Here is a 450876-nt window from a genome sequence, read left to right on the forward strand (position 1 = left end):
CGCCGACGTCGAGCAGCACCGGCTCGGCCGTCGTCAGCACCGGGGACCGCCACGAGACGGACTCCCACGACGGCACGGCGGCCGGCTCGGCAGCCGGGACGAGCGAGTAGTCGGCGTCGTAGCCGAGGTCGGACAACGTCCGACCGATCAAGGGGTTGACGGCTCCCCCCGTCGCCTCGTGCAGCTCGGCGTAGAAGCCGAGCAGCTCGGTCGCCTCGTCCGGCAGCTCCCAGGCGCCGGGCTCACGAGCCATGGCGGCGACGATCGAGTCGTCGCGGAAGCGTGACCACACGCGGTCGAACTGCTCGATGCGATCCAGCACCGCCGCCGTCTCGCCCGCGGCGAGCGGCTCCCGCGTGTCGATCTGCCACGCGGTGCCGATCGCCTCGAGCTGCCAGGCGTGCACGTCAGGCCTGGGCTTCGGCCTTGATCGCGTCGATGGCCTGGTTGAAGCCGCCGCTGGTCAGCGACGACCCGGCGACCTTCGAGACCTCGATCTCGTCGAGTCCCTTGCCGACGACCTGGTCGGCGATGCCGCCGGCGAACTGCTCCTGGTACTGCTTCGACGTGCCGTTCGTGGCCTCGGGCGTGACGGTGACGTCAGAGACCTTGCCGTCGGCGAGCGTGAGGTCGACCTTGACCGTCGACTCTCCGCCGGGGTTGCTGTAGCTGCCCTCGCCGGAGTAGTCGCCGTCAGCGAAGTCACCGGAGGCGCTGTCGTCGGTGCTGTCGGTCGCGGCGTCGTCGCTGGGCGCCGCGGAGGTGGCGGTGTCGGTCGTCGAGGCACCGTCGGACTCGCTGCTTCCGCAGGCCGCCGTGATGAGCAGGACGGACGCGGCTGCAGCAGCCGAGAGCATCTTCTTGTGGGCGGGGAGTTTCATCGGATCGGGCTCCTGGGCTCGAGGGAAAAGGATGAAGGTTCAATCGGTAGAACGAGGTCAGGTCCGCCTAAGTTTCGCTCGCGGTCTACTGGTGCGAACTGACAGGTTCGTCACAGGATGCGCCCCTTGGTCCTCCTGCCCGGACTTCGGTCTACAGCTCGGCCAAGGCCGCGGTCGCGGCGTTGAAGCCACCCATGCCGTGCACGCCGCCGCCGGGAGGCGTCGAGGCCGAGCAGATGAACAGCCCCTTGACGCCGAGCGAGTACGGGTTGGGCGACATGCGCGGGCGCATGACCAGCTGCCACGGATCGTTCGCGCCGCCGCCGATGTCACCACCGATGTAGTTGGCGTTGTGGGCCTCGAGCTGCGCGGGCCCGCTCGTCGTCTGCGCGACGATGCGGTCGCGGAAGCCGGGGGCGAAGCGCTCGACCTGCCGGATGATCGCCTCGGTCGCGTCGCCGGTGTAGCCGGTCGGCACGTGCGCGTACGTCCACACCGGGTGGACGTCTCCGACAGACCGTCCCGGGTCGGCGAGGTACTGCTGGCACAGCAGGACGAACGGACGCTCGGGCATACGACCAGCGTGCACCTCACGCTCGGCGGCGTTGAGCTGCTCGAACGTGCCGCCGAGGTGGACGGTGCCGGCCCGGGCCGCCCACTCGTTGGCCCACGGGATGCCACCCTCGACCGCGAAGTCGACCTTGAAGACGCCGGGCCCGGTGCGCCACCGCGACAGCGGCCGACGCACCCGACCGGGCAGCCGGTGGCCCGCGACCTGCAGCACCGTGGCCGGGGCGGTGTCGAACATGACGATGTCGGCCTCCGGCAGCTCGGTGACCCGGTGGCCGGTCTCGATGCGTCCGCCGTGCTCGAGCAGGTCGGCCGCCAGCGCGTCGGCGATCGCGATCGATCCACCCTTGGCCACCGGCCAGCCGTACGAGTGGCTCGTCATGCCGAACATCAGGCCGAGGCCGCCGGTGGTCGGACGGTGCAGCGGGTGGATCGCGTGGGCAGCCAGCCCGGCGAACAGGCCGCGCGCCTCCTCGGTCTTCCAGCGGCGGGCGATCCACGAGGCCGGTTGCAGGGCGCGCAGGCCGAAGCCGGCCAGCAGGATCGGGTGCTTCGGGACGTGCAGGAGGGGTCCGAAGATCTCACTGATCAGCTCGTCGGCGTGGGCCGCCAGCGGCGCGTAGAGCGAGCGCCAGGCCTCGCCGTCCTCGCCGAGACCCTCGACGGTGCGGTCGAGGTCGCGGAACATGACGCCGGCGCGACCGCCGTCGATCGGGTGGGCGGCGTCGACCTCGGGCCAGAGCCACTCGAGCCCGTGACGGCCGAGGTCGAGGCTCTGGAAGAACGGCGACGCGACACCGGTCGGGTGCGTCGCCGAGCAGATGTCGTGCAGCACGCCGGGAACGTTGAGCTCGGCCGATCGGGTGCCGCCGCCGATCTCGTCCTCGGCCTCGAGCACCGTCACGTCGACGCCGGCGCGAGCGAGGACGACGGCTGCCGAGAGTCCATTGGGCCCGGAGCCCACCACCACGGCTGACGTCATGCGTTCAACCTAGTGCGGATCGCGCGAGGGCGCTTCTGCCCGCGACGTCACCCGGAAGGGCAGGCTGCCGTCCCACGGCTGCCGGCTGATCATCTCGGCGACGTCGACCTCACCGGTCTCGATGACGCCGTCGGCGGCGTCGATGATGCGGTAGCGCTGGATCGGGTTCCAGAACGGCTGCGACTCCATCGCGATGACGCGCAGCTGGCCCGGCGCGAAGTGGCACCGCTCCTGCACCGCCGCGAGCAACGCCTCCTGGTGCAGGTGACCGTCGCCGAAGTTCCAGCCGATCGCCGAGCCGCACACCATCTCGCCGTCCATGATGAAGCGCGACTCGTGGTCGTCGGCGGCGTGCGGGTAGAGGCCGACCATCGCCCGGCCGTGCGTGTGGAGCCCGCGCCAGGCCTGGAGCTTGCCGATCATCAGGTCGACGGTCTCGGGCGGGTAGAGCTTCTCGAGCTGACGGTGCGGCAGCTGGGCGGCCTTGGTGACCCGCTCGCTGTAGGTCTGCTCGGCACCCTCGCCGAACAGCCAGACCGACGTCGACCAGGTGCCGGCGTAGTAGCGCATCGACGGCAGGAACGACCAGAGGTCAGGACGCCGGTTGCCCCACGCCACCGAGATCACGACAAGTGCCAGGAGCCCGTAGACGAGCACCGGCTGCGAGGCGTCGGTGAGCCCGACCGCGGAGTAGTGGCCGAACAGGACGAGCGCACCAAAGCCCATCAGCACGTTCCACTCCAGCGGCACCCCCATCGGGATCGAGGCCAGGATGTTGAGGTGGAACAGCAGCATCACCACGAGGGCGATCGTCGTGACAGTGCCGCCGCGGGAGAACAGCAGCACGAGCGGCACGCCGAACTCCACGACCGTGCCTCCGTGCGCGAGCGCGCCGGACAGGCGCGAGGGCCGCACGTCGGTCTCGACGTCGCGCCACAGCCGGCGCTTGACGGCCTTGGGCAGCAGCGGGGCGTTGCTCATCATGGTCGAGACGACGTAGGGGAAGTGCTGGTTGAGCTTGGAGGTCGCAGCGCCCCACCAGATCGCGACCATGAGCAACTTGGCGGCGAGGATCATGTCGACGAACGGGAAGAGGAACGCGATCGTCGTGACCCAGTAGTGCTCGGAACGCGCCGCCAGGAAGATCGTCTTGTCGCGCAGCCCGAGCACCGGCAGCAGCACCAGCAGCGGCACGAACCGCTCCGGCTCGATGAGGTCCTGCCCGCGGTCAGCGGGCGAGACCAGGACGTAGACGGCCGCCGCGATCACCGCGAGATAGAGCGCCACGTCGAGCAGCGTGCGGTGGGAGCCCTTGGTGCCGGGGACCTTGTCGGGCCACGGCGGGAGCCGGATCGTGCCGGGCCGCAGCCAGTAGAGGAAGGTCCCGATCGGCGGCAGGAAGCGCATCGTCAGCGGCCCGAAGCCACAGCCGAAGCCGAGCACCTCGAACAGCAGGGTCCAGATGATGATCTTCTGGAAGACGACGGGCTCGAACCACCAGTCGCCGACGTCGCCGAGCGAGCCGATGCCGGGCGTCGCCGCGGCGAACGCCAGGCCGCCCAGGACGTAGAGCGCAATCTTGAGGACGTACAGGCCGTAGACGCCCGTCGGCGTGCCGAAGCCGTAGACGGCCCAGTGCTGCTGGAGCGCGCGGGTGCGTTCGGCGCGTGGCAGCGCCCGCCACTCATCGACGTCGAGGTCAGGCAAGGTCGGCGCGATCAGGCCCACTAGAGCTCCTTAGATGTCCCCTCCGACCTGAACCCTAAGGCCTCGGCGTGACCCACGCCACACGATTCATGTTCGTATCGCAAGACGGACTTCGCCCTGTTGGACAGGCCTTTTAGGCTTGCCTAAGAGTGTGGTCTTCCCTCCCCCCAGGAGCAGTGCATGAGCAGGCAGTTGCGAGTCGCCGTCATCGGCGCCGGCCCGGCAGGCATCTATGCCGCCGACATCCTCACGAAGTCGGAGCTCTCCGGCGACGTCAGCGGTGTGACGATCGACATCCTCGATCGTGACCCCACGCCGTTCGGCCTGATCCGCTACGGCGTCGCGCCCGACCACCCGCGCATCAAGGAGATCGTCAAGGCCCTCAAGCGGGTCCTGTCGAACCCGGACATCCGCTTCTTCGGCAACGTCAACTACGGCGCCGACCTCAAGCTCGACCACCTCCAGCAGTTCTACGACGCGGTGATCTTCGCGACCGGCGCCCGCGCCGACCGCGACCTCGACATCCCCGGCATCGACCTCAAGGGCTCGTTCGGCGCGGCCGACTTCGTCTACTGGTACGACGGCCACCCCGACGCGCCGCGCGAGTGGGACTTCCAGCCCCACGCCGAGTCGGTCGCCGTCCTCGGTGTGGGCAACGTCGGTCTCGACGTCGCCCGGATGCTCGCCAAGACCGCTGACGAGCAGCTCGTCACCGAGATCCCGCAGAACGTCTACGACGGCCTCAAGGCGAACGTCGCCAAGGACGTCCACGTCTTCGCGCGGCGCGGACCGGCCCAGGTCAAGTTCACCCCGATGGAGCTGCGCGAGCTCAGCCACTCGCCCAACGTCGACGTCATCGTCCACCCCGAGGGCTTCGAGCTCGACGAGGGCTCGATGGACTCGATCCGCGCGTCCAAGAGCGTCAAGCTCGTCGTCGACGTGCTGCAGAACTATCTCGCCAAGGAGCCCTCGGGCGCCGACCACCGCATCCACATCCACTTCTGCCACAACCCCGTCGAGATCCTCGGCGAGGACGGCCAGGTCGTGGGTCTGCGCACCGAGATCACCGAGCTCGACGGCACCGGCAACGTCCGCGGCACCGGCGAGTTCACCGACTGGCCCGTCCAGGCCGTCTACCGCGCGGTCGGCTACCGCTCCGACAACCTCGCCGGCATCCCGTTCGACAACAACTCGGCGACGGTCCCCAACGACGGCGGCCGCGTCATCGACATCGACGGCCAGCCGCTGCCCGGCGCGTACGTCACGGGCTGGATCAAGCGCGGACCCGTCGGCCTCATCGGCCACACGAAGTCGGACGCCGCCGAGACGATCCGCCTGCTCCTCGAGGACGTCGACCAGCTGCGGACGCCGGCCAACCCCGGGCGCGAGGACGTCGACGCCTACCTCGCCGGTCGTGGCATCGAGTTCACGACGTGGGAGGGCTGGGAGAAGCTCGACGAGCACGAGATCGCCCTCGGCGAGGCCGTCGGTCGCGCCCGCATCAAGGTCGTCCCCCGCGACGAGATGGTGCGGATCAGCCAGGCGTAGCCGTCACGGCCGCGTGCCGTGCAGGTTGCACATCATGGCGTGCATCGACTCGTCGGCCGGAGCGATCAGGGGCAGCGGCCCCTGGTCGGGGCGCGCCCGCAGGCCGTCGAGGAACAGCGCGAGATAGCGCCGCCACAGCTCGGGCTGCTGCGGTGTGGTGATCGAGCTCATCAGCATCAGGCTGACGCCGAGATCGGTCGCCTCGACGTCGGACCGCAGCGTGCCGTCGGCCTGCGCACGCACGACCATCGCCTCGATGAGCGGACCCAGCTGCTCGCGCCCGATCGTCATGTGGGCGTCCTGGTCGACGGTGCGGACCATCGCCTCCTTCAGACCCCGGTCGGCGACCTGCCGCTCGAGTGCCCGCTCGAGGAACCACACGAGCCCGTCCCAGGGATCGGGGCGGGTCGTCGCCTCCTCGGCGATCGTCACGATCTCGCGGATGCGTGACTCGAACAGCGCCTGCACGAGCTCGTCGCGCTCGGGGAACCGGCGATAGACCGTGCCCACGCCGATGCCGGCGCGCCGGGCGATCTCGTCGTACCCGGCGTCGAGCCCGTGCTCGGCGAAGACCTCTGCCGCGGTGTCGAGGATCAGCTGACGGTTGCGCGCAGCGTCGGCGCGCAGCGGTCGGTCCGCCTCGTCGCCCTCGGGGATCTGCGTGGTCATGAGGCCGATGGTACCGGAGCGGAGGAAGTTTTCCGTTTAGTGCGAGACATCACACGTTCAAGTGGAGACAGGTTTCCGGTTATGTCCTAGAGTGAAACGGAAGAGACTTTCCGCTTTCGCACGGAGCACCGACCCAAGACCTGGAGATCCCATGGCAACCACCCTCACCGACGACCGGTCACCCGACCGGGTCGTCGACCCCGCAGACAATCCCCACCACGCGACGCGCTGGCTGATCCTGGCCGTCATCGCGCTGGCCCAGCTCATCGTCGTGCTCGACGCGACCATCGTGAACATCGCGCTGCCGTCGGCCCAGGAGGCGCTCGCGTTCTCCAACGACAACCGTCAGTGGATCGTGACCGGCTACGCGCTCGCATTCGGCTCGCTGCTGCTGCTCGGTGGCCGGCTGAGCGACCTGATCGGCCGCCGCCCGATGTTCATCGCCGGCCTGATCGGCTTCGCCGCGGCCTCCGCCGTCGGTGGCGCCGCGCAGAACTTCGAGGTGCTCGTCGGCGCCCGCGTCGCCCAGGGCGTCTTCGGTGCCCTGCTGGCCCCCGCGGCCCTCTCGCTGCTGACCGTGACGTTCACCGATGCCAAGGAGCGCGCCCGTGCGTTCGCGATCTTCGGTGCGATCTCCGGCGCCGGCGGCGCGATCGGCCTCATCCTCGGCGGAGCCCTCACCGAGTACCTCTCATGGCGCTGGTGCCTCTACGTCAACGTCCCGCTCGCGGCCATCGCCGTCGTCGGAGCGATCGTGATGCTCAAGAAGCAGCCGAAGGCGGAGGACGCCAAGGGCATCGACGTCCCCGGCACGGTCATCGTCGTCGCAGGTCTCGTGTCGTTCGTCTACGGCCTCGCGAGCGCCGAGTCCGACGGCTGGGGCAGCGCCACCACGCTGATCTGCGTCATCGCGGGCCTCGCCCTCCTCGCCCTGTTCGCCGTCGTCGAGAGCCGGGTCAAGGACCCGCTGCTCCCGCTGCACATCGTCTGGGACCGCACCCGCGGCGCCTCGTTCCTCGTCGTGGCCTTCGTCGGCATCGGCCTGTTCGCGGTGTTCCTCTTCCTCACCTACTACGTGTCGCTGACGCTCGGCTACTCGCCGCTCAAGACCGGCTTCTCGTTCGTCCCGATGATCCTCGGCATCATGGCCACGGCCACCGGCTCCGCCGGCCTGGTCGCCAAGATCGGCCCGAAGATCCCCGTGTTCGTCGGCATGCTGCTCGCCGCGGTCGGCATGGTCCTGTTCGCCCAGCTCGAGGTCGACAGCTCGTACGCCGCGCACATCCTGCCCGGGCTGATCATCACGGGTCTCGGCATCGGACTGTCGATGGCGCCGGCGTTCAGCGCAGCCACCTCGGGTGTCGACGCCGAGCATGCTGGTGTCGCATCGGCGTCGGTCAACACGTTCCAGCAGATCGGTGGCTCCATCGGCACCGCGGTGCTGAGCGCGTTCGCCGCGACCGCCACGACGGACTACCTGGCCGGCAGGTCGGCCTCGGAGCTCAACCAGCAGCTCGCCGCGGTCCACGGCTACACCACCGTGTTCTGGTGGGCGGCCGGCATCTTCCTGGTCGGCGCGATCCTCTGCGGCGCACTGTTCCGCAGCGGCCCCGTCGAGGTCGATCCGGACGCTGCTCCTGTCCTCGCTCACTGAGAGCCAGGACCACCTCGTGTCCAGCCTGACCGGACACCGGCACAGCCCGGCCCGCGCGACCACTCCCTCGTCGCGCGGGTCGGGCCTGCTCGCGCTCGCAGGCCTCCGTGAGGTCGCCCTGCTCACGGCGCTGTGGTTCACCTACGCGTTCAGCCGGGTCGCGGCGAGCGACGACCTCGCGTCCGCGCGCGACCGGGCGGCCGACGTGCTCCACCTCGAGCAGATCCTCCACCTCGACGTGGAGTCGTGGCTCAACCACACCCTCACGCCCCTGTCGCAGATCGCCGTCCCGATGTCGTTCTGGTACGCGTCGCTGCACTACCTCGCCACGCCGGCCGTGCTGGTCTTCCTGTTCGTCCGCCATCGTGCCGAGTACCCGCGGGCGCGCAACGCGATCGTGATCGGCTCGGCGATCGGGCTGGCCGGCTACGTGCTGCTCCCGACCGCCCCGCCACGCCTGATGCCGGGCGGCGCCTACCTCGACACCCTCGTCAGCACGGCCGACGTCGGCTGGTGGAGCGGGCAGACCTCGCTGCCGGGCGGCCTCGGGCAGATGGCCAACGAGCTGGCCGCGATGCCGTCGCTTCACGTCGGCTGGACGATCTGGGTCGCCTGGGCCGTGTGGCGTCACACGAACGGGGTCGGCCGAGCGATCGCCGTCCTGTACGCCGCGGGAACGACGCTCGTCGTCGTGGCGACGGGGAATCACTGGGTCCTCGACGCTGTTGCAGGAGCCGTGGTCGTCGCAGTGGGCATCGTCGTGTCGGGCCGGATCGATCAGCGTCACCGGCCGGTCACATGACCAGCGCCCTGCTGGGCTTCGCCTTCGCCTTCGCCGAGTCGGGCCTCGGGCTCGGCGCGATCATCCCCGGCGAGGTGGCGATCTCGAGCCTCGCGGCCAGCCTGCAGGGTCCGGTCACGATCATCGCGCTCGGCCTGGCTGTCGCGATCGGCGCGACCACCGCGGACCACCTGGGCCTGTTCATCGGGCGCGCGGGCGGCACGCGGCTGCGGGAGTCGCGGCTCATCGCCCGGGTCGGCGTCGACCGCTGGGACCGCGCCGGCGAGCTCGTCCAGCGTCACGGATTCTGGGCCGTGCTCGCCAGTCGCCTGCTGCCGCTGGTCCGCACGGTCATGCCGGTGGTCGCCGGCGCCGCCGGCCTGCGCTACCGCTGGTTCCTGCTCGCATCCGTGATCGGCGCCCTCGCGTGGTCGTCACTGTGGGTCGGCGCAGGCGCCGGCATCGCCGCGACCGGGGTGCTCGACGATCCGTGGCTGATCGGCGGGATCGTCGCGGCCGCGGTGGTCGCGATCGCCGTCCGCAGCCTCGTCCGGCGGCGTCGCGCCAGCCGATCAGCTGGACAGCCGGCCGGCGAGACGGTCGCGGAACGCGGTGCTCCGGTCGTCGAGACCGGTGACGACGACCTCGGCGCCGCGAGCCTCGTACCGTGCCTGGATGGCCTCGATCACCGCGACCGATGACACGTCCCACACCTGACCCTCGCTGAGGTCGATCACGACCGTCGACGGGTCGTCAGGGTGGCCGAAGTGCTCCGGCAGGTCGTGGCTGCTACCGAAGAACAGCGGGCCGACCACCCGGTAGTGCACAGCCGCTCCGTCGTCGGTCACCGAGCGGTGGACGCGAAGGACGCCGGAGACCCGGCGCGCGAACAGCACGAGCGCCAGCAGGACGCCCACGGCCACACCGGCCGCCAGGTTCTCGGTCAGCACGACCGTGGCGATCGTGACGACGAGCACCGCGGTCTCCGACAACGGCATGTGTCGCAGCGTGGCAGGCCGGACGCTGTGCCAGTCGACCGTGTTGATCGCCACGATCATCATCACGGCTGCCAGGGCGACCATCGGGATGTGGGCGACCAGCCCGCTGAGCACCGTGATGAACAGCAGCAGCGCCAGACCCGCGACCACCGTCGAGAGCCGCGTGCGGGCGCGGCCGATCTTCACGTTGACGATGCTCTGACCGATCATGGCGCAGCCCGCGATGCCGCCGTAGAACCCGGCGAGGACGTTGGCGACGCCGAGCGCCCACGACTCGCGGGTCTTGTTCGACCGGGTGTCGGTCAGGTCGTCGACGACCTTCGCCGTCAGCAACGACTCGAGCAGCCCGACGAACGCGACGCTCAGGGCCGTCGGCCAGATGATCCGCAACGTCTCGAGGTCCAGCGGCACGTCGAGGGGCGTCCAGCCCGGCAGACCGCCACCGATGGCACCCTCGTCGCCGACGTCGGGGACGTGGGTCGTCATGACCCAGGCGATGGCGGTCACCACCACGATCGCCACCAGCGGCGCGGGCACCGCCTTCGTGAGGCGCGGCAGACCGAGCACGATCGCGACCGTGAGGGCGAACAGCACGTAGGCGACGACAGGGACGTCGACGAGGTGGCGCACCTGGGCGGCGAAGATCAGCACCCCGAGCGCGTTGACGAAGCCGAGCATCACCGAGCGCGGGACGAACTTCATCAGCCGGGCCAGCCCCGTCACGCCGAAGGCGATCTGGACCGCTCCGGCCAGCACGACCGCCGGGAGCAGGTACTCGACCCCGTGGTCCTTGACCAGCGGCGCCACGACCAGGGCGACGGAGCCGGCTGCCGCCGTGACCATCGCCGACCGCCCGCCGAGGAAGGACATCGAGATCGCCAGGACGACCGAGGCGACGAGGCTGACCTGCGGGTCGACGCCGGCGACGACGGAGAAGGAGACCACCTCGGGCACCAGGGCGAGCGTCGTCAGGATGCCCGCCAGGACCTCGGCGGAGACGACGCGCGGATCGCGGAGGGCACGCCGCAGCGTCCTGGCTTGCTCCATGGTCCTGGCTCCTGCGCTCGAGGTGTGGCTTCCCCTCGCGAAAGCGTCTCCGCCCAGTCTAGATCGAGGTGACCAACGGCACGACCGACGAGTTGGGAGTCGTTGATCGGGCGAGATAGTATGACGTCCTAGGGATTTACTAGGACGTCCTAGTGACTGATCCCAGCGAGTGAGGGAGCAGCATGAGCGGTATCGAGAAGGTCGGAGTCATCGGCGGAGGGCTGATGGGATCCGGCATTACCGAGGTCGCCGCTCGCGCGGGCCTCGACGTCGTGGTCATCGAGATCAGCGCCGACGCCGCCAAGGCCGCGGCCGAGCGAGTCGAGGGGTCGCTGCGCAAGGCAGAGTCCCGCGGCAAGATCGAGCCCGCCGAGGTCACCGCCGTCCTCGACCGCATCCGCTTCGAGACCGATCTGGAGACCCTGGCCGACCGCGACCTCGTCGTGGAGGCCGCGTCCGAGGACGAGAAGGTCAAGCTCGAGCTCTTCCGCACCCTCGGCCAGGTGCTCACCCAGGACGATGCGATCCTGGCGTCCAACACGTCCTCGATCCCGATCGTCAAGCTCGGTGCCGTGTCCGGGCGCGCCAACCACGTCATGGGCGTCCACTTCTTCAACCCCGCCCCGGTCATGCAGCTCGTCGAGCTCATCCCCTCGCTGACGACGTCCCCCGACACCCTCGACCGCATGCGCTCGTGGGTCACCGAGACCCTGGGCAAGAAGCCGATCGACGCGACCGACCGCGCCGGCTTCGTCGTCAACTCCCTGCTCGTGCCCTACCTGCTGTCGGCGATCCGCATGTACGAGGCGGGCTACGCCTCGGCCGCCGACATCGACCGCGGCATGGTGCTCGGCTGCGGCCACCCCATGGGCCCGCTCGCGCTCTCGGACCTCATCGGCCTCGACACCGTCAAGGCGATCGGCCAGTCGATGTACGACGAGTTCAAGGAGCCCCTCTACTCCCCGCCCCCGTTGCTCGACCGCATGGTCGACGCCGGCCTGCTCGGCAAGAAGAGCGGCCAGGGCTTCTACGGCTACGAAGGCTGACCCCATGAAGAACGGAACCACCATGACCGATGCACCCGACATGTTCGTGCTCTCCGAGGAGCACCAGGCGATCCGCGAGGCCGTCCGGGCCGTCGCCGAGAACAAGATCGCGCCCTACGCGGCCGACGTCGACGCCAACGCCCGCTTCCCGCAGGAGGCTGCTGACGCCCTGCTGGCGTCCGACTTCCACGCCCCCCACGTGCCGGAGGAGTACGGCGGAGCCGGGGCCGACGCCCTCGCGACCGTGCTCGTGATCGAGGAGGTCGCCCGCGTCTGCGTGTCGTCCTCGCTGATCCCCGCCGTCAACAAGCTCGGCTCGCTGCCCGTCATGATCGGTGGCGGTGAGGAGATCAAGGCCAAGTACCTCTCCAAGCTCGCCTCCGGCGAGGGTGCGTTCTCCTACTGCCTGTCCGAGCCCATGGCCGGCTCGGACGCCGCCAACCAGCAGACCAAGGCCGTCCGCGACGGTGACGACTGGGTGCTCAACGGCGTCAAGCGCTGGATCAGCAACGCCGGCTGGTCCGACTACTACACGGTGCTGGCACAGACCGACCCGTCCAAGCGCACCAAGGGCATCACGGCGTTCGTCGTCGAGAAGTCCGACGAGGGCGTCTCGTTCGGCGCCCCCGAGAAGAAGCTCGGCATCAAGGGCTCACCGACGCGGGAGGTCTACCTCGACAACGTCCGCATCCCCGGCGACCGCATCATCGGCGAGGTCGGCGAGGGCTTCTCGATCGCGATGAAGACCCTCGACCACACCCGCGTCACGATCGCCGCCCAGGCGGTCGGCGTCGCGCAGGGTGCGCTCGACTTCGCGCTCGGCTACATCCAGGAGCGCGAGCAGTTCGGTCACCCGATCAGCGACTTCCAGGGCATCCAGTTCATGGTCGCCGACATGGGCATGAAGATCGAGGCCGCGCGTCAGCTGACGTACGCCGCTGCTGGGCGGTCCGAGCGCGGCGACAAGGACCTCACGTTCTTCGGCGCAGCGGCCAAGGCGTTCGCGTCCGACACCGCCATGCAGGTCACGACCGACGCCGTGCAGCTGCTCGGCGGCTACGGCTTCACGGCCGACTACCCGCTCGAGCGGATGATGCGTGACGCCAAGATCACCCAGATCTACGAGGGCACCAACCAGGTGCAGCGCGTCGTCATGGCCCGCCAGCTGCTGGCTGGGGTGCAGTCGACGCTCTAGGTCCGGCCCGGTCAGAATGGTCGGGTGACCTCGCCCCTCGATGCCGCCCGTTGGCCGCAGCACACCGAGCGACTCGTGCTGCGGCGGACGATCGAGGGCGACGCGGCGAAGATCTTCGCCTACCGCTCACGGCGCGACGTCAGCGAGTGGATCGGCGGCTGGGCGACGGACCTGGCCGACTTCGAGGAGCGTCTCGGCGACGGCTCGACGACTGTCGTGGTCGAGCACGACGGCCGGGTGGTCGGCGACCTCATGGTGCAGGTCAGTGATGCCTGGTCCCAGCGCGAGGTCAACGACGACGCGAAGGGCACGCAGGCCGAGTTGGGCTGGACGTTCGACCCGGAGCACCACGGTCTGGGGCTGGCCACCGAGGCGGTGCGCGAGCTGATCCGCCTGTGCCTCGACGACCTCGGGCTTCGCCGGGTCACGGCTGTCTGCTTCACCGACAACGAGCCGTCGTGGCGCCTGATGGAGCGCCTGGGCATGCGTCGCGAGGCCCATCACGTGCGGGGCTCGCTGCACCGCGATCACGGCTGGCTCGACGAGTACGTCTATGCGTTGCTCGCCGACGAGCCGCGGGGCTGACCGCCCTACTTCGTCGCCAGCACCTGCACGTGGCAGGTGCCGCCCGCCTCGGGCGCGGGCACCTTGTTGATCGCGAACCCGACCGAGCCGCCGGCGCCGACGTTGGGCACCTGCTTGGTCTTGGCAGGCTGCTCGCCACCCGTCGCCTCGCCGATGAAGACCGTGACCTGGAACGTGACCGCGGCCTTGCCACCGTTGACCAGGAAGCCGGACGCCTTCCACGTGCCCTTGCTGTACTTGTCGCACCGGAACCGCATGAGGGCCTCGGGTGCGGGAGTGCCCTTCGGGCTGACCGTCGTCGGCTTCGTGGTCGCCGCGGTCGTGGGAGCGGTGGTCGCGGTGGGCTTGGCGGCCGGCTCGTCCGACCCGCCGCCGCAGGCTGCGAGCACGAGGAGGAGAGCCACCGCTGCCACACGCATGAAGCCATCCCACCACGACCGGGCGCCGCGGCGGCGGAGGCTCGCTCCCGCCCTGTAGCGTCTCCGCATGAAGTCGAAGCGCGTCGTGCGCCGTCTGGTCATCGAGATCGCCGGCTGGACGCTCGTCCTCGCCGGCATCGCAGCCCTGGTCCTGCCGGGACCCGGTCTCCTCGGGCTGTTCGCGGGCCTCGCGATCCTGTCCCAGCAGTACGAGTGGGCTGAGCGCCGTGTCCGTCCCGTCGAGATCATGGCCTACCGGTCGGCGGCCCAGAGCGTGCAGACCTGGCCCCGGATCATCGGCAGCACCCTCGGTGCCCTGTCGATCGGCGCCGTCGGCATCGTGTGGGGCATCGGTCTCGACGTCCCCGAGTGGTGGCCGCTGGACGACAAGTGGTGGCTGCCGGGCGGCTGGGCCACCGGCGCGACGCTCATCGCGTCATCGCTGATGGCGCTGGCCCTGATCGTCTACAGCTTCCGCCGGTTCCGCGGCGTCGAGGATCCCGTGGGCGAGGCCGAGCGCGCGGCACAGCCGCACGACGACGAGGACTAGACGCTGTCGTCGACCGAGAACCAGGTCAGCACCGGAGCGGCGGCCAGCAGCGGGCCGAGATCGGTGATCTGCCCCGGTCCGGCGCGGAACTCGCGATAGACGGCGTCGTGCGCGAGCGACTCCCACGTCTCGTACGCGATCCAGTGCGCCGGGTCGGCGTGGTCGACGAGGACGTCGACGCCGAGGTTGCCGTCGAACGCCCGCGTCTCGGCGAGCACCCGGCTCAGGACGGTGCGCGCCTCGTCGAGGGTGTCGGGGTTGAGGCGCAGCTCGAGTGTTGCGGTGATCGCCATGTCGTTCCTTCGCTCGGGGTTCGGCCACCAGCCTAGGCACCAGCCGCCAGTCGTTCGATCCGCCGCAGCGCCACGGCGCACACCGCGAGATATCCCGGCGCCCACCACGGGACGCCGAACGTCACGACGCAGCCACCTGCCGTCGGCCTCACACGATGGTCGGTGGCAGGCACGCCGGCGACCGACCACGCCCACCTGCGCCCCTCCTCGAAGTGGGTCACCTCGAACGGGAGCGACACCCCGACCGCCGTCCGCACCGTCCCGCGCGCGCCTGCTCGGACGACGCCGCCGGGCACCGTCGCACCCGCGACGCTCGGCCCCCACTCCGGCCACGCGGCCACGTGGGTCAGCAGGTCCCAGACCACGGTCGGCGGGCTGGCGATCTCGCGTGACACCGAAGGTCCCATCTGTCGATCGTAGGCAGCCTCGAGGTGCAACGCTCGCGCAGCGATCGGCAGGGTAGACAATGAGGTGACCCGCGCCACACTCCGGAGGTTCCCGTGCTCTTCCCCCTGACCGTCCGCGACTTCCTCGACCGAGCCGTCACGGTCTATCCCGATCGCATCGCCGTCGTTGACGAGCCCGACCAGCCGGCCGAGTCGTGGGGCGAGATCACGTACGCCGAGATGGGTCGGCGCGCCAAGGCCCAGGCCGCGGCCCTCGACGTGATGGGCGTGCCGGTCGGCGGCCGGGTGGCGATCGTGTCGCAGAACTCCGCCCGCATGCTGACGTCGTTCTTCGGCGTCTCGGGCTGGGGACGCGTCCTCGTGCCGGTCAACTTCCGGCTCGCGGTGGCCGAGATCCGCTACATCATCGAGCACTCCGGCGCCGAGGTCATGATGGTCGACCCCGACCTGCGCCACCTCGTCGACGAGGTCGAGTGCAAGCGCACGTTCGTCCTCGGCGAGGACGACAACACGATCTGGGGTGGGACGGGCGAGCCGCAGCCGTGGGAGGGCGACGAGAACGCCACCGCGACCATCAACTACACCTCCGGCACGACCGCCCGACCCAAGGGCGTGCAGCTGACCCACCGCAACAACTGGCTCAACGCGACGGTCTTCGGGTGGCAGGCCTCGGTCTCGGACCGCGACGTCTATCTCCACACGCTGCCGATGTTCCACGCCAACGGCTGGGGCCACCCGTTCGCCGCGACGGGCATGGGCGCGACCCACGTCGTGATCCGCCAGATCGACGGTGGCGAGATCCTGCGCCGGGTCGAGAAGCACGGGGTCACCTACATGTGCGCAGCACCCGCGGTCGTCGCCGCGGCTCTCGACGCCGCGAAGACCTGGGACGGCGAGATCCCCGGACGCGACCGCGTCCGCATCATCGTCGCCGGCGCCCCGCCCCCGACCCGCACGATCGAGCGGGTCCGGGACGAGCTCGGCTGGGAGTTCATCCAGATCTACGGCCTCACCGAGACCTCACCCCTGCTGACGATGAGCCGCATGCGCGCGGAGTGGGACGACCTCGACCCGCACCAGCAGGCCGTCAACCTCGGGCGTGCAGGTGCGCCCGCGATCGGCGTGCGGATGATGATCGACGACATGGGCGAGGTGCTCGCGCAGTCCAACCACAACCTCGCGTCGTACTGGGACAACCCCGAGGCGACCGCCGAGGCGCAGGCCGGCAACTGGTTCCACACCGGCGACGGCGGCACGTTCGAGGACGGCTACATCACGATCGCCGACCGCAAGAAGGACGTCATCATCACCGGCGGCGAGAACGTCTCGTCGATCGAGGTCGAGGACGCGCTGATGTCGCACCCGTCGGTCAAGGAGGTCGCGGTGATCGGCATCCCCGACGAGAAGTGGGGCGAGCTCATCACGGCACTCGTGGTCCTCGACACCGACGAGGACCCCGTCGACCAGGCCGGGCTCATCGCCCACTGCCGCGAGCACCTGGCCGGCTACAAGTGCCCCAAGCGCATTGAGTTCCGCGAAGAGCTCGCGCGTACGGCGACCGGCAAGCTGCAGAAGTTCAAGCTGCGCGAGGAGTTCTGGAAGGGTCACGACCGCCAGGTCAACTGACCAGCCGTTCATGCAGCCGGCGTTGCCGGCTGGGGTCTGGTGGTCCAGTGCAGGAGGCCGTGGCCCTTGTAGCCGTGATGTCGCCTGCAGAACGGTCCGAGGTTGTCACCCCGGGTGGGGCCCTCGGGGAATGGTTGTCGGTGATCGATGTCGCATCGTTCGGCCGGGACCATGCAGCCGGGCCCCTGACACGTCCCGTGCAGGAACCTCAACGCGATGGCCAGGATGTCAGGGGCGAACCGGCCCAAGTATTCATGGGCCAGGACATCGTCGGTGACGGGGTCGGTGATGATCCGGTGCCAGAACGTGCTCCCGGTGGCGGCGACCTCCGCGATCCACCGCGCCGGAACAGCCCACTGACCGTCAGTCGACTCGGCGAACCCCGGCACGGCGCCGGCCAGGACGTCCGCACCGATGCTGACGGCAATGTTCGCGTCGACCGCCGAGGTCGCAGCCACTTCCCCGTCCCTTGAGCTGGTCGAAAGGCACCAGGCGACCAGCAGATCAGCCTCCCGCTCCGCGACCGTCCGGCCGTCGTCGGGATCGGTGCCGCGGCGGGCCTGGTCGCGGAGGCGGGCCTCGATCGCCGCGAGCTCGTGCGACGGCAGATAGGCGTTCAACCACCCCATGCAGTCATCACCATGGGAGACCGACACATGCCGCCGGGCTCGTTCGTCATCGGCACGCCCGACAGCCAGGTCGGCCTCGACCCGCCGCACGAACGACCGCAACCACGCCCGCAGCTCACCCACCGTGTGGGACTCCGCATAACCAACCACCCGCTGATCGAGGCGGTGCACCGAGTCAGCCCGCTTCAACCGGCCGATCGTGTGCCCGATCTCGCGGACCCGGGCCAGATCGATCCGGCCCTCACCGAACGCCAACCACGTCAACGGCGACTGGTCCCGCACCATGTCAGCCACCGACAACCGGTGCTGGACCTGTCCCTCGCTGAACCCCATCGCCTCACCGATCGCCAACGCGACCGCACCACGCTCCACCAGCCGCCGCATCGGCGACTCGACCAACGCGATCCGCTCCAGCTCCCGGTCACGGAAGTCCAGCATCGCCAGCACCTCACGCGCCTCAGCCCGCGCCCGCTCACGAACAACGTCAGTCAAGACGTCAGTCGAAGCAAGCATCAAGGTGGCCATACATCCAACCTAGACGCCACCACCGACACCCCTCTTCCCCGCGATCACAGCCTGTGGACAACACACGAAGACTGTCGAGACTTGCTCCGAACAGCCGCTACATTTCCCTCCACACGAGCACACGCGGTGAACTGACGCTGATCGGGAGCGAGTCGGCGAAGCCGCGCCAGGCGGTTCGAGCCGCAATCACCTCGTCGCCCTCCGGGTCCGACACGATCGGCTCTTGCCCATCCCTCGACGTACCGGTTGATAACGATAGATTATTAACGATATTCAACGGAAAGAGTCAACACATGAATGCATGGGTCGTTCGAGCTCTACGGGCAGTCATAGCCGCCGCGATGGCAGGATCGGTCGTTGTCCAGGTCGCGATGGTCTCATTGTTGTGGCTGGACACCGATGAGGCACCCACCACCTTTCCGGTCCTGCTGGTGATCATCGGCGTGCTGGGAGTGGCGACATTGCAGGTCGTTGCAATCTGCATCTGGCGGCTGGTGACGATGGTGAGCCGCGGGACGGTCTTCTCCCATGGTGCCTTCCGATACGTCGACCTCGTGATCGGCGCGCTCAGTACGGCCGCGGCGCTGGTGCTCGCCGTTGCAGTCGTGGCGAGGTTCGCCAATCACGCCACGCCCGGTGATGAAGTCGCTCCTGGCCTGGTCGGTCTCGTCACCGGGCTCGCCATAGTCGTGGCAGGTGTGGCGCTGGTCGTATACGTCATGAGAGCCCTCTTGGCGCAGGCGGTGGAACTCGACTCCACAGCCAGCCACCTTCAGTCTGAGCTCGACGAGGTGATCTGAGTGCCGATCGTGGTCGACATCGATGTGATGCTCGCACGCCGCAAGCTGGCCGTCGGCACCCTCGCGGACCTTGTCGGGATCAGCCCGGCCAACATCGCCGTTCTCAAGAACGGGCGGGCCAAAGCCGTACGTTTCACCACGCTGGCCGCGCTGTGCAAAGCGCTCGAATGCCAGCCCGGAGACCTGCTGCGCTGGGAGCCTGACGCGGTCGATGACGGTTCCGAGCCGGTCAAGCACCCCGTCCAGGCCTGATAAGGGTCCAGAGGATGGCTCAGCGCTACGAAACCACTCTCGGTGGCCTGACATCCGACGTCGGGCCCCGGCACGGCGACCGATTTCTTGAGGCCGTCGTCATAGGAGGACGAAGGTTCCTGTCTGACTGCGCGCCCGCTCATCCGAGGCCAGCGAGCTGACGCATCAGCAACGGACCGTCGAGCAGGCCCACGCAGGCCTCGGCCTCGGACCCGGTCGCTCGTGCCGGCTCGCCTCGCGACTGATCCGAAGGTCAGCCGGCGAGCCTGTGGTGGATGATCGGACAGGTCCGCGACCGGGTGCCCGGCGCGTGGACCGCGACCGCGACGTCCATCGTCGGCTGGTTCGTCCTCGACTCGACCACCTCTGTAGCCCGGGGCTACCCCGGCAACGCGTTGCTCAATGCGTCCATGATGATCGTGCTCGGCGCCGGGCTCTGGCTGTCCCGCCCCGTCCGCGGGTCGAGGACTATCGCTCGGAGCCCCGACACGGGATACTGACAGTATGACTGTCACGAACCTGACCGACCCGCTGACGCTCCCCTGCGGCCAGGTGCTGCCCAACCGGCTCATGAAGTCGGCCCTCAGCGAGGTGCTCGCCGACCGCGCCAGCGCACCGGACCACCGCCTCGAGCGGCTCTACGGCACGTGGGCCGCAGGCGGCTACGGGCTGCTCGTGACGGGCAACGTGATGGTCGACGGCCGGCAGATGGGCGAGCCGGGCAACGTCGTGGTCGAGGACGAGCGCCACCTCGACCGGTTGACCCGTTGGGCCAAGACCACGCAGGACCACGGCGTGCCGCTCTGGATGCAGATCAACCATCCGGGACGCCAGGCCAACCCGCTCAAGCTGCGTCACCAGCCCGTCGCGCCCAGCCCGATCGCCGTGAAGGTCGTCGGCGCCAGCACACCCCGTGCGCTGACGGGCGAGGAGATCGAGGACATCATCGACCGGTTCGCGACGACCGCTGCCGTCGCCGAGACCGCCGGCTTCGACGGGGTGCAGGTGCACGCCGCCCACGGCTACCTCGTCGCGCAGTTCCTGTCGCCGCTGTCCAACCAGCGCGACGACGAGTGGGGCGGCGACCCCGAGCGCCGGATGCGATTCGCCCTCGAGATCGTCCGGCGCGTGCGGGCGCGCGTCTCACCCGGATTCGCCGTCGGCATCAAGCTCAACTCCGCCGACTTCCAGCGCGGCGGCTTCACCGAGGAGGAGTCGCGCGACGTCGTCGCAGCGCTCGCGACCGAGGGCCTTGACCTGATCGAGGTCAGCGGCGGCAGCTACGAGTCGCCGGCCATGATGGGCTCCGCCGCCGCGAGCACGGTCGCGCGCGAGGCGTACTTCCTGGAGTACGCCCGTGCCGTCCGCGACGTCGCCGGCGGCGTGCCGCTGGCCGTGACCGGAGGATTCAGGACGCGCACCGCGATGGAGTCGGCGCTCGCGTCCGGCGACTGCGACCTCATCGGCCTCGGCCGACCGACCTGCACGACGCCCGACGCGGCCAACGTGATCCTCGGCTCGCCCACCGCGCGGGTCGATTCGCACCAGGTCGGCTACAGCAAGACCGGGCTGCTGAGCCGGGTCACCGACATCAAGGCGTTCAACAGCCTGGTCGACCTCGGCTGGCACGAGGACCAGCTGCACCGCATCGGCGCGGGCAAGCAGCCCGACACCGGGCGGTCCAAGCTGGCGACGACGGTGTCGCTCGTGCGTCGCAACGGTCGCGAGGCGTTCACCCGCCGCCGCTCCTGACCGCACCGCTAGGCTGACGCACCACGTCGAGCAGACGTTCGGGGGGACGGATGAGTGAGGTCGTGGTCAATGCCGCAACGCGGGCCGAGCTGCTCGCGCAGGCCACGGCCGACGCGGCCGAGGCCGAGCGGAGGCTCTTCTCCCTGCGACGCGCGCTCCCCCTCGCGGCCTGGTCGCTCGGCCTGATCATCGCCGTGATGACCGACGCCGATCCCCTGGCCGTCGACCTGCTCTTCTTCGTCGCGCTCGCGGGGCTGTGGTGGCTGGTGAGTGCACTCGTCCGAGGGCCGTCCTTCGCGGGGCACCTGGTCGCTCTGGTCGCCGTGGTCGTCGCCGGCGCCGCGCTGAACCCGGTCGTCGAGGAGCACAACGGGCGGCCGTCCGACCCTGCCTACCTGATCCTCTGCGCCATCGCGTTCGCCGGCACCGCATGGACCGCCGCCACGTACGTCGGCGGTTCGCGGCACCTCGCCCGAGCGGCCCGAGCCGCGCACGGCCGCAGACGAGATCCGCGCTACCGCGCTCTCCCGGCCGGCGAGATCGACCTCGCGGAGGCCACGATCTTCGACCTGCGGGACCGGGCAGATTTCGACGACGCCAGCTTGACGGTGGTGGCGCTCGCGACCGCCCGGCTCTACAGCGTGCGCGCCGCCGGTCCGTCGATGCTGCTGACGCTGAGCCTGATCTTCGGCATCGTCGCGGCGGTGCAGCCGTGGCTCTCGGACGTCCGCTGGCCGGCAGTCAGCCTGCTGTGCGCGGTCCTGCTCCTCGGCACCTGGTGCTGGACGTTCTTCGTCGACATGCTCCGCACCCAGTGGCGACGCCAGGGCGAGCAGGGCCGGGACTCCGCCGAGAGACAGCTCTACGGCCTGCGGCGACACCTCCTCGCCGGGGAGTCTGCCGACCTCGAGCCGACACCCAGCTGGTCGCTGCTGGCAGGCTCCGGCGGTCTCGCGTTCGCGGCCCTGTCCGCCTCGATCCTGGTGGTGCGCATCCGCAGTGCCAGCGCCCTCGTCCTGGTCGTCACCGGGTTCATCGTCGTCGTGACGACGACTGTCGTCGTGGCAGTCGTCCTGTGGCACCGCTCCCGCACCCGCGTCTATGCCCTCGACGGCATCGGCGACTCGGTGCTGCAGCTGCCGTCGCGGCCCGTGACGCTCTCGACCACCGGCGAGGGCCTGCTGATCAGCGACCCCTCGGGCCGGTCGACCGACCACCTCGTGCCGAGCCGGGACGTGCTCGCCGTCGTCCCCCTGCGCGTGGCCGGTCTGGTCGGCCCCTCGAGCGTTGGCATCATCACGACCGGCACCCCGATCGTCCTCACCGGACGCGGCATCACCACCCACCCCGCCCTCGCTGACGAGACCTTTAGCGCCCTTCGCCCGACTTGATCGAGTGCCTCGACTCCGCCGAGGCCGCGCGGCTCGGCTGATCAGCTGACGACGAACCAGACAGCGCGCACGAGCTCGCCGGTGGTGTTGCGCAAGCGGTGCGGGACATCGCCGCTCAGATGAATCGCCTCGCCGGCGCTCAGCTCGCGCTGCTTGCCATCAATTTCGACAGTCAGCGTGCCCTCAAGAACGTAGCCGTAGTCGTCGCCCGGGTGACGCTGCGGCGAGTCTCCCGGCGCCGAGTCGGACCCGGGGTCGTACTCAGTCAGAAGGAACTGGACGTGGTGATCGGCTGGCATGTCGGCGAGGCGCTTCCACCTGACACCGTTCTGCAGCGTGAGGTACTCCGCGAACTCCGCAACGCCCTCCTTGTCGGTCAGCGTGCGCTGACGCGTCACGGGTGCAGGTGAGCCGTCGCGTGTCGTGTCGACACTGCTGCCAAGCAGCTCGTCGAGCGAGAGGTTGAGCTCTGACGCGATCGCGAACAGCGTGTTGACCGCGGCCTTGCTCTGGCCCAGCTCGAACTGGGACAGGAACGACGCGGAGACCCCGAGCTTGCGCGCCAGGGCACGCACGGAGATGCCTTGACGCTCACGCTCTGCACGAACGTTCTGCCCGACCGTCGCGCCGAGCTCGCCGTTGCGCCGCGGCGCGGCCCCCCCGTTGGTTGTCATGCGCGCGACTCCAGTTCGGTAGGCGACGCCACCAAGCCTAGACCGTCGCGGAGCCTGAACTTCTGAATCTTGCCGCTGGCGGTGCGGGGCAGCTGCATGACGATCTCCAAGCGCTCGGGACTCTTCTGGACGGCAAAGCCTGCCGCAAGCAGATGGGCTCGCAAATCGGCAAGGTCGGGCGGGCCCATCTCGGTCGGCACCACAAAGGCACAGGCGCGCTCACCCAGGCTCTCATCGGGATAGCCGACGATCGCAACCTCGGCGACCGCGGGGTGCGCCAGCAGCGCCCACTCAACCTCGCCAGCACTGTACTTCTCTCCGCCCCGGTTGATGATGTCCTTGATCCGCCCGGAGATCCGCAGCAGTCCGTCGTCGTCGATCGTCGCGGTGTCGCCGGTGCGGAACCAGCCATCCTCCGTAAAGCTCGCCTCGTTGAGCGAGGCGTCGACGTAGCCGAGAAACAGCTCCGGGCCCCGGGCGAGCAGCTCGCTGACACCCTCCTCGACGGCCCGCACCGTCATCTCGTTGCCACCGATCACGCCACCCTCGCAGTCGGCCGCGGCGTCAAGATCTCCGAACGGGTCGGCCATCGCCAGTGTCGGCAGCTCGGTCGAGCCGTACGTCCGGATGACCGCGGCGCTCATGACCGCGTGGGCGCGGCGGACGAGGTCGGGCGGGATGTCGGCGCCGCCACAGATGAACGTACGCAAAGACGATCGGGGCGCGGTCGACGCGGCGTACGTCTCGGTGAGCCCCCGCAGAAAGGGCGTTGCGCTGACCGTGAAGGTGCAGCGCTCCTCCTCGATCAGGCCCATCGCGATCTCCGGCTCCCAGCGATCCAGGAGCACTGCGGCGGCACCGATGTCGGCCGGCAGCACGATGGCATACGACAGCCCGGTGATGTGACTGAGCGGCGACGGCATGAAGATCCGATCGATCCCGGTTAGCCGGCACGCGTCACGGATACTGGCGCTCTCGGCAAGCAGCGTCCGATGGCTGTGCAGCGCCCCCTTCGGCGCCGAGGTCGTGCCTGACGTGTAGAGGACGAGGGCGATGTCGTCGGGCTCAACGGTGACCTCAGGCGAGGGCCCGGACGACTGCATCGTCTCGAACGGTCGGATCCCCGGGAGATCGCTGCCCATCCGCACACCCACGACGAGCAGTTCGGGCGCGAGCTCACGCAGCTCGGAGGCGTGGTGGTGGCCGCGGTAGGTCTCCGGCGCGACGAGGACCGCGGGATCGGCCTCGGCGATGATGAACGCCAGCTCGTGGCCGCGATAGATCGGCACTACCGGCAGGACGACTCCACCGGCGAGCCAGGTCCCCCACACCGCAACGACCGTCTCCCACCAGTTGGGCAGCTGGATGAGCACGACGTCGCCCGTCGCCAGGCCACCCTCGCGCAGGGCCGCTGCGAACGACTCGGAGCGGGACAGCAGCTCGGCGTAGGTCAGCCGCGTCGTGCCCTCGATCAGCGCCTCGTCACCGGGGTGTTCCGCAGCGACACCCCGCAGACGACCGGGCAGCGTCGCGGCAGGCAGCGACGCCGCGAGGTCGTGCGGGCGGGTGGCGATCAGCACGCCATCACCTCCCGCACCGCGGCGACGATCTCCTCCGGGCCGGCCTCCCACTCACGCTCGAGCACCGGAGCATAGGGCGCCGGCGAATAGCTCGCGCCCACCCGGACGACGGGCGCGTCGAGCGACCAGAACCCGGGGCCCACGGCCATCGCAGCAATCTCGGCGCCGACACCGAAGTCGGTCACCGCCTCTTGCGCGATGACCATCCGGTTGGTCCTGGCGAACGAGTCGAGGATGGTCTCGCGGTCCAGCGGGACGATCGTGCGCAGGTCGATGACCTCGACGTCGACACCCTCGGACCGCAGAGTCTCGGCCGCGGCGAGCGCATGGGTCACCATGCGCGACCACGCGACGAGCGTGACATCCGTGCCCGAACGGACGATGTGGGCCTTGCCGATCGGGAGCCGGTACGACTTGTCGGGCACCGGCGACTTCTTCTCGTACAGCAGGCGGTGCTCGATGAACACGACGGGGTTGTCGTCCTCGATCGCGCTCCGCAGCAAACCGTACGCATCGGCACCCGAGCTCGGCATCACGACGGTGAGTCCTGGGATGTGCGCGAGGATCGCCTCGAGGCTCTGTGAGTGCTGGCTGCCGGACGACCGGCCGGAGCCGAACTGCGTACGGACGACCATCGGCACGGTCACCGCACCGCCGGTCATGAGGCGCAGCTTGGCCGCTTGGTTCATCAGCTGGTCGAGGCACACACCGAGGAAGTCGAGATACATCAGCTCGACCACCGGCCTCAGCCCGGCCATCGCCGAGCCGACGCCCAGCCCCATGATCGCGGTCTCTGAGATCGGGGTGTCAAGCACACGACCCGGGTAGGACTCGGCCAGCCCGCGCGTCAGGCCGAACACATTGCCGCCGGCCACGTCGATACCTGCAAGGAAGACCGCGGGATCGGCTTCAAGCGCATCACCCAGCGCCTGGCGAATGATCTTGGACTGCGACGCGACCGGGCGGTCGACGCCGGGCCGGGGCGGCTCCGGCACATCGCGGCGCGGGGCGTAGACGAAGTCGAGCGCGGACTCGACCGGTGGTGCGGCCGAGGCGCGGGCGAACTCCTCAGCATCGTCGACCGTGGCGACCGACTGCTGCTCGATCGTCACGAGCTTGTCCTCCGAGACGCCGCGATCGAGCAGCCGCGATCGAGTGACGGTCAGCGGATCGGCAGCGGCGATCTCGGCAGCCATCGTCACAGGATCGCGGTAGCGCTGCTGATCGCCCTCGTAGTGACCGTGCACCCGTACCGTCGATGCCTCGACGAGAACCGGGCCGACACCGAGCCGGACGTGGTCGAGCACGCCGCGCATACCGTCGGAGACCGCCTCGACATCATTGCCGTCAAGCGTGACAGTCGGCATCCCGTACGCCAAGGCGCGCTGCGCGATGGGTACGGGATGCTGGTCCTCAGCGCGGGAGAACTCCGAGAAGCCATTGTTCTCGCAGAAGAACACCACCGGAAGCCGCCAGAGAGCGGCGAGGTTGAGCGCCTCGTGGAAGGCCCCGGTCGCCACCGCGCCGTCACCGAAGAAGCAGACCACCACGTCGCCGGCGCCCTTGGCGCGCTGCGCATGTGCCGCACCGACCGCGATCGGCAGCCCAGCACCGACGATGCCATTGGCGCCGAAGATGCCAAGGCTCGGATCGGCGACATGCATCGAGCCACCCCGACCGCGACAGGCTCCGGCCTCCTTGCCCATCAGCTCGGCAAGCACCCGGCGGGGCTCGAGGCCCTTGGCCAGGACATGCCCGTGACCACGATGCGTCGACGTGATGACGTCGTCGATGCGGGCATGCAGCAACGCACCGACAGCGCAGGCCTCTTGGCCGATCGAGGTGTGGACGAAGCCCGGGATCGCGTCCTTCGCATACAGCGCGGCGATGCGTTCTTCCATGTGTCGGATGACCAGCATCCGGCCGTATGCGTGCAGCAACTCGTCGCTGTCCATGCCTAACCCTCCTCGGTCCGGTATCCGGACAGTAGCCCCGCGATCCACGCATGTCCAGTGACACTTGACAGACTTTTCTGTCCAGTAGGGCTTGACACCGATCGGAATCTGTTGTCCAGTATCACTTGACAACACCTGTGACGCACGTCACCAATAGCACAAGGAGGCGCAGATGCGCCGAGAAGAAGTCGAGTTCCTGAGCGAGGGGACCACCGTTCGCGGCTGGCTGTACCGGCCCGAAGGCTCCACCGAAGACGTGCCGGCGGTCGTCCTGGCTGGCGGCTGGTGCTACGTGCGTGAGCTGGTCATGCCGTACTACGCCGAAGCCTTCGCCGAGGCCGGCATCGCCGCCCTCGTGTTCGACTATCGCAACCTCGGCGTCTCCGATGGTGAGCCGCGCCAGCATCTCGACCCGACGGCACAGATCCGCGACTACCAGAACGCCGTGAGCTTCCTCGAGCGGACGGAGGGAATCGACGCAGACCGCCTCGGCGCGTGGGGCATCTCGTACTCCGGCGGACACGTCCTGGTCCTCGCCGCCACTGATCCTCGCGTCAAGGCCATCGTCAGCCAGATCCCGGTCGTCGACGGATACCGCAACATGCGCCGCATCCACGGCACGATGGGCTGGCGCCGGCTGTGGAGCTCGATCCTCGAGGACCGTCAGCTCAGGTATGACGATCCGTCCAAGCGGCTCTATCTTCCGCACGCGTCGGAGGATCCCGAGAACGAGCTGTCGGCATGGCCGTTTCCCGAGACCAAGACGACGTTCGCCCAGCTGCAGGCGACCGAGGCCCCGCTCTACCAGAACCTCAGCACGATGGAGTCCGTCGACCTGCTGCTCGACTACGACGTCAACTACTTCGTCGACCGCATCTACGACACGCCGTCACTGATGATCGTCGCCGAGGGCGACGACCTCACGCTGTGGGACCTCGAGATCGAGAGCTTCAACTCGATCCCGACCCACAAGAAGGAGCTCGTGGTCCTTCCGCACACGTCTCACATGACGCTCTACAGCGATCGGGACAAGCTCGCGGCGGCCGCCGCGCACGCCACCACGTGGTTCGTCCGGCATCTGGTGCCGGAGAAGGCCACCGACTGAAAGCCGCCCCACCACGGTCGACGCGCACGCGAAGATCCCCCACCCGGCCCCCGGCCACCTGCACAAAGGACCCACATCATGGCTTCAACCGAATCGAAGATCGTCGACTATGCAAAGAACGGGCCGTTCGCCAGCCCGGTCTCTCGACGCTCGTTCCTCGCCGTCGCGGGCGCTGCCGGCATCACGCTCGGCGTGGCCGCCTGCGGTGGCAGCACGAGCGAGAGCGGCGCTGCCGGGGGCGGCGCTGCTGCCGGCAAGGTCAAGGAGAAGGCCTGGATCCAGGTCACCACGCTGTCCAATGACTTCTTCGTCGCCTTCAACGACGGTGGCAAGCAGGCCATGAAGGCGCTCGGGGTCGAGGTGGCATCGCTCGAGGACCAGGGCAACGTCAACACGGCCTTGGGTCAGGTCGGCAACGTCAAAGCTGCAGGCGGCAAGTCGATCTTCGGCACCCCAGCAACCGAGGCGCAGGCCGCGGCCGTCACGAAGGCGGCCCAAGCAGCCGGGATCCTGTACGCCAGCTCCTACACAGCGCCGGCTTGGTACACCCCGGCTGACGCCGACAAGTGGGTCCGATTCATCACCCCGATGTCGACCAAGATCGCTGCAGCCACGGCAAAGGCGCTGTTCGACGAGGTCGGCGGCAAGGGCACCATCATCCACGTCCCCGGACAGAAGGGCTCGTCGGCAGACGACCAGCGAACGGCTGGCCTCAACCAGACGCTCAAGGACTACCCGGACATCGAGATCGTCACGGCCTCGCCGGGGAACTGGACCTCGGAGGATGCCCGCAAGTCGTTCACCAACATCCTGCCCAAGGTCAAGGACTTCGTCGGGGTCTTCGCCCAGAACGACAGCGAGGCGGCGGGTGTCATCGCCGCCCTCGAGGCGCAGGGGATCAAGGACAAGGTCGTCACCGGCTTCGACGGGAACCAGCAGAACGTCGAGTACATCCGGGACGGCAAGCAGTTCCTGACCAGCGCCACGATCGGCGGCCTGACGGCCGGCCTGCTCGGCGTCACGACGTTCGACGCACTCAACGGCGTGAAGTTCTCCCTGCCCGAGACCTTCCTCGCCCAGGGTGCCCTGCTGGTCAAGCCCGACTCGGCAGCCAAGGTGTTGGACTCGATCTATCAGAAGCAGCTGCCATTCGATTGGGCGAAGATGAGCAAGGCGCTCAACCCGGACTCATGGGATCCGCAGACCGTGCTGAACCCGATCGACCCCAAGGAGTACTACGCCGGCGTCAAGCAGGACCAGTACAAGCTCAACTCGGCCTGGGACGACGCGGACATCGAGGGTGTGCGCAAGACCTACGACGCGGCATTCAAGACCGGGCCGCTGTTCGAGTTCAAGAGCGATCTCGTCGCCTGATCCATGTCATCCACGTCGACGATCGAGCTCACCGGAGTCTCCAAGGCCTATGGCCCCGTCCATGCCCTGCGCGATGTCTCGCTCGAGGTGCGGCCCGGGGAGGTTCTCGGACTCATCGGTGAGAACGGCGCAGGCAAGTCGACACTGATCGGAGTGCTCAGCGGTACCGTTCGGCCCGACGCGGGGACCATGCGCGTCCACGGGCAGGCGGCGCCGCTGGGCGACCCCCGGGCACTGAACGCGCTTGGCATCTCGGTCGTCGTGCAGGAGCAGGCACTCGTCGACTCGCTCCGCGTCTACGAGAACATCTACCTCGGTCGCGAGGGTGCAGTCGGTGGACGCGGCCCGGGCCGCAGGGGTCGGCTTCGCGCCATGGCACGGCAGCTGCTGGAGGATCTCCACATCACCGACATCGACATCAACTCCGTCGTCGTCGACCTGTCCTACCCCCAGCGCCAGCTGGTCGAGATCGCCAAGGCGTTCTCCCGTACGCGTACAGGCGCAAAGGCGCCGGTGATCCTGTTGGACGAGCCGACGAGCGCCCTGAGCGAGACCGAGGTGGAGATCCTGTTCGACCTGGTCGAACGCTGGAAGGACAGCGTCTCCTTCATCTTCGTCTCTCACATCCTGCAGGACGTCCTCAAGATCAGCACCCGCCTCCTCGTGCTGCGTGACGGCCGCGCGATCCAGACCTTGCCGAACGTCGGGGTCTCCGCCGAGCACCTGCACGAGCTGATGGTTGGCACCGAGCGCAGCGCCGACTACTACCGCGAGGACGAGCAGGGCGGTGCCAGTTCCGAGGCGCCCGTCATAGAGCTGCACGGCGCCGGCATCCTCGGCGAGTTCAGAGACGTCGATCTGGCGATCCGCCCCGGCGAGATCGTCGGCGTCGCAGGCGTCATCGGCTCCGGCAAGTCCAGCTTGGCGGCCGCCGTCGCCGGCGCCGAGAGGTTGCACACCGGCACGCTCCTGCTTGACGGCAAGCCGTGTATGCGCTGGAACGTCGCCAAGGCCGTGCCCGAGGGCGTCCTGTACGTCCCTCCCGAGCGAGCCCACGACTCGCTGTTCACGACCACGTCGATCCGGGCGAACATCTCGATCGGCTTCCTCGACCTGTTGCGCTCGCCGTGGACCCGATTGATCCACCTGGGCGAGGAGCGCAAGCGGGCGGCCGAGCTCGCCCAGCGCCTGCAGATCAAGACAGCTTCCCTGAGCACTCCGATCGGTGAGCTCAGCGGGGGCAACCAGCAAAAGGCCGTGTTCGCCAGGTGGCAGGGCCGCCCGTGCCGCGTGCTCGTCCTGAACGATCCGACGCGCGGGATCGACGTCGGAACCCGCGAGGAGATCTACGGCCTGATCCGCCACATGGCTGCCAGCGGGATCGGCGTGCTGTTGTGCGCGGAGTCGCTCGAGGAAGTCATCGGCATGTCCGACCGGATCATCGTCATGAAAGACGGAGTCGTCAGCGCCGAGCTGTCGTCGTCCACCGCCGCCAAGCCGACCGAGGTCGACGTCATCAAGCACATGATGTGAGGAACACAGTGACCCAGACAATGACCCCCCCGAAGTCCCCAACGCCGCCACCGCCGCCGGGCGGCGGACCACGTGCGACCCTGGCGCGCCTCGACCAGTACCGCAACGTGCTCGTGCCGACCGTCGCCGTGATCGCCCTGGTGATCTACTTCCAGTCGCAGACCTCGTCGTTCGTCTCGGCCGACTCGGCGCAGAACATCCAGCGCCAGATGGCATTCCTGACCGTCGTTGCCCTGGCCGGCACGTTCGTGATCCTGATCGGCGGCATCGACCTCTCGGTCGCTGCCAACGCGACGCTCGCCGGGATCCTGATCGCGACGTGGATCGATGACTTCGGCGGACCGCTCGCCATAGCGATGGTCATCGCCGTCGGGGCGCTCGTCGGCCTGGTCAACGGCATCATCACCACGTGGCTCAAGGTGCCATCGTTCCTCGTGACGCTCGGCATGATGTCGATCCTCAACGGCATCTCCAACTCGATCTCCGACGGCGGCCCGGTGTCCTACCAGTCCACTCTGTTGCAGAAGCTCATCAACGACTCGACGATTCCCAACGTCCCGAATGGCGCGCTGATCGCGGTCGTGCTGACGGCCATCGCCACGGTCGTGGCGTTCGCCACCCCGTTCGGCCGTCACTTGTATGCCGTCGGTGGCAATGAGCGCGCCGCCGGGCTGAGCGGCGTGCGTGTTCGAGCGGTCAAGCTCGCGGTGTTCGCCCTGGCGGGTGCGGTCGCGGCGATCGCCGGCATCATCTTCACCGGCCAGGCCAGCACAGGTGTCCCGATGGGTGCCGATGCGAGCCTGCTCAACTCGATCGCTGCAATCGTCGTCGGTGGCACCGCGCTTTCCGGTGGGGTCGGCGGTCCGCACCGCACGCTCTTGGGTGCTCTCGTGATCGTGCTGCTGAGCTCGGGAATGGACATCACCTCGGTCGATCCCTACACACAGCTCATCGTGAAGGGCGCGGTCGTCATCGCGGCAGTCGCGCTCACGATTGACCGGCGCCGATACGGAATGATCAAATGACCGGCCGCATGCAGGGAAAAGTCGTCTTCGTCACTGGCGCCGCACGTGGACAGGGTCGCAGCCACGCGGTCCGCCTCGCGGAGGAGGGCGCCGACATCATCGCGATCGATCTCTGCGAGGACACCCCTGACGTCCCCTATCCGCTGGCGACCAAGGCGGACCTCGACGAGACGGTTGACCAGGTCGAGGCGCTCGGTCGCCGCATTGTCGCAAGGGTCGCGGACGTGCGTGACTTCGATGCGATCGCCTCAGCGCTCAAGGACGGCGTCGACGAGCTCGACCGACTCGACGCCGTGGTCGCCAACGTCGGCATCAACAGTCCGGCCCCGGCCCACGAGATCACCGAGGAGCAATGGCACACCGTGATCGACATCGATCTCGGCGGCACATGGCGCACTGCAAAGGCGGCCATCCCCTATCTCATCGACCAGGGGACAGGCGGCTCGATCGTGCTGACCAGCTCGGCGGCCGGCCTCAAGGGCTACGCCAACATCGCGCACTACACCGCTGCCAAGCACGCGATCAACGGCCTGATGAAGACCATGGCACAGGAGCTCGCCGAGCACCACGTACGCGTCAACACCGTCAACCCGACCCAGGTCGACACCCCGATGATCATGAACGATCCGATGTACGCACTGTTCTGCCCGGAAGCCGAGCATCCGACCCGCGAGGATTTTGCTCCGGTCTCGCTGGCCATGAACGCTCTTCCCATACCGTGGGTCGAGTCTCGGGACGTCAGCAACTCCGTGCTGTTCCTGCTCTCTGATGAGTCCAGGTACATCACCGGTGTCGCGCTGCCGGTGGATGCCGGCGTGCTCATCAAGTAGAACGACGCGGCCACACCTGTGGCCGTCCCATCCTGAGGAGGACGAACATGACAGGTCGAGTAGCAGGCAAGGTCGCATTCATCACGGGCGCCGCACGTGGACAGGGCCGCAGCCACGCGGTCCGGCTGGCCGAGGAGGGCGCCGACATCATCGCGGTCGATGCCCTCAAGGACATCGACACCGTGACGTACCCGATGGCCAGCGACGAAGACATGGCCGAGACGATCCGTCTGGTCGAGGCGACTGGGCGGCGCATCCACTCATCCCACGCTGACGTACGCGACTTCGAGTCGTTGCGGATCGCGCTCGACGCAGGTGTCGAGCAGCTCGGTCACGTCGACATCGTGTCGGCCAACGCCGGCATCTTGTCGTTCGGCTCGGCCGAGGAACTCTCGGAGGAGACCTGGGCGCAGATGATCGACATCAACCTGAGCGGCGTCTGGCGCACTGCGAAGGCGGCAATCCCTCACCTGATCCGTCAGGGCACCGGCGGGTCGATCATCCTGACAGCGTCTGTGGCCGGCCTTCGCTCGTATGCCGGGGTTGGTCACTATGTCGCCGCCAAGCACGGCGTCGTGGGGCTGATGAAGACGCTGGCGCAGGAGCTCGCCGAGCACCATGTCCGCGTGAACACCGTCAACCCGACCCAGGTCGATACCCCGATGGTGCAGCACGACGACATGTACAAGCTGTTCAGCCCGGACGTGGAGAACCCCACCAAGGACGACTTTGCTCGGGCGTCCGGTGAGACGATCCTCTACCCGGTCCCGTGGGTCGAGTCGATCGACGTCAGCAACGCCGTGCTGTTCCTCGCTTCGGAGGAGTCGCGCTACATCACCGGAGTCGCGCTGCCGATCGACGGCGGCGCCTTGATCAAGTAGCGACCCATCCTCCGACAGCCCACGCCAAGCAGACTCACCAGACCGCTTCATGCTCGGCGTGGGCTGCCGCCGTCTCTGCGCATCATGGGCTGATCCCCAGCCTGATCGGGGAGGCCCTGTTCGTAGATGAAGCACTCGTTCGCGGCGCAGCGAGCCCACCGCGAACGTCTAGGCTGCGGGCGCTCTCAGCTGGGCGGCGAGGGGGCAGTCGAAGGGATCGCGGGCGCGAAGGCCGACGTTGTTGAGGTAGTCGACGACGATCGCATAGGAGTGGAAGAGCCCGACCTCCATGTAGTCGATGCCCTCCGCCTCGCAGTGCGCCTTGACCAGCGGCTGGGCCCTGCGCAAGTTGCACCGAGGCATGTTGGGAAAGAGGTGGTGCTCGATCTGGTAGTTGAGCCCACCCATCGCCCAGTCGACGAGCGGGTTGCCCTTGACGTTGCGCGACACCATGACCTGGCGGCGCAGAAAGTCGAGCTTCATCTCCGGCGGGATGATCGGCATGCCCTTGTGCGCCGGCGCGAACGAGGCACCGAGGCAGAACCCGAACACCGCCATCTGCACGGCGAAGAAGGCCGCAGCCTTGCCGAGCGGCAGGAACGTCAGGAGGATCGCGACGTAGGCGGTCAGCCGCGTGACGACGAGAAACAGCTCGACCCGGCGCCACGGCTGGTTGGACGTCTTGTCGCGCGCGGCCCGGATGCTCTCGGCGTGCAGGTTGAGGCCCTCGAGCGTCAGCAGCGGGAAGAACAGCCAGCCCTGGCGCTTGACGAACCAGCCGGCGAAGCCGGTCGTGCGCTGGGCGACGATGCCCGGCGTGAACGCGATGGCACCAGGGCCGATGTCGGGGTCGTAGCCCTCGAGGTTGGGACCCTTGTGGTGCATGTTGTGCTTGGCCCGCCACCAGGCGAAGCTCAGCCCGGCGAACGCCCCGGCGAGGATGCGGGCGGTCCAGGAGTTCCACTTGGCCGACGTGAACATCTGGCGGTGGGCCGCGTCGTGGCCGAGGAAGCCGAACTGCGTCACGATGACGCCCAGCGCGGCAGCGAGGATCAGCTGGAACCACGAGTTGCCCAGCAGGAAGAAGCCGACCCAGATCGCGAAGAACGCCGTGACGTGGACGCCGATCTGCAGCCAGTAGTAGACGTGCTTGCGCTCGAGGAGACCCTCGTCGCGCACGGCCTTCATGAGGTCGGAGTAGCGGCTCACGTAACGCTCGTTCGGAGCCTGATCGAGCCGAAGTTCCTGGGTCATGTGCGGCCCCTTCCGGGCTGCTCGATCACGTGCCGCCCACGGCTGGCCGCCGCTGACTGGCTACGTCTCACCATCGTGGCACGACTTTGTGTCATGCACAGGTCGGGGACCTGTGAACTTGGCGAGAACAGCCGCAGGCGTCAGCCGAGCACGAGCAGCAGGTCGCCGCCCTCGGCCTGGCGGGTGCTGCCGATGACCAGACGCGCCACGGTCCCGGCGTTCGCGGTCGTGATCGCGGCCTCCATCTTCATGGCCTCGATCGTCGCGACGGTCTGGCCGGCCTCGACGCGGTCGCCCTCGGCGACGAGGGCGTGCACGACGCCCGCGAACGGGACGGCGACGTGCTGAGGGTTGCCGCCGTCGGCCTTCTCAGCGCTGGTCGCCGTGGAGCTGACCGACCGGTCACGCACCTCGGTCGGGCGGAGCTGGCCGTTGATGGTGCCGAGCACGTTGCGGATGCCGCGCTCGTCGGCGTCACCGATCGCCTCCACGCCGAACAGCAGCAGGTTGCCCTCGGACACCTCGACCTCGGTCTCGGTGCCAGCCTGCAGGCCGTAGAGGAATGCCTCGGTCGGCACCGTCGACAGGTCGCCGAACTCGGCACGGGCGGCGTCGAAGTCGCCCGTCGGTCCGGGGAACAGCAGGCGGTTCAGGGTGTGGCGGCGGACGGTGCCGGGTGTGGCGAGACCAGCACGGTCGGCGTCGGTGAGGTCGGTGACGCGCGGCTTGGTGTCGCGGCCCTGCAGCGCCTTGGTGCGGAACGGCTCGGGCCAGCCGCCCGGCGGGTCGCCCAGCTCGCCGGACAGGAACCCGATGACGGACTCGGGGATGTCGAACGAGGCCGGGTCGTCGGCGAACGCCTCGGGGTCGGCTCCGACCGCGACGAGGTGCAGCGCGAGGTCGCCCACGACCTTGGACGACGGCGTCACCTTCACGACGTTGCCGAGGATGTCGTTGGCCGCGGCGTACATGTCCTCGATCTGCTCGAACTTCTCGCCCAGGCCCAGCGCGATCGCCTGCTGGCGCAGGTTGGACAGCTGACCGCCGGGGATCTCGTGCCGGTAGACCCGGCCCGTCGGCGCGGGCAGCCCCGACTCGAACGGGGCATACAGCCGCCTCGTGGCCTCCCAGTACGGCTCGAGCGCGTTGACCGCGTCGATGTCCAGACCCGTGGTCCGCTCGGAGTGGTTGGTCGCGGCGACCAGCGCCGACATCGGCGGCTGTGAGGTCGTGCCGGCCAGGGCAGCCGACGCGGCGTCGACCGCGTCGACCCCGGCGTCGATCGCGGCGATGAGCGTCGCGAGCTGGCCGCCGGGGGTGTCGTGGGTGTGCAGGTGGACCGGCAGGTCGAACCGTTCACGCAGCGCACGCACGAGCGTCCGGGCTGCGGGCGCGCGCAGCAGGCCGGCCATGTCCTTGATCGCGAGCACGTGCGCGCCGGCGTCGACGATCCGGTCGGCGAGCCGAAGGTAGTAGTCGAGCGTGTAGAGCGTCTCGTCCGGGTCGTGCAGGTCGCCGGTGTAGCAGAGCGCGACCTCCGCAACGGCCGTGCCAGTCGCCCGGACGGCCTCGATCGCCGGCCGCATCTGGTCGACGTCGTTGAGGGCGTCGAAGACCCGGAAGATGTCGATGCCCGTCGCGGCGGCCTCGGCGACGAACGCGTCGGTCACCTCGGTCGGGTAGGGCGTGTAGCCGACGGTGTTGCGTCCGCGCAGCAGCATCTGCAGGCAGACGTTGGGAGCCGCCTCGCGCATCGCGGCGAGCCGCTCCCACGGGTCCTCCTTCAGGAACCGCAGCGCCACGTCGTACGTCGCACCACCCCACGCCTCGATGCTCAGCAGCTGCGGAGTCATCCGCGCGACGTAGGGAGCAACCTGCACCAGGTCACGGGTCCGGACCCGCGTCGCGAGCAGCGACTGGTGCGCGTCACGGAACGTCGTGTCCGTGACGCCGACGGTGTCGCGCTGGCGCAGGGCAGCGGCGAAGCCCTCCGGACCGAGCTCGGCGAGCAGCTGGCGCGAGCCGTCCGGCGGGGCCACCGAGAGGTCGAGCCGAGGCAGCTTCGCGGCCGGGTCGACGCTGGTCGGCGACGTCCCATGCGGCTTGTTGACCGTGACGTCGGCCAGCCACGACAAGATCTTGCCGGCCGGGTCGGAGGCTCCGTGCGCGTCCAGCAGGCCGGGGTGCTCCTCGATGAACGACGTCGTGACCCGGCCGGCCCGGAAGTCGGGGTCGGCCAGGAGCCCCTTGAGGAACCCGATGTTGGTCGAGACGCCGCCGATGTGGAACTCGTCGAGCGCCCGCTGCGCGCGGGTCACGGCGGCCTCGAAGTCACGCCCGCGACAGGTCAGCTTGGAGAGCATCGAGTCGAAGTGGGGGCTGACGACCGCGCCCGTGAACGCCGTGCCTCCGTCGAGCCGCACGCCCGGACCGCCCGGCGACCGGTAGGACGTGATGGTGCCGGTGTCGGGCCGGAAGCCGTTGGCGGGGTCCTCGGTCGTGATGCGGCACTGCAGCGCGAAGCCGCGCGCCTTGATCGCCTGCTGGTCGGCGAGGTCGAGGTCGGCCAGCGTCTCGCCCGCGGCGATGCGCATCTGCGCCTGCACGAGGTCGACGTTGGTGACCTCCTCGGTCACGGTGTGCTCGACCTGGATGCGGGGGTTCATCTCGATGAAGACGTAGCGACCGTCCGCACCGAGCAGGAACTCGACCGTGCCGGCACACGAGTAGCCGATCGCCTCGGCGAACCTGACGGCGTCGGCGCACATCGCCTTGCGGGTGTCACGGTCGAGGTGGGGCGCCGGCGCGATCTCGACGACCTTCTGGTGGCGCCGCTGCACCGAGCAGTCGCGCTCCCGCAGGTGCACGACGTTGCCCTGCTGGTCGGCCAGGATCTGCACCTCGATGTGCCGGGCGTCGACCACGGCCTCCTCGATGAAGCACGTCGGGTCGCCGAACGCGCCGTCGGCCTCGCGCATCGCGGCCTCGATCGACTCGCGCAGCCGAGCGGGGTCGTCGACCTTGCGCATGCCCCGACCGCCGCCGCCCGCGACGGCCTTGACGAACAACGGATAGGTCAGCACGTCCGCGTTCGCCATGAGCTCGTCGACATCGGTCGAGGGCTCCACCGACTTCAGCGTCGGGACACCCGCGGCCTTGGCGGCCGCGATGGCGGTGGCCTTGTTGCCCGTCAGCTCGAGGACGTCCTTGGGCGGGCCGATGAACGTGATGCCGGCCCGCTCGCACGCCTCGGCAAGATCGGGGTTCTCCGACAGGAAGCCATATCCGGGATAGACCGCGTCAGCCCCGGCCGCGACGGCAGCACCGACGACCGCCTCGGGGTCGAGGTAGGCCCGCACCGGGTGGCCCCGCTCGCCGATCTCGTACGCCTCGTCGGCCCGCACCCGGTGCTCGGAGCCACGGTCCTCGTAGGGGAACACCGCGACCGTCGAGATCCCCAGCTCATGGGCGGCGCGAATGGCGCGGATCGCGATCTCTCCGCGGTTGGCGACCAGAATCTTCTGGAACAACGGGACCGTCCTTCGGGAAGGGTCTTGCTCAGAGGGCTCGAGCCCTCAACCTATCCACCCCCGGTCGCACCGCGATTGCGAGGGGACCCTCATGTTCTCGGGTCGTCCCGCGGCGGCTCGGCGCCGGGCTCAGCGGACGAGCCGGAGGCGCTGCGCTGCGCGCCGGACCGTGAGGCGCTGCCCGAAAGACAATGACAACGCGTCGGCCTCGATGCCGTCCCCGAAGCACACGAGCAGGTCCGACTCCACCGTCACGACCAAGGCCTGCCCGTCGGCGATCAGGCCCTCGGTGCAGGTGGTGCCGGTCGCCGGCGACGGCCATGCCTCGCGGACGAACCAGCACAGCTCGGCGCTGGTCGGTCCCGGCAGCTCCAGCACGCTGCGCCGCTCCTGCCAGCTCGACCGGAGCCAGCCGGTCGCCCCGGTCCCGGTGCCCGCGAGGATGCCGGACGACGAGTGCCGCTCCACCCGCTGCCCTGCCTGGACGACATAGCGGGCGGACTGGTGGCTCGGATGACCGATGAAGACCTCGTTGAGCGCCCGCAGGACCTGGCCGTCGTCCGTCACCGCCTCCACCATCGTGCGTTCCTCGAGCGGTGCCGACCCGCGGGCGTACGCGTCGAGCACCGGCGCCACCGCGTCCGGCGGGTGCGTGACCAGGATGCCGGGGTTCCAGGCCGGCTCGGGGTTGACGCCAACGACCGGCTGGGCGGAGAGATACTTGGCGACGTTCGCCACGAGCCCGTCCTGCCCCACGGCGATGACGAGGTCCTCGGGGCCGAACACGAACCGGTCGAGCTCGGACCGCTCCACCTCGGTGCGTCGCCAGTCGACGGGGATCGCGGCCGACGTGGCCGATCGCGCCGCCTCCAGCGCAGCGTGACGCTGCTCGACGTCGGCGATGTCACGGCCCCGCGACGCCAGCACGAACTCGGCCTGGCGGTGGGTGCCGTGGCGGGCGACCAGGTCGTCGTACTCCGATCGTCGGTGGACGACGACGGCTCGGGGCCGCAGGCTCACTCCGCCACCGGTGCTGCGCTCTCCTGTTCCTCGCCCAGACGCGAGAGCAGGGGCGCCAGGAGCTCGGGCGTGATGCTGAGGTGCGTGATCGGCGGCAGGTTGGCGGCGAGCTCGCGCAGCGCGAGGGCGAGCAGCTTCTCCTGGTCGACGTCGCCGTACGCCGCGAACTTCGCCGTCTCGGCCGTCGCGTCGGCCTCACCGATGAGGCGGGTCCGCGCCGCGTCCGCGTCGGCGATGAGTCCCTGCTGCTCGGCCCGGGCGACCGTGGCGATCTTCTCGGCCTCGGCGCGCTCGCTCGCCCGCTTGCGCTCGTTCTGCCCCTGCTGCGAGACCAGCTCCTCCTCGCGGCGGGCCAGCTCGATCTGGTTGGTGAGCTCGTTCTCGGCGATCGCCCGCTCGTTCTCCACCGCGACGGCACGTCGCTCGAACGTCGCGCGATCAGCCTCCTGCTGCACGGCCTCACGGGTCGGCGTCTGGAGCGCACGCTCGAGCTCGGCCTCGGCCCGGATCGCGACGACCCGCACGTCCGTGACCGAAAGACCGCGCTCGATGAGCCGCTGGTCGTTCGCGAGCTGGTCGGCGACCTGCTGACGGACCGGGCCGATGCCGTGCGCGAGGGCCTCGGCCATCGTGATGCCGGCGAGGTACTCCAGCGCCGGCTGCTGCGCGAGCTCGGTCAGCAGCCCACCGAGCCGCTCGAGCGGCCGGGCGTTCCACTCACCGGTGCGCGGGTTGATGCCGAAGTCGATGCGGGTCGCCGCCACGGCCGGGTCCGACACGCGGTACGTCACGGTGGCCTGCACCGAGACGACCTGGAAGTCCGACGTGCGCGCCTGAAACATCAGCGCCTGCTCGCGGTCGTCCATCGGCACCTCGGCGAGGGCCGCGGTACTGGGGCGGAACCAGAAGGAGACGCCTGCACCCGACCGCTTGACGGTGCCACCGCGGAGCTGGAGCACGAACGACGTCGGGTCCGAGCGGAGGTGGTTGACGAACGGACGCTTCGAGATGTCTGCCATGGGGTCCCCTGAGAGTTCGGTGGGCCCAGTCTGCCGGAGGGTGGCGCGCACGCCGACAGGTGGGCGACACTCGATCCATGACCCTGGTCATCGGCATCCTCATCGGCATCGTGCTCGTCGTGGTCCTGCGGATCGCGTTCACCCGAGCGTTGCTGGTCAAGCTGCGACGCGACGTCGCGGCGCTCAGCCGCGGCGACTACGGACCCCTGCTCAGCGGCTTCGCCGACGACGCCGTGCTCGACTTCCACGAGGGCGAGCACCGATGGTCCGGCTCGTACGTCGGCAAGGCCCGCATCGAGGAGTTCCTGCAGTCGTTCGTCGGCGCGGGCCTGCACGGCGACATCCGCCAGATCTTCATGGGCGGATGGTCGTGGAGCATGACGATCCTCACCCGCTTCGACGACGCCGCCGATCTCGACGGCGAGCACCTCTACGACAACCAGACGGTCCTCGTCTGCCGCACCCGCTGGGGCAAGATCGTCCACCAGGCCGACTACTACGTCGACACTGCTCGCATCCTCGACCTCGACCAGAAGCTCACCGCTCGAGGCCTGTGAGACCACGCTCTCATGCTCGGCTGGACGTGATCTCGATACACCGCCTCGTTCCTCGGCGGCACTCGATCACCGAGCCGTTCGCTGGTCGAGTGCCTCGCGAGGAACGAGCGAGGTGTATCGAGACCCCTGTGGACACCTCGAGGCGCCACCGCACGACATCCGCCACCCTCGTCCCCATGGGTTTCATGTACATCCTTCGATGCTCCGACGGCAGCTACTACGTGGGCAGCACCCGCGACATCGACGCCCGCCTGCGACAGCACCAGTGCGGCGAGGGCGCCCAGTACACGAAGCGCCGCCGTCCGGTGGAGCTCGTCTACTGCCTGCCGTGTGAGTCGGTGGTCCAGGCCTTCTGGTGGGAGAAGAAGGTGCAGAAGTGGGGTCGGGCGAAGCGCGAGGCCCTCATCCGCGGTGAGCTCGAGCTGTTGCCGGAGCTGTCGAAGAAGACGTTCGACCGGGAGTGATCTCGATACACCGCCTCGTTCCTCGGCGGCACTCGATCACCGAGGAACCCCCGCACTCGAACACCGAGCCGTTCGCCGGTCCAGGTGTATCGAGACCACCGAGGAACCCCCGCACTCGAACACCGAGCCGTTCGCCGGTCGAGTGCCTCGCGAGGAACGAGCGAGGTGTATCGAGACCACCGAGGAACCCCCGCACTCGAACACCGAGCCGTTCGCCGGTCGAGTGCCTCGCGAGGAACGAGCGAGGTGTATCGAGACCCCCGAGGAACCCCCGCACTCGATCACCGGGCGGCTAGAGGGGCTTGAGCTGGGTGATCTTCCAGACCCCGCCGACCTTCTTCGCCGTGACGGCGAGCTGTGCTGCCGAGACACTGGACTCGTCGTCCTTGGCCCGCCGGCTCGACTGATCGAGGAACACCAGCAGCCGGGCGGTCGATCCGTGCAGCTCCTTGACCCCGATCGCCTGCACCTGAGCGGACAGCATGAGCTTCTGGCCCGGAGCACGCTCCTGCAGCGAGGCGAACAGCGTGTCGTACTCCGTCCGCGCAGCGCCGGCGAGCAGCTCGTCGGCGGCAGCCTCGGTCGATGCCGGGTCCTGGTAGTCGTAGGTCAGCACGCGACCCAGCGCCTGCGAGACGCTCGCCTGCACCTGGGCCGTGGTCTTGCTGTCCACGACGGCCCCGTTGTCGGCGGCCTCGCTGCGCTGCAGGTCGATGCTCATGTACCAGCCGAGCAGGCCCACGACGAGCAGCACGGCAGCGAGGGCAACGGGCCAGCCGCGGCGCACGATCCTCATGAGAGGCTCACCGCCACCTGCTGGAGAGTCTCGATCCGCCACCGGCCACCGACCTTGACGATGTCGGCGCTGAACCGGTTGCGCTTGACCGTCGGCTCGCTGTCGGGCTTGGCGGCGTCCTGCACCGTCACCTCGACCGCGGCGATGACCGTGGCCGAGGAGGCGTCGAGATCGACCACCGAGGCGTCGACGACGCGACCCGTGGAGATCTTCTTCTGCTCGGCGAGCAGCTGCCGGTCCTCCTTGCTGACCTGCGTGAGCTGGTCGCGCAGCGTCCCCGTCGTCACGGCGCCCCAGGCCTTCACGCCGGCGTCGACCTTGCGGTAGTCCAGCGTGTTCATGGTGGCGATGTCCTGGCGTGCCTGCAGCAGCACCGCGTCGCGCGTCTCAGCGGTCTTGCGGTCCTCGTCGCCACTGGTCTGCCACCAGGCGAAGGAGCCCGAGGCAGCCACGAGCAGCGCGACGCCGAGCAGCACGAAGCGCCACCCACCCCCGGACCGCTGGCGTGGCTCCGGGTCCTTGCGGCGGGACGCGGGTCGCTGCTGCGACTCGTCGTCGTCGGTCACCTTCTCGACCTCGTCGGTCATCATGACGTTCCTCCCATGAGATCGGCCAGCGAGTCCACGACCGACACCTTCGGCACCGATCCTGCCGTGGACGCGGCGTTCGACGCGACCCCGGCGGTGGCACCCGGACGCTTGGGTGCCGCCTTCGGTCCGCGGACGTTGGTGCCGGTGGACGGCGACGCCGTGCATCCGGCCTGGGTGTTGAACGGCTTGCCGCGGCCGGTGTCGAGCCCCTGGCGGACCGTGGTCCCCCCGTAGCCGCTGGTGCACGGCACCGGGTCGAAGTACGACTGGGCGAGGCCGAGGTTGAGACCATTCGAGCCGTTGATAGCCCAGCCGATGCTGAAGGCCGTGGGGACGTTGACGAGCGCGTCCTCGACGCCGTCGGCGTTGGTGCCGAAGACCTGGGCGGTCGACACCAGGTTGCCCAGCAGCACACCGAGCGGGCTGCCGACCTGCTTGAACAGCTTGTCGATCGAGCGCGCGGCTGCCGGTGAGCTCTCGATCAGCGCTCGCAGGTCGCCGTCGGACGCCTTCAGGGTCGTGGCGAGCGTACGCAGGTCACCGCTGAAGCCGCGGATGCTGGCCGCCGACTCCTCCTGCGTCGACAGGACCGTGCTCGAGCTGTCGATCAGCTGCGACGTCACGAGGAAGTTGGTGTCGGCGGCTTCGACGAGGTCGCGCGAGGTGTCGAGCAGGCGGGCCAGGCTCTCGCCGGCGCCGCGCGACGCCTCGTAGCCCTCGTCGATGACGGTGGTCAGTGACTCCGGGTCGACCGAGCCGACGAAGTCGCGGCCGCTGCGCAGCACCTCGTCGATCGCCGGCGGAGCGGAGTCGCCGGCCGCCGAGAGGCGGTCGCCGTCCTGCAGCGTCGGCCCGGAGCCCGACGTGCTGCGCAGGTCGATGTACTGCTCGCCGATCGCGGAGCGGTTGGCGACCCGCACCTGCACGTCGGCGGGGATCTCGGGCGCCCCGCCCTCGATGCGCAGCGTCGCCTCGGCCCCCTCGGCCGTCGCGCTGAGCGCAGAGATGCGGCCGACGGGCACGCCGCGGTAGGTCACCTCACCGTTCTCGAAGGCACCGGCCGCGTCCGGCAGGACCGCTGTCACGGTGTAGCCGGACCGGGTGAGGTCGATGCCCACGTAGCGGGCGCCGAGGTAGGCGGTCGCGAGCAGGCCGACGACCACGAACGCGACGAGCTTGATCCTGATCCCGGACGTCAGCATCAGTCCTCACCGTCCTTGGGGGTCACGCCCGGCGTGGGTGTCGGGCTCGTCTCGGTGGGCTGCGGATCCGTCGGCTCCGGAGTGGGCTCGCCCGTCGGGTCGGGCGTCGGAGTCGCGGTGGGATCGTCGGACGGGGTGGGCGTCGGGCTCAGCACCGGCACGGTCGGTGACGGGACCCCGGGGATGGCCGAGTCGGTCGGCGGCAGCAGGGCCGGCGACGGGATCGTGATCTTCTTGCCCTTGCGCAGCCCGTTGGCCGGGTAGTTCGGGTCCTCGACCTGCGGCCAGGAGCACCCGATCGCCTCGCACCCGTTGGGCAGGGTGCGAAAGTTCGTCTCGACGAACACGTTGAGGTAGTCGCCCTTGATCGCGCCGAGCACCGAGTCGGGGAACGGGTAGGTGAGCAGGATCTGCAACGAGTCGGGCAGGTCCTGACCCGACTTCGCCAGCTGGGTGAGGATGGGCTCGAGCGCCTGCAGGTCCTTCACGATGTCGTCCTGGGCGGCGTCGAGAGTCTCGACGGTCACGTCCGAGAGCCGGTCGAGCGACCTCAGCATCGAGACGAGCTGCTCGCGCTGGTCGACCACGACCTGCATGCCCGGGCTGAGCCCGTCGAGCGCCGACGCGATCTTGGCCTTGTCGGCGTCGAGCGTCGTGCCGAGCGTGGCCAGCCCGTCGAGGGCGGACGTGATCGACTCCTTGCGCTCGTCGAGGCCTGACACGAACGTCTCCATCTGGCGCAGCGCCTTCTTGACCTCCCCGGGGCGTCCGGTCGAGACCTTCTGCAGCTCACGGGAGATCTCCTGGAACTGCCCGATCCCTCCGCCGTTGAGCACCAGCGACAGGGCGCCGAGCACCTGCTCGACCTGGGCGGCCTGCGACGTGTCGGCCAGGCCGAGCCGATCGCCGCTCGCGATCGCGGGACCGGCGACGGGCTGCTCCGGTCGCACGAGCCCGACGTACTTCTCACCGAGCAGGGACGTCTGCTGCAGGCGTGCCGTCGTGCCCGCGGGGAGGGAGACCGACCGGTTGACGACGAGCTCGACCTGCGCGCTGCGGCCATCGTCGTTGAGCGTGATCCTCGAGACGCGGCCGACCGCGACGTTGTCGACCTTCACGCTCGACTGGGGCACGAGGTCGAGGACGTCGTCGAAGTCCGCGGTGATCGTCACGGGGTTCGACCCGACGTCGGCGCCGCCCGGCAGCGGGGTGTCGTAGACGCCGCCCGAGAGCACGCCACACCCCCCGAGGGTGAGGCCCGCGACCAGCCCGGCCGCCACCCGGCCCAGGCGCCTCACCGGCCCTCACCCACTCCGGGCAGGAGCACCGGCGGCGCGTCGACCGACGACTTCGCGCTGAGCCCGTCGTCGGCCCAGATCGACACCTCGTTGAGGTTGCCGCGCCCGTCGATGGTGTTGCGCTCCGGGTCGTAGGCGCGGATGAAGTTCTGCAGGGCCACCGGGATCAGGCGCACCGACTCCTCGAGGGAGTCCTTCTGCTTGACCAGCACCTGCGTCGGCCCGAGCAGGTTGTCGACGCTGGTCTTGATGTTGTCGCGGTTGTCGTCGATGAAGTCGTCGACGATCACCAGCGCGTCGCCCAGGTTGGTGATCGCGTCCGCGAGGTCGTCGCTGTCGTCGGCGAGGTAGTCGGTGGCCTCCGCGAACTGGCGGTTGACGTTGGCGACGCCCCGGTCGTTGGCGACGAGCATGTCGTTGAACTCCTTGAAGTTCGCGATCGTGGCGAACAGGTCGTCGCTGGAGTCGGCGAGGGTCCCGGTCGACTTGCCGAGCTCGTCGATGGTGCGGTTGATGCCGGCACCGTTGCCGGCCAGGTTGCTGGCGGCGACGTCGAGCAGGTCGGACAACGCCCCCTTCGAGTTGGCGCCGTCGGGGCCGAGCTTCGTGGCGACGTCGGTGATGCTCGTGTAGAGCTCGTCGATCTCGACGGGCACCGCGGTGCGCTCACGGGGGATCTGCGCACCGTCCTCGAGCCGCGGCCCGCCGGTGTCGGGCTTGGTCAGCTGCACGTAGCGATCACTGACCAGCGTCGGCGCCACGATGACGGCCGCCGTGTCGGCCTCGACGTGCTGGCCGGCCTCGAGCGTCATCGACACCCGTACGCCGTCACGCCTCGGCTCGACGGCGGTGACCTTGCCGACCTCGACGCCGAGCACCTGCACCTCGGAGCCGGGGTAGAGACCCACCGTCGACTCGAACACCGCGTCGACGCGCGTCCCGCGGTCGCCCAGGGAGCGCCACGCGAGGAAGCCCGCCACCACGAGGGCAAGGACGGCGACGGTCCCGATGGTCCTGCGCGAGATGCTCATTTCCCGCCTCCCTTGCTCGGCGTGCAGTTGCGTTCGACGTCGTTCTCCAGCTGAGGACGCGTCTCGTCGGTGAACAGGCCACAGATGTAGGAGTCGACCCATCGCCCGTTGCCGAGCGCCGAGGTCACGACCCGGTAGTAGGGGCCGAGCTTCTTCAGCGCGGAGTCGAGGTTGTCCTGGTTCTCCTGCAGGATGCGGGCGACGTCGTCGAGCTTCTCCAGCGCCGGGCGCAGCTGCTTCTCGTTGTCCTTGACCAGGCCCTGCAGCTGCGTCCCGAGCCGCGCGGTGCCGTCGAGCATCGCCGCGACCGTCTCGCGTCGCTGGCCGAGCTCGTCGAGCAGCGAGCTGCCGTCGGTGATGATCTTGGCGAACTCGGCGTTGCGGTCCTTGAGCGTCCCCGAGACGGACTTGGTCGCCTCGAACAGCTTCGCCAGCTCCTCGTCGCGGCTGGAGATGGTGCGGGACAGGTCGGTCAGCCCGCTCACCATCGTGCGCACCGACTCAGGCGTGTCGCGGAACGCGTCGCTCAGCGCGTCGAAGCTCGCCTCGAGCTGGGTCGTGTCGATCTCGCCCACCGTGTCGGAGAGGTCGGAGAACGCCTCGTTGACGTCGTACGGGGTGGTCGTGCGGTCGACCGGGATGGCGTCGGCGAGCTCGGCGCGGCCGGCCGGCACGAGCGCGAGGAACTTCTGCCCCAGCATCGTCTTGACCTTCACCGAGGCGGACGTCTGGTCGCCGAGCCGTGCGCCCTTGGCCCGGAACTTCACCTCCACCGTCGCACCGTCGAGGGAGATGTCGGTGACCTTGCCGACCTTGACGCCGGCGACGCGCACCTCGTTGCCCTCCTTGAGGCCACCGGCCTCGGCGAACTTCGCGGTGTAGACGTGCCCGCCACCGATGATCGGCAGGGACGCGGCGTTGAACGTCAGCGCGAAGATGACGACCATCGAGACGATGCCGACGACCGCGATCACGATCTTGTTGCGCTCGGCGAACGCCGTGGGGTACTTCGTCATCATCGGCACCTCTCGGCGATGGGCTTGACGCCGAGGTCACCGAAGTAGCCCTCGGGCTTGGGGATCTTGCCCTCGATCGAGCAGGCGTAGAAGTTGAACCACGATCCGTAGGAGCCGGTCCGCCCGATGCGGTCGAGCTTGACCGGCAGCTTCTCGAAGAACGAGTCGAGCTGCGGCTCGGCCTTCGACAGGTTGGCCGACAAGTCCTCGAGCGCCGTGATGGAGCCCCGGAGCGGCTCACGGCCGTCGTCGAGCAGGTCGGCGACGCTCGACGTCAGGTCACCGAGGCCGTCGAGGGTGCTGCCGATCGTCTTGCGGTCCTGGGCCAGCCCGCTGACCAGCTGCTGCAGCGTGACGATCGTGGTGTCGAGCTGGTCCGACCTGTCGTTGACGGTGTCGAGCACCGAGCTGAGGCTGGTGATGAGCTGCCCGATGACCTCGTCCTTCGTCGCCAGCGTCGAGGTCAGGCTCGCGGTGCTCGACAGCAGGCCGTCGACGGTTGCGTCCTCGCCCTGGAAGACCGCGACGATCTGGGCGCTCAGGTTGTTGACGTCGTCGGGCGACAGCAGCCGCAGCAGCGGCTGGAACCCGTTGAACAGCATCGTCAGGTCGAGGGCCGGCTTGGTGTGGTCGAGGTCGAACGTGTGACCGGGCGCGAGCTCCGGGCCGGGCGAGGCCGGCGGCTCCAGCGCGATGTAGCGCTGGCCGATCAGGTTGCGGAACCGCAGCTCGGCGACGGTCCCCTGGGTCAGGGGTGCCGAGCGCGCAGCGGTGAAGGTGACGCGAGCCCGACTCTCGTCGGACACCTCGATGTCGCTGACGGTGCCGACCTTGACGCCGGCCATCCGGACGTCGTCGCCCTTGTTGAGGCTGGTGGCATCGGTGAACATCGCGTGGTACTCGCGGGTCGACCCCCCGCTGTCGTTGCGGATCGTGGCCGCGAGCGCGACGGTCGAGAGCACCGTCACCAGGACGAACGTGATGCTCTTGATCAGGAGCTTGGTCACTTCAGCACCACCTTCGTGCCGCGAAGGGTCGGTCCGAGCAGGAGGCTGCTCCACCGCGGGTAGTCGTCGGGCGCGATGCCCTGGGTGGGCGCGACGATCTCGGCGACGAGCTGGTTCTCGGCCGGCGAGTTGGCCTGCCCGAGCCCGGCGCCCGCCGACGCGATGGCCTGCGGAGCCGTCGACCGCGGCGGGGCGATGGTCTCCGGCTCGGCCGCGCTGCCGGACGATGCCGGCTTGGTCCCGACCTGTCCGGTCACGTAGGGGCACCGCGGCGAGCGGCCGGATGCGTACTTCACGGTGTCCTTGCCGGCGAGATACTTGCCACGACTCTCGACGACGTCGAGGCGCACGTGCAGTCCCGGCTCGTCGGTGCCCTTGCCGAGCGCCTTGTCCATCGCGGGGATGTACGAGCGGGCCGACCGGAACAGGCAGGGGAACTGCTTGGCGTACGGGCGCGCGGCCTCGAGCGCCGCGCGGCTCTCGTCGGCGAGCACCTCGATCGTCTCCTGGTTGTCGCCGACGAAGCCGCGGGTCGTGTCGGCCGACGAGATGACCGACGCGTAGACCTCGGTGAGCGCGTTGCGCTGGTCGACCAGGGTGCGGGACGTCGTGGTGAGCGAGTCGAGCGCGTCGAGCAGGTCGGGCGCCGCGTCGGTGTAGACGTCGGCGACGCGGCCGAGCCGGGCGAGGTCGTCGGTCAGCTGCGGCACCTGCGGGTTGAGCTTCTGCAGGTAGTCGCCGAGCTCGGTGAGGGTGTCGCCGATCTCCTCGCCCCGCCCCCGCAGGGTCGTCGACAGCTCGCCGAGCGTCGCCGACAGCTTCTCGGGCTGGATCGACTGCAGCAGCGGGAGCAGCTCGTCGAAGACCTGCTCGAGCTCGACCGACTCGTCCGAGACGTCCTGGCCGATCGTGTCGCCCGAGGAGAGCCCCTCTCCCGCGGGCTCGGCCGGCCGGACCAGCGAGACGTAGCGCTCGCCGAAGAGCGTCTTGGGCAGGAGCCGCGCGGTGGTGCTGCGCGGCAGCTCCTTGGAGGTGTCTGGGTCGAGCGCCAGTGTGACGACGGCACCCTTGCCGTCGGCGGAGACCTTGGACACCCGGCCGACCGGGACGCCGTTGAGCTTGACGTCCGACCCCTTCTGCAGGGCGTTGCCGACCGGACCGGTGGTCAGGTCGACGTCGACGCTCGAGACGAACGCGCGGTTGTAGGTCAGCACCGCGACCGCGACCAGCACCGCAGCCAGCAGCAGGTAGCCGAGCCCGAGGCCGGCGTCCAGGAGGCGTCCCCTCATCCGGCGATCCTCACGGTCGTGGTGGTGCCCCACAGAGCCATCGAGAGCAGCAGGTCGAGCACGGCGACCGTCACGATGCTGCGTCGGACGGCCGTGCCGACCGCGATGCCCACGCCCGCCGGCCCGCCGGCGGCCTTGAAGCCCAGGCGGCAGTGGATGAGGATGATCAGCACCGAGAAGACCAGCACCTTCGCGAACGACAGCAGGATGTCGATCGGCGGCAGGAACAGGTTGAAGTAGTGGTCGTACGTGCCCGCCGACTGGCCGTAGAGGTAGATCGTCACGAACCTCGCGCCGGCGTACGACGTCAGCAGGCCGATGACGTAGAGCGGGATGATCGCGATGAATCCGGCGATGACGCGGGTCGTCACGAGGTAGGGGACGCTCGGGACCGCCATGACGGTGAGGGCGTCGACCTCCTCGTTGATGCGCATCGCACCGAGCTGAGCCGTGAAGCCCGAGCCGACCGTCGCCGACAGGGCGAGGGCCGCGACCAGCGGAGCAATCTCGCGGGTGTTGAAGTAGGCCGAGATGAAGCCGTTGAGCGTCGAGGTGCCGATCTGGTCGAGCGCGGCATAGCCCTGCATGCCGACGACGCTGCCGACGAACAGCGTCATGCCGAGCATCACGCCGATCGTTCCGCCGATGACGGCCAGCGCGCCGGAGCCGAAGCTGACCTCCGAGAGCAGTCGCATGACGTCGCGCGGGTAGCGCTTGAGCGTCGCCGGGATCCAGAGCATGACCCGGCCGTGGAACCGGATGTCCTGACCCATCGCGGCCAGGCCGTCGATCGGGCGGTCCCACCAGCGGGGGTCGCGGGGTGCGTGTGCGGTCATGTCAGGCTCCCTTGCCCGGCACCAGCTGGAGATACAGCGTGGTGATGACGAAGTTGACGAAGAACAGCATCAGGAAGGTCACGACGACCGACTGGTTGACCGAGTCGCCGACGCCCTTGGGCCCGGGCGCCGTGTTGAGCCCGCGGTGGCAGGCGATGACGCCGGCGATGAACCCGAAGATGACGGCCTTCATCTCGCCGACCCAGAGGTCCTGGATCTGGGCCAGCGCCGTGAAGCTCGCGAGGTAGGCACCAGGGGTACCACCCTGCACGATCACGTTGAAGAAGTAGCCGCCGAGCACGCCGACGACCGACACCAGCCCGTTGAGCAGCACGGCCGCCCCGATGCAGGCCAGCACCCGGGGGACGACGAGCCGCTGCACCGGCGAGACGCCCATGACCCGCATCGCATCGATCTCGTCGCGGATGCGGCGGGCTCCGAGGTCGGCGCAGATCGCGGCACCGCCGGCGCCGGCGACGACCAGGGTCGTGACGATCGGCGCCGCCTGCTGGATGACGGCGAGGACGCTGGCCGCCCCCGTGAAGGACTGGGCGCCGACCTGCACGGTCAGCGTGCCGAGCTGCAGGGCGATGACCGCCCCGAACGGGATCGCGACGAGGATCGCCGGGATCCACGAGACGCTGACGACGAACCAGAACTGCTCGAGTGCCTCGCGGGCGGCGAACGGACGCCGGAAAGTCGCGCGGGCCGTGTCGAGGCCGAGGGCGAAGACGTCGCCCACCACGGTCAGCGCGCGGGAGACCGCACCCAGCAGCGGCACGCCGGCGACTCGGTCGCGTTCGTCGTCGTCGGCGACGTAGAGCCGCGCACCTCCGGCGGCGACGCGCTCGCGGTGCCGACGCTGGGCCGGACGCACCTCGCCCGACCGCGGCTCGAGCTGGCGCGGCAGCACCTCGATCGCTCGGGCGCCGGCGTGCCGGGACATCAGGGCGGTGCCGCTGGGGCCCGAGTAGTCGACCGGCTCGTCGAACAGGTCGCTGCTGCGGTGGTCGGTCTCCTCGCTCATGCCGATCGGTCCGTCGGGATCGCCGCTCATGAACTGCGAGACGACCGGGTGGTCGGTGAGCAGGAACTCCTCGCGCGGCCCGAACATCACGAGCTCACGGCGATAGAGCATGCCCAGGTTGTCGGGCATCGTGCGGGCGAGCTCGATGTTGTGGGTGACGACGAGCATCGTGGCGTCGGTCGCGGTGTTGACGTCGACCAGCAGCTGCGCGAGGTTCGACGTGCGCACCGGGTCGAGGCCCGAGTCGGGCTCGTCGATCAGGATGATGTCGGGGTCGGTCACGAGCGACCGGGCCAGGCCGGCGCGCTTTTTCATGCCGCCGGAGATCTCGCCGGGCACCTTGTGCTCCTGGCCGACCAGGCCCACCATCTCGAGCTTCTCCATCACGATCGAGCGCACCTGCGACTCGCTCTTGCGGGTGTGCTCGCGCAGCGGGAAGGCGACGTTGTCGTAGACGTTCATCGAGCCGAACAGTGCGCCGTCCTGGAAGAGCACGCCGAACTTCTTGCGCATCTGCAGGCGCTGTGACTCCTTGGCGCTCACCATGTCCTCGCCGTCGACCAGGATCGAGCCTGCCTCGGGCTCCACGATGCCCATGATCGACTTGAGGAACACCGACTTGCCAGTGCCGGACGGGCCGAGCAGCGCCGTGATCTCGCCCGGCGGGAACGCCAGCGTGACGTCGCGCCAGATGTTCTGGCGCCCGTACGACTTGGTCAGTCCGCTGACCTCGACACTGCCGCCCATGCGGGCCCCCTGACGTCTTGGTGATGGATCTTGGCGGCACCGCTCCCCCGGGACGGGCGGTGCCTCCCGAGACCGTAGGGGTGCTGCGCGTCACAGTTCCAGCCCCGTCCGGGCAAACGTCGTCATTCGACGGCTGGATTGTCATGCGCGTGACAACTATTCACAGATCCGCGTCGGCGGACGATCTTGTCACCCTCGTCACAACTTTCAGGACAGTCCGTCGCGAAACCGGTTCCGGGTCTGGACGTGTCCTCACCCCGCCCCTTCACTGGCACCATGCGCGTCGACCGTCACGACGCGAGGCACCACGGGGAGGGATCGCATGACCGTTCTGATCACGGAGGCCGGCTCGCTCGACCACCTGCTCGACCTGCCGGCACTCGACCCCGCCGTCGTCGTGGTCTGCCGCGAGCGGGCGGGTGACCTGAGCGGGCGGATCACCCGGCGCATCCGGGCCGAGGTCGCGGCGTTCGCGACCACCACCGACCCGCGCATCGAGGCGGCCGTCACCGAGGCGATCACGTGCGCCGTCGACGCGTTCATGGACGCCCTGGCGCGCCGCCGCACCAGCATCCGGACGGTCTTCGCGTTCTACCGACGTCTCGGCGAGCTGCAGGGCCGAGGCGGGCACGACCTCGACGCGATGCAGGCCGCGCACCAGATCGCGACCCAGGAGTCGTGGGACGAGCTGCGCGAGATGACGCTCGCCCTCGGCCTGCCGGCCGAGGTCGTGGCCCGCGTGGGACACGCCGTCATGACGTACCAGCGCCTGCTGCTCGACCAGGCTGTCGCCGGCTACACCAGCGCGCGCGGTGACAACCGATCGGCGCGCCACCAGGCCCGCACCCAGCTGCTCGTCGAGCTGCTCAGCAACGGACGCGCCGACCGCATCGCCGAGCTGGCCGACGAGAGTGAGTGGCCGGTCCCGCAGCAGATTGCCGTCGCGGTCGTCGCCTCGCACTGCAGCGCCACCACGAGCAGGGTGCTCGCCGAGCATCCGCACGTGCTGGCAGGCGTGCGACGTGGACGCCTCGCGATCGTGGCCGACGCCGACGAGGTCGTCGACGTCGCCCGACGCGTCGTCGACGAGATCGGCGGACCGGTCGCCATCAGCTGGGGCGTCGCGTCGACCGACGTCCGTCACGCGGCCCGTTGGTCGTTCCGCGCGCTCGAGCTCGCCGACACCGGCATCATCACGGCTCCTGACGACAAGATCGTGTGGTGCCGCGACCACCAGGCGCACCTGTGCCTGCACGCCGACCCGATGCTGCGCCGTCACGCCGACGCAGACCTGCTCGCCCCGCTGCTGGCCGAGAGGCCCAAGCGCCGGGCCGCCCTCGCCGAGACCATGCTGCTGTGGCTGCAGACCCGGCACAGCGCACCGGTGCTGGCCGAGCAGCTGGGCGTCCACGAGCAGACCGTGAGGCACCGCCTCCGGCACCTCAAGGCGATGTTCGCCGACGAGCTGGCCGACCCGACCCGCACCGTCGACCTGTTGACGGCCCTCGAGTCGACGACACCGGGCTGGCGCCGAGACGCCGCCTGACAGCGCTTGCCCCACCCTGGAGGCAAGGGAACGCGGACCCGGGAGTCAGATCAGATCCAACGCAATCGGAGAGATGTGGCCCCGGGTCCGCGCCCCTCCAGCCTAACGAGGATGCCCCGTTCGGCGCCTCGGCTTCCACAGGCAGCGGCCCGGCCGACCCGTGATGACCCACGAGCCGGCCGGACCGGTCCAACGGCAGTGACTACTCGACGACCACGCCGTTGCTGGCCTGGATGTCGACGGTGTTGCCGCCACCGGGCACCAGCGCGTTGATCAAGGCCGTGTTGAGGCCGCAGTTCTCGAAGCTGCCGATCGAGTAGGTGCCGGTCAGGTTGCCGCCCGCGATGATGTCGAAGCCCTCGTCGGCAGGCGTTGCGACGGGGATGCTGACGGGCACCTTGGTCTGGCACTTGCTGCCCGCGAACGTCGGGAAGCCGACGATCTTGATGTTCGAGAGCTTGACGTAGTACGTGGCCGTGGCGTTGACCTTGGCCTGGGTCTGCGTCAGGTCGATGCGGCCGGTGACCGAGCCGACGGGGATGAAGTCGACGTTGGCCTTGACCGGGAGGAAGCCGGCCGCCTTGAACTCGGTCGACGTGCCGGGCAGCGGCAGCGATCCCGTGAAGTCGCCCGTGTCGATGTCGAGGTCGGTCGTCAGCGTCGTGGGCTTCAGCTCGATGGTCGACTTGGTCTTGGCGATGTAGCTCGTGCCGACGGCGTCGTGCTTGAGCGTCACGATGGTCGCGGCGTGCGCGGCCATCGGGATGAGGCCGAGCGCGGCGCCGGCGGTGACGACGCCGACGCGGCGACGCCAGGTGGTGGACAGGGTCATGGTGGTGCTCCTTCGTGCGGGTGATGGGAGTGGCGACGTGCAGGGATGGTCCGGTCGGGGACGGGAGGAGGCCCGTCCCCGACCGAGCAGGTGGGCGTCAGCTCGCGTTGATCGCGCCGTCGGCCGACGCGACCGTGAAGACGCCACTGAAGTTGGCGTTCTGGCCCGTCGTGACCTGGCCGAGGCAGCCACTGGCGGACGTGACCTTGAGGTTGCCGGTGAAGCCCGTCTCGCTGACGGTCAGCTTCTGGGTGGCCTCGTTGAACGTGCCGTTGGCCGAGCCGGTCACGGTGAACCGGCAGACCGCGTTGCTGACGTTGGCGGTGATGTTCTCGACGTGCCCGCTGATGACGTCAGTGGCGCCGGCGGTTGCCGCACTGGTGCCGTGCAGCTTCCACGAGCCGACGGTGGTGACGGTCAGGGCACCGCCGGGACCGGTGCAGCCCACGAAGTTGATCTTGTTGATCGCGGCGATGTCGGTGATGCCCGCGCCACTGGCGACGGTGGAGGCCGGGGAGGCCGGGACGTTCGCGCTGGAGCATCCCATCGTGAGGGTCGGGACGGCGAACGACAACGCTCCGGCCGTGGCGGTGATGTTGTGCGTGCCGGCAGCCGAGCTGCCTCCGACCGCGACGGTGTAGGTGCTGCCGGTGGCCAGGGCCGGGCCGGCGGCGCCGACGGCCGCCAGCGCGATCGCTGCGGTTCCGATGGCTGCGTGCTTGAGCTTCATGGGTCTCTCCACTTCTCTCAGTGCGTTGGATCTGGTCATTCGTGACGGGTGTCACGTCGCCATTCAGCGCACGTCGGCCGAGCAGCAGGCAATGGCCGAGGTCGGAAAAAATCAAAACGGCGGAGAGATTGTCATGCGTCTGACAATCTGCGCCGGTCCACCGTCGTCGAGGCGAGTTGTCACCCACGTGACAATTAGTCGCGCTTCGACCACCGTCTCGATGCGAAGTCGTTGACCCGCTCCGGACACGGCTGCGAGCGTGCCTGCATGACACGCCGTGCCCGCCCGCTGCGCCTTGCGGCGATCGCCTGCCTGGCTGCGCTGGGCCTCACCACTCTTCCGTCCTCGTCCGTCGCGGACGAGCAGCGAGAGGGACGCAATCCGGGCCTGCCCTACCCGGACTGTGTCGAGATGGACAGCCAGCCCTGTGAAAGCTTCCCGCCTGACTTCGTCGACCAGACGAGCTGGCTCAACTTCCCGCAGGTCGGGCTGGCCGGATCGATCCCGGCCCGGCAGTGGACGCGGGTGCCGTTGACGATGGTGGCTGCATCCATCCAGTTCGGCTACGCCTACCCCGGCGAGCAGGCGAACGACTTCACCTACTACATCCGGGCCTTCTTCACCTCGCCGAGCGGCTCGAAGCATCCCTACGGCGACTCCGCACTGATCCCGATCCGCACCGTCGTGTTCGGGTCGATTCCCGTGACGGCGACCCTGCAGGTGAGCCAGCGCCGCGACGGCAACGGGCTTCCCTACCCGCTGATCTTCCAGCCTCACGACCATCAGGAGTATCAGCCGCGCGCGGGCATCGAGTTCATCAAGACCATCGAGTCGGCGACGCTGGAGGACCGCGTGGACGTCCGGGTCCGGGACGTGACCGTGGACGGTGTCGACCTTCGGCTGGGCTCCTCGTGCGGCACCGGACCGACGGCCCAGCTCTCGGTGTCGAACCGCAAGCTCGTCGTGGAGACACCGTACGGCTACGAGTCGACCACGGGCTTCGGCAAGCTCGAGGACGAGTTCGACCCGAAGATCGACCAGTTCGGCATCCAGGGCGGAGCGCTGCAGGGGACCCTCGACATTCCCGCCTTCACCGGCTGCGCGACCGCGTCGGGAGACGACATCTCCCCCATCCTGACCGCAGCCGTCTCCGGACCCGACAACCCGCTGATGATCAGGGTGGGGGCGACGAACTGCACGAACTACGGCACCGACGAGGACGGCGCCTTCATCTCCATCCCCAACCAGCCGGGCGTCGAGAGCCCCGACGATCCTCGCTCGGGATGCTCCCCCTCGCCGCACCCGAATCCCCGGATCGTCACGGTTCCCGACCAGTTCGAGATCCCCGACTACGCGCCCGGCGAGGAGCCGAACGACTGATCCCCCAGCCCGCTGGCGGGCGGCGTCCCCTCCCTCCGACCCCGCCTGCCAGCGCCCCATCCGCCGTTCCTGACCCCTGCCCCCTGACCGAGAGGATCGGTACGATGCGCTCACACGTCATCGCCATCGTGGGGGGAACATGGGTGATCGGGGGCCGTGGCACGGGGCAGAAGTCCGTGCCGTGACGGAGCCGCAGTCCGTCGAGCAGCACGCACGGGCGCTGCGCGAGCTCGTGCCGGCCGTGGCCGCCGAGGTCGCCGAGCGCATCCAGGCCGAGGTGCCCGCCTACGCGGGGCGACCGGACGGGCGCCGCCGCGACGTCATCGCCCACGCGGTGGAGCAGGCCACGCACCGCTTCCTCGACGGGCTCGACGGGCTGCCGCACCGCGACCGGGGGGTCGACGAGATGTTCCAGGCGATGGCCCGCGCCGAGGCCACCGGCACCGGCGACCTCGCCGCGATGCACGCTGCCCTGCGGCTCGCCGCGACGGTGACGTGGGACCACCTGCGCAGGGCCCAGGTCGACCACCCCGTGCCGGAGCAGGCCAGGGGACGGCTCGCCGACGCACTGTTCTCCTACATCGACGAGCTCGTCGCGCAGGCCGAGCTGGGCTTCGCTGCCGGTCGCCGAGCCATCCGGGGCGACCGGCGACTTGCCCGTGCGAGGCTCGCCGAGCAGCTGCTGTCAGGGCGACGGCAGACCCCGATCGCTGACGTCGACCCCAGCGTCTGGCACGTGCCCGAGTCCGTCGTGGTGACGGTCTCCGACCCCGACGCAGAGCAGCGCATCGATGTCGGTGCCCTCGCACTCACGCACCTCGTCGTGCGCCACGAGCAGCGCGTGATCGTGATCGCCGACGCCGCGAACGCCGACGACCTCACGGCCGCCCTGGCGGCGTACGGCACGCGGGTGGCGATCAGCTGGCCGGTCGACCCGACGTCCGTCCCCGCCGGCTACCGCTGGGCGCGCCGGGCCCTCGACCTCGTCCGCCGCGGGGTCATCCCCGAGCAGCCCGTGGTCGACTGCCGCGCGCACCGCACCCAGATCTGGCTGCACGCCGAGCCTGCCCTGCGCCAGCGGATGTGCCAGGACCTGCTCAAGCCGCTGCTGGCCGAGACGCCCAACTCCCGCGAGATCCTCTCCCAGACCCTGCTCGTCTGGCTCGAGACCCGCGACAGCGCGCCGGCCATCGCGGCCCAGCTCGGCGTCCACGCGCAGACGGTCCGCTATCGCTGGAAGCGCATCAACGAGCTGTTCGGCGACGACCTGCACGACCCGGAGTTCATGGTGCAGATCACGATGCTGCTCAAGGCCAGCGTGCCCCTGTGGCAGGCCGGCGACCAGAGCGACTTCGAGCGGTTCCGCGCCGAGGAGGGCGCAGAGCCGTGACCGGGACCCGAGACCTCGTGCTCGTCGCGGTCACCGTCGTCGCCGCGGCGACGTGGGCCGTCGCGGCGGTGGTGGACGGCAGCTCGCCGACGCAGGCGCTGCCCGCCGCCACGACCGTCGTGCTCGCCGTCGGCGCCGTGATCGTGCGCTCGCGCAGCGGACTCCCCGCGGGCGCGACGACCACGCCGCGGTGGTTCGTCCCGGCGGTGCTGCTGGTGGCCTCCGCCGGCGCCATCGCCTGGGGACTTCGCGACGACCCGGCCGCCGGCGCCCGTGTGGGCGTCGCGGCACTCGTCATGGCGAGCCCTGCCGCGACGATCCTCGGAGCCCCGCTCGCGTTCTCCGTCGGCGCCTCGCGAGCCCGGGCCCACGGGGTCCAGCTGCGTGACCTCGACACCGTCCGCGCGACGTCCCGGCTCGACACCCTGGTGCTCGAGAAGGACGGCACGGTCACCACCGGAGACCTCACCGTGGTGTCGGTCGAGCCGGTCGAGCCCGATCACGACCGCAACCTGCGCTGGTTCGCCGGAGCACTCGAGAAGGCGTCCGACCACCGCGTCGGTCGGGCCGTCGCGACGCTGTCGGCGCGCGGGCAGCTCAGCGACGTCGAGGTCGTCGACGGCCTCGGCATCCGCGGCTCGGTCGACCGGCATCCGGTGCGGGTCGGCTCCCCCGACTGGATCGGCATCGACATCCGCCCGACGATCTGGACCACGGTCGGCGTCGAGGTCGACGGGCGGGCGCTCGGCAGCATCACGGTGGCCGACGACGTCCGCCCCGACCTCACGCGCGACGTCGCGCGGCTCACCGCACTCGGTCTCGACCTCGTGCTGGTCTCGGGCGACGGCGACGAGCGCACCCGCCACGTGGCCGGCCTCGCCGGCATCAGCCAGTTCCACTCCGCGTGCGACGCGGCCCGGACCGGTGAGGTCGTCAGGTCGCTCGTCGCCGACGGCCTCGTCGTGGCGACTGTCGGGACGACGGCCTCGGACGGTGCCACGTTGGCGTTCACGACGCCCGACGAACCTGTCGCCGGCAGGCCTGTCATCGTCGTCGACGACCTCGCTCCCGCCCGGATCGCCGACGCCGTCGAGGCGGCCCGGGCGACAGGATGGCGGGTGCGTCGGAGCGGCCGTGTCGCCGTCCTGCTGGGCGCTCTCGGCGTCGCTGCCGCCCTGACAGGGGTTGCGGGCGCGGTCGTCATGGCCGCCACGGCCGCGGGCATCGCCGCCGTGACCGCCGCGGTGGCGACGTCCGGCTGAACCGCGTCGGCGGTCAGTTCGTCAGAACTTGACGACCCGCGTGCCGAGGGTCATGTCGGCGAACGTCCGCTTCTCGCGGTCCCAGATCGGCCACAGCCAGCCGAGCAGGCACGGCAGGCTGTCGAGGATGTGCACGAACTGGCGGGCGAGCACCAGACCGGCGCCGAGCGGGCGGCGTGTCTCGGCCGAGACCAGCGAGATGCCAAGGGCCTTCTTGCCGACCGTCTGGCCCGTTCCGCCCTCGAGGTGCAGCCAGTTGTAGCCGAACCAGCCGAGGGTGATGACGAGGTAGACCGCAGCCGGGACGCCGTCGAGGTTGATCGACAGCGAGAAACCGTCGTCAGTGCTCGACCGGATGCCGTCGGACATCGCAGCCATCACGATGAACAGCGCGATGAGGGGGATGACGTCGATCAGGTGGGCCACGACCCGCGCGAACCAGCCGGCGTAGACGGGGGGTGCGGGGGTGCCCGCCGTGTACGGATCTGCCATGACCACTCCTCGTCGACGTCGGACCGAAACCGTAGCGCCTTCGCGGTTCCGTGCGTCGGTTCCCCTTATCGTGAGGCTGACATGACGTCCTCCGCATCGACCACCGCTCTCTGGCGGGTTCGCGCTCTCGACCCGACGGGGGCGATCTCGTGGACGGCGCTGGTCCGTTCAGACCTGCACCCCGACGGTGCTGACGTCGAGCTGGCGGAGGCGGACGCCCTCGACGAGATCGCGAACGACGCCGTCGGCTTCGCGCGGCTCGCCCCTGACGGCTCGGTGGCACGGGTGGAGCTGACGTCGCGGGCTGTTCCTCTACTTCCCCCGCTCTGGTTCGTCGAGGTCCCCGAGCCCGATGCATCGCCCCCTGCCACCAGCCTCGTCGCCTTCACCGGCCACGGCATCGAGAGCGGGAGCCTCCTCGATCCCGACGCGGCTCGTGCCGCTCCGGTCCGCAACGCCGACCAGCTGGCCGCACTCCGGTGGTATCCCGCGACCGGAGAGGTGGACCAGGTCTACGTGCATCCCGGGCAACGACGCCACGGCATCGGGACCGCGATCGTGCTGGCCGCCGCGATCGTCACGTTTCCCCGGGGATGGGCCCGGCTGTGGGGCGACGGCCAGCGCACGAGCGACGGCGAGGCCATGAGGTCGACGAGCATCTGGAGCCACCGGGCCGCGCCCCTCACCCACCTCGCCCCGCCGATGACCCCTCCAGCGCCCTCGCCCCCGCAGGATCAGGAGAAGATGTGACGTTCTGTCCCCAACGACGCCGTTCGTGATGCATGCTCAGGGGGGCCTCGAGCAGCTGGGCCACTTCGCCACGACCCGTTCGGGGATCATCTTGTCCACACACTCCCACTCGTTCCTGCGTGTCTCGATCAGCAGGTTCGCCATCACCGGTGCCGCAACTCTCGCCTCGGTCATGAGCTTCGCCCCCGCCGCCGTCGCGGCCGACGAGCCGACCTCGGCCGAGCCGTCGCAGTCCGCCAGCCCGGCGGAGGAGCCGACTCCCCCGCCAGCTGCCGAGCCCGCACCGGCGCCGGAGCCCGAGCCCGAGCCCGAACCCGAGCCGGAGGCTCCGCCCGCCGCGACGCCCGCGGAGCCCGAGTCGGAGCCGGAGAGCCCCCCGGCCGAAGCCCCGGCACCCGTCGAGGACACACCGGACGAGACGTCCCCCGCCGTGCCGGTCACCGAGGGTCGAGCCGCTCCGACCGCACCCGACGCCTCCACCGAGGAGAGCGCAGTCGCTGAGGCCATCGCCCCCGACTTCGGGTTCCAGAAGTTCCGCGTAGGGATCAAGATCGCCGACGGCTCGTACGTCGCCGACGGCACCTCGCCGGCCGGTGCCACGTTCCAGATCGCCTCGACGGACGCCGAGGGCGCCACAACCTACGACACGTGCACGGCCACCGTCGTCGAGGGCGACACCGCCTACTGCCCCGCTCCGACGACGGGTGTCCTGGAGCGCGCCGCGGCAACGCCCGACGTGACCGTCACCCCGGGCAACCCGTTCGGCCCCAACTTCACGGCCGCCCCCGGAGCGACCGTCACGATCGAGCAGACGTCGGCCCCCGAGGGACTCTCGCGTTCCACGCTCGTCGCCGCCCTCGAGCCGTGCGAGAACACCGACCCGCTGCCGTGCGACACGAACGACGTCGTGTTCGAGAACACGGGCCTGGCACCGGTGGCGACCTTCGACGACGTCGACACCGAGGCCAACACCCCCGTCCTCATCGACGTGCTGGCCAACGACGAGAGCGACGACCCGGCGACGACGATCGACGTCCAGCAGGCCCCCGCGAACGGCACGGCCGAGGTGGTCACGCGCGACGGACGCCAGCAGATCCTCTACACCCCGAACACCGACTTCAACGGCCGCGAGACGTTCTCGTACAACCTCACCAACTCCAACGGCACCAGCCAGGCGAGCATCCGGGTCGACGTGGGTGACGTCGCTCCGGTGTACGGATCGCAGAAGTATCGGGTCGGCGTGCAGGTCGCCGACGGCTCCTACGTGCCGGAGGGCACCACGACGAGCGGCAGTGAGTTCACCGTCACCACGACCAACCAGGACGGGACGTCGTCGTCGTTCACCTGCACGACGGGCCCGGCCGGTGGACCGCCCGCCAGTGCGTCCGGTTGCCCCGGGTCAGGATTCCTCGGCTCCTACACCGCTCCTGCCGGATCGACCGTCACGGTCGTGCAGGCCACGGCAGCACCCGGGCTCGTCGCCTCGACGCAGCAGCAGACGCTCGAGCCGTGCAACGTCCTCGAAGATTCCTGCGGATTCACCAGCGTCTTCTCCTTCGACTTCAGCAACACCGGGCTCCTGCCGGTGGTCGTCGACGACGAGGCCACCACCGACGAGGGTGAGGCCGTCCGCATCGACGTGCTGGCCAACGACGAGAGTGACGACCCGGCCACGACGCTCGACCTCGAGACCGATCCGAGCCACGGAACGGCCACCGTCGTGGGGCAGTCCGCCGGCGCCAGGGTCAGCGCGGTGCCCAGCGCCGGAACGCTCGCGATCGAGTACACGCCGGCTGACGGATTCAGCGGGGAGGACACCTTCGAGTACGCGGTGACCAACTCCAACGGCACCTCCACCGGCACCGTGACGGTCGAGGTCGTCCCCGACGACGAGGACGGCACCGACCCGGGCGACGGCGCCGACCCGGGCGACGACAACGACGACACGGGCGTGTCCGACAACGGGGCCTCCCCCAGCGACGGGACCACGTCCGACGCCGCCCTGCCGGACACCGGCGGCGCGGACTGGCGCCTGCTCGGCCTGGCCGGACTGCTGCTCGGGACCGGCAGCGTCGCCACCGCCGCGGAACGTCGCAGGCGCGCCGGTGTCCACCGAGCCTGACCGAGGGACCCCACCGGGCTTCTGGGCGTGCCGCGGCCTCGCGGACGACGGCAGCCCGGTGTGGGTCGCGGGCGCCGGCTCCGACCGGCACGCCGACGGCGAGCTCGTGGAGCTGCCCGCGACCGACGCGATCGCCTACCTCGCGGGTGCCACGCTCGCCGTCGCCCACCTCGGACCCGAGCAGGACGTGGTGGCACTCGTGGTGACACCGCTCGGGGCGCCCAAGGCGCCCCCGCTGTGGTTCGCCGAGCTGCCCGAGCCCGACGCCGCCCCACCGGCCCTCAACCTCGTGGCGTTCACGGGGCACGACGTCCAGCCCGGCCGCCTGCTCGATCGAGGGGCGCTGCGGGCCACCTCGGCCCGGACTCGTGACCAGCTCGGCGCTGTCCGCCTCTACCCCGCGACCGGCGAGGTCGACCAGCTGTACGTGTCACCGCAGTGGCGTCGACAGAGCATCGGCACCGCCCTGACCCTGGCTGCCGGCATCCTCGCGTTCGCCCGGGGTTCTTCGTTGCCGTGGGGCGACGGCCAGCGGACGTCAGACGGCGACCGGATGACGCAGGCGAGCGTCTGGCGCCACCGAGCGGCGCCGCTGACTCACCTCATGCCACCCATGACGCCGATGGACGAACGTCTCGACTAGCGACGCATCTTGCGCCAGATCACGACCTGGCTGTCGGCGATCAGTGCCGGGAGGTTCTGCACCTCGTGCGACTTGACCAGCTCGGCCTGCAGCTCGGCGACCTTGGCCTGCAGCGCGAGCACCTGGTTCTCCAGCTCGATGACGCGCTTGACGCCCTCGAGACCAAGGCCCTCGGCCGTCAGGCGGGCGACCGTGCGGAGCAACTCGATGTCGCGCAACGAGTAGCGCCGCCCGCCGCCACCGGTGCGGCCGGGCGCGACCAGCCCGAGCCGGTCGTAGGTGCGCAGCGTCTGCGGGTGAAGCCCGGAGAGCTCGGCCGCGACGCTGATCACGAAGACCTTGGCCTCGGGACCCGGCGGCTGGAACGCGGCCGGATCGTGCCGGCTGGGACCGCTGGACATCACGTCACCGCCTCGAACAGTCCGTCACGCGGCGAGCCCGCGCCGCGTGCCTCGCGCAGCGCCTCGATCGCGGCGCGCTCCTCGTCGGAGAGCTCGGCCGGCACCTGCACCTCGACCGTGACGAGCAGGTCTCCGCGGCCGCCGGCCTTGGTGACCGCACCCTTCCCACTGGCGCGGAAGGTCCGCCCGGTGGGCGTGCCCGCTGGGATCTTGATGCGGACGGGCGGCCCGTCGAGCGTCGGCACCTGGATCTGCGCGCCCAGTGCAGCCTCGTCGAACGTCACGGGGACCGTGATGGTCAGGTGGTCGCCCTTGCGGCCGAACAGCCGGTGCGGCTCGACGTGCACGACGAGGAAGAGGTCACCGTTGGGACCTGCGTTGTCGCCCTTGCCGCCCTTGCCCTTGAGCCGGATGCGCTGGCCGTCCTTGACGCCCGCCGGCACCTTGACGTTGAGCGTGCGGCTCGACGGCGCACGGCCAGATCCCCAGCAGATGTCGCAGGGGTGCTCGACGATGAGCCCGCGCCCGCGACACTCGTCGCACGGCTCGGTCATCGCGAACAGGCCACCGGCAGCGCCCGTCTGGCTGCCACTGCCCTGACACTTCGGGCACACCTGGGGGGTGGTGCCCGGCTTGGCGCCGGTGCCGTGACAGTTGGTGCACGCCTCGTCGCTGGTCATGCGCAGCGGCAGGGTGGCCCCATCGACGGCCTGCTCGAAGGTGATCGTCGCCTCGGTCTCGAGGTCGTCGCCCTTGCGGGGCTGCGGACGCCGCGAGCGTCCGCGTCCGCCACCACCGAACAGCCCGCCGAACAGGTCGCTGACGTCGAAGTCCTGCGGGGCCCCACGGCCACCGAAGCCCGTGGGACCTCCGCCGCCGCGGAACTGCCCGAACATGCTGCGCTGCTCGTCGTACTCCTTGCGCTTGTCGGCCGACGACAGCACAGCGTAGGCCTCGGAGACGCCCTTGAAGCGCTCCTCGGCGGCCTTGTTGCCGGGATTGGAGTCGGGGTGGTTGTCGCGGGCGAGCTTGCGGTACGCCTTCTTGATCTCGTCCTGCGTCGCGTCCTTCTTGACCCCGAGAACCTTGTAGAAGTCCTTGGTCGCCCAGTCACTCGCTGCCATGTCGCACCCCTCCTCTCATCTATTCGTCGTCGCTGGTGACGGTCGACTCGTCCGGGATCTCGTCCGGTGCGACCGCCGCGGCCGGGTCGACCACGCCGACCGTCGCCGGCCGGAGCACCCGGTCGCCGTGACGGTAGCCCGTCCGCATGACCGTGTCGACCGCCGTGACCTCGACCTCGGCCGACTCGCCGGCGTGGAACACCGCCTCGTGCACCGCCGGGTCGAACGGCTCGCCCTTGGCGCCGAACGACTCGAGCCTGTGCTTCGCGACCGCCTGGTGCAGCGCGTCCGCGACGGCCTTGAAGCCGCCCTCGAGCTCGCCGTGCTCGGCGGCCCGCGCGATGTCGTCGAGCACCGTCAGGAGCGACTGCAGGACAGCGGCCTCTCCCTGGGCGCGGACGAGCTCACGGTCACGATCGACCCGGCGCTTGTAGTTGACGTACTCCGCCTGCAGACGCTGCAGGTCGAGCGTGCGCTCGGCGAGCTGCTGCTCGACGGTCAGCTCGGCCGGGGCCGCGGCCGGCTCGGCCGGCGTCTCGCCGGTCGAGCCTTCCGCGGACTCCTGCTCCGGGACCGAGCCGTCAGGCTCGGTCACTTCTTGTCCTCGTCCTCGTCGTCGACAATCTCGGCGTCGACGACATCGTCGTCGTCATCGGCCGCGTCGGCGGTCGGAGCGTCGGTGCCGGCGGCCTGCGCCTCGGCTGCTGCCGCGGCATACATCGCCTCGCCCATCTTGGAGCTGGACTCGCCGAGCTTGGTCACGGCAGCCTGGATGGCGTCCGCGTCCTCGCCCTTGAGCGACTCGTTGAGCGCATCGAGGTCGGTCTGCACCTCGGCCTTGACCTCGTCGCCGACCTTGTCGCCGTTCTCGGCGAGGAACTTCTCGGTCGTGTGCGCGAGGGACTCGGCCTGGTTGCGGGTCTCGACCTGCTCGCGGCGCTTCTTGTCATCCTCCGCGTACTGCTCCGCGTCCTTGACCATCTTGTCGATGTCGTCCTTGGACAGCGCCGAGCCGCCGGTGATCGTCATCGACTGCTCCTTGCCGGTGCCACGGTCCTTCGCCGACACGTTGACGATGCCGTTGGCATCGATGTCGAAGGTGACCTCGATCTGCGGCACGCCGCGCGGGGCCGGCGGGAGGCCGGTCAGCTCGAACGTGGCCAGCAGCTGGTTGCCGGACGCCATCTCGCGCTCGCCCTGGTAGACCTGGATCGCGACGGACGGCTGGTTGTCGTCAGCCGTCGTGAAGACCTCGGACCGCTTGGTCGGGATCGTCGTGTTGCGCTCAATGAGCTTGGTCATGACGCCGCCCTTGGTCTCGATGCCGAGGCTCAGGGGGGTGACGTCGAGGAGCAGGACGTCCTTGACCTCGCCCTTGAGGACGCCGGCCTGCAGGCTGGCGCCGAGCGCGACGACCTCGTCGGGGTTGACGCCCTTGTTGGGCTCCTTGCCGCCGGTGAGGGTCTTGACGACCTCGGTGACGGCCGGCATGCGGGTCGAGCCACCGACGAGGACCACGTGGTCGATGTCGGCGAGCTTGATGCCCGCGTCCTTGATGACGTTGTTGAACGGCGCCTTGGTGCGCTCGAGCAGCGGCGACGTGATCTTCTCGAACTCGGCGCGGGTCAGCGTCTCGTCGAGGAAGACGGGGTTGCCGTCCTGGACCGTGATGTAGGGCAGGTTGATCGCGGTGCTCGACGAGCTCGAGAGCTCGATCTTGGCGCGCTCGGCGGCCTCGCGGATGCGGGGCATGGCCATCTTGTCCTTGGTCAGGTCGACACCCGTGCTGCTCTTGAAGCGGTTGACGAGCCACTCGACGATCGCCTGGTCCCAGTCGTCTCCACCGAGGTGGTTGTCGCCGCTGGTGGCCTTGACCTCGATGACGCCGTCACCGATCTCGAGCAGCGACACGTCGAACGTGCCTCCACCGAGGTCGAAGACGAGGATCGTCTGGTCGTCGGCCTTGTCGAGGCCGTAGGCCAGCGCGGCCGCGGTGGGCTCGTTGATGATGCGGCTGACGTTGAGGCCTGCGATCTCGCCGGCCTCCTTGGTCGCCTGGCGCTGGTGGTCGTTGAAGTAGGCCGGCACGGTGATGACCGCGTCGGTGACAGCCTCGCCCAGGTATGCCTCGGCGTCGCGCTTGAGCTTGGCCAGGATGAAGGCCGAGATCTGCTGCGGATTGAACGTCTTGCCGTCGATGTCGTCGGTCTTCCAGTCCGTGCCGACGTGGCGCTTGACCGAACGGATCGTGCGATCGACGTTGGTCACGCCCTGGCGCTTGGCGACCTCGCCGGCGAGGACCTCGCCGTCCTTGGCGAACGCGACGACGGACGGGGTCGTGCGGGCGCCCTCGGCGTTGGCGATGACGGTGGGCTCGCCACCTTCCAGCACGGCGACGACCGAGTTGGTCGTGCCCAGGTCAATTCCGACCGCTCTTGCCATGGTGTTTCCTCCTGCTTGGGGGTGATCTGTGGTGACGTCAAGAATGTGTGTCAAGTGACTTGAGTCTGATGTTATCAACCTTGCAGGAAGCTCCCAAATTCCTCCCTCAGCAACTTTTCAGGATAGTTTCGACGTCATGCGTACCCTTTCCCGCCGCGCGGCCGCCCTGACCATCCTCGTCACCCTGACCCTCAGCGGTTGCGGGGGCAGCGACAGCGGCGGGAGCTCGGACGGCGGCAGCGACGACGCCACCAGCTCGGCCCCGCAGAGCGACGTCGACCCGGCCACCGGCGACGAGATCAGCGGCGACGGCTACGCCTTCAACGCGCCCGACGGCTGGGAGAAGCCGTCCAAGACCATCCCCGGCACCGAGCAGTCCGACGTCTTCGTCGCCAACCTGTCAGACTCCGACGGCTTCGCCGACAACGTCAACGTCGTGCGCCTCGACCCCGCCCCGCTCGAGGACCTCGACCCGCTCGAGACGGCGCTCGTCAAGGAGCTCGAGGGCGTCGGAGCCGAGGACGTCACGATCCGCGACCGCAGCGAGATCGACGGCGACGAGGCCGTCCACATCGCGTCGTCGCTCACCCAGCAGGGCGCGAGCTACCTGACCGAGCAGTACAACGCGATCCACGACGGCGTCTCGTACGTCGTCACGTTCTCCTACAGCCCCGACGTCTCCGAGGCCGACCGCGACGAGACCGCCGCGTCGGTCCTGGCCACCTGGAAGTGGGCCTCCTGACCCGTGCCTGACCCGGTCGCCTGAGTCGCGCGCGACTCAGGCGACCGGCGGTATGACCGCGTCGATGGCTCCGGTGAGCATCAGCACGAGCCCGTCGACCAGCTGCGCACGCGAGGTCGTGCCCGGCCGGACCAGCCAGCGCGAGACCGAGGCGTCGACCATGCCGATCAGCCCCACCGCGAACACGGTGTCGAGCGGCACCGGCGCCGTCAGGCCACGCTGGTCGAGCAGCTCCTCGGCCATCGCGATCGCGACCTGGGCGAGGCGGTCCTTGACCTGGTCGACGGCCTGCGACTCCGCGCGCTCCGACTCGTGGGACCGGGTGAACCAGTAGAGCGAGCGGTGCTCGTCGATGAAGTCGAGGTAGCCGTCGAGCACCCGCCGCAGCACCGCGACGATGTCGTCGTCACCGTCGAGATCAGTCATGACCCGTTCGTAGACGAGCGTCGCGGCGTGCTCGACGACCGCCTCGTCGAGGTCTCCACGCCCGTCGAACTGGCGATAGAGCACCTGCCGCGTGACGCCGGCCGCGGCCGCGATCTGCTCGACCGACGCACCCGGACCCACCTCGTCGATGACGGCGACGGCCGCCTCGACGAACGCCGCTCGCCGACGATCGCGATGCCCGGCCCAGCGTGCCGTGCGGCCGTCGGTCTCGGCGGAGGCGCGGGAGGTCATCCCCGCACCCTAGTCGTCGATTAGATGTAACGCTACGTAACGTATACATTGGGTCACACATACTTCGAGATCAGGAGACCCCGATGACGACCTCCACCGCCCTGCCCGCGTGGGTCCCGCGGCTCATCGCCGTCCTGCTCGTCGCCGTCCTCGGCCTCATGCTGGTCGCCCTCGCGATCGTGATGCCCGCGCTGCCTCGTCTGGCCGACGCGAGCGACTCGATCCCCACCGCCACCTCGGTGGTCGACGGCGCCCCCGCCACCCTCGAGCAGGTCGAGCGGATCGACGCGAACGTCGCCGACGTCACGCCGCCGGCGCTCAAGGCCCTCAAGCAGATCCCCGAGCTGACGCCGCAGCTCGACAAGCTGCTCGCCCAGGCCGACCGCCTGCACACCGACGTCGAGGGTCTGCAGAAGAGCGTCGCGCCCCTCAACCGCAATGCCGCTGAGCTCGCCGGCGTCGCCGCCCAGGTGGATGACCTGAGGTCGACCCTGCAGGGCCTGCAGGCGCTCGGCGACCCGCTGGAGCAGCTCGCGACGTCCGCCGAGCCCCTCCCCGACGAGCTGCGCCGGCTCAACGAGTCGGCCGCGACCCTGGCGTCCCTGGTCGACCTCGTGCAGCCCCTGCTCGACAGCATCCAGCGCATGGAGAAGTCCGTCGCGAACCTCGACCAGAAGACCGGGCCGGTGCTGCTTCCCCCGTTCGGCCAGTAGGCCCGCACCGACGGGGCCTAGTGTGGGGCCATGAGCGACCCCACGACCGACGACCTCGCACGCTCGATCCTCGCCCTGCTCTGGGAGACGACCGACCACCAGATCAGCCGCGAGATCGCCCACCTGGCCGACATCGTCGCCGACACGGACGACGACGGGTCGCACGTCGCGCCCGAGGGGATGGTCATGCCCGCGTCGGGCTGCGTCACCGTCAGCGTCGTCGCCACCGCGCGTGACCACCAGGGTGTCAGCGAGCAGATGCGGGTCGCGGTGTGGCCCGTCGCCGGCGGTGGGACGGACCCCGCGTTCGTCGTCACGCGCTCGGACTCCGACCGCCAGCTGCCCGTCGCGCTGTCCGACGTGCAGCCGGAGGTGACGGCGCACCTGCGCGGTCAGGTCAACGACTTCATCGCAGCGATCATCGCGCACATGGTCGCCGAGCTGGACGTCAAGATGCAGCGCACCTACATCCGTGAGTCACAGGGCGATCTCGCCGAGTACACCGAGGACTGACCCGCCCGGGGCACGGATCCTGAGACATCCGGCCGCCCCAGCAACTCCGATGTCTCACCGTTCACCACGAAGGGGACGGACCCTGAGACATTCGGCCACTCCGGCGACACCTATGTCTCAAGATCCGTCCCCCGTCGGGTGACGTCAGGCGACCGGCACCGGCTCCTTCTGCTCCTGCGCCCGGTCGTGGGCGGCGAGCGACTCACCCTCGATGTCGAGGTTGGGCAGCGCCTTGTCGAGCCAGCGCGGCAGCCACCACATCTTGTCACCGAGCAGGGCCATGAAGGCCGGGACCAGCGTCATGCGGACCAGGAACGCGTCGGCCAGGATGCCGACCGCGAGGCCGAAGCCGATCGACTTGATCGTGACCTCGTCGCCGAGCGCGAAGCTCGCGAAGACACCGATCATGATGACGGCAGCAGCTGTGACGACACGCGCGCCGTACTGGAAGCCGTTGACGACCGCCTCGCCCGCCGGGGTGCCGTGGACGAACTCCTCGCGCATGCGGGAGACGAGGAACACCTCGTAGTCCATCGCCAGGCCGAACAGGATGCCCGTCAGCAGCAGCGGCAGCATGAACAGCACGGGCCCCGACTTGTCGATGCCGATCAGCTCGGCCAGCCAGCCCCACTGGAAGACCGCGACCGTCGCGCCGAGCGAGACGCCGACCGAGAGCAGGAAGCCCAGCACGGCCTTGAGCGGCACCAGGATCGAGCGGAAGACGACCGTCAGCAGGATGAACGCGAAGCCGACCACGACGAGCAGGTACTTGGGGAACGCCGTCGCGAGGCTCTCAGAGATGTCGACGCCCAGCGCGGTCTGACCCGTCACCAGCACGTCGGCCTCTCCACCGGCGACGGCCTGACGGATGTCGTCGACGAGCGCCTGGGTGTCCGCGTCGGACGGACCGCTGCGGGGAGTGACGTTGATCGTCGCGATGTCGGTCTGCGCGAGCTGCTTCTCGAAGTCGGCGAGCTGCGCCGCGTCGGTGGGCACCGGCGAGGCAACAGCGGCCACGTCCTTCTTGACCGACTCGACCTTGTCGACCGCGGCGTTGACCGCGGCGACCTTAACCTCCGTGCCGTCCACGCCCTGGGTGTCGACGACGACGAGGAGGGGGCCGTTGGCACCCGCGCCGAAGCCCTCGGCGATCAGGTCGTAGGCGACGCGCGGGCCGGTGCCGTCGGGCGCCGTGCCGTCGTCGGGCAGCGCCAGCTGCATCGACGCGACGGGGATCGCGATGACGCCGGCCACCACGAGACCGCTCACGAACGTCACGACCTTGTTCTTGGTCACGAAGTCGGCCCAGCGGCGTCCCAGCGTGCGCTTGCCGTCACGCGCCTCGGGGTCGCGCGCCTTGAGGAACGGCAGCTTGCCGGAGGTGACGCGGCGGCCGGCGAAGCCGAACAGCGCGGGGAGCATCGTCAGCGCGATGAGCACGGCCACCGCGACGGTGCCGGCCGCGGCCAGACCCATCTCGGTCAGGAACGAGATGTTGACGACCGAGAGACCGGCCAGCGCGATGATGACCGTGAGTCCGGCGAAGATGACGGCAGAGCCTGCCGTGCCGACGGCCCGACCGGCAGCCTCCTCGTACGACTTGCCGGTCTGCACCTCGTGCCGGTAGCGCGACACGATGAACAGCGCGTAGTCGATGCCGACCGCCAGGCCGAGCATCGTGGCCAGGATCGGCGTGGTCGAGCCGAGGTCGACGAAGCCGGTGAGCGTCGTGATCGACGTGACGCCGATGCCGACACCGATCAGCGCCGTCAGCAGCGGCATGCCGGCCACCAGCAGGGAGCCGAACGTGATGATCAGGACGATGATCGCGACGGCGATGCCGAGCAGCTCGGTCGTGCCGGTCTCGGGGATCTCCTGCAGGGCGTCGCCACCGATGGCGACCGTGAGGCCGGCCTTCTCGGCGTCCGCCGCAGCATCCTCGAGGGCGGTCCGGTCGGCGTCGGTCAGCTCGACGGACGTCTTGCTGTACTGGATCGCGGCGTAGCCGATCGTGCCGTCCTCCGACGTCTGCGCCAGCACGCGCTGGGCGGCCGGTGTCTGGACGTTCGCCGAGTCGACCTCGGCCAGGGCGGTGTCGATCGCCTTCTGGTTCGTGGGGTCGCTGAGCTTCGTGCCGTCGGGCGCCTGGAAGACGAGGCGGGCCGTGGCGCCGTCGGCGGCGGTGTCGGTGCGCTCCTGGATCAGGTCGAACGCCTTGGTCGACTCGATGCCCGGCAGGCTGAACTGGTCGGACGTCTTGCCCGACAGCGTCGCCGATCCGACGCCCATGAGGATCAGCAGGGCGATCCAGAACGAGACGACGATCCGGCGGTGGCGAAAGGACCACCGTCCGAGTCGATAGAGGTGCCAAGCCATGTGTTTTCTCCCTCGAGAAGTGTCAGTTGGGGCGGTGGTGCGGTCTGGTGGTGGGCCAGGTGGTGCGGGTCGGTGATGCAGGTCAGTGGATGCCGAGGGCGGGCAGGAGCGCGCCGTCGAAGTAGCGGCGGAGGAAGTCCGCAGACGGCTCCTCCCCCTCGAGCAGGTGATGCAGCACGACCGGCGCGATGAAGACGTAATCGACGAACGGCAGGGCCGGGCAGTCCGCGGCGACCTCGCCCCGGTCGACCGCACGCGCGATGACCGACCGGATGCGCTCACGCCCCGGCTCGAGGATCTGGTCGCGCACGGCCGCCGCGAGCTCGTCATCCTGACGGATCGCGTGCATGATCGCGGCGATCAGGTCCGCGTCCTTGTCGTGCTCCTCGGAGCGGTCGATGATCGCCATCAGGTCGCCGCGCAGGGTCCCGGTGTCGGGCGGTTCCTGCTCGTGGTCGCCGACACACTTCATCGCCTCGACCACGAGGGCGGACTTGCTGCCCCACTGGCGGTAGAGGGTCGCCTTGCTCGACCGGGTCGCCTCGGCGACCTGGTCCATCGTGACGTTGTCGTAGCCACGCTCGGCCACGAGCCGGAGCGTGCCGAGATAGAACTCCTGCAGCCTCTCGGCGGACATCCTGCTCACGGGCTCTCCTAGCGTACGAAACTGTTTCGTTTCGATATTAGCCCGCTGTTCCGCCCGTCCGCAATCGTCCCCGAGTGACGTCCGTCACCGCGCGTGTCTGTCGATGTCAGCACCCGCCGCTAGCCTCACGGCATGCGCCACCTCGACGACGACGAACGGCGGCGCCGGCTCGGCACCCGCCACCGCCTCGCCCCCGGCACCCGTGACGGCGACGTCGTGGCCGCCGCGGCATCGGTGGTGGGCCTGCACGGCACCGACCCGGCATCGACCTTCCTCGCCGCGTGGGCGCGCACCGAGGGCGTCCACGTCGCCGAGGTCGAGCGGGCGCTCTACGACGACCGCAGCATCGTGCGGGTGCTGGCGATGCGGCGCACCGTGTTCGCCGTCCCGGCCGTCAACGTGCCGGTGGTCCTGGCCGGTGCCGCCGACGACGTGGCTCGCGAGGAGCGCCGCAAGCTGCACCTGCAGCTCGCAGCCAGCGGGATCGACGACCCGGCGACCTGGCTCGAGGCCGTCGCTCGGGTCGCGGTCGACCACGTACGGTCGGAGGGCGAGGTCACGTCGACCGAGCTCGCAGCAGCCGACGAGCGCCTCGCCACGCCCCTGGTGCTGGCGGCCGGCACCCGCAACGAGACGACGCAGAAGGTCGCCAGCCGGCTGCTCACGATGCTGTCGGCCGAGGGGCGCGTCGTGCGCACCCGTCCGCGCGGATCGTGGACGTCGAGCCAGTTCCGCTGGTCGACGCTCGACCTGTGGTCACCCGGCGCGTCAGCGACGGTCGACCCGCTCGAGGCCGAGGCGGCGCTCGCACGGCTGTGGCTCGCCCGGTTCGGTCCGGCACTCCCCGACGACCTCACCTGGTGGACGCGCTGGACCAAGACCCGCACCCGTCGGGCTCTCGCGGCATCGGGCGCCGTCGAGGTCCCGCTCGACGGCGGCACCGGCGTCGTCCTGCCCGACGACCTCGAGCCGACACCGCCCGTCGAGCCGTGGGCCGCGCTGCTGCCCGCGCTCGACCCGACGACGATGGGCTGGAAGCAGCGCGACTGGTATCTCGGCGACCACGGCACGGCGCTGTTCGACGTCAACGGCAATGCCAGCCCCACGGCGTGGTGGGACGGCCGCATCGTCGGTGGCTGGGCGCACCAGCCGAGCGGCGAGATCAGCATCAGGCTGCTCGACGACGTCGGCGCCGAGGCCGCGACGGCCTTCGATGCCTGTGCCGAGCGCCTCGTCGGGCAGCTCGGCGACGTCCGCCTCACCGCCCGGGCCCGGGGCTACTCACCCCTGGAGAAGGAGCTGCTGGGCCGCACGACCGGCCGACAGTGAACGACCCGCTGCGGCCACGATCGGCGGCGCCGGTCAGGGTCGCCAGGCAGGGTCGCGGCCGATGAAGCCGAGCAGACGGTCCTGCACCGGCGCCCCGTCGGGCACCGCAACGGCGGGGCCGTACTGGCCGGAGCCCCGCAGCAGCTCCTCGATCGGCGTCATCCCCGACAGCAGGGCCTCGCAGAAGCCGGCGTCGAGCGTGTCGTCCTGGCCGGTCGCCCGCGCCAGGTCCCACGTGTGCATGAAGACGTCGGCGACGTAGAAGCTGTCGACCGCCTGGCCGAGCACCTGCGTGCCAGCGTGCGGATGGGTGAACTCCTCGGACGCGCGGGGCGACTCGAGCAGCGCCTGGACCGCGTCGGCATGGTGGTGCCACGCGGCCACCGGGTCGTCGGCGACGACAGGCCCCGGGGGCAGGGCGACTCCACCACCGGCGAGGAACCCCGGCAGCCAGGTCACCAGGTGGTCCACGACGTCGCGCGCCGTCCAGCCGTCGACGGGGGCGGGCGCGTCCCAGTCGGCGGTGCCTGCGACCCGGTCGGTGAAGTTCGCTGCGACGACACGGTGGTGATCGGCCGGTGAGGTCATGGGCGGGGTCCTTCATTGTCGAGGTCGGCGGCGCGGCCCAGCAGGAACGTCCGCTCCTGCTGGTTGTCGGTCATCGTCGCAGCACGCGCGAGCTCGCCGCGAGCCTCGTCGACGCGTCCGAGCTGAGCGAGGAGATCTCCTCGGACGCTCGGGAGCAGGTGATAGCCCGAGAGCTCCGGCAGGTCGATGAGCTGATCGACCAGTGCCAGGCCGGCGGCCGGGCCTGCAGCCTTCGACACCGCGACGGCCCGGTTGAGCTCGACGACCGCCGATCCGGTGAGCACGGCGAGGGACTCGTAGAGCGTCGCGACACGGGCCCAGTCGGTCGCCTCCGCGACACGCGCCCGGGAGTGACAGGCGGCGATCTCGGCCTGCAGGACGTACGGCCCGGGCGACCCCGGCACGGCGCTCGCCCTGTCGAGGGCTGCGAGGCCACGGCGGACCAGCAGCCCGTCCCAGCGCGTGCGGTCCTGGTCGGGCAGCAGCACCGGCGCACCTTCAGCATCGGTGCGGGCCGCGGCCCGGGAGTGCTGCAGATCCATCAGCGCCACCAGCCCGAGCACCTCCGGGTCACCCGGCACCAGAGCGGCGAGGACCCGACCCAGACGGATCGCCTCGTCGCACAGGCCCGGCCGCAGCAGGTCGTCCCCGGCCGTTGCCGAGTAGCCCTCGTTGAACAGCAGGTAGACGACCCGGAGGACGCCGGTGAGCCGCTCGGCGCGCTCGTCGGGCGACGGCTCCTCCATCGGCGCCTCGACCCGGGCGAGCGTCTTCTTGGCGCGGGTGATGCGCGCGGCGACGGTCGACTCAGAGGTCAGGAACGATCGCGCGATCTCGCGAGCCGTCAGGCCAGCCAGGAGCCGCAGCGTCAACGAGACCTGCGCGTCGGAGCCGAGCGACGGGTGACAGCAGATGAACATCAGGCGCAGGACGTCGTCGTCGACGTGGTCGATCGCTGACTCGATGCCGTCCACGACGTCCGCCCCTCTCCGCTCGGCGACCTCGGCATAGGCCCGGTCCTGACGCTCGCGGCGGCGGAACCCGTCGATCGCCCGCCGCTTCGCCACAGCCATCAGCCACGCGGCGGGGTTGGCCGGGATGCCGTCGCGCGCCCACTGAGACAGCGCCGCCTCGAGCGCGTCCTGGGCCAGGTCCTCGGCCAGGGCGACGTCGCGGGTGATCCGCACGAGCGCCGCGACGAGGCGGGTCGACTCGATGCGCCACACCGCCTCGATCGAGCGGTGGAGGTCGGCCTCGGACATGAGTCCGATCCAACCACCACCACCCGACGGACGTCACCCGTTGGGACCCTCGGCGATCTGACGCACCTCGGCGGTGAAGGCCAGCCCGGACCAGTGGACGGCGTGCATCTCGACGAACGCACGGGTCCACCGTGCCATGGCCTCGGGCGACGGGGACTCGACGATGAAGAAGCCGCCGATGACCTCCTTCGCCTCCGCGAACGGCCCGTCGAGCACCGACACCCGTCCGCCCTCGGTGCGGACGAGCGCGCCCGGCTCGCGCGGCAGCAGACCGCCGTCGCCGACGATCTCACCGTCGGTCGTGTCGGCGCGGAGCTCGGTCATCGCCGCGAACAGCGACTCGGGCGGTCCTCCGGCGTCGCCCTCGCCCGGATCGTGCACCAGCAGCAGGAATCGCATCTCAGGCCTCGAAGTCGTCGGGGCCGAAGACCTGGCGGACGACGCTGGTGCCCTCGAAGCCCGGCCACGTGTCGAGGTGGATCTGCATGAAGCGTCGGGAGTGCTCGACAGCCTCCTCGACCGAGCGGCACTCGTACATCCCGTAGCCGCCGATGACCTCCTTGGCCTCCGCGAACGGTCCGTCGGTGATGGTCAGCCGTCCGCCGGACACGCGGACGTGGGGGCTGTGCTCGATCGGGGCGAGTCCGCCCTGGTCGACGACGACGCCGAGGCGCGCCATCTCCTCGCCGAAGGCGCCGATGGCCTCGAACAGCGCAGGCGGGGGCGGACCCCACGGCTGGGCGGGGTCTGACTCGATGTAGCTGAGGAATCGCATGATCTCTCCTGGGTCGGTGGCGGGCCGCTCCGGCCAGCCTTCACCCCCACGTCGATCCGCAGCAACCGTTCTCGACACACGACCCGAGAAAATCTCAAGAACCTCTCGCTGCACCCATTCTTGAACATGTTCAATTATTGCGCTACGGTCGAACCAGGAGTTGAACACGTTCAAGAAGGAGCACCTCATGACCTGGACCGTGGGCGCCTACATCGCCTATCTGCTGATCGCCGTCCCCATCACCATCTGGGTGGCCACGACCCTCTCCCGCAACGGAAGGGTCTTCCTCGCCGACGTCTTCCGGGGCGAGGACGGGCTCGCCGAGGCCGTCAACACCCTGCTCGTCGTCGGCTTCTACCTGCTCAACCTCGGCTTCGTGATGCTCTACCTGCGCAGCGGCGGCGAGGTGGCAGACCTCACCGGCCTCTTCGAGCAGCTCAGCATCAAGATCGGCACCGTGATGCTCGTGCTCGGCGCCATCCACTTCGTCAACGTCATGGTGTTCACGTCGATGCGCCGCAAGGGCCGCCTCGAGGCCCACCGCGCCCAGGGACCCGCCCCCTACCCCTACGGCCAGTACCCGGCCCAGCCGCAGCGCTGAGTCGGGGACGGAGGCTAGATTGAGCACCGTGCCCGACACCCCGCCTCGCTCGCCCAAGGCCGAGCAGACCCGGCAGTCGATCATCGACGCGGCGATGCGGCTCTTTCGGACCAACGGCTACGAGAAGGCCACGATGCGGGCCATCGCCGACGAGGCCGGCGTCTCGATCGGCAACGCCTACTACTACTTCTCGTCCAAGGAACACCTGATCCAGGCCTACTACGACCGGATCAACGCCGAGCACGCCGAGGCTGCCGCCGCCGCCCTTGCCGGCACGACGACGTTCTCCGAGCGGCTCGGGGCCGTGCTCCTGGCGTGGGTCGACGTCGCCGAGCCCTATCACGAGTTCGCCGGCAAGTTCTTCAAGACGGCCGCCGAGCCGACCAGCCCGCTGTCGCCTTTCAGCAGCGAGTCCGAGGCCACCCGGCTCGCCGCGATCGACCTGCACCGCGAGGTCATCGACGGCTCCGACCTCAAGCTCGCGAAAGCGCTGAGGGCAGAGCTGCCCGAGCTGCTGTGGCTCGCCCAGATGGGGGTCGTCCTGTTCTGGGTGCACGACACCAGCGACGGCCAGCAGCGCACCCGCCTGCTCGTGCGTCAGGCCGTGCCGCTGATCGACCGGGCGCTGCGGCTGACCCGCCTGCCCGGTGTGCGTGGACTCGTCGACGACGTCGTGGGTCTGGTGCGGACCATCAAGCCGAAGCCGTAGCGTCCGGCGGCGGACCTAGCGCAGGGCCACGATCACGACGCCGACCGCGAACGCCGCGATGAGCAGGCCGAGGATGCCCGCGAGCATCGCCGGCCCCGCGAACCCCGGAAGCGGGCGGCCCGTGCGGATCGCCAGCTCGACCCGGTGCCACCGACTCCACGCCTGACCGATCGTCAGGGCGGCGGCGCCCAGCAGCACCAGCGACGACACCAGCTTGACCCACTCGTCGAGATCGACCGCCGAGGCGTGCACCGCGACCGCACCTGCCAGCAGGGCGAGCGAGGTGCGCACCCAGGCAAGGAACGTGCGCTCGTTGGCCAGGGTGAACCGGACATCGGGCTCCCCGCCCTCTCCGAAGACCCGGCGCGGGAACCGTGAGTCAGTCACACCGCCACCGCGTGACGGTCACACATCGGGTCGCGGTCGAGGCAGCCGCCGCAGCGCACCATCTGGCGAACGCAGGCCACGTCGCCGCAGTCGGCCACGCGGTTGGTGCCGGCGCCGCACGCGTCGCACGCGCCGACCAGCGCCGTGTGGTCGGAGAAGTCCATCGTGATGCGGTCGTCGAAGACGTAGAGCGATCCCTGCCACAGGCCGTCGTCGCCGAAGGCCTCGCCGTACGTCGCGATGCCGCCGTCGAGCTGGTAGACCTCCTGGAACCCACGCTTCTTCATGAGCGGGGTCAGCACCTCGCAACGGATGCCGCCGGTGCAGTAGGTCACGACCGGCTGGTCCTTGAGATGGTCGTAGGCGCCGCTGTCGAGCGCGGCGATGAACTCGCGGGTCGTCTCGACGGGCGGGCGCACGGCGCCGGCGAAGTGCCCGATGTCGGACTCGATCTGGTTGCGTCCGTCGAAGAACACGACGTCCTTCTGCGCGACCAGGTCGTGCAGCTGCTGCGGCGAGAGGTGGGTGCCGCCGTCGACGACGGTGCCGTCGTCGGCGATCTCGAGCTCGTCGGGCGCCCCGAAGGTGACGAGCTCGTCGCGCACCCGGACGCTCAGCCGCGGAAAGTCGGCGGTGGTGCCGTCGTCGCGGGCGCGCCCCTCGCTCCACTTGAAGTCGATGTCCTTGAACGGCGCATAGGCGCGGGTGCCCTTGACGTACTTCTTCAGCTGGACGACGTCGCCGCCCAGCGTCGCGTTGATGCCGGTCGTCGAGACGATGATGCGTCCACGGATGTCGAGCGACTCGCACAGGGCCCGCTGCCACAGCCGGATCGCATCGGGGTCCGCCAACGGCGCGAAGCCGTAGAAGAGGAGGACCTTGGGGGTTGCCACACCCTGATTCTAGGGCGTCGCGACGACGTCCCAGGTCACACGGGCGTCGCTGCCTGCACCGTGCGTCTATCGTCGTGCGCATGAGCGAGCTGCACGAGCTGGACGCCACCGACCAGGCCGCCGCGCTGCGGGCGCGGGAGGTCTCCTCCGTCGAGCTGGTCCGCCACCACCTCGAGCGGATCGACCGTCACTCGGCGGCCCTCGGGGCGTTCATCACCGTCACCGCCGACCGGGCCCTCGACGCCGCAGCCGAGGCGGACACGGCGATCGCCGCCGGTGGAGCACCCCCGTTCACCGGCGTCCCGACCGCGTTCAAGGACCTGACCCTCACGGCGGGCGTGCCGACGTCGATGGGGTCGGTGGCGATGCAGGGTGTCGTCCCGACGGTCAACGCCTACCTCGTCGACCTCGTGCAGCGCGCGGGGTTCATCAGCCTCGGCAAGACCAACACCCCCGAGTTCGGGCTCTCGTCCTACACCGACAACGACGTCATCGGCCCGGCACGGACGCCGTGGGACACCTCCCGGAACGCGGGCGGATCGAGCGGAGGAGCGGCCGCCGCCGTGGCCGCCGGGCTCGTGCCGCTCGCCCAGGGCAGCGACGGCGGCGGGTCGATCCGCATCCCGGCCAGCTCGTGCGGGATCTTCGGGTTCAAGCCGAGCCGCGGTCGGGTCAGCGTGGGACCCACGGGGTCGGACTGGAGCGGTCTCGCCGTCGACGGGCCGCTGAGTCGTACGGTCCGGGACGCCGCCGCGCTCCTCGACGTCATCGCCCACCCGATGCCCGGCGACATGCGCCCGCTGCCCGACCCGGACATCCCGTTCGTCAAGCGGGTCGCGCGCGAACCTCGCCGCCTCCGGATCGCGAGGTGGTCGGGCACCCACCTCCACGGCATCGAGCCGGGTCCCGACGCCGTGGCCGCCTGGGAACGCGCGAGCGCGCTGCTGGAGTCGCTGGGGCATGATGTCGTCGACGTCGCCAACCCGTTTCCCCAGGAGCTCGAGCCCCAGTTCAACATCATCTGGTCGAGCGGCATGGCCGGCGCTCCGATCCCGCCCGAGGCCGATCCGGTCCTGCGCGCCAACACCCGCTACTGGCGCGAACGCGGCGGCCGCCAGTCGGCCGTCGACCTGGCCCGCGCCATGCAGTTCGTCGAGGCCACGACCCGCGACGCGATCACGGGCCTGCAGGCGTACGACGCGTTCCTCACCCCGACGCTCGCCCTGCCCCCGCAACCGGTCGCGTGGTTCAACGAGTCGGGCGACCCGGCTGAGGACCACCACCGCGAGCTGCTCTACACGCCCTACACGGCGCTCTACAACATGAGCGGGCAGCCGGCAGCCTCGCTGCCGCTGCACTGGACCGACGCCGGGCTGCCCGTCGGCGTCATGCTGGCGACGCACCCCGGCGACGACGGCCTGCTGTTCAGCCTCTGCGCGCAGGTCGAGGCCGCTGCACCGTGGGCGGATCGCCGCCCTCCGGGCTTCGACTGACGTCAGACGTCCTCGCGCGATCGCCGGGCGATCAGGAGCCGGCGCTCACCTCGGACGTGGATGTCGTCGCGGCGCCGGACGTCGGTCGGACCTCCGTCGACGAGGGCGCCGAGAGCCGCGCGATCATCGGCTCCCAGGCGGTCACCCATCGCATCGCGCAGGCGGGTCAACGACGCCGCGGCGTAGCGGCCGATCACCGGCGACACCGACGCAGCCGGCTCGAGCACGATGGCGCGGTCCTCCTCGACCGACCACCCGGTCCGGGTCAGGCGCCGCGCCCAGTCGCTGCCCATCGTCGGCAGATCGATCGCGCGGGCAGCCGCCATCAGCTCGTGGACCCTGGCCTCCGCTGCGCCACCCGGGGCCTCGTCGGGAACGAAGCGCGGGAAGGCGCTCATCTCGAGCACGGCCAGGAGACCACCCGGCCGGACCCTCGTGGCTAGCTGGGCCAACGTGGCATCGGGATCGGCGAGGTGGTGCAGCGACGCCGAGGCCCACGCGAGATCGACCGCATCGACGGACGGCACCGCCTGGTCGAGGTCGGCCTGCTCCGTCGTGATGCGCCCCGAGAGGCCGAGGTGACCGGCGCGGCCGAGGAGGTGCTCCAGCATGTCGGCAGAGGCATCGACGGCCACCGCCCGAGCGTCAGGGAAGTGCTGGAGCAGCCCGAACGTACCGACGCCGGTGCCGGCTCCCAGGTCGAGGATCGTGCGGACCGGCGCGTCGGCGAGCCGCTCGATGTCGCGGTGCACGGCAGCGGTCTGCTCGGTGAAGACCTCGGCATCGAGGTCGAGCAGGTCGGCGAGGCCCGGGCTGTGCTGGTGGTCGTGCTGGTCGTCGTGCTGGTGGTCGTGCTGGTCGTCGTGCGTGTGGTCATCACGGTGTTGGTCCATGATCCGAGACTAGGCAGGTCGTGCGTCGAGAGCATAGGGTCTTGCGCATGACGCAAGACAGCGACATCGACCAGCTGGTCCGCCAGCGCATCCGAGCGCTGCGTGTCACGCGTGGATGGTCACTCGACGAGATGGCGGAGCGCTGCTTCTTCAGCGCATCGACGCTCAGCCGGATGGAGACGGGCCATCGACGGATCGGGCTCGACCAGCTCGCCACGATCGCCCGCGTGCTCGGCACGTCGATCGACCACCTCGTCGAGCCGGAGGACGACCGTGACGTCGTGATCCGCCCCCATCGTGACGAGGCCCGCGGCATGACCACGTGGCAGCTGACCCGCGACCAGTCGCCGAGCGGGCTCAAGGTGTCGCGGATCCTGCTCACCCAGCCGCCTCGTCGCGGCAAGGACGGCACCCTTCCGGTGCACCCGGGGCACGACTGGTTCACCGTGGTGTCGGGCACCGTGATCCTGCTGCTCGGCGAGCGTGCCATCCGGGTGGAGGCCGGTCAGGCAGCCGAGTTCTCGACCATGGTGCCGCACGCGTTCGGCGCCGACGGGGGTCCCGCGGAGATCATCGCCATCCTCGACCCCGACGGAGAGCGGAGTCACCTGCACCCATGACACACAGGCGCGAGTGCGCGTGCCGGTGGGCCGCCGGACCAGGGGAACGGGTGGCTGGTCAGGCGGCTCGGCGGTAGCCGGTTCGTCGTCGACGCCGTAGGCGTCTGCCGTCGCGGGTCGTGAACACGAACCCGGCGACGGCGTCCCCACTGATCCGCAGAAGGTTGCGGTGCACCAAGTGGTGGCAGCGGGTGCAGAGACCGACGAGCAGGTCGATGTCGGTCGGGCCACCCATGGACCACCACACGGAGTGGTGAATCTCCAGATGGGTCTGCTTGCACCCGGGCGCAGCGCACTCGCCCCTCTGGCGGGCGATCACGCCCTTGCGCTGCCGCAGGTTGGGCGAGTACATGGCCGTGCCGACGTTGAGGATCTGTGACTGGACGGCTTGGCCGTCCTTCATCACGATCGGCGTCACGGCGGCCATGCAGGTCAGCATCATCAACAGCTGTGGGCCGATCGCACCGTGGCCGGCCAGCACAGCGGGCTCGGTCGCCGGCATGACCGGCGGATTCAGATAGGGCTTCTTGGTCGTCTGCTCCACGTGCTCGGCCGCGGCAGCGAGCGTTTCAGCGTCGACGAAGACCGACATGTGGGGCTTGACGCCCTTGTCGGCCGGTAGTCCCGAACCGAGGAACGCAGAGGCAAGGTCATCGACCGCCTGGACCCGCCGCTCGGCACCCGTGCGCTTGTCGTCAGCGTCCTTCGGAGCCGACAACGCGTCGATGGCCTTCTTCAGCTTCGACCCGGTGACGGTGTTCAAGAAACCGGTCACATGGAAACCGTCCGGCAGGGCATCGATGGAGAAGTCCTCCTTCTCCATACCAGCGAGGTACTTCTCGTCCAGGTCCTCTGGATGCAGGACGTCCTGCAGATGCTTGACCGCCTCGAACAAGTCCCCCGGCGCACGCGCCAACGCGACCTCGACGAACTCGGCCTCGAACTCGCGCATCGACTCCAACCCGATGTGCCGCAAACCGTAGGCGAACACCGCCACATGAGCCGCGGACATCTTGCCCGCCAGAGCAGCCTCAGCCACCAACGACAAGTCACCCAACACCTGAACGTTCCTGACCAAGATGCTGGCCTGGCCGGGCTTCAACCGCAGCTGGTTACGGACCCACGCATTCAGGGTCGACGCACCATCGAGCTCGAACTCCTTCGACGCCTGCAGCTCGGCCAGCAACATCGACTTCGCCGCATCAACAGCGTCCTGGACCTCTTGAAGGGCGTGAAGCTTCTCCCGCACGTCACCGGACGACAGGACCCGCGCAGCAGTGCGCATCGCCTCGATCGTCGGCTGCGGATTCATGACTCCACACTACTCGAACAGGTGTTCGAGTACAAGATCCTTTGCCCACAAAAACCCTGCAATCATGATGCATTTCGACCATCGGACCTCCGCGCAAGACGGGGACGACGACCTCTCCTGAGAGACCGGGCAGCCGGTCCCAGCCGGCTACCTCGCGACCCTGGACGTCCGCGCAGAGGTGCGTGACGCCGTCGAGTAGCCGGTCTTCCTGCCGGTGACCTTCACCGTGATCCGCTTGCCCCGTTGCTTCGTCGTGAGCTTGAACGTCCTGCCCGTCGCGCCCGAGATCCGTGCTCCGTCGGCGTACCACCGCTGGGTCAGGGAGGGGGTCGGCGTCCAGGTGCCGCGGGTGACCGTCAGGGTCCTGCCGACCTTGACCGTCCCGCTGATCCGCGGCTTCACGGTGGTCAACGTGCCGCGGGCGACGACGACACCCGCAGACGTCCGCGTGACTGAGCTGAAGCCCGGAGCCGACCCGGTGACGGCGACGGTCAGCTGCCGGCCGGCGGCCGAGGCGGGCACGGTCAGGGTCTTGCTCGTCCCGCCGGACCCCGCCGCGATCGGGACGCCGCCGGCCTTCCAGGCATAGGCGAAGGTCGAGCCGGACGTCCACGTGCCGGGCACCGCGGTGACGGTCCTGCCCACCGTTGCCGACCCGGAGATGGTCGGCACGGACGAGGCCACCGCGGGCGGGGCGGGCTCCGCCCCCACCGTCACCGTGACCGACGCTGTCGCTCCGGTCGACCCCACGGCGATGCTGAGGTCGGCGCTCGGCGAGAAGGTGCTCCCTGCCGCGAACGCCCCGGTCTGACGACCTGCCACCGTGCGCGTGATCAGGTGGGTCTCGCCTCCACCGTCATGCCGCTCGATGACGACGCCCGTGGGATAGGCCGGATAGGCGCCACCGAAGTCGTATCCGTTGGTGTTGCCGTAGAAGGTGCCGGCGTCGCGGGCGGTGCGTGACCGGTAGTCGACCGAGTAGGTCGTGCCCGTTGCCGGGTCCGTCACCAGCAGGCTCCGCGTGCCCGAGGAAGAGCCGCGCGGCGCCAGAGCGTACGTCTGCTCGACCCGGGCCCCGCCCGCACCGACGGTGGTGACCTCCGCCGACGACGTGAGCCCGAGCTGGCTGCGGAAGAGCGTCCCGAGCGCCGGCGGCGTCCAGGTCGCTCCGCCGATCGCCAGCCCCATCGGGCTGTAGAGGTCCCAGTACTCGCAGATGTCGACGGACGGGCAGTCGTGGAGGTTGGCATGACCCAGACCGAAGTTGTGCCCGAGCTCGTGGGCGCCCGTCGACGCGAAGGTCTCCGGGTCGTACGTGAGCGTGCTCGGCCCACCGTCCGCGATCGATTCGCCGACCCGCGCGACGCCCGCCGGGCCGCTGTTGCCGCACTCATCGCCCACCAGCACGATCAGGTGGTTGCCGGGATCGCTGAAGCTGACCCCGGGGAAGAGCCCGGCGGCATCGCTCCACATCGTGCTCGGCGTCTTCATGCCGCACCCGTTGGAGGTCGGGACGTTGGCGGCCGAGTCGTAGTCGAGGATCGCGCCCTGCCGCGTGAACGACGTGATCGCGCCGCCGGACTCGGTCGTCCAGTAGGCCAGCATGGCGTCGACCCGGGCGCCGATGTCGGCGTTGGTGCCGTCGACCGAGCCCTGGTCCGTCATCTTCGCGACGTACGCCCGGTGCGCGGCGGGCGCCGGGACGGTCGCGCTCGTCACGGGCGCGACGGTCACGTCGGCGACGGTCAGCGGCGCCTCCTGGTCGGCCGCGGCTGCGACCGCGACCCGTCCGGCGCGCGTGTCCTCGGCGATCGTGGTGCCGGTGCGCGGCAGCAGGTCCGCGGCGTCCAGGGCCGAGGCGACGTCGCCCGCGACCACCAGCTCGCCGCTGAACCGGCTGTTCGCGGCGACGTCACCGTCCAGGTCGATCGGGATCGTCGCGCCGTCGTCCGTGACCAGCGTGTAGAGGTGGTCCGCGCGGGGTCGGTCGCCGAACGAGTCGATCGCGATGACCTGGAGCGTCCCGTCGACGGCGACCGTGGTCGGCTGCGTCACCGCGCGGGCCGGATCGGTCATCGCGACGGCGACGACCATCGTCGCCGCGGCCAAGGTCGCGGCAGCACGGAACAGGCTCATGGCGATGTCTCCCTCATCCACCCGGCGCGCTCGTCTCCCTCGCGCGCGCCGTCGCCCCAGCCTAGATCCCCCCTCGGTCGGCTGGGGCGGAAATCGCCGATTCGCCGGCTGTCAGCCGCGCGCGGTCATGACGATCGGGTCACCGTCGGTGATCGCGATCGTGTGCTCGACGTGCGCGCCGCGCGAGCCGTCGGCGCTGCGGATCGTCCAGCCGTCCTCGTCCATGCGGATCTCGTCGGTCGTGTGCAGGAACCACGGCTCGATCGCGATGACGAGTCCCGGCTTGAGCGGGAGGCCGCGGCCGGCCTTGCCGTCGTTGGGGACGTGCGGGTCGCCGTGCATCGTGCGCCCGACGCCGTGGCCGCCGAACTGCGTGTTGATCTTGAGCCCGTGCGAGCGACCGACCGCACCGATCGCGGCGGAGATGTCGCCGATGCGGTTGCCGGGGCGCGCCACGGCGATCGCGGCGTCGAGCGCCTCCTGGGCGTGGTCGATCAGGCGGAGGTCCTCCTCGCGCGGCGTGCCGACCACGACGCTCACGGCCGAGTCGCAGACCCAGCCGTCGACCGACACCGCGAAGTCGAAGCTCGCCAGGTCACCGTCGCGCAGCTTGTAGCGGTGCGGCAGGCCGTGCAGCACCGCGTCGTTGACCGACGTGCACAGCACCTTGCCGAAGGGCATCGCACCGAACGAGGGGTGGTAGTCGATGTAGCAGGACTCGGCACCCTCCGCGCGGATCATGTCGTGGGCGAGGGCGTCGAGGTCGAGCAGGTCGACGCCGACGTCGGCCGCCTCTGCGAGGGCAGTCAGCACCGAGGCGACGAACCGGCCGGCGGGCCGCATCTCGTCGAGCTGGGTGGGCGTGAGCAGCTCGATCATCGGACATCCTCCTGGGGACGGGTGGCAGCGATCTGACCGACGACGACCGCGAGCATCACGGCCACGGTGCCGACCAGCGCCATCGCGCCACTGCCGTAGACCTCGTCGCCCTTCGCTGTGCTCACCGCGGAGACCAGCGACGCGCCGCCGAGCAGGCCGAGCAGCATCGCGCAGATCGTGTGGACCGAGCTGCGCTGCGACCACGCGTGATAGGCGACGACCGCGACGACCGCCGCGGCGACGACCAGCACGATGCGCAGGATCGTGGCGATCGAGCCGAGGTCGAGGTCGGCGAACCGGTCGAGCACGTAGATCGCGACGACCACCCCCTCGGCGACACCTGTCACCACGAATGTCCGTGCGTTCTTCACGTCGTCATCTCCTCCGAAGTCACCCGTCAGCCTACGCGGGACGTGGAAGATCCTGATTCACTGGATGTGTGACCGGAACGAGCTTCGACTACTCCAACCTCAGTGGTCGCCCCACGGGTCCGGTGATCGGGCTCGCGGCGCGCGTCCTGCGCGGCGTCCGCGAGGTGCAGACCCACGTCGTCCCCTACGCCGAGGCGTGGCAGCGCCACAACCGCGACGCCGCCGCGGCGTCCGGGCCGCTGTGGGTCGCGATGGGCGACTCGATGGCGCAGGGCATCGGCGCGAGCGCGTACGACCGCGGCTGGGTGGGCCAGCTCGCCGAGTCGCTGCCGGAGCACCGGCTGGTCAACCTGTCGGTCAACGGTGGACGGGTCACCGACCTGCTCGAGCGCCAGGTCCCGGCGATGGAGTCGTTGGGGGCCGAGCCCGATCTCGTGACGGTCATCATCGGCAGCAACGACCTCATCTCGCGCCGGCTGCGCCCCGACCTGCCCCGCCACCTCGCCGAGCTGCTGCGACGGCTGCCCCGCGGCACCGTGATCGGCACCCAGCCGGGCGCGCGCGCCGGATCGGTCGAGTTCAACCGCCAGCTCGAGGAGGCCGCCGCGGACGGACGCATCCGCCTCGCGGAGTTCCGCGACCCGCGGATGGGGTCGTGGCGGGGCAAGCTGTCGCCCGACCACTTCCACCCCAACGACGCCGGATATGCCGGCATGGCGGCGATCATGCGTGAGGCGGTCGGCGCGTGAGCGATCGGCACGTCCGGCTCGTCTACCCCCACCAGCTGTTCGTCGAGCACCTCGACGCGCCTGCGGGGACGGTCTTCGTGATGGTCGAGGACGACCTGTTCTTCCGGCAGTACCGCTTCCACACCCAGAAGCTCGTCCTGCACCGCGCCTCGATGCGGCGCTTCGCGACCCGGCTGCGGGACGCGTCGTACGACGTCGAGGTCGTCGAGACGAGCGCCGACGCCTCGACGCTCGGCCGGCTGACGTCCCTGCTCGAGCGGCTGCGCCCGACTCGTGTCTCGGTGTTCGACGTCGTCGACGACTGGCTGGCGCGGGACGCCCGCCGCGCCCTCGCCGGAGCCGGTCTGGACCCCGCTGACACCGAGGTCATCGACTCCCCCAACTTCCTCACGACCCGCGACGAGCTGACCACATGGTTCGGTGACCACCCGGCCCGCATGCAGCACTTCTACGCCTGGCAGCGCCGGCGGCTCGACGTCCTCGTCGACAACGGCCAGCCGGTCGGGGGGCAGTGGTCGTACGACACCGAGAACCGCAAGAAGCTGCCTCGAGGCCACCCCGTTCCCGACGTCTCGTGGCCCGAGCGCCACCGCGACGTCGAGGAGGCGATCGCCTGGGTCGGCAAGGAGTTCCCCGACAACCCCGGCTCGGCGGCGTCGTTCCGCTGGCCGACCTCGCACGACGAGGCCGAGACGGCCTTCGAGGAGTTCCTCACGGACCGGTTCGCCCAGTTCGGCCCCTACGAGGACGCGATCAGCGCTCAGCACCCGTTCCTGTTCCACTCCGTCATCACGCCGGGCCTCAACATCGGGCTGCTGTCACCCGCCGACGTCGTCGCCCGAGCGCTCGAGGCGTCCGACGACGTCGACCTGCCGTCGCTGGAGGGGTTCGTGCGCCAGGTCATCGGCTGGCGGGAGTACATGCGCGCGACGTACGTGCTCTGGGGCCGCCGCATGCGGACCAGCAACCACCTGCACCACACCCGTCCGCTGGACGACGGCTGGTGGACCGCCTCGACCGGACTGCCGCCCGTCGACCTCGTCATCGAGCGCGTGCTCGAGCACGGCTACAGCCACCACATCGAGCGGCTCATGGTCGCCGGCAACGCGATGTGCCTGCTGCGCACCGAGCCCGGTGCGGTCCACGAGTGGTTCATGGAGATGTACGTCGACGCCTACGACTGGGTCATGGTGCCGAACGTCTACGCCATGAGCCAGTTCGCCGCCGGCGACGCCATCACGACCAAGCCGTACGTCTCGGGCAGCAACTACCTGCGCAAGATGTCGGACCTGCCGAAGGGCGACTGGACCGACGACTGGGACGGCCTCTACTGGACGTTCGTGCGCGACCACCGCGACGTGTTCGCGGGCAACCACCGCGGCGCGATGATGCCGCGGATGTACGACGCCCTGGCGCCGGAGAAGAAGGCGGCGCACACCCGCGCCGCCTCCCGCTGGCTCGGCTGAGCCGTCACTCCAGGCTGGTGCGGAACCGCTGCATGCCGGTGATCCAGTGATCGGTGTCGGCCGCCTTGCGGGCATACATCATGCCGACCTCGGGGTGCGGCAGGGCGAAGAAGCGACCCGCCTCGACGGCGTCGAGCACCGTGTCGGCGACCGCCAGGGGGGTGAGCGGCTCGCCCGCCGTGACCACCGACTTCATGCCGAGGGTCGCGTCGGCGTCGTCGCTCGAGGTGCCGGCAGCCAGCATGTCGGTCTGCACGCCCATGGGGCACGCGCAGACGACCTGCAGGCCGCGGTCGCCGTACGTCGCGGCCAGCCACTCCGCGAAGCCGACCGCCGCGTGCTTGGTCGTGGAGTACGTCGGAGATCCCAGCTGCGTGAGCAGGCCGGCGGCCGAGGCGGTGCTGACGAAGCAGCCCTCGCCGCGCTCCAGCCAGCCGGGCACGAGGGCGCGGGCCGCCAGCACGTGCGACCGCACGTTGACGTCCCACGACAGTGCCCACTCGGCGTCGGTCGCGTCGAGGCCGAAGCCCTTGAACACGCCGGCGTTGGCGAAGAACACGTCGACCTCGCCGGCGGCGGCGACGAGCGCAGCCACGTGGTCGGGATCGGCCGCGTCGCCGGCCACGTGCGACACCCGCCCGGGGTGGTCGATGTCGAGCCGCGCTGCGGCCGTCTCGAGGCGGGCGGCGTCGAGGTCGCCGATGACGACCGACGCCCCCTTCTCGAGCAGGCGCTGGGCGAGTGCCTCACCGATGCCGCTCGCAGCACCGGTGACGACCGCGGACGCCGATGACAGGTCGACCATCAGGTCAGGCCCACTTCTTGATCTCGGCCTTGGCGAGGGCGTTCTTGTGCACCTCGTCCGGCCCGTCGGCGAAGCGCAGCGTGCGCATGCCGGCGAACCACTCGGCGAGCGGGAAGTCCTGCGACAGGCCGCCGGCGCCGTGCACCTGGATGGCCTTGTCGAGGATCCACTCGACGGTCGCGGGGGTGGCGATCTTGATGGCCTGGATCTCCGAGTGGGCGCCGCGGTTGCCGACGGTGTCCATGAGCCACGCGGTCTTGAGGACCAGCAGGCGCAGCTGCTCGACCCGGACGCGCGACTCGGCGATCCAGTCACGCACGACGCCCTGCTCGGCGATCGGCTTGCCGAACGCGATGCGCTCGGAGGCACGCTTGCTCATCATCTCGATCGCGCGCTCGGCGATGCCGAGGGAGCGCATGCAGTGGTGGATGCGGCCCGGCCCGAGGCGCGCCTGGGCGATCGCGAACCCCTCGCCCTCCCCGCCGATGATGTTGCTCGCCGGCACACGGACGTCGGTGAACCGCATCTCGGCGTGGCCGCCGTGGTCGCGGTCGTGGTAGCCGAAGACGTGCATGCCGCGGACGATCTCGAGTCCGGGGGTGTCCCGCTCGACGAGGATCTGGCTCTGCTGGCGGTGGCGTGCGGCGGTCGGGTCGGTCTTGCCCATGACGATGAAGATCTTGCAGTCGGGGTTCATCGCGCCCGTGATCCACCACTTGCGACCGTTGATGACGTAGTCGTCGCCGTCGCGGACGATGCTGAGCTCGACGTTGGTGGCGTCCGACGACGCGACCTGCGGCTCGGTCATCGCGAAGGCGGAGCGGATGTCACCGGCGAGCAGCGGCTCGAGCCACTTCTTCTTCTGCTCGTCGGTGCCGAACATGCCGAGCACCTCCATGTTGCCGGTGTCGGGCGCCGCACAGTTGAAGGCCGCCGGCGCCATCTGGATGCTGCGGCCGGTGAGCTCGGCGATCGGCGCGTACTGCAGGTTGGTCAGACCTGCACCGTGCTCGCTCGGGTCGAAGAAGTTCCACAGTCCCTGGGCCTTGGCCTTGGCCCGGATCTCCTGGACGATCGGCGGGAACGACCAGCGGTCGAGCGCGACGCTCTCCTCGACCTGCTGCCGCAGGATCGGCTCGGCCGGATAGATCTCGGCGTCCATGAACGCGGTGATCGTGGCGAGGAGGTCCTTGGTCTTGTCGTCGAAGTCGAAGTGCATCTCAGGCACCGGCCATGACGTAGACGACCTCGGCGATGCAGACCGGCTTGTCGGCACCTTCGCGCTCGATGACGAAGCTGACGATGCCCTGCGTGCCGATCGCGATGTCCTTGGTCTCGACCAGGGTGGCCGTGGCGCGCAGGCGCGAGTCGACCGGGACGGGGCTCGGGAAGCGCACCTTGTTGGCGCCGTAGTTCATGCCGAAGGCAAGCCCCTGGATGTCGTAGATCTGGCTGGCGAAGGCCGGCAGCAGCGACAGCGTCAGGTAGCCGTGGGCGATCGTCCCGCCGAAGGGTCCGGTCGCGGCGCGCTCGGGATCGACGTGGATCCACTGGTGGTCGCCGGTCGCGTCGGCGAACGTGTTGATCTGCTCCTGGGTGATGGTCACCCACTCGCTGGTGCCGAGCTGCTCGCCGGCGGCGGCCTTGAACGCTTCGAGACTCTCGAACACACGGGGCATGAAGGGACCTCACTGGGATGACGACGGTGGGACTAAGCGCTTGCTTAGTTCGCACCCTACGCCGTCCCGGACCCGTCTGACCAGACCGCGCGCGCCTCGTCCCCTGTGCGGCACGCGGTCAGGTCAGGAGCCGGGCGACGACCGGGACGGCGCCGAGGGCCACCGAGACAGCCAGCCCGACGACATCCAGCCGGCTCCACGGAGCAGGCTCGGCCCACGTGCGGCGCTGGGCCGTCGCGAAGCCGCGCGCGTCCATCGCGATCGACATGCGGCTCGCCCCGCGCAGGGACGAGGCGAGCATCGCGAACGTCATGCTGCCGGCGTGCCCGACGACGGCGACCGGGTTGCGACCGGGGCCGAGACCGCGGGCCCGGCGGGTCCGGTCGACCTGCTGCCAGGTCGTCGTCATCGACGTGACCCGCTGCAGCACCGCCACGAAGGATGCGACGAACCGCGCCGGGACCCGCAGTCCCTGCGCGACGTAGTCACCGAGGCGGGACGGGTCGACGAACCCCACCGCCACCGCACCCGGCCACGCGAGCACCAGGATCCGCATCGCCGCGACGGGGGCGTGGTCGGAGTTGCCCAGACGCCATGCCGAGTAGGCCACGAGCCCCGCCGAGACGCCGCAGAGTGCGAGGCAGGCCAACGGATAGCGCCACGACGGCAGGAAGATCACCGCCGCGACGGCATAGGCGACGACCCCGGCGACCGCTGACGGCAGATCACGGATCGCGAACGACCCGAGCAGCGAGGCGAAGCCGAACGACACCAGCACCAACGGGTTGAGCCGGACGACGAGCTGCCTCATCGGCGCACCCCCGCCTCGAGCGCGACGACCTCGTCGGCCAGGGCCACGAGGTCACGGTCGTGGGTCGAGGTCGCCACGACGGCGCCGGCCGAGGCTGCCGCGGTGGCGAGGCCCGCGACAGCAGCCCACGTTCGCCGGTCCTGACCGACCGTCGGCTCGTCGAGGAGCAGAAGACCGGGCCGATGGGCGACGGCCGTGAGCAGCGAGAGTCGGCGCTGCTCGCCACCGGAGAGCCTGTACGGGTGCGCGCCGGCCAGCGCGTCCAGGCCGAGGTGCGCCAGCAGGGCGTCGACGTCGACCTCGCGCCCGATGCGCCCCGCCGTCACGGCGACCTCCTCGCGCACCGTGCCGGCGACGAATCCGTGCTCGGGGACCTGCGGCACCCAGCCGACGTCGGCCGCGAGCGCCGCGGAGCGTCGACGGCGCAACGGCGGCTCGACGCCCTCGATGCGGCCGGTCGTCGGGCCGAGCAGCCCTCCGAACGCCGCGAGCAGGGTCGACTTGCCGGCACCGCTCGGCCCGGTGAGCGCCGTGACCTGACCGGGCCGGATGCGCGCGTCGACGCCGTGAAGCGCCCTGGTCTCGATCGTGCCCCGCAGCGAGCGTGCCCGCAGGACGACGTCGAGGTCGACCGCCGAGAGCTCCGGCAGCACTCGCTCGGGTCGGACGAGCTCAGGGTCCATCGCCAGTGGCTGTGGCGCCGGAAGGCCCGGCATCCAGACACCGAGGTCACCGAGGGGGGTGGTGTGGTCGCGTGCGAACGTGACGGGGTCGACGTCGGCCACGACCTGTCCGTCGGCGTCCAGCACGACGACCCGGTCGACCAGGTCGAGCCACGGACCGAGGTGGTGCTCGACGACGACGAGCGTCGCGCCGCTGTCGGCGACGTTGCGGGCGACGGCCTCGCGCACCGATGCGGCATGGTCCTCGTCGAGCATCGAGGTCGGCTCGTCGAGCAGCACGACGTCGGGCTCGAGCGCGAGGACCCCCGCGAGGGACAGCCGTTGCAGCTCGCCACCCGACAGCGCTGCCGTCGGGTGGTCCCGTCCTTGGCGGAGCCCGACCGCCTCGAGCGAGCGGTCGACGCGTCGCCAGATCTCGTCGCGATCGAGGCCCACGTTCTCGGGGCCGAACGCGACGTCGCGGCCGATGCGCTCGGCGACGACGGAGTCGCCCGGCTGCTGCGGCACCAGCCCGACCCTGCCTCCGACGACGACCTCGCCACTCAGCTCGCCCGACAGGGTCGTGCCGAGGGCGCCCACGAGGGCGTGCAGCACCGTCGACTTGCCGGCACCGCTCGGTCCGGCCAGCAGCACCCGCTCTCCGGGCCCGATCGTGAGATCGAGCCCGGAGACGACGGGCAGCCGGCGGCCGAGCGGACGCCACGTGAAGCCGCGAAGGCGGACCTCACCGGCTGACGTCACCTAGACCTCGGCGGCCTGCTCGCGTCCGACCGGGAACGCGTCGAGCACCCCGGCACGGGCCAGCGCCTGCACGAGCGCCCACCCGCCGAGGCCCGCGACGATGCCGCCGGAGAGGGCGAAGAAGCCGAGGTGGGCGAGCTTGTCGCCGGTGGAGAAGACGCCTTGGTAGTAGGCACCCCACTCGTAGACCGACTCGACCGCGCCGGCCACGGCACCGGCAGCGACGGCCACCGGCAGCGTGAACCGGCGGTAGAGCAGCACCGCGACGACGAGCTCGGCGCCGAGACCCTGCCAGAAGCCGGAGGTGATGACGCTCATCCCCCACTCGGTGCCACCGGGCACGAGGCCCGAGACGGCCGCAGCGGCGATCTCGGTGACCAGCGCAGCACCGGGCTTGCGGATGATCAGGCCGCCGATGACTCCGGCGAGCAGCCAGGGCCCGCCGAGCAGGCCCGCACTGGGCGGATAGCTGAACACCGCGAGGCCGCTCAGCCCCGCATAGGCCTTGCCCCATGCCCAGAACGTGACACCGAGGGTGACCGCCAGGGTGGAGATGGTGACCAGGTCGATCGTGCGATATCGCACGTCGAACCCGGGCTTGGACGTGGTTGCAGAACTCATCGTGACTCCCTTCGCCGGTACTAACCGGTGCAGGTTCAAGGGTCTGCGGCTGATCCGCACTCTCAGCGCCCTCTGCTCAGGCGCTCCCCTGTCGTGTGCGTCGAGACTACTCCTCCCCGGCGGACAGGAGAATCTGGGTTTGTCCGCCCCGGCGCGGATCAACCAAGATTCCTCGGACGTCCGTCAGCGTCCGGTGAGACGGTCGCCGATGCGCGCGAGTCGGCTCGGCCGGTCGAGCCCCTTGTCCTCGCGCCGGTCGGCCTCGCGGTAGAGCCCGTACATCGCGCGGACCCCGAGCCACCGCAGCGGCTCTGGCTCCCACCGACGCACGTCACGGTTGACCCACGGCAGTGCGGTGAGGTCCGTGTCGCGGCCGAGCACGAGGTCGGCCAGGGTGCGGCCGGCGAGGTGCGTCGTCGTCAGGCCGCTGCCGACGTAGCCGCCGGCCCAGCCGAGCCCGGAGGACGGGTCGTACGACACGCTGGCGCACCAGTCGCGCGGCACCCCGAGCACGCCGCACCAGGCGTGGGCGACCGCTGCCTGCCGGGTCGCGGGGAACAGGTCGTGGAGGATGCCGGTGAGTGACTCGACCGTCCACTCCTGGGTCTGGCCCTCGACGTCGGTCCGTGACCCGAAGCGATAGGGAATGCCCCGGCCGCCGAGGGCGATCCGGCCGTCGGCGGTGCGCTGGGCGTAGCAGTAGGCGTTGGCGTTGTCGCCGAGCAGCTCGGCGCCCGACCAGCCGATCTCGCTCCAGACGGAGTCCGGCAGCGGCTCGGTGACGATCATCGCCGAGTTCATCGGCAGCCAGGTGCGGCGCTGGCCGCGGAGGCCGGCGGTGTAGCCCTCGAGGCAGCGCAGGATGCTCGGCGCCCGCACCCTGCCGCGGTCCGTCGTCACGACCCCGGCGTCGATCCGGGTCGCGCGCGTCCGCTCGAGGATGCGCACGCCCCGGCGCTCGGCCGCCGCCGCGATGCCCGCGACCAGCCTGGCCGGGTGCACCCGGGCGCAGTGGGGGCTGAACGTCGCCCCGACCGCGTGGTCGACGTGCAGGCGCTCGGCCAGCTCCGCAGTGCCCAGCTCGACCTGATGCTCCTCGCCGATGCCCCAGTGCGCGTCCGACGCGAGGCCCTCGCGCAGCCGCACGAGCTGCGCCGGCGACCGGGCGACGTAGAGAACACCGTTCTTGACGATGTCGGCGTCGATGCCCTCGTCGCGGCACACGTCGATGACGTCGTCGACGGCCTGCTCCATCGCCCGCACGAGCGCGAGGACGCCGTCGCGGCCGTGGGTCGCGCCGTACCTCTCCTTGCTGCCCGACAGCTCGGCCGAGAGCCAGCCGCCGTTGCGCCCGGAAGCACCGAAGCCGGCGAACTGTGCCTCGAGCACGACGATGTCGAGACCCGGGTCGAGGGCTGCCAGCGTGTACGCCGTCCAGAGCCCCGTGAGCCCGCCGCCGACGATGCAGACGTCGCAGTCGAGGTCACCGTCGAGGCCCGGGCGCGGCACCGGCACGCCGACCTGGTCCCACCAGAACGAGACGCCACCGTTGATCACGTGCCCATGCTCGCACCTGGTCGGGGATGAATTCTTCGGCCACGTGCCGGCGGGTCTGTCTGCGGGCCCCGATGCGCTGCTAGCGTTCCGGCGAAATATCCATCTCTCGCCTATCGGGGGCACCATGAAGATCCGCAGGACGACCACACCCATCCTCTCCGCGGCAGCGCTGGTCGCGCTCGCCGCACTGGCGGCCATGCCGACCGCGACGGCCAGCAGCGCCAGCCCCGCACCGACGCCCGTGACCGGCTCGCCGGCACCGGTGCCGACCAACCCGCAGCCGGACGACGGGACCGAGGACTCCTCGATCCCCGAGGGCGTCGACAACGAGTCGCTTCCCGGCGGCATCACGCCGCGTGCGGGCGCCGGACAGCACCGGGTGACGGTCCGGGTGGCAGCCGACGAGGAGTGGCGCAACCAGCTCGGCACGAAGTGGAAGAGCGTCGCCAACACCATCCTGGAGAAGGCTGACGACCGCATGCAGGCCGAGTTCGGCATCAACGTGGTCGTGAAGGAGTACGTCGGCTACACCAGCAACGACTCGCTCGGCGACGACGAGTGCGCCCTGCTCGGCGACATGACCGGCAAGGTCGGCAACAACAGCAAGGACATCGTCGTCGGCTTCCTCGGCCAGGGATCGTTCGGTGGCTGCGCCTACCTCGACGGCGACCACACCGTCATCCTGCGCACCAACCAGGTCAAGGAGTGGCAGATCGCTCGCCACGAGATCTCCCACCTGTTCGCGGCCAAGGATCGCTACATCAACGTCGCCGGCGACAACCCCAACCACGTCGACGACGTGATGGAGGATCCGTACGACAACCCGAACCGCTGGGTGTCGCCCGACCACGGCATCATCGACAACCACGCCGGCAAGTTCGACTGAGTCACCTGCTCGCCTGAGCCACGAGGGGTGCTGACCGGTCGCCGGGCAGCACCCCTCACCTCGGCTCGAGGAACTCCAGCCGGTTGCCGTTCGGGTCGGCGCTGTAGAAGCGGCGCATCCCCGGGAAGTCGTCGTCGGGCTCGACCCGATGACCGGCGGCGCGCAGGCGATCGGCCCAGGCGTCGAGGTCGTGCACCAGGAAGCCCGGATGGGCCTTGAGCGCCGGGCTGAAATCGGCCTCGACACCCACGTGGATCTCGATGTCGTGGCCGCGGAACCAGCACCCTCCGCGGGCGGCGAGCACGGGCGGCTTGGCGATCTCCTCGAAGCCGAGAACTCCGACGAAGAACGCGCGCAGATCATCCTCGGTGCCGGCAGGACATGCCAGCTGGACGTGATGAATCATGTGACCCCCTGTCGGGTCGAGCGTAGGGCGTGGGCCCGTAGGACAGAATGTGGCCATGTCCGTGCGCACTCCTGACCCCAATCCCGGCTGGCTCCCCGACTTCGCCCTCGACGAGACGCGGGCCCGGGTGCCGATCCTGTACGTCGAGGCCGTGCCCGTGCGGATCGACCCGCTCGGCCACGTCGAGTCGATCGGCGTGCTGCTGCGGGGCTCGTCCACGACCGGCGTCATGACCCGGACCCTCGTCTCCGGACGGGTGCTGCACGGCGAGTCGGTGCGCGAGGCGCTCCTGCGCAACCTCGAGAAGGACCTCGGCCCGACCGCGTTCCCGCAGCTTCCGGCGACGACGGTGCCGTTCTCGGTGGCCGAGTACTTCCCGCTGCCCGGTGTCAGCCCGCTGTACGACCCGCGCCAGCACGCGGTCGCGCTGGCGTACATCGTGCCCGTGACCGGCGACTGCAACCCGCGCCAGGACGCCCTCGAGCTCACCTGGCTCACGCCGGCCGAGGCCGCAAGCCCCGACCTGCTCGCCGACATGGAGGGCGGTCGCGGATCGCTGCTCAAGGAGGCCCTCGCCCACATGGGCGCGCTGCCGCAGTGACCGGGCTCGCCATCAGGCAGGCCACGGCCGACGACCTCGAGGCGATCCTCGGGCTGACGGCTGAGGACTCGATGCACTACTTCGACGAGCCCGCCGGGGTGACCGACCGACAACGGGCCGCGATCGCCGAGATCGTCGCCGATGCGCACCAGGACCTGCTCGTGGGCGAGCTCGACGGTCGCGTGGTGTGCACGGCGCAGGTCACCTGGATGCGGATGCTCTCGGCCGACGGCGGGCTCTACTGCCAGGTCGAGGCCGTGCGCACCGCCGCCGACCTGCGGGGCCTCGGCATCGGCGCCGAGCTGATGGCCCACGTCGAGGCCGATGCCCGCCATCGCGGCGCGGCCCGCATGCAGCTGACCAGCAACGCGTCCCGCACCCGGGCCCACGCCTTCTACGAGCGGCTCGGCTTCACCGCGAGCCACGTCGGGATGAAGAAGTACCTCTGACCCCCGGAACGGACGGGACACAGCGGGAGTATCCTGACATCTGAGACGATTCGTATCAGGATGTGGACACTATGACCGACGCCGTGACAGCAACCCCCAACCGCTGGGTCATGCTCGTGGTCTCGATGCTCGGCCAGGTGGCCGGCACGGTCTTCGTCAACGGCGCACCGTTCCTGATCCCCTACCTGCACCTCGAGCGCGGCCTGAGCCTGCCGGAGGCCGGGGTGATCGCGGCGGCACCGTTCGTGGGCGTCATGGCGACGCTCGTGCTCTGGGGCCTGGTCGTCGACCGCATCGGGGAGCGCGCCACGATGGCCGCCGGCCTGGCGATCGTGACGGTCGGCGCGACCGGCGCCGCGTTCAGCTCCTCGCTCGTCGCCCTGGGCGTCTGGTTCGTCGTCGGCGGCATCGGCGCAGGATCCGCCAACTCCGCCAGCGGACGGGTCGTGGTCGGCTGGTTCCCCGTCCACCGGCGCGGCACCGCGATGGGGATCCGCCAGACTGCGCTGCCGCTCGGCGTCGGCATCGCCGCCCTGCTCGTGCCCAACCTGGTGCGCGCCGACGGCCTGCGCACCACGCTGCTGGTGACGGCCGCGATCTGCGCCGCGGCCACCGTCCTCTCCGCCTGGCTCATCGTCGACCCGCCACGGCCGACCCGCGCCGAGGCGGCCGATCGCGGCCAGCTCGCCAACCCCTACCGCCGTGACCACCGGCTGACCCGCATCCACCTGGCGTCCGCGCTGCTCGTGGTGCCGCAGTTCACGGTCTGGACCTACATGCTGGTGTGGCTCATCGACGACAAGGGCTGGTCGACGTTCAGCGCGAGCGTCCTCGTCGCGGTCACCCAGGTGCTCGGCGCCAGCGGCCGCATCGGCGCAGGGTGGTGGTCCGACCGGGTCGGCAGCCGCCTCGGCCCGATGCGCATCGTGGCGATCGCCGCAGCCGCCACGATGCTGGCCCTCGGCCTGCTGTCCGGAACGCCCCTGGGCATCGCGCTCATCATCATCGCCACGGCGGTGACCGTCGCCGACAACGGACTGGCGTTCACGTCGGTCGCCGAGATCGGCGGTCCCTACTGGTCCGGGCGGGCCATGGGGCTGCAGAACACGGGCCAGTACATCGTGTCGGCCGCGGTGCCGCCGGTCATCGGCGCGATCATCTCCGGGCACAGCTATGGCGTCGCGTTCGCGGCCGTCGCGCTCTGCCCGCTCCTCGCGATCCCGCTGGTCCCGGTGCGCGGCGAACGGGGTTCGCACACCGTGTGACCTGCGGCGCACCACCCGGGCTTTGGCAAGCCTTACTCTGCGTCGAGGTTACTGACGGGTTAATGTCAGCGATGATGTCACGGTCTTCCCAGCCGAAGGGGCCCCCATGCAGATCGTCGCGATAGTCGTCTCCCTCGCCCTCACCGCAGTGGCCATCCCGCTCACCGTGCAGGCCGTGTCGAAGATGCTGAAGGTGATCCGGTCCGGGCGACCCGTCATCGGCCGCACCGACCGCCCGGTGCAGCGCACGGTCAACATGCTGGTCGAGACCTTCGGTCACACCCGTATGTTCCAGCGCCGCTGGGTCGGCATCATGCACTGGTTCGTCTACGCCGCGTTCATCCTGCTCAGCACGGCTGTCCTGCAGGCGTACTTCCAGCTGTTCGACCCCGAGTTCGCGTGGCCCCTGATCGGTCACTTCTTCCTCTACGAGTGGGCTGCCGAGGGTCTCGGCCTGCTCAGCACGATCGGCATCATCTATCTCATCGCGGTCCGTCAGTGGAACCACCCGCGTCGCCTGGGCAAGAAGAGCCGCTTCTTCGGCTCGACGTTCTGGCAGGCCTACTTCGTCGAGGCCATGGCGATGCTCGAGGGTGCGGCGATCCTGTTCGTCCGCGGCGCCGAGTACAAGCTCATCGAGCTGCACCACGGTGGCGAGAACGGTGGACGCTTCCACTTCCCGCTCAGCTCCTACGTCGGTGACGCGCTCTACCCCGACGGCGAGCAGTCGCTGAAGAACATCATCTTCTTCGTCGCGATGTTCAAGATCGCCCTCGCGATGGTCTGGCTGGCGGTCATCGCCCGCAACCTGACGATGGGCATCGCCTGGCACCGCTTCATCGCCTGGCCCAACATCTGGTTCAAGCGCAACAGCGACGGCAGCACGGCCCTCGGCGGCCTGCAGCCCATCTACGTCAAGGGCAAGCCGCTCGACCTGGAGGCCATGGAGGACCTCGAGGAGGAGGACTTCGAGAAGCTCGGCGTCGGCAAGGTCGAGGACTTCACCTGGAAGGGCATCCTCGACTTCTCCACCTGCACCGAGTGCGGACGCTGCCAGAGCCAGTGCCCCGCGTGGGCCACCGACAAGCCGCTGTCACCCAAGCTCCTGGTCATGGGCCTGCGCGAGCACGCCTACGCCAAGGCGCCCCTCCTCGAGCTGTCGGAGGCCGAGCAGGCCAACCTGACCGACGAGCAGAAGGCCGAGCTCGAGCGCCCCCTGATCGGCGACGAGTCGATGTACGGCGTCATCGATCCTGACGTCCTCTGGTCGTGCACCAACTGCGGTGCCTGCGTGCAGCAGTGCCCCGTCGACATCGAGCACGTCGACCACATCGACGACATGCGCCGCTTCCAGGTGCTCGTCGAGTCGAACTTCCCGGCCGAGCTCAACAACATCTTCAAGGGCCTCGAGCGCAAGGGGAACCCGTGGGGCATGAACCCCTCGGGCCGCATGGACTGGGCCAAGGACCTCGACTTCGAGGTCAAGCAGGTCGGCGTCGAGGTCGAGGACCTCGACGAGGTCGAGTGGCTCTTCTGGGTCGGCTGCGCCGGTGCCTTCGAGGACCGCGCCAAGAAGACGACCCAGGCCGTCGCCGAGCTGCTCGACATGGCCGGCGTGACCTTCGCCGTCCTCGGTGACGGCGAGACCTGCACGGGCGACCCCGCCCGCCGCGCCGGCAACGAGATCGTCTTCGCGCAGCTCGCGATGCAGAACGCCGAGGTCTTCAAGGAGACCAAGGTCAAGAAGGTCGTCTCGACCTGCGCCCACTGCTTCAACTCGCTGAAGAACGAGTACGCCGAGTTCGGCGTCGAGCTCGAGGTCGTCCACCACACGCAGCTGCTCAACCGGCTCGTGCGCGAGGGCAAGCTCAAGCCGCTCCCCCCGGTCCCGGGCGAGGAGAAGAAGAAGATCACCTACCACGACCCGTGCTTCCTGGGCCGTCACAACAAGGTCTACGAGGCGCCCCGCGAGCTGCTCAGCATCATCCCCGGCGCGGAGTTCACCGAGATGCCTCGCAACTCCGAGAAGTCCTTCTGCTGCGGCGCCGGTGGTGCCCGCATGTGGATGGAGGAGACCATCGGCTCGCGCATCAACGTCAACCGCACCGAGGAGGCCATCGCCACCGGCGCTGACCAGATCGCGGTCGGCTGCCCGTTCTGCCGGGTCATGCTGTCGGACGGTCTGACGCTCAAGCAGTCGGAGGGCTCGGCCCGCGAGGAGGTCGAGGTCATCGACGTCGCGCAGATGCTGCTCGCCGGCGTCAAGCGCGCCCCGACCCCCGAGCCCACGGCGGACGACACCCGGGCCGTCGTCGACGAGGCCGAGGCAGCCACGGCTGCCGCCGCCACCGAGGCGGAGCCGACGGCCGCGGACGAGGCCAACCCCGACTCGATCAGCAAGACCGAGGACGTCGGACCGGCCGCCGAGGCGACCCAGCAGCCCGAGACCGATCAGCCGGAGACCGACGACCAGGAAGTCGCCGCCGAGCACAACATCGAGGTCGACGAGTCCGGCGCCGGTGACGGCACTCCCGCCGACGACGGCGCTCCCGCCGACGACCGAGAGGCGTCGGAGAAGGAGCAGGCCGCCTGGGACAACGTCGGGCCGGTCAACACCGACCTGACGCCGTCCGACGACGCCCCCTCGACCGAGACCTCCTCGACCGAAGAGGCATCCACCGAGACTCCCTCGACCGAGACTCCCTCGACCGACGAGCCTGCCCCCGCGCCGGAGCCGGCCCAGGAGTCCGAGCCGGTCGAGGAGGAAGCCCGCGAGGAGGAGGCCGAGGAGGCGGAGACCACGGCTGAGGTCACCCCGGTCGAGGACGGCGAGAGCACCGCTGATCCCGTCTCGGAGGACGTCGCCGAGCTGAGCGGGGCCAACCCCAGCGGTGAAGACCTCTCCGAGGCCGCGACCGCTGCCGTGCCCGACGTCGACCACCACGACCAGGCGACCGACGAGGACGCCGTCGAGGAGTGGGTCGAGGAGGGTGGCACGCAGAAGTCCACCGACGACGAGACGAAGCCCTAGGCGAGTCCCGCCGACACGGCGCCGACGAGGGGGATGCACCTGCGGGTGCATCCCCCTCGTCGTCCCCGAGACCAGTGGCCCCGGCGCCACCGCCCCCGGGAATGCGAAAAGCCCGGTCGGGAGGGAGCCACGGACCGGACTTTTTGCTTTTCCGAGGAGAAGCGTCGCAACCGGGCGGGAGGGAGTGTTGCCCGGTTCGAAAGGATCAACGACGCTCGTGGGACGAAGTAACGCAATCGTCCGAAAGTTTCTGAGATTTTTTCCCAGGTCGTCGTCCGGCATGATCGACGGGTGTCCCCGACCGCCTCGCCACCGACCCGCTGCCCCTGCCTGAGCGGCCTGCCGTACGACGCGTGCTGCGGTCGCCTGCACGCCGGGCTCTCGACCGGGCAGGCCACGGCGCAGACCGCCGAGCAGCTCATGCGCTCGCGGTTCAGCGCCTTCGCCGTCGGCGATGCCGCCTACCTGCTCGCCACGTGGCACCCGACGACGCGCCCCTCGACGCTCGAGCTCGACGACGACCGCCGGTGGTACCGCCTCGACATCCTCACCACCCGGGACGGCGGCCCGTTCGAGACGAGCGGGGTCGTCGAGTTCGAGGCGTTCTACCGCGCCCCGTCCGGCAACGGCTCCCAGCGCGAGGTCAGCCGCTTCAGCCGAGAGGGCGGTCAGTGGTTCTACCTCGACGGGACCGCCTGACAGGTCAGCCGACCTCCGCGACGAGCGGGACGCCGGGCCGGTAGGCCAGGTGCACCGCGGACGGCGCGGCGAGCACCACGTGGTCGGCACGCGCTCCGACCCGCAGGTGCCCGACGTCGTCGCGCCGGAGCGACGCGGCCCCGCCCATGGTCGCGGCGTGCAGCGCCTCGAGCGGGGTCATCCCCATCTCGCGCACGGCCAGGGCGATGCAGAACGGCATCGACGAGGTGTAGGAGCTGCCGGGGTTGCAGTCGGTCGCGATCGAGACCGTCACCCCGGCGTCGAGGAGGTGTCGCGCGTCGGGATAGGGCTGCCGGGTCGAGAACTCGACGCCCGGGAGAAGACCGGCGACCGTGGTCGATCCCGCGAGCGCGTCGACGTCGGCATCGCTGAGGTGGGTGCAGTGGTCGGCGGCGGCCGCCCCGAGCTCGACGGCCAGCCGCACGCCGGGGCCGGGTCCGAGCTGGTTGGCGTGGATCCGTGGCAGCAGGCCGGCGGCGATGCCCGCCGTCAGCACGGTGCGGGCCTCGTCGACCCCGAAGGCCCCGTCCTCGCAGAACACGTCGATCCACCGGGCGCGGGGTGCGCAGGCCTGGAGCATCTCGCCCGTGACCAGGTCGACGTACGCCGCCATGTCGGACCCGTCCGGCACCACGTGGGCCCCGAGGTAGGTCGTCTCGGCCGTGAAGGCCCCGGCGATCTCCAGCGACCGGGCCTCGTCGCGCACCGTCAACCCGTAGCCGCTCTTGATCTCGACGGTCGTCGTGCCCTGCGCCCGCATCTCGGCGACGTGGCGCCGGACGGTCGCCGCGAGCTGCTCGTCGGAGGCCGCCCGGGTCGCCGCGACCGTGGTGCGGATGCCTCCGGCGGCGTAGGACTGCCCGCTCATCCTCGCCTCGAACTCGGCCGACCGGTCACCCGCGAAGACCAGGTGGGAGTGGGAGTCGACGAATCCGGGGATGACGGCCGCGCCGCCAACGTCGCGCACGGTGTCGGCCGCGGGCGCCGCGGCGCGGGGGCCCGTCCAGGCGACCCTGCCATCGTCGACGACCATCGCGGCGTCGCGGAGGACCGGCCGCTCGACGTCCCACGTGACGAGCTCACCGATGTTGGTGACCAGCAGCGTCGTCATGTGCGGCTCCAGCAGACGTCGATGGCGCGCGCCAGACGGTCCGCGACGTCGGCGGGGTCGTGCTCGGGGACGACGTCGGATGCCGTCGCCGCCCACAGCACCTCGGTGGCACCCGCGGTGCGCACGGACGGGGCAAGCTCGATCGGTGCAGGCTCGGCCAGGCCGAGCGACGTGTGACCGGTCGAGGTCGCGGCGGCCCACAGCTGGTCGGCGCTCCAGGCGCCTCGACGGCCCGACCGCAGGCGTTCGTGCATCTCAAGGGCCCGGGCCTCGACGAACGGGTCGATCACGGTGTTGCTGTCGGACCCGAGCGTCAGGCGGACGCCGGCCTCGCGCAGCGCGACGGAGGGGCCGATGCCGTCGGCGAGCTCGGCCTCGGTGGTCGGGCAGAGGCAGACGTACGCCCGCGCCGCGCCGAGCGTCGCGATGTCGTCGGGCGTCAGGTGGGTCGCATGGACGGCGGTCGTGCGCGGGGTCCACACGCCGGCCTCGCCGAGCAGGGCCACAGGGGTGAGCCCCGTGGCGGCCAGGCACGCCTGGTTCTCGACCGGCTGCTCGGAGACGTGGACGTGCAGCGGGGCGTCCGGCAGTGCCGACGCGACGACCGACAGCTGGTCGCGGGGCACGGCGCGCACCGAGTGGATCGCGGCGCCGACCACGACGTCGGCGTCGCCCGCATGCTTCTGCGCCAAGGCCTCGACACGGCCCGCCCACGCCTGCGCGTCACCGTCGCTGAAGCGGCGCTGCACCCCCTCGGGCGGGCGTCCGACCCCGGCGGCGAGGTAGCAGGTGTCGAGCAGGGCGATGCCCAGACCGGCCTCGCGGGCAGCCGCGATCAGCGCCTCGCCCATCGCGTTGGGGTCGTCGTAGGGCACTCCGCCCGCACCGTGGTGCACGTAGTGGAACTCCCCCACGCTGCGGATGCCCGCCAGGTGCATCTCGGCATAGGTCGCGGCGGCGAGCTCGAACATCAGGTCGGGGTCGAGCACTCCGGCCAGGGCGTACATCCGGTCACGCCAGCTCCAGAACGAGTCAGCGCCGGTCACGCGCCCGCGCAGCGCACGGTGGAAGGCGTGGCTGTGGCAGCTGGCGAACGCCGGGACGGTCGTCACGAGGCCAGCTCCCTCATCACGGCGGCGAGCGCCACGACCCCGGCCTCGCAGTCGCCGTCGTCGGCGTGCTCGACGGGCGAGTGGGAGACGCCGGTCGGGTTGCGGACGAACAGCATCGCGGTCGGCACGTGGGCACTGAGCACCCCGGCGTCGTGACCGGCTCCCGTCGGCAGCACGGGGGCGTCGAGCAGCTCGGCGAGACGGTCGCGGAGCGGCACGTCGAAGTCGACGGCGGGGCTCACCGACTCCGCGGTGACCTCGACCGAGGTGCCGTCGAGGTCGCTCGCTGCCCGCGCCTCGGCCACGACCTGCTCGACCAGGTGCTCGAGCGACTCGTCGTCGGACGCCCGCGCGTCGAGCCAGGCGCGGACCCGGGACGGGATCGCGTTGGTGCCACCGGGCTCCACCTCGAGGCGTCCGAACGTGGCCCGCGCCGATGCCTCGGTCGCCAGCCGTCGCGACGCCAGCACCGTGGCGGCATACGCCTGCATGGGGTCGTGACGGTCCTGCATCAGCGTCGCGCCCGCGTGGTTGGCCTCGCCGCAGAAGTCGAGTCGCCACCGGCCGTGCGGCCAGATCGCCGTGGCGACGCCGACCGGTGCACCGGAGTGCACGAGCGACCGCCCCTGCTCGACGTGCAGCTCGACGAACGTGCCGATGTCACCCAGCCAGTCGGCCCGTCCCACCGCCCGCGGGTCGCGCCCCCGAGCGGCCATGACCTCGGCCATCGTCAGGCCGTCACGGTCCTTCTGGGCCAGCGCGCGGTCGGCCGCGAGCGCGCCGGTGACCAGCTGGGACCCGGCGCACGCGATGCCGAAGCGTGCACCCTCCTCGTCGGCGAAGCTGCCGACGACCACGGGCCTCGACGGGGTGAAGCCGTCGGCCCGCAGCCGGTCGATCGCGGCGAACGACGACACCACGCCGAGCGGTCCGTCGTACGCCCCGCCGTCGGGCACCGAGTCCAGGTGCGAGCCGGTCAGCAGCGCGTCGGGGCCCGGCGAGCCCCACCAGGCGAGCTGGTTGCCGTTGCCGTCCTCGACGACGTCCATGCCCCGAGCGGCTGCCTCGCCGACGAACCACTCGCGCAGCAGCATGTCGGCGTCGTTCCAGACATGTCGGCGGTAGCCACCCGTCGTCGGGTCGCGGCCGATGCCGGCGAGGTCGGCGAGCATCACGTCGCCATCGGCACCCGGAGGCCCCGCTCCTGCGCGACCTCGGTGGCGCGCTCGTAGCCGGCGTCGACGTGCCGCATCACGCCCGTGCCGGGATCGTTGACGAGCACCCGCTCGATCTTCTGCGCGGCGAGCGCGGTGCCGTCGGCGACGATGACCTGACCGGCGTGGATCGACCGACCGATGCCCACACCGCCACCGTGGTGCAGCGAGACCCAGGTCGCTCCCGACGCCGTGTTGAGCAGGGCGTTGAGCAGCGGCCAGTCGGCGATCGCGTCGGAGCCGTCGGCCATCGCCTCGGTCTCCCGGTACGGCGAGGCCACCGAGCCGGAGTCGAGGTGGTCACGACCGATCACGACCGGGGCGCTGAGCTCGCCGGAGGCGACCATCTCGTTGAACCTCAGCCCGGCGAGGTGCCGCTCCTGGTAGCCGAGCCAGCAGATCCGCGCCGGGAGGCCCTCGAAGTGGACCTTCTCCTGGGCCTGCGTGATCCAGCGGGCCAGGTGCTCGTCGTCCGGGAACAGCTCGAGGATCGCCCGGTCGGTCGCCGCGATGTCGGCCGGGTCGCCCGAGAGCGCGGCCCACCGGAACGGGCCCTTGCCTTCGCAGAACAACGGACGGATGTAGGCCGGCACGAAGCCCGGGAAGGCGAACGCCCGATCAAAGCCGCCGAGACGGGCCTCCTGGCGGATCGAGTTGCCGTAGTCGAAGACCTCGGCCCCGGCGTCCATGAACCCGACCATGGCCCGCACCTGCCGGGTCATCGACGCACGGGCGCGCTCGGTGAACCCCTCGGGATCGCGCTCGGCCTCGGCCTTCCAGCCGGCGACCGAGATGCCCTCGGGGAGATAGCTCAGGGGATCGTGGGCGCTGGTCTGGTCGGTCACGATGTCGATCGGCGTGCCGCGCTCGAGCAGCTCGGTGAACACCGTCGCGGCGTTGCCGACGATCCCCACCGACAGCGCGCGGCGCTCGGCCTTGGCGGAGACGGCGCGCTCGACGGCCTCGTCGAGATCGGTGAAGTACTCGTCGAGGTAGCCGTGCTTGACGCGGCGCTCGAGGCGGGACTCGTCGACGTCGACGACCAGCGCGACGCCCTCGTTCATCGTCACGGCGAGGGGCTGGGCACCGCCCATGCCGCCGGCGCCGCCCGTGAGGGTCAGCGTCCCGGCGAGCGTGCCGCCGAACCGCTTGCGAGCGACCGCCCCGAAGGTCTCGTACGTCCCCTGCAGGATGCCCTGCGTGCCGATGTAGATCCACGAGCCGGCCGTCATCTGGCCGTACATCGTCAGGCCCTCGGCCTCCAGCTTGCGGAACTCGGGCCAGGTCGCCCAGTCGCCGACGAGGTTGGAGTTGGCGATCAGCACCCGCGGAGCCCACTCGTGCGTGCGGAACACGCCGACCGGCTTGCCCGACTGCACCAGCAGCGTCTCGTCGTCCGCGAGCGTCTCGAGCGTGCGGACGATCGCGTCGTACGCCTCCCAGCTGCGGGCCGCCTTGCCCGTTCCGCCGTAGACGACGAGGTCGTCGGGCCGCTCGGCCACCTCGGGGTCGAGGTTGTTCATCAGCATGCGCAGCGGCGCCTCGGTCTGCCACGACCTCGCGGTCAGGGTCGTGCCTCGGGCGGCGCGGACGGTCGGACGGGTCATGACAGTTCTCCTTGGGCAGCGGCGAGGAGGGCGCCGGAGCGGACGAGCTCCGTCGCGGCCTCGATGTCGGGTGAGAGGTGGCGATCGGGCCCCGGCCCGTCGACGGTCGTGCGGAGCACCGTGATCGCGGCACCGGTCGCGGGCGACGGCTCTAGCGGCGCGCGCAGGTCGATGCCGCGGGCAGCCGTCATGATCTCGATCGCGAGCACCCGGGTCAGCAGGTCGACGGACGTGCGCAGCTTGCGCGCCGCCGCCCATCCCATCGACACGTGGTCCTCCTGCATCGCGCTCGACGGGATCGAGTCGACGCTCGCGGGGGCGGCCAGCCGCTTGAGCTCTGACACCATCGCCGCCTGCGTGTACTGCGCGATCATCAGGCCCGAGTCGACGCCCGGGTCGTCGGCGAGGAACGGCGGCAGGCCCTGGCTCCTGGCGGCGTCGAGGAACCGGTCGGTCCGGCGCTCGCTCATGCTGGCGACGTCGGCGACCGGGATCGCGAGGAAGTCGAGCACGTACGCCAGCGGCGCCCCGTGGAAGTTGCCGTGCGACTCGATGCGACCGTCGCCGAGCACCGAGGGGTTGTCGATCGCCGCGCTGAGCTCGCGGCCCGCGACCGTCGCGGCGTGGTCGAGCGTGTCACGGACGGCGCCGTGCACCTGCGGGGCGCAGCGCAGCGAGTAGGCATCCTGCACACGGCCGTCGCCGACGCGGTGGCTCGCCACGATGGGCGACCCGGCGAGCAGGGACGCCATGTGGGCGGCCGACGCGGCCTGCCCCGGGTGCGGTCGCAGCGCCTGCAGGTCGGCGGCGAGCACGCGGTCGGTGCCCAGCAGGCCCTCGATGCTCATCGCCGCGGCGAGGTCGGCCGTGTCGAGCAGCCGGCGCAGGTCGTGCAGCGCGAGGACGAGCATGCCGAGCATCCCGTCGGTGCCGTTGATCAGGGCGAGGCCCTCCTTCTCGGCCAGCACGACGGGTCGCAGCCCGTGATCGGCGAGCGCCTCGGCGGCGGGCCGCACGACACCGCGGTCGTCCACCTCGCCCTCGCCCATCACGGCGAGCGCGCAGTGCGCCAGCGGAGCCAGGTCGCCGGAGCAGCCGAGGCTGCCGTGCTCCCGCACGACCGGCGTCAGGCCCGCGTTGAGCATCGAGGCGTAGGCCTCGGCGGTCTCGAGCCGCACCCCGGTGTGGCCGCTCGCGAGCGTCGACAGCCGCAGCAGCATCAGTGCGCGCACCACCTCGTCCTCGACCCGCGGGCCCGTGCCGGCGGCGTGCGAGCGGATCAGGCTCTTCTGCAGCTGGGTCCGCAGCGCGGGCTCGATGTGCCGCGTCGCGAGGGCTCCGAAGCCGGTCGAGATGCCATAGACCGGCACGTCGGAGGCCGCGAGGTCGTCGACCCACGCGCGGGCCTGCTTGATCGCGTCCCGCGCGTCGGGGCTCAGCTCGACGCGCTCGCCGTGCCGCGCGACCCGCACGACGTCCTCGGGGGCGATCGCGCCCGTTCCCACCACCACAGCTGCCATGCCTCCATTCGACGTCGCGGACGGGGTTCGCCGCTACGGGCCTGCTGGTGAATGCGTCTCGGATACGAGACACTGAGACGTGCCACGCCCCGTCCCCGCCGCGACCGCGGCGCTCCGCGTGCTGCGCTTCCTGTCCGGGCAGCCGGTGCCGGTGTCGGCGGTGCGCATCGCCGAGGCGCTCGAGCTGCCTCGCTCGTCGGCGTACCACCTGCTCACCGCGATGGCCGACGAGGACTTCGTCGTCCACTACCCCGACGACCGCACCTGGGGCATGGGGATCGCCGCCTGGGAGGTGGGTCACGGCTTCGCCCGTCAGGAGCCGCTCGCCCGCCTCGCCCGGGTGCCGCTGGCGCGGCTCGTCGACCGCGTCGGCCAGTCGGCCCACCTGGTCGTGCTGCACGGCACCGAGGTGCTCTACGTCATCGAGGAGCGGGCGCCCGGTCGGCCGCCGCTGGTGACCGACGTCGGCGTGCGCCTGCCTGCCCACCTGACGGCGTCCGGGCGGGCGATCCTCGCGTCGCTGCCGGGCCCCCAGGTCACGGCGCTCTATCCCGACAAGGCGTCGTTCACGTCGCGCACCGGGTCGGGGCCGCGCTCGCCCACCGAGCTGCGGCGTCTGCTGGCCACCACCCGCCAGCGCGGCTACGCGACCGAGGACGGCGAGGTCACCGCCGGGTTCGCGTCCGTCGCCGCCCCGATCGAGGCCGGCACGATCCACGCCTCCGTCGCCGTGACCTGGCAGAGTCGCGGCGACGTCGGCGACCTGGTCGAGCCGGTGCGCCAGACCGCGGCGGAGATCACGCGACGCCTGCGCCACTGACCCGGCCCACCCCGCCTACGATGTGACCGGCACTGGGCCCGGGCTACGAGAGGACACCGCGTGAGCTGGACGCTGCACGGAGACGGCAAGACCATCGACGAGGGCGACATCGTCCGTCCCGGGGAGCGGCTCTCGTGGCCGCTGACCGTGGGCTTCGGCGGCCAGCACGTCGTCGCGATGTTCGGCGCGACGTTCCTCGTGCCGCTGCTCACCGGGTTCCCGCCCACGACGACGATCTTCTTCTCCGGCGTCGGGACGATGCTGTTCCTGCTGATCACCCGCAACCGGCTGCCGAGCTATCTCGGCTCCTCGTTCGCGTTCATCGCGCCGATCCAGGCCTCGATGCAGTCCGACGACATGGCCGCGGCGCTGTTCGGCCTCGTCGTGACCGGCGTGCTCCTGGCTGTGGTCGGCCTCGTCGTGACCGCCACCGGCACCGGCTGGATCGAGGCGCTGATGCCGCCGGTCGTGACCGGCGCGATCGTCGCGCTGATCGGCCTCAACCTGTCTGGCGTCGCGACCACGAACTTCCAGGCGGGCCCCTGGGTCGCCACGATCACGCTCACGACGATCGTCGTCGTGGCCGTGGCCTTCCGCGGCCTCGTCGCCCGTCTCTCGATCCTCGTCGGCGTGGTCGTCGGCTATGCCGCCGCCGGCATCGGTGGGCAGCTGAGCTTCGACCTGGTCGGCGACGCGGCGTGGGTCGGCTGGCCGGAGTTCACGACCCCCAGCGCCACGTGGTCGGTCGTGCCGATGTTCCTGCCCGTCGTGCTGGTGCTCGTCGCCGAGAACGTGGGTCACGTGCGGAGCGTCGCCCACCTCACCGACGACCCGTCCCTCAACCAGAAGACCGGGCCGGCGCTGCTCGCCGACGGGCTCGCCACGACGATCGCCGGCATCGGCGGAGGCTCGGCCACCACGACGTACGGCGAGAACATCGGCGTCATGACGGCGACGCGCGTCTTCTCCACCGCGGCCTACTGGGTCGCGGCGGTGGTCGCGGTGCTGCTCGGGCTGTCACCGAAGTTCGGGGCCCTGCTCAACACGATCCCAGCCGGCGTCCTCGGCGGCGTGACGGTCGCGCTCTACGGGCTGATCGGGCTGATCGGCGTCAAGATCTGGATCGACAACCACGTCGACTTCTCCCAGCCGATCAACCAGTACCCCGCGGCGATCGCCCTCGTGGTGGGCATCGGCAACCTCACCCTGACGGCGGGCGACATGACCTTCACCGGCATCGCCCTCGGCACCGTCGCAGCCGTCGTCGTCTATCACGCGATGAGCCTGCTGCAGCGCCTGCGCAGCTGACCTCGGGCGGTCCGCGCGCCCCCTGGCGTGACCTGGGACACATCCGCGTCGTTGTTACTCAGGAGTAGGGGGCACGCCCTGCTCGTGAGCCCCAGGAGCAGCATGCGCCGGAACCGCCACGTCCTCCCCCTGGTCGCCGCGGCCGCGATCGCCGCCGGCAGCCTCGCCGCCACGACGCAGACCGCCCAGGCGGCCACGACGGTGACGGTCACGCCCCTGCACTTCAAGGTCAAGGTCGGCGCCGCCGGCGACCAGACCTGCGACATCGTCGGCGACCTCTACACGCCGTCCACCGCGACGTCGAGCAAGCGGGCACCCGCGATCCTCACGACCAACGGCTTCGGCGGGTCCAAGGCCGACCAGGCGGGCATCGGCCAGACCTTCGCCCGTCGAGGCTACGTCGTGCTGTCGTACTCCGGCCTGGGCTTCGGCGGGTCCGGCTGCAGGATCACCCTCGACGACCCCGACATCGACGGCCGGGCCGCCAGCCAGCTGGTGAGCTATCTCGGCGGACGGTCAGGCATCGCGTTCACCGACTCCGCCCACACGCAGGCCGCACCCGCCCTCACCGTCGTCCAGCGCGACAGCGTCGACCACGCCGGCATCCGGTCGGCCAACGACCCGCGGGTCGGCATGGTCGGCGGCTCCTACGGCGGGCAGGTCCAGTACGCCGCCGCGTCGATCGACAAGCGGATCGACACGATCGTCCCGATCATCACGTGGAACGACCTCTCGTACTCCCTGGCGCCCAACAACACGTCGCAGACCTCGGGCGTGAGCACCTCGACGCCCGGTGCCGCGAAGCTCATCTGGGCGCTCGGCTTCTCCGGCCTCGGCATCGCCGACGGGCTCCAGAACCTCCCGACCGACCCGGGACGGCTGGTGGGCTGCCCCAACTTCGCGGCCTTCGTCTGCCCGGCGCTCGTCACGGCCGGCCTCACCGGCACGGTCGACCCGGCGACCACCGGTCACCTGCGGCACGCGTCGGTCGCGAGCTACGTCAAGAAGGTGACCGTCCCGACGCTGGTCATCCAGGGGCAGAGCGACACGCTCTTCAACCTCAACGAGGGGATCGCGACGTACGCCGCACTGCAGAAGCAGGGCACCCCGACCAAGATGATCTGGATCAACGGCGGCCACTCCGGCGCCAACGCGCCCGGTGAGCTGACCTTCGGGTCGCCGGACCCGGCGACCGAGCACGTCTCGCGCCGGGCCGCCGACTGGCTCGACCACTACCTCAAGGGCTCGTCGGTCAGCACGGGTCCGGAGTTCTCCTACTTCCGCGACTGGGTGCCCTACACCGGCATCGCGACGCCGGCCTACGCCTCGACGTCGTCCTTCCCGGTCGGCACCTCCACGACCTACCGCCTCTCGGGCTCGTCCCTGACGACCTCGGCGACGCCGGCCGTCGGCACCCAGAGCTTCGTCACCCCCCTCGCCGGCGTGCCGACCTCCAGCGACCCGCTCGACGTCGTTGGCGACGCGCTGCCCCTGCCCGAGGCCGACCTGCCCGGCACGACCGCGAGCTGGACGACCGGCGGGCTCACGACGCCGCTCGACGTCGTCGGATCCCCGCGGCTGACGCTCAAGGTCAGCTCGCCGACCGCCGCGCTCACCCAGGCGACCGGCCCGACCGGGCAGCTCGTGCTGTTCGCCAAGATCCTCGACGTCGACGCGACCGGCTCGGCCACCCTGGTCCGCAACCTCGTCGCCCCCGTCCGCGTGGCCGACGTCAACAAGCCCTTCACCGTCACGATGCCCGCATTCGTGCATCGCTTCGAGAAGGGGCACCGGCTGCGGCTCGTGGTCGCCGGCGGGTCGACCAACTACCGCGGAGGGCTCGTCCCGAACGCCGTCAGCATCACGACCGGCTCCACCGGGCAGGCGCTGACCCTCCCGGTGGTGCGGTAGGCACTCGCGTCTTGACGTGCTGATTCTGCACGAAACCATGGCGCTACGGCGCCATGTCGTGCACTCTGGTCACGAGACCTGCCGTACCAGCGGCAGACCCACCTCGAGGACCGTCCATGAAGACCACCGCGCGCTGTGCCCTGCTGCTGACCGCCTCCGCCCTGCTGGGCATGACGACGCTGTCGGGCCCGGCCGCGGCTGCGGACCGCCCCAACCTCCAGGTCACGAGCACGTCCACCAGCACCTACTCCAGCGCCGACGGCGCCACGGTGCGGGTCAGGGCCGTCGTCAAGAACGCCGGCAGGAAGACGGCCGGTGAGAGCCAGACGGGTCTCTACCTCTCCCGCGACGGCAACAGGTCGAGCAGCGACAAGCGGCTCGACCGCGAGGCGACCAGGTCCTTGCGCAGGGGGCAGTCGACGACCAAGACGCTGCAGGGCAGCCTGCCCGCGACGGTGGCGGCGGGGACGTGGCGGCTCATCGTCTGCGCCGACACCTCCGCCCAGGTCAGGGAGTCGAGCGAGGCCAACTGCCGGGTCTGGAAGACGTTCACCCGGGGCGCGCCGCCCGCACCGACCACCGGCCCCTCCGGCGGTGTGGCCTCGGTCTGCTCCGGTGCCCTGGCCCTGCGCCCGTACGCGAACGGCATCCAGGCGCCGCCGGCCGGGGTGACGTTCTCGGTCGCGCCCACGACGAGCGGCGCCGTGCCCTGGGCTGCTCCGTCGGTGGGGGTCGAGTGGGACTACCTCACCGACGACACGCCGCCGCACACCGTCGTCACCGTGACCAACACCGGGACGAACGCCGCGACGGGCATCTCGCAGATCACGGCGGGGCCGTGCCAGTTCGACGACAGCCAGGGCGACTTCTGGGGCGTCCTGCAGTCCGGGCCGATCCTGGGCGTCGACCTGGCGAGTCCGTGCGGCAGCTCGATCGCGGCCGGGGCGTCGTGCGACATCGCCATCGGCATGACCGACCCCGTGGCCCGGGGCGGAGCCAACCGCCCCGGCTGGATCCGGATCGAGGGAGCGCAAGACGTCCTCGCCTACTTCCCGGTGAGCGTCTCGTCGACCAGCCAGGGCTACTGGGGCGGGTTCGAGACGCAGCCGGCCTCGAGCTCGTTCAGCAACGCCTCACCCGGTTCCACGCGCTACCGGTACGTGACCGTCACCAACGTCGGCGACCGCGACGCGCTCCCCGTGTTCCGGATCGAGCCCGATCCCGGCACGCCCGACGGAGGCATCGAGGTCGACTCCCCCGACGGCTGGTCGGCGCCGAACGGCTATCCGGCCAAGTGCGGCACGGTCCTCTACGACGCGATCAACGACGTCTACGCACCCGCCACCGCACCCGGGGGCAGCTGCACGATCCGCATCAGGGCCTGCGCGTCCTTGGCCGACCGCAGCTGGTCGGCCGATCTCGTCGCCCGACACCCGGCCGACGAGTCGCAGCGGTCGAGCCGCATCCCGATCACGTTCACCTCCAGCTCCGCCGAGGACGCGTCGTGCTGACGACGGACTAGGGTCGGCACCATGTCGTCCAGCGCACTGCGGGCCCTGCAGATGCTCGAGCTCATCGCCGAGGGACCGATCCGTCAGGCCGACCTGGCCCGCACGATCGGCGCGGACCACGGCGGCGTGTCCCGCACCCTCGCGGCGATGGAGTCCGAGGGCTGGATCGTCCGGATGGGCGGCCTCTACCGCCTCGGCGCCCGATCGGCGGCCTTCGGGGCTCCCCACGAGCAGCTGGAGCTCGCCCGGCGGGCCGACGAGATCGCGCGCCTGCTCAGCGGCATCACGACGATCGCTGCGATCGTGACGCAGCTGCAGTCGTCGTCGATGGTGTCTATCGCGGCCACCGTGCCGCCGCCCTACCAGCCGCTCACGGAGTCCGGCGCGCCTGTTCAGCGCACGTGGCTGACCGCTGCCGGCATCGCGCTGCTCGCCCAGACCCCGCACGACGAGGTCGCCGCGATGCTCGACGGCGACACCTGGGCACCCGTCACCGCCTCGACACCTGCCGACGCCCAGGCCGTCATCGCCCTGGTCGACGCCGCCCGCTCGGGCGAGCCTGTCACCGAGCACGGGTGGACCATCCCCGGCTGCGCGTGCATCGCCCTGCCGTGGAGCGCCGGGGCAGCAGGGGCGCCCACCAGCATCGCGCTGGTCGGCTTCGAGGATGACTTCGACCGTCAGGGTGACCTGCTGCAGGACGTCCTGCGTGCTGCCGTCGCCCCGGGCGCCACCCACGCCGACATCATCAAGGCCGCCGCCACCTCCAGGTGAAGGTGACGGCGGCCCGGTCGACGACTCAGGCGTCGCGGCGACGCAGCATCAGCCACGCCAGCACCAGCAGCGCCGCCACCTCGAGGGAGAACACCCCGAACGCGGGCCACGGGTCGAGCATGTCGGGGATGAACGTCGTCGGGCTGGCGATCTGGAGACCGGCGTTGCCCGGCATGAGCTTCGCAGCCCAGTCGCCGACGCTGCCGGGGATCAGACCCACCAAGGCCTCGACGACGAAGATCTGGGCCAGCACGATCGAGATCGCGGCAGCCGTGTGGCGCACCAGGAAGCCGACCGCGACACCGAGGACGCCCAGACCTGCGAGGAAGAGACCACTGCCGTACATCGCGCGGGCGACGTCGCCCTCCAGCGCGAGGCCGATGCCCTCACGGTCGAGGAAGTAGTTGCCGCCGGCGTAGCCCAGCAGCGCGGTCACCGTCCCGGCGACCATCAGCACCGCTGCCACCAGGACGGCCTTGGCGAGCAGGACCCTGCCGCGCACGGGAGTGGCCGCCAGCGTCGTCCGGATCATCCCGGTGCCGTACTCCGAGCTCGCCGTCAGCACGCCGAGCACCAACGCGCAGACCTGCGCGAGCGTCATGCCGACGGTGATGAACGAGCCCGGCGCCTCGTCGGCGTCACCGCTGGCGAGCCACTCGGCGTTGCCCCAGCACAGGGCCGTCGTCAGACCCGCGCCGAGCACGACCAGGGCGACCACGGTCCACCACGTCGACCGGACGCTCGTCAGCTTGATCCGCTCGGAGCGCAGCACTGCCGTGAAGCCGACCCGGGCCGGAGGCGCAGTCTTCAGCTCGGGCGCCGCCTCGACCTGGGCGGTCATGCCGCGACCGCCTTCGGCTGGGCCTCGGCGTGGTACTCCACGCTGTCGGCGGTCAGGGCCATGAACGCGTCCTCGAGCGACGACCGCACGAGGGTCAGCTCGTGGAGCAGCAGGCCGTTCGAGCCGACGAGCTCGCCGATCGCCGCCGCATCCAGCCCCTGGACCCGGATCTCGTCGTCGACGCGGTTGACCTCGAGGCCTCGTCCCACGAGCAGCGACTCGACGTCCGTGGACTGCGGGGCCTTCACACGGACGTACGACGCGGCGTGATCGGTCATGAACTGCTGCATCGAGCAGTCAGCGAGGATCGTGCCGCGGCCGATGACGATGAGGTGGTCCGCCATCAGGGCCATCTCCGACATCAGGTGGCTCGAGACGAAGACCGTCCGTCCCTCGTCGGCGAGCTGTCGCGCGAGCTGCCGCACCCATCGGATGCCCTCGGGGTCGAGCCCGTTGACGGGCTCGTCGAGGACCACGACCGGCGGATCGCCCAGCAGCGCCGACGCGATGCCGAGCCGCTGGCCCATGCCGAGCGAGAACCGGCCGGCTCGCTGACCGGCCACGGTGTCGAGGCCGACCTGCTCCAGCACCTCGCCGACGCGGGTGGTCCGGATGCCGTTGCTCGCGGCCATCCAGCGCAGGTGGTCGCGGGCCGAGCGGCCCGGATGGATCGCGTGGGCCTCGAGCAGCGCGCCGATCTCGCGCAGCGGGGCGGGCGAGGAGCCGTAGCGGTGGCCGTTGACGGTCACCGTTCCCCTGGTCGGCGCGTCCAGGCCGAGGATCATGCGCATCGTCGTGGACTTGCCGGCGCCGTTGGGGCCGAGGAAGCCGGTGACGCGACCGGGCTCGACCGTGAAGTCGATGCCGTTGACCGCGGTGCGGTCGCCGTACGTCTTGGTGAGTGCCTGGGCGCGGATCATGCCGACCGCCCCGCCGTCTGGTGTGAAGTCATGGCTCCAGCCTGGCGGCCGGGGGACTGTCCCGGCATCGGGGAACGACCCCTGACCTCCCCTGACCCGACCCTGACCCGCGACCGCCCCGAACGCGGATACCGTGGTGCCATGACCGACGACTCACCCGGAAGCGCGACCTGGCGACACTCGGCCAGAGCGGACCTGCTCGCGTTCGCCCGCCGGTCAGAACGATCCGACGGCGGCTTCATCTGGCTCGACGACAGCGGCAACCCCGACCCCGACAAGCACCTCGAGCTGTGGATCAACGCCCGGATGACGTACGTCTTCGCGCTGGCCCACCTGGCGGGTGCCAGCGACGTGCTGCGGCTCGTCGAGCACGGGGTCACCGCCTTGTCGACCCTCTTCCACGACGACGTCAACGGCGGCTGGTACGACGAGGTCGACTTCGACGGCGTCCCGGCCGACACCGACAAGCGCTGCTACGGCCACGCCCACGTCCTGCTCGCCGCGACGGTGGCCGTCCGCGCCGGGGCCGAGGGGGCGAAGGCCCTGCTCGACGAGGCCGCCGACGTCCACGCCCGGCACTTCTGGGACGCCGAGTCCGGTCGCTGCGTCGAGGAGATCAGCGAGGACTGGACGAAGGTCGACAACTACCGCGGCGCCAACAGCAACATGCACACCGTCGAGGCCTATCTGTTCGCCGCCGACGTGACCGGACAGCCGGTCTGGGAGCAGCGCGCCCTCGCGATCTGCGAGCGGATCATCGGCATCCACGCCCGCTCGCACGGCTGGCGCATCCCCGAGCACTACGACCACGACTGGACGCCGGTGCCGGAGTTCAACCTCGAGAGCCCGGCCGACCCGTTCCGGCCGTTCGGCGCGACCCCGGGGCACGCGTTCGAGTGGTCCCGCCTGATCCTGCAGCTCGAGGCCGGTCTCGACGACCCGAAGCCGTGGATGCGCGAGGCCGCCGAGGCGTTGTTCGCCCAGGCCGTCGAGGACACCGCCGAGGACGACACCCCGGGCCTGGCCTACACGACCGACTGGCACGGCGAGCCGATCGTGCGCGAGCGTTTCCACTGGGTCATCTCCGAGGCCGTGCTCGCCGCCGAGGCCCTGCACACCGCGACCGGCAAGGCCCTCTACGCGGGCCTCGCCTCCCGCTGGTGGTCCGAGATCGCTGCGCACTTCGTGGACGACACCACCGGCTCGTGGCACCACGAGCTCGCACCGTCCATGCGGCAGTCGACCCGCACCTGGCGCGGCAAGCCCGACGCCTACCACGCGTTCAACGCGCTGACGCTGCCCGACCTGCCGCTGTCGCCGAGCCCGGCCATGACGCTCGGGGCCGCGTCATGACGGTCCTCGTGATCGGCGAGGCTCTCGTCGACGTCGTCCAGCGCGACGGCCGTGACCCGGAGCCCCACGCCGGCGGCTCCCCGTTCAACGTCGCGGTCGGCCTGGCCCGTCTCGACGTCCCGACCCGTCTGGCCGCCCAGGTCGCCCCCGACGCCTACGGCGACCTGCTCCGCGTCCACCTGCACGACTCCGACGTCGAGCTCGTGGCCCTCGACCCGACGCCAGAGCGCACGTCGTCGGCCGTGGCGACCCTCGCCGACGACGGCAGCGCGAGCTATCAGTTCGACCTGACCTGGGACCCCGCCACCCTGCCCGATCCCGCCGACTTCGAGGCGATCCACGTCGGGTCGCTCGGCACGTCGCTCGAGCCCGGGGCGTCGCTCGTCGCGGATCTCGTCGTCAGCGCCGACGCCCTCGGCATCCCCGTCTCGTACGACCCCAACGTCAGGCTCACGGTCGACCCCGATCCCGCGGTCTGGCGGCGCGTGTTCGAGACGATCGCCCCGCACGCGGCGATCGTCAAGATGAGCGACGAGGACGCCGCGGCGCTCTTCCCGGACGAGGCGCCCGCCGACCTCGTGCGACGACTGGCAGCCGACGGCGGCATCGTCGCCGTCACGCTCGGCGGCGAGGGTGCGGTCGTCGCCGCCGGCCACGAGGTCGTGACGGTGCCGCCGGCCGAGGTGAGGCTGGTCGACACGATCGGCGCCGGCGACTCGTTCATGGCGGCGATCCTGTCGTGGTGCGCGACGTACGACTGGCCGTCGGCGGCCGAGCTCGACGCGACCGAGCTGCGCGATCTCGCGATGTACGCCTCGAGCGCCGCAGCGATCACCTGCTCACGCCCGGGCGCCGATCCGCCGCGCACCCGCGACCTGACGCCGTGACCGCAGCACCTGCGACCCAGTTCTTCCGCGGGCGTGACGGCGTGCGCCTGGCCTATCGCGAGACGGGCTCCGGGCGACCGCTCGTGCTGCTGCACGGCTTCTTCACGACCGGCAGCCGGGCCTGGGTCTCCAGCGGGCACGCCGCGCTGCTCGCGGCGCACGGGCACCGGGTCGTCATGGTCGACCTGCGCGCGCACGGCGACAGCGCCAAGCTGCACTCGGGCTGGGCCTACCCGCCCGACGTCCTCGCCGACGACCTGCTCGCCCTCGTCCAGCACCTGCGGCTCGACGACTACGACCTCGCCGGCTACTCGCTCGGCGCGCGCACCGTCATCAGCGCCCTGACGCACGGCGCGACCCCGCGGAGGGCGGTCGTCGGCGGCGCGGGGTTCGAGCAGCTCATGCACGCCGCCGGGGCGGGCGACCGGTTCCGGCACGTGCTCGACAATCTTGGCCGCCACGCGTGGGGATCGCGCGACTGGCTGCTCGAGGGATTCCTCAAGAAGGTCGGTGGCGACCCGGTCGCGCTGCTCCGCGTGCTCGACACCCCGGCCGACATCCCCCGGGCTGCGATCGCCGACATCCGCGTGCCGATGCTGGTGGTCGAGGGGTCCGAGGACGATCCCGAGTCGGGGCGACGCCTCGCCGAGCTGCTGCCCGACGCGCGGTTCGTCCAGGTGCCGGGCGACCACTTCGGTGCCTCCGGGGCGCCCGAGCTGGCCGCCGCGATGGTCGAGTTCCTGGCCTAGACGACCGGGCGTGCTCCGCGGACGGCCACGCACGCGCCGGCCGACTCGACCCCAGCGCGCAGGGCCGCGGCAGCGTCCCGGTCGTCGACCCACCGGCTGAGGAAGCCCGCCGCGAACGCGTCGCCGGCACCGACCGTGTCGACGACGTCGGCCTCGACCGCCGCCGCCCGGTGGTCGCCGAGCACGGCACCCGCGGCACCCAGCGTGAGCACCACGCCGTCACCGGTGAGCTGCAGGAACCGCTGCTCGTCCTCGTTGGGCAGCACCAGGTCGGCGCCCGACAGCCACCCCAGCACCGTCTCGCGGCCGGCGGCCTCGAGGAACCCCAGCGAGCTGGGGTCGATGCTGACCCCCACCCCGCGACGCCGCGCCTCCGCGACGAGACCCAGCGCGACGGGCCGCACGCCGTCGTCGAAGAACGAGTAGCCGGTCAGGTGCAGCCACGTCACGTCGTCCCACACGTCGGCCGGCACGTGCTCGGCGGTGAGCGTCGTGTTGGCCGCGCGGTCGACGTACATCGTGCGGTCCGCCGCGTCGTCGAGGGTCAGCACGATCGTGGCGGTCGGCAGGTCGGGGTCGCCGGTGATGCGTGTGTCGACTCCGTAGGCGGTGAGGGCCGCGGTGTGTCGGTCGACTCCGTCTGCACCGCACCGGCCGACGAACCGGACCGGGGCGCCGAGGTGACCGAGCCATGCAGCGACGTTGGCGGCCGAGCCGCCCGCCGTCATGCGGATCTCCGAGACGGTGTCGCTCGCGGCGTTGACCCGGCCCAGCGGACGGACGCCGATGTCGTCGACGAGGTCACCGACGACGAGGATCACGTCAGCGTCCCGCCCACGAGAGCGCGATCTCGCCGGCGACGCGGATGTTGTTCTCGGCGATCTTGAGGTTGACCGCGAGGCTCTCACCGCCGGTCAGTCCGACGATCGTCAGCAGCAGGAAGGGGGTGACCTCCTTGCCCGACAGGCCCTGCTCGTCGGCCATCCGCAGGGCGTCGGCGAGGGCCCGGTCGTGCACCGCGGGGTCGAGCTGCTGCTCGACCGGCAGGGGGTTGGCGACCAGGATGCCAGCCTGCTGGCCGAGGGCGTCGCGGGCCGCCATGACGTCGGCGACCGCCGCGGCGTCGGGCACCGACCAGTCGAGCTCGTGGCCGGAGTCGGTCAGCCAGAAGCTCGGGAACCGGGTGGTGCCGTAGCCGAGCACCGGCACGCTCAGCGTCTCGAGCCGCTCGAGGGTCGCGGGGATGTCGAGGATCGACTTGACCCCGGCCGACACGACCGTGATCGGCACCTGCGACAGGACGGTCAGGTCGGCGGACTCGTCGAACGTCTCGGAGGCCCCCCGGTGCACGCCGCCGAGGCCGCCGGTCGCGAAGACGCGGATGCCCGCGATGTGGGCGATGGACGACGTCGCCGCCACCGTCGTGGCACCGCTGCCGCCGCGGGCCAGGGCGATCGGCAGGTCACGCACGCTCAGCTTGGGGATGTCCTCGCTCGCCACCCGGACGAGCTCGTCGTCGGTCAGGCCCGCCTTGAGCTCGCCGTCGAGCACCGCGATCGTCGCCGGCACGACACCCATGTCGGTGAGCAGCTGCTCGAACCGGCGGGCCGCCTCGAGGTTGTCAGGACGCGGCAGCCCGTGCGAGATGATCGTCGACTCCAGCGCGACGACGGGCCATCCCTCCTCGAGCGCGGACTTCACGGCGGGCGAGATGCTCAGGGGGATCGTCACCCCGTCAGCCTACCGATCGCCGAGTGGCGCAAACCGCTCCGCGAGTGGCGCAATAACCGACGACTCGCCGTCCATTTCCATCACATCTGCGCCACTCGCGGGGCCGGGGGGGTGGGGTCAGATGGTGGTGCGGTGGAAGTTGGCGTGGGAGCGGGACGCCGTGGGGCCGCGCTGACCCTGGTAGCGGGAGCCGTACTTGGTCGAGCCGTAGGGGTTCTCGGCGGGAGACGTCAGGCGGAAGTAGCAGACCTGCCCGATCTTCATGCCCGGGTAGAGCTTGATCGGCAGCGTCGCGACGTTGGCGAGCTCGAGCGTCACGTGCCCCGAGAACCCGGGGTCGATGAAGCCGGCCGTCGAGTGGGTCATCAGGCCCAGTCGGCCCAGCGACGACTTGCCCTCGAGGCGGGCCGCGATGTCGTCGGGCAGGGTCACGAGCTCGTACGTCGACCCGAGCACGAACTCGCCCGGGTGCAGGATGAACGCGTCCTCGCCCTCGACCTCGACCTCGCGGGTCAGGTCGGACTGGTCGGCCGCGGGGTCGATGTGCGGGTACTTGTGGTTGTCGAAGACCCGGAAGAACTTGTCGAGCCGGACGTCGATGCTCGAGGGCTGGATCATCCCCGGGTCGAAGGGGTCGAGGGCCACGCGGCCGGCCTCGATCTCGGCAAGGATGTCGCGGTCTGAGAGGAGCACGAGTCGAAACTAACCTATGGAACGCCACGAGGTACGGCTACCGTCACCACATGGGTCGGCTCGTCTACTCCGTCATCACCTCCCTCGACGGCTACGTCGCCGACCGGGACGGCCGCTTCGACTGGGCCAGGCCCGACGAGCAGGTCCACGCGTTCACCAACGACCTGCTGCGACCGATCGGCACGCACCTCTATGGCCGGCGTCTCTACGACGTGATGGTCGCCTGGGAGACCATGGATGATCCCGAGCCCGTGATGCGTGACTTCGCGCAGCTGTGGCGGGCCGCCGACAAGATCGTCTACTCCCGCACGCTGGCCGAGCCGGGCAGCGCCCGCACCCGGATCGAGCGCGACTTCGACCCCGAGACGGTCCGCGCGCTGGTCGCCGCCTCTGACCGGGACGTCCTCGTGGGCGGGGCCGAGCTCGGCGGCCAGGCCGTCGCGGCCGGGCTGGTCGACGACATCCATGCGATCGTGTGCCCCGTCGTCGTCGGCGGCGGCACCTCGTGGCTGCCCGACGACGTCCGCGTCGACCTCGAGCTCGTGGCGGTCGACCGGTTCGACTGCGGTGTCTTCCATCTCCACCACCGGGTGGTCGGGCCGCCCGACCGGTTCGAGACAATCGAGGCGTGAGCGACTACACGATCCTCGAGGACGATCTGACCGGTGGCGAGGTCGTCGCCCTGCTCGAGCAGCACCTGGCCGAGATGGCCTCCCACACCCCGGCCGAGAGCGTCCACGCGATGCCGGTGGCCCGCCTGTCCGGGCCCGACGTCACGTTCTGGAGCGTCTGGTCCGACGGCCGGATCGCCGGGTGCGGAGCCCTCAAGGAGATCGACCCGCAGCACGCCGAGATCAAGTCGATGCGGGTCGCGGATGACTTCCGGCGCCAGGGCGTCGGCGAGGTCGTCCTGCGGCACCTGCTGACGGCCGCGAAGGACCGTGGCTTCGAGCGGGTCAGCCTCGAGACCGGCTCCAACCCGCCGTTCGACCCGGCCCGGGCGCTCTACGCCCGCCACGGCTTCACGCCGTGCGAGCCGTTCGCCGACTACGTGCTCGACCCGTGGAGCGTCTTCATGACGCTGGAGCTGACGTAGGGTTTCCCCTCCCGTTGTCCCGATCTCGACCCTGCACCGCCGCAACGTCATAACGTCCCGGGTGTCGTCGAGAAAGGACACCCATGCGCACCCTCATCCGCGTCGCCGTCGCGATCGCCCTCACGGCCACGGCCGTGACCACTGCGATGGCGCCGGCCACCGCCGCTTCTCCGTACAAGGTCACCGTGACGATCGCCCAGTCCGCGATCACGCTCGGCCAGTCGGCCAGCCTCTCCGGGCGGGTGACCGGCGGAGCGGTGAAGGGCAAGACCGTCGCGCTCTACACCAGGAGCGCGAGCCTGGACGAGCCGTGGCAGAAGATCGGCACCGCCAAGCTGAGCAGCACCGGTCGCTACAAGAAGTCCTACAAGCCCACCGACGGCGGTCCGCGCCTGTTCCGCGTGATCAAGTCGGCCGGCTCCGGCCACGGCAAGGGCGTCGCCTACTCCGGGTCGCTCGATGTCTTCCAGTGGAAGAGCCTGCAGTCCTACAAGGACGTCGCGACGTTTGGTGACACCTCCATCAACGGCAGCCTGCACCGCGGGGCGCTCCTGGTGACGGAGGGCTCGCCGGCCAGCTTCACGACCTCGACCGGCGAGTGCACCCGGTTCAGCGGGACGATCGGCGTCGACGTCAGCTCGGCCGCCGAGCACGGCAGCGTCACGCTCAGCGACGCCTTCCTCGCGTTCTTCGCGACCTACACGGTCGGCCGTCTGACCGACGGCCGCTCCGTCACGATCTCGCTCGACACCACGAAGGACCTGTCGTTCCTCGCCGACTTCCCGGGGTCCGACACGACCAGCGAGATCGCGATCGTCGGGGCACGGGTCTACTGCAACTCGCCGCTCTGAGCGTCTACGGCTCGGCGGTGACCTCGACGGGTCGCCGCCGACGCCGCCAGAGCGCACCGCCGACGGCCCAGCCGGCCAGCAGCAGGGTCATGACGATCCAGCTGAGGACGTAGGGCTTGCCCAGGACGGTGTCGTTGCCGGGCTTGCCACCCTGCCCGCTGAGGACGGGCAGGAACGTGACCGTCAGGGTGCCCCAGACCAGGAACGCCGTGGCGGCCCCGCTGCGGAAGTGGCCCGGGAGCAGGCGGGACGCGCCATAGCCGAGCACCACCACGACCGGGGCGAGGATCACGTCGTGCAGCACCACGCCGCCCGCGAGCCAGAACGCCTCGGAAGTCAGCTGCTCACGGGTGAAGTCACGCATGAGCCAGACGCCCCAGAGGCCGAACCCGACACCGGTCAGCAGCAGGAGCGCCCGGGTCGCCCTCATGCCCGGACCTCGAGCTCGTTGACCCACTTGGTCTGGAAGACGCCCGGCCGGTTGGGGGCGATCAGGCGGCACGGGTAGCCATGGTCGATGTCGAGCGTCTCGCCGTTGAGCGTCAGGGCCAGCATCGTCCGATCGTCACGGACGACGTTGCCGACGACGCGGGACGAGCCGAAGGCACCCTTGGTCTGCAACGACCGCACGACGACGTCGGAGTCGGGATCGGCGCCGGCCAGGGCGATGAGATCGCGCACGGGCACGCCGGACCAGACGGCGCTGCGGCTCCACCCCTCGACGCACGCGATCGGCAGCCGGTGTGTGCTCTGCGGCATCGCCAGCAGGTCGTCGCGCGTCAACGACACCGTGCGGTCGCCGACCGTGACCTGCAGCCGCCACGCCGGGTCGAGCGCCGTGGTCGCGGTGCCGGCGCCCTTCGCGGTGCGGTTGACCGGGAGGTCCTGAGGGCCGTCGCCGGGACGCACCGAGAAGGCCGACACCTTGCGGAGCCACGGGACGGTCTGCCCGGCGGTGAGGACGACCGCGAGCCCGGAGGCGATGAACGCCCCGCGGAGCACGGACCGGCGGGTCGGCGCGTCAGGGTCGAGGTGGTGGTCGTCGTCGTGGTCGATCGGCTCGCCCAGCGCCCGGCGGATGACCGGCAGCTTGACCGCGATGTGCACCAGCAGCGAGCCGATCGCGACCCAGGCGACGGCCTCGTGCGTGCGACGGAAGCTGAACTCCCACGGGTACCAGCCGATGATGTTGAGCGTCCCGCTCGCGAGCAGGAAGAACGACGAGCCCATCAGCGCGGCGATCGAGGCTCGTTCGAGGCCCTCGACGACCAGCGCCCGGCCGCCTTTCGGCGGTCGGATGAACAGCCGCGGGAAGACCGACCAGAGCTTGACGAGCAGCAGCGGTATCGCTGCCGTGCCCGAGATGATGTGGAGGCCCTGGGTCCAGCGATAGAGCTGGGTCGGGTTGGGGCTCAGCGTCAGCCAGCCCGGCGTGGAGTACTGGAAGTGGCTCCACATGCCGGTCAGGAAGCAGATGCCGAAGCATAGGCCGAGCGCCGTGCCGACCCGTGCGGTCAGCTGGGTGCCGCGCGCACGGCTCTCGAAGTCGTCGGGTCGAGGGATCCGCTTCTCGATGTCCTCGACGGTCGGGAGTCTCACGGCGCGGTCCTGCTCATGATGGCCGTGTGACGGCCTCCGACCGACTGGGTGCTGATGACGCGCATGCCCGCCGCCTCGGCGACGGCCTCGATCGCGTCGAGCCCGACCACGGCCCACTCGAACGCCGCCGACAGCCGTCCGTCGACCCGCAGGCGACGACGTTCGCGCACGAAGCCCGCGCCGTGCTCGGCGACCTCGGCGATCACCCGGCCGTCCCACGTCAGCACGTCGCGCAGCCGTGACAGGAGGCGTACGGGGTCGCCGCCGATGCCGAGGTTGCCGTCGGCCAGCAGGGCGTACTCCCAGCGGCCCTCACCCGGGATCGCGCTGTAGACGTCGCGCCGCAGGGCCAGGGCACCGCGGACGCGGGTCTGCCTGACGGCCTCGGTCGAGACGTCGATGCCCATCGCCAGGACGTGCCGGGCGGCGATCTCGGCGACCAGGCGGCCGGGACCGCAGCCCACGTCGATCGTCGCGGCGTCGCAGGGGTCGATGAAGAGCTCGCGGTCGACCCAGTCGGGGGCCGACGACCACTGGCCGACCTCGAACGGCTCGGCCCGGCCGACGTGGTCGACCCAGTGGGCGGACTTGCCGGAGAACGCAGCGTCGTAGGCGCTGACGGCGTCGAAGGCGATGCTCATGCGCCGACCTCCGGGCCGTCGTCGGCCATCGCCTGGACGATGCCGCTGACAGTGTCGGCCAGGCGCGAGATCGGGATCTCGCGGGCGATCTCGAGTGCGTCGTCCCACGTGTCCATGTCGCGCACCGTGCGCAGGCGGATCAGGTCGCCGCCGAGCGCCTTCTCGGTCAGCGCACCGGTGTCGTCCTGCGACATCGGGACGCCGACGAGCGCCTGCGCGGCCGACGCGTCTGGCAGGCCGAGCAGCCACCAGCCACCGTCGTCGGCCGGGCCGATCACCCGGCTGCCGAGCTCGACCGTGCGACCGGCGTCGAGGTAGTCGGCGACCATCAGCTGCGGGGTGTCCATGCCGACCTGCACGACACCGTGGCCGGCATCCGCATCGGTGTGGGCGTGCGCGAGGCGCTCGCCGAAGCTCTCGCCCCGCTGCTGGACGACGGTCAGCGGCTCGAGCACCGCGGCGATCTCGTCTCCTGCCGCGGCTGCCGTCAGGTCGCCCGTCATCGCGATGACGAGCGGCCAGCCGACGGCAGCGGCAGTCGCGAGGGTGTCGAGCAGCGCCGCGGCGGCGACCTCTGCTGCCGCCTGGTCGCCGATCGTCCGGGCGATGCGGGTCTTGGCCTGCCCCGGGACGGGAGCCTTGGCCACGACGAGAAGGGTCGGGGTCGTCATCGCAGCACCTTCGCAAAGTCGTGGATGACCCGCGCCGTGCCCTTGACGGAGCCGGAGACCTTCGACTTCGTGCCGGCGGCGCGACGGTCGTAGGTCACGTCGGTCTCGTGCACGGTCCACCCGGCACGCGAGGCCCGCAGCATGAGCTCGAGCGGATAGCCGAAACGGCGATCCTGCACGTCCAGTGCGAGCAGGTCGTCGCGGCGGCTCACGCGCATGGGGGCCAGGTCGTGGATGGGGAAGGCGCTGCGACGGCGGATCCAGGTCGCGAGCAGATGGGTGCCGAGCCGTGCGTGCCACGGCCACACCCCCCGTGCGACCGGACGACGGCGACCGACGGACATCGTGACCTGCCCCGACCGCACGGCGTCCAGCATCGGCACCAGCTCGGACAACTGCATCGACGCGTCACCGTCCATGACGGCGACGAACTCGGCGTCGGCCGCGAGCATCCCGGCGTGGACCGCCGAGCCGTAGCCGGGCTGCGTCTCGGTGACCACCCGGGCGCCGAGGGACCGGGCCACGTCGGCCGTCCCGTCGGTCGATCCGTTGTCGACGACGATGACGTTCCACCCGTCAGGAATCGTCCGCAGGACCGTGGGCAGGGCTGCAGCCTCGTCCCGACACGGGATCACGACGTCGCAGGTGCTCATGGTCATGATTCGAAACTAGGGCCCGCGGCGCTTGGTCGCACGATCTTGGAGGTGACCGACCTGTGACGTCCGATCGTCGCGACGAGCCTCACGTGCGCCCGCGTCCTAGTCTGAGGGACGTGCCCCGACTCCTCGCCTCACCGCGCGCTGCCGCCACGTCAGCCGGGGTCGGCCTGCTGCTGGTCGTCGCGTCGATGGTCGTCCCCCGACTGCTCGACGAGGACGTCCGGGTGCACTGGCCCCCGCTGCACGCCGACTGGGACCCCCGCATCGGCGTGCTGACCGTCCCCGCCGTCGTCCTGGGGCTCGTGCTGGTGCTCCTGCTTCCTCGACTGGCCCGCAGCGCGCCCTGGCGGGCCGTGCTGCTGACCGGCTTCACCGCGACCTGGCTGTGGATCATGGCCCTGGCGTTGACCGAGGGCACCGACGGGCTCGCCCGCGTCTTCGAACGGCGTCAGGAGTACGTCTACGACGCCCAGTCGGTCGGGTCGATCCACACGATGCTGCAGACGTTCGTCGACCGGATCCCGTTCGATGCCCCCGACAACTGGTACGTCCACGTCGCGGGTCATCCGCCCGGCGCGCTGCTCTACTTCGTCGGCATCGACCGCCTCGGCATCACCGACCCGTTCTGGATCGGCGTCGTCTGCGTGACGATCGCGAGCACCGCGATCGTGGCGGTGCTGCTGACGCTGCGCACCCTCGGCTCCGAGCAGCTGGCCCGGTCGGCGATGCCGTGGATCGTCCTCGCCCCCAGCGCCGTGTGGATGGGCGTCAACGGCGACGCCGTCTTCACCGCCGTCGCGGCCTGGGGACTCGCGCTGCTGGCCGTCGCCGCCGTCCACCGACGCGTGCTGCCGGCGATCGGTGCCGGCGTGCTGCTGGGCTACTGCGTCTACCTGTCGTACGGGCTGGTGCTGCTGGGCATCCTCGCCGTCGCGGTGCTGATCATCGCCCGCACGTGGCGCCCCCTGCCCTGGGCCCTCGGCGGTGCGGGCGTCGTCGCGGCCCTGTTCACCCTCGGCGGGTTCGCCTGGTGGGAGGCCTACCCGGTCCTGCGCGAGCGCTACTACGCCGGCATCGCGTCGGAGCGGGCCTACTCGTACTGGGTGTGGGGCGACATCGCCGCGTGGACGTTCACGGTCGGCCTCGCCGTATGGGCCGCGTTCCCCTACGCCGCGAAGGCCTTCCGCACCAACGTCCTCGTCCAGCTGGCCGCGGCCGCGCTGCTCACGATCGCCGTCGCCACGCTGTCGGGCATGAGCAAGGCCGAGGTCGAGCGCATCTTCCTGCCGTTCACGATCTGGGTCGTCACCCTCCCGTCCCTCCTGCCGGGGCGGTGGCACCGACCGCTGCTGCTCTCGCAGGTCGTCCTTGCGCTCTGCGCCCAGCAGCTGTTGCTGACAAGGTGGTGAGCATGACGCTCGGCGACCTGCCTCACGTCCTCGTGGTCGAGGACGACCTCGCCGTGCGCGACGTGCTGCGGCGCTATCTCGAGCAGGAGTCCTACGACGTCACGGTGGCGGCCGACGGGCCGGCTGGACTGGCCGCGGCCCGCGACCTCGAGCCCGACCTGATCGTGCTCGACGTGATGCTCCCGGGCATGAGCGGCCTCGAGATCTGCGAGCACCTGCGGGTCGAGGACGGGTCGTCCGTCCCGATCATCATGCTGACGGCGCTCGGCGAGACCGACGACCGCATCGCCGGGCTCACGAGCGGCGCCGACGACTACGTCACCAAGCCGTTCAGCGCCAAGGAGGTCACGCTCCGGGTCGGCTCGGTGCTGCGCCGCAGCCTCGTCCCCGCCGGTCCGCGTCCGGTCGCCGGCCTGCTGACCGACGGCGACCTGACGCTCAACCCGGTCTCCCGCCAGGCGCTGCAGGACGGCGCCCCGCTGCCGCTCACGACCCGCGAGTTCGACCTGCTGCACTTCCTGCTCCGCCACCCGCACCAGGTCTTCAGCCGTGAGGACCTGCTGCAGCAGGTGTGGGGCTGGGAGTACGGCGACCACTCGACCGTGACCGTCCACGTCAAGCGGCTGCGGCGCAAGGTCGAGCCGGTCCCGGCCGAGCCCACCCGGCTCGTCACCGTCTACGGCCTCGGCTACCGGTGGGACCCGACCCCATGACGTCCTCCGCCGCCAGCTCGATCGTCATCGGGCTCCTCGGGTCGCTCGCGGTCGTGGGAGTCGGCGCGTTCGCCCTCTATGCCCTGCGTCGACGTGCGCTCACGCTGTCGATCGTCCTGCTCACGCTCGTCCCTCCGGTCGCGATCATCGTCGGCGTCGTCGGCACGAGCCAGTTCATGTTCACCGCCGAGCTGCGGCGCACGGCCCTGGTCTGGCTCGCGGTCACCGTCGTCAGCGTGCCGAGCGCCGTCCTGCTCGGACGGTCGATCGCCCGCCGGAGCGTCTGGGAGCGGGAGGCGCTCGAGCGCGAGCGCAGCGCCGAGCGGTCGCGGCGCGAGCTGCTGGCGTGGTTGAGCCACGACCTCCGCACGCCGCTCGCGGGCGTCCAGGCCATGACCGAGGCGCTGGAGGACGGCGTCGTGTCGTCGCCCGACGACGTCAAGCAGTACGCGCAGCTCATCCGCATCGAGACGATGCGCCTGGCCTCGATGGTCGGTGACCTGTTCGAGATGTCCCAGATCAACGCCGGCACCCTGATGCTCGACGTCGGCCCCGTCACCGTCGACGACGTCGTGCGCACGGCCGTCGACGGCGTGCGGGCGATGGCCGAGAAGCACGGGGTCACGGTCGAGGTCGACGGGCAGCCCCACGGGACGCTCGCGGTCGGCGCCGCTCCCGAGCTCGTCCGGGTGCTGCGCAACCTGCTGGCCAACGCGGTGCGCCACACCCCCGAGGGCGAGGTCGTCCGGGTCACGCTCGGGTCGGACGCCGGCGAGGTGTGGCTGCGCGTCGGTGACGCCTGCGGCGGCATCCCCGACGTCGACCTCACGAAGGTCTTCGACATGGGCTACCGCGGCACCGACGCCCGCGAGAGCGACGGACAGGGCGCCGGGATGGGCCTCGCGATCGCCCGGGGCCTGCTCGACGCCCAGGCCGGCAGGATCGCCGTCCGCAACCGCGACCAGGGCTGCGAGTTCGAGATCCGACTCCCGGCCGCCTGACCCGCCTGACCCGAGCGAGCCCTGCGAGCGAGCGGTCAGGCGCGCTAGCGGAGCGGGAGCGACTCACGCCGAAGGCGTCGACCAGCGAAGCGTCGCAGGACGAAAGGCTCGCTGAGCCCCGTTCGCCAGCCCCCACCCAGACCCCACCCAGACCCCACTCCAGTTTTTGGGCACTTGTTGCTGTCTCGAGTCGCCTGACTCGTACACAACTGCCCAAAATCTCGGGAGGGGCCCGTCAGCGCGTGCGGAGCGGGTCGGTCGCCAGGGCGGCGAGACCCTCTTCCGGCCCGATCTGGGCCTCGAAGCCCAGGCCTCGACGCGCGGCGTCCGGTGACGCGACGACGTGGCGGACGTCGAACCTGCGGTAGTCACCCGTCAGCACCGGCGCCTCACCACCCGCGGCGGCCGACAGGGTCGCGGCCATCTGCCCGATCGTGAACGTGGTGCCGGACGCGACGTTGTAGGGCGTCAGGCCCGACGGGTGGTCACGCACCTGCTCGATCGCGAGCACGTTGGCCCGGGCGACGTCCCGCACGTGGACGAAGTCGCGGACCTGCTGCCCGTCCTCGAAGACCTTCGGCGCCTCGCCGCGGGCGATCGCCGAGCGGAAGATCGCGGCGACGCCGGCGTACGGGGTGTCCGCAGGCATGCCCGGTCCGTAGACGTTGTGATAGCGCAGCGCGATCGTCCGGGCGTCCTCCAACGTGCACCACGCGGAGGCGTAGTGCTCCTGGGCGACCTTCGACGCGGCATAGCTCGTGCGCGGCAGGAAGGGTGTGTCCTCACCGATCTGCCGCCACGTGATGTCGCCGCCACACACGGGGCAGCGCGGGTCGTACCGGCCGGCCTCGAGGTCGTCGTCGCGTCGAACGGCCGGAGGCACGTCGCCGTCGGTGGGGCAGGTGTAGCGACCGTCGCCGTAGACGACCATCGACGACGCGAGCACCAGGTCCTTGACCCCGACGCGTGCCATCGCCGCGAGCAGCCGTGCCGTGCCGGCGTCGTTGTGCTCGGCGTAGTCGGGCAGGTCCTGCGCGTCGACACCGTTGCCGACCATCGCGGCCTGGTGACACACGACGTCGATGCCCTCGAGGATGCCGTCGAGCGGGTCGCTGCGCAGGTCGAGCAGCGCGAAGCCCTCGGGGCGGAATCCGGGGCCGTGAGCCTTCTGAAGGAACATGTCGAGCTGGACGACCTCGTGACCGCGCTCGCGGGCGATCTCGCCGATGTGGGTGCCGATGAACCCGGCCGCGCCCGTCAGCAGGATCCTCACGCGTCGTCCTCGCCCGGAAGCACGATCGGCAGGTCCATGCCGTCGACCGCGTGCGAGCACGCGCAGTCGCGATCGCTGCCGAGGCCCGCGACGACGCCGGCGAGCACCTGCTTCAGGGTGCCGGTGTGCTCGGCGAACACCTCGAAGACGGCGTCCATGCTGACCGCCGACGCCTCGTCCACGCCGGCGTCGTGGTCGGTCACCAGGGCCACGGTGGCGTAGCAGAGCGCCAGCTCGCGGGCCAGGACAGCCTCCGGGTGACCGGTCATGTTGACGACGGCCCAGCCCTGGTCGGCGTACCACTTCGACTCTGCCCGAGTCGAGAACCGCGGACCCTCGATGACGACCATCGCGCCGCCGTCGACCGGCTCGTGGTCGGCGAGCCCCTCGATCAGGTGACCGCGCAGGCGCGAGCAGTAGGGGTCGGCGAACGACACGTGGCACGCACCTTCGTCGAAGTAGGTCTGGACACGGCTCGTCGTGCGGTCGACCAGCTGGTCGGGGACCACGAACGTGCCGGGTCCGTAGGCCAGCTGCAGGCCGCCGACCGCGCACGGCGCAAGGATCTGGCGGACGCCCAGGCTCCGCAGCGCCCAGAGGTTCGCGCGATAGGGCACCCGGTGCGCGGGGAAGTCGTGATGGGCCCCGTGCCGCGGCAGGAACGCCACGGACCGCCCCTCGACGGTGCCGATCGCGATCGGGGCCGACGGCTTGCCGTACGGCGTCTCGACCTCGACCTCCCGGGGATCCTCGAGGAACGTGTAGAAGCCGGAGCCGCCGATCACGGCGACGTCAGGGCGGGCGATCTCGGTCATGCTCCGAGCATGTCACTGGTCGACGCCGTCGACCTCCCGGGGCGCACGTCGTCATGGGATCGTCACGACGTGGATAAGGTGGGACCGACGCCGCAAGGCGTCTCGCCGATGTAGCTCAGTGGTAGAGCGCTTGCTTCCCAAGCAAGATATGCGGGTTCGATTCCCGTCATCGGCTCTCACGCGCGAAGCGCGTCTCGCCCGATGACGGGAATCGAGTGGGCCCCTCACCGAGGCGGCCCACCGCGGCGCAGCCGCCACCGGCCGCCTCCAGCAAGGGATCCCGTCATCGGCTCCGACACCGCCTCCACGCCGGTCCTCCGCCTCGCTGAGAGCGCTGTTCGGGGCCGTCGCAGCAACAAATCTCACGGACACCTAAACCCTGCAACCGCAGCAGAAAACAGACCCTCCAGAGCAGGCCTCCCCGACCCCCCACCAATCCACACCCCCCGACCGTGGCGAAGAACAGGTGTAAGCCCCCCAACTTCACCGCACGTCAACACAACATCAAAAGGATGTGGATCCCATGAGCTCCATCAGCTCTCGCAAGAAGATGTTCGCCGGTATCGCCTTCGCCGCCGTGGCGGCTCTCCCGCTGGCTGCCTGCAGCTCGTCGGACTCGGCCGGCTCCTCGTCGGAGACCAAGACCGCCGTCGCCAAGCCCGTCGCTCGCATCAACGCGCTGTCCGGTGAGAGCACCGCGATCGCCCTCGACAAGGGCTTCACCGACGCCCTCACCTCGCTCAAGCTCGAGCCCGGCGTCGTCGGCACCGCCAAGCTGGAGGACGGCTCGCTGATCTTCCCGATCACGGGCGGCAACGTCACCTACTTCAAGCCCGGCACCGTCAAGCCCTACGTCATCGGCCAGGTCCAGCACGAGGGCTCGGGCCTGAAGCTCACCGCCGGCGGCATCCAGGTGCAGCTGACGAACTTCAACGTCGACCCCGGCATCTCGCGGGTCTACGGCGACGTGACCGTGAACGGCAAGACCGTGGTCCGCAACGCGTTCCTGTTCCAGCTGCGTGGTGCGACCCTCAAGCCGCTCCAGGTCGAGGGTGAGACCGCGATCCTCGAGGGCACGAAGGTCTTCATCTCCCCCGTCGCCGCCGGTCTGCTGAACGAGACCTACGGCACCGACGCCGTCACCGACAAGCTCCTCGTCGGCGTCGCGAAGATCACCGTCAACACCACGCCTGCCAAGTAGGCGGCTCTGAGACCTCCTTCCCGGTTGGGTGAGGAGAACCCACGGTGGGTGCGTCCTTCGGGACGCACCCACCGTGCCGTCTCACGACCAGCTCGACCGTAGGGTTTCCCCTGATTTCACCGAAAAAGCCTTCACGTGCAGCGCCTGTCACCTATCGTGAGACCGGCGTCACAAAGGCGCTGATCGATGTGGCTGACTGGCACAGCACCCATCTCACGACGGGGAAGCGGGTTCGATTCCCGCCATCGGGACGAGGGCCGTTGCGGTGACGCCGGTGACAGCAGGGAGCCTCGCGTGCAGCTCGCGCGAGACAACTGTCATCAGCAGACCGCTGTCCGTGTGGAGTCAGAGTGCAGGCAGACCTGTCGACGCCGTGGCCGACGCTGCCGCGCGATCAGCTCGCGGACGCGCTCGCGTCCTTCACAGCACGCCGGGGTGTCGCCCTCTATGGCGAGGCAGGCGTCGGCAAGAGCCACCTCGCCCACGAGGTGCGCGTCGCCCTGGACAAGGGTGAGCCGGGATCCCGCGAGTGGTTCTCGGTCATCGGCTCGCACGCCGAGTCGGGCATCCCGCTGAGCGCGGTCGACGGCCTGCTCGCGGGGGTCGACGTCGCCTCCCTGCGCACGCCGCGCCACATCGCGCGGCTCGTGCACGACCACCTGGTGGCGCACTCGTGCGGCCGGCGCGTGACGGTCGCGGTCGACGACGCGCACCTGCTGGACGATGCGAGCGCCGAGCTGCTCGCCAACCTGTGCCGCCTCGACGGGGCCGACCTGCTGGTGACGATCCGTTCCGGCCGCCGGCCCGTCGCTCCGCTCGTCGACCTGTGGCGCGACGACCTCGTCGCCCGCATCGACGTCCCGCCGTTCACCACCGACGAGGTGCACGACGTGCTCTGGGCGGCCCTCGGCGGCCCCGTCGACAGCGAGCTCGTACGAGAGGTCATCCGCTCGACCGACGGCAACGCGATGTACGTCCGCGAGCTGGTGCGCGCGGGTCTCGCCGACCACACGATCGTCCAGCGCCACGGCACCTGGATCCGCGAGGGAAAGGCCGGACCCAACGCGCGGCTCGTCGACCTCATCTCGGCCGAGCTCGGACGACTCTCCGCACCCGAGCGGCAGGCGGTCGAGCTCATCGCCCTGGCAGAGCCCGTCTCGGTCGCTCTGGCCCGCCCCCTGGTCGACGACGCCGTGCTCGACCAGCTGGTCGACGGGGGGATCGCCCGCATCGAGGACGGCCTGACCTCGAGCCGCCTCTCGACACCGGTCCTGCGGCTCTCCCACCCCATCTATGCCGAGTGCGTGCGCAGCATGATCACGCCCAGCCGCCGCCACGCGCTGCACCACGCGCTGTACGGCGAGGCGACCTCGTCCACGCAGCAGACGCTCAGTGGCTTCCTGAGGTGGACGGCGTGGACCCTGGAGTGCGGGCTCGACATCCAGGCGTCCGACTTGGTCAGGGCCGCACGGGCCGCCAGCACCCTCGGCCAGTACGAGTTCGCGATCAGCGTCGCGACGGCCGCGATCGATCGGACGAGCGACACGTCCACCGCCGTCGAGGCCCTCGCGATCCGTGCGCGAGAGCTGCGCTTTCGCGACCACCCCGTGCAGGCGCTGCGCGACGTCGACGCCGCGCTCTTCCTGCTGCGCGAGACCCCGACGTCGCTCGACGAGTCGACGGCCGACCGCATCCTGGCGATCCACGAGCTGCGCGCCGACCTCGAGCAGTACGGCTTCGACCAGCCGCAGCGTGCCCTCGAGACGATCGACCGGGTCTACGGCCCCCTGGTCGGTCGCGGTGACCGCACCGAGCACGCCCAACGACATCGGATGTCGCGCATCGCGCGCCGCGGATGGGCCGGCGACCTCCGCGCGCCGCTGTCCGTCGCGGACGAGCTCGCCTCGCGTGTGCCGTCGTCGTCGGCCTGGCACCTGCAGGCCGTGGCCCCGACGATGCTGGCGCTCACCTGGGCCGGACGATCGGCCGAGGCCACGGCTCTCGCATCCCGCTATCTCCCGGCGGCAGCGACCCACGACGCACGCATGCCGCGGGTGGGCACCGAGATCTACCTCGTGACGTTCTTCGTCCACCTCCTGACCGGACGCCTCGCCGAGGCACGCAGCAAGGGACCCGACCCCCGGATGACCACCGGCACGACCCGCTTCGACTCAGCCCTCACGTATGCGGGCGCCGCACGGCTGCTCGCCGCAGAAGGGCGGTGGCAGGAGGCCGACGAGAAGTACCGCATCGCGCGGCGCCTGTTCGAGGTCCGTGACCCGAGCGGCTTCTTCGCCTGGTCACTGGCCGGCGAGGCCTTCAGCGCCATGATGGTCGGCGACCACGATCGCGCCCGCGAGCTGTGCCTGCGGGTCGATCGGACCCCGATGCGGGGCAGCCGCGCGTTCGAGGCCGACATCCGCGCCCATGTCATCGGCACCCTCATCGGGCTCAAGGACCACGAGGCCGTGGGCCGGGCGACGTCGATGGCCCTCTGGGCCCAGGAGCACGAGTTTCCCTTCGTCGAGCTGTGGGCGCTCGACCTCGTCGCGCTCGCCGATCCCGAGGTCGCCCGTGAGAGCGGCGTGGCCGCCAGGGTCGAGGAGCTGTCACCACTGGTCGACGCACCGGTCGCCGCTCCGCTCGTCGCCCACATCTCGGCGATCCTGACCGGTGACACCGCGCTCGAGGACGCCTCGGCAGCCCAGCTCGGGCGGCTCGGCCGCTGGGTCCCACGCCGTCCGGTCGTCAGCGCCTCGCTCTCGAAGCGCGAGGCCGAGGTGGCGTCGCTCGTCGCGGCGGGGCTCACCAGCCCCGCGATCGCCGAGCGCCTCCACCTGTCGGCGCGCACGGTCGAGACCCATGTCGCCCGTGTCTTCACCAAGCTCGGCGTCAACCGCCGCAGCCAGCTGGCCGACGCCCTGCGCCAGCACTCCGCCTGAACGACGAGCCACAACCGGCACCGAGGCCCACGAGCTCCTGCACGACCCTCGTGCGCGAAGCCGTGCAGGAGCACGTCGGTCTTGGTGCCAGAGCCGCCCGCACACGCCGACTGCCTGGCCCCCGGGGATCCGAGGACCAGGCAGTCACTGGGCGCGAGCCGCTGTCAGAACCTGTACAGCGTCAGGCTCTTGCCGGCCTGCTTGGTGCTGCCCCGCGGACGGAAGTTCGCGGTGACGATCACGTGGCGGTCCGGGAGGTCCGTCAGCGTGTACGTCGTGACCGCTCCACCGGTCTTGAGCTTCAGCAGCTTGGTCGGCACGCCGTCCACGTAGATCTGGACGAAGCCTCCCGAGTACTTGCCGTTGTCCTTGCGGACGCGCACCCGCAGGTCACCCGTCGACTCGCTGGTCCGCTTGACGCTCATGCGGACCCGCGCGTTCGGGTCACCCTTCTGGACGCGCTGGATGACACCGGCGTTGAAGTTCGACTCGAACGGCGAGTCCGCCGACGGGATGAACTTCGCCGAGAACCGGTGCAGGCCCGGCTTCAGCTTGCGGACCACCTTGGAGCCCCAGTTCTGACCGTTGACGGGCACGGGCAGGCCGTACTTCTTGCCATCGGTGTAGTACTGGATCGTTCCGGCGATCTTGCCCTTGCTGCCGGCATCGGCCTGCAGACGAGCGTGGAGGAGGATCTCCTCACCCTCGTACGCCGGCACCTTGTTGGTGATCAGCTTGAACTGCAGCGTGTTCTTGAGGATCGTGACCTCGACGGTGTTGGAGACGCCGTCGACCTCGTTGTCGCTGCCGAAGAACTCCGCGGTGTACTGGTGCGGGCCCTTGCTGACCTTGTTCGAGCTGACCGTGGCGTTGCCCTCGCCGTCGACGAGCACCGGGTCACCGAGCGCGACACCCTGGTCGTAGAACTGGATGAAGCCCTTCGCCAGGTCGCCCTTCTCGGTGTCCACGTGAGCGGTCAGCGTCAGCGTCTCGCCGTACTGCAGCTCGGCGGCGTTCGCCGAGAGCGTCACGACGGAGAGCTGCTTCTCGACGATCTGCGAGAGCTCGCCGCTGCTGGCCTCGTTGTACCGCGAGTCTCCGAGGTACTGGGCATAGACCTTGTTGGCGCCGACCGGCAGGTCGTCCGTCGCGACGGTCGCCTTGCCGTCACCGTCGATGTCGACCGGGCCGTTGAACGCCGAGCCGTTGACGTACAGCTGCACCTGGCCCGTGGGCTCGTACGGCTGCGTCGGCAGGAGTCCGTCGACGTCGATGCTGAACGTGACCTCGTTGCCCACGTGCGAGGGGTTGAGGTCGCTGCTCAGCTTGACCTTCGCGTCACCGAAGTTGACGACGTGGTCGATCCAGGCGCTCGTCGCCTCGTGGAAGTTGCTGTCGCCCACGTACACCGCGCGGATGTGGTGGTGACCGTCCTCGCTGACGGGCAGCTCGAACGTGAACAGCGCCTCGCCGGAGCTGGCGTTGATCGCGACGGCCCCACCCAGCGGCTGGTCGTCCACGTAGAGCTGGACGTCACCGGTGGGCTTGGTGCCGTTGTCCTTGAGGGACTTCACGACGACCTTGAACTTCGACTTCTCGCCGGACACCGCCGTCGGGTGCTCCTGCTCGAGCGTGATCGCGACGTCACCCTGGTTGACCGTGAAGCTGCCCAGGGACACCTCGTCGAGCGACGCGTTGAACTCGTCGTCGCCCAGGTAGTTGGCGCGCACCTCGTACGTGCCGACCGGGAGCTTCGTGGTCGTCAGGACAGCCTTGCCGTCGCCGTCGAGGGTCTTGAGACCGCCGGGGATCGGGCTGCCGTTGGCGAAGAACTGGACCTTGCCGGTCGGGATGCCCTTCGCCGGAGCGACCGGAGACACCGAGACGCCGAGGTCGACCGAGTCGCCGAAGTTCGGGACGTCGACCGGGCCGGCGAGCAGCGTGGTCGTGTCGCCCTTGACCACCGAGAACGGACGGTCGGCCGACGACGGCAGCGAGTCGCTGACACCGTTCGGCGTGTAGGTCGCGTGCAGGACGTAGTCCCCGACCTTCAGGCCGTCCTGGTAGATCGTCGTGGTGCCGTTGACGAGGTTCTTGGTCCCCAGCGGGTAGACCGTGCCGTCGGCCAGGCTCTCGGCCGTCAGCTCGATCGAGCCGGTGGGCAGCTGTCCGGGCGCTGTGGCGCCGACCGAGACCTTGTAGCCCTTCATCTGGCCGGTGACGACCGTGTTGGGGTCGTCGATCGTGACGCCCGTGGCGTACTGCGAGCTGTACGTGATGACGACGGAGCCGTCGCCCTCGACGTTGTTGGTCCACGATCCGTCGAGCTCACCGAAGAGCGGGTTGACGTACGAGCGTCCACCGCCTCCGCCGGCGCCGCCGGACGTGGTCCAGGTGGCACCCTGGCTGCCGCCCTGGAAGCCGCCGCCACCGCCGCCACCGCCACCGCCGGTGGTGAACGCGTAGGCGCTGTCGCCGACGCCGCCGGCCTGGGTGGCCGCGTCGCCCGCGTGCCCGCCCTCGGACTCCGGTGCGTCGCCGCTCTGGCCGTCCTCGTCCGCGCCGCCGCCGTTGCCGGGCGTGGTGTGCAGGCCGCCGTAGCCGCCACCTCCACCGCCGCCTCCGGCGACGATCGCGCGGTTGTCGTCGCTGGCCGCGCCCACGAAGACCTCCGTCGCGCCACCACCGGCGCCGCCGGCACCACTGAGGCTGAACGCGGCACCCTCGCCGCCGTTGCCGCCCTTGGCCGCGCCTGCCGCGGCCGGAGCCACGCCCTCGGTCGCGGGGTTGTCGGTGCCGGCGTCTCCGCCGCGCTTGCCGAGGTAGACGGTGATGGTGTCACCGGGCGTCACCGGGACCGTGACGGTGCCGCTGGCACCGCGTCCGCCGGATCCGCCCTCGAAGCCACCGGCACCGCCGGCTGCTCCGTTGACCTTGACGTCGAGGGAGTGGACGTCGGCAGGGACGACCCATGCCTGGTTGAGTCCACCGGACGTGTTGAACGTCTTCGACCCCGGAGCAGCCTGGGCTGCCTGGGGCGCAAGAGCAATCAGTCCGGCCGCCATCATGGCGGTGGCCGCGACTGATGCAGTGGTTCGGGTCGATACCCGACTGCGTGTGCGCACGAGATTTCTCCTTGGGAGTGTGGCCCCCGGGATGGGCGCCAAGAGACTGCCCCACGCTCGCAACTAACGGTCTAGACCGAATCAGTAAGTACTACGTCATTCGAGACAACCTCTATCGCAGGGTGCCGCTAGACCGCCTGGTGCTGGTCGGCAACGGCACGCGCCTCGTCCCTCAGCGCCTGCACGACCAGCCGCACCGACGGTCGTTCGAACCGGTCGGGTCGGAGCAGGGCCGCGATCTCGCGCTTGGCGCGGATGCCGACCAGTGGACGGGTGACCAGCCCGTTGCCGTGCTCGCGGGTCGTGAACCGCGGCAGGATCGCGATGCCGTGCCCGCCTGCGACCAACGACTCCACGATGCCGTTGTCGGAGATGCGCTGCGCAATGCGGACGGGCTCGCCCGTCGCGGCGACCACCTGGCCCAGCACCCGGTCGAACGGGTAGTCGTGGGGCACACCGATCCACGTCTCGCCGACGACGTCCTTGGGCGACAGGATCGCCTTGCGGGCCAGGGGGTGCCCCTCCGGCAGGGCGACGTCCAGCGGCTCGCTCATGAGGGGGACGACCTGCAGCCCCCGGTCGTGCCACGACGCCGCGGTGGTCGGCGAGTCGGCGATGACGATGTCGTAGTCGGGAGTGAGGTCGGCGAAGTCGACCGTGACGCCGTCCTCGTCGGAGCAGACCAGCTCGACCTCCGGCACGTCGGCCATGCGGGTGAGCGTGCCCGGCAGCAGCATCTCGCCGCCGGTGGGGAAGGTCGCGATGCGCACCAGCCCGGCAGGTCGCTCCATGAACTCGCGCCAGCGGCCCTCGGCCCGCTCGATCGCGACGGCGATCTCGGTCGCCGTCTGGGCCAGCGCACGCCCGGCCGCCGTCAGGGCGACGCCGCGGCCGGCCGGCTCGACGAGGGTGTAGCCGGCCTCCCGCTCGAGCACCTTGAGCTGCTGCGACACCGCTGAGGGTGTGACCTTCATCGCGTCGGCGACCGCTCCGACCGTGCCCCGTTCGGCGAGTTCCCTCAGGAGAGCGAGGCGATGGATGTCCATGTAGCAATGCTACACGTTACGTGTAGCAATGTTGGCTTGTCCTTGATGGTTGACGCCTCCATACTGGAAGTACGAACCGACCAGCGGTTCACCACAGCCTTGAAGGAGGCCACCATGATCGCCCTCGGAATCCTCTTCGCCGCCATCACCGTGATCGGGGTCGGCCGCACGATCGACACCGTCGCCAAGGACGGCTTCGGACGGGTCCCCACCCGCCAGTTCTGATCCGGCCCGAACCCGCCGCGAGAGCCGGTCACCCCCTCGGGGTGGCCGGCTCTCGTGCGTCCTGCGTCGGTAGCGTGACGAACGTGATCACGATCGGCTTCGACCTCGACATGACGCTCATCGACTCGCGGCCGGGCATCCGCGCCGTCTACGAGCAGATCGTGACCGAGTCGGGCGCGACGATCGACACCGACCTGGTCGTCTCGCGACTCGGTCCACCGGTCGAGTGGGAGCTCGCCCAGTGGATGCCGGCCACCGACGTCGACCGGTGGGCCGATCGTTATCGCGAGCTCTACCCGGTGATCGCGCTCGACCTCGTCGAGGCGCTGCCCGGCGCCCATGGCGCCCTCGAGGCTGCTCGTCGCCGCGGACGGACGATCCTCATCACCGCCAAGCACGGACCCAACGCCCGCCTGCACCTGGATCGCCTCGGGCTCGAGGTCGACGAGGTGTTCGGTCGGGCCTGGCGTGAGGGCAAGGCCGACGTCCTGCGTGCGCAGGGCGCGACGACGTACGTCGGTGACCACGTCCACGACATGGAGGCGGCCGGGCTCGCCGGCGCGTTCGGCATCGGTGTCACCACGGGCCCGTGCAGCGACGACGAGCTGCTCGCCAGCGGAGCCGGCCTGGTGCTCGCCTCGTTGGAGGAGCTGCCCGAGTGGCTGGCGCATCGTCGCTGATCAGAGGCCTGATCAGGCCATGTGACGGGACCGACAGGCTCAATCTGCCATTCGACTTGTCTTTCATGCCTCGGGGGGCGGATACTTAAGTTACTACCCAGTAGCAAGCTGCCCACTGCAGCGCATACCCCACAAAGGAATGCTGGCATGAGCCATTACAAGAGCAACCTCCGCGACGTCGAGTTCAACCTCTTCGAGCTGTTCGACCGCGGCAGCATCTACGGCACGGGCGTGTTCGAGGAGATCGACACCGACACGGCCCAGAGCATCCTCGGCGAGATCGAGCGCCTGGCGACCGGGCCGCTCGCCGCGTCGTTCGACGACGCCGACCGCCACCCGCCGGTCTACGACGCCGACGCCAAGACCGTCACCATGAACAAGGCCTTCGCCGAGTCGTACCAGGCCTGGATGGACGCCGAGTGGTGGCGCATCCAGATCCCCGAGGAGATGGGCGGCCAGCGCGGCCCCGCCTCCCTCATCTGGTCGAGCGCGGAGTTCGTGCTCGGCGCCAACCCCGCCGTCTGGATGTACGCCGCAGGCCCCGGCTTCGCGCGCATCGTCTTCGAGAACGGCACGGAGCGGGACAAGCTGATCGCGCAGCACATGATCGACGGCCAGTGGGGCGCCACGATGGTGCTCACCGAGCCCGACGCGGGCTCCGACGTCGGCGCCGGCCGCACCAAGGCGTTCCCCAACGAGGACGGCTCGTGGAACATCGAGGGCGTCAAGCGCTTCATCACCTCGGCCGAGCACGACATGGCCGAGAACATCATGCACCTGGTCCTCGCCCGCCCCGTCGGCGTCGAGGGTGTCGGTGGCCCGGGCACCAAGGGCCTGAGCCTGTTCCTCGTGCCGAAGATCCACTTCGACCACGAGACCGGCGAGCTGACCGGCGAGCGCAACGGCGCCTACGTCACCAACGTCGAGAAGAAGATGGGCATCAAGGTGTCCACGACGTGCGAGGTCACCTTCGGCGACGGCACTCCCGCCAAGGGCTGGCTCCTCGGCGAGGTCCACGACGGCATCAACCAGATGTTCCGCGTCATCGAGAACGCCCGCATGATGGTCGGCGCCAAGGCCATCGCGACGCTGTCGACCGGCTACCTCAACGCGCTCGACTACGCCAAGGAGCGCGTCCAGGGTGCTGACCTGACGCAGGCGTCCGACAAGACGGCTCCCCGCGTGACCATCACGCACCACCCCGACGTGCGTCGCTCGCTGCTCACGCAGAAGGCGTTCGCCGAGGGCCTCCGCTCGCTCATGATCTACACCTCCACGTGGCAGGACGAGATTATGATCAAGGAGGCCGCCGGCGAGGACGCGTCGCTGGCCGAGGCCGTCAACGACCTGCTCCTCCCGCTCGTCAAGGGCTACGGCTCGGAGCGCTCGTGGACCCTGCTGGGCACCGAGTCGCTGCAGACGTTCGGCGGCTCGGGCTTCCTGCAGGACTACCCGCTCGAGCAGTACGTCCGTGACGCCAAGATCGACACCCTCTACGAGGGCACCACGGCGATCCAGGGCCAGGACCTGTTCTTCCGCAAGATCGTGAAGAACAAGGGTCAGGCGCTGGGCCACCTCGCCGCCGAGATCGAGGCGTTCGTCAAGAGCGAGGCCGGCAACGGTCGCCTCAAGGTCGAGCGCGAGCTGCTCGCCAAGGGCCTCGAGGACGCGCAGGCCATCATCGGCGCGATCTTCAACGACCTGATGTCGGCCAACCCGGCCGACGAGAAGGGCGACATCACCAACATCTACAAGGTGGGCCTCAACACGACCCGCCTCGTGTACGTCCTCGGTGACCTCGTCGTCTCGTGGCTGCTGCTCCGCAGCGCCGACGTCGCGCTGGCCAAGCTCGGCACCGAGGTCTCGGCCTCCGACAAGGCGTTCTACGAGGGCAAGGTCGCCGCGGCCTCGTTCTTCGCCCGCAACGTCCTCCCGCTGCTCGCGGGCGAGCGGGCGATCGCCGAGAACATCGACGGCTCGATCATGGAGCTCGACGAGGCAGCGTTCTGATCTGACTCGATCGACGAAGGCCCCCACCATCACGGTGGGGGCCTTCGTGCGTGCGAGGGGCCGAGCGGGGTACGCAGGGGGTCGACGAGAGGACATCCATGAGCGAGCCGATCCACGAGCCACAGCCCGAGCCCGACACCGAGGCCAAGCCCGGCGTCAACGACCCCGACCCGGAGGGCACGGGCTCCGACGAGCCCCTCACCCCGATGTAGCCCGGGAACGACTGATCCTGAGGCATCACGGTCGCTGCGCGGGCCGGAAGCCTCAACGTCTCCCGCACGAACGACGAAGCCCCCACCGCCGCAAGGCTGTGGGGGCCTCGTCGAGCCGGCAGGTCACCAGTTGATGAGGGCTCCGGTGATCGTGTACGGAGCGAAGTCGCTCGACAGGATCGTGAAGATGACCAGGGCGCCACCCGCGAGGGCGATGTCCTTGTTGAAGCCGATCATCTCCATCTGCTTGGCCTGGGGATCGGTCTCCTTCCAGAACGCGTGCATCATGACCGCGGTGATGACGAGCAGGATCGCCAGACCCAGCGAGCCGATGTCGCCGAAGATGCCGAGCAGCACCGAGACGCCGCCGGCGATCAGGGCCACGCCGCTGATCTGGACCATGAGCTTGGCGTTGGCGACGCCGCGCGACTGGGCATAGCCGGCCATGGCGTCGGTCGCCATCAGGTGACCCACTCCCGAGCCGATGATCAGGTAGACGAACAGGATCCGTCCGATGAGGAAGATTTCTTCCATGATGGTGACCTCCATTGATTGAGCCTTCAACGAAGGATCCTTGACCTCCCGGCACGCCACGTCAAGCCGCCGCACTCACGCCCGGTGTGGGAAAGTTGGTGGGTGAGACTCACCAACCCGCTCTGGTATCTCGCCTCCTTCCTCCTCGCGATCGGCAGCACGATGATCGCGAGCGCCGTGGCGGCCAGCGCGTTCGACGACGTGCGCGGCGCGACCCTCACCCCGGTCAGCGAGCGGGTCGACGCGAAGGACAAGACCCTCGCGGTCTTCAGCAACGACGCCGACCGAGGCGCGATCGCGTGCCACGGCCGCGACCGCAAGAAGGTCCGCGTCGAGATCCCCGACAAGGACGTCGGCGTCACCGCCCAGTCAGAGGGCGAGACCTGGTACCTCATCGCCCTGCTCGAGGAGGGCCGCGACGGGCTGCGGATCGTGTGCACGCCGGAGAGCAAGCGCCCCGACACCGCCGGCTACGCCTACGCGACGGTCGACTCCTACGCAGGAACGGTCAACACCGGCAAGGGCATCGCGGTGCTCGGCGTCACGGCCGGCGCGCTCGGGGCCGCCTACGTCTACTGGTGCCGTCGCACCGCCAAGAAGGACGCCCGGCTCGCAGCGGCCGGACCGCCCGCCGACGACTGACCGTTCGAGCCGCGCAGACAGCCGGCTCGCAGTAGCGTGACGCCATGGCATGGAGAACCAACGACATCCCCGACCTGACCGGACGGCGCGCCGTCGTCACCGGCGTGACCGGCGGGCTCGGCCTGCACACCGCGCTGGGACTGGCCCGCAAGGGCGCCGACCTCGTCGTGACGGCCCGCGACGCCCGCAAGGCGTCCGACACCGTCGACCGGATCCGCAACGAGGTGCCGAGCGCCTCGGTCGACGTCGTCTCGCTCGACCTCGCCGATCTCGCGGACGCCCGCCGGGCAGCGTCCGAGGTCTCGAGCACGTACGACCGCATCGACATCCTGGTCAACAACGCCGGCATCATGCTCACCCCCGACAGCCGCACCGCGGACGGCTTCGAGCTGCAGATGGGCACCAACCACATCGGCCACTTCGCGTGGACCGCCGGGCTGTGGCCGTTGCTCGACGCGAGCGCCGCCCGGGTCGTGACGGTCTCGTCGATCGCCCACACCTCGGCCGGCAGCATCGACCTCTCGACGCTGACTCCCCAGGGGAGCGCCCGCCGCTACAAGAGCTGGCGGTCGTACGGCGAGTCCAAGCTCGCCAACCTGATGTTCGCCCTCGAGCTCGACCGCCGGGCCAAGGCGTCCGGCAGCCCGGTCGTCAGCGTCGCGGCCCATCCCGGATATGCATCGACCAACCTCACCAAGACCGGCCCCTCGGTCGGAGGGCTGTCGCTGCCGGGCGTCGGCATGCACCAGATCACCAAGATCATCGGCCAGCCCGCGTCGCATGGCGCGTGGCCGCTGCTGATGGCCGCGACCGACCCGTCACTGACCGGCGGAGAGTACGTCGGACCGGCGGGCTTCAACGGCATGCGCGGCCGCCCGAAGCTCGTCGGGATGACCAAGGTCGCCCGCGACGAGGAGCTCGCCGACGACCTCTGGGAGGCGTCGGAAGCCGCCACCGGGGTCACCTTCGCCATGTGAGAAAGGCTGTCAACCTTCTGTGGGATGACCCACAGAGCCCCGCCGCGAGGGTGCCGTCGGTGCCAGGTTGACGTAACGTCGAGCGTCTGATGACCATTCGCGACATGACCCATTCCGACTTCGACACCATCGTCGAGCTGAACCAGGACGCCCTCGAGGGCGTCGGCCCGCTCGACAACGAGAGCCTCTCGCTGCTCGTCAAGATGTCCGACCAGGCCCTCGTGGTCGACGCGGGTGACGGCGGCATCGCCGGCTTCGTCATCACCGTGCCGCCGGGAGCCGAGTACGACTCGAGCCGCTACCGCTGGTTCGAGGACACCCTGGTCGACGACTACGTCTATCTCGACCGCATCGTCGTCTCGCAGGACCACCGCCGCGAGGGCGTCGCCTCCCGCCTCTACGAGGAGATCGAGGCCGAGCTGCCCATCGCTCTCGAGGTCTACGAGACCAACGACGTCTCGCTGGCCTTCCACGAGAGCCGCGGCTTCGCGCCCGTCGGCGAGCTGGAGCACCAGGGCAAGAACAACCTCATGCTGGTGCGGGAGCCCGACCAGGGCTGAGCGCCCTCCCGCAGGTCAGAGAGCGGTGCGCCCGTACGTCTCGGGCTCCTCGGCCATGATCTTGGCGCGCGTGCGCACCCGGTAGCGCCAGATCTGCACGATGCCGAGCGCCCACAGGACGTACTGGAACGACATCGCCCAGCGGAACGCCGACGGCGTGTAGGCCGTGCCACCGCCGGGGGTGCGCCAGTCGAGGATCAGGCCGATCGCGATCACGAGCAGCAGGCTCGCGATGAAGCCGGCCTGGTTGATGATGCCGGTCGCGCTCGCCATGCGCTCGACGGGATTGGACGTGCGCCCGATGTCGAAGCCGATCATCGAGGCGGGGCCCCCGATGCCCACCACGACCACCAGCAGGACCAGCACCCAGCCGGGAGCCGTGCCCGGCCAGCACAGCACGACGGTCCACATCGCCACGATTGCCGCGATGATCGAGAGCACGATCGTCGAGCGATGCCACGGGTGCCGACCGATCGCCCAGCCCAGCACCGGCCCGGCCGACATGACGGCCACGACCATGAGGGTCAGGAGCAGACCGGCGAATCCCTTCGAGGTGCCCTCGCCCCGGACGAAGAACGGATAGCCCCACAGGAGCCCGAGGGTCGTCGCGCTGAACTGGGTCGAGAAGTGGATCCAGAACCCGAGCCGGGTGCCGGGCTGCGCCCACGAGGCGCCGAGGCTGCCGCGGATCTGGGTCAACGACAGCGCAGGGCCCCGCGTCGACCGCACCTGGGGATGGTCGCGCACCACGACGACCAGGGCGATCGACAGCACGATGCCGAGCGAGGCCGCGAGGAGGTAGGACCTCGTCCACCCGAGGTTGCTGAGGGCCAGGGTCATCGGCACCGCGGCGATGATCGCGCCGAGCTGGCCGATGACGCCGGTGAGCTGGGTCATCAGCGGGATCTGGCGCGGGGCGAACCAGGTGTTGACGAGTCGCAGCACGCAGATGAACGTCATGGCGTCGCCCATCCCGACGAACAGCCGCGCCACCAGGGCCAGCGCGTAGGTGTCGGCGAACGCGAAGCCGGCCTGCGCCAGCGTGAGCACGATCGCGCCGGTCAGCAGGACGCGGCGAGGCCCGAAGCGGTCGACCATCAGCCCGACCGGGATCTGCATCGCCGCGTAGACCAGCAGCTGCAGCATCGTGAAGGTCGCGAGCTGGGAGGCCGCGATGCCGAACCGCTCGGTCGCGGCGAGGCCGGCGACCGCCAGCGACGAGCGGTGGAACACCGCGAGGAGATAGACCAGGAGGCCGACGACCCAGATCGCGTACGCCCCGGAGTGGCGCGTGTCGGTCGATGGGCTCACCGGTCGAGTTTAGTCCCGCCCGACAGGCTGTCCTGCGCGGGCTGTGCCACGGTGGGGTCATGTCGTCCTCGTCCCTGACCCTCGTCGACTGGCGCAGGCGCGTCACCGAGATCTATGCCGCGGTGCGCGACGAGCCGGACCCCGAGCAGGGCTGGCTGACGTGGCGAGCCGCCCGCGACGACCTCTTCCGCCTGCACCCGCAGTCGCCGCTGACCGACGACGACCCGCTGCGCGAGACCGGGCTGCCCCACTGGCCGTACGACCCGGCGCTCCGGTTCGAGCTCGAGCTGCTGGACGTCGACGCGACCGAGCCGCGACTGTTCGAGGCCGGTGACGACGGCACGCTGCGGATGGACCTCGTCGGCCGGGTCGAGCTGCCGATCGGCGGCAGCCTCGACGTGTGGTGGATGCACCAGTACGGCCGGGGCATCTTCGTCCCGCTCAAGGACGGCACCGCGGGCGACGGGTCGTACGGCGCCGGCCGCTACCTGCTCGACACCGCGAAGGGCTCGTGGCTGGGCGGCACGGACCGCTCGATCGTGCTCGACCTCAACTTCGCCTACCACCCGTCGTGCCGCTACAACCCCCGCTGGACCTGCCCCCTCGCCCCGCCCGGCAACACCATCACCGGGCGGGTCGAGGCCGGCGAACGCCTCGACTGAGGCGGCGCCCACCGTCTGGTCTAGTAGGCCAGGACGAGCCCCGGCTCCCGCAGGATCGATGCGACCTCGGCGAGGAAGCGTGACCCCTGCTCGCCGTCGACGACCCGGTGGTCGAAGCTCAGCGCGAGCGTCGTGACCCAGCGCGGCACGACCTGGTCGTGCTCGTCGACCCACGGACGTCGCTCGATCGACCCGAGCGCCAGGATGCCGGACTCCCCGGGGTTGAGGATCGGGGTGCCGGCGTCGATGCCGAAGACGCCGATGTTGGTCAGCGAGAACGTGCCGCCGGCCATCTGCGCCGGCTGCGTGCGCCCGGCACGCGCTGTGGCGGTCAGCTCGCCGATCGCGGTCGCGAGCTCGACCAGCGACATCGCGTCGGCCCCCACGATGTTGGGCACCACGAGACCGCGCTCGGTCGCCGCGGCGATGCCGAGGTTGACCGACGACTTCACGACGATCTCCTGGGCCTCGTCGTCCCACCGCGCGTTGAGCTCAGGCGTGCCGCGCATCGCGAGGCAGATCGCCTTGGCAACGATCAGCGTGGGCGACACCTTGAGGCCGTCGAACGCGCGGTTCTTCTTCAACGTCGCGACGAGCTCCATCGTCCGGGACACGTCGAGCGTGACCCACTCCGTGACGTGGGGCGCCGTGAACGCCGAGCGGACCATCGCCTCGGCCGTGAACTTGCGGACGCCCTTGATCGGGATGCGGGTCTCGTCGCCGTCGACCGACGCCGCGACCGGCGCCGCTGACGCGGGCTGCTCGTCCCGGGCGCCGGCGAAGGCCTGCACCTCGGCGCGGGTGACGACGTCACCGGTCGACGGGACGTGCCGCAGGTCGATGCCGAGATCCTTGGCGAGCTTGCGGACCGGCGGCTTGGCCAGCGGACGCCCCACCGGCTCCGGCACCTTCTCGACGTCGACCGACGCGACCCGCGCCGGGGCGTCGAACGTCCGGCGACGGCGCACCGGGGCGTCGGTGCGCGGCCCGTAGCCGACGAGCATCGCCTGACGCTCGGGTGCCTCCGCGACCGGGGCGGCCGCAGCGTGGGACGAATCGGCGCCGCCGACGATGGCCCCCGCCGTCTCGACCCGTCCGAAGACCTCGGACGGCGACTCGCCACCGATCGCGATGATCGGCGTGCCGACCTGCACCGTGTCGCCCTCCGACACCAGGAGCGAGCGGACCTCGCCGGCGTAGGGGCTGGGCAGCTCGACCAGCGACTTGGCCGTCTCGATCTCGACGAGGATGTCGTTGATGGCGACGACGTCGCCGACGGCGACACGCCAGGTGATGATCTCGGCCTCGGTCAGGCCCTCGCCCACGTCGGGCAGCTTGAACTCTCTCATCTCGCTCATCTCGTCCCTCTCAGTACGCACGGGCGCGGTCGACGGCGTCGAGGATCCGGTCGAGCCCCGGCAGGAACTCGTCCTCGACGCGGCTCGGCGGATAGGGCATGTCGTAGCCCGTGACCCGCTGCACCGGCGCCTCCAGCGCGTAGAAGCACTCCTCGGTGATGCGGGCGGAGACCTCGGCACCCAGGCCGAGGGTGCGCGCCGCCTCGTGGACGACCACGGCGCGACCCGTGCGTCGCACCGACTCGAACACCGGTCCGAGATCGAGCGGCGAGAGGGTGCGCAGGTCGATGACCTCGATGTCGACGCCCTCCTCGGCGGCCGCGGCGGCCGAGTCGAGGCAGGTCTTGACCATCGGCCCGTACGCGACGAGGGTCGCGTCGCGCCCCGGCCTCACGACCCGCGAGGCCAGCAGCGGCAGCGTGGTCTCGGCCGTGTCGACCATGCCGGTCTCCCAGTAGCGCCGCTTGGGCTCCATGAAGACGACCGGGTCGTCGGAGGCGATCGCCTGCTGGATCATCCAGTGGGCGTCGTGCGGGTCGGCGCACGAGACCACCTTGAGGCCGGCCGTCATCGCGAACTGCGCCTCGGGGCTGTCGGAGTGGTGCTCGACGGCGCCGATGCCACCGCCGTAGGGGATGCGGATGACGATCGGCATGCGCACCGAGCCGCGGCTGCGGAAGTGCAGGCGGGCGACCTGGCTGACGATCTGGTCGTAGGCGGGATAGACGAATCCGTCGAACTGGATCTCGACGACCGGGCGGAAGCCCCGGAACGTCATGCCGATCGCGGTGCCGAGGATGGCCGACTCCGCGAGCGGCGTGTCCATCACGCGCCCCTCGCCGAAGTCCTTCTGCAGGCCCTCCGTCACCCGGAAGACGCCGCCGAGGCGTCCGACGTCCTCGCCCATGACGATGACCTTCGGGTCGTGCTCCATCGACGCGCGCAGGCCCGAGTTGAGGGCCTTGACCATCGTCATCTTCGTCAGCTCGCTCATGCGACGCTCCCCTCGAACGAGTCGCGCCAGGCGACGTACTCGGCCTTCTGCTGCTCGTTCTCGACGGTGCTCTCGACGAACACGTGGTCGAAGAGCTCGGCGAGATCGGGCTCCGGGATGTCCTGGCACGCCTCGCGCAGCCGGACCCCGAGCGCGTCGGCCTCGTCCTCGACGGACCGGAACCACTCGTCGGGGACTCCCTCGGCGACGAGGTGCAGGCGCACCCGCTCGACCGGGTCCTTGGCCTTCCACGCCTCGACCTCGGCAGCCTCGCGATAGCGGGTCGGGTCGTCCGACGTGGTGTGCGCGCCCATCCGGTAGGTGACCGCCTCGACGAGGGTCGGTCCCTGGCCGTCGCGGGCCCGCTGCAGCGCCGCCGTCACCACGGCGTGGCACGCGAGCACGTCGTTGCCGTCGACCCGCACGCCCGGCAGGCCGAAGCCGTCGGCTCGCTGCGCGATCGGCACCCGCGTCTGGCGCTCGAGCGGCACCGAGATCGCGTAGTGGTTGTTCTGGCAGAAGAAGACGACCGGCGCCTGGTGCACGGCGGCCCAGTCGAGGGCCTCGTTGAAGTCGCCCTGGCTCGTGGCACCGTCGCCGAGGTAGGCGATCGACGCGGCGTCGCGCTCGGGGTTGCCGGTGCCGACCAGCCCGTCGAGCGTGAGGGCCATCGCGTAGCCCGTCGCGTGCAGCGTCTGGGAGCCGATGATGATGTTGGGGAGCGCGACGTGGTGATCGGCGGGGTCCCAGCCGCCGAGGCTCGAGCCCCGGAAGATGCCGAGCAGGTGCACCGGGTCCTCGCCGCGGCACCACACGACGCCGTGGTCGCGGTAGGTCGGGAAGGCGAAGTCCTGGGGGCGCAGCGCACGTGCGGAGCCGACCTGGGCAGCCTCCTGGCCGAGCGCCGGGGGCCAGAGCCCGAGCTCGCCGTGGCGCTGCAGCGCGAAGGCCTCGGTGTCGAGGCGGCGCGTCATCACCAGGTCGCGGTAGAGGTCCTGGATGTCGGCGAGCGTGCCGTCATAGATGTAGCCGGGGCTCGTGGTGCGACGGCCATCAGGCGTCAGCAGCTGGACGAGCGGGGCGTCGGCGTGGTCAGACGGGTCGGTCATGCGTCTCCCTCAATCACCCGGGAGGCGGGGTCTCCGCTCCGGAGTCGAAGTTGCGATCCGTCGGTGTCACAGGGTGGCGGACGTCGTCAGGATCGCACGAACGTGACGGGCGTCACGCTCAGCACCACCGTAGCCGTCCCCGCACCCCAGATCCACTCGGGACGCTCCTGCCCCCCTCAACGAGTCGAAGACATGAGGGTCACGTCATGTTCGCGGCGAGCGACCCCGTGCGGTCCTCCACGCGCCCGCCAGCGCGATCAGCTGCGCGTTGACCTCGGGCGCGCCGACGCTGATGCGCACGCCCTCGCCCGCGAACGGCCGGACGGAGACGGGGTCGCAGGCCGCGGCGAAGTCGAGCGCGGCCTCGCCGAGCGGCAGCCAGACGAAGTTGGCCTCCGTCGCCGGGACGTCCCAGCCCTGCCCGCGCAGGGCCTCGACCATCACCTGCCGCTCCTGCACGATCGCCTCGACCCGCTCGTCGAGCGCCGCCTGGGCCTCGAGCGAGGCGACCGCCGCGACCTGCGACAGGTCGGTCACCGCGAACGGGGGCGTCGCCTTGCGGATCGACTCGGCGATCGCGGGCCGGGCGATCGCGTAGCCCACCCGAAGACCCGCCAGCCCGTACGCCTTGGAGAACGTGCGCAGCACCACGACGTTGTCGTGCGCGGCCAGGGCCGCGAGCCCGCTCGCCGCCGCCGGGTCGCGGACGAACTCCACGTACGCCTCGTCGACCACGACCAGCACGTGGCCGGGCACCCGCTCGAGGAACGTCTCGAGCTCGGCGGCCGTCACGACCGGGCCCGTGGGGTTGTTGGGCGTGCAGACCAGGACGACCTTGGTGCGGTCGGTGACCGCCGCGGCCATCGCGTCGAGGTCGTGGGTCGCGTCCGGCCGGAGCGGAACCCGGACGGCGGTGGCCCCTGTGAGGTCGGCCGCGATCGGATAGGCCTCGAACGAGCGCCAGGCGTAGACGATCTCGTCGCCGGCCTCGAGGTGCGCGTTGAGCAGGGAGAACAGCACCGCGACCGATCCGGTGCCGGCAGCGAGGTGGTCGGGAGACACCCCCAGCCGCTCGGCGAGGGCCTCGTAGAGCGCCGTCATGCCCGCGTCGGGATAGCGGTTGATGCGACCCAGCTCGGCCGCGGCACGCTCCATCACGCCGGGCAGGGGCGCGTAGGGGTTCTCGTTGCTCGAGAGCTTGTGGTCCTCGGTGATGGCGGGCTTGCCCGGGCGGTAGACCGGGATCCCGTCGAGCGCCTTCCTGGCGCGCGGGGTGCTCATGAGCCCACGGTAGTCCCGGGCGGTCCGGCTGACAGAATCATCTGGTGTCAGCCCCCCACGCACGTCTCGGCTACGTGCTCGTCGTCACCGCTGCCGTCCTGTTCGGCATCAACGGCGGCGTCTCGCGGGTCGCGATGGGCGCCGGGCTGAGCCCCGAGTCGTTCACGACGCTGCGCATCACCGCGGCGACGCTGGTCTTCGTCGCGTACGCCGCGTGCTTCCGGCGCAGTGCGCTGCGGCGCCCGCGAGGCACCGCGCTGCTGCTCGTCATCGCCCTCGGGCTGGTCGGCGTCACGGGCCTGCAGCTCACCTACAACGTCGCGATCGACCGGCTGCCGCTCGGCATCGCCCTGCTGATCGAGTACCTCGCCCCGGTGCTCGTCGTGCTGTGGGTGCGATTCGTGCGCCGGGAGCCGGTCCGTCCCCGCATGTGGGCGGCGGTCGCCCTCGCGGTCGCCGGCATCGCGGTCGTCGGCCAGGTCTGGAACGGCCTCGAGCTCGACGGGCTCGGCGTCGTCATGGCGCTGCTGGCAGCGGTGTGCTTCGCGACGTACTTCCTGCTGGGTGAGCACAACGTCGGCTTCGACGATCCGCTGCGCGTCATCCTGTGGGCCTTCGTCGTCGCGACCGTCGCGATGAACCTGATCGAGCCGGTGTGGACGACCCCCGACCTGCCCGGCAGCACCTCGCTGCTGGGCCGTCTCGACGACCATGCGGTCAGCCCGTGGGTCGCCATCGGGGTCGTCGTCCTGATGGGCACCGTCGTGCCGTTCTTCCTCATGATGGTGTCGCTGCGGCACCTGCCGGCCACGATCGTGACCGTCGTGTCGATGCTCGAGCCGGTCATCGCCACGGTCCTCGGGTGGGCGTGGTTCCGCGAGTCGTTGACCGCCGTGCAGCTCGTCGGCGTCGTGGCGGTGCTCAGCGGCATCGTGCTGGCCCAGACCTCGCGCAGGGTCGAGCTGACGATCCCGCCGCCCTGACGCGGGCCCCCGGGCGGGACAGGGTGCAACAATCACTCCATGGAGCGTTTCCTCTCGACCTGGCTCGTCAGCGCCGTGGCCCTGTCCGTCGCGGCCTGGCTGCTCGGCGACCACATGAGCATCGGCAACTCCGGTGACTCGACCTCGACGCAGATCATCGCGGTGCTCGTCGTCGCCCTGTTCTTCACGATCGTCAACAGCATCGTCGGCCCCGTCGTCAAGGTCCTGTCGCTGCCCTTCATCATCATCACGCTCGGCCTGGCGCTGCTGATCATCAACGCCCTGCTGCTGCTCCTGACCGAGAAGATCGCCGACCTGTTCGACGTCGCCTTCTACGTCGAGAGCTTCGGCTGGGCCGTCCTGGCCTCGATCGTCATCTCCGTCAGCCAGTCGATCGTCGGCGCGTTCGTCAACCCGCCGAAGCGGGACGTCCGGGTCTACCGCGACTGATCGTGGCCTACCGCGTCGCCCTGGTCTGCCTCGGCAACATCTGCCGATCGCCGATGGCCCACGTCGTCCTGGAGGACCGCCTGGCGAAGGCGGGCCTCGACGACCGCGTCGAGGTCGTGTCCTCCGGCACCGGCGGGTGGCACGAGGGCGAGCCGATGGACCCCCGCGCGGCCGCCGTGCTGCGCGACGCCGGCTACGACCCGTCGCGCCACCGGGCGCGGACCTTCTCGACCGACTGGTACGCCGAGAACGACCTCCTGCTGGCGATGGACCACAGCAACCACGCCGACATGACCGACCAGGCGCCGACCGTCGCCCAGCAGTCCCAGGTGCGGATGTTCCGCGAGTTCGACCCCGCCGCCGCAGAGGGCGACGACGAGGTGCCCGACCCGTGGTACGGCGGTGACGACGGCTTCCGCCACGTGCTCGCGATGATCGAGCGCACCACCGACGAGCTCGTCGCCCGGCTCCCCTCGCTCGTCGACGACTGACGAGCGTGCACCTCGCGCGCGCCCACGCGGTAACGTCGACGTCATGGCACGCATGGCAGGCACCGCTGCGCGGGCGGAGGCACTCCTCGGCCTGGGCGTCGTCTCGACGACCCCGGTGGCCGGCGGCGACATCTGCACCGCGACCCGCCTGCGCCTGACCGACGGCCACGGCGCCATCATCAAGACGCGCCCGCACGCCCCCGAGGGCTTCTTCGCCCGTGAGGCCGAAGGCCTGGCCTGGCTGGCCGAGGCCGGCGGCGCCAAGGTCCCGTCGGTGCTGGCCGTCGCCGACGACTGCCTCGTCGTCGACTGGATCGAGCCCGGCAAGCCGACGCCCGACCTCGCCGAGCGCTTCGGCCGCGACCTCGCCACGACCCACGCGGCCGGCGCCGACGCGTTCGGAGCCGCGACCGACGGCTACATCGGGCTCGCCCCCCTGCCCAACCGCACCCTCCCGACCTGGCCGGAGTTCTTCGCGTCCCGCCGCGTCATGCCCTACGTCCGCGCCGCCGTCGACCGCGAGGCCCTGACGGCGGAGGAGGCGGCCACGATCGAGACCGCGATGCGGCGCATCCACGACCTCGCCGGTCCGGCCGAGCCGCCGGCCCGCATCCACGGCGACCTGTGGTCGGGCAACCTGGTGTGGGGGTCCGACGGCGACGTCTGGCTCATCGACCCGGCCGCGCACGGCGGCCACCGCGAGACCGACATCGCGATGCTCTCGCTGTTCGGCGCACCCCACCTGCAGCGCATCCTCGACGCCTACGCCGAGGCCTCCCCGCTCGCCGACGGCTGGCACGACCGTCTCCCCCTGCACCAGCTGCACCCGTTGCTCGTGCACGCGGTCCTCTTCGGCGGCACCTACGGCGCCCGCGCGGCCGCCGCCGCACGCTCCGTCCTGTCGGCCTGATCTCAGGACTCCCTCAGGCATGACGGGCAGACTGTCCCCCATGCGCATCCTTGTCGTCGACGATGACCGTGCTGTGCGCGACTCGTTGCGCCGGTCCCTGGAGTTCAACGGCTACACCGTCGAGCTCGCCTCGGACGGTGCCGAGGCGCTGGCCCGCGTCCCGCAGATCAACCCCGACGCCATCGTCATGGACGTCATGATGCCCAGGCTCGACGGCCTCGAGGCCACCCGCGCGCTGCGCAACGCCGGCAACGACGTGCCGATCCTCGTGCTCACCGCGCGCGACGCGGTGTCCGACCGCGTCGACGGGCTCGACGCCGGCGCCGACGACTACCTGACCAAGCCCTTCGCGCTCGAGGAGCTGCTCGCGCGGATCCGCTCGCTGCTGCGCCGCTCGTCTCGCGCCGCCGAGGTCGAGCCTGACGAAGCCCCCCTGACGTTCGCCGACCTGTCGCTCGATCCGGTCACGCGCGAGGTCACGCGTGGCAAGCGGTCGCTGTCGCTGACCCGCACGGAGTTCGCGCTGCTCGAGCTGTTCCTGCAGCGCCCCAAGCGGGTGCTGGAGCGCTCGTTCATCCTCGAGGAGGTCTGGGGCTTCGACTTCCCGACGACGGCCAACTCGCTCGAGGTCTACGTCGGCTACGTCCGCCGCAAGCTCGAGGCCGAGGGCGAGCCGCGCCTGCTGCACACCGTGCGGGGGGTCGGGTACGTCCTGCGCGAGACTCCCCCGTGATCGACTCGGTCCACCGCGAGCTCCAGAAGGTCACCGGGCGGATGACGCTCGGGCTGCGCGTCGCGGTCCTGACGTCGATGTCGGTGGCGCTGACGCTCAGCGTCGTCAGCGCCGCGGTCTACGTCATCGTCCGGGCGGAGTTCCAGAGCTCGCTGGACGACTCGATGCTGCGGCGTGCGACCGCCTCGGTCGAGGCGGGCGTCGCCGACACCGCCGTCAACGCCGGGCTGCCGAAGTACTTCCAGCAGATCGCCGACGTGCAGTTCTTCCTCATCAAGGGCGGCGACCTGTTCGCGCCGGCCGGCAGCGACCGCACCACGGTCTCGGCGTTCAAGAGCTATGAGGAGATCGAGGTCTCGGTCGGCCAGCGACCCCGGTCGATGCGCACCGTGCTGATCGACGGCACTCCCTACCGCGTCGTCGCGGTGCAGGCCAAGAGCGGCACGGCACTGGTCGTCGCCCAGTCGATGGAGTCGATCGACCACGCCCTGCAGCGGCTCCAGCTGATCCTGCTGCTGAGCACCGTCGCCGGCGTCGCGATCGCGGGTCTGGCCGGCTGGGGCGTCGCGACCAACGGCCTGCGCCCGGTCCGCCGGCTCACCGCCGCGACCGAGCGGGTCGCGCGGACGTCCGAGCTCAAGCCCATCGAGGTCACCGGGCACGACGAGCTGGCGCGCCTCACGACGTCGTTCAACGCGATGCTCCAGGCCCTCGACGCGTCGCAGGAGCGCCAGCGTCAGCTCGTCGCCGACGCCGGGCACGAGCTGCGCACCCCGCTGACGAGCCTGCGCACCAACATCGAGCTCATCGGGCAGGCCGCCGACAGCAGCGAGCGACAGCTCACCGCCGAGCAGCGTCACGAGATCATGGACGACGTCCGGGCGCAGCTGGAGGAGCTCACGACCCTGGTCGGCGACCTCGTCGAGCTGGCCCGCGACGAGCCCATGACCCGAACGCCCGAGCCGCTGGACTTCGCCGACGTGGTCAACCAGGCCGCCGACCGCGTGCGCCTGCGCGCCCACGAGGTCAGCCTCGACGTCGACGTGCACCCGTGGATGGTGATCGGGGAGCCGCAGCTGCTCGAGCGCGCCGTCACCAACCTGCTCGACAACGCCGCCAAGTGGAGCCCACCGGAGGGCACGATCCACGTGCGCCTCGTCGACGGCGTGCTGACCGTCCGCGACGAGGGACCCGGCATCCAGCCCGAGGACCTGCCGCACATCTTCGACCGGTTCTACCGGTCCAGCGAGGCACGCACGCTGCCCGGATCGGGACTCGGCCTCTCGATCGTCAAGCGGGCCGCCGAGCGACACGGCGGCACCGTGGAGGTTTCGTCCCCTGCCGGTGAGGGAACCACGTTCACACTCACGCTGCCGGAGACCCCGGCACCCGAGGACGACTGAGCGCCTGCCGGTTCTTCGGCCGCTCACACTCCACTCTCAGATCAGTCTCAGTGATAGGCGAGAATCTATGTCCATGACCGATTCGAACGATCCGTTCGCCGCCCAGCCCTACGTCCCGCCGACGAACCGCGACGAGGACCCGGCCCCGCAGGCACCTGCACCGCAGGACACTGCCCCGCAGGCCCCCGTGGCCGACACCGCTGAGCGGCCCGTCGTCAGCGAGCCCGTCGCGGAGCAGGCGCCCGCCGCCCCCGCCGACGCGCAGCCCACCCCGGCGCCCTACGTCGCTCCGCCGGTCGACGAGGAGCCCACCGTCCAGGTCCCGGCCGCGGCCCACGACGAGGCCGCGTTCGTCCCGCCGCCCGCGGCCCCGATCGCGGCGCCGGCCCCCGCCGACTACACGCACCGCTACGAGCCCAGCGGATCGACCTCTCCGGCCAGCGCCGGCGGCGACCCGCTCGCCGCCGCTGCCGCAGCCGTCTCGGCGTCCGCCGCCACGTCGGCCACGGGCACCCCGCAGCCGGCCCCGTCGTACGACGACCGTGAGCAGACCGTGGCCCTGCCGCCGTTCGCGACCCACGACGACGGTCGCGGTGGCGACGGCACCGGTGGTGGCGTCGCTGCCCCGCCGAAGCGTCGCGGACGCAAGCTTGCCGGCGTGCTCGCCCTGGCCGTCCTCGCCGGCGGCGCCGGGTTCGGTGGGGCCTACGCCTACGACCAGACCAACGACGACGGCGGAAGCGACGGCACGACCGTCAGCTCGCTCGACAACCAGAGCAACGCGACGCAGACCAAGGCACCCGCCGGTGCGGTCGAGCAGGTCGCCACGAAGGTGCTCCCGTCGGTCGTCCAGATCAACGTCAAGGGATCGACCGAGTCCGGATCCGGCACGGGCATCATCATCAGCGACGACGGCGAGATCATCACCAACAACCACGTCGTCGACGTCGCCGGCGACAGCGGCACGATCACGGTCGCCTTCAGCGACGGCAGCAACACCAAGGCCGAGATCATCGGCACCGACCCCAAGACCGACCTCGCGGTCATCAAGGCCGAGGGCAAGACCGGTCTCACGCCGGCCACGCTCGGCAGCTCGGCCGATCTCAAGGTCGGCCAGGAGGTCGTCGCGATCGGCTCCCCGTTCGGCCTCGAGAGCACCGTGACGCAGGGCATCATCTCGGCCCTCAACCGCCCTGTCTCGTCGTCCGACGGCTCGGGCAGCGGCACTCCGACGACGTTCCCCGCGGTCCAGACCGACGCGGCCATCAACCCGGGCAACTCCGGCGGTCCGCTGGTCGACCTGTCGGGCAACGTCATCGCGATCAACTCCGCGATTCGCTCCGGCACCACGACGTCGGGCGACGCCGGATCGATCGGCCTCGGGTTCGCGATCCCGATCGACCTGGCCAAGAACGTCGGCAAGCAGCTGCTCGACGGCAAGAAGGTCGAGCACGCGCAGATCGGTGTGAGCGTCGACAACTTCCTCGGCGAGGACGGCATCACCGGCATCGGCGCCGAGGTCAAGGAGCTCACCGCCGGAGGAGCAGGCGCTGACGCCGGGCTCGAGAAGGGCGACGTCATCACGGCGGTCAACGGCGCGCTGATCCCCAGCTCCGAGGCGCTCGTCGCCGCGGTCCGCGGGTTCAACCCCGGCGAGAAGATCACGCTGGCCTACACCCGCGACGGCAAGAAGGCGGAGGCCGAGGTCACGCTCGGCTCCGACGGCGGCCAGACCGAGTAGGTCGCACCGACCCCGATGGACCCGTCTCCCGCTCGCGGGGGCGGGTCCGTCGTCGATCTCGGCCGGTTCTCGGGGTGGATGGCCGAAATCCGCTCGTCCTGGTCTGCAGGCGTCACTAGCGTGGAGCCGTGAAGACCGACCGCGACCTCTCGCTGCCCGCGATGCTCGTCACGGTCCTGCTGTGGGCGTCTGCCTTCGTCGGCATCCGTGCGGTCGGCGACACGTTCTCGCCCGGCTCGCTCACCCTCGGACGCCTGGTGATCGGCGCCGTCGCGCTGGCCCTGCTGGCACGACCGAGCCGTCGCACGATCCCCCGCGGCCGTGGTCTGCTGCTCGTCGCGATCTACGGCCTGACCTGGTCGGTCGCCTACAACATCGCGCTCAACGCCGCCGAGCGCGATCTCGACGCCGGCACCACGGCGCTCATCGTCAACATCGGGCCGGCCCTCGTCGCCCTGCTCGCCGGTGTCGTCCTCAAGGAGGGCTTCCCCCGGCCGCTGATCGTCGGCATGGTCGTCGCGTTCAGCGGCGTGGCGCTCATCGCTCTCAGCACCGACCAGGACTCCACCGCCGTTGACACCGCCAGCACGACCGGTGTCGTGCTGTGCGTGCTCGCGGCGGTCTTCTACGCCACCGGCGCGCTGGTGCAGAAGCCTGCGCTGGCGTTCGTCAGCCCCATCATGTGCGTCTGGCTCGGCTGCGTCATCGGCGCCGTCGCCTGCCTGCCGTTCGCGCCGGCGCTGGTCGACGAGGTGGCCGGCGCCTCGCTGCACGACCTGCTCTGGCTGGTCTACCTCGGGGTCTTCCCCACGGCGATCGGCTTCACCACCTGGTCCTACGCGCTGCAGCGCATCTCGGCGGGCCAGGCCGCGTCGACCACCTACCTCGTTCCCGCCGTCGCCACCCTGATCTCGTGGGCCGTGCTCGACGAGGTGCCGGCAGCCCTGGCGTTCGTCGGCGGCGCCCTGTGCCTGCTCGGTGTCGCGATCACCCGGCTGCGGTCGCGAGGGCCGCGCCCACCCGCACCGGATCCGGCGACGGCGCGTCGATGAGCTCGCTCACGACCAGCTCGACCTGATCGTCCGCCAGCCCGGCCCCCGCCAGGTTGGCCCGCGCCTTCGCCAGCACGGCCTCGCGCCCCACCGGGCGTCCGGCGCCGCCGATGACGTCGTCGACGGTCGACTCGAGCACGCGCCCGTCGGTCGTCGTGACCTCGATCCGCGCCGGGAAGACCGCAGGGAAGCCCGAGTCGTCCCACACCTCGTGGGTGATGCGGCGCGAGAGGTCGAGCCGCTCACCACCGATCGGCGTGCTGAACAGGTCGAGGTCGACCCGGCCGTCGACGGCGCGACCGGCGAGGACGTACGGCAGGCTCCACCGGGCGTCGTGCGGCGTGCGGGGCTCCTGACGCTCCGGCCACGGATCGGCGACGACCGGCACCGCGCCGCGCGGCACGTGGCAGTGGATGCCGGCGATCTCAGCGGTGCGCAGACCGTCGTCGAGCAGCAGACCGAGCGCCTCGACGAAGGGATGGATGAAGTGGCAGCACGGGATGAGCTTGAAGGCCGCGTCGGGCAGGTGCCACCGCTTGCCGAGCGTCTCCAGCTCGGCGCGGAGCCGCTCCGGCGCGCCGGGATCGCCGGCGTAGAGGGCGAAGAAGCCGCGGGGACCCTCGAGAACCTGCGCCGGGCCGGTCATGCCCGCGCGCGCGAGCTCGGCCGCCCAGAGACCTGAGTGGGCGGCCCAGGCGGGCTGCCCGGCCTTCACGGTGTCGCCGTCGGCGAGGAAGGCGAACGTCCCGCCGGGCTGGCTGCCGGCAATGCCCAGGGCATCGACCGCGACCTGCTCGGCGTCGCCGCTGATGAGGGTCGACACGAGCGCGGCCGCGAACGGGCCCGCCGCCGAGGTGGTCTGGAAGCCGCGGTCCTGCAGCGTGCCGGGGCTCGCGAGACCCATGCGGATCAGCAGCTCCCAGCCGAGCGCGTAGGCCGAGAGCATCGTCGCACCGTCCGCCCCGACCTCCTGCGCCACGGCGAGCGCAGCGGGGGCGAGCGTGGCGCTGCCGTGCATCACCGAGGCCACGTGGGTGTCGTCGAACTCGAGGGAGTGGATGTAGGACCCGTTGACCAGGGCCGCGACGGGCGCCGGCGCAGCGGCCGTGGAGCCCAGCACCGACGACCGTCCTCCCCCGTTGACGCCGCCGGCGAGCCGGGCCAGCCCCTGCAACGGTCCGCGTCTGGCACCCAGCGCGCCCACGCCCAGCGCGTCGAGCAGGTGCAGCCGGGCTGAGTCGATCACGGGGGGCGGCACCGCCTGGTGCAGCTCTCGCGCCCGGGCGACGAGGTCGGTCGTGATGCTGGGGGCCCGGCCGGACGACGTCATCGCTGCCACGCCTCACCGATCAGCGAGCTCCACGGATCGGTGTCCCGGGAGCGGGTGGCGACCAGCTCACGGGCGATCGTGGCGAACGCCGGTGCCGCCGTGGTCAGGCCGCTGATCTTGTCGAGCACCTGCTCCTCGCCGAGGGGACGGTCCGGTCCGCCGACCGCGCTGAGGACGACGACCTCGCGCTCCGTACCGTCCGCCCGCCGGACCGTGACCCGGGCCGGACGGTCGTGCGGCGCGTCGGGCAGCGGCTCGAAGGCCTCGAGGCGCACGAGCGGGCGCAGCCGGGCGACCGTGGCGTCGTGGAGCAGGGACTCGTCGAACACCGTCGGGTCGGTGCGTCCGGTCGCCAGCACCGCACTGACGACGTGCGGCATCGAGAACTTGCCCGCCAAGGACGTCTGCGGATCGGCGTTGTCGAGGGAGGAGGCCAGCGGGTGCGTCGCAACGACGATCTCGGTGATCCCCTGCGGGTCGCCGTCGGCGAGCCCCGCCTGCGCGAGCTCGAGCGAGGCCTCCAGCGCCGAGTGCGTGTACTGACACGCCGCATAGACCTTGTGATAGCCGTCCATGATCGCCCAGCCGGTCGACGTCCGGGCGAGCTCCTGCTCGTCGGCGGCATGGCCGTAGCCCGTCGCGAACACGTCGAGCGCACCGGTCGGCTCTCCGCCCAGGCCGGCCGCCGCGAGGTCGGAGGCCAGGAAGCCGAGCACCGCCCCGGCGCCCGCCCAGGCGTTGCGGACCTGTGCACCGGAGACGGCGTGGCTGAAGGGCCCGGACATCGACATCGTCGCCGCGACGTCGACGGCGGCCATGACCCGGTCGCCGGCGCGCGTGCGCAGCCACGTGACGGCGGCGGCCGCGCCGATCGGCGACAGCGTCGCGTGCGGGTGCAGCACCAGGGGACGAGGAGCGGGGAACGCCCGCGCGAACGCCGTGACGACCTCGTAGCCGACGACGACCGCCGCGAGGACCTCCTCGACCGTGGCGCCGGTGGCCTCGGCCTCGGCGACGACAGCCGGGACGGTGTAGAGGCCGCCGTGACAGGTGGCGGGTCGATAGCCCTCGTCGAGCTCGTCCCACCCGGCGGCGGCGGCGTTGACCGCGGCCGCCTTGTCACGGGCACCCCGTCCGCCGAGGACGGTCGTCGACTCGCCCGGCGCGATGGGCGAGGCGAAGGCCTGGCCGAGGGCGACGACCTCCGGGTGCGTGGCACCGACCAGCATCGCGGCGAGGTCGTCCATCAGCACGAGGGCGGCCTTGCGCCGCAGCCGGTCGTCGGTGAGCAGCGTCGTCGGGTCGAGGCCGTCGATCCGGTCGGCGAGGCGTGCACGCCACGCCGACCAGTCAGCGGGGAGGCCGGTCACGCCTGGCCTTCCGCAGCGGCGGTCCCGGCCAGGCGGCCGAGCCCGACCGCCGTCAGCAGACCGTTGCCCGACGAGTAGCCCCGGCCACCCTGCTGACCGCTGACGCCCGCCGCGACACCGCCGACGGCGAAGAGACCCGGGACGGGAGAGCCGTTCTCGCGCAGCACGCGCGCGTCGTCGTCGACGTCGAGCCCGCCCTGGGTGTGGAACAGCCCGGGCGAGACCCGTGACGCGACGTAGGGCGGCTCCAGCGGAGCGATGCCGAAGTCGGTACGGCCGTGCGAGTCGGGCTCGTCGCCCCGGGCCGCAGCGGCGTACGCGTCGAGCGTCGAGCGGAGGGCCTCGACGTCGACCCCGACGACCGAGGCCAGGTCGTCGATCGTGGCGCACTCCTTGGCACCGCCCATCTCGACCAGCTCGGCGAACTCCTCCTCGCGCAGGGTGATGTCGCGGATGCGCGCGTCGTAGACCGCCCAGATGGGCGCCGTCCCGGTCAGCACCTCGGCGGCGAAGCCGGAGTAGCCGACGATCTCGTCGCCCAGGCGCACGCCGCGCGAGTCGACGATGACGCCGCCCTTCTCCTGCGTCGTCCACGACAGGATCGAGCCGTGGGGATAGGCCACCGCGGCGTAGCCCTGGAACGCCGACCGGTTGCGCATCGTGGCGCCCAGCTCGAGACCCCACTCGATCGCCTCGCCCGTCGAGCCGTGGGCACCGAAGTACTCCAGCCCCGCGAGCTCGGGCGCCCAGCGGGCCACCAGGTCGCGGTTGGCGGCGAAGCCGTTGGCCGCGAGCACCACGGCCCCGGCCCGGATGACGTGGCGCTCGGTGCGCTCGCCCTCGACCACGACACCGCGCACGGCACCGTCCTCGACGACGAGCTCGGTGACGGGGTTGCCGGTGACGATGTCGACGCCGGCGCGCCGGCAGGCGGCGACCAGGTCGTTCGACAGGTCGATGCCGCGTCGCGACCGGGGGGCGTGCAGGCGCGTGACGGTGTGCCCGACGTGCTTGTAGTCGGTGATCAGGGACAGCCCGATCGCGTGGTCGTCGACGAGCCACTCGACCAGCGCGGCCGAGGTCTCGGCGAGTCGCCGCGTCAGGTGCTCGGCCTCGTGGGGCCCGCTCTGGCGGAGCAGGTCGGCCGTCATGCGGTCGGGGTCGTCCTCGACGCCGGCCTCACGCTGGAACCGTGATCCGGCCGCCGGGATCGACCCGGTCGACAGCGCGGTGTTGCCGCCGGGTGCGTCGAGCTTCTCCAGCACGACGACCGACGCACCGGCGTCGGCCGCCGCGAGCGCAGCGGCGAGGCCACCCCCTCCGGCTCCGACGATGACGACGTCGACATCGACCTCAGGGGTGGACTGCTCGGTGCTCATGGTGATTCCTTCCGCGCCGCCAGCGACGGCGGTGACAACGATGTGCAGAGGCGGTGCTGCGGCTCAGGTGGGGACCTTCGCGAGAAGGCCGCCGTCGACGAGCACCGACGTGCCGGTCACGAACGAGGCGTCGTCCGACGCGAGGAACGCGATGGCTCCAGCGATGTCGGCCGGCGACCCCATCCGTCCCAGCGGCGCCGCAGCACCCGCACCGGCCGCAGCAGCGGCCGGATCGGCCTGGGCGTCGAAGTAGCCCTGCAGGTTGGGCGTCAGGATGAAGCCCGGGCACACCGCGTTGACGCGGATGCCGTGCGGGCCGCCGTCGAGAGCCATGGCCTTGGTCATCGCGAGGATGGCTCCCTTGGACGCGACGTAGGCGGCGTCCTGGGCGAAGCCGGCGAACGACGCCGTCGAGCCGAGCGTGATGATCGACCCGCCGCGCGGGACCATCGCCGGCCACAGGTGGCGGTTGAGCAGGTAGAGGCTCGTCAGGTTGACGTCCATCTGGTGGTGCCACTCCTGCGGCGTCAACGCGTCGAGCGCGCCGACGACGGTGATGCCGGCGGCGTGGACGACGATGTCCGGGGCGCCGTGCGCCTCCAGCAGGCCGGGCACGTGGGCGTCGACCTCGTCCTGCGAGGCGACGTCGAACGCCGCGGTGACGGCCGTGGGACCCGCGGCCGCGGCAGCCTCGGCGAGGCGTGCCTCGTCACGGCCCAGCAGCAGGACCGTCGCGCCGTCGGCGGCCAGCCGCTCGGCGGCGCCCCGACCGATGCCCGAGCTCGCGCCCGAGACCCAGGCGATCTTGCCGTCGAACCGCCCGGCCATCACTCGCCGCCCATCGGCAGGGCGGGCTCGCCGGCGGTCCAGCCACCGTCGACCGCCATGACGACGCCCGTCACGGCCGAGGCCCACGACGAGGCGAGGTAGGCGATCGTCTGACCGATCTCCTCCGGCTCGAACATGCGGCCGAGCGGCACACGGCGCGACACCGCGGCGTCCAGCTCGGGGGTCATCTGCTGCTTGGCCATCGGGGTGAGCGTGAAGCCGGGGCACACCGCGTTGACGCGGATGTTGTCGGCCGCCCAGTCGATCGCCAGCGAGCGGGTCAGGGCGGCGACAGCACCCTTCGACGCGGAGTAGGCCGACTGGTCGGGCAGGCTGACGAGCGCGGCCTGCGAGGCCACGTTGACGATCGCACCGGCGCCGGACGCCTTGAGCGCCGCGTAGAGCGCCTTGCTGGTGTTGAACGACCCGACGACGTTGACGTCGTACGTGCGACGGAAGTCGTCGGCGTCGACCTCCTGCGCCGGCAGGTTGGCGGTGATGATGCCGGCGCAGTTGACCAGGATGTCGACCTGCCCGTGCTCGGCGAGCGCTGCAGCCGCGGCCGCCTCGACCGACGCCGTGCTGGTGATGTCGGTGCCGACGACGCCGGGCGCCTCGTTGAGGTCCCAGGCGATGACGGTCGCCCCGGCGCCCTTGAGCACCTCGACGGTCGCGGCGCCGATGCCCGACGCTCCTCCGGTGACGATGGCAACCTTGCCGTTCAGGTCGAACATGGTGATTCCTCTCAGTCCTGCGTGGATGCGCTGGGGTAGTCGATGTAGCCGCGGTCGCCGCCGGTGTAGAACGTGTCCTCGTCCCAATCGGCCCGGGCGGTGCCGGACTTCCACCGGTCGACCAGGTCGGGGTTGGAGATGAACAGCCGGCCGACGCTCACGAGGTCGGCCACGCCGCCCTCGACGATCGGTCCGACCTCGTCGATCTCGCTCGAGCCGCCGTAGCCGGTGTTGACGACGTAGGTCGTCGGCCACCGGCGACGCAGCTCCTCGTGCAGCACCGTGGTCCGTCCGCGGAGGGTGTGCAGGTAGGCGAAGCCGTCGCCGGCCAGCTCGTCGACCAGCGCGAGGTAGGTGTCCTCGTTGTCGCGGTCGGCCATGTCGTTGAACTTGCCGCCGGGCGAGATGCGGATGCCGACCCGGTCGGCACCGATCCGTGCGGCCGAGGCGCGGGCCACGTCGACCACGAACCGGGCGCGGTTGATGGGCGACCCGCCGTACTCGTCGTCGCGGACGTTGGTGCCCGGCGACAGGAACTGGTGGGGCAGGTAGCCGTTGGCGGCGTGGATCTCGATGCCGTCGGCGCCGGCGGCCACGGCCCTTGCGGCGGACGAGGCGTAGTCCTCGATCGTCTGCCGGATCTCGTCGAGGGTCATGGCCTTCGGCTCGGGCGCCGGCACCATCTCGCCGTCGGCCGTCGCCACCTCGAGGTCGGCCCGCACGGCGCTCGGCGCCAGCAGGGGTCCGCCGTCGGGCAGCAGTGACGGGTGGCCGATGCGACCGGTGTGCATGAGCTGCACGAAGATGCGTCCGCCTGCGGAGTGCACCGCCTCGGCGACCCGCGACCACACCTCCTGCTGGGCGTCGGTGTGCAGGCCGGGCGTGCCCGGGTAGCCCTGTCCCGCGGCGCTCGGCTGCGTCGCCTCGGAGACGATCAGGCCGGCGCACGAGCGCTGGCGGTAGTACTCGACGGCGCTCTCGGGCAGGACGCCGTCGACGTCGGCCCGGTTGCGGGTCATCGGCGCCATGACGACGCGGTTGGACAGCTCGATCCCGCCGAGCTTCCACGGGGTGAAGAGGGTGTCAGGCACGGGGTGCTCCTTCGCTCGCCGGACCGTCGACGGTCTGCAGCATCTGCATGGTGTTCTGGAGGGACGCGGTCAGGTGCGACTTCATCGCGACGCGCGCGCCCTCGGGGTCCCTGGACGTCAGGGCCGTGATGAGCTGGCGGTGCTCGTCGACCGCCTCGCGGGCTCGCTGGCCCGTCGCGCCGGAGCGCGACCGGGCGAGCCGCAGCTCGATGTTGACCTGGGTGACGGCCTGCTCCAGCCGCTCGTTGCCGGCGTGACGCACGATCAGGTCGTGGACGTCGAGGGTGTCGAACACCCCGGGGCGCGGGCCCTGCCGCACCTCGGACACCGAGTGCTCCTGCAGCTGGGCGAGCTCGTTGAGACCGACGCGGTCGATGCGCACCGCGGCCAGCTCGGCGGCCTCGCACTCCAGCGCGATGCGCAGCTCGAACAGCTCACGCACCTCGCCGAGGTCGAGGCGCCGCACGAACGCACCGCGGTGCGACTCCAGCGTCACGAGCCCGTGGTGCGCGAGACGCTGGAGCGCCTCGCGCACGGGGCCGCGACTGACGCCGAGATCGGCAGCGATCTCGACCTCGTTGAGGCGGGAGCCGGTGGGACGTTCGCCCTGCACGATCTGCTCGCGCAGCCGAGCCTCGACCTTGTCGGCGAGGGTCAGGTTGCTGCGGTCGATCGGCAGGACGCCGTCCACCTTGAAGGTGTCAGCCATCGATGTTGACGCACACCGTCTTGACGTCGGTGTAGTCGTGCATGACGTCGTGACCCATCTCGCGACCCCAGCCCGACTCCTTCATGCCGCCGAACGGCATCGACGGGTCGAACACACCGTAGGAGTTGACCCAGACCGTGCCGGCCTGGATGCGTGCGGCGACCGAGTGGGCCGTCGCGACGTTGCTGGTCCAGACGCCGGAGGCGAGGCCGTACCGGGTGTCGTTGGCCTGCGCGAGCACCTCGTCGGTGTCGGTGAAGCGGGTCGCCACGACGACGGGACCGAAGATCTCCTCCTTGATGATGCGCGAGTCGGCTGCGGCGCCGGCGAAGATCGTCGGCTCGATGAAGTAGCCGCGCTCGCCGATACGGGCACCGCCGGTGACGACCTCGCCCTCGCCCTTGCCGACCTCGAGATAACTGCTGACGCGCTCGAAGTGCTCCTTGCTCGCGACGGGGCCGATCTCGCTGGTCGGGTCGAAGCCGTCGCCGACCTTGATCTGCTGGGCCTTCTCGGCCATGCCCGCGATGACCTCGTCATAGACAGCGTCGTGCACGTAGAGGCGCGAGGCCGCGGCACACGCCTGGCCGGCGTTGTAGAAGATGCCGGCCGACGAGCCGGCGATCGCTGCCTCGATGTCGGCGTCCGGGAAGATGATGTTGGCGCTCTTGCCACCGAGCTCCAGCGTCACCCGCTTGAGGTTGCCCTTCGCGGCGTCGAGGATGCGGCGGCCCGTCGCGGTCGACCCGGTGAACGAGACCTTGTCGACACCCGGGTGCTCGGCCAGACGCTGGCCGACGGTGGAGCCGTAGCCGTTGACGACGTTGAAGACGCCGGGCGGGAAGCCTGCCTCGAGGGCCAGCTGACCGAGCCGCAGCGCCGAGAGCGGCGTCGCCTCGGCCGGCTTGAGCACGACCGTGTTGCCGGCGGCGAGGGCCGGGGCGAGCTTCCAGGCGCTGATCGTCAGCGGGAAGTTCCACGGCACGATCAGGCCGACGACACCGAGCGCCTCGCGACGCGTGTAGGTGTGGAAGTTGCCGGGCGCCGAGATCGGGATCGTCGATCCCTCGAGCTTGGTCGCGAAGCCCGACATGTAGTGGAACAGGCCCGCGGCCGACGGCACGTCGCCGCCCATCGCGTAGGCGTAGGGCTTGCCCTGGTCGAGGGTCTCGATGCGACCCATCTCGGCAGCGTCCGCCATGAGCAGGTCGCCGAGGCGCCAGATCGCGGCAGCACGCTCGTTGGGCTTCATGCGTGCCCACGGCCCGTTCTCGAACGCCTCGCGGGCGGCCGCGACGGCGCGGTCGACGTCGGCGGCGCTTCCCTCGGCCACCTGCGTGATGACCTCGCCGGTCGAGGGGTTGATCGTGTCGAACACCTTGCCGTCGAGGGCATCGACGAACTCGCCACCGATCAGCAGCTGGGTGTGCTCGATCGGGGCGGTGACGTCGATCGGTGTGTCAGTGACAGTCATGTGATGGATCTCCTCGGTTCGGTGTTGCTCAGTGCTCGTGGACGACGACGCCGCGGATGTTGCGACCGGCGTGCATGTCGGCGACGGCCTCGTTGATCTCGTCGAGCGAGTAGCGGCGCGTGACGAGCTCGTCGAGCTTGAGCGTCCCGTCCTTGTACATCTGCAGCAGCTTGGGGATGTCGGCCGTCGGGTTGCAGTTGCCGTACATGACGCCCTGGAAGTGCTTGGCGAAGTTGGTGAAGTCCTGGGGGCTGATCGAGATGCCCGCCTCGGCCTGGCCGACCGAGACCAGCACGCAGGTGCCGGACTTGCCGACCGCGCGGAACGCGTCGCCGATGATGTCGCCGTCGACGCGACCGACCGTGATGATCGCGACGTCGACGCCCTGGCCGTTGGTCAGGTGGTCGATGCGCTGCTGCGCGTCGGGGATCGAGGCGTACGCCTCCGTGGCGCCGAAGTCGGCGGCCCGCTCCTGCTTGTAGGCGACGGGGTCGATCACGATGACGTGGTCGGCTCCGGCGTGGCGGGCACCCTGCACCGCGTTGGCGCCGACGCCTCCGAGGCCGAGGACCAGCACGACGTCGCCGGGCTTGACGCCGCCGTTGACCGCTGCGCCGAAGCCGGTGGCGACGCCGCACGAGGCGAGGCAGGCGAGCTCGAACGGGATGTCCTCGGGCAGCTTGACCGTCTGCATCTCGTGACAGACCAGGTAGTTGGAGAACGTGCCGAGGCGGGTCACGCCGCCGACGGCCTTGCCCTCGGCGTCGTGGAAGTGCGCGCTGCCGTCCATGCCCATGCCGGTCTCCATGCCAGCGCCGTTGTTGCAGATGTACTGCATGCCGCGGGCGCAGTACTCGCACTGGCCGCACGCGGGGATGAACAGCGTCGCGACGTGGTCGCCGACCTTGACCTTGGTGACCTTGGAGCCGACGGCCTAGACGATGCCGGCGCCCTCGTGGCCGCCGACCATCGGCAGGTCGACCGCGAGGTCACCCGTCACGAAGTGGTCGTCGGAGTGGCACAGGCCGCTGGCCATGACCTTGATGCGGACCTCGTTGTCGCCCGGCTCGTTGAGGTCCAGGTCCTGGACCTCCCACTTCTCGCCGACGGCGTGGATGACTGCTGCGCGTGTCTTCATGGGTGTTGCCTCCTGTGTGGCGACGTTCGAGATGGGATGGATGGTGCTTCAGACCGCGGTGGCGGCGAGCGCCCGACGGCGCCTCTCGCCCCGGGCCCGGACGAGCTTGGACATGACGACGGCGATGACCAGGGCCCCGCCGTAGAAGAGCTGCTGGACGTACTGCTGCGCGCCCATGAGCTGGAGACCGGTGATGCCGGTGACCAGGAAGTAGACCGCGATCAGCGTGCCCCACGGGTTGAAGCGGCCGATCTTGAGCACCGTCGACCCGAGGAAGCAGGCGGCAAAGGCCGGCAGCAGGAACGAGGCGCCCGACACGGGGTCGGCGCTCGCGGTGGTGCCGGCGAACACGACACCGGCGAGGCCCGCGATGAAGGCCGACGCGATGAGCGACGTGCGGCGCAGCCCGGCGACGTTGACGCCGTTGAGACGGGCGACGTCGTGGCTCTGGCCCGTGAAGAGGAGGCGCTGGCCGAACGCGGTGTGCTCGAAGACGTACCAGACGACCACGCACAGGCCGACGGCGTAGTAGAAGTCGACCGGGATCGAGAACGCGGGCTGCGTCAGCACCGCGTCGGACAGGTCACGGTCGATGCCGCTGACCGTGACGGAGCCGGAGATCAGGTAGACGAGGCCCTGGACGACGGTGCTGACGCCCAGCGTCACGATGAACGGGTCGATGTCGAACACCGTGATGATCAGGCCGTTGACGACTCCGACGAGCGTGCACGCGACGAGCGCGGCGACGACCGCCATCCAGATGTTCCAGCCCTGTTGCACGTTGAGCACCGCCACCACGATCGCGCCGAGGTTGAGCGTGGCGGCGACCGACAGGTCGTAGTCACCGGCGCGCAGCGGGATGATGAGACCGAGCGCGAGGATGAGCAGCACGGCCTGCGAGCCGAGCATGTTCGAGACGTTGGCGGAGGTCGGGAACGTCTCCGGGACGATGACGCTGAACGCGATGATCAGCACCAGCCAGACGCCCAGCAGCGCGAACCTCTCGGGCTCGGCGACCTTCGTGCGTCGCGCGCTGCGCGGCGACGGCGACCCGGCGTCGTTCGGCGTGGTCTTGTCGATGACACTCATGATGCTTCCTCCGCGTAGACCGCGGACGCGAGCGCGTCCTTGGTGATGTCGTCGCCCGAGATCTCGGACTGGATCGTGCCGTCGCTGATCACGACGACCCGGTCCGCCATCTCCACGAGCTGTTCGTAGTCGGATGTCGCGCACAGCACGGTCATCCCCTCGGCGACCGCCGACCGGATGAGCTTGAAGATCTCGCGCCGCGCGCCGATGTCGACGCCCTGGGTCGGCTCGTTGAGGAGCATGACCTGGGGTGCCGTGTCGAGCCACTTGCCCAGCAGTGCCTTCTGCTGGTTGCCACCGCTGAGGTGGCCGAACTCCGCCCGGGGGTTGGGCGGCAGGACGTTGAGCCGTTCGCACGTGGCCTGGGCCTGGGTCTCCAGCTCGCTCCAGCCGATGCGGAAGCCCTTGGCACGCTGGGCGAGGAACGGCAGCGACATGTTCTCCAGCAGGTTCAGCGCTGCCGCGCCACCCTGCGCCTTGCGGTCGGCAGGGATCAGGACGACTCCCTGCTTCATCGACGCGGAGGGCTTGACCTTGCGCACCGTCTCGCCGGCGACCGTGACGGTGCCGGCGCTGGCCTGCGTCGACCCGTAGAACAGGTCGGGCAGCTCCTCGAAGCCGGAGCCGGCCAGACCGGTGACCCCCACGACCTCACCGGCGAACAGGTCGAGGTCGAGGTCACGGATGCGGGTGCCGGTGATGCCGCGCGCCGACAGCAGGGGGGCGCGGTCGTCGCGGACGATCGCGGCGCCGCGGGGGACGTGCTCGTTGCTCGCCCCCAGGATCAGCTGGACGAGGTCGTCGCGGGTCGAGCCCGCGGTCTCCCGGGTGCCGGCGAGCTCGCCGTTGCGGAAGACCGTCACCCGGTCGGTGACGTCGAGGATCTCGTCGAGGTCGTGCGAGACCAGCAGGACGGCGTCGCCCTGGTCGCGCAGCCGGCGCAGCAGCCGGAAGAGCAGCGCGACCTCGTGCCGCGGCAGGAACACCGTCGGCTCGTCGAGGATGAGGATCTGTCCCTTGCGGGCGCCGTCTGCCGTGAGCTCCTGGGAGCCCACCGCGCGGACCACGGCGACCATGGCGCGCTGCACCGGGGTCAGGGTGTCGATCTTGGCGTCGGCGTCGACGTCGATCTCGAAGCGCTCGAGGAGGCTGCGGACCCGCAGCCGTTCGGCCTTCCAGTCGACCCGACGGCCGCCGCGGGCCTGCCCGGCGCCGTCGAGGGCGACGTGCTCGACCACCGAGGCCTCGGACGCGAGTCCGAGGTCCTGGTGGACGAACCCGAGGCCGTGGTCACGGAGCCCACGGGCACCGAACGGCGACTGCACCGACGTGCCGTGGACCGTGACCCGGCCGCCGTCGGCGTCGTGGAAGCCGGCCAGGATCTTGATGAGGGTGGACTTGCCACTCCCGTTGGCGCCGAGCAGCCCGTGCACCTCTCCGGGTCGTACGGCGAGGTCGACCCCACGGAGTGCGGGAACTCCGTTGAAGGCCTTCGCGAGGCCGGAGATCTCCAGCAACGGCGCGGTCGTGACCGCGAGGTCGTCGGTGTGCTCGGACTGCTCAGCGTTCGTCATCTCTAGCTCAGGCCCCACAGCTTGAGGTACGCGCTCGGGTACTCGTCGCCGAAGCCCTTGCCGCTCTCCGGCGGGTTGCCGGTCTCGCTGACGTTGGAGCCGTCGATGACACGGATCGGGCCCGATGCGCCCTTGATGGGATCGACGCCGAGCATGGCGCGGAAGGCCGTGTCGATGTTGACGTAGGCGACCCAGTCGGGGTTCTCCGCGATGTCCATGCGGACCTCGCCGTTGCCGTCACCGATCAGCTTGAGGATCGACGGCGTGCCGTTGAAGGAGTAGATGCCGATGTTCTTCGACGGAGCGGCCTGCTTGATGCCGGGAGCGGCGTAGAGGGCGATCGAGTCGTAGATGGGGAGCACGGCGTTGATCTTCGGGTCCTTCAGGACCGCCGACTGCACCTGGCCCTGGACCTGTGTCGACCACTGGGCGACCGGCGAGTTGATCGTCGTGACAGTCGATCCGGCCGGGCCGTCCGCCTTGAGCGTGTCCTTGATCGTCTTGACCATGCCCTCGGACGGGCCGGTCTCGGAGACCTCGATGACGAGCGCGTGGACCGGCTCGCCCTTCAGGTCGGCGATCGCGTACTGGGCCATGAGGCCCGCGGACTCGTTGAACGGTGCGAAGGCCTCGTAGTCGAGTCCTTCGCTGCCGGGGCCCTGGCTGTCGGAGAGGTGCAGCGGGATGACGGGGATGCCGGCCGCCTTGGCCTCGTCGATCTGCGGGCCGAGGGTCGAGGGCAGCGGGCCGTTCAGGAGGATCGCGCCGGCCTTGGCGTTGATGGCCTGCTTGATGCCCTGCTGGAACGACGTCGGCGTGCCGTCGGCCGGGAAGGTGACGAACTTGACGCCGGCCTTGGCCGCGACGGCCTTCATGGCCTTCTCGCCGAAGGAGTAGAACTCGGCCTTGCTGTCGATCGGGATGCTGTAGATCGTCTTGCCCGAGAGCTTCGAGGCGTCGATGGCCTCGCCGAGGTCGCTCGTGCTGGGGATGGACGTGGCTGCGTCGACGATCTTCTGGGCCGCGTCTGCCTTGGCCGTGTCGCCGCCGGATCCGGCGGATCCTCCGTCGGAGGAGCTGCTTCCGCAGGCTCCGAGAACGAGCAGTGCAGCCGTGGTGGCTGCCACTGCCGAGAGCTTCTTGATGTGCATCAGTACTCCAATGGGGTGGGGGGCTGGTGGTACGGGGGTGATGCTCGCTCAGTCTCGAATGGGGGTCGGTTATCGGTTCGCGAGTGCGGGGTCTTCGATCAGGTCGTCGTAGATGCGGGCGATGGATCGACGCTGGAACATCTCCACGAGCGCGTCGGGGTAGCCGACGTAGTCGTCCGTGTCGACGTGGATGTTGTCCTCGAAACGGATCTCGTCACACGCCTGGTCGCGATCGTGACCCGATGAGATCGCCGCGGCCACGTCGGCCACGACCTCTCGGCCGAGCTGGCGGTAGTGGTCGACCACCGCCCGATCGGCCACCTCCCCGTGACCGGGGACGAGGAACTGGAAGTCGTACTCGGCGACCGCGTCGATGGCGTCGAACCAGTTCGACAGTCGCGAGTCCTGGAAGGACGGCAGGCCGGCCTCGCAGACGATGTCGCCGGTGAAGATCACGGCGTCCTGGGGGAACCAGGCGAGCAGGCTGTTGGCGGTGTGCCCCGGGCGGAACGTCAGCTCCAGGCTCGCACCGGCGACGTGGAGGTCGAGGCGCTCGGTGAACACGACGTTGGGGACCCGGACGGTGTAGTCGTCGACCCAGGCGACAGCTTCGGGATCGATGCGCGAGAACAGGTCACGGAGGTACTCGTCGGTCGGCGGCTCGGTGAGCAGGCGCTCACGGGTGCCTTGGTGGCCGACGACCTCACCGCCCTGCCAGAAGTTGCCGATCGTGTGGTCGGGGTGGTGGTCGGTGTTGACCACGAAGCGGGTCTCGCCGAAGGTCGACACGGTCTCGTTCCACCGCACGGCGTCGGTCGGACGGTGCGGGGAGTCGACCAGGATCAGGCCGTCGTCGCCCACGATGATCGAGTTGTTGCTGCCCAGGTGGGCCGTCTCGACGTGGACGCGGGCGGTGATCTGCTGGAGGGTCATGCGTTGTTCTCCTGGTCGGGCATGGACGGTCCGCCGAGGAAGCCGACGAGGTTCTCGATGCGCAGCGGGGCGAAGACCTCGATGAACTCGGCCTCACCCTCGATACTGTGGCCGCCGTGGACCGCGTGGCGGGGGACGATCGCGACGTCGCCGGCGCGCAGCGTCAGCTCGGTGCCGTCGATCGTGAAGGCGATCTGGCCGCTCAGCATGACGATGGCCTGCTCGGCGTCCGGGTGCGTGTGGAGCGGCAGCTCGGTCGGGTGGACCCAACGGATGTGGTTGACGCCCATCTCCCGGCCGGCGGCGGCGCGGCGGAAGTTGTTGGGCAGGCCCTCGACCTCAGGCAGCTCGTTCCAGGCAGCGGAGTACATGAACCTGCTTCCGATCGGATGACTATGACGCGTGTCACGCTATATTCGTTAACTGCAAACTGTCAACAGTTTTCAGTAAACGTTGCGTTACGTCCTTCTCGTCACGTTTCCCAGGGCCGCGGACAGGCCAAGGACCCCGCCCCCGGACCGCTGCGCGATCGGGGACGGGGTCGAGCCGCTCGGCACTCAGGCGCTCGGCACGTCTCCGGGGACGCCCTGCAGGTGATAGACGTGCGAGGTCGCGGAGTCGTGCCGCAGCCCCACGATCGCCTGGTAGTCGTCGGAGTCGTAGAACTCCGTGACCCGGTCGAGGCTCTCGAACTGCACCAGCACGAGGCGCTCGAACTCGCGTCCGCCCTCGCGGACGACCAGCTCGCCCTGGGCCGGGAAGGCGTGCGCCAGCAGCCTGGCACCGTACTTCTCGAGCACCGGCCCGCTGCGCTCGACGTACTGGTCGTACGTCTCGGCGTCGTGGACCGTCACCTCGGCGACGATGTAGCCCGGGCCGGCGGAGGACATCAGGCGCCGATCGCCTGCAGCGAGCCGAGCAGCTCTGCCGTCGTCGACACGTCGGCGTACTTCTGGCCCATGTCGAACAGGTTGACCTCGTGCACCAGCGGGCTGCGGTCGTAGACCGCGTCGGACGGCACCGCGACCTTGTAGTTGTAGGAGAACGCGTCGACGGCGCTGCCGCGGACGCAGCCCGACGTCGAGCATCCCGTGACGACGAGCGAGTCGACGCCGGCCTGCACCAGATAGCTCAGCAGCGGGGTGCCGAAGAAGGCGCTGGGGTGCCGCTTGGGGAGCAGGATCTCGCCCTCGAGCGGCGCGATGTCGGGGTGGAACTCATAGCCCTGGTCGGGGATGTCCATGATGCCGGGCACCTTGGCTCCCAGCGCTCCGGCGTCGAAGGCCTTCTTGGGCGCGACGTACGGATAGAGGACCGGCCAACCCTTCGACCGGAACAGCTCCAGGAGCCGCCTGATGTTGGCGACCGCGTCCCACGCGACGTCGCCGCAGCTCGTCGTGAACTCCTCGATCGCCCGGTCGAACGGCGCGGGCGTCGTGCCCGTCGTGCGGTACTGCACGTCGATGATCAGCAGCGCCGGCTTGGACCCGAGGCCGACCGGTCGGCCGAAGCCGGCCGCGTCGTACCTCTCGCGCGTGACGTCGTCGATGATGTCCTGGGTCATGCCTCTCCCTCGCTGTCGGCGGCGGCCAGTGCGGCCGCGCCACTGTGCTCACGGCGCAGGTAGCGTCCGGTGGTGCGCTCGGCGAGCTGTCCGTCGCGCAGCGCGAACTCGCCGCGCACCAGCGTGTGGACGACCTGCAGGGGCACCTCGGTGCCCTCCCACGGCGTGTAGTCCGCGCCGGAGTGCTGCGTCGCGGCGTTGATGACATAGCTGCCGTCGAGGTCGACGACCGCGATGTCGGCGTCGGAGCCGACGCGGATCGTGCCCTTCTGCGGATACATCCCGAACAGCTTGGCCGCACGGGTGGACGTGGCGTCGACCAGCCGGTCGAGCGGGACCCCGCGACGCAGGCCCTCGCTCAGCGTCAGCGGCAGCACACCACCCGTGCCGGGGAAGCCGGCCGAGGCGGTCCAGACGTCCTTCTCCTTGAAGGAGCGGTGACGCGCGTTGTGGTCGGAGCCGACGGTGTCGACCTTGCCCTCGGCCAGCGCGACCCACAGCGCCTCGAGATCGGCGCGCTCACGGATGGGCGGGTTGACCTTGCCGTAGGTGCCGCAGTCGGCCTCGGTCGTCAGGGTCAGGTACTGGGTGCAGGTCTCGACGAACAGGTTCTCGTACGAGCGACGCTGCCGCTCCATGGCCTCCAGCGCGAGCTGGCTGCTGGTGTGCACGGCATAGACCGAGGCACCGGTGATCTGGGCCATGTAGGCGACGCGCTGGACCGCCTCTGCCTCGACGAACGAGGGACGCGACTGGTTCCACGCGCTCAGCGGACCGCGTGACTCGTCGATCGGGCGGTTCTTGAGCTTCCACACCAGCTCGATGTTCTCGGGGTGCGGGTTGATCATGGCGCCGTTGTCGGCGGCCATGCCCAGGACGTCGTACATGTAGCCGTCGTCGTTGCCCGGCAGGCCGAGGTAGGCACCCTCCTCGCCCTTGAAGTTCATGAAGAACTTGAAGCTGGAGATGCCGAACTCGCGCATGTAGGCCGGGATGTCGTGCACGTGGTCGTCGGTGCCGACACAGATGTGGAAGCCGAAGTCGACGTAGGAGTCCTGCTCCATGACGGCCTGCGCGCCCGGGACGACGGTCTCGTAGGGCTCGCCGCTCATGAGGTAGACGAGCATCGACGTGATGCCGCCGGCGGCGGCCGACGCGGTCTCCAGACGCGCATCGTCGGGGTCGCGCGGGACGCGGATGTCCTTGCCGAGGTGCACGTGCGGGTCGATCGCGCCGGGCAGCACGAGCTTGCCACCGAGCTGGACGACCTCGCGGGCCTCGGCGTCGGAGTCGCGGGACACGATGCCCGCGACCAGTCCGTCGGTGATGAGCAGGTCGACGTCCTCGAGGCCCGAGCCGTGCAGGAAGACCCGGCCACCGGCCAGGCGGGTGTCGTGCACCGTCATGCCACGACACCTTCTGCCGGGAGGTCGGCGGCATACCGGCGGTCGAGCTCGTCGAACTCGGGCTTGCGCACGAGGCCCTGGCGGTCCTCCCACGAGATCATCAGGTCGGCGGCACCCAGGGTGTCGCCGTGCTGGGCCAGGTGGTCCATGACCAGACGCATGCCGGCGACCGCACCACGCATCGCGGCGTTGGCGTACAACGCGATCGAGAAGCCGATCTCGCCGAGCTCGTCGCGCGAGGTCAGCGGCGTCAGGCCGCCCTCGACCATGTTGGCCATGTGGAAGCCCGGGACGTTGCGCACGATGTAGTCCATCTGCTCGCGGGTCCGCGGCGCCTCGACGAACAGGATGTCGGCGCCGGCCTCGGAGTAGGCAGCCGCACGCTCGCACGCCGCCTCCAGGCCCTCGGTCGCGAGGGCGTCGGTGCGGGCGATGATCAGCAGGTCCTCGTCAAGACGTGCGTCGACGGCCGCGTGGACCTTGCCGACCATCTCCTGCTGCGAGACGACGTCCTTGCCGGCGAAGTGACCGCACTTCTTGGGGCTGACCTGGTCCTCGAGCTGGATCGCCGAGGCGCCGGCGCGCTCGAGCTGGCGCACGGTGCGCTGCACGTTGAGCGCGTTGCCGAAGCCGGTGTCCGCATCGACCACGAGCGGGATGGAGACGGCCTCCGCCATGGCGGCGACGTGGCCGACGAGCTCGGTCACCGACAGCAGGCCGAGGTCGGGCATCCCGAGATAGGTGTTCGTCAGACCTGCTCCGGAGACGTAGACCGCCTCGAAGCCTGCCTGCTCGATCACGCGAGCCGTGAGCGCGTTGGGCGCTCCGGGGAGAAGGATCGGGCCGCCCTCCCGGTTGATCAGCTCACGCAGCCGATGCGGTGTCGTCATGAGGTCTCACTGCCCCTTCGGGAGTCGTCGTCGAAGCCGAGCGCAGCAAGGGCGCTGCGCCGGGCGTGGTCGAGGTGCTGGCGTACGAAGTGGGCCGCGTCGTCCGCGGAGCGTGCCTGGAGTGCCGCGACGATGTCGGCGTGCTCGTCCAGTGCCGCCTTGGCGCGGACCGGCACCTGGGCCGACATCGACCGCGCGAGCGAGATCTGCGCCTGGGTCTCCAGCGCAGCGCGCTCGAGGGTCGCGTTGCCGGCGAGGTGCAGGAGGCGCACGTGGAAGTCACGATCGGCGGGATAGCTGCCCCCACCACCGGACGACATGGCCTCGGCCGTCTCGGAGACGAAGGCGTCGAGCGCGGCGAGGTCGTCGTCGGTCGCCCGCTCGCAGACCAGTCGCGCGGCGTACATCTCGTAGGCCGTGCGCATGTCGTAGAGCTCGTCGATCTCGCGCGCCTCGAAGGTCCGGACGAACGCGCCCCGGTGGCTGATGATCGTCAGCAGGCCCTCGCCGGCGAGCCGCTGGATCGCCTCGCGGAGCGGACCGCGGCTGATGCCGAGGGCCGAGGCGAGCGACACCTCGTTGAGGCGGTCGCCCGGCGCGATCGTGCCGTCGAGGATCATCTCGCGGACGAGCGTCTCCGTCCGGGCCGAGAAGGTCCCATCGCGTGTCAGCTCGGTCGCAGCACCATCACTCACAACTTTTCCTCCCGATCGTGGGCACGTTCTCGCGGACAGTTCTGACTGATTCTGCCCGCAACCCACGCTAGAGGCGGACTGGACAGGTGCTCGTCTGCTCTCATTGTGAATCGCAGGTCTGTCAACTGTCAACAGTTTGCCGGATGTTGGTGATGACAGGTGCCACCATCGGGCCGCGGTCGGCTCAGGCGTCGGCGACGATGCGGTCGGCCGCGAGCCAGGCGAGAGCCATGACGGGGGCGGCCGAGTTGCCCGAGACCTGCTGCGGGAGCACCGACGCATCGACCACCCGCAGGCCCCGCACTCCGCGCACCCTCAGGCCGGCGTCGACGACGTCGTCCTGGTGCGGGCCCATCGCGCACGATCCCACGGCGTGATAGATCCCGCCGCCGGCCGAGCGCGCGTACTCGACCACGTCGTCGGCGTCCGCCACCCCCGCGCCCGGGAAGACCTCGGCCTCCACCCGATCGGCGAGCGGCGACGCCGCGATGACCCGGCGAGCGTGGTCGATGATCGTCGCGGTCGCCCGCTGCTCGGCAACGTCCTGGAGGTAGTGGGCGTCGACCAGCGGCTCCGCCTGCGGGTCGCCCGACGTCACATGGATCGACCCGGCGGTGGTGGGCCGCAGCACGTAGCCGGTGAAGAGCAGGCCCGAGTAGGGCGCGAGCTGCATCTGCGTGGCGGTCTCGTCAAGCGCCATCGGCACCCACACGCCCTGCACGTCGGGCCGCTCGACGTCGGGCGAGGACCGGAACGCGCTGACGACGTCGTAGCCGCTGGTCGCCACGGGACCGCGCCGGGTCACGAGATATCGCGCCGCCTCGCGAGCCTGACGCGGGAAGGTGTTGAGCCGCTCCGTCGTGCCGAGTCGGCCACCGAAGCGCACCTGCAGGCTGGCTCCCCGCTGCTCGACGACGCCCGAGCCGACGCGCGGGCTCTCCACCAGCAGGTCGACCCCGGCGGCCGCAAGCACCTCGGGGTGACCGATCCCCGAGCGCTCGAGCAGCAGCGGGCTCTCGACCGTGCCTGCGGCGACCAGCACCTCCCGGCGCACGAGCACGTCCTCGACCCGTTCGCGGCGGCGCAGCCGGACGCCGACGACGGCGTCCCCCTCGACCAGGAGCAGCTCGGCGCGGGTGTGGGTGGCGACGGTGAGGTTGGGACGATGGCGGACCGGAGCCAGGAACGCCGTCGCGGCGCTGACGCGGCGGCCCCGGGCGATCGTGGCGGGCGTGAAGGAGATGCGCTCGTCGTCGGAGTCGTTGAAGTCGTCGACCCGGCGCAGACCCAGGCTCGAGGCCCCGGCGATGACCCCGTCGGTGACCTCGTCGACGGGCCGCGGCACCGACACCGCGAGCGGTCCCCCGGCCCCCCGGGTCGCCGAGGCACCGAGCTGGTGGTCCTCCATCGCGCGATAGGCGCGCAGGAAGTCCGGCGCACCCCAGCCGGGATTGCCGCGGGCCTCCAACGCGTCGAAGTCGGCGGCGGCCCCGCGGACGTACATCAGCCCGTTGACCGCGGTCGACCCGCCCAGACCACGCCCGCGGATCCACGCCTCGGCCGGGACGCCGGACGACGGCCGGGTCGGGTAGCGGCGCGTGTGCCGCCCGGACCGCAGGCTGAAGTAGAACGCACGGGGCACCGAGAGGATCGGGGCGCGGCCCGAGCCTCCGTCCTCGACGAGCAGGACCTGCACCGCAGGATCGGCCGACAGCCGGTTCGCGAGCACACAGCCCGCGGCGCCGGCTCCGACGACCACGTAGTCGTAGGTCACGGACGCGCCTGACGCCGGGTCGGCAACCAGCGGGGCAGCAGGGAGCGGACCGACCGGTCGCGCCACGCGGCCCACCAGACGCCCGCGCCGTACGCGAGGTCGTCGGCACGCCGGGCTGCGACGAACCGCACCGGGTCGAGCCGGGTCTCGGCGCGGGAGCGGGCGAGCAGCCCGTCGGCCACGGCCATCACGGCGACGATCCCCCTCACGCGGCGCGAGGCCGTGGCGGCCACCAGTGACACCGGCCACCAGTGCCGCAGCGTCAGGTCGGTCGCCTGTCGCGCCGTGACGGTCGCGCCCGCTGCCGCGACCCGCGCTCGGGTTCGCGCATCGATGCCCGGCAGGTCGGCCGAGACCGCTCGCCACTGTCGTGCGACCGCCAGCCCGACGGCCGGGGCCAGCAGGCGGCGCGGCGCGAGGAACGAGCCGATGAGGCCGGCCGACGACCAGGTCAGCACCGCCGGGGCGACCCGCTCGCCGTGTCGTCGGGCGAGCGACGCGGCGCTCGACCCGTAGAACGCCTTGCGCCCCAGCCAGGTCCGCACCAACGTCCGCCCGTCGTGCCACGCGTCGACCTCCGACGCATGGCGCACCCGCCGGCCGTCGTCGAGGAGGCGCCAGACGAGGTCGACGTCCTCGCCGCTGCGGAGCTCTTCGTCGAAGCCGGCACCGATCGCGTCGACCCGCGCGAGCAGGCAGGCGCTGGGGACGTACGCGACCGGCGACCACGCCCGGACGGTCGCCGACGTCGAACCGAGGTCGAGCGAGCCGGCGGCGTCCTCGTACTGCTCGAACCAGAGGCGGCCCCCTCGGGACCGGACACGGGGGGCCACCGCGGCGAGGGCCGGATCGGCGAAGTGGGCGAGCAGGCGCAGCAGGTCGGACGCCGCGACCTGGACGTCGGAGTCGATGAAGGCGACGAAGGGAGTCGAGACGTCGCGCAGGCCGCGGTTGCGAGCCGCGGCGGGGCCCATGTTGTCGTCGAGCCGAACCAGCGCGGCGCCGTGCGGGCGCACCGCGCGGGCCAGGGCGTCGGCATCACGGGACGCGTCGTCGACGACGATGCAGCGGACGACCGGCGCGAGCTCGGCGAGCAGACGGTCCACCCCGTCCGGACGGTCGCGCACGGGCACGACGATCGTGAGGTCAGCCGGCGACCCGGACCCGACCTCGTCCAGCACGGGGACGGCGAGGTCCAGGTCGAGCAGACGACCCGCAAGGGCCGCCGTCGTCGGCGACGTCACCTCGAGGTCGCGCCCGTCCAGCAGGTCACGCCCGGCAGACGACAGCCTCAGCACGCGTGCGCCGCGCGTGACGACGGGTCCGACGACCACGTCGTGGTGCAGGCGGACGACGAAGCCGTCGGGCAGCGGGGTGCTCACGGCGCCGCGACCGGGACGGCCAACCTCCCGCGGGCGTCGACCGTGCCGGCATCGAGCGCCTCGAGGGTCTGCGCCACCATCGCCGCCAGGACTCGAGACCCGTGCTCGGCATCGGCGCCGGTCGGGTCGCCGAGCACACCGTTTCGTGAGACCGCCGCGACTCCCCCGGTCATCAGCGTCGGCAGGATCTCGCGCAGTGGCCGCGTGTCGCCCGGGACCGCGCGGTCGAGCCGCACCGACTCGGGGCGAAGATGCAGCATCAGGGACGTCTCGGTGATGCCCGCGTGCAGGTCGACGTCCTCGGTCGCGCACGGCACCCACGACACGTCGTGCCCCTCGTCGACCATCTGCACGACCGCCGACGAGAGCGCCGTCAGGTTGCCACCGTGGGCGTTGACCAGCACGATCCGCCCGGACCACGTGCGCATCGACCGGACGAGCTCGACGACGACCCGGTGCAGCACGTCGGTGCCGATCGACGTCGTGCCGGCGAACGCCTGGTGCTCGCCGCTCGAGCCGTACGTCAGGGCCGGCGCGACGAGGGTGCCTCCACCCAGCGCATCGGCGGCCTGCTCGGCCACCGCCACGGCGATGGTCGTGTCGGTGTCCATCGGCAGGTGCGGGCCGTGCTGCTCGATCGATCCGACCGGCACCAGGACGGTCGGACGCTCACCGATCTCGGGCCAGGCCGCGTCGGCCAGACGCGTCATGACCTCTGCGCCACCGGGCCGAGCTCGCGGGCGAACCCGGGAGCCATGACCAGGTGCTCGGGCGTGACCTCGTGGATCGAGGAGACACCCATGCCGAGCAGGGCCGAGTCGGCGCCGCTGCGCAGGATGTCGAGGACGTTCTCGACGCCGGCCTGACCGTTGGCCGCGAGGCCCCACAGGTAGGCGCGACCGATCATCACGGCGCGGGCGCCGAGGGCGACGGCCTTGACGACGTCGCTGCCCCGGCGGATGCCGCCGTCGAGCAGCACCTCGATCTGGTCGCCCACGGCGCCGGCGACGGCGGGCAGCGCCCGGATCGGGGCGGGGGTGCCGTCGAGGTTGTTGCCGCCGTGGTTGGAGACCGAGATCGCCGAGACGCCGGCGTCGACCGCACGCAGGGCGTCGTCGACGCGGCACACGCCCTTGAGCATGAACGGCTTGCCCGACAGCTGGTGCCACTGCTCGCGCATCCACTCCACGTCCTCCCACGACGGGGGCGGGGTGGTCATCCACTCGTAGTAGGCGCCGAAGAACGTCGGGCCCTTCTTCTCGCCGGGCGCGGCGAGGTTGGGGGCGGTCAGGTCGGGCAGGTTGGTCGCGAACGACTTCAGCCAGCGCGGCTTGCGCATGACCTGCGGCGCAAACTTCATCGCGGTCTTGAAGTCGACCTTCTCGGGGATCTCGGGGCTGCCCCAGTCGCGTCCCATCGAGAACGACCAGTCGAGCGTGGCGATGAGGCCCTGGGCGCCGGCGGCGTTCGCCCGCTCCATGCGCTGGATCATGACGTCGCGGTCACCGGTCCAGTACATCTGGAAGAACGTCGCGGGGTTGGCCGCCACGACCTCCTCGACCGAGCGGCTGGCGAAGTTGGACAGACCGATCACGGTGCCCCGGGCAGCGGCGGCGCGCGCCACGGCCACCTCGCCGTCGGGGTGGACGGCTTGGACGCCGGTCGGCGACATGATGACGGGCAGCGAGATCTCCTGGCCCATGACGGTCGTCGCCATCTCGCGCTTGGCCTGGTGGCCGGCGACGTGCGGCGCGAAGCCGAGCTCCATGAACGCAGCCTCGTTGTCGGACATCGACTGGCCCCGCTCGGACCCGGCGACGAGAGCACCGTAGACCGACGACGGCAGACGCTTCTTGGCCCGCTGCTGCGCGACCGCGACGGACTCGAACCAGGGGTTCTGCTTCCAGGGGTTCTTCGACATCGGTGTTCTCGTTCTCTAGAGGGTGAAGCCGGCGAGCGGGTTCTCGGCGCAGGCCGACACAGGCGGCGCCTGGACGTCCTCACGACGGGTGAGCGTCAGCATCACCGGCTGGTTGCGGGTCGGGTTGGCCTTGGAGTGGTCCTTGCCCTGCGCGGGAAGGACGCGATCTCCCGACGCCAGAGCGGTCTCGCCGTAGCCCTGCACGCACTCGGGGTCAGGACCGTCGAGCGGCAGGCCGGTGAAGAACTTCGCGGCCATGCAGCCACCACGGCACGCGTCGAAGAACGCGCACTTGGTGCAGGCGCCCGACGTCTGCGGCGCGCGCAGGTCGTTGAACAGCTCGGACATCTGCCAGACGTTCTCGAATCCGCCGTCGGCCAGGATGTTGCCGGCCAAGAAGTTGTCGTGGATCGCGAACGGGCACGCATAGACGTCACCGATCGGGTCGATCAGGCACACCACACGGCCGGCGCCGCAGAGGTTGAGGCCCGGCAGTGCGCCGCCGCCGTCGGCCTCGCCGAACGCCGAGAGGTGGAAGAACGAGTCGCCGGTGAGGACCTTCTCGCCGTTGGCCATCAGCCAGTCGTAGAGCTCACGCTGCTGCTCCGGCAGGGGGTGCAGCTCGTCCCAGACGTCGGCGCCGCGGCCCGAGGGGCGCAGACGGGTCAGGCGCAGCGTCGCGCCGTACTGGTCCGCGATCGCCTTGAACTCGTCGAGCTGGCCGATGTTCTGGCGCGTGCAGACGACCGAGATCTTCGCGTCCTTGAAGCCGGCGTCCTGCAGGTTCTTCAAGGCGGTGATCGCGGTGTCGTACGAGCCGGGGCCGCGCACGTAGTCGTTGACCTCGGGGGTCGCGCCGTCCAGCGAGATCTGCACGTCGACGTAGTCGGTCGAGGCCAGGAAGCGGGCACGCTCGGGGTTGAGGCGGACGCCGTTGGTCGAGAACTTCACGCCCACGTCGTGCGAGACGGCGTAGTCGAGCAGCTCCCAGAAGTCGGGGCGGATCGTCGGCTCGCCGCCGCCGATGTTGACGTAGAACACCTGCATGCGCTGCAGCTCGTCGATGACGGCCTTGCACTGCTCGGTGCTGAGCTCGCGCGGATCGCGCTTGCCGGACGACGACAGACAGTGCGCGCACTCCAGGTTGCAGGCGTAGGTCAGCTCCCACGTCAGGCAGATCGGCGCGTCGAGGCCGAGCTCGAACTGCTCGATCAGCGAGCCGCCCTCGGGGCGGGCGACGACGGGGCGGGACTCGAGAATGGTCATGCGACACCTTTCTGAACGGTGTTGGCCTGGCTGGTGACGCGCGGGCGGATCATGTCGGTGGCGGCGAGCCCCTGCAGGGCGGCGACGTACCCGGGCCAGTGGGCCTCGGGCACGCCGACCGTCTGCAGGGTCGACCGGACGTCGGGCTGGTCGGCCAGGGCGCGCACGACCTCGACCAGCGGCATGCGCTTGAGGAAGGTCAGCTTGCGGTTGCCGAAGTGGTAGGCCATCGCCCCGAAGGGCTCGGGCCGCAGCGCCACTGCCGGGGACAGGTCCCAGGCCTCGTCGAGCATCGCGGTCGTCTCGCTCATGGTGAGTGCGTCCCGCGGCTCAGTAGACGCCGCACATGCCGTCGATCGAGACTTCCTCGATCAGCGACTCGGCGGTCACGGGCGCCTCGACATCGGTCGTCGCGGTCTCGGTGGGGGTGGGGTTGGTCATCTCAGCCTCCTGGTCGTGGTGTGGACCACACATTAATGGCACTCGGGGCCAAAAGTCGAGGGAATGTTGACAATTGTTGGTCCGGGCCATTGCTCCGGGATCTGACCGGTGTCGCTTGGTACGTTTCTCGCCGTGACCAGAGCCCCCCGCGCCGGTGTCGGGCGTCCCGTCGCCACGACGCACGAGGAGATCGAGGACGCCGCCTTCCGCCTCTTCGGCGAGCACGGGTTCCAGAGCACGACGGTCGAGGCCATCGCCGCCGAGGCGGGCATCGGGCGCCGCACCCTGTTCCGCTACTTCGACTCCAAGAACGACATCCCGTGGGGACGGTTCGACGAGAGCCTCGTCCACTTCCGGGCGATCCTGCAGGAATCACCCGCCGACCTCGGTCTGCGCGAGGCCGTCCATCGCGGCGTGCTGCAGTTCAACGACTTCGGGCCCGAGGCCGCACCCCAGCACCGCCGCCGGATGGGCCTGATCCTCTCGACCCCGGCTCTCCAGGCCCACTCGGTGCTCCGCTACGCGCAGTGGCGCGGGGTCATCGCCGAGTTCGTCGCCGCGCGCGAGGGCCTGGCCGCCGGCGACCTGCTGCCCGTGACGGTGGGCCACACGAGCCTGGCGCTGGCGCTGTCGGCGTACGAGTTCTGGCTCGCCCACGACGACGCCGACCTGCTGCAGCTGCTCGACCAGGCCATGGCCGGCCTGCGGTCCTACCTGGCCTGAGGTGCCTCGCCGGGCGGAGCCCGACGTGCAGACGGGGCGATGACGGCGCACGATGGACGCATGAAGGTCGGGGACAGGGTCAGCTGGGACACGTCACAGGGCCGCACCCACGGAAAGATCGTCGACAAGAAGACCAAGGACTTCCAGCTCGACGGCCGCCAGTGGAAAGCGTCCGAGGACGAACCGAAGTACGTGGTCGAGAGCGAGAAGACGGGTGCCAGGGCCGCGCACGAGGCGTCGGCGCTCAGGGTGCTCAAGAGCTGAGGGTGCTCAAGACCTGAGCCGCGTCACGACCCCATGACCGGGGTGACGACCAGGCGCGCCGGCAGTCCGCGCCCGATCACGACGATCGCGTTCTGGCCGTAGGCCGTCGCCAGCTCGACCGCCTCGGCCTCGGCGAGGTCCAGCGCGAAGAAGCCGTGCTCGGGCTCCCACGCCGGGTCGTAGCCGATGCCGATGTGGGGCAGGATCACGCTGCCGGCCTCCGTGAGGTCGGCCTCGAGCCGGTCGTTCGCCTCGTCGTTGCTGTCCTGGTCGAGCGGCTCGCTCCGCGGGTTCCACCCCGTGATGAACACACCGCTCGCCGCGCCGAAGTCGTCCAGCACCGCGTCGACGTCGACCGACGTCTCACCGATGCCCACCGCGGCTCGCGCGATGCCGAGGTCGTCGAGGACGACGTAGCGGGTGCGCTCGTACTCGCGGAGGAGCTCGTCGGACATCAGCCGATCAGGTCCGTCACGAGGTCGCGCAGGATGCCGAAGCCGTTCTGGGTCAGGATCGACTCGGCGTGGAACTGCACGCCGCGGTAGTGCGGCCCCGCAACGAGGTGGATGTCGCCCGTCTCCGGGTCCGTCTCGACCGACACGCCGTCCGGCAGGCCCGACGCCGGGACCCGCGCGACGAACGTGTTGTAGAACCCGACCGTCTCGGGGCGGTCGAGCACCGTGAGCCGGCTCTGCGTCCCCTGGAACACGATGTCCTTGAAGACCAGGTCGAGCCCGATCTGGTGGCTCAGCGTCTGGTGCCCGAGGCACACCGCGAGGAACGGGCGCTCCGCCTCGAGCAGCCCCGCGACGACACCGTGCAGCGTCGCCATCTTGGGGTCGTCGAGGTCGCGGGGGTCGCCGGGGCCCGGGCCGACGACGACCAGGTCATAGCCGTCCAGCGCCGCGTTGCCCGCCTGCTTCAGCGCGTCCGCGTCGTGGCGGACGATGTCGGTCGACATGCCGAGCACGCCGAAGACGTGCGAGAGCATGTTGACGAAGTCGTCCTCGCCGTCGACGACCACGACCCGCTTGCCGACCAGCGACGGCACCGGCGCGGCACCCGACTGGTCGGTCAGCCAGAACTGGCTGAGCCGCTGGTTGCGCGAGCCGAGCGCGATGATGACCTCGTCCTCGCGGGTGAACGCGTCGAAGCCCTCGACGGGCTCGGGCGCCGACTCCACGAGGCCGAACGCGCTGAGGATGCCCGCGGCCTTGGCCCAGGTCTCCTTGGTCTCGTACATCGCGTCGGAGTCGCGGACCAGCGTCGCGCCGGCGGTGACCTTGAGGTTGCCGTCAAGGTCGACGTCGGCCGTGCGGATGAGGATCGGGGCGTCCGCGAGGGGTGCGCCGTCGTCGTCACGTCCGATCAGCGCCGCGACGGAGGCGTAGTAGCCGCGGCCCTCGGGCTCGTACTGCTTGATCAGGCGGCACGCGTTCTCGACGGGGCTGCCGGTGACGGTCGCGGCGAACATCGAGTCGCGGAGCACCTCGCGGACGTCACGGTGCGTGCGACCGGCCAGCAGGTACTCGGTGTGCACGAGGTGCGTCATCGGCTTGAGGTAGGGCCCGAGCACGAGCCCGCCCTCGTGGCAGATGTCGCACATCATCTTGAGCTCCTCGTCGACGACCATGAAGAGCTCGTAGATCTCCTTCTCGTCCTGGAGGAACTTCAGCAGCTCGCGCTTCTTGTCGGCGTGGGTCTCGAGGCCCCGCATGCGGAACGTGCCGCTGATCGGGTTCATCCGCACCTGGCCGGCCTCGAGACTGACGTGGCGCTCGGGCGAGGCGCCGATCAGGTAGCGGTCGCCGGTGAAGATGAGGAACGTCCAGAACGCTCCCCGCTCGCGCTCGAGCAGGCGGCGGAAGACCGTCAGGGCCGCGTCGTGGCCCCAGTCGGCGACCTGCGCGCGGTAGTGACGACCGATGACGAGGTTGGCGCCCTCGCCCTGGCCGATCTCGTCGTCGATGATCTGTCGGACGATGCCGGCGTAGTCGTCGTCGGACGTCTCGAAGCCGCCGCGGTCGGTGAACTCGACCGGCACGTCGGGCAGCTCGGACAGCAGCTCCTCGACCGGCAGCTCGGCGCTGTAGGTGATCTCGATCGCCGACAGCGGCGTGCCGTCCTGGTGCGCCTCGAAGCCCCGCTCGCGCGCCTGGGCGTAGGGGACCAGCACGAGGTGGTCCCACGCGCGCTCGGTGCCGGCGCGCAGCGGGATGTCGGCGAGCACGTCGAGGTCGGTGCGGGGGCCACCCACGAGGGTGACGGTGTCGGACTCACGGACGCGGATCAGCGCGAACGCCGGCTGCTTCAGCAGTTCGTCGAGCGAGGTCATGGCAGTTCCTTCACAAATGTCTCGACCGGCGAGGACGAGCGCCGCAGAAACAACGAAGCCCAGAGCCGGCCGTGAGGCGGTCTGGGCAGAAGACGACAGGCCACCGTTACGGGTGGCGCCACCAGGAGAGGGGCTGGGCTGTCATGGCAGGAGCCTAGCGCAGGCCGCGCGACCACGGTGAGCCTTGTCCGAGTGGTATCACGGCGATACCATGATGACATGGGCATGACGCTGCGACTGACCGACGAGCAGAACTCTGCCCTGGAGATCCTGGCCAAGGCTCAAGGGATCAGCAAGAACGAGGCCGCGGCTCGCGCCATCGTCGAGCAGGCACGTGCGGACGTGCGCCGCGAGGAGATCCGTGAGGCCACGCGCCAGGCCATCGAGGAGTACGGGCCGCTGCTTGACCGACTCGCGCAGTGATCGACTATCTGACGCTCAACGATCTTCTGGAGATCGTCGAGGTGACCGGTCTGCAGGCCGTTCGCGATCTCGGCCTGCTCGACTCAGCGGCGCATCGCCCCCAGACCAGCTTGTTCGGGGACGACGCCTATCCGACCCTGGACGAGAAGGCCGCAGTGCTGCTCGAGTCGATCGTCCGCAACCACCCGCTGGTCGACGGCAACAAGAGGCTCGGGTGGTTGGCTGTCACGCTCTTCTACCGGCGAAACGGGAAGCCGTTCCACGTGGCCCATGATCCCGCCCACGACCTGGTCATCGCGGTGTCGACCGGGCAGATGAGCCACCAGGAGTCGGCTGCCAGACTGACCGCATGGACATCGACGTCGACCTGATCCGGCGCGACCTCGCGCAGCTGGTCAACATCCCGAGCACGGGCGGCTCCGACGCCGAGATCGCCGTCCAGCGCTGGTGCGCCGCGACCCTCACGGGTCTCGGGCTCGAGGTCGACCAGTGGAAGCTCGACCTCGACACCCTGCGGGCCGATCCGGGCTTCCCGGGCGAGGAGGTCGAGCGTGACGAGGCCTGGGGCGTCGTCGGCACCTCCGGGCCCGGCACCCCGGCGCTGATCCTCAACGGCCACGTCGACGTCGTCCCGCCGGGCGATCCCGATGCGTGGACCAACTCCGACCCGTGGCACGTCCGCGAGGTCGACGACCGCTGGTACGGCCGAGGCGTCTGCGACATGAAGGGCGGCGTCGTCGCGATCATCGCGGCCGCCCGCGCCGTCAGCGACCTGACGTTGGAGCGCCCCTTCGCCGTGCACTCGGTCATCGGCGAGGAGGACGGCGGCCTCGGGACGTTCGCGACGCTGCGCCGCGGTCACGTCGGCGAGGCCTGCATCATCGCCGAGCCGACGGCCGGGCAGGTCGTCGCCGCCAATGCGGGCTCGCTGACGTTCCGCATCGAGGTGCAGGGTCGCGCGACGCACGGCTCCATGCGGGCCACCGGGCACAGCGCCATCAGCGCGTTCGAGCTCGTCCACCGCGCGCTCGGCGAGCTCGAGGACGTCCGCAACACCACGCCGCCCGAGCCGTTCGGCGTCCTGCCGTGGCCCATCAGCGTGGGCATCCTGCACGCCGGCGACTGGGCCAGCACCGTGCCCGACCAGCTCGTCGCCGAGGGTCGCTACGGCGTCATGCCCGGCGAGTCGTTCGCCGACGCCAAGTCGGTCTTCGAGCGCGCCGTCGCCCGCGCGGCCGCGACCGACCCCTGGCTCGCCGAGCACCCACCCGTCGTCACGTGGCCGGGCGGGCACTTCGCCGCCGGCCGCCTCCCGCAGGGTGATCCGTTCGGCGACCAGGTGCTCGAGGCCGTCGTCGCCGCTGGCGACACGAGGCCCGAGCTGATCGGCGCGCCGTACGGCTCCGACCTGCGGCAGTACGCCACCCTCGGCATCCCGACGTTGCAGTACGGGCCCGGCGACGTCGCCGATGCGCACGCCGTCGACGAGAGCGTCGGCATCGCCGACGTCGTCACGAGCGCCACGGCGTACGCCGAGCTCATCCTCGCCCGCTGCCGCCCCCGCTGACCCCCCAGGGAGTCAGCGGTCGGACGGGGCCAGGGTCACAAAGCTCTGGGGCGTGATCGCGCCACCGGGCTCGAAGTCGACCGGCTGCAGGCCGACCGGGCGGCCGTCCCTGAACGTCACGATCGTCGCCTGCGCCGTGCGCCGCAGCTTGCTGCCGAGCGCGAAGGCATAGACGGCGCCACCGGTCGACCCCGTCGTCAACGTGGTGGTCGACCGTCCGTTGTCGCCGATCGCCGTCGTCGGCCCGACCTGGCGGTGCAGGTGCCCTGACAGCACGAGGTCGACGCATCCCGACGCCGCGGCCTTCTTGGCCGACGACGGGCTGTGCACCGCGATGACGCTGACGTCGCCGGCATCGCACGCGGCCTGCGTCAGCTCGGCATCCTGGGCGTCGATCGCCGCCTTGTTGTCGGCGGCGTCACCGAAGTAGCCGGCCGTGAGGCCCGAGCTGCGCGGATCGCTGCTGCCGATGAACCGCACTCCGCCGACCGTCACGGGCTCACCCTTCAGCAGCGTGAACCCCTTGTCCTGCATCTGGTCGGCGACGGTGTTGCCGGTGTCGTGGTTGCCCGCGACCGACACGACGTCGAGGTCGCGGAACTCCCGCGCGAGGGAGTTGATGCTGAACGCCTCCCAGCTCGCGCCGTTGGACGTGTCGTCGCCGAGGTCGATCAGCATGCTGGCCTCGGCACGATCGGCGATGATCCGCGTGACGGGGTCCATGCCGATGTTGTCGTGGCGGTCGGTGACCACCAGGGCGGTGGTCTCACCCTCGAGGGGGGTGCGCACGTCGACCTGGCGAGCCGTCTCCGCCAGCTTGCCGTAGAAGGCGACGGAGGTCTGATAGGTGTCGAGCGCTCCCTGCACGAGGGCCTTGCTGCCACTGGTCGACGCGCCCTCGACGATCTCGACCTTGTCGAGCACCGGGTCGTTGGGCAGCAGGGGGAAGACCGAGTCGATCGGCACCCAGGTGGCGTCCTGCCCCCGTGGACGCTCGGGCGCGGCGACCAGGACGACCGCTGCCAGCGTGACGACGGCGGTCGCCCCCGCACCCAGCACCTGGCCGCGACGCGGGTGGCGAGCCGCGGCCCAGATCGCGCGGCGGCGGGGTCGACCGATCGCGCGCCAGCCCAGCACGGCGACGAGGACCGTGATGAGGGCGACGCCGAGGCCCCGCATCGCCGCATCCAGCAGCATCGAGACGAGCGTGGACCGGACGGCCGCGATCTCGCCCTGCGGCTGGCTCGCAATGACGGCGTCGCGGGCGACGAGCTGGTTGAGCTGGGTGACCTCGCTGTCGCCGAGGCGGATGTCGAGGCCGATGCCCAGCGGGGCGTCGGAGGGCAGCCGGATCTGCGGGATCAGGGTGCCGAAGTCGATCCGGGCGTAGCCGTCGGTGTTGGGCTGCACCGTGGCCTCATGGGCGCCGATGACGATCTGCCGCTCGCTGTGGACGAACGTCGAGTAGGCGGTCGGCACACCCACCGCCAGTCCGAGGACCAGCAGCAGGAGGACCTTGACGGTCAGCCTCATGCGATCCGGGCGCTCCAGCGATCGGTCGTGCCCACGGTCGTGAGCAGCTGGGTCGCACGCGTCAGGACGACGTAGAGCGTGCGCCAGCCGGCACTCGACTCATCAGTGATGCCGTCGGGCTCGACGACGACGACGCCGTCGAACTCCAGGCCCTTGGTGTCGAGGCCGTCGAGCACGCGCAGCCGGTCAGGGTGCTGGTCCATGAGGTCGGCGAGATCGACCCGCAGGGCCGCGAGCCGAGAACGCGGCGCCACGATCGCGACCGTGCCGTCGACCCGGTCGAGGACCTGTCGGGCACTGCTCCTGACGGTCTCGACCAGCTCGGACGCCCCCACCGTCAGGTGCAGCGGCGACTCGCCCGTGCGGCGGACCGCGTCGGCGAGGTCGGGATCGGGCACGGCGACGGCCGCGACCTTGGCGGCGAGCTCGTAGATCTCGGCGGAGTTGCGGTAGTTGGTCGACAGCCGGAAGGCGTGCTCGGGCTTGCCCTCGAGGGCGGCCTTGCGGGCGGCGGCGGACTCGTGCGGGTAGGGCCACGACGACTGCGCCTCGTCGCCGACGATCGTCCAGCTGGCGTGGCGCCCGCGACGACCCAGCATGCGCCACTGCATCGGCGAGAGGTCCTGCGCCTCGTCGACGAGGACGTGCGCGAAGCCGTCGTCCTCGATGCTCTGCGTCGAGCGGAAGCGGTCGACCCGCTCCTCGCGCTCGCGCCGCTCGAAGCTCATGAGCTGCTTGGGGTTGTCGTCCTCGTCGTCGGTGGCCTCCGGGACCTCGCCGATGACGTAGCGGAGCTCGTCGATCAGCGGGACGTCCTGGATGCTCGGGTCGTCGATCGTCCACGACTCCCGGAGCGCCGCGATCTCGCGGGCGTTGAAGGCCCCGTGGGAGAGCTCCTGGACGAGGTCGGGCAGGGTGCGCCAGACGTCGATCGGGGTGGTGGGCGGCCACCACTGTTCGACGAAGTCGACGAAGCGGTCGTCGGTCGTGATGATCTCGACGAACTCCTCCTCGCCCTTCTCCAGCGCCCGCTCGCCCCGGACCTGGCGCCAGAGGGCGTCGACCAAGGCGGCCGGCGCCTTGGCGTAGGCCCGGTTGCGCTTGGCGCCCGCGAGCAGCTGGCGGCGGATGCGGTCGAGCTGCGCGGCGTCGAGGCGCAGGACGTCGTCCTTGTAGAAGTAGCGGAACTCCGTCGGAGATCCCGGCGCCGGTGCCGCGGCCGCACGGCCGAGGAACTTGACCATGCGGGACGACCCCTTGGCCGCGGCGGCGACGGGCTCGTCGTGGCGGGCGGCCCGCAGGCCGTCGACGACCTCGCCGAGCGAGCGCAGCGTCACGCTGGTCTCGCCGAGGCTCGGCAGCACCCGCTCGATGTAGTTCATGAAGACCGTGGACGGACCGACGACCAGCACGCCGCCGGACTCGAAACGGCGTCGATCGGTGTAGAGCAGGTAGGCCGCACGATGCAGCGCGACGACGGTCTTGCCGGTGCCCGGGCCACCGCCGATCGTGGTGGCGCCACGGCTCGGCGCGCGGATCGCCTCGTCCTGCTCCTTCTGGATCGTGGCGACGACCGAGTGCATCGTGCTGTCGCGGGCGCGGGTGAGGCTGGCGAGCAGTGCGCCCTCACCCACGATCACGAGGTCGTCGGGGGCGTTGTCGGCGTCGAGCAGGTCGTCCTCGACACCGATGACCTGGTCGTTGGCGCAGCGCAGCACTCGGCGACGGATGACGCCGGTCGGCTCCTGGGCCGTGGCCTGGTAGAAGAGCGCGGCGGCCGGGGCCCGCCAGTCGATCAGCAGGATCTCGCGCTCGGCGTCGCGCACCCCGATGCGGCCGATGTAGCGCGACTCGCCGTTCAGCATGTTGAGGCGGCCGAACACCAGGCCGTCGTGGGCGGCGTTGAGCGCCGAGAGCCGCTTCGAGGCCTGGTAGACCATGGCGTCGCGCTCGACGAGCCCGCCCTCGTTGCCGACGTGACCGCGCGCCAGACCCTCGACGACGAGGGACTGGGCGACCTTGGCCGAGGCGTCGAGGCGCTCATAGACCGTGTCGACGTACGCCTGCTCCGCAGCGATCTCGCGCTGCTCCGCGGTCCGTGCGTCCTGTACGCCCACCCTGCTCCTCCACTGCCGTTGCAGAACTCACAAGTCTATTAGGTGCCCCGGACATTCCGCAGCCGGTTCCCATCCCGTGACATGGTGGGACGCAGGTCACACATTCGTCGGGTCGCTGCGGCAACCGAACGTGCCACCGGGGGAACTCACCCAGAACCTCACTCAACCCGTCCCGCGACCCGCACGAGAAAGATGCAATCCCACGACAACCGAACGGCACCCAGCCGCATCTCCCACGTCACCAGCACCATCACCGACCGATCCCCCGGGGGGAAACCCATGAAGCTGCACCACCACGTCCGTGTCCCGGCCCTGCTGCTCGGGGTGATCGCCCTGCTCCTCGCCGGGCTGACGCTGCCCGCCCACGCCGCGACCAAGAACGCCACCGTCAAGGGCGTCGTCACCGTCGACGGCACGCCGATCAAGGGCGTGACGATCGAGCTGTACGTCACCGGCGACGACGGCTACCAGGAGCCTCGAGTGGCTACCGCTGTCACCGACAGCAAGGGCGCGTACTCCATCAGGTTCAGCCCGACGAACCCCATCGACGTGTACGTCGGCAGCACGATCCTGATCAAGGACCCCCAGTACCGGATCGTCTCGACCTCCCGCCGGTTCATGGGTGTCGCCAACAAGACCGTCACGCGCAATGCCTCGGTCAAGAAGGCAGGCTCGATCACCGGAACGGTCAAGCGAGGCGACGGCAAGGCCACCGGCCTGCTGCGCGTCGTGGCCGACGGACCGTCGTCGAGCATCGATCCCGGTCGCGACCTCCCGATCAACTACGACCAGGACGTCAAGGTCGCAGCCGATGGATCTTTCGCGCTCCGCGGCCTGCCCTCCGGGAACTTCTCCCTGCAGTCCGTCGACGACGGCCAGACCTACTTCTCCCAGTGCTACGACAACCTCATCCAGGGTGACGAGCCCTGCATCGAGCAGGACGCTGCCACGACGGTCCCGCTCGCGACGGGTCAGAACGTCACGCTCGAACCGCAGACGCTGTCGACCGCCGGACACCGCATCTCCGGCATCGTCACCGACACGTCCGGTCGCCCGATCGGCCACACGACCGTCGAGGCGACGCAGGACGGCGGCTCCGACCGGTTGAACGACCGCAACCACCCGACCACCGGCGCGTTCCGGATCGGCCCGCTGTCGGGCGACGGCTACCGTCTGACCGCGAAGCCCGACTTCCCGTGGGCGCCGCAGACCGCCGACTCCGTGATCGACGTCAGCGGCGGTGACGTCACCGGCGTCCAGATCAAGGTCAAGTCGCAGGCCACGATCAAGGCGACCCTCACGCCGGGCACCGGCACCGTCAAGGTCGCGGTCGACGTCACCCGCGCGGCCACGGGCAGCAAGCCCAGCGGCAAGGCGACGATCCGCTGGGGAACCATCTCCAAGACCGTCGACCTGGTCGACGGCAAGGGCACCGTCAAGCTGCAGGGCCTGCCGGCCGGCAAGCGTCAGATCACGGTGTCCTACGCCGGCACCTCCTCGACGGCGGCCGCCACGAAGCTCTTCTACGCGACAGTGAAGTGACATGAGGCTCATGCGGCTCAAGCATCCCTTCCTGCTCCTCGGGGCAGCCGCCGTCGTCGTCGCCGGGCTGGCACTGCCGGCCCAGGCGGCGTCGACCGGCGGGGTCAAGGGCGTCGTCGCGCTCGATGGCGTGCCGGTCAAGGGGCTGAAGGTCTACCTGCAGCAGTCACAGGACGACGGCGACTACTACGAGCCGATCAAGGTCGACACGACCAACAGCAAGGGCGCCTACTCGTTCTCCGGCTTCCCGGTCGGAGAGGCCTACGGCTACACCGTGCTGGTCACCGACTCGACCCACCGGGTGGTCAAGGCCCGCCGGTCCTTCGCCGACCGCGCGGGCAGGGCCGTCACCCGCAACGTCACGGTCAAGAAGGCAGCCCGCCTCTCCGGCAGGATCACCCGCCAGGACGGCGGCACCCTCTCGAAGGTCAGGGTCCTGCTCGACGGGCCGGACGACGAGATCGGCACGCCCGACACCACGGTGCTGTCCTACGACGACGAGATCGTGCCGGCGGGCGACGGCACGTTCGTCGCCCGGGGACTGCCCGCCGGCTCGTACGACATCCGGTTCACCGACGGCACCCAGACATACGTCGACCAGTGCTACGACGACGTCGTGGCCGGCACCGACGAGCTCGCCCTCGCGCTCTGCGACGCCGAGCACACGCCTGACGCGACCGTCACGACGCTGGCCGGCGGCGACGCACGAAGGCTGGAGGCGCAGACGTTCACCCACCGCGCCAACCAGATCAACGGCACCGTGACCGACACCTCCGGCCGGCCGCTCAAGGACATCTCGGTCTCGCCGGTTCGTGTGGGCGACCCCGACACGTCCGTGTTCTGGGCCGCCAGCACGAGGTCCACCGGAGCGTTCAGGACCGCTCAGTTCCCTGACGGCCAGTACGACCTGGTGGCCGAGGACCGATCAGGGCGTTGGGCCACCCAGTGGTTCGACGGAGCGCCCAGCCGGGACGGCGCGACGACGTTCGACATCGTCGGCGAGGTCGTCACGGGGATCGTCGTCGAGCTCAAGTCGCGGGCCGAGATCGACGCCCCGATCACGCCCGGCACCGGCAGGGCGAAGGTGGCCGTCGACGTCACCCGGGCCGCGACCGGCAGCAAGCCGACGGGCTCGGTGACCGTCCGGTGGGGCACCGTGAAGAAGACCTTCAGCTTGGTCGCGGGCCGCGGCAGCGCCACCCTGTCCGGCCTGCCCCCGGGCAGACGTCAGATCACGGTGACGTACGCCGGCACCCCCGCGACCGCAGCCGCCAGCGCGACGTTCCTGACGACGGTGAAGTAGCGCGCGCGAGCCGGATGTCACCTACGGTGGAGGGACCGACCTTCCCCCACCGTAGGTGACATCGTGCGCAAGACTCTCGGACTCCTCGCTGCTCTGGCGCTCGTCGCCGCCCCGCTCGTCGCGATGCCGCTGGACGCCGCCCACGCCGGCTCGACCCGCTACAAGGTGTCGGCGTCGGTCAGCGACGACAAGCTCGACCTGACGTCCCACGACGGGTCGAACCGGTCCACGCGCATCCGCGGCAAGGTGACGGGCGGGCCCGTCAAGGGCCGGAAGGTCGGCATCTACGCCCGCAACGTCAGCACCAAGGCGGCGAAGCGGCACTACCTCGGGTCGGCACGCCTGTCGTCGACCGGACGGTTCTCGTGGACGTGGCGGCCGCGCGACGGCGGCCGCTACGAGATCGACGTCGTCAAGAAGGCCGGCAGCGGCAAGGCCGGCGGAAGCGACCCGACCCGGGTCTACGTCTTCCAGTTCGTCAGCCTGAAGTACCTGTACGACAAGGCCGCCAGCTCCGGCGCGGGATACGTCGATCGCGAGAAGTTCGGCAACGGCACCTACTACCGCGACGGCTACCACGTGAACGGCGGCGGCAGAGCGGTCTTCGACATCACCGGCTTCCACTGCATGCGCTTCAACTTCAAGACCGGCCTCTCCCTGAAGAGCGAGGCGTCCCGCGGCACGGTGAGGGCCCGACAGGCCACCACCCACTTCGCTCGCGAGATGAAGGCCGGCGAGGTCTACAAGGCCACCTCGACGGTGCAGAAGAAGCTGACCGCGACCGGCAAGCTGATCTTCTCGGTCGACCGCCGCGACGACATCGACGACCAGAGCAGGCTGCGCTTCGTCATCGGCCGTCCGGTCGCCGCCTGCACCTACCCGACGGACTCCGAGCCCTTCCGCTGATCTGCCGGGCGAAAGGGGGTGCGCCGGCGGGCGGGCCGCCCTACGCTCACGGGGAGACGACACTCCCCACCAGTCAAGGTGATCCCTGTGCGCACGACACTCCTGCTCCTCGCCTCCGCCGCCCTCGTCGCAGCCCCGCTGGGCGCGGCCCACGCCGCCGGCTCCTACTCCGTCAGTGCCGGGGTGAGTGACGACAAGCTCGACCTGACCTCGGCTGACGGATCCAACCGCAGCACCCACATCAAGGGGCGCGTCACCGGCGGTCCCGTCTCGGGCAAGCGCATCTACTTCTACGCCAGCAACGAGAGCTCGACCGACAAGAAGTACGTCTACATCGGCTCGGACGCGCTCTCGTCGTCCGGACGGTTCGACAAGGTCTGGAAGCCGGTCGAGGGCGGCAGCTACAAGATCAAGGCCGTCAAGAAGGCCGGCTCTGGCAGGAAGGAAGGCTTCGACTACACCCGCGTCCAGGTCTTCAACTACACGAACCTCGCGAGGTTCTACGACGACGACAACCCACGGGTGACGCGCGTCGACAAGGCCGGCAAGGTCGGCGACGACTACTGGTCGACCGCCTACCAGATCCTCGGGGACACCACGGCGGTGTTCGACACAGCGGGCTACAAGTGCTTCCGCATCAACTTCAAGATCGGGATGGCGAACGACTCGGCAGGCGGCACACACGCGTTCCGCGTCTACCAGGGCGACACGACGATCATGAGTGGCCAGATGGAGAAGGGCCAGAAGTTCCGCGAGCCGTCCAAGGAGCAGCAGGCTCGGATGAACGCGACCCAGGTCGTGCGTGTCCAGATCCAGGCCGACGGCAACGCCGACCAGACCAAGTTCATCCTCGGCAACCCCAAGGCCGCGTGCACCTATCCGCTCACGAACGACCCGGAGGATCAGTAGTCCTTCCTGATCAATTCTCCGGAGTTTCCGCGCCGATCGACTGGTCGCACCTACCCTGAGGGGACCTAAGTCCCTCTTCTTCCCCTGAGGTGTCCCGATCGTGCGCAAGCTCTTCATCCTGCTGGCCGCCGCCGCGGTGGCCATCGGCGTCCTGAGCCCGGCCGAGGCGGCGGGGACGTACAAGATCTCGCTGGACCCGGCTCCGGCCGGCAAGACCAGCACCACGAAGAGCTACAACGACACCGCGCTCGACGTCAGCGAGGACACCGATGACGGCCGCCAGAAGACGACCATCCGCGGGCGGGTGTCCGGCGGGCCCGTGAAGGGTCAGCGGGTCGTCATCTACGCCACCAACACCAACCTGGCCGATGCGCCGCGCGTGCGACTCGGCTCGGCCACCCTGTCGTCGTCCGGCGTGTTCACCAAGGCGTTCAGCCCCGGCCACGACCACGCGGGCGTCTACCGGATCGAGATCGTCAAGGCCGCGAGCGGCGACGTCGCCGGCACCACGAAGACGTTCCGGATCCGGGTCTTCCAGTTCGTCGAGATGCGCAACGTCTACGACACGGACGCGAGCGTGCGTGCCAGCAGGGGCGGCGTGGGCGAGGCCGACAAGGAGAAGTTCGGCCGCAACAGCATCTACGGACAGTCGTACTTCATCAACGGTGACTCGCGGGCCGTCTTCCGGACGGCCGGCTACAACTGCATGCAGCTGAACTTCAAGATCGGGATCTCCCACCAGTCGAAGGTCGGCGGCAAGTTCGCCGTCCTGCTCAACTCCGACACCCTCGTCTCGACCCGGTCGATGAGCAAGGGCCAGCGTCACTACGAGCCCTCGAGGACGACGCAGAAGAAGATGCGCAGCAGCGCCGACGTCACCGTCCGGGTCTCGCGCTACAGCGACGGCGACCCCGACACCGTCGACGACCAGCGCCGCCTGCGCTACGTCCTCGGGCGCCCGATGGCCTCGTGCACCTATCCCGTCGTCGGCCAGGCCGTGCCCACCCCATGACCCTCCACCCGACCTGCTCACCGAAGGTGCCCACCATGCGCAAGGCCCTGATCGCCCTCGCCGGAGCCACCGTGCTGCTGGGTCTGTTCTCGCCCGCAGAGGCGGCGACGAGGACGTACTCGATCGTGCTCAACCCTGCCCCGGCCGGCAAGACCGACCCCGCCAAGAGCTACAACGACACCGCGCTCGACGTCAGCGAGGACACCGACGACGGACGACAGAAGACGCGGATCAAGGGCTACGTCAAGCGCGGCAAGGTCGCCTCGACCGGGACGGTCAAGATCTATGCCACCAACACCTCCACGAACGCCAAGACGCGCAAGCTCCTCGGGTCGGTCACGCTGAGCAAGAGCGGCTACTTCACCCGGACGTTCGATCCCGGCCACGACAACGCCGGCATCTACAAGATCGAGATCGTCAAGGGCGGCGGCAGCGGCTACGCGACGACCACCAAGACGTTCCACATCCGCGTCTTCCAGTTCGTCGAGGCGATGAACGAGTACGTCCCCGGTCAGCCCGGCGTCACCTACGTGCAGGATGCGATCCCGGCGTACGGGACGAAGTACGACCAGTCCTACCTGGTCGACGGCGGGTCGACCGTGGAGTTCGACTTCACCGGCTACACCTGCCTGCAGTTCAACTTCAAGATGACGCGGGCCTCGAACGCCACGACGGACGGCGAGTTCGCGGTGAGTCTGGGCAGCACGTTCTTCGTGCCGCAGTGGCAGCCGCTCTACGGCGAGCAGTACACCGCACCCAGCTCGGTGCAGAAGCTCATGACGTCGGGTGGCAAGCTGCGTTTCGCCGTCAAGGCGCACGACGACATGGACGGGCAGACCGTCGACGACAATCAGCAGGTCACCATGATCCTCGGGCGTCCGATGGTGTCCTGCACGTACCCCGTGATCAACCCGTAGGCACGGGGTGGGGTTTTCACCCAAAGAACGGCGAGACACCCCCGACGGCTCGAAACGGTCCTAGCCTGCGAGAGTGCGCAAGATCCTCGTCGTCATCTCCGCCCTCGCCCTGAGCCTCGGCCTCGCCCCGTCCGCCCAGGCGGCCAAGAAGTTCACCGTCTCCTCGAAGCTCGAGGACACGTCGCTCACCTTCGGCCAGCAGCAGCGGGTGACCGGCTCCGTCTCGCCGGCCTCGCCGGGCAAGACCGTCAAGGTCTACATCCACTACGCCAGTGACTCCGACGGCGAGTACCACTACCTCGGCAAGTCGACCCTGAGCGCGTCGAGCAGGTTCTCCAAGTCGTTCACGCCGACCGACAGTGGCACCACGAAGATCAAGGTCGTCAAGGCCGCGTCCGGCTCCCGCGCGTCGGGCAGCAGCACCAACAGCTTCAAGAACTACGGCTACCGCCGGCTCAGCACCCTGCCCCGCACCATCGAGAGCGGCGTCGTGGCCAACGACGACACCTTCACGATCGGCGGCCTCGACTCGACCGACGGCTACCGCTTCCAGGGCGGCAACGGTCGGGCCCGCTGGTCCACGTCGGGCCAGTGCAAGGAGTTCGTCGGCTACGGCGGCGTCCCCGACAGCTCGACCGGCACGCAGGCGTCCGCCAACTACTTCGCCAGGGCGACGGCCACCGGGGCCGTTCTCGTCAAGCACGAAGGCCCCTTCCAGCAGACCGGCGACCGCGAGACCATCCGGATGAAGCTCTACAAGAAGACCGACTCGGGCTACACCTTCGCCCGGTACCTCCAGATCGCCACCCAGGAGCAGGGCGGGGTCGAGCCGCGGTACGGGCTGCTCGCGACCTATCTGCACTGCAACCTGCCCGGCGCCGAGATCGATCCCAACCTCGCCTGACGCGAGCAGCCACCCCTCCTGAACGGACCACTGACATGCGCAAGATCCTCGTCCTCGTCGCCGGCCTTGCCCTGGGCCTCGGCTTCGCCTCGGCCGCCCAGGCGTCCCACAAGTTCACCGTCACCACCAAGCTCGAGAAGGGCTCGATCGAGCTCGGCGAGAAGCAGCGGGTGACCGGCTCGGTGTCTCCCGCGTCACCGGGCAAGACCGTCAAGGTCTACATCAACTACGCCAGCGACTCCGACGGCGAGTACCACTACCTCGGCAGGTCGACCCTGAGCTCGTCGAGCACGTTCTCCAAGTCGTTCACCCCGCAGGACAGCGGCACGGCACGCGTCAAGGTCGTCAAGGCGGCATCGGGATCGCGCGCGGCCGGCAGCAGCTCCAAGACCTTCAAGAACTACGCCTACCAGGTGCTCGAGAACCTGACCCGGAGCGTCAAGGCCGGCGTCGTGCAGTACGCCGATCCGCTCAGCTACCGCGAGGACTACGCGAACCTCAACGGATCGCGGTTCCTCTCAGGTGGCCGCGCCACGTGGGACCTGCGCCACCAGTGCAAGTCCGTCATCACCCTCGCCGGCGTGCCCGACACCTCGTCGAGCGACACCTTCGCCCAGGGCGTCTTCTCCGCCGAGACGAGCGGTGACAGCGTCCTCAAGAGCCGCACGAGCGCCGTCCTGTACTGGGACGAGGTGCCGGCCACGATCGAGATGAACCTCTACAAGAAGTCGGGCTCGACCTACACCTTCGCCCGGTACCTCGAGATCTCGACGCAGGTCAGCGGCTCGACCAACCCGGCATTCGCCACGGCGTCGACCAACGTGCTGTGCAACCTGCCGGGTGGATTCCCGGCCGATCTCGACTGACCTGACACAGACCAGGCTCAGGTCGGGTTGAGGATGCGCTGGAGGAACTGGCGCGTCCGCTCCTCACGGGGATCGGCGATCACCTGCGCCGGTGGGCCGCTCTCGACGACGACCCCGCCGTCGAGGAACAGCACCTGGTCGGCGACCTGCTCGGCAAACCTGATCTCGTGCGTGACGATGACGGTCGTCCACCCCTGGGTGGTGAGGTCCTTGATGACCGACAGCACCTCGCCGACGAGCTCGGGGTCGAGCGCGGAGGTCGGCTCGTCGAACAGGACGACCTGGGGCTTCAGCGCGAGCGCCCGGGCGATGCCGACCCGCTGCTGCTGGCCGCCGGAGAGCTGGAACGGGTGCTGGTCGGCCTTGTCCGCCAGGCCCACCTGGTCCAACAGGGCGCGCGCGTCGGCGACGGCCTCGTCGACCGGACGCTTCTGCACCTGCACGGGGCCCTCGACGACGTTCTCGAGCACCGTCTTGTGGGGAAAGAGCTGGTGGGACTGGAACACCATGCCGCTCTGCGCCCGCAGCCGCGACGAGGCGGCGCGCCCCGCCTTGCCGGCGGGCAGGGTCGAGAAGTCGATCTCGACGTCACCGATCCCGACCGTGCCGGCGTCGGGGGTCTCCAGGACGTTGAGCGATCGCAGGATCGTGGTCTTGCCGGAGCCGGAGGGCCCGAGCACCGCGGTCGTCGTGCCTGCGTCGGCGGTGAAGTCGATGCCGCGGAGCACATGGTTGTCGCCGAACGACTTGTGGATGCCGCGTGCGCGGACGAGGGGGTCGGTCATGACGCCACGAACCTGTTCAGTCGGGTCTCGAGCCTGCCCTGCACGAAGGACATGACCACGCAGACGATCCAGTAGTAGAGGGCCGCGAACGCGTACAGCGGCAGGAACACCTGGGCGGCTGCGGCAGCGTTCTGCGCCTCCCGGAGCACGTCGGTGAGCAGGACCACCGACAGCAGCGAGGTGTCCTTGAACAACGAGATCGCGGTGTTCGACAGCGGCGGCACGGCGGTGCGCGCAGCCTGCGGGAAGACGATGCGACGCAGCGTCTGCCAGTAGCCCATGCCGATCGTCGCCGCGGCCTCGAACTGTCCCTTCGGCACCGAGAGGATCGCCGACCGCACGACCTCGGCCGCGTAGCCGCCGACGTTGAGGCTGAGCGCGACGACGCCCGCGACGTACGACGGGAAGTCGATCCCGATCTCGGGCAGGCCGAAGAAGACGATGAACAGCTGCACCAGCAGCGGGGTGCCGCGGATGATCGAGACGTAGCCACGGGCCAGGCCCGACAGGACGCGGCTGCCGGAGATGCGCGCGAGCGCCACCACGACGGCGATGGCCAGGCCGATCACGAAGCTGATGATCGTGATCGGGATCGACACCTTGATGAGGCCCTTGAGCATCGGCCACGCGGCGTCCCGGACGACCTCGGCGTCGCTCCTGGTCTGTCGACCTCCCGACACGTCGACGTCGCCGCCGTTCTCGACCGAGACGTCAGCCTTGAAGTAGGTGTCGGAGATCTTCGCCAGCGTGCCGTCGGCGCGCAGCTCCTCGAGCGCCCGATCGGCCTCGGCCAGGCGGGGGTCGCCCTGGCGGAACGCGAGCACCTGGCGGCTCACCTCGTCGCCGGCGTCCCCGACGATCTCGATCTCGTCGGAGCCCGTGGTGTTGAGGTAGTCGAGCACCGCGATGTTGTCGTTGACGATCGCGTCGACCCGCCCCTGCACGACGAGGGCCGCGGCCTGGGCGAATCCCTCGACGCCCTCGACCTTCGCACCGGCATCCTTGGCGACGCCCGCCCAGTTGCTGGTGATCGACTGCGCCGTCGTCCTGCCCTTCAGGTCGGCCAGCGTCGTGATGCCCTGGGTGCCGGTCTTCACGACGATGACGCCGCGGGAGTACGTGTAGGGCTCGGAGAGCCCGTACTTCGCCTCGCGCTCGGGGTTGATCGAGACCTGGTTGGCGATGACGTCGATCCGGTCGGACTCCAGGGCCGCGAAGATCGCGTCGAACTGGGTCTCGACGAACTGCAGGCGCCAGCCGGCCTTCTTCGCGACCGCCGTGATGACGTCGATGTCGTAGCCGGTCAGCTCGTTGTCGCCCGACTCGTGGAACGTGAAGGGCGGGTAGGTGCCCTCCGTGCCGACCCTGACCAGGGGTCGGTCGTCCGCGGCCTGGGCGGACCCCACCGGGAGCATGACCAGGGCCAGCAGACCCAGGACCATGAGCTTGATCGCGTGCCGCATGTGTCTCCTCCGATTCGGCCACTCGACCGTACGGCGAGACTAGGCCCGGCGCATCGCGGACGTCGCCCGGATCCACATCGTGGATCGGTACGACGCCGCCCCCGGCTACCTGATCGTGATCCTGCTCGTGGTCACGCTCCTGGCGAGCACGCGGGTGTCACCGGCATAGGCGACCGTGTAGGAGCGTCGGCCCTTCGGCTGGTTCCTGACCGTCACGGTGACCTTGCCACCCTTGAGCGTCACGGTCTTCAACGTCCTGGTGCCCCTCTTGATCGCGACCTTGCCGGTCGGCGTGACACCCGAGGCCCTGACCGTGATCGCGAACGTCGCCTTGCCCGTGCCCCCGGTGGCGCTGACCCTGACCGAGGCGGACTTCTTGACGACGACCTTCTGCAGCACGACGTCGCCGACGACCCGGCTCCCGCCCGCCGGGACGGTGACGTCGGCGAGCGTCCGCGTGACGTAGCGGTGCAGGCCGTCCTTGACGACCAGGCGGTACGTGCCGGCGTGCAGCCGCCGGACCGTGAAGGCCCCGTTCGTGTCCGTGTAGTCGAACGACGCCACCTGGGCGCCGACCGTGCCGTTGACGACCCGGAACGCGTCGACGTTGATGTCGCCGAGGGGTGCGCCCGCCGCGCTGTGCACGGTGCCGGTCACCGTGGCCGTCCGCTCCAGCCGGGAGAGTCCGAGCAGCTGGACCGCGCCCGCCGCCACCGTGACGGTGCTGGCGGTCGCCTCGGTCGCGTCGCCGTCGTAGAACTGGTCGAAGTAGGCGTCAGAGCCCTCCGAGAGGCTCACCTTGTACGAGCCGGCCGGGAGCCCCGCGACCGTGTAGTCGCCGGTGCTCGGGTCGACGAGGGCCGAGTAGGCGTTGTCCCGGTCGAGCGACCCGTCGCCCAGGACCCGGATCGCGGTGATGCTGGGATCGACCACCCGGCCGCCCGCGTCGTCCTGGAGCACCCCGATGAGCCTGGCGCCGACCGCGAGCGTGATGTCACCGAGCGGGGTCGTCTGCGCCTTGACGACAGTGACCGACTGCGCCGTCGCCAGATCGGTGTGGTCGGCGTAGTACTCGGTGACGTACATCCCGAAGATGTCGGTGATGCGGACCTTGTAGACGCCGGCGGCCACGCCCTGCAGCACGAAGGCACCGGAGATGTCGGCCTTGGTGGAGACCGACCGGTCCTCGTCGACGCCCGATCCGAGGACGGGCAGGGCCGTGACCTGCGCCGCGAGGATCGGCGTGCCCGTGCCGGCTGCGACGACGCGCCCCGACAGCGAGCCGCCGATCTTCTGCTCCAGGACCACGGACCGGTCGGCGCTGAGCGTGAACGGCATGCTCGTGACGGTGGCGAAGCCGTCGATGCCGTGGGCGCGTACCCGGTAGGTCGCGCCCGAGACTGCCGGGTCGAACGCAAAGGCACCGGAGCCGCTCGTCGAGGCAGACGCGACGGTGTCGAAGGACTCGCCCCCTGCGTCGTACTGCTGGAGCTCGACCGTCACGTCGGCGAGCGGACCTGCCCCCTCGCCGCCCACCGTGCCTGACACGACGAACGAGGTCGCCGCCTCGGCGGGGACGACGCCCAAGGGGCCGAGGACGAGCGACAGTGCCGCGACGAGCGACCCGACGACGCGCTGGACGAGGGATCGGCGGACACGCGGTCGGCGGACACGGGTGCGTCGCGGCGCGACGACCGACGGGGAAGAGGTCATGCGGTGCTCCCGAGAGCTCGATGGTGACGAGTCCCTCAGTCAACTCGCGGCCGATCCCGCGTGCTGTCGATCCGGTGAAGATGACCCGGACGGACTAGGCCGCATGGGCGGGTCGGATCAGGCGAGGCCGGGCGACCGTCGTCGGCGCACCTACTGCTTGCGCCGCTGGAGGAACGCCGTCATCGCCTCACGCGCCTCGCTGCTGCCGAACAGCTCGGCCGACTGGGCAGCCAGCTGGTCACCGAGGGCATCGATGCGGGCCACGAGGTCGTGGTTGAGCAGCTTCTTGGTCTCCCGCAGGCCCTGCGGATATCCCTGCACGAGGTCGCCGAGCACCCGGCCGACCTCGCCGTCGAGCGCCGCCTCGGGCACGGCCTTGGTCACCAGCCCGATGGCGGCCGCCTCGACGGCGTCGAACGTGCGAGCGGTCAGGAACAGGTCGGCCGCAGCGCGATCGGTGAGTCGCGGGAGCAGGCTGACCGAGATGACCGCCGGCGCCAGCCCGAGCCGCACCTCGGTGAGGGCGAACGTGACCGTCTCGGCCGCGACGACGACGTCGGCGGCACCGACGATGCCGAGCCCACCGGCGCGCACGGGGCCGCCCAGCTCGACCACGACGGGACGTGCCGCGGTCGCGATCTGGCGCTGGAGCCGGATCAGGGCCTGCGCACCCTCGACCATGCCCCCACCGGCCGCCTCCGCCAGGTCGGCGCCGGAGCAGAAGACCCGCCCCGCCGACCGCACCAGCACCGCACGGACGTCGGGGTCCGCGTCGGCGGTCGCCAGGTGCTCCGCGAGCTCGGTGACGAGCTGGCGGCTCAAGGCGTTGCGGTTGTGCTCGCTGTCGAGGGTGATCGTCGCGACCTGGTCGGCGACCTCGAGATGGACCAGCTCCGTCATGGCGGCTCCTAGTACGACTTGGGCAGGCCCAGCGAGAACTGGGCCACGAAGTTGAGCGCCATCTCCCGGCTGACCGGCGCGATGCGCGACAGGCGTGAGCCGGCGAGCATCTGCACCAGACCGTACTCGTTGGCCAGGCCGTTGCCGCCGTGCGTCTGGATCGCCCGGTCGACCGCGTTGCAGACCGCCTCACCCGCGGCGTACTTCGCCATGTTGGCGGCCTCGGCCGCGCGCATGACGTCGCCCGCGGCATACAGCGCGGCGGCCTTCTGGGTCATGAGGCGAGCCATCTCGATCTCGATGTACGACTGGGCGAGCGGGTGGGCGATCGCCTGGTGCGCGCCGATCGGCGTGCCCCACACGTTGCGGTCCTTGGCGTAGGCGGATGCCTTCTTGAGCGCCAGGCGTGCGGTGCCGAGGGCGAACGACGCCGCCATGATGCGCTCGGGGTTGAGGCCCGCGAACAGCTGGTCGATGCCGGCGTCGGGGTCGCCCACGAGGGCGTCGGTCGGCACCCGGACGTCGTCGAAGAACAGCGTGAACTGCTTCTCCGGCGACACGATGCCCATGTCGATCTCCTGGTAGGTGAACCCGGCGGAGTCCGTGGGCACCAGGAACAGGGCCGGCTTGAGGTTGCCGGTGCGGGCGTCGGCCGTGCGCGCGACGACCAGCACGTGGCTGGCCTCGTCGACGCCCGAGATGTAGGTCTTGCCGCCGGTGATGCGCCAGCCGTCCTCCTCGCGGTGGGCGGTCGTGATGATCTCGTGGGAGTTCGAGCCCGCGTCGGGCTCGGTGATCGAGAACGCGAACGTCGAGGTGCCGTCGGCGAGGCCGGGCAGCCACGACTTCTTCTGCTCCTCGGTGCCGTACTGCGCCAGGATCACGCCGACGATCGCCGGGGAGACGACCATGAGCAGCAGCGGGCTGCCCGCCGCCGCGAGCTCCTCGCAGACCGCGGCGAGGTCACCGATGTCGCCACCGCCTCCGCCGTACTCCTCGGGCACCGCCACGCCCAGGTAGCCGAGCCGGCCGGCCTCCTGCCACAGCTCGGTCGTCTTGCGACCCTCCTTGGCGGCGTCGCGGAAGTAGTCGGAGCCGTACTTCTTGCCGAGCTCGCGGACGGCCTTGCGGAGCGCGATGCGCTCCTCGGACTCGGTGAATGCGATGGTCATGAACCTTCTCCTTCGATGACGGCCAGAACGGCGCCGGACTCGACCTGTGCGCCGGTGGTGACCGACAGCTGGGTGACGACGCCGTCGGTCGGCGCCGTGATGGTGTGCTGCATCTTCATGGCCTCGAGGACGACGATGACGTCACCCTTGGCCACCTGCTGGCCGTCGGTCACGGCCACGCTGACGACCGCGGCGGGCATCGGGGCCAGCAGGGATCCCTCGGCCACCGCGTCCGCCGGGTCGACGAACCGTGGCAGCGGGCTCAGGTCGATCGAGCCGTGCGGCCCGTCGACGTCGACCCAGCCCGGGCCGGTCGCCACGTCGTACGTCTCGGTGACCCCGTCGACCTCGAGGACGACCCGCGTGGGCGTCGCCACGACGACGGCGACCCCGTCGAGGTCGTGCTGCACGAGCCCGGCGGAGTACGACACCGTCAGCTCGTCACCGGCCGGCGTCACGTAGCTGCGCGTGCGCGGCTGGCTCGGCACGTTGCGGAACGCCGCCGGGATCCGACCGAGGACCCTGGCCGTGGAGCTCGCCGACGACGCCTGCGCCGCCGCAGCCGCCAAGGCCAGCCTGCGGACGGCCGCCTCGTCGAGCCGCGGCCGCGTCCACTGCTCCAGCCGCTCGTCGAGCAGGGCCGTGTGGACCCGGGCGGCGCCGAACTCCTCGTCGCGCAGGATCGACCGCAGGAAGTCGAGGTTGGTCGAGACGCCGTGCAGCCGGGTGCGGCGCAGCGCGTCGTCGAGCCGGCGGACGGCCGTCGTGCGGTCGGGCCCGTGGGCGACGACCTTGGCGATCATCGCGTCGTAGTGGATGCCGACGACCGAGCCCGACTCGACCCCGGAGTCGACGCGGACGTCGCCCCCGACCTCGAACGTCCGGACGGTGCCGGTCTGCGGCTGCCACCCGTCGGCCGGGTCCTCGGCGTAGAGCCGCACCTCGACCGCGTGGCCGGCGGGCCCCTCGGGCTCGCGGCCCAGCGCCTGCCCCTCCGCGACCGCGATCTGGCAGGCGACCAGGTCGACGCCGAAGACCTCCTCGGTCACCGGGTGCTCGACCTGCAGGCGGGTGTTCATCTCCAGGAAGTAGACCGTGCCGGTCTCGAGGTGCGCGTCGGCGACGAGGAACTCGACGGTGCCGGCCCCCCGGTAGTCGACGGCCTTGACCGCGGCACGGGCCGCGTCGTGGAGCACCGTGCGGACGGCGTCGCTCACGTCGGGTGCCGGAGCCTCCTCGACGACCTTCTGGTGACGACGCTGGATCGAGCAGTCACGGTCGCCGACGACCCAGCACGTGCCGTGGGCGTCGGCCATGACCTGCACCTCGATGTGGCGCGCGGTCGGGAGATAGGGCTCGACGAAGACGGTCGGGTCACCGAACGACGACTGTGCCTCGGCGGCGGCCTTGGCCAGCTCGCCCTCGAGATCGTCCGGATCGGTGACGACCCGCATGCCGCGGCCTCCACCGCCCGCGGACGCCTTGACCAGCAGCGGGCCGATCCAGCCCTGCGCGGGGTCGACCGAGAGGATCGGCACCCCACCGGCGGACATGAGCTCCTTGGCGCGGATCTTCGAGCCCATCGCGTCGATCGTGGCGGGGTCCGGACCGATCCAGACCAGCCCGGCCGCCTCGACGTCGCGGGCGAACTGCGCGTTCTCCGACAGGAATCCGTAGCCGGGGTGGATCGCGTCGGCGCCGGCCTTGAGCGCTGCCGCGATGACGAGGTCACCGCGCAGGTAGGTGTCGCTCGGGGCACTGCCGGGCAGTCGGACGGCGACGTCGGCCTCGCCCACGAACGGAGCGGACTCGTCGGCGTCGGAGAAGACCGCGACGGTGCGGATGCCGAGCTCGCGGCACGTCCGGAAGACCCGACGGGCGATCTCCCCCCGGTTCGCCACGAGGACAGAGGTGATCATGCGGCTCACAGGCGGAACACTCCGTATCCCTCGGCGCCCCGGACCGGGCGGGTGTGGATGGCGCTCAGGCAGATGCCGAGGATCGTGCGGGTGTCGCGGGGGTCGATGACCCCGTCGTCGTAGAGCATCCCCGACGTGAAGTAGGCCAGGGACTCCTTCTCGATCTGGTCCTCGATGTAGGCGCGCATGGCCTGGTCACCCTCCTCGTCGTAGACCTGCCCCTTCGCCTCGGCGGCTCCGCGGGCGACGATCGAGATGACGCCGGCGAGCTGGGCCGGCCCCATCACGGCCGACTTGGCGTTGGGCCAGCTGAACATGAACCGCGGGTCGTACGCCCGTCCACTCATGCCGTAGTGGCCGGCGCCGTAGGAGGCGCCCATCACGACCGACAGGTGGGGCACCGTCGAGTTCGAGACCGCGTTGATCATCTGGGCACCGTGCTTGATGATGCCGCCCTGCTCGTACTCCGCCCCGACCATGTAGCCCGTCGTGTTGTGCAGGAACAGCAGGGGCGTGTCGGTCTGGTTGGCCAGCTGGATGAACTGCGCGGCCTTCTGGGCCTCCTCACTGAACAGCACGCCCTGGGCGTTGGCGAGGATGCCGATCGGATAGCCGTGCAGGCGGGCGTAGCCCGTCACCAGCGACGATCCGTAGAGCGGCTTGAACTCGTCGAACGTGCTCGCTCCGTCCGGACCGCCGTCGACGATCCGCGCGATGACCTCGCGCGGGTCGAACGGGATCTTGAGGTCGGTCGGCACGATGCCCAGCAGCTCCTCGGGGTCGAGGACCGGCTCGGCGTACGTCGGCTCGGGCGTGTGACCGCCCTTGCGCCAGTTGAGGTTCTTGACGATCGAGCGACCGATGCGGATCGCGTCACGCTCGTCCATCGCGAGGTAGTCGGCGAGACCGGACTGGCGGGCGTGCATCTCGGCGCCGCCGAGCGACTCGTCGTCGGAGACCTCGCCGGTCGCCATCTTGACCAGCGGCGGGCCGCCGAGGAACACCTTGGCACCCTCCTTGACCATCACGACGTAGTCGCTCATGCCCGGCACGTACGCCCCGCCGGCCGTCGAGTTGCCGAAGACCAGCGCGACGGTCGGTCGACGGTCCTGGCTCGCCCGCGTGATGTTGCGGAACGAGCCGCCGCCGGGGATGAAGATGTCCTTCTGGGTCGGCAGGTCGGCACCGCCGGACTCGACCAGGTTGATCGTCGGCAGGCCGTTCTCGGCCGCGATCTGCGCCGCTCGCTGGCCCTTGCGCAGCGTGCTCGGGTTGGTCGAGCCGCCCTTCACGGTCGGGTCGTTGGCGACGATCATGCACTCGACGCCCTCGACGACACCGATGCCGGTGACGATCGAGGCGCCGACCGCGAAGTCGGTGCCCCACGCCGCGAGGGTCGAGAGCTCGAGGAACGGGGCGTCCTCGTCGACGAGCAGCTCGATGCGCTCGCGGGCCGTCAGCTTGCCGCGACGGTGGTGCCGCTCGATGTTGCGCTCACCGCCGGCGTCGATCGCGCCCTGGTGCTGCTCGGCGAGGTCGGCGACCCGCGCCAGCATCGCCTCGCGGTTGTCGGTGTAGGTCGTGGAGAGGGGGTCGACGGTCGTCTTCACCAGATGCCCTTCGTCGTGGGGAGGCGGCGAGCGATCAGCTGCTCGACGGCGCGGCCCGTGCCGGGCCACAGGTCCTGGCCGGCCGCGGCCAGCTCGGCGCGGGTGAACCAGCGCAGCTCGAGGCCCTCACCGCCGGGCACCACGTCGGGCTCCCCGCCGATCTCGACCAGGAAGCTCAGGCCGACCGAGTGCTTGCGGGGGTCGACGCCGTACGTCGGCGCGATGCGCGGGTCGGTCGGGAAGAACTGCAGGACGTAGTCGGGCTGCGGATCGTCCTCGAGCTCGACGACCGCCCCGACGAGCGTGCCGTGGATGTGGCGCAGCAACGCGTCGCGGAGCGTCTCGCCGTGCCGGATGCGCCCGCCGATCTGGGTCCAGACCAGCCGCTGCTCGAACGGCGACTCCCGCAGCACGAGGCCGAACCGTTCCTCGTCGGCGTCGCGCCGCAGGGCGACGACGTCGACCGCGGGGATCGGCATTGTCGCGAGGACCCGGGCGAAGTCCTCGGCGCTGAGCTCTCCGGATGCCATGTCAGTAGCCCAGCAGCTTCGCGGCGAGATCGGTCATGACCTCGGTGGCCCCGCCGCCGATGCCGAGGATGCGGGCGTCACGGTAGTGGCGCTCGACCTCCGACTCGCGCATGTAGCCCATGCCGCCGAAGATCTGGACGGCCTCCGACACGACCCACTCGCACGCGGCGACCGAGACGTTCTTGGCGACGACGGCCTCCAGCAGCGGGCTCTCACCGGCGGCTGCCTTCTCGGCAGCCTCCCGCGTCACGGCCCGCGCCGCGGACGTCCGCTGGTGCATCTCGACGAGCTTGTGCCGGATGACCTGCCGGGTGATGAGCGGCTTGCCGAACGTGTCGCGCTCGCGGGCGTACGTGACCGCGAGGTCGAGGGAGCGCTGCGCCGTGGCATAGGCCTGGGCGGCGAGGCTGACCCGCTCGTTGACGAACTGGTTGACGATCATCGCGAAGCCACCGTCGACCTCGCCGACGATGTTGCCGGCGGGCACGCGGACGTCGTCGAAGGTCAGCTCGGCGGTGTCGGAGCAGTGCCAGCCCATCTTCTTCAGCGGCTTCGACACCGTGAACCCGGGAGAGTCCTTGTCGATGACGAGCAGGCTGATGCCGCCGAAGCCGGGACCGCCGGTCCGCACCGCGGTCGTGACGAAGTCCGATCGCACGCCGGAGGTGATGAAGGTCTTGGCGCCGTTGACGACGTAGTGGTCGCCGTCGAGCACCGCGCGGGTGGTGAGGCCTGCGACGTCCGACCCGCCGCCGGGCTCGGTGATGCCGAGCGAGCCGATCTTCTCGCCGGCCAGCGTCGGGCGGACGTAGCGGTCGACGAGCTCGAGCGCCTGGAGGCCTGCGCCCGGACGACGGGCCGCGTCGATGATGTGCGGGATCGCGATGCCGTGGGTGCAGAGGCTCGCGAGGACGCCGCTCGACCCGCCCCCGGCGAGGACCGCCTCGGTCATGATCGTCGCGTCGATGATGTCGCCGCCCGATCCACCGACCTCCTCGGGGAAGCCGATGCCGAGCAGGCCGACCGCAGCAGCCTTCTGGTGCAGGTCGCGCGGCAGCAGGCCGGCGTCCTCCCAGGTCGGCAGGTGCGGCGCGATCTCCTTCTCGGTGAACGACGTGACCATCTCGCGCAGGGCGAGACGCTCGGGGGTGTTCCAGGTGCTGGGTGTGCTCACAGGGCGGCCTCCGCGACGTGGTGGGGGAGCAGGGTGGACGGGATGGCGCAGTCACGAGCGCGCAGCCACTCGCCGAGGCCCTTGGCCTGCGGGTCGAGTCGGGTGGACGACGCGACACCCTCGCCGAGCAGCCCGTGGATCACGATGTTGACCGCGGCGAGGTTGGGCAGGGGGTGGATCTCGATGTCGAGCAGCGCCGCCTCGGGCAGCAGCTCGCGGACCGTCGCGTCGTCGAGGAACCCGACGAGCCACGCGTAGGCGTCGTCGCGGGCCGGGTGGTCCGCCGGGATCCAGACCCCGACGTTGGCGTCGCCGCCCTTGTCGCCGGACCGCGCGTACGCCAGCCGTCCCAGCGGCGAGCGGACGGTCTCGCCCACCCACTCCCCGAGTGGCGCAGACCCCTCCGCGAGTGGCGCAGATGGAAGGTTTTGAGACGGCGAGTCGTCGGTTTCTGCGCCAGTCGCGGGGTGGTTTGCGCCAGTCGCGCTCGGCGGGGCGATGTCCTCGCGGCGGCCGTCGGCGTGGACGACGACGTGCGGCACCTCGGTCTGCGGGACGTACGCCGGTCGGTAGATGCCGTAGGGCGTGCCGGCGGCAGGCGGCCGCGAGACGCTGAAGCCCGGGTAGGACGCCAGCGCCAGCTGGATCGCCGCGTCGCTGAACGCACGACCGACCGGATCGGGCCGAGCGCTCTTGACGTGCAGCCGCAGCAGGGACGTCGCCTGCGCCTGGGTCGCCGGATCAGGGGTGTCGGTGCGGTCGAGGTGCCACTCGACGGTCTCCGGCCGGGTTCCCTCGGCCAGGGCCGCCTCCATCTGCGCCTGGATCAGCGCGGCCTTCTCGGGGACGTCGAGCCCCGTCAGGAGGAACTCCACGCTGTTGCGGAAGCCACCGAACGCGTTGAGGCAGACCTTCGTCGTCGCCGGCGGTGCCTCACCGACGACTCCGTCGATCGCGACCCGGTCGGGGCCGACCTGGCTCAGCGTCATGGTGTCGAGCCGGGTCGCCACGTCGGGGCCGAGGTAGAGCGGAGACCCCACCTCGTAGACCAGCTGGGCGGTCACGGTGTCGACCGTGGTCGTGCCGCCGGTGCCCGCGTGCTGGGTGATGACGCAGGTGCCGTCGTCCGCGATCTCGGCGATGGGAAAGCCCAGCGGAGTCGACATGTCGACATGGGTGAACCCCGCGAAGTTGCCGGCCGTCGCCTGCGTGCCGCACTCGATGACGTGCCCCGCGACGACGGCGCCGGCCAGCCGGTCGAGGTCGTCACGCCCCCAGCCGAAGTGCGCGATCGCCGGGCCGACCACGACCGAGGCGTCCGTGACCCGGCCGGTCACCACGACGTCGGCACCGCCCTGCAGCGCAGCGGCGATGCCGAACGCGCCGAGATAGGCGTTGGCGGTCATGACCTCGCCGAAGCCCAGCTCGTCCGCCCGCGCCACGAGGTCGTCGCCCTCGACGTGCGCGATCGCGATCTCGAGGCCCTGGTCGGCCGCGATCTCACGCAGCTTCGCCGCGAGCGCCGCGGGGTTGAGTCCACCGGCGTTGGCGACGATCTTGACGCCACACTCCTTGGCCAGCCCCATCGACTCGGTCATCTGCCGGACGAACGTCTTGGCATAGCCCAGGGAGTCGTCCTTCATCCGGTCGCGGCCGAGGATCAGCATCGTGAGCTCGGCGAGGTAGTCGCCCGTCAGGTAGTCCAGGTCGCCCCCGGTGAGCATCTCCCTCATCGCGCCGATGCGGTCGCCGTAGTAGCCGGAGCAGTTGCCGACCCGGATGACGCTCATCGGTCCGCCATCCGCACGGGGTCGGCACCGGGCAGCCCGGCGAAGGCCTGGATGATCGTCAGCCAGTGCGCGGCGTGCTCACCGTCGGCCCGCACGTCGACGTCGTCGAGGTGGCGGCGGCGCGTCGCGAGCAGCGCGAAGTCGTAGCCGGAGCCCGTGACCCGCTCGGCGGCGTCGTCGGGACCCCACGTCCAGAGATCACCGTCAGGGCCTGTCAGCTCGACCCGGACGTCGACGCCCGGGTCCTGCTCGCCGCGCGCCATGTAGGCGTAGCCACGGGCCCTGACCCCGATGTGGCAGACGTGGCGGGCGCGAGACGTCTGCGGGATGGTCAGCCCGAGCGCCTCCGCGACGTCGTGGCCGTGCGCCCAGGTCTCCATGATCCGGGCCGTCGCCATCGAGGCCGGGCTCATCGCCGGGCCGAACCACGGCACCTTGTCGCCGTCCGGCACCGATCGCAGGGCGGCATCGAGGTCGACACGCCCCTCGCGCCACATCAGCAGCAGGTCCGCAGGCGGGATCAGCGCCATCTCGTCGGTCGCGGCGTCGATGAAGCCCGCGGGATCCTCCGCACCCGACAGCATCAGGCGACCGAACTCGTCGGGGTCGGTGATCGCTGCCAGCGAGGCTGCGTCGGTCCAGTGCAGGTGTGCGACCTGATGGGTGACGGTCCAGCCTTCCGGCGTGGTGACCGTGCTCCACCCGTCCACCGGCAGGCCCGCGACCCACTGGTCGAGCTGCAGGCTCTCGGCCGTCAGGTCGGACAGGACGTGGTCGAGGGTGCTCATGACATCTCCAGCTCGTGGTCGAGGACGGTGGCCCAGGAGTCGAGCACCGTGGCACGGCGCACGGTGTCGTCGCTCAGCGATGCGGCCAGCCCGAGGCCGCGGACGAGGTCGAGCGTGGCCTGGACGAGCTGGCGGTTGTCGCCCCGGGCCTCGTCGATGCCGAGCAGCTCGACGGCATAGGTGTGGGTCTCGCGGCCGATGCGCCGCTCGAGCGGTCCGACCAGCTCGCGCAGCTCGGCGTCGGTACGGGCCGCGACCCACAGCTCGAGGGCGGCGAAGAACACCGGCGAGACGAACTGGGCGGCGAGGATCTCGAGCACCCCGCGCGTGCGGCCGTCGGCCGGCAGCTGGTCGGCGCTGCGCCGCATCTCGTCACGGCGGCGGTCGGTCAGGTGCTCGACCGCCGCGACCACGAGGTCCTGCTTGCTGGGGAAGTGGTGCAGCTGTGCGCCGCGGCTCACCCCCGCCCGCCGGCTGACGACGGTCGTCGTCGTGCCGGCCCACCCCAGCTCGACCAAGGAGTCGACGGTCGCCTCCATCAGCCGCAGCCGCATGGCGCGCGTGCGCTCCCCCTGCGGGACGCGCGCCGGCGTGGTCTGGGTGGTCACCCGCCCAGCATGGAGGCATGCCGACAAACAGTCAAGCCTGATTGTTTATTGGCACCGTGTCTCGAAGGATCTCGCGACAGTCTCTCTCTGACACGAGATCGTGGCGATCTCAGCAACAATCCTCCGCTAGGCTCTCGCAAGCCAAGATTTCGCTGAGAAGGACTCCCATGACCGAGCAGACACCTCCTCCCCCGCCTCCTCCGCCGCCCTCGGGCCCGTCGGGGCCTCCCCCGCCACCGCCTGAGTCCGTCGACCCGGCCGCGACCGTCGTGGCGCCCGCGGCAACCGAGACCTCGACGGGCAGCGGTGCCGGCAAGAAGGCGATCATCGGCGGCATCGCGGCGGCGGTCGTCCTCGGCGGCGGCTACGGCGCCTACGCCGTCTACGACAAGCTCGACGGCGGCGGCGCGCAGCCCCACGACGTCATGCCGGCGTCGACCCAGTTCTACGCGCGGGTCGACCTCGACCCGTCGGCGAGCCAGAAGATCGAGCTGTTCAAGCTGATCCGCAAGTTCCCCGACCTCGCCGACGAGATCGGCATCAAGAACGAGGGCCAGGACATCCGCGAGCTGATCTTCGACGCAGCGCTCGAGAGCTGCGACGGCGTCACCTACGAGGACGACGTCAAGCCGTGGCTGGGCGACCGCGTCGGCATCGGCGGCGAGCTCGAGGGCGAGAAGGTCGTCATCGCCGTCCAGACCACCGACGAGGGCAAGTCGCGCGAGGGCATCAAGAAGCTGTTCGGCTGCGGCGACGACGAGTACGGCATCGCCTATCTCGACGGCTACGCGATCCTGGCGCCGAAGCAGGCCGACGTCGACGCCGCCGTCAAGGCGACCGCGAAGGCCTCGCTCGGCGACTCCGAGACGTTCACGACCGACTTCGAGGAGCTCGGCGGCGAGGGCATTGCCTCGGCGTGGATCAACGTCGAGGCGATCGCCGACTCACCGCAGGCCTCCGACTTCCTCGGACCCGAGGCCGACCAGCTCAAGGAGGCCGGCTCCGTGGCGACGACCCTGCGGGTCGACGGCAACGCGCTGGAGCTCGCCGTGCTCGGCGGCCTCGAGCAGCTGGGCGACGACCAGCCGATCAGCCTGGCCAAGCTGCCCGCCGACACCGTCGCCGCTCTCTCCGTGGCAGGGCTCGGCGACCAGGTCAGCGAGGGCTTCGACGCGCTGGTCGAGGGCTTCGACGCCGGGTTCGCCTCGGGCTTCGCCAGCCCGCCGCAGGCGCTCGACGCCGAGCCGGGGCCGGGCGATGGCGACGACCTCGACGGACTCAGCTCGGGCGACGACTTCTCGGGGTCCCTCGACTCCGGCGAGGCGTACGACGCGCAGGACTTCATCGACCAGATCGAGCAGGAGACCGGCTTCAAGCTGCCCGAGGACCTCGAGACGCTGTTCGGCGACAGCCTCACGCTGGCGATCGGCGCCAAGAACCTCGAGACCCTCCCGACGATGTCGGGACCCGATGGGTTCACCGCGCTAGACGTCGCCCTGTCGTTGACGTCCGACAAGACCAAGGCGCTCGACCTCGTCCAACGCATCTCGTCGCTGGCCAGCGACGCCGGCATCCCGCTGATCGCGGCGCCGACCGACGACGGCGCGGTGCTGGCGACCAACCAGGGCGCGGCCGACGCGATCACCGATCCCGACGGCAACCTCGGTGACGAGAAGTCGTTCCAGGAGGTCATCCCCGACGGCGACTCCACCTACGGCGGGCTCTACGTCAACGTGGGGGCGATCCTCGACAAGCTGCTCGAGGCCGACCCGCCCGAGGAGATCCGCAGCGGCATCGAGGAGGCCAAGGCGCTCTCGGCCGTGGGCTTCTCGGTGAGCTCGAAGAAGGGTGACCGCTCGCTCGTCAGCCTGCGCGTCTCGTTCAAGTAGGCACGACGCACGAGGGCCCGGTCGGCATGCCGACCGGGCCCTCGTGCGTGCAGCGGGGAGTCAGTCGTCCTCGGGGAACGCGCAGTAGGCCTGCGGCTTCGAGGCGTTGACATAGGTCGGCACCAGGTCGTTGCGGGCCTCGGCGCTGAAAGTCAGCGTCCGGGTCACCGCGCGGGGGACGGCCACGTCGACAGCGGTCATCGTCCCCTTCTTGACCCGCAGGCTGACGATCCGGTCCTGGTCGGCCAGGACCCTGAACTGCGCGTCGGCGCCGGCGTCGGACCGGTCGTCGAGCCCCACGTTGACGCGCAGACGCTTGCACGTCTCGAGCGTGGCCCACTGCGTCCTGCCGTTGGCGGTCGCGCCGGTCGACCAGTAGCGCGTGACCGGGATGCCCGCGACGGTCTGCGGACCGTACTGACCCTTGAGGCTCGCCCCGTAGTTGACGAACAGCTCCGGCTCGTTGGCCATCTTGTACCAGGCGTATGCCCGCAGGACGACGCTCGAGCTCGCCGCACCGGCGAGGCCCGAGACGGACGGCTTGTAGACGCGATAGCTCGTGCTGCCGTCGCGCGGCGTGACGGTCTTGGCGTAGGCGCCGCCCGACTTCACGGTGGTGGTCGCGACGGTGCGCCAGCGGTCGCCCCCCTGGTCACGGTCGAAGAACTGGATCTTGACGATCGAGCCCTTCGCGGACGGTTCGACCGTGCCGGAGAACACGACCGTGTCGCCCTGTCTGATCTCCGTCTTCGAGACCGAGAGGCTCACCTCGTAGGAGCCGGCCGCCTGGGCCTGGGACAGGAAGGCGGCGGGGACGATCGCCACGGCGACCGCGGTGCAGAGGACTGCGAGCTTGCGCATGATGGTGCTCCTTCAGGGGGATGGATGTCTTTCACCACCAGAGATGCCACTCTTCCCCGAAAGGTTGTCACCACCGGACGACTTCGCCCACTGTCTACCATCGACCGCGATGTGGCCAGTGCCTCGAGCCCCTAGGCAGCTGAGCCGGGCGAGATCTCGCCGACCATCGTCTCCTCGTGCGAGTCGGGGTCGACCGTCGGCTCGCGGTCGAGCTCGCCGACCGCACGGCGGGCGAAGTCGGCGGCGAGCTGCAGCGCCATCTCGCTCTCGGGCAGGACGTCGGCGAGGACCGGGAAGGCGTGCACCTGCTTGCGCCACAGGTGGGTCTCGACCTCGACGCCGCGGTCGGCCAGCAGCAGCGCCATGGCCTCGACCTCGGGTCGGAGCATCTCGTCCTCGACGGCCACGAAGAACGTCGGCGAGGTGATGTAGGCCGAGGCGTGCAGCGGCGAGGCGTAGCCCTCGATCAGCGCCCCCTCGGGCAGCCACCGCTCCCTGATCTTGGCGATGCGCTGGACCGGCAGGTAGGCGTCACGCGACCGGGTGATGCGGACCACCGCCTTGTCCTCGCGATCGGGGTCGACGCTGAGCAGCGGCGAGAAGCCGAGCAGGGCTGCCGGCGCCTGCAGCCCGCGACGCCTGGCGAGCTCGGCGACCTTCATCGTGAGGTAGCCGCCGGCCGAGTCGCCGGCGACGACGACCTTGTCGGGGTGCTCGATCTCGTCGAGCAGCGCTGCGTACGCCGTGATGGCGTCCTGGACGGAGTCGGCGACCGACCCCACCGGCAGCTGGACGTAGTCGACGGAGACGACCGTGGCCCCGGTCTTGAGCGCGAGCCGCTCGCAGATGCGACGGTGCGTGACGATGCTGCCTGAGAAGAAGCCACCGCCGTGCAGGTAGAGCAGCGTCATGTCGCTGTCGGGCCCATAGCGGTGGGTCATCGACTCGACCCGCACCCCACCGAGCTCCCCCGCCTCGAACTCGACGTGCGGCGAGCGGCGACGGCGGGCCGACAGGCCGTCGAGCCTCTGGATCGACGCGATCGACCGCTCGCTGATCGGCGTGTAGCGCAGCAGGGGCTTGAACACGATCCGGGCGGTGCGCTGCAGCACCCGCGACTTGAAGCTGTAGGTCTCGTGCACGATGGCCTGGTCGTAGACGACCTTCATCGGGCCGCGCCCCGGCAGGGGCAGCCCGACCCGGGAGCGCGGCGCCTTCACGGAGCCGGCGACACCGGTCAGTCGGTTGATCAGCGCAGAGAACCACATACCGCGAGCGTACCCTCGGTATGCCCCCGGATCAACCGAGCTCGCCGCATTTGCGCAGGTCAGAGGCCCTTTAGTCGGCGCGGAAGCGTGCGTCGACCTCGACGCGGATGACGATCTCCTCGGGCGTGAGGTCGAGCTCGGGAGCACCTCCGGCGACGCCGAGATCGGCCGACTTGTAGAGCACGGGCGAGCTCGCCGAGGCGGCGCCGGGCGTCGAGAGCATGCCCGGGTCGGCCAGCTGCACCGCGACGACCTTGCCGCGGCGCACCGCGTTGGCGTACGACTGGGCCTTCGAGACCGCGTCGTCGACCGCGGACTTGCGGACGTCGGCCTCGTACGACCGCCGGTTCTTGGTCGTGACGTCCCACGCGACGCCGCCGATCTCGACCCCGTCGATGCCCGACCAGTAGTCGAGGAAGCCGCTGAGACGCTCGAAGTCGGTGAACTCGGCGCGCACCTGCACGCGCGCCACGTGGACCATCTCGCCGCGCTTGCCGTCGGCGACCCACGGACGGTGGCTGAACACGCGCACCTGGTCGCTCGACCAGGTCTGCACCGCGTGCAGCTCGACGAGCTCGGCCAGCTGGCCGCCGAGCGGCTCCTGGATCGCGACCGCATCGGCGAACACCGTCTGCTTGTCGGTGCCCTCGATGGCCGCGGCCATGGAGACGATGGCGCGTTCGGCCGGGTGGTGCTGCTCCGCCGAGCCGCGGACCGTGATGTCGAGCGTCATGCTGTCATCTTGCCGCATCGCGCCGCACGCCACCGCTCAACAGGGGTTGTCAGCCACGGGCCGACCTGCTCTACTGTTCAGATATTCTGATTATCTGAATGGGGATGTCATGACGGTCCACGACGCCGCGATCATCGGTGCCGGCTTCGGCGGCATCGGAGCCGCGATCCAGCTGCACCGCCTGGGGCTCCACGACCTGGTGATCCTCGAGCGCGAGAGCGACCTCGGCGGCACCTGGCACGTCAACCGCTACCCGGGGCTCGCGGTCGACATCCCGTCGTCGACCTACTCCTACTCCTTCGCGCCGAACCCGTACTGGTCGCGCCTCTACGCTCCGGGTGCCGAGCTCAAGCAGTACGCCGCCCACGTGGCCGACACGTACGACGTGCGCCGCCACATGCGGTTCGACACCGTCGTCGACGGCGCGGAGTGGGACGAGGACGGTCAGCACTGGACCGTCAGGATCGCCGGCGGCGAGCGCCTGCGGGCCCGGATGCTGCTGACCGCGACGGGCTTCTTGTCGCAGCCCCGGATGCCCGACATCGAGGGCATCGAGTCGTTCGCCGGCACCGTCATCCACACGACCCGGTGGGACGACGACATCGACCTCGACGGACGGCGCGCCGCCGTGATCGGCACGGGCGCGACCGCCGTGCAGCTCATCCCGGAGATCGCGCCCCAACTCGCCGAGCTGACCGTCTACCAGCGCACGGCCATCTGGGTCACCCCCAAGCAGGACGGCGCCGTGCCCGAGCGGCTCCAGCGGCTCTATGCCCGCGTGCCGCTGACGCAGCGGGTCGTGCGGACCGTCGGATCAGGCATCCTCGAGGCGATCATGGTCAGCGGCGTGCTGCGCTACCGCCAGGCCAAGGTGCTCAACCGCGGGGTCGAGAAGCTGGCGCTGCGCCACCTGCGCCGTCAGGTCCACGACCCCGAGACCCGCCGCAAGCTGACACCCGACTACTCGTTCGGCTGCAAGCGGCCGACGTTCTCCAACACGTACTTCCCGACATTCAACCGCCCGAACGTGCGCCTGGAGACGACGCCGATCGCCCGCATCGAGCCCGATGGCATCGTCACCACCGACGGCGCCAGGACGCAGATCGACACGCTCGTGCTGGCCACCGGGTTCAACCTGTGGGACGCCAACTTCCCGGCGTTCGAGGTCGTCGGCCGCGGCGGCAAGGACCTCGGCAGGTTCTGGCGCGAGGGCCGGTTCCAGGCGTACGAGGGCGTGGCCGTCCCCGGGTTCCCCAACTTCATCTCGCTCAACAGCCCGTACTCCTACTCCGGCCTCTCCTACTTCACGACGATCGAGTCGCAGATGAAGCACATGGAGCGGCTGATCGGCGAGATGCAGCGGCGAGGAGCGGCCACCTTCGAGGTCACCGAGCGGGCCAACACCGCGTTCCTCGACCGGATGACCGGGAACCTCGAGGACTCGGTCTTCGTCCACGGCAGCTGCGCGACGTCACGCAGCTACTACTTCAACCAGCACGGCGAGGCGACGCTGCTGCGCCCGACCTCGACGATCAACGCCTTCCGCGAGGCCGGGTCGTTCCCGCTCGACGACTACGCCTACGCCTGACGGAGGCGGGCGCCGGCCAGGGGGACGAGCTCGGTGCGGGCATCGGTGCCGATCTGGTGGCCCGCGTCGCACACCAGGTGCGCGTGGACCGTCTCGCCGCAGTCGCGGTGCCTGATCTGCATCGGCGGGCCGTCGGCTCCCGAGCGGTGGCGGTCGCCCCAGTCCATGATCGCGACCAGGACGGTGCGCAGCTCGCGGCCCGCGTCGGTCAGGACGTACTCGTGCCGCGCCCGCTGCCCCGCGAGCGCGATCGGCCGCTTGGCGACCAGCCCCTCGTCGACGAGCATGGCCAGCCGCTTGGCCAGCACGTCGCGGGCGACGCCGAGATGGTCCTGCAGCGCGTCGAAGCGGCGGACCCCGTTGAACAAGTCGCGCACGACCAGCACGGCCCAGCGGTCGCCGAGGATCTCAGCGGTCCGCGCGATCGAGCAGCTGCGCGAGTCGTAGTCGGACCATGTCATGTGCGTCACCTCTGAGTTTGGATTACAGACTCAGATGCTACGCTGCCGAGGACCGCAGGAGAAGAGGCGCACCATGACCGAGCTGACCCAGCAGACCAAGTCCATCTCGTGGGTCGATCCGCGACCGCAGGCCATGCAGGCGCTGACGATGAGCGGTCTCGACTACCTCCGGGCGATGCAGGACGGCTCGATCCCCCCGCCGCCCATCGCGAGCCACATCAACCTCGAGATGGTCTCGGCCGACCCCGGTGTCGCCGTGATGACGGCGACCCCCGACGAGTCGCACTACAACCCCATCGGATCGGTCCACGGTGGCTTCTTCGCGACGCTGCTCGACTCGGTGTGCGGGTGCGCGGTGCAGACGACGCTGCCCGCCGGGACGGCCTACACCTCGCTCGACCTCAACGTCAGCTTCCTGCGCGGCATCACGTCCGACACCGGCCGCGTCGTCGCCACCGGACGGGTCACCAAGCCGGGGTCGCGCGCCGCCTTCGTCGAGGCCGACATCAAGGACGCCGAGGGCCGGCTGCTCGCCACGGCGACGTCGACCTGTCTGGTCTTCCAGCCCTGAAAACCCGAGGCTTTCCTCGGATACGATGGTGACGTGGTCACCCTCGACGATCTCCAGGTCCGCTCCCTCGGCGCGAGCAGCATCGACAGCCCCTTGGCGCTGTACGTCGACGGACGCGAGACCAACGAGTACTACGTCGGCGAGACCGACCGCATCCTCTACGACGACACGATCGAGCTCATCACCGCGCGCGGCGTCCCGCTCGAGGAGCTGCCCACGTTCGAGGCCGGTGGCCCCCGTCGCAAGATCTTCTTCGACCCCGCCACGACCAAGGTCGGCGTGGTCACCTGCGGCGGCCTCTGCCCGGGGCTCAACGACGTCATCCGAGCGATCGTGCTCGAGCTGCACACGCACTACGGCGTGCGCGACGTCGTCGGCTTCCAGCACGGCTACGCCGGCATCGTCGAGGCCAACGGCCACGACCTCCTCGCGCTGACGCCGGAGTACGTCGCGCGCATCAACGAGCGCGGCGGCACGATCCTGGGCTCGTCGCGCGGCGCGCAGGACCCGGTGGCGATCGTCGACCGCCTCGTCGAGCTCGACATCGACATCCTCATGGTCATCGGCGGCGACGGGTCGATGCGCGGAGCCCACAACATCGGTGTCGAGATCGCCCGTCGCGGCCTCACGATCGGCATCGTCGGCGTGCCCAAGACGATCGACAACGACATCCCCCACATCGGGCAGAGCTTCGGCTTCTCGACCGCGTTCTCCAAGGCCGCCGAGTCGATCAAGGCCGCCCGGGTCGAGGTCGAGGCAGCCGTGGGCGGCGTCGGCATCGTGAAGGTCATGGGCCGGCACGCGGGGTTCATCGCCTGCTACGCCGCGCTCGCCAACCACGACGCCGACTTCGTGCTCATCCCCGAGGTCGACTTCTCCCTCGACGGCGACAACGGACTGCTGGCGCTGCTCGCCGACCGGGTCGCCGACAAGGGCAGTGCGGTCATCGTCCTCGCCGAGGGCGCGGGGCAGGACCTCATCCCGGCCAGCGACCGCACGGACGCCAGCGGCAACGCGATCCTCGGCGACATCGCGGGCTTCCTGCGCGAGCAGATCAGCAAGGACTTCGCCAACCGCGCCCAGCCGCTCACGATGCGCTACTTCAACCCCGGCTACGCGATCCGCTCCGTCCCGGCCGATGCCTCCGACTCGGTCTACTGCGCCCGTCTGGCCCAGACCGCGGTGCACGCGGCCATGGCCGGTCGCACCGACATGGTCGTCGGACGCCGCCGTCACCGGTTCGTCAACGTCCCGATCCCGTTCGTCACGGCCGGCGCCCACAGCGTCTCGCCCGACGGCGACCTGTGGCTCTCGGTCCTCGAGAGCACCGCCCAGCCGTTCTCCATGCGCTGACGGTTCATTCGCGCCTGATTCCAATTGCTGAGACGCCCTTGCCATACGGCGAGACGGTGGCATGGTCGAGGTCAGACCTTCGACCCCCAGGAGACCCCATGAGCGACACCTGGTCCTTCGAGACCAAGCAGATCCACGCCGGACAGGTTCCCGACCCCACGACCGGCGCCCGCGCGCTGCCGATCTACCAGACGACGTCCTTCCAGTTCCGCGACACCCAGCACGCCGCCGACCTGTTCAGCCTCGCCGAGCCGGGCAACATCTACACGCGCATCATCAACCCGACGCAGACCGTCGTCGAGGAGCGCCTCGCCGCTCTCGAGGGTGGCGTCGGGGCGCTGCTGTTCGCCTCCGGCCAGGCCGCAACCACCGGCGCACTGACCAACGTTGCCGAGGCCGGCGACCACATCGTCGCGTCGGCGAGCCTCTACGGCGGCACCGACAGCCTGCTGCGCCACACGTTCCCCAAGCTCGGCATCACGGTGACCTTCGTCGAGGACAACAACAACCCCGACGCCTGGCGCGCCGCCGTCCAGGACAACACCAAGGTGTTCTTCGGCGAGACGATCGGCAACCCCAAGGGCGACATCCTCGACCTCGAGGCCATCTCGGCCGTCGCCAAGGAGGTCGGCGTCCCGTTCATCGTCGACAACACGGTCGCGACCCCCTTCCTGCTCAACCCGCTCAAGCACGGCGTCGACACCGTCGTCCACTCCGCGACGAAGTACATCGGCGGTCACGGCACCGCGATCGCGGGCGTCGTCATCGACGGCGGCACGTTCGACTACGGCGCGCACGGCGACAAGTTCCCCGGCTTCACGACCGCCGACCCGAGCTATCACGGACTGGTGTTCGCCGAGGCCCTCGGACCGGCTGCCTACATCGCCAAGCTGCGCGTCCAGTACCTCCGCAACATCGGCGCCGCGATCGCGCCGTTCAACGCCTTCCTGCTGGCCCAGGGCCTCGAGACCCTGAGCCTGCGCATGGAGCGTCACATCGAGAACACCCGCCGGGTCGCCGAGTGGCTCGAGGCCCGCGAGGACGTCGCCAAGGTGACGTGGGCGAGCCTCGAGAGCAGCCCCTACAAGGCGCTCGCCGACCGGTACGTCCCCCAGGGGGCCGGAGCGGTGCTGACGTTCGAGCTGCCCGGCGGCCTCGAGGCCGGCAAGGCGTTCATCGACGCTCTCGAGCTGTTCAGCCACGTCGCCAACATCGGTGACGTGCGCAGCCTGGCGATCCACCCCGCCAGCACGACGCACTCGCAGGGCACGCCCGAGGAGCACGCTGCCACCGGCGTGACCCCCGGACTCGTCCGCCTCGCGGTCGGCCTCGAGGGCATCGACGACATCCTCGCCGACCTCGACGCCGGCTTCCGCGCAGCGAAGTGAGCCTGGCCCCGGGCATCGATCCCTCTCTCGTCACCGGCGCGTGGCGGGAGGGGGATCCGACCGGTGCCCGGAAGTTCGCCGACCTCGGCGACATCGAGCTCGACTCGGGACGGACGCTGCCCGGCGTCCGGCTCGCCTACGAGACGTGGGGGGCGTACGACGGGTCGAACGCCGTCCTGATCCTGCACGCGCTCACCGGCGACAGCCACGTGCACGGGCCCGCCGGGCCCGGACACCCGACGCCCGGGTGGTGGGACGCGCTGGTGGGTCCCGGGCTCGCGATCGACACCGACCGGCTCTTCGTCGTGGCCGCCAACATCCTCGGGGGCTGCCAGGGGTCGACCGGGCCGGCCTCGCTCGACGCCGACGGGCTGCCCTGGGGCGGCTCGTTCCCGGCCCTGACGGTGCGCGACCAGGTGCGGGCCGAGGCAGCGCTCGCCGACCACCTCGGCGTCCCCCGCTGGCACGGCGTCATCGGCGGATCGGCCGGCGGCATGCGGGCCCTGGAGTGGGCGATCGAGCACCCCGCGCGGGTCGACCGACTCTTCCTGCTGGCGACGTCGGCCGCGGCGTCCGCCGAGCAGATCGCCCTGTCACGCACCCAGGTCGCCGCGATCGAGACCGATCCCGCGTGGTTCGACGGCGACTACTACGACGGCCCGCAGGGACCCCTGTCAGGGCTCGACCTCGCGCGGCGCATCGCGCACATCGCCTACCGCAGCGAGGGCGAGCTGGCCGAACGGTTCGGCCGCACCGTGCAGGCAGACGGTCGCTGGGCGGTCGACTCCTACCTGCAGCACCACGGGGCCAAGCTCGTGCAACGCTTCGACGCCAACTCGTACGTCGTGCTGACGTCGGCGATGGACAGCCACGACGTCGGCCGCGATCGCGGGGGCCTCGAGGCTGCACTCGGCCGCATCACGGCGCGGACCGTCGTCGCGGGCATCGACTCCGACCGGCTCTACCCGCTGCACCAGCAACAGCAGCTCGCCGACCTCATCCCCGGCGCCGACGGGCTCGACGTGGTCGCGTCGCCGTACGGCCACGACGGCTTCCTGATCGAGGCCGACCAGGTCGGCGAGCTCGCGCGGCACCTGCTGACCTGACGGCCGGCACCGCGTACGCTCACCGGCATGCACCTGCGGCAGCGACACGCATGACCTCGACCCGCGAGCTGCGCCACGTCTGGACGGGGCTGCCCGCCGCCCGGCCTGCGGACCTCGTGGGGACGTTCGAGGCGTCCTTCGTCAGGCCGCTCACCCACGTGTCGCCGCCGGGTCTCGGGCTGCTCGGGCTGCCCCGGTGGTACGGCAAGCGGTTCACCCTCGACGCCGGCACGGTGCACGGGCTCAACCTCGTCCGCCCGCGGGCCGGAGGGGGGCTCACCACGACCCTCCCCATGAACGTCGAGGTCGCGGCGTCGTACGCCGACGGGCGGCCGTGCCTCGCCATCACGTACGACGCCGGCGCCCCGAGACCGTGGAGGTGGGTGCGTGACGAGGTCAGGCCGTGGACCGACGACCGGTACGTCGCCCTCACGTTCGTGTCACGCCCCGGGCTGCGCCGGTTGCCGGGCGTCCCGTTCCTGCTGACGCGACGCTGACGCAGCGCCGACCCACCTCCGGGCCCACCCTCACGCCAGGTGGTGCACCTCCTGCAACCCGTAGACCGGGGTGGGGATGCCCTCGTAGCGCGCCTTCAGCTGCAGCGCGAGGTAGAGCGAGTAGTGGCGCGACTGGTGCAGGTTGCCGCCGTGCATCCACAGCTGATCGACCTGTGTCGGCTTCCACATGTTGCGCTGCTCGCCCTCCCACGGCCCGGGGTCCTTGGTGGTGTCGGACCCCAGCCCCCAGCACTTGCCGACCCGGTCGGCGGTCTGCTGGTCGATGATGTCGGCGATCCAGCCGTTCATCGACCCGTAGCCGGTCGCGTAGACGACCAGGTCAGCCTCGAGCTCCGTCCCGTCCTCGAGGACGACCGACGTCTCGGTCAGGTGGTCGACCTGCCCGTGGGCGAGCGTGACCTCGCCGTCGGCGACGAGCTCGGCGGCACCGACGTCGATGTAGTAGCCCGAGCCACGGCGCAGGTACTTCATGAACAGTCCTGATCCGTCGTCGCCCCAGTCGTGGTCGAAGCCCGCCGCGTCGAGGCGCGCGTAGAAGTCCTTATCGCGCTCGGCCATCTGCTGGTAGGCGGGGATCTGGAACTCGTGCATGATCCGGTAGGGCAGGGACGCGAAGATCATGTCGGCCTTGTCCGTCGTGACCCCCGCCTCGACGGCGCGCTCGGAGTAGAGGTCGCCCAGTCCGATGTCCATCAGCGACGCCGACTTCACGATGTGCGTCGACGACCGCTGCACCATCGTGACGTCGGCATCGTTCTCCCACAGTGCCCCGCAGATGTCGAACGCGGAGTTGTTCGAGCCGATCACGACGACCTTCTTGCCGGCGTACGCCTCGGGACCCGGGTGCTGGCTCGAGTGCTGCTGCTCGCCCCGGAAGACGTCCATGCCCGGGAAGTCGGGGATGTTGGGCTTGCCGGACATCCCCGTCGCGAACACGAGCTGCGTCGGTCGCAGCTCGACGGCCTCGCCGTCGCGGTCGACCGTCACGCTCCAGACCCCCGCGGCCTCGTCGAAGGTCGCTCCACGCACCGTCGACCGCGACCAGTAGGGCACCTCCATGACCTTGGTGTACATCTCCAGCCAGTCGCCGATCTTGTCCTTCGGCGCGAAGACCGGCCAGTTCTTCGGAAACGGGAGGTACGGCAGGTGGTCGTACCAGACCGGGTCGTGCAGGCACAGGCTCTTGTAGCGCGAGCGCCACTGGTCACCGGGACGGTCGTGGCGGTCGACCACGAGCGCCGGCACGCCGAGCTGACGCAGCCGCGCCCCGAGCGCGATGCCGCCCTGACCACCGCCGATCACGACGACGTACGGCTGGGTGCCGTAGCCCAGCTCGGCCTCCTGCGCTGCCTGCTCCTCCTTCCACGACCTCCGGCCCTTCGAGAGCCGGTGGCTGACTCCCTGGGGTCGCCGGTCGCCCTGCCCCTCCTCGTGGCCCTTGAGCTCGCGGAGGCTCGTGAGCAGGGTCCAGGCCTCGTCGCCCTTGAGCCGCAGGTGCCCCTTGCCCCGTCCGGTGGAGGTCTCGAACTCGATCCACGCCTCGGTGACGCCGTCCGCCTCGGTGGGTTCCTCGGTCGTCGCGAATCCAGACGGGTCGGTGTCGTCGAGCCGCGCCTGCAGCATGTCGCTGACACCGGCACGCCCCTCCACGGTGGAGAGGTTCCACGTGAACGAGACCAGGTCACGCCAGTAGCTGTCGGTCGCGAACATCCCCGCCGCTGCCGCGACGTCGCGCGCGGCGAGTGCTGCCTCGAAGCCTGCGAGCCAGCGGTCGACCCGCTCCTGCGGTGTCAGTGCAGCCGTCCCGCGCTCGATGGTCTGAGTCATGACGAGTCCCTTCTCGAAGTGTGACCCACAGCACACCGCGCCGGCGGCAGAGTCCGAAAGGGTTGCAGGAGGTTGCAACGGCCCTGCAACCGCGGCGCGCGCACGCTGCAGCCATGACCCGCAGCGACCCGACGCACGCGCCCCGCGACGCCGCGCTGTCCGGCCAGCGCGTCGCCGGTCCGATCCGCTCGGTCATCCGGGCGTCGTGGCGCCGCATGCGCGTGCAGGGCATGAGCCCCGGCGGCGCCCCCGAGATCACCCCGCTGGCGCAGGACGAGCTGTTCCGCCGTCGCGAGGTCAGCGGGCTCCAGCCCCTCATGCCCCTGCTGAGACAGCACCTGCTTCCCGCCTGCGAGGCCACGGGCCAGCTGATGGTCGTCGCGGACGTCGACGGCCGGGTGCTGTGGCGGGAGGGCCAGGTCGGCGTCCTGCGCCATGCCGACCGGCTCGGCTTCGTCGGCGGCTCGGCATGGACCGAGGGCAACGTCGGCACCAACGCCATCGGCACGGCGCTCGTCACCGAGGCACCCGTGCACATCCACGCCGCCGAGCACTATGCGGAGTCGCACACTCCGTGGACGTGCGCCGCCGCCCCGTTGCGGGATCCCTCGACCGGCCGAGTGCTCGGCGTGGTCGACCTCAGCGGCCCCGCCCACACGGTCCACGCCGGGACCCTGTCGATGGTGACGCTCGCAGCACGCCTCGCCGAGCTGGAGATCCGCTCAGCGGTGCAAGACCGTCTGCAGACCCTGCGGTCCATCGCCGCGCCGCTGCTCGCCCGGCTCGACGGGCGGGCCCTCGTCGTCACGACCGACGGTGTCACCGCTGCGGCGACCGGCTTCGTCCCACCCGACCGTGTCGCCCTGCCCGGGGGTTTCGACGGCGGTGACGCGTGGGTGGCCGGCTTCGGGCTCGTCGCCGCCGAGCCCCTGCCCGGCGGCTGGCTGCTGCGGGTCGAGGACGATGCCGCGGTCGGCTCGATCACCGCGATCAGGGTCGACCTGTCGTCGCGCATCCCCCGAGCGACCCTCCACGGACCGAGCGGCTCGTGGACCCATGACCTCACGCCCCGCCACGGCGAGATCCTCCTGACGCTGCTCCTGCACCGGGACGGCCGGTCCGCGTCGGAGGTCGCCGACGACCTGTTCGGCGACCCGGCCAGGACCGTGACCGTCCGGGCCGAGATGTCACGCCTGCGCAAGGTGCTCGGCACGGTGATCTCGCACCGTCCGTACCGGATCGCCCACGACGTGCACGCCGAGCTGGTCGCGCCGGCGGACTGGTCGACCGTGCTCACCGCCTCGAGTGCGCCGGTGGTCAGCCGGTGGCGAGCAGGTCTCGGCGACGTTGCCGGCGGGCGTCCACCGTCGTCAGGAGCGACACCGCCGACCAGGTGACGAGCACAAGCACCGGCCGCAGCACCTGGTCACCCCCGAAGTAGGCCTGGCTGGTGCCCGCCGCGAGCGCAGCGCCGTGCGGAAGCCATGGCGTGATCGCTACCCACGGCTCGGGCAGCAGGAGCGGATGGGTGAGGGTGACGAGGGGCGCAGCAGCAAGGACGAGCAACGTCGTCGCGATGCCGATGCCGACCACACCGAACAGAGCCTCCAGCGCGAACGTCGTCGTGCTGGACGCCAGGATCGTGAGCGTCACGACGAGCCACCACGTCCCCAGACCGGTGTCGTAGACCGCGGCCGCCAGACCACCCAGCACGCCGCCCACCACGACCGCGACGCCGGCGATCACGCCCAGACGTCGGACCCCTCCGGCCAGGGTCGCGGTCCGGGGCCCGCGGAGCCACGTGATCACGACGGCAGTCATCAGGCCGGCGGCCACGGCGAGGCCGGTCAGCCCGTAGACGAGGCGATGTCCGGAGTCCCCTTGGCGGGCCGGGACGAGGTCGCGGACCTGCGACGAGCGTCCGAACGACGCCTCGACCTGCTGCACCTGGCGCACCAGGGCGCGATTCAGCGCGTCCCCGTTGGCCGACGCGACGTAGAGGACGTCCTGCTCCCGGCTGAGGTCCACCACGACCGCCGCGACGCTGCGTCCGCTCCTGACGCTGGCCCGCGCGTCGGCCGCGGACGACAGGCCGGACGCGACGACCGGACGTCCGTCCATCTCGTTGGCCTGATCGACCAGGCTCGCCGCGACCACAGCAGGGGCGACGACACGCACCGGCGCCCGGTGGGTGACGTCGTCGGGCCCGGCGAGGGCGAGGGTCACCAGCACCACGACCTGGAGCAGACCGAGCAGCACCAGCGCCGATGCCGCCCGTCGTCCCATAGGCACTGACGATAGGTGCTTGTGGGACCGTGGGCTCATGGGCATCCGGCGACTTCCGTGGCGTCTGCGCGTCGCACTCGTGTCCGTGCCCGCCGCCGCGGCCATGTTCGTCGCGATCGCGGTCGCACCCGGACCGGCCGATCCGGCGGCCCCCGGGGTCTCGATCGCGTCCGAGACCAGGTGCCTGCCGATCGAGCGGATCTCGACGGTCGGCGAGCTCAACACCTTGGTGGAGACGCTGCGTGGGGGTGCGGAGTTCCAAGGGGCTGACGTCGGCGCCGACGTGACCCTCCAGGACGGACGCCGCCTCTGGGTCTTCGGCGACACGCTGCGCGCCGACGACTTCGAGGGGCAGAGGTTCGTCCGCAACTCGATGCTGGTCTTCACCGATCGCTGCGCGGACGTCGTCCTGCCGGCTGACCACGGCGCACTCATCCCCGACCGCGAGGACGGCGTGGGCTACTGGCCGATGTCGATCGCCAAGGTCGAGCGCACGGGGTACGACCTCGTGGGCGTCGCAGCCCAGCGCGTCCGCGGCGCAGCCCAGCCCGACGGCGCCGAGGCCTTCGAGAACCTGGGCCCCTCGTTGGCGCTGTTCGTCGTCGAGCGTGGCAGGACGCCCCAGCTGCTGCAGGTCAAGGACTTCGGCCAGGACTCGACGGACACCGCCAGGACCACGTGGGGCGCGGCCTCGACGGTCCACGACGGCTGGGTCTACCTCTACGGCACGGCGTCCCCCGGCACCGACCTGGTCTTCGGGTTCTCGTTGAAGGTCGCCCGCGTCCGCCCCGACGACATCCTCGATACCTCGAGGTGGCGCTACTGGGACGGCAGCAGCTGGCAGCGATCGGCGAAGGAGGCCTCGACCCTGATCCCGGCCGAGGGCGGCGTCTCGCAGACGCTGAGCGTGTTCGAGCAGGAAGGCCGGTGGTACGCCGTCAGCAAGCGCGACGAGTTCCTGGGCACCGACCTGGTCATCTGGTCGTCGCCGACGCCGACGGGACCCTTCGTCGCCGGCCCGGCGCTCGCGAGGATCCCGTCGGAGCAGAAGACCGGCACGCTGCGCTACATGCCGCTGGCCCACCCGGACCTGCTGCCGAAGAAGGGGACGGTCGTCGTCTCGTACAGCCAGAACAACACCGACATCCAGAAGATCGACGACGACCCGTTCCTCTATCGCCCGCGCTTCCTCCGGGTCGACCTGCCGCAGTGAATCAGCGCAGCTGACGGCTGCGGGTGACGTCCTCGTAGTAGCGCGTCGACTCCGGACGCCACAGCAGCACCAGGACCACGACGGCGAGCACGAGGCTCACACCGGTGGCCACCAGCGACAGCGGCTCGGAGTTGCCCGCCGAGAACGTGAACAACGCGCCGACCAGGTTGAGCCCGCCGAAGACCGTGGCGACGACCCGGGCCCAGCTGCGGCCCTGACCGTTCTTCCACGCCATCCAGACCCAGAGGAACGCCCCGAGCAGACCGAACACGACGGCGAAGCCGATGCCGACTGAGTAGGCGGCGTCGACCGTCGACTGGCTGACGTCGGGATCGTTCTTGGCGAGCTCGTCACGGATCTGGTCCTTGAGATCGCCCATCGTGGCGAGGCTGTAGACCAGCGAGAGGACGCTGAGCGCCGCTCCGACGAGCATCAGCTTGACGGCCGTGGAGATCGACGACGGCTGCTCCGGCGCGGCGCCACCCTGGGGCGGTTGCGCACCGGGGTGCGTCGGGTAGGAGCCCGCACCGTAGGGGGCCTGCGGCTGCTCGCCCGGATAGGCGGGCTGTCCCACCCCGAAGGGCTGGTCGGGCTCGGGCGGTGTCGTGGTCATCGGGCTCTCCTGTGTGGATGAGTCAGGCTGTTGCGGACGAACATACCCGCGGCGGCGAACTTCACACGCCAGAAGTCACACCATACGACGGACGACGCCCAGCGGCGCGTGCTTCATGACCTGTCCGAGCGGCGCCCACGGCCACGACGGCACGGCCGCGTCGACGACCTCGGCCTCGATCTTCTTGACTAGTGCTCGGCAGCCCGTCTCGGTGTCGACCATCAGGCGCGCCTCCTGCGCGATGCCCTCGTTCATCTCGGACGCGATGTAGCCCGGGAAGAGGGTCGTCACCTTGATGTCGAGCCCCTTGCGACCGATGAGGTCGGACCGGATGCCCTCGGCGATCATCGCGATGCCGGCCTTCGTGGCCGCGTACGTCGTCATGGCCGACGGCATCCCGCGCATCGCCGACATCGACGAGATCACGACGAGGTGACCGGACCTGCGCTCGTAGAAGTGCTCCATCGCCGCCTCGCACTGGGCGAGGGCCGCGATGAAGTTGGTCTCGGCGGTCTGCCTGTTGGCCTGGAACTTGCCCGTGCCGATGCGTCCGCCCTTGCCGAGCCCCGCGTTGACGATGACGCGGTCGATCCCGCCGAGGTCGGTGATCGCCTGCTTGAAGACGGCGAAGACCTGGTCGTGGTCGTTGACGTCGAGGGCGTGCACGACGACCTCGATGTCGGGATGTGCCGCGAGCAGCTCGTCACGGAGGGCCTCGAGCCGGTCGACGCGCCGCGCCGTGAGCGCGAGGTGATGGCCCTTGGCTGCCAGAATGCGGGCCATGCCGGCGCCGAGACCCGAGCTGGCTCCGGTGATCAGGACGTTCGTGCGCACGTCAGTCGCCCTTCGCCATCTTGGCCGAGGCCTGCGCCATCATCCGGTAGTAGAGCGGCCGGACGAAGCGCTTCGCGGCGTACGCGACCTTGCCGTCGCGGTCGGTGAGGATGATGTGACGCCCCTTCTCGACGCCGGTGAGGACCTCAGCGGCGATGTCGTCGGCCGAGACCTTGGCCTTGTCGATGAGCTTGGCCGCCATCTTCTGCGATGCCTCGTCCTTGCCCCGCAGGGACTCGGTGAGGTTGGTCTTGAAGAACGTCGGGCAGACCACCGAGACCTTGACGCCGTAGGGCTTGAGCTCGTGGAACAGCGTCTCGCTGAGCGCGACGACGCCGGCCTTGACCGCGTTGTACTCGCTCATGCGGGGCGGGTGGATCAGGCCGGCAGCCGACGCGGTGTTGACGATGTGGCCGCTGCCCTGCTGCTTGAGCATCGGCGTGAACGTGCGGCAGCCACGAGCGACGCCGAGCAGGTTGATGTCGACGATCCACTGCCACTGGTCCATCTCGGACAGCTCGATGCGGCCGCCGGCCGCGACGCCGGCGTTGTTGAACAGGTAGTCGAGACCGTCCCACTCCTCAACCACCCAGTCGTGGGCCTTCGACCAGTCGACGTCCTTCGTGACGTCGAGCGTCAGGTAGGAGACGCCCGCGAGACCACGCAGGGTCTCGGGGAGCTCGGTGTGGACATCGGTGCCGAGCACGCGGCAGCCGCGGTCGACGAGCTGGTGGACCAGGGCGAGGCCCAGGCCGGAGGCGGCGCCGGTGATGAGGACGCGGGACTGCGGGGGGATCGACATGGTTCAGATACTACCGGTATCTGAGATCAGCGGAAGGTCACCATGTCGCGCGGCAGGTGGGCGTGCTCGTTGAACGCCAGGAGCCGGGGGCCGGTCTGGCCGGAGATGATCGTCGTGACGCTCGCGTTGATGACGACGTCGTTGAGCCGCTGGAAGAGCGAGTCGTCGCCGGCCAGCAGGTGCGAGACGACCAGGGCGATCGGCCCGCCCGACGTGAACACGGCGATGCGCTGCCCGGACGTGGCCTGGGCGACGACGTCGACGAACGACGTCAGCACGCGGTCGCGGAACTCGGCATAGGTCTCGCCCGCACCGGGCTCGCCGGCGATCCACGCCGTGAGCGCGACGTTGAGCGAGGCCTGGAACGCCTTGGCGTCGCCCACCAGCGAGGACGGGTCGTGCGCGCGGGCCAACGCCAGGTGGTCGTACTCGTCCCAGCCGGCGTCGACGTCGTAGCCGTCGCCCTGGCCGCTCGCGTCGATCGTCGAGATGGCCGTCTGCGCGTGGCGCTTCATGCCACCGGCGACGGCGGCGGTCGGCGACCAGCCCGACGCCTCCCACGAGATGCCGAGTGCTGCGGACTGCTCGTCGCCGAGCGGCGAGAGCTGGTCGTAGTCGGCCGCACCCCATGACGCCTGGCCGTGCCGGATGAGGTGGATGGAGCCCATGCGGCGACCCTATCGGGCGCGGCGTCAGGTCTTGTTGGCGAACACCCGCATCGTCAGCGGCCCGAACACCGCCACGAGAACGCCGGACATGATCAGGACCGTGACGATCGCCCCGCCGTCGGGCGTGCCGTCCATCAGGCTGCGGGCGGCGTCGACCAGGACGGTGACCGGGTTGACCTTCACGACGCTCTCCAGCACGTCGGGCATCGTCGACGGCGCCACGAACACGTTGGACAGGAACGTCAGCGGGAACAGCACCATCATGCTGACGCCCATGACCGCGTTGGGGGTGCGCAGCTTGAAGCCCAGGAGGGTCCAGATCCAGCTGACGCTGAAGCAGAAGACCAGCAGCAGCGCGATCGCGGCGACGACCCCGGAGACCCCGCCTGCGGGGCGGTAGCCCAGGAGCAGCGTGACGACGATGATGATGGACGACGCCATCGTGTAGCGCAGCGTGTCGCCCAGCAGGGAGCCCACGAGCAGGGACGGACGCCACACCGGCAACGACCGGATGCGGTCGAAGACGCCCTTCTCGATGTCGTTGTTGATCGTCATCGCGGTGTACATCGTGATCATCACGACGGTCTGGACGAGGATGCCCGGCGCGAGATAGGGCAGGTACTCCTTCGGCGATCCGGCGATCGCACCGCCGAAGATGAAGGTGAACATCAACGTGAACATGATCGGGAACATCGTGACGTCGAAGAGCTGCTCGGGGACGTGCTTGATCTTCAGCAGCGCGCGCCAGCCGAACGTCAACGACGAGGAGACGGCCGATGCCGGCTGCGGCCGCGGCCCCGATCCCAGGGCCGCAGCGACCTTGGTGTCCATCCCACCGTTCGTGTCGATCGTCATGCCGGGACCTCCTGGTCGTCGTGCACGTGCTCGCCGGTCAGCGCCAGGAACACCTCGTCGAGGCTCGGCTGACCCAGTGAGAACTCGGTCGTGGCGATCCCGTGGTCGCGCAGCCTCGCCAGCGCGGCCGGCACCCCGGCCGGGTCGGCGACCCGCATCGTGATGGACGCCGGGTCGCTGCCGCGATCGGCCTCGCCGGACAGCGCCGACTCCAGCAGCCGGATCGCCTCGTCACGCAGCGCCGGGTCGGCGACCCGGACGTGCAGGGCGCCGCTGCCCACCGACGCCTTCAGCTCGCCGCTCGTGCCCTCGGCGATGACCTTGCCACGATCGATGACCGCGATCCGGTCGGCGAGCTGGTCGGCCTCGTCGAGGTACTGCGTCGTGAGGAGCACCGTCGTGCCGGCCGAGACCAGCGCGCGAACGATGTCCCAGACCTGGTTGCGGCTGCGGGGGTCGAGGCCCGTGGTCGGCTCGTCGAGGAACATCAGTTCGGGGCGCACCACGATGCTGCCCGCGATGTCGATGCGCCGACGCATGCCGCCGGAGTACTTCTTGACCTGGCGGCCCGCAGCCTCGGTGAGGTCGAACGCCTCGAGCAGCTCGGCCGACCGCTCGCGGGCCTGGGCCCAGCTGAAGCCGTAGAGACGGCCCAGCATCACGAGGTTCTCCGTGCCGGTGAGGTCCTCGTCGAGGGAGGCGAACTGTCCGGTCATCGCGACCTTGGCGCGGACGGTCGCGGCCTCGGCGACGACGTCGTGACCGAGCACGACCGCGGTCCCCCCGGTGGGCTTCAGCAGCGTGGCGAGCATCCGGATCGTCGTGGTCTTGCCGGCTCCGTTGGGTCCCAGCACGCCGTACACACCGCCGACCGGCACCTGCAGGTCGACACCGTCGACGGCCCGGGTGCTGCCGAAGGCGCGAGCCAGTCCGTGGGTCTCGATGGCGTAGGAGGTCATCCCGATCCTTTCGTCTGACCGCTATCCTGCCACGTGTTCCTATTAGGAAGAAGCCTCGCGGCGCACAAAAGCCCGGCCACCAGGTGGCCGGGCTTCTGTGGTGCTACCTCGTGTCGATCAGGCCGGGGGCATGAGGACGGAGTCGATCAGGTACACCGTGGCGTTGGCGGTCTTGACGCCACCGCAGATGACCTTGGCGTTGCCCTCACCGACGGTGATGTCGTCGCCCGAGCCCTTGACCGTGAGGTCAGCGCCGTTGACGGTCTTGAACGTGCCGTCGATGTCGGCCGGAGCGATCTTGCCGGGGATGACGTGGTAGGTCAGGATGCCGGACAGCGTTCCGCCGCCCTTCTCCTCGGAGACCGTCTTGACGCCCTCGTCACCGAGCTCCTTGAAGAGCGCGTCGAACGCGGTGTCGACCGGCGCGAACACGGTGAACTCGCCACCGTTGAGGGTGTCGACCAGGTCGACGTCGGGGTTGATCTGGCCCGAGACGGCCTTGACGAGCGTCTTGAGCAGCGGGTTGTTGCTGGCAGCCGTGGCGACGGGGTCGACCGACATGCCGCTGACCGAGCCCTTGCCGTCCGGCACGGCCTTCGCGTAGTCGGCGCAGCCGGCTCCGACGAGGTCGGCGGCCGGGTCGGCGGCGGAGTCGTCGGGGGCAGCGGAGGTCGCGTCGTCAGCCGGCGCCGCTTCGCCTTCGCTGTCGCTCGAACCGCAAGCAGCAGTGAAGAGGGACAGCGAGGCAACCGCCGCGACGGCGAAGCTCTTGGTGGTTGTACGCATTTCGGTTCTCCTTGTTGGTTGGGTGTCGTGCGGTGTTACTCGACGCGGAACTGGACGCTGTGCCAGCCGGTCGTCCCGTTCGGGCGAATGCGTGCCCGCTCGGAAGTCTGTGTGTCGCCGTCCTTGTTGGTGGCGCGGATCGTGACCTGGTGGTTGCCCGGAGTAGCGTCGTCCCACTGGTAGCTCCACTGACGCCAGGTCTCGTTGTTGTCCTCGGCGCCGAGCGTGGCCTCGACCCACTCGCCCTTGTCGATGCTCACCTCGACCTTCTCGATGCCGACGGTCTGCGCCCAGGCCACGCCGCCGAGGCGGACCTTGTCCTGCGGGAAGGCCTGGAAGGACTTCGGGACGTCGATGCGCGAGGAGAACTTGATGGGGGCCAGCGCGGTGTAGTCGCGCGTCGTCCAGTAGCCCTTGAAGTCCGAGAACTTCGTGACCTCGATCTCGGTCAGCCACTTGGTCGCGGAGACGAAGCCGTAGAGGCCGGGGATCACGAGCCGGGCCGGGAAGCCGTGGGAGAGCGGGAGGGGCTCGCCGTTCATGCCGATCGCGACCATCGCGTTGCGGTCGTCGGTCACGGTCTCGATCGGGCTGCCGGCCGTCCAGCGGTCGGCGCTCGTCGACTTGATGGCATCGGCACCGGCCTGCACACCGGCCATCTCCAGCAGCGTCGCGGTGCGGACACCGAGCCACAGGGCGTTGCCGACGTAGGGGCCGCCGACCTCGTTGGAGACGCAGGTCAGGGTGACCCGGTGCTCCTCGAGCGGCATGTTCATGAGGTCGCGGTAGGAGAGGTTGAGCTCCTGGTCGACCATCCCGTGGATGCGCAGCGACCAGCCCTCGGCCGGGACGTCGGGGATGCGCAGCGCGGTGTCGACGCGGTAGAAGTCGCGGTTGGGGGTGACGAACTCGCTCACGCCCTTGACGCCGACCTCGACGCCGGAGGGCACGGCGGGAGCGGCCTTGGCAGCACCCGGGAGCCGGATGCCGGCGCGGGACGCTGCAGCGGCGGCATCGCCGAAGAGCTGGCCGACTGCTCCGCCGATGACGGCCAGCGCGGTCACGCCGAGGGAGGCCTTGAGGAATCCGCGACGACCGAGACCGAGCGGGTGGGCGGCGGCCGCCTCCTCACGCTCGCGCAGGGTGGCGAGCAGCAGGATCAGGGCCCCGAGGCTGACGACCACGGTGAGGACCGACGGCACCAGGGTCAGTGCGCGGCCCGCGGTGGTGGTGCGGTCGATCGCGGCGCAGAGCACGGCGATGAGGCCGATGACGCCGACGACGGCGATGGCGACGCGGGGCTTCTTGCGTCCGATGATGCCGGCGACCACGGCCAGGAGGGCGAGCGTCGCGACGACGCCGCCGATGAGGATCGGCTTGTCGGCGGTGCCGAACTGCTTGACCGCGAACTCCTTGAGGAACGGCGGCGCGTAGTCGATCGCGCGGTTGCCGACCGACTCGATCGGCGAGGGAACGCCCTGCAGCAGCGCGGCGACGCCGGTGCCGACGGCCACGCCGGATGCGGCGGCCAAGAAGCCGGCAAGGGCTCCGGCCCACCATGGCGCCGTGGCGCGGGTTGCTGTCTGGGTGCTCACACCTGATGTTCGACACCCTCCCCGAGATGGATGGGTGGGAGTTCGAAAAATATTCCCGAGCGAACTCGTGAGTAACCGAAATGCGCTCCTAGGCTGGAGCGATGAGCGATCAACCCGGCGTCTCCTTCCCCTCCGAGAGCTCGTCGTCCGCGGCTCGCACCGTCATGGCCGACGCGCTCCGCAAGGCCGATCCGGTCGGCGCCCGCGCGGTCGAGAACGAGACCAACTGGCGGCGCAACTACCTCGCCCACTTCCGCCGGGCCGTCGAGGCCGGCATCGGCGAGGCGCCGGCCGCCCACGCCATCGCGGCCGACGGCCTGCGGAGCGCCCACGAGCTGATGCGCTTCGGCGACGTCCCGCTCGACCGGGCGATCGGCGGCACCGCGCTCACCCAGGCCTTCCACACCCGGACCGTCCGCGGCGCGGCCGAGCCCGAGACCGAGCTCTCGATCCCCTACCGCGGCGAGCGCCTGAGCGGCAAGGCACTCCTCGACCAGCTGGACCGCTGGGTCGCGGACGGCGTCATCACGACCTCGTGCTCCGAGGCCGTGCAGACCGTGCAGGACAACCCCGACTGGCTGCGTCTCGAGGGTGACACCGTCGTCGTGCTCGGCGCCGGAGCCGAGATGGGCCCCTACCGGGCGCTGCTGCGCTGGGGGGCCGAGGTCGTGGCGCTCGACCTGCCGCGGGCCGACGTGCAGGAGCGCGTGCGCACGCCCGCGACCGAGTCGGCCGGCACGGCGCACCTGCCCGCCCGCATCGTCACCAACGGAGACGACGACTCGGGAGCGGACCTGCTCACCGAGCTGCCGGCCATCGCGCACTGGCTCGACGGGCTCGACGGACGCCTCGTGCTCGGCAACTACTGCTATGCCGACGGTGCCGCCCACGTCCGCGTCTCGATGGCTGCTGACGCCCTCGCGGAGCACCTGACCCGCCAGCGTCCCGACACCGCCCTCGCCTTCCTCGCCACGCCGACCGACACGTTCGCGGTGCCGGCCGACGACGTCGCCCGGTCCAACGAGGCGTACGCCCGCCGCAGCGCCTCGCGTCTGCTCCGCACCCCGCTGCGCGCCGTGAGCGGCGGACGCCTGCTGCAGCGCAACTATCCGCCCGGCGCCGACCCAGGACTCTGCGACGCCCTCGTGCCGCAGCAGGGGCCCAACTATGCCCTCGCCAAGCGGCTCCAGCGCTGGCGCGCGACGACGGCCCGCCACAGCGGGACGATGGTGTCGCTCAACGTGGCCCCCGCGACCCGCACCCGCTCGGTCGTCAAGAACAAGGCGCTCGCCGCCGCCTACGCCGGGGCACACCGCTTCGGCGTCGAGATCTTCGACCCTGCCACGAGCAACACCCTCATGGCGGCGCTGCTCGCGTACGACCTGCGGTCAGGTGCCCAGCCGCAGGACGAGCCGTGGCAGGACGAGGCCGTCAACGCCGCGCACGGCGGACTCTGGACGGCTGCCTATCACCCGCGCAGCGCCCTCGGCCTGGCCGCCGTGCTCGGCATCGGCGCCCTGCGCGGCTGATCGGCCTTCGTCGACGAGGCTTCGCAGAACAACGCCTTCGGCGTGAGACGCTCCCGCTCCGCTAGTCTTCGCCGACGTTCGGCCGCGGGCGGCCTCAGTCGACGAGGCTTCGCAGAACAACGCCTTCGGCGTGAGACGCTCCCGCTTCGCTAGCCTTCGCCGACGTTCGGCCGCGGGCGGCCTCAGTCGACGAACGTCGCTGCTTCGGTGATGGGGGCTCGGGTCGACATGAACTGCGCCGAGGGGTGCTCCGGGTCGGGGTGACCGAACGAGATGCCGCAGACGACGCGGCGGTCGTCCGGCAGGGCGAGGAGCTCGCGCACCGCCGGTGCGACCTGACCGATCGCCGCCTGGGCGCACGTGCCAAGACCCCGGGCCTGGGCCGCGAGCATGAACGAGTTGACGTAGAGACCGCAGTCGATCGCGCCGTAGACGCCCAGGTCGGCGTCGGTCGTGATGATCGCGACGTGCGGGGCGCCGAAGAACTCGAAGTTGCGGAGCATCTGCATGGCCGATGCCTCGCGGTCGCCGCGCTGCACGCCGACCGCCTCGTAGAGCTGCCAGCCGACCTCCTTGCGTCGCTCGTCGTAGACCCCGTTGTAGGCCGCCGGGAACGGGAAGTCCGACGGCGCCGGCTGCCCGAACGTCGCGATGACGTGGTCGACCGCCGCCTTGGAGAGGGCGTCGCGGGCCTCGCCCGAGACGATGTGCACCTGCCACGGCTGCGTGTTGCACCACGACGCCGTGTGCTGCGCGGCGGCGAGCACCTGCTCGATCGTCTCGCGCTCGACGGGCTCGGAGAGGTAGCCGCGACAGCTGCGGCGCTCGGTGAGGACGCGCTCGACCGCCTCGAAGTCCGTCGTCATGCGCCCACGAACTTCGGTGCGCGCTTCTGCACGAACGCCGTCGTCCCCTCGGCGAAGTCGGCTGTGTCGAACAGCTGCACCTGCAGGTCGCGCTCGCGGTCGAGCGCGGCGTCGAGGTTGCCGAGGGTCGCCGCGGCGATCGCCTCCTTGGTCGCCCGGTAGGCGACCCCGGCCCCGGTCGCCAGGCGGGTGACGATCGTCTGCACCGTGGCCTCGAGCTCGGCGTCGGCGACCGCGGCATGGATCAGGCCGGCGTCGGCGGCGTCGGCGGCCGGGAGCCGCTCGCCCAGCAGGGCCATGGCGGACGCGCGGGCCCGGCCGATCGACGCGGCGACGACGGCCGTGGCCCCACCGTCGGGCATCAGGCCGATGTTGGTGAAGGGAAGCAGGAAGTACGCCGACTGCCCGGCGACGGTGATGTCGGCGGCGAACGCGACCGAGGCGCCGAAGCCGGCGGCTGGCCCGTTGACCGCGGCGACGACCGGCACCGGGCTGCTGGTGATGGCCCGGATCAGGCGGTTCGCTCGGTCCATCGGCTCGGTGCCGCTGATCGTCTCGTCGAGTCGGGCACCGGTCGTGAAGGCCCGCCCGGCACCGGTGAAGACGATCACGCGGGTGCTCGCGTCGATCCCCTCGACCGCGTCGGACGCGGCGTCGAGCATGTCGCCGGTCAGGCCGTTGAGCCGGTCGGGGTCGTTCCAGGTGATCGTGAGCACGCCGTCGGCGGTCTCGACCAGCAGGGATTCAGACATCTTCTCCTCCTCGGTGACCCCGGTCCGGCCGGGGTCTGGCGATCGTGACAGTAATGGTGGCACAATCCACCCATGTCACTCGCAGGCAAGACCCTGATCATGTCCGGCGGCAGTCGTGGGATCGGGGAGGCCATCGCCGTCCGAGCCGCCCGCGACGGCGCCAACGTGGCCCTGCTGGCCAAGACGACCGAGCCGCACCCGGCCCTGCCCGGCACGATCCACACCGCGGCCGCGGCGATCGAGGCGGCGGGCGGTCATGCCCTCCCGCTCGTCGGTGACATCCGCGACGACGCCTTCGTCCTCGACGCCGTGGCGCAGACCGCAGCCGCGTTCGGCGGCATCGACATCGTCGTCAACAACGCCTCAGCGATCGACCTGTCGAAGACCGAGGACCTGTCGATGAAGAAGTACGACCTGATGAACGACATCAACTCGCGCGGCTCGTTCCTGCTCGCGAAGTCGTGCATCGAGCACCTCAAGGCGTCCGACAACGCGCACATCCTCACGCTGTCGCCGCCGATCACGCTCGACCCGAAGTGGTTCTCGACCGCGACCGCCTACACGATCGCGAAGTTCGGCATGAGCCTGGTGACGCTGGGCCTGAGCGAGGAGCTGCGCCCGTACGGCATCGCGGCCAACTCGTTGTGGCCTCGCACGGCGATCGACACCGCCGCGGTGCGCAACGTCGTCGGCGCCGGGCTCGTGTCCCACTCCCGCACGCCCGCGATCATGGCCGACGCGGCCTACGAGATCGTGACGAAGCCGAGCCGGGAGCTCACGGGGCAGTTCCTCATCGACGACGACGTGCTCGAGGCCGCCGGCGTCACGGACTTCTCGATCTATCTCAACGGCGGCGAGGAGTCCGACCTCGCGCTCGACTTCTGGGTCGAGCCCAAGGGCCCCCACAACCCCGACCTGTCCCTTCACTGACCGTCGAGGCCGGATCGTGATCCCCAAGGTCCCGTCGAACTAGTCCGTTCGGGCCAATTTTGCCTGTCGGACACCAAATCCCCACGGATGGCCGTCCCTGCTCGTACCGTCGAGGGCAAGGGAAGGAAATCTCGGATGAGCGTCTACCTGTTCGACATGGGCGGTGAGCCTGTCGCGTTCCGCCGCACGTGGAGCGATCCGTACGTGTTCGACCTCGCCGGTCACTGGATCGGCTGGTTCCCCTGGGACGACAACGACGCGGTCGACCTCGCCGGTCACTACCTCGGCACCGTGGTCGATGACCGCCTCGTCCGCCGCAACGACTGGTACGAGCGCCCTTGCCAGGGACCCGCGACCGAGCCCGGCCGCGCCGAGCCCACCGGTCGACCCGGCACCCCGCACCACTTCTTCAACTGCTTCGCCTACGAGGACGTCAAGGTCCACCACCACGCCTGATCAGACGTCGGTGATCTCCACGTCGGCGTGGGCGCCGAGCGCGAGCGTGCGACTCACGGTGCACAGCCGCTCCTCGGCCTTGCGGATCGCGTCGGGCAGCAGCGCCCTCGCCTGCTCGCCACCTTCTCCGTCGGGGAACAGCACGTCGAAGACCATGCGGATGTCGACCAGGTGGCTGCCCTGGTCGTCGCGCACCTTGTCGGCCCGGGTGTGCACGTCGAACGTCTCGGGCTCGGCCCGCCGTGACACGAACGGGTCGACGGTGATGGCGGTGCATCCGGCGAGCGCGACGAGCAGCAGCTCGACCGGCGTGAAGTCGGCGTCGGACCCGTCGCCGATGTCGAGCGTCGTGCCCCGCACGTTGGTCGCGCGGTAGCGGGAGGGCCCGGTCCGGGTCAGCTCGACGCTGCGCTCGGTGTCGCTGGCAGGAGATGTCGTCATGGCTCGAGGCTAGTCCGCCCCCTGGACGTGCGGGAGGCGTCCGCGTCCCGAACACTGTGAGGATGCCCCCCACCCGCAGTCTCGTCACAGGCGCCACCGGCTACGTCGGCGGCCGCCTCGTCCCTCAGCTGCTCGAGGCCGGGCACGTCGTCCGCGTGATGGTCCGCGACGAGCGCAAGGCCCGCACCCACGACTGGTCGGACGACGTCGAGATCTTCGTCGGCGACGCCTCCAGCACCGAGGACGTGCGCGCCGCGATGGAGGGCGTCGACGTGCTCTACTACCTGCTGCACTCGATCGGCACGGGCGGCGACTTCGGTGCGACCGAGAAGGACATGGCCCAGCGGTTCGCCGACGAGGCGAAGCGGGCCGGAGTGAGCCGCATCGTCTATCTCGGCGGGATGATCCCCGAAGGCGAGCAGCTCTCGGAGCACCTGAGCTCTCGCGGCGAGGTCGGCGACGTGCTGCTCGACTCCGGGGTGCCGACCACGGTGCTCCAGGCCGGCGTGATCATCGGGTCGGGGTCCGCCTCGTTCGAGATGCTCCGCTACCTGACCGAGCGCCTGCCGGTCATGGTGACGCCGAAGTGGGTCAACACCCGCATCCAGCCGATCGCCGTTCGCGACGTCCTGCGCTACCTCGTGGGCTCGGCCGACATGCCGGCCGACGTGAGCCGCCGCTTCGACATCGGCGGCCCCGAGGTGCTCACCTACCTCGAGCTGATGCAGCGCTTTGCTCAGATCGCCGGGCTGCCTCGTCGCCGGATCCTCAAGGTCCCGGTCCTGACGCCCGGCCTGTCGAGCCACTGGATCGGGCTGATCACGCCGGTGCCGGCCGGCCTCGCCCGGCCGCTGGTCGAGTCGCTCAAGAACACCGTCGTCGCGAGCGAGACCGACATCAGGCAGTACGTGCCCGACCCCGAGGGCGGCCTGATCGACTTCGACCGCTCGGTCGAGCTCGCGCTCACCAAGATCCAGAACCTCGACGTGCCGACCAGCTGGTCGTCCGCGGCGACGGCCGGCGCCCCCGCGGAGGGGCTGCCGACCGACCCCGACTGGGCGGGCGGATCGCTCTACAAGGACGAGCGCACCCGCGAGGTCGACGCCTCGCCCGAGCACCTCTGGACCGTCATCGAGGGCATCGGCGGGCGCAACGGCTGGTACTCCTGGGCGCTGGCCTGGTGGGTCCGCGGCGTGCTCGACCGGTTCGTCGGCGGTCCCGGTCTGCGCCGCGGCCGACGCAACCCCCGCGACCTGGTCGTGGGGGACGCCGTCGACTTCTGGCGCGTCGAGGAGACCGACGACCACTCGTTCCTGCGCCTGCGCGCCGAGATGCGGCTGCCGGGCCTCGCATGGCTCGAGATGCAGGTCGGCTCCACCGAGGGCGGCACGACGACGTTCCACCACCGTGCGCTGTTCCACCCCAAGGGGCTGCTGGGGCACGTCTACTGGTGGGCCGTGTGGCCGTTCCACGGCATCGTCTTCGGCTCGATGCAGCGCAACATCGCCAAGGCCGCGGAGGCCCTGGAGGACTGACGGACGAGGGGAGAGGATCTGACATGGGAGGGAACCCGGGTCGTCAGGCACAGCACAGCGACGTGCTCAAGCACGGTGCGCGGATCGGTCTCGTCGCCTACGGCGTCGTCCACCTGCTGATCGCCTGGATCGCGCTGCAGGTCGCGTGGTCCGGCGGCGGCAACGCGAGCAGCGGTGGGGCGCTCAAGACCATGGCCGAGCAGCCGTTCGGCCGCCTCCTGCTCTGGGTCACCGTGCTGGGGCTGGTCGCCCTGACGCTGTGGCAGCTCGCCACAGCCGTGTGGGGCTACGCCGCCGAGGACGGCGCCAAGAAGATCCGCAAGCGGCTCGGCGCCGTCGGACGGACGGTCGTCTACGGCGCGCTGGCAGTCTCGGCGGCCAGGATCGCCATGGGATCCGGCTCGTCGTCGGGCAACGACTCGAAGGAGGAGGGGCTGACGGCCGACCTCCTGTCCGCACCGGCCGGACGCGTGCTGGTCGGGGTGCTCGCCGTCGCGGTCCTCGTCGTCGCGGTGCGGCAGGTGCACCGCGGCGTGACCGACGCCTTCACCCACGACCTCGAGCAGCCGGCCACGAGCGGAGACTCCGGTCGGGCCGTGCTGGTCCTCGGCCGGACGGGCTACGTCGCCAAGGGCGTCGCGATCGGCGTGGTCGGCGCCCTCTTCGCCTGGGCCACCGTGTCCTACGACCCGGAGAAGGCCGGCGGTCTCGACGATGCGCTCAAGACGGTGCGCGACCAGGCCTTCGGGCCCTACCTCCTGACGGCCGTGGCCCTCGGGCTGGCCGCCTTCGGCCTGTTCTGCTTCGCGTGGGCCAAGCACGCCCGCACGCGCTGACCCGGCACTACGGTGTCCCCATGACCCCGGAGCGCCCCCGCCACCAGCTGTCGATGACCCTGCTGATGACGCCCGACATGGCCAACTTCACCGGCGACGTCCACGGCGGCACGATCCTCAAGCTGCTCGACCAGGTCGCGTTCACCTGCGCGGGCCGCTATGCCCAGGCGTACGTCGTGACCCTGTCGGTCGACCGGGTCGTGTTCCGCGAGCCCATCCACGTCGGGGAGCTCGTGACGTTCGAGGCGTCGGTCAACTTCACCGGCCGCTCGTCGATGGAGGTCGGCATCCGGGTCAGCGCCGAGAACTTCCGCAAGGGCGAGGTCCGCCACACCAACAGCTGCTACTTCACGATGGTCGCGATCGACGACGACCGGACTCCCGTCGCGGTTCCACCCCTCGTCCCGACCACCGACGAGGAGCGCCAGCGCTGGGACGAGGCCGCCGCCCGTCGCGAGCAGCGCCGCGCCGACGACTGACAGGTTGCGACCGCCGGGCGAGACCAAGAGGATGTTCGGATGGACCTCTTCCGCATCAAGTCCGTCGAGCGATCGATCGAGGAGACCGACGAGCCGGAGCACCGGCTCAAGAAGGAGCTCTCGGCCTGGGACCTGACGGTCTTCGGCGTCGGCGTCATGGTCGGCACCGGCATCTTCGTGCTGACGGGCGAGCAGGCGTTCAGCAACGCCGGCCCCGCCATCGTGATCTCGTTCGTGCTCGCCGGCATCACCTGCGGCCTCGCGGCGCTCTGCTACGCCGAGTTCGCCTCGACGGTGCCGGTGGCGGGCAGCGCCTACACGTTCTCCTACGCGACGCTCGGCGAGCTCATCGCGTGGATCATCGGCTGGGACCTCGTCCTCGAGCTGGCCCTGGGCGCGGCGGTCGTGGCCCGTGGCTGGTCGGCGTACCTGCAGTCACTCTTCGACCTGCCGACGTGGCTCGCCGGCGACCAGGCCATCCCCGACTTCGGCGCGATCGCGATCGTCCTCGGCCTGACCGCGGTCGGCGTGCTCGGCACCAAGCTGTCGGGCCGCATCACCAGCGTCCTGGTCATCGTGAAGGTCGCCGTCGTGACGTTCGTGATCGTCGCCGGGCTGTTCTTCATCAAGGCCTCCAACTACAAGCCGTTCGTCCCTGACTCGAAGCCGACCGAGGGCACGTCGGGCCTCGACTCGACGCTGCTGCAGTCGATCTTCGGCGTCGAGCCGACGATCTTCGGCGTCTACGGCATCATCGCCGCGGCCTCCGTCGTGTTCTTCGCCTACATCGGCTTCGACATCGTCGCGACGTCGGCCGAGGAGACCAAGAACCCGCAGCGCGACGTGCCGCGCGGCATCCTCGGCTCCCTCGCGATCGTCACGGTGCTCTACGCCGCCGTCGCGTTCGTCGTCACCGGCATGCTGAAGTACTCCGACGAGCGCATGAACACGGCCGCACCGCTCGCCGAGGCGTTCAAGGCCAACGACCTGGACTGGGCCAGCAAGATCATCTCCGTCGGCGCGGTCGCCGGCCTGACGACCGTCGTGCTCGTGCTGATGATGGGGCAGGCGCGCGTGCTGTTCGCGATGTCGCGCGACGGCCTCCTGCCGGTCGGCCTCGCCAAGGTGCACCCGCGCTTCGGCACGCCCTACCGGATCACGATCATCACCGGGCTGTTCGTCGCCGTGCTCGCCGGCTTCGTCCCGCTGTCGGAGCTGTCCAAGCTCGTCAGCATCGGCACCCTGTTCGCGTTCGTGGTGGTCTCGGTGGGCGTCATCATCCTGCGTCGCACCCGGGCCGACCTGCACAGGCCGTTCCGCGTGCCGGGCGTGCCCCTGATCCCCATCCTGTCCGTCGCCGCGTGCGTCTGGCTCATGGTCAACCTGTCGGTCGAGACGTGGATCCGCTTCCTGATCTGGCTCGCGATCGGCTTCGTCGTCTACTTCGCCTACGGCTACAAGTCGTCGCGCCTGGGCCGCGGACTCCGGCAGGCCGAGGTCGACGGGGACGTGCCGCACGTCGAGTGACGCTCAGCGGTGCGCCGTGGCCGTGAAGTGGTGGGTCGCGGCGTCGACGATGTCGTCGGGGGTCGCCTCGAGCGTGCCCTCGAGCCAGCCCGTCACCAGCTCGGCGACGCCGCCGATGAACATCGTCGCGGCCAGGCGACCCTCCCGCTCGTCCCAGGCCTGCGGCCCGTAGAGCTCGCGCGCCTCGCGGGCCGACAGCTCGGCGAACTGTCGCAGCAGCTCGGCCCGATGGGGGCGCAGGGCGTCGAGCGAGACGGACTCGACGATCGCGACGCGCCCCTTGCGGGGGTCGTCGGTGAGGATCTCGACGAAGGCCCCGATGCCGGCCCGGACGCGCTCGGTCGGTCCGCCCTGCGCCGCGGCGAGCGCCGCGACCGAACGGTCGGCGATCTGGGCCGCGATGTCGTCCATGACCGCCTTGAGCGCGGCGTCGAGCCCGGCGAAGCTCTCGTAGAAGTAGCGCTCGGTGAGGCCGGCCTCGGCGCAGATGCGCGTCATCGTGACCGTGGGTCCGCCCTCTCGGCCCCAGACCTCGAGGGTCGCTGCGAGCAGGCGGGCGTGGCGGTCGGCACGCCGCTGCTCGGCCGTCATGCCGCGGTACTGACCTGCCTTCACTGCCATGTCCCCATATTGACAGAGCGTCCTGTCTGAATCAAGATGTCGGTGTGAGCCAGGTCACCCAGAGTCCTCCCCGCCGTCGCGGGCTGCCCTACGTCGGACGCACGCTCGACTACGTCCGCGACCCGTTGTCGATGATGCGCGAGCAGTACGACGGATGGGGTCCCGTCTCCGACATCGACTTCATCGGCAAGCGGTGGACGGTGCTGCTCGGGCCCGATGCCTGCGAGGCAGCATTGCGCAACGCCGACAAGGCCTTCGCCAGCGGCGACGGCTGGGGCTATCTCGTCGGCCCCTTCTTCGACCGCGGGCTGATGCTGCTCGACTTCGAGGAGCACCACCGGCACCGCCGCATCATGCAGTCGGCCTTCACGCGCGACCGGCTCGAGGGATACACCGCCGCCCTGCAGCCGGCCGTGGCCGCGGGGCTCGCGGCGTGGGAGCCCGGCGAGACGTTCCTGGCCTACCCCGCCCTCAAGGAGCTGACCCTCGACCTGGCCACCGAAGTCTTCATGGGCGGCGCCGACCTCGCGTCGGCCGACGAGCTCGACCGCGTCAACCAGGCGTTCATCGCCTGCGTGCAGTCGGCGACGGCCCTCGTCCGCGCCAACATCCCGGGCACCCGCTGGGGGCGCGCCCTCCGGGGTCGCAGGCTGCTCGAGGAGTTCCTCGGCCGCCACCTCGCCGCCAAGCGCGAGACGCCGGGCAGCGACCTGTTCTCGGTGCTCTGCCACCTCGAGACCGAGGACGGCGAACGGTTCAGCGACGAGGACGTCGTCAACCACATGATCTTCCTGCTGATGGCCGCGCACGACACGTCGACGATCACCGTGTCCACCGTGATGCAGCAGCTGGGCCAGCATCCGCAGTGGCAGGAACGGTGCCGCGCCGAGGCCCTCGCCCTGCCCGAGCACCCCACGATGGCGCAGCTCGACGAGCTCGTCGCGATCGACCTGGTGATGAAGGAGAGCCTGCGGCTCGTGCCGCCGGTCCCGGTCCTCGCCCGCAAGACCGTCAAGGAGACCGAGGTGCTCGGGCACCGCATACCGGCCGACCGTCTCGTCGCCGTCATGGTGCACCTGTCGCACCACATGCCCGAGCTGTGGGACGAGCCGGCGCGGTTCGACCCCGAGCGGTTCGCCGACGACCGACGCGACGACAAGGTGCACCGCTATGCGTGGGAGCCGTTCGGTGGCGGCGTCCACAAGTGCCTCGGCATGTTCTTCGCCGGCGCCGAGGTCAAGACGATCCTCGTGCACCTGCTGCGTCAGTACACGTGGACCGTCGACGCCGACTACCGCGCACCCATGAGCTACACCTCGCTGCCGTTCCCCAAGGACGGCCAGCCCGTCCACCTCACCCGCCGTCGACCCCTCCAGGAGCTCCCATGACCCGATCCCTTCGCGACCAGCTCGTCGTCATCACCGGCGGCGGCCGCGGCATCGGCCTGTCGACCGCCAGCCACTTCGTCGCCGCCGGCGCCAGGGTCGTCATCGGCGACCTCGACGACGACGTCGCCGCCAAGTCGGCCGCACAGGTCGGCGGCGGGGCGGTGGGACTGACCGTCGACGTGTCCGACCGCGCGTCGTACGCGGCCTTCATCGAGCAGGTGCAGGCGTTCGGGCCGATCGACGTGCTCGTCAACAACGCCGGCATCATGCCGCTGTCACCGCTGGTCGACGAGACCGACGAGGCGACCGATCGCATCCTCGACGTCAACCTGCGCGGCGTCATCACGGGCACCAAGCTGGTCGCGCCCGCCATGATCGCCCGCGGCAGCGGCCACGTCATCAACATCGCCTCTGCCGTCGGACGCATCGCGGTGGCGAACGGCGCGACCTACAGCGCGAGCAAGCACGCCGTCGTCGGCTTCTCCGAGGCGATGCGGTCCGAGCTGCGCCCGCACGGGGTCGACGTCTCGTGCGTGCTGCCCACCGTCGTCGCGACCGAGCTCGCGGCCGGGGTCTCGGCGACCAAGGGCATGCGGGCGGCACAGCCCGAGCACGTCGCCCGGGCCGTCGTCGACGTGGCCCAGAAGCCGCGCTTCGAGACCTGGGTGCCGCGGCACAGCAAGGGCATCTTCTACGTCAGCAACGCCCTGCCCCGTCGCTGGAAGGACGCCATCGGCCACGCGATCGGCGCCGACCGTGCCCTGACCGACGTCAACGCGCAGGCGCGGGCCGAGTACGAGCGACGCGCCGCGCGTCCGTGATCACGACGGCGTGATCGGGTCGATCCGGTAGGACGCGGTCAGGGTCGCACCGGGCTCGATCAGCCGGATGCCCGGCTTCTCGCGGATGTCGCCGGCGAACTCCAGCGGAGCGGCCCCACCGACGCAGGGCTCCAGGCACAGCAGGTCGGCGCCGCCGGGGCGCGACCACACCACGAAGACGTCGAACACGTCGTCCCACGTCATCCGCAGCCCGCGGCCCGACGGGGCGAGGTAGCGCAGGCCACGGCTGACCACCTGGTCCATGACGACGGCGTCGGACGCGAAGAGGGCCGGGTCGAGCCGCAGCGTCGTCCCGTCGACGGGCGTGGGCTCGACCAGCGGCAGCACGAGCGTGTGGTCGAGCCGGCGGATCGGCGCCGGCTCGGGCTCGTCGAAGACCACCACGTGGTCGGTCTGCGCCGCCCCCGTCTCGAGGGGCCACGCGAAAGCGGGGTGCGACCCGATCGACACGGGGAGGTCCGTGTCAGCGGGGTTGTGGACCTCGTAGGTCGTGAGCAGGCCGTGGTCGTCCATGACGTACCGAGCGGTGAGCTCGAAGGCGAACGGAAACCTCGCCCGCGTCTCGGCGCTGTCGCGCAGGCCGAACGTCGCCGACGAGCCGTCGGACGCGAGCACGTCCCACGCAAGGTCGCGGGCGAAGCCGTGCTGGGTCAGGGGGTAGGCGCGCCCGTCCACCGAGATCGTGTCGTCGGGCACCCGGCCGACGATCGGGAACAGGATCGGTGCGTGCCGTCGCCAGGCCGAGCCGGCCTGCCAGAGGAGCTCGTGACCGTCGGGCCCGCGCAGCGAGTGGGGCTCGGCGCCGTGCTCGGAGATCTCCGCAGTGCCACCCGGACCGCTCAGGACCACCATGCAGGAACCCTAGAGACCGCGCGCGTCGAAGGTGAAGGCGGCATCGTTCGTGGCCGACTCCACGGCGTCCAGCAGCCCCTCCACGCTCTCGGCCCGCAGCAGCGCCATCTGGTCGTAGTCGCCGACCGGCGCGATCGCCGCCAGCTGCCAGAGCGCGGCGAGGGGATCGTCGGCCAGCCCGATGGTCGACGACCAGCGCTGCTCCTCGAACTCGCTGATTCGGGCCATCGTCGTGCGGACGAGCTCCTCGACCTCGTCGCGCCGGTCGCGCCACACCTCGTCCCACACCAGCGGCGGCCGGAGGCGGACCCGCGCCCGCGGATAGGGATCGTCGTCGAACCACTCCACGACGTCGAAGCGTCGACCGCCCTGGGCCATCACCGACACGAAGCCGTCGCCGCCGGCCAGCTCCATGACCTGCGCGACCGTGCCGACCGCGAACCGGTGCTCACCGCCGCCGACCTCGTGGCCCCGCTCGATCAGGACCACACCGAACTCGGCCGGCTCCTCGACGAAGATGTCCTTGAGCATCTGCAGGTAGCGCTCCTCGAACACCCGCAGCGGCAGGGGCATGGCTGGGAACAGCACCGAGCCGAGGGGGAACATCGGCAGCTCGACGAGGTCGTCCATGCCGTCATCCCATCACGCGGTCGGCCAACGGCAACCCGAGACGGCTCAGCCCAGCGCCTCGAGGACCGCGGGCCGCGCGTGGTGGCGACCACGCGGGACGATCATCGGGGTGTCGCTGACCGGGTCGGGCACGACGTCACAGGCCAGGCCGAACACCTCGGTGACGACCGCGGCGTCGATGACGTCGCGCGGAGCGCCCTCGGCGAGGATGGCGCCCTTCTTCATCGCGATGATGTGATCGGCGTAGCGGCAGGCGAGGTTGAGGTCGTGCAGCACGATGACCACGGTCTTGCCCGACTGACGGTTGAGGTCGGTCAGCAGGTCGAGCAGCTCGACCTGGTGGTTGATGTCGAGGAACGTCGTCGGCTCGTCCAGCAGCAGCAGGTCGGTGTCCTGCGCGAGCGCCATGGCGACCCACACGCGCTGGCGCTGCCCGCCCGACAGCTCGGCGATGTTGCGGTGCTCGAGCTCGGTCGTGCCGGTGGCCTCCAGCGCCGCGGCCACGGCCTCGTCGTCCTCGGCGCTCCAGCGCCGGAACCAGCCCTGGTGGGGGTAGCGTCCGCGTCCGACCAGGTCGCCGACCGAGATGCCGTCGGGCGCGACGGGCGACTGCGGGAGCAGGCCCAGCACCTTGGCGACCTCGATGCTCCGCATGTCCTGGACGGACTTGCCGTCGAGGATGACCTCGCCGCCCCGCGGGCGCAGCAGTCGGGCCAGGCCACGCAGCAGGGTCGACTTGCCGCACGCGTTGGCGCCGACGATGACGGTGATCCGGCCGTCAGGGATCTCGACGTCGAGGTCGGAGACGATGTCGGTGTCGGCATAGCCGAGCGTGAGGTTCGTGGCACGCAGGTCGTGTGAGGTCATCCGCCGCGTCCTTCCCGGTTGACGGTGGCGAGGAGCCAGATGAGGTAGGGAGCGCCGATGATGCCGGTGATGACGCCGGTCGGCAGGGCGGTCGGCAGCAGGTGCCCGGAGACGAGGTCGGCACCGAGCACGATGATCGCGCCGACCAGCCCGGCCGCGAGCACCCCGCCCCCGGGACCGGCGAGCCGCTGGGCGATCGGCCCGGCGATGAGGGCGACGAACATGATCGGCCCCGCGACGGCGGTCGCGAACCCGATGAGCACGATCGACAGCGCGATGAGCGCGAGCCGGTTGAGCTCGACCCGGGAGCCGAGGGCCTTGGCCGTGTCGTCGCCGAGCTCGAGCGTGCGCAGCGGTCGCTCGAGCACCATCGCGACGGGCAGGAGCACCACGAGGGCGACCAGCAACGTCCGCAGCTCGCCGGAGCCCGCCTGACCGACCGTGCCGACGAGCCAGGTCATCGCCTCGCGCGCCTCGTAGAGATCGGCGCGGGCGATGATGTAGCCGACGATCGACAGCATGAACTGCGAGACGCCGATGCCGATGAGGATGAACCGGTAGCCGGAGATGCCGTCGCGCCACGCCAGCAGATAGATGATCAGCGCCGTCAGCAGGGCGCCGAGCAGCGCGGACCCGGAGATCACGGTGCTGCTGGCGTTGAACAGCACGATCGACGAGACGGCGAACAGGCTCGCACCCGACGACACCCCGACGAAGTCGGGTGAGGCGAGCGGGTTGCCCAGCAGCTTCTGGAACACGGTGCCCGCCACCCCGAGCGCGATCCCGACGGACAGCGCGGCAGCGGCGGTCGGCAGTCGCAGGTCACGCACGACGAAGTCGATCGCCGGGTCGTCGGTGAGGCGGAACGCCGACTGGACGACGTCGATCGCCGAGACGTAGTAGCTGCCGACCATCATCGTCAGCACGAACAGGGCGAACGTGACACCCGCGAGGCTCGAGGTCACCACGGTGGCGCGGCGACGGCGGAGCTGCCGTCCGGAGCGGACGGCGGTGCGGGGCTCGGTGAGTGCGGTCATCGGGTCACAGCTCCGCGAGGTTGCGGTAGCGGACGAGCAGGATGAAGGCGGGTGCACCGAGGACGCCCAGGACGACTCCCACCTGCAGCTCGCCGGGCGCCACCGCGAGGCGACCGACGATGTCGGCGGCAAGGAGCAGGATCGGCGTGAGCAGCAGCGAGTAGGACAGGATCCAGCGGTAGTCGGGCCCACAGATCATCCGGGCGATGTGGGGCACGATCAGTCCGACGAAGACGATCGGGCCACAGGCTGCCGTGGCCGCGCCGCACAGCACCGCGACGGTCACGAACATGACGACGCGGGTGAGCCTGACCCGTTGCCCGAGGGCCAGGGCGAGGTCCTCGCCGAGAGCGAGCCCGTTGAGGGCCCGACCGGTGCCCAGCGCGACGACCAGCCCGATGGCGAGGAACGGGACGGTCTGCCAGAAGACGGGGAAGTAGCGGCCCGCGAGCGATCCGACCTGCCAGAAGCGGAGCTGGTTGAGGGCCTCGACGTTCGTCATCACGATCGCGGAGGTGATCGAGGTCAGGATGGCCGTGACGGCGGCTCCCGCGAGCGCGAGCTTCACGGGGGTCGCGCCCTCGCGTCCGAACGACGCGATGCCGTAGACCGTGACGGTCGCGACTCCGGCGCCCGCGAAGGCGAACCAGACGTAGGTGCTGACGTCCTGGGCGCCGAGCACCATGATCCCGAACACGATGAACGCGGCCGCCCCAGCGTTGATGCCCATGATGCCGGGGTCGGCGAGCGGGTTGCGGGTGACGCCCTGCAGGATCGCGCCGCTGATCCCCAGCGCCGCCCCCGCGAAGATGCCGATCAGGGTGCGGGGCACCCTCAGCTCGCGGATGACGGTCTGCGACGCCGACGACGGGTCGTAGTCGGTGAACGCCTTCCAGATCGTGGGGATGCCGACACCGCGCGAGCCCAGGGTGATGCTGAAGAAGCACACGGCCGCGAGCAGGCCGAGGAGCAGCACGAAGCCGGTCGCCAGGACCGCCCGCGAGCGGTGCTGCGGGGCGGTCTCGACGGCCACGGGTGACGGCTGGATCAGGGTCATGTCAGGTCGGGGTCGGCCTTCGCGAGCGCATCGCTCAGCAGGTCGAGCTGCTCGGCGTAGTCGGAGTAGGTGTGGATCCAGTAGGCCGGCCACATGACGATCGCGTCGGCCTCGGCGGCCTTGATGCTGGTCCAGGTCGGCTGGCCCGCGGCGATCTTCATCGAGGTCTCGGCGTTGCGGTCGTCCATGAGGATGACGTCGGGCTGGTACTTGTCGGCGTTCTCCCAGCTGAGGTTCTCCCAGTAGGGGAAGCCGGGATCCGGGCTGTCGGGGTCGATGATGTCGAGGCCCCAGCGCTGGAAGTCGCTGAGCTCGGACGCCTCGCCCGGCACGGCGACGTAGAGCAGGTCGTCGGCCGGCGACACCGCGAGCGTCGTCAGGCCCTTTTGACCGGCGACGGTGGTCTCGAAGCGGTCGACGGCCTCGTCGAAGGTCTTCTTGCTCGCGGCGATCTTCGGGTCGCTGACGTCGGCGCCGAGCGAGACGGCGAGCTCTTCGTAGCCCTCGAGCTTCTCGACGACCGAGTCGCCCTCGGCGGGGCCGACGACGGGCGCCAGCTTCGCCACCTTCTTGGCCTCGGCCTTGACCCCGGACTCGAAGCCGCCGTAGGCCTTCTCGAGCGGCCAGTAGGACGACACGATGAGGTCGGGACGCAGCTCGGCAGCCTTCTCGCCGTCGATCTCGCCGAAGGTCTCGCTGAGGATCTCGATGCCGGACAGGTCGAGGCCCTTCAGCGACTTGTTGGTCTTGACCGGGTCGTTGGAGTAGATCGCGACCGGCTTGATGCCGTAAGACATCAGGGCCGCGGCCGCCTCGCCCTGCGCGATGATGCGCTGCGGCGTGCTGTCGGCGGTGTAGGTCTTGCCGTCACCCGAGGCGTACGACCACGGGCCACCCTCGGAGGCCCCGTCGTCGGACGATGCATTGTCGGTGGAGGTGGAGAAGCCACAGGCGGCGAGCAGCAGCCCGGCGACGGGCAGGAGCAGGAGACGCTTCACAGACAGCCTTTCAGTGGATGACAAGCCAACCCTAACTTAGGTTAGCCTATCCACGCCAGCGAGGTGACGCGCTCCACACGCACGGTCCTCGGCCGGAGCCCGTGCAGGAGTTGTCCACACCCGTTCGGTGCCGGTCTTGCAGGGCGAAGAGGGTGTCGGTGGTCGCATCTAGGTTGGATGCATGGCCACCTCGACCGCACCCGACACCGGCGTCATCGTCGACGTGCTGGTCGACGCCGCACGGGATCGAGCCCGGGCAGAAGCCCGCGAGATGGCCACGATGATGGCGTTGCGTGACACCGAGATGGCCCGCACCGCGCACGTCGAGCCACCGATGCGACGCCACGCCGAACGATCCGCGATCGCGTTGACGATCGCCGAGGCCACCGGCCTGTCCGAAGGACAGGTCGTGACCCGCATGTCGGCTGCCGACACCGTCCGCGACCAGTCGCCGACGACCTGGTCGGCGTTCACCAACGGGCTCATCGACTGGGCCCGGGTCCGCGAGATCGCTGCCACGATCACCGTGTTGAAGCGGGCCGACTCGATCCACCGCCTCGACGCCCGCGTCGTGGACTTCGCGACCGAGCACACCACCGCCGAGCTCCGCCAGTGGTTGGCGAGGTTCGCGCGCCGGGTCGAGGCCGACCTGGCCGTCGAACGCGCCGACGACGCCCGCGAAGGCCGGCACGTGTCGATCCGCCACGGCGAGGACTCCATGGCCAGCCTCTACGCCTACCTCCCGTCCCACGAAGCCGCAGCCATCGCCGCCCGCCTGCGCTCCGAGACCCGCAAACCCGCCAACTCCAACGAGCCCGGTGACACCCGCACCCTGCCCCAGCGCGAGGCCGACGTGCTGGTCGCCTGGTGCCTGGGAGCCAACGCCGCGACGTCAGCGATCGACGCCAACATCGCCGTCATGATCGACGCCGATGTCCTCGCCGGCGCCCATCCGGGACTCGCCGAAGCCGCTGACAGGTCCTGGGCCGTCCCCGCGACCTGGATCGCCGACGTCGCCGCCCGCGGAGGCACGTTCTGAAACCGGATCGTCCGTCAACCCGTCACCGGCGACGTCCTGTCCCACGAATACCTCGGCCGGTTCTGCCCCGACACCCTCAAGACCGCCCTGCAGTTCCTCCACGGCACCTGCCAGTCACCCGGATGCATGGTCCCCGCCCAGCACTGCGACATCGACCACCGACAACCCTGGCCAACCGGACCCACCACCGCCGACAACCTCGGCCCCCTCTGCCGACGCCACCACACCTACAAAGGCCACGGCCTCCTGCGCTGGACCACCCGACCACCACAACCGGCACCCACCAACAGCATCCTGGAGCTCCACACCCGCCGCACCCTCATGCACTACACCGCGGCGTAGTCAGCGATCCCCGGACGCACGACGCCCCCGGAACCTCTCGGTACCGGGGGCGTCGGTGGTGGTGCGGGTCAGACGTACTTCTCGCCGTTCTTGGCCTTCTCGAGCAGCGAGGCGGGCGGGGTGAACCGGTCGCCGTACTTCTCGGCCAGCTCCTGGGCGCGGGCCGTGAAGGCCCCGATGCCGATCGAGCCGTCGGCGGCCTCGTAGCCGTTGACGTACTGGATCGCACCGCCCTGCAGCGCCGGGAAGCCGATGCCGAAGATCGAGCCGATGTTGGCGTCCTGGGTCGTGCGGAGCACGCCCTCGTCGAGGCACTTGATCGTCTCGAGGCTCATGATGAACGTCAGACGCTCCTTGAGGTCCTCGAAGGCCGGCTGCTCGGGAGCGACCGGGAACTGCTCGGTCAGACCGCTCCACAGTCCCTGACGCTTGCCGTCGACGTACTCGTAGAAGCCGGCACCCTTGAGGCGGCTGGGACGTCCGAGCTCGATCATCGTGTCGATGATCTTCTCGGCGGCGTGCGCGTCCCACGTGCCGCCGGCCTCCTCGACGGCTGCCCTCGACTCGTTGCGGATCTTGACCATGAGCTCCATGTTGAGCTCGTCCGTCAGCTGGAGCACGGGGGCCGGGAAGCCGGCCTGGGTCGTGGCCCGCTCGATCGAGACCGGCGAGACGCCCTCGGCGAGCATGCCGATGCCCTCGTTGACGAACGTGCCGATGACGCGGCTGGTGAAGAAGCCGCGGCTGTCGCCGACGACGATCGGGGTCTTCTTGATCGCCTTGGTGTAGTCGATGACGCGGGCGATGGCCTCGTCCGACGTCTTCTCACCCGCGATGATCTCGACGAGCGGCATCTTGTCGACCGGCGAGAAGAAGTGGATGCCGATGAAGTCCTCGGGACGCTCCACGCCGTCGGCGAGGATCGTGATCGGCAGGGTGGACGTGTTGGAGCCCAGGAGCGCGTCGGACTTGACGACCTTCTGCAGCTCGCCGAACACGTCGTGCTTGAGCTTGACCGACTCGAAGACGGCCTCGATGACGAAGTCGGCACCCTCGAGGTCGGCGTAGTCGGCGGTCGGCGTGATGCGCGCCAGCAGCTCGTCGGCCTTCTCCTGCGACAGGCGGCCGCGCGAGACGGCCTTGTCGACGAGGTTCTGGCTGTAGGCCTTGCCCTTCTCGGCAGCGGCGAGCTCGACGTCCTTCAGCACGACCTGGAAGCCGGCCTTGGCCGAGACGTAGGCGATGCCCGCGCCCATCATGCCGGCGCCGATGACGGCGATCTTCTCGGCCTTGGTCGGCTCGATGCCCTCGGGACGCGACTTGCCGGCGTTGATGGCGCCGAGGTCGAAGAAGAAGGCCTGCGTCATGTTCTTGAACTGCTGGCCCACGATGAGCTCGACCAGGTAGCGCGACTCGATGCGGGTCGCGGTCTCGAAGTCGACCTGCGAGCCCTCGATCGCGGCGCTCATGATGTTGCGCGGCGCCTTGTAGAGCGCACCCTTGGTCTGCTTGCGCAGGTTGGCGGGGAACGCGGGCAGGAACGCTGCGAACTTCGGGGTCGACGGGGTGCCGCCGGGGATGCGGTAGCCCTTGCGGTCCCACGGCTGCGTGGCGGCTTCCTCGTTGCCGACGTTGGCCTCGATCCAGGCCTTCGCGGCGGGGAGCAGCTCGTCTTGCGTCGCGACGATCTCGTCGACGAGGCCCTCCGCGAGCGCCTTGGACGGCTTGAGCTGCTGGCCCTGGAGCAGGAACTTCATGAGGGCGTCGGAGATGCCGAACATGCGGACCGTGCGGGTCACGCCGCCGCCGCCGGGCAGCAGGCCGAGGGTCGCCTCGGGCAGGCCGATCGAGTAGCCGCCGTCGACCGCGATGCGGTGGTGGGCCGCGAGCGCGATCTCGAGCCCACCGCCGAGCGCGGCACCGTTGATCGCCGCGACGACGGGCTTGCCCATCGTCTCGAGCTGGCGCAGCGTCGCCTTGATGGCCTCGACGTTGGCGAACAGCGCCTCGGCGTCGGCCGGCGTCGCCTGGGTCATGAGCTTGAGGTCGCCGCCGGCGAAGAAGGTCTTCTTCGCCGAGGAGATGATGACGCCCTTGATCGACTCGGGGTCGTTCGCGACGTCCTTGGCCAGGCGGTCGACGGCCGCAGCCATCGAGTCCGCGTAGTCCTGGTTCATCGTGTTGGCGCTCTGGTTGGGGTCGTCCAGGACGAGGTTGACGATGCCGCCCTCGACCTCGTAACGCACTGCTTCAGTCATGTGTGTGTTCTTTTCGTGAGGAGTGGGAGGGGATCAGCTGAGGCGCTCGACGACGGTGGCGATGCCCATGCCGCCTCCGACGCAGAGGGTGGCCAGGCCGTAGCGCTGGTCGCGGCGCTCGAGCTCGTCGATCAGGGTGCCGAGGATCATCGCACCGGTCGCGCCGAGCGGGTGACCCATGGCGATCGATCCACCGTTGACGTTGGTCTGGTCGTGCGGGTAGCCGCCGAGGTCCTTCATGAGGCGCAGGGCGACAGCCGCGAAGGCCTCGTTGATCTCGAGCAGGTCGATGTCGCCGACGCTCAGGCCGGCGCGGTCGAGCGCCTTGAGGCTGGCCGGGCCGGGGCCCGTCAGCATGATGGTCGGCTCCGAGCCGGAGACGGCGGCCGACAGGATGCGGGCGCGCGGCTTGAGGCCGTGACGCTCACCGGCGGCCTCGTTGCCGATCAGCACGAGTGCGGCGCCGTCGACGATGCCCGAGGAGTTGCCGGCGTGGTGGACGTGGTTGATCTTCTCGACCCAGTGGTACTTCTCGAGCGCGACGGAGTCGAAGCCGCCCTGGTCGCCGATCTGCGCGAACGAGGCCGGCAGTCCGCCGAGGCTCTCGGCCGTGGTGCCCTCGCGCACGAACTCGTCGTGGTCGAGGATCGTGAGGCCCGAGGCGTCCTTGACCGGGATGACCGAGTTGGCGAAGTAGCCGTTGGCGATCGCCTTGGCGGCACGCGCCTGCGACTCGGCGGCGAACGTGTCGACGTCGAGGCGGCTGTAGCCCTCGATCGTCGCGATGAGGTCGGCGCCGATGCCCTGGGGCACGAAGTCGGTGTCGAACGAGGTGCGCGGGTCCATGGCCCAGGCGCCACCGTCGGAGCCCATGGGGACACGGCTCATCGACTCGACACCGCCGGCGAGGATGAGGTCCTCCCAGCCGGAACGGACGCGGGCCGAGGCCTGGTTGACGGCCTCGAGGCCGGACGCGCAGAAGCGGTTGAGCTGGACACCGGCGACGGTGTCGGGCAGACCGGCGGCGAGCGCAGCGGTCTTGGCGATGTCGCCACCCTGGTCGCCGACGGGCGAGACGCTGCCGAGGATCAGGTCCTCGATGCCGTCGGTGTCGAGGGAGGGGTTGCGCTTGCGCATCTCGTCGATCAGGCCGGTCACGAGCGAGATCGGCTTGACCTCGTGAAGTGAGCCGGTCTTCTTGCCGCGACCACGGGGGGTGCGGATGGCGTCATAGACGAAGGCCTCGGTCATAGCGGTTTCCTTACGAGAAAAAAGTCTCAGGATCAGGTGGAAGAGACGTCAGCAGAACTGACATCCCCGATTGTGACACCATCACTGTCAAAGTCAAAGGGTCGGGGTGTGGCGGCCGTCACGCCCGACGATGGATGCGCGCGCCGCCGACCAGGCCAGTTCCCGCCGCGACGAGGCCGCCGCCCAGGGCCAGCAGGGAGAGCGGCGCACCTCCCGTGTCGGGCAGCACCGCGTCACCCGCCGGATCGCTCGCTTCGTCACCCGTGCCGTCGTCCGTGCCGTCGTCGCCGTCGTCACCCGGGTCGCCGGGCTGGTCGGCCTCCGCCACGACGGTGAAGTCCTCGGCACCGAAGTCACCCCCCGCCTCGGGGACGACGCGGGTGCGGCTGTCGTCGCCCACGACCTCCGTGCCGCCCGGGGGCGTGAGGACGATCGTGTAGGTGCCGGGGTCGAGCCCGGTCACCGCGTAGTTGCCCTCGGCGTCGGTCGTGAGCTCCTCGGAGTAGTCGCCGGGCCCGGTGATCGTGATCGTCGCCCCTAGCACCGGGTCGTCGCTGTCGACGTCGGTCACCGTGCCGCCGATCGACCCGGGACGACTCAGCACGAAGTCGACGTCGGCCGCGCCGGGGTCGACACCGGTCCGGGCCGGGACGGGCCGGTAGGGCGCGGGCGGGTCGGGGATCGTCACGGAGTAGTCCGTGTCGGGCAGCCGCGGGAAGGTGTAGCGGCCGTCGGTGTCCGTGGTGGCCCGGGCGACCTCGGTGCCGCCGGCGTCCGTCAGCACGACCGTCACCCCGGCGACCGGGCCCTCGCCGTCGGTGACCGCGCCGCCGATGGCCGGCCGCGCGGCGAGGACGAAGTCACGATCGGTCACCGGCTCGGTGTCGGAGGCCTCGATCGTCACCGCCCCCGGCGACGAGTCGACGGTGTAGCCGGCCGGGGCGTCGACCTCGAGCGAGTAGGAGCCGGCGGGGTTGGTGTCGAACAGGTAGCGACCGGCGCTGTCGGTCGTGATGGTGCGAGGCCCTCCGGGACCGTCGATCGTCACCTCGGCGCCGCCGATCGGTGCGCCGTCGTCGTCGGTGACGGTGCCCGAGATCGGCACCGGCACGATCGCCCGGATCGCGAAGTCGGCCTGGTCGTCCCCGTCGGTGAGGTCGACCGGACGAGAGGTCGCCCCTTCGGCGATGCAGCCGTCCGGCAGTTCTGCGAGCTCGACGCGGAAGTCGGCGGCGGACGCGACGCCCTCGAAGGAGTAGTCACCGGCACCGTTCGTCGTGGTCTCGGCGAGCACCGCGCCGTCACCACCGAGGAGCTGCACGCCGACGCCGTCCGCTGCACAGGCGTCACCGGAGGCCGCGACCGTGCCGGTGACGTCGTGACGCTTGACCGCGAACCAGGTCTGGTAGACGGGGAACCCCGATCGCCGCGTGAAGGTGAACGTCAGCGAGCGCAGGGGCACGGTCGGCTCGAACCAGCCGGCGGCGCCGTAGGTGTCTGTGGCGGCGTCGTTGCCCGTCAGGGTGCGGGTCGTCCCGCTCCACGAGGGGAGGTCCTGGGGCTCACCCGAAGAGCACCCGCTCGGCCGGGGCGAGGTCGCGCACAGGTTGAACGCCGTCCGGAAGCCCAGCTCGGCGGCGGTCGCCTCGTCGCCCGTGGCGGTCGTGGCCGAGACCCGCACCTGGTCGGCGTCGACGTCACCGAGCACGAATGCCCATCCGGCGGGCGTCGGCCGCTCGAACGCATAGCGCGTGATCGACGGCGACGACGCGGAGTCGGCCTGCGGCCGCAGGTTGAGGTAGGGCCGGTTGCGGCTCGAGCCGTACTCCAGCCCGACCGGCGAGTTCTCGCCGAACCACGTGCTGGCGCCGCTCTGGACTCCGACCTGGCCCGAGCGCGACGTCGATGTCACGGCGGCCTGCGGAAAGCCGGTCGCCGGCAGCTGCATCGAGGTCGAGTAGTTCGTCGACGACCCCTCGAGCGGCTCGAAGTCGCCGATCGCCGTCGTCGTCGTCGCTGCGACGGCCGGTGCTGCGACTCCCAGCACGACGGCGCACAGGCTCAGCAGGATCGTTGCGATGCGCGACACGCGGCCCCCCCCGGGATGGTGATGCCCCGAGCCTAGACCGCGACAGCATCACTGTCACGGGGACTACGCTCGACCCATGACTCCCAGCCCCGCCGAGACGATGAGCGTCGAGCAGCTCGCCTCCCGCGTCGGCATGTCCGTGCGGACCGTGCGCTTCTACGCCGGCCGCGGGCTCATCCCGCCGCCGCGTCGCGAGGGACGCAACGGGTTCTACGGCCCCGACCACCTGGCCCGGCTCGAGCTCGTCCGCGAGCTGCAGGCCCACGGCTTCACGCTGTCGGCGATCGAGGGCTACCTCGAGAACATCCCGAGCGACGCCAACCCCGAGCAGGTCGCCCTGCACCGCACGCTGCTCGCGCCCTGGATGGCCGACCGCCCCGAGCAGCTCGACCGGCCCGCGCTCGAGCTGCGGGCCGGGCGCGCGCTCAGCGACCACGACCTCGAGATGCTCATCGCCCTCGGGGTCGTCGAGCCGACGCCGGCCGAGGACGTCTTCCAGGTCGCCCCGGCCCACCTCGCGATCGGCATCCAGTTCATCGAGACCGACATGCCGATCGAGGTCGCGCACGCGTCCCGCCGCATCTTCGACGAGGCGGGCAAGGCCGTCGCGCGCGAGATCACCGAGGTGTTCCGCACCATGTGGTGGCCCGAGCTGCGCGCCTCAGGCCGACCCGTCGAGGACATCACGGCCCTCATCGAGCGGTTCAAGCCGCTGACGATCCAGGCCCTCGTGACGGCCTACGAGACGGCCGTCGACGAGGGCAAGCGCGAGACCGTCCGCCGCCGCACCGAGAGCTAGATGCCCAGGCCGCGGCCGACGATCTCCTTCATGATCTCGGTCGTGCCGCCGTAGATCGTCTGGATGCGGGTGTCGAGGTAGGCCTTCGAGATCGGGTACTCGCTCATGTAGCCGTAGCCACCGTGCAGCTGCAGGCACTGGTCGGCGACCTTCTTCTGCAGCTCGGTCGTCCACCACTTGCCCATCGCCGCGTCCTCGACGGTCAGCGTCTTGGTGTTGAGCTCGGTGATCGAGCGGTCGACGAACACCTGGGCGATCTGCGCCTCGGTCTCGAGCTCGGCGAGCGTGAAGCGCGAGTTCTGGAACGAGCCGATCGGCTTGCCGAACGCCTTGCGCTCCTTGACGTAGTCGAGCGTCATGTCGATCATCCGGCGGCAGGCCGCTGCGGCGACAACTGAGATCGAGAGCCGCTCCTGCGGGAGCTTCTCCATCAGGTAGATGAAGCCGTGGCCGGCCTCGCCCAGCAGGTTGGTGCGGGGCACCCGCACGTTGTCGAAGAACAGCTCGGCGGTGTCCTGCGCCTTGAGGCCGATCTTGTCGAGGTTGCGCCCACGCTCGAAGCCCTCGGCGCCGCGCTCGACGGCGATCAGCGAGAAGCCCATCGCGCCGGCGGAGGCGTCGGTCTGGCAGACGACGATCACGAAGTCGGCGTTGATGCCGTTGGTGATGAACGTCTTGGAGCCGTTGATGACGTACTCGTCGCCGTCGAGGACCGCCGTCGTCTTGATGCCCTGCAGGTCCGAGCCGGTGCCCGGCTCGGTCATCGCGATGGCGGTGATCATCTCGCCGCTGCAGAACGTCGGGAACCAGCGGGCCTTCTGCTCCTCGGTCGCGAGGCTCAGCAGGTAGCCGGAGACCAGGTCGGTCTGGATGACGAAGCCGATGCCGCTGGCGCCGATGCGGGTGATCTCCTCGGTGAGGATCGCGTTGTAGCGGAAGTCGTCGACGCCGCCGCCGCCGAACTCCTCGGGCATCATGAAGCCGAGCAGGCCCAGGTCGCCGGCCTTGGTCCAGATCTCCCGCGGGACGATCGAGTCCTTCTCCCACTGCTCGTGGTGCGGGGCGATCTCCTTCTCGCAGAAGGTGCGGACGGTGTCGCGGAACGCCTCGTGGTCGGCGTCGAAGATGTTGCGCTTCATGGGTGTCCCTGTCTCTCGGTCGGTGTTCAGTCGGCCTGCACGGCGACGCCGTCGGCGATGAGCTGGTCGACATCGGCGATGCCCCAGGCGGTGAGTGCTGCGGTGGTGCTGGAACCCGCCACCTCGGGCGGGGTCGTCAGGGTCGCGGGCGTGGCGGAGAAGCGGGGAGCCGGTGCGGGCTGCGTCAGTCCGTCCTTCTCCACGTAGGTGCCGCGGGCGACGTTGTGCGGGTGCTCGTAGGCCTCGGTCAGGCTGAGCACGGGGGCGACGCACGCATCGGTGCCGTCGAAGACCTCGACCCACTCCGCCCGGGTGCGCGCGGCGAAGGCGTCGGTGAGCATCTGGCGCAGCTCGCCCCAGCGCGCGAAGTCGTACTGCCCCGGCGCGTCCGTCAGGCCGAGCCCGGCCACGAGCGCGGCGTAGAACTGCGGCTCGAGCGGGCCCACCGACATCCACTGCCCGTCGGACGTCTCGAACACGTCGTAGAACGGGGTGCCGGTGTCGAGCATGTTGGTGCCGCGCTGGTCGCTCCATCCGCCGGACTGCTGCATCGCCACGATCATCGACATCAGGTGCGCGGTGCCGTCGGTGATGGCGGCGTCGACGACCTGGCCCTCCCCGGTCGCGCGGGCATGGGTGAGCGCGGCGAGCAGGCCGGTGACGAGGTAGAGCGACCCGCCGGCGAAGTCGCCGACGAGGTTGAGCGGCACCTGCGGCGGTCCGCCGGCCCGGCCGATCGCGCCGAGCGCGCCGGCGACGGAGATGTAGTTGATGTCGTGCCCGGCCCGCGGGGCCAGCGGACCGTCCTGGCCCCACCCCGTCATGCGTCCGTAGACCAGGCGGGGGTTGCGGGCGTGGCAGTCGTCGGGGCCCAGGCCGAGGCGCTCGGTGACGCCCGGACGCAGGCCCTCGATGAGGATGTCGGCCGACGCGACGAGGTCGAGCACGGTCTCGACGCCACGGGGGTTCTTCAGGTCGATCGCGACCGACGGGCGTCCGCGGCCGAGGATGTCCTTGTCGGCCGGGCCCAGCTGCAGGGCGTTGCCACCGGGGCGGTCGACGCGGATGACGTCGGCTCCGAGATCGGCGAGCAGCATCGCCGCGAACGGGCCCGGGCCGATGCCGACGAGCTCGACGACGCGCACTCCGTGGAGCGGTCCGGACTGCTGAGGAATCGTCACACCATCATTGTGACAGTTGTGGTGTCACGGTTGCAAGTGAAGAGATCGTGGGTGACACATTCGCATACCGTCGGTATCTTGATCCGCATGCTCTCTGAACTGGTCTACTCCCGCAAGGGCTCCGGCGAGCCCCTCGTCCTGATCCACGGCATCGGCCACCGCCGCCAGGCGTGGGACCCGGTCTTCGAGACCCTCGCCCAGTCCTACGACGTGATCGCGGTCGACCTCGCGGGCTTCGGCGAGTCGCCGGCCTACCCCCAGAGCGCCTCGTACGACATGGACTCCGCGTGCGACAACCTCACCGACAACTTCGCGGCCTGGGGCGTCGACCGTCCCCACGTCGTCGGCAACTCGCTCGGCGGTGCGATCGCGCTGGAGCTCGGGGCCCGTGGCCTCGCCCGCTCCGTGACCGCCCTCAGCCCGGCCGGCTTCTTCGGCACCCTCAACCGGGTGCAGACCCTCGTCCTGCTGGTCATGCTGCGCCTCAGCAGCCAGCTGCCCGTCGGCGTGCTGCGCTTCCTCTCGCGTCGCGGCTGGGGCCGCAAGCTCGCCGGCGCCTCGCTCTACTCCCACCCCGAGCGGTTCACGGCCGACGAGGTCTTCGGCGACGCCCTCGCCCTCAAGCGGTGCTCCGGCTTCGAGCGCACCATCGTCAAGGGCATCACCTATGCGTTCCGTGAGCGCGTCAGCGTGCCGACGACGATCGCCTGGGGCACGCGCGACCTGATCCTGCCCTACAGCTCGTCGGCCATCGCCCAGGAGCGTCTGCCCGAGGCCCGGCACGTGGCGCTGCCCCACTGCGGTCACGTCCCGATGGTCGACGACCCAGCACTGATCGTGCGGGTCGTGCACACCACCACCGCCGGGACGGCGGTCGACGCGGCAGCCTGAGCGGTGTCCTAGGGTCGAGCATGCGCTTCTCGACCTCGGGCTCCTTCCCCCGCTTCGACTACTCACTCCTCGTCGAGGCCCTTCCCGCCCTGCGTGAGGAGTGGGCCGCCCTGACGTTCGGGTCGGACGGGGCGGTGATCAACCCGCTTCGTCGCGAGCCCCGCGACGAGCTGCGACTGGTCGAGGGCAGGCACCGGGCACCCGGAGCCCGCTACGAGGTGCTCATGCGCACGCCGGTCACGCAGGCGGACCCCGACCAGGAGCAGGCCCTCCAGCGCGAGCTGCTGGGCGGACCAGACATCGACTGGGACGAGTACGGCCGGCGGCTCGCCGAGATCACCCGCCCGACCGGCGAGATCACCGAGAGCATCACCAGGTTCACGCTGCGCCAGGACGACTCCCGGTCGCTGGCCGTCACGGTCGCCGACCCGACGGAGCACTGGTCGGTCGACGTCGAGATGGTCCACGCGCGCATGCCGCGCATCGTCGTGGCCGGACGCGCCGACGCCACCGCGATGTTGATGGCCCAGGACGCGCCCCGCTGGCTGGCCCGTCGGGTCGGCGGCGAGGCGACCGGCACCGCGACGGTCGACCTCGCGATGTTCGAGCAGCGTGCCGGCGGCACCGTGGGTGAGGCGGCCGGGCGGGTCAAGCTGCTGCGCGGGTCGGGCTCGGCCACCGTCACCCCGACCCCGACCACCTGGGACGTCGCCGCGTCCGCCGAGCTGACCGGCAAGGGCCTCGGACGCCTGGCGCTTCGGCTGTTCCGCAAGCGCCTGCAGCGCTCGTTCGACACCGCGGCGGCGGCCTACTGGGCCAACGTCCCGACCAGTGCCGAGACGTGGGAGAAGGAGCGACACCGCGTGGAGGAGGTCGTCGCGGCCGAGGGAGGGCTCGCGACCGTGATCCACCGTGCGCTCTGGGACCCGGCCTACCTCGAGGCGATCACGGTGAAGTACGACCTGGAATGACGCCGAGGCCCGTCGTGTTGACACCGGCGTGGAGATCTACGACGCGATCGTCGTCGGCGCGGGCCAGGCCGGGCTGTCCTCGTCTTACCACCTGACCCGACGGGGCGTCCGCCACCTCGTGCTCGACGCGGACGACCGTCCCGGTGGCGCCTGGCGTCACCGCTGGGACGCGCTGACGATGAACGACGTGCACCGGGTCGCCGACCTGCCGGGCTCGCAGATCCCGCCCGACTCGGGGGCCGAGCGGGCCAACCAGTTCGTGCCGGCCTACTTCGCCGACTACGAGCAGCGGTTCGCGCTGCCGGTCGTCCGCCCCGTCCAGGTCCGCCGGGTCACGGACGACTCCGGCCTCCTGGTCGTCGAGGCCGACGACCAGAGCTGGACCACGCGGACGCTCGTCAACGCGACCGGCACGTGGACGCGCCCCTTCGTGCCGCACTACCCGGGCATCGAGACGTTCGCCGGCGAGCAGCTGCACACCGCCGACTACCCCGGGCCGGAGCACTTCCGCGGCAAGCGGGTCGTGGTGGTCGGCGGCGGTGCCTCTGCCGTGCAGTTCATCGGCGCGCTCGCCCCGATCACCTCCACGGTCTGGGTCACCCGACGCGAGCCGGTGTGGATCGACCAGGAGCTCACGCCCGAGCTGGGCCGCGAGGTCGTCGCCCAGGTCGAGGAGCGCGTGCGCCAGGGGCTCCCGCCCCGCAGCGTCGTGAGCGTCACGGGCCTGCGGCTGCGCGAGCAGGAGCGCGAGGCCGAGCGGCTGGGGGCGTATGCCGGTCGCCGCCCCCTGTTCGCCACGATCGAGCCCGCCGGCGTCCGGTGGGCCGACGGCACGTTCGAGCCCGCCGACGTGCTCCTGTGGGCCACGGGCTTCCGGCCGGCGATCGAGCACCTGGGGCCGCTGCACCTGCGCAGCCCGCACGGCGGCATCCAGCTCGACGGGACGACCGCCGTGGCCGACCCGCGGGTGCAGATGGTCGGCTACGGGCCGTCGGCCAGCACGATCGGCGCCAACCGGGCCGGCCGCACCGCGGCGCTCGGTGTCGTCGAACGGCTCAGAACTGCGACGACAGCCGACCCGAGGCGATCGTCCACTCCCGCACGATGACCTCGGCGACCAGGCCCTCGCGCACGAACGGGTCGGCGGTCGTCAGGTCGCGCGCCTCCTGCTCGGAGGCCGCGTCGAACACGAGCAGCGCCGAGGCCGGGTCGCCCACGTAGGGACCCGACACGACGAGGCGACCCGCGTCGGTCAGCTCGGCGAGGTAGGCGCGGTGCTCGGGCCGGGTGGCGTCACGCGCCTCGGTCGAGTCGGCAACGTAGACGTAGGTGGTTGCATAGATGGCCATGCACTGATCATCTCAGGACCGGCGCGTGACGAACGAGGTGTCCAGGTCTGCGGCCCGCGGGCACCCGAGCAGCGCCAGGGTGTTGTCGAGCTCGCCGACGAGCTGCTGCAGGACGGCACGCGCTCCCGGCTCCCCCTCGCACGCCAGCCCCCACAGCACCGGGCGGCCGACCAGCACCGCGTCGGCACCGAGCGCCAGGGCCTTCGCGGCGTCCCAGCCCCGCCGGATCCCGCCGTCGACCAGCACGTCGACCCGACCGGCGACGGCGTCGACGACCGGGCCGAGGGCGTCCATGCCCGACAGCACCGTGTCGAGCTGGCGGCCGCCGTGGTTCGAGACCACGATGCCGGCTGCACCGGCGTCGACCGCGCGCTCGGCGTCGTCGGGTCGCAGGATTCCCTTGAGGACGACGGGCAGCCCGCTGGCCTCGCCGATCGCGGCGACGTCGTCCCACGTCAGGGACGGGTCGTGCATCGCGTGGCGCTCGGCCGGCGTCGTCGGCCCACGGCTCAGCTGCACGTAGGTCGGGTGCTCCACGACGTAGCCGGACCGCTCGTCGCGCTCGCGCCGGCCGCCCACCGGGAAGTCGACCGTGATCAGCAGCGCCTCGTAGCCCCCGTCGCGAGCGGCCTGCACGAGGTCGTGGGTGACGGCGCGGTCCGAGAAGACGTAGAGCTGCAGCCACCGGTCGGCGTCGCCCATCGCCGCCGCCACCTCGGCGGGGTCGGTCGTGGTCTGGGACGACAGGACGTAGGTCGAGCCGGTGGCCGCCGCGGCGCGCGCCGAGCCGATCTCCGCCTCGACGTGCGCACCTCGCTGATAGGCCATGGGGGCGACGAAGAACGGGTGCGCCCGACGCCTGCCCAGCACCGTCACGCTGCTGTCGCGCTCGGCGACGCCGGCCAGGACCCGCGGCGCGAGCGCCAGCCGCTGCCACGAGGCGACGTTGTCGCGCAGCGTCATCTCGTCGCCGGCGCCACCGGCGAAGTAGTCGAACAGCCCCGCGTCGAGCAGCTCGGCCGCCCGCGCCTCGAAGTCGTGCACGGGCCCAGCCTAGGCCCCGTCAGGCGCGGTGACGGGCGAGGAACTCCGCCGTGCGCGGGCTTCGTGGCGCCGTGAAGATCTGCTCCGGCGGGCCGACCTCCTCGACGAGACCGTCGGCCATGAAGACGATGCGGTCGGAGATCTCGCGGGCGAACGTCATCTCGTGCGTCGCCATGACGATCGTCATGCCGTCACGACGCAGCTCACGGATCACGTCGAGCACCTCGCCGACGAGCATCGGGTCGAGCGCCGACGTGATCTCGTCGAGCAGCAGGAGCCGCGGGCGCATCGCGATCGCACGCACCAGGGCGACCCGCTGCTGCTGACCACCCGACAGGGCGTCCGGATAGGCCTTCGCCTTCTCGGCCAGACCCACCCGCTCCAGCAGCACGTGCGCCGCGGCCACCGCCTCGTTCTTGGCGACACCGCGTGCCTTGATCGGCCCGAGCGTGATGTTGTCGAGCACCGAGAGGTGCGGAAACAGGTTGTAGGCCTGGAACACGATCCCGATCTCGCGGCGCACCGCGTCGGCGTCGACGCGCGGGTCGGTGATCTCCTGCTCGTCGAGCCACACGTCGCCGTCGTCGACCTGCTCCAGCAGGTTGAGGCAGCGCAGCAGCGTCGACTTGCCCGACCCGGACGCACCGATCAGGCAGACGACCTCGCCGTCGGCCACCTCGAGCGAGATGCCCTTCAGCACCTCGTGGTCGCCGAACGACTTGCGGACCGCGTCGGCCCTCAGCACGTCATCACCGTGGCCATGTCAGAGTCCGTTCTCGCGGCGCAGCGAGCGCACCGTCAGGTAGTCGGTGAACCGCGCGAGCGGGATCGTCGCGACGATGAAGAACACCGCGGCGACGACCAGCGGCGTGAACACGAAGTCGCGGCTCGAGATCACGTTGGCCGCGCGGAGTGCCTCGACGAGCCCGATCGTCGACAGCAACGCGGTGTCCTTCTGCAGCGACACGAAGTCGTTGAGCAGGGGCGGCGCGACGCGGCGGATCGCCTGCGGGAGGACGATGTGGCGCATCGTCTGCCCGTACGTCAGGCCGAGGGCCCGTCCGCTGGCCCACTGCGTCGGGTGGATCGAGAGGATGCCCGCGCGGATGACCTCCGCGACGTACGCGCCATAGCTCAGCGTGAGCGCGACGACACCGAGCCAGAACAGGCTGGTCGGCATGCCGGTGAGGTTGAGCGCCGGCACGCCGAAGCCGACGAGCAGCACGATCAGCAGCGTCGGGGTGCCGCGGAAGATGTCGGCGTAGAGCACCGCGATGACCTTGAGCGGTGCCAGCGCCGGCGAGGGGATGACGCGCACGATGGCGACGGCGAGCCCCACGACGAGGATGAGCACCTCGGCGACGAGGAACAGCCGGATGTTGAGCAGGAAGGCGCTCGCCACGTCGGGCAGGGCCGCCAGGGCGTCGTTCCGGTTGAAGTAGGTCGCCTGCACGCGGTCCCAGCCCGGCGACCTGACGACCACCAGGGCGACCACGCCGAGCACGACGACGGTCGAGAGCGCCGCCACCGCTCCCCGGGTCAGGGAGCGGCGACGGCGAAGCCTCTCGCGATCGAGCTGGCGGGCGCTGGGCGTCACTTGAGCTCGGGGACGCTCGTCGCCTGGGTCAGCCACTGCTCCTGGAGGTCGGCGAGCGTGCCGTCCTCGGCGAGGGCGTCCACGGCGGCGCTGACGCAGGTCGTCAGCTTGCTGCCCTTGGCCAGCAGCAGGCCGAACTGCTCCTGCTCACCGGTGGTCGGCTGGAACTCGCCGACGATCTTTCCGCCGTCGATCTCGGCCGCCGTCAGGTAGTAGGCGGTCGGGAGGTCGGCGACGATCGCGTCGACCTGCTTGTTCTGCAGGGCCTGAGCGGCCTTCGACGTGTCGTCGTAGACCAGCGGGTCGGTGGTCGGGGCGATCTGGTCGATCGCGTCGAGCGACGTGGTGCCGACCTGGGCGCCGATCTTGGCGTCCTTGAGGGCGGCGAGGTCCGTCGCCGAGGCGAAGGACGAGCCCTCGAGCGTGATGACGGCCTGCGAGACCGAGTAGTAGGGGCTTGAGAAGTCGACGGCCTTGGCGCGCTTGTTCGAGATCGAGAACTGGTTGACGTCGAAGTCGAAGCTCTTCCTGCCCGGCTGGACGGCCTGGTTGAAGCCGGCCTTGACCCAGGTGACGTCGGTCTTGGCGAATCCGAGCTTGTCGGCGACCGCGTAGGCGACGGCGGACTCGAAGCCCTTGCCGTTGGTGGGGTCGTTGTCGTTGAACCACGGGTCGTAGGCCGGGTCGTCGGTGGCGACGGTGAGCGTGCCGGCCTTCAGCAGGGAGAGGTCGGCGACCTGGCAGTCGGCGAGGGCCGACGCGGCGGGCCTGCTGTCCGAGGTGTCGCCGTCGGAGTCGGCGGGGGCGCAGGCCGCGGTGAGCGCGAGGGCCAGCGCGGCGATGGCGGTGAGTCCGCCGGAGGGGGAGATCTTCATGGGAGAATCGTAGGCCCGCCGCGGAGCGGAGATGTCACGGAGTCCGCACCGTTGCACTGCAACGAGTTGCATAGTACGGTCGCCCGCATGGCTCTCGAGCACGCGATCCTCGTGTCCCTCGCGGAGAGGTCGGCGTCCGGCTACGACCTCGCGCGGCGGTTCGACGCCTCGATCGGCCACTTCTGGAAGGCCAGCCACCAGCAGATCTACAAGGTCCTCGGTCGCATGGAGAGCGACGGCTGGGTCGAGTCACAGGTCGTGCCCCAGGACGGGCGCCCCGACAAGAAGGTCTACGTCATCACCGACGGCGGCCGGGCCGAGCTGGTCCTGTTCACCTCCAAGGCGACGCCACCTGAGCACCTGCGCAGCGAGTTCGCGGTCAAGCTGCGGGCCCTGCCGTTCGGTGACGCTGCGGCGATCGTCGACGACGTCCGCGTGCGCCGCCGCAGCCACGAGCAGCAGCTCGCCTACTACGCCGACAGCGCCGCCCGGTTCTATCCCCACCCCGACGACATCCCCGACCACGCCCTCGGCGGCTGGCTGGTGCTGCGCGGCGGGATGCTCGCTGAGCAGGCCGGCATCGCGTGGTGCGACGAGATCCTTCAGCGGCTGGCCGGCGACGAGGACGACGAGCGGTGAGCGCGCACCCCCACGACGAGCACGCCGAGGCCGATCAGGAACGCCGTGACGATCAGCACCGCGTGCACCCAGAAGAACGCCTGCGGGGTGCTGTTCCAGTGCTCGCCCGCCCACGCCCGGTCGTCGTCGGTGATCGCCTTGGCGAAGCGCGGCCAGATCACGACGTTGAACACGCCCGCGACGACCAGGAACCGGGCAGCAGTCTTCGAGATCACGACTCCATCCCATCACACGGGTCCTCACCCGTCCGACCGGAAAGGGCCGCATGAAAGCCTTCCGTACCGCCGTCGAGGCCGGTGACTTCGCCGGGCTCGGCGAGCTGCTCGCCGACGACGTCGTCTTCCGCAGCCCTGTCGCCTTCAAGCCCTACGCCGGCAAGCCCATCGTCGCGGCGATCCTGCGCGGGGTCGGTCGGGTCTTCGAGGACTTCCGGTACGTCCGCGAGCTCGAGGACGCGGACGGGCGCGGCTCGGCGCTCGTCTTCGAGACCGTCGTCGACGGCGTGAGCCTCAACGGCATCGACCTCATCCGCACCGACGAGCACGGTCTCGTCACCGAGCTCACGGTCATGGTGCGCCCGCTGTCGGCGTCCAACGCCCTCGCCGCGGCCATGGCCGCCCAGTTCGACCAGATCGTCGCCGAGGCCTCAGGAGAGTCCGCATGACCAGCCCGTACCCGCACCTGCTCGAGCCCCTCGACCTCGGCCACACGACCCTGCGCAACCGGGTCATCATGGGCTCGATGCACACCGGTCTGGAGGACCGCGCCAAGCACCTGCCCGAGCTCGCGGCCTACTTCGGCGAGCGCGCCAAGGGAGGCGTCGCCCTGTCGGTGACCGGCGGCTACGCCCCCAACTGGCACGGCTGGCTGCTGCCGTTCGGCTCGCTCATGACGTCGGCGAGGCTCGCCGACAAGCACCGGATCGTCACCGACGCGGTGCACGAGCACGACGGCAAGATCGTCATGCAGCTGCTGCACGCCGGGCGCTACGGCTACCACCCGTTCAAGCGAGCCGCCTCGACCAAGAAGTCGCCCATCACCCCCTTCGGCAGCCCCAAGGCGATGTCGACCAAGGAGGTCGACCGCACCGTCGACGACTTCGCCGCATCGGCGAGGCTCGCCCGCCGCGCCGGCTACGACGGCGTCGAGATCATGGGGTCCGAGGGCTACCTGATCAACCAGATGCTGACGGCTCGCACCAACGACCGCACCGACCGCTGGGGCGGTAGTGCCGAGAACCGCATGCGGTTCCCCGTCGAGATCGTCGACCGGGTCCGCCAGGCCGTCGGCGACGACTTCATCGTGATGTACCGGATGTCGCTGCTCGACCTGGTCGACGACGCCCAGAGCTGGGACGAGACCGTCGAGCTGGCCCAGAAGGTCGAGGCCGCCGGCGTCTCGATCATCAACACCGGCATCGGCTGGCACGAGGCCCGCATCCCGACGATCGTCACCTCGGTGCCGCGTGGCGCGTTCTCCTGGGTCACCGGCAAGCTCCGCCCGGAGGTCTCGGTGCCCGTCGTCGCGTCCAACCGCATCAACACCCCCGAGGTCGCCGAGCAGATCATCGCCTCCGGCGAGGCCGACCTGGTCTCGATGGCGCGGCCCCTGCTGTCGGACCCGTACTTCGTGACCAAGGCGGCCGAGGACCGGGCCGACGAGATCAACACCTGCATCGCGTGCAACCAGGCCTGCCTGGACCACACCTTCGTCAACAAGCGCGCGACGTGCATGATCAACCCGCGCGCCGGGCACGAGACGACACTCGTCCTGTCGCCCACCCGCACGGCCAAGCGCATCGCGGTGGTCGGCGCCGGGCCCGCGGGACTGGCGGCGGCCACCGAGCTGTCGGGGCGCGGACACACCGTCGACCTGTTCGAGGCCCTGCCCGAGGTGGGCGGCCAGTTCCGCCTTGCGATGCAGATCCCCGGCAAGGAGGAGTTCAAGGAGACGATCCGCTACTACTCCCGCCGCATGGAGATCAACGGCGTCACGGTGCACCTCGGCACGCGCGTCGGCGCAGACGAGCTGGCCGGTTTCGACGAGGTTGTCGTGGCAACCGGTGTCGAGCCGCGCCTGCCCTCGATCCCCGGCGTGGACCACCCCTCGGTCGTCACCTACCAGGACGTCATCCGCGGCCGGGCGCCCGTCGGGCGGACCGTCGCGGTCGTCGGTGCCGGCGGCATCGGCTTCGACGTCTCGGAGTTCCTGCTGCACGAGCCGGACGAGTCGCTCGACCACTGGAACGAGCGCTGGGGCGTCACCGACCCGGCGCTCGAGCGCGGCGGGCTCGCGACCAAGGTCCAGGCTCCGCCGCGGCGCGAGGTGTTCCTGCTCCAGCGCAAGAGCACCGAGCTCGGCAAGGGACTCGGCAAGACGTCCGGCTGGGTGCACCGCCAGACCCTGAAGGACTCGGGCGTCCACATGCTCAAGGGCGTCACCTACGACCGCATCGACGACGCCGGGCTGCACGTCACGATCGCCACCGGCAAGGACAGCTCGGAGTCGCGCGTCCTCGAGGTCGAGACGATCGTGCTGTGCACCGGGCAGGAGTCGGTCCGTGACCTCGTCGAGCCGCTCGAGGCGCTCGGCCGGCCGGTGCACGTCATCGGCGGGGCCGACGTCGCCGCCGAGCTCGACGCCAAGCGGGCGATCAAGCAGGCCACCGAGCTCGCCGCGCGCCTCTGAGATCCTCTGGGCGAAAGCCGTCCGAGACAGGACGTCCGGACGCTACGTTCTCCCGATGACCTCGACGACCGCACCCGAACGCTCGGGCACAGCCCTCGCCTGGACCCTGTACGCCCTGCAGTTCCTGGTCTCCGCGGCACTGGCGATGCTCGCGATCACGTCGGTGTTCATGACCGACTCGTGCGGCAGCGTCGACGACGAGCCGGCGGTCTGCAACACCAGCTACTTCGGCGCGGTGCTGGTCGGCTACTGGATCGCACTGGCCGTCCTGCTCATGGCCGTGCCGATCGCGATCGTCCGCGCATCCCGGCGTGGCCGGTCAGCGGGGCTTCGGGCCCTCGGCGGGATCGTGCTGGCCGGCGCGCTCACCGTCGCGTTCGTCCTGCTCATGACGCGCTGAGCGTCCTAGGGTGGTGACATGACAGTCCGCATCGTCCTGCTGCGCGCCGTCAACGTGGGCGGCGCCCAGCTGCCGATGGCCGACCTGAGGTCGATCGCGACCGACCTCGGGGCGACCGGCGTCTCGACCTACATCGCGTCGGGCAACCTGCTCGCCGACGTCCCCGGCGACCCGGCGGCGTTCGACCGGTCCCTCGAGCAGGCCGTCGAGGCGCGATTCGGCTTCTTCCGCGACGTCATCTCCCGAACCCCCGACGAGGTCGCGGCCGCGCTCGCTGCTCACCCGTTCGACGTCGTCGAGCCGAAGTTCTCCTACGTCAGCTTCCTGACCGCCGAGCCCACGGCCGCGGCCCTCGATAAGGCTCGGACCTTCCAGACCCATGACGACCTGTGGCAGGTCATCGGCACCGAGATGCACATCCGCTACGCCCACGGCGCCGGACGTCCCGAGATGAAGTCGGCCTCCATCGCCAAGGCCCTCGGCGTGCCGGGGACGGCCCGCAACCTCAACACCGTCGAGAAGCTGGTCGCGCTGGCGCGCGGCTGACCTGCCCGCGACGAGAGCTAGTCGGTGGTCGGCATCCCGGCGCACTGGATGCGCGGGTTGGCCGCCACGATCGCGGTGGGCCCGACGATCGGCTCCCTCGCCTCGCCGGTGAACTTGATGGATCCGGTGCCGGAGCGGCTGAAGGTCTCCTCGATCGCGATCGAGGTGCCGTAGGGCACGCGGACGCTCGCGATCCGGTCGGAGTCGGCGAAGATCCTGAACTGACCGACCGAGCCGGGGGCCGACTCGTCCCACAGACCCACGTCGACGCGGATGCGCTTGCAGAGGTGCTTGGTGTACCAGCGCGTGGTGTCCCCACCGAGCTGGTTGGTGGCGAAGTAGCGCGACACGGTCGTGCCGGCGACGTCGATGGAGCCGTAGCGGCCCAGGTACTGCGTCCCGCTCGCGATCTCCAGCTGGGTGGTCCCGTTGGCCATCTTGAACCAGCCGAACACCGAGAGCGTCTGGGCCGGGCTCGTGCCGGCGGCGTGGCCCGGGCTCGACGACTTGTAGACCCGCCACTTGTGGCGCCCCGAGAGCGGGGTGAACTTCTTGGAGTAGGTGCCGTTCGTCGTGATCGTCGCCGTGGTCATGGTGTCCCAGTCGACATCGCCGTCGACGATGCTCTGCTGCTGGATCTTGACCTTCTGGCCGGCCGCCTTGGGCGAGACCTTGCCGGAGAAGGAGAGCGCCTGCCCCTCGTTGATGGTCGTCTTCGCGACGTTCATCGTGACGACGTACTTGCTGCCTGCCTGGGCCTGCGTGAGGAAGAAGGCGGGCAGCAACGCCACCACGAGGGCGAGCGGGACGATCACGAGTTTGCGCATGAGCCCGACCGTACGCACGAATCACCCTCCGCGGACCCCGACAGCGGCAAGTTGGGTGGTTTCCCTACCCCTCGACGTACGCTTGAACGCGTGGACGACCAGTCGTGGAGGCACCCGGATCCGCAGGCCATCGTGCAGATGCAGGACGTCGTCGCCGACCGCACGTGGCTCGTCCTGGGAGGTGCAGGCGTCTCGACCGACTCCGGCATCCCGGACTACCGCGGCCCGGGGTCGCCGCCCCGCACGCCGATGACCTACCAGGAGTTCGTGCGCACGGCCGAGGGGCGACAGCGCTACTGGGCCCGCGCCCACGTCGGCTGGTCGCGGATGAGCGGGGCCGAGCCCAATCCGACCCACCGGATGCTGGCGGCGATGGCGCACGCGGGCCGGCTCTCCGGCCTCATCACGCAGAACGTCGACGGGCTGCACAGCCGGGCCGGCCACCGGGACGTGATCGACCTGCACGGTCGCATCGACCGGGTGATCTGCCTCGACTGCCGGCAGGTGACGCCCCGCGCCGAGCTGCACGACCGGCTCGCGCTGCTCAACCCCGGCTACGAGCACCGCATCGGCGAGATCGCGCCGGACGGCGACGTCGTCCTCGACGACACGACGGACTTCGAGGTGGCGACCTGCCTCGCGTGCGACGGCCGGCTCAAGCCCGATGTCGTGTTCTTCGGCGAGAACGTCCCCAAGAGCCGCGTCGAGCAGAGCTATGCCCTCGTCGAGCAGGCCGAGGTGCTGGTGGTGCTGGGCTCGTCGTTGCAGGTCATGTCGGGGCTGCGCTTCGTCCGCGCGGCCCACAAGCAGCGCACCCCCGTCGTGATCGTCAACCGCGGGCAGACCCGTGGCGACGACCTCGCGACGGTCAGGATCGATGCCGGTTGCGGCGAGACCCTGTCCGCAATGCTGCGCGGAGGGCCGCAGAGTCGCTACGGTTCCCCTGACCACGTCTTTCGATGAAGGAACCCGCATGAGTGACTTCCCGCCGCCTCCGCCGCCGCCCGCGTTCCCCCCACCGCCGTCCGGTCCGCCGGCTCCGTCGGGTGGCTATCCCGCGACCCTGACCGTCAACCTGCCCGAGAAGGTCGGCCGCTGGCGTGTCATCGGCAACATCATCCTGGCGATCCCGCACCTGATCATCCTGTACGTGCTCAACATCGTCGCCCAGGTCCTGGGGTTCGTCGCCTGGCTCCTCGGCGTCTTCACGGGGTCGGTGCCCGAGGGCATCCTCAACGTGATCGCGATGGTCCTGCGCTACCAGACCAGGGTCGGCATCTTCGCGCTCTACCTGACCGAGGAGTACCCGCCGTTCGCGTTCGAGTCGACGGCCCACGACCCCGGTGACTACGCCAGCGTGCGCGTCGACTTCTGGCCACAGACCGAGGGCCGCAACCGGCTGACGATCTTCTTCCGCCTCTTCATGGTGATCCCCCACTTCATCGCGCTGTTCTTCGTGGTGATCGCGTTCTACTTCGTCCTGCTCATCGCGTTCTTCGCGGTGCTCATCCTGGGCCGGTGGCCGAGCGGCCTGCGTGACTTCGCCGTCGGCCTGCACCGTTGGAGCGTGCGCCTCTATGCCTACTTCTACCTGTTGACCGACGAGTACCCGCCGTTCGGCTTCAGCGAGTAGCCACCACGACGAGGTCCCCGATCCGCTGCGGCGGGTCGGGGGCCTCGTCGTGGGCGGGTCAGCTGAGCTGGCGCAGCCGGATCGTCTCGGGAAGGGCGGCGAGCTCCTTGAGCACGTCGGGACCGACCTCGTCGGCGACGTCGGTGAGCACGTAGCCGTTCTCACCACGGGTCGACAGCGACTGCGCCTCGATGTTGACGCCGTGCTCGCCGAGCAGGCCGTTGATCGTGGCGAGGGCGCCGGGAGCGTTCTGGTGCACGAGGGCGAGGCGGTGCTTGGAGGCATCGGCGGGCAGGTTGATCTCGGGCATGTTGACGCTCAGCGACGTGCCGCCGTAGGAGGCGTACGACCGCAGCTTGGAGGCCACGAAACGGCCGATGTCCTGCTGCGCCTCCTCGGTCGAACCACCGACGTGCGGCGTGAGGATGACGTTCTTGAGGCCACGCAGGTCGGACTCGAACGCATCGCCCTGACGCTTGGGCTCGATCGGGAAGACGTCGACCGCAGCGCCGGCGATGTGGCCCGACTCGAGGTTGGCGCGCAGCGCCGCCGTGTCGACCGCGATGCCGCGCGAGAGGTTGAGGAACAGCGAGCGCGGCTTCATCTGCGCCATCTCGTCGGCGCCGAATAGGCCGGCGTTGCCGGGGCGGCCGTCGACGTGCAGCGTGACGACGTCGGAGACGGCGAGGAGCTCCTCGAGCGTCGAGCACCGCTTGGCGTTGCCGAGGGCGAGCTTGTCGTCGATGTCGAAGAACACGACCGAGAGACCGAGCGCCTCGGCGATGACCGAGAGCTGGCTGCCGATGTTGCCGTAGCCGATGATGCCGAGCGTCCGGCCGCGGATCTCGTGGCTGCCGGCGGCCGACTTGTTCCACACGCCGTTGTGCATGTCGGTCGACTTCTCGTGGAGCCGGCGGGCGAGCGAGATGATCTCGGCGATCGCGAGCTCGACGACGCTGCGCGTGTTGGAGTAGGGGGCGTTGAAGACCGCGACACCCTGACGGGTCGTGGCCGCGAGGTCGATCTGGTTGGTGCCGATGCAGAAGGCGCCGATCGCGAGCAGGTCGGGCGCCGCGGCCAGGACCTTCTCGGTGACGTAGGTCGTGGACCGGATGCCCAGCAGGTGCACGCCCTGGATCGCCTCGATGAGGTCGTCCTCGCCGAGCGCTCCGTCCTGGGTCTCGACCTGGAAGCCCTTGCCGCGCAGGAAGTCCGCACCGTCGGTGTGGATGTTCTCCAGCAGCAGGACCCGGACGTCTCCGTCGTCGAGCATCGACGTGGGATAGGGGTCTGTGGTCGTCATGGTCATCATCATCGCGGGTGCCTCCAGGTCAGCGGACATCGGCTGACGTGGGGCCCAGGCGAACGGTCCCGATGTCGTGGGTGTCGCAGACGCTCCCCGGTGGTAGCCACCTCAACGCCAGTCGCGCCTGCTTGCTCCCATTCTAGCGGGCGTCTGCGCTGCCTTCGTACGCTCCGGTGAACTGCGAGATGAGCTCGGGCGGGATCTGCTGGTCGAGGTTGGCCAGGCGGACCTGGCCCTGCGCGATCAGTCGACCGTCCTGGTCGGTGGAGTCCAGGTGCCACAGCTGCTGGGACCGTCCGCGGTGGATCGGGGTCGCGGTCACGGTGATGGTGTCGCCGACCTTGGCCTGGCGGATGAAGTCGGTCGAGTTGTTGGTGCCGACCACGATGCCCTTGGTGCCGAGCCACAGCTGGCCCGCCACGCTCGCCGTCGACTCGTGCACCGCGCAGTAGACGCCGCCGTGCGGGATGCCGAAGGGCTGCAGGTGGCGGTCGCCGATCGTGAAGCGCGCGACGACCTTGTCGGGGCTTGCCTCCACGTGCTCGACGCCCAGCGTTCCGTCCAGTCCGGGGATCTCAGTCATGCCACCAGCCTAGGTGCCACTTGATTCTGATACCCCCTGGGGGTATTGTCGACGACATGAAGAAGATCCTGATGCTCCTGCTCCCCCTCGTCGTGGTCTCCGCCTGCGCCGGTGGCACCCAGCGTGACGCCTCCGACCACAACGCCGCTGACGTGCGCTTCGTGCAGCAGATGATCCCCCACCACGAGCAGGCCGTCGAGATGTCCGCGATGGCCACCGGCACGACGACCGACTCGGTCGTCGCCGACCTCGCTGACCGGATCGAGGCCGCCCAGCAGCCCGAGATCGATCGCATGAAGGGCTGGCTCGAGGACTGGGGCGTCGACGAGACCGACGCGACGAAGCACGGCTCCGACGGCCACGACGACATGGCCGGCGAGGGCATGATGACCAGCGCCCAGATGGACGAGCTCGAGGCCTCCGGCGGCGTCGCGTTCGCCCGGTCGTGGGTCGCGATGATGATCGAGCACCACGAGGGTGCCATCGCGATGGCCGAGACCGAGCTCGCGGAGGGCAAGAACCCCGCCGCCCAGAAGCTGGCGCGCCAGATCATCGCGGCCCAGCAGCAGGAGATCGACGAGATGCGGGCTACGGGCTTCTGACGCCCCGCCCCACCACACCCCCCACAGAAAGAGGTACGACATGACCACCACCGATTCCTTCCGCGTCACCGGCATGACCTGCGGCCACTGCACGACGGCCGTCACCGAGGAGCTCGTCGCCCTGGGCGGCGTCACCGACGTGAAGGTCGATCTCGTCGCCGGAGGCACCTCCACCGTCACGGTCGAGAGCGACAGCCCACTCGACCCCGATGCGGTCGCCTCGGCGATCGACGAGGCCGGTTACGCCCTCGCCGGTCCGCGCGACCTCCCCCTGGCATGAGCGCGCGCGTCGAGCCCGCCGCGACGAGCATCGTCAAGCTCGACATCACGGGGATGACGTGCACGTCGTGCGCGATGCGGGTCGAGAAGAAGCTCAACAAGATCGAGGGCGTCTCGGCGACCGTCAACTACGCCACCGAGAAGGCCACGGTCGAGGTCGACGGCGAGGTGGAGGTGCAGACCCTCATCGACACGGTCGCCAAGACCGGCTACTCGGCGTCCGTGCCGGCTCCTCCCCACGCCCAGCACGAGCAGCACGACTCCTCCGAGCACGAGGGACTGCACGGGGCCGCGTCGATGCTGCAGCGCCTGCGCATCTCGGCCGCGCTCGCGATCCCGGTCGTCGTGCTCTCGATGGTCCCGCCGTGGCAGTTCGACAACTGGCAGTGGCTCGCGCTCGTGCTGGCCTCGCCCGTCGTGGTGTGGGGCGCCTACCCGTTCCACCGCGCCGCGTGGGTCAACGCCCGCCACGGCGCCGCGACGATGGACACCCTGGTGAGCGTCGGCGTCGGCGCGGCCTACCTGTGGTCGCTGTGGGCGCTGTTCATCGGAGACGCCGGCATGACCGGCATGACGATGCAGTTCTCGCTGCTGCCGTCCGAGGGCGGTCACGACGAGCTCTACCTCGAGGTGGCATCGGCCGTCACGGTCTTCATCCTGGCCGGCCACTACCTCGAGGCCAGCGCGAAGTCGAAGTCGAGCGCCGCACTGCGTGCGCTCATGAACCTCGGCGTTCGCGACGTCACCGTCCTGCGCGACGGACGGGAGTCGCAGATCCCGCTCGCCGACCTGCACGAGGGCGACCGCTTCGTCGTCCGTCCCGGCCAGAAGGTCGCCACCGACGGCGTCGTCGAGGACGGCTCGTCGTCGGTCGACGAGTCGATGCTGACCGGCGAGTCCGTCCCCGTGGACGTCACGCCCGGCAGCGTCGTCACCGGCGCGACGGTCAACCAAGGCGGACGGATCGTGGTCCGCGCGACCGCGGTCGGAGCCGACACCCAGCTCGCGCAGATGGCGCGACTCGTCGAGGAGGCCCAGGAGGGCAAGGCCGACGTGCAGCGTCTCGCCGACCGCGTCTCGGCCTGGTTCGTCCCGGCTGTCATCCTGCTGGCGCTGGCGACGCTGATCGCCTGGTACGCCGGCGGCTACATCTGGACCGACGCCTTCACGGCCGCGGTGGCGGTGCTCATCATCGCCTGCCCGTGCGCGCTGGGTCTCGCGACACCGACGGCCCTCATGGTCGGCACCGGACGTGGCGCACAGCTCGGCATCCTGATCAAGGGGCCCCAGGTGCTCGAGTCCACCCGCACCATCGACACCGTCGTGCTCGACAAGACCGGCACCGTCACGACCGGCATCATGGGCGTGACCTCCGTCGACCCGGCACCGGGCACGGACGTCGACGAGCTGCGACTTGTCGCGGCGTCGCTCGAGCACTCCTCGGAGCACCCCATCGCCCGGGCGGTCGCGACCCTGGCCGATCCGGTGGACGTCGCCGACTTCGCCAACCACGCAGGCTTCGGCGTGAGCGGCACGGTCGACGGACGCCTCGCGCTCATCGGTCGCCCGACCTGGCTGGCCGAGCAGGGCATCGACGTCTCGGCGATCGAGCCGAGGCCCGGCACGACGGTCGCCGTCGCGTGGGACGGTCTGCTGCGGGGCACGGTCTCGGTCGGTGACTCGATCAAGGCGTCGTCCGCGAAGGCGATCGCCGACCTGCGGGCCCTCGGCCTCGAGCCGGTGCTGCTGACCGGCGACAACGAGTCCGTCGCCCGGTCGGTCGCGGCCGAGGTCGGCATCGAGCGTGTCGTCGCCGACGTGACGCCGGCCGACAAGCTGCGGGTCGTCAAGGAGCTGCAGAGCGAGGGCCGGGTCGTCGCGATGGTCGGTGACGGCGTCAACGACGCCGCGGCACTGGCCGCGTCCGACCTCGGCATCGCGATGGGCACCGGCACCGACGTCGCGATCCAGGCCTCGGACCTGACGCTCGTCAAGGGCGACCTCGCGACCGCCGTCGACGCCGTCCGGCTCTCGCGGGCGACGCTGCGGACCATCAAGGGCAATCTGTTCTGGGCCTTCGCCTACAACGTGGCGGCGATCCCGCTGGCCGCGCTGGGCTACCTCAACCCGCTGATCGCGGGTCTGGCGATGGCGTTCAGCAGCGTGTTCGTGGTGACCAACAGCCTGCGGCTGAGGCGCTTCAAGGCCTGAGGTCGATCAGGGCGAGCTCGTCGGGCCGGGGCAACCCGGCCCGACGCTCGCGGTCGAGGCCCCGGTCGCGCTCGTCGGCGAGGGTGTCGGCCAGCGTCTCGGCGAGCGGACGACGGTCCAGGCCGAGCTCGATCGCTCGCGAGTCGTCCATCATCCCCATGCCGTGGTGGCTGCGGGGCAGCCACAGCGGCAGCGAGCGAGGTCCCATCCACTCCTCGACGTCGTGGTCGTGCAGCCACTCCGGATCGGCCGGCACCAGCCGCCCGGTGAACCCGGCAGCCTCCGCCGAGAGCGAGATCAGCCCACCGACGGTCGTCGGCTCACCCACCCCGTGGACGATCCCGGTCACCCCGTCCTCGGCGGACCGCACGATCCACGCAGCGAGGTCGCGGACGTCGATGACCTGCATGGGCTGGTCGGCGACGTCCGGCACGAGCACGGGTCCGTCCCCCGCGAGGGCGAACCGCGCCGCGTAGTGGCCGAGCCGGTCCGACCGGTCGCCCGGCCCACCGATGAGCCCGGCCCGCACGACCAGGTGGCGGCGCAGCTGCCGGACGGCCTCCTCGCAGGCGACCTTGCCCTCGCCGTACTCCTGCGTCGCGGCCTCGTCGTGCTCGGTCGCCGCGAGCAGCGGCGAGCTCTCCGTGAGGGGCACGCTCTGGTCGGCGTAGACCGATCCGGTCGAGACCAACGTCCAGTGCGAGGCGACCGTGCCCAGCGCCTCGACGGCCGACCGCACCTGCCCCGGCTGGCGCGACACGTCGACGACCATGTCCCAGCGCCGGTCGACGACCTCGTCGTACGCGCCGGGCCGGGACCGGTCGGCCTGCACGAACGTCACCGCCCCGGGGGCGTCGCCCGACTCGCCGCGAGCCAGGCACGTGACGTCGTGGCCCCGCACCACCGCCTCGTGCGCGATCTGTCCGCCGACCCATGACGTGCCGCCCAGCACCAGCATCTGACCCATCACCCCAACCAAGCACGGCGCGAGCCGCCGCGACAGGCCTGTTCACCGCCGGCGGAATGCGGGAGCACCGCGGGCGGTTGCACCCGGCATGACCACGATCGCCCTGACCGGCTCCACCGGTGCCGTCGGAGGCACCGCCGCCCACCTGCTCGCCGACGCCGGCGTGCCCGTCCGTCTGCTGGTGCGCGACCCCGCCCGCGCCCCCCACCTTGGCGGGGCTGACGTGCGGCAGGCCGCGTACGGCGAGGACTCCTGCGCCCCCGCCCTCGAGGGCGTCGACACGGTGTTCATGGTCTCGGGGCACGAGTCGGCCGACCGCATGGACCAGCACCGCTCCTTCGTCGATGCCGCCGTCGCGGCCGGCGTGCGGCAGATCGTCTACCTCTCCTTCGTCGGCGCCTCGGCGACGTCGGGCTTCACCCTCGGCCGCGACCACGGGGCGACCGAGGACCACATCCGTGCCTCGGGCCTGGACTGGACGTTCCTGCGCGACAACTTCTACGCCGAGATCCTCCCGACGTTCGCCGACGACGAGGGCGTCATCCGCGGACCCGCCGGAGACGGCCGGGTCGCCGCGGTGTCGCAGCGCGACGTCGGCGCGGTCGTGGCCCACGTGCTGCAGGACCCGCGCATGCACGCCGGGCGGACGTACGACCTCACCGGTCCCGAGGCCCTGACGTTCACCGAGGTCGCCGCGGTGCTCACGCAGATCACCGGTCGACCCCACCGGTTCGTCGACGAGACGATCGAGGAGGCCCGCGCCAGCCGCGCCCACTACGGCGCACCCGACTGGCAGGTCGACGCCTGGGTCAGCACCTACACCGCGATCCGCGACGGCGAGCTCGCCCACGTCGACGGTGACGTCTCGCGCCTGCTCGGCCGACCGGCGACGTCCTTCGACGAGGCCGTCGCCGAGATCGGGCTCTGACGGCTCACGCCTCCTCGGAGCGGTGGTAGAGCCGCCCCTCCTGCGCCTTGACGGTCGCGACCAGCACGAAGCTCATCGTGACGAGCAGCGCCCATGCGCCGATCTTCGAGGCGTGCACCGACTCCCAGACGTCGAGCTGGTCGGGATACTTCCAGGCGCCGAGGAAGGTCGCGGCGTTCTCGGCGACCCAGAGGAACAGCCCGATGAGCACGAACGACAGCGCCAGCGGCATCCGGTAGCGGTCGCCGCCGACCGTGAAGAACACCCAGCAGCGCCGCAGCACGACCAGCCCCACCAGCGCGAGCGGCACCCGCAGGTCGACCCACCAGTGATGGGTGAAGAAGTTGGCATAGATGCCGATCGCGACCAAGGTCGTCGGCACCGGCGGGTAGTGCCTCACGCGCAGGTCGAACCGGCGCCAGGCCTGGCAGATGTAGGAGCCCACCGCGGCATACATGAAGCCGGAGAAGAGGGGCACGCCACCGATCTTCGTCACGCCCTCACCGGGATAGGACCACGAGCCCACCTGCACCTTGAACAGCTCGAGGCCCAGACCCAGCAGGTGGAACGCCACGATGACCAGCACCTCGCGCCACGTCTCGAGCCCGACCGCCCAGAACCCCAGCGTCACGGCGATGCACCACACGAGCAGCGCGTCGTACGTCGCGACCGGCAGCGGCACCAGGTAGGTGACGAGCAGACCGGCGAAGACGGCCCCGGCGAACAGGCACGACTGCAGCTCGATCCAGGCGAACTGCACGAGCCGCGTCGCCAGCAGTCTCCACGGGGACATCGAGCACGAGCCTACGTGGGCGCAGCGGCATAACCTGTACTCATGTCCTCTGAGCTCCTGACCATCTCCGGCACCGTCTTCTTCCGCGAGCGCGTCGCGCTGCCGCCCGGAGCGGTCGCCACGATCAAGCTCGTCGACGGCGACGGCGAGGTCCTCGCGGGCGCCGCGATCGACGCACCGGGAGTGCCCGTCGAGTTCGCGCTCACCGTCGATCCGGCGTTCGTCACCGACGTCGACAAGCTCTTCGTCTGGGCAGCCCTGCGCTCCGAGGTCGGCGTCTGGGGCACCACCGAGCTGGTCCCGCTCGACGGCGGCGACAACGCGGTGCTGGTCACCAAGATCGACGAGGACTGATGGCCCGGGGCGACAGTGGTCCCTCCGTCACGCACCTGACCGAGGCGGAGGTCGCGGCCGAGGGCGCGCCCGTGCTGGGCCGCATCGCCCAGATGCTGAAGCCCTACCGGACCAAGATGGTCTTCGTCGCGGTCGCCGTGGTCGTCTCGGCGGTGCTGACCTCGATCGTCCCGTTCCTCACCAAGGCCGTCTTCGACAAGGCGCTCTTCCCGCCCGACGGCGACATCCGGCTGCACCTGCTGGCGTGGCTCGTCGTCGGCATGTGCGTCATCCCGGTCGCGACCGCCATCATCGGCATCGGGCAGAACTGGCTGACGTCCACGATCGGCAACTCGGCCATGGCTGACCTCCGCAGCGACCTCTTCGCACACCTGCAGAAGATGGAGCTGGCCTTCTTCACGGCCACCAAGACCGGCGCGATCCAGTCGCGCCTGGCCAACGACGTGGCCGGCGTCCGCACCGTCCTCACCGACACCGCGACGACGATCCTGCAGAACAGCGTGACCGTCACGGCGGCGTTCGTCTCGATGATCATCCTCTCGTGGCAGCTGACGATCCTGACCTTGATCGTCATGCCGCTGTTCGTCTTCATCCAGCTCCAGGTCGGCAAGCGGCGCCAGCGGCTCGCGCGCAAGACCCAGGAGTCGCTGTCGGAGATGACCGCCATCACCGAGGAGGCGCTGAGCGTCTCGGGCATCCTGCTGTCCAAGGTGTTCAACCGCGCCGACTCCGAGGTCGAGCGCTACCGCGAGGCCAACCGCAACCAGACCCGGCTGCAGGTCGACCAGGCCATGACCGGTCGGGCGTTCTTCGCCACGGTGCAGACCTTCTTCGCGATCACACCAGCGATCATCTATCTCGTCGCCGGCTACATGATCCAGGGCGGCACCGCCCTGACCGCCGGAACGCTCGTGGCGTTCACGACCCTGCAGGCCCGCCTCCAGATGCCGTTGCTGCAGCTCATGCGCGTGACGCTCGACGTGCAGACCTCGCTCGCGCTGTTCCGCCGCCTGTTCGAGTACCTCGACCTCGAGCCCGCCATCACCGAGAAGCCGGGCGCCACGGCGCTCGACCCGGCCGACCTGCGCGGCGAGATCGAGTTCCGCGACGTCTTCTTCCGCTACCCCGAGCCGCGCAGCCTCTCCGGCACGGTCAACCGTGACCGGTTCGGCGACTCGGGCATCCGCATCGACCGGGTCGAGCCGGCGCCCGAGCAGGGCTGGGCGCTCGACGGCATCTCGCTGACGGTCAAGCCCGGACAGCTCGCGGCGATCGTCGGGCCGTCGGGCTCGGGCAAGACGACGATGACCTACCTCGTGCCCCGGTTCTACGACGTCGACGAGGGCGCGGTGCTCATCGACGGCACCGACGTCCGCGACCTCACGATGGGGTCGGTCGCCGAGGCCGTCGGCATGGTCACGCAGGAGCCCTATCTCTTCCACGGCTCGATCCGCGACAACATCGCCTACGCCAAGCCCGACGCCACTGCCGACGAGATCGAGCAGGCTGCCCGCGACGCCAACATCCACGACCGGATCCTGTCGTTCGCCGAGGGCTACGAGACCATCACCGGCGAGCGCGGCTACCGGCTCAGCGGTGGCGAGAAGCAGCGCCTGGCGATCGCGCGCGTCCTGCTGATGGACCCGCGGATCCTGATCCTCGACGAGGCGACGTCGGCTCTCGACACCGAGACCGAGCGGCTCGTGCAGGACGCGCTGGAGCGCGCGACCCACAACCGGACCACGATCGCAATCGCGCACCGGCTCTCCACGATCCACAACGCCGACGTCATCTTCGGGCTCGAGGACGGCCACCTGGTCGAGCAGGGCACGCACGACGAGCTGCTCGCCCTCGGCGGGCTCTACTCACGCCTCTACGTCGAGCAGTTCGGCTCGGGCCAGATCGAGGCGCGCTTCACCGACGGGGTGCGCTTCACCGACGGGAGCACGATGTGCGACCGGCCCAGCCGTGACGATCGCCGGGCCGACGTCTCGCTCTAGTCGGGAAGCGAGTCGACGGCCCGCGCGTGCAGCGCCTTGACGGCCTGCACGGCACGCTTGCGCGCCGCGGACGAGTCGGCGTCGCGCGATCGTAGGGTCAACGAGGCGTAGACGCCCTCGGAGCACGTCTGGGCGGAGGCGAACTGGAAGTTGAACTCCGGCTCGGTCATCGACGACGAGGACACTCCGCCGTCCGCGGGATCACCGGCGACCTCGGCGAAGCTCTCCCAGAGGTCACAGGCCCCGTTCGGATCGATGCTCGCGAGCTGTGACTCCTCCACGCCGGCTTGTTGCAGCACGGCGGCGAAGAATGCTCGCGGCTCCTGAACGGCCGGCGTCGTGTCGATCAGGTCGGGGACCTTCGCCGCCCAGACCGGGGACCGCATGGCCTGGTAGCGGATGCTGGTCGTCGCGGTCTGCGAGGGCGCGTCGCCGAAGCTGCACGACCACTCAGGGAAGTAGAAGTCCTGCTCGCCCTGGTAGTCGATCGTGGCGCCCGCCACCTCGTCGCGCTCGGCCTGCGTCAAGACGTCGCACGGCACGTAGCGTGCGGGCGTTGCCGTGCTCGTCGCAGCGGACTTCTTCGCCCGTGGCTCGTCCTCCGCAGCCCCACAGCCGGCCAGCAGCACCGACACCATCAGCGCCGCGGCGCCCGTCATGAGCCGCACGGCCCACCCCCCTTCGTCAGCCGATCACTGTAGTGGCTCAGCGACTCTGCAGGACTCGTTTCTGGGCGGAGGCCAGGACGGCCGTGACGGTGCGGTCGACCTTCGGCGTCTCCTTGAGACCGGGGACCGAGTAGATGACCGACGTCAGCTGGCCACTGGTGCAGGTCTGTGCCGAGAGGCCCGACTCGGTCTCGGTGATCGGCACCGGCGTGATCGTCGTCGTGGCGCCCTTGTCGGCACCGCCGATCTCGGCCAGCGTGGTGAACGCCGCGCAAGCCTCGGCGTCGGTGAACGAGTCGGCGCCGGCGAGCAGCTTCTTGGCCCGGGCGAGATCCTTCTGGTCGGCAGCCGACCCGGCGTCTCCTGCCTTCTCCAGCTGGGCGACCACGTCGGGCAGTGACTGCGCCCACGTCTTCGCCGGCAGCGTCGTGACCTGGATCAGTGCGGTCGTGGTCTGCCAGCGGCACTGGCTGCTGCCGCCCTCGCGCGCGTCCGAGGTCAGGACCGTGTCGACGGCCGCGCCCGCGAGCTTCTTGCGGTCGGCGGACGTCAGGAGCTTGCAGGCTGCCGCCTCGTCGACGTCCGCGGTCGGGCCCGACTCCGTCGCCGACGGCTTCGCCCCGCCCTCGTCGGACCCGCCGGAGCCGCTGCAGGCTCCGAGGGTGACCAGGGTGAGCACCAGGATCGGCAGGAGCGTCCGGCCGCGGGAGAAGGTCATCCCGCCACTGTAGGAGGCCGGCCCATGCGCGGGTTGTCCACACCCGCCACACCCTCGTGCACTACACCGCGGCGTAGTCAGTGATCCCTCAGACGGCGGAGGGGCGACGCTTCTCGCGCAGGCGCACCACCACGAAGACGATGATGACGAGCAGGACGCCACCGATGACGACCTTCTGGAAGACGTCGGCGTAGGGCTCCACGGAGTCCCAGTTCTCGCCGAGTCGATAGCCGGCGACCACGAAGATCGAGTTCCAGATCAGGCTGCCCACCGTCGTGAGCGCGAAGAAGTAGGCGAAGTTCATCTTCTCCACCCCGGCGGGCAGGGAGATCAGGCTGCGGAAGATCGGCACCATACGGCCGAAGAAGACAGCCTTGCCGCCGTGCTTGGCGAACCAGGCCTCGGTCTTCTCCAGGTCGCTGACCTTGAGCAACGGCACCTTGTCGAAGACGAGCACGGCACGGTCGCGGCCGAAGATCGCGCCCAGCCAGTAGAGGATGACGGCACCGATGACCGAGCCGGCGGTCGTCGCGATGAGCGCTCCGGTCAGCGAGAACGTCCCCTGGCTGGCAGCGAATCCCGCCAGCGGAAGGATGATCTCGCTCGGGATCGGCGGGAAGATGTTGTCCATCCCGACGGCCAGCGCGGCGCCGAACAGGCCGAGCTTGTCCATGAGGTCGACAGTCCACCCGGCCAACCCGGAGTCAGGGGCGTTGGCGGCAGAGCTCGCCAGGGCGGTCAGTATCGTCACGGGCATGAGCGTATCTCCCAGGCTCAATCGCAACGTCGTGATCGGCTGTGCTGCCGCTGTGGCTCTCGTCGCAGGTCTCGCGGTCTCCCTCGGCGGCGACGCCGACGACCCGAGCAGCTCGGACGGTCCGGTGGTGACCCGGACGCCGACGCAGGCCGTCGACGTCATCGAATCGGCCACGCCGGCCCAGTCAGCCAACCAGCTCGCCCGCCGGCTGTTCCTGCGTTCCCGCACCGCGGTGGTCGTCGACCGGCGCGATCCTGCGGCGCAGCAGGCCGGGATCCGCGAGGCCGAGCGACTGGGCGTGCCTGTCCTGGTGTCCGACCCGACGCTCACCTCTGTCGTGAAGCACCTCGGCGCCACCAGCCTGCTGACCGCCGGGCGGGTGCGGCCGGTCGACGGCGTACGGGCAACGCGGCTCGAGGCCGGCGCCGGATCTGCTGCCGCGCCCCGCACCAACGACGCCGTCGTCGTCACGCGGTCGAGGAAGGCCAATGCCGTCGCGGTGGCCACCGCACGCATCGCCGGCGCCACCGTCGTCGAGGTCCCGTCCGGTGATCCCCGCACCTCGAAGGCCGCTGCCACCGCGCTTCGGGCCCGTCCCGACGCTCCCGTCATCGCGCTCGGGCGCCCCTTCGCCCGCGGGTTCGCCTACACCAGTCAGGTCGTGCGCCGTGGGGTGAAGCAGCCCACCGGCGGATATCTCGCGCTGCCCGGCAAGCACTACACCGCGATGTACGGCCATCCGGGTGCTCCGCAGCTCGGCGTGCTCGGCGAGCAGGGCGTCCGCGCCTCGGTCGAGCGGGTCGAGCGGCTGGCCCGCAAGTACCGCCGCATCAGCTCCGCCGAGTTCGTCCCGACGTTCGAGATCATCGCCACCGTCGCGTCGGGCGGCGCCGGCAAGGACAAGAACTACTCCAACGAGGTCTCCGTCAAGGAGCTCACGCCGATGGTGGACGCCGCCGAGAAGGCCGGCGTCTACGTCATCCTCGACCTGCAGCCCGGACGCACCGACTTCCTCACGCAGGCCAAGCAGTACCGGGCCCTCCTCGAGCGGCCCCACGTCGGGCTGGCCCTCGACCCCGAGTGGCGACTCAAGCCAAAGCAGAAGCACCTGCGCCAGATCGGCTCGGTCACGGTGGGGGAGGTCAACCGCACCGCTGACTGGCTCGCTGCCCTCACCCGGCGCAAGCTCCTGCCCCAGAAGCTCTTCGTGCTCCACCAGTTCTCTACGTCGATGATCTCGGATCGCTCACGGCTCGACACCGGGCACGCCGAGCTCGCCAGCGTCATCCACGTCGACGGCTCCGGACCCCAGGGGGCGAAGCAGGGCACCTGGAAGGTGCTGCGCCAGAACGCCCCGGACGTCGACGGATGGGGCTGGAAGAACTTCATCGACGAGGACGAGCCGATGCTCGACGTGCGACAGACGTGGAGCCAGGTCAGGCCGAGGCCGGAGCTGATCACCTACCAGTAGGGGTGGCTCAGCCGAAGAAGTCGCCGGCGGCCGGGGCCCCCGGAGGCGGCTCGGCATCGCGCGCCATGGGCGTGAAGCGCGAGTAGTGACCCTGGAAGCTGACCGCGATCTTGTTGGTCGGACCCGAACGGTTCTTGGCGATGATGATGTCGGCCTCGCCGGGACGATCGGACTCACCGGCACCGGTCGCGTCGGGGCGGTTGAGCAGGAGCACGATGTCGGCGTCCTGCTCGATCGATCCGGACTCACGCAGGTCGGAGATCTGCGGCGTCTTGTCGGTGCGCTGCTCAGACCCACGGTTGAGCTGGCTGATCGCCACGACCGGCACCTCGAGCTCCTTGGCCAGGAGCTTGATGTTGCGGGAGAACTCCGAGACCTCGACCTGACGGTTCTCGACCCGCTTGCCCGACGTCATCAGCTGCAGGTAGTCGATGACGACGAAGCCGAGGCCGTACTGCTTCTTGATGCGGCGGGCCTTGGAGCGGATCTCCGGCATCGTCATGTTGGGGCTGTCGTCGATGATGATGGGCGCGCTGTTGACCCGCGGCATCGCCTTGGTGATGGCGTCCCAGTCGCGCTGGCTCATGCCGCCGCCGCGCATGTGGCCGATGCTGACGCGCGCCTCGGCCGACAACATACGCATGGCGATCTCGGCGCCGGTCATCTCCAGGGAGAAGATGGCGCACGGGATCTGGTGCCGGATGGCCGCCGAGCGGACGAAGTCGAGCCCGAGGGTCGACTTGCCGACACCGGGTCGGGCTGCGACGACGATCATCTGGCCGGCGCGGAACCCGGTCGTGAACTTGTCGAGGTCGGGGAAGCCCGAGGGCACTCCGGAGAGCGTGCCGTCGCGACCCTGGATCTCCTCGATCTCGTCGATCGTGAGCGGCATCAGCTCGGACACCGCGCGGTAGTCCTCGGCCTGGCTCGTGCCGTCGACGTCGAGCACCTCGGCCTGAGCGCGGTCGACGATCTCGGCGACCTCGCCCTGACCGGCCTGACCGAGCTGTGCGATGCGCTGACCGACCTCGACGAGACGTCGCAGGATCGCCTTCTCCCGGACGATCTCGGCGTAGAAGTCGACGTTGGAGGCGATCGGCACGGCCTGGACGAGGTCGTGCAGGTAGGGCGCTCCACCGATGCGTCCGACCTCGCCGCGACGCTGCAGCTCGGCAGCGACCGTGATCGCGTCGGCCGGCTCACCGCGGTTGGCCAGGTCGGTGATCGTGTCGAAGATCAGCTCGTGCGCGGGACGGTAGAAGTCGCGACCCTGCACGATGTCGGCTGCCGGATCGATCGCGTTCTTGCTGATGAGCATGGCGCCGAGGACGCTCTGCTCGGCGGCGATGTCCTGGGGAGGGACGCGTCCGGAACCGGGGTCTTCGCCGGGTCCGGGACCAGCCTCGTAGAGGTCCGTCACACTCACCGATGAGCCCCTTCCCGTCGTCACGATCAGCCTAGAGTTCGGCGGGGACAGAACCGCCGACCCGTCACAGTAGGCCCCCCGCGAGCCGTCTCCAAGGCGACACCGCACAGGGGGTGTGTGCAACGTCGTGGATGCTGTGGAAAACGCCGATGTCCATGTGCACAGCCGGTGGACGAACATGTGGACAACGAAATTCTTTCTCGCACCACACCACCGCTGACCTGCGACGACAACCTGTCTGCCATGTGGAGACAAAATAGTTCGTGGCGCCGCTTCATCCACGGGTTCCTGTTCATACACTTGTCGACAAATGCCGTCACTTTGGTCACAGGACACTCCCCGTTCACCGGATCGGCAGATCCTGGCAGTCGCCGTGCCGGCCTTCTTCGCCCTCGTGACCGAGCCCCTGATGCTGCTCGCGGACACCGGGATCATCGGGCACCTGGGCACTCCGGAGCTCGGTGGTCTCGCCGCCGCCTCGGTCGTGCTCGGCACCGCCGTGGGCCTGTGCATCTTCCTGGCGTACGGCAGCACCGCCGCCGTGGCCCGTCATCACGGAGCGGGCGACGAGCGGGCGGCTTACGGTCTGGCCATCAGCGGCCTGTGGCTCGCCGTCGGGCTGGGTGTCGTCCTGGCCGTCACCCTCGCCGCCGCCAGCGGTCCACTGACGCAGGCGCTGTCGAGCTCTGACCGGGTGGCCGGGCTCGCCCAGGACTATCTCGTGGTCTCGACCCTCGGTCTTCCCGCGATGCTGCTCGTGCTGGCGGCGACAGGATCCATGCGGGGCAGCCTCGACCTCCGCACCCCCTTGGTCGTCACCGTCGTCGCCAACATCGTCAACGTCGTGCTCAACCTCGTGCTGGTCTACGGCTTCGACGGCGGCGTGCGGGGAGCGGCCGCCGGCACCGTGCTGGCCCAGTGGCTCGCCGCGAGCTGGCTCGTGGTCGTCATCGTGCGCCGGTCGCGGCGCGCCCGGGCGCCGGTCGCACCGCGCGTGACGGAGATCCTCGACTCCGCGCGTCAGGGGGTTCCGCTGGTGGTGCGCACGCTGACGCTCCGGGCGTCGATCATCCTGGCCACGCTCGTCGCGGCCGACCTCGGCGACGTCCCGCTGGCAGCTCACCAGATCGCCGCGGCGCTCGTCGGGTTCCTCGCGTTCGGGCTCGACGCGATCGCGATCGCCGGGCAGACGCTGACCGGCCGGTCGCTCGGGGCCGGTGACGCGACACTGACCCGAGCCCTCACGCGGCGCATGATCGGCTGGGGCGTCGTCACCGGGGTGGTCGCCGGCGGCGTCCTGGCCGCCGGGGCGGCGTGGCTGCCGCACCTGTTCACCTCCGACGCGGCCGTGCGCGAGGCCCTGGTGCCGGCCCTGCTGGTCGTCGCCCTGATCCAGCCGCTGTCGGGCGTCGTGTTCGTGCTCGACGGCGTCCTCATCGGTGCGGGCGACGGGTTCTATCTCGCGGTCGCGGGGGTGGTCGTCCTGGCCGTCTACACCCCGCTCGTGCTGCTCGTCGGATGGACCGACGCCGGCTTCACCTGGCTCTGGGTCGCGTACGGCGGATTCATCGCGGCCCGCCTCGGCACCCTGTGGCACCGTCAGCGCGGGGATGCCTGGATGGTGCTCGGAGCGACCCATTCGGCAGACTGACGCCATGGCCACCACCGAGTACGCGCCCGGACGACAGGTGCACGCGGTGGGCGGCCCTGACCGGGGCATCGCCCTGCTCTGGCACGGGCGCGGGGTCGACGAGGGGGTGTCGATGCTCCCGCTCGCCGAGCGCGTCGCTCGCGGGGGCGTGCTGGCCCTCGCGGTCGACTGGAGCTCGGAGGACGACGACGGCGGACGGGCCGATCTGCTGACCTCGCTGCGCCATGCTCGCGAGCTCGCCACGGCGCGCGGCATCGATCCCTCACGGGTCGTCGTGGCCGGCTGGTCGCTCGGAGGCACGGCGGCGCTCAGCGTCGCGGTCCACGCCAAGCGGCTGGGCATCGCCCTCGGCGGCGCCGTGCTGATCGCCCCCGGTGACGGCTCCCGCGTGACCGACCCGATCTCCGGATCGCCGCTGCCCGCGACCTTCCCACCGGGGGCCGGCAGGTGCCGGGTCGACCTCGCCTACGGCGAGCACGATCCGCTCGCGACGCCCGACCTCGTCAGCGGGCTCGAGCTGCGGCTCCGCGCCGCCGGGTGGTCGACCTCGATGCACGCGGTCGACACCGATCACGCCGGCGTCGTCGGCACCCGGTTCGACCCGCGCACCGAGCGCTACCTGCCGTCGCGTGCCCGTGCAGCGGTGGACGCAGCCGACACGATCGCCGACCTGATCGTCGCGGCCGCTACTTCTTCGTGAAGCCGACGGCGGTCCAGTCGGGCTGCTCGAACTGCGCCGCGCCGTAGTTGGCGACGTTCTTGCGCACGGCGACGGCGATCGGGGTCACCGACAACGGGATGACGGGGACCTCCTCGAACAGCCACTCGTCGAGCTTGGCGACGCGCTGGGTGCGCAGGTCGTCCGCGAGCGTCCCGATCACGGTGTCGAAGCCCAGGCCGAACCGGTCGGTGCCGATGCCGGTGAAGTTCTGTGACGAGTCGAGCGGGTAGAACAGCGGCTCGGCGGCCGTGATCGGGAACGCCGCGCCCCGACGCTGGAACGTGACCAGGTCGAAGTCGAGCGGGATGACGACCTTCTCGTAGAAGTCGACGCCCGTCGGCGCCTCGCGCAGCTCGACCGCGATGCCGACCTTCTCCAGGTCAGCCACGATGGCCTTCGCCCGGGCGCTGTTGGTGGGCGTCTGCTTCGGCACCGGCAGGGTGAGGCTGAGCGGCTTGCCGTCCTTCTCCAGCATGCCGTCCGCGCCCTCGGTGTAGCCGGCCTTCTTCAGCAGCTTCGAGGCGAGCGCCGGGTCGTAGGCGATGGAGGCGGACGAGTCGCGATAGCCCTGCTGACCCGGCACCAGCAGGAGGCTGCCGAGCGGGGCGGACGGTGCCCCGAGCGCCTGGGCGGCGGTCGCGGCGATGGGTCCGCGGTCGATCGCGTGCGCGACGGCGCGGCGCACGTCGACGTCCTGGAGCGGTCCGCGGCCGCCGTTGAGCGTCACCTGCGACCACTCGATGCCCGCCGCCCGCTGGACGACCCCGGTGCCCTTGGCCTTGGCGTAGGTGGACGCCTGCAGGTCGACGGCGTCGAGCTCGTCGTTGACATAGGCATCGGCCTGCAGCTCGGGGTCGGCGATGTTCCAGGTGATCGACGCGAGCCGGGGCCGGTCTCCCCACCACCGGGGGTTGGGCTTCTGGACGATGAGGCCCTTCTTGGTGTCGATCGACGAGGTGATGAAGGGTCCGTTGGACGAGATCGCCCGCTTGCGGAACGCGTCGTTGAACAGCTTGGGCGACGACGACACGTTGGCGGCGAGCCGCGGATAGACGTAGAGCGGCCACTCGGCCGTCGGCTCGTCGAAGGTCACCGTGTAGGCGAACCGGTTCTTGCCGGGCTCGACGTCGGAGATCGCGTCGTAGCCGGCGGTCGAGACGACCTCGAAGTCGTCGTCGGATCCGTCGAGCGCCTTCCAGAACGCGACCATGTCGTCGGCCGTGATCGCCGTGCCGCCCTCCCAGACCGCGTCGGGGTTGAGCTTGACCTCGACCGTGAGCGGGTCCTTGTCGACAACCTCGACCGACCGGGCGTAGTCGGGATCGACCTTCCAGCCACCGTCGGCGGTGATGCGCACGGCGCCGCCCGTCGTGGGCGCGAGGATCCGCGCGGCGTCGGAGTTGGCCGAGTCGGCCTGCAGCGGGTTGAAGTTGGTGGGCAGCGTGCTCGCTGCGAGGCGGAGCGTCCCGCCCTGCTCAAGGCTGGACGGCTTGACCGTCTTCCACGCCGTGCTCGGCAGCTCCGTGACGGCGGGTGCGGCCTTCGGGGCGGGCTTGTCGTCGTCACCGCCGCCGGGCAGCAACGAGCAACCGGAGAGCACGAGGCTCCCGGCGAGGAGGAGGGACGCGACCGGTGCGACGGGGGAACGCATGACGGTGATCCACCGACAACGGGCCGACAGCGCTGGCACGGATGGCTCAGCGCGTCGGCCCGTCGGGCGGACTACTTGGAGGCGACCACGTTGAGCTTGACCCGTGCGCTCACCTCGGGGTGAACGCGCACGGACACCTCGTGGGCTCCGAGCGACTTGATCGGGTTGCCGACCTCGATGCGACGCTTGTCGACCTTGGCACCGGCGTCAGCCAGGGCGTCGGCGATGTCCGCGACCGTGACGGCGCCGAACAGGCGTCCGCCGTCGCCGGCGCGAACCGACACGTTGATCGCCGAGGACTCAAGGTTGCCCTTGATGCTCTTGGCTTCCTCGAGATCGTGCACGGCGTGCGCGTCACGCGCCGCCTTGATCGACTCGACCTGCTTGGCAGCGCCCTTCGACCAACGGATGGCGAAGTTGCGCGGCAGCAGGAAGTTACGGCCGTAGCCGTCCTTGACCTCGACGATGTCGCCGGGTGCTCCGAGGTTCGTGACCTCGTGCGTGAGGATGAGCTTCATCTCAAGACCCCTTAACGGCCGGTGGTCGTGTAGGGAAGCAGAGCCATCTCGCGGGCATTCTTGATGGCCTTGGCGATGAGACGCTGCTCCTGGACGGTGACACCCGTGACGCGGCGCGCGCGGATCTTGCCGCGGTCCGAGATGAACTTGCGCAGCAGCGCGGTGTCCTTGTAGTTGATTTCGGTGACCTTGGCCGCAGCGAGCGGGTTGCTCTTCTTCTTCGGCTTCCGGACGACTGGCTTTGCCATGTTGCTCCTGGTTTCAAATGTCTGACGCGAAGGTCAGTCTGACGTGAGGGGTTAGAAAGGGGGCTCGTCGGAAGATCCGGCGTTGCCACCCCAGTCAGATCCACCCTGCGAACCGCCGCCCTGCTGGGGCTGCGTCGACCACGGGTCGTTGCCGCCCTGGGCCGGAGCGCCTCCACCGGAGTTGCCTCCGCCGAAGCCGCCACCTGAGTTGTTGCCGCCGCCTCCGCCGAAGCCGCCGCCTCCGCCGCCGGAGCGGTTGACGCGGGTGACCTTGGCCGTGGCGAACCGGAGCGAGGCCCCGATCTCCTCGACGGTCATCTCGACCGACGTGCCACGCGAGCCGTCCTGGCGCTCGTAGTTGCGGACCTTCAGGGCGCCCGTCACGATGACGTGCTGACCCTTCTGGAGCGACTCGGCGACGTTCTCGGCCAGCTGGCGCCATGCGGCACACCGGATGAACAGCGCGTCGCCGTCCTTCCACTCGTTGGACTGACGGTCGAACGTCCGAGGAGTCGACGCGACGGTGAAGTTGGCGACGGCCGAGCCCGAAGGAGTGAACTTGAGCTCCGGGTCGTCCGTCAGGTTGCCGACGAGCGTGATGTTGGTTTCGCCTGCCATGGGGCGCAGCCTCTCAGGTGTGTGGGTGTCTGACTTGAGTGTTCCTCAGTGGTGTGACAAGCAACAGCGCTCGTCCACAACGAGGAACGGATCAGGCCTACTTCACGTCGGGACGTGTGACCTTCGTACGCACAACGGACTCGTTGAGCGTCAGCTGGCGATCGAGCTCCTTGACGGTGGCCGGCTCGGCCTGGAGCGTGACGACGGCGTAGATGCCCTCGTTCTTCTTGTTGATCTCGTAGGCAAGACGACGCTTGCCCCACACGTCGACGTTGTCGACGGAGCCGCCGTCCTGGCGCACGACGTTGAGGTACGTGTCCAGGCTGGGGGCGACGGTACGTTCTTCGAGATCAGGATCAAGGATGATCATGACTTCGTACGGGCGCAGTGACATTCAGTCTCCTTCGGACTAAACGGCTACGGGGATTCCGCAGCAGGAGTGGTTGCCGAACAGCAACCGCGCAAGTCTACGGGACCACCGCCGCCCGAGGGAAATCGTCCCCTCGACCGCGACTGGCGCAAGATCAAGGTTTTGAGACGGCGTGTCGTCCGTTTCTGCGCCACTCGGGGATCAGGATGCGCCACTCGGACGCCTCGACCGTGGGCTCGACGTCCGGACGAAGCGCTGCAGTCGCTGCGTCAGGGCCCGTTGACCGGCCGACGAGATGGACGCTCGACGCGCCTCGTGCTTCCACGCGTCGGCCCTCCCGGGAGCATGCGGCAGCCCGAGTGCGTCCTCGGCGTCGCGGACGATCCTGCCGGGGTCGTGGACGATCTCGGTGGCGATGTAGCCGTAGCGCTCCAGGTCGCGGCGGGCCAGCGCCTTGTCTCGGCGCAGGTCGTCCTGGTGCCGGATCCGGTCGCGGTGGTCGGAGCCGTCGTACTCGGGGACGCGCCCCGTCCCGCGGATGCGCAGGTCGACACGGGCGATCTCGACACCCGCGGCATTGGTGATGACCTCCTGGGGATCGACGGTGAAGCCCGACAGGACGTGCAGCAGCCGCAGCATCGTCTCCCACCAGGACTCGCTGCGACCGTCCACCAGGTCCAGGGCCCGTCGCAGGACGCGAACTCCTCTGCGACCCGGGCGCATCGTGGCGCGGATCCGCTCGACCGTCGTGTGCTCGAGGTGCAACGCGCTGTCGATGATCGCCACGAGGTCGAGCAGGGCGAGGTGCTCGGCGAGCTCGACGATCGTCCACTCCGGCGAGGCCACGGCGACATCCCCCAGGGCGTGTCGGTGTCCGGGAGGGATCCCGCACCGACGGACGTAGACGCCGCGGCGGTCGTGGTGAGGGGCGTCGGTGTCGCTGCAGGCGACGAGGGGCATGTCGACGCCCAGCGGCATCCACCACCCGCGCAGCTGCGCGCTCGTGAGGTGGGTGAAGACGGCGTCGTCCGGCAGCATCAGGGCCACCGCTCGGCACGTCGAGGCCAGGTCGTCTGCCGATGCCATGAGCTGAGACACCCCGGCGACCGGGTGGACGAAGTGCGGGGAGCTGCGGAGCTGGGGCGCGGTGAAGCCGTGGGCATGGGCGTCGGCGTGCTTGATCGGATCCATCCCTCGACGCTGGAGGCGGGGCGGCGGGACATCCACACCCGTCGCTCGGGCTGTGGACCACCGAGGCCATCCACAGCGCCTCGCGAGTGGCGCAACCTGATCCCCGAGTGGCGCAGAAACGTGCGACTCGCCGTCTCAAAACCTTCTGTTTGCGCCAGTCGCGGATCGGGTGGGTAGCGTCGGCGGGGTGGAGCTGACGATCGTCTCGCTGGTGGTGTCGCCGGTGCACCGCTACGAGGGACGTCCGAGCGACGGTGTGCTGCCCCACGACGGTGACGAGTCGCCGTCGACGGTCGACGTCCGGGCGCACCGGGGCATCGTGGGCGACCGCTACTTCGGCAGCCGGCACGCCCGCGCCGCCGTCACCCTGATCGCCGCCGAGCAGATCGACTGGCTGGAGCAGGAGATCGCCGGCGACGGCCTGTTCCCCGTGGCCGGCACCCCGTTCGACCCCGTCCTCGCCCGCCGCAACGTCGTCACGCGCGGGCTCGACGTCGACGCGTTGGTGAGGACGACGTTCACCCTCGACGCCGGCCACGGTCCGATCCGGTTCAGGTCACAGACCGCCGCCAGCCCCTGCGCGTGGATGAACGAGGTCTACGGCCCCGGCGCCCACCGGGCCCTGCGCGGCCGCGGCGGCATCAGGTGCGAGCCGCTCGACGACGGGCGGATCAGCGTCGGACCGGCGACCGTCACCGACATCAGCTCGTAGGGTCCTGCGGCCAGGCGTGCTTGGGGTATCGGCCCCGCAGCTCGGCCCGCACCTGGCGGTAGGGGCCAGCCCAGAACGACTCGAGGTCGGCGGTGACCGCGGCGGGACGGCGGGCCGGGGTCAGCAGGTGGAGCAGGAGCGGCATCCGGCCGTCGGCGATGCGGGGCGTCGCCGACCAGCCGAAGGCGTCCTGGATGCGCAGCGACAACACGGGCTGCTCGTCGCCGGACGCGCCGTACTCGACCCGGACCGACTGCCCCTTCGGGATGCCGACGCGCTCGGGAGCCAGCTCGTCGAGGCGGCCGGCCGCCGGCCAGGGCAGCAGGCGGCGCAGCGCACCGAGGACGTCACGGCGTGCAAGGTCGAGGTCGAGCGCGGCCAGCAGCGCGTCGTCACCCACGTCGGGCCACGGGTCGCCCAGAGCGTGGTGCAGGAAGGCCATCCGGCACCGCAGGGCGGTGGCGGCCTCGGACCACGGCAGGGCGGAGAGACCGTCGCGGGCCAGCCCCTCGGCGACAGCCGTCGCGACCGCGTCGGCCGGTGGGTCGCTGAGCCTCACCGAGGACAGCTCGATCGCGCCGAGACGCGTGACACGACGCGCCACGACCCGTCCCCGCGTCCAGGTGACCTCGTCGACCTCGTGCCACGCACCTGATGCGGCGTCGAGCGCGATGTCCTCGTCGATGGGCGCGGCCGAGCGGATCGTGGCGTCGCGCGCACCGGGTCGTCGCTCGGCGTCGGCGATCGCGATCCAGGGCACGCCCGCGAGGGACGGGTCGGCCGCACGGAACGAGGCACCCGTGCCCGAGACCATGAGGTACGACGACCCGCTCGACCGGCCGCGCGCGATGCGCCCGGGGTGCGCGAGGGCCACGACGGTGCCCACCGCCAGGTCGTCGGTCAACGCCGTCCGCGGCGGGCGTGACGGGAGCAGCGACTCCAGCCGCGCCACGGCGTCCGACCACGACCGTGCCGCCGGACCACCCCGGCGCAACGAGCGCAGCGCCGCGACCAGGTCGCCGCCGGGCGCACGGACGTCGTCGTCGAGCATGGCCACGACCTCGGCGGCCCGGCGTGCTCCCACCGCATCGGCGCCGTCGAGCAGGGCACGTGCCAGCCGGGGATCGGCCGGCACCCGCGACATCGCCCGTCCGCGGCCGGTGATCGCGCCGGCCTCGTCGATCGCGCCGAGCCCGACCAAGGTCCGCCGCGCCGTCTCGAGGGCGGCGGGTGGTGGCCGGTCGAGCAGGGCCAGACCCGCGCCGTCGACGTCACCCCACGCGGCGAGCTCGAGACAGAATCCCGTCAGGTCGCCGACGGCGATCTCGGGGGCCGGGTGCGGGGCGAGGTGGCCGTGGTCGGCGCGCGACCAGCACCGGTGGACGGCGCCGGGGGCCTCGCGCCCCGCGCGGCCTGCCCGCTGCTCGGCCGCCGATCGGCTGACCCGCACCGTCACCAGGGCCGGCAGACCCCGGACCTGGTCCGTACGGGGCTCACGGGACAGGCCGGCGTCGACCACGACCCGCACGCCGGGCACCGTCAGCGACGACTCCGCGACCGCCGTCGACACCACGACCCGGCGGCGGGGGCCCTGGGTGAGGGCGCGGTCCTGCTCCTGCGCGGGCAGTCGGCCGTGGAGCGCCAGCACGTCGACGTCGACCAGCCCGGACAGCCGGCGCATCACCTGGTCCACCTCGCCCACCCCGGGGACGAACACCAGCACGTCGCCGGGATCGACCGCCAGCGCCTGACGGACCGTCGCCGCGACGTGGTCGAGGAACCGGGGCGGCACGCCGCGCTCGTCGGTGGGCAGGACCCCCGGCGGCGGGGGCGCCCAGTGCTCGGCCACGGGATGCAGGGCGCCCGGGACGTCCACGATCGGGACCGGCTCCGCGGCCTCGATCGCCATCGTCGTCGCGGTGCGCTCGGCCTCCACCGTCGCCGACATCGCGACGAGCAGCAGGTCGTCGCGCACCGTCGAACGGACGTCGACCAGGAAGGCCAGGGCCAGGTCGGCGTCGAGCTGACGCTCGTGCACCTCGTCGAGCACGACCGCCGCGACACCGGGCAGCTCGGGGTCGCGCTGGAGCCGGCGCAGCAGCACCCCGGTCGTCACGAACTCGATCCGGGTGCCGGGCCCGACGGCCCGGTCACCGCGGACGGTGTGGCCGACCGTCTCGCCCACCCGTTCGCCCAGCAGACCGGCGAGCCGGCGCGCCGCCGCCCGGGCAGCGATCCGCCGTGGCTGGGTGACCACGATGCGGCCGGCGTCGACCCCCGCATCGACCCCCCTGCCCGAGACCAGCTCCGCCACCAGCGCAGCCACCGCCGGCGGCACCAGCGTGGTCTTGCCGGTGCCCGGAGGGGCCTGCACGACGGCGGCGCCGTGCGCACGCAGAGCCGCCGTCAGTGCCGGCAGCCCGCCCAGGACCGGGAGGTCGGGCGGGCTGTCCAGCAGCTGCCGGATCGGGTCGGGACGGGTGCTCAGATCTCGGCCGACACCTTCCAGAGGTCGACGCCCTCGGCGTCGCCGGCGAAGCGGTCGATCGCGGCGAGCTCGTCGTCGGTGAAGTCGGTCTGCGCCGCAGCAGCGAGGTTCTCGTCGAGCTGCTCGGTCGACGACGCGCCGATCAGCGCCGACGTCACGCCGCCCGGCCGCAGGATCCACGAGATCGCGAGCTGCGCGAGCGACTGGCCCCGCTGCTGGGCGATGTCGGCCAGCCCGCGCAGACGCTCCACGTTGTCGTCGGTCAGGACGCCCTCGTCGAGGCTGCCGCGATCACCCTGGCGCTCGACCGGCTCGTCGCCGAGGTAGCGGTCGGTGAGCAGGCCCTGCGCCAGCGGCGAGAAGCCGATCGATCCCATGCCGTGCTCGCCGAGGACCGTCAGCAGTCCGCGCTCGACCCACCGGTTGAGCATCGAGTAGGACGGCTGGTGGATGATCAGCGGTGTGCCGAGGTCGCGGGCGATCGCGACCGCCTCGGCGGTCATCGCAGGCGAGTACGACGAGATGCCGGCGTACAGCGCCTTGCCCTGACCGACCGCGGTGTCGAGCGCCGTGATCGTCTCCTCCAGCGGCGTGCCGGGGTCGACGCGGTGGGAGTAGAAGATGTCGACGTAGTCGACGCTCATGCGCTCGAGCGAGGCGTCGAGGCTCGACAGCAGGTACTTGCGCGAGCCGAGCTTGCCGTACGGGCCGGGCCACATGTCCCAGCCGGCCTTGCTGGAGAGGATCAGCTCGTCGCGGTAGGGCTTGAAGTCGGTCCGCATCATGCGGCCGAAGTTCTCCTCGGCCGAGCCGTAGGGCGGGCCGTAGTTGTTGGCCAGGTCGAAGTGCGTGATGCCCCGGTCGAAGGCGTGCCGCAGCACCTCGCGCTGCGTGTCGAACGGCCGGTTGTCGCCGAAGTTCCACCACAGGCCGAGCGAGATGGGCGGCAGGAGGAGGCCCGACGTGCCGACCCGGCGGTAGTCGAGGTGCTGGTAGCGATCCTCGGCGGCGACGTAGGGGCGGTGGATGTCAGGAACGGGATCGGCGTAGTAGCGCTCTTCGGTCATGCGACCAACGCTAGCCGCGGGACGTCAACGCGCCACCGCGAGGAGCGCCGGATCGTCCTGGCCCGGCCACGTGCCGGTCAGGGTGTCGCCGCCCAGCGCCCAGGCCTCACCGCCGACGACGCGCAGCACCTCGATCTCGGCGACGGACGTGGCGACGACCGTGGCCCCGTCGGCGTCGCGGACGTCGACCAGCCCGACCGAGCCGACGTCGGTGCGCGTGCCGCTGCCCGAGACCCGCACGCTCAGCTCGACGGGCTCGTGGGTGCCGTCGGCCAGGCGACGCTCCTGCGACGCCTCGGCGCCACCGCCGAGGATCGCCGTGGCGAGCGCCGTCGCATAGACCGGGTCGCCGCACGCGTCGTAGACCCAGCGGTGTCCGAGGACCGTGTGCTCCATCGTGCCGACCAGGAACTCGTCGGCACCGGCCAGCGGGGCGCCGCGATAGGTCCACGGCACCTGCAGGGTCGGGCCGTCGCCGGCACGCACCAGGAAGGTCTCGATGCCGACCTCGCCGTCGGGGTCGTCGAAGCGGTAGGCCCCGACCTGCTCGAGCAGGTCGTCGCCGACGAACCACGGCTGGCTCGGCACCCACGACCTGATCAGCTCGATCTTGGTCGGACGGATCGAGGCTGCGTGGAGGAGGGCCATGTCGTCGACGTTAGCGGAGACGCGTGATCTCGACGCCGACGAACAGCTCGGAGCCGCCCGCCGTCGAGAAGATCCCGCGCAGCGGCGGGCTGTCGCCGTAGTCGCGACCCTTGGCCACGACGACGTGCCGCGGCCCGGGGGCGATCGCGTTGGTCGTGTCCCAGCCGACCCACTCGCCGTCCCACCACTCGATCCAGGCGTGCGACTCACCCTCGACGGACTCACCGACGACGGGCTCCTGCGACGGGTGGAGGTAGCCCGAGACGTAGCGGGCCGGGATGCCCGCGGCACGCAGCGCGCCCAGGCTGAGGTGGGCGAAGTCCTGGCAGACGCCGGTCTTGGCGTCCCACGCGTCGGCGGCCGTGGTCGTGACCTCGGTGCTGCCAGTGACGTAGGCGACCTGGTCGTAGAGGTGCTGCAGGACCGCGGTGGCGTAGTCGGCGGGACGCTCCGAACGGGACCGGATCTCGTCGAGCTCGTCGGCGAGACCGGCCGCCGGCGCCACCCAGTCGCTGAGCACGAGGTACTCGCACCACTCGTCCTGCACGTCGGGCGTCAGATCGTCCCAGCCGATCGCCTGCGGCTTGGGCGCGACCTCCTGGGTCTCGACCGTCGACGTCGCGACGACCGTGAGGTCGGCGTGCGGGTCGTGGACCTCGAACGACGTGACCGTGGTGCCCCAGTAGTCGCGGTACTCGTACGACCACGGGGTCGGCGAGATCTCGAGCCGCGACCGCAGGACGTACTGCTCCGAGGTCGTCATCGGCGTCATGCGGGCCTCGTTGAAGGACGCCATCGCGCCCTTCTCGTAGTGATAGCCCGTCGTGTGCTTGATGCGCAGCTGCATGGTCATAGCAGCACCCCTCCGCGCCAGGTGTGGATCTCGGACTCGGCGAAGTAGCGGGCCGACACCGCGTCGCTGGCCGCCGCGCAGCTGCGCTGCAGCCGCTCCATCTCGACCGGCAGGTCGTAGACGATGTCGGCGAGCGGGCGGTACTCCAGCTCGGTGCGGGCCCGGCCGAGCACGCGCTGCGCCTCGTCGCTGAACCCCGAGCGCTGGCCGGCCGACTCGAGCTTGCGCAGGGCACGCTCGGCCTCGGCCAGGGACGACACGATCGAGCGCGGGAACCAGCGGTCGAGCAGCAGGAACTCCGCCGCCTGACGGTCGGCCTCGATGCCGCGGTAGGCGCGGATGAAGCTCTCGTACGCTCCGCAGGCCCGCAGCGTCGTGGGCCACGCGACCTGGGGGCCCGACGCGAGGGCCGCGGTCGAGAGCAGGCGGGCGGTCATGTCGACGCGCTCGATGCTGCGGCCCAGCATGTAGAAGTGCCAGCCGTCGTCGCGCGACATCGTGGAGTCGGCGATGCCGGAGATCATGGCGGTGCGGTTGCGGACCCAGCTGAACATGTCCGGCGGGCGCATGGCGCGGGCCGTGCTGAGGCCGCGCCAGGTCGTGTTGATCGCGGCCCAGATGTCGGTCGAGAGGGTCTCGCGGGCGCGCCGGGCGCTCTCGCGCGCGGCACCGATCGCCGCGGCGATCGACGTCGGGGACTCCGGGTTGTGCGCCAGCAGGTCGAGCATCATCCAGCGGTTGGGCTGGCCGGTGTAGTTCTCGACCCCCATGACCGACAGGAGCTGCTCGCACGACGTGCGCTCGTCCATGCCGGGGTCCTCGATGAGCACCTGCATCTGCACGTCGAGGATGCGGGCGGTGTCGTCGGCACGCTCGAGGTAGCGGCCGATCCAGAACAGGGACTGCGCGATGCGGCTCAGCACGTCGACTCCTCCTGGTGGTCCTGCGCCTGCTGCTGCTCCTGCTCGTGCACCTGCAGCTCGGGTGCGTCGCCGTCGATGGCGGGCCCGGCGGACTGGCTGATGCCGGAGACCGGTGAGGCGTGGGGCGCGACCTCGCCCTCGTCGTCCGGGTCGGTGGGACGCGCGAGCACCCAGGTGTCCTTGGAGCCGCCGCCGCGCGAGGAGTTGACGATGAGCTCGCCCTCCGGGAGCGCGACGCGGGTCAGGCCACCGGGCAGGACGAAGACGTCGTCGCCGTCGTGCACCGCGAACGGGCGCAGGTCGACGTGGCGGGGACGGATGCCGTCCTCGACCAGCGTGGGGACGGTCGACAGCGAGATGACCGGCTGGGCGATCCACGCCCGGGGGTCGAGCAGGATCTTGGCGCGCAGCTCCTCGAGCTCGGCCTTCGAGGCGGCGGGACCGATGACGATGCCCTTGCCGCCGGAGCCGTCGACCGGCTTGAGCACGAGCTCGTCGAGCCGGTCGAGCACCTCCTCGCGCTGGTCGGCCTCGCCCATGCGCCACGTGTCGACGTTGCGCAGGATCGGCTCCTCCGACAGGTAGTAGCGGATGAGGTCGGGGAGATAGGTGTAGAGCAGCTTGTCGTCGGCGACGCCGTTGCCGACCGCGTTGGCGATCGTGACGTGGCCGGCGCGGGCGGCGTTAATGATGCCCGGGACGCCGAGCGCGGAGTCGGCGCGGAACTGCACCGGGTCGAGGAACTCGTCGTCGATGCGGCGATAGATGACGTGCACCGGCTCGAGGCCCTGGGTCGTGCGCATCATGACGCGACCCGACCGGCAGACGAGGTCGCGGCCCTCGACGAGCTCGACGCCCATCGTGCGGGCCAGCAGCGTGTGCTCGAAGTAGGCCGAGTTGTAGACGCCGGGCGTCAGCACGACCACGGTCGGGTCGCTGACGCCGGCAGGTGCTGCCTTGCGCAGGGCCGACAGCAGCATCTGTGAGTACTGGGACACCGGCCGGATGCGGTGGTCGGCGAAGACCTCGGGCAGCGCGGCGGAGAGCGCGCGGCGGTTGGTCATCACGTAGGAGACGCCGGACGGGACGCGGACGTTGTCCTCGAGCACCCGGAAGTCACCGTTGCCGTCACGGATCAGGTCGACGCCCGCGACGTGGACGCGCACGCCGTTGGCGGGCTCGAGGCCCGCGACGACGCGGTGGTAGTGCGGGGACGTGACGACCGTGTCGCGGGGCACGACGCCGTCGGCGAACAGCTCGCCGGGCCCGTACGCGTCGGCGAGGAACTTCTCGAGCGCGAGCACCCGCTGCCGGACGCCCCTCTCGACGTGGTCCCAGTCCTCGGCCTCGATCAGTCGGGGGGCGATGTCGAGCGGGAACGGACGTTCCTCACCCTCGACCCCGAAGGTGACTCCCTGCTCGAGATAGGACGATGCGAGGGCGTCGGCGCGCAGCCGCACCTCGTCCGCGCCCATCTTCTCGAACGAGGTGTGCACCTGGCCATAGCTCGAGCGCACCTGGGTGCCCTCGAACATCTCGTCAAATCCCGCGACTGGGCCGTAGCCGTCGAAGAGCTCTGAGGTGTCCACCCGTTCACCGTAGGACAGATTTGCTAACGCCGTGTTTCAGCGATCAGGTGAACAGTCGGGTCGGATCGGTCAATCTGCTCGGCTTGCAGGGCAGATCTCGTCGTCTACGACTACGCTCTGCCTCAGGTTCTACCGTCGGAAGGCGGACCGGAATGGCCGAGTCATACGTCCTCGTGCTGAACGCGAGCTACGAGCCCCTGCAACGCGTCTCGATGCGCCACGCGATCAAGATGCTCGTCCGCGAGGTCGCCGTGATCGAGGAGGAGGCCGGCGGACGGTTCGGTCCGTTCCCGGTCCCCAAGGTGCTGCGCCTGGTGCGCTACGTCGTGACGCGGTGGATGCACCGTCGCTCGACGATGTGCACCAAGTCGGCGATCAAGGCCCGCGACAAGATGTGCGCCTACTGCGGCGGCCGGGCCGAGACCGTCGACCACATCCTGCCGCGCAGCCGCGGCGGTGCGTTGACCTGGGACAACGCCGTCGCCGCCTGCGTCCGCTGCAACCACCGCAAGGCCGACCGCACCCCGGCCGAAGCGGGCATGACGCTGCTCGTCACGCCGACCCAGCCGCAGTACGCCGTCGGCGCCTGACGCAGCGGCGACGCGGTCAGAGACCGACGGACTCGTAGATGTCGTCGAGCGCGTCGAGGTAGGCCCCCTGGTCGTCACCGACCTGCTGCTGCACCTCGGCCGACTTCTGCTCCACGACGGCGGCGACCTCCTCGTAGCGGGCGTTCCACTTCTCGGCCTCGATCTGCCAGTAGCCGCAGGTGTAGAAGTCGGCCTGCGGCCACTTCAGCTCGCGGCGCAGGTGGCGGCGCACCGCCCGGCTCGACCGGGCCTCGCCGGCGAGCCACACGTAGCGGTCGGACGCGGGGAGGTCGCGTGACGTGACGGCCTCGGCCAGTGCGTCACAGATGTCGGTCTCGCGTTCGACCAGCTGCCAGGTGAGGTCGACGTCGGCAGCGCTCGGCAGCGCGATCTCGTCACCGGGATCGGTCAGCACGACGTGGACGACGGCCTTCTGCTCCGGCGAGAGCCCCCGCAGGATGCGCGCGACGGCCGGCAGGCCGGTGATGTCGGCGACGAGCAGCTGCCAGCCGACGTCGGCGGGGGCCGCATAGAGACCGTGCGGCTCGATCAGGCCCACGGTGTCGCCGGGCCGGCAGGTGCGCGCCCACTCGGAGCCGACGCCCTCGTCGTGCAGCGCGATGTCGAGGTCGATGCGCGTGTCGCCCTCGACCACGCGGTGGTCGGAGATCGTGTAGACCCGGAAGTCGGGCTCGACCGCCCCCTCGGGATAGGTGATCGTCCACTTCTCGTCGATCACCGGCAGCGCGAGCTCGGCGCCGGCCGGCGGGATCAGCACGCGGACGTACTCGTCGGGGACGCCGGTGGACGCGTAGCCGTCCAGCCCGCCGAGCGTCACGGTCACGAGGTGCGCGGACAGCTGTCGTCGTCCGAGCACCGTCGCGGTGTACGTCTTCACAGTCGAACCCTTCCGTCGGTGACTTAGGCAAGCCTAACTGACTTGCCCGGCTGGCCCGACGGGCACTGGTTGGTAGCGTGGTGCGGTGACGTCAGCCCCCCTTCTCGGACCCCTTCGTGTCAGGCCCATCAGCGACGCGGAGCATCTCGACTTCATCCGCAGTCGCCCGTCCGTGAGCTTCCTGCAGACGCCCGCGTGGGCGGCCGTCAAGAACGAGTGGCGGGGCGAGTCGATCGGCTGGTTCGACGGCGACCGGCTCGTGGGCGCAGCACTCGTCCTCTACCGTCAGCTGCCCAAGATCAAGCGCTACCTCGCCTATCTGCCCGAGGGACCCGATATCGACTGGCACGCCGCCGACCTCGCGCGCTGGCTGACACCGATGGCGGCGCACCTCAAGCAGCAGGGGGCCTTCGGCATCCGGATCGGCCCGCCGGTCGTCACCCGCCGCTGGCACGCCGCGACGATCAAGCAGGCGATCGCCGACCCGGTGCTCACCACACTGTCGGCCGTGCCGGCCGACGTCAGCGACGACGCCGCCATCGCCGTCTCGACGTCACTCGCCTCGCTCGGCTGGAAGGAGCTGCCCACCGAGGGTGGCTTCTCCGCCGGGCAGCCGAAGTTCAACTTCCAGCTGCCGCTCGCCGGTCGCACCGAGGACGACGTCCTGGCCGGCATGAACCAGCTGTGGCGCCGCAACATCAAGAAGGCCGCCAAGGCCGGCGTCGAGGTCACGACCGGCACCCGTGACGACCTGCCGGAGTTCCACCGCGTCTATGCCGAGACGGCCGAGCGCGACCACTTCACGCCACGGCCGCTGTCGTACTTCGAGCGGATGTGGGACGCCCTCAGCGCCGAGGAGCCCGACCGGATCGTCCTGTTCCTGGCCCGTCACGAGGGCGACCTCGTCGCGGCGACGACGATGGTCCGCGTCGGCGAGCACGCCTGGTACTCCTACGGCGCCTCGACGACCGCCAAGCGTGACGTCCGTGGGTCCAACGCGATCCAGTGGCAGATGATCCGCGACGCCCTCGCCGCCGGCGCCACGACGTACGACATGCGCGGCATCACCGAGACCCTCGACCCGGACGACTCCCACGTCGGCCTGATCCAGTTCAAGGTGGGCACCGGTGGCGAGGCCGTGGAGTACCTCGGCGAGTGGGACCTGCCGCTCAACCGCGCGCTGCACCTCGGGTTCACCCAGTACATGCGGCGCCGATGATCAGGGGACGATGACCATGGGATTCGAGCTGGACGTCGACGCCACCCGCTGGCGTCACGGACTGACCGCGAAGGTCGAGAGCACGACGGGCCTCGTGCCCGTCATCAAGGGCAACGGCTACGGGCTCGGCCGCGACCTCCTCGCCGCCGAGGCCGGCCGGCTCGGCCTCGACACGATCGCCGTCGGCACCTACAGCGAGGTCCCCGGAGCGCTCGCCGCGTTCACCGGTGACGTCATGGTGCTGACGCCGTGGCGGCCGTTCTTCAGCGACGCCGTCCTCGACGACCGCGTGATCCACACGCTGGGCCGGGTCGACGACATCGCCGCGCTCGCCGCGGCCGCGCCCGGCGCCCGCATCCTGCTCGAGGGCGAGACCTCGATGGCCCGCCACGGCCTCGACCGCCACGAGCTCGCGGCCGCCGTCGCGGCGCTGGGCGACCTGACGGTCGAGGGCTTCGCGATCCACCTGCCGATGCAGGGCAGCAACTTCGCCGAGGCACAGAGCTGGGCGGCCGCCCTCGAGGCGTCCCAGGTCGAGGCCACGACGCTCTACGTCTCGCACCTGACCCCTGCCGAGCTGACAGCACTGCGCACCCACCGACCCCAGCTGGAGATCCGCCCCCGCATCGGCACCTCGCTGTGGCTCGGCGACCTCGGCGCGCTGTCGGTGCGGGCCACGGTGATCGACAGCCACCTCGTCGCGCGCGGCGAGCACATCGGCTACCGGCAGAAGCCCATGCCGCGCGACGGCACGCTGCTCGTCATCTCCGGCGGCACGAGCCACGGCATCGGCCTCGAGGCGCCCAAGGCGACCTCCGGCGTCGTCCAGCGTGGCAAGTCGCTGGCCAAGGGCGGCCTGGAGGCGGCCGGCTTCTCGCTGTCGCCGTTCACGATCGACGGCAAGCAGCGCTGGTTCGCCGAGCCGCCGCACATGCAGGCCAGCATGATCTTCCTGCCCGCCTCGGCCACCGCGCCCGAGGTCGGTGACAGCGTCGACGTCGCGGTGCGCTTCACCACCGCGACGTTCGACGCCGTCAACCTGCGCTAGTCGCCTGCCGGCCTAGTCGTTGCAGCCCGGGTCGAGCGGTCCGCACGGCTCCTGCGTCGGCGTCGGCTCGGTCGTCGGCGGGACGGTCGGCTGCGTCGGGGTCGGCGTGGGCTTGGGCGTCTGCGTCGTGCGCGTCGGCTTCGGCGTCGGCTTCTTCGTCGGCTTGGGCGCCGGCGGCTTGACGATCGTGCCCTTGGTGCTCTTGATGTTGGCCGCCGGCGGGAACGTGCCGCAGTCGGCCGGATCGAGGACACCGTTCATGTAGAGCGCGAACGTCTTGGCCGGGATCTGGCCACCGAAGAACGGGACCATGTAGTTCTCGAGGTCACCGTTGCCGTTCTTGCCCCGGTTGTACATGACCGCCGTGGCCAGCTTGGGCGTGAAGCCCGCGAACCACGACGACGACACGTGCTGGTCGTCGTCGGGACCGAACGTCGCCGTGCCCGTCTTGCCGGCGGTGGTGCACACCGTGCGGCCGTTCGAGCCCGTGCCGCCGGCACCGGAGTTGACGACCCGCTGCATCGCGGCGATGGTGTCGGCCGCGACGTCCTTGGGGATCGTCTGGTCGGTCTCGACCTTGTGCTTCAAGACGGTCTGGCCCGAGCTGTCCTTGACCCGCTCGACGACGTACCACTCAGCGCGCTTGCCGTCGGCGGCCAGCGTCGCGTAGGCGTTGGCCATGTCGACCGGAGCCACCGGGAAGTAGCCGAGCGGGGTCACCAGCGGTGCACCGGCCTCCTCGACCGGGTCGAGCACCCGCGACGGGATGCCGGCCTGCGAGGCGGCCTCGAGCACCTTGTTGGGCCCGTCCTCCATCTGGTCGACGAGGTCGACGAACGCGGTGTTGACCGACTTCTGGGTCGCGAACGCCAGGTCGACGCTGCCGAACGACTCACCGCCGCTGTCGCCCTGGTTCTCGGCGATCTGCTCGCCGTCCTTCATCAGGGGCGAGTTGCCGTTGAGCTTGGTCTTGAGGCTGTAGCCGTCCTCGAGCGCCGCGACGACCGCGAACGCCTTGAACGTCGACCCCGGCTGCGTGCCCGAGGTCGCCCAGTTGAGCTGGTTCTTGACGTAGTCGCGGCCGGCATACATCGCGCGCACCGCACCGGTGCCGGGCTGGACGGAGACGAGCGACTGTTGCAGCTCGGACGCGTCGGGGCGCAGCGCCTTGATCGACTCGATCGCCTTCATCTGGTTCTCGTAGTCGAAGGTCGTGATGATGCGCAGGCCCGAGCCGTCGAACTCCTGGTCGCTGAGGCCGAGCTCGGCCATGGCCTTCTCCTTGACCAGCTGCAGGAGATAGCCCTTCGAGCCGCTGAAGCGCGTGCTCTGCTTCTTCTTGATGACCTTCGGGATGCGGTCGTCGAACTTGCTCGCCTGCTCCTGCGTGATCGCGCCGGACTTGACCATGCCCGCGAGGACGTAGGAGAACCGCGGCTGGATGCGGTCCTGGGCACCCTCGGCGTAGGGGTCGTAGTAGCTGGGGCTGTTGATGACCGTCGCGAGCAGCGCGGACTGGGCGTAGTTGAGCTTGGAGGCGGGCTTGCCGAAGTAGGTCTGCGCTGCCACCTCGACGCCGTAGGCGCCGTTGCCGAAGTAGATCGTGTTGAGGTAGCCCTCGAGGATCTGCTTCTTGCTCAGCTGGTTGTGGATCTTGATCGAGAGGATGGCTTCCTTGACCTTGCGGGTGTAGGAGCGCTCCTGCGTCAGGTAGAGGATCTTGACGTACTGCTGCGTGATGGTGGAGCCGCCGGCCTGGACCGATCCGCTCGTGGTGTTGTCACGCGCGGCGCGGATGATGCCCTTGAGGTCGATGCCGCGGTTGGTGTAGAACGAGCGGTCCTCGGCGGCGATCGCGGCGGCCTGCATCGAGGCGGGGATCTGGTCGATCGTGATGCTCTCGCGGTCCTGCGTCGCGAACTCGCCGAGCTTGTGCTTGCCGTCGGAGTAGTAGACCTGCGTCGTCTGGGTCTGGAAGTCGGCGTTGGCGTCGGGGATGGCGATGGCGCGGTACAGCACGAAGAACGTCGCCGCTGCGGCCAGCACACCGGCCACACCGAGGAACGAGATCCACCGGATCGTCTTGGCCCACCAGGGGCCGCGTCCGCCGATCTTGCGCCCGATGGTCCTGAATCCGTTGCCGAAACGTCCGATGCCGCTCGTCTTCGCGGCCGTCGTGGTCGCGCGCTTTCGCTGTGCTGCCAAGGGTCCGTCTACCTCCATCGGGATCCATGAACCGGATCCGCCGTCGATCAAGTGTGCCGAACGTACCTGAGAGATGGGTAATCGCACGGGGTGTCCGTGTCGCGACTCACGTCAAGGGGTGGGTTGGTGGAGATGCCGTTTCGATGTATCGTCTCGATATAACAAACGGCACACATTGTCAGGACAGAGCATGACACGACGCGGCGCGGCCCTCGAGGTGGCGGTCCTTGGACTGCTCCACGATGCGCCGATGCACGGCTACGAGCTGCGCAAGCAGGTCAACGCCTTGCTGGGCTGGGGTCGCATCCTGTCCTACGGCACGCTCTACCCCGCACTGAAGGCACTCGGCAAGGCCGGCTACATCGTGGCCGACGAGACCGTGCTGCCCGAGACCAAGGGTCGGCGTGCCCGCATCGTCTACAAGCTCACGGCCGAGGGCAAGGAGCACTTCGCCCAGGCCCTCGAGGACTCCGGTCCCTCGACGTGGGACGACGAGACGTTCGGCGTGCGGTTCGCGTTCTTCGCGCGCACCGACGCCGCCTCGAGGGTGCGCATCCTCGAGGGTCGCCGGAGCCGCTTGGAAGAGCGGCTCGAGAACGTGCGCAAGGCCGGGCAGCGCAAGCGTGACCGCGCAGACTCCTACACCTTGGAGCTGCAACGGCACGGCCTGGAGTCAGTCGAGCGCGAAGTGAAGTGGCTGACCGAGCTGATCGACCGCGAGCGGTCGGGCGGATACCCCGACGCAGCCGCGGACGATCCGACAGACAACAACCCAACCGAGTGATGAACACAACGAAGGAGAACCCATGGGTTCGGTACGCGTAGCAATCGTGGGAGTCGGCAACTGCGCCACGTCCCTGATCCAGGGCGTCGAGTACTACAAGGACGCTGATCCCGAGGCAGGCGTGCCCGGGCTCATGCACGTCAAGTTCGGCGAGTACCACGTCAACGACATCGAGTTCGTCGCCGCGTTCGACGTCGACGCCAAGAAGGTCGGCTTCGACCTCGCCGAGGCCACCCAGGCCAGCGAGAACAACACGATCAAGATCGCCGACGTCGCCCCGACCGGCGTCATCGTCCAGAAGGGCAACACGCTCGACGGACTGGGCAAGTACTACCGCGAGACGATCGAGGAGTCGGACGCTCCCGCCGTCGACGTCGTGCAGGTCCTCAAGGACACGCAGGCCGACGTGCTCGTCTCCTACCTCCCGGTCGGATCGGAGGAGGCCGACAAGTTCTACGCGCAGTGCGCGATCGACGCGAAGGTCGCCTTCGTCAACGCCCTGCCCGTCTTCATCGCCTCCGACCCCGAGTGGGCCCGGAAGTTCGAGGACGCCGGCGTCGCGATCATCGGCGACGACATCAAGAGCCAGGTCGGCGCGACCATCACCCACCGCGTGATGGCCAAGCTGTTCCAGGACCGCGGCGTCGTGCTGGACCGCACGTACCAGCTCAACGTCGGCGGCAACATGGACTTCAAGAACATGCTCGAGCGCGACCGCCTCGAGTCCAAGAAGATCTCCAAGACGCAGGCCGTGACGTCCAACATCGACCACGACCTCGGCGCCAAGAACGTCCACATCGGCCCGAGCGACTACGTCCAGTGGCTCGACGACCGCAAGTGGGCGTACGTCCGCCTCGAGGGTCGCGCGTTCGGTGACGTCCCGCTCAACCTGGAGTACAAGCTCGAGGTCTGGGACTCGCCCAACTCGGCCGGCATCATCATCGACGCCATCCGCGCCGCGAAGATCGCCAAGGACCGTGGCATCGGCGGCGCCTTGCTGTCGGCGTCGTCCTACCTGATGAAGTCGCCCCCGGAGCAGCGTCCCGACGACCTCGGTCGCGAGATGCTCGAGAAGTACATCGCCGGCGAGGTCGAGCGCTGACCGCTCGCTGAGCAGAGGAGGGGCCCGGATCCAGCTGGATCCGGGCCCTTCGTCACGTCCGGAGCAGCGACTCCAGGCCGCGGCGCACCACCGTGGTCGCCGCGGTGACGTCGAGGCCGAGGTCGTCGCGCAGGGTCGTCCAGGTGGGCCAGCTCGTGGCGACGAACAACGACGAGAGGAGCAGCTCGCGATCGGCGCCGGCAGCGTCCAGCTCGGTGGCGAAGGTCGCCTCGAGGTCGTCGGTCGCGCGTCGGACGTGGGCGGCGCGGCTGGCCTGCAACGCCGGGGAGAACGGCTCACCGAGCGCCGCGGACCGTGCGGCCGGGGCGAGGTGCTCGAGCCGCGGAACTCGCTGCTGCAGGTGCTCGTCGATGCGACGGTCGAGCGGGAGCGCGGGGTCGACCTCCCGGTGCAGCGCGGCGTCGGCGTCGAGCCAGTGCGCCGTGGTCGCCACGAGCACGGCCTCGAGGTCCTTGAAGTTGAGCCAGAGGGTCCGCAGCGAGATGCCGGCCCGCTCGGCGATGAGCTTGCCGGTCGGCTTGAGCACGCCTGAGCGCAGCAAGTCGGCGTGCGCCGCCACGATCGCCTCGCGGGTGCGCTCGCCGCGCGCGATGCGACCGTCCGTGTTGTGCCTGCGGCCATCGTCCATGGGTCCACCTCTCGTCCGCACCGTATCCAGATCCGGGTCCAGGTGTTGACGTCGACCCGATCAACCTACACTCTGGGTGCATGAATCTGGAGACCTGGATCACACCGGGGCGGAGTGCGGCCCATCTGGCTGCCCCTCGCAACGTCCATCGACATGTGACTCAGGTCACGCGTAGGCTCCCCGCCAGACCGATGGGGACGGGTGATCCATGCTGCAGGTGAAGAATCTGGAAGTTGTCTACAACGACGTGATCCAGGTCCTCCGTGGCGTGAGTCTCGATGTCCCGCAGGGGTCCATCGTCGCGCTGCTCGGGGCCAACGGCGCCGGCAAGACGACCCTCCTGCGGGCGCTCACCGGGCTGCTCGACGTGCACGACGGCCGCGTCACCAAGGGCCAGGTGCTGCTCGACGACACCGCGATCCACACCTGGAACGCGCCGCGCATCGTCAACGCGGGCCTCGGCCAGGTGCTCGAGGGACGCCGCGTGTTCAGCGAGTTCACGGTGGAGGAGAACCTCCGCGTCGGTGGCCACACCCGCTCCAGCGGGCTCGCCGAGGGCATCGAGGAGGTCTACGAGCTCTTCCCGGTCCTGCGGGAGCGCCGCAAGCGCACCGCGGGCTACCTCTCCGGAGGCGAGCAGCAGATGCTCGCGATGGGTCGCGCGCTCGTGGCCGAGCCCACCTACCTCCTGCTCGACGAGCCCAGCCTCGGGCTCGCCCCCAAGATCGTCCAGCAGATCAAGGAGATCGTCGTCGAGATCAACTCCCGCGGCACCACGGTGCTGCTCGTCGAGCAGAACGCGACCATGGCGCTCTCGATCGCCCAGCACGGCTACGTCATGGAGCACGGCAAGGTCGTGATGGACAAGCCCGCGGCCGAGCTGCTGCAGGACGACGACATCCGCGACTTCTACCTCGGTCGGGGCGAGCTGGCCACGTCGTACCGCGACGTCAAGCACTACAAGCGCCGCAAGCGGTGGCTCTCATGAGCACGCCGGTCGTCTCGGTCCAGGACGTCGAGCTCAACTTCGCCGGGGTCAAGGCCCTCAGCGGCGTCAGCTTCGACGTCCACGACAACGAGCTGTTCGCGATCATCGGCCCCAACGGCGCCGGCAAGACGTCGATCTTCAACGTGCTGTCGGGCGTCTACCGTCCGCAGGTCGGCAGCGTCACGTTCCTCGGCGACGACCTGCTGGGGCGCAAGCCGCACGTCATCGCCGGGCTCGGCATGGCCCGCACCTTCCAGAACATCGAGCTGTTCGAGAACCTCGACGTCGTCGACAACCTCATGCTCGGCCGCCACCACCACGTCGGCTACGGCTGGCCGTCGGCCGTCGCGTGGGTCGGCCGGGCCCGCCAGGCCGAGGTGCGCAACCGGCGCCGGGTCGAGGAGATCATCGACTTCCTCGAGATCGAGGCCTACCGGCGGATGCCGGCCGGTCTGCTGCCCTACGGCATCCAGAAGCGCATCGAGCTGGGCCGGGCGCTCGCGATGGAGCCGCGCCTGCTGCTGCTCGACGAGCCGGTCGCCGGCATGAACGGCGAGGAGACCGAGGACATGGCGCGGTTCATCCTCGACATCCGCAGCGAGCTGGGCATCCCGATGATCCTCGTCGAGCACGACATGGGCCTGGTCATGGACCTGGCCGACCGGGTCATGGCGATGGACTTCGGACGGCCCGTCGCCACCGGCCTCCCGGCCGAGGTGCAGGCCGACCCCGAGGTCATCCGGGCCTATCTCGGCACGCCCGACGTCGACCTGGAGGAGGGCGCATGACCGCACAGACCTCGCTGCCCCAGCGGATCCGCGCGCGGGCGACGTCCACGCCGGGCGGCATCGCGATGCGCGAGAAGAACCTCGGGCTCTGGGAGCCCGTCACCTGGGCCGACTACTGGGACGCCGCGTCGCTCGTGGGCCACGCCCTGCTGTCGCTCGGCGTCGAGCCCGGCGACCGCGTCGCCGTGCACAGCGAGAACCGCCGCGAGTGGCTGTTCTGCGACATCGGCATCACCGCGGCCCGGGCGGCGACCGTCGGGCTCTACCCGACCAACCCCGCCCCCGAGGTGCGGCACGTGCTGGCCGACTCCGGGTCGCGCCTGCTCGTCGTCGAGGACCAGGAGCAGCTCGACAAGGCGCTGGAGGTCTCGGCCGAGCTGCCCGCCCTGGAGCACCTGGTCTATCTCGAGCCGCGCGGCATCGTCGGCCGCTACGACGACCCGCGGCTGATGTCGTGGGAGGCCTTCCTCGCCCTCGGCGCCGAGCACCGCGCAGCCCATCCGGGCGCGCTCGAGGCCCGGACCGACGCGGTGCGCAGCGACGACCTCGCGACGCTCGTCTACACGTCCGGCACCACCGGGCCCCCGAAGGGCGCGATGCTGACGATGGGCAACATCGAGTTCGTCCTGCAGACGCTCGAGGACGACGGTGCCTTCATCGACCCGCCGGCCGGCGAGAAGGACCAGGTCGTCTCGTACCTGCCGCTGTGCCACGTCGCCGAGCGGGTCTTCACGACCTGGTACAACGCCGGGCTCGGCACGCAGGTCAACTTCGCGGAGTCGATCGACACCGTCCAGCAGAACCTGCGCGAGGTGCAGCCGACGCTGCTGTTCGGCGTCCCCCGCATCTGGGAGAAGCTCGTCGCCGGCGTGCAGATCCGGATGTCCGGGGCGTCGCGGCTCAAGCGGGCCAACTTCGCGGTCTGGATGAAGGTCTCGCGCTGGATCGGCCGCACGCTCGTCGCGCGGCAGGGGCGACACACCGCCGCGACCCGCATCGCTTACGCGGTCGGCTGGGTCATGCTCTACCGCCCCCTGCGCGAACGACTCGGCCTGTCGAAGGTCAGGTATGCCGCGTCGGGCGCCGCACCCATCTCGCCCGAGGTGCTCGAGTTCTTCATGGGGATCGGGCTGCCGATGTACGAGGTCTACGGCATGACCGAGAACAGCGCGATCGCCACCGCCAACGTCAAGGGACGCGTGCGGGTGGGCACCGTCGGCGAGGTGCAGCCGGGCACCGAGCTGCGCATCGACGAGACCGGCGAGATCCTCACGCGTCACGCCGGCACGTTCGCCGGCTACTGGAACAACCCCGAGGCGACCGCCGCCGCGATCGACGCGGACGGCTGGCTGCACACCGGCGACGTCGGCGAGTGGGTCGACGGCACGCACGTCAAGATCACCGACCGGCTGAAGGACATCATCATCACCGCAGGCGGCAAGAACATCTCTCCCAGCGAGATCGAGAACAGCCTCAAGGCGTCGCCCTACATCAAGGAGGCCATCGTCATCGGTGACCGGCGCAAGTACCTCACCGCCCTGATCGGCATCGAGCTCGACACCGTCGGCAGCTGGGCCCAGAAGCGGCGGCTGTCGTTCACGACCTATCGCGACCTGACCACCAAGCCCGAGGTCGTCGAGCTCGTGCAGGGCATCGTCGACGCGGCCAACGCCCAGCTCGCCGCGGTCGAGACGATCAAGGCGTTCCGGCTGCTGCCCAAGGAGCTCGACCACGAGCAGGGAGAGCTGACCGCGACCCAGAAGGTCAAGCGATCGGCCATCACCGCACAGTTCGCGGACGACATCGAGGGCATGTACGCCGGGGCGGCCTCATGACCGACTTCCTGCAGGCGATCGTCAACGGGTTCAGCCAGGGCTCGATCTATGCACTGCTCGCCCTCGGCTACGTCATGATCTACAAGGCGACCCGGGTGATCTCGTTCGCCCAGCCCGCCCTGATGATCGTGGGCGGCCTCTTCTCCTACCACTTCACCAGCGAGCTGGGCCTGCCCTTCTGGGTCGGGATGGCGCTGGGCATCGTGTGCGGAGCCGTCGTCGGCATGATCGTCGAGCGCCTCGCGCTGCGGCCCATGCTCGGCAAGCCGGTCTTCACCCTCGCGATCATCACGATCGGCGTCGACATCGTGCTGCGCATCATCTCCAACCGCTACATCGGCGTGCAGTCGCGCATCATCGACTACCCCAACGGCAGCGACCGGGTCAGCGTCGGCGGCGTCTCGATCTCGCAGCAGCGGATCGGGCTCATCGCCGTCACCACGGTCGCCGTCATCGCCCTCGCGCTCTTCTTCCGCTACTCGCGCACCGGGCTCGCGATGCGGGCGACGGCGCTCGACCAGGAGACCGCGCTCGCCCAGGGCATCCGGGTCGGCGCGGTGTTCGCGCTGGCGTGGGCCATCGCCGGTGGGCTCGCGGCCATCGCCGGGACGTTCGTCGCCGCCGGCAACGCGGGCATCGAGCAGACCAGCTGGATCATCGCGCTCAAGGCGCTGCCCGCCATCATCATCGGCGGTCTCGACTCGGTGCAGGGCGCCGTCATCGGCGGGCTCGCCGTCGGCATCGTCGAGGCACTGACCGCCACGTTCCAGCCCGACGTCGCCCCGTGGCTCGGTGCCAACTTCTCCCTCGTCGCCCCGTACGCGCTGATGTTCGTGGTGCTGCTGGTCAGACCCTATGGACTCTTCGGCACCAAGGAGGTGGAGAGGGTATGACCTCCCGACTCCGCGGACGGCCTCTCGTCCGCACCAGCTATGCGCAGGACATGGCGCTGCTCAACACGCCGGCCAAGCGCCGCTCGACGATCGCGCTGATCGTCGTGTCGTTCCTGATCCCGTTCATGGTCACCGACGACCTGCTGCTCGTGCTGACGCTCGGCATGATCTCGGCCGTCGGCGCGATCGGCCTCAACCTGGTCACCGGCTATGCCGGGCAGGTCTCGCTCGGTCACGCCTTCTTCATAGGTCTCGGTGCCTACACCGGAGCCGTGCTCGGCGGCGACACCGACGCCGCCGTCACGGGCTACGGCCTGCCGATCTACGTGTGGCTGCCGGCAGCAGGCGTCGTCGCGGCGGTCGCCGGCCTGCTGGTCGGCCCGATCGCGGTGCGGCTGCGCGGGCTCTACCTCGCGATCGTCACGCTGGGCCTGGTCTTCCTGGGCGACCACATCTTCCGGGAGGCCCGCACCCTGACCGGTGGGCCCGGCGTCGGCCGCCGGGGCCCCGACCTGGTCATCTTCGGCATCGACATGGGCGAGAGCGGCGTCGTGCTCGGCCTCGACCTCGCGCGGGAGCAGCGACAGTTCCTCATGGCGCTGGTGTTCCTCATCATCTTCGCCGTCCTGGGACGCAACATCGCCCGGTCCGGCGTGGGTCGCGCCTTCTCGGCGATCCGCGATCGTGACGTCGCGGCGGCGGTGATCGGCGTCGACCTCACGAAGTACAAGGTCATGGCGTTCGCGATGTCGTCGTTCTTCGCCGGCGTCACCGGCGCCCTCTACTACGCCGTCGTCGGCGTCTTCGAGCCGAGCGCGTTCGGGCTGCTGCTGAGCGTGCAGTACCTCGCGATGATCCTGATCGGCGGCGTCGCGACGATCTCCGGGGCGATCATGGGCGCGATCTTCATCAGCTCGCTCGGACGCATCTCCGGCGAGATCGCCCACGTGCTGCCGTTCATCAGCGAGTCGTCCGGCTCAGGTGGCCTGCTCTCGGTGTTCCAGCTCGAGGCCATCCTCTACGGCGTCCTGATCATCGTCTTCCTGATCTTCGAGCCACGGGGCCTGTTCGGCATCTGGACCCGCGTCCGCAACTACTGGAAGGGGTGGCCCTTCTCCTATTGACCCTGTCCTGACGTCCGCCGCTCCTGCGGCACAGCACCCGCACCCCGACTCACCGAAGGAACTGATCAGATGAAGCTCCACCCCCACGCCGTACGCGCGTCCGTCGTGATCGCCGCGACCGCGCTCGTGCTCAGCGGCTGCCGCAGCAGCAGCGACTCGGGCTCCGGGTCCAGCCCCGGCATCAGTGACGAGCCGTGTCCGCAGGCCGTCAACAAGGACAACGGGTGCATCTCGCTCGGCGTCATCTCCGACCTCACCAAGGGACCGTTCGCCCCGCTCGCCGTGCCGATCACCGACGCGCAGAAGGCGTTCTGGAAGAAGGTCAACGAGGACGGCGGCGTCGGCGGCTACGACATCGACGTCACGTCCAACATCGCGGACGCGGAGTACAACCCGGAGATCCACAACCGCAAGTACCAGGAGATGAGAAAGGACATCCTCGCCCTCGGGCAGACGCTCGGGTCGTCGCAGACCCTCGCGATCCTCGAGGACATGAAGTCCGACGACGTCATCGGCCTGCCGGCCTCGTGGAACTCGGCGTGGGAGTTCGAGGACCAGATCCTGGAGAGCGGCGCCAACTACTGCTTCGAGGCCATGAACGGCGTCGACTGGGCCGTGGCCAAGCGCGGCGTGAAGGGCACGGTCGTCGCGGTCGGCTACCCGGGCGACTACGGAGGCGACGCCGCCGCTGGCGTGGAGGCAGCGGCGAAGGCCAACAACCTGAAGTTCGAGAAGATCGAGACTCCTGCCGGTCAGGACAACCAGGCCGGGGCGATCGCCGCGATCCTCAAGCAGAAGCCGGCCCTCGTCGTCGTGACGACCGGTCCGGCCGAGATGGCCACGATCGTCGGTGGCGCCGCCTCGCAGGGATTCACCGGCACCTTCGTCGGCTCGAGCCCGACGTGGAACCCGGCCCTGCTGAAGTCGCCGGCCGCTCCGGCCCTGGAGAAGCTGTACTTCCAGGCCGGACCGTGGGGACCGTTCGGCACCGACACGCCGGGACACCAGGCCATGCGCGACGCGCTCGGCGACGTGACGCCCAACGACGGCTACACCGCCGGCTGGGTGTGGAGCTACCCGCTGCTCGCGGCGCTCAAGAAGGCCGACGCGGACGGCGGCATCACCCGTGAGAGCCTCGTCGCCGCGGCCAAGGAGCTGACCGAGGTCGACTACGAGGACATGCTCCCGGCCGAGGCCGGCGCCACGAAGGGCGAGCCGTCGGAGGTGGCGTTCAGGTCGAGCGTCATCAGCAAGGTCGACAAGACCGCCCCGACCGGCGTCGCGATCGAGCAGGAGCTGACCACCGGGCCGACCGCTGAGGCGTACGACTTCAGCAAGCCCTGCTTCAGCCTGCAGTAGCCACTGCCGGACCACTCGCGAGAGGGTTGTCGTCCCCGAGGGGCGGCAACCCTCTCGTCATGTGCGGAGGCGGTGGCCGGTCAGTCGCGGGCGGCCCAGAAGGCCCGCAGCGCCTCGGTCGCGTCGGCCTCGCTGAGCGGGCCGCGGTCCATCCGCAGGTCGAGCAGGAAGCGATAAGCCTCGCCGACCTCGGGCCCAGGCCCGATGCCCAGGATCGCCATGATCTGTCCGCCGTCGAGGTCGGGCCGGATCGAGCCGAGCTCCTCCTGCTCGGCCAGCACCGCGATCCGCTCCTCGAGCTCGTCGTAGGTGCGCTGCAGGCGCAGGGCCTTCTTCTGGTTGCGCGTCGTGCAGTCGGCCCGGGTGAGGATGTGCAGCCGCTCGAGCTGGTCGCCCGCGTCGCGGACGTAGCGGCGGACGGCCGAGTCGGTCCACTCGCCCGACCCGTAGCCGTGGAACCTCAGGTGCAGCTCGACGAGCAGCGCCACCTTGTCGATCAGGTCGTTGCTGTAGCGAAGGGCCCGCATGCGTTTGCGGACGAGCTTGGCCCCCACGACGTCGTGGTGGTGGAACGTGACCGTGCCACCGTCCTGGAAGCGCCGGGTCTTGGGCTTGCCGATGTCGTGCAGCAGCGCGGCCAGGCGGATCGTCAGGTCGGGCGCCTGGTCGAGACGTCCCTCCAGCGCGACGGCCTGCTCCAGGACGATCAGCGAGTGCTCGTAGACGTCCTTGTGCCGGTGGTGCTCGTCGCGCTCGAGGATCAGCGCCGGGAGCTCGGGCAGCATCTGCGCGGCGAGACCGGTGCCGACGAGCAGGCGCAGGCCCGCGACCGGGTGGGGGCTGGTGATGAGCTTGTTGAGCTCGTCACGGACGCGCTCGGCCGAGACGATCTCGAGACGGCCGGCCATCGCCGTCATCGCGGCCTCGACGTCGGGCGAGGCGGTGAAGCCGAGCTGCGCGACGAAGCGCGCCGCACGCATCATGCGCAGGGGGTCGTCGCTGAACGACTGCTCGGGCGTGACCGGTGTGCGCACGAGCCGCTTCTCGATGTCGTCGAGTCCGCCGAAGAGGTCGACGAACTCGAGCGAGGGCAGCCGGATCGCCATCGCGTTGACCGCGAAGTCGCGGCGCGCGAGGTCACCGTCGAGGGTGTCGCCGAACATCACCTCGGGCTTGCGCGAACCCGCGTCGTACTCGTCGCTGCGGTAGGTCGTGATCTCGAGCTGGTGATCGCCCTTGCGGACGCCGATCGTGCCGAACTCACGGCCGATGTCCCACACGGCGTCGGCCCACGAGGCGACGATCGACTCGATCTGGGCGGGACGCGCGGACGTCGTGAAGTCCCAGTCGTTGCCGGGCCGCCCGAGCACGGCGTCACGCACCGGTCCGCCGACGATCGCGAGCTCGTGGCCGGCAGCCTCGAACAGCACGCCGAGCTCGGCCAGGAACGGGTGAGCGGCAATCGAGGCGTCGATCCTGGCCCGACGGTCAGGGGTCAGCGGGGACGTGGGCACGGGGACATACTCTATCGGCCGCACTGGCGTCCCCATGCCCTGCGGGACGGACGTCTAGCATGTTCGGGTGAGCAGCCCCCGTCGCACGATCCTCTTCGCGCTGCTCGCGACGCTTCTGGGTGCGCTCCTGGTGCCACAGGCGCCGGCCGTCGCGGCCGACGACGACCCCGACATCACGGTGGCGATCCGCTCCCTGAGCCCCAGCCGGCTGGCGCCCGGGTCCAACGTCACGATGACCGGAACGGTCACCAACCGCAACGAGCAGACCTGGAGCGCGGTCCAGGCCTACCTGGTCATCCCGGCGTCGCCGTTCACGACCCGCGCGCAGATCGACGAGGCCGTCTCCAACGGTGACTCCTACACCGGCGTGCGGGTGGTCGACGTCGGCACGTTCGACGAGCTCGGCGACCTCGCCCCCGGACAGTCCCACCGCTTTCGCATCACCGTTCCCTACGAGCAGCTGGGCGTCACCGGCGCCGAGGGGGTCTACCCGGTCGGCGTGCAGATCCTCGCCACCGACGACAACGGCATCCGCAGCCCGGAGGCCGTGGCCCATGCCACGACGTTCCTCCCCCTGATCTCCTCCGACCAGGACCCGGTGCCGACGTCGATCCTCTGGCCCTTCCTGATGCCCGACTACCGCGGGGCCGACGGCACCTATGCCAAGCCGACCCAGCTGCTGCGCTCGGTGAGCGCCGGGGGCCAGCTGCGCAACCTGCTCGACCTCGCCTCCAGCTCCAACGGCGGGGCCACGGCGCTGGTCGACCCGGCGCTGCTCGTCGGCGTCGACGACCTCGCCAACGCACGTCACCTGCCGAAGGATGTCGAGATCACCGACGACCAGAAGGCCGAGGCCGCGACCTTCCTCACCGACCTGTTGACGTTCGCCCGGTCGACCAGCCCGTGGGTCCTCGACTACGACCGTCCCGACGTGCTGGCGCTGTCGCAGAACTCCGACCTGCGGCGTCCCCTGCGAGCGGCGATCGACCGCGTGACCGACTCGGTGCTGGCGAAGTACCAGCTCAGTGGTCGGCGGGTCTCGTGGCCGACCCGCGACGGGGTCACCCGCGGTCTGCTGACGAGCCTGCGCGGCAACGGCGACAGCCCGGTGATCGTCAACGCCGCCTCACTGCCGGACTGGGAGCCGCGGCTGGGATCGCTGGTCAAGTACACCTCCGCGAGCGGACCGCTGCCCCTGCTGGTCAACGACGTGCTCGACGCCGACATGCCGGGCCCTGACACCGTGCTGACGCTGCGTCAGCGCGTGCTCAGCGACGCGGCGCTCGCGGTGCTGGAGCGGGCGATCGACCCCGACTCGCGCGCCGACTCCGTCACGATGGTCGACCCGCAGTGGGACCCGGGCGCGCGGTGGGCGACCGGTCAGCTCCCGGCCGCGTTCACCGCTCCGTTCACCCGCGGCGCGAGCCTCGACTCCGTGCTGACCCGGCCCCTCGCGGCCTACACGGGTGACGTGCCGACCGCGGCCAAGGCCCGCCCCCTGTCACGGGCCCAACTCGCCGAGGCGTCGGAGATCGTGTCGAAGGGCGCCACCCTCAGCTCGGTCATCTCGCAGTCCGACGCGGTCGACGACGCCCTGGCCCGCAAGGTCGCCGGTGTCCTCGGCGTCCGCTGGCGTCTCGACCGCTCCACCGGCTTCGCGCTCGCCGCGGCCCAGTCCCGCCAGACCGGTGCCGAGCTCGACAAGATCTCGATCGAGGCACCGCCGTCGGTCACGCTCTCGAGCTCCAAGGGCGGCTTCCCGCTCACGATCCGCAACGACACCGGCGAGGAGATCCGCATCGGGGTCGACCTCGACTCCAGCAACCCGGCTCTGGCCATCCCGTCGGTCGGCTCGGTCGACGTCGCCGCGGGCGAACGTCGCACCCTCACCGTCCAGGTCGACCTCGGGCGGCAGCGGACGACGTTCCTCACCGCCCGCCTCACGACCGCCGACGGCAAGGACGTCGGGTCGCCGACGACGTTCAAGGTCCGCTCGAGCAGCATCGGCACCGTGCTGTGGGTCGCGATGGGGCTGGCGGCGCTGTTCGTCCTTGCCACCCTGGTGCGCCGGTTCCACCGTCGACGCGTCCGCATCACGTCCGAGCGCCTCGCGGACGACGATGACTGACCAGTCGGTCGCCCGGGCCAGCGCCTGGATGGCGCTCGGCACGATCGTCTCGCGGGTGACGGGGTTCCTGCGGCTCATCCTGCTGGCCTGGGTCATCGGTGTGGCCCTGAACGCCGACCTCTTCGAGGCGGCCAACACGATCCCCAACGCGCTCTACATCCTCGTCGCCGGCGGCATCTTCAACGTGGTCCTGGTGCCGCAGCTGGTCCGCGCCATGAAGAACGACGACGACGGCGGTGACGCCTACGCCAACCGCGTCATCACCCTCGGCGCGCTGGTGCTCGGCGTCGCCACGGTCCTGCTGACACTGGCCGTGCCGTGGCTGATGCGCCTGGTCTTCGACGACCGGTTGTTCACCGAGCAGCTGCAGACGCAGCGGGAGTCCGCCGAGCTGCTGATGATGCTCTGCATGCCGCAGGTCTTCTTCTACGGCGTCTTCGTGCTGGTCGGTCAGGTGCTCAACGCCCGGGCACGGTTCGGCCCGATGATGTGGGCACCGATCGTCAACAACGTCGTCGCGTGCTCGGTGATCCTGGCCTACTACGTCTTCTTCGGCGCCAGCAACGCCCGTGACGGCTTCACCACGTCCGAGGCGCTGCTGCTGGGCCTGGGCTCGACGGTGGCGATCGCGCTGCAGGCGTTGATCCTGCTGCCCTACCTGCGGAGCGCCGGCTTCCACTACCGGCCGCGGTTCGACTTCCGCGGTGTCGGGCTGGGGCACACGCTGCGCCTGGGCACGTGGACGCTGCTGTTCATCCTGGTCAACCAGATCGCCTACTTCGCGATCACCCGCATCGCGACGAGCGCCAACCTCGAGGGCGCCGTCGATGGCAAGCCGGCAGCCGGTCTCGCGGTCTACAGCATTGGGTTCCTGGTCAGTCAGCTGCCGCACGGCGTCATCACGGTCTCGCTGGCCACGGCCATCATCCCGACGCTCGCCGCCCTCGCCAACGAGGGACGCTACGACCGCTTCCGGCTCGAGCTCGGGCGCACGGTGCGCACGTCCCTGGTGATCATCGTGCCGCTGGCCGTCGCGGTGGCATGCCTCGCGCTGCCGGCCACGGCGATCGCCGGCGCCGTCGGCTCACTCGGCGGCAACACCGTCGCGATCGGCCACACGGTGCAGGCGTTCGCGCTCGCCATGATCGCGTTCACGATCCACTACATGATGCTGCGCGGGTTCTACGCCAACGAGGACACCCGCACGCCCTTCTTCATCCAGCTGGTCATCTCTATCGTCAACATCACCGCAGCCGTCGTGCTCACGTCGATCGTCGAGCCCTACGACGTCGCGGCGGTGCTGGCGCTGTCCTACGGGTTGTCCTACGTCGTGGGATCGGTCCTGTCGGTCACGCTGCTCTCGCGCACGGCGGGCTCGGTGGTCGACCGGGAGATGATCGTCTTCGTCCGGCGGCTGGTGCTCGCCGTGGGCCTCGCTGCGTTCGTGACCCTCGGCGTGGCCCGGGGCCTGGACGTCGCCGGCCTCGAGCCGGCGCGCGCCCTCGGTGGGCTGGTCACGACGGTGGTTGCAGGCGCCGCGGGGGCCGTGACGTACGTCGCCGCTGCCAAGGTCGTCGGCCTCACGCAGCTCGCCCACCTGGTGACGTCTCTGCGTCGTCGCGGCTGATCGGCGCGGCTGCAGCGGTCGACCGGTCTAGCATGGTCACCAGCACGGGGATCGGGAGCTGGACGAGGTGAAGGCATGAGCGAGCGGAGACCGTTGGCCTCCGGGGACGTGCTCGCCCGCCGCTACGAGCTGCAGGACCTCGTGACCGAGAAGCTCGGCTCGAGCACCTGGCGCGCCCACGACAAGATCCTCAACCGCAACGTCGGGATCGAGATGCTCTCGAGCTCCGACCCTCGCGCGCACCACTTCCTCGACGCGGCCCGTGAGTCGACGGCCGTCACCGACCCGCGGTTCCTGCGGGTGCTCGACCTGATCCAGGACGAGCAGGGCCACCACCTCGTCGTCCGGGAGTGGGCGCGGGCCTTCCCGCTCGACCAGCTGCTCGCCCAGTCGTCCCTGCCCAACCGGCGCGCCGCCACGGTCGTGGCCGAGGTGGCCGAGGCACTGGCCCACGCGCACGAGCACGGCGTCTATCACCGGCGCCTGACCCCCCACCAGGTGCTCCTCAAGCAGTCCGGCGCGGTCCGGGTCGTGGGTCTCGGTGTCGCGACGGCGCTGGCACCCGTCGGCCGCCAGGACACCCTCGCGGAGCTGCAGGAGTACGAGCAGCTCGACGTGCAGGCCCTCGGCAAGCTGCTCTACGCCTGCCTGACGAGCCGTTGGCCCGGAGCGCACGTCGACGGCCTGCGCGCCGCACCCACCGAGCACGGCCGGCTGCTGCGTCCCCGTCAGGTCCGTGCCGGTGTGTCGCGCGACGTCGACACCATCGCCGACCGCATCCTCGGCACCCCTCCCCGCCACCACGCGACGCCCCTGCGCAAGGCCGCCGACATCGCGCGCACGCTGCGCCTGTCGGGCGAGGACGACGACCTCACGGACGACCAGCCGAGCCTCGCCGGGCTCTCGTCGCCCGACCTGCTGCGTCTCGACCCCGTCATCGTCCCCGGGGGCCCGCCGCCCGGCCTCGAGCCGCCTCGACGTCGCCCCAAGGCCTACGAGCCGGCCCCGCCGACGACCTTCGAGCGCGGACGCGCCCGCGCCAGGCGCGCCGCCAAGGGCGATCGAGGACTCGTGCTGCTCGGCGTCGTCGGCACCCTGCTGATCCTGTCGCTGCTGGCGTTCCTGGGCAGCCGATCCGCGACGCCCTCGTCCGACCCGATCGACTCCTCGTCGCCGGTGCGGATCCTGCCCGTCCAGCGGGTCATCGACTTCGACCCCCAGGGCGAGGACGGACGCGAGAACCGCGAGCTCACGCCGCTGGTGATCGATGGTGACCCGGCGACGGGGTGGCGCACGTCGACCTATCTCGGCAGTCCCGAGCTCGGGGGCCTCAAGGACGGCGTGGGCGTCGTCCTCGACCTCGGCGGGGTGCGTGAGGTGACGTCGCTGCGCCTGCGTCTGGCCGGCGACCCGACCGACCTCGCCGTCTTCGTCGCCGGCGACGAGATGCGGCGCACCCCACGCTCGCGCAGCGGCCTGACGCAGGTCGCGACCCTCGAGGGTGCCGCCTCCGACGCGAGCATCTCGCTGCCGGCCGACACCGTCACGCGCTACGTCGTGGTGTGGCTGACGTCGCTGCCGGAGATCGGTCCGGGCGAGTTCCGCGGAGAGATCCAGGACGTGGTGGTCAGGGGCCGATCCTGACCGGCGTCTCGCGGTGTCCGGGGAATGCGCAGCGCCTAGGATGAGTTGAGACATAGACCCCGCCAAGAAGCCCCTCGACCAGAAGGTTCGGCATGAGCGACACCGTCCGCAACGTCATCATCATCGGTTCCGGCCCGTCCGGCTACACCTCGGCGATCTACGCCGCACGCGCCAACCTCGAGCCGCTCGTGTTCGAGGGCTCGGTCACCGCCGGTGGCGCCTTGATGAACACCACCGACGTCGAGAACTTCCCCGGCTACCCCGACGGCATCATGGGCCCCGACCTCATGGACAAGCTCCGTGCCCAGGCCGAGCGGTTCGGCGCTGAGCTGGTCACCGACGACGTCACCTCGGTCGACCTGTCCGGTGACATCAAGACCGTGACCCTCGGCGACGGCAGCACCTACTCGGCCAAGGCCGTCATCCTCGCGATGGGCTCGGGCTACCGCAAGCTCGGCGTCGACGGCGAGGACCGCCTGTCCGGACACGGCGTCTCGTGGTGCGCGACGTGCGACGGCTTCTTCTTCCGCGAGCAGAACATCGTCGTCGTCGGCGGTGGCGACTCCGCCCTCGAGGAGGCCACGTTCCTCACCCGCTTCGCGACCAAGGTCACGATCGTGCACCGCCGCGACGAGCTGCGCGGCTCCAAGATCATGCAGGACCGCGCCCTGGCCAACGAGAAGATCGAGTTCGCCTGGAACTCCGAGGTCGCCGAGATCGTCGGCACCGACAAGCTCGAGGCCCTCGTCCTGCGCGACACCGTCACCGGTGAGACCCGCCGCCTCGACGCAACGGGCCTGTTCATCGCGATCGGCCACGACCCCCGCTCGGAGCTGCTGACCGGCCAGGTCGACCTCGACGACGAGGGCTACGTCCTGGTCCAGCCCGGCTCGACCGCGACCAACCTCACCGGCGTCTTCGCCGCTGGCGACCTGGTCGACCACACCTACCGCCAGGCCATCACCGCTGCCGGCACCGGCTGCGCCGCGGCCCTCGACGCCGAGCGCTACCTCGCCGATCTCGACGACGCCGGACAGCCTGCGCCGTCCGCGGCGCTTGTGGAATAACCCGTACGCACACCTGTTGAACTGACCACAGACCCAAGGAGCAACTCATGGCCGAATCCACACTCGCCGCCGTCACCGACGCCGACTTCGAGCAGCTCGTGCTCAACGCCGACGGACCGGTTCTCGTCGACTTCTGGGCCAGCTGGTGCGCCCCGTGCCGCCAGCTCGCCCCCATCCTGGAGGAGATCGCCACCGAGAAGGGCGAGAAGCTCACGATCCTCAAGATGGACGCCGACGCCAACCCCGTCACTCCCGCGCAGTACCGGGTGACCGGCCTGCCGACGATGAACCTGTATTACAAGGGCGAGGTCGTCCGCTCCATCGTGGGCGTCCGCCCCAAGAGCGCGATCCTCAACGAGCTCGAGGAGCACACCGCCTAGCTCGCACCGCTGCACGAAGAAGCCCGGCCACCACACGGTGAGCCGGGCTTCTCCATGTCAATATGCCAATTTATCGACAAATTGCTTCATGGCTTCTTCGGGTCCATCATCTCGATGATGCGCTCGAGGTCCTCAAGCGTCGCGAACTCCACGGTGATTTTGCCCTTCGAGCGACCGAGGTCGACCTTCACGCGGGTGTCGTATCGCTCCGACAGGCGGGCGGCCAGATCGGCCAGCCGAGGTGCGGAGACCTTGGGGGTCTGGCGGGTCTGGGTCCGCTTGGCGGCGTCGGGGCCGACCGTGACGATCTCCTCCAGGGCCCGCACGGACAGTCCCTCGGCGACGACCCGGGTGGCGAGGCGATCCTGGATCTCGGGGTTGGCGACGCTCACCAGGGCACGGGCATGCCCGGCCGAGAGCACCCCGGCGGCGACGCGGCGCTGCACCGTCGGCGTGAGCTTGAGCAGCCGCAGGGTGTTGCTGATCTGCGGACGTGACCGGCCGATCCGGTCGGCCAGCTCCTCGTGCGTGCAGCCGAAGTCCTCGAGCAGCTGCTGGTAGGCCGACGCCTCTTCCAGCGGGTTGAGCTGTGAGCGGTGCAGGTTCTCCAGCAGGGCGTCACGCAGCAGGTCCTCGTCGGACGTGTCGCGGACGATGGCGCCGATGGTCTCGAGACCCGCCTTGCCGCTGGCGCGCCAACGCCGCTCGCCCATGATGAGCTCGTAGCGGTCCTTGGCGACCTCGCGCACGACGACCGGCTGGAGCAGGCCCACCTCCTTGATGGAGTGGACCAGCTCGGCCATGTGGTCCTCGTCGAACACCTGGCGTGGCTGCCGAGGGTTGGCGACGATCTGGTCGAGCGGGATCTCGGCAAACCGAGCACCCTCGATCTCCTTGAGGCCCGACGCCTCGGCGTCGGCCGTGCTCGACGGGATGAGGGACTCGAGCCCACGCCCCAGTCCGCGGCGTGTGCTCATCGTGACTCCCCCTCTGTGGTGACGGCGCCGGCCATCGCGATCTCGCGGGCGGCCTCCAGGTAGGACAGCGCCCCCGAGGACGTGCTGTCGTAGGTGATGACGGACTGCTGATAGCTGGGCGCCTCCGAGATGCGCACCGACCTCGGTATCGCCGTGCCGATGACCTTGTCGGTGAAGTGGTTGCGGACCTCGTCCGCGACTCCGGCCGACAGCCGTGTGCGCGCGTCGTACATCGTCAGCAGGATCGTCGTGATCTCGAGCTTCGGGTTGAGGTGCGCCCGGATGAGCTCGATGTTGCGGACCAGCTGGCCCAGACCCTCCAGCGCGTAGTACTCGCACTGGATCGGGATGAGGACCTCGCGACCGGCGACCATCGCGTTGACGGTCAGCAGACCCAACGACGGCGGACAGTCGATCAGCACGTAGTCGATGCGGTCGCCCGCCTGCTCACAGTCCTTGAGGTACGCCTGCAGGGCGCGGTCGAGCCGCGACTCCCGGGCGACCAACGACACCAGCTCGATCTCGGCACCGGCGAGGTCGATCGACGCCGGCAGCACCGTGAGCCCGGCGATGTCCGGGCACGGCTTCACCAGCTCGTCCAGATCTGTGCCGTCCACGATCGCCTCGTACACCCCCGGTGTCCCCTCGCTGTGGGGGATGTTGAGGGCGGTCGACGCATTGCCCTGCGGATCGAGGTCGACCACGAGGACTCGCAGGCCCTTGATCGCGAGCGCCGCAGCGACGTTGACGGTGGTCGTGGTCTTGCCGACTCCACCCTTCTGGTTGGCGACGACGAACACCCGCGTGTGCTGCGGGCGATCGAAGCGCGACACGGCGGTGGCACGCTGCAGGAGCGACACGTGCTCCTGGGCAGCGGCGGCGAGCGGGGTGGAGTCGTCGTTCGACGGCACCGGCACGCTGTAGGCGGAGGCCGCCGTCGGCGCGGTCGGCCGCCGTTCGGGCTGTTCGCTCATGCTGTCCCCTTGGACTCGGGTGCGTGGTGGTCTCGAAGGAAGCTGTTTCACGTGAAACATGCTCACTTGGTGATCTCGACGACGGTCGTCGGAACGTCCCCGTTGTCGTACGACGTCACCACGATAGAGGTCGCCCCGAGGCGATGGAGGGTCGCGGTCGCTGCCGACACCTCGTCAGCGGCCGAGCGGCCCTTCATGGCCAGCAGCACTCCCCCCGGGCGGACCAACGGCATGCACCAGCGGCCCAGCTTGTCGAGGCCGGCGACCGCGCGTGCCGTCACGACGTCATAGGTCTGGTGGACGTCCTCGGCCCTCGATCGCAGCACGTCGACGTTGTCGAGTCCCAACGTCTCGACGACCTCCTCGAGGAAGCTGGTCCGGCGCAGCAGTGGCTCGATGAGCGTCATGTGGATGTCGGGGCGAGCGATGGCCCACACGAGTCCGGGGAGTCCCGCCCCCGTGCCGACGTCAGCCACCGTCACACCATCGCCCAGACGCGGAACCACGACAGCCGAGTTCATGACGTGCCGGTCCCAGATCCGGGGAACCTCACGCGGCCCGATCAGACCTCGGACCACACCATCGGTGGCCAGGATCTCGGCGTACTGCTCGGCGAGCGGGAGGCGAGAAGCGAACACCCCCGCCGCGTGCGGCGGGGGTGTTTCACGTGAAACATCGGGGGTCTCCGACATCGGCAGTACTACTCCCCAGCCTCGTCGGCGCCGGCGCCGTGCACCACGACGTACCGATGAGGCTCTGCACCGTCCGACGAGCTGGCCAGGCCGGCAGCGGCGACGGCGTCGTGCACGACCTTGCGCTCGAACGGGTTCATCGGGTCGAGTGAGACCGAAGCCTCACCGGCCTGCACCTTGGCGATCGCCTCACCGGCGATGCCCACGAGCTCGGCCTTGCGCGCCGCGCGGTAGCCCGCGACGTCGAGCATGAGGCGGCTACGCTCACCCGTCTCGCGGTAGACCGCCAGACGCGTCAGCTCCTGCAGTGCGTCGAGCACCTCGCCGTCGCGCCCCACGAGGTGGTCGAGGTTGCCACCGACGACGGCCACTGCGGCGCGGTCGCCGTCGACGTCCATGTCGATGTCGCCGTCGAGGTCGGCGATGTCGAGCAGCCCTTCCAGGAAGTCAGCGGCGATGTCGCCCTCGTTCTCGAGCTTCGATGCGTCACTCATGAGTTCCCATCCTTCGGGGGGTTCGCGGTCTTCTCAGGGTTCTTGGCGGTGATGTCCGGCTTCTTCTTCGGCTGCTGCGGCGAGGTCTTCTGTCCACCGCGCTGCTTGGGAGCCGGCTTGGCCGGGACGGCCTTCTTGCGCTGCGCCCGCGGCTGGTTCTTGGGCTGGGCGCGGGGAGCGGGCTTGGGCTGCTCCACCTCGACGGCCTTCAGTGGATCCTCCGTGACGGTCTTGCCGTGCTTCTTGTCGCGATCCTGCTTGGCCTTGAACGCCGGTGTGCCGGGTGCAGGGTTGTTGCGGATGACGTAGAACTGCTGACCCATGGTCCAGAAGTTCGACGTGGTCCAGTAGAAGAGCACACCGAGCGGGAACGCCACGCCGCCCACGGCGAACACCACCGGGAGGATGTAGAGCAGCATCTTCTGCTGCTGCGCGTACTGACCCGTCATGGCGTCGGCCGGCATGTTCTTGCTCATCAGCTGGCGCTGCGTCGTGAACTGCGTGATGCACATGATCACGACGAGCGACATCGTGATGATCTTGGTCTCGATGTCGCTGCTGCTGACGAACGTGTCGGCGATCCGCGCGCCCAGGAGCACGGCGTTCTTGAGCGACTCGGCATCACCACCGTCGAGGAAGCCGCGTGCGCCCTCGGCACCGTTCTTGGCGGCCTGGTCGATCACGCGGAACAGCGCGAAGAAGATCGGCATCTGCAGGATCAGCGGGAGGCACGAGGCGAACGGGTTGGTGCCCGTCTCCTTCCAGAGCTTCATCTGCTCCTGGGTCAGGCGCTCACGGTCGTGCTTGTACTTCTGCTGCAGCGCCTTGATCTGCGGCTGGAGCAGCTGCATGTTGCGGCTCGACTTGATCTGCTTGACGAACAGCGGGATCAGCAGCGTACGGATCGTCACGGTCAGGCCGACGATGGACAGACCCCACGTCCAGCCCGAGTCCTCGGGCAGCACGGTCGCGAAGATGCGGTGCCAGACCAGCAGGATGCCTGAGACGGCGTAGTACAGCGGCGTCATGATGGCGCCGCCGATGTCGCCTAGGAAGCCGAACATTGTTCTCCTCTGTGCTTATCACGTGTCGGTGACTGCGGAACCGGGTCGTAGCCGCCCGCGCTCCAAGGGTGGCATCGCAGCACGCGACGACCAGCGAGCCAGGTCCCGCGCAGCGCACCATGAGTCTCCACGGCCTGCAAAGCGTAGGCCGAACAGGTCGGGTGGTAGCGGCACACCTGGCCGTACAACGGGCTGATGGCGAAGCGATACGCCTTCAGCAACCAGATCAGGACGGTCTTCACCGCACACCCGCGCGGGCCAGGGCTGCGTCGAGGTGGGCGGCCAGCGTCGCCGAGTCAGCCCCGTGGGACGCAGGAAGCGCCCTGACCACGACGCGTGAACCGTCGGGCAGGGCGCTCAGCCGATCGCGCATCAGGTGTCGCAGCTGCCGCTTCACGCGGTTGCGCTCCACCGCCCCGCCGACCGCCTTGCTCACGACGAAACCGACGGACGTGTGCCCGCCGGTTCCCGGAACGCGTGATCTGAGCAGGACGTGGGTGACGACCGTGGGCTGTGCACCTTTGGCACCACGACGAATCGTGTGCCGGAAATCCTGCCCGCTGCGCATGCGTTGACTGCGCGCGAGCAACGGATCAGGCTGACAGCTTGGCGCGACCCTTGCGGCGGCGGTCCGCGAGGATCGCGCGGCCGGCGCGGGTGCGCATGCGGAGGCGGAAGCCGTGCTTCTTGGCGCGACGACGGTTGTTCGGCTGAAAAGTACGCTTGCTCACGATGCTGTCCTTAAGTGACGAAGTCTCACGGTTCTCGGATCGGCCGGTCGACGGCCACCGCTCGCCCACGAGCACGAAGACTCGTGTCATGGGCACGCGGCAGAAGTCGTTCTGGGACGACTAGGCAACGGTACGGGGGTGCCACACGGCGGTCAAACTGACCCTCCTACGCCTCCACGGACCTGAGGTCCAGACGACACGCCGCAGCAGTGGTCGCGGGCTGGGGAATTTCGCTTGTATGCCTCTCGCAACGCTGCTAGCGTCACCGCGGTATTGACTTTTCCACAAGGCTGCCTCAACTCTCGAGTTCGCATTCACACCATGTGGAAAACGCTGTGAACAATTGAGATGCAGGGACGTGTCGGGAGGCATTGGATGAGTGACGGCCTGGAAGCCAGCCCAGAGGAACACCTCGCGGAGATCTGGCAGCGGGCGGTCGACACCCTCTCGCCCGGCGCGAAGGTCTGGGTCTACTCGGCCAAGCCGCTGACGCTGCACAACAACATCTTGATCGTGGCGGTGCAGGACGACCTCACCCGAGCGCAGCTGGAGTCGCGCGTGCGGCCTGCGCTCGAGCACGCGATCAGCATGGCGCTGCAGCAGGAGACCCGGCTGGTCGTCACGATCGAGCCCGGCCTCGCCGACGCGATGTTGAGTCAACAAGACGACATGTCGACAAAGGGACCTGTGTCGTACGGGCAGGACACCTACAGCCAGGACAGCGATCTCGACGACGACGAGGACGACGACCGCGACGAGTTCGTGCCGAGCTGGGCCGAGCGCAAGACCAGCCCGCCCCGCATCGGCACCGTCGCCGAGGCGCGGCTCAACCCGCGCTACCTGTTCGAGAACTTCGTCATCGGCTCCTCCAACCGCTTCGCGCACGCCGCTGCCGTCGCCGTCGCCGAGGCGCCGGGCAAGGCCTACAACCCGTTGGTCATCCACGGCGAGTCGGGACTGGGCAAGACCCACCTGCTCCACGCCATCGGCCACTACGTCCTCAACCTCTATCCCTCCTCGCGCGTCCGCTACGTCAACAGCGAGGAGTTCACCAACGACGTCATCAACGCGATCCGTGAGAACCGGACTGCGGCGTTGAAGCGCAAGTACCGCGAGATCGACGTCCTCCTGGTCGACGACATCCAGTTCTTGGAGGGCAAGGAGTCGACGCAGACGGAGTTCTTCCACACGTTCAACGCGCTGCACAACGAGAACAAGCAGATCGTGATGACGTCGGACCGTCCCCCCAAGAACCTCACGACGCTCGAGGACCGGCTGCGCAACCGCTTCGAGTGGGGCCTGACGACCGACGTCCAGCCGCCTGACCTCGAGACCCGCATCGCGATCCTGCGCAAGAAGGCGGCCAACGAGAAGCTCACCGCTCCGGCCGACGTGCTCGAGTTCATCGCGAGCAAGGTGCAGACCAACATCCGTGAGCTCGAGGGTGCGCTGATCCGCGCCACTGCGTTCGCCAACCTCAACGGCACGACGGTCGACCTGCAGCTGGCGCAGATCGTGCTCAAGGACCTCATCGCCGAGGGCGAGGAGCCCGATATCACGGCCGGCATGATCATGGCGCAGACCGCGGCCTACTCCGAGTTCTCGATCGACGACCTGTGCAGCACCAACCGCAGCCGCAACCTGGTCCTCGCCCGCCAGATCGCGATGTACCTGTGCCGCGAGCTCACCGACATGTCGCTGCCCAAGATCGGCCAGGAGTTCGGCAACCGCGACCACACCACGGTGATGCACGCCGACCGCAAGATCCGCAAGCTCATGGCCGAGAAGCACGCCGTCTACAACCAGGTCACCGAGCTGACCGCTCGCATCAAGCAGCAGGCACGTCAGTCATGACCCGTGGATGGCCACATCAGGCCATTCACACCTGGGGACGACACTGTGGGAAACCACACCCGTCACGTGGACATCGGCCGCCACGGTGTGAACACGATGTGAACGGGCAGAGCCGGTCCACAAGAACGTGTAGTTTCACCGGCCCGCGCCGCACAGCTTGTCCACCGACACTTTCACCGGCGGCAGAGCACGAACCGCGGTTGTCCACCGAATCCACAGACGCTACTACGACTACTACTCTTCTATACTTCGAAAACTCCAGCGGAAGTCACATCCGTCCCTGTGTGTGGACGACGAGATACGAGCTTCCCCTGGCTACCTCACGCCACTCCTGCCGTGGCAGGATTCATCACGACGGCTCCCGTCCTCGGAAAGGCACCAACACGTGAAGTTCCGCATCGAGCGCGACACCCTCACCGACGCTGTCGCGTGGACCGCGCGAAGCCTGCCCAACCGTCCAAGCGTCCCGGTCCTCGCCGGACTCCTGATCGAGACGGCGGCCGACGGACTCACCCTCTCCGGCTTCGACTACGAGACCTCCACCCGCGCGACGCTGCCCGCAGAGGTCAGCGCCGACGGACGAGCACTCGTCTCGGGCCGTCTGCTCGCCGAGATCGTCAAGTCCCTGCCGGCCAAGCCGGTCGATGTGTCGCTCGAGGGCACCAAGGTGCAGGTCGTGTGCGGCAGCGCCCGCTTCAGCCTGCAGACCATGCCGGTCGAGGAGTACCCGCAGCTGCCGGAAATGCCGACCGCGTCCGGAACGGTCAAGTCCGAGGACTTCTCCACCGCCGTCGCCCAGGCCAGCGCCGCCGCGGGCCGCGACGAGATGCTGCCGCTGCTGACCGGCGTCCGCCTCGAGCTCGAGGGATCGACGATCTCGCTCATGGCGACCGACCGCTTCCGGGCGAGCCTGCGCGACCTGCAGTGGTACCCCGAGGCGAGCGACCTCTCGGCCAACGCCCTCGTGCCGGCGCGTGTGCTCAACGAGACTGCCCGGTCGCTCACCGGAGGCGGCGACGTCACGATCGCGGTGTCGTCCGGCGAGTCGGGCGACGGGCTCATCGGCTTCGAGGGCGTCGTCGGCAACGGCACCCGTCGCACCACCACGCGTCTGCTCGAGGGCGACTTCCCGCGGGTCCGCCAGCTGTTCCAGGCGGCAGCCGAGACCGTCGCCTACGTCGAGACCCAGGCCTTCGTCGACTCGGTCAAGCGCGTGGCCCTGGTCGCCGAGCGCAACACCCCGGTCCGTCTGACGTTCTCCGAGGGGCAGCTGCTGCTCGAGGCGGGCAGCGGCGACGAGGCCCAGGCCTCGGAGTCGATCGAGGCGACGATCAACGGCGCCGACATCTCGATCGGCTTCAACCCCACCTACCTTCTCGAGGGACTCGCGGTCATGTCCGACCCGGTCGTGCACCTGTCCTTCACCCAACACACCAAGCCTGCGGCGATCTCGGGTGTCCAGGAGATCGGGGCCGACCCAGACGTCGCGTTCCGCTACCTGATCATGCCGGTCCGCCTGCAGAGCTGACATCGATCGCAGGGAGCGCTCCATGGACATCGGACTCGTCGGACTGGGCAAGATGGGCGGCAACATGCGCACGCGCATGCGCAACGGCGGGGTGACCGTCGTCGGCTACGACCGCAACCCCGACGTCTCCGACGTCGGATCGCTCGCCGAGCTCGTCGACCAGCTGCCCTCGCCCAAGGTCGTGTGGGTCATGGTCCCGGCCGGTGACATCACCCGGTCGACGGTCGAGGAGCTCATCGACCTGCTCGACGCGGGCGACGTCATCGTCGACGGCGGCAACTCCCGCTGGACCGACGACGAGAAGCACGCGGCCCTCGCGGCCGAGAAGAGCATCGGCTACATCGACTGCGGCGTGAGCGGCGGCGTCTGGGGACTCGAGAACGGCTACGCGCTCATGGCCGGCGGCAGCGCAGACGACATCGCGAAGGTGCAGCCGGCGTTCGACGCCCTGCGCCCCGAGGGCGAGTCGGGCTTCGTCCACGCGGGCCGCGTCGGCGCCGGACACTTCTCCAAGATGGTCCACAACGGCATCGAGTACGCGATGATGCAGGCCTACGCCGAGGGCTACGAGCTGCTCGAGAAGGTCGACATGGTCGACAACGTCACGGCCGTCTTCGACTCGTGGCGCGAGGGCACCGTCGTCCGCTCGTGGCTGCTCGACCTGCTGGTCAAGGCGCTCGAGGAGGATCCCGGCCTGTCCAAGATCCGCGGCTACGCCGAGGACTCCGGCGAGGGACGCTGGACCGTCGAGGCCGCGATCGACAACGCCGTGCCGATGCACACCATCGCCGCCTCGCTGTTCGCCCGCTTCACCTCGCGCCAGGACGAGTCGCCGGCCATGCAGGCCGTCGCCGCGATGCGCAACCAGTTCGGCGGCCACGCGGTGCAGGCTGCGGCCGAGGCGGGTCACGACCCCCGGGACGCCTGACCCTTGAAGGTGGCACGAACGTGCACGTCAGCAAGCTGACCCTGCACGACTTCCGGTCGTACGCCGACGTCGAGATCGTCCTCGAGCCCGGCGCGACCGCCTTCGTCGGCTCGAACGGCCAGGGCAAGACCAACCTGGTCGAGGCGATCGACTACCTCTCGCGACTCGACTCGCACCGGGTGTCGGGTGACGCGCCGCTGGTGCGGGCCGGCGCCGAGCAGGCGATCGTGCGCGCCGACGTCGTCAAGGGGGGTCGTACCGCGCTGCTCGAGCTGGAGATCACCCCGGGCAAGGCGAATCGGGCTCGCATCAACCGGGGCGCGCTGCCACGCACCCGCGATCTCGTCGGGGTGCTGCGCACCGTGATGTTCTCGCCCGAGGACCTCGCGCTGGTCAAGGGCGATCCGTCAGACCGCCGACGCTTCCTCGACTCGCTGCTGGTGCTGCGGACACCGCGCCTCGGTGGCGTGAAGGCCGACTACGACCGGGTGCTCAAGCAGCGCAACACGCTGCTGAAGTCGGCGCGCGGTCGCCGCAACGTCGAGATCGCGACCCTCGACATCTGGGACGAGAACCTTGCCCGCACGGGCGCGGAGCTGGTGGCGGCCCGGCTGCTGCTGCTCGACGCCCTGGCTCCCCACCTCACGGACGCCTACCGGCGGGTCGCCGCCGAATCGGCGCCGGACCGGCGCGACGTCACCGCGCTCTACCGACCGTCGCTCGAGCTCGACCCCGACCTGCGTGACCAGCAGGCGATCGAGCAGCACCTGCTCGAGGAGATCGCCCGCCGCCGGGGGGATGAGATCGACCGCGGCATCAGCCTGGTCGGGCCCCACCGCGACGAGGTGGTCCTCACGATCGGCGAGCTGCCGGCGAAGGGATATGCCAGCCACGGCGAGTCGTGGTCCTACGCGCTGGCGCTCAAGCTGGCGTCGTTCGAGCTGTTGCGCGACGATGATGACGACCCCGTGCTGATCCTCGACGACGTCTTCGCCGAGCTCGACCAGGGTCGCCGGCAACAGCTCGCCGAGCTCGTCGGCGATGCTGAGCAGGTGCTCGTCACCGCCGCGGTCGCCGACGACGTGCCCGAGGCGCTGAAGGGTCACCGGTTCCGCGTGGCAGGAGGGGAGGTCACCCGTGGGTGACGACGACGAGCTCGACCTCGCGCGGCAGATCGCCAACTCCTACCGGGGCAAGGGCACGCCCGGCGCTGTCGGCCCGCGCAAGCGAGCACGCCCGGTCAAGCCCGCGCGCGCCAAGAACGAGGATCCGTCGACGATCGCCGACCTGCTCGGCGAGGTCGTCCGCAACCAGGGGTGGACCGAGAAGCTCGACGACCAGCGGATCTTCACCGACTGGGCGAGGATCGTCGGTCCCGAGGTCGCGCAGCACGCACAGATCGAGGGCTTCGAGGACGCCGTGGTCCACGTCCGTGCCAGCTCGACCGCGTGGGCGACGCAGCTGAAGCTGCTCGCTCCGCGTATCGTCGCCAAGCTCAACGAGGAGCTGGGTCAGGGATCGGTGCTGCGCATCGAGGCGCGCGGGCCGCAGGCTCCGTCGTGGAAGAAGGGGCCCCGCTCGATCCGCGGTGCCCGGGGGCCTCGCGACACCTACGGGTAGTCGTCACTCCGCGGGGGAGACGGCCGAGCAGGCGAGGACGAACAGCGCGGTCGCGGCGGTGACCCCGCCCAGGACCAGACCGGCCTGCAGGAAGCCGTCCCACCCCAGCACCGGGCGCACCCCGACGGCGACGAGGAAGGCCAGCGCACCGGCACATCCGACGACGGCCCCGGCGAACGTTCCGGCGACCGACTGTCCGGGGCCGTGGATGAAGAGGGCCACGACCGCCGTCCAGACCAGGCTCACCGCGAGCGCGGCGACGACGTCGGACGGGCGGTGCCAGCCGGCGACCACGGTCGACGCGCCGGTGAGGGTCGTGGCGAACCCGCCCGCGGCGGCGAGGATCGGCCGGGTGACCCGGGGTGCCACCAGCAGCGCCGCGCCGACCGAGCTGGCGACGACCGTGGTGTGCCCGCTCGGCAGGCTGTTGAGCGTGCCGAGCCCCAGCCCGAGGTCGGGCCGTTCGAGCAGCGAGTGCTTGAGCAGCTGGGTGGTGATGTTGGCGCCACCGATCACGGCGACGGCCGCGAGAGCCAGGTGCGCCCGTCCTCGCAGGAAGGCGACGACGCCGCACCCCGCCACCACGATGACGATGGCACCGATCGACACGTAGCCGAGGACGCTGAGCACGGTGAGCTGGGTGTCGCGCCCGCCGACGACGGTCGTCATGGCCGACTGGTCCCAGTCCTGACCGCGGGTCGTGTGCAGCGCGACCTGCACCAGGACCGCCAGGGTGAGGGCACCGGCGAGTGCCGCGGCGACCGCGGAAGACGCGGTGTCACGAGCTGTCGTCAGGGTGGTCATCCCTCTACGATGCCCGACAGGTCCCAACCTGACGAGTCCCGGGCCGTCATCTGCCGCTGGGCGAATTCGCAGGGGTTTCGCCCTACAGGATCTTGGGACCGGGTCTGCGACGACGTGCAGACCGCCGTTCTGTGCCTCTCAAGGGCACCTGCGCCCCGCGACTCGCCGCCTCCCAACGGTGGGTAAGCCGTGAGACGCACAGAATCGCCCGTATACTGGTCAGGTGAGCCAAACTCCAGATCCTGAAGCCTCGTACGACGCCAGCAACATCCAGGTTCTCGAAGGCCTGGACGCCGTGCGCAAGCGTCCGGGCATGTACATCGGGTCCACCGGAGAGCGCGGACTGCACCACCTCGTCTACGAGGTCGTCGACAACTCGGTCGACGAGGCCCTGGCCGGCTACGCCTCCCACATCAAGGTCGTCATGCAGGCCGACGGTGGCATCCGCGTCGAGGACGACGGACGCGGCATCCCGGTCGACGAGCACCCCACCGAGAAGATGCCGGCCGTGACGCTGGTGCTGACGTCGCTGCACGCCGGCGGCAAGTTCGGCGGTGGCGGCTACAAGGTCTCCGGTGGCCTGCACGGCGTCGGCGTCTCGGTGGTCAACGCTTTGTCGACAAAGCTCTTTGTCGAGGTCAAGCGTGACGGCTACCGCTGGACCCAGTCGTTCACCTACGGTGCGCCGGACGCTCCGCTGGAGCGTCACGAGAAGACCGACGAGACCGGCACCACCACGACCTTCTACGCCAGCGCCGACATCTTCGAGACGGTCGACTACAGCTACGACACGCTGGAGAAGCGGTTCCGCGAGATGGCGTTCCTCAACAAGGGGCTCGAGCTCGTCCTGCGCGACGACCGTCCCGACGTCGAGGGCGCCGACGGCCCCCAGGGCGACGACCGGCCGCGCGACGCGCGCTTCCGCTTCGACAAGGGCCTGGTCGACTACGTCGACCACATCAACGTCGGCAGCAAGTCGCCGATCCACAAGGACGTCATCTCGATCGAGTCCGAGGACGAGTCCAAGGGGCTGTCGCTGGAGATCGCGATGCAGTGGAACGACAGCTTCGTCGAGTCGGTCCACTCGTTCGCCAACACGATCAACACGCACGAGGGCGGCACGCACGAGGAGGGCTTCCGCGGCGCACTGACCGCGACGGTCAACAAGTTCGCCACGGCGCAGGGCCTCATCAAGAAGGCCACCGACAACCTCTCGGGCGAGGACATCCGCGAGGGCCTGACCGCGATCATCTCGATCAAGCTCGAGGAGCCGCAGTTCGAGGGCCAGACCAAGACCAAGCTCGGCAACAGCGAGGCCCGCTCGTTCGTGCAGTCCGTGCTCAACGACGAGCTCAGCGCGTGGTTCGAGCAGAACCCGACCGAGGGCAAGACGATCGTCCGCAAGTCCCTCGACGCGGCGACCGCCCGCATGGCCGCCCGCAAGGCCCGCGACCTGGCCCGCAACCGCAAGGGCCTGATGGGCGGCGGTGGCCTGCCGGGCAAGCTCGCCGACTGCCAGTCGCGCAATCCCGAGGAGTGCGAGATCTTCATCGTCGAGGGCAACTCGGCCGGTGGCTCGGCCAAGGGCGGACGCGATCCTTATGCGCAGGCGATCCTCCCGCTGCGCGGCAAGATCCTCAACGTCGAGAAGGCCCGCATCGACAAGATCCTGCAGAACGCCGAGGTCCAGGCGATCATCTCGGCGCTCGGCACCGGCGTCCACGACGACTTCGACATCGCCAAGCTTCGCTATCACAAGATCGTGCTGATGGCCGACGCCGACGTCGACGGCCAGCACATCTCGACGCTGCTGCTGACGCTGCTGTTCCGGTTCATGAAACCGCTCATCGACGCGGGGCACGTCTACCTGGCGATGCCGCCGCTCTACAAGATCAAGTGGACCAACGCAGCGCACGAGCTGGCCTACTCCGACTCCGAGCGCGACGGACTGCTCGCCGCCGGCAAGGAGGCCGGTCACCGCCTGCCCAAGGAGGCACCGGTCCAGCGCTACAAGGGTCTCGGCGAGATGAACGACTCCGAGCTGTGGGACACCACGATGGACCCGGCCCAGCGCGTGCTCCGCCAGGTGACGCTCGAGGACGGGGCGGTCGCCGACGAGATGTTCACGATCCTCATGGGTGAGGACGTCGAGCAGCGCCGCTCGTTCATCCAGCGCAACGCCAAAGACGTCCGCTTCCTCGATATTTAAGGCTGATCCATGACTGACACCACGCCTCCCCCCGAGCACGACCGGATCGAGCACGTCGAGCTGCAGGTCGAGATGCAGCGCTCCTACATCGACTACGCCATGAGCGTGATCGTGTCGCGAGCCCTGCCCGACGTGCGCGACGGCCTCAAGCCCGTGCACCGTCGCGTCCTCTACGCGATGTACGACGGCGGCTACCGCCCCGACCGTGGGTTCAGCAAGTGCTCGCGCATCGTCGGTGACGTCATGGGTCAGTACCACCCCCACGGCGACACCGCGATCTACGACACCCTCGTCCGCCTGGCCCAGCCGTGGGTCATGCGCGCACCGATGATCTCCGGCCAGGGCAACTTCGGCTCGCCGGGCAACGACGGCGCGGCCGCCATGCGATACACCGAGTGCAAGCTCGCGCCGATCGCCATGGAGATGGTGCGCGACATCGACAAGAACACGGTCGACTTCCGCCCCAACTACGACGGTCGCTCCCAGGAGCCGACGGTCCTGCCGTCGCGCTTCCCCAACCTGCTGGTCAACGGCTCGGCGGGCATCGCGGTCGGCATGGCCACCAACATCCCGCCGCACAACCTGCGCGAGGTCGCCGACGGCGCCCAGTGGTCGCTGGCCAACCCGGACGCGTCGAAGGAAGAGCTGCTCGAGGCGCTCATGGAGCGCATCAAGGGCCCCGACTTCCCGACCAACGGCCTGATCGTCGGCACGACCGGCATCGACAACATGTATCGCACGGGTCGTGGCTCGATCATGATGCGCGGCATCGTCGACATCGAGGAGGACACCCGCGGTGGCCTGAGCCTGGTCATCAAGGAGCTGCCCTACCAGGTCAACCCCGACAACCTCGCCGAGAAGATCGCCGACCTCGCGATCAGCGGTCGCGTGCAGGGCATCGCCGACGTCAACGACGAGTCGTCGTCGCGCGTCGGACGCCGCCTGGTCGTCAAGCTCAAGCGCGACGCCGTCGCGCGGGTCGTGCTCAACAACCTCTACAAGCACACCGAGCTGCAGTCCAACTTCAGCGCCAACATGCTCGCGATCGTCGACGACGTCCCGCGCACGCTGACCCTCGACGGCTTCATCAGCAACTGGATCACGCACCAGATCGAGGTCATCCAGCGGCGCACCCAGTACCTCCTCGACGAGGCCGAGGCCAAGGCGCACATCTACCGCGGCCTGGCCAAGGCGCTCGACGCGCTCGACGACGTCATCGCGCTGATCCGGCGCAGTCCCACCGTCGACGAGGCGCGGACGGGCCTGATCGACCTGCTCGACATCGACGAGCTCCAGGCCAACGCGATCCTGGAGATGCAGCTGCGCCGGCTCGCGGCCCTCGAGCGTCAGAAGATCATGGACGAGCTCACCAAGCTCGAGCTCGAGATCGCCGACTACCAGGACATCCTGGCCAAGCCGGAGCGTCAGCGTCAGATCATCTCCGAGGAGCTCGCCGAGCTCGCCGAGAAGTACGGCGACGACCGCCGCTCGCCGATCGTCCCGGCCGACGGGGACCTGTCGATGGAAGACCTCATCCCCGACGAGGAGGTCGTGGTCACCATCACCAAGGGCGGCTACGCCAAGCGCACCAAGACCGATCTCTACCGGGTGCAGAACCGGGGCGGCAAGGGTGTCCGGGGTGCCGCGCTGCGCGGCGACGACATGGTCGACCACATGTTCTCGACCACCAGCCACCACTGGATCCTGTTCTTCACCACGGCCGGTCGCGTCTACCGGGCCAAGGCCTACCAGCTGCCCGAGGCCGGCCGCGACGCCAAGGGCGGACACGTCGCCGGGCTCCTGTCGTTCCAGCCCGACGAGGAGATCGCGCAGGTGCTGGCGATCCGCGACTACGAGCAGGCGCCCTACCTCGTGCTCGCGACCAAGAAGGGCCTGGTCAAGAAGACCCGGCTGCTCGACTACAACAGCCCGCGCCAGGCCGGCGTCATCGCGATCAACTTCCGCGACGACGACGACGAGCTGATCGGCGCCGAGCTGGTCACGCCCGACGACGACCTGCTGCTGATCTCACGCAAGGCCCAGGCGATCCGCTTCCGTGCCGACGACGAGCAGCTGCGGCCGATGGGCCGGGCGACGTCCGGCGTCACCGGCATGAAGTTCCGCGAGGCCGACTCGATGCTGTCGCTGTCGGTCATCCGCCGTTCGGCCGACGCGCTCGAGCAGGTCGAGGTGCCCGAGGCCGACGAGCTGTTCGTCTTCACCGTCACTGACGGTGGCTACGCCAAGAAGACGCCGATCGATCAGTACCGTTTGCAGGGACGTGGTGGACTGGGCATCAAGGCCATGCAGATCACCGAGAACCGCGGCGAGCTGGTGGGAGGCCTGGTGCTGGTCGACACGGACGACGTCATCTCGGTGACGGCCAGTGGACAGGTGACCCGCAGCCTCGTTTCTGGGGTGAATCCGACCGGCCGTGGCACGATGGGTGTGAGCTTCGTGAAGTTCAAGGGGGATGACCGCGTGGTGACCATCGCGCGCAACACCGAAGTCCTCCAGGACGAGGCCGCGACCGAGATGACGCCGACCGACGAGACGCAGGCAGACGGGGACAAGGACCAGTGACGGACGAGACCGAAGGCACGAGCAACGCTCCCGGGTCGGGAGCCGGCGACGCCGCGCCCACGCAGGCCATCCCCAGGATCCCGAAGCCCGCGGCCAAGAAGGCGCCGGCGAAGAAGGCTCCTGCCAAGAAGGCGCCTGCGGCGAAGAAGACTCCTTCCGCCGGCACCTCGCAGACCGACAAGGGACGCCCTCGCGACGTCACGGTCGCGGCGGCAGCCAAGGAGGAGTCGGTCACGGCCGACGTCACCAAGCCTGCTGACAAGAAGCCTCAGGCGAGCCCCGGCCCGCAGGGACGCCCCCTGACCGCAGCCGACTATGCGCGCACGACCAAGCCATCCCCGTCGACGACCGCCGTCATCCCGGCGGTCAAGGACAAGCAGGACGACAAGAGCGGGGCCCCGAAGGTGACTGTGACCCCGACTCCGGCCGGCGGCTCCGGCCGCCGCGCGAGCCTGCGCCTCACCCATGTCGAGCCGTGGTCGGTGACGCGCCTGGCGTTCGCCGTCTCGGTGGCCCTCATGATCGTCGGCGTCGTCGCCGCGGCCATCTTCTGGGTGGTCCTCAACATCGTCGGCGTGTGGGACCAGATCAACGACTCCCTCACGTCGGTGCTCAGCGACGACTCGTCGAGCTTCGACGTCAAGGACTACTTCGGCTTCGGTCGCTTCGTCGGACTGACGCTCGTGCTGTCGGCGATCAACGTCGTCCTGATGACGATCCTGGCGACGATCGGCGCCCATCTGTACAACCTCGCCGCCCAGCTCATGGGTGGCGTCGAGGTCACGTTCTCCGAGGAGAGGTGACGCATCGACCCCGATTGGGATCGGTGAACGCGGTGCGGTAAAGTTCATCGCTGTTGCGGGCGTATAGCTCAGCTTGGTTAGAGCGCTTCCCTGATAAGGAAGAGGTCCCAGGTTCAAGTCCTGGTACGCCCACTCAACGAGGAGGTCCCATGAAGAAGATCGTCGCCCTCGGGCTCGCGGTTGCAGGAGTCTTCTGGGCACTCGGCAAGACGAACAAGGAGACGCCGGTCGACACGTGGTCGGCCGGCACCGACCGTCTCTGAATCCCCACTCGCTCGTCGAGCGAGACCGGGGGCCGTGGCGCAATTGGTAGCGCACCTGCTTTGCAAGCAGGGGGTTAGGGGTTCGAGTCCCCTCGGCTCCACCATCACGAAGGCCCTCGCCCCCGATCTTGGGGCGGGGGCCTTTGCTCGGCTCCGCCATCACGAAGGCTCCCCACCCGGGTTCGGGTGGGGAGCCTTCGTCGTTGTGTATCCCCAGCTGTGCACACACCTGTGGATAATTACACGGCTGTTTTTCCGCAGGTCAGAACCACAATTCACCGCTCAGCGGGCCGATCCGAGGGACCACTCAGGACAGGGTGTCCGGGGTGACCAAGCAGTGCGCCGACCGGCGACGAATGACGAGCATGAGGACCCAGTGGCTGTGCACAGCGGAGTGACCGTCAGCCCGCACGACCTCGTGGGTCCCTACGCGGTGGGTGCACTGGACCTGATGGAGGTCGTGCGGTTCGAGCACCACCTCGAGGAGTGCTCGCGGTGCCGGACCGAGCTGCGGACCCTGCGTGCGGCCGCCGCACGACTGGTCGATCCCGAGCACTGATCAGACCGCCAGCGTCCTGAGAGCGGACGCGAGCTGCCGGGCGACGACGCCGGGCGAGAGGGACAGCACGTCTGCCGCCTCGCGATAGGTGTGTCCGCCGAATCGGCACAGGCCCAGTGCGAGACGCTCCTGGATCGGGAGGGCCTGCATCTCGGCCAGGACTGTTGACGGTGCGGTCGGGATGCTCGGCACCTGCGGCGGGCCGGACGCGGGGATCCGGCAGCACCACGCCAGGTGCAGTGCCGCCGACAGCTGCTGGAGCGAGGCGGGGCCTCCCACGTGCGCGACGACCGCCTGGACCACGATCTGCTCGGCGATCTCCGGGTCGTCGGTCAGGAGCATCGCCAGCAGGTGCAAGGTGCTGCCATGTCGGTCGAACACCGCAGCGGCAGCCTCCTGGTCGGCGAGGGTGACGGGGTGTGGCGCGCTGACATCCAGCTGGGTGTCGTGCATCGTGGTGCCCTTCGTTGGTCGAGGGTGTTCCTGGGTGTCCCATCGGCAGCCGGACGCGGCAGACGAGGACGAAACCTATGCACTTGCCGCCGCCGATCTACATGGCGCCGAATCGCCGCCGATATCGATCCGTAACGCGGGTGGACGATCCTGACGGTGAGGTCGTGTCGAGGGACGCGACTGCCCCCCCGAGAAGGAACGATCACCATGAGCGCTAACCCCGTCCGGCTGCAGGCCATCACCGACGTCGAGGCCTACGTGCCGCCGGCGCCCAGCTTCAGCGCCGACGAGACGCCCGGCGAGATCTTCGGCATGAACGTCTTCAGCAAGTCGGTCATGCAGAAGCGCCTGCCGAAGTCGGTCTTCAAGTCCGTCATGGCAACGATCGAGAACTCCGAGATCCTCGACCCGCTCATCGCGGACGCCGTCGCCTCGGCCATGAAGGACTGGGCGCTCGAGAAGGGTGCGACCCACTACGCGCACGTGTTCTATCCCCTGACCGGATTCACCGCCGAGAAGCACGACGGATTCTTCGACCCGGTGGGCGACGGCACCGCGCTGGCCGAGTTCGCCGGCAAGACGCTGGTGCAGGGCGAGCCGGACGCGTCGAGCTTCCCCAACGGCGGCCTGCGCAACACCTTCGAGGCGCGGGGCTACACCGGCTGGGACGCCACCAGCCCGGCGTACATCCTGGAGAACCCCAACGGCAACACGCTCTGCATCCCGACGGTCTTCATCTCGATGACCGGTGAGGCGCTCGACCACAAGACGCCGCTGTTGCGCGCGCAGCAGGCGATGGCGGTCCACGCCGAACGGGTGCTCAAGCTCTTCGGGCACGACCCGGCCGCTGTCGTGTCGTACGTCGGTCCCGAGCAGGAGTACTTCCTGATCGACCGTCACTTCTTCGTCGCCCGCCCCGACCTCCTCAACTCGGGCCGGACGCTCTTCGGCGCGAAGCCGCCCAAGGGCCAGGAGTTCGACGACCACTACTTCGGCGCGATCCCCGAGCGGGTCCTCGGCTTCATGGCCGACACCGAGCGCGAGCTGTTCAAGCTCGGCATCCCGGCCAAGACCCGCCACAACGAGGTCGCCCCCGGCCAGTTCGAGATCGCCCCGATGTTCGAGGCCGCCAACGTCGGCGCCGACCACCAGCAGCTGCTCATGACGACCTTCAAGACCGTTGCCCGCAAGCACGGCATGGAGTGCCTGTTCCACGAGAAGCCGTTCGAGGGCGTCAACGGCTCGGGCAAGCACGTCAACTTCTCGCTCGGCAACGCGACCGAGGGCAACCTGCTCCTGCCGGGCGACACCCCGCACGACAACGCGCAGTTCCTGGTGTTCTGCGCAGCCGTCATCCGCGCCGTCCACCAGTACGGCGGCCTGCTGCGCGCCTCGGTCGCCTCGGCCAGCAACGACCATCGCCTCGGCGCCAACGAGGCGCCGCCGGCGATCATCTCGATCTTCCTCGGCGACCAGCTCGCGGGTGTGTTCGAGCAGTTGGCCAAGGGACCGGCGACCTCGTCCAAGAGCCGAGGCACCCTGCAGATCGGCGTCGACACCCTGCCGGTGCTGCCGACCGACCCGGGTGACCGCAACCGCACCAGCCCGTTCGCGTTCACCGGCAACCGGTTCGAGTTCCGCGCTCCGGGCTCGCTGCAGTCGGTCGCCGGCCCGATGACGACGATCAACGCGATCATGGCGGAGGCGCTCGACCACATCGCGACCAAGCTGGAGACGGCGATCGAGCTGGGCACCGAGCTCAACACCGCGGTCCAGGAGCTGCTCACCGAGCTCATCACCGACCACGGCTCGGTCGTCTTCAACGGCAACGGCTACTCCGACGAGTGGCAGGTCGAGGCCGCGGAGCGCGGGCTGCCCAACCTGCGCACGACCCTCGACGCGCTGCCCGAGCTCATCACCGAGTCGTCGGTGCAGCTCTTCGAGCGCTACGGGATCTTCTCCGAGAGCGAGGCGCACAGCCGCTACGAGATCGGGCTCGAGCACTACGCGCAGAGCATCATGGTCGAGGCGCTCTCGACCCTCGAGATCGGTCAGACCTCGGTGCTGCCGGCCGCGGTGCGCTACCAGACCGAGCTCGCCACGAACGTGAGCGCGCTCAAGGCGGCGGGCGTCGAGGCCGATCTCGACCTGCTCGAGGAGGTCAGCACCGCGATCGCCGCACTGCGCGTCGGCATCGGAGCGCTGCGCAACGCGCTGCACGCCGACCACGGCGAGGACGCGCTGGCCGAGGCCACCTACGCGCAGACGTCGCTGCTGCCGGCGATGGCCGAGGTCCGCGCCGCGGCCGACTCGCTCGAGGCGATCGTGGCCGACGACCTGTGGCCGCTGCCGACCTATCAGGAGATGCTCTACATCCTCTGATCCTGTGGCCCCGTGCGGACGGGGGACGTTCCCTCCAGTCGTCCCCCGCCCGCACGGTCTGCTGCTGGTCTTGCTGCACGCGTGACCCGATCGGCCCGCCCGGACATCCACCGGTGTGCAGAAAAGCTTGTGCGTGACCGCCCGCTCGATGACGGACATCAGTATGTTGAGCGAACTGTCGGTCGGAGGAGGCGCTGCGTGGACTCGGGCGACTTCACGGCGTTCTTCCGCGACGTCCAGCCTGCCCTCGTCCGCTACGTCACGCGCATGAGCGACCCCGACACCGCCCAGGACGTCGTCTCCGACACGATGGCCACGATGTGGGGCAAGGACCTGCCGGCACCCACCACCGAGATCGAGTGGCGCCAGACCCGCAGCCTCGCCTACCGGGTCGCGGAGGGGCACCTGCGCAACCGTCGCCGCGGCGATCGCCGCCGCGACGCGTTGGCGCAGAAGATCCGGCTGACGACGACGCCCGAATCCGCGGTCGAGCCTGACCTGGCCGACGGCGTCTTCACGGGGGGCGAGGCACTCGACCGACTGGCGGCACTACGTCCCACCGATCGCGACGTCATCGCGCTCGTGGTCGATGGCTTCAGCCTGGCCGAGATCGCGGCGATCCTCGACTGCAGCGTGGCGGCGGTCAAGATGCGGGCGCTGCGGGCGCGCAAGAACCTGCGAACCGTGCTCGGCAGGGAGGTGCACCATGTCGACGAATGAGGACGACGACCTCCTCGACGAGATCCGGGGGCTCGCCGAGGAGGTCGGCCTCACGCCGCGGGCGTACGAGCACGACGAGGTGGCCGCCGAGGAGATGCTGGAGCAGGTGCTGGCCCAGCCGAGGGCGAGGGCGAGCCGGCCGCGGCGCTGGCGACCTGTCGCCGCATCCGTGGCCGTGGCCGCCTCGGTCGTCGGGCTGTTCGCGCTCAACGGTGCGATCAGCGGGACGGGCGACACCGCGTCGTCCGAAGCGGCGAGCGGTGCGGCGGTGGGCTCCTCCGACAGTGCTTCCGGCGGTGCCGCCTCCCCGGCCCCCGAGCGAGCCGAGGGCTACAAGGCCAACCTCGACGGCTCGCTCGGCGCGACGCTCGACGAGGACTCCTCGCGGTTCAACCGGATGTCGGCGGCCCCCACGATCGTGGTCGCCGATGACGTGCGGGTGGGGTCACGGACGAGGGCCACGGTCGTGGAGACCTTGCGCGGCGACGTGGCAGCAGGGACGCGCATCGAGGTGCGTGACAGCGACCTCGCACTGTCGATCGGGCTGTCCGGCTCGCGCCGGCACCTCTACATCCTGGCTGGCCCGGGTCCGTACGAGGTGTACGGCTCCTACGTCGAGACGACCCCGGGCGTGTTCACCTCGGCCCGGGTCGGCGACGCGGGACCGGGTCGCAGGATCGTGCTCGACGAGCTGCGCGCGTCGCTCGAGTGATCGACGGTCCGACGCCCGTCAGCGACGCTGCGGTGGTGCCGCAACCGGGTGGCCGATAGCGTCGGGCCTACCGCCGTTCATCCCCCGAGGAGCCCGCATGTCGCAGATCGTCCGAGGAGTCGTCGCCCGTGAGAAGGGCGCGCCCGTCACCGTCGAGAACATCGTGATCCCCGACCCGGGTCCGGGCGAGGCCGTCGTCGACATCTCGGCCTGCGGTGTCTGCCACACCGACCTGCACTACCGCGAGGGCGGCATCAACGACGAGTTCCCGTTCCTGCTGGGTCACGAGGCCGCCGGAGTCGTGGAGTCCGTCGGCGAGGGCGTCACCGACGTCGCGCCGGGTGACTTCGTCGTGCTCAACTGGCGTGCGGTGTGCGGCAGCTGTCGCGCGTGCCTGCGCGGTCGCCCGTGGTATTGCTTCAACACGCACAACGCGAAGCAGAAGATGACGTTGGAGGACGGCACCGAGCTGTCGCCGGCACTGGGCATCGGCGCGTTCGCCGACAAGACCCTGGTTGCCGCCGGTCAGTGCACCAAGGTCGACCCCACCGCGTCGCCCGCGGCCGTCGGCCTGCTGGGCTGCGGCGTGATGGCCGGTCTGGGTGCCGCGATCAACACCGGCAACGTGCAGCGCGGCGACTCGGTCGCCGTCATCGGCTGCGGTGGAGTCGGCTCCGCGGCCATCGCGGGTGCTCGTCTGGCCAACGCCGCCACGATCATCGCGATCGACCTCGACGACCGCAAGCTCGAGTGGGCCAAGGGCATGGGCGCGACCCACACGATCAACGTCGGCGAAGCCACCGCGAACGGCGGCACCGTGGTCGAGGCCATCCAGGCGCTGACCGACGGCAACGGCGCCGACGTGGTCATCGACGCGGTCGGTCGTCCCGAGACGTGGAAGCAGGCGTTCTACGGCCGCGACCTCGCCGGCACCGTGGTGCTGGTCGGCGTGCCGACGCCCGACATGCAGCTCGAGCTGCCCCTGATCGACGTCTTCGGTCGGGGCGGGTCGCTGAAGTCCAGCTGGTACGGCGACTGCCTGCCGTCGCGTGACTTCCCGATGCTGGTCGACCTCTACCAGCAGGGCCGTCTCGACCTCGACGCGTTCGTCACCGAGACGATCGGCATCGACGACGTCGAGGCCGCGTTCACCAAGATGCACCACGGTGACGTCCTGCGATCGGTCGTCGAGCTGTGAGCGCGGGCATCCAGAAGGTCGTGACGTCCGGGCAGTTCTGCCTCGACGGCGGCAGCTGGGACGTCGACAACAACGTCTGGCTGGTGGGTGACGACGCCGAGGTGCTGGTGATCGACGCACCGCACGACGCCGCGGCGATCCTCGACGCGATCGACGGCCGCACGGTCGTCGCGATCGTCCTGACCCACGGGCACAACGACCACATCAACGCGGCGGTCGAGCTCGGCAGGGCCACCGGCGCGCAGGTCTGGTTCCCGCCCGCCGACCGCATGCTGTGGGACGCCGAGCACGACTCGCCGCCGGACCAAGAGCTCCACACCGGCGCGACCTTCGAGGTGGCCGGCACGACCCTGCGGGCGATCCCGACGCCGGGGCACTCGCCCGGCAGCACGTGCCTCTACGCGCCCGACCTGGGCGCCGTCTTCACCGGCGACACGCTCTTCAACGGTGGGCCGGGCGCGACGGGCCGGTCGTACTCGGACTTTCCGACGATCATCGAGTCGATCCGCGAGCGACTGCTCGACCTGCCCGACGAGACCGTGGTGCACACCGGCCACGGCGACGACACCTCGATCGGTGCCGAGAAGCCGCACCTCGACGAGTGGATCGCGCGCGGCGCCTGATCCCTCGGTGACGCCGCCGGTGTCAGCGTCCGCGGGGCCAGAGCAGGGCCGCGGCGGTGAGACCGGCGGCGACGATCAGGGCGGCGGCGAGGGGACGCTTGTCAGCGTCCTTGGCGCGCGCCTTGACGTCGAGCTTGGCGGCGAGGGCGTCGACGGTCTCGCCGAGGTGCTCGCGCGTCTCGGCGATCTCGGCCTCGAGGTCAGACGTCATCGTGGGCTCCTTCGGTGCCGTGCTTGGCGGTGTCGATGTCGGCCTTGACGCTCTCGACCCGGTCGTGGGGCGCGTCGCCGGCGTGGCTGATGCTGCCCTTGCCGACCAGCGCTGCGATGGCCGCGGCCACGAAGAGCACGAGGGTCACGATGCCGGCGGCGATCCATGGTGCGAGGCCCTCGGCGATCGCGAGGATGATCGTCGCGATCAGCGCCGCCAGGCCGTAGAGGGCCAGCGTGCCGGCCAGGCCGAAGAGCCCGGCGCCGATGCCGACCCGTTTGCCCGTCTCGGCCAGGTCGCGCTTGGCCATCTGCATCTCGTCACGGATGAGCTGGGAGATGTCCTCCGTGGCCTGCACCAGCAGCTGGCCGGTGGACGCCTGGTCGGTCGGCGTGCGCTGGTCGCTCACGAGGGGTTGCCCCCGAGCGGCGCGGACGACGTCTCGTCGACCGGCGGGCCGTCCTCGTGGGCGCCCTTGACCCGGTCGGCCACACGGGACGCGACGTCGGTCGCGGTCTCGGCGACCTTCGACCCGACGCGGCTGCCGGCCTCGGCACCCGCGTGCTTGGCCTGGGTCTGGACCTCGTCGACGACGTCCTGGACCTTCGGGTTGTTCCAGGCCTTGGTGGCCTGGGTCGCGATCTGGTCGTAGCGCTCGCGTCCGGCGCGGGAGCCGAGGACGTATCCGGCGGCCGCGGCGGCGAGCAGAGTCAGCTTCTTCACCGTGCATCACTCCTGGGTTGACGGTTCTGAACCCTCGTCGTACCCCGTCCCGCGCGGATGACACCTCGGACGGGGTCTGACCTCAGACCGGGGCGCGCAGCTTGAGCGTCACCGAGCGGCCGCTCGTGCGGGCTGCCTCGTGCGACTCCGTCAGCTGCTGGCGGGCGAGGTCCCGCAGCTCGGCCATCTGGGGCGTGACCTCGGCGAGCGTCAGCTCGGTCTCGATGATGTCGAGGTCGAGCTGCCAGACATCCGCGAGGATGCGGCGGATCCAGGCCGTGCCGTGGTCCCACCCGGCGCGCGGGGTGCCCTCGCCGTAGCCCCCGCCGCGGGTGACGACGAGGAAAGCGGGCTTGCCCTTCACGGTCTCGGTGCCGGGCGCGAACCGTGGATCGGTGATCAGGGTGTCGACCCAGGTCTTCAGGTGCTGGGACACGCCGAAGTTGTACAGAGGTGCGGCGATCACCACGACGTCGGCGTCGACCACCTCGTCGGCGAGCGCGGCGGCGCTGGCCCTCGCGTCGCGCTGCTCGGGGCTCCACTGCTCCTCGGGGGTGAACCCGGCGAGTGCCGCGGTCGACCAGAGGTCGCTCGGCACCGGGTCGGCGGCGACGTCGCGGGCGACGACGGTTGCGTCGCCGAGCTCTGCCGCGATCGAGTCGACCAGGGTGTCCGCGACGGCGCGGCTGACGGATCCGTTGACGCGGATGCTCGAGTCGAGTCTGAAGATGCTGCTCATGTCATGTGCTCCTGTGGTCCTGAGGTGGGCGCTTCGCCCTTTCCCATATAGTCTTGCACACAGATCATATTGACAACAGATGGTATTGAAACGTGATGATCGTCATGTCCGAGGTGCGAGATAGACTGCGACCCATGACCGAGACGACCGCCCAGCCCGCTCAGGCGGCTGCCGGCGACTTCGGTCAGGCCCTCAGCGCGCTGCTGCGGCGCTACCTCGAGGGTGCGCGCGACGTCGTCGACGACGTCCCCGGCGGCCCGCGCGGATTCCAGGTGCTCTCGGTGTCGTCCGAGGGGGCCTGCAGCAACCAGGCGACGATCGCCCAGCGGCTCGGCATCGACCGCACCGTCATGACCTACCTGGTCGACGACCTCGAGCGGGCCGGCCTGGTCGAGCGCCGGCCCGATCCGGCCGACCGTCGGGCCCGGCAGGTCGTGCTGACGTCGCGCGGCGAGACGGTCCTGGCGCAGTCGCAGGAACGGCTGGGCGAGGTCGAGCGAGCGGTCCTCGGCGGGCTGCCCGAGGATGACGCCGAGACGTTCCGGACCCTGCTCGGGCGTGCGGTGGTCGACGCACCGGCCGACCACGGCACGTGCGACGGCGCCGACCTCCCGACCTGCTGACGCCTAGCTGATGGTCGAGGCCTCGGCCGTCGGTGCTCCGGGCCCGATGGCCCAGCGGATCGCGCTGGTGACCGCGATGCCGCTCGCCCGCACCGCGGTCGACTCGACCACGGGCAGGTAGGGCAGACGCAGCGGGATCCGCGTCCAGCCCGGCATCATCGCCACGGCGGCGGCCGACAGCAGGCTGTAGGGGCCGCGGAACACCCACGGCACCGGCGGGTGGACCAGGATGAAGCGGGCCGTCCGACGAGCCGCGGGGGTGCCGCGCAGCTCGGGTCGGTAGGCCGCCATGACCTCGTCGAGCTCCGCCACGGTCTCGGGCACGTCGGTCGCGCCGAGCCCGCGCGCGACATGGGCGGTCTCGGCGACGTACGCGTCGCGGCCGGCGGCGTCGAGCGGCCGGGCGCCGTAGCGGTCGTGGGCACGCAGGAAGCTGTCGATCTCGGCGACGTGGACCCAGCGGATCAGGTGCGGGTCGGACGCCCGGTAGGCGCGACCGTCCGGGGCGATGCCGGCGATGCGGTCGTGGACCGAGCGGACGATCGCGATGGCCCGGTCGGAGTCCTCGATCGTGCCGAACGTGGTCTCGGCGAGGAAGGTGCTGGTGCGCTGCAGCCGTCCCCACGGGTCTCCGCGATAGCCCGAGTGCGCGTCGACCGCCGCCATCGCCAGCGGGTGCAACGACTGCAGCAGCAGGGCGCGCATGCCGCCGACGAACATCGACGCGTCACCGTGCACCTGCTGGATGGCCGAGTCCGGCCCGAAGCGACGCGGACCCACGGAGAAGTGGATCCGGTCGCGCCGGGCCGGCCCCTCGTCACCGGCGATCCGTTCGAAGATCGTGTCGCCCACGCGCTGACGGACAGAATTGAACGGGTTCACCTTCCCAGTGTGCGGCAATCCCGTCCGTCGCGCTCAGCTGATGTCGGTCAGCAGTCGTCCGCGCTCGGCTCGGCGCCTGGCCTGCTCGTCCGGGTCGGGCACGGGGACCGCCGCGATGAGGCGCCTGGTGTAGTCCTCCTGCGGGTGGCCCAGCACCTGGTCACGCGGGCCGATCTCGACGAGCTTGCCGTGCTGCATCACCGCGACCCGGTTGGCGAGCGTGTCGACGACCGCCAGGTCGTGGCTGATGAACAGGCAGGCGAACTGCAGGCGCTGCTGCAGCTCGGTGAACAGCTCGAGCACCCGCGCCTGCACCGACACGTCGAGGGCCGAGGTCGGCTCGTCGGCGATCAGCAGGTCCGGGTCGAGCGACAGGGCCCGAGCGAGGCTGACCCGCTGGCGCTGGCCACCCGAGAGCTCGTGCGGGAACCGCTCGGCGTACGCACCGCCCAGCTCGACGCTCTCGAGCAGCGACCGCACCTTCGCGTCGATCTCGGCCTGGGTCATCTCGGTCTGGACGTGCAGCGGCTCGGCGATGCACTGCCCGATCGACATGCGCGGGTTGAGCGACGACGCCGGGTCCTGGAACACGAAGCCGAACCGCGACCGCAGCGGGCGCAGCTGGCGGTCGGAGAGGCCGGAGATCTGGTTGCCCGACACGTGGATCGTGCCGCTGGTCGGCTGCTGGAGCCCGACCGTGGTGCGCCCGATCGTCGACTTGCCCGATCCGGACTCGCCGACCAGGCCGAGCACCTCGCCCTTGCGAACCTCCAGCGACACGTGGTCGACGGCGCGGAACGCCGGCTGTCCGAAGCGTCCGGGGAACTCCACGACGAGGTCGTCGACCTTCAGCACCAGCTCGTTGTCGTCGACCAGACCGGGTCCGTCCGCCTGGCCGAGGTGGGGGACGGCGTCGAGCAGGGCGCGGGTGTAGGGGTGCTTCGGCGCCGCGAACAGCTGCCGTGACGGGGCCTGCTCGACGATCGTGCCGCGATACATCACGACGACCCGGTCGGCCATGTCCGCGACCACGCCCATGTTGTGCGTGATGAGCACGATCGCCGTGCCGAGCCGGTCGCGCAGCGACAGGAGCAGCTCGAGGATCGCGGCCTGCACCGTGACGTCGAGGGCCGTCGTCGGCTCGTCGGCGATGATCACGTCGGGATCGCAGGCGATCGCCATCGCGATGACGACGCGCTGCTTCTGGCCGCCCGAGAGCTGGTGCGGGTAGTAGTCGACGCGCTCGGCCGGATCGGGCATGCCGACGAGCTCGAGCAGCTCGACCGCGCGGGCCCGGGCGGCCTTCTTGGAGATCTTCTGGTGGGCCTGCAGGCCCTCGATGATCTGCCAGCCGACGGTGTAGACGGGGTTGAGCGCGGTGGCGGGCTCCTGGAACACCATCGAGACCTGGTCGCCGCGGATGGGCCGCAGCTCGCCGGTGCGCATGCCGAGCAGCTCGCGGGTGCCGAGACGGGCGGACCCGGTGACCTCGGCGCTCGACGGGAGCAGCCCGAGGACGGCGCGCGAGCTGACCGACTTGCCCGAGCCCGACTCGCCGACGACCGCGACGACCTCGCCGGGGGCGACGTCGAAGCTGATGCCGTTGACGGCCTTGACCTGGCCGGCGTCGGTGCGGAACGTCACCGCGAGATCGGTCAACGACAGGGCCGCGACCTTCTTCTCCGCGTCAAGCCCGGGCCCGGGGGCACCGGCCGCCTCGAGCGACGACGCGTCCGTGCCCTCCAGCTCGGCGAACTCCTGCTCGATCTCGGCCTGGTCGGCCTCGCTGGTGTCGGCGCCACGGGTGCGCAGCAGCGGGTTGAGGATGTCGTTGAGGCTCTCGCCGACGAGCGTCGCGCCCAGCACGATCAGCACGATCGCGAGGCCCGGGAAGACACCGGTCCACCAGATGCCGGACGACGCGTCGGGCAGGGCCTTGTTGAGGTCGTAGCCCCACTCGGCGGCGGCCGACGGCTCGATGCCGAAGCCGAGGAAGCCCAGACCGGCCAGGGTGAGGATCGCCTCGGAGGCGTTGAGCGTGCCGATGACCGGCAGCGACGACGACACGTTGGAGAAGATGTGCTTGCGCAGGATGCGGGGCGTGCGGACGCCGACGACCTTGGCCGCGTCGACGTAGGGCTCGGCCTTGACCGACAGCGTCGCGTTGCGGATCACGCGGTAGTACTGCGGCACGAACACAACGGTGATCGACAGGGCCGCGGCGAGGATGCCGCCGACCGCTCCGCTGTTGCCGCCGGACACCACGATCGAGACGACGATCGCGAGCAGCAGCGACGGGAACGCGTAGAGGGCGTCCATGATCAGCACGAGGATGCGGTCGAGCCAGCCGCCGAGGTAGCCGGAGACGAGGCCGAGCGGCACGCCGATCAGGCCAGACAGCACGACGGCCAGCACGATGACCTCGACCGCGGTGCGGGCGCCGTAGATGACGCGGGACAGCACGTCGGTGCCGCCCACGGTCGTGCCGAACCAGTGGTCGGCCGACGGGCCCTGCTGGGTGCCGAAGACGACGCCACCGGCGCGGTCGGCGTTGAAGTCGTACGGCGCTAGCCACGGCGCGAAGATCGCCACGAACACGAACAGGCCGACCAGGCCGAAGCCCAGCAGCAGCATGAAGCGCTGCAGCCCGTGGGACTGCGTGACGACGGAGGGGATCAGGCGGCGCATCTCAGAACCTCACTCGGGGGTCGACGAACGCGACGATGACGTCGATGAAGAAGCTCACGGCGCCGACGATCAGCGCGATGAGGGTGACGATGCCCTGCACCGCCAGGAAGTCACGCTTGATGAGGTACTCGGACAGCTGGTAGCCCAGGCCCTTCCACTCGAACGTGGTCTCAGTGAGGATCGCTCCACCGAGCAGCAGCGCGATCTGCAGGCCCATGACGGTGACCACCGGCACGAGGGCGTTGCGGAAGGCGTGCTTGTTCATGACCCGGCGCTCGGAGATGCCGCGTGCGCGGGCTGCGGTGACGTAGTCCATCCGCAGCGTCTGGAGCAGGTTGACCCGGACGAGGCGCAGGAAGACGCCGCCGGTCAGCAGGCCGAGGGCGATCGCCGGCAGCATCGCGTGCTGCAGGACGTCCCAGATGATCGACGGCTCGCCCCACAGGAAGGCGTCGACGATCATGATGTTGGTCTTCGGGTGGACGTCCTGCAGGATCAGCTCGTTGGAGATGCTCGCGCGTCCTGACGAGGGCCAGCCGAACGGCGTGAACGCCAGCTTGAGCAGCAGGCCCACGAAGAACACGGGCGCCGCGTAGACGAGGATCGAGAACAGCCGCAGCAGGACGTCCGGCACGCGGTCGCGGTAGCGGGCCGCGATGCGGCCCAGCGGGATGCCGATCGCGAACGCGACCAGCAGCGACCAGAACGCGAGCTCGAGGGTCGCCGCGCCGTTCTGGACGAGGATGTCCGAGACCTTGCGGTTGTCGGTCAGCGTGGTGCCGAAGTCACCACGGAACAGCCCGGAGATGTACTCCCAGTACTGCGTGAGGATGGGCCGGTCGAGGCCGGCCTCGGCCTTGCGCTCGGCGATCTGCTCGGCGGTCAGGCGACCGCCGAGGGCAGCCTGGATCGGGTCGCCGATGACGCGCATCAGCAGGAACACCATCGTGACGAGCACCCAGACCATGGGCAGCAGCAGCGCGAGGCGGACGAGCAGGTAGCGGGCGAGTGGACTGAGCCTGCCGCGGCGCGGCCCGGACGGCTCGGAGCCGCTGGGTTCGAGCGGGGCGAGGACTTCGGCGGTGGCCATGGTTCTCCTTCGACATGCGGAAGAGGGGCGGACCCGACGCGGGTCCGCCCCTCTTCACGGGGTCACTTCGACAGCGAGGTGAAGCGGAACTTGAAGGAGGCGTCGAGGGTGTCCTCGAGCCCCTTCACGGCGTCCACGCCGACCGCGACCTGCGAGCCGGTCAGCAGCGGCAGGTAGGGCACCTCGGACGCGATGCGGTCCTGGATCTGCTTCAGCGTGGCCTCGCGGGACGCCTTGTCACCGTCGGTGCGCTCGGCATCGAGGAGCTTGCTCATCGTGGGGTCCGCGAACTCCGTCGCCTCGTCGTTGTAGTGCGAGTTGGTGAAGTTGCCGTTCTTCTTCTTCTCGGTGTCGTACGGCGACAGGAACGGCGACAGGTAGTTGTCGGCGTCCGGGAAGTCGGGGAACCAGCCGAGCTGGAACACCGGGTAGGCGTCGGCGTTGTACTCCTCGGAGTACGTCACCCACTCCGTCGACTGCAGGTCGATCTTGAACAGGCCGCTGGCCTCGAGCTGACGCTTGACCGCGTTGTACTCCTGGTCCGAGCTCGAGCCGTAGTGGTCGGGGTTGTACTGCAGCTTGATCGTGACGGGGGTCTTGACGCCCGCGTCGTCGAGGAGCTTCTGGGCGGCGTCCTTGTCGGGCGCGTCGCCGTAGGCCTCCTTGAACGACTCGGTCGCGCCGGCCTGGCCGTCCGGGACCATCGAGTACGCCGGCGTGAAGGTGTCCTTGTAGACCTGCGTCGCGAGCTCGGAACGGTCGATCGACGAGGCCATGGCCTGGCGGATGGCCAGCTTCTGCGCCTTGTCGTCACCGGGCATCGTCTTGAGGTTGAAGGTGATGTAGCGCAGCTCGCCGCCGGCGCCGGTCACGACCTTGATGCCGTCGGACTTCTCCAGGTCGGCGATGTCCGTCGGGGTGAGCGAGCGGAACGCGACGTCGATGTCCTGGTTCTTGATGTCGAGCTTGAGGTTCTCGGGCTTGGCGTAGTACTTCATCGTGACCGTGTCGGTCTTGGCCTTGCCGTAGGTGCCGTCGTAGTCCGGGTTGGCCTTGAACTCGGCCAGCTGGTTCTTGGAGTACTTGGCGATCGTGTAGGGACCCGAGAAGCCGTTGGCCTCGACCGCGGCGTCGTCGTCGAGCACCTTGTCGGCGGGGTAGGTGTCCTCGTCGACGATCGGACCGGCCGACGTCACGAGGATCTGCGGGAACGTCTGGTCGTTCGGCGCGTTGAGCGTGAACGTGACGGTCGTGTCGTCGGTCGCCTCGACGCTCTTCATGGCGCCGAGCAGCGACGAGGGGCCGCTCGGGTCGGCGATGTCGACGATGCGCTTGAACGAGAAGGCGACGTCGGAGGCGGTCAGGTCGTTGCCGTTGGCGAACTTCAGGCCCGGCTTCATGGTGCACACGTACGTCGTCGGGGTGTCGAAGTCACAGCTCTCGGCGGCGTCGGGCGTCGGCTCGACACTTCCGGCCGGGAAGTTGAGGAGGTACTGGTAGACCTGCGTCTGGACGTTGAGCGAGCCGTTGTCGTACGAGCCCGCAGGATCGATCGAGACGACCTTGTCCGTGGTGCCGACGATGATGCCGCCACCACCGGCGGAGTCGTCGCTGCTCTTGCCCGAGCCGCACGCGGCCAAGGCGACACCGGCGACTGCGGTGGCCGCGATGATCGCGGTTCCCCGACGGATGTTTCTCATTGCTCTCCTCTGTGTCGAGCCGTCGCCGGACGGGCGAACGGCGGGATGTCCACATGATGGGACCGAGCCTTTTCGGCACGCTACACGCGGCGGCGGGGGCTGCGGCCGTCTCGAAGATTGCAGTTTGGTGACGGCGGCAACCAATTCTCGAACGACCCGGGAACGGCGAAGACCCCCGTCGCGCGGTGCGCGGCCGGGGGCCGTGAGCTGGATTCGCCGTCAGTTGCGACCAGTTCGAATCTGGGTCGTGATGGGAGGCGTGCCGGGAGAGGCGCTGGCCCATCGAGTGGTCCGGCGGGGGGAGACCCGCTGATGGACCCAGGCAGGGAGAGCCTGTTCGACCAGATTTCTTCACGTCCCATGATGCCGTGCTGCTCCACATCTCGGCAGGGACCTAGGTCACGGACTTGGTCGCCGAAGGTCGCAAAGCCGGGACGTGGCGTGTCAGCGTCCGTACGCTGTCGGTGAGGGAGTGTGTGATGGCCGGGAGTGCAAAAGTCGCGGCAGAGCGTCTCCGCAGCGTCCTCGACGCGGTGGCGACGATGTCGTCGGACCTGTCGTTGGAGGGCCTGCTCGAGCGGATCCTCCGCCAGGCAGGTGGGCTCGTCGACGCCGAGAGCGGCTTCCTCGACGTGCTCGACCGTCGCTCGGACCGCCGGATCGGCACCTTCGCGGCCTACGGCATCGACGGCGTCGTCGACAACGAGCACCCCGGGCGCCAGCTGCTCGTCGACCTGCTCGAGCAGCCCGACCCGCGGGTCGAGCGGGGCCCGGCCGGCAAGAAGGACCGCACCGCGTTCATCGGCGTCCCGATCCGCATCCACGACTACTTGTTCGGCAACCTCTACCTGATCGGCAAGCGCTCGAGCCACGGCTTCAGCCAGGAGGACGAGGAGATCACCCTCGCGCTGGCGTCGGCCGCCGGGGTGGTCATCGAGAACGCCCGCCTCTATGAGGAGGGCGAGCGGCAGCGCATGTGGCTGGAGGCCGGAGCCGAGATCACGACGGCGTTGCTGTCGCACCTGTCGCGATCGACGGCGCTGCAGCTCGTCGCCGACCGCACCCGCGACGTCGCCGCCGCCGACTTCGTGGCCCTGCTCATGCCGCGCGACGAGAAGACCTTGGTCGTCGAGGCGGTGGCAGGGGTCGCGGCCGACGGTGTCCTCGGCGAGACGATCGACTCCCAGCACAGCGTCGCCGGTGACGCCGCGCGGCAGCGCGAGACGATCGTCGTCCCCGACACCGATCTCGAGCCCCGCTATGCAGCCCACAAGACACGGTCGTGGCCCGATCTGGGGTCGTTGATGGTGCTGCCCCTGCGCAGTGGCGACGACACCGGCGCACTGATCGTGGGCTGGTTCAGGGGCAACCACACCGACCGGTGGGAGCTCGATCCCGTGGTCCCGCAACGGTTCGCCGACCAGGCCGCGCTGGTGCTGCAGGTGGCCCGGGCGCAGGAGGACCAGGCCCGCCTGGCGGTCTTCGAGGACCGCGACCGCATCGGGCGGGACCTGCACGACCTGGTGATCCAGCGGTTGTTCGGCATCGGCCTGATGCTCGACAACACGACGAAGCTCATCTCGTCGACCGCGGCCGTCGACCGCCTGTCGTCGGCGATCGACGACATCGACGAGACCATCAAGGACATCCGCCGCACGATCTTCGCCCTGAGCTCGGCACCGGGGTCGAGCGACCTGCGGGCCGAGCTCGACCACGTGCTGCACCACTCGTCCAAGCTGCTCGGCTTCAAGCCCGAGCTACGGCTCACCGGGCCCGTCGACAGCGTCGTCACCGACGACGTCCGCGAGCACCTGCTGGCCGTCCTCGGCGAGGCGATGTCCAACATCGTCCGGCATGCCGGGGCATCCGCTGTCTGGGTCGGTCTCGACGTCGCGGACGCGATTGACCTCTCCGTCAGGGACGATGGGGGTGGACTGGGTGACGGCGCCGCCGGCAACGGTCTGCGCAACATCAGGGAACGGGCCATGCTGCTGGGTGGTCGCTGCGAGGTGAGCAGCGAGCCGGGCAGCGGGACCACGATCACCTGGACCGTACCGAGGAAGGCATCATGACCGACGCACCCATCCGGCTGTTCCTGCTCGACGACCACGAGGTCGTGCGGCGGGGACTCAAGGACCTGCTCGAGCAGGAGGCCGACATCGAGGTGGTCGGCGAGTCCGGCCTCGCCCAGGACGCCGCTGAGCGCATCCCCACGATCAAGCCCGACGTCGCCGTGCTCGACGCCCGCCTGCCCGACGGCTCGGGCATCGAGGTGTGTCGCGAGGTGCGGTCTGCCGATCCCGAGATCGCCGTCATCATCCTCACGTCCTACGACGACGACGACGCACTCTTCGCGGCGATCATGGCCGGTGCCGCCGGCTACGTCCTCAAGCAGGTGCGCGGCACCGACCTCGTCGACGCCGTGCGTCGCGTGGCCTCCGGGCAGTCGCTGCTCGATCCCGCGGTGACCCAGCGGGTGCTGACCCGCATCCGCGAGGGACAGCCCACCGAGGACCCGCTCGCGGCGCTGACCAAGCAGGAGCGGCGCATCCTCACCCTCATCGGTGAGGGGCTCACCAACCGGCAGATCGCGGCCGAGATGTTCCTGGCCGAGAAGACGGTCAAGAACTACGTCACCCAGCTGTTGTCGAAGCTCGGTCTCGAGCGGCGCACCCAGGCTGCGGTGCTCGTGACGCGCCAGGCCGGCCTGCAGGGTCGCGACCACTAGCCGCAGAACGGATCCGGGCGGGCACGCACGCGGCACGGCCCGTTACTCTGGGGGCATGGCTCACAACGATCACCTCGCCGACTTCGACCCCGACATCGCAGCACTTCTCGACGCCGAGCTGCACCGTCAGCAGTCGACGCTCGAGATGATCGCGTCGGAGAACTTCGCACCCGTCGCGGCGCTCGAGGCGCAGGGCAGCGTACTGACCAACAAGTACGCCGAGGGCTACCCCGGCAAGCGCTACTACGGTGGCTGCGAGTTCGTCGACCAGGTCGAGACGATCGCGATCGACCGCCTCAAGCAGCTGTTCGACGCCGGCTACGCCAACGTCCAGCCGCACTCCGGTGCCTCGGCCAACGCCGCGGCGCTGCACGCGATCGCGACCAAGGGCGACACGATCCTGGGTCTCGACCTCGCCAACGGCGGTCACCTGACGCACGGCATGAAGCTCAACTTCTCCGGCAAGCTCTACAACCCGATTGCCTACCACGTGGTGCCCGAGACGGGCCTGGTCGACATGGACGAGGTCCGGTCGCTGGCGCACGAGCACCGGCCCCAGGTCATCATCGCCGGCTGGTCGGCCTACCCGCGCCACCTCGACTTCGCGCTGTTCCGCGAGATCGCCGACGAGGTCGGCGCCAAGCTGTGGGTCGACATGGCGCACTTCGCCGGTCTCGTCGCTGCTGGCCTGCACCCCAGCCCCCTCCCCCACGCCCACATCGTCACGACCACGACGCACAAGACCCTCGGTGGTCCGCGCGGCGGCGTCATCCTCACCAACGACGAGGAGGTCGCCAAGAAGATGCGGTCGGCGGTCTTCCCCGGCCAGCAGGGCGGACCCCTCGAGCACGTCATCGCGGCCAAGGCCGTCGCGTTCAAGATGGCGCTCGAGCCGGAGTTCAAGGAGCGTCAGGAGCGCACGATCCAGGGTGCTCGCATCCTGGCCGATCGACTGCTCGCCGACGACATGACGGCTGCCGGCGTCAAGGTGCTGAGCGGTGGCACCGACGTCCACCTCGTGCTGGTCGACCTGCGTGACTCCGAGCTCGACGGCCAGCAGGCCGAGGACCGTCTCCACGAGGCCGGCATCACGGTCAACCGCAACGCCGTCCCCAACGACCCGCGTCCGCCGATGGTGACCTCGGGCCTGCGCATCGGCACGCCGGCGCTCGCGACCCGCGGCTTCGGCGCCGAGGAGTTCACCGAGGTCGCCGACATCATCGCCGCTGCCCTCCAGCCCGGCGAGGTCGACCTCGAGGGGCTCCGCAAGCGGGTGACGGTCCTGACCGAACGCTTCCCGCTCTACCCGGACATCGTGCCGTTCACGGCGTGACCAGCGACTCCTCGATCCGCTCCTGGTTCACACCGGGCCTGATCGGGCTGCACGTGCTCGGCGTCGTGGCGCTGGTGTTCTGCGTCGCGATGGGACTGTGGCAGGCGGGCGTCTACGACTCCCGCCAGGAGCACGAGCAGGCCGACAAGCGGACCGTCCCCACGGTGCCGCTCGACGGGCTGTGGGCTCCCGACGAGCCGTTCACGGGCGAGCTCAACCTGCGTCCTGTCACGGTCGACGGCACCTTCGCCCCGGCCGACGAGCAGGTCTGGGTCACCGGCAAGGACCAGGACGACCGCACGGGCGCCTGGCTGCTCGCGCCGTTGCTGGTCGACGGCGAGCAGGGGGCCCTCATGGTCGTCCGCGGATGGGCGCCCGAGGCGACCGCGCCGACCGAGCTGCCCGCCGTGCCCCGCGGACCCGTCACGATCGGCGCCGTCCTCGTGCCGGGCGAGGGCAGCGACGCCCGGTTCGACCCCGACGCCCGCACGATCGGTTCGGTCCGCATCCCCGCGCTGCTCAACGAGTCGCCCTACGACCTCTACGCCGGTTTCGCGATCAGCACCGACGAGGCGAGCAGCGGCGGTCTCGAGCTCGTCCCGCCGCCGGTGGCCGGCGACGTGTCGTGGACCGTGGGCCTGCGCAACCTGGCCTACGCGTTCCAGTGGTGGGTCTTCGGCCTCTTCGCGGCCTTCATGTGGTGGCGCATGGTGACCGAGACCCGGGCCGCTACCCGGGCGAAGGTAGCCTGACGTCGTGAGTGGACTGGCCAAGGCATATCGAGTCGTCGCCTACGTGGTGGGCATCAACCTGATCTTCGTGATCGGGGCCTGGATCGCGCAGCTGAGCACCGACGACTCGTCGTGGTGGAACCGCAACTCCGACCTGATCGGGATCATCGACATGATCCACGGCTACCTGTTCATGGCGCTGCTCGTCCTCATCGCGATCCTGTCGCGCCGCCACCACTGGAAGCCGGCCTTCGTCATCACGACGATGCTGTTCGCCACGGTTCCGTTCGTGAGCTTCTGGGCCGAGCACCGCGCCACCGCGGCGATCCGCGCCGACGAGGCCACGGCTGCCGCCTGAGTCGGTTTACCACGGTCCCTACGCAGTTGTCCGTGGGCAGACGCGTCCGCCCGAGGCAAAGCAGACTGCCCGAGGCAAACCTCGTCGTCCCGAGGTGAATCTCCTCCGGGCGGACGACGTTCTCCTCGGGCGGACTGTCCGCCCCATGCAGTTTTCGTAGGGACCGTGGTAAACCGACCCCACTGGCTCAGCGACCCGTGAAGGTTGCCTGGCCGGGTCCGTCGGTGAGGAACGACTCCATGCCGTGCTGGAGGTCGTCGGTCGTGAACAGCTCGGCCGCGATGCGGGTCGTGTGGGCGTTGGCCTCGGGCACGCCGCCGGCCTCGAAGTGCCGCAGGATCTGCTTGGCCGCACCGAACGCCCGGGTCGGACCGACGGCGATCTGGCGGACGACGTCGAGCACGGCGTCGTCGAATCCCTCGACCGGCAGCACCCGGTTGACGACGTTCCACCGCTCGAGCGTCGCGGCATCGTAGATCTCGCCGCTGAACACGAACTCCTTGGCCCGCCCGACGCCGGCGCGCGCAGCGAGGCGCTGCGTGCCGCCCATCGTCGGCGTGAGCCCGATGACCCGCTCGACGAGGCCGAACTTGGCCTTCTCGGACGCCAGGATGATGTCGCACGCGACGGCGACCTCGAAGGCCCACGTCAGCGTGAGGGCGTGCGCGGCGAAGAACGTCGGCACGTCGAGCGCCTCGACGCGGTTGGGCAGCTCGAGCATGCGGTCGTAGAGCACCTGCGTGTCGGCCTGCGTCTTCTGCGCGTGGAACTGCGAGACGTCGACGCCGCCGGAGACGATCTTGCCCTCCGCCCGGACGAGCAGGGCCCGTGGCAGGTCGGCCTCGACCTCGTCGAGGGCGCGATCGAGCTCGGCGTGCAGCTCGAGCGAGTAGAGGTTGACGGGCGGTGCGCTGAACGTCAGGACCGCGATGCCCTCGGGCGTCCGCTCGACCGTGACGCCCATCAGATCGAGCCCGAGCCGGTCGGGTCGTAGCTGCCGCCCTGGTCGGCGACGGCGTTGCGGTAGGCCAGCACGGCACCCACCGCGGCGGCCAGGATCAGGAGCGTGCGGAACGGGCGACGCCCGGAGGTCTTCGACATGGCGCCCACGATAGCCAGCGGATCGGTGCGCGTCGCCCCAGCCCGCCGCGTCTGTGGAGTTGGCCATTCGTGAAATGATGGGGTCAGCACACCGAAAGGAATTCCCCTGTGGCTTCGCAGCTCATCGCGACCTTCACGACCAACCACGGCAACATCGTCGTGGAGCTCTTCCCCGACCACGCACCCGAGACGGTGAACAACTTCGTCGGCCTCGCCGAGGGCACGAAGGAGTTCCTCGACCCCGAGACCCGCCAGCCCACCACAAAGCCGTTCTACGACGGGCTGGTCTTCCACCGCATCATCAAGGACTTCATGCTGCAGGGCGGCGACCCGCTCGGCACCGGCACGGGTGGCCCCGGCTACACGTTCAAGGACGAGTTCCACCCCGACCTGCAGTTCGATCGCCCCTACCTGCTCGCGATGGCCAACGCCGGACCGGGCACCAACGGCTCGCAGTTCTTCATCACGCTCGTCCCGACGGCCTGGCTCAACCGCAAGCACACGATCTTCGGTGAGGTCGCCGACGACGTCAGCCGCGCCGTGGTCGACAAGATCGGGCAGGTCTCGACCGACCGGTTCGACAAGCCGGCCGAGCCCGTCGTGATCGAGAAGCTGACGATCTCGCGCAAAGACGGCTAGCTCGTGAACCTCCCGGCGGAGGACTATCGCTGCTACCGGCACCCGGACCGGGAGGCCTACATCTCCTGCCAGCGCTGTGAGCGGCTGATCTGTCCGGAGTGCATGCGAGAGGCCGCCGTCGGCTTCCAGTGCCCGAGCTGCATCACCGAGGGCGCCAAGACGATCCGGCAGCCCAAGAACCTGGCCGGCGGGGCCATCTCAGGCCGCGCCGGCTCGGTCTCCTTGGTGCTGATCGGCATCAACGTCGCGGCCTACGTGCTGCAGATCGCGACGGGCGATCGACAGAGCGACATCTTCCAGCAGGGCGCCCTGCAGGGCTATGTCGTCGCGCTCGACGGTGACTACTGGCGGTTGCTGACCTCGGCGTTCCTGCACGCCAGCGTGCTGCACCTGTTGTTCAACATGTACGCGCTCTACCTGTTCGGCCCGTTCGTCGAGCGTGCGATCGGGTCGGCGCGGTTCACCGCGGCCTACCTGACCGCAGCGATCGTCGGCTCGGCCTTCGTCTATCTGCTGACCGACCCGGCGACCGTGACGATCGGTGCCTCGGGGGCGGTCTTCGGCCTGTTCGGCATGGCGCTCATGCTGCTGCTCAAGGCCAAGCAGGACGTCACGACGCTGCTGGTCCTGCTGGCGATCAACGCGTTCATCAGCGTCGCCGGCAGCAACATCAGCTGGCAGGGACATCTCGGCGGCTTCGTCGCAGGGGTCGTCGTCGGTGCCGCGATCGCCTACGCCCCGCGCGACCGCAAGCAGCTGGTCCAGGGTGTGACGTTCGCCGGCCTGTGGATCGCGGCGATCGTCGCGATCGTGCTGCGGTCGTCCACCCTCACCGGCTAGGACGCATGGGGGTGAATCACACCCGTGTGACTATCAACAACTGTGCACACAGATGTGGATAACTACACCCGTGTGATTCACCCGATCGTGGCCTGTCGCCGCGTCACTCCCACTTCATGGCGAAGCCGAACGCCGCCACGATGAAGCCCATGCCGACGACGAGGTTCCAGTTGCCGAGGTCGGCGTACCAGTCGAGGAACGACGGGTAGTCGATGTCCTGGCCGTTGAGCACGTAGTAGACCACGATCCAGATCAGGCCGATGATCGCCGAGGTCACCATCGCAGGCCCCGCCCAGCGGTTGCCGATCTTCTGGGGCTTGGGGCCCTTGGGGGTCTTGTCTCTCGCCACGTCGTGCTCCGGTGGGTTGCTGCGGCACGAGCCGCATCGGTAGGTGGTCTCGGATAGCCTAGTCGGCGTCAGACCAGGGAGGAATGCGGCATGGCCAAGCACGGAACCCACGCGCGCCAGCAGTCGCCTGTCGTCGTGCTCGGGATCTTCGTCCTGACCGGCTTCCTGTTCGTCTCGGCATCGGTGAGTGCCGACGGCACCGACCTGCGTCCGGCCGGCGGTGACATCGCGTCGTTGCTGAAGGAACGGTCCGAGCGCATCGACGAGCGCCGGGTCGACGCCCAGGAGCTGCGGTCCGAGATCGACGAGCTGTCGTCCAGCGTGTCCGGCGTCGACCTCGACAAGCTGCGCGACCGGGTCACCGCACTGGAGCCGGCGACGGGGCTGACCCCGGTCCAGGGTCCCGGAGTGCGAGTCACCCTGACCGACGCGCCCGATGCCGGTGACCTGCCGGGCGTCGACCCCAACCTGCAGGTGGTGCACCAGCAGGACATCCAGGCCTACGTCAACGCCCTGTGGGCCGGTGGCGCCGAGGCCATCTCGCTGCAGGGTCAGCGGCTCATGGCGACGACGGGCATCCGCTGCGTCGGCAACGTCGTGATCCTCGACGGCGTGCCCTACTCGCCGCCCTACGTCATCGAGGCGATCGGTGACCAGAGCGGCATGAACAGTGCGATGTCGACGTCGCCCGACACCGCGAGCTATGCGACGTACGCCCAGACCTACGGCGTGGGCCTGCAGATCGAGCAGCTCGCCGACGTCACCGTCAAGGCCTACGCCAACCCCGTGGCGCTGTCACACGCCACGGTGCCGAGCTCCTAGGCGCCGCCGTCGAGCAGGCCGCCGTCGGCGTCCGTGCCCGCGTCGGCGTCGCCGCCATCGGTGTTGCCACCGTCGGCGTCACCCGGGTTGGTCGACACCGTCAGGCGGATCGACGTGCCCGGGGCGACCTTGGTGCCCTCGGCGATCGACTGTGCCGTGACCTGGTTCTCGGGGGAGGTCGACGCGGGATCCTCGGTGACCTCGTACTTCAGGCCGAGGTCGTCGAGGGTGCTCTTGGCGTCCTCGACGTCCATGCCGACGAGGTTGGGCACGTCGACCTGGCCCTTCGACACGATCAGCGTGACGGTCGATCCGACGTCGACGGCCGTGTTGGCCGGCGGGTTGCTGTTGAGGACCGTGTCCTTGGCCTCCGAGCTGTCCTGGGTCTGCTTCTTGACCTTCAGCCCCTGGTCCTCCAGCAGCTGCTTGGCGTCGGAGTAGGAGTAGTTGCTCAGCTCGGGGATCGTCACCTGGTCGGGTCCGGAGCTGACGATCAGGTTGACCGTGGAGCCCTCGTCGACCTGCGTGCCGGCCGACGGGTCGGTCTCGATGACGTCACCCTCGTCGACCTCGGCACTGGTCTGCTGGGTCTGCTCGCCGACGACGAAGCCGGCGTTGGTGAGCACCTGGGTCGCGCTGTCGACGCTACGCCCGCTGACGTCGGTGACCGCCTTCTGCACGACGGCCTTCTCGTTGCTGTCGAACGCGCCCGTCAGCCAGAGGACACCGAGGATCGCGGCGATGATGACGCCCACGAGGGCCGCGACGGCCCACCACATGCCGGTGCGGTCCTCCTCTTCCTCCGGGTCGGGCTCGGCCCGGCGTGCTCCCCCCGAGACCGGGGCAGCGGCGACGGCCGGCGACACCGCGGTCGCGCCCGGGACCACGGCGGTGGCCGCCGTGGGGGCGTCGACGTGGTGTCCGGCGAGCACCCGGTCGATGTCCTTGCGCATGTCGGCCGCGCTGGAGTAGCGGTCGTCGACGCGCTTGGCGAGGGACTTGGCGACGATGTTGTCGACGGCCTGGCTGACGTCGGGGTTGAGCTGCGACGGAGGACGGGCCTCCTCGCGCACGTGCTGGTAGGCCACCGAGACGGGGCTGTCGCCGATGAAGGGCGGACGACCGGTCAGCAGCTCGTAGAGCAGGCAGCCGGTGGAGTAGATGTCGCTGCGCGCGTCGACGGTCTCGCCGCGGGCCTGCTCGGGCGAGAGGTACTGCGCGGTGCCGATGACCGCCGCTGTCTGGGTCATGGCCGACGACGTGTCGGCGATCGCGCGGGCGATGCCGAAGTCCATGACCTTGACCTGGCCCGACGGCGTCAGCATGACGTTGGCCGGCTTGATGTCGCGGTGGATGATGCCGGAGCGGTGGCTGTAGTCGAGCGCGCTCAAGACGTCGGCCGTGATCGACAGGGCCCGCTCGGGCAGGATCTTGCGACCGTTCTCCGCGCCGCGCATGATGTCGCGCAGGGTCTGCCCCTCGACATACTCCATGACGATGTAGGGGACGTGGCTGCCGTGCTTGTCGATCGACTCGCCGGTGTCGTAGACCGCGACGATCGACGGGTGGTTGAGCGCCGCCGAGGACTGGGCCTCGCGACGAAAGCGCGCCTGGAAGGTGTCGTCGGCCGACAGGTCTCCGCGCAGCTGCTTGACGGCCACGGTGCGGCCCAGGCGCAGGTCACGACCCACGCGCACGTCGGCCATGCCGCCGCGGCCGAGCAGCCCGCCCAGCTCGTAGCGGTCGCCCAGGCGGATCGTCTCGTCGCCGGATTCGGTCATGGTGTCAGTCTCCCAGAAGGTGTCGTGAGGGAATGTCGGTGCGGTGTGGCGGTCATTTTCCGAGGACCGCCTCCATGACCGACTTGGCAATGGGGCCGGCGAGGCGTCCACCGGCGATCTCGTCGCGAGCGGTGTCGCTCGACTCGACGAGCACGGCGACGGCGACCTCGTCGTCACCGTCCTTGGCATAGGACACGAACCACGCGTAGGGCGGACGGTCCGCGGTCGACTGGGCGGTGCCGGTCTTGGCGCCGACCTCGATGCCGGGGATCTGCGCGGACGTCGCGGTGCCCTGGGTGACGGTGCTGACCATCATGTCCTGCAGCTTGCGGGCGGTGCCGGAGCTGACCGCCTCGCTGAGGCGCTCGGGCTGGGTCTTGTCGAGCACGCGCAGGTTGGGTGCGCGGACGGTGTCGACGATGTAGGGCTTCATGACGTTGCCGTCGTTGGCGATGCCGCCGGCGACCATCGCCATCTGCAGCGGCGTCGCGGCGACCTCGAACTGGCCGATGCCGGACTGCGCCAGCTGCGGCTGCTCGAGCGGGGTCTCGCCGGAGGTGAAGCGGCTGGGGTTCATCGCCAGGCCGGTCAGGGGGTCGGTGCCGAAGCCGAACTTCGCCGCCTGGGCGGCGAGGTCGTCCTGCCCAATCTTGAGCGCGAGCCCGCCGAACGCGGTGTTGCACGAGACGTTGAGAGCCCGTTCGAAGGTGATCTTGTCGCCGCCGCAGTTGCCGCCGTTCTCGTTGGGCAGCGTGTAGGTGATGCCGCCGCCGAACGAGAGCCGGGCGCCGGCCTTGACCTGGTCGTCGAGGTCGTCGACGACACCGTTCTCGAGGGCTGCGGCCGCGGTGACGAGCTTGAACGTCGAGCCGGGTGGCAGCGTCTGCTGCGTCGACCGGTTGATCATCGGCTGGTCCTCGTCCGCGGTGAGCTCCTCGTAGGACTTCTGCACCTCGGCGAAGTCGTGGCTGGCCAGACGGTTGGGGTCGTACGTGGGCTGGTTGACCATCGCCAGGATCGCGCCGGTCTTGGGGTTGATCGCCGCGACCGCGCCCTTGGTGCCCTTGCCGAGGGCCTCGAGGCCGTCGGCGGCGGTCTTCTGCGCGAGCGGGTCGATCGTCATCTCGACGCTGCCGCCCTTGGGCTGCTTGTTGGAGACCAGGTCGACGACGCGGTTGACGAACAGGCGGTCGTCGCTGCCCGAGAGGACGCGGTTCTGGGAGTTCTCCAGGCCGCCGCGGCCGTAGATGTAGGAGAAGTAGCCGGTCAGCGGGGCGTACAGCCCGCCCTCGGGGTACTTGCGCTGGAACTTGTACTCGTCCTTGGACTTCACGCTCTCGGCGACGGGCTTGCCGTCGACGAGGATCGCCCCACGGTCGCGGGAGAACTCCTCGTTGATGACGCGCTTGTTGCCGTTCTTGGCGTTGAGGCTGTCGGCCTCGACGAACTGGACGTAGTTGATGTTGAGCAGCAGCGCCATGAACATGACGAGGCTGGCGATCGCGAGGTTGCGGATGGGCTTGTTCATGACAGCTTCACCACCTGGGTCTCCTCGTCGCTCTGGAAGGTGGAGATCTCGGGCGCGGGTCGCCGGGTCTGGTCGCTGATGCGCAGCAGGAGGCCGATGATCGCCCAGTTCATGACGACGGACGAGCCGCCCTGCGCGAGGAACGGCGTGGTGAGACCCGTCAGCGGGATCAGGCGGGTCACGCCGCCCACGACCACGAAGACCTGGATCGCGATCGAGAGGGCGAGGCCGGCGGCCAGCAGCTTGCCGAACGCGTCACGGCACGTCAGGGCGATGCGGAGGCCGCGTTCGACGATGAGTCCGTAGATCAGCAGGATCGCCATGAGCCCGGTCAGCCCGAGCTCCTCGCCCATCGACGCGGCGATGAAGTCGGAGAAGCCGAACGGCGTGAGGTTGGGGCTGCCCTGCCCGAGCCCCTGGCCGAGGATGCCGCCGTGGGCGAGCCCGAACAGCCCGTTGATGACCTGGAAGTTCTTGTCGGGGTCGGAGAACGGGTCGAGCCAGGCGTCGACGCGGACCTGGACGTGGGCGAACGCGAGGTAGCCCATGTAGGCGCCGGCGACGAACAGCAGGCCACCGACGACGAGCCAGCCGGGCCGCTCGGTGGCGATGTAGAGCAGCACGACGAACAGGCCGAAGAACAGCAGCGACGAGCCGAGGTCGCGCTGGAAGATGAGGATGCCGACGCTGATCAGCCAGCCGGCGAGGATGGGCCCGAGGTCGCGCCCACGCGGCAGGTCGATGCCGGCGAAGCGACGGCCCGCCAGGGCGAGGGCGTCTCGCTTGACCACGAGGTAGCCGGCGAAGAAGATCGCGAGACAGATCTTGGCGGCCTCGCCGGGCTGGAAGCTGAACGGGCCGAGGCCGATCCAGATGCGCGCACCGCGGATGTTGCGCCCGATGCCGGGCAGCAGCGGCAGCACCAGCAGCAGGATCGCGGCGAAGCCGAACGTGTAGGTCAGGGCCTGCAGGCGGCGGTGGTCACGCACCAGCAGCAGGACGATCGCGAAGGCCACGATGCCGAAGCCGGTCCACATCAGCTGGGAGTTGGCGAGCGCCTTCCAGTCGGGATTGACCTGCTCGTAGCCGAGGTCGATGCGATAGATCATGGCCAGGCCGAGCCCGTTGAGCGCGATCACCAGCGGCAGCAGCACGGGGTCGGCGTAGGGCGCGACGCGGCGAACCACCAGGTGGGTCGCGATCGCCACGACCACGAGGGCGCCGCCGAGCTTGTAGGTGTCGGCGGGGATGGTGCCCTCGACGCCGAGTCCCACCGACGCGTAGGCGGCGATGCCGATGAAGACCGCCAGGACGGTCAGGAAGAACTCCGCCCCTCGGCGCTTGCGGGGGACCCAGACGGGCGTCGTCATCGCAGCCACGCGACGTCGGCAGCCGTGGACTTCGCGGTGGTCCTGGTGGCGCGGGGCGTCGCCTTCTTGGTCGGGGTCGGCGTCGGGGTGGGTGTCGGCGTCGCGACGTCGAGGTCGGCGACCGTGCGCAGCGCGTCGATCTTGCTGGAGGCCTCGACCCCGTCCTCGATCTCCTGGCGCTGGAAGTCGCTGAGCGAGGTGAGCTGGATGCCGGTGGCCTCGTCGACGTGGCTCAGGGTCAGGCCGGGGATCTTGGCGTCGACGCCCTTGAACACGACGACCTCGCCGTCCTGAGCGCCGACGTAGTACTGGTCCTGCGACCAGCTGTAGGCGTAGCCGCCTGCAGCGGTCAGGATGCCGGCGACGACCAGCACGGCCGCGGTCCAGCGCAGCCACCGGCGGCGACCGGGCGGACGCGGTGCGTAGCGCAGCTCCTCGGGGTCGAAAGAGGGTGACGGATCGCTGCCGCTGGCGGCGGCACCCGTGCGGGGACGGGCCTGGCCGGCTGCCGCGCCGACCAGCTGCGGCTGGCCGTCGAACGACGAGAGGTGCTCGTCGGGGTCGGTGCCCTTCTCGACGAACTCCGCGATCACGACCGTGACGTTGTCGACGCCGCCGGCCTCCAGCGCGAGGCGGACGAGCTCGGTGGCCGCCATGTCGATCGTCTCGGCGGCGAGGGCCTGCTGGATGACGTCGTCGGTGACCATGTCGGTCAGGCCGTCGCTGCACAGCAGGTAGCGGTCGCCGAGCCGGGGCTGCAGCCAGCTCAGGTCGGCGCTGTTGTCGTCGCGGCCCAGCAGGGCCCGCAGCAGCAACGAGCGGTGCGGGTGGACGCGGGCCTCGGCCGGCGAGATCTTGCCCTCGTCGACGAGGCTCTGGACGAAGGTGTGGTCGGTGCTGATCTGGGCGAGCGTGCCCTCGCGGAGCCGGTAGGCCCGGGAGTCGCCGAGGTGGGCGACGGCGAACTTCTCGCCGTCCCACAGCATGACCTCGAGCGTCGTGCCCATGCCCTCGACCGAGGGGTCCTTGCGGATGAGCTCGCCGAGGCGGGCGTTAGCGAGCTTGACCGACTGCTCGAGGGCGTCGAGGGCGTCGACGTCGAGGTCACGGTCGAGCTGGCGGATGATGTGCATCGCCTCGGACGACGCGAGGTCGCCGGCCGCCGCACCACCCATGCCGTCGGCGATGACCAGCAGGCGATCGCTCGCGTAGCCGGAGTCCTGGTTGGTCGAACGGCGCAGACCGGTGTCGGTGAGCGCGACGTAGCGATAGGTCAGGGCTGTCATGGCCTACTTCTGCAGCTCGACGATGGTCTTGCCGAGCCGCACCTGGATGCCGAGCCCGATCGGGATGGGGGTCGTGATGCGCTGGCTCCCGAGGTAGGTGCCGTTGGTCGACCCGAGGTCCTCGACGAACCACTGCTCGCCGTTGGTGGCGAAGCGGGCGTGGCGGGTCGAGACGTAGTCGTCGTCGAGCCGGATCGCGGCGTCGGTGCCACGGCCCAGCAGGATCGGCTTGTCGCTGAGCGGCACGCTCTGGCCGGTGTTGGGCCCCGACACGACCTGCAGCTTGGTCGGGACGCCGCGCGGTGCCTTGCGGGTCTTGGTCGACGGGGCCTTCTGCTTGGCCGGTCGCGGCGTCGACGGCGCCTTGGTGCCGAAGATGTCGGAGCGGATGACCGAGACCGCCGACAGGACGAACAGCCACAGCACGGCGAGGAAGCCGAGCTTGATCAGGGTCAGGGTGAGCTCGGACATCAGGTGGCCTCGATCGTGCGGATGACGATGACGGTGTTGCCGAGCCGGATCTCCGAGCCGTTGCTGACGACGCCTGTCGCGACCTTGTGGCCGTTGAGGACGACCCCGTTGGTCGAGTCGAGGTCGACGACCGTGACCGTGGTCTCGGCACCGCTCTGGTGGATCTTGATCTGCGCGTGGCGCCGCGAGATGCCGGGATCGTCGATCTTGAGGTCGGCCTCGTTGCCGCGACCGATCACGACACCGGGCGCGTCGAGGGGGTGGCGCATGCCGTTGACCTCGAGGATGACGTTGGACGAGCGCACCGCCGTCTCGGTCATCCGCTGCCCCGCGACCGGGGTCACCGCGGCGTTGGTGCGGCTGCGCACGCGGAAGCGTCCGGTGCTGAGCTCCCCGGTCTTCTTGAACGAGATCTCGAGCGGGCCGGCCATCGTGTAACGCTGCTCGACGACGTGCTCCTTGACCAGCGTCGCGAGCTCGTCGGACAGCGTGCTGCTGAACGGGTTGAGCCGATCGAAGTCGGGCGGTGACAGCTCGACCGTGAAGTCGTTGGGCACCAGCATCCGCTCGCGCGACAGGATGTGGGCCGAGTTGTCGACCTCGCGCTGCAGGGCAGCCGCGATCTCGACAGGCTGCACGGCGCTGCGGAATGCGCGCGCGAAGGCACCTGTGACGGCGCCCTCGAGCCGTTGCTCGAACCGCTGCAGCACCCCCGCCATCAGCCTTCACCTCTTCTTTGCGTCGTGGTGTTCCCAGTGATCGTATCGGGAGAGGCGAGAGATGCGACTTTCCGCAGGGGCAACCACGGGGATTGGCACCCCTGAAGGAATGTTAGACTCTTCACTCGGTCCTCCGGGACCGATGCGCGGGTGGCGGAATGGTAGACGCGCTGGCTTCAGGTGCCAGTGTCCGCAAGGGCGTGGGGGTTCAAATCCCCCCTCGCGCACAAGAAAGATGTTGGGCCCCGACCGGTTTTTGGTCGGGGCCCAACATCTTTTGTACGACCAGTGGATTTGGGAGGAGCCGGAGCGCAGCGGAGCTGACGGCTCCCCCCTCGCGCACACGAAAGATGTGGGGCTCCGACCGGTCTTTGGTCGGGGCCCTCTTCTCGTTCTGGTGACGGGGTGGAACGCGTTCCACCTCACACCAGGCGCAGGGGGTTCGCGCGGCTCCACGCGTCGACCTCGAACGGCGCGTCCAGGCGTGGGGTCCGTGCCGCCTCAGCCGCGTGGGCCACGACGGGTTGGGGCAGGTCTGCGTCGGTCGTCGACAGGCGATGGCGGTAGTCGGCGGCGAGGGCGTCGGCCACGCTGGCGGTCGTGGGGGTCGACGCGAAGTCGGCGAGACCCGCGATGGACGACTCGCGCAGCTCGTAGCCGAGCGCCGCGGAGACGTCCACGATGACGCGGCGCACGGCGTCGGGGACGACGACCTGCACGACGGTGCTGAACAGCGCCCCGGTGCCGGTGATGCGCTGGGCGGAGCCGATGACCTTGGCCTGCCCGCCGATGTTGACGCTGAACTCGCCGGGGCAGTACTCGCCCTCCACCTCGCCGACCCGCGCGTCGACGTCGCCGAGGGCGCGCAGGACGCGGACGTGGCTCTCGGCGTGGCCGGCGAACGTCGTGCTCCCGGCCTGACGCAGGTCGGACGACCGGGTCAGGTGGTCGATGACGACGGCCCCCGAGTCGTACGCGACCATCCGGCCACCCGGAGCCCGGACCGCCGGCTCGAAGCCCGCGTCCCTTGCGATCGCGGTGGCCCGCGTGATCCCCGGCGACCGCAGGTCTCGGGAGCTGAAGGCCACGGTGGGGCCGTGGGCGGTGTAGACGTGCACCAGCTGTGACCAGTCGGCCTGCCCGGCCCGCAGCAGTACGGCCGGGATCGTCAGGTCGCCGATCGCCGACCGGGCCGTGTCCGGTGGATGCCCGTGGACGAGGTGGGCGAGCCCCGAGCCGTCAGGCGACATCGGTCGGCCCCTGAAGACCCTCGAGCACGGCGATGCCGTCGAGGACGATCGCCAGGCCCACCTCGAACGAGTCGACGAAGGCGTAGCCCGGTTGCATCACATGACCTGCGGCGAACTCGGCCATGCGCGGCAGGCCGGCGAGATCCAGCCCGGCGAGGAGCTGCTCGGGCTCGGCGAGCCCCACGTCGTCCAGCATCGACTCCTGCAGGGCGAAGCCGAACACGAAGGCGTCGAGGGCGGCGTAGGCATGGGCCGTGGCCGGCAGGCTGAAGTCCGCCGTGCGGAGCACGTCGAGCACCGCCTCGTGGTGCTGCAGCGTCGCCGGCCCGGGCGTGGGGCGACTCTCGAGGAACGACACCGCCCAGGGGTGTCGCCGCAGCGCCTCGTGCATCGACCGGCACCGGTGCTCGAGCTCGTCCCGCCACGGGCCGGTCGTCGTCGGTAGGTAGGTCTCGGCGAAGACCGCGTCGACGAGGGCGTCGAGGATCTCGCGCTTGTCCGCCACGTGGTTGTAGATCGCCATCGGCTTGACCTGCAGCCGCGCGGCCAGGACGCGGATCGTCAGGGCGTCGGCCCCGTCGGCGTCGGCGAGCTCGAGCGCCTCCTTCACCAGGCGGTCACGGCTCAACGAGTTGCGCGGAGCGCGGGCGGCGGTGGACACATCGCCACGGTAGCACTAACGTACGCTGTACGTTATAGAGTCCAGCAGGAGGACGAGATGGTGCGAGCGATCGTGCAGGAGACCTACGGGACGGAGGACGTCCTCACGGTGGGAGAGGTCGACACCCCGTCCGTCGGCCCCGACCAGGTGCTCCTGGAGGTGCACGCCGCGGCGATCGACCGAGGCACCCGGCACCTGATGACGGGCACGCCCCGGCTGCTGCGTCTGTTCTTCGGCCTGCGACGGCCGCGTCGACGCGTGCCGGGGCTCGACGCTGCCGGCACGGTGGTCGAGGTCGGTGCGTCGGTGACCCGGTGGGCCGTCGGCCAGGAGGTCTTCGGCATCGCCCGCGGGTCGCTCGCGGAGCGCACGGTCGCCGATGCCACCAAGCTCGCCGCGGCTCCACCCGGGCTCAGCGCTCCGGAGGCCGCCGCTCTGGGCATCTCGGGCCTCACCGCAATCCAGGCGCTCGACGCCGCGCGCGTCGACGCCGGGGCTCGGGTCCTCGTGATCGGGGCTTCGGGCGGGGTCGGGAGCTTCGTGGTCAAGATGGCCGCGATCCGGGGCCTGCGGGTCACCGCGGTCTGCAGCGCGGCCAAGGCCGACCGGGTCCGGTCGTGGGGCGCCGACCGGGTGATCGACCACGCGGTCGAGGACCCGACCAGCGGCAGCGAGACGTACGACGCGGTCATCGACATCGCCGGAGTGGCGAGCCTGGCGGCACTGCGCCGGGTGACGAGCCCGACCGGCACGATCGTCTTCGTCGGCGCCGAGAGCGGCGGCGAGTGGACCGGCGGCTACGGGCGACCGATGCGGCAGGCGCTGCGCATGCTGCCGGCCCGGCAGCGGTTCGTCATGCTCACGTCCCGCGAGGACGGTGCCGACCTCGCGCGGATCGCCGAGCTCGTCACCGACCACGGTCTGCGCCCGCACCTGCACGCGGTGCACGGGCTCGACGACGTCCGTGCCGCGATGCGGAGCCTGGGCGCCGGCGAGGTGTGCGGCAAGATCGCGCTCGACGTGTCAGGTCGGGTCAGGCAAGACCCATGAGGCGCAGCGCTCCCTCAGGCCACCACGCGCCCGACCCCGGGCCGCCGTTGCAGGGTCCGTCCGACTCGCCGGGGTGCTTGATCCAGACGTAGGCGTCGAGGTTGCCCTGGCGGACCATGCGGGGCCACTCGGCCTTCGTGCCGATGCGCTGGCCCCACGGGTTGCAGGTGTCGTTGCCGTCGGCCGGCGGGTTGTCGGCGCCGTTGCGCGCGGTCTCGATGACGTAGCGCTTGCCCTTCGCCCCGCGCTTGCGCAGCTCGCTCACGACCTGGTTGCCGTACGCGATCTCGTCCTTCGTGCGCTGGTAGTTGCCGACGTTGAGCGAGAACCCCTTGGCGTACGGGGCGACGCCGGCCTTGACGAGCCGCGAGGCGACCTCGCCCGCCGGCTGCCAGATGTGGTGCCCCGCGTCGATGTGGACCCAGACGCCGGCGTCGTGAAGCTTCTTGGCGGCGTAGCGCAGCAGGGCGAGGCGGTCGCCCGCGTTCTTGCACAGGCTCGAGCCGTAGAACGCTAGGGCGTCCGGCTCCAGGATCGCGATGGCCTTCTTGCCCTTGAGGCCCGCGGCGGCGAGCTTGACCCACTGCTTGTAGGTGCCGGCCTTGAAGCCGCCGGAGGAGTAGAGGCCGCAGTCGCGGTCGGGGATCGCGTAGAGCGCGACGACCGGGGTGCGCTTCTTCTCCAGGGCGCGGTTGGCGTAGTCGGCGGCCGCCTGCTTGATGCCGACGACACGCTTGGTGCCCTTGAGCGGGTAGTAGTCGGTCAGCCACAGGGCCTGCGGCCGGTTGCCGATCGCGGCGAAGCGCGGGTCGGCCTTGGCCGCTTGGGCAGCCGGCATGTAGGGGTCGACGAAGAACGCGCGGGTGGACCGGGGGTCCTTCGAGGCTGCGCCGGCCGGTGCGGCGAGCAGGCCGAGGCACAGCGCGGCCGCGAGGGCCACGCCGCAGGACAGGGGGATCCAGCGGGGCAACTGCACCCGCACATCCTAGGGAGGGACGGGGTCAGCGCTGCTGCCTCAGGCGGTGGGCTCGGTCTCGGCGTCCGCGTCGAGCTCGGGATCGCCCGGCTCACCAGCCGGCACCGGATCGGGTGAGGGATCGCCGGCGACCGGGCCGTTGCCCATCACGTCCTCGGGACCGTAGCCCGTCGGGTCGAGGAGCTCGGGCGCGTCGTCGTCCGGCGGATCCTGGTCGGCGGGGCTGCTCGGGGTCTCGCTCATGTGTGCTCCCTCATCGGATGGCTCCCTTGACGTACTCGGCCTGGCCGAGGTGCTTCAGGTCGTCGCCGATGACGCTGACGAGGCGCGCGCCGAGGGTCACCGGGGGGTCCCACCGGTCGTCGACGACGCGCGCAAGAGCTGCGTCGTCGAGGGAGTCGATCAGTCGCTGCGACGCGTCGTGGACGTCGTGCGAGTAGCCCGCCAACAGGCTGGGGCTGACGTGGACCGCCGCAACCTCGTCGGTGGAGTGTCCGTAACCCGTCGCCATCGCGTCGAACGGCAGGTCGAAACGGTCGTACCAGCCCAGCGCGGTCCAGACCTGCTCGGTGCCGGCGACGTCGGCGAAGTGGTCGTCCTGCACCCGGAGCAGGTGCCAGAGCAGCCAGCCGATCGTGTTGGACCCAGGCGTGAGGCGGCGCGACAGCGCGGCCTCGTCGAGGTCGTCGAGGATCGCGTCGATGTCGGCACGGATGCGACCGAACGCGTCCGTCAACAACCCTCTGGCGGCGGTCATGATCAGCTGCCCGGCCACTCGCCCGTGGCGCGCTGGAACCCCTTGGCGCCCTGGCGCTGGATGACGGTCTTGACGACGGAGTAGATCGCGCCCTGCAGCACGGCCGCGAGCAGGATCTCCTTGAAGGCGTACTCCGACTCCAGCGGGCCGGGCGGGTCGGCTCCCTCGCCGGCGCTCACGCGCTTCCAGACCTGCTTGAACAGCAGGCTGGCGACGAGACCGCCGACGATCGAGCTGACGATGCCGACCGGGCGGTAGAGGATCTTGGCGGACGTGCTGGGCGTACGGGTGGCAGGCATGGGGCCTCAGGCTTTCGCGAAGACGTCGGTGAGGGTGGCGTTGAAGGCGTCGAGATCGTCCGGGTTGCGGGAGGTCACGAGGTCCCAGCCTCCGGCCGGACAGTGGAAGACGGTCTCGTCGACCCAGCTGCCGCCGGCGTTGGTGACGTCGGTGCGCAGGGTCGGAAAGGACGTCAGCGTCTTGCCGGGCAGGACGCCGGCCTCGACCAGGGCCCACGGGCCGTGGCAGATCGCGGCGATCGGCTTGCCGGCCGCGACGAAGGCCTTGACCAGCGCTACGGATGCGTCGTCGCCGCGGACGTTGTCGGCGTTGACCGTGCCGCCCGGGACGACCAGCGCGTCGAAGTCGTCGGCCGACGCGGCGGCGACGGTGAGGTCAGGGTCGAACGTGTCGTCCTTGTCGACGTCACCGACCATCGACTGGACCGCCTCGTCGGCGGGCGCGATCAGTGTCGGGATGCCGCCGGCGTCGAGGACGGCCTGCCACGGTGAGGTGAGCTCGACCTTCTCGACCCCGACCTGGGAGGTGAGGAAGGCGATCTTCTTGCCGTTCAGTGCAGTCATGAGACTCCTTCGGAAATGGACGTGCGGTCGTCAAGGCCCCCGAGACCTGACGACCGCACGAGCGCGGGGGGATCAGCTGGCGATCTTCTCCTGACGGACGAGCGCGGCTCGTTCGCCCTCGGTCATGCCGCCCCAGACGCCGTAGGGCTCGCGGACGGCCAGCGCGTGCTCGCGGCACCGGTCGATGACCGGGCAGCGGAAGCACAGCTGCTTGGCGGCTTCCTCGCGACGTTCGCGCTTGGCACCGCGCTCGGCCTCGGGCGAGAAGAAGACTGAGCTGTCCACTCCCATGCAGACACCCTCGTACTGCCATTCATAGGCGTCGATCATGGGTCCGGGGAGGCGGTTGACGTTGACCATGGGGTGTCTGTGCCCCAGCGGTTGCACTTTCAAACATGTGTGAGTCATGTTTACTGACCGGTAACATCTGGGCATGACCTCAACGCCTTCGTCCGATGCTCGCGTGATCACCGAGATCGACGGCCCCGTCGCCTACGTGACGCTCAACCGACCCGACAAGCTCAACGGGATCGACCTCGACACGATCGACGAGCTGATCGCCGCGGCGACGGCCCTGCGCGCCGACCGTGACGTCCGCGCCGTGGTGCTGCAGGGCAAGGGGCGGTCGTTCTGCGCGGGCCTCGACTTCGGTGCGGCGTTCAAGGACAAGAAGCGCGTCGCCCGGTTCTTCTTCGCCGGTCCCCACACGGTCAACCGCTTCCAGCGGGTCAACCAGGTGTGGCGTGAGCTGCCCGTCCCGGTCATCGCCGTCGTGCAGGGCCACTGCTATGGCGCGGGGCTGCAGCTGGTGTCGTGCGCCGACTTCCGGTTCACCACCGAGGATGCGACGTGGTCGATCCTCGAGGCCAAGTGGGGCCTGGTGCCCGACATGGCCGGCACGGTGCCGTTCAGCGAGCTGCTGCCGGCCGACGTGCTCATGCGGCTGGCGATGACGGGGGAGCAGCTCAGCGGCGCGCGGGCCGCCGAGCTCGGCCTGGCGACCGAGGCGAGCGAGGATCCGCTGGCGGCTGCCCTCGATCTGGTCGACCGGATCGTCGAGCGCTCGCCCGACTCGGTCGCCGCGACCAAGCGCCTCGTCTACGGAACGCGTCGCGGCAGCCTCCGCTCGACGTACCGGCTCGAGCGCCGGCTGCAGGCGCGGATGTTCAAGTCCCGCAACACCACGATCGCCCGCAAGGCCGGTGCGGCCAAGGAGACCCCGGTGTTCGGCGCCCGCACGTTCGGCTGATTCTTCGTCGACGTCTGTGGTTGCTAGGGTTCACGGCGTGACTGACGACAACGCACAGCCCTCCAAGAAGGTCGCCAACCAGTACGAGCGCGACTACGACTACACCAAGTACTGGGACAACCGCGACTACGAGAACGGCGCGGAGCACATCGCGATCCGCCGCCTGCTCCGGGGCAACCACTACCGCAAGGCGGCCGACATCGGCGGCGGCTTCGGTCGACTCTGCCTGCTCCTGCGGACGTTCTCCGACGAGGTCACGCTCGCCGAGCCCGCGGCGACGCAGCTCGAGGCGGCCAAGAAGGTGCTGGCCGGCACCGACATCAAGCAGGTGCAGATGCAGGCTGACGACCTCCGGTTCGCCGACGGCGAGCTCGACCTGATCACGATGGTCCGGGTCATGCACCACCTGCCCGAGCCGTCGGCGGAGTTCGCCGAGATCTCCCGGGTCCTCGCGCCCGGCGGCACCGCGATCATCGAGGTCGCCAACTATGGCCACTTTAAGAACCGTCGCCGGCACAAGAAGGAGGGCAAGCCCCTCCCGGTCGAGCCGGTCAGCATCCGCACGGTCAAGGCCGACGAGCCCGACGCGATCGCGTTCGTCAACCACAACATCGACACCGTGGTCGGCCAGCTGGCGTCCGCAGGTCTGGTCCTCGAGAGCAAGCTCTCGGTCTCCAACCTGCGCAGCCAGAAGCTGAAGAAGGCGCTGCCCAAGAGCGTCATGCTCGCCGCGGAGCGCATCACCCAGAAGCGTCTGGCCAAGAACAACTTCGGCCCGAGCATCTTCCTCAAGCTCCGCAAGAACTGACCCACCGCTGACGAGACACTTTCGGCCCCTCGAGGAGAGGGTTCCCGCCCCTGCTCGGGGCGGCAACCCTCTCGCGAAGGGGCCGAAAGGGTCTCGTCGTGGGGCGGTGACGCTCTCGTCAGCGGAGGTGGGTCAGGGGCGGTCGGCCCACCAGTCGCGAGCGGCGTCGGCGCTGTCGGGCTGGTCGGCGAAGACGCCGTCGACGCCGGCCTCGAAGAACGCCCGCAGCTCGCCGAAGATGTCACCCTTGGCGTTGGGGTCGGTGCCGTCGCGGAAGTCGGCGGGCAGGAACTGGTTCTCGTCGCGGAAGGTGTAGACCACGACCTTCAGGCCGGCCCGGTGCGCGTCCTTCACGACGGGCGTCGGCTCGGCGAGGAAGCCCTGCGCGTCCCGCGGGATGACGCTGTTCTTCTCCGGCCCGAGCCACGTGGCGTAGCGCGCGACGTCCTTCAGACCGGCAGGCGACATGATGTCGGCGTACGTCCGCGGGTCGCCCTTCGCCACGAGGTCGAACGGGGCGCCCTGGGCCGAGGTGAGCTGCACCAGCGGGACACGGGTCTCCCGGGCGAGGCTGCGCAGGTTGCTGGTCTCGAACGACTGGATCACGACCTTCGAGCGGGCCGAGTCGAGCCCGTGACGACGCAGCTCGCGGAGCAGCGGACGCTCCAGCGGCAGGCCGATCGACCGGAAGTACGTCGGGTGCTTGGTCTCCGGCGCGACGCCGATCGTCCGACCGCGCTTGCGGCTCTCGCGCTGGGCGAGGTCGAGCACCTCGTCGAACGTCGGCACCTGGTAGCGGCCGTCGTAGCGGGTGTTGGCCGGCCGGACGGAGGGCAGGCGCTCCTTGGCGCGCAGGGTGCGCAGCTCGCGCAACGTGAAGTCCTCGGTGAACCACCCCGAGATCGGCACACCGTCGATGGACTTCGTCGTCTTGCGGTCGGCGAACTCCGGATGGTCCGCCACGTCCGTTGTCCCGCTGATCTCGTTCTCGTGGCGGGCGACGAGCACGCCGTCCTTGGTGCTCACGAGGTCGGGCTCGATGTAGTCGGCGCCCAGGCGGATCGCCAGCTCGTACGACGCGAGCGTGTGCTCGGGACGGTAGCCGGACGCACCGCGGTGCGCGAACACCGTGATGGTCTGGGTGCGGGACGGGCGGTCGGCCTTGACCGCCGTCGCGGTGGACGCGGAGGCCATGGTCGGGACGGCCGTGATGCCGGTCGCGAGTGCGGCGGCCCCGATGACGTGAACCATCCGGCGGACAGGTTGCTGTAGGAGTGTCATGCCTCCAGCCGACGCGCTCGGGGTGACGAGTGCGTGCACGTCGCTCACCCGCGAGGTGAACAGTCGTGGTGGGCTACATCGCCCCGAGCCGCTTCAGCACGTCGCGGACGTGCTTGAGGGCGTTCTTCTCGGCGAGGCCGGTGGTGTCGTCGAAGTAGAGCCCGTCGCCGATCAGCTGGATCGTGCGGGCCAGCGACTCGTCGTCGAGGTGGTCGAGCAGCACCGTGAACCAGCCCTCGCGGAGGTCGGCGAGGGCCGCGGCCGCCCGGGAGTCGTTCTCCTGGGCGATGCGACCGGCCGCGATGAGCGCGCGGTCGAAGTCGCTGCCGGTGTTGATCGAGGTCCGCAGGTAGAAGTCGACGGGACCCTTGGACGCCGTGCGCATCTTCTCGACGTCGGCGCGCCCCTGTTCACGGAGCCGGGTCAGCATGCCCTCGACGAGCTCGTCCTTGCTGTGGAAGTGGTAGAGCAGCCCGCCCTTGGAGACGTTGGCCTCGCCGGCGACGGCGTCGAGCGTCGCCGAGCGACTTCCGGCGGAGACGAGCAGCGTCTCGAAGGCATCGAGCAAGCGGTCGCGCGTCGAACGCTCCGTGGCCGGCATGGGCTCACTCTACAGAGAGGAATATCACCAGCCATCTGGTCGTTACTGTACCGGCTGGACGGTAAAGTTGTCCGGACACCACATCACCGTGAGGAGGACGACATGACCACGATCGACAGCACCGTGCCCGATGGCACCGCACACGACAGCACCATGACCACGCACAGGGCCGGATCGCGTGAATGGGCCGCGCTGGCCGTGCTCATGCTCCCTGTCCTCATGGTCTCGGTCGACAACACCGTCCTGAGCTTCGCGCTGCCCGCGATCAGCGTCGACCTGCGCCCCAGCGGCACGCAGCTGCTGTGGATCGTCGACCTCTACGCGATCATGCTCGCCGGCCTCCTCATCGCGATGGGCAGCATCGGTGACCGGTTCGGCCGCCGGCGGCTGCTCCTGATCGGCACGGTCGGCTTCGGCGGCGCCTCGCTCCTGGCGGCGTACAGCCAGTCGCCCGAGATGCTGCTGGCGTCGCGCTTCCTGCTCGGCGTGTTCGGTGCGACGCTCATGCCGTCGACGCTGTCGCTGATCCGCAACGTGTTCCACGACGCCCGTGACCGCCGCATGGCGATCGCGACCTGGGCCGCGATGTTCTCCGGCGGCGCCGCGCTGGGCCCCGTCCTGGGCGGTTGGCTGCTCGGCCACTTCTGGTGGGGATCGGTCTTCTTCATCAACGTGCCGATCATCATCGCGTTGGTCCCGCTCGCGCTGCTGCTCCTGCCGGAGTCGCGCGACCCGGAGCCGGGACCGCTCGACCTCCCGGCGATCGGCCTGTCGCTCGTCGCGATGCTCCCGACGGTCTTCGCGATCAAGAACGTCGCCGAGCACGGGCTGACCGACCTGACGCTGATCGCGTTCGCAGTCGGCATCGGCGCCGGCTGGGCGCTCGTGCGCCGGCTGCGCCGCAGCGCGTCGCCGATGATCGACATGACCCTGTTCAGCAATCGGGTCTTCAGCGGGGCGATCGTCGCCAACCTGCTGAGCCTGATGGGCCTCACCGGCTTCCTGTTCCTCGGCGCGCAGCTGCTGCAGCTCGTGCTCGGGCTGTCCGCGATGGACGCCGCGCTGGTGCTGCTGCCGGGCCTGGCGGCGACGGTGATCGCGGGCTTCGTGGCGGTGCGCCTGGTGCAGGTCGTGCCCGCCCGGCTGCTCGTGACGGCGAGCTTCGTGGCGTCCGCCACCGGCTACGCCATCACGGCGATGATCGGTACGCCGACCGTCGTCTCGATCGCGGTGGCGTTCACGGTGATGGGCATCGGCATCGGCATGGCGGAGACGCTGACCAACGACCTGATGCTCTCGAGCGTCCCGTCGTCCAAGGCCGGAGCGGCGTCCGCCATCTCCGAGACGGCGTACGAGATCGGCGCGGTGCTCGGCACCGCGGTGCTCGGCACCGTGCTCACGTCGACCTACCGCGCCCACCTGACCTACCCCGCGGTGGCGCAGTGGGGCGAGAGCCACGGGTCGTTCGAGACCCTCGGCGGCACGGTGGAGTTCGCCTCGTTCTACCCGAACATGGTCGGCGAGCGGCTGCTCGAGTCGGCGCGGTCGGCGTTCGACCTGGGCGTCCAGTACACCTCCGCCGCGGCGATCGTCATCGCGCTGGCCGCCGCGGTCGTCTCGTGGAGGACGCTCAAGCACGCCTGAGCCGGACGCCTGAGCCGGACGCGTGACCGGGCGGCCGGGTGGCCGGGTGGCACCATGAACCCATGATGAGCTGGTGGGTCGTGCGGCAGGCGATGGTCGTGGTGCTGGGCGGTCTCGGCGTGCTCGCGGCGGTCGCCGCCGCGACGGTCAGCCCGCTGTGGCTCGTCGCGGCGGTGCCGCTGCTCGTGACCGGGGCGGTCGGCGTCCGCGACGTGCTGCAGCGCCGGCACAGCATCCTGCGCAACTACCCGATCCTGGGTCACGTCCGGTTCCTGATGGAGAAGATCCGCCCCGAGGTGCAGCAGTACTTCGTCGAGTCCAACACCGACGGCACCCCGTACGACCGTGAGACGCGCGACCTCGTCTATGCGCGGGCCAAGGGCGAGGAGGACTCCGAGCCGTTCGGCACCGAGCGCGACGTCAACGCGGTGGGCTACGAGTTCGTGACCCACTCGCTCAGGGCGTTCCACGCCGAGGGCCCCATCCCGCGGGTCACGCTCGGCGGGCCCGCGTGCACCCAGCCGTACGACATCGCCCTGCTCAACGTCTCGGCGATGAGCTTCGGCGCCCTGTCGGGCAACGCGATCTCGGCGCTCAACGGCGGCGCGGCGCTCGGCGGCTTCGCCCACGACACGGGTGAGGGCGCGATCAGCCCCTACCACCTCGAGCACGGGGGCGACCTGATCTGGGAGATCGGCTCGGGCTACTTCGGCTGCCGCACCCCGGACGGGCAGTTCGACGCCGACTCGTTCGCCGCGAAGGCAGCAGGCGCCACGGTCAAGGCGATCTCGATCAAGCTCTCCCAGGGCGCGAAGCCCGGTCTCGGCGGCGTCCTGCCCGGCTCGAAGGTGTCGCAGGAGATCGCCCGCACCCGCCAGGTCGAGGTCGGCCAGACGGTCGTGTCGCCGCCGGCGCACACCGCGTTCGACACCCCGCGCGGGCTCATCGAGTTCGTCGAGCGGCTGCGTGAGCTCAGCGGCGGCAAGCCCGTCGGCTTCAAGCTCTGCGTCGGGTCGCGGCACGAGTTCCTCGCGATCTGCAAGGCCATGGTCGAGCGCGGCTCCTACCCCGACTTCGTCATCGTCGACGGGTCGGAGGGCGGGACGGGTGCTGGGCCCAGCGAGTTCGAGGACCACGTCGGGACGCCGCTGACCGAGGGCCTCGTGTTCGTCCACAACGCGCTCGTCGGCGCCGGGGTCAGGCGTCACGTCAAGATCGGTGCCAGCGGCAAGGTCGCGAGCGGCATCGACATCGTCAAGCGCATCTGCCAGGGCGCCGACTTCACGCTGGCCGCCCGGGCGATGATGTTCGCGATCGGCTGCATCCAGGCCCAGGCGTGCCACACCAACCACTGCCCCGTCGGCGTCGCGACCCAGGACCCGCGGCGTGCGCGCGCCCTGGTGGTCGAGGACAAGCTGGTGAGGGTGCGCAACTACCAGACGCAGACCGTCGCGAGCGCTCACCAGATCGTCGCCTCGATGGGCCTGCAGTCGTTCGACCAGCTGCACCCGGGCCTGCTCAACCGCCGGATCGACCACCGCACCACCACGTCGTACGCCGAGCTCTACGAGTGGCTCGACCACGGTCAGCTGCTCACGTCTCCGCCGGAGGCCTGGCTGGACGACTGGGAGCTCGCCGATCCCGGTGACTTCGGCGCCCGCGTCGCCAACCGCCCCAAGGGTTTCTAACCCTTTTCGGTTTACCACGGTCCCTACGCAAACTGAAGGGGGCGGACGGTCCTCCCGGGGGAAACCTCATCCGCCCGAGGACGATTAACCGTGGGCGGACGTGGACTGCCTCGGGAGGACGTCCGCCCACGGACAACTGCGTAGGGACCGTGGTAAACCGTCACGGGGGAGGTCAACCGTCACGGGGTGGGGAACAGGGCCTCGAGCTCTGACTGGACGTGGCGGCGGGCGGGGTTGTCGGTGCTGGCCGTGCGCCAGATCGAGCCGACCCGGCGCTGGGGCGTGGGGTCGACCACCGCGACGGCCCGCACGCGCGGCGAGAACGACTGCCGTCCGAGCCGGGGCACCAGCGCCACGGCGCCACCGTGCTCGACCATCGCCGCGTGCGTGGAGTAGGAGCCGTCGAAGTAGCGGATGTCGGGCCGTTCGCCGTGCATCGCGAACATGTGGACGAGCCACTCGTGGCAGATCGTTCCAGCGGGAGTCGTGACCCATCGCTCGCGGAGCAGGTCCAAGGGGCTGACCGACTCGCGCAGCGAGAGTCGGTGGTCCCACGGCAGCAGGACGTCGGCGACGTCGACCAGCAGGGGCTGGCGCGACAGCGAGACCGGGACGTCGAGCGGCAGGGTGTTCCAGTCGTGGACGATCGCGAGGTCCGCCCCACCGCGCTCGACGAGCGTGACTGTTTCACGTGGATCCGACTCGACGACCGTGAGCTCGAGCTCGGGCGCGCTGGTCCGTAGCCGCGCGAGCAGCGGCGCCACGATGCCGCAGGAGGCGGTCGAGAACGACGCGATCCGGAACGACCCTCGCAGCTCCTCGGCCCCGCCGACGGCGATGTTCTCGACCTGCTCGAGGTCGGCGAGCAGTGCCGTCCCCCGCTCGGCCAGCAGCCGCCCCCGCTCGGTGAGGATGACGCTGCGGCCCACCCGCTCGAGCATCGGCGAGCGACTCTGGCGCTCGAGCTTCTTGATCTGCTGCGACACCGCTGACGGGGTGAAGTCGAGGGCGGACGCCGCCGCCACGATGCTGCCGTGGTCGCGCACCGCGATGAGCGAGCGGAGCGCGCCGATGTCGATCATGAAGTGATCGTACGGTGTTTCGTCCACAAACCGTTGCTGGTGCTTCAAGGTCACGCGGGAGACACTGGAGGCATGTCCCTCAAGCACAGCCTGCTCGCCGTCCTCGTGATGCTGCTGTGGGGGGCCAACTTCGTCGTCATCGACGAGGGTCTCGGCGACGTCCCGCCGCTGCTGTTCCTCGCGATGCGGTTCGTCCTGGTGGCGTTCCCACTCGTGCTCTTCGTGCCCCGGCCGAAGGCGAGCTGGCAGGCCGTGGTGGCGGTCGGGACGTTCATGAGCCTGGGGCAGTTCAGCCTGCTCTACATCGCGCTCGACCTCGGGATGCCCGCGGGGCTGGCGTCTCTGGTGCTCCAGGCGCAGGTCATCTTCACGATCGTCATCGCCGCGGTCGTCATCAAGGAGTCGCCGTCGCGCCGCCAGGTCGTCGGCGCGACGATCGGCACCGCCGGTCTCGTGCTGGTCGTGGTGGCCCACGGCGCGTCCGCCCCGGTGCTGCCCGTGCTCGTGATGCTCGGCGCTGCCCTCTCGTGGGCGACGGGCAACGTCATCGCCCGGAGCGCCGGCGTCGCCTCGGGCTTCTCGCTCGTGGTCTGGTCGGCGCTCGTGGTGCCGGTGCCGGCGTTCGTGCTGTCACTCGTCGTCGACGGCGGCGACGAGGTCGGCCGCGCGCTGACGCACCTGTCGGGCACCGCGATCGCGAGCACCGCCTACACCGCGATCGGCGCCTCGCTGATCGGCTACGGCATCTGGAACTCCCTGCTGGCCCGCTATCCCGCCGGCGCCGTGGTGCCGTTCGTGCTGCTCGTGCCCGTCATCGGCATCGCTGCCGCCTGGCTTGTCCAGGACGAGGTGCCGACGGCCCTCGAGGTCGTCGGCGGTGTCGTGATGCTGGCGGGCGTCGCGGCCGCGACGATCAGCCGGCGCTCTACGCCAGCAGTGCCGATCGAGCCATCGTCCACAGCCGCGACTGCATCGCCGTCGCGCTGATGCGCGCGCTGTGCGGCGTGGAGTTGAGCAGGCCGAACGTCGCCTGCACCGCGGCCCGGGCCTCGGCGGCGTCGAGGTCGTCGCGCAGCCGGCGCAGCACGTCGACCCAGATGTCGATGTAGGCCAGCTGCAGGGCCCGCACCTCGCGGCGTCCCTCCACGCGCAGGTTGGCCCACTCCCGCTCCTGGATGACGATCAGTGCCGGGTGGCTCAGGGCGAACTCGATGTGCCACGCGATGAGCGCACCGAGCGCGGCGTCGGGGCTGCCGGCCGCGCGCGAGCGCGACCGTCCCTCGTCGAGCAGGCGCTGGCTGATCGAGGTGAGCGACTGGGTGAGGACGTCGTCCTTGCCAGCGAAGTGCTTGTAGAGCGCCGGACCGGAGATGCCGCACGCACTGCCGATGTCGTGCACCGACACCCCGTGGAACCCGCGCTCGGCGAACAGGGTCGCCGCCGTGTCGAGGATCTGCTCGCGTCGGGTCGTCGTCACCGGACCAGTGTAGCGACGTCAGGTTAATGACTGTTAACCTCACAGCATGCGTGAACTCGTCGACCAGCTGCGCGACCGCCTTGCGACCGTCCGACAGGGCGGCAGCCCGGCGACCCGCGAGCGCCACGTCGCCCGCGGCAAGCTGCTGCCCCGTGACCGGGTCGATCACGTCCTCGACCCCGGATCGCCGTTCCTGGAGATCGGTGCCCTCGCGGCCTACGACATGTACGGCGGCGGGGTGCCGAGCGCCGGCATCATCACCGGCATCGGCCGGGTGAGCGGGCGCGAGTGCATGATCATCGCCAACGACGCGACGGTCAAGGGCGGCACCTACTTCCCGATGACGGTCAAGAAGCACCTGCGCGCGCAGACCGTCGCCAAGCAGAACCACCTGCCGTGCCTCTACCTCGTCGAGTCCGGCGGCGCCTTCCTGCCGATGCAGGACGAGGTGTTCCCCGACCGCGAGCACTTCGGCCGCATCTTCTTCAACCAGGCCCAGATGTCGGCGCAGCGGATCCCGCAGGTCGCCGCGGTCATGGGCTCCAGCACCGCCGGTGGCGCGTACGTCCCCGCGATGAGCGACGAGACCGTCATCGTCCGTGAGCAGGGCACGATCTTCCTGGCCGGCCCTCCGCTGGTGAAGGCCGCGACCGGCGAGGTCGTGACGGCCGAGGCGCTCGGCGGCGGCGACGTGCACGCCCGGACGTCCGGGGTCGTCGACCACCTCGCTGACGACGACGAGCACGCCCTCGAGATCGTCCGCTCCATCGTCGGGACGTTCGAGCGCCCGACGAGCGAGCCCCCGCCGCACGAGCCGGTGCCGCCCCGCGAGGACCCCGAGGGGCTCTACGACGTGGTGCCGGTCGACAGCCGCACCCCCTACGACGTCCGCGAGGTCATCCGCCGGGTCGTCGACGACTCCCGGCTCCACGAGTTCAAGCCGCTCTACGGCGAGACCCTGGTCTGCGGCTTCGCGCGCATCGAGGGCTACCCGGTCGCGATCGTGGCCAACAACGGCATCCTGTTCAGCGAGTCCGCCCTCAAGGGAGCGCACTTCGTCGAGCTCGCCAACCAGCGCGGCATCCCGCTCGTGTTCCTGCAGAACATCACCGGCTTCATGGTCGGCCAGGAGTACGAGAACCGCGGCATCGCCAAGGACGGCGCCAAGCTGGTGACGGCCGTGGCCTCGTCGGTCGTCCCGAAGTTCACGGTCGTCATCGGCGGCTCCTACGGCGCCGGCAACTACGGCATGTGCGGGCGCGCGTACGACCCACGGTTCCTGTGGATGTGGCCCAACGCCAAGATCTCCGTGATGGGTGGTGAGCAGGCCTCCGCGGTGCTCGCAACCGTCAAGCGCGACGGCATGGAGGCCCGGGGTGAGCAGTGGTCCGCCGACGACGAGGCGGCGTTCCGGGCCCCGATCCGCGAGCAGTTCGAGGAGCAGGGATCGCCCTACTACTCGAGCGCACGGCTGTGGGACGACGGGCTGATCGACCCCGTCGACACCCGCCGCGTCCTGGCGATGGGCCTGCAGGTGGCCTCCGCCGTCCCGACTCCCGAGCCCCGCTTCGGGCTCTTCAGGATGTGACATGAGCTTCTCGAGCGTGCTGGTCGCCAACCGGGGCGAGATCGCCCGCCGGGTCATCCTCGCCTGCCGCGAGGCAGGGCTGCGCAGCATCGCGGTCTACTCCGACGCCGATGCCGACGCGCCCTACGTGCGGCTGGCCGACGACGCGGTCCACCTCGGCCCGACGCCGGCGGCCCAGTCCTATCTCGACATCGACCGGCTGCTCGCAGCGGCGGGGGCGTCGGGGGCCGAGGCGATCCATCCCGGCTACGGCTTCTTGTCGGAGCGGGCCGAGTTCGCCCGCGCGGTCGTGGCCGCCGGGCTCGTCTTCATCGGACCCATCGCCGAGGTCATGGACGCGATGGGGCGCAAGGACCGCGCCCGCGCGATCGCCGAGAAGGCCGGGGTGCCGGTCACGCCCCAGTTCGACGCCGCCGCCGTGCCGTCGGACGCCTATCCCGTGCTGGTCAAGGCAGCGGCCGGGGGTGGCGGCAAGGGCATGCGGATCGTCCGTGAGGCGTCCGCGCTGCAGGCCGCGATCGATGCCGCCGGCCGTGAGGCCGCCTCCGCCTTCGGCGACGACACGCTGCTGGTCGAGAAGTACGTCGAGGCCGGGCGCCACGTCGAGGTGCAGGTCTTCGGCGACGAGCACGGCCACGTCGTCCACCTCTTCGAGCGCGACTGCTCGGTGCAGCGGCGGCACCAGAAGGTCGTCGAGGAGGCGCCGGCGCACGACCTCTCCGACGAGCTGCGCCGCACCCTGCACGAGTCGTCGGTCGCCCTGTGCCGCGAGGTCGGCTACACCGGCGCGGGGACGGTGGAGTTCCTCGTCGCCGACGGTCGGGCGTACTTCCTGGAGATGAACACCCGCCTCCAGGTCGAGCACCCCGTCACCGAGGAGGTCACGGGGCTCGACCTCGTGCAGTGGCAGCTGGCCGTCGCGGCCGGCGAGCCGCTGCCGCTGGCCCAGGACGAGATCACCGCGACCGGCCACGCGATGGAGGTGCGCGTCTATGCCGAGGACCCCTACGCCGGGTTCCTGCCCCAGGCCGGGCACGTGCTCGACGTCGCCTGGCCCGACGACGCGCGCATCGAGGCCGACCTCGAGGCAGGGGCCGAGGTGTCGACGGCGTACGACCCGATGCTCGGCAAGATCGTCGTCAGCGGCACCGACCGCGAGGACGCCCGCCGGCGGATGGTCGAGGCGCTCGACGACACCGGCATCTTCGGCGTCACCACCAACCTCGGCTTCGTGCGGCAGCTCGTGGCGAGCGAGGCCTTCGCCGCCGGCCAGGTGCACACCGCGTGGCTCGACAGCGATGCCTCGGCCGACCTGCTCGCGGCTCCGTCGGTGCCGGAGGCGGCGGCCCGCGCCGCAGCGCTGCTCTGGGCCCGCTACGTCGTGGTGCCGGCCGACGACCCCTTCGGGCAGGTCGACGGATGGCGCTCCGGCGCCGACCCGGCCGCCGTGCGGATCGTCCTGGTCGACGAGACCGGCCACCGGTGGAGGTTCGGTCTCACCGCCGACGAGATCGACGACGCGGGCGCGCTCGCGATCATCGACCGCGACCGGATCACGATCGCGTGGGAGGGCCAGACGTGGACCCTCGAGGTGCCCGACCCCATGCGCGGCGGCCACCGTCGCGGAGCGGCGACCGATGCCGACCTCGTCGCGCCGATGCCGGGCACGGTGCTGCGGGTCGACGTCGCCGAGGGCGACCGGGTCACGCTCGGCCAGCAGCTCGGCGTCGTCGAGGCCATGAAGATGGAGCTCGCGCTGACGGCTCCGTACGACGGGGTGGTCAGCCACGTCGGCGCCGCCACCGGCGACCAGGTGCCGATCAAGCACCTCCTCTTCACCGTCAACCCCGACCCCGCGAGTGGCGCAGAATGAAGGTTTTGAGACGGCGAGTCGTCCACTTTTGCGCCACTCGCGGGTCGGTGTGCGCCACTCGGAGGAGGCCGGCATGACCCTGCCCATGACGTTCACCGACCCCGCCCTCGCGGGGAGGGTCGACATCTACGAGGTCGGGCCCCGCGACGGGCTGCAGAACGAGTCGGGCATCGTGCCGACCGAGGTCAAGCGCGAGTTCATCGAGCGCCTCGTCGCGGCGGGGCTCAAGACCGTGGAGGCGACGAGCTTCGTGCATCCGAGGTGGGTGCCCCAGCTCGCCGACGCCGAGCAGCTCGTCGGCCGGCTGACGCTCGACGGCCCCACGGCGATGCCGGTGCTGGTGCCCAACGAGCGGGGCCTCGACCGGGCGCTCGAAGCAGGTGTCACGCACATCGCGATCTTCGCCAGCGCGACCGAGACCTTCGCGCAGAAGAACCTCAACACCACGCTCGACCGCCAGCTCGCGATGTACGAGCCCGTGGTCGTCCGCGCCCGCGAGGCGGGGCTCGACGTCCGTGCGTACGTCTCGATGTGCTTCGGCGACCCGTGGGAGGGCGCCGTGCCGGTCGAGCAGGTCGTGACGACCGGCAAGCAGCTGCTCGACCTCGGTGCCTCGCAGCTGTCGATTGGCGACACGATCGGCGTCGGCACGCCGGGCCACGTCACGGCGCTCTGCGAGGCGTTCTCGCGGGCGGGCGTCGGCGGCGGCGACCTCGCAATGCACTTCCACGACACCTACGGCCAGGCGCTCAGCAACACCTTGGCGGCGATCGAGAACGGCATCGTGTGCCTCGACGCGTCGGCCGGCGGGCTCGGCGGCTGCCCCTACGCCGAGAGCGCCACCGGCAACCTCGCCACCGAGGACCTGGTGTGGATGCTCACCGGACTCGGCATCGAGCACGGCGTCGACCTGCAGGCGCTGGTGGAGACGAGCGTCTGGATGGCGGGCATCCTCGGCAAGGAGCCGGCGAGCGCCGTCGTGCGCGCCCTGCGCTGAGGCCGCTGACCCTCCGAGCCGCCGATCAGCCCTGCCGCGCGAGCCGCGCGGCGACCCGGTCGGACAGCACCGCGTACTGCGCGTCGAGCCGGGTCGGGCCCGTCGGACGGGCGACGTCGACCGCGCCCACGACGCGCTCGTGCGGCCCGAACTGCTCGATCGTGATGTCGACCTGCTCGCCGTCGGGCAGCCGGTTCCACCAGTGGAAGTCGACCTGCCGGCCGTCGACGTGCACCTCGCCCCGCACGAGCGACCCGCCGAGGTGGTCGTGGATGACGACCGCCGTGGTCGCGCACTGGCCGCGTGCCGGGTTGTCGGGCGTCCAGTCGTCGACGTCCTCGGGTGCGCACGTGTCGGGGCCCCACGACTCGCGCAGCGCGAGGATCACCGCTTCCAGGGTCATGTCGCCGACTCTAGGGGCGGGGTCTGACACGTCGAGCCCGGCGAGCGGCCCGCGGTCAGGAGCGGAGGCGGCGGTCGCGCAGCTCGCTGGCGGCGTACGTGCCGATCTGCCACGTGGCGTAGGCGTCGCTGGAGGCGCCGACCGCTCCGCCGAGGAACGGCACCCGTCGACCGATGAGGGTCACCGCGCGCCGGCCGGCCGTCCGTCCGACGAGCTCGGCCGTGACCTCGCGCGAGAGCGTCTCGTCGAGCACCGGGTCGTGGACGGGCGAGGTCGCGAGCGCCATCGGCGACGACGGCAGGCGGTGCGACTTCACCAGGGACTTCACCGCGTCCTCGCCGAGCATGCAGGCCAGGATCGCGTTGCGGACACGCGGATCGTCCAGGTCGTAGCCGCGCAGGTGCGCGATGCCCGCGACCAGGTGGCACTGCACGACCGTGACCCCGGCGACGTTGGCAGGCACCGCCACGGCGGCCGTGCTGAACCCGCCGAGGTTGGTCACGAACCCCTGGATGCCTGCGAGCGAGGTGTGCATGCGCAGCAGCCCGGAGATGGCCTTCTCGACGTCACCGTCGGCGTCCACCAGCTTGGTGTCGGCCGACGCCGCGGCCGAGCGCAACGGTCCGACGCCGTCGATCGCCTTGTCGAGCACGATGCGGACATAGCCAGAGGCGACGGCAGGAGCGAGCTTCGCCCCCGCGCCGACGGCGACACTGCGGCGGACACCCATGGAGCCAGCATAGGAGCGGACTCCACGAGCCGCCCGCGAGCGGCCCCGGGGAGCCCTACGCTGGGCGCATGGATCGCCCGTTCTCCGAGCGTGTCGCGCAGGACGACTGGCGTCGTGACGTCGGGGACTGGATCCGCCGCGAGCTCGCACGGACGGGCCGCGAGGTGATCGGCACGATCGAGCAGCCCCGCATCCGGCCGTGGTCCACCCAGCTGACCGTCCCCACCGACGACGGGCTGATGTGGTTCAAGGCCAACTGTCCGGCGATGGTGTTCGAGCCGGCGCTGCAGGCCGAGCTGGCCCGGCTGGCGCCCGACGCCGTCGACCTGCCGTACGCCGTCGCGCCCGACCGGGGCTGGATGCTGACCGTCGACCGGGGCGGCACCCTCGCCGACCAGGAGACCGTGACCCTGGACGACTGGATCCGCGTCGTGCAGCAGGCCGCGGCCCTCCAGCAGGTCGCCGCCACGGCGGGTGAGTCGCTGCTGGCGACGGGCCTGCCTGACTGCGGACCGGCCACCGTCGTCGATCGTTTCGACCGACTGATCGACGTCTTCTCGGCCCTGCCCGAGGAGCACCCTGCCCACGTCCCTCCGGGTCTGCGTTCGCAGCTCGTGGCGGTCCGTCCCCGGATCGTCGCCGCCGCCGACGTGCTGGCGTCCTCGCCGCTGCCCGTCACGTGGCAGCACGGAGACCTGCACCCCAACAACGTCTTCGCCCGCGACGGCCACGTCTTCGACTTCGGCGACGCGCAGTGGGCGGCGGCGGTGGAGGTGCTGAGCGTCCCCTGCGGCTGGATCACGACCCTCACCGAGATCGCCTGGCCCGACGTCCTCGACGCCTACTGCGACGCGTGGGGCACGACGGCCGAGGCGATCGCGCCGGAGCGGGAGGCCGCGGCCCTGACCCAGGCGGTCAACCGGTCCCTGCTCTGGTGGAGGTGCCTGCAGGACGCGACCGCCGCCGAGTGGGCCGAGTGGGGCGACGGGCCGCTGCACCACCTGTCACGGGTGCTCGACCAGTGAGCCGCCAGCCCCTCCCGGCCTCGCCGTGGATCTTCGACGCGAGCGAGTGGCCGGACGAGGACTGCGTCGCCGCAGGTGCCGACCTGGCTCCCGGCACGCTGCTCGAGGCCTATCGCTGCGGGGCGTTCCCGATGCCGCACGACGGCGAGCTGCTCTGGTGGTCGCCCATGCGCCGTGGAGTCCTCGTGCCCGCTGACGTGCGCGTCAGCCGCTCGCTCGCCCGCTCGGTGCGCCGGTTCGACGTCACGTTCGACGAGTCGTTCGAGGAGGTCATCGATGCGTGCGCCGACCCGTCTCGGCCCGGGTCGTGGATCGACTCCCCGATCCGCGACGCGTACGTGCGCATGCACCGTCTCGGCTGGGCGCACTCGGTCGAGACGCGTGACGCCGACGGCACCCTGGTGGGCGGGCTGTACGGGCTCAGCATCGGCGCGCTGTTCGCCGGGGAGTCGATGTTCCACCGCGCGACCGACGCCTCCAAGGTCGCGCTGGTCGCGCTCGCGGACGTCGTCGGGGCCGACGGGCTGATCGACACCCAGTGGAGCACGCCGCACCTGGCGTCGCTCGGCGTCACCGAGTGGTCGCGCGATCGCTATCTCGAGGTCGTCGACACGCTCGTCGACGCCCCTCCTCCCCCGCGATGGGACTGATATCACGGCGGAATGTCCACAACACCCGCCGGGGGTGCGCGCTGAACGTCCCTGCGACTTCATAGACTGGACGGCGAACACACCATCACTCACAAGGAGCTTTTGTGGCTATCTCTCGCAACGACCTCGTCGCTGCCCTCGCTTCGAAGGCCGGCACCAGCAAGGCCGACGCCGACGCGGTTCTCTCGTCCTTCAGCGAGATCCTCCTCGACTCCGTCGCCAAGGGCGAAAAGGTCTCGATCCCCGGCATCCTGTCGGTCGAGCGCGTTGCTCGTGCTGCTCGCACGGGCCGCAACCCCTCGACGGGCGAGACCATCGACATCCCCGCCGGTTTCGGCGTCAAGGTGAGCGTCGGCTCGCGCCTCAAGGCCGCAGCCAAGTAGGACAGCACCACCCACGCAGCGCCATCGGGCCCCGGCCCGGTGGCGCTGCTGCATCTCATACGTGAGGATCGGCGACATGGCGACGCTCTATCACCGGCAGGCCCGGGAGACGCCGGCGTACGCCTGGTGGAGGCTGCCGGTCGCCGGCGTGCTCACGGTCGTCTTCTACCTCGGCCTGTCGGTCGTGCTGATCGCCGGTGCGGCGATCTTCTTCGCGGTGCGCGACGACGGCACCTCGATCGAGGACTGGCTCGACGCCGCCGGTGACCTCGACCTGACCCGCCTCGACTTCTTCGTGCTCGACATGCTCGGGCTGGTCGTGCTGATCCCGGCGGTGCTGCTCGCGGTGCTGGCCACCGGTCCGCGCCCCGTCGGCTACCTCTCGTCGGTCGCCGGCCGACTGCGCTGGGGCTGGCTCGGCCGCACCACGGTCATGTCGTTCGTCGTCTTTGGCGCGACGATCGGCGGTGCGCTGGCGTTCGACGTGGTCAGCGGCGACGAGCTCAGCCTCGAGGCCGACGACACCGGGCAGGTCGTGCTCGCGGTGGTCGCGGTGCTGCTGATCGTCCCGTTCCAGGCTGCGGCCGAGGAGTACGTCTTCCGCGGCTACCTGATGCAGCTCGTCGGGTCGTGGACCCGGTTCGCCGTCGTCCCCGTGGTCGTCTCGACCCCGCTCTTCGTCGCGGGCCACGCGTACGAGCTGTGGGGCATGGTCGACGTCGGCATCTTCGGGCTCACCGCGGCGATCCTCACGATCCGCACCGGCGGTCTCGAGGCCGCCATCGCGGCGCACGCCGCCAACAACGTCGTGCTGCTGGTGCTCGACGCGCTGGGGGTGGTCTCGGCGACCGACGACAGCGGCGCCGGGCCTGTCGACCTCGTCCCGACGGTCGTCTCGAGCCTCGTCCTGCTGGTCTGGGTCGAGTGGGCGGTGCGCCGCCACGGCATCCAGACGACCCGGGAGCCCATCGCTCCGCCACCGCCTCCGCCCGCCCCGATGTGGCCGCCCCCGCCGTGGGGCCTGCCGCAGGACGTCCTGCCGTGGGCCGGGCAGCCGGCGCCGGTGGTCGCTGCGGCCCCGGTCACGCCGGTCACGCCGGTCGCGCCGCGCCCGGCCGACGCGCTGCACCCGCAGACGCCGCCCTACCCGGGCGAGATCGACGAGCGCTGGCGGCGCTAGCTGACGACGGGCAGGCCCGCGCTCTCCCAGGCCTCCATGCCGCCCTCGACGTTGCTCGCGTCGTGGCCCTGGGCTTGCAACCAGTGGGTCGCACGCGCCGACCGGCCACCGAGGTGGCACACGACGAGCGTCCGCTGCGTCGGGTCGAGCTCGCTCACGCGGGCGGGCAGGTCGCCCAGCGGGATGTGGGTCGCGCCGTCGATGTGACCGGCCGCCCACTCGTGCGCCTCGCGGACGTCGAGCACCACGACGCCCTCGGGAATCGGGCTCGGGACCTGGTGCACGTCGACCGTCGGAATGCCTGGATCAGTCATGTGACCATGGTCCCTCTCGTCGTGAAATGGGGCACTTCCGGGTCCACATTCCGGCCGTGGACTGGCGATGAGCCCCCAGAAGTAGTTACTTTGGACTATAGAAGGGCCGTCACGATCACTCGCGGCGGCCGTTTCATGGCGAGAATGCGAAGGAGGTGGACCCGTGAAGGCTCACGACACGATCCGACTTCCGTTCGTCATGTCCACTCCCGGCATCGCCCGGACGAAGCTCGCAGCCTTCCTCACGGTGCACCGCGCATCGTCCGCCGTCATCGACGACGCCCTCATCGTGATCAGCGAGATGATCGCCAACGCGGTGTGCCACGGCGTCCCCACGGCAGACGGCACGATCGAGATCAGCTGGTCGATCAACGGCGACCTGCTCGAGCTCAGCGTCCACGACGCCGGCGAGGGCGCATCGCTCAAGCCGATCGACTTCGACGAGGACTCGCTCAGCGGTCGTGGCCTGTCGATCATCAGCCGGGTCGCCGACCGCTGGTGGGTCGACATGACGGTCGGCACCAAGGTCAACGCCGAGCTCTGCCTCACCCCTCACTGAGGTCGGCCACCCACCGCATAGACTCGCCCGTCATGGGCAAGAAGTCGCGCAACAAGACCAAGGCCGCCAAGAAGGAACGCATGCCCTTCGTGGCGCGCACCTTCGAGGGACTCCCCGGAGAGGCTGACTGGGTCGCCCTGCGCGAGTTCGTCCCCTCGGCGTCCGGGGTCATCACCCTCACGACCGGCGAGACGGTGCGCATCTGCTCGCTGCTGCCGGGCAACGGCGCCGGCATCCGCCGTCCTGACGGCGAGTCCTGGGTCGGCCTGCAGGTGGCCCACAACTTCGGTGACATCAGCCGCGACCTCGCGCACGTCGTCGAGATCGCGCGCGAGACCGAGCCCGGCAACGCCATCCGCATCACCGATCCCGGTGTCGGCCCGCGCCTGCAGGACCTGGTCGACCCGAAGAGCAGCTTCGCCGTCGAGGTCTACGAGGGCTTCGACTACTGGGTCGAGGGCGTCGACGACTCCGAGAGCACCGCGGCCATGATCGCCGAGGCCAACGAGACGATCGCGCCGACGGTGCGCCTGTCGTCGGTCGACGGTGCCTACTGGACAGAGATGGGCCCGCAGCGCTTCCTGCGCTGGATCATGACGCACGACGAGACGACGCTGCTCGACGCGCTGGCCCGCCTGCGCGCCGCCGGCGACGACACCCTCGGCGAGGGCACCAAGCTCATCGGCCACTTCCGTGCGCACGGGCTGCTCGTGCCGGTGTGGGAGTTCGAGCACGACGCGGCCGACCTCGAGGCCCCCGCCAAGGACTTCGAGAAGCGCCTGGCCGCGGCCCTGGCCGACGACAGCCCGCTGACGACCGAGCAGCGCTCGGCCCGCGGTGCGCTCATCAGCCGCCAGGTCACCATCTGACCTGACGGACCGTCCGGCCCCGTCGGGTGCGACTCAGTCGCGGTCGATGGGGCACGACATGCAGCGAGGTCCGCCCCGTCCGGAGCCGAGCTGGTCGCCGCTGATCGTGACGACCTCGATGCCGTGCTGCTCCAGGCGGGCGTTGGTCTGCTCGTTGCGCTCGTACGCCACCGCGAGGCGGGCGTCGATCGCCAAGGTGTTGTTGCCGTCGTCCCACTGCTCGCGCTCGGCCGTGACCGGGTCGAGGCCGGTGTCGATCTGGTGCAACGTGTCGATGCCCATCGCCGCTGCGGCGCCCTCGAAGAACGACGTCTCCGCGCCGATGACGAACCGGTCGTCGGCCCACGTGAGCGGGACGGCGCGCAGCGTGTCGGCCATGTTGGGATAGATCACGACGGTGTCGACGTCGACCATCGTCACGATCGTGTCGAGGTGCATCGTGGCGCGCTCCTGCGCGATCGGCACCGCGAGCACGGTGTGTGCGAGGCCCTCGGTCAGCACCTGACGGGCGAACCGCTCGAGGCCGGCGGGGGTCGTCCGCTCACCGATGCCGACCGCGATGACGCCCGGCGCGAGCTCGAGCACGTCGCCGCCCTCGAGGTGCTCCAGGTGCGGCCCGTGCACGACCGGCGTGCCGGCGAAGCGGGGGTGGTGGGCATAGATCAGGCCGGTCAGCTGGGTCTCGCGCACCCGGGCGGGCATCGCGAGGCTCGTGACGGCGACCCGGTCGCGCAGCCACACCGACGAGTCGCGGGTGAACAGCAGGTTGGGCAGCGGGTTGATGAGGAAGTCCTCGGGCTGCATCAGGTGGTTGGCGACGCTGCCGTCGACCCTCACCTCGTCGTTGCGCAGGCCCGCCATCAGCACCTCGGCGAGCTTGCCGGGGTCGGCCGACGACAGCAGTCCCTCGATCGACGCCTGCAGGCTCGGACCCACGTAGAGGTCCTTGAGCGTGGCCGCGATGATCTCGGCGCGGGCGGCCTCGATCTCGAGCGTCGACGTCAGCAGCTCGGTCAGGTAGAGCACCTCGACGTCGTGGTCGCGGAGTGCCTGCGCGAAGGCGTCGTGCTCCTCCTGGGCGCGGCCCAGCCACGGGATGCCGTCGAAGAGCAGCTGGTCGTTGTTGCGCGGCGTCAGCCGGCCCAGCTCGGGTCCGGGCCGGTGCAGCATGACCGTGCGCAACCGACCGACTTCACTGTCCGCTCCGAGAGGCATGCCGACAGCCTAGTGAGCCGCGAGGCCCGAGCGCTGCGGTCGAAGGTGACGAAGTGGTGTCGGCCCGCGGGGCGTCGCCGTCTGTGGCGAGCGTTGCACCGGATCCGTTACCTGCAGGACACCCGACGTGCGTACGCTCATCGGTGTGGACTGGAACGACTACGACGCGGCACTGTTCGACCTCGACGGCGTGATCACGCCGACGGCAGAGGTGCACATGCGCGCATGGGCCCAGATGTTCAACGACTTCCTGCAGGCGCGGGGGGTCGCCGAGCCCTACACCGACGACGACTACTTCACGTACGTCGACGGCAAGCCGCGCTACGACGGCGTGCGGTCGTTCCTCGCCTCGCGCGACATCACGCTGCCCGAGGGCGACGCGTCCGACCCCGCGACGGCCGAGACCGTGGCCGGTCTGGGCAACCGCAAGAACGACGACTTCGAGCAGATCCTGCAGTCCGAGGGCGTGGAGCCCTACCCCGGCTCGGTCGCCCTCGTGAAGGCTCTGCAGGCCCGCGGCACCAAGATGGCGATCGTCTCGAGCTCGCGCAACGCGGCCGCGGTGCTCACCGCCGCCGGCATGATCGACTACTTCCCCGTCATCGTCAGCGGCAAGGAGGCCGGCGAGCGTGGCCTGCCCGGCAAGCCGGCGCCCGACACGTTCCTCGACGCCGCCGATCAGCTCGGCGTGCCCAAGGACCGCGCCGTCGTGTTCGAGGACGCGCTGTCCGGCGTAGCGGCCGGCCGCGCCGGCGACTTCGGCCTGGTGATCGGTGTCGACCGGGGCGTCGGAAGTGATCAGCTCACGCAGCACGGTGCCGATGTGGTCGTCGACGACCTCGCAGAGCTGGTGGACCACGCATGAGCCCCTCCCACATCGCCCCGATCGATCACGACTTCCTCGACCGCTCGCGCTATCCCGTCGACGAGTGGGCGCTGGTCGAGAGCCACATCGACAACGACGACCTCGGCACGACCGAGACCCTCTTCTCCGTCGGCAACGGCTATCTCGGCCTGCGCGGCAACGTCGACGAGGGACGCGACTCGTTCTCGCACGGCACGTTCATCAACGGCTTCCACGAGACCTGGCCGATCCAGCACGCCGAGGAGGCCTTCGGCTTCGCCCGCGTCGGTCAGACGATCGTCAACGCGCCCGACGCCAAGGTCATCCGTCTCTACGTCGACGACGAGCCGCTGCTGCTGCCGATCGCCGACCTGATGCAGTACGAGCGCCGGCTCGACTTCCGCACCGGCGTCATGACGCGCGACATCCTGTGGCGGACGCCCGGCGGCAAGCGGGTCCAGATCCGCTCGCGCCGCATGGTGTCGTTCACGCAGCGCCACCTCGCGGTGCTGACGTTCGAGGTCACGATGCTCGACGACTACGCCCCCGTGGCGATCTCGTCGCAGATCCTCAACCGCCAGGACGGCGAGGACGAGTACCACGTCCGGTCCAAGGCGATGGGCGAAGGCGTCGACCCGCGCAAGGCCGGCCAGATGCGTCACCGCGTCCTCGTGCCGCAGAGCAACTGGGGCAACGTCGCCGACGGCCGGGTCGCGCTGGGTTACCAGTGCACCGAGAGTGGCATGACGATCGCGGTCGCCGCCGACCACCGGCTCGAGACGGCCAACAACTACACCAAGCGCATCCAGACCGACGACGACCTGGCCAAGATGACCTACCGGATCGACGCCGAGCCGGGCCAGACCATCACCCTGACCAAGCTCGTCAGCTATCACACGTCGCGCGGCGTGCCGTCGCGCGAGCTGCTCGACCGCTGCCGTCGCACGCTCGACCGGGCGCACGACGAGGGCCTCGACAAGCAGTTCGACGACCAGCGCCAGTGGCTCGACGACTTCTGGTCGCGGTCCGACGTCGAGATCCCCGGCCAGCCCGAGGTGCAGCAGGCGACCCGCTGGAACCTCTTCCAGATCGCCCAGGCGGCCGCTCGGGCCGAGGGCACCGGCATCCCCGCCAAGGGCGTCACGGGATCGGGCTATGGCGGTCACTACTTCTGGGACACCGAGGTCTACGTCCTGCCGTTCCTGACCTACACGACGCCGCGTGCGGCCCGGAACGCCCTGCGCTTTCGCTACACGCTGCTCGACGCGGCTCGTGCGCGCGCGCAGCAGCTGGCCCAGCACGGCGCGCTGTTCCCGTGGCGCACGATCAACGGCGAGGAGGCCTCGGCCTACTACGCCGCCGGCACCGCGCAGTACCACATCGACGCCGACATCTCCTACGCCCTGAGCCAGTACCTCGCGGCGACCGGGGACGTCGACTTCCTGACCCGTGAGGGCATCGACATCCTCGTCGAGACGGCCCGCATGTGGGTCGACCTCGGCTTCTGGCGCAACGAGGACGACGGCACGTTCCACATCCACGGCGTCACCGGGCCCGACGAGTACACGACCGTCGTCAACGACAACCTCTTCACCAACGTCATGGCGCGGTTCAACCTGCGCCGCGCCGCCCAGGCGGTGCGGGAGCTGGCGATCCGCGACGGGGTCGAGTACGACCGGGTGGTCGCACGCCTGGAGCTGGAGGAGACCGAGGTCGCCGACTGGGAGCGAGCCGCCGCCGACATGGCGATCCCCTACGACGAGCACCTCGGCGTGCACCCGCAGGACCAGCACTTCCTGGAGCGGGAGGTGTGGGACCTCGCCAACACGCCGCTCGACAAGCGCCCGCTGCTGCTCAACTACCACCCGCTGGTGATCTACCGCTTCCAGGTGCTCAAGCAGGCCGACGTCGTCCTCGCGCTGTTCCTGCAGGGCGAGCACTTCACGGCGGCGGAGAAGCGCGCCGACTTCGAGTACTACGACCCGATCACGACCGGCGACTCGACGCTGTCGGCGGTCGTGCAGTCGATCATCGCGGCCGAGGTCGGCTACAGCGACCTCGCGCTCCGCTACTTCAAGTCGGCGCTGTTCGTCGACCTCGCGGACCGGCACCACAACACGTCCGACGGCGTGCACGTGGCGTCGACCGGCGGTGTGTGGAGCGCGCTGGTCAGCGGCTTCGGAGGCTTCCGTGACCACGGCGGACGGTTCACGCTCGACCCGCGCCTGCCGGAGTCGTGGGAGTCCCTGACGTTCCGCCTCACGCTGCTCGGCACGCGGGTGCGGGTCGACGTGCACCCCGGTCGCGTCGACCTGTCGATCGAGGAGGGCACGGAGGCGACGCTGACGGTCCGCGGCGAGGAGGTCACGGTGCGGGCGGACGACCCGGTGTCGGTGCCGCTCGACGGACAGGGACCGCGCATCGAGGGCGAGCCCGAGCCCGTGCCCGGACGTCGTCGCTCCGACGGCACGATCATCGCGGCGATCGTCCCGGGGACGTAGGCGCGCGGAAGATTTTTCTTTCCGCTGACGATGGGACCCACGGGTGAGAACATCGAAGGGTGATCACCGTGATGTGGAAGACGGCTGCCGGCGACAGCGGAGAGGTCCAGCTGGGGCCCGACGACAAGTGGACGTTCGGCCGTGCCGGCGGTGGCGAGGACCTGACGGTCGGCATCGACCACCCCCTCGTGAGCCGCACGGCACTGGTCATCCGCGACGCCGGCCCCGGCCCCGTCGTGTTCCGTGGTCAGCGTGACAACGGCGCCACGGTCGCCCTCGTCAGCGTCATCGGCTCGATCAGCTGGCTGGACGAGGGCACGGCCCGCAACCTGAGCGCCGAGGAGAACCGGGTCGAGCTGTCGCTCGACGACGAGGTGCTCGTGACCGTCGACGTCGAGTTCGAGGGTCGCGGCACCGTGGTCGAGCGCCAGCAGGCCGCCGACTAGGTCAGCCCCCACTTTTTGGGCACTTTCGTACGGGTCGGCGCGCTGGATCCGTACGAAGCTGCCCAAAAAGTGCACGCTATCGTCGGAGCATGTCGTTCGAAGCCGGGCTCCCCAAGGCGGAGCTGCACGTCCACCACGTCGGGTCCGCCTCGGTGCAGACCGTCCTCGAGCTGGCGCGGCGTCATGCCGGCAGCACGAGCGTCCCCACCGAGGAGGCGGCCCTCGCCGACTTCTTCACGTTCACCGACTTCGCGCACTTCGTCGAGGTCTACCTCTCGGTCGTCGACCTGCTGCGCACCCCCGAGGACCTCTGGACCCTGACGCACGACGTCGCGCGTGACCTCGCCGCGCAGAACGTCCGCTACGTCGAGCTGACCTGCACGCCCTACACGTCGATCGCGGTCGGCATCAGCGCCGAGGCGTACTGCGAGGCGCTCGAGGACGCCCGGCGCCGCGCCGAGGCCGACTTCGGCATCACGATGCGCTGGATCTTCGACATCCCCGGGGAGTCGGGCGTCCCGGCCGCCGACGTCACGATCGACACGGCCCTGCGGCTGCAGCCCGACGGGCTGATCGGGTTCGGGCTCGGCGGTCCCGAGATCGGCGTGCCGCGCCCGCAGTTCAAGCCCCACTTCGACGCTGCGCGGGCAGCCGGTCTGCACTCGCTGCCCCACGCCGGCGAGTCGACCGGTCCCGAGACGATCTGGGACGCGATCCGGGTGCTGGGCGCCGAGCGCATCGGTCACGGCATCGCCGCGGCGCAGGACCCCGAGCTCGTCGCCCACCTCGTGGAGCACCAGATCCCGCTCGAGATCAGCCCGACGTCCAACGTCTGCACCCGCTCGGTGCCGTCGCTGGCCGAGCACCCGCTCCCCGCGCTGGTCGCGGCCGGGGTGCCGGTCTCGATCAACTCCGACGACCCGCCGATGTTCTCCACCACGATCACCCACGAGTACGAGGTCGCCCGCGACCTGCTCGGGCTGGACGACGCCGGCGTCGCCGACCTCGCGCGCGCGGGCGTCCGCCACTCCTTCGCGCCCGACCAGGTCAAGACGGCCCTGCTCGGCGAGATCGACGCCTACGCCGGCCCTTGACCGCTACATAACCATCTGGTTATGTTGTCGTCGTGAACGACGACCAGCTCGACCTCGTGTTCGGCGCCCTCGCCGACCGGACGCGGCGCGCCATCCTGGCCCGGCTCGCCGAGCAGGACGCCAACGTCGGCGACCTGACGGCGCTGTTCACGATGTCGCAGCCGGCGATCTCCAAGCACCTCAAGGTGCTGGAGCAGGCCGGGCTGGTCTCCCGCAACCGGCAGGGGACCATGCGCCTGAGTCACCTCGAGGCCGAGCCGCTCAAGGGCGCGACGGCGTGGATGGCCGACTACCGGGCCTACTGGTCCGAGAGCTTCGACCGTCTCGACGCGCTGCTCGACGAGCTCGACTGAGTCCCATCCACCGAAGGAGATCACCATGAGCACGACGGAGAACGACGCCGTCATCGAGACGTCCGGCACCCACGCCATCACGATCGTCCGCGACTTCGACCACCCCGTCGCCCTGGTCTTCCGGGCGATGACCGAGCCCGACCTCATCGCCCAGTGGATCGGCCCGAAGTACCTCACCAACGTCGAGGTCACCCACGACGCGCGGCACGGCGGCACCTGGACCCTCGTGCAGCGCGACCCGGACGGCAACGAGCACGCCTTCCGCGGCGTCATGCACGGCGAGCAGACGCCCGAGCTGTCGCAGCGGACGTTCGAGTGGCTCGGACTGCCCGGTCACGTCTCGTTCGAGACCCTGCGCCTGGAGGATCTCGGCGGCGGACGGACGCGCGCCCACCAGGTCGCGGTCTTCACCTCGCCGCAGGACCGTGACGGGATGCTCGCGAGCGGCATGGCGACCGGTGTCAACGAGGGCTTCGAGCGGATGGACGACCTGCTGCGGTCGCTCTGACCGCCTGACCGGGCATCGCGGCCGGATGAGCTGAGCCGGGTCAGGCGCCGGGGGCGGGTGCCACCGGCACCCGGACGAGCAGCACGCCGGGCTGCACGTTGGCGGTGATGAGCTGGCCCTCGCCGACCGGGTCGCCGTCGAGCTGCATCGGCATGTTCTTCTCAGCCTTGATGACGACCTTGTGGCCCGTGAGCCGGTCGAGCCGGTCGTTGGTGCGCTTCTGCCGGCTGATGACGCGCACGATGATCGCGAGCCAGCCGATGAACCGCTTCGGCGCGATCACCACGACGTCGAGCATGCCGTCGTCGATCTGGGCGTCGGGCAGCAGCGGGATGCCGCCCTGCAGGAAGCCGACGTTGCCGACGACCACGGTGCGGGCGCGGAACTTCTTGAACTCGCCGTCGTCGACCGCGATCTGCACCTTCATCGCGGGGAAGCGGGCCGCCTTCACGCCGCTGACGAAGTAGGCCAGCCAGCCGACCTTGCTCTTGAGCTGGTCGTTGACGCCGGTCATGATCGCGGCGTCCATGCCGAGCCCCGCCATGACCAGGAACGTCGTGTTGGCGCCGGAGTCGGTCTCGAGCGTCGACAGGTCGATCGCGCGGTCCTGGCCGCCGAACGCGACGTCGAGCGCGTCGCGGATGTTGAGCGGGATGTCGAGGTTGCGGGCCAGCAGGTTGCCGGTGCCGTGGGGCAGGATGCCGACCGCGACACCGGTGCGGGCGACCTCCTCGCACACGGCGCGGACGGTGCCGTCGCCGCCGGCCGCGATGATCAGGTCGACCTCGTCGTGCAGCGCGGAGTTGGCCTGGCCGTGACCCGGGTCCTCGATCGTGGTCTCGTACCAGATCGGCTCGCTCCAGCCGCTGATCTCGGCGACGGCCCGCACACGCGCCTTGAAGTCGTCGACGTCGCCGACCTTGGCCGGGTTGAGGATGACGGCGGCGCGCTTGCGGCCCGATCCGGTGAGGACGGCCAGGTCGTACGGGGTGGGCGCTCCGCCCGCGACGACCAGCAGCAGCCACAGGCCGAGCGCGATGACCATGCCGAGGCTGAGGCCCGCGACCACGTCGCTGAGGTAGTGGACGCCGAGGAAGACCCGGCTCGCACCGACGCCGAGCGCGGCCAGCGCGAGGAGGTTGACGATGATCCGGCGCTTCCAGCCCCGGCCCGTCAGGACGATCGTCATGAGGATCGCGACGGTGAAGAACATCGCGGCGCCGGTCGAGTGACCGCTCGGGAACGAGTAGCCGCCGATCTCGTGCAGGGGCTTGTCGAACAGGGGGCGATCGCGCTGGAACGCCAGCTTGATCAGCGCGTTGCCACCGATCGCGACGACGCCGGAGACGACGATCCACAGGGCGACGACGCGCTCGCGGCGCCACAGGGCGTACGCCGCCATGACCGCCAGCGCGATGCCGCAGACGAGGTTGCCGAAGATGACGGCCACGACGTCGAGGACGTCGACGAGCTGGGGATGGTCGGCGGTCAGGTCGTACGCGCGCTGGGCGACGTTGTCGTCGAGCTGCAGGATCGCCGGGGTGTCGGTGCCGACCGCGACGGCCAGGAACACGAACACCAGCGCCGGGACGGCCAGGAGCCAGGCGAGGACGGAGGGTCGGCCGGGCTCGGCACGACGCAGGTCAAACGCCACAGGTCCTCCTCAGGGGTCGATCAAGGGTAATCGACGCGCAGACGGCGGGGAGACGGGCGATAGGCTGATCGGGTGATCGATGCCCGAGTCCTGAGAGATGACCCTGATGCCGTGCGGGCTGCCCAGCAGCGCCGCGGACTGCCGACCGAGCTCGTCGACGAGCTCATCAGCGCGGACGAGCAGCGGCGATCGTCGATCGTGGCCTACGAGGCGATCCGGGGCGAGCAGAAGAACCTCGGCAAGCTGATTCCGAAGGCGCAGGGCGACGAGAAGCAGGAGCTCCTCGCCCGCACCAAGCAGATCAGCCAGCAGGTCAAGGAGGCCGAGGCTGCGCAGGTCGAGGCGGCCGAGACGTTCGAGCGCCTGATGAAGACGCTGCCCAACCTCGCGTCGGCCGATGCGCCGCAGGGTGGCGAGGACGACTTCGTCGTGCTCGAGACCGTCGGCACGCCGCGCGACTTCGCCGCCGAGGGCTTCGAGCCCCGCGACCACCTCGAGCTCGGCCAGATGCTCGGCGCGATCGACGTCGAGCGTGGCGCCAAGGTCAGCGGCTCGCGCTTCTACTTCCTCACCGGTGTCGGCGCGCAGCTCGAGCTGGCGCTCACGCAGCTCGCGATGAGCAAGGCCGCGGCGTGGGGCTTCACCCCGATGATCCCGCCGGCGCTGGTCAACGAGCGCGCGATGGAGGGCACCGGCTTCCTCGGCCAGGCGGCCGACGACGTCTACCACCTGGAGAAGGACGGCCTCTACCTCGTCGGCACGTCCGAGGTGCCGATGGCGGCCTATCACTCCGACGAGATCCTCGACGCCGGGTCGCTGCCGCGCCGCTACGCCGCGTTCAGCCCCTGCTTCCGCCGCGAGGCCGGGTCGTACGGCAAGGACACCCGGGGCATCTTCCGGGTGCACTGGTTCGACAAGGTCGAGATGTTCGTCTACACGACGGTCGAGGAGTCCTACGCTGAGCACCAGCGCATCCTCGGCTGGGAGAAGGACTGGCTCGACGCCCTCGAGCTGCCCTACCGGGTCATCGACGTCGCGTCCGGCGACCTGGGCCTGTCGGCGATCCGCAAGTTCGACTGCGAGGCGTGGATCCCGACACAGGGCAAGTACCGCGAGGTCTCGTCGGCGTCCAACTGCACCGAGTTCCAGAGCCGTCGCCTCGACATCCGGGTCCGCGGCGCCGAGGCCGACGGCGGTGGCACCCGTCCGGCCGCGACGCTCAACGGCACCCTGTGCGCCATGACCCGCACGATCATCGCGATCCTCGAGAACGGGCAGCAGGCCGACGGGTCGGTGCGTCTGCCCGCTGCGCTGCATCCTCTGCTCGGCGAGGTCCTGAGGCCTCTCGCGTGAGCTGGCGCCCCCGGCTCATCGCGCTCGACGTCGACGGCACGCTGGTCGACAGCGCCAACGAGATGAGCGCCGCGGTGCGGCAGACCGTGCGCGACCTGCGTGACTCCGGCATCGAGATCGTGATCTCGACGGGTCGCGCCATCCCCGGGGTCGTCAACACCACCGAGAAGCTCGGGTTCACCGAGGGCTACGCGATCGCCAGCAACGGCGCCGTGGTGTTCTCCTACGACCCGGTCGAGGTGCTGCACTCGGTGACGTTCGACGCCAGCGACGCGGTGCGCCGGGTCATGGAGTTCGTCCCCGACGCGATCGTCGCGGTGGAAGAGCTCGGTGTCGGGTTCCGGGTCAACAAGCCGTTCCCCGAGGGCGAGGTCACCGGCCAGTTCGGCGTCGAGGACGTCGAGTCCCTGATCGCCGAGCCGGTCACGCGTGTCGTCATCCGGTCGACCGACCACACGGCTGAGGAGTTCACGCAGATCGTCCACGACCTCGGGCTCACCGGCACCAACTACTTCATCGGCTACTCCGCCTGGCTCGACCTCGCCCCTGACGGCGTCTCGAAGGCGTCGGGCCTGGAGTTCCTGACGGACCGCCTCGGCATCGCGCAGGCCGACGTCCTCGCCGTCGGTGACGGCAACAACGACCTCGAGATGCTCGAGTGGGCCGGCCGGGGCGTCGCGATGGGTCATGGCCCCGAGTCGCTCCTCGCGGTCGCCGACGCCGTCACGGGCTCGATCTCCGACGACGGCCTCGTCGACGAGCTCCGCCAGTACCTCTGACCCCTCCCGCCGCGCCCCTCTTCACGATTTCGGCACTTTTGGGTGTGTCCGGGTCGGTCATCCACCCATAAGTGCCGAAATCTTGGCCGGGTGGATGCGGATGCGGGGCGAGGGTGCGGGATGGGGTTCAGGCGGCACGGGGGGCGAACCACGAGTCCCACATGATGCTGAACGTCGGCTCCGGGCCGGTCCACCCGCGCGACACCAGGGCACGGTGGACGCGGTGGACGACTTCTCTAGGGTCCCGGAGGTCGGCGGAGGTCACGACGATGACCTTCCACCCATGATGCTCGAGCCCTTCTCGGCGGAGGACGTCGCTCTGCCTCTGCTGGGCACTCCGCTCGTGATACCAGCCGTCGTACTCGACGACGATGCGCCAGTCGGCGTAGACGAGGTCGCCCCGGGCCAAGAACAGACGGTGAGCGTCCCGGATCACGACGTTGCACTGGGGCTCCGGCAGGTGAGCGAACCGGATCATGAGCCTCAGCACGGTCTCACGAGGAGACTCGACCCGTTCGCGCACCAGACCGAGCACTCGTCGCAGAGGTCGGACGCCGTGGAGGTGGCGGTCCATGGCGTACGCCGAGAGGGACGCCAACGTGGTCAGGCGTCGATGGATGAGCCACTCCGCCGCCGTGACGAGCTCGACCAACGACACCTTCGTCGCGATGTCGACCAACGTGCGGTTGGGTGAGGTCGCCGGGACGGCCTCGACGAGCCTGCTCGAGATGGGGGCCTGCCGCTGGTGGATCTTCAGCCCCTTCAGCCGGCTGTGGGTCGCGCTGCGGGTGGAGAAGTGCAGCGGCCACGGAGGCCCGATGTCGACGCCATAGAGGTGCATGGCCGTCACGTGGCTGACGACCGAGTCGTCGGGCAGTGCGAGGAGCGCCGACCGGATCCACGTCGTCAGGTCCAGGGGCAGCGTCGCAAGGACGTAGACGCCCTGGAAGAGACGCCGGTAGCGCCGGCCCCTCAGCTGGGTGTCGGTGACGCCGGCATCGAGGGCGTCTCGGCGATGGAACGGGCCGGCGGGCGAGAACATCCCCCAAGGTCACCGAAGGGCGACTCTCCACGGTGACCCGTCATCGCCGCATGTGGACGGCGAAGGAGGGGCATCGACGTGTGGACAACCGCCACCGCTCAAGATTTCGGCGCTTATGGGTGATCAGTACGTCGCCAGGCACCCATAAGTGCCGAAATCGTGGCCTGGGCGTCGATGGGGCCGCGGCCCGGCCCTGGTCAGGCGATCTTGCTGGTGGAGAGCATGTCGAAGGCGTCGAGGACGGCGTCCATCGTCGGCTGCGAGCTCGTCTCGCGGATCGCCTCACGTGCTTCCAGCTTGGCCTCGCGGGCCCGTCGCAGGTGGCGCTTGATCGTGGACGTCGAGCAGCCCAGACGGTCGGCCAGCTGGTGGCACGTGTCCTTGGGATACGCCTGACGCGCCGTCATGACCGCCTCGTGGCTGACCGGTCCTCCGCCGACCCGCGGCGCGCCGTACGGCGTCGTCGAGGCCTGCTGCACCGTGATGCCGAGCTGGCGGCGGATCAGGTGCCGGTCGAGCTCGGTCGTGCACGCCACGAATCCGGAGACGTCGACCTCGACGACCGCCCGGTAGAGGCAGTCGGTCATGACCGGGCACCCGGCGCACTGTCGGTGCGCGGAGGCTCGTTTGACGTTCAGCGACTCCCACTCGGCGGCGGTGATGTCGGTCCGCGCCGGGGGCGAGTGCAGCTGTTCGTCGTGATAGACCTCCGGCACAGAAGCGCACGGAGGCGTCGTCGGTTCAATCAAGATGGTCATGGGCTCCCTCTTCCCACATGAGGTCGGCGACACTCCTGCGCCTTCCTCAACTACATCAAGACTGATGTTAGAGGTACATGCCCCCTGAGTCCCGGCTTTCACCAGAAGAGTCCGATTCGACACCTTTGATGTCGTTTGACCCCGGTAGAGCCAGTCTCATGTTCTGCAGCTGCGACTGGGCCTGCACCTGCTGGGCGTAGATCGCGGCCTGTATGCCGTGGAACAGGCCCTCGAGCCATCCGACGAGCTGTGCCTGGGCGATGCGCAGCTCACCCTCGCTGGGCGCGTCGCTGTCGAACGGGAGGCTGAGGCGCTCCAGCTCGGCGACGAGCTCGGGGGCCAGCCCCTCCTTGAGCTCCTCGATCGACTGCAGGTGGATCGTCCGCAGGCGGCCACGGCTGGCCTCGTCGAGGGGAGCGGCCTTGACCTCCTCGAGGAGCTGGCGGATCATCCCGCCGATGCGCATCACCTTGGCCGGCTGCTCGACGAGGTCGCCGAGCGCGGTGCCGGTCGGTGGGGCGGGGACGGCCTGGCCGTCCGGGCCGATGATCTCGGGCTGCTCGTCAGTCATGCCGCCCAGCCTAGGTGAGTCGCCGCGGCGCGGCCGGTCAGAGGGTCAGCAGGACCTTGCCGGTGTGGCTGGACTCCTCGAGCACCTGGTGGGCCAGGCGTACGTCGTCGAGCGGGTACGTCGCGTGGATGATCGGGCGCACCGTGCCGTCGGTGATGAGGGGCCAGACCTGCGCGACCATCGCCGAGACGATCGCGGCCTTCTCGCCGGTCGGGCGGGCCCGCAGCGACGTGGCCATGACGGCGGCGCGCTTGGCGAGCAGCGCGCCGAGGTTGAGCTCGGCCTTGATCCCGCCCTGCAGGCCGATGACGACGAGGCGTCCGGCGGTCGCGAGCACGGAGATGTTGGCGGCGAGATACTTCGCACCGATGATGTCGAGGATGACGTCGGCCTGCAGGCCGGCGGCCTTCATCTCCTCGGCGAAGTCCTGCTCGCGGTAGTTGATGACGACGTCGGCGCCGAGCTCGCGGCAGAACTCCGCCTTCTGTGCCGACCCGACCGTCACCACGACGGTGGCGCCGAACGCCTTGCCGAGCTGGATCGCCATGGTGCCGATGCCGCTCGCGCCGCCGTGGACGAGCAGCGTCTCGCCGTGCTGCAGCTTGCCCATCATGAAGACGTTCGACCACACGGTCGAGGCGACCTCCATCAGGCCGCCGGACTCCACCAGCGAGATGCCCAGCGGCACGGTCGCGACCTGTCCGGCCGGGACGCTGACGTACTCCGCGTAGCCGCCACCGGTCAGCAGGGCGCACACGTGGGCACCGGGCTGCAGGTCGGTGACGCCCTCGCCGACGGACACGATGTCGCCGGAGCACTCGAGGCCGAGGACGTCGGTGCTGCCCGGGGGCGGGTCGTAGTGTCCCTGCCGCTGGAGCAGGTCGGCGCGGTTGATGCCCGCGGCGGTGACCCGGATGAGGACCTCGCCGGGAGCGGGGTCGGGGACGGGGCGGTCGACGACCTGGAGGGCATCGACCCCACCGGGCGTGGGAGCTGTGACGGCGCGCATCTGACCCACGGTATCCGCCTCCTGCCGTGACAGGGGTGATCGGCCCTACGCTCGTGCCATGACTCGCAAGGACGTCCGCTTCGCCTCGGGCCCCTCGTGGTGCGCCGGATGGCTGTACGAGCAGCCGGCCGCACCGCCCGGCCCGGTCGTGGTGATGGCCCACGGGCTCGGCGCCGTCAAGGAGATGCGCCTCGCCGCGTACGCCGAACGGTTCGCGGCGGCGGGCTACCGGGTGCTGGTCTTCGACTACCGACACTTCGGCGAGAGCGACGGCCAGCCGCGCGGCCTCCTCGACATCCAGCGTCAGCTCGACGACTGGGCGGCGGCGATCCACCACGCCCGGTCGCTGCCGGGCGTCGACCCGCAACGGGTCGTGCTGTGGGGGACGTCGTTCAGCGGCGGGCACGTCATCGAGGCGGCGGTCCGGGACGGCGCCGTCGCGGCCGTCATCTCGCAGTGCCCGTTCACCGACGGCATCGCGTCGCTGCGCGCGGTCGGCGTCCGCACCCTCGCGCGGCTGACCGTCCTCGGCCTTCGCGACCTCGTCCAGCAGGTGCGGCGGCGCGACCCGGTCCGGGTGGCGCTCGTCGGCGGCCCCGGCGACGCGGCCCTGATGACGGCGGACGACGCCCGCGCCGGCTACCTGTCGCTGGTGCCCGAGGGGTCCGCCCCGCCGACCGACGTCGCCGCGCGGGTCGCGCTGCGTATCCCGCTGCACCACCCGGGTCGCCGGGCGGCCGACCTGGCCTGCCCCGCACTGTTCTGCGTCGCGATGAAGGACACCGTCGCGCCGGCCCGTGCCACGATCTGGCACGTCCGCAAGGCCCGCCGGGGCAAGGTCGTCCGCTACCGGGCGGGACACTTCGAGATCTACCTCGACCCGTGGTTCGAGCAGGTCGTCGCCGACCAGCTGGCGTTCCTGCAGGCCGAGGTGCCGGTCACGGGGGACGCGGCGGGGTCCTCGACGCGCCTTGGCGCCTAGGGGGAGGATGGCCGGTATGCGTGTCGCCCTCGTCCAACGTGCCTCGGCCACCGACTCCGTCGCCAACCGCGACTCCGTCGGGGCCCAGCTCGCCGACCTCGGTCCTGCCGACGACCTCGACCTCGTGGTGCTGCCCGAGGCGACGATGCACGACTTCGGGTCGGCCGACCACGACCTCGCCGCGGTGGCGGAGCCGCTCGACGGCCCGTTCGTCCAGCTCGTCTCCGCCGAGGCCCGCCGTCTCGGCGCGACGATCGTCGCCGGCATGTTCGAGCAGACCGACGACCTGCCCTACAACACCCTGGTCGTCGTCGGGCCCGACGGCGAGCTGCGCACGACCTACCGCAAGATCCACCTCTACGACTCGTTCGGCTACCTGGAGTCCGACCGGCTTCGCGCCGGTGCGATCGAGCCCGTCGTGGTCGAGGTCGCGGGCCAGCAGGTCGGCCTGATGACCTGCTACGACCTCCGGTTCCCCGAGATGGCCCGGGCGCTGGTCGATGCCGGTGCCACGACGATCGTCGTCCCGGCGGCGTGGGTCGCCGGCGACCACAAGCTCGACCACTGGCGCACGCTGCTCGCCGCCCGCGCGATCGAGAACACCGTCCACGTCGCCGCGTGCGCCCAGGGTGGCGACCGCTACACCGGCCACTCCTTGGTTGCCGATCCGTGGGGCTCTATCGTGGACGAGGCCGACTCGGCGGCCACGATCATCCGGACGACGCTCGACGTCGCCGACGTGGCGCGCGCGAGGGACGTCAATCCCTCGTTGACCAACCGAAGGATCCGACACACCTCATGAGCCGTACTGAGCAGGGCGGACGCCGACGCCTCGACGCGTCGGTGCCTCCGGAGTACGACCTCCCGACCCGTGAGCCGCGTCTGGAGTCGGCGCGGGTCGCCCGCATCGTCATGGCCGTCGTGTTCGGCCTGTGGCTGGTCGGCACGATCGGCGCCGGCACCGCCGTCGTCGCGGTCGGCGCCCCGACGTGGGTCGAGCGTCCGTCGGCCGCGCTGCTGATGGTCGTCTTCGCGGTCAGCCTCACCCACCGCGGTGGCGGACACATGCGCATCTGGCTCCCGATGACGGCGGCGCTCGCGGTCGCCGCGGTCGTGCTCGAGACCAACCTGCTGCTGGCGTCGGCGGCCTCGGTGTCAGCCGTCCTCTCGGCGGTCTGGGCGGTCATGGTCACCCGGCCGGCGAGCTCGATCGTCGGCGCGATCCGCGAGTACGTCCTCGCGCTCGTCGTGGCGCTCAGCGGCACCCTGTCGGTCGCCGCGTGGAACGCCCCGGTCAACTACCAGCGGTTCAACCTCATCGTCATCACGGTCGCGCTGGGCCTGGCGATCACGCTGGTCTGGAACCTTGGCGCCGGCCTCCACGGCCTCGGCCGCCAGAACCTCGCGATCCTCACCGGAGTCGCGGTCCTGCTGCTCCTGATCCTCGCCTACAGCAGCTTCGTCCGGTCCCACGGCTCCGACACCTTGGTCAACCTGTTCAGCGACCTGGTCATCTGGAGCCGTCAGACGTTCGAGGGCGTGCCCCGTCCGGTCGAGGTGTTCATCGGGTTCCCGGCCCTCATCGTCGGCGTCTCGATGCGCTCCAAGCGCCGCGAGGGCTGGTGGGTGCTGGTGTTCGCGGTCATCGGCACCGCGGTGCTGTCGACGTCGCTGGTCACGCCGGGCGCCTTCCCGTCCTACATCGGGCTCTCGACCCTCTACTCCAGCATCCTCGGGCTGATCGTGGGGCTGGTCGTGCGGCACTACGTCATGCGTGAGCGGTCTGCCCGGGCCGCCCGGGCGATCGAGCAGATCGTCCGCGTCGAGCCGCCCCGCTTCGCCCCCCTGAAGTAGGCCGTCCGGGCCACAGGCGCAGGTCGCAGCGCCCCCAGATCGGGCAGGTGCGACAATCGTCTCTGGCGCAGTGCCTCGGTGCTGCCGCCAGGAGGGGTGCCGGAGTGGCCGATCGGAAGCGCCTTGAAAGCGCTCGCTGGCAGCGATGTCAGCCGCGGGTTCGAATCCCGCCCCCTCTGCTTGACGAACTATCGACTTGACCGACGCTTCACGCTGCCCGCGATCGGCGTCCACCTGATCGCGGCGGGCGTGGTCGCTGCGCTCGCCTTCCTGGCGTGGGCCCCGCTCGGCATCCTCGCGGGCCTGCTGCTGCTCAACGCCCTGCGCACCTACGCGTTCCCGCCGGTCGTCGCCCGCACCGACCAGGGCGGCGTACGCCTCGGTGGCCGGATGACCGTCAAGCCGGTGCAGATCGCCTGGTCGCAGATCGACGACGTCAGCGTCGACCGTGCCCACGTCTTCTTCGACCGCGAGGACGCCGACACGCTCGCGTTCCCGCTGGCGTACGTCGGCCGCGCCGCCGAGCCGTTCGTGCGCGAGGTGCACGAACGGCTCAACGAGGCCAACGGCTACCGCCGCTACGAGCCTCCGACGGACGCTACTTCTTGACCCTGATGGACTTGACGGCGCTGGTGCTTCCGGCCGCGTTGCTGGCGCCTGCGTAGGTCGCAGTGCACTTGGCGGTCCCCGAGGCGACGCCGCTCAGCGTGATGGTCGCTCCGCCCTTCTTCAGGGTCTTGCTCGCTGCCTTGGTCAGGGTCGCGGACGTCTTGCCGCACCGCAGCGTGACCTTGCCGGTCGCGACGAGGTTGTGCTGTGGGTTGAGCGCGACCGCGACGGTGGCCCGGACGGTCCGCCGAGACGGTGACGAGAGCGAGAGCCTGACGGAGGAGCCGCGCGCGGTCTTCTTGACGGTCTTCTTGCTGTAAACCGTGACGGTCGAGGCGCCCGGCTGGGAGGCCGTGATGCGCACGAGGATCGGGTGACCATAGTCGTCGCGCGTGGGCTTGAACGTCGGTCCGGTCTGGGCCGATGTGCCCTCGTAGGAACCATCGGTGGCGCGGTACCACTGGTAGGAGAAGCGGAGCGTGGACGAGTTCCAGGTGCCGAGGTCGACCTTGAGCGTCCGGCCGACGACAGGGTCGCCGATCACGGTGGGCACCACGGTGTTGGTGATCTTCTGGGGGTCGAGTGTCGCGTCGGTGCCGCTGCGGACCTCGCCGGCGGCGACCGTGATCTCCGCCGACCTTGATGCGCTGGGCTCGTCGTCCCACCACTGCGTGACATATCCGCCGCTGTCCTGCGAGAAGCGCAGGAGCACCGGACGCCCGTGGGTGGGCAGCGTGTAGCTGCCGTCCTGGGCGGTCGTGGTCGTCGCGACGGTGTCGAGCACGTCGGATCCCTCGACCCGGGCGAACGCGTCGACCTCGGCGGAGGCGACCGGATCGCCCATGACGTCGTAGACCGTGCCCGAGACGGCGCCGCCGGTGTCGGCCGCGGACGTCGTGGAGGGAGTCAGGAGCACGAGGCCGGCCGCGACGAGCGTCGCAGCGACGAGCGAGCGGGCGGTGCGGGTGGCCATGAGCTGATCAGAAGACATAGATGACCCCGTCGTCGGAGGCGCTGCCGTGCTTCGAGGTCGCCTTGAGGTGGACCTCGTAGCCCCAGAAGCCACGCTTGGTGTTGAGGACGACGCTGCCCTTGCCGTTCTTGTACGACACCGACTTCGTCTTGCGCCCACGGCAGACGTAGTAGCCCTGCTTCTGGGAGCAGGGCGAGTAGTAGACGGTCACCTTGCCCCAGGGGTTGCTGTCGCCGGTGATCTTGACCTTGATGCTGAGCCTGACGTCGTTGGCGCCGGACTTCTTGGCGGTGACCTTGATCGAGGCGCCGTTGGTCACGGTCTGCGACAGCTCGCTGAACGCCGTGGCGCTGCGGGCTCCCGCATACGACGCCGTGATCTGGACCTTGAGCCGTGAGCCGTTGTCGGAGCTGCGGATCTTGTACGTGCTCCTGGTCTGGCCGCTGATCTTGGTGGCCGTGCCGCCCTTGACCCGGTACCACTGGTACTTGGTGAACTTCACCGGCGAGTGGGGGCCCCACCTGCCGTTGTCGGTCCCGATCGTGACGCCCGGGCCCGGCGCACCGTGGATCTTGATGTACGGGATCCGCTCGAGCTCAAGCGGGAGAAGCGGGAGCGTCTCGTCCACGATCGTCGGGGTGCCCGACTTGGTCGCGTCGATGGGGGCGGCGCCGGCGAACGTCTCCGCGCCACCGTTCCAGACCGACGTGTACTGGTCAGCGTCGCCGACGAGCTGGATCTTGACCTGGTCGGTCGTGCCGTTCGTCGTCCAGCGGCCGTCGGCACCGGTCGTCCTGGTGCGCTGCAGCACGGGGTTGCCGTCGGCGTCGGGCGTCGCGGAGAAGACGCGCACCTCGACACCCTTGAGCGGACGTCCGGCGGCGTCGCTGACGGTGCCGGTGATGGCCCGTCCGCGATAGGCCATGGACGGGGTGAGGTAGGTGCCGTAGCTGTCCGCCGCGGTGACGCAGAACGTCTCGGCGTCCTGGAGCGTGTCGCCGCCGACGAAGTACGGCTTCCACGCGCGCGACGACTCGGTGTCCTCCAGGACCTCGTTGACCGACATCCGGTACTCGCCGGGCGGCACGTCGAGGCTGAAGTCACCGCTGGTCGTCGTGTGGACCTTCTCCAGCGCCCACGGGTCCTGGGAGTCGTACGTCGCGCGGTAGAGGCGGACGGTGACGTCCCGCGGCCGGCCGTCGTTGGGGGCCGTCAGGTATCCGCGGACCCGGGAGTACGTGTAGGGCGGCCGGGGTGGGGTGAACGTCGTGCGGTGGAGCCTCACCCGGGGCTGCTCCACGCGACGGGTGCCGGCCGGCACGGTGAAGCGGGTCGCGCCGTCGAAGCCCGTCGCACCGTTGAGCCACACGGTTCCGGGAGCGGCGTCGGGCCCGACCACGCGGACCTTCGAGGCTCCTGCGGGGAGGAACTGCTCGTGCTCGCCGCCGCCCACGACGGACGTGAGCAGCGGCTTCGGGTCGATGTCGTCCGCGCCGTAGACCTCGACGGTGACGTCGTCCACGGATTCGTCGCACTGGTCAACGACCTGGGAGAGGATGCTGCCACCGAGATGGTCCAGGTCGTGCTCGTAAGCGTAGACATGCGTCTGCGAGCCGTCTGCGTTGATGGCCCGGTCGGGTCCGTAACGGGCGAGCGTGTCGAGCGACGTCCACACGCGGGACGAGCCCTGGCTGGGGTCGGCGTTGATCTTGAGGTGGTAGCGCCCGGGCGGCAGCTGGGCCGACCAGTTGCCGCGGCACGCCGCACCGCACCCTGGCTCGCGCACCCCGCCCTGGGTGTAGACCGTGACGACCGGGACCCACGGATCGGTGGGCTGGTCGGGTGCACGGAGGATCTCGACGGGGATGTCGGTGATGTTGTCCTCGTACATCGTCGAGGAGCCGACGCTCCCGTAGATGGTGACCAGGGCGTCGTCAGCCGATGCCGTCGAGGCGCCCAGGGTCAGCGCGGTCGCCGCCACCGCCGTGGACGTGAGCGCAGCGACGAGGCCGCGCAGGCGTGTGGTGATCAAGAAGGTTCCCCCGGGAGAAAGCGTGTCTGACCGGAGAACTCTATGGCCCGCCTGTGCTCCTCGTCCCGGGAATGGGACTAGTGCGCCCGCCGAGGAGGCCGCTCCCGGGCGCAGCCGAGCCGACGTCCGTGACGCCGGCCGTGGGGTCCGATTCGTCGGACGGGTCACCCGGTCGCTATCCTGTTCCGGTTGCAGTCTTCGGACTGCAGCGGGGAGATGTCGCATAGTGGCCTAGTGCGCCCGCCTGCTAAGCGGGTTGAGGTTTAAACCTCTCGCGAGTTCAAATCTCGCCATCTCCGCCCCACACGCAAGGAGCAAGATCCGGTCACGGATCTTGCTCCTTCGCTGGTTGAGGGGACGGCCACGTCGGCGGAGCTCGCTCCGCCAGACGAGCAAGGCGCAAGACCCAAGGTGACCAGTCGCGAAGGCGGCTGGTCATTTTGCGTCTGGTGGCAGAGGAGCTGGCTCCGCCCCACACGCAAGGAGCAAGATCCGGTCACGGATCTTGCTCCTTCGCTGGTTGACGGGACGAACCCCGGGGCTACCGCTTCGTGAGGATCTTCGCGTCGAGCAGCTTGAAGTTCGTGCTGACGCGCGGCTCTCCGTCCTCGCCGTTCTCGACGGGGGTGTTGTCGCCGTCCTGCACGACGAGCAGGCCGTTCGGGTAGCCGGGCAGCGGGGTGCTGACGGTGTCGGCGCCGTCGCAGTCCTGCGAGCCGTCGACGCGCGCTCCGTCGACGACCGTGAAGTGCTTCAGCGGGCGGTTGGTGATGCGGTCGTAGGTGTAGAACGTGTCGTCGCCCTGGCTCGACAGCAGCAGCGTGCCGGTGCGGTGGCCGGTCTCATAGATCGTGAGGCCCTCGGTGTCGGCCGCGATGCGTCCGCCGAACCCGGGGTTGGGTCCGGTCGCCACGCACTCCTCGGCGGCCTCGTCGTACGCCGCCGGCGCCCCGAACTCCTGCGTGCGCTCGATGCTGCGGGGCTTGCCGGCGAACTCGCCGCGACCTAGGCTGACCCGCCACAGGCCGACGTCCTCCTGCGCGGCATACAGGGTGCCGGACGCCTCGTCGACCACGACGCCCTCGAGCTGCGGGCCCTCGCCCGGGTCCTCGCACGGCGACCACGTGGAGCCGTTGGGCAGCCGGAACGTGTCGGGGAACGCCAACGTGTCGACCCGCTCGTACGTCACGCGGCCCTTCGTCGCGACGAGCTTGAACAGGCCGACGTCGGTGCTGTGGCGGCGCGTCCCGACGACGTACGAGTCGCCGCGGCGGTCGGTGAACGTCGTCATGCCATAGACCGTCGCCTGCTCGTTGACCTGCTCCTGGTCGGCGGAGAACGCGAACGGGATCGCCGCCGCCGTGACGTCGGAGAGGCGGCCCGTGCGGGGGTCGATCACGTACGAGCGCAGCTGGTCACGACCGCGGTCGCTGGTGACGGCGAGGTCGACCGTGCGGCCGCCGAGCCGGAACCCGTGCACGATGTCGACGTTGTTGAAGCGGCCCGACTCGTCGTCCGCGCCGGGCGCGGCCGGTGCGGCGACGGTCTGGATGACACGGCCCTTGAGGTCGTAGACGTTGAGGCCGGCGTTCTTGGCGGTGCCGATCACGACGCTGCGCGAGCGGTCGTGGCGGTTGACCCAGATCGCGGGGTCGTCGGCGTCGCCGTTGCCGCCCGCGTCGTCGTCGAAGACGCTGGGCGTCTCGGCGGTGGCCGTGACCTCGACCAGACGGTCCTCGGGGTGGTGGGCGGAGGCGGGGGACGCCATCGCGACGGGCGGGACGAGCAGGGCGAGTGCGGCGGCTGAGCGCAGAGGAGTGATCACAGGGCACGACCCTAGGGACGGCGCTTGGCCGCAGCGTGACCGTCAGATGTGCGCTCGGCGAACGTGTGCGGCACAGGTCGCCGCCGGTGTGACGTTGGTCGGGGACGGCCCGCGCCGACGGGGTGCGGCGTAGGTTGGCTGCAACGGGAGTCAGGGGAGTGATCGGCCGTGGGAGCAGCAGCGCTCGGTCTGCAGAGCCTTGCCTCGATGGCGCACCTGCTGATGCGCCCCCACGACCTCGACGACCTGCTGGCAGTCGCGGCCGAGCACGCGTGCGAGGCGCTGGGCGCGGCGACGGTCTCGATCAGCCGCATCGACGCACCCGCCGACGTCGTCCGCACGATGATCAACGTCGGCGACCTCGGCCCGGACGAGGAGCGGTGGCCGGCGTCGGAGTCCTATCCGATCGCGAGCGACGAACGGCTCCGGTCGGCGATGCACGAGCTGCGCACCTGGGTCGACTCGGTCGACGACCCCGACTGCGCCCCGCACGAGCGCGAGCTGCTCGAGCGCCTGGGCAAGGGCTGCTCGCTGGCGACGGCGATCGTCGTCGACGGCCATGCGTGGGGCGAGTTCTACGCGACGCGGCACCGGGGTGAGACCGTCTTCGGCGACGACGCGATCGCCTACAGCCAGGTGCTCGTCGCGATCCTCGCCTCGGCGATCTCGCGGACGCTGCGCGAGGCCGAGCTGCAGGAGCTCGCGTTCCACGACCCGTTGACGGGCCTGCTCAACCGGCGGGGCCTCGACGCCGAGGCGGCCGAGATGTTCGAGGTCCCGGCAGGAGCGACCCGCGACGTCGCCGTCGTCATGGTCGACATCAACGGGCTCAAGGGCATCAACGACTCCGCGGGCCACGCGCACGGCGACGAGCAGATCCGGCTCGTCGCGACGTCGTTGGGCCAGGCCTTCGGCGGCTTCGGGTCGTCGGTCGTCGCACGCGTCGGCGGTGACGAGTTCACGGTGCTGGTGGCCGACCAGCCGGTGCAGTCCGTGCTCGACGCGACCAACGTGGTCTGCGGGCAGATGGGGTCTGCCGGGGCGGACTTCGGGGTGTCGGCCGGTGTCGCGGCGGCGTCGATCACGTCGGGCGCCGACGTCAGGACGATCGGCCTGTTCGCGGCAGCCGACCGGGCGCAGTACGTCGCGAAGCGCGCGGGTGCCACGTCCGCGCTGCTCTACGACGACATCGGCGACTGACCCCGAGCCGCCGGGGAGGCTGCTACTCGGCAGACGACCGCGCGGAGCCGGCCGTGACGTCGCTGCCGACGGCGGTCGAGTAGACCTCGAGCAGCCGTACGCGCTGCGTGCCGACGTCGTTGCCCACCAGCGCGGCGTCCATGCCGAGCACGGCGTCCTCACGCGCGGGGGCCTCGTCCAGCCCCGTGACGGCCGCGACGAGGTCGGCGGGTGCCGTGACCGTGAGGGGGAACGCGAAGTCGCCGAGCGACTCGATCGCGCGGACGACGGTCGGCGTGCGGGCGGCCTGGGCCTCGAGGATGCCGAACGGGAACCCCTCCCACTGGGCGCAGTGCAGATAGACCGTGCCGGCGACCTCGAACTCCTTGCGCGCGTCGACGCGGTCGAGCCACCCGCGGACGTCGACGCCGGCCGCCTCGAGCCGCTGGCGCAGGCGGGGCTCGCCGTCGCCCACCCACGTGGCGGTGACGGAGACGCCGGCGGCGCGGAGGGCCTCGACGGCCTCGGCGAAGAACGTGGGGTCCTTCTGGGGGTTGAGCCGGCCGAGGCCGAGCAGGCGGACCGCCCCGCCGTCGTCGGGCTGGGTCGGCGGCAGCGACGTGTCGACCGGCAGCGCGTTGGGCACGTAGACGGCGTGCGAGCGCGCGCCCGTCCACCGCGAGAGCCCCTGCTCGTACGGCGAGCAGGCCGCGACGACCGAGGTGTTGAAGCCGAGCACGTGCTCGACGCGGCGCACGAGCCAGGTCATCGCCCGTGACAGGTCGGTGCGCAGGAAGGCGTAGCAGTGCGGCGTGTAGACGATCGGGGTCCGGCGGCGGAGCACCGCGAGCCGCGCGTAGAGCCCGCCGTAGGCCGAGTGGGCGTGGACGACGTCGACGTCGCGGCGACGCGAGAGGCGGCGCACCGCCCGGATGCGGCGCCACGTGCCCTCGGGCAGCAGGATGACGTCGTCGAAGCACGTCAGGTCGTCGTCGGAGACGGGGGCCTCGGGCCGCGGCGCATAGGCCAGGACGTGGGCGAGCTCGGGGGTGCGGGCGACGTACTCCTGCAGACCGGCGGCGAGTCCTCCGCCGAAGGCCTCGGAGACGTGCAGGACGCCGCGGCGTGACTGCCCGCGAGTCTCCATCACACCCATACCTTTCGCCCGCAGCCGAGCGTCGGCCCGTTCGGTCACTGGAGCCTGCGGCAGACGGGTCCGTCGCAGGCTGGTCTCCCACCCCGGGCATTGTTTCACGCGGGATGCGCCTTGCACGCGTCATCGGCCACGCGGGGCGAGTTCTGACACCTAGGATGAGGATGCTGACCGGTGCAGGGGCTGGGGACGACGACGAAATGGGTGTGACGTGACGTTCGGCGACTACCTTCGGGTCGTGCGCGACTACTGGCGCTCGATCCTCGCGATCATCCTGGTCACGGTCGTCGTCGGCATCATCGCCTCCTCCCGGGTCACGCCGACCTACACCGCCGACGCCAAGGTGCTGTTCACCGGCTCGGCGGGCAGCAAGGGCCAGGACATCGCCTCGGTCGCGAGCTACACCGCGACGCGGATGTCGGCCTACCGCGCGCTGGTCTCGACGCCCCAGGTGCTCGAGGGGTCCGGCGTCACGCCGGGCGCCGACGGCGAGGTCGCCGACGACGTCGCCGCGACCTACACGCTGGGGTCGACGATCCTCACCGTCACGGTCGTCGACGGCTCGGCGAAGCGCGCCGCCCAGGTCGCCGACGGCGTCGCCCGGAGCCTCGTCGCGTCGGTCGAGCGCATCGAGACCCCCAACGACGACGACACCAGCGTCGTGAAGGGCGAGGTCATCTCACCGGCGACGGAGCCTGCCGACCCCACCTCGCCCAACCTGCTGATCAACATCGTCGGTGCCGCGCTGGTCGGCATCGTCCTCGCCCTCGGGGCGTCGGTGCTGCGCCATCTCTGGGCGACCGGACGGATCGGCCGCCGCGCCACGAAGCCCGGCCGGGGAGCCTGACATGACCAGGGTGCGACGGGCGTGGGCCCACCTGGGCGTGCTCGTCTTCAACATCGTCGTCACCCACGTCCCCGTCCGGCAGCTGCGCCTCGGCGTGCTGCGCCTGTGGGGGGCGCGCATCGGCCGCGACTCCTCGGTGTTCCGCGGCACCACGGTGCTGGGCATCGAGCTGCTGCGCATCGGCACGTCGACCAACATCGGCTTCCGGTGCATGCTCGACGCGCGGGGCGGCCTGACGATCGGTGACAACGTGGTGGTCGCGAGCGACACCCACTTCATCGCCGGCACCCACGAGATCAACTCGTCGACGTTCGAGCCGCTCCTGCTGCCGACCGTCGTGGGCGACTACGCGTGGCTGACGTCGCGCGTCACCGTCACGGCGGGGGTGACGATCGGCCGGGGCGCGGTCGTCGCGGCGTGCGCGCTCGTGCGCGACGACGTCGAGCCGATGGCGGTCATGGCCGGGGTGCCCGCCAAGCGGGTCGGCACGCGCGAGGCCGAGCTCACCTACAGCCCCGGATGGCACCCGATCGGCTTCTGACCGTCATGCCGACTCCTGCCGCGATCCGCCTCGTGCACCTGACCCCCCGACCGGGCGCGTCAGGCGTCGGTGACTACGCCGCCGACTTCGAGCAGGCGGTGGCGCCCTACGTCAACAGCGTCGAGGTCGTCCACTACGAGGCACCCCGCCACGACCGGGCGATCGACATGATCCGCTTCCGGCGGCACCTGCGCGAGGTGCTGGGCCGGGGCGACGGCACGACCGTCCTGCACACCGAGCTGAGCGGCGGATCGGCCACACCGTTCTGGGCGCTGGCGGGCCTGCGCGGCGTCACGATGACGGCGACCGTCCACGACGCACCGCGCCCGATCTGGATGCCGGCCCTGACCCGCCTGGTCGGCCGCTACCGGTTCGTCTCGCCGGCGATCCACCGTGGTCTCCGACCGTTCTGGGAGTGGCTCGAGCGCCGCGTCGTCCGCCGGGCCCACCTGTTCGCGCTGACCACGACGGGCGCCGACGAGATGCGGGCCATGCGGATGGGCGCCACGGTCGGCGAGAGCAGGCTGGTCGTGCCGCGGCGCACGGCCGTCCCGCCGATCTGGGAGCGGCCGCTGGCGGTGGGGCTGTTCGGCCACGTCTATCGCGGCAAGGGCTTCGAGCTCATCCCGGCGCTGCGCGAGGCCCTCGGGCCCGACGTGCTGATCCGGGTCGCGGGCCGTGGCACCGAGGACCTCGAGCCCCTCGACGGCGTCGAGATCGTCGGGCCGGTCGACGGCCCCGACGAGGACGCGTTCTTCGCCTCGATCCGCACGCTGCTGCTGCCGTACGGGCGTCGCGCCGTCGGCGGTCGCATCGCCCTGCCGGCGTCGGCGACGCACCTGCAGGGCATCGCCTACGACACGCCGTCGATCGCGTTGCCGTGGCCGACGATGGACGAGCTCGCCGCCGAGGGTGCGTGCACCGTCGTCCACGGCGGCGTCGCCGAGCTGGCCGCTGCGGCCGAGCAGCTCGTCCGCTCCGACGCCGCGATGCGCACCGAGCACGACCGCATCTGCGCCTACCGCGCGTCGCTCACCGACGAGGCGGCCGTCGCGCCCTACCTCGCGGTGTGGGGCGCCCCGTGATCGCCTTCCGCTCGCGCCACGTCGCGGGCACGGTCGGCTCGGCCGCCTGGATGGTGTCGGGTCGCGGCTTCGGCTTCGTGTGGCGACTGGTCGTCATCGGTCACCTCGGCATCGGCGACTTCGGCCTGTTCGCGATCGCGATCGCCGCGGCGGCCCTGGTCATGACGCCGCTCGAGGCCTACTACGTCGTGCGGGTCGCGCGGATCGACGATGCGAGCTTCGCCGTCGACCGGGCCAGCCGGTGGTGGCTGGGCCTCGCGGTCATGGTCGTGGGCCTCGCGATGTTCCACTGGTGGTTCGTGCCGGGCCTCATCCTGGCCAAGGCGGGCGCCGACATCGCCTTCAACGCCTATCGCAGCACCTCGATCCGGGCCGGCGACCCCTCGTGGTCGTACGCCGTGGAGGCCGCGCGCCAGCTCGTCGCCCTGGCCGCCGGCTCGATCGTGCTGTTCACCGCGGGGGCGACGCTCGAGCGCGCGTCGCTGGCCTATCTCCTGGCGCTCGTCCCGTTCGCCCTGCTCGCAGCCGGCTCGTCCCGCGGGGTGCGGCCGCGGCTCCCGCACCGCGAGCGCCGCACCGGCTCGATGATCGTCGAGGCGCTCGGCGCGGCGGCCTACACGCAGGGCGACATCGTCCTGCTCGGCATCCTCGCCAGCTCGGCGCAGGCTGGCTACTTCTCGCTCGGGTCGCTGGTGGTCTGGACCGTGGCGCTGGTGGCGCAGAACTTCAGCATCACGTTCCACGAAGAGCTGCGCAGCACCCAGGGGCACGTCTCCAGCGGTCCGCGTCTGCGGCACACGCTCGGGCTCGCGGCGGCCTCCGGCCTCGCGACGCTGCTGACCGGTGTCGTGGTGCTGGTCGCCGACGCGCCGCGCGGTCTGTGGCTGACCTTCATGATCCTGTCGCTCGTGGCGTTCACCCGGGTGATCAGCTCGGTGTTCACGACGGTGCTGGCGGTGCAGGCCGCCGACCACCTGCGCATGCGCATCACGGTGACGGCGGTGCTCGTCAAGGCCGTGGTGCTCGTCGCCCTGACGAGCCAGGGTGCCGTCGGTGCCGCGATCGCGTTCGTGCTCGGTGACCTCGTGATGGTCGCGTGGGCCTATCGCGCGCTCTACCGCTCGCCCGGGGCGGCGCGCGCATGAGGCGGCGCATGGTCTTCCTGCTGTCGAAGGACCCGACCACGACGAGCAGCGGCGACATGGAGATGAACCGCATCCTGCTCGACCTCGCCGCCCGCGACCACGACGTCACCGTCATCTGCCTGTCGGAGCAGCCCGACCTGCCGCCCGAGCCGGGGCTGGTGCGGGTCGCGAAGCCCGAGGTCAACGCGCTCGCGATCGCCTGGCGCAGCCTGCGCCGCCGCCGGAGCCTGGTGTTCGCCCGGTTCGACACCGACGAGCTCGTCGCCGCCATCGACGCGACCGAGGCCGACGTCTATGTCGCGGTGCACCGCTACATGGCCGAGTCGTTCCTGCGGTCGACCCGCGCGGATGGACCCGCCCCGCTGCTGGTGTGCGCGGTCGTCTCCGAGGCGGTCGTCTGGGCCAACACCCGGGGGCTCGTCGGACGCCAGCAGGTGCGGCGCATCACCGCCGACGAGCGCCGCATTGCCCGGGCCGCCGACGCCATGGCGGCCTATGAGCAGGAGGAGGCCGAGCAGGCCCTCGCCGAGGGTGCGCGCCGCTCGGTGTGGCTCGAGCTCACCCGGCCGCCGCTCGCCGCCATCGACATCGCCGTCACGGGTCCACGGCTGCTCATGCTGGGCGATCGCACGTGGGGCCCCAACCAGGAGGCCTATCGCTCGGTGCTCGAGCTGTGGCCCGACATCGCGCGGGGCATCGACGGTGCGGAGCTGGTCATCGTCGGCAAGCCCGCCGAGCAGGTGCCGCAGCTGCCCGATGGGGCGAGCGACCTCGGCTTCGTCGACGACCTCGAGGGCACGATCGCGTCGTGCCGGGCGATGGTGGCGCCGGTGTCGACGGGCGGCGGTGTGCGGGTCAAGATCCTCGAGGCGGCGTCGCGGGGCCTGCCGGTGGTCGGCACGTCCGTGGCGATCGGGTCGCTCGGCCCGATCCTCGGCCTCACGCCCCACGACGACCCGGCCGACTTCGTCGCCGCGTGCCGGGCGCTGCTGCTCGACCCCGCTGCAGCGGCCGCCGAGGGCAGCCGGCTGCACGCCGCCAACGCCGATCACTGGTCGACCGGCCGCCCCCAGCAGACGTTCGACGCCTGGGTGGCGCCGTGAGCACCCGCGACGACGTCACGACCCGCCCGGCCACGTCGCCGTGGTGGCAGGGCGCGGCCGTGGTGGCCGTCGTCAGCGTGCTGGTCGCGACGATCCTCCTCGGCCCGCTGCCGTTCAAGCTGCTCGCGCTCCTGGCGGTCGTCGGCGTCGCGGCGATCTATCTGACGTTCGTGCACAACGTCGCCGTGTTTGCGCTGATGGCGTTCGTGCTGGGGGCCGCGCCGAGCACGCAGACGCCGGGCATCTCGGTGTCGGTGCTGTTCCTGCTCTGCGGCGCCGTCTGGGTCGGGCTGCTCACGTCGCCGCGTCGCTGGATCGCACCGACCTGGGCCGACGGCCTCGTGCTGGTGCTGATCGTCGCCTCGGCGTTCTCGTGGATCGGCCACGTGCCGTCGGGCGCCTCGACGTCCGACTTCGTCCGCTGGGCCACGGTGTCGTCGATCATCTATCCGTTGCGCACCCTGAGCCGCCGCGAGATCGTCATCGTCGGCAAGTGGTTCGTCGCCGGCTGCTCGGCCGCCGCTGTCCTCGGCATCGGCCTGCTGGCCAGCGGCAACAGCACGGTGTTCTCCTCGCTCGGCGCCCTCGGCTACGACCCCGAGGGGTTCAACGACCGGCTGGTCGTCGGCCCCGACGGCAGCCTGACGCCGCGCCTCATCGCGACCTACATCGACCCCAACATCGCCGGCCTCGTGCTGGGCGTAGGCGCGATCCTCGCCCTCGCCCTGCTCCGCGGATGGCGCCGGGTCGCCGTCTCGGGCCTGCTCCTGCTGGCCACGGCGCTGACCCTGAGCCGCTCGGTGCTCGGGTCGATGGTGGTCGCGGGTCTCGTGCTCGTGGTCTTCGGGGGTCTCGCCGGGCGCGTACGCCTCAGGCTCGCGCTGGTCGGGGTCGTGGGGGCCCTGGCCGCGTTGAGCCTCGGTGCGGTGCGCAGCCGCCTGAGCAACTCGTTCGACCCCAGCGACATCGGCACCAACGCCCGGCGAGACGCCCTCGCCGACTGGGCCGACACGATGCGCGGCAGCTGGATCCTCGGCAAGGGGTTCGGCTCCGCGGAGTTCACCGACGCGACGGTCGCGAGCACGACCAACTACGTCGCCAACGCCCCGTTCGTGGCGATGTATCGCGGTGGGCTCGTCGTGGGCCTGGTGTTCGTCGTGCTGCTGCTGGTCGGGCTCGTGATGGCGTGGCGGATGGTGCGCAGCGACTCGTTCGAGACGGCCGTCGTCGGTGCCGGGTTCATCGGCCTGACGCTGGTCGCCCTGCAGCTCGACTTCCCGGTCGTGACGCTGCTGCCGGCGATCGCGGTGTTCATGCTGCTGCTCGCCTTCATGAGCCACCCGACCGCTCTGCCCCGCGGACGACGAGACGAGGACTCCCCATGACCGAGACCGTCCGCACGCCGCGGATCGTGGGCCTCGAGGGCCCGCGCGGCTTCGCGTCGCTGTGCGTCATCGTGGTCCACACGTTCGGCCTGACGGCCCCGACGGTCACGGGCGCGACCCACATCTATCTCGCCGGCCAGCTCGTCGCGTTCTTCTTCGTCCTGTCGGGCTTCCTCATCTATCTGCCGTTCTGCCGGGCGATGCTGCTCGGCCGGCCGGCGCCGAGCCTGCGCCGCTATGCCTCGCAGCGCGTGCGCCGGGTGTTCCCGGCCTATCTCGTGACGTTCCTGATCGCCAACTTCGTGCTGGCAGCAGTGTTCGTCGTCAACGCCACCGACGTGCTGACGGGACGCAGCGACGCCGGCACCGGGCGCATCACCGACCCGTGGGCGCTGCTCGGGCAGATCACGTTGGTCAACAACCTCATCCCGTCGCAGCTGCAGACCGGCATCAACCCGTCGTGGTCGCTGACGACCGAGCTCTGCTTCTACCTCCTGCTGCCGCTCGTGGCCGCCGCGACAGCCGCGCTCGTGCGGCGACGCGGCTGGCGACCGGTGCCGCTGATGGTGATGCCCGCGATCTTCGTCGCGGTCGGCATCGTCACCAAGGTACTGCTCGAGCTGTGGCAGGCACGTCATCCCGAGGTGTCAGACCCCACGGCCTATTTCGGCGACTCGTGGGCGGCGGTCTTCACCCGCAGCCTGCTGGGCCAGGCCGACCTCTTCGGCTACGGCATGGCGGTCGTCATCATCTTCGTCACGATGACCCAGGGCGGCCTGCCGACGTGGACGGGCCGGCGCCTGCAGGCCTGGTGCTGGAGCCTGGTCGTCCTCGGCCTGGCGGCGACCGTGGTGTGCGTCGAGCTGACGATCCGCCTCGACACGACGTTCTTCGGCATCGCCTGCGGCGCCGCGATCCTGCTGATCGTCGAGCCGACGGCCCGCGGCAAGGAGGCCCGTCTGGGCCGCCTCACCGACTGGGAGCCGTTCAGGCTGGTCGGCGTCATCTCGCTCAGCGCCTATCTCTGGCACTACCCGGTGCTCGTGCTCATGACCCGGTGGGACCTCATCGGCGCCGACACCTATGCCGGGGCGCTGCAGTCGGCGGTCGTCGTCCTCGCGGTGACGTTGGTGGTGTCGGCGGTGTCCTACCGGTTCGTCGAGAAGCCGGCGATGCGGGTGGCTCCGTCAGCGACGGTGCTGCCCGACCCGACCTAGCACCAGGACCACGACGATCGCGCCGATCGCGGCGCCGGCCGTGTTGGCGACGATGTCGGCGACGCTGCCGGTGCGCTCGGGACGCGCGATGGTCTGCGTCACCTCGATCACGACCGAGAACAGCCCGGCCAGGGCGGTGACGCGCAGCCACCCGAGGCGGGGGAGCAGCGCGAGCGCGAGGGCGCCGAGAGGGATGAAGAGCAGGATGTTGGCGCTGAACTCGCCGATGCGATAGCCCTGCGCCGGGTCGAGGTCGAAGATGTCGATCAGCCAGGTCGTCGGCGGACGGTTGACCATGTCGAGGTTGCGGTCGACGTGGGTGGGCCAGAGGCCGACCAGCAGCAGCCCGACCAGATAGAGCGCCGCCGCACCGATGATCGGGAGGCGAAGGCGCATCCCTCGATCGTACGGCGAGGCTGTTTCAGCCACGTGATCCTCGGGAGAGAGGGTGACACATCACACGGAGAGGCGGGCTGTCGCGGACCCGCCCGCCCGTAGGATCGACGCGTGCCCAAGTCTCTGCAGCGCGTCCTCCTGGCGGTCTTCGTCATCGTCGACCTCGCGCTGATCGTGGGCGCCGTGCGCCACGTCAACGGCACCCCTCCGTCGTCCGACCTGCCCGAGGCGTCGGCCACCGTTGCGCCGTCGGCGCCCACCGGGTCGCCCACCGCCACCGCGACGGCTCCGGCCCAGCTCGACTACAACTTCCAGGCGTCCAAGGCCGTCGCCCTGTCGTCGGCCAACGACGGCACGATCGTGTTCGGCACCCGCGGCCGCTGCGCCGCCGGCGACGACGCCGAGGTGTCGGTCTCGACCAACGCGGGCGCCGACTTCTCCCCGTCCACGACAGGCCTCACGACGACACTGGCCGTCAAGACGACCGGCGCTGGCGCCATCAGCGTCGTCGGCACCGACGCCGACTGCGATCCCCAGCAGGTCTCGTCGACCGACGGCGGCAAGACGTGGACGGACGACGACGAGATCACCCTCTGGTATCCCGACCCCGAGCGCACCCGCGAGGTCGTCTCGCCCGCCGGCAAGACGGCCGTCGGCGCCAAGTGCATCGTGACGTCCGTCAGCCAGGTCACCGCCGAGTCGGCTCGTGTCTCGTGCGCCAACGGCACGTTCCGCGGCACGGGCAACAGCGGCGAGAAGTGGGTCTCGCTCGGCCGCCTCGACAACGTCCGCGTCGGCACGTTCCTCACTCCCAGCAAGGGGTATGCCCTGGCCCGCTACAACGGCTGCGGCGCCAACCAGTTCTCCACCACCGACGGCGGCGTCACCTGGCAGCCCGGCGGCTGCATCTCCGGTGACCCGGCCCAGGCCATCGCCGCCACGGTCAACGGCCTGACCGCCGTCGTGTCGGGCGATCCCTACGTCAGCACCGACGACGGCAAGACCTGGAAGCAGCCCTGAGCAGCTGGCCCGGCCCAAGCCCGAGCCAGCCTCAGCAGGCGCTCTTCCAGGTCTGCGTCGAGGCGCCCGGCACGATCGACGGCGTCAGGTTGACCGCGGTGTCGCCCTTCTGACCCTTGCCGCTCTTGATCGTGGCCTGCACCGTCGTGGTCTGCCCCGGGTCGAGCTGCAGGGTCAGGATGATGACCGGTCGACCCTCGTGGGTGTAGCGAGTGAACATGACCTCTTTGTTGTCGGCCTTGATGGTGCTGATCTCACCGGAGTCGGGGCCGTAGAGATAGAGGTTCATCAGCATCGATCCCGGCTCGGCGCCGAAGCCCGGGCCCTGGATCGACGCCGGCAGCGATGCGGAGTCGGCCGGCGCGGTCGACTTCAGCGTCATCTCCGAGGTGTACGACTGCACGCCCGCGGCGGTGCACTTGGTCGCCTGGCCGGTGAGCGAGTAGTTCAGGTAGTACTGCATCTTCGCGCCCGTGGCGTCGTTGAGATAGAAGCCGACGGCCGGACTCTTCGCCGGGCCGAACGGCAGGGCATTGGCCAGCGGGGTGCCGTCGAGCTCCTGGGTGATGGACTTGCTGCTGGCCCACAGCGAGACGCGACGCTCGTTGGTCGCACGGCTCAGGGCCTTCAGCAGGGCGGTCGGGTCGCCGGCTCCTGAGACGACCTTGTCGAAGATCTTCTGCGTCGCGCTGGCGAAGAACGCGTCCTGCTCGTTGCCGTCGGGATAGGTCACGTAGACGCTGTTGAGCAGCACCTCGATCGCGTTGTCCGCCGTCAGGCGCGTGCCGTCCTCGAGGTCGACGGGCCCGATGGCCTTGAGCACGTACGACAGCGTGACCGGGTCGATCGACAGCACGCCGTCGACCTTGACGCCGTTCTCGTTCTCGATGATCGCCGAGGCGATCTGGGCTGCACGCGGGAAGTCGGGGGTGAAGTTGACGTCGCGGAAGTCGCGGACGAGCTTGGTCGTGAAGAGCTCGTCCTCCTCCTTGGTCAGGGGCGTCGCGTTCTTGGGCAGGTCGCCCAGCGATCCGCCGGTGCCCTGGCCGACCAGCTTGATCGACCCGTTGTCGACCTGCAGCCCCGCATAGGCGCCGGGCAGCCCGCCGGTGGCACGGATCTCTGCGTTGTTCTGGAACATCAGCAGATAGGTGTGCTGGCCCGAGAGCATCTTGGGCACCACGCGGCTCGCAGCGGTCGCGCGCTGGGCGATGTCATCGGCGTCGGCGATCTTGTCCTGCACGTCGACGACCTCGCGCCCCAGCTGGCTGATCAGCGACGAGGCGTCGACCGACTGGATCTTCGCGTTGGCCTTGCTGATGGCGGCCGACGACTCGGTGAGGCTCGACGTCAGCGACGCGATGGCCTCCACGTCGATCGTCCCGCCCTGGGGGTTGAACGTCTTGGCGTTGAACTTGTCGGCCACGTCGACCAGCGGCGGCAGTCCGTCGGTGGCGACGGTGCTGACGGCCGAGCTGATGGTGCGGGCGGCGGTGACGTTCTTGCCGACGAAGGGGGTCTTCGCGGCGAGCGACAAGACGGAGCTGCCGAGGCTCGACTCGGCCGAGGTGACATGGTCCTGCAGCAGCTTCAGCGAGGTGCGCGCTGCGGCCTGGTCGCCGGCGGTGAGGGCGTCCTGCAGGGCGTTGGCGTCGGTGCTGGCGAGGTTGAGGTCATCGCGTGCCGACGAGAGCTTGCTGTAGGCGTAGGCGCCGACGCCGGCGATAACCACCGCCACCACGGCGACGAGGCCGAGCGCGATCCAGAGGCGTCGCCGCGAGCGGCCGGTCGTCGGTGCAGAGCTGCGTGTGCGTGCCACCTGTGCACACTCCTGTTCGTGTCGGGCCCAGTGGAACACAAAAGTGGGGCCGCCATCGGCAGCCCCACTTTTGTGTTGAACGACTGAGTCGGTTACTTCTTGTTCTTGACCTTGATGCTGGCCGAGCCGCTGCTCTTCTTGAAGACCGAGCCGGCGTACGGCTTGTACGAGAAGCTCGCGGTCTTCGTCGTGGTCTTCGAGACGCTGGGCGCCTTCAGCGAGAAGGTGGCCGCGCTGCCACTCAGGCTCTTGGTCTGCTTCTTGCCGTTGAAGACCACGGTGACGGAGCCGCCGGGCTTGCCGGTGCCCGCCTTGACCTTGACGGTCAGCTTGAAGGTCGACTTCTCGTTGACCGACTTACTGGCCGCCGACACGGACGTCGGGACGGTGTTGGGGTATGCAGCGTTCGCGCTGCTCACGAGGGCTCCCATGCC

General features: G+C 70.2%; 440 protein-coding genes, 6 tRNA genes, 2 pseudogenes and 2 riboswitches (2 of these 450 cut by a window edge). Of the genes and pseudogenes, 209 read left to right on the forward strand and 239 right to left on the reverse strand.

The window, feature by feature from the left end:
- The 4 genes from HQK15_RS02455 to HQK15_RS02470 all read right to left on the reverse strand — a co-directional run.
- Positions 1-406: the beginning of an FAD:protein FMN transferase gene (locus tag HQK15_RS02455; protein WP_173489838.1), read on the reverse strand. It extends 449 nt beyond the left edge of the window; 406 of the gene's 855 nt are visible here — the first part of the coding sequence; it begins with the start codon at positions 404-406; its stop codon lies off the left edge, out of view.
- A 1-nt stretch (position 407) separates the two neighbouring features.
- A complete protein-coding gene (locus tag HQK15_RS02460) occupies positions 408-881 on the reverse strand; it encodes an FMN-binding protein (RefSeq protein ID WP_173489839.1) in 474 nt (157 codons plus the stop codon).
- A 151-nt stretch (positions 882-1032) separates the two neighbouring features.
- Complete coding sequence (locus tag HQK15_RS02465; protein WP_173489840.1) at positions 1033-2433, reverse strand: phytoene desaturase family protein; 1401 nt, start codon at positions 2431-2433, stop codon at positions 1033-1035.
- Positions 2434-2442: 9 nt separating this feature from the next.
- Positions 2443-4161 (reverse strand): DUF3556 domain-containing protein, encoded by a 1719-nt coding sequence (locus tag HQK15_RS02470; RefSeq protein WP_173489841.1) that lies wholly within the window; start codon positions 4159-4161, stop codon positions 2443-2445.
- Positions 4162-4320: 159 nt separating this feature from the next.
- On the opposite strand from HQK15_RS02470, the gene HQK15_RS02475 reads away from it, so the two are divergent.
- Positions 4321-5688 carry an FAD-dependent oxidoreductase gene (locus tag HQK15_RS02475; protein WP_173489842.1) on the forward strand — a complete coding sequence of 456 codons (1368 nt, stop codon included), beginning with the start codon at positions 4321-4323 and terminating at the stop codon, positions 5686-5688.
- A gap of 3 nt (positions 5689-5691) precedes the next feature.
- On the opposite strand, the gene HQK15_RS02480 is transcribed toward HQK15_RS02475, so the two are convergent.
- Entirely contained in the window at positions 5692-6357 is a 666-nt protein-coding gene (locus HQK15_RS02480; RefSeq protein ID WP_173489843.1) for a TetR/AcrR family transcriptional regulator, read from the reverse strand.
- 151 nt (positions 6358-6508) lie between these two features.
- On the opposite strand from HQK15_RS02480, the gene HQK15_RS02485 reads away from it, so the two are divergent.
- From HQK15_RS02485 to HQK15_RS18385, 3 genes and pseudogenes are all read left to right on the forward strand, one after another.
- Positions 6509-8011 (forward strand): MFS transporter, encoded by a 1503-nt coding sequence (locus tag HQK15_RS02485; protein ID WP_173489844.1) that lies wholly within the window; start codon positions 6509-6511, stop codon positions 8009-8011.
- A gap of 16 nt (positions 8012-8027) precedes the next feature.
- Positions 8028-8813: a phosphatase PAP2 family protein gene (locus HQK15_RS02490; RefSeq protein WP_173489845.1), complete on the forward strand. Its 786-nt coding sequence runs from the start codon at positions 8028-8030 to the stop codon at positions 8811-8813.
- Positions 8810-9238 (forward strand): annotated as a pseudogene (locus HQK15_RS18385) (DedA family protein); the annotation flags it as partial. The gene HQK15_RS02490 and the pseudogene HQK15_RS18385, both read left to right, overlap by 4 nt.
- 126 nt (positions 9239-9364) lie before the next feature.
- On the opposite strand, the gene HQK15_RS02495 reads toward HQK15_RS18385, so the two are convergent.
- On the reverse strand, positions 9365-10837 hold the full coding sequence (locus HQK15_RS02495) for a SulP family inorganic anion transporter (RefSeq protein WP_173489846.1): 1473 nt from the start codon (positions 10835-10837) through the stop codon (positions 9365-9367).
- 191 nt (positions 10838-11028) lie between these two features.
- Here HQK15_RS02495 and HQK15_RS02500 point away from each other — a divergent pair, with 191 nt between their 5' ends.
- The 3 genes from HQK15_RS02500 to HQK15_RS02510 are packed head-to-tail and all read left to right on the forward strand — an operon-like array spanning position 11029 to position 13663.
- Positions 11029-11883: a 3-hydroxybutyryl-CoA dehydrogenase gene (locus HQK15_RS02500; protein WP_437340243.1), complete on the forward strand. Its 855-nt coding sequence runs from the start codon at positions 11029-11031 to the stop codon at positions 11881-11883.
- 4 nt (positions 11884-11887) lie between these two features.
- The gene (locus HQK15_RS02505) at positions 11888-13078 is read left to right on the forward strand and encodes an acyl-CoA dehydrogenase family protein (RefSeq protein WP_437340235.1); all 1191 of its coding nucleotides are present in this window, start codon (positions 11888-11890) and stop codon (positions 13076-13078) included.
- A gap of 24 nt (positions 13079-13102) precedes the next feature.
- Entirely contained in the window at positions 13103-13663 is a 561-nt protein-coding gene (locus tag HQK15_RS02510) for a GNAT family N-acetyltransferase (RefSeq protein ID WP_173489848.1), read from the forward strand.
- 5 nt (positions 13664-13668) lie between these two features.
- On the opposite strand, the gene HQK15_RS02515 is transcribed toward HQK15_RS02510, so the two are convergent.
- Entirely contained in the window at positions 13669-14082 is a 414-nt protein-coding gene (locus HQK15_RS02515; protein ID WP_173489849.1) for a hypothetical protein, read from the reverse strand.
- A 67-nt stretch (positions 14083-14149) separates the two neighbouring features.
- Here HQK15_RS02515 and HQK15_RS02520 point away from each other — a divergent pair, with 67 nt between their 5' ends.
- The gene (locus tag HQK15_RS02520) at positions 14150-14632 is read left to right on the forward strand and encodes a PGPGW domain-containing protein (protein WP_173489850.1); all 483 of its coding nucleotides are present in this window, start codon (positions 14150-14152) and stop codon (positions 14630-14632) included.
- Here HQK15_RS02520 and HQK15_RS02525 read toward each other — a convergent pair.
- Complete coding sequence (locus HQK15_RS02525; RefSeq protein ID WP_173489851.1) at positions 14629-14925, reverse strand: putative quinol monooxygenase; 297 nt, start codon at positions 14923-14925, stop codon at positions 14629-14631. The genes HQK15_RS02520 and HQK15_RS02525 overlap by 4 nt on opposite strands.
- Before the next feature lie 32 nt (positions 14926-14957).
- Entirely contained in the window at positions 14958-15332 is a 375-nt protein-coding gene (locus tag HQK15_RS02530; protein ID WP_173489852.1) for an SRPBCC family protein, read from the reverse strand.
- A gap of 93 nt (positions 15333-15425) precedes the next feature.
- Here HQK15_RS02530 and HQK15_RS02535 point away from each other — a divergent pair, with 93 nt between their 5' ends.
- Positions 15426-16958: an AMP-binding protein gene (locus HQK15_RS02535; protein WP_173489853.1), complete on the forward strand. Its 1533-nt coding sequence runs from the start codon at positions 15426-15428 to the stop codon at positions 16956-16958.
- Positions 16959-16966: 8 nt separating this feature from the next.
- Here HQK15_RS02535 and HQK15_RS02540 read toward each other — a convergent pair whose 3' ends face one another.
- Entirely contained in the window at positions 16967-18079 is a 1113-nt protein-coding gene (locus HQK15_RS02540; protein WP_254450663.1) for an HNH endonuclease signature motif containing protein, read from the reverse strand.
- A gap of 326 nt (positions 18080-18405) precedes the next feature.
- Between HQK15_RS02540 and HQK15_RS02545 the strand changes: the two genes are divergently transcribed.
- The 5 genes from HQK15_RS02545 (at position 18406) to HQK15_RS02565 (ending at position 22307) form a co-directional block, all read left to right on the forward strand.
- A complete protein-coding gene (locus HQK15_RS02545) occupies positions 18406-18912 on the forward strand; it encodes a DUF2975 domain-containing protein (protein WP_173489855.1) in 507 nt (168 codons plus the stop codon).
- Positions 18913-19164: a helix-turn-helix domain-containing protein gene (locus tag HQK15_RS02550; protein WP_173489856.1), complete on the forward strand. Its 252-nt coding sequence runs from the start codon at positions 18913-18915 to the stop codon at positions 19162-19164.
- Positions 19165-19439: 275 nt separating this feature from the next.
- Positions 19440-19664 carry a hypothetical protein gene (locus HQK15_RS02555; protein ID WP_173489857.1) on the forward strand — a complete coding sequence of 75 codons (225 nt, stop codon included), beginning with the start codon at positions 19440-19442 and terminating at the stop codon, positions 19662-19664.
- A 4-nt stretch (positions 19665-19668) separates the two neighbouring features.
- Complete coding sequence (locus tag HQK15_RS02560) at positions 19669-20916, forward strand: NADH:flavin oxidoreductase/NADH oxidase family protein (protein ID WP_173489858.1); 1248 nt, start codon at positions 19669-19671, stop codon at positions 20914-20916.
- A gap of 50 nt (positions 20917-20966) precedes the next feature.
- Positions 20967-22307 (forward strand): hypothetical protein, encoded by a 1341-nt coding sequence (locus tag HQK15_RS02565; protein WP_173489859.1) that lies wholly within the window; start codon positions 20967-20969, stop codon positions 22305-22307.
- A gap of 41 nt (positions 22308-22348) precedes the next feature.
- On the opposite strand, the gene HQK15_RS02570 is transcribed toward HQK15_RS02565, so the two are convergent.
- The 3 genes from HQK15_RS02570 to HQK15_RS02580 are packed head-to-tail and all read right to left on the reverse strand — an operon-like array spanning position 22349 to position 26516.
- On the reverse strand, positions 22349-22981 hold the full coding sequence (locus tag HQK15_RS02570; RefSeq protein ID WP_173489860.1) for a helix-turn-helix domain-containing protein: 633 nt from the start codon (positions 22979-22981) through the stop codon (positions 22349-22351).
- Complete coding sequence (locus HQK15_RS02575) at positions 22978-24561, reverse strand: AMP-binding protein (protein WP_173489861.1); 1584 nt, start codon at positions 24559-24561, stop codon at positions 22978-22980. Before HQK15_RS02575 ends, HQK15_RS02570 begins: the two co-directional genes overlap by 4 nt.
- The gene (locus HQK15_RS02580; protein WP_173489862.1) at positions 24555-26516 is read right to left on the reverse strand and encodes an alpha-ketoacid dehydrogenase subunit alpha/beta; all 1962 of its coding nucleotides are present in this window, start codon (positions 26514-26516) and stop codon (positions 24555-24557) included. Before HQK15_RS02580 ends, HQK15_RS02575 begins: the two co-directional genes overlap by 7 nt.
- A gap of 172 nt (positions 26517-26688) precedes the next feature.
- Here HQK15_RS02580 and HQK15_RS02585 point away from each other — a divergent pair, with 172 nt between their 5' ends.
- From HQK15_RS02585 to HQK15_RS02610, 6 genes are all read left to right on the forward strand, one after another.
- Complete coding sequence (locus HQK15_RS02585; protein ID WP_173489863.1) at positions 26689-27621, forward strand: alpha/beta hydrolase; 933 nt, start codon at positions 26689-26691, stop codon at positions 27619-27621.
- Positions 27622-27699: 78 nt separating this feature from the next.
- Positions 27700-28995, forward strand: a complete 1296-nt coding sequence (locus tag HQK15_RS02590) for a sugar ABC transporter substrate-binding protein (RefSeq protein ID WP_173489864.1) — start codon at positions 27700-27702, stop codon at positions 28993-28995.
- Positions 28996-28998: 3 nt separating this feature from the next.
- Complete coding sequence (locus HQK15_RS02595) at positions 28999-30528, forward strand: sugar ABC transporter ATP-binding protein (RefSeq protein WP_173489865.1); 1530 nt, start codon at positions 28999-29001, stop codon at positions 30526-30528.
- A gap of 20 nt (positions 30529-30548) precedes the next feature.
- On the forward strand, positions 30549-31553 hold the full coding sequence (locus tag HQK15_RS02600) for an ABC transporter permease (RefSeq protein ID WP_173489866.1): 1005 nt from the start codon (positions 30549-30551) through the stop codon (positions 31551-31553).
- An 8-nt stretch (positions 31554-31561) separates the two neighbouring features.
- Positions 31562-32383, forward strand: coding sequence for a mycofactocin-coupled SDR family oxidoreductase (locus HQK15_RS02605; RefSeq protein ID WP_302477473.1), 822 nt, complete (start codon positions 31562-31564; stop codon positions 32381-32383).
- A gap of 47 nt (positions 32384-32430) precedes the next feature.
- A complete protein-coding gene (locus HQK15_RS02610; protein ID WP_173489868.1) occupies positions 32431-33264 on the forward strand; it encodes a mycofactocin-coupled SDR family oxidoreductase in 834 nt (277 codons plus the stop codon).
- A 168-nt stretch (positions 33265-33432) separates the two neighbouring features.
- Here the strand turns inward: HQK15_RS02610 and HQK15_RS02615 are convergent, their stop codons facing one another.
- From HQK15_RS02615 to HQK15_RS02630, 4 genes are all read right to left on the reverse strand, one after another.
- Positions 33433-34518 (reverse strand): fatty acid desaturase family protein, encoded by a 1086-nt coding sequence (locus tag HQK15_RS02615; protein WP_173489869.1) that lies wholly within the window; start codon positions 34516-34518, stop codon positions 33433-33435.
- Between the two features lie 140 nt (positions 34519-34658).
- Complete coding sequence (locus HQK15_RS02620; protein WP_173489870.1) at positions 34659-38048, reverse strand: pyruvate carboxylase; 3390 nt, start codon at positions 38046-38048, stop codon at positions 34659-34661.
- A 129-nt stretch (positions 38049-38177) separates the two neighbouring features.
- Complete coding sequence (locus HQK15_RS02625; RefSeq protein ID WP_173489871.1) at positions 38178-39068, reverse strand: diacylglycerol kinase catalytic domain-containing protein; 891 nt, start codon at positions 39066-39068, stop codon at positions 38178-38180.
- On the reverse strand, positions 39065-40087 hold the full coding sequence (locus tag HQK15_RS02630; protein ID WP_173489872.1) for an SPFH domain-containing protein: 1023 nt from the start codon (positions 40085-40087) through the stop codon (positions 39065-39067). The genes HQK15_RS02625 and HQK15_RS02630 overlap by 4 nt, the downstream gene beginning before the upstream one ends.
- A 77-nt stretch (positions 40088-40164) precedes the next feature.
- On the opposite strand from HQK15_RS02630, the gene HQK15_RS18270 reads away from it, so the two are divergent.
- Positions 40165-40644, forward strand: a complete 480-nt coding sequence (locus HQK15_RS18270) for a nuclear transport factor 2 family protein (RefSeq protein ID WP_217361324.1) — start codon at positions 40165-40167, stop codon at positions 40642-40644.
- Positions 40645-40820: 176 nt separating this feature from the next.
- Entirely contained in the window at positions 40821-41108 is a 288-nt protein-coding gene (locus tag HQK15_RS02640; protein ID WP_173489873.1) for a GIY-YIG nuclease family protein, read from the forward strand.
- 292 nt (positions 41109-41400) lie between these two features.
- Here HQK15_RS02640 and HQK15_RS02645 read toward each other — a convergent pair whose 3' ends face one another.
- The 10 genes from HQK15_RS02645 to HQK15_RS19215 are packed head-to-tail and all read right to left on the reverse strand — an operon-like array spanning position 41401 to position 51947.
- Entirely contained in the window at positions 41401-41904 is a 504-nt protein-coding gene (locus tag HQK15_RS02645) for a hypothetical protein (protein WP_173489874.1), read from the reverse strand.
- Positions 41901-42491, reverse strand: coding sequence for an Rv1363c family protein (locus tag HQK15_RS02650; RefSeq protein ID WP_173489875.1), 591 nt, complete (start codon positions 42489-42491; stop codon positions 41901-41903). Before HQK15_RS02650 ends, HQK15_RS02645 begins: the two co-directional genes overlap by 4 nt.
- Positions 42491-43696 carry an MlaD family protein gene (locus HQK15_RS02655; protein ID WP_173489876.1) on the reverse strand — a complete coding sequence of 402 codons (1206 nt, stop codon included), beginning with the start codon at positions 43694-43696 and terminating at the stop codon, positions 42491-42493. Before HQK15_RS02655 ends, HQK15_RS02650 begins: the two co-directional genes overlap by 1 nt.
- On the reverse strand, positions 43696-44994 hold the full coding sequence (locus HQK15_RS02660; protein WP_173489877.1) for an MCE family protein: 1299 nt from the start codon (positions 44992-44994) through the stop codon (positions 43696-43698). Before HQK15_RS02660 ends, HQK15_RS02655 begins: the two co-directional genes overlap by 1 nt.
- Complete coding sequence (locus HQK15_RS02665; protein ID WP_173489878.1) at positions 44991-46025, reverse strand: MCE family protein; 1035 nt, start codon at positions 46023-46025, stop codon at positions 44991-44993. Before HQK15_RS02665 ends, HQK15_RS02660 begins: the two co-directional genes overlap by 4 nt.
- A complete protein-coding gene (locus HQK15_RS02670) occupies positions 46022-47041 on the reverse strand; it encodes an MCE family protein (RefSeq protein WP_254450664.1) in 1020 nt (339 codons plus the stop codon). The genes HQK15_RS02665 and HQK15_RS02670 overlap by 4 nt, the downstream gene beginning before the upstream one ends.
- Positions 47041-48048: an MCE family protein gene (locus tag HQK15_RS02675; RefSeq protein ID WP_173489880.1), complete on the reverse strand. Its 1008-nt coding sequence runs from the start codon at positions 48046-48048 to the stop codon at positions 47041-47043. The genes HQK15_RS02670 and HQK15_RS02675 overlap by 1 nt, the downstream gene beginning before the upstream one ends.
- The gene (locus HQK15_RS02680) at positions 48045-49337 is read right to left on the reverse strand and encodes an MCE family protein (protein WP_173489881.1); all 1293 of its coding nucleotides are present in this window, start codon (positions 49335-49337) and stop codon (positions 48045-48047) included. Before HQK15_RS02680 ends, HQK15_RS02675 begins: the two co-directional genes overlap by 4 nt.
- Positions 49334-50173 carry an MlaE family ABC transporter permease gene (locus tag HQK15_RS02685; protein ID WP_173489882.1) on the reverse strand — a complete coding sequence of 280 codons (840 nt, stop codon included), beginning with the start codon at positions 50171-50173 and terminating at the stop codon, positions 49334-49336. Before HQK15_RS02685 ends, HQK15_RS02680 begins: the two co-directional genes overlap by 4 nt.
- A 1-nt stretch (position 50174) precedes the next feature.
- The gene (locus HQK15_RS19215; RefSeq protein WP_437340236.1) at positions 50175-51947 is read right to left on the reverse strand and encodes an ABC transporter permease; all 1773 of its coding nucleotides are present in this window, start codon (positions 51945-51947) and stop codon (positions 50175-50177) included.
- 322 nt (positions 51948-52269) lie between these two features.
- Between HQK15_RS19215 and HQK15_RS02700 the strand changes: the two genes are divergently transcribed.
- Entirely contained in the window at positions 52270-53493 is a 1224-nt protein-coding gene (locus HQK15_RS02700) for a PucR-like N-terminal domain-containing protein (protein WP_173489883.1), read from the forward strand.
- A gap of 202 nt (positions 53494-53695) precedes the next feature.
- Here the strand turns inward: HQK15_RS02700 and HQK15_RS02705 are convergent, their stop codons facing one another.
- Positions 53696-54325, reverse strand: a complete 630-nt coding sequence (locus HQK15_RS02705) for a hypothetical protein (RefSeq protein WP_173489884.1) — start codon at positions 54323-54325, stop codon at positions 53696-53698.
- A 97-nt stretch (positions 54326-54422) separates the two neighbouring features.
- Positions 54423-55055, reverse strand: coding sequence for a hypothetical protein (locus HQK15_RS02710; RefSeq protein WP_173489885.1), 633 nt, complete (start codon positions 55053-55055; stop codon positions 54423-54425).
- A gap of 267 nt (positions 55056-55322) precedes the next feature.
- Here HQK15_RS02710 and HQK15_RS02715 point away from each other — a divergent pair, with 267 nt between their 5' ends.
- The 3 genes from HQK15_RS02715 to HQK15_RS02725 all read left to right on the forward strand — a co-directional run bounded on the left by HQK15_RS02715 (position 55323) and on the right by HQK15_RS02725 (position 59087).
- Complete coding sequence (locus tag HQK15_RS02715) at positions 55323-56435, forward strand: hypothetical protein (protein ID WP_173489886.1); 1113 nt, start codon at positions 55323-55325, stop codon at positions 56433-56435.
- A gap of 181 nt (positions 56436-56616) precedes the next feature.
- Positions 56617-57825: a PucR family transcriptional regulator gene (locus HQK15_RS18955; protein WP_173489887.1), complete on the forward strand. Its 1209-nt coding sequence runs from the start codon at positions 56617-56619 to the stop codon at positions 57823-57825.
- Positions 57822-59087 carry an HAD family hydrolase gene (locus tag HQK15_RS02725; protein WP_173489888.1) on the forward strand — a complete coding sequence of 422 codons (1266 nt, stop codon included), beginning with the start codon at positions 57822-57824 and terminating at the stop codon, positions 59085-59087. The genes HQK15_RS18955 and HQK15_RS02725 overlap by 4 nt, the downstream gene beginning before the upstream one ends.
- Before the next feature lie 21 nt (positions 59088-59108).
- Here the strand turns inward: HQK15_RS02725 and HQK15_RS02730 are convergent, their stop codons facing one another.
- Positions 59109-59579: an RDD family protein gene (locus HQK15_RS02730; protein WP_173489889.1), complete on the reverse strand. Its 471-nt coding sequence runs from the start codon at positions 59577-59579 to the stop codon at positions 59109-59111.
- 81 nt (positions 59580-59660) lie between these two features.
- Between HQK15_RS02730 and HQK15_RS02735 the strand changes: the two genes are divergently transcribed.
- The 3 genes from HQK15_RS02735 to HQK15_RS02745 are packed head-to-tail and all read left to right on the forward strand — an operon-like array spanning position 59661 to position 63094.
- Positions 59661-60329: a GNAT family N-acetyltransferase gene (locus HQK15_RS02735; RefSeq protein WP_173489890.1), complete on the forward strand. Its 669-nt coding sequence runs from the start codon at positions 59661-59663 to the stop codon at positions 60327-60329.
- A 28-nt stretch (positions 60330-60357) separates the two neighbouring features.
- A complete protein-coding gene (locus HQK15_RS02740; RefSeq protein WP_254450751.1) occupies positions 60358-62451 on the forward strand; it encodes an Ig-like domain-containing protein in 2094 nt (697 codons plus the stop codon).
- Positions 62435-63094: a GNAT family N-acetyltransferase gene (locus tag HQK15_RS02745; protein ID WP_173489892.1), complete on the forward strand. Its 660-nt coding sequence runs from the start codon at positions 62435-62437 to the stop codon at positions 63092-63094. Before HQK15_RS02740 ends, HQK15_RS02745 begins: the two co-directional genes overlap by 17 nt.
- Here HQK15_RS02745 and HQK15_RS02750 read toward each other — a convergent pair.
- Genes HQK15_RS02750 through dnaK form a run of 4 tightly spaced genes read right to left on the reverse strand, consistent with a single transcriptional unit; the run spans position 63091 to position 67061 of the window.
- Positions 63091-63495 carry a heat shock protein transcriptional repressor HspR gene (locus HQK15_RS02750; protein ID WP_173489893.1) on the reverse strand — a complete coding sequence of 135 codons (405 nt, stop codon included), beginning with the start codon at positions 63493-63495 and terminating at the stop codon, positions 63091-63093. The genes HQK15_RS02745 and HQK15_RS02750 overlap by 4 nt on opposite strands.
- Positions 63495-64619 (reverse strand): molecular chaperone DnaJ, encoded by a 1125-nt coding sequence (gene dnaJ / locus HQK15_RS02755; protein ID WP_173489894.1) that lies wholly within the window; start codon positions 64617-64619, stop codon positions 63495-63497. Before dnaJ ends, HQK15_RS02750 begins: the two co-directional genes overlap by 1 nt.
- Before the next feature lie 19 nt (positions 64620-64638).
- Entirely contained in the window at positions 64639-65214 is a 576-nt protein-coding gene (grpE, locus tag HQK15_RS02760; RefSeq protein ID WP_173489895.1) for a nucleotide exchange factor GrpE, read from the reverse strand.
- Positions 65211-67061, reverse strand: a complete 1851-nt coding sequence (gene dnaK, locus HQK15_RS02765) for a molecular chaperone DnaK (RefSeq protein ID WP_173489896.1) — start codon at positions 67059-67061, stop codon at positions 65211-65213. The genes grpE and dnaK overlap by 4 nt, the downstream gene beginning before the upstream one ends.
- Before the next feature lie 136 nt (positions 67062-67197).
- Here dnaK and HQK15_RS02770 point away from each other — a divergent pair, with 136 nt between their 5' ends.
- Positions 67198-67803 carry a hypothetical protein gene (locus tag HQK15_RS02770; protein WP_173489897.1) on the forward strand — a complete coding sequence of 202 codons (606 nt, stop codon included), beginning with the start codon at positions 67198-67200 and terminating at the stop codon, positions 67801-67803.
- Positions 67804-67839: 36 nt separating this feature from the next.
- On the opposite strand, the gene HQK15_RS02775 is transcribed toward HQK15_RS02770, so the two are convergent.
- The gene (locus HQK15_RS02775; protein WP_173489898.1) at positions 67840-68481 is read right to left on the reverse strand and encodes a TetR/AcrR family transcriptional regulator; all 642 of its coding nucleotides are present in this window, start codon (positions 68479-68481) and stop codon (positions 67840-67842) included.
- Between the two features lie 83 nt (positions 68482-68564).
- Between HQK15_RS02775 and HQK15_RS02780 the strand changes: the two genes are divergently transcribed.
- Both HQK15_RS02780 and HQK15_RS02785 read left to right on the forward strand, forming a co-directional pair.
- On the forward strand, positions 68565-69194 hold the full coding sequence (locus tag HQK15_RS02780) for a hypothetical protein (RefSeq protein WP_173489899.1): 630 nt from the start codon (positions 68565-68567) through the stop codon (positions 69192-69194).
- A 30-nt stretch (positions 69195-69224) separates the two neighbouring features.
- A complete protein-coding gene (locus HQK15_RS02785; RefSeq protein ID WP_173489900.1) occupies positions 69225-69707 on the forward strand; it encodes a hypothetical protein in 483 nt (160 codons plus the stop codon).
- A gap of 144 nt (positions 69708-69851) precedes the next feature.
- Here the strand turns inward: HQK15_RS02785 and HQK15_RS02790 are convergent, their stop codons facing one another.
- A complete protein-coding gene (locus HQK15_RS02790; protein ID WP_173489901.1) occupies positions 69852-72083 on the reverse strand; it encodes an MMPL family transporter in 2232 nt (743 codons plus the stop codon).
- 82 nt (positions 72084-72165) lie between these two features.
- On the reverse strand, positions 72166-72720 hold the full coding sequence (locus HQK15_RS02795) for a TetR/AcrR family transcriptional regulator (protein ID WP_254450752.1): 555 nt from the start codon (positions 72718-72720) through the stop codon (positions 72166-72168).
- Between the two features lie 141 nt (positions 72721-72861).
- On the opposite strand from HQK15_RS02795, the gene HQK15_RS02800 reads away from it, so the two are divergent.
- Positions 72862-74058 carry a winged helix DNA-binding domain-containing protein gene (locus HQK15_RS02800; protein ID WP_173489903.1) on the forward strand — a complete coding sequence of 399 codons (1197 nt, stop codon included), beginning with the start codon at positions 72862-72864 and terminating at the stop codon, positions 74056-74058.
- A gap of 33 nt (positions 74059-74091) precedes the next feature.
- Here HQK15_RS02800 and HQK15_RS02805 read toward each other — a convergent pair whose 3' ends face one another.
- Genes HQK15_RS02805 through HQK15_RS02820 form a run of 4 tightly spaced genes read right to left on the reverse strand, consistent with a single transcriptional unit; the run spans position 74092 to position 76683 of the window.
- Positions 74092-74646: a TIGR03086 family metal-binding protein gene (locus HQK15_RS02805; RefSeq protein WP_173489904.1), complete on the reverse strand. Its 555-nt coding sequence runs from the start codon at positions 74644-74646 to the stop codon at positions 74092-74094.
- On the reverse strand, positions 74643-75908 hold the full coding sequence (locus tag HQK15_RS02810) for an RNA polymerase sigma factor (RefSeq protein WP_173489905.1): 1266 nt from the start codon (positions 75906-75908) through the stop codon (positions 74643-74645). Before HQK15_RS02810 ends, HQK15_RS02805 begins: the two co-directional genes overlap by 4 nt.
- 33 nt (positions 75909-75941) lie before the next feature.
- A complete protein-coding gene (locus HQK15_RS02815) occupies positions 75942-76307 on the reverse strand; it encodes a YciI family protein (RefSeq protein ID WP_173489906.1) in 366 nt (121 codons plus the stop codon).
- A 1-nt stretch (position 76308) separates the two neighbouring features.
- Entirely contained in the window at positions 76309-76683 is a 375-nt protein-coding gene (locus tag HQK15_RS02820; RefSeq protein WP_173489907.1) for a YciI family protein, read from the reverse strand.
- Positions 76684-76870: 187 nt separating this feature from the next.
- Between HQK15_RS02820 and HQK15_RS02825 the strand changes: the two genes are divergently transcribed.
- Both HQK15_RS02825 and HQK15_RS02830 read left to right on the forward strand, forming a co-directional pair.
- Positions 76871-77284 (forward strand): hypothetical protein, encoded by a 414-nt coding sequence (locus HQK15_RS02825; RefSeq protein WP_217361326.1) that lies wholly within the window; start codon positions 76871-76873, stop codon positions 77282-77284.
- A 28-nt stretch (positions 77285-77312) separates the two neighbouring features.
- The gene (locus tag HQK15_RS02830) at positions 77313-77993 is read left to right on the forward strand and encodes a TetR/AcrR family transcriptional regulator (protein ID WP_367649037.1); all 681 of its coding nucleotides are present in this window, start codon (positions 77313-77315) and stop codon (positions 77991-77993) included.
- Between the two features lie 15 nt (positions 77994-78008).
- On the opposite strand, the gene HQK15_RS02835 is transcribed toward HQK15_RS02830, so the two are convergent.
- Together HQK15_RS02835 and trhO are read right to left on the reverse strand one after the other, a co-directional pair.
- Positions 78009-78380, reverse strand: a complete 372-nt coding sequence (locus HQK15_RS02835; RefSeq protein WP_173489908.1) for a YidH family protein — start codon at positions 78378-78380, stop codon at positions 78009-78011.
- Complete coding sequence (gene trhO, locus HQK15_RS02840) at positions 78377-79273, reverse strand: oxygen-dependent tRNA uridine(34) hydroxylase TrhO (RefSeq protein WP_173489909.1); 897 nt, start codon at positions 79271-79273, stop codon at positions 78377-78379. The genes HQK15_RS02835 and trhO overlap by 4 nt, the downstream gene beginning before the upstream one ends.
- Positions 79274-79353: 80 nt before the next feature.
- On the opposite strand from trhO, the gene HQK15_RS02845 reads away from it, so the two are divergent.
- The gene (locus tag HQK15_RS02845) at positions 79354-80766 is read left to right on the forward strand and encodes an amidase (protein WP_173489910.1); all 1413 of its coding nucleotides are present in this window, start codon (positions 79354-79356) and stop codon (positions 80764-80766) included.
- Between the two features lie 2 nt (positions 80767-80768).
- Here HQK15_RS02845 and HQK15_RS02850 read toward each other — a convergent pair whose 3' ends face one another.
- A complete protein-coding gene (locus tag HQK15_RS02850) occupies positions 80769-81659 on the reverse strand; it encodes a class I SAM-dependent methyltransferase (protein WP_173489911.1) in 891 nt (296 codons plus the stop codon).
- A 47-nt stretch (positions 81660-81706) separates the two neighbouring features.
- Between HQK15_RS02850 and HQK15_RS02855 the strand changes: the two genes are divergently transcribed.
- The gene (locus HQK15_RS02855) at positions 81707-82279 is read left to right on the forward strand and encodes a helix-turn-helix domain-containing protein (protein ID WP_173489912.1); all 573 of its coding nucleotides are present in this window, start codon (positions 81707-81709) and stop codon (positions 82277-82279) included.
- Between the two features lie 58 nt (positions 82280-82337).
- Here the strand turns inward: HQK15_RS02855 and HQK15_RS02860 are convergent, their stop codons facing one another.
- From HQK15_RS02860 to HQK15_RS02875, 4 genes are all read right to left on the reverse strand, one after another.
- Positions 82338-83591, reverse strand: a complete 1254-nt coding sequence (locus HQK15_RS02860; RefSeq protein WP_173489913.1) for an HNH endonuclease — start codon at positions 83589-83591, stop codon at positions 82338-82340.
- A 147-nt stretch (positions 83592-83738) separates the two neighbouring features.
- A complete protein-coding gene (locus HQK15_RS02865) occupies positions 83739-85748 on the reverse strand; it encodes a zinc-dependent metalloprotease family protein (protein WP_173489914.1) in 2010 nt (669 codons plus the stop codon).
- Positions 85749-85838: 90 nt separating this feature from the next.
- Complete coding sequence (gene map / locus HQK15_RS02870; RefSeq protein WP_173489915.1) at positions 85839-86606, reverse strand: type I methionyl aminopeptidase; 768 nt, start codon at positions 86604-86606, stop codon at positions 85839-85841.
- Complete coding sequence (locus tag HQK15_RS02875; protein ID WP_173489916.1) at positions 86603-86977, reverse strand: hypothetical protein; 375 nt, start codon at positions 86975-86977, stop codon at positions 86603-86605. The genes map and HQK15_RS02875 overlap by 4 nt, the downstream gene beginning before the upstream one ends.
- 68 nt (positions 86978-87045) lie before the next feature.
- Between HQK15_RS02875 and HQK15_RS02880 the strand changes: the two genes are divergently transcribed.
- The gene (locus tag HQK15_RS02880; RefSeq protein WP_173489917.1) at positions 87046-87726 is read left to right on the forward strand and encodes an SGNH/GDSL hydrolase family protein; all 681 of its coding nucleotides are present in this window, start codon (positions 87046-87048) and stop codon (positions 87724-87726) included.
- Positions 87723-89192, forward strand: coding sequence for a cryptochrome/photolyase family protein (locus HQK15_RS18960; protein ID WP_173489918.1), 1470 nt, complete (start codon positions 87723-87725; stop codon positions 89190-89192). Before HQK15_RS02880 ends, HQK15_RS18960 begins: the two co-directional genes overlap by 4 nt.
- Positions 89193-89196: 4 nt before the next feature.
- On the opposite strand, the gene HQK15_RS02890 is transcribed toward HQK15_RS18960, so the two are convergent.
- The 7 genes from HQK15_RS02890 to HQK15_RS02920 all read right to left on the reverse strand — a co-directional run bounded on the left by HQK15_RS02890 (position 89197) and on the right by HQK15_RS02920 (position 96089).
- Positions 89197-89997, reverse strand: a complete 801-nt coding sequence (locus HQK15_RS02890; RefSeq protein WP_173489919.1) for an SDR family oxidoreductase — start codon at positions 89995-89997, stop codon at positions 89197-89199.
- Positions 89998-90001: 4 nt separating this feature from the next.
- The gene (locus HQK15_RS02895; RefSeq protein ID WP_173491056.1) at positions 90002-91216 is read right to left on the reverse strand and encodes an acyl-CoA dehydrogenase family protein; all 1215 of its coding nucleotides are present in this window, start codon (positions 91214-91216) and stop codon (positions 90002-90004) included.
- A gap of 1 nt (position 91217) precedes the next feature.
- A complete protein-coding gene (locus HQK15_RS02900; protein ID WP_173489920.1) occupies positions 91218-91676 on the reverse strand; it encodes a MaoC family dehydratase in 459 nt (152 codons plus the stop codon).
- Positions 91677-91794: 118 nt separating this feature from the next.
- Positions 91795-92487: an energy-coupling factor transporter transmembrane component T family protein gene (locus tag HQK15_RS02905; protein ID WP_173489921.1), complete on the reverse strand. Its 693-nt coding sequence runs from the start codon at positions 92485-92487 to the stop codon at positions 91795-91797.
- Positions 92484-93911, reverse strand: coding sequence for an ABC transporter ATP-binding protein (locus tag HQK15_RS02910; RefSeq protein ID WP_173489922.1), 1428 nt, complete (start codon positions 93909-93911; stop codon positions 92484-92486). Before HQK15_RS02910 ends, HQK15_RS02905 begins: the two co-directional genes overlap by 4 nt.
- Entirely contained in the window at positions 93912-94532 is a 621-nt protein-coding gene (locus HQK15_RS02915; protein WP_173489923.1) for an ECF transporter S component, read from the reverse strand.
- Positions 94522-94632: riboswitch (TPP riboswitch) on the reverse strand. Its footprint overlaps the gene before it by 11 nt.
- Positions 94633-94715: 83 nt before the next feature.
- Positions 94716-96089: an NAD(P)/FAD-dependent oxidoreductase gene (locus tag HQK15_RS02920; RefSeq protein ID WP_367649038.1), complete on the reverse strand. Its 1374-nt coding sequence runs from the start codon at positions 96087-96089 to the stop codon at positions 94716-94718.
- Positions 96090-96213: 124 nt separating this feature from the next.
- Between HQK15_RS02920 and HQK15_RS02925 the strand changes: the two genes are divergently transcribed.
- Complete coding sequence (locus HQK15_RS02925) at positions 96214-96975, forward strand: M12 family metallo-peptidase (protein ID WP_173489924.1); 762 nt, start codon at positions 96214-96216, stop codon at positions 96973-96975.
- 55 nt (positions 96976-97030) lie between these two features.
- On the opposite strand, the gene HQK15_RS02930 is transcribed toward HQK15_RS02925, so the two are convergent.
- Positions 97031-97381, reverse strand: coding sequence for a VOC family protein (locus HQK15_RS02930; RefSeq protein WP_173489925.1), 351 nt, complete (start codon positions 97379-97381; stop codon positions 97031-97033).
- 55 nt (positions 97382-97436) lie between these two features.
- On the opposite strand from HQK15_RS02930, the gene HQK15_RS02935 reads away from it, so the two are divergent.
- The 5 genes from HQK15_RS02935 (at position 97437) to HQK15_RS02955 (ending at position 103426) form a co-directional block, all read left to right on the forward strand.
- Positions 97437-97982: an NUDIX hydrolase family protein gene (locus tag HQK15_RS02935; protein WP_173489926.1), complete on the forward strand. Its 546-nt coding sequence runs from the start codon at positions 97437-97439 to the stop codon at positions 97980-97982.
- Positions 97979-98431 (forward strand): GNAT family N-acetyltransferase, encoded by a 453-nt coding sequence (locus HQK15_RS02940; protein WP_173489927.1) that lies wholly within the window; start codon positions 97979-97981, stop codon positions 98429-98431. The genes HQK15_RS02935 and HQK15_RS02940 overlap by 4 nt, the downstream gene beginning before the upstream one ends.
- A gap of 71 nt (positions 98432-98502) precedes the next feature.
- Positions 98503-99696 (forward strand): MFS transporter, encoded by a 1194-nt coding sequence (locus HQK15_RS02945; protein WP_173489928.1) that lies wholly within the window; start codon positions 98503-98505, stop codon positions 99694-99696.
- A gap of 106 nt (positions 99697-99802) precedes the next feature.
- Positions 99803-102727, forward strand: a complete 2925-nt coding sequence (locus HQK15_RS02950; protein WP_173489929.1) for a heterodisulfide reductase-related iron-sulfur binding cluster — start codon at positions 99803-99805, stop codon at positions 102725-102727.
- Between the two features lie 291 nt (positions 102728-103018).
- Positions 103019-103426: a YchJ family protein gene (locus tag HQK15_RS02955; protein WP_173489930.1), complete on the forward strand. Its 408-nt coding sequence runs from the start codon at positions 103019-103021 to the stop codon at positions 103424-103426.
- A gap of 4 nt (positions 103427-103430) precedes the next feature.
- On the opposite strand, the gene hutI is transcribed toward HQK15_RS02955, so the two are convergent.
- The 5 genes from hutI to hutH are packed head-to-tail and all read right to left on the reverse strand — an operon-like array spanning position 103431 to position 110011.
- The gene (gene hutI, locus HQK15_RS02960) at positions 103431-104558 is read right to left on the reverse strand and encodes an imidazolonepropionase (RefSeq protein WP_173489931.1); all 1128 of its coding nucleotides are present in this window, start codon (positions 104556-104558) and stop codon (positions 103431-103433) included.
- Positions 104555-105670 carry a formimidoylglutamate deiminase gene (locus tag HQK15_RS02965; protein WP_367649039.1) on the reverse strand — a complete coding sequence of 372 codons (1116 nt, stop codon included), beginning with the start codon at positions 105668-105670 and terminating at the stop codon, positions 104555-104557. The genes hutI and HQK15_RS02965 overlap by 4 nt, the downstream gene beginning before the upstream one ends.
- Positions 105667-106842 carry an allantoate amidohydrolase gene (locus HQK15_RS02970; RefSeq protein ID WP_173491058.1) on the reverse strand — a complete coding sequence of 392 codons (1176 nt, stop codon included), beginning with the start codon at positions 106840-106842 and terminating at the stop codon, positions 105667-105669. Before HQK15_RS02970 ends, HQK15_RS02965 begins: the two co-directional genes overlap by 4 nt.
- Positions 106842-108491, reverse strand: coding sequence for a urocanate hydratase (hutU, locus tag HQK15_RS02975; RefSeq protein ID WP_173489932.1), 1650 nt, complete (start codon positions 108489-108491; stop codon positions 106842-106844). The genes HQK15_RS02970 and hutU overlap by 1 nt, the downstream gene beginning before the upstream one ends.
- On the reverse strand, positions 108488-110011 hold the full coding sequence (hutH, locus tag HQK15_RS02980) for a histidine ammonia-lyase (RefSeq protein WP_173489933.1): 1524 nt from the start codon (positions 110009-110011) through the stop codon (positions 108488-108490). The genes hutU and hutH overlap by 4 nt, the downstream gene beginning before the upstream one ends.
- A gap of 79 nt (positions 110012-110090) precedes the next feature.
- Between hutH and HQK15_RS02985 the strand changes: the two genes are divergently transcribed.
- From HQK15_RS02985 to HQK15_RS03005, 5 genes are all read left to right on the forward strand, one after another.
- Positions 110091-110831 carry an IclR family transcriptional regulator gene (locus tag HQK15_RS02985; protein ID WP_173489934.1) on the forward strand — a complete coding sequence of 247 codons (741 nt, stop codon included), beginning with the start codon at positions 110091-110093 and terminating at the stop codon, positions 110829-110831.
- Positions 110832-110891: 60 nt separating this feature from the next.
- The gene (locus HQK15_RS02990) at positions 110892-112139 is read left to right on the forward strand and encodes a uracil-xanthine permease family protein (RefSeq protein ID WP_367649040.1); all 1248 of its coding nucleotides are present in this window, start codon (positions 110892-110894) and stop codon (positions 112137-112139) included.
- Positions 112140-112241: 102 nt separating this feature from the next.
- Entirely contained in the window at positions 112242-114050 is a 1809-nt protein-coding gene (locus HQK15_RS02995) for a CocE/NonD family hydrolase (RefSeq protein ID WP_173489935.1), read from the forward strand.
- A 116-nt stretch (positions 114051-114166) separates the two neighbouring features.
- Positions 114167-115561, forward strand: a complete 1395-nt coding sequence (locus HQK15_RS18755) for a CARDB domain-containing protein (RefSeq protein ID WP_173489936.1) — start codon at positions 114167-114169, stop codon at positions 115559-115561.
- Between the two features lie 21 nt (positions 115562-115582).
- Positions 115583-116335, forward strand: coding sequence for a MarR family transcriptional regulator (locus HQK15_RS03005; protein ID WP_173489937.1), 753 nt, complete (start codon positions 115583-115585; stop codon positions 116333-116335).
- Positions 116336-116360: 25 nt separating this feature from the next.
- Here HQK15_RS03005 and HQK15_RS03010 read toward each other — a convergent pair whose 3' ends face one another.
- Both HQK15_RS03010 and HQK15_RS03015 read right to left on the reverse strand, forming a co-directional pair.
- Positions 116361-117176 carry an ABC-2 transporter permease family protein gene (locus HQK15_RS03010; protein ID WP_173489938.1) on the reverse strand — a complete coding sequence of 272 codons (816 nt, stop codon included), beginning with the start codon at positions 117174-117176 and terminating at the stop codon, positions 116361-116363.
- Positions 117173-118096 (reverse strand): ABC transporter ATP-binding protein, encoded by a 924-nt coding sequence (locus tag HQK15_RS03015; protein WP_173489939.1) that lies wholly within the window; start codon positions 118094-118096, stop codon positions 117173-117175. The genes HQK15_RS03010 and HQK15_RS03015 overlap by 4 nt, the downstream gene beginning before the upstream one ends.
- 141 nt (positions 118097-118237) lie before the next feature.
- On the opposite strand from HQK15_RS03015, the gene HQK15_RS03020 reads away from it, so the two are divergent.
- From HQK15_RS03020 to HQK15_RS03030, 3 genes are read left to right on the forward strand one after another with little or no spacing between them, the layout of a single operon-like run.
- Complete coding sequence (locus HQK15_RS03020; RefSeq protein ID WP_173489940.1) at positions 118238-119449, forward strand: AGE family epimerase/isomerase; 1212 nt, start codon at positions 118238-118240, stop codon at positions 119447-119449.
- Complete coding sequence (locus tag HQK15_RS03025) at positions 119446-120336, forward strand: carbohydrate kinase family protein (protein ID WP_173489941.1); 891 nt, start codon at positions 119446-119448, stop codon at positions 120334-120336. Before HQK15_RS03020 ends, HQK15_RS03025 begins: the two co-directional genes overlap by 4 nt.
- Positions 120333-121085, forward strand: a complete 753-nt coding sequence (locus tag HQK15_RS03030) for an alpha/beta fold hydrolase (RefSeq protein WP_217361327.1) — start codon at positions 120333-120335, stop codon at positions 121083-121085. Before HQK15_RS03025 ends, HQK15_RS03030 begins: the two co-directional genes overlap by 4 nt.
- On the opposite strand, the gene HQK15_RS03035 is transcribed toward HQK15_RS03030, so the two are convergent.
- The 3 genes from HQK15_RS03035 to dcd all read right to left on the reverse strand — a co-directional run bounded on the left by HQK15_RS03035 (position 121082) and on the right by dcd (position 123509).
- Positions 121082-121906, reverse strand: coding sequence for a carbohydrate kinase family protein (locus HQK15_RS03035; protein WP_173489942.1), 825 nt, complete (start codon positions 121904-121906; stop codon positions 121082-121084). The genes HQK15_RS03030 and HQK15_RS03035 overlap by 4 nt on opposite strands.
- Before the next feature lies 1 nt (position 121907).
- Entirely contained in the window at positions 121908-122816 is a 909-nt protein-coding gene (locus HQK15_RS03040; protein ID WP_173489943.1) for a pseudouridine-5'-phosphate glycosidase, read from the reverse strand.
- 117 nt (positions 122817-122933) lie between these two features.
- A complete protein-coding gene (gene dcd, locus HQK15_RS03045) occupies positions 122934-123509 on the reverse strand; it encodes a dCTP deaminase (protein WP_173489944.1) in 576 nt (191 codons plus the stop codon).
- A gap of 50 nt (positions 123510-123559) precedes the next feature.
- Here dcd and HQK15_RS03050 point away from each other — a divergent pair, with 50 nt between their 5' ends.
- From HQK15_RS03050 to HQK15_RS03060, 3 genes are all read left to right on the forward strand, one after another.
- Entirely contained in the window at positions 123560-124141 is a 582-nt protein-coding gene (locus HQK15_RS03050) for a dihydrofolate reductase family protein (RefSeq protein WP_173489945.1), read from the forward strand.
- A complete protein-coding gene (locus HQK15_RS03055) occupies positions 124138-124605 on the forward strand; it encodes a GNAT family N-acetyltransferase (RefSeq protein WP_367649041.1) in 468 nt (155 codons plus the stop codon). Before HQK15_RS03050 ends, HQK15_RS03055 begins: the two co-directional genes overlap by 4 nt.
- 83 nt (positions 124606-124688) lie before the next feature.
- Positions 124689-125456 (forward strand): hypothetical protein, encoded by a 768-nt coding sequence (locus HQK15_RS03060; RefSeq protein ID WP_173489946.1) that lies wholly within the window; start codon positions 124689-124691, stop codon positions 125454-125456.
- A gap of 4 nt (positions 125457-125460) precedes the next feature.
- Here the strand turns inward: HQK15_RS03060 and HQK15_RS03065 are convergent, their stop codons facing one another.
- From HQK15_RS03065 to HQK15_RS03085, 5 genes are read right to left on the reverse strand one after another with little or no spacing between them, the layout of a single operon-like run.
- Positions 125461-125886 (reverse strand): hypothetical protein, encoded by a 426-nt coding sequence (locus HQK15_RS03065; protein WP_173489947.1) that lies wholly within the window; start codon positions 125884-125886, stop codon positions 125461-125463.
- The gene (locus HQK15_RS03070; RefSeq protein WP_367649042.1) at positions 125883-127055 is read right to left on the reverse strand and encodes a molybdopterin-dependent oxidoreductase; all 1173 of its coding nucleotides are present in this window, start codon (positions 127053-127055) and stop codon (positions 125883-125885) included. Before HQK15_RS03070 ends, HQK15_RS03065 begins: the two co-directional genes overlap by 4 nt.
- A complete protein-coding gene (locus HQK15_RS03075; protein ID WP_173489948.1) occupies positions 127052-127696 on the reverse strand; it encodes a class I SAM-dependent methyltransferase in 645 nt (214 codons plus the stop codon). Before HQK15_RS03075 ends, HQK15_RS03070 begins: the two co-directional genes overlap by 4 nt.
- Positions 127693-128367: a TIGR04282 family arsenosugar biosynthesis glycosyltransferase gene (locus tag HQK15_RS03080; protein ID WP_173489949.1), complete on the reverse strand. Its 675-nt coding sequence runs from the start codon at positions 128365-128367 to the stop codon at positions 127693-127695. Before HQK15_RS03080 ends, HQK15_RS03075 begins: the two co-directional genes overlap by 4 nt.
- Positions 128364-129026: a glycosyltransferase family 2 protein gene (locus tag HQK15_RS03085; protein WP_217361328.1), complete on the reverse strand. Its 663-nt coding sequence runs from the start codon at positions 129024-129026 to the stop codon at positions 128364-128366. The genes HQK15_RS03080 and HQK15_RS03085 overlap by 4 nt, the downstream gene beginning before the upstream one ends.
- A 113-nt stretch (positions 129027-129139) precedes the next feature.
- Between HQK15_RS03085 and HQK15_RS03090 the strand changes: the two genes are divergently transcribed.
- Genes HQK15_RS03090 through HQK15_RS03100 form a run of 3 tightly spaced genes read left to right on the forward strand, consistent with a single transcriptional unit; the run spans position 129140 to position 132149 of the window.
- Positions 129140-130435 carry a hypothetical protein gene (locus tag HQK15_RS03090; protein WP_367649043.1) on the forward strand — a complete coding sequence of 432 codons (1296 nt, stop codon included), beginning with the start codon at positions 129140-129142 and terminating at the stop codon, positions 130433-130435.
- A 2-nt stretch (positions 130436-130437) separates the two neighbouring features.
- On the forward strand, positions 130438-131148 hold the full coding sequence (locus HQK15_RS03095) for a response regulator transcription factor (protein WP_173489950.1): 711 nt from the start codon (positions 130438-130440) through the stop codon (positions 131146-131148).
- The gene (locus HQK15_RS03100) at positions 131145-132149 is read left to right on the forward strand and encodes a sensor histidine kinase (RefSeq protein WP_173489951.1); all 1005 of its coding nucleotides are present in this window, start codon (positions 131145-131147) and stop codon (positions 132147-132149) included. Before HQK15_RS03095 ends, HQK15_RS03100 begins: the two co-directional genes overlap by 4 nt.
- Before the next feature lie 235 nt (positions 132150-132384).
- Here HQK15_RS03100 and HQK15_RS03105 read toward each other — a convergent pair whose 3' ends face one another.
- On the reverse strand, positions 132385-133422 hold the full coding sequence (locus HQK15_RS03105) for an NAD-dependent epimerase/dehydratase family protein (RefSeq protein ID WP_173489952.1): 1038 nt from the start codon (positions 133420-133422) through the stop codon (positions 132385-132387).
- Positions 133419-134237 (reverse strand): S-methyl-5'-thioadenosine phosphorylase, encoded by an 819-nt coding sequence (locus HQK15_RS03110; RefSeq protein WP_173489953.1) that lies wholly within the window; start codon positions 134235-134237, stop codon positions 133419-133421. Before HQK15_RS03110 ends, HQK15_RS03105 begins: the two co-directional genes overlap by 4 nt.
- Before the next feature lie 104 nt (positions 134238-134341).
- Here HQK15_RS03110 and HQK15_RS03115 point away from each other — a divergent pair.
- From HQK15_RS03115 to HQK15_RS18965, 3 genes are all read left to right on the forward strand, one after another.
- Positions 134342-134412: transfer RNA gene (locus HQK15_RS03115), tRNA-Gly, on the forward strand.
- Positions 134413-134760: 348 nt separating this feature from the next.
- Positions 134761-135438 carry a hypothetical protein gene (locus tag HQK15_RS03120; protein ID WP_173489954.1) on the forward strand — a complete coding sequence of 226 codons (678 nt, stop codon included), beginning with the start codon at positions 134761-134763 and terminating at the stop codon, positions 135436-135438.
- A gap of 350 nt (positions 135439-135788) precedes the next feature.
- Positions 135789-138380, forward strand: coding sequence for a helix-turn-helix transcriptional regulator (locus tag HQK15_RS18965; RefSeq protein WP_173489955.1), 2592 nt, complete (start codon positions 135789-135791; stop codon positions 138378-138380).
- 164 nt (positions 138381-138544) lie between these two features.
- On the opposite strand, the gene HQK15_RS03130 is transcribed toward HQK15_RS18965, so the two are convergent.
- Positions 138545-141505: an Ig-like domain-containing protein gene (locus tag HQK15_RS03130; RefSeq protein WP_173489956.1), complete on the reverse strand. Its 2961-nt coding sequence runs from the start codon at positions 141503-141505 to the stop codon at positions 138545-138547.
- A 128-nt stretch (positions 141506-141633) separates the two neighbouring features.
- On the reverse strand, positions 141634-142551 hold the full coding sequence (locus tag HQK15_RS03135) for a LysR family transcriptional regulator (RefSeq protein ID WP_173489957.1): 918 nt from the start codon (positions 142549-142551) through the stop codon (positions 141634-141636).
- A 308-nt stretch (positions 142552-142859) separates the two neighbouring features.
- On the opposite strand from HQK15_RS03135, the gene HQK15_RS03140 reads away from it, so the two are divergent.
- Positions 142860-143456, forward strand: coding sequence for an HAD family hydrolase (locus tag HQK15_RS03140; protein WP_367649044.1), 597 nt, complete (start codon positions 142860-142862; stop codon positions 143454-143456).
- A 147-nt stretch (positions 143457-143603) separates the two neighbouring features.
- Positions 143604-145466, forward strand: a complete 1863-nt coding sequence (locus HQK15_RS03145; protein ID WP_173489958.1) for an acyl-CoA dehydrogenase — start codon at positions 143604-143606, stop codon at positions 145464-145466.
- Between the two features lie 335 nt (positions 145467-145801).
- Here the strand turns inward: HQK15_RS03145 and HQK15_RS03150 are convergent, their stop codons facing one another.
- Positions 145802-146227 (reverse strand): DoxX family protein, encoded by a 426-nt coding sequence (locus tag HQK15_RS03150; protein ID WP_254450665.1) that lies wholly within the window; start codon positions 146225-146227, stop codon positions 145802-145804.
- 87 nt (positions 146228-146314) lie between these two features.
- Between HQK15_RS03150 and HQK15_RS03155 the strand changes: the two genes are divergently transcribed.
- The 3 genes from HQK15_RS03155 to HQK15_RS03165 all read left to right on the forward strand — a co-directional run bounded on the left by HQK15_RS03155 (position 146315) and on the right by HQK15_RS03165 (position 148391).
- On the forward strand, positions 146315-146854 hold the full coding sequence (locus tag HQK15_RS03155; RefSeq protein WP_173489959.1) for a hypothetical protein: 540 nt from the start codon (positions 146315-146317) through the stop codon (positions 146852-146854).
- 44 nt (positions 146855-146898) lie between these two features.
- On the forward strand, positions 146899-147831 hold the full coding sequence (locus tag HQK15_RS03160) for an oxidoreductase (protein ID WP_173489960.1): 933 nt from the start codon (positions 146899-146901) through the stop codon (positions 147829-147831).
- Positions 147832-147935: 104 nt separating this feature from the next.
- Complete coding sequence (locus HQK15_RS03165) at positions 147936-148391, forward strand: GNAT family N-acetyltransferase (RefSeq protein WP_173489961.1); 456 nt, start codon at positions 147936-147938, stop codon at positions 148389-148391.
- Between the two features lie 15 nt (positions 148392-148406).
- Here the strand turns inward: HQK15_RS03165 and HQK15_RS03170 are convergent, their stop codons facing one another.
- Positions 148407-149702, reverse strand: coding sequence for an MFS transporter (locus tag HQK15_RS03170; RefSeq protein ID WP_367649045.1), 1296 nt, complete (start codon positions 149700-149702; stop codon positions 148407-148409).
- Positions 149703-149761: 59 nt separating this feature from the next.
- Here HQK15_RS03170 and HQK15_RS03175 point away from each other — a divergent pair, with 59 nt between their 5' ends.
- Positions 149762-150364: a DUF1684 domain-containing protein gene (locus tag HQK15_RS03175; RefSeq protein ID WP_173489962.1), complete on the forward strand. Its 603-nt coding sequence runs from the start codon at positions 149762-149764 to the stop codon at positions 150362-150364.
- A gap of 20 nt (positions 150365-150384) precedes the next feature.
- On the opposite strand, the gene HQK15_RS03180 is transcribed toward HQK15_RS03175, so the two are convergent.
- From HQK15_RS03180 to hisC, 4 genes are all read right to left on the reverse strand, one after another.
- Complete coding sequence (locus HQK15_RS03180; RefSeq protein WP_437340237.1) at positions 150385-151722, reverse strand: dihydrolipoamide acetyltransferase family protein; 1338 nt, start codon at positions 151720-151722, stop codon at positions 150385-150387.
- A gap of 10 nt (positions 151723-151732) precedes the next feature.
- Positions 151733-152716, reverse strand: coding sequence for an alpha-ketoacid dehydrogenase subunit beta (locus HQK15_RS03185; protein WP_173489963.1), 984 nt, complete (start codon positions 152714-152716; stop codon positions 151733-151735).
- Positions 152713-153825 carry a pyruvate dehydrogenase (acetyl-transferring) E1 component subunit alpha gene (gene pdhA / locus HQK15_RS03190; protein WP_173489964.1) on the reverse strand — a complete coding sequence of 371 codons (1113 nt, stop codon included), beginning with the start codon at positions 153823-153825 and terminating at the stop codon, positions 152713-152715. The genes HQK15_RS03185 and pdhA overlap by 4 nt, the downstream gene beginning before the upstream one ends.
- A gap of 204 nt (positions 153826-154029) precedes the next feature.
- On the reverse strand, positions 154030-155106 hold the full coding sequence (gene hisC, locus HQK15_RS03195; protein ID WP_173489965.1) for a histidinol-phosphate transaminase: 1077 nt from the start codon (positions 155104-155106) through the stop codon (positions 154030-154032).
- 44 nt (positions 155107-155150) lie between these two features.
- Between hisC and HQK15_RS03200 the strand changes: the two genes are divergently transcribed.
- The 8 genes from HQK15_RS03200 to HQK15_RS03235 all read left to right on the forward strand — a co-directional run bounded on the left by HQK15_RS03200 (position 155151) and on the right by HQK15_RS03235 (position 162869).
- Positions 155151-156089, forward strand: coding sequence for an EamA family transporter (locus HQK15_RS03200; RefSeq protein WP_173489966.1), 939 nt, complete (start codon positions 155151-155153; stop codon positions 156087-156089).
- A 39-nt stretch (positions 156090-156128) separates the two neighbouring features.
- Positions 156129-156539 carry a phage holin family protein gene (locus HQK15_RS03205; RefSeq protein ID WP_173489967.1) on the forward strand — a complete coding sequence of 137 codons (411 nt, stop codon included), beginning with the start codon at positions 156129-156131 and terminating at the stop codon, positions 156537-156539.
- Between the two features lie 2 nt (positions 156540-156541).
- The gene (locus tag HQK15_RS03210; protein ID WP_173489968.1) at positions 156542-157030 is read left to right on the forward strand and encodes a low molecular weight protein-tyrosine-phosphatase; all 489 of its coding nucleotides are present in this window, start codon (positions 156542-156544) and stop codon (positions 157028-157030) included.
- A gap of 43 nt (positions 157031-157073) precedes the next feature.
- A complete protein-coding gene (locus HQK15_RS03215; RefSeq protein WP_173489969.1) occupies positions 157074-157940 on the forward strand; it encodes a fructosamine kinase family protein in 867 nt (288 codons plus the stop codon).
- Between the two features lie 40 nt (positions 157941-157980).
- Positions 157981-158673 carry a response regulator transcription factor gene (locus HQK15_RS03220; RefSeq protein ID WP_173489970.1) on the forward strand — a complete coding sequence of 231 codons (693 nt, stop codon included), beginning with the start codon at positions 157981-157983 and terminating at the stop codon, positions 158671-158673.
- On the forward strand, positions 158670-160076 hold the full coding sequence (locus HQK15_RS03225; protein WP_367649046.1) for a sensor histidine kinase: 1407 nt from the start codon (positions 158670-158672) through the stop codon (positions 160074-160076). Before HQK15_RS03220 ends, HQK15_RS03225 begins: the two co-directional genes overlap by 4 nt.
- A 73-nt stretch (positions 160077-160149) precedes the next feature.
- Positions 160150-161817, forward strand: a complete 1668-nt coding sequence (locus tag HQK15_RS03230) for a S1C family serine protease (RefSeq protein WP_217361329.1) — start codon at positions 160150-160152, stop codon at positions 161815-161817.
- 128 nt (positions 161818-161945) lie between these two features.
- The gene (locus HQK15_RS03235; RefSeq protein WP_367649047.1) at positions 161946-162869 is read left to right on the forward strand and encodes a DMT family transporter; all 924 of its coding nucleotides are present in this window, start codon (positions 161946-161948) and stop codon (positions 162867-162869) included.
- On the opposite strand, the gene HQK15_RS03240 is transcribed toward HQK15_RS03235, so the two are convergent.
- The 27 genes and pseudogenes from HQK15_RS03240 to mftA form a co-directional block, all read right to left on the reverse strand.
- Complete coding sequence (locus HQK15_RS03240; RefSeq protein ID WP_173489971.1) at positions 162805-164199, reverse strand: MmgE/PrpD family protein; 1395 nt, start codon at positions 164197-164199, stop codon at positions 162805-162807. The genes HQK15_RS03235 and HQK15_RS03240 overlap by 65 nt on opposite strands.
- On the reverse strand, positions 164196-165569 hold the full coding sequence (locus tag HQK15_RS18970) for an MmgE/PrpD family protein (protein ID WP_173489972.1): 1374 nt from the start codon (positions 165567-165569) through the stop codon (positions 164196-164198). The genes HQK15_RS03240 and HQK15_RS18970 overlap by 4 nt, the downstream gene beginning before the upstream one ends.
- A complete protein-coding gene (locus HQK15_RS03250) occupies positions 165566-166948 on the reverse strand; it encodes an FAD-dependent oxidoreductase (protein WP_173489973.1) in 1383 nt (460 codons plus the stop codon). The genes HQK15_RS18970 and HQK15_RS03250 overlap by 4 nt, the downstream gene beginning before the upstream one ends.
- A gap of 63 nt (positions 166949-167011) precedes the next feature.
- Positions 167012-167776, reverse strand: a complete 765-nt coding sequence (locus HQK15_RS03255) for an SDR family NAD(P)-dependent oxidoreductase (protein WP_173489974.1) — start codon at positions 167774-167776, stop codon at positions 167012-167014.
- Entirely contained in the window at positions 167776-168510 is a 735-nt protein-coding gene (locus tag HQK15_RS03260; RefSeq protein ID WP_173489975.1) for an SDR family NAD(P)-dependent oxidoreductase, read from the reverse strand. Before HQK15_RS03260 ends, HQK15_RS03255 begins: the two co-directional genes overlap by 1 nt.
- 11 nt (positions 168511-168521) lie before the next feature.
- Entirely contained in the window at positions 168522-169601 is a 1080-nt protein-coding gene (locus HQK15_RS03265; protein ID WP_173489976.1) for an alkene reductase, read from the reverse strand.
- Positions 169594-170310, reverse strand: coding sequence for a GntR family transcriptional regulator (locus tag HQK15_RS03270; protein WP_173489977.1), 717 nt, complete (start codon positions 170308-170310; stop codon positions 169594-169596). The genes HQK15_RS03265 and HQK15_RS03270 overlap by 8 nt, the downstream gene beginning before the upstream one ends.
- Positions 170303-171784, reverse strand: coding sequence for an aldehyde dehydrogenase family protein (locus HQK15_RS03275; protein WP_173489978.1), 1482 nt, complete (start codon positions 171782-171784; stop codon positions 170303-170305). Before HQK15_RS03275 ends, HQK15_RS03270 begins: the two co-directional genes overlap by 8 nt.
- Positions 171785-171812: 28 nt before the next feature.
- Positions 171813-172478 carry a zinc-binding dehydrogenase gene (locus tag HQK15_RS03280; RefSeq protein ID WP_254450771.1) on the reverse strand — a complete coding sequence of 222 codons (666 nt, stop codon included), beginning with the start codon at positions 172476-172478 and terminating at the stop codon, positions 171813-171815.
- A pseudogene (locus HQK15_RS18410) lies at positions 172467-172922 on the reverse strand (alcohol dehydrogenase catalytic domain-containing protein); the annotation flags it as partial. The pseudogene HQK15_RS18410 and the gene HQK15_RS03280, both read right to left, overlap by 12 nt.
- A gap of 48 nt (positions 172923-172970) precedes the next feature.
- Complete coding sequence (locus tag HQK15_RS03285; RefSeq protein WP_173489979.1) at positions 172971-174011, reverse strand: ABC transporter permease; 1041 nt, start codon at positions 174009-174011, stop codon at positions 172971-172973.
- On the reverse strand, positions 174008-175585 hold the full coding sequence (locus tag HQK15_RS03290) for a sugar ABC transporter ATP-binding protein (protein WP_173489980.1): 1578 nt from the start codon (positions 175583-175585) through the stop codon (positions 174008-174010). The genes HQK15_RS03285 and HQK15_RS03290 overlap by 4 nt, the downstream gene beginning before the upstream one ends.
- A 2-nt stretch (positions 175586-175587) precedes the next feature.
- Complete coding sequence (locus HQK15_RS03295; RefSeq protein ID WP_173489981.1) at positions 175588-176736, reverse strand: sugar ABC transporter substrate-binding protein; 1149 nt, start codon at positions 176734-176736, stop codon at positions 175588-175590.
- A 69-nt stretch (positions 176737-176805) separates the two neighbouring features.
- Positions 176806-177669 (reverse strand): MBL fold metallo-hydrolase, encoded by an 864-nt coding sequence (locus HQK15_RS03300; protein ID WP_173489982.1) that lies wholly within the window; start codon positions 177667-177669, stop codon positions 176806-176808.
- On the reverse strand, positions 177666-178040 hold the full coding sequence (locus HQK15_RS03305) for a cupin domain-containing protein (protein ID WP_173489983.1): 375 nt from the start codon (positions 178038-178040) through the stop codon (positions 177666-177668). Before HQK15_RS03305 ends, HQK15_RS03300 begins: the two co-directional genes overlap by 4 nt.
- Positions 178041-178226: 186 nt before the next feature.
- Positions 178227-178559 carry a DUF1330 domain-containing protein gene (locus HQK15_RS03310; RefSeq protein ID WP_173489984.1) on the reverse strand — a complete coding sequence of 111 codons (333 nt, stop codon included), beginning with the start codon at positions 178557-178559 and terminating at the stop codon, positions 178227-178229.
- Positions 178559-179233, reverse strand: a complete 675-nt coding sequence (locus HQK15_RS03315) for an isochorismatase family protein (protein WP_173489985.1) — start codon at positions 179231-179233, stop codon at positions 178559-178561. The genes HQK15_RS03310 and HQK15_RS03315 overlap by 1 nt, the downstream gene beginning before the upstream one ends.
- On the reverse strand, positions 179230-180639 hold the full coding sequence (locus HQK15_RS03320) for a dihydroorotase (protein WP_173489986.1): 1410 nt from the start codon (positions 180637-180639) through the stop codon (positions 179230-179232). The genes HQK15_RS03315 and HQK15_RS03320 overlap by 4 nt, the downstream gene beginning before the upstream one ends.
- Positions 180636-181529 carry an isocitrate lyase/PEP mutase family protein gene (locus HQK15_RS03325; protein ID WP_173489987.1) on the reverse strand — a complete coding sequence of 298 codons (894 nt, stop codon included), beginning with the start codon at positions 181527-181529 and terminating at the stop codon, positions 180636-180638. The genes HQK15_RS03320 and HQK15_RS03325 overlap by 4 nt, the downstream gene beginning before the upstream one ends.
- A complete protein-coding gene (locus tag HQK15_RS18770; protein WP_173489988.1) occupies positions 181526-182224 on the reverse strand; it encodes a GntR family transcriptional regulator in 699 nt (232 codons plus the stop codon). The genes HQK15_RS03325 and HQK15_RS18770 overlap by 4 nt, the downstream gene beginning before the upstream one ends.
- A gap of 184 nt (positions 182225-182408) precedes the next feature.
- Positions 182409-183998, reverse strand: a complete 1590-nt coding sequence (locus HQK15_RS03335) for a GMC family oxidoreductase (RefSeq protein WP_173489989.1) — start codon at positions 183996-183998, stop codon at positions 182409-182411.
- Entirely contained in the window at positions 183995-185380 is a 1386-nt protein-coding gene (mftF, locus tag HQK15_RS03340; protein ID WP_173489990.1) for a mycofactocin biosynthesis glycosyltransferase MftF, read from the reverse strand. The genes HQK15_RS03335 and mftF overlap by 4 nt, the downstream gene beginning before the upstream one ends.
- Positions 185377-186090, reverse strand: a complete 714-nt coding sequence (gene mftE / locus HQK15_RS03345; protein WP_173489991.1) for a mycofactocin biosynthesis peptidyl-dipeptidase MftE — start codon at positions 186088-186090, stop codon at positions 185377-185379. The genes mftF and mftE overlap by 4 nt, the downstream gene beginning before the upstream one ends.
- Positions 186087-187301 carry a pre-mycofactocin synthase MftD gene (mftD, locus tag HQK15_RS03350; RefSeq protein ID WP_173489992.1) on the reverse strand — a complete coding sequence of 405 codons (1215 nt, stop codon included), beginning with the start codon at positions 187299-187301 and terminating at the stop codon, positions 186087-186089. The genes mftE and mftD overlap by 4 nt, the downstream gene beginning before the upstream one ends.
- A gap of 15 nt (positions 187302-187316) precedes the next feature.
- The gene (gene mftC / locus HQK15_RS03355; protein ID WP_173489993.1) at positions 187317-188567 is read right to left on the reverse strand and encodes a mycofactocin radical SAM maturase; all 1251 of its coding nucleotides are present in this window, start codon (positions 188565-188567) and stop codon (positions 187317-187319) included.
- Complete coding sequence (gene mftB, locus HQK15_RS03360; RefSeq protein WP_173489994.1) at positions 188564-188878, reverse strand: mycofactocin biosynthesis chaperone MftB; 315 nt, start codon at positions 188876-188878, stop codon at positions 188564-188566. The genes mftC and mftB overlap by 4 nt, the downstream gene beginning before the upstream one ends.
- Before the next feature lie 19 nt (positions 188879-188897).
- Positions 188898-189008, reverse strand: a complete 111-nt coding sequence (gene mftA, locus HQK15_RS03365; RefSeq protein ID WP_173489995.1) for a mycofactocin precursor MftA — start codon at positions 189006-189008, stop codon at positions 188898-188900.
- Positions 189009-189140: 132 nt separating this feature from the next.
- Between mftA and mftR the strand changes: the two genes are divergently transcribed.
- Both mftR and HQK15_RS03375 read left to right on the forward strand, forming a co-directional pair.
- Positions 189141-189731 carry a mycofactocin system transcriptional regulator MftR gene (gene mftR / locus HQK15_RS03370; protein WP_173489996.1) on the forward strand — a complete coding sequence of 197 codons (591 nt, stop codon included), beginning with the start codon at positions 189141-189143 and terminating at the stop codon, positions 189729-189731.
- Between the two features lie 60 nt (positions 189732-189791).
- Complete coding sequence (locus tag HQK15_RS03375; RefSeq protein ID WP_173489997.1) at positions 189792-189995, forward strand: hypervirulence associated TUDOR domain-containing protein; 204 nt, start codon at positions 189792-189794, stop codon at positions 189993-189995.
- A gap of 23 nt (positions 189996-190018) precedes the next feature.
- Here the strand turns inward: HQK15_RS03375 and HQK15_RS03380 are convergent, their stop codons facing one another.
- Positions 190019-190450 (reverse strand): DUF3293 domain-containing protein, encoded by a 432-nt coding sequence (locus HQK15_RS03380; RefSeq protein WP_173489998.1) that lies wholly within the window; start codon positions 190448-190450, stop codon positions 190019-190021.
- Complete coding sequence (locus HQK15_RS03385; RefSeq protein ID WP_173489999.1) at positions 190450-192330, reverse strand: anthranilate synthase family protein; 1881 nt, start codon at positions 192328-192330, stop codon at positions 190450-190452. Before HQK15_RS03385 ends, HQK15_RS03380 begins: the two co-directional genes overlap by 1 nt.
- Positions 192331-192549: 219 nt before the next feature.
- On the opposite strand from HQK15_RS03385, the gene HQK15_RS03390 reads away from it, so the two are divergent.
- Genes HQK15_RS03390 through HQK15_RS03400 form a run of 3 tightly spaced genes read left to right on the forward strand, consistent with a single transcriptional unit; the run spans position 192550 to position 194320 of the window.
- On the forward strand, positions 192550-192753 hold the full coding sequence (locus HQK15_RS03390) for a CopG family transcriptional regulator (protein WP_173490000.1): 204 nt from the start codon (positions 192550-192552) through the stop codon (positions 192751-192753).
- Positions 192750-193124 carry a type II toxin-antitoxin system death-on-curing family toxin gene (locus HQK15_RS03395; protein ID WP_173490001.1) on the forward strand — a complete coding sequence of 125 codons (375 nt, stop codon included), beginning with the start codon at positions 192750-192752 and terminating at the stop codon, positions 193122-193124. Before HQK15_RS03390 ends, HQK15_RS03395 begins: the two co-directional genes overlap by 4 nt.
- Positions 193103-194320, forward strand: a complete 1218-nt coding sequence (locus HQK15_RS03400; RefSeq protein ID WP_173490002.1) for an ArgE/DapE family deacylase — start codon at positions 193103-193105, stop codon at positions 194318-194320. Before HQK15_RS03395 ends, HQK15_RS03400 begins: the two co-directional genes overlap by 22 nt.
- 12 nt (positions 194321-194332) lie before the next feature.
- On the opposite strand, the gene HQK15_RS03405 is transcribed toward HQK15_RS03400, so the two are convergent.
- Positions 194333-195853: a metallophosphoesterase family protein gene (locus HQK15_RS03405; RefSeq protein WP_173490003.1), complete on the reverse strand. Its 1521-nt coding sequence runs from the start codon at positions 195851-195853 to the stop codon at positions 194333-194335.
- Complete coding sequence (locus HQK15_RS03410; RefSeq protein ID WP_173490004.1) at positions 195850-197970, reverse strand: HelD family protein; 2121 nt, start codon at positions 197968-197970, stop codon at positions 195850-195852. The genes HQK15_RS03405 and HQK15_RS03410 overlap by 4 nt, the downstream gene beginning before the upstream one ends.
- Positions 197971-198249: 279 nt before the next feature.
- On the opposite strand from HQK15_RS03410, the gene HQK15_RS03415 reads away from it, so the two are divergent.
- The 8 genes from HQK15_RS03415 to HQK15_RS03450 all read left to right on the forward strand — a co-directional run bounded on the left by HQK15_RS03415 (position 198250) and on the right by HQK15_RS03450 (position 206329).
- Positions 198250-199512 (forward strand): carboxypeptidase-like regulatory domain-containing protein, encoded by a 1263-nt coding sequence (locus tag HQK15_RS03415; protein WP_173490005.1) that lies wholly within the window; start codon positions 198250-198252, stop codon positions 199510-199512.
- A gap of 1 nt (position 199513) precedes the next feature.
- Positions 199514-200815: a carboxypeptidase-like regulatory domain-containing protein gene (locus HQK15_RS03420; RefSeq protein ID WP_173490006.1), complete on the forward strand. Its 1302-nt coding sequence runs from the start codon at positions 199514-199516 to the stop codon at positions 200813-200815.
- 63 nt (positions 200816-200878) lie between these two features.
- Positions 200879-201721, forward strand: coding sequence for a hypothetical protein (locus tag HQK15_RS03425; RefSeq protein ID WP_173490007.1), 843 nt, complete (start codon positions 200879-200881; stop codon positions 201719-201721).
- An 87-nt stretch (positions 201722-201808) separates the two neighbouring features.
- Entirely contained in the window at positions 201809-202630 is an 822-nt protein-coding gene (locus HQK15_RS03430) for a hypothetical protein (protein WP_173490008.1), read from the forward strand.
- A gap of 100 nt (positions 202631-202730) precedes the next feature.
- The gene (locus HQK15_RS03435; RefSeq protein ID WP_173490009.1) at positions 202731-203642 is read left to right on the forward strand and encodes a hypothetical protein; all 912 of its coding nucleotides are present in this window, start codon (positions 202731-202733) and stop codon (positions 203640-203642) included.
- Between the two features lie 35 nt (positions 203643-203677).
- Positions 203678-204559 carry a hypothetical protein gene (locus tag HQK15_RS03440; RefSeq protein ID WP_173490010.1) on the forward strand — a complete coding sequence of 294 codons (882 nt, stop codon included), beginning with the start codon at positions 203678-203680 and terminating at the stop codon, positions 204557-204559.
- 73 nt (positions 204560-204632) lie between these two features.
- Positions 204633-205463 carry a hypothetical protein gene (locus HQK15_RS03445; protein ID WP_173490011.1) on the forward strand — a complete coding sequence of 277 codons (831 nt, stop codon included), beginning with the start codon at positions 204633-204635 and terminating at the stop codon, positions 205461-205463.
- A 35-nt stretch (positions 205464-205498) separates the two neighbouring features.
- A complete protein-coding gene (locus tag HQK15_RS03450; protein WP_173490012.1) occupies positions 205499-206329 on the forward strand; it encodes a hypothetical protein in 831 nt (276 codons plus the stop codon).
- 17 nt (positions 206330-206346) lie between these two features.
- Here the strand turns inward: HQK15_RS03450 and HQK15_RS03455 are convergent, their stop codons facing one another.
- The 12 genes from HQK15_RS03455 to HQK15_RS03510 form a co-directional block, all read right to left on the reverse strand.
- Positions 206347-207114 carry an amino acid ABC transporter ATP-binding protein gene (locus tag HQK15_RS03455; RefSeq protein WP_173490013.1) on the reverse strand — a complete coding sequence of 256 codons (768 nt, stop codon included), beginning with the start codon at positions 207112-207114 and terminating at the stop codon, positions 206347-206349.
- Positions 207111-208577: an ABC transporter substrate-binding protein/permease gene (locus HQK15_RS03460; protein ID WP_173490014.1), complete on the reverse strand. Its 1467-nt coding sequence runs from the start codon at positions 208575-208577 to the stop codon at positions 207111-207113. Before HQK15_RS03460 ends, HQK15_RS03455 begins: the two co-directional genes overlap by 4 nt.
- Before the next feature lie 105 nt (positions 208578-208682).
- Positions 208683-210290: a carboxypeptidase-like regulatory domain-containing protein gene (locus HQK15_RS03465; protein ID WP_173490015.1), complete on the reverse strand. Its 1608-nt coding sequence runs from the start codon at positions 210288-210290 to the stop codon at positions 208683-208685.
- A 150-nt stretch (positions 210291-210440) separates the two neighbouring features.
- Positions 210441-211190, reverse strand: a complete 750-nt coding sequence (locus HQK15_RS03470; RefSeq protein ID WP_173490016.1) for an enoyl-CoA hydratase-related protein — start codon at positions 211188-211190, stop codon at positions 210441-210443.
- 8 nt (positions 211191-211198) lie between these two features.
- Complete coding sequence (locus HQK15_RS03475; RefSeq protein ID WP_173490017.1) at positions 211199-212362, reverse strand: acyl-CoA dehydrogenase family protein; 1164 nt, start codon at positions 212360-212362, stop codon at positions 211199-211201.
- The gene (locus HQK15_RS03480) at positions 212359-214281 is read right to left on the reverse strand and encodes an acetyl/propionyl/methylcrotonyl-CoA carboxylase subunit alpha (RefSeq protein WP_173490018.1); all 1923 of its coding nucleotides are present in this window, start codon (positions 214279-214281) and stop codon (positions 212359-212361) included. Before HQK15_RS03480 ends, HQK15_RS03475 begins: the two co-directional genes overlap by 4 nt.
- 5 nt (positions 214282-214286) lie before the next feature.
- The gene (locus tag HQK15_RS03485) at positions 214287-215837 is read right to left on the reverse strand and encodes an acyl-CoA carboxylase subunit beta (RefSeq protein ID WP_173491073.1); all 1551 of its coding nucleotides are present in this window, start codon (positions 215835-215837) and stop codon (positions 214287-214289) included.
- 50 nt (positions 215838-215887) lie between these two features.
- Complete coding sequence (locus HQK15_RS03490) at positions 215888-216421, reverse strand: DUF4916 domain-containing protein (protein ID WP_173490019.1); 534 nt, start codon at positions 216419-216421, stop codon at positions 215888-215890.
- A 1-nt stretch (position 216422) separates the two neighbouring features.
- Positions 216423-217595 (reverse strand): acyl-CoA dehydrogenase family protein, encoded by a 1173-nt coding sequence (locus HQK15_RS03495; protein WP_367649048.1) that lies wholly within the window; start codon positions 217593-217595, stop codon positions 216423-216425.
- Positions 217592-219385, reverse strand: coding sequence for an acyclic terpene utilization AtuA family protein (locus tag HQK15_RS03500; protein WP_173490020.1), 1794 nt, complete (start codon positions 219383-219385; stop codon positions 217592-217594). Before HQK15_RS03500 ends, HQK15_RS03495 begins: the two co-directional genes overlap by 4 nt.
- The gene (locus HQK15_RS03505; RefSeq protein WP_173490021.1) at positions 219382-220173 is read right to left on the reverse strand and encodes a TIGR03084 family metal-binding protein; all 792 of its coding nucleotides are present in this window, start codon (positions 220171-220173) and stop codon (positions 219382-219384) included. Before HQK15_RS03505 ends, HQK15_RS03500 begins: the two co-directional genes overlap by 4 nt.
- Positions 220170-220781, reverse strand: a complete 612-nt coding sequence (locus HQK15_RS03510) for a TetR/AcrR family transcriptional regulator (protein WP_367649049.1) — start codon at positions 220779-220781, stop codon at positions 220170-220172. Before HQK15_RS03510 ends, HQK15_RS03505 begins: the two co-directional genes overlap by 4 nt.
- A 167-nt stretch (positions 220782-220948) precedes the next feature.
- On the opposite strand from HQK15_RS03510, the gene HQK15_RS03515 reads away from it, so the two are divergent.
- On the forward strand, positions 220949-222670 hold the full coding sequence (locus tag HQK15_RS03515; protein WP_173490022.1) for a hypothetical protein: 1722 nt from the start codon (positions 220949-220951) through the stop codon (positions 222668-222670).
- 60 nt (positions 222671-222730) lie between these two features.
- On the opposite strand, the gene HQK15_RS03520 is transcribed toward HQK15_RS03515, so the two are convergent.
- The 3 genes from HQK15_RS03520 to HQK15_RS03530 form a co-directional block, all read right to left on the reverse strand.
- Positions 222731-223531, reverse strand: a complete 801-nt coding sequence (locus HQK15_RS03520) for an NPCBM/NEW2 domain-containing protein (RefSeq protein ID WP_173490023.1) — start codon at positions 223529-223531, stop codon at positions 222731-222733.
- A 131-nt stretch (positions 223532-223662) separates the two neighbouring features.
- Positions 223663-224799, reverse strand: coding sequence for an alpha/beta hydrolase (locus tag HQK15_RS03525; protein WP_173490024.1), 1137 nt, complete (start codon positions 224797-224799; stop codon positions 223663-223665).
- A gap of 70 nt (positions 224800-224869) precedes the next feature.
- The gene (locus tag HQK15_RS03530; RefSeq protein WP_217361332.1) at positions 224870-225532 is read right to left on the reverse strand and encodes an SIMPL domain-containing protein; all 663 of its coding nucleotides are present in this window, start codon (positions 225530-225532) and stop codon (positions 224870-224872) included.
- 109 nt (positions 225533-225641) lie between these two features.
- Between HQK15_RS03530 and HQK15_RS03535 the strand changes: the two genes are divergently transcribed.
- Positions 225642-227120: a flavin-containing monooxygenase gene (locus HQK15_RS03535; RefSeq protein WP_173490026.1), complete on the forward strand. Its 1479-nt coding sequence runs from the start codon at positions 225642-225644 to the stop codon at positions 227118-227120.
- Here HQK15_RS03535 and HQK15_RS03540 read toward each other — a convergent pair.
- Positions 227111-227581: a winged helix-turn-helix transcriptional regulator gene (locus tag HQK15_RS03540; protein ID WP_173490027.1), complete on the reverse strand. Its 471-nt coding sequence runs from the start codon at positions 227579-227581 to the stop codon at positions 227111-227113. The two genes, HQK15_RS03535 and HQK15_RS03540, sit on opposite strands and share 10 nt — an antisense overlap.
- A 73-nt stretch (positions 227582-227654) precedes the next feature.
- Here HQK15_RS03540 and HQK15_RS03545 point away from each other — a divergent pair, with 73 nt between their 5' ends.
- From HQK15_RS03545 to HQK15_RS03565, 5 genes are all read left to right on the forward strand, one after another.
- A complete protein-coding gene (locus HQK15_RS03545; protein WP_173490028.1) occupies positions 227655-228152 on the forward strand; it encodes a PaaI family thioesterase in 498 nt (165 codons plus the stop codon).
- 33 nt (positions 228153-228185) lie between these two features.
- Positions 228186-229505 (forward strand): ATP-dependent 6-phosphofructokinase, encoded by a 1320-nt coding sequence (locus HQK15_RS03550; protein WP_173490029.1) that lies wholly within the window; start codon positions 228186-228188, stop codon positions 229503-229505.
- 98 nt (positions 229506-229603) lie between these two features.
- The gene (locus HQK15_RS03555; RefSeq protein ID WP_173490030.1) at positions 229604-230893 is read left to right on the forward strand and encodes a bifunctional o-acetylhomoserine/o-acetylserine sulfhydrylase; all 1290 of its coding nucleotides are present in this window, start codon (positions 229604-229606) and stop codon (positions 230891-230893) included.
- Positions 230890-231999 (forward strand): homoserine O-acetyltransferase MetX, encoded by a 1110-nt coding sequence (gene metX, locus HQK15_RS03560; protein WP_173490031.1) that lies wholly within the window; start codon positions 230890-230892, stop codon positions 231997-231999. Before HQK15_RS03555 ends, metX begins: the two co-directional genes overlap by 4 nt.
- 50 nt (positions 232000-232049) lie before the next feature.
- Positions 232050-232496 (forward strand): hypothetical protein, encoded by a 447-nt coding sequence (locus HQK15_RS03565; protein WP_173490032.1) that lies wholly within the window; start codon positions 232050-232052, stop codon positions 232494-232496.
- Positions 232497-232526: 30 nt separating this feature from the next.
- On the opposite strand, the gene HQK15_RS03570 is transcribed toward HQK15_RS03565, so the two are convergent.
- Entirely contained in the window at positions 232527-234344 is a 1818-nt protein-coding gene (locus tag HQK15_RS03570; RefSeq protein WP_173490033.1) for a flavin-containing monooxygenase, read from the reverse strand.
- Between the two features lie 113 nt (positions 234345-234457).
- Here HQK15_RS03570 and HQK15_RS03575 point away from each other — a divergent pair, with 113 nt between their 5' ends.
- Positions 234458-235741, forward strand: coding sequence for a helix-turn-helix domain-containing protein (locus HQK15_RS03575; protein WP_173490034.1), 1284 nt, complete (start codon positions 234458-234460; stop codon positions 235739-235741).
- On the opposite strand, the gene HQK15_RS03580 is transcribed toward HQK15_RS03575, so the two are convergent.
- Complete coding sequence (locus HQK15_RS03580) at positions 235662-236630, reverse strand: ABC-2 transporter permease (RefSeq protein WP_173490035.1); 969 nt, start codon at positions 236628-236630, stop codon at positions 235662-235664. The two genes, HQK15_RS03575 and HQK15_RS03580, sit on opposite strands and share 80 nt — an antisense overlap.
- Positions 236631-236667: 37 nt before the next feature.
- Here HQK15_RS03580 and HQK15_RS03585 point away from each other — a divergent pair, with 37 nt between their 5' ends.
- Entirely contained in the window at positions 236668-237843 is a 1176-nt protein-coding gene (locus HQK15_RS03585) for a DUF5005 domain-containing protein (protein WP_173490036.1), read from the forward strand.
- A 1-nt stretch (position 237844) separates the two neighbouring features.
- On the opposite strand, the gene HQK15_RS03590 is transcribed toward HQK15_RS03585, so the two are convergent.
- The 8 genes from HQK15_RS03590 to HQK15_RS03625 form a co-directional block, all read right to left on the reverse strand.
- Complete coding sequence (locus HQK15_RS03590; RefSeq protein ID WP_173490037.1) at positions 237845-238456, reverse strand: hypothetical protein; 612 nt, start codon at positions 238454-238456, stop codon at positions 237845-237847.
- A gap of 75 nt (positions 238457-238531) precedes the next feature.
- The gene (locus HQK15_RS03595) at positions 238532-239290 is read right to left on the reverse strand and encodes an SDR family oxidoreductase (RefSeq protein WP_173490038.1); all 759 of its coding nucleotides are present in this window, start codon (positions 239288-239290) and stop codon (positions 238532-238534) included.
- A 1-nt stretch (position 239291) separates the two neighbouring features.
- On the reverse strand, positions 239292-240092 hold the full coding sequence (locus tag HQK15_RS03600; protein WP_173490039.1) for an SDR family NAD(P)-dependent oxidoreductase: 801 nt from the start codon (positions 240090-240092) through the stop codon (positions 239292-239294).
- 26 nt (positions 240093-240118) lie between these two features.
- Positions 240119-240760 carry a histidine phosphatase family protein gene (locus tag HQK15_RS03605; protein ID WP_173490040.1) on the reverse strand — a complete coding sequence of 214 codons (642 nt, stop codon included), beginning with the start codon at positions 240758-240760 and terminating at the stop codon, positions 240119-240121.
- A gap of 24 nt (positions 240761-240784) precedes the next feature.
- Positions 240785-241615, reverse strand: a complete 831-nt coding sequence (locus HQK15_RS03610; RefSeq protein ID WP_173490041.1) for an ABC transporter permease — start codon at positions 241613-241615, stop codon at positions 240785-240787.
- Entirely contained in the window at positions 241612-242574 is a 963-nt protein-coding gene (locus HQK15_RS03615) for an ATP-binding cassette domain-containing protein (protein ID WP_173490042.1), read from the reverse strand. The genes HQK15_RS03610 and HQK15_RS03615 overlap by 4 nt, the downstream gene beginning before the upstream one ends.
- Before the next feature lie 117 nt (positions 242575-242691).
- Positions 242692-243360, reverse strand: coding sequence for a fasciclin domain-containing protein (locus HQK15_RS03620; protein ID WP_173490043.1), 669 nt, complete (start codon positions 243358-243360; stop codon positions 242692-242694).
- A gap of 35 nt (positions 243361-243395) precedes the next feature.
- Positions 243396-244955, reverse strand: a complete 1560-nt coding sequence (locus HQK15_RS03625) for a molybdopterin-dependent oxidoreductase (RefSeq protein ID WP_173490044.1) — start codon at positions 244953-244955, stop codon at positions 243396-243398.
- A gap of 101 nt (positions 244956-245056) precedes the next feature.
- Between HQK15_RS03625 and HQK15_RS03630 the strand changes: the two genes are divergently transcribed.
- Positions 245057-246484: a hypothetical protein gene (locus HQK15_RS03630; protein ID WP_173490045.1), complete on the forward strand. Its 1428-nt coding sequence runs from the start codon at positions 245057-245059 to the stop codon at positions 246482-246484.
- A gap of 182 nt (positions 246485-246666) precedes the next feature.
- On the opposite strand, the gene HQK15_RS03635 is transcribed toward HQK15_RS03630, so the two are convergent.
- Together HQK15_RS03635 and HQK15_RS03640 are read right to left on the reverse strand one after the other, a co-directional pair.
- Positions 246667-247350 carry a nitroreductase gene (locus tag HQK15_RS03635; RefSeq protein WP_173490046.1) on the reverse strand — a complete coding sequence of 228 codons (684 nt, stop codon included), beginning with the start codon at positions 247348-247350 and terminating at the stop codon, positions 246667-246669.
- On the reverse strand, positions 247347-248102 hold the full coding sequence (locus HQK15_RS03640) for an enoyl-CoA hydratase (protein WP_173490047.1): 756 nt from the start codon (positions 248100-248102) through the stop codon (positions 247347-247349). Before HQK15_RS03640 ends, HQK15_RS03635 begins: the two co-directional genes overlap by 4 nt.
- A gap of 72 nt (positions 248103-248174) precedes the next feature.
- Here HQK15_RS03640 and HQK15_RS03645 point away from each other — a divergent pair, with 72 nt between their 5' ends.
- On the forward strand, positions 248175-249032 hold the full coding sequence (locus HQK15_RS03645; RefSeq protein ID WP_173490048.1) for an SDR family oxidoreductase: 858 nt from the start codon (positions 248175-248177) through the stop codon (positions 249030-249032).
- Between the two features lie 135 nt (positions 249033-249167).
- A complete protein-coding gene (locus HQK15_RS03650) occupies positions 249168-249488 on the forward strand; it encodes a hypothetical protein (RefSeq protein ID WP_173490049.1) in 321 nt (106 codons plus the stop codon).
- On the opposite strand, the gene HQK15_RS03655 is transcribed toward HQK15_RS03650, so the two are convergent.
- Complete coding sequence (locus HQK15_RS03655; RefSeq protein ID WP_173490050.1) at positions 249489-249929, reverse strand: OsmC family protein; 441 nt, start codon at positions 249927-249929, stop codon at positions 249489-249491.
- A gap of 62 nt (positions 249930-249991) precedes the next feature.
- Here HQK15_RS03655 and HQK15_RS03660 point away from each other — a divergent pair, with 62 nt between their 5' ends.
- The 4 genes from HQK15_RS03660 to HQK15_RS03675 are packed head-to-tail and all read left to right on the forward strand — an operon-like array spanning position 249992 to position 254306.
- A complete protein-coding gene (locus HQK15_RS03660; protein ID WP_173490051.1) occupies positions 249992-251464 on the forward strand; it encodes an SDR family oxidoreductase in 1473 nt (490 codons plus the stop codon).
- A gap of 23 nt (positions 251465-251487) precedes the next feature.
- Entirely contained in the window at positions 251488-252300 is an 813-nt protein-coding gene (locus tag HQK15_RS03665) for a DUF1206 domain-containing protein (protein ID WP_173490052.1), read from the forward strand.
- Positions 252301-252320: 20 nt separating this feature from the next.
- A complete protein-coding gene (locus HQK15_RS03670) occupies positions 252321-252779 on the forward strand; it encodes an acyl-CoA thioesterase (RefSeq protein WP_173490053.1) in 459 nt (152 codons plus the stop codon).
- Positions 252780-252818: 39 nt separating this feature from the next.
- The gene (locus HQK15_RS03675; protein WP_173490054.1) at positions 252819-254306 is read left to right on the forward strand and encodes an amino acid permease; all 1488 of its coding nucleotides are present in this window, start codon (positions 252819-252821) and stop codon (positions 254304-254306) included.
- 3 nt (positions 254307-254309) lie between these two features.
- Here the strand turns inward: HQK15_RS03675 and HQK15_RS03680 are convergent, their stop codons facing one another.
- Complete coding sequence (locus HQK15_RS03680; protein WP_173490055.1) at positions 254310-254927, reverse strand: TetR/AcrR family transcriptional regulator; 618 nt, start codon at positions 254925-254927, stop codon at positions 254310-254312.
- A 44-nt stretch (positions 254928-254971) separates the two neighbouring features.
- On the opposite strand from HQK15_RS03680, the gene HQK15_RS03685 reads away from it, so the two are divergent.
- Together HQK15_RS03685 and HQK15_RS03690 are read left to right on the forward strand one after the other, a co-directional pair.
- Positions 254972-256315 carry a cytochrome P450 gene (locus tag HQK15_RS03685; RefSeq protein WP_367649050.1) on the forward strand — a complete coding sequence of 448 codons (1344 nt, stop codon included), beginning with the start codon at positions 254972-254974 and terminating at the stop codon, positions 256313-256315.
- Positions 256312-257136 (forward strand): SDR family oxidoreductase, encoded by an 825-nt coding sequence (locus HQK15_RS03690; protein WP_173490056.1) that lies wholly within the window; start codon positions 256312-256314, stop codon positions 257134-257136. Before HQK15_RS03685 ends, HQK15_RS03690 begins: the two co-directional genes overlap by 4 nt.
- Here the strand turns inward: HQK15_RS03690 and HQK15_RS03695 are convergent, their stop codons facing one another.
- From HQK15_RS03695 to HQK15_RS03720, 6 genes are read right to left on the reverse strand one after another with little or no spacing between them, the layout of a single operon-like run.
- Entirely contained in the window at positions 257137-258009 is an 873-nt protein-coding gene (locus tag HQK15_RS03695; protein ID WP_173490057.1) for an aldose 1-epimerase family protein, read from the reverse strand. It abuts the gene before it with no gap.
- A 9-nt stretch (positions 258010-258018) separates the two neighbouring features.
- The gene (locus HQK15_RS03700; protein WP_217361333.1) at positions 258019-258639 is read right to left on the reverse strand and encodes an LON peptidase substrate-binding domain-containing protein; all 621 of its coding nucleotides are present in this window, start codon (positions 258637-258639) and stop codon (positions 258019-258021) included.
- Between the two features lie 45 nt (positions 258640-258684).
- Positions 258685-259506 (reverse strand): ABC transporter ATP-binding protein, encoded by an 822-nt coding sequence (locus HQK15_RS03705; RefSeq protein WP_173490058.1) that lies wholly within the window; start codon positions 259504-259506, stop codon positions 258685-258687.
- Positions 259503-260543, reverse strand: a complete 1041-nt coding sequence (locus HQK15_RS03710; RefSeq protein WP_173490059.1) for a FecCD family ABC transporter permease — start codon at positions 260541-260543, stop codon at positions 259503-259505. The genes HQK15_RS03705 and HQK15_RS03710 overlap by 4 nt, the downstream gene beginning before the upstream one ends.
- A 4-nt stretch (positions 260544-260547) precedes the next feature.
- Positions 260548-261600, reverse strand: a complete 1053-nt coding sequence (locus tag HQK15_RS03715) for a FecCD family ABC transporter permease (protein WP_173490060.1) — start codon at positions 261598-261600, stop codon at positions 260548-260550.
- Positions 261597-262598 carry an ABC transporter substrate-binding protein gene (locus tag HQK15_RS03720; protein ID WP_173490061.1) on the reverse strand — a complete coding sequence of 334 codons (1002 nt, stop codon included), beginning with the start codon at positions 262596-262598 and terminating at the stop codon, positions 261597-261599. The genes HQK15_RS03715 and HQK15_RS03720 overlap by 4 nt, the downstream gene beginning before the upstream one ends.
- Before the next feature lie 181 nt (positions 262599-262779).
- Between HQK15_RS03720 and HQK15_RS03725 the strand changes: the two genes are divergently transcribed.
- Complete coding sequence (locus tag HQK15_RS03725) at positions 262780-263637, forward strand: DUF222 domain-containing protein (protein ID WP_173490062.1); 858 nt, start codon at positions 262780-262782, stop codon at positions 263635-263637.
- Positions 263638-264047: 410 nt separating this feature from the next.
- Here HQK15_RS03725 and HQK15_RS03730 read toward each other — a convergent pair whose 3' ends face one another.
- From HQK15_RS03730 to HQK15_RS03740, 3 genes are all read right to left on the reverse strand, one after another.
- Complete coding sequence (locus HQK15_RS03730) at positions 264048-266237, reverse strand: 3-hydroxyacyl-CoA dehydrogenase NAD-binding domain-containing protein (RefSeq protein ID WP_173490063.1); 2190 nt, start codon at positions 266235-266237, stop codon at positions 264048-264050.
- 33 nt (positions 266238-266270) lie between these two features.
- The gene (locus HQK15_RS03735) at positions 266271-267488 is read right to left on the reverse strand and encodes an acetyl-CoA C-acetyltransferase (protein ID WP_173490064.1); all 1218 of its coding nucleotides are present in this window, start codon (positions 267486-267488) and stop codon (positions 266271-266273) included.
- A gap of 118 nt (positions 267489-267606) precedes the next feature.
- A complete protein-coding gene (locus HQK15_RS03740; protein WP_173490065.1) occupies positions 267607-269577 on the reverse strand; it encodes an MSCRAMM family protein in 1971 nt (656 codons plus the stop codon).
- A gap of 76 nt (positions 269578-269653) precedes the next feature.
- Here HQK15_RS03740 and HQK15_RS03745 point away from each other — a divergent pair, with 76 nt between their 5' ends.
- Entirely contained in the window at positions 269654-270376 is a 723-nt protein-coding gene (locus tag HQK15_RS03745) for a MerR family transcriptional regulator (protein ID WP_173490066.1), read from the forward strand.
- Here the strand turns inward: HQK15_RS03745 and HQK15_RS03750 are convergent.
- Together HQK15_RS03750 and HQK15_RS03755 are read right to left on the reverse strand one after the other, a co-directional pair.
- Positions 270373-271515: an acyl-CoA dehydrogenase family protein gene (locus HQK15_RS03750; protein WP_173490067.1), complete on the reverse strand. Its 1143-nt coding sequence runs from the start codon at positions 271513-271515 to the stop codon at positions 270373-270375. The genes HQK15_RS03745 and HQK15_RS03750 overlap by 4 nt on opposite strands.
- A 26-nt stretch (positions 271516-271541) precedes the next feature.
- Entirely contained in the window at positions 271542-272696 is a 1155-nt protein-coding gene (locus HQK15_RS03755) for a CaiB/BaiF CoA transferase family protein (RefSeq protein WP_173490068.1), read from the reverse strand.
- 87 nt (positions 272697-272783) lie between these two features.
- Between HQK15_RS03755 and HQK15_RS03760 the strand changes: the two genes are divergently transcribed.
- Genes HQK15_RS03760 through HQK15_RS03770 form a run of 3 tightly spaced genes read left to right on the forward strand, consistent with a single transcriptional unit; the run spans position 272784 to position 275666 of the window.
- Positions 272784-273587: an alpha/beta fold hydrolase gene (locus tag HQK15_RS03760; RefSeq protein ID WP_173490069.1), complete on the forward strand. Its 804-nt coding sequence runs from the start codon at positions 272784-272786 to the stop codon at positions 273585-273587.
- Between the two features lie 20 nt (positions 273588-273607).
- Positions 273608-274558, forward strand: coding sequence for a hypothetical protein (locus HQK15_RS03765; RefSeq protein WP_173490070.1), 951 nt, complete (start codon positions 273608-273610; stop codon positions 274556-274558).
- Positions 274559-274586: 28 nt separating this feature from the next.
- Entirely contained in the window at positions 274587-275666 is a 1080-nt protein-coding gene (locus HQK15_RS03770) for an FAD-dependent oxidoreductase (RefSeq protein ID WP_173490071.1), read from the forward strand.
- Here HQK15_RS03770 and HQK15_RS03775 read toward each other — a convergent pair.
- The 5 genes from HQK15_RS03775 to HQK15_RS03795 are packed head-to-tail and all read right to left on the reverse strand — an operon-like array spanning position 275614 to position 279423.
- The gene (locus tag HQK15_RS03775; protein ID WP_173490072.1) at positions 275614-275907 is read right to left on the reverse strand and encodes a YciI family protein; all 294 of its coding nucleotides are present in this window, start codon (positions 275905-275907) and stop codon (positions 275614-275616) included. The two genes, HQK15_RS03770 and HQK15_RS03775, sit on opposite strands and share 53 nt — an antisense overlap.
- A 12-nt stretch (positions 275908-275919) precedes the next feature.
- Positions 275920-276951 (reverse strand): alpha-hydroxy acid oxidase, encoded by a 1032-nt coding sequence (locus HQK15_RS03780; protein WP_173490073.1) that lies wholly within the window; start codon positions 276949-276951, stop codon positions 275920-275922.
- 19 nt (positions 276952-276970) lie between these two features.
- Positions 276971-277696 carry an amino acid ABC transporter ATP-binding protein gene (locus HQK15_RS03785; protein ID WP_173490074.1) on the reverse strand — a complete coding sequence of 242 codons (726 nt, stop codon included), beginning with the start codon at positions 277694-277696 and terminating at the stop codon, positions 276971-276973.
- Between the two features lie 18 nt (positions 277697-277714).
- Complete coding sequence (locus HQK15_RS03790) at positions 277715-278584, reverse strand: amino acid ABC transporter permease (RefSeq protein ID WP_173490075.1); 870 nt, start codon at positions 278582-278584, stop codon at positions 277715-277717.
- Positions 278545-279423 (reverse strand): ABC transporter substrate-binding protein, encoded by an 879-nt coding sequence (locus tag HQK15_RS03795; RefSeq protein ID WP_173490076.1) that lies wholly within the window; start codon positions 279421-279423, stop codon positions 278545-278547. Before HQK15_RS03795 ends, HQK15_RS03790 begins: the two co-directional genes overlap by 40 nt.
- Before the next feature lie 87 nt (positions 279424-279510).
- Between HQK15_RS03795 and HQK15_RS03800 the strand changes: the two genes are divergently transcribed.
- Entirely contained in the window at positions 279511-280062 is a 552-nt protein-coding gene (locus HQK15_RS03800; RefSeq protein WP_173490077.1) for a PadR family transcriptional regulator, read from the forward strand.
- Here HQK15_RS03800 and HQK15_RS03805 read toward each other — a convergent pair.
- Entirely contained in the window at positions 280026-280277 is a 252-nt protein-coding gene (locus HQK15_RS03805) for an SCO4848 family membrane protein (RefSeq protein ID WP_173490078.1), read from the reverse strand. The two genes, HQK15_RS03800 and HQK15_RS03805, sit on opposite strands and share 37 nt — an antisense overlap.
- A 50-nt stretch (positions 280278-280327) precedes the next feature.
- Between HQK15_RS03805 and HQK15_RS03810 the strand changes: the two genes are divergently transcribed.
- The 4 genes from HQK15_RS03810 to HQK15_RS03825 are packed head-to-tail and all read left to right on the forward strand — an operon-like array spanning position 280328 to position 283696.
- Positions 280328-280726 (forward strand): nuclear transport factor 2 family protein, encoded by a 399-nt coding sequence (locus tag HQK15_RS03810; RefSeq protein ID WP_173490079.1) that lies wholly within the window; start codon positions 280328-280330, stop codon positions 280724-280726.
- Entirely contained in the window at positions 280723-282750 is a 2028-nt protein-coding gene (locus HQK15_RS03815; protein WP_173490080.1) for an NADPH-dependent 2,4-dienoyl-CoA reductase, read from the forward strand. The genes HQK15_RS03810 and HQK15_RS03815 overlap by 4 nt, the downstream gene beginning before the upstream one ends.
- 55 nt (positions 282751-282805) lie before the next feature.
- Positions 282806-283150 carry a hypothetical protein gene (locus tag HQK15_RS03820; protein ID WP_173490081.1) on the forward strand — a complete coding sequence of 115 codons (345 nt, stop codon included), beginning with the start codon at positions 282806-282808 and terminating at the stop codon, positions 283148-283150.
- Between the two features lie 18 nt (positions 283151-283168).
- A complete protein-coding gene (locus HQK15_RS03825; RefSeq protein WP_173490082.1) occupies positions 283169-283696 on the forward strand; it encodes a DUF1697 domain-containing protein in 528 nt (175 codons plus the stop codon).
- Positions 283697-283713: 17 nt separating this feature from the next.
- Here the strand turns inward: HQK15_RS03825 and HQK15_RS03830 are convergent, their stop codons facing one another.
- Positions 283714-284523 carry a hypothetical protein gene (locus HQK15_RS03830; protein WP_173489403.1) on the reverse strand — a complete coding sequence of 270 codons (810 nt, stop codon included), beginning with the start codon at positions 284521-284523 and terminating at the stop codon, positions 283714-283716.
- A gap of 90 nt (positions 284524-284613) precedes the next feature.
- Between HQK15_RS03830 and HQK15_RS03835 the strand changes: the two genes are divergently transcribed.
- Both HQK15_RS03835 and HQK15_RS03840 read left to right on the forward strand, forming a co-directional pair.
- On the forward strand, positions 284614-285486 hold the full coding sequence (locus tag HQK15_RS03835; protein WP_367649051.1) for an NAD-dependent protein deacetylase: 873 nt from the start codon (positions 284614-284616) through the stop codon (positions 285484-285486).
- 10 nt (positions 285487-285496) lie between these two features.
- A complete protein-coding gene (locus HQK15_RS03840; protein WP_173490083.1) occupies positions 285497-286156 on the forward strand; it encodes a DUF4389 domain-containing protein in 660 nt (219 codons plus the stop codon).
- 58 nt (positions 286157-286214) lie between these two features.
- Here HQK15_RS03840 and serA read toward each other — a convergent pair whose 3' ends face one another.
- The gene (serA, locus tag HQK15_RS03845) at positions 286215-287459 is read right to left on the reverse strand and encodes a phosphoglycerate dehydrogenase (RefSeq protein ID WP_254450666.1); all 1245 of its coding nucleotides are present in this window, start codon (positions 287457-287459) and stop codon (positions 286215-286217) included.
- A gap of 45 nt (positions 287460-287504) precedes the next feature.
- Positions 287505-287594, reverse strand: a riboswitch (ZMP/ZTP riboswitch).
- A 7-nt stretch (positions 287595-287601) separates the two neighbouring features.
- On the reverse strand, positions 287602-288045 hold the full coding sequence (locus HQK15_RS03850; protein ID WP_173490084.1) for a PaaI family thioesterase: 444 nt from the start codon (positions 288043-288045) through the stop codon (positions 287602-287604).
- Between the two features lie 56 nt (positions 288046-288101).
- Here HQK15_RS03850 and HQK15_RS03855 point away from each other — a divergent pair, with 56 nt between their 5' ends.
- The 3 genes from HQK15_RS03855 to HQK15_RS03865 are packed head-to-tail and all read left to right on the forward strand — an operon-like array spanning position 288102 to position 291137.
- Entirely contained in the window at positions 288102-288647 is a 546-nt protein-coding gene (locus HQK15_RS03855; protein WP_173490085.1) for a DUF305 domain-containing protein, read from the forward strand.
- A 40-nt stretch (positions 288648-288687) separates the two neighbouring features.
- On the forward strand, positions 288688-288927 hold the full coding sequence (locus HQK15_RS03860; RefSeq protein ID WP_173490086.1) for a heavy-metal-associated domain-containing protein: 240 nt from the start codon (positions 288688-288690) through the stop codon (positions 288925-288927).
- Positions 288924-291137, forward strand: coding sequence for a heavy metal translocating P-type ATPase (locus HQK15_RS03865; protein WP_173490087.1), 2214 nt, complete (start codon positions 288924-288926; stop codon positions 291135-291137). Before HQK15_RS03860 ends, HQK15_RS03865 begins: the two co-directional genes overlap by 4 nt.
- On the opposite strand, the gene HQK15_RS03870 is transcribed toward HQK15_RS03865, so the two are convergent.
- Complete coding sequence (locus tag HQK15_RS03870) at positions 291127-292104, reverse strand: NAD-dependent epimerase/dehydratase family protein (RefSeq protein WP_173490088.1); 978 nt, start codon at positions 292102-292104, stop codon at positions 291127-291129. The two genes, HQK15_RS03865 and HQK15_RS03870, sit on opposite strands and share 11 nt — an antisense overlap.
- A gap of 88 nt (positions 292105-292192) precedes the next feature.
- Between HQK15_RS03870 and HQK15_RS03875 the strand changes: the two genes are divergently transcribed.
- Positions 292193-293032 carry an SDR family oxidoreductase gene (locus tag HQK15_RS03875; protein ID WP_173490089.1) on the forward strand — a complete coding sequence of 280 codons (840 nt, stop codon included), beginning with the start codon at positions 292193-292195 and terminating at the stop codon, positions 293030-293032.
- 4 nt (positions 293033-293036) lie between these two features.
- On the opposite strand, the gene HQK15_RS03880 is transcribed toward HQK15_RS03875, so the two are convergent.
- Entirely contained in the window at positions 293037-293825 is a 789-nt protein-coding gene (locus HQK15_RS03880; RefSeq protein WP_173490090.1) for a DUF817 domain-containing protein, read from the reverse strand.
- Positions 293826-293867: 42 nt separating this feature from the next.
- Between HQK15_RS03880 and HQK15_RS03885 the strand changes: the two genes are divergently transcribed.
- Together HQK15_RS03885 and HQK15_RS03890 are read left to right on the forward strand one after the other, a co-directional pair.
- A complete protein-coding gene (locus HQK15_RS03885; protein WP_173490091.1) occupies positions 293868-294179 on the forward strand; it encodes a YbaY family lipoprotein in 312 nt (103 codons plus the stop codon).
- On the forward strand, positions 294179-296179 hold the full coding sequence (locus HQK15_RS03890) for an ABC transporter ATP-binding protein (protein WP_173490092.1): 2001 nt from the start codon (positions 294179-294181) through the stop codon (positions 296177-296179). The genes HQK15_RS03885 and HQK15_RS03890 overlap by 1 nt, the downstream gene beginning before the upstream one ends.
- On the opposite strand, the gene HQK15_RS03895 is transcribed toward HQK15_RS03890, so the two are convergent.
- The 3 genes from HQK15_RS03895 to HQK15_RS03905 form a co-directional block, all read right to left on the reverse strand.
- Positions 296176-296847 (reverse strand): hypothetical protein, encoded by a 672-nt coding sequence (locus tag HQK15_RS03895; RefSeq protein WP_173490093.1) that lies wholly within the window; start codon positions 296845-296847, stop codon positions 296176-296178. The two genes, HQK15_RS03890 and HQK15_RS03895, sit on opposite strands and share 4 nt — an antisense overlap.
- A gap of 37 nt (positions 296848-296884) precedes the next feature.
- Positions 296885-297565 (reverse strand): hypothetical protein, encoded by a 681-nt coding sequence (locus HQK15_RS03900; RefSeq protein WP_173490094.1) that lies wholly within the window; start codon positions 297563-297565, stop codon positions 296885-296887.
- 88 nt (positions 297566-297653) lie between these two features.
- On the reverse strand, positions 297654-298322 hold the full coding sequence (locus HQK15_RS03905; protein ID WP_173490095.1) for a DedA family protein: 669 nt from the start codon (positions 298320-298322) through the stop codon (positions 297654-297656).
- Between HQK15_RS03905 and HQK15_RS03910 the strand changes: the two genes are divergently transcribed.
- Positions 298321-299793: a hypothetical protein gene (locus HQK15_RS03910; RefSeq protein ID WP_173490096.1), complete on the forward strand. Its 1473-nt coding sequence runs from the start codon at positions 298321-298323 to the stop codon at positions 299791-299793. The genes HQK15_RS03905 and HQK15_RS03910 overlap by 2 nt on opposite strands.
- A gap of 7 nt (positions 299794-299800) precedes the next feature.
- On the opposite strand, the gene dnaB is transcribed toward HQK15_RS03910, so the two are convergent.
- Positions 299801-301219 (reverse strand): replicative DNA helicase, encoded by a 1419-nt coding sequence (gene dnaB / locus HQK15_RS03915; protein ID WP_367649053.1) that lies wholly within the window; start codon positions 301217-301219, stop codon positions 299801-299803.
- Positions 301220-301592: 373 nt separating this feature from the next.
- Between dnaB and HQK15_RS03920 the strand changes: the two genes are divergently transcribed.
- Positions 301593-302870: an MATE family efflux transporter gene (locus HQK15_RS03920; RefSeq protein WP_367649054.1), complete on the forward strand. Its 1278-nt coding sequence runs from the start codon at positions 301593-301595 to the stop codon at positions 302868-302870.
- A 4-nt stretch (positions 302871-302874) separates the two neighbouring features.
- Positions 302875-303570 (forward strand): alpha/beta hydrolase, encoded by a 696-nt coding sequence (locus tag HQK15_RS03925; protein WP_173490099.1) that lies wholly within the window; start codon positions 302875-302877, stop codon positions 303568-303570.
- On the opposite strand, the gene HQK15_RS03930 is transcribed toward HQK15_RS03925, so the two are convergent.
- From HQK15_RS03930 to HQK15_RS03955, 6 genes are all read right to left on the reverse strand, one after another.
- Positions 303557-305242 (reverse strand): ABC transporter family substrate-binding protein, encoded by a 1686-nt coding sequence (locus tag HQK15_RS03930; RefSeq protein ID WP_173490100.1) that lies wholly within the window; start codon positions 305240-305242, stop codon positions 303557-303559. The two genes, HQK15_RS03925 and HQK15_RS03930, sit on opposite strands and share 14 nt — an antisense overlap.
- A 71-nt stretch (positions 305243-305313) precedes the next feature.
- Positions 305314-305760, reverse strand: a complete 447-nt coding sequence (gene rplI, locus HQK15_RS03935; protein WP_173490101.1) for a 50S ribosomal protein L9 — start codon at positions 305758-305760, stop codon at positions 305314-305316.
- Between the two features lie 11 nt (positions 305761-305771).
- A complete protein-coding gene (rpsR, locus tag HQK15_RS03940; RefSeq protein ID WP_108580638.1) occupies positions 305772-306008 on the reverse strand; it encodes a 30S ribosomal protein S18 in 237 nt (78 codons plus the stop codon).
- A 51-nt stretch (positions 306009-306059) separates the two neighbouring features.
- On the reverse strand, positions 306060-306626 hold the full coding sequence (locus HQK15_RS03945) for a single-stranded DNA-binding protein (RefSeq protein ID WP_173490102.1): 567 nt from the start codon (positions 306624-306626) through the stop codon (positions 306060-306062).
- A 97-nt stretch (positions 306627-306723) separates the two neighbouring features.
- Positions 306724-307014: a 30S ribosomal protein S6 gene (gene rpsF, locus HQK15_RS03950; protein WP_108580963.1), complete on the reverse strand. Its 291-nt coding sequence runs from the start codon at positions 307012-307014 to the stop codon at positions 306724-306726.
- A gap of 183 nt (positions 307015-307197) precedes the next feature.
- A complete protein-coding gene (locus tag HQK15_RS03955; protein WP_173490103.1) occupies positions 307198-308187 on the reverse strand; it encodes a putative endonuclease domain-containing protein in 990 nt (329 codons plus the stop codon).
- A 187-nt stretch (positions 308188-308374) separates the two neighbouring features.
- On the opposite strand from HQK15_RS03955, the gene HQK15_RS03960 reads away from it, so the two are divergent.
- Positions 308375-308899 (forward strand): MOSC domain-containing protein, encoded by a 525-nt coding sequence (locus HQK15_RS03960; RefSeq protein WP_173490104.1) that lies wholly within the window; start codon positions 308375-308377, stop codon positions 308897-308899.
- Here the strand turns inward: HQK15_RS03960 and hrpB are convergent.
- Genes hrpB through HQK15_RS03990 form a run of 6 tightly spaced genes read right to left on the reverse strand, consistent with a single transcriptional unit; the run spans position 308889 to position 316467 of the window.
- Positions 308889-311408: an ATP-dependent helicase HrpB gene (gene hrpB, locus HQK15_RS03965; RefSeq protein WP_367649116.1), complete on the reverse strand. Its 2520-nt coding sequence runs from the start codon at positions 311406-311408 to the stop codon at positions 308889-308891. The two genes, HQK15_RS03960 and hrpB, sit on opposite strands and share 11 nt — an antisense overlap.
- A complete protein-coding gene (locus tag HQK15_RS03970) occupies positions 311384-312454 on the reverse strand; it encodes an aldo/keto reductase (protein ID WP_173490105.1) in 1071 nt (356 codons plus the stop codon). Before HQK15_RS03970 ends, hrpB begins: the two co-directional genes overlap by 25 nt.
- Before the next feature lie 24 nt (positions 312455-312478).
- Positions 312479-313102 (reverse strand): CG0192-related protein, encoded by a 624-nt coding sequence (locus HQK15_RS03975; RefSeq protein ID WP_173490106.1) that lies wholly within the window; start codon positions 313100-313102, stop codon positions 312479-312481.
- Between the two features lie 10 nt (positions 313103-313112).
- The gene (locus tag HQK15_RS03980; protein ID WP_173490107.1) at positions 313113-313955 is read right to left on the reverse strand and encodes a transglutaminase family protein; all 843 of its coding nucleotides are present in this window, start codon (positions 313953-313955) and stop codon (positions 313113-313115) included.
- Complete coding sequence (locus HQK15_RS03985; protein WP_173490108.1) at positions 313952-314878, reverse strand: alpha-E domain-containing protein; 927 nt, start codon at positions 314876-314878, stop codon at positions 313952-313954. The genes HQK15_RS03980 and HQK15_RS03985 overlap by 4 nt, the downstream gene beginning before the upstream one ends.
- Positions 314872-316467: a circularly permuted type 2 ATP-grasp protein gene (locus HQK15_RS03990; RefSeq protein WP_367649055.1), complete on the reverse strand. Its 1596-nt coding sequence runs from the start codon at positions 316465-316467 to the stop codon at positions 314872-314874. The genes HQK15_RS03985 and HQK15_RS03990 overlap by 7 nt, the downstream gene beginning before the upstream one ends.
- Before the next feature lie 152 nt (positions 316468-316619).
- Between HQK15_RS03990 and HQK15_RS03995 the strand changes: the two genes are divergently transcribed.
- Entirely contained in the window at positions 316620-317057 is a 438-nt protein-coding gene (locus HQK15_RS03995; RefSeq protein ID WP_173490109.1) for an HNH endonuclease, read from the forward strand.
- Positions 317058-317073: 16 nt separating this feature from the next.
- Here the strand turns inward: HQK15_RS03995 and HQK15_RS18975 are convergent, their stop codons facing one another.
- Positions 317074-317955, reverse strand: a complete 882-nt coding sequence (locus HQK15_RS18975) for a siderophore-interacting protein (RefSeq protein WP_173490110.1) — start codon at positions 317953-317955, stop codon at positions 317074-317076.
- Positions 317956-318127: 172 nt separating this feature from the next.
- Between HQK15_RS18975 and HQK15_RS04005 the strand changes: the two genes are divergently transcribed.
- Positions 318128-319174 (forward strand): lipid II:glycine glycyltransferase FemX, encoded by a 1047-nt coding sequence (locus HQK15_RS04005; protein ID WP_437340238.1) that lies wholly within the window; start codon positions 318128-318130, stop codon positions 319172-319174.
- A gap of 16 nt (positions 319175-319190) precedes the next feature.
- The gene (locus tag HQK15_RS04010) at positions 319191-320222 is read left to right on the forward strand and encodes an alanine racemase (protein WP_173490112.1); all 1032 of its coding nucleotides are present in this window, start codon (positions 319191-319193) and stop codon (positions 320220-320222) included.
- Between the two features lie 12 nt (positions 320223-320234).
- On the opposite strand, the gene HQK15_RS04015 is transcribed toward HQK15_RS04010, so the two are convergent.
- On the reverse strand, positions 320235-322427 hold the full coding sequence (locus HQK15_RS04015) for a transglycosylase domain-containing protein (RefSeq protein ID WP_173490113.1): 2193 nt from the start codon (positions 322425-322427) through the stop codon (positions 320235-320237).
- A 190-nt stretch (positions 322428-322617) separates the two neighbouring features.
- On the opposite strand from HQK15_RS04015, the gene HQK15_RS04020 reads away from it, so the two are divergent.
- Together HQK15_RS04020 and HQK15_RS04025 are read left to right on the forward strand one after the other, a co-directional pair.
- Positions 322618-323211, forward strand: coding sequence for a PadR family transcriptional regulator (locus HQK15_RS04020; protein WP_173490114.1), 594 nt, complete (start codon positions 322618-322620; stop codon positions 323209-323211).
- A gap of 22 nt (positions 323212-323233) precedes the next feature.
- On the forward strand, positions 323234-324313 hold the full coding sequence (locus tag HQK15_RS04025; RefSeq protein ID WP_173490115.1) for an inositol-3-phosphate synthase: 1080 nt from the start codon (positions 323234-323236) through the stop codon (positions 324311-324313).
- Positions 324314-324365: 52 nt separating this feature from the next.
- On the opposite strand, the gene HQK15_RS04030 is transcribed toward HQK15_RS04025, so the two are convergent.
- Complete coding sequence (locus HQK15_RS04030) at positions 324366-324962, reverse strand: TetR/AcrR family transcriptional regulator (RefSeq protein WP_173490116.1); 597 nt, start codon at positions 324960-324962, stop codon at positions 324366-324368.
- 208 nt (positions 324963-325170) lie between these two features.
- Here HQK15_RS04030 and HQK15_RS04035 point away from each other — a divergent pair, with 208 nt between their 5' ends.
- The 6 genes from HQK15_RS04035 (at position 325171) to HQK15_RS04060 (ending at position 331949) form a co-directional block, all read left to right on the forward strand.
- Entirely contained in the window at positions 325171-325950 is a 780-nt protein-coding gene (locus HQK15_RS04035) for an ABC transporter ATP-binding protein (protein WP_173490117.1), read from the forward strand.
- Positions 325947-326738, forward strand: coding sequence for an ABC transporter ATP-binding protein (locus tag HQK15_RS04040; RefSeq protein ID WP_173490118.1), 792 nt, complete (start codon positions 325947-325949; stop codon positions 326736-326738). Before HQK15_RS04035 ends, HQK15_RS04040 begins: the two co-directional genes overlap by 4 nt.
- Positions 326735-328573 (forward strand): AMP-dependent synthetase/ligase, encoded by a 1839-nt coding sequence (locus tag HQK15_RS04045; RefSeq protein ID WP_173490119.1) that lies wholly within the window; start codon positions 326735-326737, stop codon positions 328571-328573. Before HQK15_RS04040 ends, HQK15_RS04045 begins: the two co-directional genes overlap by 4 nt.
- Entirely contained in the window at positions 328570-329466 is an 897-nt protein-coding gene (locus HQK15_RS04050; RefSeq protein ID WP_173490120.1) for a branched-chain amino acid ABC transporter permease, read from the forward strand. The genes HQK15_RS04045 and HQK15_RS04050 overlap by 4 nt, the downstream gene beginning before the upstream one ends.
- Positions 329463-330590: a branched-chain amino acid ABC transporter permease gene (locus HQK15_RS04055; RefSeq protein WP_173490121.1), complete on the forward strand. Its 1128-nt coding sequence runs from the start codon at positions 329463-329465 to the stop codon at positions 330588-330590. Before HQK15_RS04050 ends, HQK15_RS04055 begins: the two co-directional genes overlap by 4 nt.
- A gap of 69 nt (positions 330591-330659) precedes the next feature.
- Positions 330660-331949: an ABC transporter substrate-binding protein gene (locus HQK15_RS04060; protein ID WP_173490122.1), complete on the forward strand. Its 1290-nt coding sequence runs from the start codon at positions 330660-330662 to the stop codon at positions 331947-331949.
- A gap of 80 nt (positions 331950-332029) precedes the next feature.
- Here HQK15_RS04060 and HQK15_RS04065 read toward each other — a convergent pair whose 3' ends face one another.
- On the reverse strand, positions 332030-333463 hold the full coding sequence (locus tag HQK15_RS04065) for a CCA tRNA nucleotidyltransferase (protein ID WP_437340239.1): 1434 nt from the start codon (positions 333461-333463) through the stop codon (positions 332030-332032).
- Positions 333464-333530: 67 nt separating this feature from the next.
- On the opposite strand from HQK15_RS04065, the gene HQK15_RS04070 reads away from it, so the two are divergent.
- From HQK15_RS04070 to trxA, 5 genes are all read left to right on the forward strand, one after another.
- A complete protein-coding gene (locus tag HQK15_RS04070) occupies positions 333531-335591 on the forward strand; it encodes a DUF6049 family protein (RefSeq protein ID WP_173490124.1) in 2061 nt (686 codons plus the stop codon).
- Complete coding sequence (gene murJ / locus HQK15_RS04075; protein WP_173490125.1) at positions 335584-337218, forward strand: murein biosynthesis integral membrane protein MurJ; 1635 nt, start codon at positions 335584-335586, stop codon at positions 337216-337218. Before HQK15_RS04070 ends, murJ begins: the two co-directional genes overlap by 8 nt.
- A gap of 75 nt (positions 337219-337293) precedes the next feature.
- Complete coding sequence (locus HQK15_RS04080; protein ID WP_173490126.1) at positions 337294-338862, forward strand: protein kinase family protein; 1569 nt, start codon at positions 337294-337296, stop codon at positions 338860-338862.
- Positions 338863-338954: 92 nt separating this feature from the next.
- Positions 338955-339929, forward strand: a complete 975-nt coding sequence (gene trxB / locus HQK15_RS04085) for a thioredoxin-disulfide reductase (protein WP_173490127.1) — start codon at positions 338955-338957, stop codon at positions 339927-339929.
- 47 nt (positions 339930-339976) lie between these two features.
- Positions 339977-340309 carry a thioredoxin gene (gene trxA / locus HQK15_RS04090; RefSeq protein ID WP_173490128.1) on the forward strand — a complete coding sequence of 111 codons (333 nt, stop codon included), beginning with the start codon at positions 339977-339979 and terminating at the stop codon, positions 340307-340309.
- 86 nt (positions 340310-340395) lie between these two features.
- Here trxA and HQK15_RS04095 read toward each other — a convergent pair whose 3' ends face one another.
- The 8 genes from HQK15_RS04095 to rpmH all read right to left on the reverse strand — a co-directional run bounded on the left by HQK15_RS04095 (position 340396) and on the right by rpmH (position 345241).
- Positions 340396-341286 carry a ParB/RepB/Spo0J family partition protein gene (locus HQK15_RS04095; protein WP_173490129.1) on the reverse strand — a complete coding sequence of 297 codons (891 nt, stop codon included), beginning with the start codon at positions 341284-341286 and terminating at the stop codon, positions 340396-340398.
- The gene (locus HQK15_RS04100; protein ID WP_173490130.1) at positions 341283-342260 is read right to left on the reverse strand and encodes a ParA family protein; all 978 of its coding nucleotides are present in this window, start codon (positions 342258-342260) and stop codon (positions 341283-341285) included. Before HQK15_RS04100 ends, HQK15_RS04095 begins: the two co-directional genes overlap by 4 nt.
- Before the next feature lie 62 nt (positions 342261-342322).
- Entirely contained in the window at positions 342323-342898 is a 576-nt protein-coding gene (rsmG, locus tag HQK15_RS04105; RefSeq protein WP_367649056.1) for a 16S rRNA (guanine(527)-N(7))-methyltransferase RsmG, read from the reverse strand.
- A gap of 62 nt (positions 342899-342960) precedes the next feature.
- Positions 342961-343446, reverse strand: a complete 486-nt coding sequence (locus HQK15_RS04110) for a Jag family protein (protein ID WP_173490132.1) — start codon at positions 343444-343446, stop codon at positions 342961-342963.
- Positions 343443-344510: a membrane protein insertase YidC gene (gene yidC, locus HQK15_RS04115; RefSeq protein WP_173490133.1), complete on the reverse strand. Its 1068-nt coding sequence runs from the start codon at positions 344508-344510 to the stop codon at positions 343443-343445. Before yidC ends, HQK15_RS04110 begins: the two co-directional genes overlap by 4 nt.
- Complete coding sequence (gene yidD, locus HQK15_RS04120; protein ID WP_173490134.1) at positions 344495-344752, reverse strand: membrane protein insertion efficiency factor YidD; 258 nt, start codon at positions 344750-344752, stop codon at positions 344495-344497. The genes yidC and yidD overlap by 16 nt, the downstream gene beginning before the upstream one ends.
- Positions 344749-345099: a ribonuclease P protein component gene (gene rnpA / locus HQK15_RS04125; protein WP_173490135.1), complete on the reverse strand. Its 351-nt coding sequence runs from the start codon at positions 345097-345099 to the stop codon at positions 344749-344751. Before rnpA ends, yidD begins: the two co-directional genes overlap by 4 nt.
- Before the next feature lie 4 nt (positions 345100-345103).
- The gene (gene rpmH, locus HQK15_RS18415; RefSeq protein WP_056210619.1) at positions 345104-345241 is read right to left on the reverse strand and encodes a 50S ribosomal protein L34; all 138 of its coding nucleotides are present in this window, start codon (positions 345239-345241) and stop codon (positions 345104-345106) included.
- 375 nt (positions 345242-345616) lie between these two features.
- On the opposite strand from rpmH, the gene dnaA reads away from it, so the two are divergent.
- The 5 genes from dnaA (at position 345617) to HQK15_RS04155 (ending at position 351171) form a co-directional block, all read left to right on the forward strand.
- Positions 345617-347095, forward strand: a complete 1479-nt coding sequence (gene dnaA, locus HQK15_RS04135) for a chromosomal replication initiator protein DnaA (protein WP_173490136.1) — start codon at positions 345617-345619, stop codon at positions 347093-347095.
- Positions 347096-347480: 385 nt separating this feature from the next.
- On the forward strand, positions 347481-348623 hold the full coding sequence (dnaN, locus tag HQK15_RS04140) for a DNA polymerase III subunit beta (RefSeq protein ID WP_173490137.1): 1143 nt from the start codon (positions 347481-347483) through the stop codon (positions 348621-348623).
- 22 nt (positions 348624-348645) lie between these two features.
- On the forward strand, positions 348646-349551 hold the full coding sequence (gene gnd / locus HQK15_RS04145; RefSeq protein ID WP_173490138.1) for a phosphogluconate dehydrogenase (NAD(+)-dependent, decarboxylating): 906 nt from the start codon (positions 348646-348648) through the stop codon (positions 349549-349551).
- 20 nt (positions 349552-349571) lie between these two features.
- Positions 349572-350696 (forward strand): DNA replication/repair protein RecF, encoded by a 1125-nt coding sequence (gene recF, locus HQK15_RS04150; protein ID WP_173490139.1) that lies wholly within the window; start codon positions 349572-349574, stop codon positions 350694-350696.
- Positions 350689-351171, forward strand: coding sequence for a DciA family protein (locus HQK15_RS04155; protein ID WP_173490140.1), 483 nt, complete (start codon positions 350689-350691; stop codon positions 351169-351171). Before recF ends, HQK15_RS04155 begins: the two co-directional genes overlap by 8 nt.
- Before the next feature lie 3 nt (positions 351172-351174).
- Here the strand turns inward: HQK15_RS04155 and HQK15_RS04160 are convergent, their stop codons facing one another.
- Positions 351175-351975, reverse strand: coding sequence for a phosphatase PAP2 family protein (locus HQK15_RS04160; RefSeq protein WP_173490141.1), 801 nt, complete (start codon positions 351973-351975; stop codon positions 351175-351177).
- Positions 351976-352198: 223 nt separating this feature from the next.
- On the opposite strand from HQK15_RS04160, the gene gyrB reads away from it, so the two are divergent.
- From gyrB to HQK15_RS18985, 6 genes are all read left to right on the forward strand, one after another.
- Positions 352199-354184 carry a DNA topoisomerase (ATP-hydrolyzing) subunit B gene (gene gyrB / locus HQK15_RS04165; RefSeq protein WP_173490142.1) on the forward strand — a complete coding sequence of 662 codons (1986 nt, stop codon included), beginning with the start codon at positions 352199-352201 and terminating at the stop codon, positions 354182-354184.
- 9 nt (positions 354185-354193) lie between these two features.
- Positions 354194-356767, forward strand: coding sequence for a DNA gyrase subunit A (gyrA, locus tag HQK15_RS04170; RefSeq protein WP_173490143.1), 2574 nt, complete (start codon positions 354194-354196; stop codon positions 356765-356767).
- Complete coding sequence (locus HQK15_RS18980) at positions 356764-357570, forward strand: DUF3566 domain-containing protein (protein ID WP_367649057.1); 807 nt, start codon at positions 356764-356766, stop codon at positions 357568-357570. The genes gyrA and HQK15_RS18980 overlap by 4 nt, the downstream gene beginning before the upstream one ends.
- A 57-nt stretch (positions 357571-357627) precedes the next feature.
- Positions 357628-357702: transfer RNA gene (locus HQK15_RS04180), tRNA-Ile, on the forward strand.
- 159 nt (positions 357703-357861) lie between these two features.
- Positions 357862-357937 (forward strand) — tRNA-Ala (locus HQK15_RS04185).
- A gap of 272 nt (positions 357938-358209) precedes the next feature.
- Entirely contained in the window at positions 358210-358392 is a 183-nt protein-coding gene (locus HQK15_RS18985; RefSeq protein ID WP_173490144.1) for a zf-HC2 domain-containing protein, read from the forward strand.
- Here HQK15_RS18985 and HQK15_RS04195 read toward each other — a convergent pair whose 3' ends face one another.
- Positions 358393-358845 carry an RNA polymerase sigma factor gene (locus HQK15_RS04195; protein WP_173490145.1) on the reverse strand — a complete coding sequence of 151 codons (453 nt, stop codon included), beginning with the start codon at positions 358843-358845 and terminating at the stop codon, positions 358393-358395.
- Between the two features lie 207 nt (positions 358846-359052).
- On the opposite strand from HQK15_RS04195, the gene HQK15_RS04200 reads away from it, so the two are divergent.
- The 5 genes from HQK15_RS04200 (at position 359053) to HQK15_RS04220 (ending at position 364480) form a co-directional block, all read left to right on the forward strand.
- A complete protein-coding gene (locus HQK15_RS04200) occupies positions 359053-361227 on the forward strand; it encodes a glutamine synthetase III family protein (RefSeq protein WP_173490146.1) in 2175 nt (724 codons plus the stop codon).
- Between the two features lie 198 nt (positions 361228-361425).
- The gene (locus tag HQK15_RS04205; RefSeq protein ID WP_173490147.1) at positions 361426-361947 is read left to right on the forward strand and encodes an RNA polymerase sigma factor; all 522 of its coding nucleotides are present in this window, start codon (positions 361426-361428) and stop codon (positions 361945-361947) included.
- On the forward strand, positions 361934-362659 hold the full coding sequence (locus tag HQK15_RS04210) for a hypothetical protein (RefSeq protein WP_173490148.1): 726 nt from the start codon (positions 361934-361936) through the stop codon (positions 362657-362659). Before HQK15_RS04205 ends, HQK15_RS04210 begins: the two co-directional genes overlap by 14 nt.
- 97 nt (positions 362660-362756) lie before the next feature.
- Positions 362757-363857, forward strand: coding sequence for an S-(hydroxymethyl)mycothiol dehydrogenase (locus tag HQK15_RS04215; RefSeq protein ID WP_173490149.1), 1101 nt, complete (start codon positions 362757-362759; stop codon positions 363855-363857).
- Entirely contained in the window at positions 363854-364480 is a 627-nt protein-coding gene (locus tag HQK15_RS04220) for an MBL fold metallo-hydrolase (RefSeq protein WP_173490150.1), read from the forward strand. The genes HQK15_RS04215 and HQK15_RS04220 overlap by 4 nt, the downstream gene beginning before the upstream one ends.
- Before the next feature lie 22 nt (positions 364481-364502).
- Here HQK15_RS04220 and HQK15_RS04225 read toward each other — a convergent pair whose 3' ends face one another.
- The 4 genes from HQK15_RS04225 to HQK15_RS04240 form a co-directional block, all read right to left on the reverse strand.
- Complete coding sequence (locus HQK15_RS04225) at positions 364503-364691, reverse strand: DUF3618 domain-containing protein (RefSeq protein WP_173490151.1); 189 nt, start codon at positions 364689-364691, stop codon at positions 364503-364505.
- A complete protein-coding gene (locus HQK15_RS04230; RefSeq protein ID WP_173490152.1) occupies positions 364681-365100 on the reverse strand; it encodes a phage holin family protein in 420 nt (139 codons plus the stop codon). The genes HQK15_RS04225 and HQK15_RS04230 overlap by 11 nt, the downstream gene beginning before the upstream one ends.
- Entirely contained in the window at positions 365097-365414 is a 318-nt protein-coding gene (locus HQK15_RS04235) for a hypothetical protein (protein WP_173490153.1), read from the reverse strand. The genes HQK15_RS04230 and HQK15_RS04235 overlap by 4 nt, the downstream gene beginning before the upstream one ends.
- A gap of 82 nt (positions 365415-365496) precedes the next feature.
- The gene (locus HQK15_RS04240; RefSeq protein WP_173490154.1) at positions 365497-366153 is read right to left on the reverse strand and encodes an NAD(P)H-dependent oxidoreductase; all 657 of its coding nucleotides are present in this window, start codon (positions 366151-366153) and stop codon (positions 365497-365499) included.
- Between the two features lie 134 nt (positions 366154-366287).
- Here HQK15_RS04240 and HQK15_RS04245 point away from each other — a divergent pair, with 134 nt between their 5' ends.
- Positions 366288-366776 carry a MarR family winged helix-turn-helix transcriptional regulator gene (locus HQK15_RS04245; RefSeq protein ID WP_173490155.1) on the forward strand — a complete coding sequence of 163 codons (489 nt, stop codon included), beginning with the start codon at positions 366288-366290 and terminating at the stop codon, positions 366774-366776.
- Between the two features lie 3 nt (positions 366777-366779).
- Here HQK15_RS04245 and HQK15_RS04250 read toward each other — a convergent pair whose 3' ends face one another.
- From HQK15_RS04250 to HQK15_RS04270, 4 genes are all read right to left on the reverse strand, one after another.
- Positions 366780-367658: an oxygenase MpaB family protein gene (locus tag HQK15_RS04250; RefSeq protein WP_173490156.1), complete on the reverse strand. Its 879-nt coding sequence runs from the start codon at positions 367656-367658 to the stop codon at positions 366780-366782.
- Between the two features lie 33 nt (positions 367659-367691).
- Entirely contained in the window at positions 367692-370346 is a 2655-nt protein-coding gene (locus tag HQK15_RS18430; RefSeq protein WP_254450668.1) for an ABC transporter ATP-binding protein/permease, read from the reverse strand.
- Position 370347: 1 nt separating this feature from the next.
- Positions 370348-371436, reverse strand: a complete 1089-nt coding sequence (locus tag HQK15_RS04265; protein ID WP_173490157.1) for an ABC transporter permease — start codon at positions 371434-371436, stop codon at positions 370348-370350.
- Positions 371437-371498: 62 nt separating this feature from the next.
- Positions 371499-373136, reverse strand: coding sequence for an ABC transporter substrate-binding protein (locus HQK15_RS04270; RefSeq protein WP_173490158.1), 1638 nt, complete (start codon positions 373134-373136; stop codon positions 371499-371501).
- Positions 373137-373615: 479 nt separating this feature from the next.
- Between HQK15_RS04270 and HQK15_RS04275 the strand changes: the two genes are divergently transcribed.
- The 5 genes from HQK15_RS04275 to HQK15_RS04295 are packed head-to-tail and all read left to right on the forward strand — an operon-like array spanning position 373616 to position 378286.
- Positions 373616-375208, forward strand: coding sequence for a sensor histidine kinase (locus tag HQK15_RS04275; protein ID WP_173490159.1), 1593 nt, complete (start codon positions 373616-373618; stop codon positions 375206-375208).
- Complete coding sequence (locus HQK15_RS04280; RefSeq protein WP_173490160.1) at positions 375205-375864, forward strand: response regulator; 660 nt, start codon at positions 375205-375207, stop codon at positions 375862-375864. Before HQK15_RS04275 ends, HQK15_RS04280 begins: the two co-directional genes overlap by 4 nt.
- A 55-nt stretch (positions 375865-375919) precedes the next feature.
- Complete coding sequence (glyA, locus tag HQK15_RS04285) at positions 375920-377197, forward strand: serine hydroxymethyltransferase (protein ID WP_173490161.1); 1278 nt, start codon at positions 375920-375922, stop codon at positions 377195-377197.
- Positions 377194-377949: an SURF1 family protein gene (locus HQK15_RS04290; protein WP_173490162.1), complete on the forward strand. Its 756-nt coding sequence runs from the start codon at positions 377194-377196 to the stop codon at positions 377947-377949. The genes glyA and HQK15_RS04290 overlap by 4 nt, the downstream gene beginning before the upstream one ends.
- Positions 377950-377953: 4 nt before the next feature.
- Positions 377954-378286, forward strand: coding sequence for a DUF3817 domain-containing protein (locus HQK15_RS04295; protein ID WP_173490163.1), 333 nt, complete (start codon positions 377954-377956; stop codon positions 378284-378286).
- Positions 378287-378473: 187 nt separating this feature from the next.
- On the opposite strand, the gene HQK15_RS04300 is transcribed toward HQK15_RS04295, so the two are convergent.
- Positions 378474-379250, reverse strand: a complete 777-nt coding sequence (locus HQK15_RS04300; RefSeq protein ID WP_173490164.1) for an enoyl-CoA hydratase/isomerase family protein — start codon at positions 379248-379250, stop codon at positions 378474-378476.
- Positions 379250-379387: a hypothetical protein gene (locus HQK15_RS04305; protein WP_173490165.1), complete on the reverse strand. Its 138-nt coding sequence runs from the start codon at positions 379385-379387 to the stop codon at positions 379250-379252. Before HQK15_RS04305 ends, HQK15_RS04300 begins: the two co-directional genes overlap by 1 nt.
- Before the next feature lie 108 nt (positions 379388-379495).
- Here HQK15_RS04305 and HQK15_RS04310 point away from each other — a divergent pair, with 108 nt between their 5' ends.
- Positions 379496-380026 carry a peptidylprolyl isomerase gene (locus tag HQK15_RS04310; protein WP_173490166.1) on the forward strand — a complete coding sequence of 177 codons (531 nt, stop codon included), beginning with the start codon at positions 379496-379498 and terminating at the stop codon, positions 380024-380026.
- Positions 380027-380029: 3 nt separating this feature from the next.
- Entirely contained in the window at positions 380030-380866 is an 837-nt protein-coding gene (locus tag HQK15_RS04315) for a rhomboid family intramembrane serine protease (protein ID WP_173490167.1), read from the forward strand.
- Positions 380867-380969: 103 nt separating this feature from the next.
- Here HQK15_RS04315 and HQK15_RS04320 read toward each other — a convergent pair whose 3' ends face one another.
- A complete protein-coding gene (locus HQK15_RS04320; protein ID WP_173490168.1) occupies positions 380970-381215 on the reverse strand; it encodes a cell division protein CrgA in 246 nt (81 codons plus the stop codon).
- Between the two features lie 90 nt (positions 381216-381305).
- On the opposite strand from HQK15_RS04320, the gene HQK15_RS04325 reads away from it, so the two are divergent.
- A complete protein-coding gene (locus HQK15_RS04325) occupies positions 381306-382037 on the forward strand; it encodes a DUF881 domain-containing protein (protein WP_173490169.1) in 732 nt (243 codons plus the stop codon).
- Here the strand turns inward: HQK15_RS04325 and pknB are convergent.
- The 6 genes from pknB to HQK15_RS04355 are packed head-to-tail and all read right to left on the reverse strand — an operon-like array spanning position 382034 to position 389192.
- A complete protein-coding gene (gene pknB / locus HQK15_RS04330) occupies positions 382034-383818 on the reverse strand; it encodes a Stk1 family PASTA domain-containing Ser/Thr kinase (protein ID WP_173490170.1) in 1785 nt (594 codons plus the stop codon). The two genes, HQK15_RS04325 and pknB, sit on opposite strands and share 4 nt — an antisense overlap.
- 52 nt (positions 383819-383870) lie before the next feature.
- Entirely contained in the window at positions 383871-385346 is a 1476-nt protein-coding gene (locus HQK15_RS04335; protein ID WP_173490171.1) for a peptidoglycan D,D-transpeptidase FtsI family protein, read from the reverse strand.
- On the reverse strand, positions 385343-386716 hold the full coding sequence (locus HQK15_RS04340; RefSeq protein WP_173490172.1) for an FtsW/RodA/SpoVE family cell cycle protein: 1374 nt from the start codon (positions 386714-386716) through the stop codon (positions 385343-385345). Before HQK15_RS04340 ends, HQK15_RS04335 begins: the two co-directional genes overlap by 4 nt.
- A complete protein-coding gene (locus HQK15_RS04345) occupies positions 386713-388002 on the reverse strand; it encodes a PP2C family protein-serine/threonine phosphatase (RefSeq protein WP_173490173.1) in 1290 nt (429 codons plus the stop codon). Before HQK15_RS04345 ends, HQK15_RS04340 begins: the two co-directional genes overlap by 4 nt.
- 3 nt (positions 388003-388005) lie before the next feature.
- Positions 388006-388473: an FHA domain-containing protein FhaB/FipA gene (locus tag HQK15_RS04350; RefSeq protein ID WP_173490174.1), complete on the reverse strand. Its 468-nt coding sequence runs from the start codon at positions 388471-388473 to the stop codon at positions 388006-388008.
- On the reverse strand, positions 388473-389192 hold the full coding sequence (locus tag HQK15_RS04355; RefSeq protein ID WP_173490175.1) for an FHA domain-containing protein: 720 nt from the start codon (positions 389190-389192) through the stop codon (positions 388473-388475). Before HQK15_RS04355 ends, HQK15_RS04350 begins: the two co-directional genes overlap by 1 nt.
- 144 nt (positions 389193-389336) lie before the next feature.
- Between HQK15_RS04355 and HQK15_RS04360 the strand changes: the two genes are divergently transcribed.
- Positions 389337-389419, forward strand: a tRNA-Leu gene (locus HQK15_RS04360).
- A 195-nt stretch (positions 389420-389614) separates the two neighbouring features.
- Here HQK15_RS04360 and HQK15_RS04365 read toward each other — a convergent pair.
- Both HQK15_RS04365 and HQK15_RS04370 read right to left on the reverse strand, forming a co-directional pair.
- A complete protein-coding gene (locus HQK15_RS04365; protein WP_173490176.1) occupies positions 389615-390442 on the reverse strand; it encodes a lipoyl protein ligase domain-containing protein in 828 nt (275 codons plus the stop codon).
- A complete protein-coding gene (locus HQK15_RS04370; protein WP_173490177.1) occupies positions 390432-391103 on the reverse strand; it encodes a TetR/AcrR family transcriptional regulator C-terminal domain-containing protein in 672 nt (223 codons plus the stop codon). Before HQK15_RS04370 ends, HQK15_RS04365 begins: the two co-directional genes overlap by 11 nt.
- 57 nt (positions 391104-391160) lie before the next feature.
- On the opposite strand from HQK15_RS04370, the gene HQK15_RS04375 reads away from it, so the two are divergent.
- Positions 391161-392153 (forward strand): NAD(P)-dependent alcohol dehydrogenase, encoded by a 993-nt coding sequence (locus HQK15_RS04375; RefSeq protein WP_217361337.1) that lies wholly within the window; start codon positions 391161-391163, stop codon positions 392151-392153.
- Here HQK15_RS04375 and HQK15_RS04380 read toward each other — a convergent pair.
- From HQK15_RS04380 to HQK15_RS04405, 6 genes are all read right to left on the reverse strand, one after another.
- A complete protein-coding gene (locus HQK15_RS04380) occupies positions 392137-393129 on the reverse strand; it encodes a glycoside hydrolase family 6 protein (RefSeq protein WP_173490178.1) in 993 nt (330 codons plus the stop codon). The genes HQK15_RS04375 and HQK15_RS04380 overlap by 17 nt on opposite strands.
- 39 nt (positions 393130-393168) lie before the next feature.
- Positions 393169-393372 carry a hypothetical protein gene (locus HQK15_RS04385; RefSeq protein WP_173490179.1) on the reverse strand — a complete coding sequence of 68 codons (204 nt, stop codon included), beginning with the start codon at positions 393370-393372 and terminating at the stop codon, positions 393169-393171.
- Between the two features lie 10 nt (positions 393373-393382).
- Entirely contained in the window at positions 393383-393886 is a 504-nt protein-coding gene (locus tag HQK15_RS04390) for a mycothiol transferase (RefSeq protein ID WP_173490180.1), read from the reverse strand.
- Positions 393887-393888: 2 nt separating this feature from the next.
- Complete coding sequence (locus HQK15_RS04395; RefSeq protein ID WP_173490181.1) at positions 393889-394185, reverse strand: DUF4235 domain-containing protein; 297 nt, start codon at positions 394183-394185, stop codon at positions 393889-393891.
- A gap of 6 nt (positions 394186-394191) precedes the next feature.
- Positions 394192-394749: a DJ-1/PfpI family protein gene (locus HQK15_RS04400; protein ID WP_173490182.1), complete on the reverse strand. Its 558-nt coding sequence runs from the start codon at positions 394747-394749 to the stop codon at positions 394192-394194.
- Positions 394750-394821: 72 nt separating this feature from the next.
- The gene (locus HQK15_RS04405; protein ID WP_173490183.1) at positions 394822-395109 is read right to left on the reverse strand and encodes a WhiB family transcriptional regulator; all 288 of its coding nucleotides are present in this window, start codon (positions 395107-395109) and stop codon (positions 394822-394824) included.
- A gap of 73 nt (positions 395110-395182) precedes the next feature.
- Here HQK15_RS04405 and HQK15_RS04410 point away from each other — a divergent pair, with 73 nt between their 5' ends.
- Positions 395183-395998 (forward strand): crotonase/enoyl-CoA hydratase family protein, encoded by an 816-nt coding sequence (locus tag HQK15_RS04410; protein WP_173490184.1) that lies wholly within the window; start codon positions 395183-395185, stop codon positions 395996-395998.
- A 37-nt stretch (positions 395999-396035) separates the two neighbouring features.
- Positions 396036-396806 (forward strand): class I SAM-dependent methyltransferase, encoded by a 771-nt coding sequence (locus HQK15_RS04415; RefSeq protein WP_173490185.1) that lies wholly within the window; start codon positions 396036-396038, stop codon positions 396804-396806.
- A gap of 132 nt (positions 396807-396938) precedes the next feature.
- Here HQK15_RS04415 and HQK15_RS04420 read toward each other — a convergent pair whose 3' ends face one another.
- Positions 396939-398057 (reverse strand): glycerophosphodiester phosphodiesterase, encoded by a 1119-nt coding sequence (locus HQK15_RS04420; RefSeq protein WP_173490186.1) that lies wholly within the window; start codon positions 398055-398057, stop codon positions 396939-396941.
- A gap of 103 nt (positions 398058-398160) precedes the next feature.
- A complete protein-coding gene (locus HQK15_RS04425) occupies positions 398161-398688 on the reverse strand; it encodes a TetR/AcrR family transcriptional regulator (RefSeq protein ID WP_173490187.1) in 528 nt (175 codons plus the stop codon).
- A 102-nt stretch (positions 398689-398790) separates the two neighbouring features.
- Here HQK15_RS04425 and HQK15_RS04430 point away from each other — a divergent pair, with 102 nt between their 5' ends.
- Positions 398791-400332: an MFS transporter gene (locus HQK15_RS04430; RefSeq protein WP_254450669.1), complete on the forward strand. Its 1542-nt coding sequence runs from the start codon at positions 398791-398793 to the stop codon at positions 400330-400332.
- A gap of 62 nt (positions 400333-400394) precedes the next feature.
- Entirely contained in the window at positions 400395-402020 is a 1626-nt protein-coding gene (locus HQK15_RS04435) for an FMN-binding glutamate synthase family protein (protein ID WP_217361338.1), read from the forward strand.
- A 179-nt stretch (positions 402021-402199) separates the two neighbouring features.
- On the opposite strand, the gene HQK15_RS04440 is transcribed toward HQK15_RS04435, so the two are convergent.
- Positions 402200-403102, reverse strand: a complete 903-nt coding sequence (locus tag HQK15_RS04440; protein ID WP_173490188.1) for a LysR family transcriptional regulator — start codon at positions 403100-403102, stop codon at positions 402200-402202.
- 72 nt (positions 403103-403174) lie between these two features.
- Between HQK15_RS04440 and HQK15_RS04445 the strand changes: the two genes are divergently transcribed.
- Positions 403175-404089, forward strand: coding sequence for an EamA family transporter (locus HQK15_RS04445; RefSeq protein WP_173490189.1), 915 nt, complete (start codon positions 403175-403177; stop codon positions 404087-404089).
- Here HQK15_RS04445 and HQK15_RS04450 read toward each other — a convergent pair.
- A complete protein-coding gene (locus HQK15_RS04450; RefSeq protein ID WP_173490190.1) occupies positions 404028-404579 on the reverse strand; it encodes a TetR/AcrR family transcriptional regulator in 552 nt (183 codons plus the stop codon). The genes HQK15_RS04445 and HQK15_RS04450 overlap by 62 nt on opposite strands.
- 46 nt (positions 404580-404625) lie before the next feature.
- On the opposite strand from HQK15_RS04450, the gene HQK15_RS04455 reads away from it, so the two are divergent.
- The 3 genes from HQK15_RS04455 (at position 404626) to HQK15_RS04465 (ending at position 409037) form a co-directional block, all read left to right on the forward strand.
- Positions 404626-406167: a carboxyl transferase domain-containing protein gene (locus HQK15_RS04455; RefSeq protein WP_173490191.1), complete on the forward strand. Its 1542-nt coding sequence runs from the start codon at positions 404626-404628 to the stop codon at positions 406165-406167.
- Between the two features lies 1 nt (position 406168).
- Positions 406169-408040: an acetyl/propionyl/methylcrotonyl-CoA carboxylase subunit alpha gene (locus tag HQK15_RS04460; protein WP_173490192.1), complete on the forward strand. Its 1872-nt coding sequence runs from the start codon at positions 406169-406171 to the stop codon at positions 408038-408040.
- Positions 408041-408113: 73 nt separating this feature from the next.
- Entirely contained in the window at positions 408114-409037 is a 924-nt protein-coding gene (locus tag HQK15_RS04465) for a hydroxymethylglutaryl-CoA lyase (protein WP_173490193.1), read from the forward strand.
- Positions 409038-409062: 25 nt separating this feature from the next.
- Here the strand turns inward: HQK15_RS04465 and HQK15_RS04470 are convergent, their stop codons facing one another.
- Both HQK15_RS04470 and HQK15_RS04475 read right to left on the reverse strand, forming a co-directional pair.
- A complete protein-coding gene (locus HQK15_RS04470) occupies positions 409063-409440 on the reverse strand; it encodes a YunG family protein (protein ID WP_173490194.1) in 378 nt (125 codons plus the stop codon).
- A 55-nt stretch (positions 409441-409495) separates the two neighbouring features.
- Complete coding sequence (locus HQK15_RS04475; RefSeq protein ID WP_173490195.1) at positions 409496-410170, reverse strand: EcsC family protein; 675 nt, start codon at positions 410168-410170, stop codon at positions 409496-409498.
- Positions 410171-410238: 68 nt separating this feature from the next.
- Between HQK15_RS04475 and HQK15_RS04480 the strand changes: the two genes are divergently transcribed.
- The 4 genes from HQK15_RS04480 to HQK15_RS04495 all read left to right on the forward strand — a co-directional run bounded on the left by HQK15_RS04480 (position 410239) and on the right by HQK15_RS04495 (position 413408).
- A complete protein-coding gene (locus HQK15_RS04480) occupies positions 410239-411195 on the forward strand; it encodes a phosphotransferase (RefSeq protein ID WP_173490196.1) in 957 nt (318 codons plus the stop codon).
- Positions 411192-411845 carry a leucyl/phenylalanyl-tRNA--protein transferase gene (gene aat / locus HQK15_RS04485; protein WP_173490197.1) on the forward strand — a complete coding sequence of 218 codons (654 nt, stop codon included), beginning with the start codon at positions 411192-411194 and terminating at the stop codon, positions 411843-411845. Before HQK15_RS04480 ends, aat begins: the two co-directional genes overlap by 4 nt.
- 104 nt (positions 411846-411949) lie before the next feature.
- The gene (locus tag HQK15_RS04490) at positions 411950-412228 is read left to right on the forward strand and encodes an HU family DNA-binding protein (protein ID WP_056604352.1); all 279 of its coding nucleotides are present in this window, start codon (positions 411950-411952) and stop codon (positions 412226-412228) included.
- Between the two features lie 76 nt (positions 412229-412304).
- Positions 412305-413408 (forward strand): CPBP family intramembrane glutamic endopeptidase, encoded by a 1104-nt coding sequence (locus HQK15_RS04495; RefSeq protein ID WP_173490198.1) that lies wholly within the window; start codon positions 412305-412307, stop codon positions 413406-413408.
- On the opposite strand, the gene HQK15_RS04500 is transcribed toward HQK15_RS04495, so the two are convergent.
- Positions 413405-413722, reverse strand: coding sequence for a rhodanese-like domain-containing protein (locus HQK15_RS04500; RefSeq protein ID WP_173490199.1), 318 nt, complete (start codon positions 413720-413722; stop codon positions 413405-413407). The genes HQK15_RS04495 and HQK15_RS04500 overlap by 4 nt on opposite strands.
- 163 nt (positions 413723-413885) lie before the next feature.
- On the opposite strand from HQK15_RS04500, the gene HQK15_RS04505 reads away from it, so the two are divergent.
- Both HQK15_RS04505 and HQK15_RS04510 read left to right on the forward strand, forming a co-directional pair.
- On the forward strand, positions 413886-414281 hold the full coding sequence (locus tag HQK15_RS04505) for an ATP-binding protein (protein ID WP_173490200.1): 396 nt from the start codon (positions 413886-413888) through the stop codon (positions 414279-414281).
- A gap of 32 nt (positions 414282-414313) precedes the next feature.
- Complete coding sequence (locus HQK15_RS04510) at positions 414314-415150, forward strand: DUF5926 family protein (protein ID WP_173490201.1); 837 nt, start codon at positions 414314-414316, stop codon at positions 415148-415150.
- A gap of 33 nt (positions 415151-415183) precedes the next feature.
- On the opposite strand, the gene HQK15_RS04515 is transcribed toward HQK15_RS04510, so the two are convergent.
- Positions 415184-416365, reverse strand: coding sequence for an arginine deiminase (locus tag HQK15_RS04515; protein ID WP_173490202.1), 1182 nt, complete (start codon positions 416363-416365; stop codon positions 415184-415186).
- A 127-nt stretch (positions 416366-416492) separates the two neighbouring features.
- Between HQK15_RS04515 and HQK15_RS04520 the strand changes: the two genes are divergently transcribed.
- From HQK15_RS04520 to HQK15_RS04545, 6 genes are all read left to right on the forward strand, one after another.
- The gene (locus HQK15_RS04520) at positions 416493-417230 is read left to right on the forward strand and encodes an HAD family hydrolase (protein WP_367649058.1); all 738 of its coding nucleotides are present in this window, start codon (positions 416493-416495) and stop codon (positions 417228-417230) included.
- Positions 417227-419710, forward strand: coding sequence for a glycoside hydrolase family 65 protein (locus HQK15_RS04525; protein ID WP_173490204.1), 2484 nt, complete (start codon positions 417227-417229; stop codon positions 419708-419710). The genes HQK15_RS04520 and HQK15_RS04525 overlap by 4 nt, the downstream gene beginning before the upstream one ends.
- Before the next feature lie 68 nt (positions 419711-419778).
- Entirely contained in the window at positions 419779-420156 is a 378-nt protein-coding gene (locus HQK15_RS04530) for a hypothetical protein (RefSeq protein ID WP_173490205.1), read from the forward strand.
- An 89-nt stretch (positions 420157-420245) separates the two neighbouring features.
- The gene (locus HQK15_RS04535) at positions 420246-421250 is read left to right on the forward strand and encodes an adenosine deaminase (protein ID WP_173490206.1); all 1005 of its coding nucleotides are present in this window, start codon (positions 420246-420248) and stop codon (positions 421248-421250) included.
- Positions 421251-421282: 32 nt separating this feature from the next.
- Positions 421283-421603, forward strand: a complete 321-nt coding sequence (locus HQK15_RS04540) for an ArsR/SmtB family transcription factor (protein WP_173490207.1) — start codon at positions 421283-421285, stop codon at positions 421601-421603.
- A 25-nt stretch (positions 421604-421628) separates the two neighbouring features.
- Positions 421629-422111: an SRPBCC domain-containing protein gene (locus HQK15_RS04545; RefSeq protein WP_173490208.1), complete on the forward strand. Its 483-nt coding sequence runs from the start codon at positions 421629-421631 to the stop codon at positions 422109-422111.
- Between the two features lie 40 nt (positions 422112-422151).
- Here the strand turns inward: HQK15_RS04545 and HQK15_RS04550 are convergent, their stop codons facing one another.
- The gene (locus tag HQK15_RS04550; protein ID WP_173490209.1) at positions 422152-423765 is read right to left on the reverse strand and encodes a bifunctional phosphatase PAP2/diacylglycerol kinase family protein; all 1614 of its coding nucleotides are present in this window, start codon (positions 423763-423765) and stop codon (positions 422152-422154) included.
- 72 nt (positions 423766-423837) lie between these two features.
- Between HQK15_RS04550 and serS the strand changes: the two genes are divergently transcribed.
- Together serS and HQK15_RS04560 are read left to right on the forward strand one after the other, a co-directional pair.
- The gene (gene serS, locus HQK15_RS04555) at positions 423838-425118 is read left to right on the forward strand and encodes a serine--tRNA ligase (RefSeq protein ID WP_173490210.1); all 1281 of its coding nucleotides are present in this window, start codon (positions 423838-423840) and stop codon (positions 425116-425118) included.
- Positions 425115-425897 carry an HAD family hydrolase gene (locus HQK15_RS04560; protein WP_173490211.1) on the forward strand — a complete coding sequence of 261 codons (783 nt, stop codon included), beginning with the start codon at positions 425115-425117 and terminating at the stop codon, positions 425895-425897. The genes serS and HQK15_RS04560 overlap by 4 nt, the downstream gene beginning before the upstream one ends.
- Before the next feature lie 127 nt (positions 425898-426024).
- Here the strand turns inward: HQK15_RS04560 and HQK15_RS04565 are convergent, their stop codons facing one another.
- The 4 genes from HQK15_RS04565 to HQK15_RS04580 all read right to left on the reverse strand — a co-directional run bounded on the left by HQK15_RS04565 (position 426025) and on the right by HQK15_RS04580 (position 429277).
- Positions 426025-426939 (reverse strand): DUF559 domain-containing protein, encoded by a 915-nt coding sequence (locus tag HQK15_RS04565; RefSeq protein WP_173490212.1) that lies wholly within the window; start codon positions 426937-426939, stop codon positions 426025-426027.
- A 197-nt stretch (positions 426940-427136) separates the two neighbouring features.
- The gene (locus tag HQK15_RS04570) at positions 427137-427697 is read right to left on the reverse strand and encodes a WhiB family transcriptional regulator (RefSeq protein WP_173490213.1); all 561 of its coding nucleotides are present in this window, start codon (positions 427695-427697) and stop codon (positions 427137-427139) included.
- A 67-nt stretch (positions 427698-427764) separates the two neighbouring features.
- Positions 427765-428268, reverse strand: a complete 504-nt coding sequence (locus tag HQK15_RS04575) for a bacterial proteasome activator family protein (RefSeq protein WP_173490214.1) — start codon at positions 428266-428268, stop codon at positions 427765-427767.
- Positions 428269-428305: 37 nt separating this feature from the next.
- Positions 428306-429277 carry an NAD(P)H-quinone oxidoreductase gene (locus HQK15_RS04580; RefSeq protein WP_173490215.1) on the reverse strand — a complete coding sequence of 324 codons (972 nt, stop codon included), beginning with the start codon at positions 429275-429277 and terminating at the stop codon, positions 428306-428308.
- A 58-nt stretch (positions 429278-429335) separates the two neighbouring features.
- On the opposite strand from HQK15_RS04580, the gene HQK15_RS04585 reads away from it, so the two are divergent.
- From HQK15_RS04585 to HQK15_RS04605, 5 genes are all read left to right on the forward strand, one after another.
- Positions 429336-430259, forward strand: coding sequence for an alpha/beta hydrolase (locus tag HQK15_RS04585; RefSeq protein WP_173490216.1), 924 nt, complete (start codon positions 429336-429338; stop codon positions 430257-430259).
- A gap of 16 nt (positions 430260-430275) precedes the next feature.
- Positions 430276-431061, forward strand: coding sequence for a carbon-nitrogen hydrolase family protein (locus HQK15_RS04590; protein WP_173490217.1), 786 nt, complete (start codon positions 430276-430278; stop codon positions 431059-431061).
- Positions 431058-432113 carry a hypothetical protein gene (locus tag HQK15_RS04595; RefSeq protein WP_173490218.1) on the forward strand — a complete coding sequence of 352 codons (1056 nt, stop codon included), beginning with the start codon at positions 431058-431060 and terminating at the stop codon, positions 432111-432113. Before HQK15_RS04590 ends, HQK15_RS04595 begins: the two co-directional genes overlap by 4 nt.
- 90 nt (positions 432114-432203) lie before the next feature.
- A tRNA-Ser gene (locus HQK15_RS04600) sits at positions 432204-432292 on the forward strand.
- A gap of 1 nt (position 432293) precedes the next feature.
- Positions 432294-432722 carry a hypothetical protein gene (locus HQK15_RS04605; protein ID WP_173490219.1) on the forward strand — a complete coding sequence of 143 codons (429 nt, stop codon included), beginning with the start codon at positions 432294-432296 and terminating at the stop codon, positions 432720-432722.
- Here the strand turns inward: HQK15_RS04605 and HQK15_RS04610 are convergent.
- Both HQK15_RS04610 and HQK15_RS04615 read right to left on the reverse strand, forming a co-directional pair.
- Positions 432712-433695: an Ig-like domain repeat protein gene (locus tag HQK15_RS04610; protein ID WP_173490220.1), complete on the reverse strand. Its 984-nt coding sequence runs from the start codon at positions 433693-433695 to the stop codon at positions 432712-432714. The genes HQK15_RS04605 and HQK15_RS04610 overlap by 11 nt on opposite strands.
- A gap of 7 nt (positions 433696-433702) precedes the next feature.
- Complete coding sequence (locus HQK15_RS04615) at positions 433703-435727, reverse strand: carboxypeptidase-like regulatory domain-containing protein (RefSeq protein ID WP_173490221.1); 2025 nt, start codon at positions 435725-435727, stop codon at positions 433703-433705.
- Between the two features lie 212 nt (positions 435728-435939).
- Between HQK15_RS04615 and HQK15_RS04620 the strand changes: the two genes are divergently transcribed.
- Positions 435940-436026: transfer RNA gene (locus HQK15_RS04620), tRNA-Ser, on the forward strand.
- 242 nt (positions 436027-436268) lie between these two features.
- On the opposite strand, the gene HQK15_RS04625 is transcribed toward HQK15_RS04620, so the two are convergent.
- On the reverse strand, positions 436269-437552 hold the full coding sequence (locus HQK15_RS04625) for a phytase (protein ID WP_217361339.1): 1284 nt from the start codon (positions 437550-437552) through the stop codon (positions 436269-436271).
- Between the two features lie 168 nt (positions 437553-437720).
- Here HQK15_RS04625 and HQK15_RS04630 point away from each other — a divergent pair, with 168 nt between their 5' ends.
- Positions 437721-438752: a GGDEF domain-containing protein gene (locus HQK15_RS04630; RefSeq protein WP_173490222.1), complete on the forward strand. Its 1032-nt coding sequence runs from the start codon at positions 437721-437723 to the stop codon at positions 438750-438752.
- 22 nt (positions 438753-438774) lie between these two features.
- Here HQK15_RS04630 and HQK15_RS04635 read toward each other — a convergent pair whose 3' ends face one another.
- Positions 438775-439878 carry a glycosyltransferase gene (locus tag HQK15_RS04635; protein ID WP_254450805.1) on the reverse strand — a complete coding sequence of 368 codons (1104 nt, stop codon included), beginning with the start codon at positions 439876-439878 and terminating at the stop codon, positions 438775-438777.
- Positions 439879-440095: 217 nt separating this feature from the next.
- Between HQK15_RS04635 and HQK15_RS04640 the strand changes: the two genes are divergently transcribed.
- The 7 genes from HQK15_RS04640 to HQK15_RS04670 are packed head-to-tail and all read left to right on the forward strand — an operon-like array spanning position 440096 to position 447207.
- The gene (locus HQK15_RS04640) at positions 440096-440731 is read left to right on the forward strand and encodes a YveK family protein (RefSeq protein WP_173490224.1); all 636 of its coding nucleotides are present in this window, start codon (positions 440096-440098) and stop codon (positions 440729-440731) included.
- 1 nt (position 440732) lies between these two features.
- Positions 440733-441272: an acyltransferase gene (locus tag HQK15_RS18990; protein ID WP_217361340.1), complete on the forward strand. Its 540-nt coding sequence runs from the start codon at positions 440733-440735 to the stop codon at positions 441270-441272.
- A 5-nt stretch (positions 441273-441277) separates the two neighbouring features.
- On the forward strand, positions 441278-442357 hold the full coding sequence (locus HQK15_RS04650) for a glycosyltransferase family protein (protein ID WP_173490225.1): 1080 nt from the start codon (positions 441278-441280) through the stop codon (positions 442355-442357).
- A complete protein-coding gene (locus HQK15_RS04655; protein WP_173490226.1) occupies positions 442354-443502 on the forward strand; it encodes a polysaccharide biosynthesis protein in 1149 nt (382 codons plus the stop codon). Before HQK15_RS04650 ends, HQK15_RS04655 begins: the two co-directional genes overlap by 4 nt.
- Positions 443499-444605 (forward strand): glycosyltransferase, encoded by a 1107-nt coding sequence (locus HQK15_RS04660; protein ID WP_173490227.1) that lies wholly within the window; start codon positions 443499-443501, stop codon positions 444603-444605. Before HQK15_RS04655 ends, HQK15_RS04660 begins: the two co-directional genes overlap by 4 nt.
- Positions 444602-445990: a hypothetical protein gene (locus HQK15_RS04665; RefSeq protein WP_173490228.1), complete on the forward strand. Its 1389-nt coding sequence runs from the start codon at positions 444602-444604 to the stop codon at positions 445988-445990. Before HQK15_RS04660 ends, HQK15_RS04665 begins: the two co-directional genes overlap by 4 nt.
- The gene (locus HQK15_RS04670; RefSeq protein WP_173490229.1) at positions 445987-447207 is read left to right on the forward strand and encodes an acyltransferase family protein; all 1221 of its coding nucleotides are present in this window, start codon (positions 445987-445989) and stop codon (positions 447205-447207) included. The genes HQK15_RS04665 and HQK15_RS04670 overlap by 4 nt, the downstream gene beginning before the upstream one ends.
- Here HQK15_RS04670 and HQK15_RS04675 read toward each other — a convergent pair.
- Positions 447178-447603 (reverse strand): VanZ family protein, encoded by a 426-nt coding sequence (locus tag HQK15_RS04675; RefSeq protein ID WP_173490230.1) that lies wholly within the window; start codon positions 447601-447603, stop codon positions 447178-447180. The two genes, HQK15_RS04670 and HQK15_RS04675, sit on opposite strands and share 30 nt — an antisense overlap.
- 111 nt (positions 447604-447714) lie before the next feature.
- Here HQK15_RS04675 and HQK15_RS18995 point away from each other — a divergent pair, with 111 nt between their 5' ends.
- Complete coding sequence (locus HQK15_RS18995; protein WP_173490231.1) at positions 447715-448623, forward strand: beta propeller repeat protein; 909 nt, start codon at positions 447715-447717, stop codon at positions 448621-448623.
- Positions 448624-448654: 31 nt separating this feature from the next.
- Here HQK15_RS18995 and HQK15_RS19000 read toward each other — a convergent pair whose 3' ends face one another.
- Positions 448655-450442, reverse strand: coding sequence for a DUF4012 domain-containing protein (locus HQK15_RS19000; protein WP_173490232.1), 1788 nt, complete (start codon positions 450440-450442; stop codon positions 448655-448657).
- 92 nt (positions 450443-450534) lie between these two features.
- Positions 450535-450876, reverse strand: partial view of a hypothetical protein gene (locus HQK15_RS04690; RefSeq protein WP_173490233.1) — the 3' portion only. Its footprint extends 48 nt past the window's final position; the window shows 342 of its 390 coding nt (coding positions 49-390); the start codon falls outside the window, past its right edge; it ends in the stop codon at positions 450535-450537.

This window comes from Aeromicrobium stalagmiti (assembly GCF_013283745.1).
Classification (GTDB): Bacteria; Actinomycetota; Actinomycetes; order Propionibacteriales; family Nocardioidaceae; genus Aeromicrobium; species Aeromicrobium stalagmiti.

Bases quoted from the DNA above. Each gene is read 5' to 3' on its own strand.
- HQK15_RS02460 (WP_173489839.1), bottom strand. From the start codon at position 881: ATGAAACTCCCCGCCCACAAGAAGATGCTCTCGGCTGCTGCAGCCGCG.
- HQK15_RS02465 (WP_173489840.1), bottom strand. From the start codon at position 2,433: ATGACGTCAGCCGTGGTGGTGGGCTCCGGGCCCAATGGACTCTCGGCA.
- HQK15_RS02475 (WP_173489842.1), top strand. From the start codon at position 4,321: ATGAGCAGGCAGTTGCGAGTCGCCGTCATCGGCGCCGGCCCGGCAGGC.
- HQK15_RS02480 (WP_173489843.1), bottom strand. From the start codon at position 6,357: ATGACCACGCAGATCCCCGAGGGCGACGAGGCGGACCGACCGCTGCGC.
- HQK15_RS02485 (WP_173489844.1), top strand. From the start codon at position 6,509: ATGGCAACCACCCTCACCGACGACCGGTCACCCGACCGGGTCGTCGAC.
- HQK15_RS02495 (WP_173489846.1), bottom strand. From the start codon at position 10,837: ATGGAGCAAGCCAGGACGCTGCGGCGTGCCCTCCGCGATCCGCGCGTC.
- HQK15_RS02505 (WP_437340235.1), top strand. From the start codon at position 11,888: ATGAAGAACGGAACCACCATGACCGATGCACCCGACATGTTCGTGCTC.
- HQK15_RS02515 (WP_173489849.1), bottom strand. From the start codon at position 14,082: ATGCGTGTGGCAGCGGTGGCTCTCCTCCTCGTGCTCGCAGCCTGCGGC.
- HQK15_RS02520 (WP_173489850.1), top strand. From the start codon at position 14,150: ATGAAGTCGAAGCGCGTCGTGCGCCGTCTGGTCATCGAGATCGCCGGC.
- HQK15_RS02525 (WP_173489851.1), bottom strand. From the start codon at position 14,925: ATGGCGATCACCGCAACACTCGAGCTGCGCCTCAACCCCGACACCCTC.
- HQK15_RS02530 (WP_173489852.1), bottom strand. From the start codon at position 15,332: ATGGGACCTTCGGTGTCACGCGAGATCGCCAGCCCGCCGACCGTGGTC.
- HQK15_RS02545 (WP_173489855.1), top strand. From the start codon at position 18,406: ATGAATGCATGGGTCGTTCGAGCTCTACGGGCAGTCATAGCCGCCGCG.
- HQK15_RS02555 (WP_173489857.1), top strand. From the start codon at position 19,440: ATGATCGGACAGGTCCGCGACCGGGTGCCCGGCGCGTGGACCGCGACC.
- HQK15_RS02560 (WP_173489858.1), top strand. From the start codon at position 19,669: ATGACTGTCACGAACCTGACCGACCCGCTGACGCTCCCCTGCGGCCAG.
- HQK15_RS02565 (WP_173489859.1), top strand. From the start codon at position 20,967: ATGAGTGAGGTCGTGGTCAATGCCGCAACGCGGGCCGAGCTGCTCGCG.
- HQK15_RS02570 (WP_173489860.1), bottom strand. From the start codon at position 22,981: ATGACAACCAACGGGGGGGCCGCGCCGCGGCGCAACGGCGAGCTCGGC.
- HQK15_RS02580 (WP_173489862.1), bottom strand. From the start codon at position 26,516: ATGGACAGCGACGAGTTGCTGCACGCATACGGCCGGATGCTGGTCATC.
- HQK15_RS02585 (WP_173489863.1), top strand. From the start codon at position 26,689: ATGCGCCGAGAAGAAGTCGAGTTCCTGAGCGAGGGGACCACCGTTCGC.
- HQK15_RS02590 (WP_173489864.1), top strand. From the start codon at position 27,700: ATGGCTTCAACCGAATCGAAGATCGTCGACTATGCAAAGAACGGGCCG.
- HQK15_RS02595 (WP_173489865.1), top strand. From the start codon at position 28,999: ATGTCATCCACGTCGACGATCGAGCTCACCGGAGTCTCCAAGGCCTAT.
- HQK15_RS02600 (WP_173489866.1), top strand. From the start codon at position 30,549: ATGACCCCCCCGAAGTCCCCAACGCCGCCACCGCCGCCGGGCGGCGGA.
- HQK15_RS02605 (WP_302477473.1), top strand. From the start codon at position 31,562: ATGCAGGGAAAAGTCGTCTTCGTCACTGGCGCCGCACGTGGACAGGGT.
- HQK15_RS02610 (WP_173489868.1), top strand. From the start codon at position 32,431: ATGACAGGTCGAGTAGCAGGCAAGGTCGCATTCATCACGGGCGCCGCA.
- HQK15_RS02615 (WP_173489869.1), bottom strand. From the start codon at position 34,518: ATGACCCAGGAACTTCGGCTCGATCAGGCTCCGAACGAGCGTTACGTG.
- HQK15_RS02630 (WP_173489872.1), bottom strand. From the start codon at position 40,087: ATGGCAGACATCTCGAAGCGTCCGTTCGTCAACCACCTCCGCTCGGAC.
- HQK15_RS18270 (WP_217361324.1), top strand. From the start codon at position 40,165: ATGACCCTGGTCATCGGCATCCTCATCGGCATCGTGCTCGTCGTGGTC.
- HQK15_RS02640 (WP_173489873.1), top strand. From the start codon at position 40,821: ATGGGTTTCATGTACATCCTTCGATGCTCCGACGGCAGCTACTACGTG.
- HQK15_RS02645 (WP_173489874.1), bottom strand. From the start codon at position 41,904: ATGAGGATCGTGCGCCGCGGCTGGCCCGTTGCCCTCGCTGCCGTGCTG.
- HQK15_RS02650 (WP_173489875.1), bottom strand. From the start codon at position 42,491: ATGACCGACGAGGTCGAGAAGGTGACCGACGACGACGAGTCGCAGCAG.
- HQK15_RS02655 (WP_173489876.1), bottom strand. From the start codon at position 43,696: ATGCTGACGTCCGGGATCAGGATCAAGCTCGTCGCGTTCGTGGTCGTC.
- HQK15_RS02665 (WP_173489878.1), bottom strand. From the start codon at position 46,025: ATGAGCATCTCGCGCAGGACCATCGGGACCGTCGCCGTCCTTGCCCTC.
- HQK15_RS02670 (WP_254450664.1), bottom strand. From the start codon at position 47,041: ATGACGAAGTACCCCACGGCGTTCGCCGAGCGCAACAAGATCGTGATC.
- HQK15_RS02680 (WP_173489881.1), bottom strand. From the start codon at position 49,337: ATGAGGGGACGCCTCCTGGACGCCGGCCTCGGGCTCGGCTACCTGCTG.
- HQK15_RS02685 (WP_173489882.1), bottom strand. From the start codon at position 50,173: ATGACCGCACACGCACCCCGCGACCCCCGCTGGTGGGACCGCCCGATC.
- HQK15_RS19215 (WP_437340236.1), bottom strand. From the start codon at position 51,947: ATGGGCGGCAGTGTCGAGGTCAGCGGACTGACCAAGTCGTACGGGCGC.
- HQK15_RS02700 (WP_173489883.1), top strand. From the start codon at position 52,270: ATGACCGTTCTGATCACGGAGGCCGGCTCGCTCGACCACCTGCTCGAC.
- HQK15_RS02705 (WP_173489884.1), bottom strand. From the start codon at position 54,325: ATGACCCTGTCCACCACCTGGCGTCGCCGCGTCGGCGTCGTCACCGCC.
- HQK15_RS02710 (WP_173489885.1), bottom strand. From the start codon at position 55,055: ATGAAGCTCAAGCACGCAGCCATCGGAACCGCAGCGATCGCGCTGGCG.
- HQK15_RS02715 (WP_173489886.1), top strand. From the start codon at position 55,323: ATGACACGCCGTGCCCGCCCGCTGCGCCTTGCGGCGATCGCCTGCCTG.
- HQK15_RS02730 (WP_173489889.1), bottom strand. From the start codon at position 59,579: ATGGCAGATCCGTACACGGCGGGCACCCCCGCACCCCCCGTCTACGCC.
- HQK15_RS02735 (WP_173489890.1), top strand. From the start codon at position 59,661: ATGACGTCCTCCGCATCGACCACCGCTCTCTGGCGGGTTCGCGCTCTC.
- HQK15_RS02740 (WP_254450751.1), top strand. From the start codon at position 60,358: ATGCATGCTCAGGGGGGCCTCGAGCAGCTGGGCCACTTCGCCACGACC.
- HQK15_RS02750 (WP_173489893.1), bottom strand. From the start codon at position 63,495: ATGTCCAGCGGTCCCAGCCGGCACGATCCGGCCGCGTTCCAGCCGCCG.
- dnaJ (WP_173489894.1), bottom strand. From the start codon at position 64,619: ATGGCAGCGAGTGACTGGGCGACCAAGGACTTCTACAAGGTTCTCGGG.
- dnaK (WP_173489896.1), bottom strand. From the start codon at position 67,061: ATGGCAAGAGCGGTCGGAATTGACCTGGGCACGACCAACTCGGTCGTC.
- HQK15_RS02770 (WP_173489897.1), top strand. From the start codon at position 67,198: ATGCGTACCCTTTCCCGCCGCGCGGCCGCCCTGACCATCCTCGTCACC.
- HQK15_RS02775 (WP_173489898.1), bottom strand. From the start codon at position 68,481: ATGACCTCCCGCGCCTCCGCCGAGACCGACGGCCGCACGGCACGCTGG.
- HQK15_RS02780 (WP_173489899.1), top strand. From the start codon at position 68,565: ATGACGACCTCCACCGCCCTGCCCGCGTGGGTCCCGCGGCTCATCGCC.
- HQK15_RS02785 (WP_173489900.1), top strand. From the start codon at position 69,225: ATGAGCGACCCCACGACCGACGACCTCGCACGCTCGATCCTCGCCCTG.
- HQK15_RS02790 (WP_173489901.1), bottom strand. From the start codon at position 72,083: ATGGCTTGGCACCTCTATCGACTCGGACGGTGGTCCTTTCGCCACCGC.
- HQK15_RS02795 (WP_254450752.1), bottom strand. From the start codon at position 72,720: ATGTCCGCCGAGAGGCTGCAGGAGTTCTATCTCGGCACGCTCCGGCTC.
- HQK15_RS02800 (WP_173489903.1), top strand. From the start codon at position 72,862: ATGCGCCACCTCGACGACGACGAACGGCGGCGCCGGCTCGGCACCCGC.
- HQK15_RS02805 (WP_173489904.1), bottom strand. From the start codon at position 74,646: ATGACCTCACCGGCCGATCACCACCGTGTCGTCGCAGCGAACTTCACC.
- HQK15_RS02810 (WP_173489905.1), bottom strand. From the start codon at position 75,908: ATGTCCGAGGCCGACCTCCACCGCTCGATCGAGGCGGTGTGGCGCATC.
- HQK15_RS02815 (WP_173489906.1), bottom strand. From the start codon at position 76,307: ATGCGATTCCTGCTGCTGGTGCACGATCCGGGCGAGGGCGACGCCGGA.
- HQK15_RS02820 (WP_173489907.1), bottom strand. From the start codon at position 76,683: ATGCGATTCCTCAGCTACATCGAGTCAGACCCCGCCCAGCCGTGGGGT.
- HQK15_RS02825 (WP_217361326.1), top strand. From the start codon at position 76,871: ATGACCTGGACCGTGGGCGCCTACATCGCCTATCTGCTGATCGCCGTC.
- HQK15_RS02845 (WP_173489910.1), top strand. From the start codon at position 79,354: ATGAGCGAGCTGCACGAGCTGGACGCCACCGACCAGGCCGCCGCGCTG.
- HQK15_RS02850 (WP_173489911.1), bottom strand. From the start codon at position 81,659: ATGGACCAACACCGTGATGACCACACGCACGACGACCAGCACGACCAC.
- HQK15_RS02855 (WP_173489912.1), top strand. From the start codon at position 81,707: ATGACGCAAGACAGCGACATCGACCAGCTGGTCCGCCAGCGCATCCGA.
- HQK15_RS02860 (WP_173489913.1), bottom strand. From the start codon at position 83,591: ATGAATCCGCAGCCGACGATCGAGGCGATGCGCACTGCTGCGCGGGTC.
- map (WP_173489915.1), bottom strand. From the start codon at position 86,606: ATGATCGAGCTGCTCACGCCCACCCAGCTCGACGAGATGCGGCCCGCC.
- HQK15_RS02890 (WP_173489919.1), bottom strand. From the start codon at position 89,997: ATGGTCGACCTGTCATCGGCGTCCGCGGTCGTCACCGGTGCTGCGAGC.
- HQK15_RS02895 (WP_173491056.1), bottom strand. From the start codon at position 91,216: ATGCACTTCGACTTCGACGACAAGACCAAGGACCTCCTCGCCACGATC.
- HQK15_RS02900 (WP_173489920.1), bottom strand. From the start codon at position 91,676: ATGCCCCGTGTGTTCGAGAGTCTCGAAGCGTTCAAGGCCGCCGCCGGC.
- HQK15_RS02905 (WP_173489921.1), bottom strand. From the start codon at position 92,487: ATGAGGCAGCTCGTCGTCCGGCTCAACCCGTTGGTGCTGGTGTCGTTC.
- HQK15_RS02915 (WP_173489923.1), bottom strand. From the start codon at position 94,532: ATGAGTTCTGCAACCACGTCCAAGCCCGGGTTCGACGTGCGATATCGC.
- HQK15_RS02925 (WP_173489924.1), top strand. From the start codon at position 96,214: ATGAAGATCCGCAGGACGACCACACCCATCCTCTCCGCGGCAGCGCTG.
- HQK15_RS02930 (WP_173489925.1), bottom strand. From the start codon at position 97,381: ATGATTCATCACGTCCAGCTGGCATGTCCTGCCGGCACCGAGGATGAT.
- HQK15_RS02935 (WP_173489926.1), top strand. From the start codon at position 97,437: ATGTCCGTGCGCACTCCTGACCCCAATCCCGGCTGGCTCCCCGACTTC.
- HQK15_RS02945 (WP_173489928.1), top strand. From the start codon at position 98,503: ATGACCGACGCCGTGACAGCAACCCCCAACCGCTGGGTCATGCTCGTG.
- HQK15_RS02950 (WP_173489929.1), top strand. From the start codon at position 99,803: ATGCAGATCGTCGCGATAGTCGTCTCCCTCGCCCTCACCGCAGTGGCC.
- hutI (WP_173489931.1), bottom strand. From the start codon at position 104,558: ATGACGACGCTGCTGGTCACCAACATCGGTGAGCTCGTCACGTGGGAC.
- HQK15_RS02970 (WP_173491058.1), bottom strand. From the start codon at position 106,842: ATGCTCGCCGACCTCGCCGGCATCGGCCGCGACCCGACGACGGGTGGC.
- hutU (WP_173489932.1), bottom strand. From the start codon at position 108,491: ATGACCCGTCCGACCGTCCGCGCCGCCCGAGGCACGACCCTGACCGCG.
- hutH (WP_173489933.1), bottom strand. From the start codon at position 110,011: ATGGCAGCTGTGGTGGTGGGAACGGGCGCGATCGCCCCCGAGGACGTC.
- HQK15_RS02995 (WP_173489935.1), top strand. From the start codon at position 112,242: ATGCGCCGGAACCGCCACGTCCTCCCCCTGGTCGCCGCGGCCGCGATC.
- HQK15_RS18755 (WP_173489936.1), top strand. From the start codon at position 114,167: ATGAAGACCACCGCGCGCTGTGCCCTGCTGCTGACCGCCTCCGCCCTG.
- HQK15_RS03005 (WP_173489937.1), top strand. From the start codon at position 115,583: ATGTCGTCCAGCGCACTGCGGGCCCTGCAGATGCTCGAGCTCATCGCC.
- HQK15_RS03010 (WP_173489938.1), bottom strand. From the start codon at position 117,176: ATGACCGCCCAGGTCGAGGCGGCGCCCGAGCTGAAGACTGCGCCTCCG.
- HQK15_RS03015 (WP_173489939.1), bottom strand. From the start codon at position 118,096: ATGATCCGCGCCCAGGCACTCACCAAGACGTACGGCGACCGCACCGCG.
- HQK15_RS03020 (WP_173489940.1), top strand. From the start codon at position 118,238: ATGACCGACGACTCACCCGGAAGCGCGACCTGGCGACACTCGGCCAGA.
- HQK15_RS03025 (WP_173489941.1), top strand. From the start codon at position 119,446: ATGACGGTCCTCGTGATCGGCGAGGCTCTCGTCGACGTCGTCCAGCGC.
- HQK15_RS03050 (WP_173489945.1), top strand. From the start codon at position 123,560: ATGGGTCGGCTCGTCTACTCCGTCATCACCTCCCTCGACGGCTACGTC.
- HQK15_RS03060 (WP_173489946.1), top strand. From the start codon at position 124,689: ATGCGCACCCTCATCCGCGTCGCCGTCGCGATCGCCCTCACGGCCACG.
- HQK15_RS03065 (WP_173489947.1), bottom strand. From the start codon at position 125,886: ATGAGGGCGACCCGGGCGCTCCTGCTGCTGACCGGTGTCGGGTTCGGC.
- HQK15_RS03075 (WP_173489948.1), bottom strand. From the start codon at position 127,696: ATGAGCATCGCCTTCGACGCCGTCAGCGCCTACGACGCTGCGTTCTCC.
- HQK15_RS03080 (WP_173489949.1), bottom strand. From the start codon at position 128,367: ATGACGACCCCGACCCTTCTCGTCGTGGCCAAGGCTCCCGTCCCGGGG.
- HQK15_RS03085 (WP_217361328.1), bottom strand. From the start codon at position 129,026: ATGACCATGAGCACCTGCGACGTCGTGATCCCGTGTCGGGACGAGGCT.
- HQK15_RS03095 (WP_173489950.1), top strand. From the start codon at position 130,438: ATGACGCTCGGCGACCTGCCTCACGTCCTCGTGGTCGAGGACGACCTC.
- HQK15_RS03100 (WP_173489951.1), top strand. From the start codon at position 131,145: ATGACGTCCTCCGCCGCCAGCTCGATCGTCATCGGGCTCCTCGGGTCG.
- HQK15_RS03110 (WP_173489953.1), bottom strand. From the start codon at position 134,237: ATGACCGAGATCGCCCGCCCTGACGTCGCCGTGATCGGCGGCTCCGGC.
- HQK15_RS03120 (WP_173489954.1), top strand. From the start codon at position 134,761: ATGAGCTCCATCAGCTCTCGCAAGAAGATGTTCGCCGGTATCGCCTTC.
- HQK15_RS03135 (WP_173489957.1), bottom strand. From the start codon at position 142,551: ATGGACATCCATCGCCTCGCTCTCCTGAGGGAACTCGCCGAACGGGGC.
- HQK15_RS03145 (WP_173489958.1), top strand. From the start codon at position 143,604: ATGAGCCATTACAAGAGCAACCTCCGCGACGTCGAGTTCAACCTCTTC.
- HQK15_RS03150 (WP_254450665.1), bottom strand. From the start codon at position 146,227: ATGGAGGTCACCATCATGGAAGAAATCTTCCTCATCGGACGGATCCTG.
- HQK15_RS03160 (WP_173489960.1), top strand. From the start codon at position 146,899: ATGGCATGGAGAACCAACGACATCCCCGACCTGACCGGACGGCGCGCC.
- HQK15_RS03165 (WP_173489961.1), top strand. From the start codon at position 147,936: ATGACCCATTCCGACTTCGACACCATCGTCGAGCTGAACCAGGACGCC.
- HQK15_RS03175 (WP_173489962.1), top strand. From the start codon at position 149,762: ATGTCGTCCTCGTCCCTGACCCTCGTCGACTGGCGCAGGCGCGTCACC.
- HQK15_RS03180 (WP_437340237.1), bottom strand. From the start codon at position 151,722: ATGAGCGAGATGAGAGAGTTCAAGCTGCCCGACGTGGGCGAGGGCCTG.
- HQK15_RS03185 (WP_173489963.1), bottom strand. From the start codon at position 152,716: ATGAGCGAGCTGACGAAGATGACGATGGTCAAGGCCCTCAACTCGGGC.
- pdhA (WP_173489964.1), bottom strand. From the start codon at position 153,825: ATGACCGACCCGTCTGACCACGCCGACGCCCCGCTCGTCCAGCTGCTG.
- hisC (WP_173489965.1), bottom strand. From the start codon at position 155,106: ATGAGCACCCCGCGCGCCAGGAAGGCGCTCGACGGGATCCCGGTCTAC.
- HQK15_RS03205 (WP_173489967.1), top strand. From the start codon at position 156,129: ATGGAGCGTTTCCTCTCGACCTGGCTCGTCAGCGCCGTGGCCCTGTCC.
- HQK15_RS03215 (WP_173489969.1), top strand. From the start codon at position 157,074: ATGGCACGCATGGCAGGCACCGCTGCGCGGGCGGAGGCACTCCTCGGC.
- HQK15_RS03220 (WP_173489970.1), top strand. From the start codon at position 157,981: ATGCGCATCCTTGTCGTCGACGATGACCGTGCTGTGCGCGACTCGTTG.
- HQK15_RS03230 (WP_217361329.1), top strand. From the start codon at position 160,150: ATGACCGATTCGAACGATCCGTTCGCCGCCCAGCCCTACGTCCCGCCG.
- HQK15_RS03240 (WP_173489971.1), bottom strand. From the start codon at position 164,199: ATGACGTCGTCCGGCCGGGCCCCCAGCATCACGACCGACCTCGTCGCC.
- HQK15_RS03250 (WP_173489973.1), bottom strand. From the start codon at position 166,948: ATGAGCACCGAGCAGTCCACCCCTGAGGTCGATGTCGACGTCGTCATC.
- HQK15_RS03255 (WP_173489974.1), bottom strand. From the start codon at position 167,776: ATGGCCGGGCGGTTCGACGGCAAGATCGCCTGGGTCTCGGGCGCGAGC.
- HQK15_RS03260 (WP_173489975.1), bottom strand. From the start codon at position 168,510: ATGTTCGACCTGAACGGCAAGGTTGCCATCGTCACCGGAGGAGCGTCG.
- HQK15_RS03270 (WP_173489977.1), bottom strand. From the start codon at position 170,310: ATGGCTGACACCTTCAAGGTGGACGGCGTCCTGCCGATCGACCGCAGC.
- HQK15_RS03275 (WP_173489978.1), bottom strand. From the start codon at position 171,784: ATGACTGTCACTGACACACCGATCGACGTCACCGCCCCGATCGAGCAC.
- HQK15_RS03280 (WP_254450771.1), bottom strand. From the start codon at position 172,478: ATGCAGACGGTCAAGCTGCCCGAGGACATCCCGTTCGAGCTCGCCTGC.
- HQK15_RS03285 (WP_173489979.1), bottom strand. From the start codon at position 174,011: ATGAGTGTCATCGACAAGACCACGCCGAACGACGCCGGGTCGCCGTCG.
- HQK15_RS03290 (WP_173489980.1), bottom strand. From the start codon at position 175,585: ATGACGAACGCTGAGCAGTCCGAGCACACCGACGACCTCGCGGTCACG.
- HQK15_RS03295 (WP_173489981.1), bottom strand. From the start codon at position 176,736: ATGCACATCAAGAAGCTCTCGGCAGTGGCAGCCACCACGGCTGCACTG.
- HQK15_RS03300 (WP_173489982.1), bottom strand. From the start codon at position 177,669: ATGACCCTCCAGCAGATCACCGCCCGCGTCCACGTCGAGACGGCCCAC.
- HQK15_RS03305 (WP_173489983.1), bottom strand. From the start codon at position 178,040: ATGTACTCCGCTGCCTGGAACGAGCTGCCTGAGGTCGAGGGCCTGCCC.
- HQK15_RS03310 (WP_173489984.1), bottom strand. From the start codon at position 178,559: ATGTCCTCCGCCGGCCCGGGCTACATCGTCGCCGAGGTGACGGTCCAC.
- HQK15_RS03315 (WP_173489985.1), bottom strand. From the start codon at position 179,233: ATGACCCAGGACATCATCGACGACGTCACGCGCGAGAGGTACGACGCG.
- HQK15_RS03320 (WP_173489986.1), bottom strand. From the start codon at position 180,639: ATGACGGTGCACGACACCCGCCTGGCCGGTGGCCGGGTCTTCCTGCAC.
- HQK15_RS03325 (WP_173489987.1), bottom strand. From the start codon at position 181,529: ATGACGACACCGCATCGGCTGCGTGAGCTGATCAACCGGGAGGGCGGC.
- mftE (WP_173489991.1), bottom strand. From the start codon at position 186,090: ATGACGCGTCTGGCCGACGCGGCCTGGCCCGAGATCGGTGAGCGTCCG.
- mftD (WP_173489992.1), bottom strand. From the start codon at position 187,301: ATGTCGAAGAACCCCTGGAAGCAGAACCCCTGGTTCGAGTCCGTCGCG.
- mftC (WP_173489993.1), bottom strand. From the start codon at position 188,567: ATGACCATTCTCGAGTCCCGCCCCGTCGTCGCCCGCCCCGAGGGCGGC.
- mftB (WP_173489994.1), bottom strand. From the start codon at position 188,878: ATGAGCGAGACGACCGCGATGCTCGACGAGGCCTGGGACCTGTCCCCG.
- mftA (WP_173489995.1), bottom strand. From the start codon at position 189,008: ATGACCAACCCCACCCCCACCGAGACCGCGACGACCGATGTCGAGGCG.
- HQK15_RS03375 (WP_173489997.1), top strand. From the start codon at position 189,792: ATGAAGGTCGGGGACAGGGTCAGCTGGGACACGTCACAGGGCCGCACC.
- HQK15_RS03380 (WP_173489998.1), bottom strand. From the start codon at position 190,450: ATGTCCGACGAGCTCCTCCGCGAGTACGAGCGCACCCGCTACGTCGTC.
- HQK15_RS03385 (WP_173489999.1), bottom strand. From the start codon at position 192,330: ATGACCTCGCTCGACGAACTGCTGAAGCAGCCGGCGTTCGCGCTGATC.
- HQK15_RS03390 (WP_173490000.1), top strand. From the start codon at position 192,550: ATGGGCATGACGCTGCGACTGACCGACGAGCAGAACTCTGCCCTGGAG.
- HQK15_RS03400 (WP_173490002.1), top strand. From the start codon at position 193,103: ATGGACATCGACGTCGACCTGATCCGGCGCGACCTCGCGCAGCTGGTC.
- HQK15_RS03405 (WP_173490003.1), bottom strand. From the start codon at position 195,853: ATGAGGCTGACCGTCAAGGTCCTCCTGCTGCTGGTCCTCGGACTGGCG.
- HQK15_RS03415 (WP_173490005.1), top strand. From the start codon at position 198,250: ATGAAGCTGCACCACCACGTCCGTGTCCCGGCCCTGCTGCTCGGGGTG.
- HQK15_RS03420 (WP_173490006.1), top strand. From the start codon at position 199,514: ATGAGGCTCATGCGGCTCAAGCATCCCTTCCTGCTCCTCGGGGCAGCC.
- HQK15_RS03440 (WP_173490010.1), top strand. From the start codon at position 203,678: ATGCGCAAGGCCCTGATCGCCCTCGCCGGAGCCACCGTGCTGCTGGGT.
- HQK15_RS03450 (WP_173490012.1), top strand. From the start codon at position 205,499: ATGCGCAAGATCCTCGTCCTCGTCGCCGGCCTTGCCCTGGGCCTCGGC.
- HQK15_RS03455 (WP_173490013.1), bottom strand. From the start codon at position 207,114: ATGACCGACCCCCTCGTCCGCGCACGCGGCATCCACAAGTCGTTCGGC.
- HQK15_RS03460 (WP_173490014.1), bottom strand. From the start codon at position 208,577: ATGCGGCACGCGATCAAGCTCATGGTCCTGGGTCTGCTGGCCCTGGTC.
- HQK15_RS03465 (WP_173490015.1), bottom strand. From the start codon at position 210,290: ATGACCTCTTCCCCGTCGGTCGTCGCGCCGCGACGCACCCGTGTCCGC.
- HQK15_RS03470 (WP_173490016.1), bottom strand. From the start codon at position 211,190: ATGACGGAGCTGGTCCATCTCGAGGTCGCCGACCAGGTCGCGACGATC.
- HQK15_RS03475 (WP_173490017.1), bottom strand. From the start codon at position 212,362: ATGACCATCGCATTCACCGAGTCCGAGGAGCGCATCGCGCTCCGCAAG.
- HQK15_RS03480 (WP_173490018.1), bottom strand. From the start codon at position 214,281: ATGATCACCTCTGTCCTCGTGGCGAACCGGGGGGAGATCGCCCGTCGG.
- HQK15_RS03485 (WP_173491073.1), bottom strand. From the start codon at position 215,837: ATGCTGGCGCGGGTCGCCGACCTCGCCGAGCAGCACCAGGGCGCGATC.
- HQK15_RS03490 (WP_173490019.1), bottom strand. From the start codon at position 216,421: ATGGCATCCGGAGAGCTCAGCGCCGAGGACTTCGCCCGGGTCCTCGCG.
- HQK15_RS03500 (WP_173490020.1), bottom strand. From the start codon at position 219,385: ATGAGCGTCATCCGGGTCGGCAACTGCTCCGGCTACTACGGCGACCGC.
- HQK15_RS03505 (WP_173490021.1), bottom strand. From the start codon at position 220,173: ATGAGCACCCTCGACCACGTCCTGTCCGACCTGACGGCCGAGAGCCTG.
- HQK15_RS03515 (WP_173490022.1), top strand. From the start codon at position 220,949: ATGACCGAGCAGACACCTCCTCCCCCGCCTCCTCCGCCGCCCTCGGGC.
- HQK15_RS03520 (WP_173490023.1), bottom strand. From the start codon at position 223,531: ATGCGCAAGCTCGCAGTCCTCTGCACCGCGGTCGCCGTGGCGATCGTC.
- HQK15_RS03525 (WP_173490024.1), bottom strand. From the start codon at position 224,799: ATGTGGTTCTCTGCGCTGATCAACCGACTGACCGGTGTCGCCGGCTCC.
- HQK15_RS03530 (WP_217361332.1), bottom strand. From the start codon at position 225,532: ATGACGCTCGACATCACGGTCCGCGGCTCGGCGGAGCAGCACCACCCG.
- HQK15_RS03535 (WP_173490026.1), top strand. From the start codon at position 225,642: ATGACGGTCCACGACGCCGCGATCATCGGTGCCGGCTTCGGCGGCATC.
- HQK15_RS03540 (WP_173490027.1), bottom strand. From the start codon at position 227,581: ATGACATGGTCCGACTACGACTCGCGCAGCTGCTCGATCGCGCGGACC.
- HQK15_RS03545 (WP_173490028.1), top strand. From the start codon at position 227,655: ATGACCGAGCTGACCCAGCAGACCAAGTCCATCTCGTGGGTCGATCCG.
- HQK15_RS03555 (WP_173490030.1), top strand. From the start codon at position 229,604: ATGAGCGACACCTGGTCCTTCGAGACCAAGCAGATCCACGCCGGACAG.
- HQK15_RS03565 (WP_173490032.1), top strand. From the start codon at position 232,050: ATGACCTCGACCCGCGAGCTGCGCCACGTCTGGACGGGGCTGCCCGCC.
- HQK15_RS03570 (WP_173490033.1), bottom strand. From the start codon at position 234,344: ATGACTCAGACCATCGAGCGCGGGACGGCTGCACTGACACCGCAGGAG.
- HQK15_RS03575 (WP_173490034.1), top strand. From the start codon at position 234,458: ATGACCCGCAGCGACCCGACGCACGCGCCCCGCGACGCCGCGCTGTCC.
- HQK15_RS03580 (WP_173490035.1), bottom strand. From the start codon at position 236,630: ATGGGACGACGGGCGGCATCGGCGCTGGTGCTGCTCGGTCTGCTCCAG.
- HQK15_RS03585 (WP_173490036.1), top strand. From the start codon at position 236,668: ATGGGCATCCGGCGACTTCCGTGGCGTCTGCGCGTCGCACTCGTGTCC.
- HQK15_RS03590 (WP_173490037.1), bottom strand. From the start codon at position 238,456: ATGACCACGACACCGCCCGAGCCCGACCAGCCCTTCGGGGTGGGACAG.
- HQK15_RS03600 (WP_173490039.1), bottom strand. From the start codon at position 240,092: ATGTCGATCCCCCCGCAGTCCCGCGTCCTCATCACCGGCGCCGCCTCC.
- HQK15_RS03605 (WP_173490040.1), bottom strand. From the start codon at position 240,760: ATGGGCTCCATCCACCTCATCCGGCACGGCCAGGCGTCATGGGGTGCG.
- HQK15_RS03610 (WP_173490041.1), bottom strand. From the start codon at position 241,615: ATGACGATCGACACGAACGGTGGGATGGACACCAAGGTCGCTGCGGCC.
- HQK15_RS03615 (WP_173490042.1), bottom strand. From the start codon at position 242,574: ATGACCTCCTACGCCATCGAGACCCACGGACTGGCTCGCGCCTTCGGC.
- HQK15_RS03620 (WP_173490043.1), bottom strand. From the start codon at position 243,360: ATGCGTACAACCACCAAGAGCTTCGCCGTCGCGGCGGTTGCCTCGCTG.
- HQK15_RS03630 (WP_173490045.1), top strand. From the start codon at position 245,057: ATGAGCGATCAACCCGGCGTCTCCTTCCCCTCCGAGAGCTCGTCGTCC.
- HQK15_RS03635 (WP_173490046.1), bottom strand. From the start codon at position 247,350: ATGACGACGGACTTCGAGGCGGTCGAGCGCGTCCTCACCGAGCGCCGC.
- HQK15_RS03640 (WP_173490047.1), bottom strand. From the start codon at position 248,102: ATGTCTGAATCCCTGCTGGTCGAGACCGCCGACGGCGTGCTCACGATC.
- HQK15_RS03645 (WP_173490048.1), top strand. From the start codon at position 248,175: ATGTCACTCGCAGGCAAGACCCTGATCATGTCCGGCGGCAGTCGTGGG.
- HQK15_RS03650 (WP_173490049.1), top strand. From the start codon at position 249,168: ATGAGCGTCTACCTGTTCGACATGGGCGGTGAGCCTGTCGCGTTCCGC.
- HQK15_RS03655 (WP_173490050.1), bottom strand. From the start codon at position 249,929: ATGACGACATCTCCTGCCAGCGACACCGAGCGCAGCGTCGAGCTGACC.
- HQK15_RS03660 (WP_173490051.1), top strand. From the start codon at position 249,992: ATGCCCCCCACCCGCAGTCTCGTCACAGGCGCCACCGGCTACGTCGGC.
- HQK15_RS03665 (WP_173490052.1), top strand. From the start codon at position 251,488: ATGGGAGGGAACCCGGGTCGTCAGGCACAGCACAGCGACGTGCTCAAG.
- HQK15_RS03670 (WP_173490053.1), top strand. From the start codon at position 252,321: ATGACCCCGGAGCGCCCCCGCCACCAGCTGTCGATGACCCTGCTGATG.
- HQK15_RS03675 (WP_173490054.1), top strand. From the start codon at position 252,819: ATGGACCTCTTCCGCATCAAGTCCGTCGAGCGATCGATCGAGGAGACC.
- HQK15_RS03680 (WP_173490055.1), bottom strand. From the start codon at position 254,927: ATGGCAGTGAAGGCAGGTCAGTACCGCGGCATGACGGCCGAGCAGCGG.
- HQK15_RS03690 (WP_173490056.1), top strand. From the start codon at position 256,312: ATGACCCGATCCCTTCGCGACCAGCTCGTCGTCATCACCGGCGGCGGC.
- HQK15_RS03695 (WP_173490057.1), bottom strand. From the start codon at position 258,009: ATGGTGGTCCTGAGCGGTCCGGGTGGCACTGCGGAGATCTCCGAGCAC.
- HQK15_RS03700 (WP_217361333.1), bottom strand. From the start codon at position 258,639: ATGGACGACCTCGTCGAGCTGCCGATGTTCCCCCTCGGCTCGGTGCTG.
- HQK15_RS03705 (WP_173490058.1), bottom strand. From the start codon at position 259,506: ATGACCTCACACGACCTGCGTGCCACGAACCTCACGCTCGGCTATGCC.
- HQK15_RS03710 (WP_173490059.1), bottom strand. From the start codon at position 260,543: ATGACCGCACTCACCGAGCCCCGCACCGCCGTCCGCTCCGGACGGCAG.
- HQK15_RS03715 (WP_173490060.1), bottom strand. From the start codon at position 261,600: ATGACCCTGATCCAGCCGTCACCCGTGGCCGTCGAGACCGCCCCGCAG.
- HQK15_RS03725 (WP_173490062.1), top strand. From the start codon at position 262,780: ATGGCCACCTCGACCGCACCCGACACCGGCGTCATCGTCGACGTGCTG.
- HQK15_RS03730 (WP_173490063.1), bottom strand. From the start codon at position 266,237: ATGACTGAAGCAGTGCGTTACGAGGTCGAGGGCGGCATCGTCAACCTC.
- HQK15_RS03735 (WP_173490064.1), bottom strand. From the start codon at position 267,488: ATGACCGAGGCCTTCGTCTATGACGCCATCCGCACCCCCCGTGGTCGC.
- HQK15_RS03745 (WP_173490066.1), top strand. From the start codon at position 269,654: ATGACTCCCAGCCCCGCCGAGACGATGAGCGTCGAGCAGCTCGCCTCC.
- HQK15_RS03750 (WP_173490067.1), bottom strand. From the start codon at position 271,515: ATGAAGCGCAACATCTTCGACGCCGACCACGAGGCGTTCCGCGACACC.
- HQK15_RS03760 (WP_173490069.1), top strand. From the start codon at position 272,784: ATGCTCTCTGAACTGGTCTACTCCCGCAAGGGCTCCGGCGAGCCCCTC.
- HQK15_RS03765 (WP_173490070.1), top strand. From the start codon at position 273,608: ATGCGCTTCTCGACCTCGGGCTCCTTCCCCCGCTTCGACTACTCACTC.
- HQK15_RS03775 (WP_173490072.1), bottom strand. From the start codon at position 275,907: ATGGCCATCTATGCAACCACCTACGTCTACGTTGCCGACTCGACCGAG.
- HQK15_RS03795 (WP_173490076.1), bottom strand. From the start codon at position 279,423: ATGAAGATCTCCCCCTCCGGCGGACTCACCGCCATCGCCGCGCTGGCC.
- HQK15_RS03800 (WP_173490077.1), top strand. From the start codon at position 279,511: ATGGCTCTCGAGCACGCGATCCTCGTGTCCCTCGCGGAGAGGTCGGCG.
- HQK15_RS03810 (WP_173490079.1), top strand. From the start codon at position 280,328: ATGAAAGCCTTCCGTACCGCCGTCGAGGCCGGTGACTTCGCCGGGCTC.
- HQK15_RS03815 (WP_173490080.1), top strand. From the start codon at position 280,723: ATGACCAGCCCGTACCCGCACCTGCTCGAGCCCCTCGACCTCGGCCAC.
- HQK15_RS03820 (WP_173490081.1), top strand. From the start codon at position 282,806: ATGACCTCGACGACCGCACCCGAACGCTCGGGCACAGCCCTCGCCTGG.
- HQK15_RS03825 (WP_173490082.1), top strand. From the start codon at position 283,169: ATGACAGTCCGCATCGTCCTGCTGCGCGCCGTCAACGTGGGCGGCGCC.
- HQK15_RS03830 (WP_173489403.1), bottom strand. From the start codon at position 284,523: ATGCGCAAACTCGTGATCGTCCCGCTCGCCCTCGTGGTGGCGTTGCTG.
- HQK15_RS03840 (WP_173490083.1), top strand. From the start codon at position 285,497: ATGAGTGACTTCCCGCCGCCTCCGCCGCCGCCCGCGTTCCCCCCACCG.
- serA (WP_254450666.1), bottom strand. From the start codon at position 287,459: ATGACGACCACAGACCCCTATCCCACGTCGATGCTCGACGACGGAGAC.
- HQK15_RS03850 (WP_173490084.1), bottom strand. From the start codon at position 288,045: ATGACTGAGATCCCCGGACTGGACGGAACGCTGGGCGTCGAGCACGTG.
- HQK15_RS03855 (WP_173490085.1), top strand. From the start codon at position 288,102: ATGAAGAAGATCCTGATGCTCCTGCTCCCCCTCGTCGTGGTCTCCGCC.
- HQK15_RS03860 (WP_173490086.1), top strand. From the start codon at position 288,688: ATGACCACCACCGATTCCTTCCGCGTCACCGGCATGACCTGCGGCCAC.
- HQK15_RS03865 (WP_173490087.1), top strand. From the start codon at position 288,924: ATGAGCGCGCGCGTCGAGCCCGCCGCGACGAGCATCGTCAAGCTCGAC.
- HQK15_RS03870 (WP_173490088.1), bottom strand. From the start codon at position 292,104: ATGGGTCAGATGCTGGTGCTGGGCGGCACGTCATGGGTCGGCGGACAG.
- HQK15_RS03875 (WP_173490089.1), top strand. From the start codon at position 292,193: ATGACCACGATCGCCCTGACCGGCTCCACCGGTGCCGTCGGAGGCACC.
- HQK15_RS03880 (WP_173490090.1), bottom strand. From the start codon at position 293,825: ATGTCCCCGTGGAGACTGCTGGCGACGCGGCTCGTGCAGTTCGCCTGG.
- HQK15_RS03885 (WP_173490091.1), top strand. From the start codon at position 293,868: ATGTCCTCTGAGCTCCTGACCATCTCCGGCACCGTCTTCTTCCGCGAG.
- HQK15_RS03890 (WP_173490092.1), top strand. From the start codon at position 294,179: ATGGCCCGGGGCGACAGTGGTCCCTCCGTCACGCACCTGACCGAGGCG.
- HQK15_RS03900 (WP_173490094.1), bottom strand. From the start codon at position 297,565: ATGACCTTCTCCCGCGGCCGGACGCTCCTGCCGATCCTGGTGCTCACC.
- HQK15_RS03910 (WP_173490096.1), top strand. From the start codon at position 298,321: ATGAGCGTATCTCCCAGGCTCAATCGCAACGTCGTGATCGGCTGTGCT.
- HQK15_RS03905 (WP_173490095.1), bottom strand. From the start codon at position 298,322: ATGCCCGTGACGATACTGACCGCCCTGGCGAGCTCTGCCGCCAACGCC.
- HQK15_RS03925 (WP_173490099.1), top strand. From the start codon at position 302,875: ATGGCCACCACCGAGTACGCGCCCGGACGACAGGTGCACGCGGTGGGC.
- HQK15_RS03930 (WP_173490100.1), bottom strand. From the start codon at position 305,242: ATGCGTTCCCCCGTCGCACCGGTCGCGTCCCTCCTCCTCGCCGGGAGC.
- rplI (WP_173490101.1), bottom strand. From the start codon at position 305,760: ATGAAGCTCATCCTCACGCACGAGGTCACGAACCTCGGAGCACCCGGC.
- rpsR (WP_108580638.1), bottom strand. From the start codon at position 306,008: ATGGCAAAGCCAGTCGTCCGGAAGCCGAAGAAGAAGAGCAACCCGCTC.
- HQK15_RS03945 (WP_173490102.1), bottom strand. From the start codon at position 306,626: ATGGCAGGCGAAACCAACATCACGCTCGTCGGCAACCTGACGGACGAC.
- HQK15_RS03955 (WP_173490103.1), bottom strand. From the start codon at position 308,187: ATGGATCCGATCAAGCACGCCGACGCCCATGCCCACGGCTTCACCGCG.
- HQK15_RS03970 (WP_173490105.1), bottom strand. From the start codon at position 312,454: ATGACCGAAGAGCGCTACTACGCCGATCCCGTTCCTGACATCCACCGC.
- HQK15_RS03975 (WP_173490106.1), bottom strand. From the start codon at position 313,102: ATGGCCCTCCTCCACGCAGCCTCGATCCGTCCGACCAAGATCGAGCTG.
- HQK15_RS03980 (WP_173490107.1), bottom strand. From the start codon at position 313,955: ATGACCATGCAGCTGCGCATCAAGCACACGACGGGCTATCACTACGAG.
- HQK15_RS03995 (WP_173490109.1), top strand. From the start codon at position 316,620: ATGGCCGAGTCATACGTCCTCGTGCTGAACGCGAGCTACGAGCCCCTG.
- HQK15_RS04010 (WP_173490112.1), top strand. From the start codon at position 319,191: ATGGGATTCGAGCTGGACGTCGACGCCACCCGCTGGCGTCACGGACTG.
- HQK15_RS04020 (WP_173490114.1), top strand. From the start codon at position 322,618: ATGACACGACGCGGCGCGGCCCTCGAGGTGGCGGTCCTTGGACTGCTC.
- HQK15_RS04025 (WP_173490115.1), top strand. From the start codon at position 323,234: ATGGGTTCGGTACGCGTAGCAATCGTGGGAGTCGGCAACTGCGCCACG.
- HQK15_RS04030 (WP_173490116.1), bottom strand. From the start codon at position 324,962: ATGGACGATGGCCGCAGGCACAACACGGACGGTCGCATCGCGCGCGGC.
- HQK15_RS04035 (WP_173490117.1), top strand. From the start codon at position 325,171: ATGCTGCAGGTGAAGAATCTGGAAGTTGTCTACAACGACGTGATCCAG.
- HQK15_RS04040 (WP_173490118.1), top strand. From the start codon at position 325,947: ATGAGCACGCCGGTCGTCTCGGTCCAGGACGTCGAGCTCAACTTCGCC.
- HQK15_RS04045 (WP_173490119.1), top strand. From the start codon at position 326,735: ATGACCGCACAGACCTCGCTGCCCCAGCGGATCCGCGCGCGGGCGACG.
- HQK15_RS04050 (WP_173490120.1), top strand. From the start codon at position 328,570: ATGACCGACTTCCTGCAGGCGATCGTCAACGGGTTCAGCCAGGGCTCG.
- HQK15_RS04055 (WP_173490121.1), top strand. From the start codon at position 329,463: ATGACCTCCCGACTCCGCGGACGGCCTCTCGTCCGCACCAGCTATGCG.
- HQK15_RS04060 (WP_173490122.1), top strand. From the start codon at position 330,660: ATGAAGCTCCACCCCCACGCCGTACGCGCGTCCGTCGTGATCGCCGCG.
- murJ (WP_173490125.1), top strand. From the start codon at position 335,584: ATGACTGACCAGTCGGTCGCCCGGGCCAGCGCCTGGATGGCGCTCGGC.
- HQK15_RS04080 (WP_173490126.1), top strand. From the start codon at position 337,294: ATGAGCGAGCGGAGACCGTTGGCCTCCGGGGACGTGCTCGCCCGCCGC.
- trxB (WP_173490127.1), top strand. From the start codon at position 338,955: ATGAGCGACACCGTCCGCAACGTCATCATCATCGGTTCCGGCCCGTCC.
- trxA (WP_173490128.1), top strand. From the start codon at position 339,977: ATGGCCGAATCCACACTCGCCGCCGTCACCGACGCCGACTTCGAGCAG.
- HQK15_RS04095 (WP_173490129.1), bottom strand. From the start codon at position 341,286: ATGAGCACACGCCGCGGACTGGGGCGTGGGCTCGAGTCCCTCATCCCG.
- HQK15_RS04100 (WP_173490130.1), bottom strand. From the start codon at position 342,260: ATGAGCGAACAGCCCGAACGGCGGCCGACCGCGCCGACGGCGGCCTCC.
- HQK15_RS04110 (WP_173490132.1), bottom strand. From the start codon at position 343,446: ATGAGTGACGCATCGAAGCTCGAGAACGAGGGCGACATCGCCGCTGAC.
- yidC (WP_173490133.1), bottom strand. From the start codon at position 344,510: ATGTTCGGCTTCCTAGGCGACATCGGCGGCGCCATCATGACGCCGCTG.
- dnaA (WP_173490136.1), top strand. From the start codon at position 345,617: ATGAGTGACGGCCTGGAAGCCAGCCCAGAGGAACACCTCGCGGAGATC.
- gnd (WP_173490138.1), top strand. From the start codon at position 348,646: ATGGACATCGGACTCGTCGGACTGGGCAAGATGGGCGGCAACATGCGC.
- HQK15_RS04160 (WP_173490141.1), bottom strand. From the start codon at position 351,975: ATGACCACCCTGACGACAGCTCGTGACACCGCGTCTTCCGCGGTCGCC.
- gyrA (WP_173490143.1), top strand. From the start codon at position 354,194: ATGACTGACACCACGCCTCCCCCCGAGCACGACCGGATCGAGCACGTC.
- HQK15_RS04195 (WP_173490145.1), bottom strand. From the start codon at position 358,845: ATGCACGACACCCAGCTGGATGTCAGCGCGCCACACCCCGTCACCCTC.
- HQK15_RS04200 (WP_173490146.1), top strand. From the start codon at position 359,053: ATGAGCGCTAACCCCGTCCGGCTGCAGGCCATCACCGACGTCGAGGCC.
- HQK15_RS04210 (WP_173490148.1), top strand. From the start codon at position 361,934: ATGTCGACGAATGAGGACGACGACCTCCTCGACGAGATCCGGGGGCTC.
- HQK15_RS04215 (WP_173490149.1), top strand. From the start codon at position 362,757: ATGTCGCAGATCGTCCGAGGAGTCGTCGCCCGTGAGAAGGGCGCGCCC.
- HQK15_RS04225 (WP_173490151.1), bottom strand. From the start codon at position 364,691: ATGACGTCTGACCTCGAGGCCGAGATCGCCGAGACGCGCGAGCACCTC.
- HQK15_RS04240 (WP_173490154.1), bottom strand. From the start codon at position 366,153: ATGAGCAGCATCTTCAGACTCGACTCGAGCATCCGCGTCAACGGATCC.
- HQK15_RS04245 (WP_173490155.1), top strand. From the start codon at position 366,288: ATGACCGAGACGACCGCCCAGCCCGCTCAGGCGGCTGCCGGCGACTTC.
- HQK15_RS18430 (WP_254450668.1), bottom strand. From the start codon at position 370,346: ATGCGCCGCCTGATCCCCTCCGTCGTCACGCAGTCCCACGGGCTGCAG.
- HQK15_RS04265 (WP_173490157.1), bottom strand. From the start codon at position 371,436: ATGGCCACCGCCGAAGTCCTCGCCCCGCTCGAACCCAGCGGCTCCGAG.
- HQK15_RS04270 (WP_173490158.1), bottom strand. From the start codon at position 373,136: ATGAGAAACATCCGTCGGGGAACCGCGATCATCGCGGCCACCGCAGTC.
- HQK15_RS04275 (WP_173490159.1), top strand. From the start codon at position 373,616: ATGGCCGGGAGTGCAAAAGTCGCGGCAGAGCGTCTCCGCAGCGTCCTC.
- HQK15_RS04280 (WP_173490160.1), top strand. From the start codon at position 375,205: ATGACCGACGCACCCATCCGGCTGTTCCTGCTCGACGACCACGAGGTC.
- glyA (WP_173490161.1), top strand. From the start codon at position 375,920: ATGGCTCACAACGATCACCTCGCCGACTTCGACCCCGACATCGCAGCA.
- HQK15_RS04300 (WP_173490164.1), bottom strand. From the start codon at position 379,250: ATGGGCGTCACGGTCGAGCGGACGCCCGAGGGCATCGCGGTCCTGACG.
- HQK15_RS04305 (WP_173490165.1), bottom strand. From the start codon at position 379,387: ATGTCGAAGACCTCCGGGCGTCGCCCGTTCCGCACGCTCCTGATCCTG.
- HQK15_RS04325 (WP_173490169.1), top strand. From the start codon at position 381,306: ATGGCCAAGCACGGAACCCACGCGCGCCAGCAGTCGCCTGTCGTCGTG.
- pknB (WP_173490170.1), bottom strand. From the start codon at position 383,818: ATGACCGAATCCGGCGACGAGACGATCCGCCTGGGCGACCGCTACGAG.
- HQK15_RS04335 (WP_173490171.1), bottom strand. From the start codon at position 385,346: ATGAACAAGCCCATCCGCAACCTCGCGATCGCCAGCCTCGTCATGTTC.
- HQK15_RS04340 (WP_173490172.1), bottom strand. From the start codon at position 386,716: ATGACGACGCCCGTCTGGGTCCCCCGCAAGCGCCGAGGGGCGGAGTTC.
- HQK15_RS04345 (WP_173490173.1), bottom strand. From the start codon at position 388,002: ATGACAGCCCTGACCTATCGCTACGTCGCGCTCACCGACACCGGTCTG.
- HQK15_RS04350 (WP_173490174.1), bottom strand. From the start codon at position 388,473: ATGTCCGAGCTCACCCTGACCCTGATCAAGCTCGGCTTCCTCGCCGTG.
- HQK15_RS04355 (WP_173490175.1), bottom strand. From the start codon at position 389,192: ATGGCGGGGGTGCTGCAGCGGTTCGAGCAACGGCTCGAGGGCGCCGTC.
- HQK15_RS04365 (WP_173490176.1), bottom strand. From the start codon at position 390,442: ATGTCGCCTGACGGCTCGGGGCTCGCCCACCTCGTCCACGGGCATCCA.
- HQK15_RS04375 (WP_217361337.1), top strand. From the start codon at position 391,161: ATGGTGCGAGCGATCGTGCAGGAGACCTACGGGACGGAGGACGTCCTC.
- HQK15_RS04385 (WP_173490179.1), bottom strand. From the start codon at position 393,372: ATGAGCGAGACCCCGAGCAGCCCCGCCGACCAGGATCCGCCGGACGAC.
- HQK15_RS04390 (WP_173490180.1), bottom strand. From the start codon at position 393,886: ATGACCGCCGCCAGAGGGTTGTTGACGGACGCGTTCGGTCGCATCCGT.
- HQK15_RS04395 (WP_173490181.1), bottom strand. From the start codon at position 394,185: ATGCCTGCCACCCGTACGCCCAGCACGTCCGCCAAGATCCTCTACCGC.
- HQK15_RS04400 (WP_173490182.1), bottom strand. From the start codon at position 394,749: ATGACTGCACTGAACGGCAAGAAGATCGCCTTCCTCACCTCCCAGGTC.
- HQK15_RS04405 (WP_173490183.1), bottom strand. From the start codon at position 395,109: ATGGTCAACGTCAACCGCCTCCCCGGACCCATGATCGACGCCTATGAA.
- HQK15_RS04410 (WP_173490184.1), top strand. From the start codon at position 395,183: ATGACCTCAACGCCTTCGTCCGATGCTCGCGTGATCACCGAGATCGAC.
- HQK15_RS04420 (WP_173490186.1), bottom strand. From the start codon at position 398,057: ATGGTTCACGTCATCGGGGCCGCCGCACTCGCGACCGGCATCACGGCC.
- HQK15_RS04425 (WP_173490187.1), bottom strand. From the start codon at position 398,688: ATGCCGGCCACGGAGCGTTCGACGCGCGACCGCTTGCTCGATGCCTTC.
- HQK15_RS04430 (WP_254450669.1), top strand. From the start codon at position 398,791: ATGACCACGATCGACAGCACCGTGCCCGATGGCACCGCACACGACAGC.
- HQK15_RS04435 (WP_217361338.1), top strand. From the start codon at position 400,395: ATGATGAGCTGGTGGGTCGTGCGGCAGGCGATGGTCGTGGTGCTGGGC.
- HQK15_RS04440 (WP_173490188.1), bottom strand. From the start codon at position 403,102: ATGATCGACATCGGCGCGCTCCGCTCGCTCATCGCGGTGCGCGACCAC.
- HQK15_RS04445 (WP_173490189.1), top strand. From the start codon at position 403,175: ATGTCCCTCAAGCACAGCCTGCTCGCCGTCCTCGTGATGCTGCTGTGG.
- HQK15_RS04455 (WP_173490191.1), top strand. From the start codon at position 404,626: ATGCGTGAACTCGTCGACCAGCTGCGCGACCGCCTTGCGACCGTCCGA.
- HQK15_RS04460 (WP_173490192.1), top strand. From the start codon at position 406,169: ATGAGCTTCTCGAGCGTGCTGGTCGCCAACCGGGGCGAGATCGCCCGC.
- HQK15_RS04465 (WP_173490193.1), top strand. From the start codon at position 408,114: ATGACCCTGCCCATGACGTTCACCGACCCCGCCCTCGCGGGGAGGGTC.
- HQK15_RS04470 (WP_173490194.1), bottom strand. From the start codon at position 409,440: ATGACCCTGGAAGCGGTGATCCTCGCGCTGCGCGAGTCGTGGGGCCCC.
- HQK15_RS04475 (WP_173490195.1), bottom strand. From the start codon at position 410,170: ATGGGTGTCCGCCGCAGTGTCGCCGTCGGCGCGGGGGCGAAGCTCGCT.
- HQK15_RS04480 (WP_173490196.1), top strand. From the start codon at position 410,239: ATGGATCGCCCGTTCTCCGAGCGTGTCGCGCAGGACGACTGGCGTCGT.
- HQK15_RS04495 (WP_173490198.1), top strand. From the start codon at position 412,305: ATGGCGACGCTCTATCACCGGCAGGCCCGGGAGACGCCGGCGTACGCC.
- HQK15_RS04500 (WP_173490199.1), bottom strand. From the start codon at position 413,722: ATGACTGATCCAGGCATTCCGACGGTCGACGTGCACCAGGTCCCGAGC.
- HQK15_RS04510 (WP_173490201.1), top strand. From the start codon at position 414,314: ATGGGCAAGAAGTCGCGCAACAAGACCAAGGCCGCCAAGAAGGAACGC.
- HQK15_RS04515 (WP_173490202.1), bottom strand. From the start codon at position 416,365: ATGCCTCTCGGAGCGGACAGTGAAGTCGGTCGGTTGCGCACGGTCATG.
- HQK15_RS04525 (WP_173490204.1), top strand. From the start codon at position 417,227: ATGAGCCCCTCCCACATCGCCCCGATCGATCACGACTTCCTCGACCGC.
- HQK15_RS04535 (WP_173490206.1), top strand. From the start codon at position 420,246: ATGTCGTTCGAAGCCGGGCTCCCCAAGGCGGAGCTGCACGTCCACCAC.
- HQK15_RS04545 (WP_173490208.1), top strand. From the start codon at position 421,629: ATGAGCACGACGGAGAACGACGCCGTCATCGAGACGTCCGGCACCCAC.
- HQK15_RS04565 (WP_173490212.1), bottom strand. From the start codon at position 426,939: ATGTTCTCGCCCGCCGGCCCGTTCCATCGCCGAGACGCCCTCGATGCC.
- HQK15_RS04570 (WP_173490213.1), bottom strand. From the start codon at position 427,697: ATGACCATCTTGATTGAACCGACGACGCCTCCGTGCGCTTCTGTGCCG.
- HQK15_RS04575 (WP_173490214.1), bottom strand. From the start codon at position 428,268: ATGACTGACGAGCAGCCCGAGATCATCGGCCCGGACGGCCAGGCCGTC.
- HQK15_RS04580 (WP_173490215.1), bottom strand. From the start codon at position 429,277: ATGCGCGCCGTCACAGCTCCCACGCCCGGTGGGGTCGATGCCCTCCAG.
- HQK15_RS04585 (WP_173490216.1), top strand. From the start codon at position 429,336: ATGACTCGCAAGGACGTCCGCTTCGCCTCGGGCCCCTCGTGGTGCGCC.
- HQK15_RS04590 (WP_173490217.1), top strand. From the start codon at position 430,276: ATGCGTGTCGCCCTCGTCCAACGTGCCTCGGCCACCGACTCCGTCGCC.
- HQK15_RS04595 (WP_173490218.1), top strand. From the start codon at position 431,058: ATGAGCCGTACTGAGCAGGGCGGACGCCGACGCCTCGACGCGTCGGTG.
- HQK15_RS04610 (WP_173490220.1), bottom strand. From the start codon at position 433,695: ATGGCCACCCGCACCGCCCGCTCGCTCGTCGCTGCGACGCTCGTCGCG.
- HQK15_RS04635 (WP_254450805.1), bottom strand. From the start codon at position 439,878: ATGGAGACTCGCGGGCAGTCACGCCGCGGCGTCCTGCACGTCTCCGAG.
- HQK15_RS18990 (WP_217361340.1), top strand. From the start codon at position 440,733: ATGACCAGGGTGCGACGGGCGTGGGCCCACCTGGGCGTGCTCGTCTTC.
- HQK15_RS04650 (WP_173490225.1), top strand. From the start codon at position 441,278: ATGCCGACTCCTGCCGCGATCCGCCTCGTGCACCTGACCCCCCGACCG.
- HQK15_RS04660 (WP_173490227.1), top strand. From the start codon at position 443,499: ATGAGGCGGCGCATGGTCTTCCTGCTGTCGAAGGACCCGACCACGACG.
- HQK15_RS04670 (WP_173490229.1), top strand. From the start codon at position 445,987: ATGACCGAGACCGTCCGCACGCCGCGGATCGTGGGCCTCGAGGGCCCG.
- HQK15_RS04675 (WP_173490230.1), bottom strand. From the start codon at position 447,603: ATGCGCCTTCGCCTCCCGATCATCGGTGCGGCGGCGCTCTATCTGGTC.